Consider the following 439,684-nt stretch of genomic DNA (forward strand, 5'->3'; position numbering starts at 1 on the left):
GACCGTTCCGGTCAAGCTCGCGAAGAGCGCTGGTATTCCGGTCGTGAACGTTGACCGCAACGCCGAGGGAGCACCCGGCGATACCTTCCTTGCAACGGATTCCGTCGCGTCTGCCAAGGCCGTGTGCGACTACATTCTGAAGGAAGCCGGCGGCAAGGGGAAGATGGTCATCATCCACGGCCAGAAGGGCACGACGCCGGAAGTCGATCGCTCGAAGGGCTGCGCTGAATCTCTCAAGGCATATCCGGATGTCAAGGTTGTCGCCGAGCAGTTCTCGAACATCTGGAGCCAGGACGAAGGCTTCCAGATCATGCAGAATATGCTGCAGGCAAATCCGGACGTTTCGATCGTGTTCGCCCAAGCCGACGGCCTCGCCCTCGGCGCCGCGCAGGCGATCAAGGTCGCCAATCCTTCCCAGAAGATCGTGGTTGGCGGCTTCGATGGTGACACCGCAGCTCTCGAAGCGCTCAGCAAGGGCGTCTTCAACGTAACGGCGACCCAGCAGACGCAGAAGATGGGCCGCGACGCGGTTGAAAACGCCGCCAAGCTTGTCGCCGGAGAAAAGGTGCCACCGGTCCAGCTCCTGGATGCCACGCTGACAACCAAGGAAAACGTCGCAGGCTTCATCGCCAACCATCCGTAATGAAGTCGAGGTCTTGAGGAGGTGTGCCGTGACTGATCCAGTTCTTTCCCTGAGGGGCATATCCAAATGGTATGGGCCGCTCCAGGTTCTGAAGAATGTCAGCTTGGACGTTTATCCCGGCGAAGTGGTTGCACTTCTCGGTGAAAACGGCGCAGGCAAGTCAACGCTATCGGGCATTATCGCCGGGTCACGCACGCCGTCCGAAGGATCAATGACATGGCTGGGGCAGCCTTATGCCCCGGCCACCCCAAGGGAAGCGATCGACAAGGGCGTTGTCCTGATCCATCAGGAGCTGCAGCTTCTGCCGCAGCTGTCGATCGCGGAAAACGTCTTCATCGGACGTTGGCCGATGAAGAACGGCGCCGTCGACCGCGCCCAGATGGTTCGCCGGGCCCAGGACCAGCTCGCTCGCTTGAACCTTCACATACCCGCAACGCGGAAGGTCGCGGGCCTTTCCACGGCAAATCAGCAACTTATCGAGATCGCCAAGGCGCTGGCTCTCAACGCAAACCTCCTGATCCTCGATGAGCCGACAGCCGCCCTTGGCGGCGCGGAAACGGAAGCTCTCTTCGAACAGGTTCGGAAGCTTCGCTCACAAGGCGTCGGCATCGTCTACATTTCCCACCGCATGGAAGAGATCAAGCGAATAACCGACCGGATCGTCGTTCTTCGCGATGGCGAGCGCGTGCAGGAATTCTCCGACAGCGCGACACCGGTGCGAACGATCGTCGAGAGCATGGTCGGACGCCAGCTTGACCGCTTGTTCCCTGCCCTGCCGGTTCCGACTGACCATCCAGTACTCCAGGTGTCGGGGCTGTGCTCGCCGGACAACTCGTTCCGTGACGTTACCTTCGATGTGCGCGCCGGGGAAATTCTCGGAATCGCCGGACTGGTCGGCGCCGGCCGCACCGAACTTGTCCGCGCCATTTCGGGCGCGGACCCAATCAGTGCAGGTTCGATCAAGCTGGAAGGCGAAGAACTCAGGCTGCGCGATCCGGCGGATGCGATCTCCAAGGGCATCGTGATGGTCCCGGAAGACCGCAAGGAGCAAGGCCTGGTTGTCGGGCACCGGATCGGCGAGAACATCATCTACGCCAATCTCGACAAGCTGGGCGGGCGTTGGATTACGCCGAGCGTCAAGCGCTCGTTTGCGGAGAAGGCAGTGGCCAAGTTCGGCGTGAAAGGCCGTGCGGAGCAATATGCCTCCGACCTGTCGGGCGGCAACCAGCAGAAGGTTGTCATCGCGAAATGGCTGATGCGCGATCCCAAGGTCGTCGTACTCGACGAACCGACGAGAGGGATCGACGTCGGCGCCAGAGCGGGCATCTACGACATCATCGTCAATCTTGCCAAACGGGGCGTGGCGGTCATCGTCGTAAGCTCGGACCTGGAGGAAGTTCTCGGAGTCTCCAATCGCATTCTCGTGCTTGCACAAGGCAAACAGGCAGGCATTCTCAATCGTGACCAGGCAAATGACGTTTCGGTCATGGAGCTAGCCACCATCTAAACAGACAGAGAAAGGAAGAGCGGTGTCCGACATCACTCTGAACGCCCCGAAGCTTTTCGATCTCGGCGGCCAGGTTGCCATCGTTACCGGAGCTGGAAGCGGCATTGGGCAGCGCATTGCCATTGGCCTTGCGCAATGCGGCGCCGACGTGGCGCTGCTCGACCGCCGAACGGACGACGGATTGGCCAAGACGGCTGAACATATTCGCGCCGCCGGCCGCCGCTCGATCCAGATCGCGGCGGATGTCACGAGCAAATCTTCCCTTGGAGAGGCAATAGCACGGACCGAGGCCGATCTCGGCCCATTGACACTTGCAGTCAACGCGGCGGGCATCGCTAACGCGAACGCCGCGGAAGAGATGGAGGAGGACCAATATCAGACGTTGATGGATATCAACCTGAAGGGTGTCTTTCTTTCCTGCCAGGCCGAGGCTCGCGCCATGCTGAAGAATGGACGCGGCTCCATCGTCAATATCGCTTCCATGTCCGGCGTGATCGTAAACCGCGGGCTGAGCCAAGCGCACTATAACGCCTCCAAGGCAGGCGTCATCCATATGTCGAAGTCCATGGCGATGGAATGGGTCGACCGCGGCATTCGCGTCAACACCATCTCCCCCGGATACACGGCAACGCCTATGAACACCCGTCCCGAGATGGTTCATCAGACCAAGCTCTTCGAAGAGCAGACGCCAATGCAGCGAATGGCAGCGGTGGATGAGATGGTCGGTCCGGCGGTGTTCCTGCTGTCGAATGCGGCAAGTTTCGTGACCGGCGTCGATCTGCTCGTCGACGGCGGTTTCTGCTGCTGGTGATGCGATGAGAAAGCTCATTGCCGCCGCTGGAAAATGCACGGTCTCGCTTCCTCCCTGGCTGAGATCGAGGCGCTGAAGGGTAACGGGCATGACGGCGTGCGATATCGTCGTCTGCCCGCCCTTCACGCCGATCGAACGGACGGAGGGCTCGCGCGTCGTCGTCGGCGCTCAAGACTGCCTCAATTCGCGACAACCGGTTGAGCTCCAATAATGATCGGATGGCAGGTCGCACCCAGATTTGCTGTTCATCGACGGACACAAGGAAAGAGCATGAAACGCGTTGAGCAGAAGACTGTCGTTATTACCGGGGGTAGCCGCGGCATCGGAGCGGCAATCGCCAAACGCTTTGCGAAAGAAGGCGCCAATCTCGTCGTCTCGGCCAATGAGGACCTGGTCCACGGCGTCGCCGAACAGATCCGGGCCGAAGGCGGTAAGGCGATCTCCTTCATCGGCGATGTCACCGACAAGGCAAGCGTCACCGCCCTCTACGATGCCGCCGAGAAGGAATTCGGCTCGGTCGACGTTTCGATCCAGAATGCCGGCGTCATCACAATCGCCCGCGTCGAGGACCTGACCGAAAACGAGTGGGACAAGGTCATGGCCGTCAACACCAAGGGCGTCTTCCTCTGCGCCCAGGAGGCGATATCGAGAATGCGCAAGCACAAGCGCGGCGGCCGCATCATCAACACCGCTTCCGGCCAGGCGCGCGACGGCTTCATCTACACCCCGCATTATGCCGCCTCGAAAATGGGCGTCGTCGGCATCACCCAGAGCCTGGCCAAGGAAGTCGCGACAGAGAAGATCACCGTCAACGCCTTCTGCCCCGGCATCATCGAGACCGACATGTGGGCCTATAACGACCAGGCCTGGGGCAAGCTGCTCGGCAACTACGCCCCTGGCGAGCTGATGAAGGAATGGGTCGAGGGCATCCCGATGAAACGGGCCGGCTCCGGCGAAGACGTCGCCGGCCTGGTCACCTTCCTCGCCAGCGATGACGCCGCCTATATCACCGGCCAGACGATCAATGTCGACGGCGGCCTGATCATGTCCTGATGCAGGTCGCCCAAAACTGCGCAGCGGTTTTAGGACAACGACATACATGGAAAGATCAAACAACCAACGAAGCGCGGAAGGCGACACGGTCGTCGCCTCCGTGTGAACAGTGTGTCCATCGGCGTTAGGGCAGCTTTGCATTTTTGCCCGGTCAAGTGACCTTGCCATCCGCCTGTATTTGATCCTATCTTTGAAACGTTCTCAGGGCGGGGTGTAATTCCCCACCGGCGGTATCAGGAGCAATCCTGGAGCCCGCGAGCGCTTCCGGCACCTCCTGTCGGAAGGTCAGCAGATCCGGTGAGATGCCGGAGCCGACGGTATAGTCCGGATGGAAGAGGACAACACGGGCAGTCGCACTCCATCCCGGAGTCGGCTGACGTTTGTTCGCCCAAGGGCAGAAGGCACGCTCACGGATTGAGCTGAGCAGACCATGTCAGCCCGCTGACATAACCCTTGAAAGGCCAGACAGCATGACTATCGCAACAATCGAAGATGCCATATCAGCCGTTGCCAGCGGCAAGATGGTCGTCGTCGTCGACGACCAGAACCGGGAAAACGAAGGTGATATCGTGGTCGCGGCCGATGCCGTCACCCCGGAAACAATCGCCTTCATGATGACCCACGCCCGTGGACTCGTCTGCATCGCCATGCAATGCGAGCGCCTCGATGCACTCGATATTCCGCTGATGGTGCCCAACAACACGGAATCGCACAAAACTGCCTTCACGGTCTCGGTCGATTATCTCAAAGGCACGACGACGGGCATCTCGGCAGCCGATCGCGCCGCCACCGTCAGCGCCCTAGTCGACGATCGCGCAAAGCCCGCCGATTTCGCCCGCCCCGGCCACATCTTTCCGCTGCGCGCCAACCCCCGCGGCGTGCTCGGCCGCCCCGGCCACACCGAAGCCGCCGTCGATCTCGCCCGCCTCGCCGGAAGGATCCCAGCTGGCGTCATCTGCGAAGTCGCCAACGACGACGGAACCATGTCCCGTCTGCCCGAACTCACCCTCTTCGCCGAACGCCACAACCTCCCCCTCGTCACTATCGAGGACCTGGTCGCCTATCTCGACCGCCAAGCGGCAAAAGACATACGCGAAGTCGCCTGATCGATGCCTTTTTTGCGGCGGCATAGCCCGCTGCGACAAAGAACGACCCGCAACTATGGCTCTGACGGCACCTTCCCTTGCCGGTCCTATGTCCGGCTGATCGAAACCCCACCATCTGCCAGCATCGCCGTGCCGGTCACGAAGCTCGACATGTCGGAGGCGAGGAAAAGCGCCGCATTGGCGATCTCTTCGGGTTGCGCCATGCGTTTCAGCGCATGCAATCCCTCCACGAAGGCGAGCACTTCCGGCGTGGCATCAGGTGCGTTGGTGATGCTGGCGGGCGTGTCGGTGCCGCCGGGAAGCAGTGCGTTGACGCGGATCTTCTGTGCTCCGAGTTCGGCGGCGAGCACCTGCACGAAGCCGATCAGCCCCGCCTTGCTCGCCGCATAGGCGGCCATGCCAGGCATGCCGACGGTGTGGCCGACGAAAGTCGAGGTGAAGATCAGCGACCCGCCGCCTTTTCCCATCGCCGCCGACTGGTGCTTGGCGCCGAGGAAGGCGGCGGTGAGATTGGTCTCGATCGTCTCGCGCCAGCCCTCCACCGACAGCCCGGCGACCGGCCCCATCTCACCGAGGATGCCCGCATTGTTGAAGGCGATGTCGAGCCGGCCGAAACGCGAGACTGCCGTTTCGACGAGCCTTGCCTGCAGCGCCTCGTCCCTGACATCGCCTGATATGGCGACGGCCTGACCACTCTCCGCCTCGATTTCCGCAACAACGGCATCGAGCGCGTCCTGCCGCCGGCCGGTGACCACGAGCTTGGCGCCTTGCCGCGCAAAGAGTTTCGCCGCCGCGCGGCCGATGCCGGAGCTTGCGCCGGTGATGATTGCGATCTTGTCGTTGAGAAGTGTCATATCGATCTCTCCTTCGTTGTTGCGAGATCTGAGATGCTCAAACATCAGGCGATGCAGCCACCCGTTTCCCGCGCAGGAAGAGAAAAACGCCTATGGCCCGAACCGGCAGCACGACGGCGCGTCCTCATCGACGCCTTGATCGCGGCGTCGGGAATGTCGGAATTCACTTTATAAAACGGGGATTTGTCGGGACTTCCACCCACACCCCTGCGTTGACGTCAGCGCCATTGTGCACCGCATCATCGATTTATGGCCGATGTGACATTCATCCGATTCCCTTCATGCATCTTCGCGACTAAAAGGGGCGCACAGGTAACGGGAATCTCTTCATGCCGCGGTCACGCAATACTGAGGGCGCCATCTATATGAGCATGGCGATGGCCGGCTTTTCTGCAAGCGACGCTCTATCCAAATCGGTGATCGCCTATATGAACGCCGGCGAGATCATGTTCCTGCGCGGCCTCTTCACCAGCCTGCTTGTCTATCTGATCGCCCGGAAAATGGGAGCGCTGCGTTCCTGGCGCATCATGCTGCAGCCGATGATCATCTTCAGGATCATCTGCGAGACGCTCTCCGCCGTCACCTATATCACCGCGCTCGGCATGATGCCGATCGCCAATGCCTCGGCGATCCTGCAATCGCTGCCACTGGTCGTCACCTTCGGCGCGGCGCTCTTCTTCGGCGAGCCGGTCGGTTGGCGGCGCTGGTCGGCGATCCTCGTCGGCCTCGTCGGCGTGATGATCATCATCCGTCCCGGCCCTGATGGATTCACCCCCGCTGCCCTCCTCTGCGTCGGCGCGGTGCTGACGACGGCCGGCCGCGATCTCGCCACCCGGAGCATCAGTCCGGAAATCCCCTCGCTGATGATAACCGTCATCACCGCCATATCAGCCTCCTTCTTCGGTGCGCTGCTCATTCCGGTGCTCGGCGGCTGGCAGCCGGTCAGCGCCGCTGCCCTTGGGCATCTCGTGCTCGCTTCGGTGCTGGTGCTCGTTGGCTACCAGTCGGTCATCCTCGCCATGCGCACCGGCGAAATCTCCTTCGTCGCGCCATTCCGCTATACCAGCCTGATCTTTTCCTCTCTGCTCGGCTTCCTCTTCTTCGCCGAAGTGCCTGACAGCTGGACGCTCTTGGGGGCTGGGATCGTCATCGCCTCCGGCCTCTATACGTTCTATCGTGAGGCCAAGCGCCGTGTGTCGCCGATTGCGCAGGAATCCGCCCCGCGCGCGCCGGTTTGAGGAAGGATCATGGCTGAATTCTCGTTGGATAAATCTCATACAGCGGGCGTCGTGCTGGCGGGCGGCCGCTCGCAACGCATGGGCCGCGACAAGGCGGGCGTGATGCTTGGGGCCGAGAGCCTGCTCCACCATGCGCTGACCCGCCTCTCACAGCAGACCTTGCTCGTTGCCGTCAATGCCGATGCCGCCGCCGAGGGAATGCCTGTCGTTCCCGACCATTTTCGCGGCAAGGCCGGGCCGATGGCCGGCATCCATGCCGCCATGGTCTATGCCGCCGGCCTGCCCTCCATCACCCATGTCGCCACCGTCTCGGTGGATTGCCCGTTCTTCCCGGCCGATCTCGTCGCCCGGCTGGCGGCAGCGATCGAGCGCCCGTCGCAAATCGCCATTGCCGCCTCCGAGAGCCGCAGCCATCCCGTCTTCGGGCTCTGGCCAGTGAGGCTGGCCGCTGATCTCGAAGCCTGGATCACCACCGACGAGAAGCGCCGCGTGCGCGACTTCCTGTTACGGCATGACGTTACGGAAGTGGCGTTCCCGCTGCATCCGACCCGTGCCAGCCTGCTCGATCCCTTCTTCAACATCAACACGCCCGACGATCTCGTCGAGGCGGAACGCTGGCTGGAGGCCCTTCGCGGATGACCGCACCGAAAATCTTCGGCATCGCCGGCTGGAAGAACTCGGGCAAGACGGGTCTCGCCGTCCGGCTGGTGACCGAGTTCACCCGCCGCGGCTACAAGATCTCGACGATCAAGCACGCCCATCATGATTTCGACATCGACAAGGTCGGGGCCGACAGCTACCGCCACCGCCAGGCCGGCGCTCATGAGGTCACCATCGTCTCCGGCACCCGCTACGCCATCATGCACGAGCTGCGCGGTGCGCCGGAACCTGAGTTCGAGGAGATCCTCGCTCGCCTTGGCCCCTGCGACCTCGTGCTGATCGAAGGATACAAGCGCGAGCCGATCCCGAAAATCGAGGCCCGCCGCCTGGAGGCGGCAAATCGTGAACCGTTGGCGCCGAGCGATCCCCATATCTGGGCCATCGCCGCCGATCATGCCGTCGCCGATACGGGCCTGCCGGTCTTCGATCTAGACGACACAGGCGCCATCGCCGATTTCATCGCTGACATCGTTGGCCTTGGACAGGCGAGGCTTTGAACCACCTGTGTCGCCGCCGAATCTAAGAAGCGGAGCCGTTTCGCGTGCCATGGCCTTGGCGATTTCCTTGGCGAGCTGAGCCTGATCATAGGGCTTTGCCAATCTCGGAAGATCGATATCGGTGCCGGCAGGAAGATCGGCGTAACCTGTCGCCAGCACGATCGGCAATGCCGGATAAATGTCCCGCGCGGCCTGGGCAAGCTGTGCGCCGGTCATGCCAGGCATCGAATAGTCGGTTATGACTAGATCGAAATGCTGGCCGCTGCTGATCAGTTCCAGTGCCTGCGAGCCGGAGTTTGCTTCGACGACCTCGTGGCCGAGATCTTCAAGCATGTCGACCGAACTCATGGCGATCAAGGCATCGTCATCGACCAGCAGGATCTTAAGTCTGGATGCCGCTTGGGGAACGGGCAGATCCGCTTCGATCGCCCGCTCGGGGCGCCGTTCGGTCGCCGGAAGCCACAATTCAGCGGTCGTTCCGACCCCAAGTTCGCTTGTCAGACGAAGTGCGCCATTGAGCTGAACGGCAAGTCCGTGGATCATCGACAAGCCTAGGCCAGTGCCCTTTCCGAGTTCCTTGGTCGAGAAAAACGGATCAACCGCCTTCTTCAGCGTCTGCGCGTCCATGCCGGTGCCGCTGTCGGCCACCGCCAACACAAGATAGGCGCCCTTGTCGAGAGTGCCGTCATCGCCGGCCACCTGCGCATCACGCAGCGATATGGACAGCGTCCCGCCATCCGGCATCGCATCGCGGGCATTGACTGCAAGGTTGAGCAGCGCCAGTTCGAGCTGGTTCGCATCGACCAGCGCCGGCGGCAGGGTTGCCGGCAGGATGCTTTCGATGCTGATCGAGGATCCGACCGAGCGCCGCAGCAGATCTTTCATGCCGGAGACCAGTTCGGCCAGATCGACGGGCTTGACCTGCAGATCCTGCTGTCTGGCAAAAGCCAGCAGCCGCTGCGTCAGCGCCGCCCCGCGCCGTGCACCCTGAATGGCACCATCGACCAGACGCGTCGCCTTGGCATCTCCGGCAACGTGCTTCCCGAGCAGCTCCAGATTTCCGAGAACGACCATCAGCAGATTGTTGAAATCATGTGCAACGCCGCCGGTCAGTTGGCCAATCGCCTCCATCTTCTGGGATTGGCGAAGCTGCTCCTCGGCTCTTTCACGCTGGGCGACTTCCTCGAGCAGGGTCTGGTGAGCGGCGTTGACCTCTTTGGTCCGCTCCCTTACACGCTCTTCGAGGTTTTCGTTGAGCCTTCTCAGATTTTCCTCGATGGTCTTGCGAACGGTGGTATCGGAGCAGACACCGACGAGTTTCCTCGCGGAACCATATCTGTCGGAATAGAGCTGCGCGTGGACCTCGGTCCAATGCAGCGATCCATCCGGCCAGATCGTCCTGTGCTCGACCGAATAGTCGCGTCCAGTATCGATCGTCTGGCGTAGGTTTGTCAGCACAAGATCCCGGTCGTCGGGGTGGATACTTGCGATCAGATCGTCGCGCGTCACATCATCGTCCGGCCTTCGGCCGAAGATCGCTTTGCAGGTGGCCGAAGCAGACAGGGCCATCGAGGACAGCTCCAGCTCCCACGCCCCGAGACGACCGGCTGCGAGCGCCGTCTGCAGCCGTCGCTCTCCCTCGCCCAGAGCATCGAGCCGGGCTTGCGCTTCGTATTGGCGCAGGCGCCCCTTCAATGCGGTCCGGGCCACGCTGATGAAGGAGGTCGCATGGAACGGCCTTTCCAGGAAGGTGACGTTGCCAAGAACCTCGGAAAGCCTGGCGGCGGCCGGATTTCGTTCAGGCCCACCACCACGTGTGGTGAGAACGATGAACGGTAGGTCTGACCAGCCCGGCTGGGCCGAAACCCAGGCGGCGATCGGCTTGAGATCGCTCGAGCGAACGGCCTCTTCCGTCAGGACGCCAAGCGCGACGTCATCACTGAGCGATGACGCGAACATAGGCAGGTCGGCGGCAGCAATCGATGACAATCCGGCCTCATCGACCAGCGATCTCGCCACCCAGGCATCACGACCGGCGGGGGCGTAGATCAATGCTTTCGGTTTGTTGGAATTAGGAATTGCCGCTATCCCCGCCATCAGTCTTCAAGAGCGGCTTTGAGGTCGCGATAAATTCGGGAACGCCGCGAAGCACGCCCTGGAACCCGACGAGAGGATCGCCAAACCTCAAGCCGGAGGCGTCGATACGATACTCCCTGATGGTATCCTCGTGAAAGCCGGTCCTCTTCTTGATCACCGAGACTGCCCGCCGCACCTTTCCCGCAGCCTCGAAGTAACGCAGCAGAATGACGGTATCGGCGAGATAGGTGACGTCAACAGGTGCCTTCATGTCACCGACCAGCCCGTGCTGGGCAACGGTGAGAAAGGTGTTGGCGCCTTGCCTGTTCAAATATTGCAGCAGCTCATGCATATGAAGAATCAACGAATTCTCATCCGGCATCGAAGCCTGATAACCGTTGATACTATCGATGATGACGGTTTTCGCATCCGATTTGTCGACGCAGTTGCGCACGCGGTGGGCGAATTCGCCCGGCGACAGTTCGGCCGCATCGAGCTGTTCGATGTGGATGTGACCGGCGTCCCGCATTGCTTCGAGATCTATTCCAAGCGCCTTCAGCCGCGTGAAGAGCAGGCCCAGCTCCTCGTCAAAAATGAAGGCCGCCACTTTCTCGCCGCGCGCGACCGCAGCCACCAGAAATTGAAACGAAAACGTGCTTTTGCCGGTGCCGGCAGGACCAAGGATGAGCGTACTGGAACCTCGCTCAAGGCCACCTCCTAAAAGAAGGTCCAGTTCTGGAATATTGCAGGAAATCTGATCGCGGGCGTAACTCGACCTGTGTTCGGCGGCGACGAGTCGCGGAAAGACGATGACGCCACCAGTCTGGATGATGAAATCGTGATAGCCGCCGCGGAAGGCCTGCCCGCGATATTTTATGACTCTCAGACGTCGGCGCTCGGAGCCGTAGCTCGGCGCCATCTCTTCGAGATGGATCACGCCGTGCACGACGCTGTGCACCGTCTTGTCGAGCACCTCGGATGTCAGATCATCGAGCAGTAGGACTGTTGCTCCTTGTCGGGCAAAATAATGTTTGAGCGCCAGGATCTGCCGGCGGTAGCGCAACGAGCTTTGCGCGAGCAGCCTGATCTCCGACAGACTGTCGAGAACCACGCGACGTGGCTTGATCCGCTCGAAAGCGGCAAAGATTTCCTTTGTCGTCTCTCCGAGTTCAAGATCAGACGAATAAAGCAGGCTCTGCTGCTGGTCGGCATCCAGCAGGCTTTCCGGAGGCACGACCTCGAAGACCTCGATATTGCCATCGATCACCATACCGTGCGATGCGGCGCCGGCTCGAAGTTCGCTCTCGGTTTCCGAAAGGGTAATGTAGAGCCCCTGCTCACCAAGCTGTGCCCCCTCGATCAGAAACTGCAGCGCAATCGTTGTCTTGCCCGCTCCTGGATTTCCCTCCAGGAGAAAGACGTGCCCAGGCGAAAGTCCCCCTGCCAGAATTGTGTCCAAACCGGACACCCCGGTCCGGGCTTTCGCGGCAGGTGCAGCAGCATTCATTCACTGTTTCCTTCAATTTCTTCTGTGAATTAGTGGCGAGCGACGGAATGTCAAATCACTGGCAGACATGATTTCGCTTCCGGCAAGAGCCGATCACTCGTGGCTAGGATATATGCCTGTCCGGGCGGCTCGAAACGGTGGGCGTCTATCCTCGATAGCGAAGCGCATCGACGACGACCGCGAATGCCGGCGACGTATGCCGACGACTTGGATAGTAAAGATGGTAGCCGGGAAACGGCGGGCACCAATCCTCGAGGACACGCACTAGCCGCCCGTCGGCAAGATTCGCCTCGACCAGGTCCTCCGGCACATAGGCGAGCCCAAGACCGGCCAGCACCGCGTTCAGCCGCAGGGCTATATTGTTGAAGACCAACTGTCCTTCGACCCGAACCTTGAGCTCGCGCCCGTTCTTCTCGAACTCCCACGCATAAACGCTGCCATAGGTCGGAAGGCGCAGATTGATGCAATTGTGATCGGTGAGGTCCTGCGGCGTCAGCGGCTTCGGCCCGGTGTCGAAATAGGCGGGAGCGCCGACCACGGCCATGCGCATATCGGGGCCGATGCGCACCGCAATCATATCTTTCGCCACCTGTTCTCCAAGCCGCACCCCCGCATCGTAACGCTCCGCGACGATGTCGGTCAGACCGTAGTCGACGATGATCTCGACATTGATATCGGGATAATCGGGCAGGAGCTTTTCCAAGGCGGGCCAGAGGACGGTATCGGCCGCATGCTCGCCGGCATTGATGCGGATGGTCCCTGCCGGCTTCTCCCGGAACGCGCTCAAGGCAGCCAGCTCGCTCTCGATCTCGTCGAGCCGCGGTCCGATGGAGACGAGCAGGCGTTCGCCGGCCTCCGTCGGCGCGACGCTGCGGGTCGTGCGTGTCAGCAATCGCAGTCCAAGCCGCTCCTCGAGCCCGCGGATGGTGTGGCTGAGCGCCGATTGCGACACCCCCAGCTTACCCGCCGCCTTGGTAAAGCTTTGAGCGCGTGCGACGGCGAGGAAGGCGATGAGGTCGTTGACGGCGGGGCGCGGCATTGATGAAACTTTCTCATGGGTTCTTGCCGTTTATACCATCTAATCGCCACCAGGCGCACGCGCTAAATACCTTGCTACTCGAGTGGACAAGTCCACCCCGACATCGAAAGCCCGACATCAAAAGGAAGACAAAGATGGATATCAAGCGAAGCGGTTCGCAGCCCTCGGCCAAGGGACCGGCCGATTGGTTTACCGGCAGCGTGCGTGTCGACCCGCTGTTTGCCGTCACCAGCCCGGCACGCACGGCCGGCGCCAGCGTCACCTTCGAGCCCGGAGCCCGAACCGCCTGGCACACCCATCCGCTCGGCCAGACGCTGATCGTCACGTCGGGCTGCGGTCGCGTGCAGCGCGAGGGCGGCCCCGTCGAAGAGATCCGCGCCGGCGACGTCGTCTGCTTCGCACCGGGTGAACGCCATTGGCACGGCTCATCGCCGACGACGGCGATGAGCCATATCGCCATCCAGGAACAACTCGACGGCAAGGTCGTCGACTGGATGGAGCATGTCACCGACACGCAATACCAAGGTTAGAAAAGGAAATTTCTATGCAGAAGCGTGAACTTGGAAAGAGCGGACTTCAAGTCTCAGCCATCGGTCTCGGCTGCATGGGGCTGAGTTACGGTTATGGCCCGGCGACAGATATTCAGGAAGCAACCGCACTGATCCGGCAGGCGTTCGAACGCGGCGTGACATTCTTCGACACGGCCGAGGCCTATGGCCCCTATAAGAACGAAGAGCTTCTGGGTGAGGCCTTGGCGCCCTTTCGCGAAAAGGTGGTGATCGCCACGAAATTCGGTTTCAACTTCGATGCCGATGGCGGCCAGAGCGGCATGAACAGCCGGCCGGAACAGATCCGAGCGGTGGCCGACCAGGCGCTGAAGCGTTTGAAGACCGATGTCATCGATCTCTTCTACCAGCATCGCGTCGATCCTGATGTTCCGATCGAGGATGTCGCCGGCACGGTCAAGGCGCTGATCGCGGAAGGCAAGGTTAGACATTTCGGCCTCTCGGAAGCCGGCGCCCAGACGATCCGCCGCGCCCATGCCGTCCAGCCGGTGGCGGCGTTGCAGAGCGAATATTCGCTGTGGTGGCGCGAACCCGAGCAGGAAATCCTGCCGACGCTGGAAGAACTCGGCATCGGTTTCGTTCCGTTCAGCCCGCTCGGTAAGGGCTTTCTGACTGGCGCAATCAGCGAAACGACCACCTTCGACAGCAAGGATTTCCGCAACGTCGTGCCGCGCTTTTCTCAGGAGGCGCGAAAGGCCAACCAGGCGCTCGTCGATCGTCTCGGAGAAATCGCCGCCCGCAAAAAGGCAACCTCCGCCCAAGTGGCTCTCGCATGGCTGCTGGCGCAGAAGCCCTGGATCGTGCCGATCCCCGGCACAACCAAGCTGCACCGCCTCGAGGAGAATATCCAGGCCGCTGAAGTCGAACTGACGGCTGAGGATCTTGCCAGCATCGAAAGCGCGCTCGCCACGATCAAGGTGGAAGGCGATCGTTATCCCGCGCATCTGCAGGCAAGGGTCAACCGCTAAAAGCAGCCGACGGCCGTTGAAGGCGACGTCTTGTCGCCAAGGCTAGAACACCAGAAGAGAATCGGCCGCAGTCACTTGCGGACGATTCCTCATAAATTGGATCATCGTCTCGGCGCCGGTGCGTTCTCCTGGAAAGCCGGTATCGCCTCCAGTCTGGCGACAATCTCCGCGATATTAGGCCAGCCGGCGAGATCGAAGCCGAGGCGCCGGGCGCTGACCGCCTGCGGGAAGAGAAAGATATCGGCAATACCAGGCTGATCCGCAACAGCGAAAGCCCCTTGCCTGTGGCCGGCGATCATCGCCTCGACCGCGGCCATTCCTTCACCGACCCAATGACGATTCCAGGCAGTAATAGCATCGGCATCCGCCTGGAAGACCTTGCCGAGATGCAGACCGATCCGCGGCGGCAGCAGCGCGTGGATCTCGGCTGCGATCGCAAGCGCAATCGACCGCGCCTGCGCCCTGCCCTCCGCGGTGTCAGGCAATAGCGGCGGTTCAGGCTTCATCTCATCGAGATATTCGACGATCGCCAGCGACTGTGTGATGAGGACGCCGCTATCCGTCAGCAAGGCGGGCACGAGCCCCTGCGGATTGATACTGCGATATCCGGCCTGCCGGCTCTCGGAATCTTCGCCGAGGATGGTGACCGGCAGCGCTTCGGCCGACAGCCCTTTCAGGGCGAGTGCGATGCGGACTCGAGATGTCGCCGAGGAAATTTCGTTCTGATAGAGTTTCACTGTCTTTCTCCCTGGTAATCTAAAAGAGCAGCTGGAGCGGCGGCTTCTTCCCTGAGGATACCGCCGTCACGAGACCGGCAAGCGGCGACGGCTCCTGTGAGCTTACATCGTAGATGCAGGGCGCTGCGAAAATCGTCGCGCCCAGAATGCAGATCATCATCAGTCTCATTGGTTCCTCCATTGACGAGGCCCGACTGGCCTCGTCAAGTTTCCGTTTGGCGATCGATCCCATCTGTCAGGCAATGCTCAATTCGACATTGATATTGCCGCGGGTTGCTTTCGAATAGGGGCAGGTCCGGTGCGCTTCATCCACAAGCGCCCTTGCCAGATCCGCTTCGACGCCCGGCAGGCTGACCTTGAGGCGAGCCTGCAGGAAATAGTCGCCGTCGGTTGCCCCGAGATCGACCTCGGCGTTGACGGCGGCATCTGCAGGAAGCTTGACCTTCAGCTTGCCGGCAGCAATGCCGATCGCGCCGATGAAGCAGGCAGACCAGCCGGCGGCGAAAAGCTGTTCGGGATTGGTGCCGGCGCGGTTGCTGCCCGGAGGCGAAAGCTTGATATCAAGCTGGCCGTCGTCGCTGTGCGACGCGCCGTCGCGCCCGCCTGTCGTGTGGGTCTTGCCGGTATAGAGAACCTTGTCGATCTTTGTCATGGAACACTCCTTGTGTTGCGTCGCTCCAGGCGACTGGCCGCGGTGCGCGGCCGGGTTGACGGAGTGTGGTTTGACCGACGGATATATCCGCCATGTTTCCGAAAACGCCCGAAATGTCACAAAACGTAGCATCCGCTATCGAGGACATCCTTACACACAAACATCTCGAAGTTTTGCGGCGCGCCCGAATGTCAGCGGATGGTGACTTCCGCGGCCAGTCCGCCACCGGCGCGATTGTAGAGCCGGAGCGACCCGCCAATCTTGGCCGTCAGCTGCTGGGCGATCGCAAGACCGAGACCGGTGCCGCCGGTCTCCCGGTTGCGGGATTGCTCCAGCCGGAAGAAAGGCTGCATGGCGGCTTCCAGCATATCGTCCGGAATTCCCGGCCCGCGATCCATGACTGATATGACGATATCGTTCTCGGCGCTGCGCTCGACGCTGATCTCGGCAGCACCGGCAAACTTCAGCGCATTGTCGATGAAGTTCGACAGGATACGGCGAAGAGCATGCGGCTTGGTGAAGGCAGCGCCCTGAACCAGGCCGACGACGGTGACGGCCTTTCCAGTATCCTGGTAGTCGTAGGCTATGCTGTCGATGAACGAGGCGAGATCGATGCGGGCGCTCTTCTCGCCATTGCCATGCGCACTGCGTGCATAGGCAATGCCGTCCTGAACGAGGCGCTGGATCTCGCCAAGATCGTGCACCAGCTTGTCTTTGTCAGGCGAATCCTCCGCCATGTCGGCGCGCAGCCGCATGCGGGTGATCGGCGTCTGCAGGTCATGCGAGATGGCCGCCAGTATCTGGACGCGCTCTTCGAGGTAGTGGGCGATCCTCTCCCGCATCGCGTTGAACGCTCTTGCCGCATGCGCGACCTCGCTTGGCCCCGCCTCACTCATCGCCGGACCGTCCTTGTTCGGGTCAAGTGCATCGGCGGCGGCAGCAAGCTCGCCGAGCGGCTGGATCGCCTGGCGAACCGCGAACCAGGTGCAGAGGATGAGCAGCACCATCTGGACGACGAAGACGTAGGGCAGCCATGCGGCAATCGGCATGACGCCCTTCGGCGTGACGTCGATAGTTAACGGGCTTCCGTCGCTGAGCGTCAGATGCGCCTGCAGCCGGTTCACATCGCCAGGAATTCGTTCGATCCGGATCGGAAAGCGGTGCCCGATGGCCTCCTCGATCTTTCCTGAGATTTCCGCCCCTTTGCTTGACGTGTCAGGCACGCCGGGAAGGCCGGGCCCGAGCACGAAACGATAGTTGCCGCGGCTCAGCCGGTCGAGCAGATCGCCGCGCTCACCTGGCGGAAGCCGATCGAGAACCGCAATCGATGTTGCCACGTCATTTTCCAGCGTGCCGAGCATCACCGCCTTGGCCGACATGTACCGCTCCATATAGAGCACACTGAAGGACAGCCCGTAGGCCAAGGCCAATCCGATCAGCAGGATCAGGAAGATCCGCGACCGCAACGTGCTCGGCCACGTCAGGCCCGAACGCAAGCGGACTGCCGCCTTCATTGGCGTGGCTCCGATATCTCGACCGGAACCGAAAACACATAGCCTTCGCTGCGCACCGTCTTGATATAGGTCGGTTCGCGCGCATCGTCGCCCAGCCGCTGACGCAACCGGCTGACCAGGAGATCGATCGAGCGATCGAAGAGTTCGGCGTCACGGCCCTGCGTCAGGCTCAGAAGCTGGTCACGATTGAGCACCCGCTGTGGGTGATCGATGAAGACGCGAAGCAGACGGTATTCGGCGCCGCTGAGCGCAATCGCGGTCCCTTCCTTGTCGAGAAGATGCCGGGCGACCGTATCGAGCCGCCAGTCACCGAAAGTCAGCAACTGTCCGGCCTCGCTGATCTGCAGGTTGGGCGGCAACATCCGCGTCCGCCGCAGAACCGCCTTGATGCGGGCGAGAAGCTCACGCGCAGCAAAGGGCTTGGGAAGATAGTCGTCGGCGCCCATCTCCAGACCGAGGATCCTGTCCATCTCGTCGGTGCGGGCCGTCAGCATCAGGATCGGGATCGCCTTGTGCCGGCCGGCGCGCAGTTCGCGGCACAGCACCAGCCCGTCGTCACCGGGCATCATCACGTCGAGCACGATCAGGTCGACGGCATTGGCGTCGACAAAACTGCGCATCTGCCGCCCGTCGGCGGCAACGCTCGTACGCAGGCCGTTCTTCTGCAGGTAGCCCGATACCAGCTCGCGGATTTCGCGATCGTCATCGACGATCAGGATGTGATCGACATGATCCATATTTCCCTATTCCCCATCGATAGAAGCGGCCGCGCCGGTCGCTTCGTTCCTGACCGAAGCGACAGACGCGACCTACGCATATTCCGCTGGCCGGAGCAACGAGGCGCTGCAACCGGCATCGTCGACCTAGAAACGATCGACGTCTATGACCGCCTGCGCGAAAGCCTGCGGCGCTTCCTGAGGCAAGTTGTGGCCGATGCCGCCGCCGATCGTGCGATGCTCGTATTTTCCGGAGAATTTACCGGCATAAGCGGAAGGCTGCGGATGCGGCGCACCGTTTGCATCGCCCTCCATGGTGATGGTCGGCACCGAAATGACAGGCGTTGCGGCGAGAGTCGTCTCGTAGGCATCGTACTTGGCCTCGCCTTCGACAAGCCCCAAGCGCCAGCGATAATTGTGAATGACGATCGCGACGTGGTCGGGATTGTCGAAGGCAGCGGCCGATCTGTCGAATGTCGCATCGTCGAAGTTCCACTTCGGCGATGCCGTCTGCCAGATGAGCTTTGCGAAATCATGCGTGTTGCTCTCGTATCCCTGACGACCGCGTTCAGTGGCGAAATAGAACTGGTACCACCAGGCAAGTTCGGCTTTCGGCGGAAGCGGCTTCTTGTTGGCCTCCTGGCTGCCGATCAGGTAGCCGCTTACAGATACCATCGCCTTGCAGCGCTCGGGCCAGAGCGCCGCCATGATGTTGGCGGTCCGCCCGCCCCAGTCGTAGCCGGCAATGACAGCTTTCTCGATATCCAGCGCATCGAGCAGCGCGATCATATCGGCGGCGAGCGCTGACGGCTGGCCGTTGCGCGGCGTCTGGTCGTCCAGGAAGCGGGTCGTCCCGTAACCGCGAAGATAAGGCACGATCACCCTGTAGCCTGCCGCGGCAAGCAGCGGCGCGACATCGACGAAACTATAGATGTCATAGGGCCAGCCATGCAGCAGCAATACAACAGGGGCATCCGCCTTTCCCGCCTCGGCATAACCGATGTCGAGCACGCCTGCCTTGACCTGCTTCAGCGCTTCGAAGGACGTGTTGGTTCCGGGCTTTATAGCTGGCACCGATGCGGCAGTCGCAGACGACTGGGCGGCGGCCGTGCCGGCCACGCCGAATTCGACGGCCGCAAGGGCGATTGCCGTCATGCCGAAGAAACGGCGGCGGTGATGGTTGATTTGCTCTGACATCGGTCTCTCCTGTCGAATGGATCACGGTCGCGAAAAGGCGCTCTACTTGTATCCCCGATATGTCGTAAGCAACCGTTTTTTGAATGCGGATGTAGCTTCCGGCCGCCTGGATACATTCCGATACAATCGCGCTGTGGTCGCATTGGCCGCAGCCGTTTCCTCGCCACCGCGGCAGTTTGTATCGCTTTGTATCGCCGCCGCCCTACCCCGACACTTCGGTACATTTTCCCGCAAAGCCGGACACATCGGGGATACTTCCCACCGGCCATATCCCCGCCGTTGCTGGTTCAGGCCCCATCGCCGCCCAGAGCCCGATCAATCGGTTTCAAAGGAAACGATGATGACACTTCTGATCATTGCCTATCTCGGAGGCGCGCTGACGATCCTCAGTCCGTGCATTCTCCCCATCCTCCCCTTCGTCTTCGCGCGTGCCGGACAGCCCTTCGTCAGGAGCACGCTGCCGATGCTGGCGGGCATGGCCGCCACCTTCGCGCTGGTCGCCACACTTGCCGCAGTCGGTGGCAGCTGGGCCATTCGCGCCAATGAATATGGCCGACTTGCCGCCATCGTCCTGCTTGCGCTCTTCGGCGCAAGCCTACTTTCGCCGCGTTTCGCAAGCACGCTTGCCCGGCCGGTCGTCGACCTTGGCAACAATCTTATCAACGCCACCGGCGGCGGGCGCGGTACCACGACAGTGAAGAGCGCGCTTCTTCTCGGCGTCGCCACCGGACTGCTCTGGGCGCCCTGCGCCGGTCCAATCCTCGGCCTTGTGCTGACCGGAGCTGCATTGCAGGGCGCCAATCTGCAAACGACCTTCCTGCTGATCGCCTATGCCGCCGGTGCTGCAAGTTCGCTTGCCGTCGCCCTGCTTGTCGGCGGCAAGCTCTTCGCCGCCATGAAGCGCTCCCTCGGGTTTGGCGACCGGATTCGCCAGGTGCTCGGCGCTGCCGTGCTGGCGGGTGTCGCCGTCATCGCGCTCGGCCTCGACACCAGCCTGCTCGCCCGGCTCTCCTATGCCAGCACCGCATCGCTGGAACAGGCCGTGCTCGACAGGCTGCATGCAAAGCCGCTCAGCGGCGCATCTTCCGAGCTAGCGAGCAACAAGGTGATGATCGCCGCAGCTGATGCGAAGAAACCCTTCCGCAGCGACTTGCCCGTCGAAGGCCGCGCCCCTTCGCTCGACGGCGCGGTAGAATGGCTGAACTCTGAGCCTCTCACCACAGAGCAGTTGCGGGGCAAAGTCGTCCTCGTCGACTTCTGGACCTATTCCTGTATCAACTGCATTCGCACCATCCCCTATGTCAGGGCTTGGGCCGAAAAATATGCGGACCAGGGTCTGGTCGTCATCGGCGTCCACGCCCCAGAATTTGCCTTCGAGAAGAAGATCGACAACGTCAAGAGAGCGATCGGCGACTTCCAGATCGGATATCCCGTTGCGATCGACAATGACTACAGCATCTGGCGCGCCTTCGAAAACAGCTACTGGCCTGCCGCTTATCTGATCGATGCCAAAGGCCAGATCCGCTACCACCATTTCGGTGAAGGCAATTATAGCAGGACTGAAAAAGCCATTCAGGACCTGCTGCGCGAGGCCGGCAGCCAAACGACGGCGAGTGCGCCGGTCGTGCCGGATGCCAAGGGTGTGGAAGCAGGTCCTGATCTCGGCAATATCGGCTCGGGCGAAACCTATCTCGGCTACGAACAGGCGGCGAACTTCGCCTCTCCCGAAGGGCTGCAGGCCGATACGGCGAAAAACTATTCGATCGCCGAACCCGGCCTCAATGGCTGGGGCCTGTCCGGAACCTGGATCGTCGGCCGGGATCAGGCGACGCTTGATCAGCCGGGCGGTGGCATCACCTATCGCTTCAGCGCCCGCGACTTGCATCTCGTTCTTGGGCCTGGTGCCGGCGACAAGCCGATCCGCTTCCAGGTGAAGATCGACGGCAAGGCGCCAGGGCCCGACCACGGCTCAGACATCGATGCCGATGGCAATGGCACGGTGACCGCGACGAGGCTTTATCAACTTGTCCGCCAATCCGGCACGGTCGCCGCCCGCAACTTCGAGATCCGCTTCCTCGATCCCGGGCTGCAGGCCTACGCCTTCACATTCGGCTGAACCTGAAACGCGTCAATATCCCGATCATCAACAATGACCAAAGGAGTGATAGTCATGAACAAACGTCTTCTTTTCACTGCAGCGCTTGCATTTGCCACCACCGCCATCGCGTTCGCAGCAGAGGCTGCCGCGGTCAAGAACATCGTGATCGTCCACGGCGCGCTGGCCGATGGCTCGGGATGGCGCAAGGCGACGGACATTCTCGAGAAGCGCGGCTTCAACGTCACCATCGTCCAGCAGCCCATTACCTCGCTCGACGACGATGTGGCGGCGACCAAGCGCGTTCTCGACCTTCAGGACGGACCGGTGCTGCTCGTCGGCCACAGCTATGGCGGCATGGTCATCACCGAAGCCGGCAACGATCCCGCGGTCGCGGGCCTGGTCTATGTCGCGGCATTCCAGCCCGACAAGGGCGAAAGCCTGCTCAGCCTCGCCAGCTCGAAGCCCGCCGGCAGCATGGATATAAAGGAAACGAAGGACGGCAAATATCTCTATCTCGATCCGGGCGCCTTCGCCGCGGATTTCGCAGCCGACCTTCCGCAAGCCGAAGCCGATTTCATGGCAAAGTCACAGGTCTTCGCCGCAAAGCAGGCATTCTCCGCCAAGATCACTCAGCCGGCATGGCGGACGAAGAAAAGCTGGTCGATCGTCGCCACCGAGGATCGCTCCATCAACCCCGAGCTTGAACGCGACATGGCAAAACGTGCCGGAAGCGACGTGACTGAAATAAAGGCAAGCCACGCCGTCTTCGCATCCCAACCGGAAAAGGTTGCCGATGCGATCGAAACGGCAGCAAGGAAAGCCGGCGAGTAGCGCGCGCAGCCAGGAATGTCCTCAGCAGTCGCGAGGATGAAGCCTCTGGTCGGAGGGCCACCCGACCAGAGGCGTGACGAAGTCGTCCCTCCCGGCCGAAATGTCGATCTCGTCGTCCCCGCCTCCCGCAGCCGAAGTCGGGCACCATTTATGCGTTCGTGTGACTATTCCATCAAAAAATGGAAGATAAGTCACAAATTCCCATTTCAAATTGCGGAGTTTCTCTATATAAAATTGCGACGATATCCCATGCTCTCGCAACCGGCTGGTGCAGAAGCTGTATCTCGGCGCAGATGCCGAATCGTGGATCGAGGAGCAAACGAGATGGGAATGGCAGTCCCTTGTTAAATTTTCATCAGAACACTATTCCAGTCTAAACGATAAGGGAGACATGCGATATGGATAGTCGCAGGGGCCGGCGCATCGCAGTCTTATCCGAGGCCCTTTCACAACATCGCATTCTGCACATCAAGAATGCTGCCGAGATCCTGGGCGTCTCAGAGATGACGGTTCGGCGTGATGTCAGTGCCAATGCAGACCAATTCGCGTTCCTCGGCGGCCATATCGTTCCGGCTATCGAAGCGGAAAACGATCCTTATGAAATTTCCAAGGCAGCCGACAGTCATGCAGCTGCAAAACGCCAAGTTTGCACACAAGCTGTTGATTACATTCACCATGATGATACGGTGTTTTTCGATTGCGGCACCACGTTACCCTATCTGGTCGATCTCCTCCCAGACCAAATTCACATAACGGCGATCTGTTACGCCATGAATGTCGCCGATCGTCTGACGCGAAAACCCAACGTTCGCCTTGTTATGCTCGGTGGTCTTTACCACCCAGCATCGGCGAGCTTTTTTGGTGCCACGGGGCTGGAAATGCTCGATCAGCTTGTGATTAACGTGGCATTTCTATCTGCAGCTGGTGTCGATGCCCGGCGGGGCGCAACCTGCGCGCATTTTCACGAAGCGGAGATCAAGAAAAAGGCGATGTCCCGGGCGCGAAAGAATATTCTTCTCGCCGACAGCAGCAAAATCGGCAAGCTCAAGCCAGCCTTTTTCAGCGACATGAAGTCGTTCGATGTAGTCATCACCGAAAACGGCATGAACGATTTCGATTGAGAGATCCCGCATTTTTTCTGCGTCTGTCGAAATCTGAACTTGACGCAGCGGCGCGGTGATGCAAACTTCACAAACAGTGAAAAAAAAATCACATTTGAGCCAGTCGTGAAGCTTCCTCCGCGTGCATCTGCACTGATGGCAACAGGATCTTCACGCTCGGATCGGGAGGATTCTAGTTGGAAACCGTTGCTGTTCACAATGCGGCAAACGCGACGCATCATGGAGGCCCTTCGCGATTGCCGGGCGGCACCCACAACCGGCCGCGCAATACCGGTATGGAACTCGACCTGTCGTGGGTGCTTGACACCCGCGTCAACCTGTCTGCGACCGAGCGCCGCGTAGCCTCGCTTCCTGGACGCCGCACAGTCAAAAAGGACGCACAGGCGGCTTGGCTCCTGAAGGCGGTGACCTGCATCGACCTGACGACGTTGAACGGCGACGATACCCCCGAACGCGTCAAGCGGTTGTGCGCGAAGGCGATGAATCCGATACGCGCCGACATTCTGGATTCTCTCGGCATGAGCGGCCGTTCGATCACCACCGGCGCCATCTGCGTCTACCATCGTTTTGTTGCAACGGCCGTCGAGGCACTCGGAGATTCCGGCATTCCGGTCGCCGCGGTTTCGACCGGTTTCCCTGCCGGCCTCAGCCCGCACCACCTCAAGGTCAAGGAAATCGAGGCGTCAGTTGCCGATGGCGCGAAGGAAATCGACATCGTCATCACCCGCGAGCATGTGCTGACCGGCAACTGGACGGCACTCTACGAGGAAATGAAAGAATATCGCGCCGCCTGCGGTGATGCGCATGTCAAGGCCATTCTGGCGACCGGCGACCTGAAGACGCTCCGCAATGTCGCCAAGGCCTCGCTGGTCTGCATGATGGCGGGAGCCGATTTTATCAAGACCTCGACCGGCAAGGAAGGCGTCAATGCGACGCTGGCCGTGACATTGACCATGCTGCGGGCGATCCGCGCCTATCAGGAGCGCACCGGTATCAAGATCGGCTACAAGCCGGCCGGAGGCATTTCCGCGGCGAAGGACGTGTTGAACTACCAGTTCCTGATGAAGGACGAACTGGGGCGCGAGTGGCTGGAGTCCGATCTCTTCCGCATCGGTGCATCAAGCTTGCTTGCGGATATCGAGCGGCAGCTGGAGCATCACGTGACCGGTGCCTATTCGGCCCTCAACAGACACCCGATTGGATGATCCAGATGACTGTTGCAAAGTATTTCGACGAAATGTCCTACGGCCCCGCCCCTGAATCCGATATCGAAGCTCGCGAGTGGCTGGCGCGCCACGCTTCCGGTTTCGGTCACTTCATCAATGGCGCGTTCGTACCCTCCGCGTCGGGCAAGGCCTTCGACACGTTCGAGCCAGCTACCGGCAAGGTCCTGGCGAAGCTCGCAAACGGCGGCGCGGCGGATGTGGACAATGCGGTTGCTGCGGCCCGCAAGGCACAGGCATCATGGGCGCGACTGCCGGGCCACGCGCGGGCGCGCCATCTTTATGCGCTTGCCCGGATGATCCAGCGCCATGCGCGTCTGATTGCTGTGGTCGAGGCAATCGACAACGGCAAGCCCATCCGCGAAACCCGCGATCTCGACGTGCCCCTGGCAGCCCGTCATTTCTATCATCACGCCGGATGGGCGCAAATCCAGGACACGGAATTTGCCGATCACGTGCCGGTCGGTGTCGTCGGCCAGATCATCCCGTGGAATTTCCCGTTCCTGATGCTGGCCTGGAAAGTGGCGCCGGCTCTGGCACTCGGCAACTCCGTCATCCTGAAGCCTGCCGAATTCACCTCGCTGACGGCGCTTCTCTTTGCCGAACTGGCATCCGCGGCAGGCCTTCCGCCGGGCGCACTCAATATCGTGACGGGAGAAGGCGAAACAGGCGCGCTGCTCGTCGGGCATGCGGATATCGACAAGATTGCCTTTACCGGATCGACCGAAGTCGGGCGCGTTATTCGCGAGCGTACCGCGGGTAGCGGCAAATCCTTGACGCTGGAACTCGGCGGCAAGTCACCTTTCGTCGTTTTTGACGACGCCGATATCGACGGCGCCGTGGAAGGCGTGGTCGACGCGATCTGGTTCAACCAGGGACAGGTCTGCTGCGCCGGTTCGCGGCTTCTGGTCCAGGAAGGCATTGCCGATCTTTTCCATGAGCGGCTGAAGCGCCGGATGGAGACATTGCGGGTCGGTCAGCCTTTGGACAAGTGCATCGATATGGGTGCGATCATAGCGCCCGTGCAATTGACGCGGATCGAAGCGCTGGTGAAAAAGGGAGTTTCAGAAGGCGCGACGCTGCATCAGGCCAAGATCGACCTGCCGAAGGGCGGCAGCTTCTACCCGCCGACGCTTCTCAGCGGCGTGCAGCCGACATCGATCGTCGCGACCGAGGAAATCTTCGGGCCGGTTGCGGTCTCCATGACTTTCCGCACACCGGAAGAGGCTATCCAGCTTGCCAATCACACCCGCTACGGCCTCGCCGCCAGCGTCTGGAGCGAGACGATCGGCTTGGCGCTGAACGTTGCGGCAAAGCTCGCAGCCGGCGTGGTCTGGGTGAATGCCACCAATCTTTTCGATGCCGCCGTCGGTTTTGGCGGCAAGCGCGAATCCGGATTCGGCCGCGAAGGCGGACGGGAAGGTTGCTACGAATATCTGAAGCCGAAGGCTTGGGTCGGTCGCAAGGCGCGCGCATCAATGCCCGCACTTTCGCAAGCAAAGCCGGTTGCCGGCGATTTTGCCCTGCCAGTCATCGACCGGACGGCAAAGCTCTTCATCGGCGGCAAGCAGGCGCGCCCGGACGGCAATTATTCCCGTGTCATCGCCTCACCAAAGGGCAAGGCTATCGGGGAGGTCGGCGAAGGCAACCGCAAGGACATCCGCAATGCGGTGGTTGCCGCACAGGCCGCCTCCGCCTGGTCGAATGCGACCACTCATAACCGCGCCCAGATTCTCTATTACATCGCTGAAAACCTCAGTGGCCGCGCCGACGAGTTCGCCTCGCGGATAACAGCCATGACCGGAGCTTCTGCAGCCAATGCAAATGCCGAGGTCGACGCCGCGATTTCCCGTCTCTTCACCTACGCAGCCTGGGCGGACAAATATGAAGGCGGCATTCACCAGCCGCCGCTTCGCGGCGTTGCCTTGGCCATGCCGGAAGCCATCGGCGTCGTTGGCGTCATTTGCCCGCCGGAAGCGCCACTGCTCGGCTTTATCAGTCTGGTTGCGCCGTTGATTGCCACCGGCAATCGTGTCGTCGCGGTGCCGAGTGAGCCCTTCCCGCTTGCGGCCACGGATTTCTATTCCGTCCTGGAAACGTCGGATCTGCCTGCCGGTGTCGTCAATATCGTCACCGGGTCGGCGATCGAACTGGCAAAGATCCTTGCCGCGCACAGTGACGTTGATGCCTTGTGGGCCTTCGGCTCGGCGGAACTTTCGACGATGGTGGAGAAGCTGTCTTCGGGCAATCTCAAGCGAACCTTCGTGGACAATGGCAAGGCGACGGACTGGATGGACAGAGCCGCTGCCGAAGGCGCGCTATACCTTCGCCGCGCTGTGGATGTGAAGAATATCTGGATCCCCTACGGAGAATAAGGGCTCCAACCCTGATCATCCGGGCGGGAGGAGAACCGCACCGGCAGGCGAGAACAACGGAATTTGAGGGAATCGCAGAGCGGGTAACGGAGCTGCGGTTATTGGGCTCTGTTTTGCGGCACGAGGTGCTGCGAAATGGTGCAACTAAGGGAGGATTTTCATGCTGAAGAATATCGATCCGGCTCTGAATGCGGATGTGCTGCACGCGCTCCGGTCCATGGGGCATGGCGACACGGTCGTCGTTTCCGACACCAATTTTCCTTCGGATTCCATTGCCCGGCAAACGGTGCTCGGCAAGCTGTTGCACATAGACAATGTGTCCTCTGCCCGCGCCATCGAAGCTATTCTTTCGGTAATGCCGCTGGATACGCCGCTGCAGCCGTCTGCCGGACGAATGGAAATCATGGGCGCGCCGGACGAGATCCCTCCAGTGCAGCAGGAAGTCCAGGCCGTGATCGACGGCGCCGAGGGCAAGCCGGCGCCGATGTATGGCATCGAGCGTTTCGCCTTCTATGAGGAAGCCAAAAAGGCCTATTGCGTTATCACCACGGGCGAAAACCGCTTCTACGGCTGCTTCCTCTTCACCAAAGGCGTGATTCCGCCGGAAACCGTTTGAGGGGAAACGATAATGAAGGTGGGTGTTTCGATCCTCGGGATTTTCGTCGCCGACACGGCCTATCTGGCCAAGCGCATGCCAAACGTTGGCGAGACCATCACCGGGACCGGTTTTGCGGTAGGCCCGGGCGGCAAGGGATCCAACCAGGCTGTCGCTGCTGCCCGCGCCGGTGGAACAGTCTCCTTCATCTCGAAGATCGGTCGCGACACGTTCGGCGACATGGCGCTGAAGACCTATGCAGAAGCGGGCGTGACGCCGAAGGTTGTGCAGATGGACGATATGCCGACCGGCGCTGCCTTCATCTACGTCAATGACGGTAACGGCGACAATGCGATTATCGTCTATCCAGGTGCCGCAGGCACCATCGGCGTTGGTGATGTTGAGGCGGCACGCGAAACCATCGAGCAATCGGCTGTTTTCGTGACCCAGCTCGAACAACCGGCTGAAGCGGCGCAGCGCGCCCTCGAAATCGCCCATGCGGCCGGCGTTACCACTGTTTTCAATCCAGCACCGGCCGAGCCGTTTCCGGACACGATCTATCGGCTCTGTGATTATATCGTGCCAAACGAAACCGAAGCAGCCGCCATCGTCGGTTTTCCGCTCGACACGCTCGACGACGCCAGACGGGCTGGCGACGCCTTTCTTGCCAAGGGCGTGAAAGCCGCGCTGATCACACTGGGTGGTCGCGGTGTTCTGTATCATACGGCCGGGCAATCGGTTCATGTTCCGGCGGTCTCGTCGGGAGCAGTCATCGATACCACCGGCGCTGGCGACGCATTTGTCGGCGGCTTCTCGGCAGCGCTCTCGCGGGGCGCCAGTCCGGTCGAGGCCGTGCGTTTCGGCTGCGCGACCGCCGGTATTGCGGTGACGCGGCGGGGTACCGCGCCTGCAATGCCGAAGATCGAGGAAATCGAGGCGCTTCTGCAGAAAGGAAGTGCAACATGACCCGCAACGATCCGGTCAAACACTTCTTCATCTGGCCGGCGTTGCTGATCGTGCTGGTGATCTCGATCTTCCCGCTGATCTATTCGCTGACCACCAGCTTCATGAGCCTCCGGCTCGTCCCGCCGATCCCCGCGCATTTCGTCGGCTTCGGTAACTATGCGGAACTGCTTCAGAATCCGCGCTTCTGGAGTGTCACCTGGACGACGACGATCATCGCTTTTGTTGCGGTGTCGCTGCAGTATGTCATCGGTTTTTCCGTGGCGCTGGCGCTCAGCCGTCGCGTGCCCGGAGAAGGTTTGTTCCGTGTCAGCTTCCTCGTGCCAATGCTGGTGGCGCCCGTCGCCGTTGCACTCATTGCCCGCCAGATCCTCAACCCGACGATGGGCCCGCTCAATGAGTTGATGACCGCCTTCGGCTTTCCCAATCTGCCGTTTCTGACTCAGACCAGATGGGCTATCGGCGCCATCATTTCCGTCGAAGTGTGGCAGTGGACACCCTTCGTCATCCTGATGCTTCTTGCCGGGCTGCAAACCCTGCCGGAGGACGTCTACGAGGCTGCCGCGCTTGAAAATGCCAGTCCCTGGCAGCAGTTCTGGGGGATCACTTTCCCGATGATGCTGCCGATTTCGGTGGCGGTGGTCTTCATCCGCCTCATAGAGAGCTACAAGATCATCGACACGGTGTTTGTCATGACAGGCGGAGGGCCCGGCATTTCGACCGAAACGCTGACCTTGTTCGCGTATCAGGAGGGCTTCAAGAAGTTCAACCTCGGCTACACATCCGCCCTGTCCTTCCTGTTCCTGATCGTCATTACCGTGATCGGGCTCGTCTATCTCGCCATCCTGAAGCCCTATCTGGAGAAGCACAAATGAGTGTGCGTGACCTCAAAGGATCCGGCCGCTGGTGGGCGCTCGCAGGTTGCCTGCTGTGGCTGGCCTTCACCTTCTTTCCGCTTTACTGGGTCGCGATCACCTCGTTCAAGTCGCCGCTCGGCGTCGTCGGCGGGCCAACCTATATACCATTTGTCGACTTCGACCCGACGCTGACAGCCTGGAGCGAGCTTCTGTCGGGCGCGCGCGGCCAGTTCTACAACACCTTCATCGCCTCGACGATCATCGGGCTTTCCGCATCGGTGCTGGCCACCTTCATCGGATCCATGGCAGCCTATGCGCTGGTGCGCTTCACCTTCGAGGTCAAGCTGCTGTCCGGCGTGATTTTCGTCGTTGTTGCCTTTGGCGGATATCTTCTCGGCCGTCATGTGCTGGGTTACGGGCAGGCTATTTCGCTGATCTTTGCCTTTATTGCAGCGCTTGCGCTCGCCATCGGCTCCAGCCGAATGAAGCTTCCAGGGCCGCTCCTCGGCAATGATGATATCGTCTTCTGGTTTGTCAGCCAGCGCATGTTTCCGCCGATCGTCGCCGCCTTTGCCTTGTTCCTGATGTACACGGAAATGGGCAAGTTGGGGTTCAAGCTGGTGGACACCTATACGGGCCTCACCTTCGCCTATGTCGCCTTCTCGCTGCCGATCGTGATCTGGCTGATGCGCGATTTCTTTGCGGCACTGCCGGTTGAAGTCGAAGAGGCGGCAATGGTCGACAATGTGCCGTCGTGGAGAATTTTCTTCGGTATCGTCCTGCCCATGTCCAAGCCGGGCCTGATCGCGACATTCATGATCACGCTCGCCTTCGTCTGGAACGAGTTCCTATTCGCACTCTTCCTGACCAGTTCCAAATGGCAGACCCTTCCCATTCTCGTCGCAGGGCAAAACAGCCAGCGCGGCGACGAGTGGTGGTCGATATCGGCAGCCGCCCTGGTCGCGATCATACCCATGGTCGTCATGGCGGGCATTTTGAGCAGGCTGATGCGGTCTGGCCTGCTTTTAGGAGCAATAAAGTGACCGTTCGACAAGCCTAGTCATTGTTCAATTCCGGGGAGGAAAACATGAGAAGATTCCTATTGAGTTCAACGGCCGCAGGACTACTTGCTGCGGCGGGCGTCACATCCGCGCTCGCGTGCGAACCGGACTACACCGGTGTCACGCTCACCGCCACGACGCAGACAGGCCCCTATATCGCCTCTGCGCTGCAACTCGCGGCCAAGGGCTGGGAGGAAAAGACCTGCGGCAAGGTGAATGTCGTCGAATTTCCGTGGTCGGAACTCTATCCGAAAATCGTAACCTCGTTGACCTCGGGCGAAGACACGTTCGACGTGGTCGCCTTTGCCCCGGCCTGGGCACCAGACTTCACCGATTTTCTCTCGGAAATGCCCAAGGCGATGCAATCAGGTGCCGACTGGGAAGACATCGCGCCGGTTTACCGCGAGCAACTGATGGTCTGGAATGGCAAGGTCCTGTCGCAGACCATGGACGGTGACGCCCACACCTATACCTACCGCATCGATCTGTTTGAAAACGCGGAAAACCAGAGCGCCTTCAAGGCGAAGTATGGCTACGATCTGGCCCCGCCGAAGACATGGAAGCAATATCTCGACATCGCCGAATTCTTCCAGCAGCCGGACAAGGGCCTCTGGGGCACAGCGGAAGCCTTCCGCCGTGGTGGCCAGCAATTCTGGTTCCTGTTCAGTCACGTGGCGGGATACACTAGCCATCCCGACAATCCCGGCGGCATGTTCTTCGATCCGGATACGATGGATGCGCAGGTTAACAATCCGGGCTGGGTGCGCGGCCTGGAGGAATATATTCGCGCCTCCAAGCTCGCACCGCCAAATGCGCTGAATTTCTCGTTCGGCGAAGTGAACGCGGCCTTTGCCGGTGGCCAGGTCGCGGAATCGATCGGCTGGGGCGATACCGGCGTCATCGCCGCCGACCCGAAGCAGTCCAAGGTCGCCGGCAATGTCGGTTCGGCATCGCTGCCGGGCTCCGACGAGATCTGGAACTACAAGACCAAAAAGTGGGACAAGCAGCCGGAGGTCGTCCAGACTTCCTTCATGGCCTTCGGCGGTTGGCAGGCGGCTGTTCCGTCGTCCTCCAAGAACCAAGAAGCGGCCTGGAACTATATCCAGTTCCTGACGAGCCCGGCGGTTTCCGGTCAGGCGGCGATTACCGGCGGCACAGGCGTCAATCCTTACCGTCTTTCGCACACGACAAATACGGCGTTGTGGTCGAAGATCTTTTCCGAACGTGAGGCCAAGGAATATCTTGGAAGCCAGAAGGAAGCGGTGACCGCCAAGAACACGGCGCTCGACATGCGCCTACCGGGCTATTTCTCCTATACGGAAATTCTCGAAATCGAGCTTTCCAAGGCATTGGCTGGAGAGGTGACGCCGCAGCAGGCGCTGGATACCGTGGCTGCCGGATGGAACAAGCTGACGGACGAGTTCGGCCGCGACAAGCAACTGGCAGCCTATCGTTCGTCGATGGGCCTGCCTGCAAAGTAAGCCCATCCTCAACATCCCATCCCGGCGGTGCCGGGATGGGATCAGACATCGTTGAAAGAAGAAGCAAACCATCGCCGCTTAAAGTGTCGTGCGTCCTTTCGGACGAAGGACGCTCTAACTCTTTCAATCCTCGTATCGTGCTTTCCGAAAATCGATTCCGATTTTCGGGACGATGCGCTGGGTCAGGCGATGGAATTCTCATGAAAAGGTTACAGCATGTCCCAGGTGCGTTTGGATCAGGTCACCAAATCCTTTGGTAGCGTTGAGGTCATTCCTCCGCTCGATTTGGCAATTGCCGACAAGGAATTCGTGGTTCTTGTCGGGCCTTCCGGCTGCGGGAAGACAACCACCCTGCGGATGATCGCGGGGTTGGAACAGACGACATCAGGGGAAATCCGTATAGGCGAGCGCGACGTTACGGCACTGCGCCCGGGTCTGCGCAATTGCTCGATGGTGTTTCAGAATTACGCGCTCTATCCGCATATGACAGTCGCCGAAAACATCGGCTACGGCATGAAGGTGCGCGGAACGCCGAAGCAGGACATCGATGCCGCCGTTGCAAATGCGGCGCGCATTCTCAATCTCGGTGCCTATTTGAAACGCAAGCCGAACGCGCTCTCAGGTGGCCAACGCCAACGTGTGGCAATTGGCCGAGCGATCGTTCGCCAGCCGGATGTGTTCCTGTTCGACGAACCTTTGTCCAACCTCGACGCTAAATTGCGCATTGAAATGCGAACAGAAATCAAGCTCTTACACCGCAGGCTCAAAACCACGATCGTGTACGTTACACATGATCAGGTAGAGGCGATGACGATGGCAGATCGGGTCGTGGTCATGAATCAAGGGCGGATCGAACAGGCCGCTGACCCGATCACCCTTTATGAATCCCCGAAGAATCTCTTCGTTGCTGCCTTCATCGGCTCGCCAAGCATGAATTTCATCGAGGGGCAACTTGTGCAAAACTCCGGTGGAATTGCCTTCCAAGCCGAGGGTGGCGTCGACATTGCAGTTCCCACGCAAAAAGCCGAGCGCCTTTCGGCGGCAGTGGGACAATCAGTGGTTCTCGGAATCCGACCGGAGCATACTATGGTTAGGGATCCCAACGTTTCAACAGTGAGCCTTCAGGTCGCCGATATCGAGCCACTCGGTCCATATACGCTGGCGATCGGCAAGGTCGGGTCAGCGGCCTTTACTGCCCAAATCGACGCATCATCGCGCGTTGGCCCGGATGACAGAATTAGCGTTCCAATTGATACCCAAAAAATGCACTTTTTCCTTAAAAGTACCGGAGACACGGTGGGCTGAGAACCATCGTGAAGTTATACGGCAATCCACGAAGAGGACATTCGGACATCGCGATCTGCGCCATATGAATTCAAAGATACGTGGCGTCGACAGGGCAGCATAGGCGCTAAAGGGCGTCGCAATGCCTCGATGATCGACGACAATCCGCTCTCCTGCCGGCACCGCCCCGCCGGGGAGAAGAGCGAGCCGCACTTCTCAACCATCCTTCAAGCCACTTGGAAAGAAGAAGCAAGACCGAAATGCCCCTCCCCGAAAATGGGGAGGGGCAACATCGTTACTTGTTGGCAGCGACCGGGCGGACCAGTGCCGTGACGCGGCGGATGGTGACGCGGCGGTTTTCCTGCTCAGGGGCCGACGTGTTGACCTTCAGGTAGCTCTCACCATAGCCCTGCGTCGCCAGATTCTCCGGCGCGATGCCGTAGACGTCGGAGAGCACGTTGGCGACCGATTCCGCCCGCTGGTCGGAGAGGATCAGGTTGCTCTGGTCAGAGCCGACGGCATCGGTATGACCTTCGATCAGGAAGGTTTCGCTCGGATCCTTCTCGAGCACCTGGCTGATCGCGTCGGCGACCTTGCGCAAGGTGCGCGCCTGGGTCATCGGGATATCGGCACTGCCGGTCGCGAAGGTGATCGTGTCGAGATCGATGCGACGCACCTTGTCGCGGATACGAGCCGAATACTTCACCTCATCCAGCGAATAGACGCGCTCGACCGGCTCGACGGGCGGCTCGCTCAGGAACTCGTAATAGTCCCGGTTCGGGTCGCTGCGGGTGTCGATGATGTAGTCGCTGAGCGGCACACGCAGCCGCATCGGCGGCAGGTCGGCGCCCGGATCCTCGAAATAGTCGCGGTCCGGATCGTCATAGAGATCCTGCGAATAATAGAGCACGTTCTCGCGTCCGCGGGCATCGACGCGCGACCGCTGGATGATGTCGCCGTAGCGGTTGCGGATCGTCACGATGCGATAGCCTTCCGGCCGCGTGATCGTCTCGCGGTAGCGGTCGCCGGACAGCTCTTCGTAGCTCGGCCGTTCGCCGTCGCGCAGGAAGCGCCTGTCATCGTCGCCGCGCACGATCGTCCTGTTGTCGTACTGGATGATCACACGGCTGTCGTCGCTCCCACGGTCGTCGAAGCGCGCGCCGTCGGGACGGACGAATCGTGGCCGCTCGTCGAGCTTCCTGCCCTTCTCGCGCGTCACCGCCTCGAGTTTGACTGGCGCCGGCGCCTTGCCGCCGGTGGCGGCCTGTGCATCGGCATCCGAGGTCGGCACTTTCACCTCCTGGCTGTCGGCGCGCTGCCTGTCGCGGTCGCGGCGGCCTTCCCGGCCCTTGCTACGGTCGGCATCCTTGTCACTGTCGAGCACCGCCGCACCGTTCTCCACGGGCAGCACGACGGTCTCGCTGCTCTTGGCCGGATCTGCGGCGATCTTCTTGCGACGCTCCAGCTCCTCGGGCGAAGCCTTTTCCGGCGCCGGAATAGCCTGCTCCGCCTGCTGGCCGCCGCTGGCATCCGGCAGCGGCTGGGCAGTGTCAGTCGTGGGCGCAGTCGGCTGTGCGCCGGCGGGCTGCTCACCGGCGGGCTTTGCCGCCGTGCCGCCCTTGGGCTTTTCGACGGGGGCAGCTTCCGGTGCCGCCGCCTCGTCCTCGGTCGCCTTGCCTTCGGTTGCCTTGCCTTCGGTTGCGTTGTCTGTGGGTGCTTTGTCTGCTGGTGCTGCAGTCTCACCCTTTGCCGGCTTTTTCTCGGCCGGCGCCTCGGCGGCGGGTTTTGCCTCAGGCGTGGCTTCGGGTTTGGTCGATTCCGCAGTCGGCTTCACGGCTTCGGGAGCGGCAGGCTGAGCTTCTTTTTCAGCCTTGCCCTTGCCTTTATCCCGGCCCTGGGCCTTGTCCTGTCCTTTATCCCGTTTGCCGCCTTCCGGCTTGGCTTCGGGCTGTGCCTGCTCCGCTTCCGGCTGAGCTTCCTTTGCTGCCGGCTGCTGTTCGGGTTCGGCCTGCTGCGCCTCCGTCTTCTTCGGCTTTTTCGGCTTTTCCTGGGTTACCGGCTGCTCGGCCTCGGGCTTTGCCTCGGGCTGCGCTTCCGATTTGGCTTTCCGCTCGGGCTTGTTTTCCGGCTGCTGAGCAGGCTCTTCTTTCGGCGCTGCTTCGGCCTTGGGCGCCTCCGGCTCTGCCTTGGGTTCAGGCGCCGGAGCTTCCTTGCGCTCAGCCTTCGGCTTTTCCGCGGGCGCTTCCTGCTGCGCCGGCTTCTCGGCGGCGGGCGCCTGTTCGGCCGGAGCTTCCTCCTTCTCCTTGCGCTTCTTCTTCAGCAACTCCTCTTCGGAAGGCGCATCTTGCGCCACCTCGAAGCTGCCCTGCTCGGCCTGCCGCACGGGCGAAGCCTGCGTCGCGATGTCGCGCACGGCCGCCATCGCCGCTGCCGGCTGCAAAGCCAGCGAAAGAGAAAGCAACGGAAAAGCCGCGCTTGCGAACAATCTTGATTTCATGCCCATCGGGTTTCCTCGATCCTGTTTGAGCTTCTTGAGGCCGCCAGGCCCTGGTTCCGCCCCTAGCTTCGCATTGAGGCGAAACGGCGGAATGGCAATTGCCGAGCCGCCGATTTGTTCCGGTTCTAAGAAGTTGGGGATTAACCTCGCGTGAATGTTGCAGTCTGCCGGCGTTCATCTCACCTGCTATTTGCACTGCACAATTGCGATGGGATTTGTGTTGCAATTCCATGAAAAAAAGTCTGATTATCGCCGCAAGGCGGTCTCAGCACCGTTGAACTGCGGCCGTCAGCCCAACAGAAATAAGGAGCGACGGCTACCAACAGAGAGGATCCTCATGCTTAATTCTACCCGTATTTTCGCGGCAGCCTCGATCGCGGCGATTTCCCTTTTTGCCGGATCGGCCATGGCCGATGGCGAGAAATATGTGATCGGCACCGATTCGACCTATCCGCCCTTCGAATTCGTCGATGCCAGCGGCACCATCCAAGGCTTCGACATCGACATCACCAAGGCGCTCTGTGCCGAGATGAAGGCTGAATGCACCTTCGTCAGCACCGACTGGGATGGCATCATCCCGGCGCTCAACGCCAAGAAGTTCGACATGATCGTCTCCTCCATGTCGATCACGCCGGAGCGTCTGAAGCTCGTCGACTTCTCAAACAAGTACTACAACACCCCGCCGGCCATTGCCGTGCCGAAGGATTCGACGATATCGGACGTCGCCGGCCTCAAGGGCAAGGTGATCGGCGCGCAGACCTCCACGACACACGCCAACTATGCCGAGAAGCATCTCGCCGACACCGAGCTCAAGCTCTATCCGACCGCTGACGAATACAAGCTCGACGTTGCCAGTGGCCGTGTCGACGCCGTCATCGACGACGTCGTCGTTCTCTCCGAATGGGTCAAGTCCGACGCCGGCGCTTGCTGCAAGATCCTGACGACCCTGCCGGTCGACAAGGAAATCAATGGCAACGGCGCAGGCATTGCTATCCGCCAGGGCGATCCGCTCAGGGAAAAGCTGAACACGGCGATCGCCGCGATCCGCGCCAGCGGTGAATACAAGAAGATCCAGGACAAGTACTTCGACTTCGACGTTTACGGCCAATAAGAAATTCGTTATCTGGCCGACGAAGGTAATGGCGGAAGGCTTGCTCTTCCGCCATTTTTGTTTGACAAGGATTGCAAGATTAAAACGGCAAAAGCCGTGAGGGGAATTCTCGCATGGGCGGATTATTTTCCGCGCTGAGCTCCTTCTGGAGCTGGATTGTGCACATATTCGATCCGCTGTGCGGACCCGTTGGCATCTTCACCTGGTTAGGTCAGTCGACGATCCTTGCCTGTGGCGATACCGGCTGGGGCGACGAGATTGCGCTTGGCCTGCAGGTCACCATTTCGGTGGCGATCGTCACCCTGCCGATCGGCCTCGCCATCGGCTTCCTGGTGGCGCTCGGCCAGCAGTCGGAGGAAAAGCCGCTGCGGCTGGCGGCTGGTATCTACACCACGATCTTCCGCGGCCTGCCGGAGCTTTTGACGCTCTTCATCATCTATTACGGCATGCAGATGCTGATCCAGTCTCTGCTGACCTTCGTCGGTTACAACGGACCGCCGATCGAGATCAACGCCTTCCTCGCCGGCGTCATCGCGCTTTCGGTCGTCTTCTCCGCCTACTGTTCGGAAGTGCTGCTCTCGGCCTTCCGCGCCATTCCCAAGGGACAATATGAGGCGGGCGACGCGCTGGGGCTGCATCGCGGCCGCACGCTGCGCCTCATCGTCCTGCCGCAGCTCGTGCGCATCGCGCTGCCGGGACTGACGAACCTCTGGATGGTCCTCCTGAAGGACACCTCCTACGTCTCGATCATCAGTCTTGCCGATATCCTGCGCCAGACGAGTGTCGCCGTACGCGTGACCAAGGAACCCTTCTTTTTCTATGGTCTAGCCTGCTGCCTCTATCTGGTGCTCGCCATCCTCTCCTCCTTTCTGCTCGTCTATGTCGAGCGCTGGGCCAAGCGTTCGGAGATCCGCCGATGAGCTACGCCAAAACACTGATCCCGCCGCAGCCCGCACCCCGGGAAGTGATGAAGCCGATGACACCGGCGCGCATGGCCGGCTATATCCTCGTCGCTCTCTGGGCTCTGCTTGGGGTGCTCCTGGTGATCTCCATCATCAATGGCTGGGATCCGGAAAAATTCACCCGCTACGGGCCGCGTTATCTCCATGGCCTCTGGATAACGCTGAGCCTCGTTTTCATTTCCGTTATCTGCGGCGCCATCCTGTCGCTGCCGCTTGCCGTGGCGCGCATGTCAAAGAACCGGGTGCTGAATGCGCTGGCCTACGGCTACATCTATTTCTTCCGCGGCACGCCGCTGCTTGCCCAGCTGTTCCTGGTCTATTACGGCCTCGGCATATTCCGGCCGCAGCTTGAGGCCGTCGGCATCTGGTGGTTCTTCCGCGAAGCCTGGTATTGCGGCCTCTTTGCCATGACCATCAATACCGCGGCCTACCAGGCGGAAATCCTGCGGGGCGCCATCGAAAGCGTGTCGCATGGCCAGCACGAGGCGGCCGCCGCACTCGGCATCCACAAGTTCATCGCCTTCCGCAAGATCATCCTGCCGCAGGCTCTCATCGTCGCACTTCGCCCTTATGGCAACGAAATCATCCTGCTGATCAAGGGCTCGGCGGTCGTCGCCATCATCACCGTACTCGACCTGATGGGCGAAACCCGTTACGCCTTCTCCCGCACTTTCGACTATCAGACCTATCTCTGGGCGGCGATCTTCTACCTCACCATCGTCGAGGCTTTACGCCATCTCTGGGCCTGGTTCGAGCGCCGCCTGACCCGGCATCTCAAGCGCTAAGCCTTTGGCAGCACTCTCCGGACGATGCTGCCAAACCATTGATATTAAAAATAAATTGCCCTTTTACGAAGTATCTGTAAAGCTTCCGTTAACCACTCGCATGTTTCCATATCATGCAGCGCTAATAAGCGCGCGAGTGGGAACAAGAAGAAGCGGAATACGATGCATAAGGACATGGAAAAACAACTGAAGGGCTATGGTCTGACGACCGCCCAGATCCTCTATCGCCTGCCGGACCACCCGGTGATTCTACAAACCTATGTCTGGCAGGATTACGACCTCGCCCCCGATTTTCCCGAAATGCGCGGCTTCCTGAAATTCTGGGAAGAGAAGCTCGATGGGCCGCTGCATTCGGTGCGGTACATCCACCGCAAGCTGATCTCGGCAACCGAGTGGCGGGCACTGAAGGGCGAATTTATCCTGCACTGATCGGGTCTGCAGCATGATGCCGAAAAGTGTGAACGGCTTTTCGCAGAACATCATACTCACCGTATCAGACATGTGCTTCGCCACGGCCGAATTCGCCTTCGTCGCGATCCGGGCGCAGGGCGAAACCGAGCATGCCGACATAGAAGGCGATGACGACTGCAATGACCGCAAGGCCGGGAACCGGCCCGAGCACGGCATTGTCGATGACATAGGCCCACGACTGCGCCTGCAGCGCCGGCATTCCCTCCGTCTGCAGTTTCGGCGTCGAGATCTTCAGGCACCAGGCGAGCAACAGGATGAAATACATCCAGCCGTAATTGCGTTTGAGCCGGCGGTGCATCGCCTCTTGATAGCTGAGCAGAAAGCGCGGCTTGCGCAGGCTGCTGGCGACCACCGCCGCCCATTCGCTGCCGGCATTGGCGTCGGGCGCCAGAATCTGTGCGAAATAGCAGCGCTCGATCTGGCGAATGCGAGCGCGATAGATATCGAAAAAGCGGTAGCGCCGCGCCTCGATCATCAAAAGCAGCGTCACCAGCATCATCCCGAACAACAGCACCCCGTGATGCGAGTTCGGCGTCGAGAGCGACACCGAGAGGAGTGCTGCGACCACGGTGATCGCCCAGTTGGACGTCCGGTCGATGCGGTCGCGCCAGCTGGTCATCCGCCCGAGTTCACCGCGGTAATAATGGCTGAGCGTGTTGGTGACCTCGTTTGGTGTCGTAGGTAGCAGCAATGCCCGGCCGGCCTCTCCTTCCGTCGCGGATAATGTCCGTTCTGGCTCCGTTTTCATGGTCTTTCCTCCCTGGGTCTTCTTTTCGGCCATTCTGCGCCCGCAATCGCGCCATTGCAAAACATCGAAAGCCGTCTTAGACGCATGCCTGAAACAAAAGGACGATGGACTGTAATGGCAAAGAAGATCGACGAAGATGCCCTTGGCGAGGCCTACAACCGCGCGCTGGAGCTGGAAAAGGCCGGAGATGTCGATGCGGCCGTTGCAGCCTATGAGGAAGTCCTGGCACTCGATCCCGACGATCACGGCGGTGCGGCCGTACGCATCGCCGCGATGGGCCGCGGCGAAACGCCGGTCAAGGCGCCCGACGCCTATGTCGAGACCTTGTTCGACCAGCATGCCGAGGTTTTCGAAGACGTGCTCGTCGAGCAACTCGGCTATCACGTGCCAATGCTGGTGCGCCAGCGCCTGCAGGCTTTAACGCTCGGACCGTTCAAGCGGTTGCTCGATCTCGGCTGCGGCACGGGCCTCACAGGCGGCGCGTTGCGCGACCTCTGCGCCGACATGACCGGCATCGACATATCGGAGAAGATGGTCGAGATCGCCCATGAGAAGGATCTCTACGAGACGCTCTTCGTCGCCGAGGTCGAGGATTTCCTCGACGACAACGACGAGGAAGCCTTCGACATCATCGCCGCCACCGACGTGCTGCCCTATCTCGGCGCGCTCGAACCGCTGTTCTTCGGCGCCTCCGAGAACCTGATGCCGGGCGGATTGTTCATCTTCTCCTCGGAAACCCTGCCTGAGGAAATTCTCGCCGGCCGCGCCTATATGGTCGGCCCGCACCAGCGCTTCGCTCATGCCGACGCCTATGTCAGAGAACGCCTGACGGCCACCGGTTTCGAACTCGTCGAGATATCGGATATCAACGTGCGCATGGAAGAAGGCCGGCCCACACCAGGCCATTTGGTGATCGCCCGGTATAATGGCTGACGCCAACACGTGATCGATCGGCCGACGGAATACTTGCGCGGTTGGCGAAGTATCTGTTGCGAAATGTGCCACGACCTGATAGTTAGTCGATCGGTAAAGTTTATCGCAACGATAGGAAAGGTCGCCGCATGTCGCTCGTGCTCTATGGGCATCCGCTTGCCTCTTTCTGCCACAAAGTGCTGATCGCGCTTTATGAAAACGGCACTCCCTTCGAGAATCGCATCGTCGATCTTTCCGACGAAAGCTCGCGCGCCGATTTCTTTCGCTTCTGGCCGATCGGCAAGATGCCGCTGCTGCGGGACGAGGCGCGTGACAGCACCATTCCCGAGACATCGATCATCATCGAATATCTCGAACAATATTATCCCGGCCACGTTCGCCTGCTGCCGCTGGAGATCGACCGGGCGCTGCAGGTTCGCCTCTGGGACCGTTTTTTCGACCACTATGTCCAGGCGCCGATGCAGACCATCGTCAGCAATCGCCGGCGCCCCGACGGCACGGCGGACGAGATCGAGGTGGCCGCCGCCAGGGCTACACTCACGACCGCCTATGCGATGATCGAAAAGCAGCTCGCCGACAAGCAATGGATATCAGGTGACGGCTTCACCATGGCCGATTGCGCCGCCGCCCCCGCGCTTTTCTATGCCGAGACGCTGATCCCCTTCACTCCGGAACAGCCGAACCTTCGCGCATATTACGATCGGCTGCTGGCGCGCCCGTCCTTTGCAAGGGCGCTGGAAGAGGCCCGCCCCTTCTTCAAGTTCTACCCCTACAAAGAGAGGCTGCCGGCCCGCTTCCGGGATGCGGCGGGATGATCGAAAGCCAGGCGAATCTCGACCGTATGTTCCATGCGCTTTCCGACCGCAGCCGCCGCGGCATGATCGACCGCCTCGGCCGTGGCCCGGCCTCCGTCACCGAACTGGCCGCGCCGCTCGCGGTTGCCCTACCGACGGTGATGAAACATCTGCAGGTGCTGGAAGAGAGCGGTCTCGTTCTCTCCGAAAAATCAGGCCGGGTGCGAACCTACCGCCTGCAGCAGGACGCGTTTGCCGCCGTCGAGCGCTGGGTGGAACAGCGGAAGATCCAATTGACGACCACCTTCGACAGGCTGGACCACTTTCTCGCCAATGAAACGGAGACCCTTCCCGAATGACGACACGATCCGCCGAACACGCCACTCTCGTCATCGAACGCCACCTCAAGGCGCCGATTTCGCGCGCCTTCCGCGCCTGGTCAACACCGGAATCCAAACGGCAATGGTTCGCCTGCCATGGCGAGTGGGTGCCGCTGGACTATGGGCTCGATTTCCGCCCCGGCGGCACGGAAAGGAACTACGTCGCCGATACTGACGGCCTCCTGCACGCCTATGACGCCCATTATATCGATATCGTGCCCGATGCCCGCATCATCTATGCCTATGAGATGAAGCTTGGGGAAAGCCGCATCTCCGCGTCTCTCACAACCGTTGCCTTCGAAGCCGCACCCGGCGGCACGAAAATGGTCTTCACCGAACAGGTGGTCTTCCTCGACGGCTACGCCGATAACGGTGCCCGCCTCCAGGGCACCGAGATCGGCCTCGACAATCTGGAACTCTTCCTCGAGCGCGAAGAAAGCCCGATCCACTGATCGCATGGCGCGCAAAACTGAATCGTCTCGCATGAATCAGGTTTGACGCGATGCGTTTCAGGCGAAATAAGCCAAGCCTCAAGCGTTGCTTGGTTTCTTCCGCGAGCCGGCAGGACGAGCCGCGGCCCGCTTTGAAGTGTTGAGTGTGACAGCACCGCGAATGAGCGCCTTCAACGCCTCCTCGTCAACCTCATCGCCTTCGTGGAAATCGATGGCGCGCCTGGTATTGCCGTCAAGGCTGGAGTTGAAGAGGCTTGAAGGGTCCTCCAGCGAGGCGCCCTTGGCGAAGGTCAGTTTCACCACGCTCTTGTAGGTCTCGCCGGTGCAGATGATCCCGGCGTGCTCCCACACCGGAACGCCTCTCCACTTCCATTCCTCGACCACGTCGGGCTCGGCCTGCCTGATGAGAGTTCGGACCCGAGCGAGCATCTCGCCGCGCCAATCGCTCAACTCCTCGATTCTCGCATCGATCAAACGAGAAGGAGAGTCTCCGTCCTTCTCTTCGCTGGAACCGCTCTTCTTCAGGGTTGCCGTGGCTTTCTTCATCGATATCTCCCCTTCATCCCCTAAATGCCGATGGCCTAAGCGCCGTGCGTCTTTTCGGACGCACAAAGGACGCTCTAACGCTTAAATCTACGCGTCCGCTCACATTCGTTCGCCGGGCAATTGGCTTGCCTGTTCCACCCAGGCGGCGAGCTGGGCCTCGTCGAGTCGGTCTTCCTCATGAATGTGGAAGTAACGCACATCCTTTTGTTTGGACTCGCCGGGCGGAACGGGACTGAGCGACGTGCCGCGGAAGAAAGCAACCTTGATGTATTTTGCGAAGCAATGGACACCGAGAAACCAGCCCTGCCCTTCCATGCCATAAAGGGGCGAGTTCCATTTGACAGCCTTGTGCGAATCGGGAACGGTACGGGTGATGAGCGCGTCGAGACGGCGCCCGACGTCGCTTTTCCAGCCCGGCATGGCGGCGATGTAGGCTTGCACGGAAGCGTCGCCGTAACCCTTGGCGATCTGAGGGTTGCCGCCCGAGAGAAGGGTCGGCTCCGCGGTATCAGGCTTGGCGGCTGTCTTCTTCGTGACCTTTGCCGCGGTCTTGGATGTCTTCCCGGACATTGCCTTCACTCCTACCCTCCGCTGCGTCCCGCGCCGCGCCACCTGGTGGCGTATGGCAGCGCGAACAAGTAGAGACCGGTGAGCAGGAGCAAGGTCAGCGGCAGCAGCGCCATGAGACCTACCCAGACCGACGATTTCTCCTGCACCATCGCGATGATATTAATTATGACGGCCAGCGTAAAGGCAATGGACAGCCAACGGTGGATCTGCCGAAGCCAGTTATTCCAATTCAAGGGAACCTCCTGCGAAAACAAGCGAAGCGGATGGCGTGATCCGTTTTGGCAGCGGCCTCACTCGATCCGCGTCAGGACCTGCTCGAGATTTGCGAAGAACTGCTGCCAACCGCTTTTGGCGCCCCCGTAAGCCTGCCGCTGATCCGGCCGGAAGCCCGACTGCTCCATGCGTAGCTGCGTGCCCGCGCCCGTGGGCGTGAGAGTCCAGGTGACGACACTTTCGAGATCATAGGCAGCCCAGGTGTAAGACAGGGTTTTATTCGGCTCGACTTCCACGACCTGACAGTCGACGGAGCCCCAATCCGCGCTCAGCTTGAAACGGTGATCCACGATCGGCACGAAGTCGTTCTTCATCAGCCAGTCCGCGATCAGATGTGGCTGGGTGAGCGCGCGCCAGATCTTTTCCGGCGGAAAAGGGATCTCTCGTTCGACGATGACGGAACGGGTTTTGTTTGAAATTTCGGTCATTGGTCCATCCTTTTCAATAGATCTTCCAGCTGGTCGAACCGGTTTTGCCAAAAGCCCGCCATCTCGCTTGTCCAGTCGACCAGCGGCGCCAGCGCACCGAGCTGGGCGCTATAGTGAGTCTGGCGACCTTCATGGCGGTCGCGCACCAAACCGGCCTGCTTCAGGATTCCGAGATGTTTCGAGACGACCGGTTGCGAGACCCCGGCCCGAGCCGTCAGAGCCCCGACCGTCTTCTCTCCTTCGCGGCACAGCCGTTCGAAAAGAGCCCTCCGGGTCGGATCGGCGAGCGTTCTGAAGAGCACGTCCTGGGTGTCCGACATCTACAATCCATACCTCGTTGGCTATGGATTAACGTATAGCCACGGAGGTATGAGTGAGTCAAGCTGAACGTAAAACAACTTGAGGAAAATAGTATTACTGAATTTGGTGCCGGTGGCAGCGCGCGTGGCAGAGATCGGGTGAATCTCACATACCCAAGCGGCTATACATTTTCGCCATTGGGCATGCATGCTCGCGCGGACACGCCTCGCCTATGCCGAGGTCATTCAGCGTTGCAAATAGCCTTGGGATCAATGGCCGCCGTCGGTGCCGAGAATCCCGGCAAGCAGCCGGCCTTCCAGCTCGGCGAGGCCAGGATGGCCGTGCCGGCGCGGACGCGGATAGGGAATGGGAAGATCGAGTGCGATCCGCCCCTCGTCGAGCACGATGACCCGGTCGGCGAGATGCACCGCCTCGCTGACATCATGCGTGACGAGCACTGCGGTGAAGCCGAGTTCGCGCCAGACACGGTTGATGAGTTCCTGCATGCTGATCCGCGTCAGCGCATCGAGTGCGCCGAGCGGTTCGTCGAGCGCCAGCACGCCCGGCCGGCTCACCAGCGCCCGCGCCAGCGCCACGCGCTGCCGTTGCCCGCCGGAAAGCCGCGCCGGCCATTCCCCGGTCTTTTCGCCAAGCTGGACTTCGGCAAGCACGGCGTCGGCCGCCTTCAGCGCCGCCCGCCTGTCGATGCCGTCACCCAGCCCAACCACCACATTGTCGGCAACACTGAGCCAGGGCAGCAGCCGCGGCTCCTGAAAGACGATGCGCGCGTTCGGGCTCGCCTGCGCGCCGCCGGCATCCTCGAAATGCAGTTCGCCGGCAGACGGCTCGTCGAGTCCCATCAGGATGCGCAGCAGCGTGCTCTTCCCGCAGCCGCTCTTGCCGATCACCGCGACGAACTGGCCTGCCGGAATATGCAGGTTGATGCCGCGCAGCACGCGGTTGGCCCCAAAACTCTTTTCAAGGCCGGTCAGGCTGATCGCCGCGGGCGCACTACGGCCCACTGCCGGCGCGTTTGCGCGTGCATAAGCTGGCTCTTCGGCGACGGCGTGAAAATGCTCGTGTGCGATCGATGTCATGGCGTCTCTCCTATTTCTGATAGACCGGGTTCCAGGCGAGCAGCCGCCTCTCCAGCATCCGGGCGATGACATCGGCAAGCTTGCCGAGCACGGCATAGATGACGAGAGCGAGCACGACGACGTCAGTCATCATGAATTCGCGGGCATTGTTGGCCATGTGGCCGATGCCTGACGATGCAGCGATCGATTCCGATACGATCAGCGTCAGCCACATGATGCCGAGCGCATATCTGAGGCCGACGAAGATCGACGGCAGCGCGCCTGGAAAGATCACCTTGCGGAACAGCGTCCAATTGCCCATGCCATAGACCTTACCCATCTCGATCAGGTCGCGATCGACATTGCGCACCCCGTGATAGGTATTGAGATAAACCGGGAAGAGCACGCCGAGCGAGGTGAGAAACAGCTTCGATTCCTCGCCGATTCCGAACCACAGGATGACAAGCGGGATCATCGCCAGATGCGGAATGGTACGTAGCATCTGCAGCGTCGTATCCGTCAACTGCTCGGAAATGCGCGACACTCCGTTGGCGATACCAAGCAGGAAGCCGATCGAACCGCCGACGAGAAGGCCGGCAAAGGCGCGGCCGGCGCTCACCAGCACGTCGTTCGGCAACTGGCCGGAAACCGTCGTTGACCAGAAGGCGAGGCCGACATCGGCCGGCGACGGCATGATGCGCGATGAGATCCAGCCGGCCGAGGAGGCAAGCTGCCACAACGCCACGATCGCCACCGGCACCAGATAGGGGGTCAGCTTGTCCAGGCCAGGCAGCGGCAGGCGCAAACCCGCCTTCCCGTCCTTTTCGGAAGCGACCGACCGTACGAACGGAGTATCGAAAGTCGACATGCATTGTCCTCGCGCTTATCGGGAGCAGGATACCGCAAGCCCTAAGCGGCTTGCGGCGGTGTCACGCTCTACGTCTTCGTTCGAGATCAGGAACCGGAGACGACTTTCAGATTGCCGCCATGGCTGCCGCCTGCGAAGACCTGCTTTCGGCCGAACTCGTTGTTGAAGCCCAGGCGCTGCTGCTCGCGGGTGATGCCGAGTTCGGGGAAAAGCAGTTCAGCGACGCGATAGGCCTCTTCCAGATGCGGATAGCCGGAGCCGATCACCGTATCGATGCCGATCTCCTGATACTCGCGAAGGCGCGCGGCCACCGTCTTCGGCGAGCCGACCAGCGCCGTGCCCGCACCGGCGCGCACCAGGCCGACACCCGCCCAGAGGTTCGGCGAGACTTCGAGCTTGTCGCGCCGGCCGCCATGAAGGGCGGCCATACGCTTCTGGCCGACCGAGTCGGACTCCTGGACGAAGCGCTCCTGTGCCTCGCGGATCGTATCGTCGTCGAGATGGCGGATCAGCCGCTCGGCTGCCTCCCATGCCTCATCATCGGTTTCGCGCACGATGAAGTGCAGGCGGATGCCGAAGCTCACCTCGCGGCCGCGTTCGCCGGCAGCTTTGCGCACCTTGGTGATCTTCTCGGCAACCTGTGCCGGCGGCTCGCCCCAGGTCAGGTACTTGTCGACGCGGCCGACGGAGAAATCGATACCGGCATCCGACGAGCCGCCGAAATAGAGCGGCGGGCGCGGGTTCTGCACCGAGGGGAAGCCGAGGCGCGCATTGGTCGCCTTGATATATTTGCCGTCGAAGCTTGCCGTTCCCTTTTCCAGCAGTTCCTCGAAGACGGTGAAGAACTCTTCGGCATGGGCATAGCGCTCGTCATGCTCAAGATGGATGCCATCGCCGGCAAGCTCCGCCGGGCTCCCGCCGACGACGATGTTGAGCAGCAGCCGGCCGTTGGAAATGCGGTCGAGCGTCGTCGCAAGACGCGCGTAGTAGGCAGGCGATGCCGTGCCGGGGCGGATCGCCACCAGGAACTGCAGCTTCTCGGTCTTGGCGGCAAGGGCTGCGGCGGTCACGAAGGATTCCTCGCAGGCGACCCCGGTCGGCAGCAGCACACCGGAATAGCCAAGCCGGTCGACGGCCTGGGCAATCTGCGTGAGATAACCGATCTCTGGCGCACGGTTGAGCTCGGAGGAGCCGAGATAGGTGCCGTCACCCGATGTCGGGATGAACCAGAGAAAATTGATAGGCTCGGATGTGCCGGTATGGGAGGTGGTGGTCATGGAAGACGGTCCTTTAGCTGCGAAATTCGAAATCAACTCGCGTGGTCGAGATGGCCCCTGGCAAGCGGCAAAACGCAGACTGCCCACTTGGCGCCGCCGCCGCGCGAATGCTTGGGAGGATCGCGGTGGCGGCGGAGGCGGTAAGAAGGCCGGCTGTCCGTCTATGCGCGAGCATCTCAAATATCCCTTTCGATCGGATGGCGGCTGGCCGACGCCTTTCGGTGTCCGCGTCGATCGTCAGGATACTGACATAGACTACCAATTAGATCGACAATATCAATTTGCTATTATAATCCGTTTTGGAGAATATTTTTCCGGTTTAGCGGCATGAAGACCCTCTCCATGCCGCCTCGCTGAAATCTTAGCCCTGGCCGGAAGTCAGCTCGCCTTCGGACGCCAGACGATATCGCCGGTCACCAGCTTCTTCGGCAGGATGCCGAGCCCGTAGAACTCGTCTGCGAGTGCCTGCTGATAGGCGGCGGCGGCATCGGTGATGGTCGAGACGCTGCCGAGATCAGCGTCCTTGCGCGTCAATGTCACGCGCGTCACGTCAGCCGGCACGCCGGTAATTTCGGAAAGCTCCTTCACCGTTTCGTCGAGATTGCTCTGTGCCGACTTACCGACCTTGGCAAGCTCATCGATCACGTCGACGACCACTTGCCCATTGGCATCGGTGAAATCGCGATTGGCGAGGAAGAAACTGTAGGAATCGACGATGCCTTCAGCGGTCGTGAGGATACGTGTCTCCGGATCGGCTTCGGCAATCGCCAGATAAGGATCCCAGATCGACCAGGCGTCGATGCTGCCATTCTTGAAAGCGGCGGCAGCATCCGGCGGCGAAAGATCGAGTTGCTCGACATCTTCGGGCTTCAGGCCTGCCTTGCGCAGAACCTTGACGGTTACATTATGCGCGCTGGAGCCGCGCTTGAAAGCGACCTTTTTACCCTTGAGGTCTTCAAGCGTCTTGATGGACGAATCCTTGCGCACGAGGATGGCAGAGGCTGCCGGGCTACCCTTGTAAAGACCGACATAATAAAGCTGTCCGCCGGCCGCCTGGGCAAAAAGCGGCGGCACATCGCCGGTCGCGCCGAAATCGAGCGCGCCGGCGCCCAATGCTTCGAGAAGCGGCGGGCCGGAGCTGAATTCCGACCAGCTGACGGTGATGCCGCGATCGGCAAGCCGCTTTTCAAGCGCGCTGCGACGCTTGGCGAGCGCCAGCACGCCGTTCTTCTGCCAGCCGATGCGGAATTCGCTGGCGGCTGCGTGTGCCGGCCTGACAGCCGGCAGGATTGCCGTGGCCGCGGCTGCTGCGAAAAGCCCGAGCGTTTGTCGACGTGAAATCATGACTTTCCCCTTTTTTGATGGTACCGGGCCTGTTTTCGGCTGGTCGACCTGTCAGTGATAGATGCCATGATGATTAAATCTATAATTTAGATCGACAATTTTATTTGCGAGATTCGGCCTTTGCTGAAATTTTGCGGCCTGGAAATCGCCGTTAAGCGGAATTTTTTCGCGCGCCCCTTATGCCGGCTACTATCCCGGCTCACTCCCGACCTTCGGCGGCCAACCGCTCGCGGATGAAGGTCGGACCGCCGGCAAGACGCTTCGCAAGCAGGCTTGCGGGATCGACCATGCGCCAATAGGGCGTGACGGTCGAAACCGGCTCGCCTTTCTCCAGCGCGCCGAAGGACTGCTCAGCGATCGCACGCAGATGCCGCTGCACAGTCACCGGGCAACAGGCGTCCGCCCCGTATTGCGCGGCGAGATAGCGGCGGAGAACACCGACGTCTGTTAGGATACCTTCCGGTGCCGATCGTATCTGCTCTGCGACCATCTCTTGCGATGGAATGAGCATCGCCTGCATTCCGTTGCGGCCTTTGTGCCGCGGCTTGATCGTCGGAATTTCGCTCATGTCTGCCCCGGAACATAATGCCTTCCCTCCAATCTAGGGCTCGTCCGAAGGGCCGCCAGCCTCATATGCGTCAATCGGAAGGAAGTCCGCCTTCACGGGCTTTTCTGCTCCCGCCGTTTCGGTTAATCCTCGAACCTGCACTTGAGGAAAAGGATAGGACATATGGCTAAAGTCGCGTTCATCGGTCTCGGCGTCATGGGTTTCCCCATGGCAGGCCATCTGAAGACGAAGGGCGGCCACGATGTTACCGTCTACAACCGTAACGCCGAAAAAGCCGCTGCCTGGGCCGAGAAATTCTCCGGCAAATCCGCCCCCACCCCGGCCGAGGCCGCGGCCGGTGCCGATTTCGTCTTCGTCTGCGTCGGCAATGACGAAGATCTCCGATCGGTGACATTGGGCGAGAACGGTGCCCTGCACGGCATGAAGCCAGGTTCGGTGCTGATCGACAACACCACCGCCAGCGCTGAAGTTGCCCGCGAACTTTATGCCGCGGCAAAGGAAAAAGGTGTCGATTTCATCGACGCTCCCGTCTCCGGCGGCCAGGCCGGCGCTGAAAACGGCGTCCTGACCGTCATGTGCGGTGGCGATGAGGCCGTCTTCGAACGCGCCAGACCTGTCATCGACGCCTATGCCCGCATGGTTGGTTTGATGGGACCGGCAGGCTCGGGCCAGTTGACCAAGATGGTCAACCAGATCTGCATCGCCGGCCTCGTCCAGGGACTTGCCGAGGCGCTGCATTTCGGCAAGCGTGCTGGCCTCGATATCGAAAAGGTGGTCGAGGTGATTTCCAAGGGAGCAGCCGGCTCCTGGCAGATGGAAAACCGCCACAAGACCATGAACGCAGGCAAATATGATTTCGGTTTCGCGGTCGACTGGATGCGCAAGGATCTCGGCATCGTGCTCACCGAAGCCCGCCGCAACGGCGCCAAGCTGCCGGTCACCGCCGTCGTCGACCAGTTCTACGGCGACGTGCAGGCAATGGGCGGCAATCGCTGGGACACATCCTCGCTACTCGCCCGCCTCGAAAAATGATCCGCCCCTCCTCCGATGCGGCCGAGTTGATCGCGCATCTCGAAACGCTGCGCTCGGAGGAGAATGTTGCCGGCATGGTGCGCTTCGGCATCGTCACCGGTCGCGCCCTCGGTATCTCCAATCCCGATATCAGGGCGGTCGCCAGACTGGCGAAGAAGGATCACGGCAGGGCAATGCAGCTATGGCGAAGCGATATCCGCGAAGCCCGCCTGCTCGCCCTCTACACAGCCGAGCCGAAGCGGTTGACGACGGAAGAAGCCCGAAATTGGGCCGATGATTTCAACTCCTGGGAGATCGTCGATTGCGCCGCCGATCTCTTCGTCGAGGCCCGGCTGGACGAGCTCATCTCAGACTTCGCTGCCGACGAGCGCGAATTTATCAGGCGCACCGCCTTCGCCATGATTGCCGGTGCCGCGGTTCACTTGAAGAAGGAACCTGATGCGACCATCCTCGCTTGGTTGCCGCTGATCGAAGCCCATGCCGGCGACCCGCGAAACTTCGTGCGCAAGGCAGTCAACTGGGCGCTGCGCAACATCGGCAAGCGCAATCTCGCCTGCCAGGCGCCGGCGCTGACGCTCGCAAAGGCCCTAGCGGAAAGCCCTGACAAAACCGCCCGCTGGATCGGCAAGGATGCCGTCACGGAGCTGGCCGGCGAAAAACTGTTGGCACGGTTGAGATAAGGCGAATGCCGGCTCGAATAAGACGCGTCGCTGTAAGTCAATGCTGTCTGGATTTTTCGACCAGGAAATCGATCAGGACCCGCACCGCAGGCGGCATGCCCTTGGCTGTCGTGAAGACGATGTAGAACTGGCTCTCCTCCGACTGCCATTCCGGCAGGACCCGCACCAGCTTGCCGGCTTGGAGATCGGCCTCGCAGGCACTTTCGAGCAGAAGCCCGAAGCCGAGACCGGCACGTGCTGCGTCGAGGATGGCAGTCATACTGCGGCAGGTGAGCCGCGGCTGATGCCGAATCACCTGCTTGGCGTCATTCGGACCGACCAGTTCCCAGGTGTGGAACGACACCCATGACGTCATTGCCAACGTCGGCAGGTCGGCAAGCTCGTCCACGCAATTCAAGCTACCGGTACGCTCGACGAGCGAGGGACTTGCGACCAGGATACGCCTGATACGGTCGAGCTTGCGCATCGTAAGACTCGTCTGCGTCTCCGGCTCGTTGGTCGCTCTCACTTCCAGGTCGATTCGCTCGTTGATGAGGTCGGCGCGCCGGTCGGAGCCGATGATCTGCAGCTTGATCTTCGGATAACGTTCCAGGAATTCGGGCAGGATCCCCCCGACCGATATGTCGACGAGACCGAGCGGGCAGCCCATCCGCACCACACCTTGCGGGTCGGACTGAGCCTCGCTGACGATAGATTTGGCGCGATCGGCCTCCTGCAGAATGGTTTGGCATCTTTCGTAGAAAGCCTGGCCGATCTCAGTCACCCGGAAGTGGCGGGTCGAGCGTTCTATGAGCCTTGCGCCAAGCCCTTCCTCAAGCCGGCTGACCCGCCTGCTGAGTTTCGAACGTGGTATTTTGAGATCGCGACTTGCGGAAGCGAAACCGCCGCTGGAGACGACAGCGGCGAAATAATAGTAGTCGTTGAGATCGTCCATAAGAACAAGCTATCCGAGAGTAGGAATGAATGCCGGCCCCCAGCAAGGGTTGTATCCTCTCTCCCAGAAAGCTGTGATCACATTGTCGGCATTGAATTTTCTTTTCGCGACCTGTTGCGGCAAAGCCAGCCGACGCAGCATAGGAAGACGGACCCACAGCCGTCCGCACGATAATTCTATCGATGGATCCAGCTCGTTTGAAAGATTGAAACGGAGTGCCTCAAGAAACGAGGCTGGCAGATACCGACGTGCGATACGCAACGTACCTGTTGGGCTCACCTGAAAAGGCAATCCTGAAAGACGGCTTTGAAGACGGCGCTTCAAAAACGCTGCAAGGACGGTCCGGCAGGGAAGACCGGACCCGTCCCCGTAGCTGATCGGAGGTCACTCGGATCAGAAACTGATTTAAGCGCTCCCGGTCCGAAGACCGGGAGCATATCCACCAAGTGGATTAGAACGAACGCTGCAGACGGAAGTAGCCCGTCGTGGAGTCGTCACCATCATCCGGATCGAGGTACTGAACCGAAGCCTTGGCGTAGAAGTTGTCGACGATCTGGTAATCAACCGTCAGACCGACCTTCCAGGCATCGCCGAGACCGTCGAAGTCATCCGGAACGGCCTTGTCGCCGCCGAAGTAGTTGCCGTAGTACTGAACGGCCGGGGTGATCTTCAGCTTGTCAGTTGCCTTGATTGCGTATTCGGCAGCAACAGCCCATTCAGCCGTCGAGTAGTAGGAGTTCGGGCCGGAAGAGTATACGCCGGCGAGGCCGAGCGTACCGGGACCGATGTCAACCGTGCCCATTGCACGAACAGCACCGTCTTCGTTGTCGACGTCATAGCCACCGGTGATCTGGTAGCTGAACGCACCGGCAGTGCCGCCAACGCCGAAGGCAACGCCAACGTTGTTGGCTTCTTCGTCGGCCTTGTAGACGCCGTCTTCGAGTTCGTCGACGCTGAGGCCAGCGTAGAAGGTGCCGCTTTCATACTGATAACGGATGGAGTTGTGCAGCGTTACAACCGAGCCGATGTCGTCGGTTTCGCCGGAGAGACCATCGTCCCACCAGCTGTAGAACAGACCGGCGCGGAAGCCCGCGACGTCGAGGTAAGCGGAGTCGAGAATGGCGTCCTGATCGGTGGCATTGTCAGCATTGAACTGCATGACGATGACGCCGGTCAGCGGACCATACTCGGTGTCGCTCTTGGCCGTGAACTGAACCTGACCGCGGGTGACGGCATCCCAGTCCGAATCGCCGCCGACATCTTCGCCAACGTTGACCTGGAAACGGATGTAGCCTTCGATCTTGAGGCAGGTTTCGGTGCCCGGGATGTAGAAGTAGCCGGTGCCGTAAGCGTCGCAGACGCGAACATATTCAACCGGTTCCGGCTCAGCAGCAACAATAGCGTCAGCTGCAAGAACCGGCGTCGATGCAGCAAATGCTGCTGCTGATGCAAGCAAAACCATTCTGATGTTCATTTACCAATCCATTCCTTTGTCGATCGGGGCTGGCTTCAGATCGGGTAGTCGATTTGAAGCCGGCCCAGTTTGAACAGCCATCTCGGCGTGCGGATCGATCGAACCGCCAAACCGTCATCACATACAAGGCGCTATCAAGCAATTCTCGATACACGCCAGGTGGGCTCCTTCGAGCAACTTTCCCCGGTGACGTGATTTTTATACAACAACTTCAAATAATTAGGCGAAAAACACGACAAAAGGCTCCGCGACGGAAATCCTCCGTCGCAAGCCGCAAAAACGCTACACCCCATCTGTCAAATTCTCCACCGCTCGACCCCCGTCGAACACACTGGTGAAGCGCATAAACTCTACCGCCGGCTAACAAGCACAAACAAGGCAGCGGTTTAGAACATGGTGTTCTGAATTCGATACCAATGAGACGAAATTATGACATATCGCCCCGTGGTTTCATCAACCATAACCCCGGAATCCTTACCAGGCTATTCACTTTTCCAGGAATTTGGGGCGATTTGAGCGTTTTTTCGCTATTTTTGAGGCTTTTTTTTGCAATCGCCGACCGCACTGGCCAAAACTTGGTTTTGCGGAACCGGCATTCCCGCTTGCGGCCAGAGCACACCTAATAGATATATCCCCGGCCAGACTCACGCGTGGAGTCTTCGGATTTGGCATTATCGCGTGCGGTCATGACCGCACGCTTGAGCTCAATCCTCGTTGGATTTGGCATTGTCGAGAATCATGTAGTCGAGCGGCAGCTGCGTCGAATACTTGATCTGCTCCATCGCAAAGGCGGAGGAAACGTCGCGAATCTCTATCTTGGCGATCATCCGCTTATAAAAAGCGTCATAGGCGGCAATATCGGGCACGACGACTCGCAGGAGATAATCGACATCGCCGCTCATCCGGTAGAATTCGACCACTTCGGGGAATTCGGCGACCACCTCGGAAAAACGGCGCAGCCATTCAATCGAATGGGTGGCAGTGCGAATCGACACGAAGACGGTGACCTTGGTGTTGACCTTCTCCGGATCAAGGATGGCGACTCGGCGCTTGATGACGCCGTCTTCTTCCATCTTCTGGATGCGCCGCCAGCATGGCGTGGTCGAAAGCCCCACTTTCTTGGCGAGATCAGCAACGGCAAGCGTCGAATCTTCTTGCAGAAGACGCAGTATTTTTCGGTCGAGGCGGTCCATGCGCACAACAGTCCTTTCGAATTATTTTCTTTGTATAACTCGATTCCGCGCAACTAAAAGAATTTTGTTTCAGGAAAGCAGCATTTTCGTCCGTTCCTGCAAGACCGGGAGCAATTCTCTCTCGAACCAGGAATTGTGCTTCAGCCAGCCACTGTTGCGCCAACTCGGATGCGGCAGCGGTAGCACCGCCGGCGATCGGTTGGACAGAAGACACTCACGCCATGCCCGCACCGTCTCGGTCATATTGTCCCGCCTTTCACCGGCCATATGCCAAGCCTGCGCATATTGGCCGATGACCAGCACCAGTTCGATCTGCGGCATCGCCGAGATCACCCTTTGTCGCCAGAACGGCGCGCATTCGCGCCGCGGCGGCAGATCCGCACCCTTGCCGTCGTAGCCAGGAAAGCAGAAGCCCATCGGCACGATGGCGAATCGGTCGCGGTCGTAGAAGCTTGCCCTGTCAACGCCAAGCCATGACCGCAGCCGGTCGCCCGAGGCATCGTCGAACGGCAGCCCGCTCTCATGCACCCGAAGCCCGGGCGCCTGCCCGGCGATCAGGATGCGTGCAATCGACGAGATCACGGCCACCGGCCGCGGCTCGTGCGGCAGCCGCTGTTCGAGGCCTCTTGCCGGTGCGTCTCGACAGATGCGACAGGAGGCGATCTCCCGCCGCAGCGTCTCCAGCATGGCTTCGTCGGTCATGACTTTACTCCCATCCGACGATCTGCCCGATAAAGCGCAGGGCGCCGTCGAAACCGGAACTCTGGCGCGCATGGTCGCGCACATCGCGCGGCCGCTCGAAAGTCCCGGCCCAGAGCCCCGCCTTTTGAGCCTTCGCCTCGGCCTCCTCCTTGTCATAACCGCCATAGGAGATGGCCATGCCTCGGCGCACCATGGCGGCATTGATGTCGCCGCCCGCCGCGCTCCGGCAGATGACGAGCAGCCTGTCGTAGCGGTCGCGCCGGCTGCCCTGACAAAGCGTTCCGGATGCCAGCACCATGCCCTGCAGCGCCTCTCGCGCCGCACGCCCGCAGGCCCAGGCCTTCCCCGCCCGCTCGCAGCTCTGGTTGAGCTCCGGTGCATCGATGCCTTCGAGGCGCAACCGTTCGTCTCCCAATGCCAGACTGTCACCGTCGGCAGCATGAAATGCGCCAGCATGCTCGATTTTTGCTGCATCGTTGAACTTGGTGGCGATCAGCGCCACGAGCGCCAGCAGGGCAAAAGCGGTCACGCCGTCGCGAATCAGGCGCAGGCCCCGTGTCACGCTTTCGCCTCCTTAAAAAACAAATCCTTGGCAAAGATGGCAAACATCTTCTTAAGAATTGCCGGTTAAGCTCTTATCCACCCTGGGATGAAGTTTCAACGTGCACATGAGTACCGGCGTAAGCACATCGACCGACAAGATCATCGTCGACAGGTCGCGCAGCCACCGCAACAAGGCCGTTTCCAAGGCCGTGCGGCAGACGCGCGAACGTCTTCAGTCCGGTCATGCGTCAAATTCCTCCTTCGATCGTGACGTGCTCAACATGTATGTGGCATCGGTGCTGCAGAGCGCGACGATCATGCCGCTCTTCGTCGTCATCATCACCGCGCTTGGCGTCTATTTCACCCAGAATACGCAATTGCTCTTCTGGGCGCTGCTGACGCTCACCTGTCATACCGGCAATATCCTGTTGGCGCGGCGCGCGCGCCGCCAGGAAATCACCTCCGAGAACGCCCGCAAATGGCGCCGCCTGCTGCTCTCCGGCCAGTTCCTGCTCGGCTGCTGCTGGGCCGTCTTCGCGCTGCAGGGCTGCGACACCTGCGAGCCGTCGAGCTTCATTCTCTATAAGGGTGCGACGCTGCTGATCGCGCTCTCCGTCACGGCCATGTCGAACTTCATGTTGACGCCTGCCGTGCTCGCCGCCTTCTCGCCGGCGGTCCTGGCGCTCGCCGCCAAGAGCGGCCTGTCACGGGACCTCCTCGAAATCAGCCTGACGGGGGCCTTCACCACCACCCTTGTCTTCTTCAATTATATCAGCGACCGGCTCTTCAAGTCGAACCTCAGGATCCTCTCCTACCAGTCGGAGAAAGACGACTTGATCGCCGAGCTTGAGGTGGCGAAATCGATGTCGGACGAGGCTCGCCGCCGCGCCGAAGAGGCAAACCTCGCCAAATCCCGCTTCCTTGCCTCCATGTCGCATGAACTCAGAACCCCGCTCAACGCCATCCTCGGCTTTTCCGAGGTGATGTCGGCCGAAGTCATGGGGCCGCTCGCCAATCCGACCTACAAGGAATATGCCGGCGACATCCACCGCTCCGGCCAGCATCTGCTCGATCTCATCAACGAAATCCTCGATCTGTCGCGCATCGAGGCCGGCAAATACGAGCTGAGCGAGGAGGCGATTTCGCTGCTCGATATCACCGAAGATTGCATCGGCATGGTCCAGCTGCGCGCCCGTGCCAAGAACATTGCCATTTCGGACCAGTTCGAGCGGCAGCTGCCGGCCATCTGGGCCGACGAGAAGTCGATGCGCCAGGTCGTGCTCAATCTTCTCTCCAATGCCGTCAAGTTCACGCCGCAGGGCGGCGAGATCCACGTCAAGGTCGGCTGGACAGCTGGCGGCGGACAGTACATCTCGATCAAGGACAACGGCCCCGGCATTCCGGAAGAAGAGATTCCCGTCGTCCTGTCGGCCTTTGGCCAGGGTTCGATCGCCATCAAGAGCGCCGAACAGGGTACCGGCCTCGGCCTGCCGATCGTCCAGGCGATCCTTGCCAAACATGACGGGCAGTTCTTGCTGAAATCGAAGCTGCGCGAGGGCACCGAGGTTATCGCCATCCTGCCCGCCAAGCGCGTGCTCCAAAGCCTGCCGGCCGTCGAGGAGGCTCAGGCCGTCGCGCGCAAACGCAAGAGTTTTGCCTGATTTAGCTAAAAAACAGGTGCTTGCCGAAGATGAAGCCGAGATAGAGGCAGCAGGCGGCAATCATGCAGGTTACCGCGAAGGAGCCGAGATCCTTGGCATGTTTGCCGACGATCGAAATCTCCGGCGAAATCCGGTCGATCACCTCTTCAACGGCGGTATTCATCGCCTCCATCGAAAACAGCCCGAGAAATAGAAGCACCGCGACGACGATCTCGCCCGCAGTAGCTCCCACCAGCGCCAGCGCCGCGATCGAAACGACGAAGAAACCGAGTTCCTGGCGGAAGGCCGCCTCTTTCAGCACCCGCAGAAAGCCCGCCCAAGAATAGCTGGCGGCGGCGATGAAATGCCGAAGTCCGGTCTCTTTCGTCACCGCAGGCTTCGTCAAGATGCCCTCTCCTCTTCCCGTTGCATCACAGACCGGGAGAGGCTTTGCCGTCTCCCCTTCGATGAGCGAATACGCAAATACCGAATCCACTTGGGCCGTGCAAGCGAACGCGTGCGGATCGACGGCGCCGACCGCGGCCTTAATGCTTATTCGACACACCGGCTTGGGCGAAGGTCGCCATGCCGGAATGACAGGCGGCAGCCGCCTTGACGATGCCGGCGGCAAGTGCGGCACCGGTGCCTTCGCCGAGTCGCATGCCGAGCGCCAGAAGCGGCGTCTTGCCGAGCATCTCGATTGCGCGAAGATGCCCGGGCTCGCCGGAGACATGGCCGATCAGGCAATGATCAAGCGCGGACGGATTGGCGGCCTTCAGGATAGCTGCCGCGGCGGTCGCGACATAACCGTCGATCAGCACCGGGATGCGCTCCATGCGGGCGGCAAGAATGGCGCCGGCCATCGCCGCGATCTCACGGCCGCCAAGCCGGCGCATGATCTCCAGCGGATCGTCGAGGTGGTCACCATGCAGCGCCACCGCCTTTTCCACCGCCGCGATCTTGCGCTCCAGCATCTCGCCTTCCGAACCGGTGCCGGGTCCGACCCAGTCGCGCGCCGAGCCGCCGTAGAGCGCATAGTTGATCGCCGCCGCAATCGTCGTATTGCCGATGCCCATCTCGCCGATGCAGAGCAGGTCGGTGCCGCCGGCGATCGCCTCCATGCCGAAGGCCATAGTCGCGGCGCAATCGCGCTCGGAAAGTGCTGCCTCCTCGGTGATGTCGCCGGTGGGATAATCGAGCGCCAGATCGAAGACTTTCAGTCCGAGATCATAGGCGACACAGATCTGATTGATCGCAGCACCGCCGGCTGCGAAGTTCTCGACCATCTGTTGCGTCACCGTTGGCGGAAAAGGTGTGATGCCTTGCTTGGTGACCCCGTGATTGCCGGCGAAGATCGCCACCAGCGGCCGGTTGACGGCAGGTGTTCGGCCCGTCCAGGCGGCAAGCCAGAAAGCAATTTCCTCAAGCCGTCCGAGCGCGCCCGGCGGCTTGGTCAGTTGCGCGTCACGTTCGCGCGCGGCCACCAGCGCGCGGGCATCCGGCCCCGGCAAGTCACGAAGCAGGGTACGGAAATCGTCGAACGGCAGGCCTGAAACGCTCATCTGTGCGGTTTTCCTATAAATCCGGGTATTCTTGTTTTTTCCACGCAAATCAGCTTCTTTGCGGATGGCAACTCTCTTAAAGCGGGAGGACGAAGCGAACAACTCCAAAAGCGCCGCCGCGACCATAAGCCGAGACCTCCAGCAGAACGAATCAGAATGAAGATCAAGGACTATGCGGTCGATACCGCCCGCGCCGTCGCCTTCCTCAGCCGCATTCCCATGCGGCAATCGCTGTTCAAGGGCTATGACGGCAGGCTCGGCCCGCTGGTGCGCGCCTTTCCCTTTGCCGGCATCGTCATCGGCTTCGTGCCCGCACTCGCCATCCTCCTGCTTTTGGGGCTGCGTGCGGACCCGCTGATGGCAGCCCTGATCGCGCTTTCTATCCAGGTCCTCGTTACCGGCGCGCTGCACGAGGACGGTTTGGCCGATACGGCCGACGGCATCGGCGGCGGCAAGAGCCGCGAACAGAGCCTCCTCATCATGAAGGACAGCCGGATCGGCACCTATGGCGCGATAGCGCTGATCCTCTCCTTCGCGATCCGCGCAGCCGCACTTGCCGCCATCGCCCGCCATTCCGCGCCGCTCGCTGCTGCCCTCGCCATTCCCGCCGTCGCGGCCCTCAGTCGCGGCGCCATCGCCTGGCACTGGCAGCGGTTGGCACCGGCAAAGGCCGATGGCGTGGCCGCTTCGACCGGCCAGCCGGACGAGGCGGCAATGCAATTTGCGCTCGCCTCAGCCGGCCTCGTCGCAGCGCTTCTGATCTGGCCAGCCTTCGGCCTGCGGCCGCTGGTCTCAAGCCTGCTCGCCACCAGCATCGCAGGGTTTGCCTTCACCGCATTCATCCGCCGCAAGCTCGCCGGCCACACCGGCGACACGCTGGGCGCAACGCAGCAAATTTGCGAGATCGCCACCCTATGCGCCCTTGCCACGGCTCTTTGAAACTCCGATATATCCTCCATGCAAACACCTTGCGTTCACGTCTGCTCCCTGGTTTCAGCCACCGGATTTTGCGCCGGATGCGGCCGGACTCTTCAGGAAATCGGCAGCTGGATGAGCTACTCCGACACCGAGCGAAGACGGATCATGGCGCTGCTGCCGGCAAGGCTTGCAGGCGCCGCCGCAGTGTCGAACCATATGAAAACAAGTCTCGCCAGCGGGCCGGAGCGGCCTTTATGATCCGTTTGACCGTCTTCCTCGTCGTGATCGGCATCGGCCTTGCCGTGCTGATCGTCAACAATGACAGCGGCCGCATCCTCGGCCTGCAAAGCGATGACTTCGGCCGCGTCGTCTATCTGCTGCCGATCGCGCTGATGCTGTCGGCCGGCATCTGGGCGAGCCGGCGCAGCGTCGGTGAAACGATGCGCCAGATGATGATCTGGCTGGTCATCATCCTGGCGCTCGTGACCGTCTATCTCTATCGCCAGGAAGCGCTCGGCGTCGGCAACAGGCTGCTCGCCGGCCTCGTTCCCGGCCGCGCCGTCGTCGTCACCACAAGCGAGGGCGGCCAGGAGATCATCCTGCACAAGCTGCTGAACGGCCATTTCCAAGCCGATGTCGCAGTCAACGGCCAGACGATCGAGATGCTCGTCGATACCGGCGCCAGCATGGTGGCGCTGTCGCGCGAAGATGCCGAACGGATCGGCATCGATCTCTCCCGCCTCACCTATTCCATGACGGTCATGACCGCCAACGGCCGCGGCCGCGCAGCACCTGTCACGCTCGACCAGGTGGCGATCGGCCCGATTATCCGCAACAATGTCGCAGCCAGCGTCTCCGAGGATGGCCGGCTCGACCAGAGCCTGCTCGGCATGAGCTTCCTGGAAACGCTGAGCTCGCTGCAGATGCATACCGACGAACTCCGCATGCGCGATTAATTGCGGCTCCGCCGCTTTACGGCGACCACCGGATCTGGCAGCTTGAGCCCAAGAACAACAAGACCACAAAGAGCAAAAAGAAACTCCTGCCGCATAATTCCTTAAATCGGAATCGATTTAAGGAATTATGCAACAATTCAAAGTGCTACAGCGTCCTTTGCGCGTCTGAAAAGACGCGCGGCGCTGTAGTCTGGTGGCACCGCATGTTCGACCGGCCTTCGCCCGAGGCGAGGCCTTGACCCATGGGTGCGACAGGAGCTTCGCGATGAATTCAGTCTGGCCGATCGTCATCGGCGGCGTTTTGCCCGCCCTGTTCTGGGGCATCACCGCCATCTTCCAGAAGCAGAGCGCCACATCAGCCACCGGCTCCGCTGTCTACCTGATCGCCTTCGGCGCCGCCTGTGCGTTGGCTGGCCTGATCGCCGCCCTGATCTGGCGCCCTGCCCCCTGGACCGCCGAAGGTATCGGTTTTGCTGCCACCGCAGGCGCCTGCTTTGCCGTCGGCACCGGCCTCATCAGCTTTGCGCTTTTCACTTACGGTGTCCCCGTCTCGAAACTCGCGCCGATCTGGAGCTGCAACGTACTGGTGACGCTGGCGATCGGCGCCGTCTTTCTCGGCGAAGCCTCCGAACTCGACATAGTAAAGCTCGTCGCCGGCACCCTCCTCATCATCTCGGGCGCCCTTCTCGTCAGCAGCGCCTGACAGGAACTAGCGCAATACGCAGCAACAGCAGTGCACCGCCACATGCTCTTGCGTTGCAGCGCCTTCTGCTTTGTTGATATCCTGAGTCGAGGCGCCTCCGCGCCATACCGGAGCTCGATATGAACCCACGACAGTTGAAGACATTCCTCGCGGTGATCCGGCACGAAAATCTCACGCGCGCGGCGGCCGAGGTCAATCTCGCTCAGTCGAGCCTCAGCGACCAGATACAGGCGTTGGAGGAGGAAGTCGGCGCAGAGCTCTTCCTCCGCTCCCGGCAGGGCGTCGTCCCGACACCGGCAGGCTCGGTTCTCAAGGCCTATGCCGAAGAGATACTGGCACTGAACGACGAGGCGAAGGCCGCCGTCAGTGCTGCAGCCGGCAGCGCCGGACAGTCCATCACCTTGGGTACGCTCGAAACCATCGCCGCCGAAAGGCTGGCGCCCTGGCTGTCACTCTTTCGCAAGAAGAGCCCAGACGTCGGCCTCAAACTCAAGGTCGGCGGCAGCGGCGAATTGCTTGCGCAATTGCAGCAGGGCTCGATCGACGTCGCCTTCACCTTCGATCGCGGGCAGCAGGATGAGCGCTTCCTGACGCGCCGCATCTGCAGCGAACCGCTGGTGCTGATTGCCGGCGGCGATTCACAAGCCCGACCACCAGTGAGCCTCGCGGCACTGAGCACCGCCCCCTTCGTCGCCACCGAAACCGGCTGCGTCTACCGTCACCTGTTCGACACTGCCTTTGCCGAAGCACAGATTGCAACACCATCAATCGTCACCGAAGCCGACAGCATCGCGACGATCATCCGGCTTGTCGCATCCGGCACCGGTTATAGCCTCGTGCCGCGCCTTGCACTCGGCCCGGCCGCAACACGGGGCGACGTCGTCGAACTGCCGTGGCCGGGCAATCGACCTGCCGCTTCACTGGTGATGATGTGGCGGCGCAGGCGCGTGCAGCCGCCGGCGCTTACCCTCCTGCTGCAATCGGCAAGCGAAGAACTCTCGCCGCTCAGACCAGCCGATGCCCGCCTTCGACATGCAGGATAGTGCCTGTCGTGAAGCCATTGCCGATCAGGAAGCGGATCGCATCGGCAATATCATCGGGCCGTCCAACGCGTCCGGCCGGCAGGCGCTCTGCCATCGCATCAAGCGTTGCCTGCTTGGCCTCGCCGGCGACGAAGCTCCAGATCGGCGTGTCCACCCATCCGGGCGACACCGCGTTGATCCGGATCGGCGCCAGCTCGATCGCCAGCGCCCTGACCAGGCCTTCGAGCGCCGCATTGACGGCTGCGACCACCGATCCACGCGCCGCAGGCCGGTACGCCGCGATACCTGACGTATAGGTGATCGATCCTGAGGGCGGCAAATGGGCGGCACCATATTTCGCCAGCAGCAGCGGCCCGTAGATCTTGCTTTCGACCACCCTTTGCGCCGCCGTAAGCTCGATCTTAGGCAGCAGCTGATAGGCGCCTTCGATATCGGCCGCCGTACTGACGATGTGATCGACCGGCCCGCTATTGCCGAACAGCGCCGCGACCTCTTCCTCGCGCGATATATCGACGGCAACCGTCGCCAATCCAGGATGCTCGCCGAGATCGCGGCGAGCCGCCATAAGCTTATCTTCGCTGCGTCCTGCGATCGTCACCACCGCCCCTTCCCCGAGCAACCGCGCCGCCAGCGCTAGCCCCATTCCGGAACTGCCGCCAACAATAATGATCCTCGCGCCTTCGATCCTGATATCCGTCATCTGCCGTCTCCTTCTTGGCTGACGCAGCAGATGCCTCAGGCCGGAGCGGTAGAAAAACGGAAGAAACCGATGACGTCATCGGGTTTTCCGATGGCGCGTGTTCGGGTGAATAGTTAGTTGCGCAGCCGGTAACCGGTCTTGAAGATCCAGGCGAGTGTTCCCAGGCAGATCACCAGAAATATCGTGATCATCGCCAGGCTGATCGCCGGATTGACATCGGCGATCCCGTAAAAACTCCAGCGGAAGCCGCTGACGAGATAGAGCACTGGGTTGAGGTGGCTGACCGCCCGCCAGAAGGGCGGCAGCATGCTGACCGAATAGAAGCTGCCACCGAGGAAGGTCAGCGGCGGCACGACCAGCATGGGAATGAGGTTCAGCTGTTCGAAATTGCCGGCCCAGATGCCGATCATGAAGCCGAACAGGCTGAAGGTGATCGCCGTCAGCAGGAAGAACAGGATCATCATGAAGGGATGCTCGATCCTGACGTCGACGAAGAGATTGGCGGTCAGGAGAATGATGAAGCCGATGAGCATCCCCTTGGTCGCCGCCGCCCCGACATAACCGAGCAGTATCTCCGTCATCGCCACCGGCGCGGAAAGCACCTCGTAGATCGTGCCGGTGAATTTCGGGAAATAAATGCCGAAGGAGCCGTTGCTGATGCACTGGCCCAACAACGTCAGCATGATCAGGCCGGGCGTGATGAAAGCGCCGTAGGACACGCCCTCCACCTCCTGAATGCGTGAACCGACCGCGGCACCGAAGACGATGAAATAGAGCGAGGTCGAGATCACGGGCGAGATGACGCTCTGCAGCAGCGTGCGGCGCGTGCGCGCCATCTCGAAGAAATAGATCGATTTGACGGCCTCGATGTTCATTTTTCCGCTCCCACCAGCGCCACAAAGATGTCCTCGAGCGAGCTTTGCCGCGTCGAGAGATCCTTGAAATGGATATTGTTCTCACCGAGCCGGGTCAGCAGGGCCGCGATGCTTTCCTGTTCGTTGCCAGCGTCGAAATCATAAGTCAGCCGGTTGCCGTCTGCTTCCAGCGTCAGCCCGTTGCCGGCAAAACAATCCGGCAGGCGGCTGAGCGGTTCGGTGAGATCGAGGATGAGTTGCTTGCGGCCGAGCTTGGCCATCAGCGCCGCCTTGTCCTCGACGAGCAGCAACTTGCCGCCATTGATGACGCCGACGCGGTCGGCGATTTCCTCGGCCTCTTCGATATAATGGGTGGTCAGGATGATGGTGACGCCAGAGGCCCTAAGCTCTTCGACGACATGCCACATGTCCTTGCGCAGCGTCACGTCGACGCCGGCGGTCGGCTCGTCGAGGAAAAGGATATCCGGCTCATGCGAGAGCGCCTTGGCGATCAGCACCCGTCGCTTCATGCCGCCGGAGAGCTGGCGCAGCATATTGTCCTTCTTGTCCCACAGCGAGAGCGCGCGCAGCACCTTCTCGATATGGGCAGGATTGGCTTTCTTGCCGTGTAGCCCGCGCGAAAAGCTCACCGTATTGAACACCGTCTCGAACTGATCTGTGGTGAGCTCCTGCGGCACCAGCCCGATCATCCCGCGGGTGGCGCGGAAATCCTTCACGACGTCGTGGCCCGCGACCAACACCCGGCCGCCGCTCGGATTGGCGATGCCACAGATGATCGAGATCAGCGTCGTCTTGCCCGCGCCGTTCGGCCCGAGCAACGCCAGGATCTCGCCTTTTTCGACGTCGAGATTGATGCCCTTCAGGGCCTCGAACCCATTGGCATAGGTCTTGGTGAGGTTCTGAACGGAAATGATGGGGGCCATGCGGGACTCTTGCGGATTCTCGGAAGTTACTTGGGCCGCTATATAGTCCCTTTGTAACGCTTTAACATCCTTTAGAGCCATGAACACTGCATTCACGCTGCCGACACAGTTGGCCCGCTGACCTGCTGACGCGGGCGAAGTAGCCGGCATCGGGTTTTCGCAAAAGAAAGGCAGTGTCGGCTTCGGATGTCATCATCCGGTGATATTCATGCCCGATAAGGGAGCCGAGGCCAGCACCGGCATCCGCCCCGCCGCCCACCCCTTTGCGGAGCCGTCTCCGGGTGTTCTCGTTGCGCCCATTTTTCGCTGCCTCGGCATGTAGTCAAAGTTATTGTTCAGTCACGAAGTGCTTGGAACCGGTCAGTATCCCCTGTCCAGCCGGGTTCCGTCTTAGCCGGCCCTGCGCCGGCTTTCTTTTTATGTGCCTCTTCTCCGCTCCTCGCTCTTTCCATGATCCGCCGCGGATGAAAGCGACCAAGGGTGTCCCCCTCACAGCTCGTCGTAATTGAACCAGTCGAAATCCGCGGCCTTCGCCCGGCCCGACGTATCGAAGGCGAATACACCAGCGAAGGCGCCGGTGAAGGAGCCGTGTTCGCCGCGTCCGCCTTCGTCGGAAACCACGCCGGCGTCGAGCACCGGACCGATCGGCTGCCAGGCGCCCTTGCCTTCGGTCTGCCAGAAGAATTGCAGGTCATTCTCGCGGATTTCCATGGCGAGCTGGACGCGGCCTTCGGCGGCGATCGCAACCCCGCTGTCGGCGGGAAAGCTCAGCCGGCCGTTCGGGTAGTCGCCGTTGCAGGAGAGGATCGTCACGCAGCGGCCGAGTGTTTCGTGCAGTGTCACCGCGACGGCGTGGAATTTGTGGCGGTTGTAGTAATGCGTCAGCCCAGCCACCTGCTGATATGTGTCGGGCGAGAACTCGATCACGGTTTCGGCGCGGAAACTGTGGTGTTCCTGACGGCGGGCGACCAGCGACTGTTCAAACCACGAACCGATGCTCTCACGCGCAATCAGGCGCAAATGGCCGGCACGATCCGTCAGGTTGAAGATGCGCTCAGGCTCGGGCGTGCGCAACCACTGGAAATCAGCTGGCAATATGCCGCCATCGAAGTTGTATTCGCTACGCATCGGCTTTTCCCCGGGGACCGCGCCAAAGAGGCCCGGCACATCGACATCGGGCACTGAGGTGCCGTTTTCAAGATAGAGCCAGTCATCGTCGCGCCAGACGCATTTCTGTAAGGATGTCTCGCGCCCCAGCGTGCAGCGCCGTTTCGGCGGTAGCGGCCGGCCGCAGAGATGGGTGTGATAGGCCTCGCCCTCCGGCGTCTCGACATATTGACCGTGCCCTGCCCGCTGCAGCAGCACGCCCGGGTGATCCTTGGAGGTGATGAGATGCATGTTCGGATGCATTTCATAGGGTCCGTCGATCTTTCGCGACCGCGCCATGGTGACGGCATGGTCGTAGCCAGTACCGCCCTCGGCGGTGGTCAGATAATACCAGCCATTGCGCTTGAAGAGATGCGGGCCTTCGACGAGGCCGAGCGGACTGCCGGCGAAAATGTTCTTTATCGGCCCCTTCAGCGCCTTTGCCGCCGGATCCCATTCCTGCAGCAGGATGCCGTCGAAGGCCGGCGATTTCGGCGAGCCGCCATAGCTTTCGGTGCGGTGGTTCCACTGCATGTTGACGAACCACTTGCGGCCGTCATCGTCATGGAAGAGCGAGGGATCGAAGCCGGAGGAATTCACATAGACCGGCTCGGACCAATCGGCCTCGATCGTAGGTGCCGTGACGATGTAGTTCGGCGCATCCTTGAAATTGCCATCGTAGCGCTTGACGTCGGTATAGACCAGCCAGAACTGCCCGTCGGCATAGGACAGGCACGGCGCCCAGATGCCGCAGCTATCCGGATTGCCGCGCATGTCGAGCTGCGATCTGCGCTCCAGCGGCCGGCGCACCAGCGTCCAGTTCACCAGGTCGCGCGAATGGTGGATCTGCACGCCGGGATACCATTCGAAGGTCGAGGTGGCGATGTAATAATCCGCGCCGACGCGGCAGATCGACGGGTCGGGGTTGAACCCCGGCAGAATGGGATTGCGGATCATGACAGGGTCTCCTCCGACCGGCGGTGGTTTTTTGCTGTACGTACATCAGATCATAGCAGAAAAAGACCCGGAAGACTTGCCTCCGGGCCTGATGTGACTATTCGCGTTCGGCGGACTTTGCCCAGAGGTTGATGTCGGCCTCGCGGGCATAGACGTCGATCTCGGCAAGCTCCTCGACACTGAATTCGAGATTGTCGAGCGCCTTGACGCAATCGACGATCTGCGACGAGCGGCTGGCGCCGATCAGCGCCGACGTCACACGGCCACCGCGCAGTACCCAGGCGATCGCCATCTGCGCCAACGTCTGGCCGCGCCTTTCGGCGATCTCGTTGAGCTTGCGGATATTGTCGATGATTGAAGGGCGGATGTAGTCGCGCTTGAGAAAGTGGTTCTGCGCCGCTCGGCTGTCTTCGGGAATGCCGCCGAGATATTTCGTCGTCAGCATGCCCTGGGCGAGTGGCGAGAAGACGATCGAGCCCATGCCGACCTCATCCAGCGTATCGAGCAGCCTGTCGTCCTCGACCCAGCGGTTGAGCATCGAATAGCTCGGCTGGTGGATCAGGCACGGCGTGCCGAGATCCTTCAGGATCTTTGCAGCTTCGCGCGAGCGCTGCGAATTATAGGAGGAAATGCCGACATAGAGTGCCCGGCCGGAACGGACGATATGGTCGAGCGCGCCGCAGGTCTCTTCCAATGGCGTTTCCGGGTCGAAGCGGTGCGAATAGAAGATGTCGACATAATCGAGGCCCATGCGCTTCAGGCTTTGGTCGCAGGAGGCGATCAGATACTTGCGGCTGCCCCATTCACCGTAAGGGCCGGGCCACATGTCGTAGCCGGCCTTGGAGGAAATGATCAGCTCGTCGCGAAGCCCGACGAATTCGGTGCGCATGATTTCACCGAAGGCGGTCTCGGCACTGCCGGCAGGCGGGCCGTAATTGTTGGCGAGGTCGAAATGGGTGATGCCGAGGTCGAAGGCCGTGCGGCACATATCGATTTTGCGGTCATGCGGCGTGTCGCCGCCGAAATTGTGCCAAAGGCCGAGCGAGACGGCCGGCAGCTTCAGGCCGGAACGGCCCGTGCGGTTATATTTCATTTTCGAATAACGGTCTGCGGCCGGTTGCCAGCTCATGAGACTCTCCTTGATAAAAATATCTGTCTAGTCGTCATGCTCGGCCCTGTGCCGAGCATCTGCCATCTTGTTTGCAGATCCTCGGCACAAGGCCGAGGATGACGGTTCTGGCGGGATGCCTCGGGATCCAGTGAGATCCCGTTGCATCTTCTTATCACTTCAAAAGCGCCTGCGCTTCTTCGATGCCCAGAGCAGCCGGTTGCGTGCAGGTTGTGGTCAGGTCGATGAAACGACCCTCTTCGCCCGACTTCAGGATCGAGGTCATGACGTCGACGCCGTGCAGCGTGCGGTCGAGCGAGCAGCGCGCATCGCGGCCCTCGATCAGCGACATCGCCATGTCGGCAAGCCCGGCGGTGCGGTAATTGGCGCGCGACCCGTTCGGACTTTCCTGGTTGATCTTGCCGAATGGATGCTCCCAGGCATCGAGCGGCTTGATGTCCTTGTCGCGGCCGCTGGCCTCGACGACGCCGCCGAAGAAGTTCGGGTCCGGCACGTAGAGCGAGCCGTCGGTGCCGTAGAGCTCCATATTGGCATGGCGGTGCGACCACACATCCCAGCTCGCCGTCAGCGTCACCGTGGCACCGTTGACGAATTCGAGCAGCGCCTGGATCGTCGTCGGCGTCTTGACCGGGATGATCTCGCCATTGCGCGGCTCGCTGGTGATCGTGCGGGTGGGCGACGCCATCGAGGTCATGCCGCCGACGCGCTTCACCGGACCGATCAGGTTGATCAGGTTGGCGATGTAATAGGGGCCGAGATCGAGGATCGGGCCGCCGCCCGGCAGGAAGAAGAAATCCGGGTTCGGATGCCACATCTCCATGCCCGGGCTCATCACGTAGCAGGCGCCCGAGGTTATCCGGCCGATGCCGCCGTCGTCGATGAACTTGCGGGCGAGCTGATGGGCGCCGCCGAGGAAAGTGTCGGGCGCGCAGCCGACGGCAAGGTTCTTCTGCTTGGCGATGCGGCGAAGCTCCTCGCCCTCTTCAAGCGAAAGCACCAGCGGCTTTTCGGAATAGACGTGTTTTCCGGCCTCGAGGATCGCCTTCGATACCCGGAAATGCGCATCCGGTATCGTCAGGTTGACGACGACGTCGATCTCGTCATTGACGAGAAGCTCGTCGATCGTCTGCGCTTTGACGCCATATTCCTTGGCGCGCGCCTCGGCCGCCTGCGCGTTGATATCGGCGCAGGCCAGCACCTTTAGCCCCTTGAAGAGCGGTGCCAGTGAGAAGTAAGTGGTGGAGATGTTGCCGCATCCGATGATGCCGACGCCAAGTTCCCTGGTCATGGTGAAGCCTCAGTAGGTCTGGAAGGATGCGATCGAACGGCTGATATTGCGGTCGATGTCATTCGGGTTGTCGTGTTCGACGACGTAGTGCTTGGCCTTGGTGGCGCGCAACGCCGTCATCAGCCTGGCCCACTCGACCTTGCCATGACCGACATCGGCCCAGCCGCTCTCATCCGTCGCCTCGCCGGCCGGTGCGATGTCCTTGACATGCACAGCGGTGATGCGCGGTCCGAGCTTCTCGATCCAGGCGAAGGGATCGCCGCCGCCGCGGATCACCCAGGCGATATCGGCTTCCCAGGAAATGTCGGGCGCGCCTTCAAAGATGTGCTCGATCGGCCGCGAGCCATCCTGCAGCTTGAAGAATTCGAAATCATGATTGTGCCAGCCGAATTCGTAGCCGGCAGCCTTGTAGGGCTTGCTGATTTCCTGCAGGCGCTTGCCGAAGGCGACCCAGCCGGCAGCGTCGGACGGGCGTTCCTCGGCCGCCAGATGCGGCGCATAGATGGAATCCATGCCGAGGATCTTGGCAATGTTCAGCGACTTCTCGACCTCCTTCTCGAGGAAATCGGGGCTGAAATGGCCGCTCGCCATGACCAGGCCATTCTTGTCGAGCTCAGCGCGAAGGCTCTTCAGCCCGGCATCGTCGAGATCGGCATAGATACCGCCGAAGCCTTCGACTTCGGCATAGCCCGCTTTGCCGAGCTTTTCGAAAATCACAGAATAAGGCTGGAAGTTGCGGGCGCTATAGAGCTGGTAGCTGAGTTTCGTCATCATGTTCTCCTTGGGCCTCGTGCCCATTCTTGCAAGATCAATCCGCCGACTGGCAGGAATACAGTTCGTAGAACCGGAACTCCGGAAGCGCGCCACGATCAAGCGGCCGTGCCGGGGTAAAGGTGATGCGGCGGCTCTCGCCGGCCGCGAGATCGAAGGCATTGTCGGAATATTTGCCGTCCGTCTCGGTCTCGATCATCACGAAGAGCGCAAGTCCCCTAGCGGTGACGTTGATGTCGACGGAGCCATTCTCCTCGACATATTCGTGGATGACAGCAAGCCCCGCGGGCTCCAGCTCCAGCGCCTTATAGGTGCCGTTGACGTAATGCCCCTCGCCGCCCGTGCCGTTCGACGCGGTGAAGTGCCAGGCAAGCAGCGTTCCCTCGGGAATATCGGAGACGTCGATGCTCGTCGCAGTGACGGCCGCATCCGGCGAACACACGGCCTGCACGTCCTTCAGGTGCCGGCGTTCGCCCTTTACCGTCAGGATCGAGACTGCAAGATCAACGCGGACATCGGCAAGCGTGTCGTTGACCAGCGAGAAGCGGATCGTCTTTCCGTCATCGGAAGGAATGGCAGCGACCGCGACCGGCTGGAAGAAGCGCTTGACGAGGTAGTGCATCGCCTTCCAGCGGCCGCCATAATCGAGGCTCGACCAGGATGCGACCGGCCAGGTGTCGTTGAGCTGCCAGTAGATCGTGCCCATGCAATGGGGTTTGAGCGACCGCCAGTATTCCACCGCTGTCTTGATCGCCAGCCCCTGCTGGATCTGGGAGAGATAGACGAAGTTCGGAAAATCCTTGGGGAAGCGGAAATAACGGAACATCGTGCCGGCGATGCGCTCGTTGCCGCCGGCATTCTTCTGGTGCAGCTCCATGACGGGGGAAGCGACGTTCATGTCCTTGTCCTCGGCATAGGTCCTGATCACAGGCAGGGAGGTATAGGACTGGAAGCCGAATTCCGAGCAGAAGCGTGGACGCACCGAGCGGTAATTGTCGAACGACTTGTTCTCGTGCCAGACCGACCAGTAATGCATGTCGCCGGATCCGTCAGCATGCCAGGCATCGCCGAAGTCGAGATAGCCGGACGCCGGGCTCGACGGCCACCAGAGCGCGCCGGGCAGCGCCTTTTTCACCGCCTGCTCGATGGTGCGGTTGAGGCGATCATAGGAGACAAGATAGCGGTCGCGATCCTTTCTCGATTCCTCGAACCAGGTGAGCGCTCCGACCAGCTCATTGTCGCCGCACCAGAGCACGATCGAGGCATGCGAGGAGAGCCGGCGTACCTGGTAATCGACCTCGATCGTCACATTGTCGAGAAAGTCCTCGGTCGAGGGGTAGAGGTTGCAGGCGAACATGAAATCCTGCCAGACCATGAGGCCCAGCCGGTCGCAGAGATCGTAGAAATAATCCTGCTCATAGAAGCCGCCGCCCCAGACGCGGATCATGTTCATGTTGGCGGCTTTGGCCGATAGCAGCAGATCCTCGGTCTTCTCAGGCGAAGACAGCGAAAACAGCGCGTCGGCCGGGATCCAGTTGGCGCCGCGGCAGAAGATCTCGCGGCCATTGACCTTGAAAGTGAAGCGGCTGCCTGACGCATCCGGCGTGGTGATCAGCTCGATAGTGCGAAGACCGATCTGCTTGGTCACCTCATCCGTCGGCAATTCGACGGATAGGCTGTAGAGCGCCTGCTCACCGCTGCCGGAGGGCCACCAGAGGCGTGGATTGTCGATATGGAAGAGGTGGTTGACATGCGTCTCGCCATTGACGTCGACATCCAGGCGCACGCGCTCGCCGTCGAGCTCGAAATAGACCTGGGCAATGTCTGGCCCCTTGGAAAACAGCGTCGCCGTCACTTTGAGATCGACCGAGCCGTCATTATTGTGGGTCTGGCGGGTGACCACATGTTCGATGCGCGCGGTTTCGAGCTTCTTCAGCGCGATCGTCCCGTAAAGGCCGAGCGGGGCAATGGCGATGTTCCAGTCCCAGCCGAAATGGCATTGTGGCTTGCGCAGCATGTTGCCGTCGGGGATTGGCGAATTACCGGTGCTGTAGGGAATGTAGAACGGCTGCTGCTTCTGTCGCGCAGCGCCGACGGCGATGTTGGAGGCAAAGACGATGCGGATGCTGTTGTCGCCTGATTTCAGCATGCTGGAGACATCGGGCCGGTAGCGGCGGAAGCTGTTGTCGGCTTCGAGCGCCAGGAAGCCGTTGACGTGGATGCTGGCGACCGTGTCGAGATAGTCGATATCGAGATACCAGTCGCCCTCGACCTCCTGAAGCGTGAAGCTGCGCTCGACCGCCCATTCGCGCTCGGCGACCCACTGCACCTTTTCCTCATTGCGGCCGAAATAGGGATCGGGGATCAATCCTGCCCGGTGAAGGGCCGTGTGCACGTCGCCCGGCAGCATGATCGCGGTGCCGATCTCGCCGTCGACGGAGGCGAGCTGCCACGAACCGGAAAGGTCGATGTTGGGAGTAGTTGATCGATGCGTCACGATATCGTTTCCGATTTATGATTTTGAAAGAGACGGCGTTTGGTCGTCGTCCGGTAGCTGTCGTTCGTCAGGGCTCCTACCGCCCGCCTCACTCTCCGTCATCCTCGGGCTTGACCCGAGGATCCACACCGCATCCACCAGCAGCAACCGGCATGGATCCTCGGCACAAGGCCGAGGATGACGGAGAGTGGGGTAGGCCCTCTCGCCGAATTCGCCGCCGCCCGCAGAACCTTCTAAAGACGCAGCTCGCTTTCGGCATCGAAGACCGAGGCGACCGTCATGTCGAAGCTGAGCTTCACCTTGGCTCCGACGTTGAAGCGGCGTGCGCCGTTGACACGTACCGACATCGTGTGACCGGCATGTTTCAGCCACAGCAGATTGTCCGCGCCCATCGGCTCCTCGATATCGACGGTGGCGTCATGTTCTTCGCCGCCGGTATTCTCGTTGACCTTGATGTGTTCTGGACGAACGCCGAGCACCACCTTGCGGCCGGGCTGCAGCGTTTCGCTAGCGTCGTAGGCAGCGAGCGAGAAAATGACGCCGTTGGCCGAAAAGGCAATGCCGTCGCCTGATTTGACCAGCTCGCCGTGCAGGAAATTCATCGACGGCGAGCCGATGAAGCCGGCGACGAACAGATTGCGCGGCCTGTTGTAGATCGTCGTCGGATCGTCGAGCTGCTGGATGATGCCGCTCTTCATGATGGCGATCCGGTCGGCAAGCGTCAGCGCCTCGATCTGATCATGGGTGACGTAGATCATCGTGTTCTTCAGCGACTGGTGCAGCCGCTTGATCTCGACACGCAGCTCCGAGCGGAGTTTGGCGTCGAGGTTGGATAGCGGCTCATCGAACAGGAAGACGTCGACGTCGCGCACCAGTGCCCGGCCGATCGCCACGCGCTGGCGTTGGCCACCGGAGAGCTCGGCCGGCTTGCGCTTCAGGAGCGGCTGAATCTGCAGGATTTCGGAGGCACGCGCCACCCGCTTGTCGATCTCTGCCTGCGGCACCTTAGCGACGCGAAGACCGAAGGACAGGTTCTTCTCGACGGTCATCTGCGGATAGAGCGCATAGGACTGGAACACCATGCCGATGCCGCGGTCCTTCGGCTCTTCCCAGGTAACATTCTTGCCCTTGATGAAGATCTGCCCTTCCGAGGCATCGAGCAGGCCGGCGATGCAATTTAGCAAGGTCGACTTGCCGCAACCGGACGAGCCGAGCAGCACGAGGAATTCGCCGTCATTGATGTCGAGGTTGAGATCCTTCAGCACGCTCACCGCGCCGAAGTTCAGCGACAGATCCTTGATGGAGACGCTTGCATTCATATTCATGAGATCAACCCTTCACTGCGCCGGCGGCGATGCCACGGACGAACAGCCGTCCCGACACGAAGTAGACGATGAGCGGCACGAGACCGGTGAGGATCGTTGCCGCCATGTTGACGTTGTATTCCTTCACGCCCTGGACGGAATTGACGATGTTGTTGAGCTGCACGGTCATCGGATAGGTATCCGGCCGGGTGAAGACCACGCCGAACAGGAAGTCGTTCCAGATGCCGGTCACCTGCAGGATCATCGCGACGACGAAGATCGGCAGCGACATCGGCAGCATGATCCGCAGGAAGATCTGCCAGAAGCCCGCACCGTCGACACGCGCCGCCTTGAACAGTTCCTCCGGCAGCGACACGAAATAGTTGCGGAAGAGCAGCGTCAGGATCGGCATGCCGAAGATCGAATGCACGGCGACGAGGCCGGTCAGCGTGCCGTAGATGCCGATTTCGCGCAGGATGATGACGATCGGATAGATCATCACCTGATAGGGAATAAATGCGCCGACGATGAGGATCGAGAAGAAAAGCTCGGATCCTCTGAAGCGCCAGTTTGCCAGCGCATAACCGTTCACCGAGGCAATCGCGATCGAGATGATGACCGACGGCACCGTGATGCGCACCGAATTCCAGAAGCCGCGCGACAGGCCATCGCAGTTGAGGCCGGTGCAGGCCTGCGCCCAGGCTTTCACCCAGGGTTCGAAGGTGATCTCCATCGGCGGAGAAAAGATGTTGCCGAGACGGATTTCCGGCATGCCCTTCAGCGACGTCACGACCATCACATAGAGCGGCAGCAGATAGTAGAGCGCTGCGATCGTCAGTGTGCCATAGAGCATGATGTTGCGCGCCGACACCGCCGGGCGCGGCCGGGGGCCGCTGGGGCCTTCGCCGAGTTTCGGCGCGACGGCGTCGATGCCAGCAGCCGTGGTGTTGAGAGTTCCTACATCAGCCACGCTTGCGCCCTCCGCCGAATTCCAGATAGGCCCACGGAACGATAATGATCGCGACTGTGACGAGCATCATGGTCGAGGCAGCAAAGCCCTGCCCCAGGTTTTGCGCCTGGAACATGTAATCGTAGACATATTTCGCCGGCACTTCCGAGGAAATGCCCGGTCCGCCCGATGTCTGCGCGACCACGAGGTCGTAGACCTTGACGATGCCGGAGGCGATGATGACGATCGTCGTAATGAAGACCGGCCGCATCATCGGGATGACGATGAAGAGATAGGTCCTCCACATCGGAATGCCGTCCACACGCGCCGCTTTCCAGATGTCCTCATCGATCCCACGCAGGCCGGCAAGCATCAGGCACATGACGAGACCCGTTCCCTGCCACAGCGCCGCGATCAGAATGCCGTAGATGACGATTTCAGGCGTATAGAGCGGATTGAAGGTGAAACTCGTCCACCCGATCGAGCGCACCACCGCCTGAATGCCGAAATCAGGATTCAGAATCCATTGCCAGACGAGGCCCGTCACGATGAAGGACAGCGCGAAGGGATAGAGAAAGATCGTGCGGAAGGTGTTTTCGAAGCGGATCTTCTGGTCCATCAGCGCGGCGAGCATGAAACCGATGACCAGGCTGAAGATCAGCGAGAGGATGCCGTAGATAGCCAGATTCTCGATCGCCGTCACCCAGCGGGGTGCCGCCCAGAGGCGCTGGTACTGATCGAATCCGACAAAACTCAACCGCGGAAGGAGCTTGGAATTGGTGAAAGAATAAAAGACCGTCCAAAACGTGCCGCCGACAAAGATCACCATCGCTGTCAGGATCATCGGGATGGACGCAATCTTCGCATTCAGATTGCGCAGTAACTTGTTTGGCCGGCCTGCTCGCGCTTGACCCGTCATGAATACTTCTCCTCAAATCGCAACTGCGACCAGTGACAGATCGGCAAGTCGCCGCCTGTCGTCTCCACCTCCGAAACCTGCTGAAGATGCCGGAGAGACCTCGCCGCCCGCCGGACCATCACCGACCGTCCGGAACGATCCGGCCCCACGGGAGCCGGACCGCAAGAGCAGCTAATCTGCTGATCAGTCAGCAGAAGCGATGATCCCGGCAAAACGCTTCTGAGCGTCTTCCGGCGTCATCGACGGATTGGCGAAGAATTCGGAGAAGAGGTCTTCCTTCTGCTTCTGGCTGTCAGCCGAAAGCAGCTGGTCGGTGCCTTGGATCACGTTGCCCTTGGCCAGGATGTCGAGACCCTTCTTCATGCAGTCGTTGGCGGCGGCGAGATCGACGTCGCCGCGAACCGGCAGCGAACCCTTCTTCAGGTTAAAGGCAACCTGGGTCTTGGGATCGAGCAGGGTCTTGGCAAGCACGGCCTGCGCCTTGGACTTTTCTTCGTCCTTCAGCAGCGGGAAGTAGAAGGCGTCGCCGCCAGTCGAGATGATCTCGTTCACGCCGAGGCCCGGCAAGCAGGTATAGTCGGTACCGGCCGTCTGACCGGCGAGCGCGAACTCACCCTGCGCCCAGTCGCCCATGATCTGGCCGCCGGCCTTGCCAGTGATGACAAGGTTGGTGGCCTGGTTCCAATCCTGGACGTTGCTGCCTTTGGCCATGCGCCGAGCATCGTCGGCCGCCTTGAACACCTTGGCGATTTCGGGACCGGCGGCAACTTCCGCATCCTTGTCCTTGAAGACCTTGTTGAAGGTATCCTTGCCGGCGACCGCAACCATCAGCACGTCGAAAGCGCCTGTCGCCTGCCACGGCTGACCGCCGACGGCGAGCGGAATGATGCCGGCCTTTTCGAGAGCTGGAGCCGCAGCGACGAACTCATCCCAGTTCTTCGGAACCTCGACGCCGGCCTTCTTGAAGGCGGCGTTCGAAAGCCACAGCCACTGCCAGGAGTGGATGTTGACGGGAGCGCAGTAGATCTTGCCGTCGATGGTGCAGGAATCGAGCAGGCTCGACGGACGAATGATATCCTTCCAGTGCTCGGCGGTCGCCACATCGGTCAGGTCGCGCATCAGGCCAGCCTGAACGAGCTCCTCAGCCTGGCGGCCATGGTTGAACTGGGTGGCGCCCATTGGGTCGCCGCCGGTAATGCGGCTGATCATGATCGGACGGGCAGTGCCGCCGGAACCGGCGATAGCACCGTCGACCCAGTGGTTGCCGGTAGCGTCGAATGCCTTTGCCAGTTCGGCGACGGCAGCTGATTCGCCGCCCGAAGTCCACCAATGCGTGACTTCGAGATCGGTGGCATTTGCGGCGCCGAACGGAAGCGCGACCGAAGCGGTAAGTACGGCCGCCAATATACGGATTTTCATGAGTTCTCCTCCCTCACTGAAACGTTGCCGGAAAAACTTAGATCAATCGATTTCTCCACGCAACTGCCCGCAGGCAAATTTTTCCGTGATAACCGGAATTGCTACTTCTGCCTGTTTACATCAGGAGCACTGCATCCCTCTGAAACGATACCAGGCTGGGCGTTCTCGCACATGCGTTTCCAACTTATCAGTTTGAATTTGCGTCATAATTTTGCACGATAAATTAAGTCTTCCAGTTCAGTCTCTTCGCAATTGCAATAAAACAGAGCATGGATTGCCGATTCAACCTATACATACAATGTTGCAATGCACACAACAAAAAGCACTCGACATTTCTACTGTATCGTTACAGATTGCATTCTTCAGGGAGGTGCGATTTTGGCATGCGGCGGGCTTACGACGCTGGAAAAAGCCTCTATAAGCGACACCAATTCGCGCAGGGCGGCCTAAAGGGATGGAAAACAAGGGAAATTTTGGGAACGCGGCATCGACGCCGGCAGCGCGCGAGCGCCCGACGTTGAAGACGATCGCCTTCATGACGGGCCTTGGCGTGACGACGGTGTCGCGCGCGCTGAAGGATGCGCCGGATATCGGGGCCGAAACCAAGGAGCGCGTGCGCATGGTCGCCCGCCAGCTCGGCTACCAGCCCAACAGGGCGGGTGTGCGCCTCCGTACCGGCAAGACCAACGTCATCGCCCTCGTCCTCAGCATCGACGAGGAGATCATGGGCTTCTCGAGCCAGATGGTCTTCGGCATCTCCGAGGTGCTATCCGGCACGCCCTATCATATCGTCATCACGCCGCATTCGCACAGCAAGGACCCAATGCTGCCGGTGCGCTATATCCTCGATACCGGTTCGGCCGACGGCGTCATCATCTCACGCATCGAGCCGGACGATCCGCGCGTAAGGCTGCTGAGCGAGCGCGGCATGCCCTTTGCCACGCATGGGCGCACCGATGCGGGTCTCACGCATCCCTTCCACGACTTCGACAACGAGGCCTTCGCCCATAAGGCGGTGGAAAAGCTGGTCAAGCGCGGCCGGCGCCGCATCGCCCTACTGCAGCCGCCGAGCAAGCTCACTTACTACGCCCATATCCGCATCGGCTTCCAGACCGGCCTGCATGATTACGGCGCCGAGGAAGTGCCGCTGCGCATCAACACCGACGCCCCGCTCGCCGACATCCGCGACGTCGTCGAGGTGATGATGCGCTCGGCTAATGCGCCTGACGGCATCGTCTGTTCGGCCGGCAGTGCTGCAATCGCCGTCAATGCCGGCATCGAAGCAGCCGGCAAGGCGCTCGGCCGCGATCTCGACATGGTCTCCAAACAATCGGTACCGATCCTGAACTGGATCCGCCCGGAGATCATCACCGCCCAGGAGGACGTCCGCCACGCCGGCCGCGAAATGGCCAAAGCCGTCATCGCCCGCATCGACGGCGTCGAACCGGAACTGCTGCAGAGTATTAGCCAGCCGACCTGGCCGGAGAGTGGCAGGTAGGCAGTCGGCTGGGGAACGGATCGTCGGGCTCAAATCCCGACGATCGGCTTTGGATCATCACAGGTCTTCGACGACGAAATTCACCAGTCGCCCCGGGACCAGAATTTCCTTGACCACCGTTTTGCCGTCGAGCAAGGCCGTGATGGAAGGTTCGGATCGCGCCGCTGCAAGCAGCGCCTCGCCGAGATCGGCGGCGGCTTCGAACCGGTGGCGAACCTTGCCGTTGATCTGCACGATATATTGGCGGATCTCCATCTCGATCATTGCAGGATCGAAGGTCGGCCAGGAAACCCGCGTCAGTGTTCCGCCGTGACCAAGCTTGCTCCATAACTCCTCCGCGATGTGAGGCGCAAAGGGTGCGAGCAACAGCACGAATGTCTCCACCACTTCGCGTGGACGTGCTGCTTCCGCCGTCAGTGCGTTGGCCAGTTCCATCAGTCGGGAAACTGCGGTGTTGAAGCGAATTGCTTCGATATCCGCCGTCACCATCTTCACGGTCTGGTGGCGCAAGCGTAGAAGCTGCGGACTGGGGGCCGCCTCGAGCACCACTGGAGAAAGTCCGTCGCTTTCGTCGCAGACAATACGCCAAGCACGCTCCAGAAACCGACGTACGCCGATCACGCCAGCGGTCTGCCAGGGTTTTGCCGCGTCCAGAGGTCCCATGAACATCTCGTACAGGCGCAAGGCGTCGGCCCCGAACTGATCGACGACATTGTCGGGATTGACAACGTTCAACTGCGACTTCGACATCTTCTCGACGGCGCGCTGCACTTCGACCGGCCCAGCGAACCATCTGCCCTCCTCTTCGACAACGGAAGACGGCGCGTAGTACCGGCCCGCCGTATCGCGGTAGGAATGAGCAAGGATCATGCCCTGGTTGAACAGACGCTGGAACGGCTCTTCCGTCGAAACGACCCCGATATCGTAAAGAACCTTGTGCCAGAAGCGGGCATAGAGCAGATGCAGGACCGCATGCTCGGCACCGCCGACATAGAGATCGACCGGCATCCAATAGCGCTCGGCCTCGCGCCCGACGGGTTCGCGGGCGTTGCCGGGATCGAGGAATCTGAGAAAATACCAGCAGGAGCCCGCCCATTGCGGCATCGTGTTAGTCTCCCGCCGTGCCGGAATGTCGGTGCCCGGCACGATCGTTTCGACCCAGGCATGCGCACGGGCAAGCGGCGGTTCGCCATCTGGCGTCGGGGCGTAGTCGTCCAGTTCAGGCGGCAGCAGCGGCAGGCATTCCTCAGGCAGCGGCATCACCGAGCCATCCGCCAGATGCAGCACCGGGATCGGCTCGCCCCAGTAGCGCTGGCGGGAAAACAGCCAGTCGCGCAGGCGGTACATGACCTTCGGCCAGCCCACGCCGTTCGCCTGCAGCCAGGCGATGATGGCGGATCTCGCCTCCGGCGAGCCCAGGTCATCCAGGAAGCCGGAGTTGGCCATCGCCCCCTCGCCCTCATAAGCCGCCTTTTCGCTATCGTCCTTGCTGTCGATCACGCGAATGATCGGCAGCTCGTGCGCATGGGCAAAAGCGTAGTCGCGCGCGTCATGAGCCGGCACCGCCATCAGGGCGCCGGTGCCGTAGCCAGCCAGCACGTAATCGGCCACCCAGACCGGCAGCCGGGCTCCGTTGGCAGGGTTGATCGCATAGGCGCCGGTGAAGACGCCCGTCTTCTCGCGCCCGGTATCGGCCCGCACCGTTTCTTCCAATCCTTCGGCCTCGGCAATATAGGCGGCCACCGCCTCGTGCATTTTCGGCCCGACGATGGCGGCAACTGCAGGATGCTCCGGCGCGAGCACGATATAGCTTGCTCCGAACAGGGTCTCGGGGCGCGTCGTGAAGACGGTGATGACCTCTTTGCCGTGCTCGAGCGAAAACCGGATTTCGGCGCCCTCGGAGCGTCCGATCCAGTTGCGCTGCATGATTTTCAGGTTTTCGGGCCAGTCGAGGCCGTCCAGTCCCTGCAGCAGCCGATCGGCATAGGCCGTGATGCGCAGCATCCACTGGCGCATCCTGCGGCGAATGACGGGATCGCCGGTCTCGACATAACGCCCGTCCTTGACCTCCTCGTCGGCAAGCACCGCGTTCTGGGCCGGGCACCAGTTGACCGCGACCTCCGCCTGATAGGCGAGGCCCTTCTCGAACAGCTTCAGGAAGATCCACTGCGTCCAGCGCACATAGGCGGGGTCGGTCGTGGCAAACTCGCGACTCCAGTCATAGGAGAAGCCCAGCCTCTGCACCTGCCCGCGAAACGTCTCGATATTGCGCTTCGTCGTGATATCGGGATGCACACCAGTCCGCATCGCGTGGCGCTCCGCCGGCAGGCCGAAACTGTCCCATCCCATCGGATGCAGGACGTTGAAGCCGCGCATGCGTTTGTAGCGGCACGTTATATCAGTGGCGGTGTAGCCAAGGGGATGGCCGACATGCAGGCCCGCACCGGAAGGATATGGGAACATGTCGAGTGCGGAGAATTTCGGTCTGGCCGGATCGATTTCCGCTCGGAAGGTATGGTGCTCGGCCCAATAGGCCTGCCACTTCGGTTCGATCATCTTGGGATCATAAGGCATGCATCACTCCTGGCGCCGGCCGGCTCCGCGGCGGCGCGTCCTGAAAAATGGAGGCGTTCTTTGGTTCAGGAGCAGCTACGGCTGCCGGTGCTCCGGTGACGTCCGGCAGCCGCGGCTAAGTCGAAGCGCGCGCGGAGTTGCGGCGCAGGACGTCTGCGCGACGCTCCGGACGAAAAAAGCGCGATGTAGCTTTGGAAAAGATTTGGTGTCCATGGACGGTGGCTCAAGGCAAATAAGGAGAAAGCAAACGACAGTGTTAACCCGGCTCCGATCAGGAGGCCGTGGTGGTAAGTCGTGCGTCGCGTGCGCGAACGTCTGCTGCTTGAGTTGCCATAATCATGAACCAAGAGTGCCCGATATGATCGCTCCTGCCAAGAGTGCATTCGCGCGAAAATCAGGATCTGTTCAAATCCCGCGGCGCACTCCTCACCAACTGATCGAGCACCGCCGCGATCTTCGGGTTACGCGCCTCGCCGCGCCGGCTAATCGCATAGATGCTCCGGTAGGTGGATGGCGTCAGCGGCTTGACGGTCAGGCTTTCGCCAAAATCTCGAAGCGCCAGCCCGGGCATCACCGAAATCGAACATCCGGCTTCGACAAGCGCGAACACGACTTCGAAACTGTCGCTGAAACCATTGATAGCGGGCTCGAAACCGATGTCGAGGCAGGCCTGGCGGATGGCCCTGCAATAGGCGCTGGAGGCGACGTCGAGCGCCCAATGTTCATCCCTCAGCTGTGCGAGTTCGATGACGGGCTCGCTCTCCAGGCTGTGGCCAGCGGGCAGAAGCACGAAGAGCTGGTCGCGGCAGAGGAACAGCGTGTCGGCCGTGCCCTCCAGCGTATGCGGATCGAACGATATGTCGTCGGCAATGACGATATCGGCCTGCCAGGCCCGGAGTGCCGCCACGCCTTCGGCAGGCCCCATCGTCGTCATGACGATGTCGAGATGCGGATGGTCGGTGGCGAGTTGGCGCATTGCGGCAGGAATGAAGGAGGAAGCTGCGGAGGGTTGGGCGGCGATCCTGAGGTCGCCCGCGACGATATTCTGCAGCTCGGCAATATCGGTCTTGGCTTCCTCGACGACGGCGAATATCCGATCGGCATGCACGACGAGCCGCCGGCCGGCCAATGTCAGCGTCACCCCTCGCCCGCGCCGCTCGACGAGTGCGATTCCAACTTCGTCCTCCAGTTGGGCGATCTGCTGGGAAACGGCCGATGAGGAAATGCCGAGCGCGTCGGCCACCGCCGCCATCGTCTCGCGGCGCGAGAGCTCGCGAAGCGTGCGCAATCGGAAGAAATCCAAGCCTGTTTTTCCAGTTGATCAATCGGCCATAATTTCTAACCTATATACTTATTTTAATTAAGTGGACCTGAAGAAAACTGCACCTTAGCCTTGGATTCGCAAGCGGGGCATCGGTTCGAAAAAAGCCAAGATTGCCGGCCATCTGATAAGATGAACCAAGGGGGATATCGACTGGATGCAGCAGAGCGGCGTGCCTTATTTCAGCCAATGGGAAACACCCGGCATGACACTGCCGGTGCTTGCCGAGGGATCGCAGGCTCTGCTCAGCGATCCGCTCTGGCGCCATTCTGGGGCCGCGACGATCGAGGAATATGCGCGCTGGGCGTTGAATGTCTGCGGCATGGCCTGCCTGAAGATGATCCTTGCTGCCCGCGGCGAGATCCATCCGACTCTCGAGCTTGCCCGCGCCTGCACCGCCTATGGCGGTTATGTCGTCAACGAGATCGATGCCTCGATCAAAGGGCTGGTCTACGCGCCCTTCGTCCGCTTCGCCGCCGACCGTTTCGGGCTTAACGCGGAGACGATGACCGGCGTCGAGACTTCGGCCATTCCCGAGCTTCTGTCGCAGCGCCGGTTTTTCATCGCCTCGGTGAACTCGGGCATCCGCTGGCCAGAGCGCGAGCCGCCGTCGAAGGGCGGACACCTGGTGCTGGTGACGGCAGCCTCGCAGGAGACGATCCGTTTTCACAACCCGTCCGGCCACGACGAAGCGAGCCAGGCCGATGTGACGCTGCCGCTTGCCGTCTTCGACCGCTTCTTCGCCAATCGCGGCATATCGGTCGACGCCTGACCTTTTCAACACCAGATCGCTTCGGAGGCTTTCATGACCCCTTCCCCACACAGGCTGCGCATTGCCGTGCTCTTCGGCGGACGCTCGGCCGAGCATGAGGTTTCCGTGCTCTCGGCAACCAATGTCATGGGCGCGCTCAAGCCCGAAAAATACGATGCCGTCCCCATCTTCATCACCCGCGCAGGACAATGGCTGCTAAGCAGTTTCGAAGACGGCATATTGGCGACGCCATCATCAGGCACGGAAATCTGCCTCGTGCCGGGCGGACGGGGCCGGATGCTGGCGATCCCGGCCCATGGCGCGCTGCATGAGTTGGCAAGGATCGACATCCTGTTTCCCGTGCTGCACGGCCCCCATGGCGAAGACGGCTCAGTGCAAGGCGTGGCGGAGGTGGCTCGCGTGCCGCTTGCCGGCTGTGGCATCCTCGGCTCCGCCGCAGCGCTCGACAAGGACATCGCCAAGCGCCTGCTGAGGGCGGCGGGCCTGCCGGTAGCGCGTGCGGTGACGATCCATCAGGGTGCGGCCCCTTCGTTGGCAGCCCTCGAAGGTGAACTCGGCCTGCCGCTCTTCATCAAGCCGGCGCGGCAGGGATCGTCGGTCGGCGTCGCCAAGGTCCATGCCAGCCAGGAATTCGCGCCCGCCCTTACTGAGGCCTTCCGCCACGATCGCACGCTGCTCGCCGAAGAATTCGTGCGTGGCCGCGAGATCGAATTCAGTGTGCTGGAAGATGCGGCAGGCGAACTCTTCGTCTCCCGGCCGGGCGAGATCGTGCCGGCGGAAAGCCACGGCTTCTATAGCTACGATGCCAAATATATCGACGAGAAAGGTGCCGCGTTGAAAGTGCCGGCAGAACTGCCGCAGGAGGTCGAGGCTGCCATGCGCGACGTGGCCGCAAGAGCCTTCCGGGCCGTCGGTTGCGACGGCATGGCCCGCATCGACTTCTTCCTGACGGAGGACATGCAGTTCCTCGTCAATGAAATCAACACCATCCCCGGCTTCACCGATATCAGCATGTATTCCAAGGCCATGGCGGCAAGCGGCGTCACCTACGCCGAAATCATCGACCGCCTGGTGGACCACGGCCTGGCGCGCGCCCGACGAGCCACCTGAGACGGGAGCTTGATCATGAACAGGCTGGTCCTGATTTCGGGATGTTCCGGCGGCGGAAAATCGACACTGCTTGCGGAACTCGCCGCCCGCGGTCATGCCGTCGTCGAAGAGCCCGGCCGACGGATCGTCAAACAGGAACTCGAAGGCAACGGCGCAGCCCTGCCCTGGGTCGACATGGCGGCCTTTGCCCGCCGCGCAATCGAGATGGCGATCGCCGATCACGCGGCGGCGCGTGAGCAGGCGGGCTGGACGTTTTTCGATCGCGGGCTGATCGATGCGGCGGCAGCGCTGCAGCACCTGACTGGAGAACCGGTCCTGGAAAAATTGAGCGTCGCCCACCGCTATCACCAGAGGGTTTTTCTGACCCCGCCATGGCCCGAAATCTACACGACCGACCCCGAGCGGCGCCATGGCTTCGACGAGGCGGTCGCAGAATATGACCGGTTGGCCGCCATCTATCCGATGCTCGGCTACGACATCGTCATGCTGCCGAAAATCGCGATCGCCGACCGGGCCGATTTCATCCTCGACTGCCTCTCTCGCGAAACGAGGCAGCCGTAGACGAGATCATCAGGGTCATGCCTCTCGGCCGCCGTCTCCAAGGGCTCAGCGCCTGCGAAAGACGCACCACTGGAACGACTGCCGGCCACCAGCGGGTGTTGCGTGCTCCTCGCGCCAGTCGCGCTGAAGCGCGAAGGTGGACGAAAATTCGGTCGCAAGCGCCACCGCGTCGTAACGCTGGACCGGCAGGCCGCTGCACCGTTCCGGCCCGTCGGGCGCAAAGGTCGCGATGATCAAGACGCTACCCGGCGCCGTGCCGGTTTCGAGTGCTCGACGATAGGCCAGCCGCTGCTCTGGTTCGGTGAGGAAGTGAAAGACGGCGCGGTCGTGCCACACATCGTAATGGCGTTCGGGTTGCCATGCCATGACGTCGGCAACCATCCAGGCGATCCGGCCGGCTTCATCCCGCAGCCGCGCCTTGGCGACCTCAAGCGCCGGCGCGGCGATGTCGAGGACGGTGAGGTCGGACCACCCGCGCTCAATAAGACGGTCGACAAGGTTTGATGCGCCGCCGCCCACATCGATCAGCGAGGCCGTGACCGGCAGTTGCAGCTCGTCAAGCGCCCGCAAGGAAGGCCCGGGCGCCGGCTGATACCAGCTGACGCTGTCGGCAGATTTCGTGCGGTAGACCTCGTCCCAGTGTTCCCGTTTCCCGCTTGTCATCCGATATTCCCATCTCTTGCGAAGCCCGACATCCTAACTGATCGACATGTAGGGACTGAGGCGTCTGCAACCAGTCGCAGTGCGCCTCAATGTTCTCCGTTCAGCAAGCGAAGTGACGGTAGACCAGATCCTTAGGATCACTTCGGGGTGCTGCGGGATCGAGGCGCGCGCCCAGCCGTTCCGCAACGGCAACGGAAGCAGCATTGCCAGGAGCGATATAGCTGACAAGCGATGGCAGCTTGACCGTCGCAAAAGCCCAGTCGCGCAGCGCCAGGGCCGCTTCGGTCGCATAGCCTCTGCCCTCGTATTCCTCGTAGACGAACCAGCCCAATTCCTTTTCGGGAAAGAGCGGTCCGTGATTGATCCCCACCTGACCGACGCATTCGCCGGTTTCGCCAAGCTCGACCGTCAGCGCTCCGTGCCCGAAAAGCTGCCACAGAGCGACGTCGTGACAGAACATCCCCCACGCCGCGCGCAGATCGAACGGGCCGCCCATTCCGACCGATCTCGGCGACGCCATCAGCTGCGCATAGGCGGCGAAATCGTCGATATCTGGCATGCGGAGCCTGAGACGCTCGGTTCGAATGGTCATCGCGCCCGTTTCGGACATGCCGTCGCCTTCTCTGTCAGCTTGGGTTTGGAGTTTCGGCCGTTGAAGGGAATATCCTAGCTTTCAAATGCCTGGGCGAATTGCAACGTCCCGCTTGGCGGGGATCCGCGAAAAACAATCCGCTGCACGAGCCGCGTATCGATGTCGAGGTACTTCAGTTGCCCGTCACTGCTGAAACCGACACGGCTATAGATGTCGGGATTGCCGATCAACGCGCATCCGCTGGCACCCATCCCCTTCAGCAGTTCGAGACCCCTGGCAATCAGGGCCTTGCCGATCCCCTGCCGCTGTCTCTCCGGCTTGACCGATATCGGCCCCAGCCCGAACCAGCCGTCATGCGCGCCGTCGACGAAAACGCCACATGCCCCAAGATCTCGCCATCCTGCTCAGCGACCAGCGATATCGTTAGATCGCCGTTTTCGCGAAGTCTTCGGAAAATCTCCGCTTCCGTCCCGTCGCTGTAAGGCATCGGCTTGAAGGCGGTCCAGGTCAGATCATGGATCGCGTCGATATCCTCCGGCGTTTCGTCTCAGATAAGCATCTCTATCAATCCTCAATCGCTAAAGCTCAAAGATTCTATGCAAGGAAAGTCGAAGACCAGCAAGCCGGGTTCCTCCAGCGGCAGCTGCGCCACGACCTGCCCTTCCGGGTTCAGCACCGCCGTCGGCCCCCAGGCGATGCGCCCGTCGCGCTCGCCTGTCACGTCGGACGAGATCAGCCACAGGCCGGTTTCGCGGCATCTTTCGCCGCGAACCGCGTTGTGCCGCTCCTTGAATATTTCCGCCTTGTCCTTTGGCATCATGTTGTTGGAGAGGCATAGGATCAGGGATGCGCCGGCCGCGGCGATCGTTCCGGCTGCTTCAGGAAAGTTCGTGTCGTAGCAGATGTTTATCCCGAAGCGCAGGTCTCCGACCGCAAAGAGCGGGCTTTCCTTTCCCGCCTCGAAAGCCCGTTCGCCGCGCAGCAGGTGGGCTTTCCGATAGCGGCCAACGAGAACGCCGCGCTCGATGACAACAGCGGTGTTGAACAATCGCCCGTCATCGACCTCAATGAGCCCCATGACCAGCACCGGTCCCGACTTCGGCAGCCGGTCCAGGACCGCGGCGAACTCGGCGGATGTGAAATCGAGAGCAACGCGGCGCGCCGATGGTTCATCGACCAAGTAGCCCTGCAAAAAACCTTCGGGAAAGACAAGCAAGGCCGCACCATCAGCCTCAGCAAGCGCTGTGACCTTAACGGCATAATCCAACGCTGCCCGGACATTCTCCCGAAATTCAGGCGTCTGCGCGGCGGCTATCCGAATGCTCTTCACCTTGATCTCCGCGTTTGGACGACTTGCAGCCTACCCGGTCAGGCTTGTGCAGGCAGCGCCAAGACAGCGGATTGCCGACGGTAGCATGAGGCAGCAACCACGAAAAAGCCCGGCGCGGCGGCCGGGCTTTTCCTCGATCTATTTTCAGCAACCTCAGAAGGTCGAGGCACCGCTGCCCCAGGGGCCGTGATGGAAATCCTTGCCGTCCAGGCGATCGAAGCCGTGGGCGCCGAAGAAGTCGCGCTGTGCCTGGATGAGGTTTGCCGTTCCCCTGCCCTGGCGATAGGCGTCGAAATAGGTCAGCGCCGAGGTCAGCGCCGGAACCGGCAGGCCGGCGGCAATCGCGGCACCGACGACGCGGCGCAGCGCCGGGATCGATTCCTTGACCATGTCGGAGAAAGCCGGCGTGACGATCAGGTTCGCAGCATCAGGTGCCTTGGTGAAGGCCGAGGTGATCTCGTCGAGGAACTGCGAACGGATGATGCAGCCGGCACGCCAGATCCTGGCAATCGTCGGCATCGGCAGCGACCAGTTGAACTCGCGCGATGCTTCCGCCATCACCGCGAAACCCTGCGCATAGGCGCCGATCTTGGCGGCAAACAGTGCCAGTTCGAGATCCTTGTTGAGCTCGGGGCCGTAAGCGATCGGGAAGGACACGGCCTGCGTGCCGAAGATCTTTTCGGCGGCTTCGCGCTGCGACTTCATCGAAGAGAGGCTGCGGGCGGCGACCGCGGCCTCGATCGCCGTTGCCGGAATGCCCATGTTCTGCGCCTCGATCGCCGACCACTTGCCGGTGCCTTTCTGGCCTGCCTTGTCGAGGATCATGTCGACCATCGGCCCGCCGGAGACCGGATCGGTGGCCGCAAGCACCTTCTCGGAGATTTCGATCAGGTAGGAGTTCAGCCGGCCCTTGTTCCATTCGCCGAAGATGCCGGAGATTTCGGAGGCGCTCTTGCCGAGGCCGTCGCGCAGGATGCCGTAGATTTCGGCGATCATCTGCATGTCGGCATATTCGATGCCGTTATGGATGGTCTTGACGAAATGGCCGGCACCGTCATTGCCGAGCCAGGCGACGCAGGGCTCGTCATTGTAGCGAGCGGCAATCGATGTCAGCACCTTCTCGACGCGCTTCCAGGACTCTTCGGTGCCGCCGACCATGATCGATGGGCCATGGCGCGCACCTTCTTCGCCGCCGGAAACACCCATGCCGATAAAGGTCAGATCGGTATTCTTCAGCCGGTCGAAGCGGGCGACGGTGTCGCGGAAATTGGCGTTGCCGGCATCGATCATGATGTCGCCCTTGGAGAGATGCGGGCGCAGCAGCTCCATCTGCTGGTCGACGGGCTCGCCCGCCTTGATCATGATGATGATCGGACGCGGCGGCCGGATCGCATCGACGAACTCTTCGATCGTCTTGCAGGGAACAATCTGCTTCTTCAGATCGCCGGAGCTTTCGTAGAATTCGCCGGTTTTCTCCGGCGTGCGGTTGAACACCGCGATTTTATTGCCTTTCTCCGCGATGTTGAGCGCCAGGTTGGAGCCCATGACCGCAAGGCCGATCAGTCCGATTTCTGCCTTTTCCACGACAAACCTCCGATGTGTCATTTGGACCGGTGTTGTGGCACTGTCTCGGTCAAACGGCAAGTCTCGCAAGGGTCTAATCGGTTCGCAAAAGCCAATGAAATGAAGCTTGCAATATCGCCGCTTGTCCGACAACCAGCCGGCTGGCGCCCAGTCCGGAAGCCCTGAGTTTTTCGTGCGCCCTGCCCGCAATGCCCTATCTCATGTTATCATCGGGGCATCGGGAGATATCGCATTGGCATCGGGAAGACGAAAAGATACGGCTCTCCTGGCGGCCCGCGCCGGCCGCTACCGCGAGTCTATGCCGCCGCCGGCGCTGCGACGCCATTTCAGCCGCCTCTGGTCGCATGCGCTGCATGACGGACCGCCGGCAATGGTGGCGATTGTACCGGACGGCTATTGCGACCTGCTCTGGATCGACGGCCGGCTGGTCGTCGCCGGCCCTGACCGGACAGCGGCCTTTCCCGTCATCCGGCCGGGCGCGACTGTCATCGGCGCACGTTTTGCGCCCGGCGCCGCAGCACCCTGGCTGAAGACGCCGCTCTCGGCACTGGTCGGCTGCTCGGTGCCCCTTGCTGACATCGGCCGGAAGGACACCGCCGAATTCGAAGCGCGGCTTGCGGATTGTCCTGCCCCCTCGGCCGCCACGGCGCTGTTTAGCCGCCTGCTCGAAGAGACCGCGCGCGATGACGAGGAGCCCGCCCGCGACGCCGCCATGATCTTCGCCGCCGCCGACAATGCTCGCCCGGTGTCCGGCCTGCTCGACCGCCTCGGCATGAGTGAAAGGCAGCTGCGCCGCCGCTGCCACCACCATTTCGGCTACGGCGCAAAGACGCTGGAACGGATTCGCCGGTTCCAGCGTTTCCTCGACCTCTGCCGCAGGTCGGGCGCGATGCCGCTCGCCCGCCTTGCGCTCGAATCGGGCTTTGCCGACCAGCCCCACATGACACGCGAGGTCGGCGAACTCTCGACGCTGACACCTGCGGTCATTCTCGGCCAGCTCAGCATACGGCAAAGAGCCGATTGACCGTTTTGTTCAAGACGCTGCTGGCCGGTCTGTTATTCTGACGAAACCAAATGCCAGGGACCTGCAAGCCATGTCGACAATGCCCGCGAAAATCCTACACCTGTCGATAGAGCGCGACTGGCGCGACGTCTATGACTTCGCCGGCAAGCCGGAGAACATGCCGCTCTGGGCCTCCGGCCTTGCGACCGGCTTAGAGCCTCACGGCGCCGACTGGATCGCCCACGGCGCTCTCGGCAGCGTCAAGGTGAGCTTCGTTCCTGCCAATGAATTCGGCGTGATCGACCATACGGTGACGATCGAATCCGGCCTAAGGGTTTATAATGCCCTGCGCATCGTGCCGAACGGCGATGGCTGCGAGGTCATGTTCACGCTGCTGCGCCTACCCGGCATGACCGACACACAGTTTTCCGCCGATGCCGCCCATGTCGAGAAGGATCTCGCCATGCTGAAAGCCCTGATGGAGAGATAGATGGCCGAGAAGACAGAAAACCACGACCGCCGCATCGACTATGTCGAATTCAACGTTGCTGACATCGCCGCCGCCAAAGCCTTTTACGGCTCGGCCTTCGGCTGGCGCTTCACCGATTACGGCCCCAATTATTGCGAATTCGACGATGGCCGGCTGAAGGGCGGCTTTTCCGATTTCGGACCGGTGCGGCCGGGCGGCGGCCCGCTCGTCGTCGTCTATGCCAGTGATCTGGAAGAAGTGCTGACCTCAGTCGAAAGAGCCGGCGGCACGATCTGCCGGCCGATCACCGATTTTCCCGGCGGCCGTCGCTTCCACTTCCTCGACCGCGATGGTTACGAGCTCGCCGTCTGGGCGGCTGCTTAGCCAGACTGCCCGAGGCAGCCGAGTTGGATCAGGCAGCCTGCGACAGCCGATCGAGATCTTCCATGACGAGCAGGGCCCCGATCACCGCACCGCCCGCATCGCGCAGCGGTGACATGCGACAGCGCACTTGCCGCGATTCGCCGCTGCCGGTCGAGCGCTCATAGGAATAGTCGATCTGTTCGCCGGCAAAACAGGCGTCGAGCTTATGCTTGGCGCATTCGGCAAACCGCTCCTCGCCGATGAATTCGGAAAGGTGACGGCCGATGAGCTCCATCGGCTTCCTGTTGAGATGGGCGCTGTTGGCTGGATTGGAATAGAGGTAGCGATAGTCCCTTGTCAGCACCGCCACGCGATCCGGCAGGCTTTCCAGGATTACCGCGTTGAGGAACTGGCCATTGTCGGTATCAGGCACATAGGCCGGCGGCGCCTCGATGCGCACATCCTGCGGCGAAGGCACGCGCCAGTCCGGCCCATGTGCCCCGAAATAGCGGTCGAGCAGGTAGGAAAGCACCGACGTGTGCTCCGTGACGCTGGCGCTGTCGTCGGCATCCTGGCTGATCAGATGGCTCACAAACTGCAGCTGCATGTAGACTTCGAGCAGATTGACGGCCCGGTAGGCGAGGATTGCCTCGACCAGCGGTTCGACATGGCGGTCGAGCGCCGTGACGCGCTGATCGTCGCCCAGGCGTATGGCTTCCTCGATTTGCACGCAACGCAAGGAAAAAGCTCGAAAAAGCTCCAGCAAGACGCCTCCACTCCCATTGTCCCAAGAGACGAGTCCGAAACCTCACATGGCTGCATTTCCCAAAAATGCGCCTTCCGGTAGACATTATTCGCGTCTTGGTGGTGACGGGTAACATGAAGTGCCCTCAGTTTCAATCCGAGAGCACCTGCCGCTTTTCACCGCTGATAAATGAGGGTGGATGTTTTTGGAGCATGATGCCGAAAAGTGTGAGCGGTTTTCGGCATCATGCCGGCCTGAAATCATCCTGTTCTAAGGCGCGAGCGTCTGCTTGATCTGCCAGCGGTCGTGATACCAGAGCCACTGTTCCGGATATTCCCGCACCCAGCTTTCCACCTTGTCGTTGAGCAGCTGGGCGGCGGCCGGCAGGTCGAGATTGCCCTTGGCATCGCGCGGCATGTCCAGCCGCGGCTCGATTTCCAGCCGATATCGATTTCCCGGCAGCCGGATGCAGCGCGCTGGATAGACTTCGCAGTCGAACTGGCGCACCAGCTTCGGCAGCAGCGGATTGGTCTTGACGTCGCGCCCGAAGAAGGTGCCCTTCAGCCCCTTGCGGAATTTCTGGTCGACCAGCACGCCCACGCCTTGACCTGCTTCCAACTGACGGGCGAGCGCGAAAGACGAGCCTGCGTGCGAGGGCACCAGCTTGCCCATGCGGGCGCTCCGGAAGTCGAACACCTTCTTGGCGACATAAGGATTATTCGGCGGCCGAAAGAGCACGGTCACGTTGAGCCCGAAGGCGGCGCCCGCCACCGGCAGCAGCTCGAAATTGGCGGTATGGCCGGTAAAGACGATGAAAGGGCGCGGATTGTCGCGCAGGTCGAGGAAGATCGGGACGCCCGACACCTCCACCCTGCCCAGCTCCGACTTTTCGGGATCATAGTCGAACAGCTGGTCGAGGAAGACGTATTCCGCCGCAAGCCGGCCCATATTGCCCCAACTGGCGAGCGCGATCTCCTCGATCTCGGCCTCGCTCTTCTCAGGAAAGGCGTTGCGCAGATTGGTCAGCATCAGTCTGTGTCGGCTGGTCAGTCGGCCGAGCCGGCGCATCATCCTGTCGGCGAAGCGGATCGCGCCGTCGGCCGGAAACAGCTTCAGGAAATTCATGAAGCCGAACATCAGCTGAGCCACCAGCCATTGCTGGAAATTCCTGAGCGCCAGAACGATCCGGGTGATGAACAGCTTCACGCGCTCAATCCATCTTCAGGATGATCTTGCCGAAGATCTGGCGCGATTCCATCCGCTCCAACGCCCGGTCTATATCGCTGAAGCTGACTTCGGTATCGATGACAGGATGGACCAACCCGCGGCCCATCTTCTGCATCGCATCCGCCATGTTCTCCATGCGGCAGCCGAAGGAACCGAAGAGCTTCAGCTGTTGCTGGAACAGCATCATCAGGTTCATCTCAGTGGAAACACCCGAGGTCGAGCCGCAGGTGACGAGGCGCCCACCGCGCTTCATGCAGAGCATCGAGCCTGCCCAGGTGTCCTTGCCGACATGTTCGAAGACGACGTCGACGCCCTTCTTCTTGGTGAGCTTGCGCACCACGCCCTCGAAACGCTCGGTGCGGTAGTTGATGACCTGATCGGCGCCGAGCGCCTTGGCCCTCTCGATCTTGTCGTCCGAACCGACCGTGGTGATGACGGTGCAGCCAATCTTCTTGGCAAGCTGGATCGCCGCCGTGCCGATGCCGGAGCCGCCGGCATGGACGAGGATCGTCTCGCCCGGCTCAAGCTTGGCATTGTCGAACAGCATGTGCTCGACCGTGCCGAAGGTGACCGGAGCAAGCGCCGCACCGATCGCGTCGACGCCGGGAGGAGCCGGCACCAGCAGGCGCGCCGGCAGGTTGACCTTCTCCTGCGCAAAGCCGTCGAGATGGAAGCCGTGCACGCCCGAGACATGTTCGCAGAGATTGTCACGGCCTTCGCGGCAGGGACGGCAGAGGCCGCAGGTGCGCGCGCCGTAGATGGAGACGAGCTGGCCCGGCAGCACGTTGGCAACGCCCGGCCCGATCGATTCCACCACTCCGGAGGCTTCCGCACCGATGACCAGCGGCATCTTGCGCTTGGCGAATGCCATGCCGCGCCAACCCCAGACATCGATATGGTTGAGCGCCACCGCCTTGACGCGCAGCGTCACCTCGCCCGCACCTGGGGCGTCAGGTTCCGGCAGATCGGTGATCTCAAGCTTGCGGTCGTCGATCAGTTGCAAAGCGCGCATGGCAAAATCCCTCGCCCTGAAGGCGTTTTTTGTCTCGAATTTGTCGGGAACCGCTTAAGCCGGTTCGAGCGCCATGACAAGGCTGGCATTCTGCCCGCCGAAGCCGAAGGAGTTGGAAAGCACGGCCGAAACCTGGGCCTCCCGCTTCTTGTTCGGCACGACATCAAGAACGATCGACGGATCGGGATTGTTGTAGTTGATGGTCGGCGGCAGCGTCCCGGTCAACATCGTCTGCAGCGAGAACACCGCCTCGACGGCGCCCGCCGCCGTCAGCGTATGGCCGATCATCGACTTGTTCGACGACACCGGGATGCCGCCAACGAGCCGATCGCCGAACACGGCCGACATCGCGCCATACTCCATCTTGTCGTTCTCCGGCGTCGAGGTGCCGTGCGCATTGATGTAGCCGATGCCGCTCTCGTCGATGCCGGCATCGGCAAGGGCCGCGCGGATCGTCGCGATTGCCGGGCCGCCATCGGGCGACGACCGGGTGCGGTGGAAGCTGTCGGCCTTGTCGCCGGCGCCCTTCATGATGCCGAGCACCTTAGCGCCGCGGGCGACCGCTGATTCCAGCGATTCCAGCACCAGCGTCGCCGCCCCCTCGGCGATGACGAAGCCGTCACGATCCTTGCTGAATGGCTTGGAAGCCTTGGTCGGCGGATCGTTCTGCGTCGAAAGGGCTGACAGCAACGAGAAGCGGATCAGCGCTTCGGCACTCAGCGATCCGTCGGTCGCGACCGTCAGCGCGCGATCCGTGCGGCCCTGGCGGATTGCCTCGATGCCGAGCTGGATCGCCGTGACACCCGATGCACAAGCCGTCGACAGCGTCACGGGCAAGCCGCGCGTGCCGAACCGGTCAGCAAGGCGCTCGGAAATAGCGCCGAACAGCGCTGCTTCATGGAAGGCCGGGTCCGGACGCTGGCGCAGCGCCGTCAGGAAGCGCTCATAGGCGTCACCCGGATGGTCGGAGGCCGGCGAACGGTCGGCAAGCTCGAAGCGCGCGCTCCATTCCGGTTCGATCGGCGGGGCGGCGAGGAAGAGCGGGCCGTTGAAATCGCCGGACAGGCCGGCATTGGCAAGCGCTTCGATCGTCGTTTCGCGGGCGAAGGCATAGGAGCGCTCGACGGCATTCGGCACCGGAATGCCGATGAAATCGACAGTGCCGGCGATCCGCGTCGACAGGCCCTCGGTCGGGAAGCGGTTGATCTCGTGGATGCCCGACGTTCCGGAGGTAAGGGCTGCCCAGTTGTCGCTGAGGCCTTGGCCGAGCGAGGTGATGATGCCCATGCCGGTAACAGCCACGATCGGACGGCCGAGGTGATCTCTATAAGCTGAAGCTGTCATATCTCTCACTCCTCACGCATCTGCGGAAAGAACGGCAACGCCCTCGCCGCGCTGGTGTCCGACCATGGTCACGACGGCGGCCGTGGCCCCTGCCCGCATCGGCGCCTCATGGGCGGCGTCGAAGGGCGGAACTTTTGCCTTGCCGTCGACGGCAAGGGCCGCAAGCGCCAGACCCAGCGTGAACTGCGTCTCGATCGTATGGCCGGTGACGCCGCCGAAGCCGCGGATCGCAACGTCCGGCAATTGATGTTCGAGCACCGCCCGCTCGCGGGCGGCAAGATCGTGCATGCCGGTCGATCCGGAAAAGATCGCCGTGCTTTCAGTGGCAAGCCCGGCAGCCGGCGCCAAAAGCCGCTCCAGCCGGACTTCGAGATTGCCGGAATTGCGGTTGCCGCGATCGCCCTCGACCGCGTCGATGACGGCATAGATATGGGCGCCGCGGGCTCTAGCATGCTTGCGCGATTCGAGCACCAGGAAAGCGCCCGCCGAACCGGTGATCATGCCGCCACCGTCGCTGGGTCTACGCGACCAGAGCGGCACCCAGTCGCCGCGCGCATGGGCGCCGATCGCTTCGGTGAGCAGGATCATATCAGGCCGTTCGGCCGCAAAGGCGCCTCCAACAAGCGCATGCGAGGATTCGCCTGATTTGATGCGGTAGAAGGCGGTCTCGACGGCGGATATGCCGGCCGCTTCCTCGCCCATGAAGGTGCGCGACGAGCCGGTGACCTTGTGCACGATCGAGATATTACCAGCGAGCAGGTTGGAAAGCTGGGCGAGGAACAGTGTCGGCCTCAGCTCGGTCGTCAGCTTCTCGTTGAGCAGCAACTCGCGGTCATTGCGCTTCAGCGCCTCATCGACGATCAGTGTGTCGACATTGATATCGCGCTCGCCGCCGCCGGCCGCCACGATCATGTCCATCGTGCCACAGGCCTCGATATCGTCCTTGAAACCGGCATCGTCGAGCGCAAGGCCAGCGGCGAAGACGCCGATGCGCTGCCAGTTCTCCATCTGGCGCTGATCGCCGCGCTTGGCGATCTGCTGCGACCAGTCGATCTCGGGCAGTGGGTGCACCGGATAGGGCTTGAACTTCTCGGTCTCGACGATCGCTTTCGGCGCACTGGCGGCCGAAAGCAGCGCGATATGCGCATCCTTGCCGACGCCCTGACAGGTGACGATGCCGATGCCCGAGATGACGACGTCGTTTGCAGCCTTGCTCATCCAATCACTCCCTGCGCCGCGATCGCTTCGAGAAGCCCGATCTCGCTGGCACGTTTCTTCACGATATCGCCGAGCGGCACCTCGGAAAACGGCATGGTGCGCAGCTTCAACTGCGCATCGCAGACCTTCTTGCCGCCGCTGGTGATTTTAGCCTTGGTGACCGCGAAACCCGAACCGTCATGCTCCAGCACCGCCTCGATGTCGAGCACGGCTTCCGGTTCGACGAAGGTGCGCATCTTGGCGCCGTCGACCGTCATCAGGAAGGGCATGGCGGCAAAATTGGTGACGGCAAGCACCAGCATGCCGGAGGCCTGGGCCATGGTCTCGATCAGCAGCACGCCGGGAACGAGCGGCATGCCGGGAAAATGGCCCTCGAAGACGGGGCTCTTCGCCGGCACGACGGATCGCGCCTTAAGCGTGCCCTTCTTCAGGTCGACCACTTCGACGCGGTCGATCATCTGGAAATATTCCAGCAGCATTCGGATCCTCCGGCCCGACAGGCCAGATCCGCCCGCCGGTGACGCCTAAAGCGCGTCTGGTTCGCACTCTAGGTCTTTGTTTTATACATGCCGTTGTCCCAAAACGCTGCGCACTTTTGGGCGGCATGCACTAGTTAGGAACGAAACCGCCCGGCCGCCATATTCACGGCGGCAGGGCGTTCAAAAAAGACTGTTATATCGCTCAGGCCTTGGCGGCTTTGAGCTCGTCGATCTTGGCACAGAGGTTCTTCAGCACGAAATATTCTTCGGTGGAAACCTTGCCTTCGTTGACTTCCTGCGTCCACTTTTCGAGCGGGATCTTGATGCCGAATTCCTTGTCGATCGCAAAGACGATGTCGAGGAAATCGAGGCTGTCGATACCGAGGTCGTCGATCGTATGGCTCTCCGGCGTGATCGTCGCGCGATCGATCTCGCTGGTTTCTGCAATAATGTCGGCAACTTTATCGAATGTAGCGGTCACGCGCTCTACCTCATGAAATGACGATTTAACCCCCCTCATAGGCAAATCCATTTCAAAAGCCAATGCTTTCGTCCCGGCGTTGCGGCAATTTGCAGGCTGGGTGTTGCCTAAACAGCAATGGAATGCCGGCCTTTGCCCTCACCCAAGGCGCGAGGCGATGCCGCTGCAGTAAACCCGTCTCGCCGGCGAGGGCGAAGAAGCCGTCCGAATCAAACCCGCGGACGGCCTCGTCTCGACGCCGCACTTCCAATAACAGCCAGGGCACACAAACTTTGATCTGGATCAAATGGCGATCCGGCCAAAATTGATAATCATCAAGCCGCGCTGGAAGAAATCGGGATAGCCGAACCCGCAATCGCAGCGTAATCGTCTAGGGTATGGCCAGCATGCCGGGCATGCGCAGCTACGCCCCGCACATGTGGATTTCGAAGGGATCAGGATATGGACGTCGCACATAGTGGGGTTCTCGAGGTTGGCATCCCCGTCGCCTGCCGTTCCTGCCAGGCGCGGCACGGCGTCGTCTGCGGCGTACTGTCGAGCGGTCAGTTGAAGGACCTCGGCCGCCACTCGCTGCGCCGCAGGGTCGATGCTGGCTGCGAGATCATCGCACAAGGGTCGGAAAGCTCTTTCTATTCGAACATCATGCGCGGGGTCGTGAAGCTCTGTAAGGTGATGCCGGACGGGCGCCAGCAGATCGTCGGTCTGCAATTCGCTCCCGATTTCGTCGGCAGGCCTTACGTGCGCGAAAGCACGCTGTCGGCCGAGGCTGCGACCGATGCCGAAATCTGCGTCTTCCCGCGCAACCTGCTCGACCGCATGATATCGGAGACGCCGGAACTGCAGCGCAGCCTGCACGATCAGGCGCTGAAGGAGCTGGATGCAGCGCGCGAATGGATGCTGACGCTCGGCCGGCGCACCGCCGAGGAGAAGGTCGCAAGCCTGCTCCACCTCATCGCCACCCATGCCGAACCGCAAACGGCCACAAGCACCGCCTTCGACCTGCCGCTATCCCGCGCCGAGATCGCCGATTTCCTCGGGCTGACGATCGAAACCGTCAGCCGTCAGATGACCCGGCTGCGCAAGAGCGGCGTCATTCGCATCGAGAACTTCCGACATATTGTCGTTCCCGACATGGATGCGCTGGAACGGATGATCGGCGCATAAATGGAATCAGCGCGGCGCATAACCCGTTGGGTTATCGCGTAATGACCACGCGGGTATTGGCAAGGCCGGCCTGTCGCGCCAGCGAGAAGAACTGCGCAGCATTGTCGGGATGCAGGCGAACGCAGCCATGCGAGGCCGGCCGGCCCAGGCGTTTCAGGTCGAAAGTGGCGTGAACGGCGTAACCGCCGTTGAAGAATACGGCGTACGGCATCGGCGCATTGTCGTATTTGCGCGAGCGATGATCGCGTGACAGCCACTTGGCACTCCACGAACCGGTCGGCGTGACATAGCCGTTGCGCGCGGTCGAAACCTTCCAGCGATACTTGACGAAGCCGTTCTCGGAAACGGTCATCATCTGCTTGCCGATGCTGATATTGGCGACCAGCGTTGCAGCCTGCGCAGCAACGGGAGAGAACTGCAGCAATAAACTTGCGGCCACAGCCGCCAAAATCGTCTTCATCATAACCCCTCTTCGAACTCGCGCAGCTTAATTGCGCCCTCACGAAAGAGAGACTACGGCAATACTTATTATATTGCTTTAATCCGAATGGTAATCACAATTTTAACGGCGCATGGCAGCAAGCGGGTGCGCCGCAGGCTTACTGAAGCTTGCGCTTCGCCCCAGCCTGATTGAGTCCTTGGTAGGCCTTGTTCATCTTCTCGCGGATCGAGGCCATGGTCCCGAGATTATGGCCGCAGGCGGCACAGGTGATGATGTCGGTCTCCCGGATCTCGGGACGCTCGAACTTCATCTTGGTGCTCTTGCACTTCGGGCACGGTAATTCAACCTGAACTGTCATCGCTCTGCTTCCGGTCTGATGGAGATATGAGGCGGTCGGAATAAACGTTTGAGCTTGGCCTGTCCACTGGGGGCATGCACGGCACGACCCTACAGAAAACACAAAAACAGCCCGAACGTAACACCGGCGAGCACCATGCAGCTGGCATAAAATACCGATACGCCGTCCTCGATGTCGCCTGAGGTCGCCACGTCGCGGCCGGTGTCGTTGATCATCGGTTCAGGCACGATGACGCCGCCATAGATGCGCGGCCCGGCGAGCTGGACGTTCAGCGCGCCCGCCATGGCTGCCTCCGGCCGGCCGGAATTCGGCGAGCGGTGCAGGGCCCCGTCGCGCATCGCCACGCGGATCGCCTCACGGCCGGCGCTTGTTCCCCGCCGGATCCAGGCGCCGGCGGCAATCAGCAGGATGGAGAGGCGCGCGGCCGGCCAGTTGGCAACATCGTCGAGCCGGGCGGCGGCCCAGCCGAAGTCGATATATTTTTCCGACTTATGGCCGATCATCGAATCCGCCGTGTTCAGCATCTTGTAGGCGAAGAGCCCTGGCAGGCCGAAGACGGCATACCAGAGCGCCGGCGCCACGACGCCGTCGGAGAAATTCTCGGCAAGGCTTTCGATCGCCGCGCGGCAGACGGCCGGCTCGTCCAGCGTCTCGGGATCACGTCCGACGATGCGGGAAACGGCAGCTCGCCCGCCGGCAAGGCCCTCTTCGCGCAGCGCAGCGGCGACGGCCGCGACGTGATCGGCAAGGCTCTTCTGCGCCAGGAAGATCGCCACCAGCCCGGTCTCCAGCAAGATGCCGACAAGGCCGAACAACGCGAAGAACCGGTTGAACACGAAGCCTGCGGCCACCGCCAAAAGAAGCAGCGCCAGGATGGCGGCGATACCGTTCATTCGGCGTTGCGAGCCCGTGAGGCTTGCTGGGTTGAGCTGCCGGTCGGCATAGGATATCGCCGCGCCAAAGACGACGACGGGATGCGGCATCCGCGACCACAGCCATTGCGGATCGCCGGCGATCCGGTCGAGCAGCAGCGCCAGAAGCAGTACGAGAAGGTTTTCGTCGATCGTCATCGTTCAAATCTCTGAAGGGCTTCGCCAAGCCGCCTGTCTGCTGCCGGATCGGGCGGCAGCCCGAAACGCAGCCACTCCGGCGCATAGTCGAACTTGCGGACGAGAATATGATGGCGGCAGAGATGTGTGTAAATGTCGTCGGCTCTCGCATCGGCGACAAGGGTGAAGAGCGCCGTCCCTCCTGAAATCTGCAACCCGGCGCCCTTCAGCGCCCCATGCAGGCCGGCGCAGCGTTCATTGATGCGGCCGGGAATCGGAGAAATGTCCGAGCGCAGCAGAGAACCTGCGATCGAAAGAGCCGGGCCGGAGACCGCCCAGGGGCCGAGCCAGTCTTCGAAACGCGTGAGAATATCGCTGCGCGCAATCGCAAAACCGAGCCGCAGGCCGGCAAGCCCGAAGAACTTGCCGAAGGAGCGGAAGATGATGAGGTTGGAAAGTTGCGACGCACGGGATGCAAGGCTGAGCGCCGGATCGGTATCGCCAAAGGCTTCGTCGACGACGAGAAGTCCGTCCGCTGCCTTCATCCTGTCGTGCAGGGCAATCAGCGTTTCGGCCGGCCATATCAACCCATCAGGATTGTTCGGATTGACGACGACAGCCAGCCGATGCCCGGCTCCGACCGCGGCAAGATCGTCGACCGCATCGACGGCAAAACCGGCCGAGACGAAGGCGCGCGCATACTCGCCATAGGTCGGCGTTACCACGGCAACCCTGTTGTCCGTCACGGCAACCCTGTTGTCCGTGCCGCCAACCAGCCTACCCGCATCGACGAGACGCGGCAGAAGCTGGATGACCGACTGCGTACCTGGCACCGGCAGCGGCAGAATCTCGCCGCTGCGGTAATGATCCCGCGCCGCACGTCTTGCCTCATCGATGAGATGCCGGTCCGGCAAGCGATGCCAAGCTCTTGCCGGAATGTCAGGCAGTGCGACGGGGCACGGATTGATGCCCGTGGAAAGATCGAGCCAATCTTCCGGGCTACCGCCGAAGGCAGCGGCAGCCGCAGTGATGCCGCCGCCGTGGACAATCGGTGCGCTCATGCGGCGGCTCCGGCAAGATCGATCAGATGCATGTAGGAGCCTGCCACCTGGTCGCGCCTGAGACCGGCGGCACCCAGGTCGGTTCCGAGCGCATCCTGCACCTGAAAAAGCCGCTTGCCCTCGCCCTCGGAGACGACGCTGGAATAGTGGAATTCATGGGCCGTCATCATCCGTGCAAAGAAGGCGCCGTCGAGGGGCACAACACGGCGATAGCCGAGATGACGCTTTCGCTCGGCATAGCTGGTGACGACGGGCAGCAGGCCGAGCATTTCGTGGCGATGCCCCTCCGCATCGATCAGGCCCTCGCCAAGCACCATGTAGCCGCCGCATTCGCCATAGATCCGGATGTCGCGCGCTGCCGCATCGAGCATGCCGGCGCGGAAATTCTGCGCCTCTGCCAGCCGCCCGGCATGCAGCTCGGGATAACCACCGGGCAGATAGATCGCATCGGCATCACCAGCCGGCGCCTCGTCGGCGAGCGGCGAGAAAAAGGAAATCGCAGCACCCCGGCGGCGCCAGCCGAGCAGCATATGCTCGTAGGAAAAGGCAAAGGCGACATCGCGCGCCACGGCGATGCGGGCACCCAACGGCGGCAACCGGTCGATATTGGCGGCCGACGGCCGGTTGAGCCCCTGCTTGGCGATTCGCAGCAGGAATTCAAAATTACATTCCTCGGAGACGGCATCCGCCGCATGGTCGATGAAATTGTCGAGGGTCGCGTGTTCGCCGGCCTGGACGAGGCCGAGATGGCGTTCCGGCAGGGAAAGCGCCATGTCGCTGCCGATGACGGCGATGACAGGCATGCGGATAGCTTCGAGCGCCTGCCGCAGCATCGCCTCGTGCCGGTCACTGCCGACCCTATTAAGGATGACGCCGGCAACCCGCACATCGGCACGGAAACCGGCAAAACCCGAAACCAGCGCCGCCACCGACTGCGACATGCGCGAGGCATCGACGACCAACACCACGGAAAGCCCAAGCTGAGCCGCCAGATCGGCCGCCGTTCCTCTTCCGTCAGCCGCCCCGTCGAAAAGCCCCATCATCGCCTCGATGACGAGGATGCGGTCGCCGGAACGGTGAAGGGCGGCATTGGCCGAGATCAGCTCCGGGCGCATCGCCCAGGGATCGAAATTCAGACAGAGCGTGCCGCTCGCTGCCGCATGAAAGGCGGGATCGATATAGTCGGGGCCGGCCTTGCCGGGCGCAACCGCGATGCCGCGCCGGCGAAGCGCTCGGAGCAGCCCGAGCGTCACCGTCGTCTTGCCGGCGCCGGAGGAAGGAGCTGCGATCAGGAGGCCGCTCATGCCCGCACCTTGCCGGACCGGCGGAATGGATCGGGTTGCAGGCGCCGCCCCGCGAGCGCACCGAGCCAGTCGAGCGAGGCTCGGAGCCGGACCACCTCACCGACGACGACCACCGCCGGCGGCTCCAGCCCGGAGACAGCGACGGCCTCGGTCGCCTCCCCGAGCGTCGTTTCCAGCACCTGCTGCCGGCCAGTGGCGGCATTGCAGACGAAGGCGACGGGTTCCGACGGCAGTCGGCCTGCGGCAATCAGCCGGGTGCTGATCTCGGCGATATGCTTCATCGCCATGTACATGACGATGACGGGCGAGCCCCGGCCGATCGCCTCCCAGTTGATCCTGTCGGGCACGATGCCGGACGAATCATGGCCGGTGAGGAAGGTCACTGCATGGTTGATGTCGCGATGCGTCACCGGAATGCCGGCATAGGCGAGCCCGCCGATGCCAGCGGTGATGCCGGGCACGATGCGGAAGGGGATGTTGTGCTCAACCAGCGTCAACGCCTCCTCGCCGCCGCGTCCGAAAACGAAGGGATCGCCGCCCTTCAGCCGCAGGACCCGCTTGCCGGCGCGCGCCAGCTCCACCAGCCGCAGCGAGATGTCGCGCTGCTTCGCCGAAGGCTTGCCGCCGCGTTTGCCGGCATATTCCACCAGCGTTTCCGGCCGCGCCAGCGCCAGGCATTCCTCGTTGACCAGCGCGTCGTGAACGATGACATCGGCCTCGGAAAGTCCCTTGGCGGCGAGCAGCGTCAGCAAGCCTGGATCACCGGGGCCGGCCCCAACGAGCCAGACACTGCCCGGCTCCAGAACCGGAAGATGTGAGAATGCGGCATCGATCATCCTGCTGATCTAGGCCCCGCAAAGGGCAAGGTCAACGCCGCGCCCATCACCTCACTTGAAGTTGCTGAGATTGATATGACTCACTTTGCGAAGAGGCGGATTCTAATTCTCAAAAAACCCGCACAACAATATGAATATATTATCATATATCGAGAAATCCGGCGCGATGCCGCCGGCTTTCCCATCCCTCAGGCTGCAAGCAGCGTGCTGCGGATGAGGTCGAGGACCTTCTCCGATTCAATGCCGGTGCAGACGACTTGGCTCGGCAGACCATCCCAAGCGCCGTCAGGCGGAAAACGCCGGGCGTCCGGCCTGACGATCGTCTGACCGTCGGCGATGCCGCCGCAGACGACGCGCACCGCACCCGATATCGACGAGAACAGCTCCGGCACCACGACATAGACGCAGGCGCAGCTGTCATGCACCATCATGCCGTCTTCAACCGCGTGCTTGTAGAAATCGATGTAGGACTGCGAGAGTGCGTCGAGCTGCTTGACCGCCTTGTCGCCCCTAGCCGCCATATCGCCGAGATAGCTGCGGCTCATCGTGGTGATCGCGGTGACGTCGAGGCCGATGACGGCCACCTTCCAGGGCGCGGTCATGACGATGTCGGCAGCCTCAGGATCACCGTGGATATTGGCCTCGGCGACGGGCGAGACATTGCCCGGCACATAAAAATTGCCGCCCATGATGACGACGTCCTTGGCCAGCGTCGCAATCTCGGGATCTTCCTTCAGCGCCAGCGCCAGATTGGTCATTCGGCCAACGGCGACGAGTCGCACTTCGCCCGGATGAGCGCGCACCGTGTCGATGATAAAGCGATGCGCCGGGCGCGGATCGAGCGGCAGGTCGATCGTCTCAGGCACATCGATATCGCCGAGGCCGTTCTCGCCATGCACCATCGCCGGCCACGGCCGTTCCGCGCGCGCGGAATCGATGGTGACGCTGGCGCCTTTGGAAACGGGTGCCGCAATATTCCATTCGCGCTTGAGGAAGAGCGCATTGCGCGTCGTCGTCTCGACCGAGGCGTTGCCGAAGACCGTGGTGATGCCGAGAAGGTCGATTTCGGGATGACGATGCAGAAACAGAAGCGCCATGGCGTCGTCGACGCCAGGGTCAGTGTCATAGATGACCTTGTGCATGAGATATCCTCTAGATGTGAACCGTGAAGCTGCCGGACGGCGCCGCGCGTTGCGGCCAGCATAACGTCCGTCAGGCTTTCTGCAACCCGCAGCGGGCCACGGCCGCCGTCGCATGTGCAGATTTGATCTTGGCGACAGCAAGCTCGGCATCCGGCCCCGCAGCCGCCAGCGCAGCTGCCTCGGAGACTCCATGGCAGCCGACGCGGGCAAAGACGATCGCAGAAGGATTCGCCAGTCGCGACGTCTCCTCCTCGAGCCGCAGCGCGCCGAAAAACACGGCAGGCACGGAAAAATGCGCGGCAACGGCAAGGATCGCAGGCTCCAGTCTTCGGCTGTCGATCGAGGCAATGGCTGTGAGTTCCGCCACGCTTATAGTGGCTGCGTCGAGCGCTTCGATCGCAAGCGCCAGCATCTCGGCAGGCGGCGTGCCGCGCTCGCAGCCGAGCCCGAGCACGTGGCGCCTCGCCGTATCGAAAGAGATATCGCTCATGGAAACCGTCAAATACGCCCTGCCCATGTCTTTGCAGCCATTGCAGCTTGGGGCGGCAAATGCAACAAGGCCGTCCGAAATCCCTGTCCGGAAAACCACCTTGCCCGATATCGCCTTCCATCTGCTTCTGCTGCTCTGCGCCGTGGCATTCTTTGCCGGGTTGGTCGATTCCATTGCCGGCGGCGGCGGCCTCATCACCGTCCCCATCATGCTGATCGCGGGCATTCCGCCGCTCCAGACCCTCGGCACCAACAAGGTGCAGTCCCTCTTCGGCGCGGCGTCGGCCACGATCGCCTATGCCCGCAAGGGCCATGTGCAGCTTGCGGAACAATTGCCGATGGCGCTGATGGCTGTCATGGGCGGTTCGCTCGGCGCGGCACTCGCCACGATCGTTCCAGGCCAGGTGTTGCAGGCCATCATGCCGGTGCTTCTGATGACGATCGCCATCTTCTTCGCCGTCAAGCCGAACCTCAACGACCTCGACACCCACCGCCGCATGACCCCCTTTACCTTCGGCCTGACGCTGGTGCCTGTCATCGGCTTCTATGACGGCGTCTTCGGCCCGGGCACGGGCTCCTTCTTCATGCTGGCCTTCGTCACGCTCGCCGGCTTCGGCATGCTGAAGGCGACGGCCCACACCAAGCTTCTCAATCTCGGCTCGAATTTCGGCGCGCTGATCGTCTTCGCAAGCTTCGGCGCGATACTCTGGAAGATCGGCCTGCTGATGGGTGCTTGCCAGTTCCTCGGCGCGCAGCTGGGCTCGCGGCTGGCCATGCGCATCGGCGCAAAGCTCATCAAGCCGCTGCTCGTGATCGTCTGCGTGGCCCTTGCGGTAAAGCTGCTCGCCGACCCGGCAAATCCTCTGCGTGTCTGGCTCGGTGTCTGACAGGACCCCTCGACCATATTCCATTACCTCTGGCGTAATTGATAAGATGCATCGCCTTCCCGCATGATCGGACTGCCTGGAACTGATGGGCGATCAAAAGGAGATGACCCGATGAACGACGCAAACACCAACGCAGAGCGCTATCTCGCCATCTGGAATGAGACGGATGCCGCTCGCCGTCGCGCTCTCATCGCCGAGAGCTGGAGCAAAGCCGCCACCTATATCGACCCGCTGATGCGCGGCGAAGGCCATGAGCAGATCAATTCCCTGGTCGAGGCGGTGCAAAGCCGCTTCCCAGGCTTCCGCTTCGCCCTGATCGGCGCGGCCGACGGCTACGGCGACAACCTGCGCTTCTCCTGGGGCCTCGGCCCGGAAAACGGCGATGCGCTGATCAAGGGCACGGATTTCGCCGAACTCGAAGGCGGCAAGCTGAAATCCGTCCGCGGTTTCATAGATTTCCTGCCGGAAGCCGCCTGATGACGCCGACCGCCCGCTCCCTTGGAGACCATCTGCGCGAATGGCGCCAGCGCCGCCGCATGAGCCAGCTCAACCTCGCGCTGGAGGCGGAGATCTCGCAGCGGCATCTGAGCTTCATCGAGAGCGGGCGCTCGACACCGAGCCGCGACATGCTGCTGCATCTTGCCGAACGGCTCGACGTACCCCTTCGCGATCGGAACCCGCTGCTGCTCGCGGCGGGTTTCGCTCCTGTTTTTGCCGAACGCGCACTCGACGATCCCGCATTGGAACCGGCTCGTCGCGCCATCGACATGGTGTTGAAAGGGCACGAGCCCTTCCCAGCAATCGCTGTCGACCGCCATTGGACACTCATCGCGGCCAATGCGGCCCTCGCTCCGCTGCTCTCAGCCGTTTCCGACCAGTCTCTGCTCACGCCACCCGTCAACGTACTGCGCCTCAGCCTGCATCCACAAGGATTGGCGCCTCATATCAAAAACCTTTCCGAGTGGCGCGCCCACCTTATCGGCAGGCTGCGCCAGCAGTTCTCGGCTTCGGGCGATCCAATGTTGGACAAGCTTTTGAAGGAGTTGCTGTCCTATCCAGCGCCTAAAACTGCTGGCGAGGTCCATACCGACTATGCCGGCATCGCCGTTCCCCTTCAGCTTTCAACCAAGGCCGGCTTGCTTTCCCTGATCTCGACAACGACTGTCTTCGGCACGCCCGTCGAAATCACTTTGTCGGAACTCGCGGTCGAATCCTTCTTCCCGGCGGATGAGGAAACGGCTGCCATCCTGCGCAGCCTCGCGCTCAACTGACCGCCTCAGAACTCCACGCCCGGTTGACCCTTGATGCCGGAGCGGAAGGGGTGTTTGACGAGTTCCATCTCGGTCACCAGATCGGCGATTTCGATCAATTCTTCCTTGGCGTTGCGCCCCGTCAGCACGACATGCGTCATATGGGGCTTCTCGCTCTTCAGAAAGGCGACGACTTCGTTGATGTCGAGATAGTCGTAACGCAACGCGATATTGATCTCGTCGAGCAGCACCATGGAATTGCGCTCGTCGCGGATCAGTTCCTTGGCCTTTTCCCAAGCGGCCGCCGCTGCGGCGACATCGCGGGCGCGGTCCTGCGTTTCCCAGGTGAATCCCTCGCCCATCGTGTGGAACTGGCAGAGATCGGAGAAATGCTTCTCGATCAGGTCTCGCTCGCCGGTCCACATCGCGCCCTTGATGAACTGCACGACGGCAGACGGCTTGCCATGGGCGATGTGGCGGAAGATCATCCCAAAGGCAGACGACGACTTGCCCTTGCCCTTGCCGGTATGGACGATGATCAGCCCCTTGCCATCCGTCTTGGTGGCCATGATCTTGTCGCGCGCGGCCTTCTTTTTCGCCATCTTCTCGGCGTGGCGCGCATCGTCCTTGCCGCTCCCGGCTTCTCCGATCTCGGCGTTCGTGGTCTCGTCGCTCATTGGTTCACCTCATTCTGTTGTTTGCAGCCAGGTCGAACCGGGCCGAATTGCTGCGCGGCGTCCAGAGGCTGCGCTCGATCGCTTCGCACAGACGCTCTCTCATCTCGTCGAATGCCGCCGGGTTCTTCTCGATCATGAAATCGCGCACGGCGGGATCGGCGACGAAGGCCTGGTAGACGGCCTCGAAGTGATGTTCGCCGACCGCCCCTGTCGTCGCCGAAAAGGCAAAGAGATAGTCGACGGTGGCGGCGATCTCGGCCGCCCCCTTATAGCCGTGGCGCATGACGCCTGCGATCCATTTCGGATTGACGACGCGACCTCGCACGACGCGGCCGATCTCCTCCTCCAGCGAGCGGATCACCGGCCGCTCCGGCCTGGAATGGTCGTTGTGATAGATCGAAGGCCGTGCGCCGGTGAGCTGTTCTGCGGCGGCGGCCATGCCGCCCTCGAACTGGTAATAATCGTCGCTGTCGAGCAGGTCGTGCTCACGATTGTCCTGGTTCTGAATGACGGCTTGCACCGAGCGCAGCCGTTCTTCGAACAGGCCGCGTTCGGCCTTGCCCTCCTCACCGGCGCCATAGGCATAGCTGCCCCAAACGAGATAGGCCTCGGCGAGATCGGCGCGCCGTTCCCAACCCTTCTCGTCGATCAGCGCCTGCAATCCGGCGCCGTAAGCGCCGGGTTTCGAGCCGAACACACGGTAGCCTGCCCGCCGTTTAGCCGACACCTCGTCGAGGCCGGCGGCCGCAAGCCTAGCCGCCTCGCCGCGCATCCGCACAGCGATGGGATTGTCGTCGGCATCCTCCTCCAGCGCGCCGACGGCGCGGATCGCCTTGTCGAACAGCGCGATCTGCTCGGGAAAAGCATCGCGAAAGAAGCCGGAGATCCTGAGCGTCACGTCGACGCGCGGCCGTCGCAACATCGCCGGCGCAATGATCTCGTAGCCGGTGACGCGTCGTGAACTCATGTCCCAGAGCGGCTTGACGCCGATCAGCGCCAGCGCCTGGGCGATATCGTCGCCGCCGGTGCGCATGTTCGACGTGCCCCACGCCGTCAGCCCGAAGGAGACAGGCCATTCGCCGTGATCCTGCACATAGCGGCGTACCAGCAACTCCGCCGATTTCTTGCCAAGCTCGTAGGCCGCCGGGGTCGGCACGGCGCGGCTGTCGACCGAGTAGAAATTGCGACCCGTCGGCAGCACATCAGGCCGCCCGCGCGTCGGCGCGCCCGAGGGTCCGGGCGCCACGAACCGGCCGTCGAGCCCTTTGAGCAGGCCGGCGATTTCGGCCGGGCCGCAGGCGAGAATGGAAGGTTTGAGGCGGGTTTCGATCTCGGAGAGTACCAACCCGGTTTGAGACCAGAGGGCCGGGCACTCTATCTCGCCGGAGACGAACTTTGAGGCGAGCAGTTCGATACGCTCGACGGTGTCTCCGTTGGTTCGCCATGGGGCGTCAAGAATATCTGCGAGGATATCTGGACGTGGGCCGGTCCAGGGAGCGGCCATTTCGGTGTTGAGAGGGTCGAAGATGGAGGCACCCCCCTCTGCCCTGCCGGACATCTCCCCCACAAGGGCGGAGATCGGCAAGTCTCTTGGGTTTCCCGAAAAAGAACCGTTTGAAGATGCCGCACCTTCGACACATGAGATTAAGCGAGGCCTCTCATCCCCGATCTCCCCCCTTGTGGGGGAGATGTCTGGCAGGGCAGAGGGGGGTATCCCCCGCATGCCGCCGCCCAAGCCCGCATCCGCCGCAATCGCCCGCTGCAAACTCGCATCCCCACCCTCACCCAGCCCACGCGGCACCCGCGCCAGCGCTACGGTCAGGTCGGTCAGCAGCCGCCCCTCGGGCGACACACCGAAGACATGCAGCCCGTCGCGGATCTGCATTTCCTTGAGGTCGCAGAGATAGGCGTCGAGCTTCTTCAGCGCCTCGCCTTCGCTTTCGCCCTTGGCAATCCCGGCATCCCGGTCGAGGCCGATATCGGCAACGAGCTCGAGGATCTGCCGGCTGAGCAGACGAATGCGGCGGGGATCGCCGCCCGACGCCTCGTAATATTCGTCGACCAGCGCCTCCAGATCCTTCAGCGGCCCATAGCTTTCTGCTCGCGTCAGAGGCGGCGTCAGGTGGTCGATGATGACGGCCGCACTTCGGCGCTTGGCCTGCGTGCCCTCACCCGGATCGTTGACGATGAAAGGATAGAGATGCGGCAGCGGCCCCAGGATCGCCTCGGGATAACAGCTTTCAGACAGCGCCAGCGCCTTGCCGGGCAGCCATTCGAGATTGCCATGCTTGCCCATATGGATGACGGCATGAGCGCCGAATTTCACGCGCAGGAAAGCATAGAAGGCGAGATAACCGTGCGGCGGCACGAGATCCGGCGAATGGTAGCTCTCCTTCGGATCGATATTGAAGCCGCGCGCCGGCTGGATGCCGACGAGGACCTCGCCGAAACGGGCGAAAGGCAGGGCGAAGATGCCTTCGCGAAAATACGGATCATCTTCGGGATCGCCCCAGCGGGCTCTCACCTCATCCTGAATCTTGTTGGGAAGAGATTCCAGGAAGCTGTTGTACAGACTCAGGGAAAGCGTCTCGCGGATGATCTTTCCCTCGGAACCGGAATTGGTCGGCCCTTCCATCAGATGGCGGATCAGCGCATCGCCGTCGGCGGGAATCTCGGCGACCGGATACTCCGCCGATCGCATGGCGCGAAGCACCTCGACGGTGCCTTCAGGCGTATCCAAGCCGACGCCGTTTCCGAGCCGGCCATCGCGGTTCGGATAGTTCGCCATGACGAGCGCGATGCGCCGGTCGCCGGCGGAAGTCTTCCGCAGCCGCGCCCAATTGGCGGCAAGCTCCGCCGTATAGCGCACCCGGCCGGCATCGGCCTGGCTGGCGACGATATTCGTCTCGACCAGCGCATCGTACCGTGCCGCCGTCTTGAAGGAGACCGCCCGCGCCAGCACCCGGCCATCGACTTCAGGCAGTGCCACGTTCATGCCGAGATCGCGCGCCGACAAGCCCTGCGAGGAAGCTGCCCATGCCTCCCTGGACGAGGCCGACAGGATCGCCTGCAGCACGATCGCCTCATTCGCCTCCAGCACCGTCGGCTGCCGGTCCGCACCCGGTGCCGAGACCGCAAAGCCGGTCGTGTTGATGACGACATCGGGTTTCAGCGTCGAAAACACGCTTTCGAGAATGCCTGTGGAAACCGGATCCTTGAGGCTATAGGCAAAGACCGGCAGCGGGCGGAGGCCGAGTGTCATCAGCGCTTCGATCAGAGCTTCGATCGGCCCGGTCTCGCCGCTTTGGACGAGGGCGCGGTAGAAGCTAATGGCGACGATGGGGCGAGATGTGGGTTCGAATTCCACCTCTTCCGTCGAACCTGAGGTACCCCCCTCTGTCCTGCCGGACATCTCCCCCACAAGGGGGGAGATCAGGGATGATAGGTCTCGTTCCATCTCCCCAGCCGAAGGTGCTGCATCTTCAAACGGTTCTTTTATGGGAAGCCCTGGCAACTTGCCAATCTCCCCCCTTGTGGGGGAGATGTCCGGCAGGACAGAGGGGGGTATCTCGATCTCTGCGGATAAGGCGGGCACCACACCCAAAGACACCTCCGCAACAACCCGCAGCCACTCCTCGACCCCGATCAACCCCCGCCCCGGCCACCAAATACCCGCCTTCATCAAAGGCACAGCCGCCGCCGGCTTCTCCGCGCCAGACAACATCGCCTCGGCATAATCGAGAAAGGCCCGCGCATTGGCATCGCCGCCCTCGATCAGATAGGCCCAGAGCGCGTTGAGATCGTCGAGGTCAATATTGGAGAAAGGCACCAGCCCCGCATCAGGCCTGGCGTCACCCGGTAGCACCGCGATCAGCGCACCTGAACGCGCCGCCGCCGCATGCAGCGCTTCCAGCGCGTAGTGGAAATAGCTGGCGCCGCCGAGCGCACGCACGATGATCAGCTTCGCATGCCGCGCCGTGCGCTCGACATAGGTATCAACAGACATCGGATGCTTCAGGCTCATCAGGCTGGCGAGCCGGAGCGAAGGCCCCGCCCCGCGATCGCGATGGGCGGCGGCGATCGCTACAAGCTCGCTGTCGGCCGCCGACAGGAACAGGATATCGCCCGGCGTCTGCCCGAGGTCGATTGCCTCCTCGCCGTCGCTGATCGTTCCCTGCTGGGCCAGAAGCAGATGCATCGGTCTATGCCAGCGCTTCGATCGCTGCCCTCACCGCGCCCTGGTCCATTTCGTGCAGGCCAATGACGACGAGGCGTGTGCCGCGCTTTTCTCCGGCTACCCAGGCGCGGTCGAAATAATGGTCGATGCGGCTGCCGACGGCCTGGAGCTGCAGGCGCATCGGCTTGCCTGAAACGTCGACGAAACCCTTGAGACGCAGCACGTCATGGGCTGATATGATGTCCTTCAGCGCTTCGACGAAGCCGGCGGGATCGGCAATGGGTCCGAGATCGACGACGAAGCTGTCGAATTCATCATGGTCGTGCGGCGCACCGTCTTCATGCTCCAGCTCGTGATGCGACTTGCGATTGGCGACATCGTCCTCCGTGCCGACGCCGAGGCCGAGCAGAATGCCAGCCGACACCTCGCCATTCCGCGCCTCGATCATCACAGGCTTGCGCACCGTGCGGGAGGCGACCTCGTCTCGCACCCTGATAAGGCCCGCAGCATCGATGAGGTCTGTCTTGTTGAGCACGATGAGGTCGGCGCAGGTCAGCTGGTCCTCGAACAGCTCCTCGATCGGGCTCTCGTGATCGAGCGATTCATCCTCGGCGCGGCGCGCATCGACGGCATCATGGTCGTCGGCGAAGCGGCCGGCGGCAACGGCGGCGCTGTCGACCACCGTGATGACGCCGTCGACGGTCACATGGGTGCGGATGTCGGGCCAGTTGAAGGCGGCGACCAGCGGCTGCGGCAGGGCAAGACCAGAAGTCTCGATGACGATATGGTCGGGCCTCTGCTCGCGCTCGAGCAGCTTCGTCATCGTCGGGATGAAATCGTCCGCAACGGTGCAGCAGATGCAGCCATTGGTCAGCTCGATGATGTCGTCCTCGGTGCAATTCTCCGCACCGCAGCCTTTCAGCACGTCGCCGTCAACGCCGAGATCGCCGAATTCATTGATGATGAGCGCAATCTTCTTGCCGCCGGCATTGGTGAGCAGGTTGCGGATCATCGTCGTCTTGCCGGCACCGAGGAAGCCGGTGATGACGGTTGCAGGAATCTTCTGCTGGTTCATGGACTTAACCCTTCATTTTCAGCGACAGGCCTGCCGCGATGAAATAAACTTCGGCGGCCTTCGCCGCGATCGATTGGTGCAAACGGCCGGTATGATCGCGAAAATCCCGCGCCATGCGATTGTCAGGCACGATGCCGAGACCGACCTCATTGGAAACGAAAACGAGCCGCGCTTTCACGGCGGGCAGGAAATCGGCAAGGGCGGCGAATTCCGCCGCCATGTTCCGCTCCTCTATCATCAGATTGGTGACCCAGAGCGTCAGACAGTCGACCAGCACGATGCGGCCCGGTCCGTCGATGGCGGTGAGCTTGCCGACAAGATCGAGTGGCTCCTCATGCGTCGTCCAGGACGGACCGCGATCAGCCTTGTGTTGGGCGATGCGCGCCTGCATCTCCTCGTCCCATGCACGGCCGGTCGCGACATAGTGACGGTCGAGGCCGGTCGCCGTCACGAGGTCTTCGGCGAACCGGGATTTGCCGGAACGTGCGCCGCCGAGGATGAAGGTGGCGGTCATACTCAAACGCCCCTCAGGGAGAGTGCATAGCCGTGGCTTGTTCCGAGTGCACCTTTCTCGGCTACTGAGGGTGTGACACCCCAGCATTCGACATAAGCGGCCGAAAACACTCCTCTTGCAGCGCTACTTGGAGGCGTGGCATGCGCCGCACCAGGCTGCGCCGAATTCAATCGTTGAGCCAAGACAACCTCCGTGCTGGCAACGGGCATAGTGCCCAGGTGTGGGCTTCTCGCCCGGCACGCATGGCAGGTCTCCTGGCTCGCGGTTATCGGCCGCGATCGGGGCGGACCGGAAACCGGTCGCCCTGATCGTGCCAGCGGATCATCCTCGCCTTCCCGGCTGCATCAGTGAAAAGGTGGACGATTCGTAGATTGAGAGGCGTCCGACCCCGGTTGATCACCATGCATATCCAGTGGCTTTTCCGGCATGTCGCCCGTCCCGCCCGCTTGCATGATTGCAAGCCGCCGGCCGGAAGGGCTTAGTGCCGGATGGAAGACCCTGACCGCTCTACAGTCGCGGGGTCGGCTGTGATGAAGGCGCCCGGCTTGGGTCCGCCCCGTCACATTCCCTTTTCATCCGGAAGGGCGTACACCGATCCGGAACCATCCGTTATGTCAGGATGGTCAGTCGACCATCCGTTAGCAGGGATGGTTAGGCAAGCTCAGAGGTGAAGTCAACCAGCGCTGAAGACCGGTCAAAAGCTGGCGAGTTGGGACACTCACGGCAACACGACTAACTCTACCAACATTATCTTCATTTATCAGAGACTTACGTCATAAATATTTATCCCCCGCGCCGGCTTTTCGCCGCAATTAGGTCGCAAGCGGACTGCGCCTTCGCCCTTGACCGGGCCTCTCTCTGCCTAGTTGTCTCACCATGCTTATGAAATTGGATCGGCGCCGTTTCCGCGCGCTGCGTGTTTTCTTCGATCCGGGACGGCTGCGCGCGCTGACCCGCCGCAGCGAGGTCGGCCTGTCGTTGGCGGGCGCGGTCGTCGGTATCACCTCTGGCCTTGCCGTCACCGGCATGAGCTACGTGTCCAACGAACTGCACCAGCTGGTCTTCGGCATCGCCGACAGCGAGCGACTGAGCGGGTCCGAAATTGAGAACAAGATGCTGCTGCTCAGCGCGCCCGTTATCGGCGGCATCCTGCTTGGCCTGCTGCTCTTCGTGCTGGCGAAAAGGCGCAAAAAGCCGATGGTCGACCCGATCGAGGCCAATGCCCTGCATGGCGGCCGTCTGTCCTTGACCGACAGCATCATCGTTGCCGTGCAGAACCTGATTTCCAACGGCTTCGGTGCCTCGGTCGGCCTTGAGGCCGGCTACACCCAGCTTGCTGCCGGCCTCGCCTCGAAATTCGGCCTGAAGCTGCAACTGCGCCGGCCGGATCTGCGCATCCTCGTCGGCTGCGGCGCAGCCGGCGCCATTGCCGCCGCCTTCAACGCGCCGCTGACCGGTGCTTTCTATGCTTTCGAGCTGATCATCGGCACCTATACGATCGTCTCGCTGACGCCTGTCGTCGTCTCCGCCCTTGTCTCCACCCTGATCGCAAGGCTGCTTGCCGGCAGCGATTTCACCATCGATATCGGCAGCTTCGGCTCGGTCGTTCCGGCCGACTATATCCCGGCGCTGCTGCTCGGTGCTTTCTGCGCCGGCGTCGGCATCCTGATCATGCAGGGCGTCGCCTTCATCGAGGAACTGGCACGCAAGAGTGCAATCGCCCCGCCCTTCCGCCCGGCTCTCGGCGGCATCGTCGTCGGCTTGCTGGCGATGATTTCGCCGCAGGTGCTCTCGGCCGGCCACGGCGCACTGCATCTCAACCTCTCCCGCGATGTGGCGATCCCGACGCTGATCGGGCTGTTCCTGTTGAAATCCTTCGCCTCGGCGATCTCCATCGGCTCCGGCTTCAGGGGCGGCCTGTTTTTCGCCTCGCTGTTCATGGGTGCCCTGCTCGGCAAGCTCTTCGCCTATTGCGGCCCCTATTTCGCCGATGCGACGCTGACGCCGGTCATCTATGCCGTGGTCGGCATGAGTTCGCTTGCCGTCGCCGTCATCGGCGGGCCGCTGACCATGACGTTCCTGGCGCTCGAAATCACCGGCGATTTCCCGATCACGGCGCTGGTGCTCGCTGCCGTCATCACCTCGTCGCTCGTCGTGCGCTCTACCTTCGGCTACTCCTTCGCCACCTGGCGCTTTCATCTGCGCGGAGAAAGCATCCGCAGCGCCCACGACGTCGGATGGATCCGCAATCTGACGGTCGACAAGCTGATGCGCGCCGACGTCAAGACCGCAAAGGCGGGCATCACGCTGGAGCAGTTCAAGAAGGCCTTCCCGATCGGCTCGACCCAGCGCGTCATCCTCGTCGAGGAGAGCGACAAATATGCAGGCCTCGTGCTGGTTCCGGAGATCTACGCCAATCCGACCGATGCGCAGGACGAGGGCAAGACGCTTGCCGATTTCATCCGCTATCGCAATGATTTCCTGCAGCCGCAGATGAATGCCAAGCAGGCGGCGGCGATCTTCGACAAGAGCGAAAGCGAAGCACTCGCCGTCGTCAACAACCTGATCGAACGCAAGGTGATCGGCCAGCTCAGCGAAAGCTATACGCTGCGCCGCTACAGCGAAGAACTCGACCGCCGCCGTCGCGAGGTCTCAGGCGAGATCTGATCCGTCGTCGCGCCGATCGGATCTACGCTTCAAGATACGGCGTCGGCGAGCTTGAACACGTTTACCGCTTTCGAAACCCCCCGCAACTCGAAGGACCCCAGACATTCGTTGGCGACGGCGCAGGTGACGGCGAAGCTTTCCGACATCAGAAGGTGATGTCCGAGCGTGCTGCATAGTTTTTCGAGGCGCGAAGCCTCGTTGACGGCGCTGCCGATCACCGTGAAATCAAGCCTGCCGCGTGCGCCTATATTTCCGTAGAAGACCTCGCCGAGATGCAGCACGACATCGACGCCGATGTCAGGACCTCCATCATTCCTCCGCTGACCGTTCAGCACCTTGTTGGCTTCTAGAATATTCCTTGCTGAAGCCAGAGCGGCCATGCAGGCCTTTTGCGGATCTTCAGCATCGGTCGGAAAGATCGCCAGCACGCTATCACCCATGAACTTGAGGATCTCACCCGAATTTTCCTCGACATGCCAGCCGATCAGCTCGAAATGTTCATTCAGAAACCCGGCGATTTCGCCCGGCTGATAAACCTCGGTCAGCGCCGTGAAGTTTCGCAGGTCCGCAAGCAGGATCGCCGCATTGATCGCCCCTCCTTTTCCCCTCTGAATATCGCCTGCGAGGATGCGTGCACTTGTCTTGGCGCCTGTATAGACGGCGAGGATATCCGATGCGGTTCTCGTTGCCGCGATACGATAACAAGCCAGCCCCAGCGCCGGGAAGAGCTTCGCGACGATCGCAAGTTGATCATCAGAAAATCCGCCCGGCCTGTCGCTTGTGAGAGACAGACTGACTCCGCGTAGCGCAGCCTCCTTCGGGAACTCCAGCAGGCTGACCAGGTGATCCGTGCCGCCGCTATGCGCGAATTCCGCAAGCTGCGGGTAGTCATCGACACCCTCACCCTTGGCGATGTTCCAGCGACCTGACGTTTCGCCACGGCCCAAAAGAAAATAGATCGGGGTCTTCTCGAAATTCAGCACTCCCGCAGTGCCATATTCGGCATTCTCGATCGTAGTCGCACCGCCGCGCACGAAATTGGCCGAGACGCCGCCATACATGGGATGAATTGACGGCATTGAAATGCTTCCCCGCCAGATCGGAAAGCCATCCGCGATCAACCGATCGCACAATCCGGCTATCAGCTCGGCTATATGCTCGGCTGTGATTCCATGTTCTATAAGCCACTGAATATGATTGCTAATTTTTAAACCTCCACATGAGCCGCCACAATCTTATGATGGCAAATCGGGCAAATGGGCGGCAATCCGAACCGGGTCGCCACGACATCCAGTGATAGCCCGGCCAAACCGATGTTTCTAGCCATCGAACTCTGCCACCACAACCGCGGGGCAGATGGCAGAGAGATTGATACCGGTATCGACGCATTGCGAGGTTTTACGCCCGATGCGGACGCCCGCCACGAGACGCTAGCGGAACCTGCTCCAGTCTGCATCCTGGGAGGCGACGAAGGGTATTTCGCCCCTCGACAAGGCAATGTCTTTCAGCATGTGATCTGGCAAGGCGCCAAGCCGATTTGCCGCCGATCGCCTGCGCCGCCAGACGACAAGGGCGCGCAGCGGAGAGGTAAGCAGCGCCATCACTTTGCGCAGTCGCAGCTCGACCGCGCCGGATAAGAGCTTCTCGTTCATTGTGATCCCCATGAATTTGCGCGTGCCAATGGCAAGATCGCAACCCGGAGAACCGGCCGGCGACTCGTTCGCCGGCCGGTTCCGACATCCTAGCGCGCCGAATGTGGGCCGATGAGCGTCGTGATCTCCGTCACCCGATCCGCCGGAAAGCCACCCTTTTCCGCGTGCCGATAGACCGCTTCCGCGCTCTCGGCCTCATGAACGCAGTACATCTTGTCCCCGGTCACATAGCTGGTGATCCAGGTATAGGGTTCGCCGAGGGACGCTACGACGGCGTTGGATTTCGCCGAGATCTCGCGCAGAGTTTCCTTGTCCATGTCCCCGAGACCTGGAATGTTTCGTTCGACAACGAATTGCGGCATTGTTTTATCCTTTCATGATGTTTCGAGTGAGCTGGAGCTTCATCAACCGTGCGCATGCCGGCAGCTGACGTCAGGGTTCATGTCGGCGAACGGTCCCTTCGGATTGTTCTTCCATGCCCAGACGTGCAACTCGTAGAAAGCCGGAAGGCCGTAGCGGTTCGGGGCGTTCGGGAAACTGAACAGCTGGCCGCCGAGATTGGCGGGACCTTTGGTCGTGATGTATTCGACAGCGACAAGTTTCATCTTGCCGTGTTCGTCAGGCTCGTACATCACAGCCTCCGGCCTGGAGAGATCAATGGCCTCATCCTTGATGAGGTCGGCACTGACATAGTGGATACCCATCGCACCTCCATCTATGCCGCTGGTGCACGGGATCGGCGAATAGCCTTCCTTGGCGGCCTGGTTGACGTCCCGGAAGCGCGCATTGGCCTCCCGGACCTGTTCCGGCAGGCCGCCGCCGCCGAGCGCTGCAGCCGGAAGAGCTGCCATAATGAGAAGCGCCGCGATCGGCGCTTTTGTCGCTTTCATGAAGATTGCCCTCCAATTTCTGGTTGTCCAAGCCGATTGGATTCCGGCCGGCAGTGCGTTGTAAAAAATCCGCGCGATGAAACATCTCCCGCATGGGGGATGAAATCTTCCGCAAATCCCGGAAATGAAGGCGCCATGGCCGGCGACAATTGACCGGGCTGGCCGGGCTGATGCAGGATTGTGATCATGGAACAGCAGCTGTCGGAAATTATTGGCGCTATTTATGATTGCGTGGCCCGGGAGGATGCCTGGCCAAACGCTCTTCGTCTGATCAATGGTCAGGTGAATGGTTTTCTAACCACGCTTGCCGTCTTCGACACCACCACGCGGTCCGCACGGCTGGCCCAGATCGCCTGCGACGACGGAGAGGCCATCCGCACCCTCGTCGCGCATGCGAAGGACGTCCCGTTCTTCCACCTTCTCCACCGAATGGAGATCGATCAGCCGGATACGCTGGAGCGGATGTTCTCCCTCTATGGACCCGATGGCGAAGCCGTCTGGAAAAGCGGTGCGCTACACCAGAACTTTCATGCCAGGTATGGGGTTCTAAACTCGATCGACATGGCCGTGCTGAAGCGCCCGACCCGTGTCGGGACGATCAACATTTCGGTGCAATACGAACCGAGCGAGCGACGTGTCTTCGACATCGTCGGGCTGCTCGGTCCGCATATCCGCCGTGCCGTGACGATCCACGACATGTTCGAGATGGAGCGCGCCGAAGCCGCCGTCCTCAGGGAGGTCATCGACGCCCTTGATCATGCGGTCTTCATCGTTGCAGAAGACATGACAATCCTCTTCGCCAATGAAGCCGCCGAAGCACGGCTGCGCGAGCAGCACGTGGTCCACTCGCTTTCAGGCCGGCTGGCCGCTCGCTACAGTTATGCAGGCGCCGCCCTTTCCAACGCAGTGGCGCTTGGCGCGCGCGACGAAATCAGTCTCGCAGCCGCTGGGATCGATGTTCCCCTTGCCTCGGCGGAGCGTCCCGCCGTCGCCCACGTTCTGCCGTTGCAGCGGCGCACCGAAAGGGGGCGCTTTGAAAGCCGGGCGGCGGCGGCGATCTTTCTCGCCGCGGCTGGAACGGTGGTCCAGTCGGCCGTCGAAGCCGTTGCCGCCCTTTTTGCCCTCACGCCTGCCGAACGGCGCGTGGTCGGCTACGTGTCCGAAGGTATGACGCGATCCGAGATCGCAAATGCACAGGGCGTTGCCGACGGCACCGTGAAATCGCAACTGGCCGCCATCTACGACAAGACGGGAGCGGAAGACCAGCGCAGCCTGCAGCAGCTCGTACGCGAACTCAGCCCACCTGTCAGGCGCACCTAACAAGTCGACATCAAACTTCGGCCGACTGGCAGCAGACGCGAAAAGGCACGCCGGCGCCACCGCAGCTGCGGGCTCCGCTCACATCCTGACCGTCATGCCGCCGTCGACCGTCAGCACATGGCCGTTGACGAAGGAAGCGGCGGCGCTTGCCAGAAAGAGCGCCGCGCCGGCGATCTCGTCCGGGCGTCCCCAGCGCTGGACCGGGATGCGCTGGCGCACGAAGGGCATCAATTCCTCGTTCGCAGCCATCGCCGCGTTCGTCTCGGTGGCGAACCAGCCGGGCGCAATCGCGTTGCTGGTGATGCCGTGCGGGCCGAACTCGACCGCCATGCCGCGCATCAGGCCGGTCAGGCCCTGCTTGGCTGCCGGATAGACGCAGTCGCCGGGCATGACGACATGGCCGCTGATCGAGGTCACCGCGATCAGCCGGCCGTGATTGCGTCGCTTCATCAGCACGGCAGCGTCGCGCGAAAGCGTCATGGCCGCCGCCAGGTCGGTGCGCAGCAGCTCGATGATGGCATCATCGTCGAATTCGGCCAGAGGCCGCCGGTCGCGGGCGCCGACATTGTTGATCAAAATATCGAGACGACCATGGATCCTGTCGACATCGGCCATCGCAGCACGCTGTGCCTCGCGATCGGCGACGTCGAATGCGGCGGCCTCCGCCGTGCCGCCCGCGGCCCGGATGGTCCTGACGGCGCCTTCCAACGTCGCCGCCGTGCGTCCGTTGACGATGACATGCGCGCCGGCTTCTGCGAGGGCGCGCGCCATTTCGAAGCCCAGACCACGTCCGCCGCCGGTCACCAGAGCCACCTGACCCGCCAGTGAAAATCTGTCCAGTATGCTCATAGTTTTCGTCGCTCTCGACCGAGTCCGTCGCGACAATTAATGGACTCAGTCAACTAATTTGGCAATAGCGGAACGACGGCACTGGATGACCCATCCGGCCTAACCGAGCAGCCCGGCCAGCCAGTGCGGATCGAGATGACGCTCCAATTCCTCGGCGACGTCGTCGAGCGCCTGCTCGACGCTCTCGCGGTAATTCCTCCGCTCGCCCGAGAGCCCGAAGCTTTGAAGCAGCCGAGCGCGGTAGCTGTCGCTGCAGAAGAGCCCGTGCAGGTAGGTGCCCATGATGCGGCCGTCGGCCGACAGCGCCCCGTCGGGCGCGCCGTCGATGACTGCCGAAGGCCTGATACAATCCGTGCCGCGGGTGATGCCGAGGTGGATCTGGTAGCCGTCAAGCGGCGCGTCGTATTCGGTCGAGCGAGCCTGGCTGTTGCGCACGGTTTTCTCAGGCTCCATCTCGGTCTCGATGTCGAGCAGCCCAAGCCCCGGCGTCTCGAGCGTCCCGCCCTCGAGCCCAAGCGGATCATGCACCGTCCGGCCGAGCATCTGGTAGCCGCCGCAGATGCCGATCACCCGGCCGCCGCGCCTGACATGCGCCCGGAGATCGCGGTCCCAGCCCTCAGCCCTGAAGTCGGCGAGATCCGATATCGTCGATTTCGAGCCGGGAAGCACAACGAGGCTCGCATCGGCTGGGATCCGCTCGCCTGATCGCACGAAGACCAGCTCGACATCCGGCTCGGTCCGCAGCGGGTCGAGATCGTCGAAATTGGCGATGCGCGGCAGCACCGGAACGGCGATCTTCAGCGCGCCCGTCCCGCCCTTCGCCAGCCGTTCGAGCACGACCGAATCTTCGGCCGGCAGGCGCCCAGCGCCCTGCAGCCATGGCACAACGCCGAAGCACGGCCAGCCGGTAAAGCCTTCGATGGCGCGGATGCCGTCGTCAAACAGCGAGACGTCGCCGCGGAACTTGTTGATGATATAGCCCGCGATCATCGACCGGTCGCCCTCGTCGAGGATCGCATGCGTGCCCACAAGTGAGGCGATGACACCGCCGCGGTCGATATCGCCGACGAGCACGACAGGCACGCCGGCCCGCGTCGCAAAGCCCATATTGGCAATATCGCCGGCCCTGAGATTGATCTCGGCCGGCGATCCGGCGCCCTCGACGATAACGAGGTCGGCCCCCGCGGCCACTTTTTCGAAACTTTCGAGCACGGCGCCGAGCAGCTCAGGCTTCAGCCGCTGATAGTCGCGTCCCTTCGCCTGTCCGAATACCTTGCCCTGCACGATGATCTGGCTGCCGTTTTCCGATTGCGGCTTGAGCAGCACCGGGTTCATGTGCACCGAGGATGGCGTGCGCGCGGCCAGCGACTGCAGCCACTGCGCCCGACCGATCTCGCCGCCGTCATCGGCGACCGCCGCGTTGTTTGACATATTCTGTGGCTTGAACGGCCGGACCGTCAGCCCGCGATTCGCCGCCAGCCGGCAGAGGCCCGCAACCAGCACCGTCTTGCCGACATTGGAGCCGGTTCCCTGCAGCATGATCGCTCTTGCCATGATGGCCCGCATCCGCCTCTCGTTCAGGCGAGGCCTACAATGGGCGGCAACCTCGGGTCAAGCTTGGCCCGGGTCAAGACTTGGCCCGGCGCAAGACTGGGCTTGGGGCAAGTTCCCCCGCAAACGCGAAAACCGCGCATGGCCTTGGCTCTGCGCGGTTTGCCGAAAACTCAGGCGTCTTCGCCCTTACACGGCGAAGCTCGCTTTCTCCGGTACGCACTACCTGAACCAGAGAAGCGGCGGTCATTGCTGCCACGCCCCAACTGATAACGGGACATTCTTACCGGAGAGTTATTGAAGGCTTACGCAAATGTTAATTTTGATCTTTTTTGACATTCTCGTCGAAATTTCTGCCGAAGATCCGCTGCCGATCGCCAAGAGCGTGCTTTTCGCCCGAGGGCGCCAATTTCGGGATGCCGACATAAATTCTTCGAATTCAATAATTTAGTCACGCAACCATAAGCAGAAGATGGTTGATTTCTGCGAGCGAACGCGTAGGCTTCATCAAAATGCGCCATTGTTGAATATGGCCTGCCCATGAACCGAAAGCCTGTTGCGGTATCGCCCGGCAGGCATTTTCCCTTCGGGTGCCGGACATATTTGTCGGTTGATTTCAGAGCCTGCGCGTCCGCCTAAGAAGAATTCGGGGAATGACGATGAAGACGTTTCTGATTCCGGCCGTCTTTGCCGCGGCTCTTTCTACCGTAGCGCCGGCTGAAGCCGGCGAATGCGGCAGCGTTTCGATCGCCGAAATGAAATGGGCCTCGGCAGGCATTGCGGCGAGCTTCGACAAGATCATCCTGGAAAAGGGATACGGCTGTTCCGTCACTATTGTCGATGGCGACACCCTGCCGACCTTCGCCTCGATGAATGAGAAAGGTACCCCCGACATCGCCTCGGAATACTGGATCAATTCCGTCAGGGCCCTGCTCGATCAAGCCGTCAACAGCGGCCGGTTGGTGCAGGGGGCCGAAATCCTTGCCGACGGCGCCGTCGAGGGTTGGTGGATTCCGAAATTCATCGCCGACGCCCACCCCGACATCCGCTCGGTCGAAGGCGCGCTGAAACATCCCGAACTTTTCCCCGCCGAGGACGACCCGTCGAAGGGCGCAGTTTACAACTGTCCCGCCGACTGGAGCTGCCAGATATCAACCACCAACCTCTTCAAGGCGCTTGCCGCCGACAAGAAGAGCTTCGAGCTTGTCGAAATCGGCAGCCCCGAACAGCTTGACGCCTCGATTGCCCGCGCTTTCGAAAACAAGGTCGGCTGGCTCGGTTATTACTGGGCGCCGACTGCCATCCTCGGCAAATACGACATGACGCGCCTGAGCTTCGGCGTCGGCCACAACAAGAATGAATGGGACCGCTGTACCGCAGTTGCCGGCTGCGCCAGGCCCGAGGTCAACTCCTACCCGGTCTCGCGCGCCTTCACACTGATGACCAGGTCCTTCGCCAGCCGCGCCGGACCTGTCACGACCTATCTCAAGACCCGCAAATGGGACAATGCGACGATCAACCAGGTGCTCGCCTGGCAGGACGAAAACCGCGCAAGCAACGAGGATGCCGCGATCTATTTCCTTCGCAACTACGAGAGCCTGTGGACGAAATGGGTGCCCGTCGATGTAGCCCAGAAGGTCAAGGCGAGCTTATAACGGCCAAACCACGATCAAGCATGGACGATTCGATGACAGGCAATGTTCCCTTTCCCGACCGCAATACCGTTGCGGAAAAACTCGCCGCGCTGTCGGAGACCGACAAGTCGTATTTGGCGCTGCTCATGGAAAACGCCGCCCAGGACGACAACCTGCTCGACGGCCTGCGCCGCCATCTCGATCTCGCCGCCGGATCGCGTTTCCTGAACTCGCTGAAGCTCGAAAATCTGGGAATCTGGCTCGGAAGTCATGCGCCGGACCGGCTGCAGATCCGGCTGATGGAAACCGCCCGCTCCAGCCAGCATCCCGCCTACCAGGCCTTCCGGACCGGCCTCAGCCGATCCGGCGGGCTGGAAAAGCTCTGTCCCCCGGTCATCCGTTAGGATGATCCGGACCCGGCCAATAGTTGATCCCCGGGTCAGCACCTGATCCGGCGATTCTAGCAGCGATCGGAACGGTCGTTACTTCTTCGCGGCGCGGTCGACTGAGCGGCCGGCATCCTGCGTGGCGTTCACGGTATTTGCCGTATCCTTTCCTATGCCGCGGATCGTGTTGCCGCAGGAGGAAAGGGCAAGAAGAACCATAAAAGCTGCGGCAATTTTGGCCGTTGTCGTCATCTCAGATATCCTTGTTTGAAATCAACCCCGAACGGCGACAATTGCCGTCCCGCGCCAATAACGCACGACAAACCAAAAGGTTCACTGGGTATAAGGATACCCGCTACAGCCCCGCGTCCGATAGGACGCGCCATCACTTTCGATCGGAGCATAATCTGTCCGATGCAGCTAGGCAGCGACCGCCTTTGCTCTCTCTGCAAAGGCGCCGCGAATGCTGTCAGCCACCGTCTCGATCGGCCCCGACACCTGCGAGGCGGTCAGCAGGCGGATATCGAAGGCGCCGAGCTCCGGCAGCCCTTCCTGAGGCCCCAGGATCGCCATGTCCTCGTTGACATAGGACAGCGGCAACGGCGCGATGGCGAGATCGGAAAGCACGGCGGCGCGCTGCGCCATCGTGTGGCCGCTGAGATAGGCGACGCGATAATGCCGCTTGTTGCGTTCGAGTTGGGAGAGCGCCTCCTGGCGCCAGATGCAGCCGTCTTCCCAGATCGAGATCGGCAGCGGATCGCGGCGATGCGCCGAACCGCACCTGGCGCCGGCCCAGACCAGCCGCTCGCGGAACACCACCTCCCCGCCCGTCGGGAACGGCCGTGTCGCACAGTTGATCAAGGCCAGGTCGAGCCGCTGCTCCTCCATGCGCTTCTTCAGCCCGATGCTCATGTCGATGGTCACGTCGACCATGATGCCGGGATAGCTTTCGGCAAAACTCTTCAGGATGCTCGGCAGCAGCCGTTCGCCGATATCCTCCGGCGCGCCAAGCCGCACGACGCCGCTGAGTTCCGGCATGATGAAGCGCGACACCGCCTCGTTCGACAGCGCCAGCATGTTGCGCGCATAGGATAGCAACATCTCGCCGTGGCGTGTCAGCGATACCGAACGGGCGTCGCGCAGGAACAGCGTTGCCCCCAGTTGTTCTTCAAGCTTCTTGATCTGCATCGACACAGCCGACGGCGTACGGAAGACCGCCTCGGCGGCGGTCGAAAAATTGCCTGTCTCGGCGATAGCCACGAAGGTACGCAGCACTTCGTTGTCAAGCAGCGGAATGGGACGGCGAAATGGAATGCTCATCGTCGCATCTTTCAATTTTTCTGATTTATAACCCCATATCATTTTGTTTGATTGAATGTCAATTGAACCTGATATTTCGCGTGTCGGCAGCGAAATGCAGCCAAGGAGGCCCGACATGTCTCAAACAAGCATCTGGAATATCGTAGAGGCCCTTTCCGCATTCAAGGCGCAGAAGCGCAGGGATGCCAACCATGAGCATGCGCTCCGGGAGCTAAGGCGCTTTCCGCCACATCTGCTGGCAGATTGCCAGCGCGAGCTAGAGTTGACCGTCCCGGAGCGCCGCGCGTGCGATGGGACGCGGTAGAGACGCTTCATCGCTTTGAATCCGCTCATGATCTGGGCAAATCGGTGCCGGTCAACTCGCAACGTCCTGCTCGACTTGCGCCGCAGCGGATGATCGAACCGGTCGAACGGCGATCACATCCCGCCCAGCAGTTTGAAGGCTATGATCCACATCGTGAAAGCGATAAGCGTTTCCAGCATGCGCCAGGATGAGGGTTTCGAGAAGATCGGCCGCAGCCGCTTTGCGCCATATCCGAGCGAAAAGAAGAACAGGAAGGAACCCGTCACCGCCCCTGCCGCAAAGGAAGCCTGCTCCCCCGGATATCGGGTCGATATCGTGCCGAGCAGCACAACTGTGTCGAGATAGACGTGCGGATTGAGCCAGGTGAGTGCGAGGCAGGTCGCCAGCGTCTGCCGAAAGCTTGACGACTTTGCTTCCCCGGCCGTCAGAGCAGCGGACGATCTCAAGGCGGAATAGAGGCTTCTTGCTCCGTACCAGACCAGAAATGCGGCTCCGCCATAGCGCATGACCGGATCGAGCCATGGCATGAACCTGGCGATTTGCTGGAGGCTGGTCACGCCAAGCACGATAAGCGCGGCATCCGATACAGCGCATGCGAGGCAAACGGCGAAGACATGTTCGTTGCGCAAGCCCTGGCGGAGGATAAAGGCGTTCTGCGCGCCGATGGCGACGATCAGGCTGAGGCCCATCATCAGGCCGGTTCCATAGATCGAAAAATTCATCGCTTCGGCCAACGCCCCTCATTTCGGTGAGGTTGCGCTATCGCGATTGGGATAATTAGGCTAATTAATCTACCTTACTCCGATTAAGTGAAACTAATCTGTGCTCGACTATCCCGCTCTGCGCGCCGTCGCAACCATTGTCCAGACAGGCAGCTTCGAAAGAGCTGCGACCGTCCTGAATGTGACGCCTTCGGCCATTTCGCAGCGCGTGAAGCAGCTCGAGGAACGTCTTGGCGTCGTCCTCATCGTCAGGGGCACGCCGTGTACGGCGACCGAAAAGGGAGAATGGCTCTGCCGCCATATGGAGAATGTCGGCATGCTCGAAGCAGAACTCTTCGGGCAATTGCCGGCCCTCATCGATCCTGACGAACCACGCCAAAGGGTCACGCTTCAAATCGCGACGAATGCCGACAGCCTCGGCACATGGTTCGTCGAGGCCATGTCGAATTTCGCCAGGAGCTCTTCCTATCTGCTGAATATCGCCGTCGACGACCAGGACCATACTGCCGAATGGCTGCAGCGCGGGCGGGTGATCGCCGCCGTCACCAGCCTGGAAAAGCCGGTCCGCGGATGCCGGCGTTTTGCACTCGGCGTTCTGCGTTACCACGCAACGGCAACCCCTGACTTCGTCGCGCGCCACTTTCCGCATGGCGTGACATCTGAGGCAATCCGCAACGCTCCGGCGCTGACCTTCAATCAGAAGGACCGGCTGCAAAGCAGCTGGGTACGACGGATGTTTGGCCGCGATCTCGACTATCCCACCCATTGGCTGCCGTCGCCGCAAAGTTTCGTGGAGGCGAGCCTATCGGGTATGGGTTGGGGGATGAACCCGACCCAGCTGACCCGCGAGCATCTCGCGTCCGGACGACTGGTCGAGCTGGTGCCCGACACACCGCTCGATGTCCCGCTCCACTGGCAGATAAACCGCCTCGCCGCCGATCGCCTGGCGGATCTGACGCGCGAAGTCGTCACGGTGGCCAAGCGCCGCCTTTGACGCGTCACTCAAGAATGCAGCAGAACAGGGTCGCTTCTATCAGACGTAAGCCGTGCGGCTGCCGAACTCACTGGTCTCGTCAAAATTCGTCGTGCCGATACGCTCGCTTTCGCCGGAAAATTCTCCAGGAGCGTCACCGGCAGGCTTCGATGCAGCAGACGCCTGAGTTTGGTTGCTCTCGCTCGCTTCGAGCTTGGCAATCTTCGCTTCCAGCGTATCGATCGATTTTTCGATCGCGGCCTTCTCTTGTTCGTCCTGCGTTTCCGACAGGGCTGCCTTCTTTTCGGCAAGCTGTGCCTCGAGAGAGGCAAGCTGATCCGATGAACTGGAAGACGAGGTTGTAGCGGCTGAACTCAAAATGGTGGATGCAGAACTGGAAATTGCGCTGACCATGAGCGTGACTTTCGATGGTGGAATGTCATCGTTCTAGCCACGGATGGTAAAGGTTCGATAAATAAAGTACCCGATGGTACCAAAATAATGAGGAAGGCTACGCGAATAGCGCTCTCCTATGCGATGGCGATGATTTCCAGTTCCAAGCCGCCTGTCTCCACCACATCGCCGACAGCCTTGCCCATCAGCAACCGCGCCACCGGGGAAACGTAGGAAATCGATCCGGCCTTGGGATCGGCTTCGTCCTCTCCGACGATACGATAGGTCTGCACGCGCCCGTCGTCACGGCGAAAAGTCACAGTGCCGCCAAAGGCGACGGTGTCGATTGACGTGGGGGCAGGTACGAGCTGGGCGGTGCGAAGTCTTGCCGTTAAGTAACGAAGATCACGCAAAGGATTGGCTGTATGCCGCCGCCGTTCGTTCACATCGTCGATGGGGCTCGCAGCATCATAGGCCTCGCGGGCTTGCTGGAAGTGAAGCTCCAGAGCCTTCAACCCCGCCTCCGTGACAAGGTTTGGGTGCGGCGAAATCGGACGATCAGGCAGCAGGGTTTCCGAAGCCGTTTCAAAACTCTCTTCCTTGGTAAAGGCGACGGCCAATCTCGGACTCCGTTTTAGGCGCAGTGCGCATTTCTAGCTGATGGGCAATTGCCCCAAATCTCTGTCCAAACCATACATCGACCGCGCACGAACCGCCAATCCTGCTTCATCGGCAGCCGCTTTCAAGATCATGGCTTCATAGATTGGGAGCGGCGGAAAGATCCGACACCGCATGGCGGTGCCCGCATCCCTTTATTTCGACACGTGCTCGGGCTTACCCTTCCTCTTAGTTGCTGCGAACTCCTCGAGCTGTTTTTCGCTCATGGATTCGACCATCTGTTTCGAGGCACCTTTGAGTTCGCTCTTCGGCGTCTCACCGCGCTTGGCAGAAAGTGCAGCGCCTGCCGCCTTCTGCTGGGCCTTGGACTTGGCTGGCATATCGATCTCCTATCGCTTGAACGGGGCGCTGGCCGGCGTCAAAGCCATCATGCTCTAACCATCCTGTTTTAAGGAGGCTGCGGCCCGCAAGCCGCAGCCGACCGGCTGTCAGTTGATGGTGGCCCATTGCATTCGGACATCCCTGGCGTTCTTCGACAGATGGACGTGAGCATCGACGTGATCGACCCAATCGATCGGGATCAAGTGGTGCTTGCCGTCTTCCGAGTCGAGCTTCGTCAGCTTGATGCGCGTGGGGCCGTCGAGATGATCGACTGTGCCGACATGGGTGCCGTCGGCAGCCCGCACTTCCATATGTTCACGGATCTGCTCTGCGGAAATCATCGTTTCCTCCTTTGCATCATTGTCAGGTACGAAGCGGCAACGAGGTGGAGCAGACTTGGTTCCAAACACGCACGACCGTGTTCAATCAGCAGTCACGTCCCAATTGTCACCCGGATTGAAGGTCCTGACGCCAGCAGCTATTTTTTCGGTCTCCCGGCCGAGATCGGCCTGGTAGACCGTGCCGTTCGCGTTCACGACGAAGGTGTGCACGCCGGTTTCGCCATATCGGATCGGCCAGGCGATAAGGGCAAATCCTGCGATCATGTTGCCGTTGATCACATAATCGAACTCTCCGCCCGCGATGTTCGGCCCCTGACTGTCGATGATCCTGTAGCGATAGCCGTAATAGCCCTCGCCGGCCTTGGCCTTATCAAGCGCCGCATTGTCTTCGAGAGCGTTGCCCGCCGGGCTATCACCCTCGCCCAGATCAGGCGACCAATAGAGACCATCGGTTTTACCATCGCTGCTGATCAGTTTCTGGGCATATTCCAGAACGCCGTCATCATCGTGATCGGCGGAAGAATATTCCTTTTGGGCGTCGACATAGGCCTGCATCGTGTCGATGGTCTGCAATTCGTTCTCGCCGACGCGACGATTGATGATCTCCTCGAACCCGGCATAGGTGTCGAAACCCCATTTGCCATCGTCGCCCTTCACGATCGGAAATGGCAGAGGCCATAATTTGTCGCCGATCTCGATGATCCTGCGGCCATCGACGTCCTTGACGACGATCTTCTTCTTCGTGCCGTCCCGGATCTGTGCGTAGGTGTCCATCACCCCTTCGCCTGCTTTCGCTTTCGCTGCATCGATGCCCAGCAGCGCCGTAAACTTATCGAAATCATCAGCCGCCAGCGCCGCCTTGAAGGCATCGACCGTTTGCTCCGGCGTCTCGAATACGGGCGGATCGCTTTGAGAAGCGAAGCCCGAGATGACGGTCGCATCGGATGGCTCTGCTGCAGATGCAGGAACCGGATTGGTGGCGAGAGCCGCAAAAGCGAACACCGAACCCAGAAGCATGTTTCTGACTGACTTTGTCATGACTTTCCTCCTTTTTCCGGTTATCGGCGGCGACCGCCGCCACCACCGCCGCGGCGCATTTCTCCACGACCGCCACCACCGCGATTGCCGCCGGCCATGGCCTGTCTGCCGCGGTTGGACTGCATCTCAGCGCGCCTGCCGCTATCGACCTGACCGATCGCCGACGGCTTTCTCGGGCGGCTGTCAACCCGGGTCGCAGGTTTCGGCTTTGCGACCGGGCGTTTGGCGTTGGGCACTGGTCTGGCGTTTTCGGCAGCCCTGTTCGGCGTCCTCGCGTCGGGTCTGCGGTTCTGCGCAGCCTGCGCTCCCTTCCCGCCCCCGGAGACCACTCCCGAATTGCCTGGCTTGTTGCGCGCAACATTGACCCTGTCCGCATCGATCTTGCTCTTGCGGACATCGTTGACGCTGACTTTGCCTGGCTGGTCGCGGATCGTGTTCGCACGGTCGTTGCCTCTTGCGCCGACCCTGTTGTTGCCGTTCGCCTCAATGCTGGTCCGGAAGGAGTTGCGGTCGATCTTGTTGAACTGCGCGCTGTCGAAACCGATCTTGCTGCGGTCGACATTCTTCCAGTCGACGTCGTTGATATTCACCTTGCCGTTGATGTTGTTGAAGCACTTGTTGCAGTCGATATCGACGTTGCCGTTCCAGCGCCCGCCCCATACGCCCCAACGGTTCCAGTCGACGGCGGCGGCCCACACCGCTCCCGTCACCACGCCCGCGAAAAAGGTGGCGGTCGGATAATAGTAGTTCGGATACGGCTCGGAATAGTAGCCGATAGGCTCGGCCACATAGTTTGGTTCATACAGCATCTCCGGCGCGTATTGCGGAACATAGATCTTCTCAGGACTGGCGGAGACGATCACGACGTTGTCGTTCTCCTGGCTGACTTTGATCTTGTCATCGGTCTTGATGATGCCATCGGCGACCGCTTTGTCGCGCAGTTGCTGTATGGCGATCAGAACGTCCTTCTGCTGGTAGGAGAGCGCCTCTCCGAGAGACTGCGTCCAGTCCAGATCCTCGCTCATCATCGTGACGATCCGAGGGTAGTTCAGCAGCGATACGATGCTGCCGTCCCACGTCGTCTTCGGCTTGAGCCCGGGCTGCTTCTTCAGGGTTTCGAGGAACCGGGCGGCCTCCACCACCTGCAGCGGATAGAGCGACGCCGACGTGACAAGCGCAACCAGTTCGTCCGGATAGAGCGCAATCCGCGCCACCAGGATTTCGAGTTCGTCCTCGCTCAGCGGCGCCGGCGCGTCGTCTTCCGCCGCGACGGGACTGGAAGCGGCCGGCTCCTGCGCGGCGGCGATCGGAGTCGGATGCGGCGAAAACGGGAATCCTGCAAAAGGCAGGAACAGTCCCGTGGCGAGTAACAACGCGTGAGGTCTAGCCATCTCAAATCCTCCTTGCGGTCAGACGTGGTGTTTAGGCTACTGACTTTATTATATTCGATTATTCTTACATTCTATCCAATAGCGAGGAATTGACAGTAAAAACGTCACTCGCATCGCTCTTGCGCCAGCCTGTCCGTCAAAAATGGCCGATCCAGAGCGCCGTTACCCCGCAACCGCATCTCCTCGAGGTATGCAGGGAGGCGAGATTACCAACCGGTCGATCTGTTGCGGCATGGTCATGCCGATATCCTCTTCGTTTCCCCCGTCCGCGGCCACAGGATGGCGGCAAACAGCAGCGCGTAGATCAAGGCTGCTGCGACATAGACGATGCGGGTGGCGAAGGATTCTGCAGCACTCCCCGGCAGAGGCGAGACGCCGAGGCCGAAGAGGATCAGGAAGGTCGTCAAGGCGCCGGCAAAAACCGGGGCGTCCTTCGAGCGGGCGGCCGCGCGCCCGCCGATCAGGAGGACGACGACGAAAACGATGAGGAAGATCGAGAGGAGATTGGGGCGCAGCGATAGCGCGGCATAGGCAATGGAGGCGAGCACGCCGCCGAAGAGGTTGACGAGCACGAGCCCGATCGCCGCACGCGCGCTCGCGGCAACGTCGAGCTGCCCGAGCAGCGACGCTACGGTGATCGGAATGACCGCCGCAGCGGTTAGGTTATCGCTCGTCAGGCAGATCACGACGGAGCCCAGAAGGATGACCGTGTTTGCCAGCGCCCGCCCCAAGGCCAGCGGCCGCTGGTCGATCGGCGCCGCCTCTACCTCACGGAAGAACGGCTCGGGAAAGACCGCATGGGCGAGCCACATCAGAACCGTGCCTGACAACACCCCGGCGACCAGGATGGATAGGATGGAATTGGCGAGTTCCTCGTTCAAGATGCCGAGCAGAGGTACGATGATCGAAACGACGAGCACCAGAAAGACCGCCGGTCCTCCCTTTCCCGTCGACTGCGCGGCAAAGCACGCGAAATAGATCAACCCCAGCATCAGGAGGAAGGGCGCCGGACGGTCGCCGAGCACGTTGGTCAGAACCATCATTGCCGTCCCGGCGATCAGGATGACCATCGCCGCGCCGATGGTCTTGCCGAGCGGCATGGGCCGCGAACTGCCGAGCAGAAACTGGGCGGCAAAGAGCGGGCCGAGAAATGGTACGATAGCCCCGGCATAGACTGCGAACGTGAAGCCGATGGAGACTGCGAACGCGACCCGCAGCCCCTTGCGTTTCTGCTCCTCGACGGAGAGGTCCCTCTCAGTTGACATAGGTCAGCACCGACATGATGCGGATCCAGAGCGATCCCCACGCATTGGTGACGGGGTTGTCGCCGGTGTAGATGACGACGGTCGCCTGCGAGCCATAGCGCACGCCGCCTTTCGGCCTCTGCGCCTCCTCGATGATCAACCGGACCGGAAAGCGCTGCGCCTCCTGGACCCAGCCGCTATCGTTTCGGATCGTCGGCAATCCGGTGGTCGGGTCGGTGCTGCCTTGCGATACGCCGAACCCAACGCTCTCGACCGTTGCCGGAAACAGCCGGCCGGGAAGCGCGTCGAAAAGAATCTCTGCTCTGTTGCCGACGGCGACCTTCTCCAGGCTGTTCTCCTTGAAGGCCGCGGTGATCCAGATGGTGCCGGCGTCGATGAAGGTCATCGCCGACTGGCCGGCCGAGACCACCTTGCCGATGGTGAGCTGAAGGTTGGTGACGACGCCGGCTGACGGTGCCCGGACCGTTGTCCGCACCAGATCGAGCCGTGCCTTCTCCAGTCCGGCAAGGGCTGCACGCAGCTGCGGATTATCGTTGCCGGCCGGGCCGAGCTGCTCTTTCGCCTTGGCAAGGTCGGCCTGCGCCCCGGAAACGGAAGCCTCCGCCTGATCATAGGCGGACTTGGCCGTATCGAACCGAGCCCTGGAGAAGACGCCGCGCTTTACGAGTTCGGTCGCCCGTGCATATTGGTCGCGCAGATTGTCTCTGTCGGCCTCCATCTGCACGAGCTTGGCCTGTGCGGCATCGACGGTCGCAGTCGATGCCCCGATCGACTGGCCGACACTCGCGAGCGCTGCTTCGGCTTCGTTGACGGCGAGTTCATAGCGCTCGGGATCGATACGAAAGAGAACCTGATTAGCCTCGACCCGCGAATTGTCGGTGACGCCGACTTCGATGACCCGACCGGTGACTTCGGGGGCGATGCCGACGATATAGGCCTGGACCTGAGCTTGTGAGGTCGACGGCGTGCGCCGCTCCATGAAGATGGAGAGGACGAACAGGGCAAGCGCCAGCAGGACGACGATGAGTGCTGTCCTGCGGAGTGGATTCCGAGGCGCTGGGGAAACGGCAGGCTCGTCCAAGTTTTCGGAAACCACGGCTATATCCTTCGGAAGCGTTTCGTTTCGTGGAAGCGCAAAATTTCAGCGCCGAACGTCTGTCGCGATGGTCGTTGCCCAGAGGGGGAACGCAAGTAGGTAACCGTAACATACGCCTGGCGTTGGATTGCCGCTGGCCTGGTCGCGCGTATCAGCGAGCAGTTGGCGGTACCGAGGCGTCAAGCGCGCCCTCTATCTCCTTGGAGAGTTCTGCGATCAGCTCCTGGTATTCGACGACTCGCTCGTTCCGCTTCGGATCGGTCGAGACATTCCATTTCGCCAGTTCCGATTGGGCGTCGGCAAAGTCCCTACAGATTTCCCGGAAGTCCTCGCTGCGGGAAGAGAGATCGTCGATCGCCCTGATCCTGGCTGGAAACTGCCGACGGACTGCGGTCACGCCTTCGTCCATGGTCCACTCCTTACCGGCATTCGAGACGTCACCACTGCAACGTGTGCCAGATCCCGATCTTCATGGACGACGATCGGTTCGTGGAGTATGTTACCGTAACATACGGTCTGGCAGTGATGTGACTCCACGGGGGATTGGGGACAGACATGCAGGCATCGATACCAGCAGAGGGGTCTGCTGCACCCATTTCTTCACGGCCGGCGCCTCAAGCCGACGATATAAGCGAGCAACTGGAACGTGTCGTCTCCAGCCCTGAATTTCCAGGGGTCGGTCGCGCGGCAGCGTTTCTCCGCTATGTCGTCTCGGAAACCCTCGAGGGTCGGGGCAACCGCATCAAAGCCTATTCGATCGCAATCGAGGTGTTCGGCCGGGATCCCGGCTTCACCCAGGACGATCCGGTGGTCAGGATCGAGGCCGGACGGCTGCGGCGGTCGCTCGAGCGCTACTATCTCGTCGCCGGGCAGCATGACCCGGTCAGGATCGACATTCCCAAAGGCGGGTATGTTCCAACCTTCGCCTGGTCCTGTCCGGCACCAGTCGACATTGGAGACGAAGACGCTGGCGAAACATCACCCTCCGGGGTTCGCCCCGGACGCTGGTGGCGCGCAAGGCGGGTCTTGTTGCCGGGTGCTGCTGCGCTCGCTGCAGTGGCTATTTCGCTCTATTGGGTCGGGGCGCGGTCTCCCGCTCCGTCACTCCCACGCGTTGCAAGCCTGTCGCCCGATCGGCCGGCCCTCGTGGTGGCCCCGTTTGCCAACCTCGGCGAAGGGCCGGAGGCGCAGCTCTACACGGCCGGCCTGACCGAGGAACTGATGACCATCCTGCCACGGTTCAAGGAGATCAAAGTCTTCGGCCGCGAAACGTCCAAGTCCCTCCCCGCGGATGTGGGCGCATCGGAGATCCGGGCCGAATTCGGCGCACGTTATCTCCTTGCCGGCGGGGTACGCACGTCGGGCAAGCGTCTTCGTGTGACGGCCAGGTTGCTCGATACGTCAGACGGCGAAATCCTCTGGTCGGAGAATTATGACAATGATCTCGCATCGGGAGACCTGTTTGCGATCCAGACGGATGTCGCCAGAAAGGTCGCGACCACCATCGCCCAACCCTACGGGATCATGGCACAGGTCGACGCCGCCAGTCCGCCGCCGGATGACCTCGGCGCGTATGAGTGCACCTTGCGCTTCTATGCCTATCGTTCGGAACTGAGCGCCGAAGCGCATGCACGTGTCCGGGATTGCCTCGAAGCCGCAGTCGCGCAGTTTCCGAGCTATGCGACAGCCTGGGCAATGCTGTCGATCGTCTATCTCGATGAGGACCGGTACAAGTTCAATCCGACACCAAGCCAGGATTCAGCCATACAGCGGGCGCTCGATGCCGCCAGGCGAGCAACCCACATCGATCCGAGCAATACGCGCGGGCTCCAAGCGCTGATGACGGCGCTGTTCTTCGACAGGCAGCTCGCTGAATCACTGCGTGTGGGCGAGCAGGCCCTCGCCACCAACCCCAATGACACCGAACTGATGGGCGAGTTCGGAACCCGGCTTGCGATCGGCGGCCAGTGGCAGCGCGGAGCGACCCTGCTGGATCAGGCCATCGCCCTCAATCCAGGCAGCGGCAGCTTCTACCACGGGACACGAGCCCTGGCCGCCTACATGCTCCACGACAACCACACCGCCGTGCTGGAGATCAGGCAGGCGAACATGCAGAAATTCCCTCTCTTCCATGTTGTCGCCGCCATCATCTACGCGGAGGCCGGCATGATCGACGACGCCCACCGGGAAGGACAGGTGTTCGTCAGCATGCGACCTGACTTCCTGCCGAACGTCGTGACCGAACTCGCAATGCGCAACATGCAGCCTGAAGATCGCGACCGGCTGATCGAAGGACTTCGCAAGGCGGGGATGACGGTGCCCTATCCCGATGCAATCGCGTTAACCGCCGCCACCTCGGATCTGCAACCCCGCTGATACTGTCTTCCCCGACCGTAACATACCCGATCATACGGGTAAGCTATCTCATCTTCGCATAGTCTCGCCCAGTGCCGACTTCGACCGCCGCGGCTTGCGGCGTCGAGGCCTGCCCGAACTTGACGGGGCGATGAGGGACAGCAGTGAGCACAAAATGTCGTGATAGCCGAATTCGACCAAGCCCTTTCCCAGGTCTGAAATGGATCTCGGCTCTCCTGCTGCTCTGCGCATTAGCCGGATGTGGCGGCCACCCGAAGAACGTGCTCATCCCCGTTGCCGATAGCGCGCCGAATTCCACCAAGGTCGATATGCTCGTGACCACGACGCGCACCCGTTCCACGATACAAGGCGAGATGTTCACGGGCGAACGCGCACTCGCCCCGGCTTTTGCCGACATCACGGTGTCCATTCCGCCTGCGAACGTTCGCAAGGTCGGCGAAGTCGCCTGGCCGAGGAGGCTTCCATCCAACCCGGCAACCGACTTCGCAACCTTGAAAGCCGACGAGATCACCCGCGACGACGCCAAGAAATGGCTGAGCGCCTCGGTCAGGAAGAGCCGCGACCGCAGCGTGCTGGTATTCATCCACGGCTTCAACAATCGCTTCGAAGATTCCGTCTATCGCTTCGCCCAGATCGTCAAGGATTCCGGCGTCCATAGTGCGCCCGTGCTGGTGACATGGCCGTCGCGCGGCAGTCTGCTTGCATACGGCTATGACAGGGAGAGCACGAACTACACGCGCAACGCATTGGAGACGCTCTTCCAGTATCTCGCGAGAGATCCTGAGGTGAAGGAAGTCTCGATCCTGGCGCATTCCATGGGGAACTGGCTGGCGCTCGAAGCGCTTCGGCAGATGGCGATCCGCAACGGCCGCCTCCCTGCCAAGTTCGAGAACGTCATGCTGGCCTCGCCCGACGTGGATGTCGATGTCTTCCGCCAGCAGATCGCCGACATGGGCAAGCAGCATCCGAAGTTTACCCTGTTCGTTTCGCGAGACGATCGCGCGCTCGCGGTATCGCGCCGGGTATGGGGCGACGTCGCCAGATTGGGCGCCATCGATCCCGAGCAGGCCCCCTTCAAGAAGGAACTGGCCGACAGCCAGATCACGGTGATCGATCTCACCAAGGTCAAGGCGGGCGACAGGCTGAACCACGGAAAATTTGCGGAATCCCCCGAGGTCGTGCAGCTGATCGGGGCGCGGATTTCCGACGGCCAGACGTTGACTGACAGCAAGGTCGGACTCGGGGACAAAATCCTCGCCGCGACGACGAGCACAGCGGCGGCGGCGGGCAGTGCAGCCGGCCTGATCCTTGCCGCCCCGGTCGCCGTCGTCGATGCGGATACCAGAGATAATTACGCCGGCCAGGTCAGCGGCCTCACAGGTCCCGTGGGTAGGCAGCCGAAGGCATCCGAGTGCACTGCCGCAGGTCGATCGAAAGAGACATGCAGGCAATAGCGCGTCAGCAACCGGCAGACGGAACAGCTTCATCGAGATCAGGATAGACGATGCTACCACTTTCCAAGATCCGCATGGTTAGACCGCTTCTCGCCGGAGCCATCCTGGCGTCCATTCTCCTTTGTGCCTCAGGTGCCGTGGCGCAGAGCGCCACGCCTGCGAGCCCACAGCCTGAAAGTGTCCAGCGCTTTATCGGCATGTTTTCTGATCCTGACGTCCAGCGCTTCCTGCAGCAGCAATCGGAAGCAGCAAAGGCGGTAACGGAACCACCCGTCGCAACGCCGAACGCCGACCCCTCATTCTCGGAATTCACGATGCGGTTCCGTGTCCACGCTTCCAACCTTCTCGGGGCTATCCAGTCCTTTCCTTCGGAGATCATGCGTGGTGCAGCCATACTCGACCAGGACGTCCAGGCGAATGGCGGGACGCGGCCGATCTTCCTGGTCGCGGCCTTCGTCGCCGTCGGGCTGGCCGCGCAATGGCTGTTCTGGTGGATCAGCGCCGGCTGGCGCTCATGGATGGCACGTGCACCCTATGCGACGGTTGTGGAAAGAGTGATCGCATTGACTGCTAGGATTCTGTGGGCGGCATGTTACGTCCTTTCGTTCGGTCTCGGCAGCATCGGCTTCTTCCTGCTGTTCCAATGGCCGCCAGTCATCAGGGAGATCGTCGTCGGGTATCTCTTCGCAATCGTCGTCTTCCGTCTGGCGAGCGCGCTTTTCGACGTGTTCCTGGCGCCGCGGGCCGAGGAAGAGGGTGGATTTCGTGTCGTCCCGATCACAAGCGATGCCGCCGGCCACTGGGCAAAACGCCTGGGCTATCTCGTCGGATGGTATGCCTTTGGCTGGGTGAGCATCCGCCTGCTCGGCACTCTCGGCTTTTCCGTCCCGGCCCGACAGCTCGCCGCCTATTCTCTCGGCCTCGTGCTGCTCTTCATCGGCATCGAAGCCGTCTGGAGACGTCCGTCTCAATTGGCCGCCGGTCGAGCGAGCCGGATCGGCCTGCGGGCGCGGAACTGGCTCTGGACGGTCTATTTCGTTGCCGTCTGGCTGCTGTGGGTGGTCGGCGCCATGAGGCTGTTCTGGATCGCGGTGGTCTGTGCCGCCCTGCCCGGTGCCATCGCCCTCACCAAGGCGTCGGTCAACAGTATTCTGCGCTCTTCCACGGACGAAGAGGACGGCCACAAGAAAGGCACCGTCGTCTCGGTGATCGTCGAGCGCGGCATCAGGGCGGCGCTGATCGTCGGCGCCATCATCCTGCTTGCCGGCGCGCTCGATATCAGGCTGACGCAAATGACGATGCAGGATTCGCCGCTTCTACGCCTCGTGCGTGGCCTTCTGAGCGCCGGGATCATTCTTCTGGTCGTCGATCTCGCCTGGAGCGTCGTGAAAGTGCTGATCGATCGCAAGCTAGGCGACACCGAGGCCGTCTTGGAAGTCGGTAGCGAACGAGAGCGGCGGCGCACGCGTCTCAGAACACTCCTACCGATCCTTCGCAATTTCCTGATGATCCTCTTCGTCGCCATTGCGATCATGATGGCGCTGTCGTCGCTCGGCGTCGAAATCGGCCCATTGATCGCCGGTGCCGGCGTGGTCGGCGTCGCCATCGGATTCGGTGCGCAGACTGTCGTCAAGGACGTGATCAGCGGGATGTTCTACCTGCTCGACGACGCTTTCCGGGTGGGAGAGTATATTCAAAGCGGCAGCTACAAGGGCACCGTCGAGTCCTTCAGCCTGCGATCCATCAAGCTCCGGCACCAGCGCGGCGCGGTCTACATCGTGCCCTTCAGCGAGCTTGGAGCAGTCCAGAACATGAGCCGCGACTGGGCGATCGAGAAGATGACGATCACCATCACCTACGATTCCGACATCGAGAAGGCCCGCAAGATCATCAAGAAGATCGGTCTGGAGCTGTTCGAGGATCCGGAGTTCAAGCCGACGACGATCGAGCCGTTGAAGATGCAGGGGATAGACAGCCTCGGCGACTCAGGCCTGCTCCTGCGGATGAAGGTCATGACGCTTCCGGGCCAGCAGTTCACGCTGAAGCGGCGGGCCCTGCGGATGATCCATGAGGCGTTCAACGAAAACGGCATCAAGCTCGCCGTGCCGACCGTCCAGGTCTCGGGCGGCAGGGACGACGCTATTGCAGCTGCGGCCCAGCAGACGCTCGCCGCCCACAACGCGGCCGCCGCTGCGGGTCCGGCCTGAAGCCGGCGCTTTTAGCCAATAAAACGAAACACGAGAGCAATGGGAGGAAATGAAATGAAGATCCTGGTCACTCTATCGCACATGCTTGCGACACTTGCCGTCATGATGACGGTTAGCGCGCCCGTCTTCGTTCCCGCAACGGCCGAAGCCGCCCGTCGTGGCGTGGCGGCATGCGGTCCGAGAGGCTGTGGCGCCGCAGCCTGCGGACCACGCGGATGCGCTGCGGTCGGGCGCCGAACAGCTCCCGTGGTTCGCCCGCCCGTCCGGCGTGGCGTCGTGGTCGTCGCCCCTCGCCGCTATTGGCGTCCGGGCACCGCCATCGCCGCGGGTGCTGCCATCGGCTTCGTCGCCGGAGCTGCCGCAGTTTCACTGGCAGGTACGCCGCCGCAATCCGGTCAATGCTGGTATTACACCTCGCCCGCCAAGACGACGGGCTTCTGGGATGTGTGCCCGCGCTAAGTGCTCGCAGAAAGACTGGCGAGTTCGTTTGGTTCTCTTCGTCACTATCTTCCCCCCGACTGGGGAGGGTCTCGATTTCCGCGTCACAAATTTAGAGGGCACGTTCTATGGATTTCACAGTCATCGATGCCGCACTCGTCGGAAAACTTCTCCTGCTGCTTCTAATCGGCATGGGGCCGAAGATTGCCCTGGTGCCGTTTCTGGAAAAGACCCACGCCTTCGATACTGAAACCAAGGTGCGCATCGGCCGTCAGATGGTGCTGATAGCCGTCGTTACGGCGCTGATCCTTTTCGCCACCGGCGCTCTGCTGATGCGGCTTCTCCACATCACGGGCGGCGCGGTCGCCGTCGCCGGCGGCATCATCCTCGCGCTGATCGCCATCAAGATGGCATCAGGACCGACAGAAAAGCCGCATGACGACATTGCGGCTCCCGTCGATCCAGACAAGCTGGCCGTATTTCCGCTTGCGGTCCCTTACCTGCTCAATCCTGTCGGCATCACGGTCATCATCATCGCCTCCGGCGAAGTCGTCTCAATCGCCAGCGCGATACTCGTCACCGCTCTGATTCTGATCGTCGGCGCGTTCGACTATCTGGTGTTCACCAACATCGACAAGCTCGCCAAACGCATGAAGCCAGTCACCATGATCGTCTCGGAGGTCGTCTTTGGCATCCTGCTGACCGCAGTCGCAGTCCAGTTGATCGTCGTCGGGCTTGGCAATCTCGGGATCATCACCCCGACCGCTGCACATTAGATGCGGATGATTTTGGGCCGGGCCGGCCTAAAATCTGACCCGGATTTGAATCAAAAAATAGAGCCGAAAGCCGCTCGGTTTTCGGCATCATGCTTAGCTGCGGATTTGCTTTCCCCAGAGGGGAAAACCGGGGAATTCATGTTGATGACAGGCTGTCACCATCGACTGCCGGCCCACCGCCATCATTCAATATCTCTGATGTTATCCATAAGTTCTATTCGTTTGAATGATGAGTTCCCAGGACCCATATTGTGATCATGGACATGGACGAACCTCCCATTGACGACCATGCCCCTGACCCTAGAAAGGAACTGGAAAATGACCACGCTCACCTATCGCGGTGGTGGTAAGTCCCTCACCTCCGGCCACGGCCGCTTCGATCTGGCACATTATGCCCGCAAGCTCACCCTCGCCTGGACACGCTGGCAGACGGCTCGCGAAATCGAAGCCATGCCCTTCGACATCCGCAAGGACATCGGCTGGCCGAGCACGGACGACAGCAAACACCGGACCATGTAATGAATGCGACATTCCTCCCAAGATAAGGGCGGCGCCTGCACTACGCAACGTCGCCTTTTTCGTGGCCTGACCGTCCATTCCCAAGCCCTTTTCAGTCTTGAATTTCAGTCGCCTATCAGCCCGTCATCCGCCCCATCCGCAGCCATTCCGGCAGTTTCACCGGCCAAATCGTGGCCGATGTCGCATATTTGCTCTTCCCGGCCGCATTTTTCCATGCCAGTGTCGCTTTCAGGACATCGGCGCGACGCATTCCGCGCAACGAATGTGTTATCGCCCCTCGAGCATGGATTTCGCTATGAACAGGATGCAGATCAAGAAGCGTTCGGTAGTCTTCTTTATGGTACCGCAATTCACCATGCTGCCCTTTTCGGCGGCCGTGGACACCTTGCGCATCGCCAATCGCATGCTCGGCTATCAGGCCTATACCTGGCGGCTGACCTCCGTCGATGGAGAAAAGGTCTATTCCTCCTGCGGCATCGGCGTCGAGGCCAATTCCTCGCTTGCCGAGGAGCGCCGTCATCTCGGCGGCGAAAACCGGCCGGGCATGGTGCTCGTCTGTTCCGGTATCGATGTCGAGCAGTTCAACAACAAGTCGGTCAATGCCTGGCTGCGTGAATGCTACAATCGCGGCGTCGCCGTCGGCAGCCTCTGTACGGGCGCGCATGTGCTTGCCCAGGCCGGCCTCCTGAACGGCAAGCGTTGCGCCATCCACTGGGAAAACCTGCCGGGCTTTTCGGAAGCCTTCCCGCAGGCGGAGGTCTATGCCGACCTCTACGAGATCGACGGCAATCTCTATACCTGCGCCGGCGGCACCGCCTCGCTCGACATGATGCTGAACCTCGTCGGCGAGGACTTTGGAGAAAGCCTTGTCAACCGCATCTGCGAGCAGCACCTGACTGACCGCGTGCGCAACCCGCACGACCGCCAGCGTCTGCCACTGCGCGCCCGTCTCGGCGTGCAGAATGCCAAGGTGCTGTCGATCATCGAGCTGATGGAAGGCAATCTCGCCGAGCCGCTGTCGTTGATCGAGATCGCCGACGGCGCCGGCCTTTCCCGTCGCCAGATCGAACGGCTGTTCCGCCAGGAGATGGGCCGCTCACCGGCCCGCTACTATCTGGAAATCCGCCTCGACCGTGCGCGCCATCTTCTGGTGCAGTCTTCGATGCCAGTCGTCGAGGTTGCCGTCGCCTGCGGCTTCGTCTCAGCCTCGCATTTCTCCAAGTGTTATCGCGAACTCTACCACCGCTCGCCGCAGCAGGAGCGCGCCGAGCGCAAGATGACCATGGCGACCGCTCGCCAGGCCGTCGCCGCTTGAGACAACAAGAGGGGCCGTCGCCGCTTGAGACGTTGAAAGCTGATCTCGCCTGACGCGAAAAGATCGTCGCCGCCTGAGATAAAGGGCGGCGGCTTGGCCCCGCCCCGGAGGCGCTACTGCGCCGCCTCTTCCGTCATCCTGGCGTCGGAGTAGACCTGGTTGCGGCCCCTGTGTTTAGCCATGTAGAGAAACTGGTCGGCGGCGTTGAGGTAATTTTCGAAGGTTTCATAACCGGCGATCTCGGCGATGCCGATCGAAATCGTGACGCCGAGTTCCTCGTCGTCGGCCGTGACCTTCAGCCGCGAAATGTCCGAGCGGATCTCGTCGCAGAGCTTGGTCGCGGCAGCGGAATCCATCTGCGGGAAGAGGATGGCGAATTCCTCGCCCCCGAGCCGCGAGAGAAGATTGTCGCTGCCCTCGAAGATCGTGAACAGCCTGTTTGCGACAGCCTTCAGCACCTTGTCGCCGATCTCGTGGCCATAGGTATCGTTCAACCGCTTGAAATGGTCGATATCGAGAATGGCGACGGAGCTCGGCACCTTCAGCCGCAAGCACTCATTCACAAGTTTCGGGCCGTTGTCGTAGAAATAGCGGCGGTTATAGAGGCCGGTCAGATAGTCGCAGGCCGCCGCCGCCCTCAGCTGCCGCATCTGCGCCAGCGTTTCGGCATTGTTGGCGATGCGGCATTGCAGTTCCTCGGCGACGAAGGGCCGGTAGACGAAGTCGCTGGCGCCGGCCTTGAGGAAACTCGCCGAAAGCATGCGGTCGTTGGAGGAGGAAACGCCAATGACACGCAGCCTGTCCGAGCCGAAACGATGGCGGATGCGCCGCGTCAGCTCATAGCCGCTCATATCGGGCATATGGTGGTCGGTGACGACAAGCTCGATATCGCTGTAGGCCTCGAGTGCTGCCAGCGCCTCGAGCCCCGAATTTGCCTCGACGACGAGATATTGTTGTGCCTTCAGGAGGTCGACGAGCACCTGGCGCGCCGAGACGACATCGTCGACGACGAGCACCCGCGTCTTGCGGTTGGAGATCGCCCGCCGGACGGTGGCGACCAGATTGTCGAGCGCGAATTCATTGTCCTTCAACACGTAATCGATGACGTTGCGCTCCATGATCTTGTTGCGCGTGTTGAGATCAAATGTCGCGGTAAAGACGATTGCCGGGATATCGTGCTCGATCGTGCAGTCGAGCGCTTCGCCATAGGGCGAATCCGGCAGGTTGAGATCGACGACGGCCATGGTGTAGCCGTGAGCGTCGTCGGCAAGTTCCTTGCGAAGAGCCTTCAGCGACGGGCAGGATTTGACGGCAAGGCCGAGCTCCGTCTGGAACCGGTGACAGAGCACCGCGGAAAACATCCGGGAATCTTCAACCAGAAGTATTTTGAGCCCGCCGGAGCGTAACCCGATGCCATCCCGCAGAAAATCCGCTTGAAAAGCCACAGCCGCTATTCCCCCATGCGTCCGATGGGCGCGACTCGGCCCTCTCCCCGGTGGGGACGATAACCGAGAGGCCGGTGCGCGTGAAGGGGACAAATAACGGCGATATTACCTGTAATTGCAGAAATTCGACGACTGTCCCCGACGGTGATATCCGCCCCCCTGGCGACACCGATACTGGAAGGGCCGTCAGGCAACCGCCCGTTCCTTGCGCATCGATTGAATTTGCAGCAGCGTATCGAGGTTCTGGTTGACGCGGCAGTAGAACTCCTCGTCGATGAAGGGGCGCAGCATGAAATCATTGCCGCCGGCCTTCAGGAATCGTGCCGAAAGCAGCCGGTTCGAGGAGGAGGAAACGCCGATGATGCGCAGTTCGTGCGAGCCGATACTGGCGCGGATGCGCCGCGTCAGTTCGAAGCCGTCGATGTCGGGCATGTTGTAGTCGGTGATGACAAGGCCGATATCGCGGTTGGCCTTCAGGATTTCCAGCGCCTTGCCGCCGCTCTCGGCGACGCTGACACGGAAATTGTAGCGCTTCAGCCGGCTCGACAGCAGGGCGCGCGCCGTCGCGCTATCGTCGACGATCAGCACGTGGTGGCGATGATTGGTGAGGAAGCGGCAAATCGATTCCGCCAGAAGGTCGACGGCGAAGATATTGTCCTTGAGGATATAGTCGACGATATCCTTGGCCATCAGCTTATCGCGCATGTTTTCATGGAAGGTGCCGGTGAAGACGATGGTGGGTATGGAGAGATCGACCAGATATTCGAGCGCTTCGCCGTTTTCGGCGCCGGGCAGGTTGATGTTTGAGATCGCCAGCGTGATCGGATCGGAAGACTTGTCGTAGGAAAGCTGCAGATCCTCGAAGCTGCGGCAGATCTCGACATCGATGTCGAACAGCTCCTTGAGGCGTTTGCTGATCATCGAGGTGAATACGTTGGAATCTTCCGCGACAATAATACGCGCACCAGCAAACATTTCCCCGGAATATTGCATCCCCGAAATACCTAGAAACGCCATAGCAAACCTTTGATGTAAAATCTGTCCCCGGATCAAACTGATACATCAATTGATTTGAATAATTATTAATCGGCGCGCCCAGTTCTAAACGAAGAGGCGGCCCGATGGGGCAGGCTCCGATTTCTTTGCGGATATGATTAAGAAATGGGGCGCAAAGCGCCGCATTCTCGGCATCGAACGGGCTTTCGCCGACAGCCATCGCATTATAGGGCGATCCGAGGATTTTGATCTTCAGCTTTGTGCCTTCCTTGGCGTAGTCCGGCCGCAGCATGGCCAGCGCCAGCGCCTGCCGCGAGCACGTCGGATTTAGACGATTTTCCCGGATCCCCTTCGGCTGGTACCGCTTGGCCGAAGCGATTATAAACAAACCATCCACCCCGACCCGCCGACAGGTTCGCCCATGCTCCAATCCGACCCGGTGATCGAATGGCTCCTCGACTCCGATCCGTCGATCCGATGGCAGGTGATGCGCGATCTGCTCGACGTCCCCGAGCGGGAATGGATGACTGAGCGGGCCAAAGTCGAGACCGAGGGCTGGGGCGCCAGGCTGCTCTCCTGCCAGGATGAGGACGGGCAATGGGCAGGCGGCGCCTTCCTGCCCGCCGGTTTCGACCCGCGCGAGTGGAAGGAGCGTGGCCAGCCGTGGACGGCCACGACCTTCTCGCTATCGCAATTGCGGGAGTTCGGTCTCGATCCCGCCTGTAGGTGCGCCAGGCGCACCGTCAAATTGATCGGTGCCAACGCCCGTTGGGAAGAAGGCGGCCGGCCCTACTGGGAGGGCGAAGTCGAGGAGTGCATCAACGGCCGCACCGTTGCCGACGGCGCCTATTTCGGGATCGACGTCTCGCCCATCGTCGACAGGCTGGCCGGCGAGCGTCTCGACGACGGCGGCTGGAACTGCGAGCGGATCAATGGCTCTGTCCGCTCATCTTTCGCCAGCACCATCAACGTGCTGGAAGGCTTGCTGGAATACCAGCGATCGACCGGCGGCACGTATCGGTCTCGAGAGGCGCGCAGGACGGGCGAGGAGTTTCTGCTGGCCCGCAACCTCTTCCGCCGCCTCGGCACCGGCGAGCCGGCCGACGAGCGCTTTCTGCGCTTCCTGCATCCGAACCGCTGGCGCTACGACAGTTTGCGCGCGCTCGATTATTTCCGCGCCAGCGCGATCCTGACCGGCGCCGATCCCGATCCGCGCCTCGGCGAGGCAATCGACCACCTTCGTTCCAGACGCTTGCAGGACGGCACCTGGCCGCTCGACGGGAGCCCTGCCGGTCGGGTGTGGTTCGAGGTCGATGACGGGCAAGGCAAACCCTCGCGGTGGGTGACGCTCCGGGCGATGCGGGTGCTCAGATGGTGGGATGCCCAGCTCTCAATCAATGCCTGACGGCAGTCCCAGCGCGCGCAGGAAATGCACTCATGACTGACTGGTGGTCAGTCAATATGATCCTGATCTCGCCGCCACCCTGCCCTGCCGCGCGATCTTATGTGTCGTTACGCGCAGCAGCCGCTCGCTGCCGCTTGCGGCCCACAGCAGGCCGCCGCCTTGCTGTTTTCCTCTGCCAGCCAGCGATCGCGCGGCTTGCAGCTTGCCGGCCGCGGCGAAAGCGTAACATGGACGGCGCCGGCGCGAAGAACCGGCATCGCCGCGCAATAAAGCTGCATTGGCCGCACGCCGTCGCTGACTTCGAAGGTCAGCTTCGCCGAACCATCCAGTTGCACATGATCGGAAACCTTGCGGATGATTGCATGGAACTTGCCGGCCGGCATATGCGTGCGGTCGCCTTCCTCGATATCCCAGAGCTGGATGAAGATTTCCGCCCACGCTTCTGGATTGGCGCCGCAATCCAACGCCGAGAATTGGCCCGCCTTGACCTCGGTGACATGATAGCCAGGCTTCACCGCCTTGCCGTCATAATAGAAAATCAGCGGAGAATCCTTGGCGCCGGTAAGCACACTGAGCAGCAGGCCGAGATCGATGTCGTTCTCTTGAATTTTGCTGTTGTCGATGACGTTCATTTGCGCTAATCATCGTTTCAATGATTCAAGGATTATTGAAATATGGATCAACGTCAAGCCCTCATCGCATTCGGCGCGCTCTCGCAGGAAACCCGCCTTCACATCGTCCGCATGCTCGTGGTTTCGGGTCCCGACGGCATGGCGGCGGGCGCGATCGCTGAGAAGGCGGAGGTCTCGCCCTCTAATATCTCCTTCCACCTAAAGGAGCTCGAACGCTCGGGCCTGATTACACAGCAGCGCGAATCCCGCTCGATCATCTACACCGCCAATTACGAGGCGCTCGGCGGCCTGATCCGTTTCCTGATGGAAGACTGCTGCGGCGGGAACCCTGAGATCTGCGCGCCGGCTGCTGCCGTCGCTGCATGCTGTGCACCTGCAACCAAGGAGGAACTGCAATGACCCCCGACCGCGTTTACAATGTGCTCTTTCTCTGTACGGGCAATTCTGCCCGCTCGATCTTGGCGGAATCCATCCTGGAGACCGAAGGCAAGGGTCGATTCAAGGCCTATTCGGCCGGCAGCCAGCGAAGGGTGAAGTCAATCCCCATGCGCTGAAGGAGCTTGCGGCGCAGGGCTACCCAACAGCCGGCTTCCGCTCAAAGAGCTGGGACGAATTCGCCGAGCCGGGCGCTCCGGAGATGGACTTCATCTTTACGGTTTGCGACAGCGCTGCCGGCGAGGCTTGTCCCGTCTGGATCGGTCATCCGATGACCGCCCATTGGGGCGTCGAGGACCCCGCTGTCGTCGAGGGCAGCGAAGTCGACAAAGGCCGCGCTTTCGCGCAGGCCGCCCGCTTCCTCAAGAACCGGATCAGCGCTTTTTTGAGCCTGCCTCTTTCCTCGATCGACAAGCTCGCCCTGGAATCGCACCTGCGCCAGATCGGCACTATGGAAGGCGCCAGCATCAAACTGCCCAAGGCGAGCTGATGGGTTTCGATTTGAACCAGCAGGCCTTGGAAGGGCACGACGACAGACTTCGCGGCGCGCTCGCAGGCGCCGGGCTTCCGGTCGATGACCTCACAGACGCCGGCCGAAGCTTCTATCGGTTTTCACGTGGCGGCGAGACGGTCGGCTTCGGCGGGCTGGAACTCTATGGCGAGACTGTACTCCTGCGTTCCATTGTCGTGCTGTCCGATCAGCAAGGCTTTGGCTTCGGCCATGCGATCACCATTGGGCTGCTCGATCAGGCCCAAGGGAAAGGCGCAACTGCCGCCTATCTGTTGACAGAAACAGCCGCCCCCTTCTTTCAATCGCTCGGCTTTCGTCCGATCGCTCGCGATGAAGCGCCGGCCGAGATCCTGACGACGCGGCAGGCCGCAAGCCTGTGCCCGGCATCGGCCACCCTGATGGTCCGGAGCCTGCCGGCATGAGCGCGCCGGTGTTCCCCCCGTCTCGACGACTGGTCACCGAAGCGCTCGGCACGCTGCTGCTCGTAGCAACCGTCGTCGGCTCGGGCATCATGGCGGATAGCCTGACGGACGATACGGCGCTTGCGCTGCTCGGTAATACGCTGGCAACGGGGGCAATCCTCGTCGTCCTGATCACGATCTTAGGCCCGATTTCCGGGGCTCATTTCAATCCGGTCGTGTCGCTGGTGTTTGCGCTCCGGCGCGAACTGCCTGCCTCCTCGGTTCCCGCCTATATCGCCGCGCAGATCGTCGGCGGCATTGCCGGAACGATGCTCGCTCATGCGATGTTCGCCCTTCCCGTGCTGCAGGCCTCGGAAACCGTGCGCACCGGCGGCGCGCAATGGCTCTCTGAAGTGACGGCAACCTTCGGCCTCGTCTTTGTCATCTTAGCCGGTGTGCGCTTTCGCGCCGATGCCGTGGCATGGCTGGTCGGCCTTTATATCACCGCCGCCTACTGGTTCACCGCCTCCACGTCCTTTGCCAATCCCGCCGTCGCGATTGCTCGATCGCTGACGCACACCTTTTCCGGCATCCGCCCGATCGATCTACCGGGCTTTATCGCCGCTGAAGTCCTCGGCGCCTTGCTGGCGCTGATGCTTGCGGGATGGCTGCTGATGGAAGCCCGCGATCCTGAAACTCTCACCAAGACGGAATCCGCCTGATGACCATAGATGTTACGATCTATCACAACCCCGAATGCGGCACCTCGCGCAACACGCTTGCGATGATCCAGAACGCCGGCATTGAGCCCAACGTTATCGAATATCTGAAAAACCCACCGTCGCGCGACCAGCTAATCAAGATGATTGCGGATGCAGGTTTGAGTGTTCGCGAGGCGATCCGCGAAAAGGGCACGCCCTATGCGGAGCTCGGCCTCGACAACCCTGATCTTACCGACGAGCAATTGCTGGACGCGATGCTGAAAAACCCGATCCTGATCAACCGGCCCTTCGTCATCACGCCGCTCGGCACGCGTCTGTCGCGGCCGTCGGAACTTGTTCTCGAAATCCTGCCGGAAACGCATCAGGGCGCCTTCACCAAGGAAGACGGCGAGAAGGTGCTCGATGCCGGAGGCAAGCGCATTGTCTGATTTGCCTGCCATATCACCGATGCATCTGCGTCAACCGGATATGGACGCGCTCAGGCCGGCGTTCTCGACGCACAAGCCGCGCATCCTGATCCTTTATGGCTCGTTGCGAGCAGTGTCCTACAGCCGCTTCCTCGCACAGGAGGCCGCGCGGCTGCTCGAATATTTCGGCTGCGAAGTGCGCATCTTCAATCCGGAAGGTCTGCCGCTGCCTGATGCGGCGCCGGCGAGCCACCCGAAAGTTCAGGAGTTGCGCGAATGGTCGGCATGGTCTGAAGGCCAGGTGTGGGTCAGCCCCGAACGTCATGGCGCGATGACCGGCATCATGAAAGCGCAGATCGACTGGATTCCATTGTCGGTCGGCTCGGTTCGGCCGACGCAAGGCAAGACGCTGGCGGTGATGCAGGTCTCTGGCGGCTCCCAGTCCTTCAATGCGGTAAGCCAGCTCCGCATCCTTGGACGATGGATGCGGATGATCGCAATTCCCAATCAGTCCTCGGTTGCCAAAGCTTTCCAGGAATTCGACGCGGACGGCCGTATGAAACCCTCGTCCTATTACGACCGCGTCGTCGACGTATGCGAGGAATTGGTGAAATTCACGCTGCTGACCCGTGACGCCTCGAACTATCTGACCGACCGCTACAGCGAGCGGAAGGAAGAAGTCGAAAAGCTCGAACAGCGCGTGAGCCTCAGATCCCTATGACCATCGCCAGCACCGAACGACCGCCGGTAGCGGCCATCGCCGCACTCGGGCTGACGCAGATCATCGGTTATGGATCGCTCTATTACAGCTTCAGCATCCTCGCCCCCGACATGGCCCGTGATTTGGGCTGGTCATCGGAATGGATCTTCGGCGCGCTCTCTGTGGCCCTTCTGATCGGCGGTCTGGCCGCACCTCTCATGGGCACGTGGATCGATCGCTTCGGCGCTGGCTGGATCATGACATCAGGCTCGGCGATTGCCGCCGCCGCCCTCGTCGCCTGCGCCTTCGCGCCGGGAAAGATCGCTTTCGTCGCGGCATTGATCGGTATCGAGATCGCCTCGAACCTGGTGCAATATGGCGCAGCCTTCGCCCTGCTCGTGCAGATCAGGCCGCAGGTCGCCCAGCGCAGCATCACCTATCTGACCCTGATCGCCGGCTTCGCCTCGACCATTTTCTGGCCGATCACCACGGCGCTGCATGCGCATCTCTCCTGGCAGAACGTCTATCTGATCTTCGCCGCGCTCAATCTCGTTGTCTGCCTTCCCATTCATGCCTGGCTCTCCCGTGGCGTCAGCCAAACCAGGAGACGGACCGGAGACGAGGCCACAAAACGCGTCGAGCCGAGCCTTCCGCCATCGGTACGCAGGCCGGCCTTTATCCTGATGGTGACGGGCTTTGCTTTGGAAAGCTTCGTGAACTCGGCGCTTCTGGTGCACATGGTGCCTGTGATGTCGGCACTCGGCCTCGGCGCCATGGCGGTGGTGGTCGGAACGCTCTTCGGCCCGTCGCAAGTGCTGAGCCGCCTTATCAACATGGTCTTCGGCGAGAGCTTGTCGCAAGTGATGCTGGCGATCATCTGCGCCATCCTGCTGCCGACAGCGCTTGTCATCCTCATCGCCACCGCACCCTCGATGCCCGGCGCATTGGTCTTCGCCGTCGTCTTCGGCCTCGGCTCGGGCCTTAACAGCATCGTCTACGGAACCTTGCCGCTAGCGCTCTTCGGAAGCGATGGCTACGGCCGGCGGCAAGGACAAATCATGTCGGTGCGTCTCGTCGTCTCCTCGATGGCGCCGTTCGCGCTCGCCTTCTTGATGGGCAATCTCGGCGTCTCATGGTCGCTGTCGATCGCAGCATTGCTCAGCACCGTCGCCGTCGCCGCATTCTTCACCATTATGCGGCTGACGCGCCCGGTTGGCGGGCCGGGAACGGTTCCCAATCCCGGAGAAATTTGAGCGCGATAATCTACTTGACGACCGCCGAGCCCTTGACGATGTCGATCGTCTCGCCGCCGTCGAGCCCGATGCGGTCGCCGTCGGGCGTCGTCATGAAGCAGCCCGAGGGGCAGAGGCTTTCCGAAGCACCGGCATCGACGACGACCTCGACGCGCTGGCCGCCCTCGGTGATGACGAGCACGACGGCGGCTGGATCGGTATTGGTGATGGATGCCGCTTCAGCCGCGGGCGCGGCAAGCAGCGGGACAAGCAGAACGGCGGCAAATCTTGCCATCATGTGCGGCGGCGCTGGCGCGCCCTCCCCTCGAACGATCGGTGCTGCCCCCGGCAGCGATCCCGATAGTGGAGATCATGCACATATAGCTGTGAATGATGGCTGAATGACCCGTTCAGCCTTTCCGATTGCCGTCTGCCGTCTTGCTGCGCAATTGCCGCACCGGCTGCTCCTCCTCCATGGGCGTGTCCGCCGAGTTTTCCTGCTCGTTGGGTTGATCCCTGCCCGCATCGGCAAGCGCGGGACGAGCCTCTCGATGGATGGTAAGATCGGTCTGCGGCAGCGGGATCTCGATGCCCTCGGCCTTGAAGCGCTTAAGGATCTCGATCCTGAGATTGTTGCGCACCGCCATGCCGTCACCCATGTCGGCGAGGAAGAAGCGCAGCTCGAAATCCAGCGAATAGGGCCCGAAGCGCAGGAATTCGACATGTGGCTCGGGATTGCGCATGACGAGCGGTATCTTGGCCGTCAGTTCAAGTAGGATGTCCATCACCTGCTGCGGATCGGCGTTGTAGGCGACGGAAACCGGAATTTCCGAGCGACCGATCTTGTTGCGGTGTGTCCAGTTGCCGACGAGGCCGTTGATCAACTCCGAATTCGGCACGATGATCGACTGCTTGCGGAAGGTCTCGATCTCCGTGGCGCGCACCGAAATGCGTTTGACGATGCCTTCGGCCGTGCCGGAAACGACATGGTCTCCGACCTTGAACGGCCGTTCGACGAGCAGGATCAGGCCGGAGACGAAGTTGGAGACGATGTTCTGCAGGCCGAAACCGATACCGACCGAAAGTGCGGAGGCGACGAGCGCGAAGCTCGACAGATCGATGCCGGCCGCCGAAACGCCGATGATCGCCGCGATGCCGACGCCGAGATAGCCGATGCCCGTCTTGACCGAATTGCGCACGCCGAGATCGACATGGCTTCTTGCCATGACATTGCCGTCGAGCCAGCGCTGCAGCCAGCGCGTCAGCAAATACACGCCGGCAAACAGCAGGATGCCGGTGCAGATGCCGAGCAGCGATATGCTGATACCGCCGAGCCTGACCTCGGTGAATAGCCTGTAGGCAAGAATCTGGAGGTCCTGCACATGGAAGCCCCAGAGCAGCAGGATCAGCGGGATGCCGACGAGAAGCGCCACCGCATAGATGGCAAGACCGACAAGCAGGCCGGCCTGGTCGATCGCCACCGGTCCGAGCTTGAAGCGGCGCGTCAGGAAGCTTGCGAAGAAGGTGTCGCCGAAGCTCTCCTGCCTTGATATCGCCTTGCCGGAAAGCAGGCCGACATACATGGTGACGACGACGGCGCCGGTAATGATGAGCTGCGTGGCGACGAAGCGCGCCAGCCCAACATAACCGGTCAGCGCGGTGAGGATGAGGCCGGCGCCGACCACCCGCAGTATGATCGCCATGCCGCGCGGCCAATGCCTTCCCGGCGCATCGGGATCGCCGTTCCTGGCCAGCATCGGCTTGCCGAATGAGACCGCGATCAGGATCAGGCCGATGATCAGCGCAGCAATCAGGCTTCTGACCACGGTCAGCACGAGCGGCGAGCCCATCGCCTCGCCGATCGTGCCGAACAGATAATCGAGCGCATTAACGATCGCCATCGCCAGCAGGCAGTAGCCGATTGAGCGCGCGCCGAGATTGGAAAGCCGAACGAGGCGCCAGCGCGGTTCGTGCGGCGCAAAGATGGCATTGACGAAGCGGCCGACGAAATAGACGAGCCCGATCGCCCCGAAGAGCGCACCGATGACAGGTGCGATATCGGGCCTCAGCACATTGAACCCGTTAAGGAAAAAGAACGAGGTGACGAGCAACACCGAGAGCGCCAGCGTGCGGATCAACGTCGACCAGAAGGCGATCGACAGCCGGCCGATATAGGACGGGTTCTCGACTGCCTCGTCGCGCTGCAGGTAGGAGCCGAACAGCCGGTAACTGCCCGAGAGCAGGATCAGCGCCGAGGCGAGCGACAGGAAGATCGCGGCAAACATCGGGAAACGCTTGAATTTCCAAACAAAGGTGGCCCAGCTCGACAGGGCCTGCGAGAATTCGCTGGCCTCGTGCACAAAGGCGCTGCCGGCATCGTCGAGCACCGAGACCGAAATCTCGGTGCGCCGGAGCAGCGTATCGGCAAACAGCCGCCGCCGCATCTCGGTGATCTCGTTGACGAGCTTCGTCACCGTGATCGACAGGTTTTCGGCATCGCCCGTCAGCGCGTTGATCTGCGCACGTTCGGCAGCGAGCGCGTTGCGCTCCTGGGTGACGACCTCGGATTCCGGCGGCTGCCCGTCCTTCGGCGGATCGCCGATCTCGGCAAGCCGGTTCTTGATCTGGTCAAAACGCGGCCTGAGATTGACCGATATGGTGATGACGGCGCGGCTGAGCTCGTCAGCCTTGGTCGCAAGCCCGACCAGGGCATCGTCGTTGTCGGCATTCTGCTTGACGCCGTCCTGAAGCGCCGTCAGCTGGACCTTCGCCTTGTCGATCTCCTTTGTCGCCTGGTCGAACGGCGTATCGGCGAGCGGCGCCTGCGCCGCCGCCGGTGCCTGCGGCTCCTGTGCGAAGGCCGCAGCACCCTTGAAATGCGCACCCGCGACCGCCAGCGTCAGCAGAAGAATGGTGCGAAGCAGGATCGGTCTCAGCCGCAAAAGCGCCTCCGGGAAAGGTTGTCGTCGGAATAGAATGCCAGCTTGTCTTAGTAAAGAAAGGCGACAGAAAGGCGGAAGCTCCCTGGAAACCCTTAGAAACCGGCATCGGGCCGAGAGAGATAGTCGCATTCCTCAGCCGTCGACTCGCGTCCAAGCATGGCATTGCGGTGAGGAAAGCGGCCGTAGGCGGCGATCACGTCGCGGTGGCGGATCGCATAATCGAGATATTCCGCATCGCCGAGCGCGCCAAACAGTTCCACCGATCGCTCCTGCTCCCCAAGGTCCTCGGCATGTTCGAAGGGCATGTAGAAAAAGGTACGGCATGCCGCCTCGACCGCCCGATCAGCGCCCGATGCCAAAGCGAGCTTGGCTTCCCGAAGCGCCAGCCCATCGGTCGCAATGGCAAGCGCCGTGCCGCGATAGATGTTGCGAGGAAACTGGTCGAGCACGATCACAGCCGCCAGCCGGCTCTCCGCATCCGCCCGCCATTCGGCCCCAACATCCGCGGCAAGGGCCAGATGGGTATCGCGAAAGACCGTGCTGATCTCCGCGTCGAGGTCAGGCGACGCGCGGAACCATAGCTCCCGGCCGCATCTGACGAACCAGAAATCATAGACTTCCTTCGGTGGGCGAATCGTCGTCATGTCTCCTCCCCTAGCGTCATGCTCCTTGATGCGATGTCGATAAACTATTGTAGAGATAGGACAAACGGCGTGCTGTATGCGGCAAACGAGAGAAACATCGTCGAGTCCAGCGTCAAACGCTACTTCCCCTCATGCAACGAAAACACCAGCGTCGCCTTGGTTCCGTCGTGGCCGGGGTCATAGGCGAAATCCGATTTCAAGCTGGCGGCCATCGCCGTCAGAATGCGTGTACCAAGGCCGGTTCCTCTTGCCGGGCTCGATGGGTCGAAACCGGCGCCGTCATCCTCGACGATGACACGCAATGCCTCTTCCGTCTGGTCGACGATGACGCGGATCTCGCCCGGCACGCTGTCCGGATAGGCGTATTTGAAGGCATTGGTGACGAGTTCACTGACGATCAGCCCGAGCGTGATCACCTTGTCGGTCGCCAGATTGACCGCCTGCGCGGTGAGCACGATCCGATGCGGCCGTTTGTCGTCGCGCATCGAGGCTTCAAGTTCGGTGAGCAGGCTGTTCAGATATTCGTCGACCTGGACCGAGCCGACCTGCCGATTGGTGTAGAGCCGGCGGTGTACGCTGGCGATGGCGTTGATGCGCATCTGCGTTTCGTGCAGCGCGTCGATCGCCACTTGATCCGTGGTCATCGAGGATTGCATGCGGATCAGCGCGCCAACGAGGCCGAGGCTGTTGGCGATGCGGTGATTGACCTCGGCAAGCAGCATTTCGGCAAGGTCACGCTGCTGGCGGATCACCTCCTGCGCCTGCGCCGTCTCGCGGCGAAAACGCGCCCGCTCCAGCGCCTGTTCGAGCGCGGCGGCGAGCAGGTCGAAATAATCGGCTGAGATCCCCTTGAGCATGTAATCGTCGGCGCCGGCCTTCAGCGCCGCGACCGCGATGCTTGTATCGTCCGAACCCGTCGCATAGATCACCGGCGGATGATCCGGCATCGCCATGATGCAGGGAAGAATGTCGAGGCCGGTCTCGTCGGCCAGGATATGATCGAGCACGATGGCGTCGATACCGCCTCCGCCGAGTCTCGCAAGACCGGCAGCGCCGCTCTCGGCCCACTCGACCGAAAAGCCACACTGATGCAGGTTTTTCTGCATCAGTAGGGCAAGCCCCTCGTCGTCGTCGATATAGAGGATGTGGATCGGAGCATCCGCATCGCCGTTAGAATTGCTCATTCTGTCTCCCGGCGTTCTCTCGCAGCGACGACCGCCCGCAAGCGTCAGAGTCGTCCGCAAGGCAATGTCGTATTGCATTGGCCGCCTGGGGTAAACAGCAGTTATCCCTCGCTCTTGTCGCAGGCGGCGCGGAAGGAGGATGTCGGGAATCCGGCATTTTCAGAACATGACCCTGGCCTGGGGGATCCCCATGGAAGCCGCTGAAGGAGATGGAAAACGAACAACCTGAAATGAGATGCATAAACGCCGAGCGGCCCAATTGGTTCCGCCCATAAGCTAATTTTTCTGGAATTTCCGATGGCCGGATACTTCGGCCCCTGCCTCTGCCGGCAGTTGCAGGAAGCGCAGCGACGAGACGACGCCGATCGCGCCGACCACGACGAAAGCCCAGTGGAAATCGGCAAGAACCGGATTGTCGGCGCCCCTGAGAGCCGAGCCGATATTGAGCACGGCCGCCGCCACCGCCACGCCGAGCAGCATCGATACCTGCTGCAGCATGCTCGACAGCGTCGAGGCCGAGCTTCGCTGCGCCGGGCCGATATCGGCGAAGGCCAACGTGTTCAGCGCGGTGAATTCCATCGACCGCGACAGGCCGGCGAGAAAGAGGAGCGCATGGATGAAAAACGGCGGCGTCTCCGGCGAAAGGAAACCGCAGGCGGCGATCGAAAGCGCCGCGATCAGCCCATTGACCCCAAGCACGGTGCGAAAGCCGAAGAAGCGCAGCAGCGGCGTCGTCACCGCCTTCATGCTGAAATTGCCGAGGAAATAGACGAGCAGATAGGCGCCGGCGGCAATCGAGCTCAGGCCGAAGCCGAGCTGAAACAGCAGAGGCAGCAGGAACGGCGTCGCATTGATCGCCATCCGGCAAGCGGTGCCCGCCGACAGCGTCGACATCGAGAAGGTCTGGATGCGGAAGGCTGAAAGGTCGAGCAGGGGATTGTCGACGGCGAGGAAATGCCGCGTCGCCATGACCGACAGCACGATGCCCGCCGCCAGCATTGATATGACGAGCAAAAGTCCGCCTTCCCATTTGACCGAGAGTTCGAGGGCGGCGAGCAGGAAGGTCAGGCCCGCGGCACTGAGGACGAAGCCCATGAGATCCAGCCGACCGGGATTGGTCTCACGCTGCTCCGGCACGAAACGCAACACCAGCGCGATGCCGAGAATGCCGATCGGGATGTTGATGAGGAAGTTCCAGTGCCAGCTGGCATAGGTGGTGATGAAGCCGCCGAGCACCGGGCCGATCACCGGCGCCGTCAGCGCCGGCCAGGTGATCAGCGCGATCGCCTGGATGAGTTCCGACTTGCGGGCGTTTTTCAGCACGATGATACGCCCGACCGGCGTCATCAGCGCGCTGCCCGCCCCCTGCACTGCGCGCCACAGCACAAACTCCGCAAGGCTGCCGGACAGCCCGCAAAACAGCGAGGCGCCGGTAAAGACGGCAATCGACATCAGGAAAATGCGGCGCGCACCGAATCGGTCGCCGAGCCAGCCCGACAGCGGAATGAAGGCGGCCATCGTCAGCATGTAGACAGTGATGCCGATGCTCATCGACACCGGCTGCACGCCGAAGCTTGCCGCCATCTGCGGCAACGAGGTGGTAACGATCGTACCGTCGAGGATCTGCATGAAGAAGGAAACGGCAACGACCAGTGCCACGATCTTCGCCTGGCGGCCGCTCGCGGCCTCTTGCCCATTCTCGCTCGTCTCTGCCGTGGTCATCGATCTGCCAATAAAAATTCCGGATGACGCGACAGGGAAACGGGAAGGAAGTCGATCGGAGATCTGCCGCGCGGAGGAGCACGGACATGGAAACCCGCGCACTGGCTGAATACGCCCGTTGCAGCCGGGCGGAAAGGCTAAATCTCGCACTACGCAGGAATATTCCCGATGCAGCCGGATAGCTCGCCGCTATCGATCCCAAGAAAGGATTCAAGAAAAAGGCCCCGCCGAAGCGAGGCCAAGCTTGATCCGCTCCGGGGAAAAACAGGAGCGGCGCGCAGTCCATACCGTGCGATCCATGTCGCAGCGAGGCCAGATGTCGCTGCATCGGTACGCTCGCCAAAGAATTTTTCGAGATCTGCCGAAAAAAGATCGACCCCAAAAACTATCCGCCCACGTGGTGCGACACCTGTCGCATTGCAGCAACGATTGGCGCTTGCAATGTTTATAAAAATAGATATCACTAAACATATTGCTAAACATGATGATTGAGGAGTTCATGTGAGCATTCTCTGAAGTGGGTGAACATGCGACGCCGGCGGGGAGCCGGCCCTTGGTTCTGGGAGGAACTTATGCAGAAAACATCGAAAGCCCTTTTCGGGCTGGCCACGGCATTCGTCATGTCGTCGGCATTGCCCAATCTCGCCAAAGCCGATGAACTGACGCTGTGTTGGGCCGCATGGGACCCCGCCAATGCGCTGGTCGAGCTGTCGAAGGATTTCACCGCCAAGACCGGCACGCAGATGAAGTTCGAATTCGTTCCCTGGACGAGTTATGCCGATCGCTTCCTCAACGAGCTGAATTCGCACGGCAAGCTCTGCGACCTCATCATCGGGGACAGCCAGTGGATCGGCGGCTCGGCCGAGAACGGCCATTACGTCAAGCTCAACGACTTCTTCGACAAGGAAGGCATCAAGATGGATGACTTCGTGCCGGCGACGGTCGTCGGCTACTCGGAATGGCCGAAGAACACGCCGAACTACTGGGCGCTGCCTGCCATGGGCGACGTCGTCGGCTGGACCTACCGCAAGGACTGGTTCGAGAAGCCGGAACTGCAGAAGGAATTCAAGGAGAAATACGGCCACGATCTCGCCGCGCCGAAGACCTATGACGAGCTGAAGCAAATCGCCGAGTTCTTCCAAAAGCGTCAGATCGACGGCAAGACGGTCTACGGTGCCTCGATCTATACCGAGCGCGGCTCCGAAGGCATCACCATGGGTGTGACCAACGTCCTCTACGACTGGGGCTTCCAGTACGAGAACCCGAAGAAGCCCTACGACATGGAAGGCTTTGTCAACTCGGACGACGCGGTCAAGGGCCTCGAATTCTACAAGTCACTCTATGATTGCTGCACCCCGCCCGGCAGCTCCAACGTCTACATGGTCGAATCCGCCGACGCCTTCAAATCCGGTCAGGTCGCCATGCAGATGAACTTCGCCTTCACCTGGCCCGGCCTTTACAAGGACGAGAAGGTCGGCGGCGAGAGGATCGGCTTCTTCCCCAATCCGGCTGAAAAGGCGCATTTCGCCCAGCTCGGCGGCCAGGGCATCTCGGTGGTTTCCTACTCCGACAAGCGCGACGCTGCCCTGCAATACATAAAATGGTTCGCACAGCCAGATGTGCAGGCCAAGTGGTGGGAACTCGGCGGCTTCTCCTGCCTGAACTCCGTCGTCAATGCGCCGGACTTTGCCAAGAGCCAACCCTATGCCCAGGCCTTCCTGGACTCGATGGCGATCGTCAAGGACTTCTGGGCCGAACCAAGCTACGCCTCGCTGCTGCAGGCCATGCAGAAGCGCGTCCACAACTACGTGGTCGCCGGCAACGGCACCGCCAAAGAAGCGCTCGACGGCCTGGTGAAGGACTGGAGCGACGTCTTCAAGGACGACGGCAAGATCTGACGCGCGGCATCCCTCTGCGCGCCATCCTCACCAGGATGGCGGCCCGGATCGGCAGACGAGCCGGGCCGCCAGATCTCCCATACCCCCAAAAGACCGGGTGAAAACTTGACCATTTCTCATTCCTCCATCGTCGAGAAGGCGGTCGACGCGACAGCCAGGGCAACGCCGGTCTCGGTCGCCCGGCGCGTCCGCGGCCTCTCCGACAGGGCGATCGCCTGGCTGTTCATTGCGCCTGCCATCACCCTGCTCTTGGCGATCAACATCTTCCCGCTGCTTTGGGCGGTCTATCTCTCCTTCACCAATTACCGCGCCAACCGGCCGAATGCGCCGGTCCAGGGCGTCGGCTTTGGAAACTACCAGCGCGTTCTGAACGATCCCGATATCTGGCAGGCAATGCAAACAACCGCACATTTCGTCTTCTGGACGATCGTATTGCAGACGGTGATCGGCTTCACGCTCGCCTATCTGATCGACCGCAAGTTTCGCGGCCACGCCTTCTGGACGACGATCATCCTCATCCCGATGATGCTGTCGCCTGCCGTGGTCGGCAATTTCTGGCGCTTTCTCTATGAGCCGCAGATCGGCCTCTTCGCCTATGCCGTGTCGCTGGTGTCAGGCATTCCGACCTCGGATATCCAGATGCTCGGCAACGTCACGCTGGCGCCCTGGGCGATCATCATCGTCGATACCTGGATGTGGACGCCCTATGTCATGCTGATCTGCCTCGCCGGCCTGCGCTCGATCCCCGACTATATCTACGAGGCGGCCGAGGTCGACCGCGCCTCGCCGTGGCGCCAGTTCTGGTCGATCACCGTGCCGATGGCCCTGCCCTTCATCATGCTCGCCGTGCTTTTCCGCGGCATCGAGAATTTCAAGATGTTCGACATGGTGACGCTGCTCACCGGCGGCGGGCCGGGCTCGGTCACAGAGGTCGCCTCGATCACGCTGAAGCGCGCCGCCTTCGAAAGCTGGGCGACCGGCCGCGCCTCGGCCTTCGCCATCATCCTCTTCGTCGCGGTGTTCGGCCTCGCCAACATCTACGTCAAGGCATTGAACAAGGTGAAGCAACGATGAGCGCCGCCAATTCAGCCCATTCGGTCGTTGTACCGAGCCTGTCCAGCAAGCGCATCGCCGGCACCATCGTCGTCATCTATGCGCTGATCACCCTCATCCCGCTCGTCTGGATCTTCCTGACCAGCATCAAGTCGCCGCCGGATTCGATCAGCTATCCCCCGAAGATCGTCTTCACACCGTCGCTCGAAGGTTATTGCAACCTCTTCACGACACGCACCCGGCAGACGCCTGATTATATCGCCTCGCTGCCGGCGCCGGTCGGCACCTGCGATGAGGTGACGCGCAAGCGCAATATGGTGATAGCAGGCCCATCGAACTTCCTGCCGCGCTTCCTCAATTCGCTGGTGATCGCCTTCGGCTCCACCTTCCTCGCGGTCTTCCTCGGCACGCTCGCCGCCTATGGCTTCTCCCGCTTCAAGGTGCCGCTCGCCGACGACCTGCTTTTCTTCATCCTGTCGACGCGAATGATGCCGCCGATCGCCGTCGCCATTCCGATCTACCTGATGTATCGCGAGCTAGGCCTGTCCGACACGGCCTTGGGCATGATCCTGCTCTACACCGCCGTCAACGTCTCGCTCGCAGTGTGGCTGCTCAAGGGCTTCATCGACGAAATCCCGCGCGAATACGAGGAAGCGGCGATGATCGACGGCTATACGAGACTGCAAGCCTTCCGCAAGGTCGTGCTGCCGCAGGCAACGACCGGCATTGCCGCAACCGCGATCTTCTGCCTGATCTTCGCCTGGAATGAATATGCCTTCGCCGCTCTTCTGACCTCGGGCGAGGCCCAGACCGCGCCACCCTTCATCCCGACGATCATCGGCGAAGGCGGACAGGACTGGCCGGCGGTCGCGGCTGGCACGACGATCTTCCTGATCCCGATCCTCGTCTTCACCATTCTCCTGCGCAAACAACTGCTGCGCGGCATCACCTTCGGAGCCGTCCGCAAATGAGCCATCTGATCGAAACACCCACCCCAGCCCGCCCGAAACGGCCGTTCTTCCTGCGCCGCGGCCCGATGGAAACCATCGCGACCGTGCTGATCGGGTTGGGCTTCCTGATGCTGTTCCAGCCCTTCCTGCTGGTGTTCTACACCTATTCGCTGGTGACCCTGCTTGCAGGCACCGTCATGTTCATCATCGTTTCGAAATTCCCGGAGTGAACCATGGCGGACATCCGGATCGAAAATCTCCGCAAAGAGTTCGGCAGTTTCGTCGCCGTCCAGGATTCCAGTTTCATCGTCCATGACGGCGAGTTCCTGGCGCTTCTCGGTCCATCAGGCTGCGGCAAGACGACGACGCTGCGCATGATCGCTGGCCTCGAACTGCCGAGCAGCGGCAAGATTTATCTCGACGGCGAGGACGTCACCTTCAACCGCGCCAGCGCCCGCGACATCGCCTTCGTCTTCCAACTCTTCGCGCTCTACCCGCATATGAACGTGCGCAAGAATATCGGCTTCCCGCTGCTGTCGCAGGGCATGCCCAAGGCTGAAATCCGTCAGCGTGTCGAGGAGACCGCGCGTCTGCTGCAGATCGACCATATTCTCAACCGCTCGGTCTCGGGCCTTGCCGGCGGCGACCGGCAGCGCGTGGCGCTCGGCCGTGCCATCGTCCGGCGTCCGAAATGCTTCCTGATGGACGAGCCGCTCGGCACGCTCGACGCCGAATTCCGCGAGATCATGGTTCACGAACTGCGCGAACTGCACAACCGCATCCACGCCACCACCGTCTACGTGACCCATGACCAGCACGAGGCGATGGCGATGGCCGACAAGATCGCAGTCATGAACCATGGCGTCATCGAGCAATTCGGGACGCCGCAGGAGATCTATGCCAAGCCGGCGACCATGTATGTGGCCGATTTCATCGGCTCGCCGCCGATGAACTTCATGCGCTTCACCTCGGGTCTGAAGAGCGGCGACCGCTCCATCCTGCTCGACGGCATCGATGTCGCCGTTCCCGAGATCCACCAGGACATGGCCGAGAGCGAGCTGGCCCTCGGCGTGCGGCCGGAGCATATCCGCTTCAGCGACGCCTCGGCGCTCCGCGGTGCCGTCTATGGCAGCGAATATCTCGGCACCAACCAGGTCGTCGCTGTGGAAACCCCGGGCGGCCTGATCAAGGCCCGCGTTCCTGCCAATCGCAGCTTCCAGATCGGCGAGAGGGTCGGCCTCGAATTCAATCCGGCCAAACTCGCGCTCTTCGACTGCACATCGGGCCGCGCGGTGCCATCTCAGCTCTATCAGGAGACCCGGCATGGCTGATGTCGTCCTCAGGAACCTCGCCAAACGCTTCGGCGACACCCAGGCTTTGGCTGACCTCGATCTTTCGATCCGCGACGGCGAGTTCGTCGTGCTGCTCGGTCCCACCGGCGCTGGCAAGACTACGACGCTGCGGCTGATCGCCGGCCTCGAAAAGCCCGATAGCGGCGGCATCGAGATCGGCGGCCGCAATGTCGCCGCCGAGGCGCCCGCCGAACGCGACGTCGCCTTCGTCTTCCAGCAATATTCGCTCTATCCGCATATGACGGTTTACGAGAACCTCGCCTTCCCGCTGAAGGCGCCGGTCCGCAAACTCAGCACTGCGGAGATCGACCGGCGCGTGCGCGAAGTCGCACGTATGGTCCGGATCGACCACAAGCTGGAGAACCGCTCGACCAGGCTTTCCGGCGGCGAGATGCAACGTGTCGCGATCGGCCGCGCGCTGGTGCGCCGGCCGGCGATCTATCTGATGGATGAACCGCTGTCCTCGCTCGACGCCAAGCTGCGCGCCGAACTGCGCCTGGAGCTGAAGCGTATCCAAAAGGAACTCGGCTCGACGCTGCTCTATGTCACCCACGACCAGGTGGAAGCCATGACCATGGCCGACCGTATCGGCATCGTCGCCGAGGGCCGGCTGATGCAAGTCGGAACGCCGCGCGAGATCTACGGCAATCCCGCCAACCTGCATGTCGCCGCCCGCCTCGGCCAGCCGCACATCAACCTGTTGCCGGCCGACCTGCTTCCCGGCGGCCAGCCGCCGGCCGGCACGAAGACGGTCGGCGCCCGCACCGAACATCTCGACATCATTGTCGGCAAGGATGCCAATGCCGAGATCGACTGGATCGAGCATCTCGGCGACCAGAACCATCTGCACATCAGGGCTGGCAATCACAAGCTCGTCACACTTGCGGATCCATATCTGGCGATCGCACCGGGAGACCGGATCAGCCTGACGTTGCGCGATCCGCTTTATTTCGACGCGAGTGGACAGCGCCTGTCCTGACCGGCAAACAGACTTGATGATGGCATGAAAAACAAACAGACGGGTCTCAATCGATGAAACACTTCTTCAACCGCAGGGAAAACATCGTCACCGAAGCCTTGGACGGTCTGCTTCTGACGAGCAGCAAGGGTCGTCTTGCCCGCCTCGACAGCTTTCCCGACATCAAGGTGATCCTGCGTGCGGACTGGGACAAGTCGAAGGTGGCGATCATCTCAGGCGGCGGCGCCGGCCATGAGCCCTCCCATGCCGGCTTCGTCGGTAGGGGCATGCTGACGGCTGCCGTATCCGGCGAGATTTTCGCCTCGCCGAGCGTCGATGCCGTGCTGACGGCGATCCGCGCCGTGACCGGCGAAAAGGGCGCCCTGCTGATCGTCAAGAACTACACTGGCGACCGGCTGAATTTCGGCCTCGCCGCCGAAAAGGCGCGCGCCGAGGGCTTCGACGTCGAGATGGTCATCGTCGCCGACGATATCGCCATCCCCGGCATCAACCAGCCGCGCGGCGTCGCCGGCACGCTGTTCGTCCACAAGATATCGGGCTATCACGCCGAAAGGGGCGAGGACCTGAAGACGGTCGCAGCCCATGCCGCGGCTGCGGCCGGCGACATCGTCTCGCTCGGCATGTCGCTCTCCACCTGCAGCGTGCCCGGCCAGTCGCACGAAGATCGTCTCGGCGAGAACGAAGGCGAACTCGGCCTCGGCATCCATGGCGAGCCGGGCGTCGAGCGCATCGCTTTGCAGCCGGTTGCCGATATCGTCTCCACCATGGTGGCGCGCCTAACCCCGACGCTACGCGAGGGCGGAAACCACGGGCTCCTCATCAACAATCTCGGCGCCGTGCCGCCGCTCGAAATGACCGTCATCGCCAATGCCGTGCTGTCCTCGCCGCTTGGCCGCCGCGTCCGGCTGATCATTGGCCCGGCGCCGATGATGACCGCGCTCAACATGAACGGCTTCTCGCTGTCGCTGATCCGGCTGGACGCCGTGCGTGAGGCCGCGCTGACGGCAGCGGTCGAGCCGCATGCCTGGATGCCGGCCGTCGAACGCCACGAGATCAGGGTCATCGCCGCACCGAGAACATCGGCCGCCTTGAACGGCGCGAAAGGCGCAGCTGGAGATGACGCCCACAACCGGCGCCTGATCACGGCACTCTGCGAACATCTGATCTCGCAGGAAAGCGAACTCAACCGGCTGGATGGCCGCGTCGGCGATGGCGATACCGGCTCGACGGTGGCGACGGGCGCCCGCAGCGTGCTGGCTCGCCTCGACACGCTGCCGCTCGACCGGCCGGCGGCAACGCTTGCCTCGCTCGGCGATATCCTGGGCACCAGCATGGGCGGATCGAGCGGCGTGCTGCTGTCGATCTTCTTCACCGCAGCAGCAAAGGCGATGGCCGACAAGGCCGATATATCAGCAGCCCTTATTGCCGGGCTCGACAGGATGACGTTCTATGGCGGAGCCGAAGTCGGCGACCGGACGATGGTCGATGCGCTGTCGCCTGCCCTGCAGGCGCTCGCATCCGGCGATGTCGCGGCGGCGGCCAGGGCTGCTGCCGCAGGTGCGGAGTCGACGAAGACGATGATGAAGGCGAGAGCCGGCCGCGCCTCGTATGTTGGCGAAAGGGATCTGGCCGGTGTCGCCGATCCCGGCGCCGTCGCGGTTGCCGGCGCGTTCGGTGTGGCGGCAAGCCTCGCCTGACCGGCGTGAAATTCAAAAGCCCGCGGGAGGCGCGGCGACAGGGAGGATGGCAGTGCAGGCGGAACCGGTGCTTGTGGCAGGATTGATTGAGGTGTGCCGCGCGACGATCGCGGAAAACAGCGATCATCTCTGCGCGCTCGATCGCGCCATCGGCGATGGCGATCACGGAACCAACATGCGGCGCGGCTGCGAGGCGGTGAGCGCCGAAGGCGAGAACCTCTCCAGCCTGCCCTTCCCCGACGCCATGGAAAAGATCGGTCTGACGCTGGTGATGAATGTCGGCGGTGCGGCCGGGCCACTCTACGGCACGCTGCTGATGGAGATCGGCCGCGAGCTTCGCAGAAGTGACGAAAAGGCCGATTTTTCGCAGGTGCTGAAACAGGCGATCGATGCCGTCGCAAGACGCGGTCGGGCGCATGCCGGCGACAAAACCCTGCTCGACGTGCTCTATCCCGTGCATGCGGCACTCGCCAGCCGCTCGCCGCTCGGCGCAATCGCCCGCAGGGCCGAGCGTTCCGCCAACCGCACCGCTGACATGAAGGCGATGCGCGGGCGCGCCGCCTATCTCGGCGACCGCTCGATCGGTCATGTCGATCCCGGCGCGTCGAGCTGCGCGCTGCTGACCACGGCGATCTGCCGCTATCTCGGGGAGCATCGTCCGCAATGAATGGAAAGACCGCAAATGTGGGTATCGTGATCGTCTCCCACTCGCCGCTGGTGGCAAGGGGAATCGCCGATATGGTGCGACAGATGGTGGGCGACAGCGTGCCGCTCGCCTGGTCGGGCGGCAATGCCCATGGCGAGCTCGGCACCGATGCCGGCGGCATTCTGAAGGCGATCGAAGCCGCCTGGTCCGATGCCGGCGTCGCCGTCTTCGTCGATCTCGGCGGTGCCGAAACCAACAGCGAGATGGCGATCGAGATGCTGGGCCTTCCCCGCGCGACCCTCGTCTCCATCTGCAACGCGCCCTTGGTCGAAGGCGCCGTCATCGCCGCCGCCGAGGCGTCGGGGGGCGCGTCATTGGCCAAGGTCGTCGCCACAGCCGAGGAACTGTCCCCCTGATGACAACAGGATTGCGTAGTGAAAAACAGGAGCCCCATCCATTGCACGTGAATTGCCAGACGGAGGTAGAAGTCAAGCACGGCGTCGGGCTGCATGCCCGCCCCTCCGTTACCTTCACGCGGCTTGCCAAGTCCTTCCCCTGTTCGATCGAGATCGCCGTCAACGGTAGCGACGTCTGGCTGAACGGCAAGAGCATCATCAAGATCATGGGCGCGAAAATCCGAAAAGGATCGATCCTCAGGATTCGCGCCGACGGCATTCTCGCCGAGGAGGCGATCCGCGCGCTGAAGGAACTCATCGAGCGCAACTTCGATGAGGAAAAGAAACATGGCCGCACCGCTTAGGCTGACAGCAAAGAGCGCATCCCCGGGCATCGCATCCGGCCCGGCCTTTCTCGCGGAGGAGCCGAAGGCTCCTTCCGCTGCCGAGCAGCCGGACACCGCCCCTGCGTCCCGAGCCGTCGGGGGATACGGCGCGCTGGAGAAGGCGATCGACATCTCGATCAGCGAACTCGAGCACCTTGCCGATGGAGCCGACGCCGAAAGCCGGGATATCATCGATTTCCAGATCGAGGTGCTGCGCGATCCGACGATCGCGGAAGCGACCGGCGCACGCCTGGAAGCCGACGAGAATGTCGTCTTTGCCTGGGTCGCCACCCTCGACGCCTATATCGGCGAACTCGAAGCGGCCGATGAAGAGCAGATGCGGGCACGCGCCGTCGATATTCTCGACATCAAGAACCGCGTGCTCGGCGCGCTCGCCGGCACCCCGATCGCCGATTTCCCGCCTGGCTCGGTCTTCGTCGGCAAGGACATGGAGCCGAGCCGCTTTCTCGCCCATGACTGGTCGAAAGGCGGCGGCATCGCGCTGTTCGCAGGCAGCACCGCCGGCCATGTCGCCCTGCTCGCCCGGGCGAAATCGGTGCCGATGGTGATCGGCACAGGCCGCTTTTCAGCCGCAGACGGAGATCCTGTCAGCGTGGATGGCAACGCCGGTGCGGTCATCCTGCAGGCGGGCAGCATGCTGATCCCGCCGCTCGCGCCTGCACAAGAACCCGCCGGCGACACGCAAACCACCGGCGGCGAGTTGCGCACGGCGGACGGCGTGCCGATCCTGCTCTCGATCAACATCAACGATCCCGCCGAGATCGATGCGCTCGATCCGGCAACGGCAGGCGTCGGCCTGATGCGCTCGGAATTTTCGATAGCCTCAGTGGCCGATGCCGCCAATGAGGAACAGCAGTTGGCGATCTATCGCCGCGTGCTGGAGCAGGCAGGCGACAGGCCGGTAACGATCCGCATGCTCGATATCGGCGGCGACAAGCCGCTCCCCGGCCTGGAAGATCTGCCGGCTCTCTCCGCCTCAGGCCTGCGCGGCATACGGCTGCTGCTTGCCCGGCCGGAAGTCGCCCGCGTCCAGGCCCGGGCCCTGCTGCGCGCCGCGGTCTTCGGCAGCCTGTCCGTAATGCTGCCAATGGTGACCTTTCCCGACGAAATCGACAGGATGCGCGACATATTCCGCGAGGAAGCCGAAAAACTCGGCCGCCGTGCCCTGCCCCACAAAATGCCGCCGATCGGCATGATGGTGGAGGTACCATCAGCCGCATTGATGCTCGACGCCTTCGGGGCGGCAGCGTTCTTCTCGTTCGGAACCAACGACCTCACCCAATATCTTACCGCCTCCGCCCGCGACGATATCGACGCCGATGCCGGCAAGGCTGCACCCGCCGTGCTCCGGCTGCTCGCTCAGGCGGTGAAGCTGACCGCCGGCAAGCCGGTCAGCATCTGCGGCGACATGGCCGGCGACCCGCGCCATCTGCCGGGGCTGCTTGCCGCCGGCCTCCGGCATTTTTCCGTGGCGCCGGCCCGGCGTCCCGCGATAAGATCGGCGATCATCGGCCTCAACGCCGATGGCACAAGGGCAGCCGGAGAGTAGAATGGCGCGCGAAGACACCGAAGACGCCATTATCGCCTACAAGTCCATTCTGGCGCAGATTATCGACAATAGGCCATCCGGCACGCGCCAGCGCCTGGCGACGGCGCTTGGAAAACATCGCAGCTTCGTCACCCAGATCACCAGCCCGACCTATGCAACGCCGCTGCCGGCGCGCCATCTCGCCACAATCGTCCGCGTCTGCCATTTTAGCGCCGCCGAACAGGAGCGCTTTCTCGAAGCCTATCAGGCCGCCCATCCCGGCAAGCTGCCGGACCTCGGCCATTCCGAGAAATTGCGGCACCTGTCGCTGATGGTGCCCGACTTCGGCGATGACAGGAAAAACCGCCTATTGGAAGAGGCGATCTCCGATCTGGTGCAGAAGATCGTCGCGATTTCAGGGGCGAGTGAGCAGTGAATAGTGAGTAGTGAGCGGGTTGACGTAGCGTAATGCTTTTGGCCTTGGGAGGGGCTTGATGAAGAAGTTCATGAACACTGCGGAAACCATGGTCGCCGAAAGCGTCGAAGGCTTCGTGCGCGCCCATGAGGCCTTGGTGGTGTTCGGGCCTGAGCGCAGATGCATCCGCCGCCGCCATCCCACCGCTGGCAAGGTGGCGCTTATATCAGGCGGCGGCGCCGGCCATGAACCGATGCATATTGGCTTCGTCGGCCACGGCATGCTGGATGCCGCCTGCGTCGGCCATATCTTCACCTCGCCGACACCGAGCCAGATCATCGCCGCGATCGAAGAGGCCGATACCGGCGCCGGCTGCCTACTCGTGGTCAAGAACTATGACGGCGATCTGATGAATTTCGAAATGGCGATCGAGATGGCCGGCGACCGCCACAACATCGACATGGTCGTCGTCAGCGACGATATCGAGACATCAAGGTCCGGCGAAGGCAATGGCCGGCGCGGCGTTGCCGGAACGCTGATCGTCGAAAAGCTCCTGGGCGCTGCAGCCGAACGCGGCATGTCGCTTGCCGAATTGAAGCAGCTCGGCGAGGGATTGAACACACGCATCCGCTCGATGGGTGTCGCGCTGAACGGCGTGACGGTGCCGCAGACCGAGCGCACCACATTTTCGCTTGGGCCCGGCGAGATGGAAATGGGCGTCGGCATCCATGGAGAACCCGGCCATGCCAGGCAGCCCTTCGCCGCCTCCGACGCGATCATCGGCCATCTCTGCGAAACCATCGCCGGCGACATCGCGGTGGCGCCGGGTGCCCGGGCACTGCTCTTCGTCAACGGCCTCGGCGGCACGCCGCCGGCCGAACTCTACCTTGCCTATAACGGCGCCCGCCGCTTTATCGAGCAACGCGGCATTCCGATCGAACGCTCGCTTGTGGGAACCTACGTCACCTCGCTCGACATGCAAGGTCTGTCGGTCACCCTTGCCCTGCTGACCGACGAGGAGATCGCCCTCTGGGACGCGCCGGTAGCGACGGCGGCGCTGCATTGGCCATAACGGTGCCGCCTCAAATATAAAGCGCTGCCATCTTCCGCCAGGCGCCGGCGCGGTGGGCGCGTCCATCCCAGACATGCAGCTGATGGCCGATATGCTTTTCGCCGAGCAGCCGGCTGAGATAGCGGTTGTTGTCGAGGAAAGGGTCGGCGTCGCCAATGGTGAGAACGATGTCGCGCTCACGCAGCCTGTCGAGCCGCCAGTCGCTGCCGAGCCCTGGAAGAAAATGCGCCGGCGTGTGGAAATAGACGCTGTCATCGTAATAACCGTCGAACAGGTCGCCGAAGGATTCCACCTTCATCGTCAGGTCGTAGCGGCCGGAAAAGGCGACGAGCTTGCGGAAGAGATGCGGATGGCGAAAGAACAGGCTCGCCGCCTGGAAGGCGCCGAGGCTGCAGCCGTGCACGATGGTGCAGTCATGCGAATTCTTCGCCGCCATAAGCGGCAACACTTCGTGCAGGATATAATCCTCGAAGGCGCCATGCCGGCGGATGCGCTCGACCGGGTGACGGTGAAAGCCGTAAAAGGTTTCTGCCGCCAGGCCCTCGATGCAATAGAGCTGGAGATGGCCGGCTTCCAACTTGTCGGCGAGACTCGCGACGAGGCCGAGCTGTTCATATTCGAAGAAGCGCCCGTCCCGCGTCGGAAATACCAGAACCTTGGCGCCGGCATGGCCGAACACCAGCATCTCCATGTCTCGATGCAGCCGCTGACTATACCAGCGCAGATATTCGCGGTTCATGGCACCCTGAAAAACTGTCCGATCTTGTCGCGGAGAACCGCCTCTTGCTCAGCACTTCCAGGGTAATCGAAATGCCCGGCATCCAGGATGAAGATTTCATTAAATTTTGGTAGCGCATTTGCGACGGCGAACTGACAGGGCGGCGCGACGGAGGGATCGAAAAGGGCGACGGCCGTCAGCATCGGCACCTTGATCCGGCTGGCGGCGGTCGCCGCATCGTAGAAGCGTAACGTCTCCAGCACATCCGGGTGTTTCTTATGATACGCTTGCACCGACTGCGCGCTGCCGACGGTCGGCAGCGTCAGCCGCAGCGGCTGGTCCCCGAAGGTCGGCAGCGCCAGATGACCGCGATCGATACGCGGGTCGTAAGCGATCGCCATCGCCCCGAGACCGCCGCCGAAGCTGATGCCGCTATAGCCGATATGTCCTGACACCCAGGGATAGAGCGCAACCAGCGTCGAGACGGCAAGCCACAGATCCTCGACGCAGCCGCCGATGACATAGGATCCAGGCTTGTCGATATCGTGCAGCACATGCCAGGAGGGATTCTGCGAAATCGGCGGACGGGCGCTGAGCGACAGCCCGCGGCAGCAGGGAAAGAGCACCGCCGTTTCCTCGACCGGCAGATCGAAATCGGGACGATCCCGCCCGCCATAACCATGCCCGACGACAAGACCGCGCCGCACCTCCCCCTTACGCGGCAGGATGAGCCAACCGCCGATCCTGAATGAACTGGTCGAGATATAGACGAGATCGAGCACGTGCCAGTCGGCATGGGTGATCTTGCTCCGGCGCAGCACCGGCTGCGGATCGACCGCCAGCGCCTTGAGATACCGCGCCTTCCAGAAATCATCGAAGCCGGCAGGCGCCTCGGGCGGCTCGACCGCGAGAAGTTCTTCGAGCTGCATTCCGTAGGTCGGATCGAAATCGAAGGGATGTGTCGTCGGAATACTCATCCAAGGCTTGTCTCGTGAAAAAGCCGGCGGCGCAAGACTCTGCCCGCGCCAGCCAGCAAAACCGCGCCGTCGGATCTCGCGCTACATCGTTACGCCGCGTCGGCCGCCTTGCGTTGCCGGGAGGCATCAAAAAGCCTGCGGCCGATGACGCGCGCAGCCTCCAGATGAGCGGTCGCATGGTCCGGTCCGGCTTCGAACAGCACCTCTGATGTCACGACGCGGGCGCCGCAATAGTCGAAGATCCCGTGATCGATCTGCGTCTTAATGGCGCCGAAATAGCCGTGCCGCATATAGGTCCCGGCATCGGCGCCGCCGAGGCCGACCAGATGCACCGGCAGGCGGCCAAGCAGCTTCACCAGCCCGATATCCGGGCGATCGTCGTAAGCCCAGCCATTGGTGAACACCCGGTCGATCCATCCCTTGATAAGCCCCGGCATCGACCACCAGTAGACGGGATAGACGAGCACCAGCGCATCGGCGCGGTCGATCCTTGCCTGCTCGGCGGCAACGTCGGCGGGCAGCACCCCTTTCCTCAGATGCAGAGCGATATCGGCCGCGGAGAACCGGGGATCGAAGCCCTCGGCCGCGAGATCGGCAAACTCGACGGAATGGCCGGCATCGGAAAGTGTGACACCTTCGGCAAGACGGGCGGCGACGCCGTGGGTGAGCGACTGGGGATCGGGATGCGCGACGACGATGAGCGCGTGCATGCAGAAAACTCCTGTTGAATGATTGCGGAAGGAAGTCGCGGGCTGTATACCTTTGGTAAGCTACTTTCAGTAAAGTTACTTTTGGTATATAGTGATGTCAAGCGCCGAAATAACCGGTCAGCCGACCGATCCGCAACCGCGCCGCCGCCTGTCGCGGCAGGATCGGCATCGGCAGTTGCTCGACGTCGCTTGGCAGATCGTCCGTGACGAAGGAACGGAAGCGCTGACCCTCGGCCGGCTTTCCGAGCGGGCGGGCGTAACGAAACCCGTGGTCTATGATCATTTCGAAACCCGCCCCGGCCTGCTCGCAGCGCTCTACCGCGAATTCGACGCCCGCCAGACGGCTGTGATGGACGCAGCCCTTGCGGCAAGCCAGCCGTCGCTCGCCGACCGGGCCACAGTCATCGCCACCTCCTATGTCGACTGCGTGCTTCTTCAGGGCCGTGAAATCCCCGGCGTGATCGCAGCACTTGCCGGCTCGCCGGAACTCGAAAGGATCAAGCGCGAATACGAAGCGGCCTTCATCGAGAAATGCCGTATCGCGCTTTCGCCCTTTACCGGTGCCGGCACGATCGCCGCAGCCGGCCTCTGGGCCATGCTCGGCGCCGCCGAAGCCCTCTCCTATGCCGCCGCGTCGGGCGACATCACCGCCGTCGAGGCAAAGAACGAACTCTTCGAAACCATCGTCGCGATGGTGGCGAGAAGTATGGGCGGCGGCACGCATCCCGATCAGCTGCGCAATACGGCCGGCCTCGCATCCAGATGATCCGGCGGGAATACCTGTATCGAATCCACCGCCCGCTTCGCTATGGAACTCGGTTATTTCGCGACCTTGGTGAGCGACGCGACGGCCGCCTTCTCGCACCTAATGATGCATGCTGCGCACAAGCTGAACGGCCCGACCTACGCCCATGCTATTCTGACGACGGCCGAACTCTTGCCCAAGGCGTCTGCTTAAAAGGAGACAATGCCATGACCATGCTCTTCAAAATGCTCACAAGTGCCGGCTCGGAATCCCTGAACCGCGACCGACGGAGGTTCCTGACCACCGCGGCGATCGGGATCGCCGCCGCGGGCGCGACCAGCCTGTTTCCGTCCTATCCGGCATCGGCTGCCACGGGAGATGCGATCCGCCCGTTTCGCGTCGACACTCCCGAGGCGGACCTCCTCGACCTTCGCCGGCGCGTGCTGGCAACACGCTGGCCCGAACGCGAGACGGTCGACGATCAGTCGCAGGGCATACAGCTCGAAAAGATCAAGCCGCTCGTCGATTATTGGGGCACCGGCTACGACTGGCGAAAGGCGGAAGCGAAGCTGAACGCGCTGCCGCAATTCATCACCGAGATCGACGGCCTAGACATCCACTTCATTCACGTCCACTCGAAACATCCGAATGCCCTGCCCGTCATCATCACCCATGGCTGGCCGGGATCGGTATTCGAGAACCTCAAGATCATCGGCCCGCTCACCGATCCGACCGCTCATGGCGGACGCGCCGAAGATGCGTTCGACGTGGTCATTCCGTCGATGCCGGGCTACGGCTTCTCCGGCAAGCCGATCGGCACCGGCTGGGGCCCGGACCGCATCGCGCGGGCCTGGGCGGAACTGATGAAGCGCCTCGCTTACAGCAGCTACGTCGCCCAGGGCGGCGACTGGGGCTCGCCGGTCTCCGGCGCGATGGCACGGCTCGCGCCACAAGGTCTGCTCGGCATCCACATCAACCTGCCGGCTGTCGTGCCGCCCGAAGTAGCCGCGGTGCTCGCCGCGGGCGGGCCGGCGCCGCAGCGACTCTCCGCCGAGGAACGCGCGGCGTTCGATGCCCTCAGCGCCGCAGCCAAGATGGGGAACAGGTCCTATGCCACGATGATGGGCACGAGGCCGCAGACGATCGGCTACGCCATATCGGATTCCCCGGCCGGCCTTGCGGCATGGACGCTCGGTCATCCAGGCTTCACGCACTGGACCTACGACAGCAGCGATCCCGAAAAGTCTCCCGACGAGGTGCTCGACGACATCACGCTTTACTGGTTGACCAACAGCGCCGCTTCCTCGGCCCGGATCTACTGGGAATATGGCGGCGGGAGCAGTCCCGTCCTTGCGGCCGGGGAGAAGACCTCCAAGATCGCGCTTCCGGTCGCCATCACCGTCTTTCCTGGGGAGAGCTATCAGGCCCCGGAGACATGGGCCCGTCGCGCCTATCGCAACCTTATCTATTTCCACAAGGTCGACAAGGGCGGCCACTTCGCCGCCTGGGAGCAGCCCGAGCTCTTCTCCGCCGAGCTTCGAGCAGCGTTCAGGCCGCTGCGCCGACCGATATGAGAGGAGCGGCGGCCCCTCGCCGCGCAGGGATGTTGCCGCCTGGTATGATTGTCCATGATCGGCACCGGGATCGGCCTCGGCATCAGTCCGTATTCTGCCCCGCCGCCGTGAGGATCAGCTTTGTGATCTCGTCCGGGTGGGAGATCAACGACAGATGGCTGGCCTGGATTTCAATGGTCTTTGCTCCCATGCGTTTGGCCATGAAGCGTTCGAGATCGGGATTGATCGTCCGGTCCTCGGTCGAAACGGCATACCAACTCGGCTTCGAACGCCAGGCGGCCTGTGTCGTCTTGCCGGTCAGCAGCGCCTTCTGGAACGGTTGCTGCACGGCGTAAAGAACTTTCGCCTTCGTCTCCGGCAGGTCGCCGGCGAAATCGTGCAGGAAGGCTTCCTCGCTCAGCCGACCCTCGTCGCCATCGAAGACGATGCCGGCAGAAGCCGGCGGCGTTGGGAAGGTTTTGGCGAGGGCAGTATAATCCTCGCCCGCATCCGGCGCCCGCGCCGCGACATAGACGAGCGCCGAAACATCCGGGTGCACGCCGGCCTCCGTGACGATCATGCCGGAAAACGAATGCCCGACGAGAACCGTCGGGCCATCCTGCCGGTCGAGCACCCGCTTCACGGCAGCAACGGCCTCGGGCAGCGTCGTCAGCGGGTTCTGCACCGCCGTGGCATTGAGCCCAGCCGCCTGCAGGCGCGCGATCACCTCGGTCCAGCACGAGCCGTCGGCAAACAGACCGTGCGCCAGCACGACGTTGCGCGCCTTAACGAGAGCGGATGTCGCGGCCATACCGCGGGTAGCAAGCAGAGAAGCGGCGGCGCCGGCAACAAGGGCAGCCGAGAAAGTCCGTCTGTTCATCATCATGATCTGGTTCCTTATGCGTCCAGGAATTGAAGGATCGAAAGCATGCTGGTTCGGGACCGAAGAACCGAAGCCAAGTCGAAATCGGTTGGTCTGTAATGCCATGTCGGAACGGTTCGCTTTGCCCGGCGCGAGGCGCTGGCCTTCGTCGCGTTGCGGTTCCCGTCGTATTCAAATTCGGTATTTGAAGCGGCTTCGTGTATGCAAAAGCCTGCTTGCTGGAGATTTATGTATTCCCATCCGATATAAAGTCAATTATTGAATACGTAACAGCTTCGTGATGCTATCAGTGTATACGCCTAGCGGCACGTCAATCGCATTTGCATACACAATCGATCGAGCCGTCGATGCTGAAACAGATCGGAGATAACGGAAATGGCGAGTGGTTTCGAAACCGAGGATAACGGCGATGATCGCGGGTTGCTCTCCGACCGCATTCGCAACGCCCTGACGGACGAGATCGCCACCGGCACGCTGGCGGCGGGCGCAGCGTTGGACGAACAGCAGCTTGCCGATCGCTTCGGCGCCTCCCGCACGCCGGTTCGCGAAGCGCTGCGTCAGCTGGCGGCGGGCGGCCTCGTCGAGCTTCGCGCCCGGCGCGGCGGCGTCGTTGCCCGTATGACACCGGAGCGCATCATGGAAATGTTCGAGACGGTGGCCGAGATCGAGGCCATTTGCGTCAGGCTCGCCACCTACCGCATGACACCGCTGGAACGCAGCCATCTGATCGAACTGCACGACCTCTCAGAGCCGATCGTCGAGACCGGCGATTTCGATGCCTATGACAGCTTCAACCGCCAATTCCATGAAGCCATCTATCACGCCACCCACAATAGCTTCCTTGCCGAACAGGCGATCGCCGTGCGCAACCGCCTGAACGCCTTCCGGCGCACGCAGCTGCGCCAGGGCGAACGGCTCCGCCGATCCCGGGACGAACACGAGGCAATCATGCAGGCGATCGCCGAAGGCGACGGCGAGATGGCATCCCGGCGCATGCGCGCCCACATGCTGAACGCCGCCACCTCGCTCAGCCGTTTCATCGAAACCAACAAGCCGGGGGGAGTTTGACGTTCCTACGGCACGGGGCAGCGGTATTTATAGGCGATCAACGTCGTCATCAGCTCGTCGCCGGTGGCCTCGCGAATGCCGGGATTCTCTTCCAGGAATGTACACAACGTATTGCCGATTGCTTCCGCAGTCGTTCCAACCGGCACACAGACGTTTACTCCAACGGAGTTGGCAAAATACGCCGAGTTCACCATTGCTTTCGGCGCAGGAACGACTTCGGTGAAAATACGGCGGGCCAAATACTCGTCCCGGTTCCACTTGTCCAACCAACCCGCCACATATCCGACGACAAACTGCCGGGAGCCGCCGCAATCAGAATAAAGCAGATCACCGCTGGAAAATCCGGCGGGAATCTTTGCTGAAACCGTTGCCAACAGGGTGGCGATAAGAATGCCCGACATCACATCTCCAAAGCTCGCGATGGCGGAGCTTTGATCGGGAAAGTGTCGGAAATTAGCTTCAAACGTGTCATCTTTTTTGCTGCAACTAAAAACAAAATGGCCGCTAATCTCACCTCAGCCTCAATCGAACCGACTGACCTCAAGCCCGCTGCCGACCGGCAGCAGCACGCTTGATATCCCGGGCTTGGCACGGACAGCCTCGCCGTAGCGTTTGAGATCATCGCCTCCCGGGCGCAGCATGTTGTCGGCGACGATGATCGCGCCTGGATTGAGCTTGGGATAGAAAGCTTCGAGGCAGGGAACGTAGAGATCCTTCCAGAGATCCACCAGCACGAAGTCGATGCCCTGGGAAAGCTCGCCGATCATCTGGACCGCATCCCCAACCTTGAATTCCACATGCTCTGCGAGCCCTGCCTTGATGGCCATGTCGCGTGCGTAGGCAGACTTGTAGTCGTGCATTTCCATGGTGATCAGCCGCCCGCCGGAAGCGCGCGCGGCTTCCGCCAGCCATATCCCGGAATAACCGAAGGAGGTGCCGAGTTCGAGAATGGTCGGGCTCTTGAGGCTCTTGGCGAGGATATTGATGAACTGCCCGGTCGCGGGCCCGACCGCGCGCAACCGCTGATCCTGTCCTCCATCGCGGCCGCCGGGAGGCAGCCCGCGCGGGCTGTTATGCTCCGTCTCGATCATCGCGTGATAGATGTCGAGCACGTCCTGGATTCTGCTGTCCATTGTCTTCTCCATAACCGCTGATCGGCCGATCATTGCCCAACCGGAACGGCACCGGAAAGTTAAACTTTGGCAATCATCGCCATTGCTGGCTCCCTTGCTGTTGCACATGCCGCCGCCGTCGGCTACATCATGTCGTCAATGGTCGGGTCACCCGGCCACGTAAGCGTTAACGTCACTCAACGCGTATGATCGAACGGCTTTGCGGCTTCGATCTGCGCGACTGTGTCCTGCGGATCGAGCTTCAGAAGCCCCGGAAGGACACATGGATAACAATCAATTCAAAGATCAAGCTTCATCGACCCCTGGCATCGAGCGGATTCGCCACGACACGCGGCGGCGCTTACTGACAGTCGAAAGCGTCGTCGATATCACTCCGAGCATGCGCCGGGTCGTATTGGCAGGTGACCATCTCGCCGATTTCATCAGTCTCGGTGCTGACGACCACATCAAGATCTTCATTCCCACTGCCGATGGTGGAGAAGAGCGCCGTGACTACACGCCGCGCCGCTATGACAATGCCGAGCGGAGATTGACCATCGACTTTGCCTTGCATGAGGCAGGTCCGGTGACGAAATGGGCGATCGACGCCAACCCGGGCGACAGGCTCGAGATCGGCGGACCAAGAGGCTCCGCCGTAGTCTCGAAGACCGTAAAACGATGGCTGCTGATCGGCGACGAAACAGCACTGCCGGCGATCGGCCGCCGGATCGAGGAAAGCGGCGCCGGAACCGTCGTCACCACAATCGCTGCCGTCACCGGCCCGTTGGAAGAGCAGACCTTCGAGACATCAGCCGAGCTGCACCTCCACTGGGTGCACCGGCCGCTTTCGCAGGCAACCGATGCCGCAGCACTGCTGAAACTGTTGAGTACGGTCGATGTCCAGCCGGAGACCTTCATCTGGGTCGCGGCGGAAGCCTCGGTGACACGCGATATCCGCGCCTACCTGCTGGAACGAGGTTGCCCGCTCGGCTGGATCAAGGCTTCCGGCTACTGGGTGTTCGGCAAGGCCGATACGACCGAGAAATTCGGCTAGGACCAACCTCGCATTCCGGATTCCATTTGGTGATGAGCTCTGACTCCCTTCGTTCCGGATTTTATGATCCGGAACGATCAGATGGAGGTGAAGAGGTATGAATTGAGCGAAGTCTCGGCAGCCTCTGCCGGAACGCTGCGGCAGGTGGAAGAGCGTCAGCAACTGTGGGCACCGGGCGCCAGCCACCGACTTATTGAAAGAGGAGATCGACCACGCGGCGGGCAGAGCCCAATGCAAGCGTCCAACCCAGCATGCCGTGACCGGCATTGATGTAGAGACCTTTGATGTGTCGGGAGGCGGCGATAATGGGTTTGGAGGTCGGCGTCATCGGCCTCTCGCCCGACCATCTCATCAGTTCGTCCGAACGCTCGAAAAGGTCGGGCAGCACCGCGGAGGCAGCCAGCTTGAGCGTGTCGAAACGTCTGGCATCAAAACCGGCCCCGGGACGCTCGATGTCTGCTAGTCCTGCGACACGAAAACGGTCGCCGATTGCCGCAAAGGCAAGCTTTCGCTTGACGTCGGTCAGGCTGATGCTTGGTGCAAGGCCAGTTCTTCGAACGGTGAGCGAGTAGCCTCTGATGGAGCGTATGTCCCGGGCCTCGGGCAAATCGGATATGAGGGAACGAATCTGCGGTCCTGCGGCGACGATGGCTGCGTCGACGCGAAGCTCGTCGCGGTCCTCGAACCTCAATCCTGTCAGCACGCTTCCGGTTTGGACGAAGCTCGAGACCCTCCTGCCAAAAAGCACCGACACCTGCCGGCGCTCGATCATCCGGGCGGTGAGCTGGCGGCAAAATCCGGCCGCATCGCCGAGGGCATCAGTGGGTGTATAAACGGCCCCGGCAATCTCTCCCTGATATGCGGCCAGCGCAGGTTCAATGCTTTCCGCCTCCACCCGCGTCAGCAGGCGCTGTTCGAAGCCAAGGGCATTCTTGCGCGCGACACTGGAATCGGCGGCAGCAAAACTTTGCCGATCGGCGTAGAGATGCAGTTTTCCGGCGACACGGTAATCGAATTCGACATCGGTTTCCCTAAGCAGGATTGCGAGCTCGTGACGGGATTGTTCGGCAAGGCGCAGGATGTCCTGCGTATTGTTCCACCAACATCTGAACGGGGTATTGGCAATAAATTTCAGGCCCCAGCAGACAAAGTCCCGGTCGAGTTGCCACTGGATGCGGAAGGCCGGATCCCAGCCCATCGCAATGGCTGGCAGATGTTTCAGCAGGGCTGGTGATGCCATTGCGTCACCATAGGCCCAGGACAGCTGCGCGGCGTTGCCGGCACTCGCCCCCATGCCCGGCTCGCTTGCCGCATCGATAAGTGTCACATCATGCCCCGCCCGGGCCAGAAGATAGGCCGACGATACGCCGATGACGCCGGCGCCGATCACCGCAACGCGCGCCATCTCAAGCCTCGTCGCTGACGACGACGGCCGCCAACTCGACCTCAACGGGCACCCCGCGCGGCAGGGATGTTACGCCGATCGCGATGCGGGCATGCGCCCATCGATCCGGGAAAAGCTCTCGGAGCAATTCCGAAGCGCCATCGACGACGGCGCCGTGGCGCTCGAAAGCAGCATCCGCCGCGACATAGCCCGCCAGCCGGACGAAGCCCAGAATGTTGTCAAAGCCGCCCGCAGCCCCCTCCAGCTGCGCAATCGCATTGAGAAGCGCCCAGCGCGCGCATTCTCGCCCCTCTTCGATGGAGACGTCCGCTCCGAGGTGTCCTGTCCGCAGCACCGCACCATCCTTCAGCGGCACCTGACCGGAAACGGTGATGATATTGCCGGTCCGCACAGCCCCGGAAAATGCACCTGGCGGCGAGGATGCTTCCGGCAGAGCAAGCTCGAGCTGTGCCAGTCGTTCGCGTACGCGATTGCTTCCAGCCGATGAAGCATCGCTTGCCTTGCGGGCCGCCGCTTCTGCGCTGCGGCCGACGAAGGCCCCTATGATATTCCTGTCGAGTTCGGTCAGCCGGTATTCTGGGTGCCACTGGATGCCTAGGCAAAAGCCGTCCGTTTCCCCTTCGAATGCTTCGATGGTGCCGTCCGGCGCCCTTGCAGCAATACGGAAGCGCCCGTGGCCGGCCAAAGCATGCCGGTGCAGGCTATTGACGCGTGCCGGCCCCTTCCCCACCCAATCGGTCAGCACGCTGCCCGGCTCGACTATGATCTCGTGCGCCAAAACGTCGGGGATATCTTGCGGGATGTGGGATTCGGCGGCGGCCGGCAGTTCGGATTGAAATTTGCCGCCAAGGCATTCACCTATCAGCTGCATGCCGTGGCAGATGCCGAGAAGCGGCTTGCCCGTTTTCAAGGCCTGCTCGACCAGCTGAATTTCGAACTGCCTGCGCGCGCCTGTCACCTCCGTCCCCGGCCGCGCACCGGTGAGGACGATCCCATCGGCGAGCGCCAACGCCGATGCCAGGTTCCGGGTGTTGTAAGGCAAGATCAAAGGAATTCCCCCTGCCTCGGCTATGGCATCCGCATAGTTGGCGCGCACGACATACTCCGTCTCGGTCGGCGCATCAGGCGCCTCGCTGACGTCGGGTGTCATGAGGATCACCGGCCAGCGAGGTTCATGCGATTGCGTTGCATGCCGACGTGCGTTGCCCGTGACAACGGTCGTTTCAATGGTCATGGTCTTGGCCTTGTGATGACGAGTTAGCGGGCGGCCGAAAGGGCTAGCCGGCGCGAGAGGACCGAGAAAGGCCAGGCTATCGCTAAATAGCAGAGGCCGACGGCAATGTAGATTTGCAAGGGCAGGAAATACTCGGTCGCCATGGACCGCCCGGTGAGGACCAGTTCGTTGACGGTAATCAGCGAAGCGAGCGAAGAATCCTTGAGCAGCGAGACGAAGGTGATGATCATCGGCGCCAGAATGACACGGGCGACCTGCGGCAGGATGATCAGGACGAAGCTCTGGGCGGGGGTAAAGCCCGCCGCCAACGCGGCTTCGCTCTGCCCGGCCGGTATAGCCTTCAGGCCGGCGCGGAAAAGCTCTGCGACCTGGGCCGCGAAACACAACGCCAGGCCCGCAATCGCCGCGCCGAAAGCATCAAAGACGATCCCGATACCCGGCAAGCCGAAATAAAGCAGAAACAAAACCGCCAGCAGCGGCACGCCACGCACGATCGTCACATAAAGGGCCGCAAAATACCTTAGCGCCGCGAAACTGGATTTCTGGCAGAGCGACAGCAGCAGACCGAAAACGAATGCCAGCGCAAAGGCACAAACGGAAAGCAGGGCCGTATTCACCATCGCCCGCAGCAGGAGAGGCAGCCATTCGGCACCATAATCGCCATAGGGCGCTAGGAAAGCGCTCATCCTTTCAATCTCCCGTAACGTCTTTCGAGGAACCGCGTGACCTGCATCAAGGGCAAGCTCAGCAACAGGTAGAGTGCCGCCGCCGTCGCATAGATCATTGTTGTCTGGAAGGACGACGTCACCATTGAACGGGCAAAGAACATGATTTCCGGCGCCGCAATGGCCGAGACGACGGATGTATCCTTGAGAAGCTGCACCGCGTAGTTCCCGAGCCCTGGAAGCGCTATCCGCATGGCCTGTGGCGTCAGGATCTCAAAGATCGTCTGGAGCGGGGTCAGCCCTGCAGCAAGCGCCGCCTCCGCCTGCCCGCCAGGCAGCGCGGCGAAACCGGCGCGAAAGATTGCACAGGTGATCGCCGCTCCGATGAGCCCGAGGCCCAGGACGGCCGCCGTGATTGACGTCAATTTCACGCCGAGGCTGGCAAGCCCGAAATAGAGGATGAACAGATGCGTCAAGGCCGGCAAATTGCAGAGAATCTCGCAGCAGGCATCGATCGTCAGATCGATGAACTTGATCCCGGCAAATTGCCTGAGCAGGGCGAGAAGGAACCCGAAGACGGCTGCGAGCGCCAGTGAGGCGATCGTGACGAAAACGGTTACGCCGAGCCCGGCGACGAGCCCCTCGACGACCGAGAAGAATATGGAAAATCCGGTCATGACGCGCCTAGTGCCGGATCTTGTTGAGAAACGCTTGCGTGCGCGCTTCGCGGGGAACGGTTATGACCTGGCGTGCCGGCCCGGCTTCGACGATGGTGCCGCCGTCAAGAAACAGGACGCGATCGGCAATGTCGCGCGCAAACGCGATCTCGTGAGTGACGATCAGCATCGTGCGCCCTTCGGCTGCCAGCTCCTCCATCACTTTCAGAACCTCCTGGACCAGTTCGGGATCGAGTGCGGATGTCGGCTCATCGAACAGCATGAGCTTGGGCTTCTGGGCAAGCGCTCGCGCAATCGCGACACGCTGCTGCTGGCCGCCGGACAGTTCGAGCGGTGAGGCGTCGGCGCGGTGTGTCATGTGGACTTTGGCCAACATTTCCAAAGCCAGTTCGCGTGCCTCGGCAGCAGGCAGGCCGCGCACCTTGCGCGCCGCGATCGCCACGTTTTCCGTCACCGACAGATGCGGCCAGAGATTGAAGAGCTGGAAGACCATGCCCATCTCGGCGCGTTGCGGTGCAAGTTGCCGGTCGCTCATGACATGGCCGTTGCGCACGCCGATCCGCTCGCCGTCGAGGCGGATCTCACCGGCACTGGGCTTTTCCAGAAAATTCATGCAGCGCAGACAGGTGGATTTCCCGGAGCCGGATGGGCCGATCAGGGCAATCTTCTCACCTGGCGCGACATCGAAATCGATGCCTTTGAGAACTTCGATAGGACCATAGCTCTTGCGCAGGCCTGTAACGCTGAGAAGCGCATTCATCGCCGTTTCCTTATGCGATCATATCTACAGCGCCGCGCGTCTTTTCAGACGCGCCAAGGACGCTGTAGCACTTTGAATTGCTGCATAATTTTCTCCTGAAATCGATTCCGATTTAAGGGATTATGCAGTAGGCGAAGAGAGTGGACGAAAGCCGCGAATTGCAGCTTCCGTCCGCACGGTCGTTCAGCCGCCAGCTGCGCAGGACGGCAGCTTGTAATCCGCGGGACGATCGACGCCGGCGCGGAAATTTTGACCCACAGGCTTGAACCAGACATCCGACGACAATCCGTAGCGGGCGCCGATTTCCTTCATCTCGCAAGTCTTCCACATGTCGGCGATGATGGCGTCCATCTTCTGGCGCAGATCGTCGTTCTTCTGATTGAGGCCATAGACGACCTGCCCGAGACCGGTCAGCAGCGGGAAATCCGGACTGTTATCGGTGAAGGCAAGGAAGTGCATATTCCAATCAGGGTTCTGCTTGATGGCGTAGGAGATCACCGGCGGATCGCCGATGACAGCGTCGATGCGCCCGGCGATAAGATCGCGCACGGCCGCATCGGACGTGTCGTAGAGCGAGAGCTGGAGATCTTTGATGCTCTTCAATTCCGAAATGAACGAAAAGCCGGTGATCGTGCCGATCTGCTTGCCTTCCAGGTCGGAAAGCTTGTCCCAGTTCGTCTTCGTCGATTGCATGATGCCATTCTTGAAGTAGTGGATCGGCTCGGACAGGGTCATGATCTTCGTACGTTTTTCGGTCCAGCCCATGGTGCCGAGCATGACGTCGACGCGGCCTGACTGAACGGAGGCGATCGTACCCGACCATTCCATGAGCGCAGGCTGAATCTTGAGGCCGAGCTTGTCGGCAATGCGCTGCATGATTTCACCGTCATAACCTACCAGCTTCCCGTCCTGCCAGCCGGAGCCGGGCATGTCGCCGGTGAAGGCAACCGTAAGCTTGCCCTGCTCGGCAAGTTCGAAAGCATTGGCGATAGATGAAAGGGACATGAAGCTGCCTGCCAGCAGAGCGCACGTCACCATCCTTCTCGAAAGAGAAAGTGCCATTGTTCTGATCCTTGATTTGTTGGTTCCCCGGTCCGGTGGTTTCTGTCCCCGGATGTCGCGTTCGACGAGAGCAAACTTGACACTGAAGACTGCCGCTGAATTTTATAAATCGGACATTTTCTTTGAAAAAAGGACATGGTTGTTCTATCATTGCCGCGCGCCATGATCACATCCGAGGAACCTTCCGAAATATCTGCCAACGAGCCGGACTATGTGCGCTGGCTCGACGATCTTTGGGCCGAGCGACTTCTGGTCGCACGCGACCGAAAGGCCGATCTCTGCGTCGGCATTCTCCTCTGGCCGACCTTCCCGATGATGTCGCTGACGGGTATCGTCGAGCCTCTCAGGCATGCGGCGGACTTTGCCGACAATTCCCGTCCATTACATTGTCGCTGGTCAATCATGGGGGCCCCGGGCCATGCAGCGGTCGCCAGCTGCGGCATCCGGGTTCACGCCGATGCGCCCTACATTAACCCGACCGACTTCGACTACGTCGTGGTTATCGGTGGCCTCCTGCCACATCTGCGCGCCGCACCTAGCAAGCATCGCGACTATCTCAGGGTGGCGGCATCGGCAGGTGTCCCGATAATTGGCGTTTGTACGGGCGCCTTCATATTGGCGCAGGAGGGACTGCTCGCCGGACGCAAGGCGTGCGTTCATCCCTTTCACGCGGAGGATTTCCGGATTGCCTTCCCGCGTCTTGCCTTCTCCACCCGCGATGACTTCCTGATCGAAAACGGCCGCATTACCGTGCCTGGCGGCGTATCGATCCTGTCGCTGATGACTGAACTCATCCGCACGCATTGCGGACCGGATCGGGCGGCCAAGGCCGTGCACCAGCTTTCGCTCTCGGAGCAGAAGCACATGAGCGCCTTCGATCACGGCCGCGCCACAACATTTCGCCGCACAGAAGATTCGCGCATACAGCGAGCCGTCGTTCTCATCGAGAGTCGGAAAGGTCGCGACGTCTCACCGGAGCAGGTGGCCTCTCTGGTCGGCCTGTCACCACGCCAGTTTGCGCGTCTGTTCCAGGACAATATCGGCATGACCCCGAAGCGTTTTATCGTCGAGACGAGATTGCGCTATGGCCGGTTTCTGGTCGAAAACAGCACACTGCCCATGACGGCGATCGCCTTTGAAATCGGATTCTCCGACTCCGCCCATTTCGCGACCGCTTTTCGCAAGAAGTATGGGAAGCCTCCCAGGAGTTTCCGCTGATCTTTGTCGAGTCACCACAAACGGCAGGATCGAAAACCGACTTCAACACTATTGCGATTTAATCGGACGCGATTTATATAGATCTCATCATCAGAAAGCTTGGACAGGATGGACCGATGCCGACATCTAAAGCAGCTAATGGGCCGGATATGCCCGCGCCCGCCTCCCCGCCAGCGGGCAAGGACGGCAGGAAACTTTCCAATTTCCTGTGCTTCGCGGTCTATTCGGCAAATCTCGCCTTCGGCCGCGCCTATAAGCCGATCCTGGACGAGCTTGGCCTGACCTATACCCAATATATCGCCATGGTGGCCCTCTCCGAAGAGGACGACCAGACCGTCGGCGTGTTGGGGGAAAAGATGTTCCTCGAATCCAACACGCTGACGCCCATCCTCAAGAAGCTGGAGTCGAATGGTTTTATCACCCGTCACCGCGATCCCGCCGACGAACGGCAGGTGCGGGTCAGCCTGACGCCGGCAGGACGCCAACTGGTTGAAACCGATCCCGGCAACGCGCTGCTTGGCGCCATCGGCCTCGGCGACGACTTTCCCGTCGTGCAGAAATCGGTGACGACGCTGCGCGACAACCTGCTGCGGTCAACGCAGGGCGAACCGGGGAAATCGTGATCGCGGCCTCAGTCGCCTAATCCCGCCTGGGTCTACTGCCGCAACGGCCGGAACGCCGTCCTGAGCTCGGCAGTGAAAGCCATCGGCTGTTCCCAGGCGGCGAAGTGACCGCCCTTCGGCAGCCTGGCGTAGTGGATGAGCTTCGGATAGGCCTTCTCCGCCCAGCTCTGCGGCGCCTGGTAGATCTCATCAGGAAAAGCACTGACCGCCACAGGGATCTTGATTCCCCTGGGGTCGAAGAACCCGCCCGACGGATGGTGCGCATTGTCCCAATAGAGGCGTGCCGAGGAGATTGCTGTGTTCGTCAGCCAGTAGAGCGTGACGTTGTCGAGGATATCGTCCTTCGTCAGCCCCTCGGGCTCTCCGTCGAAAACGCGCGCGATCATCCGGTAACTGCGGATGTCGTGATCGAGCATCCACGACGCAAGCCCGACCGGCGAGTCGACGATCCCGTAGAGCGTCTGCGGCCGGTTGTTCATCTCGATGGCATAGCCCAGTCCGTTCTTGTAGAAATCGTCGAGCTGATCGAAGGCGCGCCTTTCGTCCGGCGACAGGTCGGCTGGCGGCATGCCGCCGGCGGCAAGAGCCTTGGCGATGTCAGCAGGAACCGTGGCCGCCATGTTCGTGTGGATGCCGAGCAATCCCGGCGGCTCCTGCACCGCCATCAATTCGGTCACCGCGTTGCCCCAGTCGCCACCCTGCGCCACGAACTTCGTGTAGCCGAGACGTTGCATCAGCGTCACCCAGGCGTGCGCGATGCGCGGCGGGTTCCAGTTGCCCGACCCCGTCGGTTTCCCGGAAAAGCCGTAGCCCGGCAAAGACGGGATCACCACGTCAAATGCGTCCGCTTCGCTCCCTCCATGCGCTGTCGGATCGGTGAGCGGTTCGATGATCTTCAACTGCTCGATGATGGATCCAGGCCATCCATGTGTGACGATCAGCGGCAGTGCATTTTTATGCTGGGAGCGCACGTGAATGAAGTGGATATCCAGCCCGTCGATCTCGGTGATGAACTGCGGCAGCGCATTGAGCCGCGCCTCCATCTTGCGCCAGTCGTAATCCGTCGCCCAATGCTTCGCGAGTTTCTGGATCGTTGCGAGCTGCACGCCCTGTGTATCATCCGCGACGGTCTCCTTGTCAGGCCAACGGGTGGCCGCGACGCGCCGGCGCAGATCGTCAAGCTGATCCTCGGGGAAATTGACGCTGAAGGGGCTAACCCCGTCGCCGTTTGCCTGAGCGCTACGCGTCCCGGCAAGCATGCTCATGGCTCCGGCGGCGGCCGTGGCCGTAAGCAGTTCGCGCCGCGTGGGCGTTGATAGGGATGTGGGTGGCATGACGCTCTCCTCTCCGTTTGATCTGTTCGGAAACGGACGAAGATCGACTGACCGACCTCGTTCGCATCAGCAGGTCATTCGCGTCTGTCCGGGGACTATGCTCCCGGGCAACGTCGGGGGTCAACCTACCCGGTCAGGCTATGCCTCGACTGTCTCGATGGACGACTGGTCATTGCAAAAAGCCGTGGCTGCGGGCAGCATCGGCGCGAGATCGAGGAGGCAGAGGAGGATGCATGCCCGACATCGCGGTTGGCGTCCTGAGCCAGAACGGAACCGTTCTTCTGGCCAGGCGCAGTTCCAAGCGCAGGGTGCACCCGGATCGCTGGAGCCTCGCGGGCGGCCATGTCGAAGAGGGCGAAGACGCCGAGACGGCAATGTGCCGGGAACTGATCGAAGAAATAGGCGTGACGCCGGAGCTCTGGCAGTTTGCAGGACGGTTCACCTCGGAAGACCCGCCCGAAGCATCCGCGACATTCCATGTCTATCACGTCATTAAATGGCACGGTTGTCCGCGACTGATCGGTGACGAACACACCGAGCTCAGATGGTTCACCGCCATCGCGATAGAAAAAGAAGCCGAATTGGCGCCGCCTCAGCTCACTGAAATTCTCGCAAACCTCGCCATGCGGGAAACAGGCACGCCCTCTTAGGTCCCTTGGCGGTCAAGGCGGTCTCGCCGGCTGAACGGGTCCTCAGAGAACATGATGCTGGACGTCGCCAAGCGCGCCAGCCTCCATCATCTCGGCGGCCTTGGCATAACCGCCGCCCATTCCGTCAAGGAAATGCAGGTGCGAATCCGGGCTGCCTGATGGTACGAGGCAGGTCATCAGCGCATGGGACTGGCGGTGCAGTCCGAAATTGATCTCGCCGCGCGCCCTTGCCGGAGCGAGGATCGCTTCGACCCTGTCGATCTGTTCGGGCGTGCAGTCCAGCGTCAGGCGCAAACCGTCGTCGAACTTGCGGAAATCCGAGCTGGCGGCGACCTCCGACCAGCGTTTCGCATCGACACGCTTCCCGCTGCCTTTGAGCATGGCAATATCCCTGGGGATAGCCATATCCACGGGAACGGGATGAGACCGGTGCGACGGCGCATCGAAGACGGCAAGCACGCGCTTCGCCAGCGCCGCAAAGACCTCCGGGCTCGTATGGTCATCCGGCTCGACCAGCAGCGACAGGATCTCGCCCCGCTGGCTCGGGAACGGCGTCCAGTCGCAGCTCAATCCGGTCAGATCCGGCTTCGTCGCGTAGCGGCCCGGCTTGACCAGATACCGGCCGCTCTTGATCTGCTGCTCCGCCCATTTGAGCCCTCCGCCTGCAAACATCGCATAGGTCGCGTTTTCCGAAGCCGCATAGCGCGCAACCCTTACGTCGCGCCCACTATTGCGGATTTCGCGCACGGTGAGCAGCCCGATACGAAGGGTGAGATCGAGATCGCTTCTTGCAAAGCTCGCGACCTGCCGCAACGCCGAGGTCGCGGCCATGATGCCGTGCGGCGGCAAGGCGAATGCCGCCCCGTCTCCACGAAACACGAAGGGGAAATCGAACGAACCCCAGGCATTACCGAGAGCGGCGATGATCGATGCGCCTGCGAAGTTGACATCTTCATAGCGTCCCGACTTGATCGCCAGCGTCGAGCTGACGACGTCGGTGATGCCGATCAGCCAGTCCTCGGGCAGCGGCTCATAGACGGCTGGGTCGAGCACGAGCGAAAACTCGTCATAGGCCTGGTGTGGCTGGGCGTGGCTATTGATCATGGCATGTTCTCCAGATTGGCAAGGTTCCGGTGCCTGCTACCTCAGGAAGGGGTCTGCCGGCCGATCGGCAGGCCCTCCGCATCAAATCCTCTGGCGGTAAGGTCCGCCCTTCCCCGCTCAGGCAAGTGTGGTCTCGACATCGATATTGCCGTGTGTCGCCTTGGAATAAGGGCAGATGCCATGGGCCGCCTCGATCAGCTCCTGCGCGATGTCGCGATCGATGCCGGACAGGCTGACATTGAGGCGCGCCCTCAGGAAGAAGGAGCCGTTGTCGGCGTTGAGAGTAATCTCCGTGTCAACCTCGGGACCATCAGGCAGCGTGATCTTTCTCTGAGCAGCGGCAAGTTCGATGGCGCCGATATAGCAGGCCGACCAGGCGATGCCGAACAGGTTTTCGGCGGCCGGATGCGGCTGCGGCAGCTTGATGTCGATCGTGCCGTCGCTGCTGCGTGCAGAGCCGTCGCGGCCGCCGGAGATGTGGGTTTTGCCGGTAAAGAGAAGTTTCTCGGTCATGGTGATATCCTTTCGGTTTAGATTTTATTCACATCCGATTAAATCGGATGCGCTCTAATACGCTCAGCCAAAACCGATATCAACACCATTCCGATTTAATCGGATGCGATTTATTTCTATAGGCGGAAACGCGCCATATCCGGGCGACCCTCAGCGGCAGCTATGCGAACAAGCCCGCCCGCTGCGCAAGGTCACGTCTTGTCCGAGAATGGGGCCATCTATAGGCTCTGCCGGCGAACTCGAGCCGGGGCGCATCCTGTGAAGAAACCCAGAGAGATGCCATGTCCTCCATAACAGCAGACAATGCCGGGCAATATGGCGACAGCCGGAAGCTCACTGCGCGGGCTCGACTGCATAGCCAATACACCATCGCCGAGACGGCCTGGTTTCATGGGTTGCCGCGCAATTGTCCCTGAAGCCAGGCGATCGTGTCCTCGATGTCGGCTGCGGGCCAGCCTGGTTCCGGGCGGCAACGGCAGGTCTGCTGCCGGCGGACCTCGACTTGACGCTCGCCGACCTTTCGCCCGGCATGTCGACGAGGCAGTGGCGCGTTGCAGCGCCCTGCCGTTCGGCTCCGTCCGGGGCTGCCGGGCCGACTCAGCCGCGCTCCCCTTCGAAGATGACGCCTTCGATGCCGTGATCGCGATGCATATGCTCTATCACCTGTCCGACCCGGCGGCGGGCATCGCGGACATGTCAAGAGTGCTGAAGCCGGGTGGCTTGCTCGGGGTCACAACCAACGGCGCCGGCAATATGCGCGAGATCTACGCGCTGACGACCGTATTCGGCAGTGCCCCCATCCGATCCGGCTGCCGAAGCCTTTGGATATGACGCTGCCGAACGATCGATGCGGTCGCAGTTTGGAAACGTGAGCATGTCGCAGCATCCGGCCAGCCTGCGGATCACTGAGCCCGAGGATGTCTTCCTGGCGCTCACCTCCTACCCGCCTGGCGACGGCGCCAGCGAGCTCCAGCTCACCAAATTCCGTCAAGCCGTTGCCGATGCCTTCAGCCAACGCAACGGCGTGCTTGAGGTCAGCAAAGAGACCGCGCTGTTTCTGAGCAGGAAGACGGCCTGATCGGTGCCGGGCGGCGCTCAGACCTTCTCTTTCTTCCTGATTTTTTCTTTCGGCTCGACAGGTGCATCGGGCGTCGGCGCCAACAGCTTGCGCAGTGACGAGATCTTATCCTTCACCAGCGGCCGGAAACGCGTCGCGCGATAGGGCATGTCGGCCGCGCCATAACCTTCCGGCCCGTCATCATTGCCGCGGTTGATCTCCGCGAGCTTCACCCCGATGAACGTGCCGTCGATATAATGGGTATATTCGCCCACCCAGCGGATCGTATAGATCTCGCCTTTGCGGATGAGCTGGTCGATGCTGACATGCTTGAAGGTATCGTTGATGCAGACGACCTTCTGGCCGACGTGGAAATCATAGCTCATGGATCAAACTCTCGAAACGGCAATCCGCCTGGCCGATCTATAGCGCGCCCTGCGGCGGGGATGAACCGTTTTCTGCCAGCCCGGCGCAATTGCGGCCGCAACATCAGCATCCGCCGCATGGTTTAGGAGGACATGCATCAGTCGCAATAGGCCTTGCCGCTCTTGCGGGAGCGAAGATCGAAGTGGAAGTGGTTCCAATGCTCCGGGTTGCTGCCCGGCCCGAGTACGGTGTTGAAATAGCGGCAGCTGTCGCTGCGCACCGCCTTCAGCAGCCGCCCCTCGCGAAGCGAGAACAGGCCCTTCTTGCGCACGTCGATCTCATGGCCGTTCTTCAGCACGAACTTGCCGACGTCGATGGCGTTGCCGCGGGCGTGCTCCGACATCGGATTGTATTTCTGCCGGCTGTTATTCATGCGCCGGCAGGAATAGCCGCCAAGCGGCTGGATCGTCTTGATCCCGGACCAGTAGCGGTAGCGGGCGGACGGTGCCAATTCGTTCTTCACCCATTTGGCGAAGGCGAGCGTCACCTGGCAGTTCAGCGTTACGGCCGGCCGGACGCCGATATTGCCAGAAAGCCCCTTCAGCGACACCGGATAAGGCACCTGGCAGGCCGGGCCATTCGAAATCGGCGGCTTGTCGTCGAAGAGCACGCCCATCCGCTTCAGCTCGCGCCGGCAGGCAAGCTCGGAAGATGGCATGACGCTGGGATCGACGGGTGCCGCCGGCTCGCTCATCATCGGATTGTTCGGCCGCAGCATCGCGACCTCTTCGCTCTCGTCCTCTTCGGGAACACGTGATGGCGCCACCACCGGGCTGCCGTCGTTCCAGGCGGGCGCCCGGCTCATCTGCGCCTGCGCAGCCGGCTGAGGCATTGGTTGCTGCGCGGGCTGCCGCATGGGCTGGTTGAGCTGCGTCGGATTGTCGGTGCCGATGCCGTCGACAACCGGCTCGGTCGCATTGCCCTCGGCGATCTGCTGCTTTTGTTCCTGCGCCAGCCCGACAACCGGCTCGGCCCCGAGATCGTCATCCATGTTGACGCCGCCGGATGGGATCGCAAGATCCTGCGTGCCGCTCCAGTTCTGGTTCTGCTGCGCCAGCGCCTCGTCGCTGTCGATCATCGGCAGCTTGCGCCCCGGTGCGGTTTGCGGCGGAGCGGCTCGTGCAGCGTGGCCAGTACCGGCAAGGTTCGGCGTATCGAGGTAATCGACGGAGCCCTGGCTCTTGCCGACGGGCGCGCTGGAAACCGGATAGGAGGCCTGACTTTCCACAGGTGCCATTCGGACCGAGGGCGCCATGCGCGCCGCTGGCGCCCGCGCGGGCGAGATCGAGCTGACCCTGGTGCCGTTGTCGACATTGGCGGGCGGCACCAGTCCGTCGCTGATCGAACAGGTCGTCAGCGCCGCCGAGAGGATAACGGGCAAAAGGGTTCGCCGAGGAAAGGAAACAAACGCCATACTCTTATCGCTTCCGCAGGCTGGCTGGGCAGTGACCGAAAAAACTCAATCCAATTTTAATTAAAAACGGTGAATGAAAACTTACCGGCACAATCTGAACGCGACGGAAATGAAAAAGGCCGGTTTCCCGGCCTTTCATCTCTACGTTTTCTCACGCTGCCCGTGTGTATCGGGCCACTGGCGGCGGCTCCCCGCGCAGGCGGAAATTCGAAAGCAGCGTCTTCAACTGGGTGCTCTCGTAGGCGAGCGTGCGGCTTGCCGCCGTCGTTTCCTCGACCATCGCGGCATTTTGCTGCGTCATCTGGTCCATATGGTTGACGGAGCCGTTGATCTCGTTCAGCCCGGTCGACTGCTCGCGTGCCGCCGTCGCGATCGAGGCGACGTGATCGTTGACCTGATTGACCAGCGCCTCGATCTCCAGCAACGCCTCGCCCGTCGAGCGCACCAGCGCCACCCCGCCTTCGACTTCCGTCGCCGACCGGCTGATCAGTTCCTTGATCTCCTTGGCCGCATTGGCGGAACGCTGGGCGAGTTCGCGCACCTCTTGCGCAACGACGGCAAAGCCGCGGCCCGCCTCACCCGCGCGCGCAGCCTCGACGCCGGCATTCAGCGCCAGAAGGTTCGTCTGGAAGGCGATTTCGTCGATGACCGAGATGATCTGACCGATGCGGTTGGACGAATCCTCGATCCGACCCATCGCGGTGACCGCATTGCGGACGATCTCGCCGGATTTTCCGGCACTCGCCTTGGTCTCGGCCACCATCTCGCGCGCCTCGTTCGCCCGTTCGGATGCCGTCTTGACCGTCGCGGTGATCTCGTCGAGCGCTGCCGCCGTTTCTTCGAGCGCGGCTGCCTGCTGCTCCGTACGCTTCGACAGATTGCCGGTCGCCTCGCTGATGTCGGAAGCGCTTTCGTTGACGACGCGGCTCGATTCGGCGATCGCATGAATGACGCCGTTCAGTGCGTCGACGGCGGCGTTGAAATCGCCCCTCAGCTTGGCGTAGTCCTCGCCGATATCGCCGATCGCCACCGTCAGGTCACCGCTCGCCAGCTTTTCCAGGCCGACGCCGAGCGCCCGCATCGCTTGGGTTTGCCGTTCGGAAGCCGAACGCAGGCTTGCCTCGTTGCCGCGGCGCTCTTCCTCGATCTGCTGCTGTCTTTCGTCTTCCCGCCCGCGCAGCGCGCTGCGCTCGTCGACGGAATCGCGCAGCACCAGCAGCGCCTTGGCCATCTGGCCGATCTCGTCGCGACGCTCGCTGCCTGATATCTCCACTGATGCCTCTTCGGCCGCAATCGCGTTCATCGCCGCCTTCAGCCGGGCGATCGGTGCAGTCACGCTACGCACGATGGCATAGGCGATGGCAATCGTTGCGGCGGCGCCAAGCAGGCAGAGCAGCGCGGCCCACATCGCGTTCTGGCGATAGAGCGCGGCAAGGTCATCCGCATAGACACCGGTGCCGACGATCCAGCCCCAGGGCTCGAAACCTGCGACATAGGAATATTTCAGCACTGGCTGGTCGGCGCCCGGCTTCGGCCAAAGATAATCGACGAAGCCCTTGCCGTCCTTCTTCACCTTGTTGACGAACTCGACGAACAGGAACTTGCCGGTCGGATCCTTCATCTGGGAGATATCGGTGCCGTTCAGCTGCGGCTTGATCGGGTGCATCACCATGGTGGGGTGCATGTCGTTGATCCAGAAATAACCGTCGGCGCCGTAGCGCATCGCGCCGATCACGTCCTTGGCGGCCGCCTGCGCCTGTTCGCGGGTCATCGTGCCCGCCTGTTCCATCTTGTAATATTTGTCGAAGATGCCGAGCGCCGTTGCATCCATTTGCGCCAGCCCCGCCTTCCGCTCCGCTTCCAGCTCAGAATAGGAATAGTTCAGAAAGAAGACCATCGTCGCAGCGAGCACGGCAAGCGCGAATGCGACGAGGCAGTAAAGGCGGGTGGAAATCTTGACGTTGCGCATGAGGTTCCCGGCGATTCTTGTATTTGAGATCGATCGCATTCTGAATTGCCGGAATTACTGGAGCGTAAAGCTTAATTAGAAAAATATTAAATAACGTAAGGTCAGGTGAAAGCTGCAAAATTCAACCATTTGAAATCGAATGAAATTTCAATCGGAAACGGCAGCAACATTTTTCCCGTCGGCCGTCCGTAGCGCTTGGCCTTGCCGTCTTTTACACCCCACAGCCTTTGCACTAGGGTGCTTCCCAGATCGCCGGCCCGTGGCCCGCACCAGATGGAGAAGACTTGATGACCGATGCCGCCAAGCCGAGAGGCGAACTGACGCTGAGGACGCTTGCCATGCCGGGCGACGCCAATCCGGCCGGCGATATCTTCGGTGGCTGGGTCATGGCGCAGATGGACCTTGCCTCAGGCATCCGTGCGGCCGAGCGCGCCAAGGGCCGCGTCGTCACCGCCGCCGTCAAAGAGATGGCCTTCGAGCTGCCGGTCAAGATCGGCGACACGCTTTCCGTCTATACTGATATCGACCGTGTCGGCCGCACCTCGATCACGCTGATCGTCGAAGCCTGGGCGCATCGTTCGCGCTACAACCAGCAGGAAAAGGTCACCGCCGGCACCTTCATCATGGTGGCACTCGACGAAGAGGGCAAACCGAAGCAAGTCCCCGAGGAGTGACAGCCTAAGGATCGAAAGCATGGAAACGGTCGGCTCGCCGGAGGTCTTCCTTCACATCAAGGTGGTGATGGGCATGGTCATCAGCCTTTCACTCGCCAGAGTGCTCACCGGCCTTGCCGGCATCGTCCAGCATCCCGCCAAGGCCAAGGTCTATCCCATCCATCTCGGCTGGGCGCTGTCGATGTTCCTGTTCATCATCCATATCTGGTGGTGGGAATATCGCCTGCAGGCGGTGCCGGCGATCGGCTTCGGCATCTATCTCTTCCTCATCTGCTTCTGCAGTCTGTTCTTCCTGCTCTGCGCCCTGCTCTTTCCTGCCTCGCTCGACGAATATGGCGGCTACGAGGAATATTTCATCTCGCGGCGCAAATGGTTCTTCGGCATCCTCGGCCTCACCTACGCCGTCGATATTCTCGACACGGCAATCAAGGGCCATGAGCGCATCCTCTCGCTCGGCTGGGAGTACCCAGCCCGCAACATCATCTACATCCTCCTCTGCGCCATCGCCGCCTGGACCCCCAACCGCCGCTTCCACACCGCCTTCATCATCGCCAACCTGATCTACCAGATCAGCTTCATTTTCAGGCTTTATGATGTGTTGGGGTGAGAAGCGATCCCGCAAAGCGGGAGCAATCGATCCAGTGAATCGATTGCAGCTTCGAACGCCCTGAGCCCAAGCGAAGGGCCGGGCAGCCGCAAACTCCATCCCTCACAAAACCGTCGCAAACATCGCTCGCCGGCTATTAGGCAGCAACCATCTGAAGATCGTAATTGTAAATTCCGTTTGGATCCTGTCGAGAAAGATAAGATTTAGCGGCAGACATAGCCTCTTCCGGCGTCTTGGCGTTGATGAAATTGAGGTGCCAAGGCGTTGAAAGATGGTGGTGATTGGCAACTCTAAAGCTTACCCGTACGACCATGTCGGCCTCCAAGATATCGGCAACCGAAAAGACGTGGGGTCGTAGTGGCGTCTGATCAAGTCCTCAGATACTCGCAATGCCTGCATACGGGGTACCAAGCTATCGACATTTTGGCGGCACTCGGTAATCTCGTCGTAAAGTGGGGGGATGGCCTAATGCGGGTATCGACGGTTGTCTGTTGTTGTGCATCTCTTGTGGCCTGCACGCCTGCGACCAACGGAGAATGGCACCGCGCCTCACCAACCGAGCAATCGCAGCTTGAGCGCGCCAAGGCAATTTGCAATGGCCGAGCTTCTCAGACGCAGGTTTCGGCTGGCCGTTTGTGGATCGCAGGGGCGGTTGCGTCGGATAACGTTTTCAAGGCGTGTATGGCCGAGTTGGGATATGTGCAGTAGCCGTCGCCCAAAAGCCATGGATGGCCCCGTGGTTCGAGACGGCCCTTCAGGCCTCCTCACAATGAGGGCTGGTCGGTGTGCCGCGCCTCCCCGCCCTCCGTACAGTGCTGTCACAAAAGGCGGAGCGCCGCACGCCCCCAACGAAGCCATCCTGCCGCATAATGCGCAGCGCACGCACACGTCCCCAGGATCGCGATGTGATGCAGGAAGAACCCGATCGTGGACTCCTGGAAGTCCCAGAAATCGATCGATGGCCGGGCAATGAGCCTGTCTCCGATTCCCATGACGAACAGGCTGTGGATGCCCCACGCCGCTATTGCGCTCGCGGCTACGCGAAGGGAAGCGGTCCTGATCGGGTTTGGGGCACCGACCCGCAGCAATCTGCCTATGACCGCCATGATCATCGACCAGTGGAGGCCGAGATGGGCGGCTGCGAGGATGAACACCCAATAGGCCGCAAGGATGTGAATTTCGCGCGCCGTCGGCCGGCCGCTGACGGGAAGGAAAGCAAACACGCTGCGCGATATCAGCAGACTGGTCACCAGCAAAGCTGATATCGCCAAGGCGATCGAGATATTCGAAGCAATTGTCAGAAAGCTCCGCTTGCCGCGCTCCACCTTCGGAAGCCTCGCCCACCACCGCCTGTTGAAGACGTTGTGCGATAGGAGAAGGATGAACATGCTGGTGCCGATCAGCTCATGCGAGGTGTTGTCGAGCCACCAGTAGGCGAGCGCGGCCAAGAGCAGCCCAGCGGCGGTGAAGTCAAGCACGAGGCGGATCACGAAAAAAGGACTCACGATGCGACGCCCTCGCCGGAGATTCGATCCGGCCTAGTCAATGACGGCTCCGTCAAACTCCTTGAGAGCGTCGAGCGTGTAGAGGAAGTCTTCGTCGGCCCTGGACGAATGACAGGATTGGCATCGCGCCGTATTCTCGGCCATGTTGACGCCGCCTTCAGGCTTGAACCATTGGAACTGCCAGTCGCCAGTGCGACGGTCTTCGTCATAATCGCTGCCCCAGCCGGAACCCTTTTCCATGACGAAGGTGCGATAGATTTCCCCATCACGGTAATCGACCAGCACGAAGTGCGTACCGTCTGGAACGGGCTGCCCATTCTTCACAGCCTCGATCGCTTCGTTCGTCGTCATGATGTGTTCGGTCACGTTGCCGCGCCTGACGGTCGTGTAATGGACAAGGCCCGCCAATTCGGGCAGCGTCGTCCGGTTCGGTTCGGCATCGACGTTCCAGCCGACCAGAACTACGGCGCCGGCCATGGCAAAGAGAATGGAAATGCGCTTGATGAGATGACGCATGGATGTCTTTTCCTGGTTTTGTGCGGAACATTCGGGCGACCGGCTTCGGCAAAAGCGGCAGGCCAATCGCCTCATTCACGTCCGAAGACGTCCTTAGCGACGGCAACGGCCGAGACCGCATTCGTCCAGCCGGCGTAGAAGGCAAGGTGGGTGATCGTCTCGATCAGCTCGTCCTCGGACACACCGTTCTGGCGGGCCATGGCTAGATGGGATCTGAGCTGGTCGGGCCGGTTCATTGCGATCAGCGCGGCAACGGTCACCAGGCTGCGATCCCGCTTCGACAACTGCGGGCGCTCCCATATGTCGCCATAAAGGACGTCGTCGGTCAGTTCAGCCAGCTTCGGCGCGGTCGCACCCATCAGTTGCTGGGCGCGCGAACGCCGGGACTTGTCGTCGCCTTCGGCCGGTGCCTGAGCGCTGACGACGCCCGGCAGAACAGCCAGCATCATGCTGGCGGACAGCATCAAGTTTCCCAACAGTTGTTTCATGGTCTTCACCTCATAATTTCCGAGATCAGTCGAGCTTCTTCTCGCTAAGGAAAGCCGAGACCAGGTCGGCGATCTCTACGTTGTTCAGGTCGGAGAACGCGAAGTGGGTGTTGCCGCGGATGCCGATCTCGGGAAGGTGCACGACGGTGACATCACCGCCATGCTTGTTCACCGTATCGCGCCACAGGCGGGCCATTGCCAGGCGTACCCGCCAGCTGTCCTGCGCCGGCATCGTCGTCGGCTGGTCTGGGATGTTGTCGCCGTAATAGATGACGATCGGGATCTTCGTCAGTTTGATAAAGTCATCCATCGGTACCCGCACGCCCTTCAGCGTGTCGAAGGCGCTCGGCATATCGGCGGGCACATCGCCTGCCGGGAACACGAAGCTGCTGCCGGGTTCGAAGGCGACGATGGCTTTAACCTTGTCGCTCTTGATGGCCGTCAGCCAGCCCGGTCCGCCGCCCTGCGAGTGAGTGAAAAGAATGCCGGGACCGATTTTCTCGAACAGCTTTGCCACCGCATTCGACACAACGTCCATATCGAACGGCCCGGTGTTCGGCGTCATCGCGCGGAAGTACTGGTTCAGCGCTTCCGGATCACGGGAGAATTGCACGCCGTCGAAATAGTTCGGCCAGATGCCGACGCGAAACTGGTTGAACCAGAGCTGCTCGTCCGCTGTCGGCTTCACCACCGTCTCGGCCATGCTCCGCCCGGCGCCGCCCCGGCGCGGCTGGTCGACGAGATAGGTGGAGAAACCTCGACGCAGGAAGATATTCTGGAAGCCTTCGCGGCCGCCGGGCGTCGTCTCCCAGGTCTTGGAGAATTGTCCGGCACCGTGCCACATCACGATCGGATACTGACGCGGGTTTGCCGGCACCTGATAGAAGGCAAAGGCATGATCGCCGTGATAGGTCTGCCCTGAGGGATCGAGAGGTTTCAGCGGATCGAAGGTTCCGGGCGCCGTCGTGCTGGTTCCCCCGACGGCAAAGCTGCCCTGCTCCTGGATGACCAATGGCTCGGGCTTTACCGCATCGGCAGCCGTCGCCAATGGCGCGGCAAGCTGCGCTGAGGCAAGCAGCAATGCGGCCAGGGTGTTGGACAATCCATATCGCATGTCGGCTTCTCGCTTCGATTCAGATGGCGAGAAGGTAACGGCATCGGACCGAAAGGATTAGACGCCTCGGACAGCTAGGGTCTATTAGGCCGACTAATTAATCACAAGCTGTTGATAAGCCGTGATGGAATAAAATCGGCACTACTTTCCTCTATAGCGGAGCGCATCGACGAACAGGGTGAACGCCGGAGATGCATGCCGCCTGTTCGGATAGTAGAGATGGTATCCTGGGAAAGGCTGGCACCAGTCCTTGAGAACCCGGATCAGGCGCCCGTCTTCAATGTACGACTGAACCTGGTCCTCAGGCATGTAGGCCAGCCCCAGCCCGTCCAGCACGGCGCCGATCCGCATGGCGATGTTGTTGAACACCGTCTGGCCCTCGACACGAACGCGCAGTTCACGTCCATCCTTCTCGAACTCCCAGGGATATATCGTTCCGTGCGTCGGCAGCCGCATGTTGATGCAGTTGTGCGCCGTCAGATCCTGAGGGACATCAGGGCGCGGATGGCGCTCGAAATAGGCGGGCGCTCCGACGACCGCCATGCAAATCTCGGGGCCGATCCGGATCGCGATCATGTCCTTTGCCAAATGCTCGCCGAGCCGGATGCCGGCGTCGTAACGCTCGGCGACGATGTCGGTCAGGCCATAGTCGACGATCACCTCGACATTGATATCGGGATGATCAGGAAGAAACCGCGCCAATGCCGGGGCGAGAACGGAAATCGCCGGATGCTCGCCTGCCGTGATGCGAATGGTGCCCGCGGGCCGCTCGCGCATTTCGCTCAGGGCGGCGATCTCGAACTGGATTTCTTCAAATCTCGGTCCGACCCGTTCCAGCAGTCGTTCTCCTGCCTGGGTCGGCGACACGCTTCTGGTCGTGCGGGTCAAAAGGCGAAGCCCGAGCTTCTCTTCGAGACCGCGCACCGTCTGGCTCAACGCCGATTGCGACACGCCGAGCTTGGCGGCCGCCCGGGTAAAGCTCCGCTCCCTGGCGACGGTGAGAAAGGCCGCGAGTTCGTTGAAATTGTTGTCCTGGGGCATTCATTAGTCCGTCTTATAGGTTCATGCGCATTACAGCATCTAATCGAAAGCTGACACGAGGACTAAGTTCACGTCAACTCGACTGCGAGACCGGCTGCTCCCGCGCCGCGGAACGGACTGCCCCGAGCCCAAACAAAACCAGGAATGGATACGACCATGAAAACACGCACTATCGGCGATCTCGAAGTCTCGGCGCTTGGTCTCGGCTGCATGAGCATGAGCGCCGCTTACGGCCCGCCCGCCGATGAAGGTGACATGATCAGATTGATGCGCACCGCCCATCAGCAGGGCGTGACCTTGTTCGACACGGCCGAAGCCTATGGCCCTTTCGTCAATGAAGAGCTTGTCGGCAAGGCGCTCGCACCGATCCGCGACCAGGTGGTCATCGCCACCAAATTCGGCTTCGATATCGATCAGCAAACCGGTGAACGCCGCGGCGGCACGAACAGCCGCCCCGAACATGTCAGGGCGGTTGCCGATGCTTGTCTGCGCCGCCTGAAGACTGATCGTATCGACCTGTTCTACCAGCATCGCGTCGATCCCGACGTGCCGATCGAAGATGTGGCCGGCGCCGTCAAGGACCTGATCGCAGCCGGCAAGGTCAAACATTTCGGTCTTTCCGAAGCCGGCGTTCAGACAATTCGCCGCGCCCATGCCATCCAGAAGGTGTCAGCCGTCCAGAGCGAATATTCGCTCTTCTGGCGCGGCCCCGAGGCGGAACTGCTGCCCACCCTTGAGGAACTCGGCATCGGCTTCGTGCCCTTCAGCCCACTCGGCGCGGGCTTCCTGACCGGTAAAATCGACGAGAACACCAAGTTCGATCCAAGCGATTTCCGCAACAGCGTGCCGCGCTTTTCACCCGAGGCGCGCAAGGCCAACTTTGCACTCGTCGACCTGATCAGGCGGATCGGCGACCGCAAGGGCACAACACCCGCGCAGATCGCCCTCTGCTGGCTACTGTCCCAAAAGCCATGGATCGTCCCGATCCCGGGAACAACGAAGCAGCATCGGCTGGAAGAGAATCTCGGAGCGGTAGACGTCGACCTGCTCGCTGAGGACCTCGCCGAAATCGATGCGGCCCTCTCCGGCATCGAGGTCCAAGGCGAGCGGCTTCCCGAGGCAGCGCTGAAGATGACCGGCCGGTAGGGCTTGTCGCCGATGCCGCCCGGCCCTTCGCTTGGGCTCAGGGCGTTCGGCCCTGCGATCGATTCACTGGATCGATCGCTCCCGCTTTGCGGGACCGTGCCTCACCCACGCAGAAACTGCGACCCTTTGTCGAACCCCAGCCCCGGAAAGATCTTCCCGGTCAAATCATCGGCGCTTACATCGAACTGCCGGTAGAGCATCGCCGCGGCGAGCTCGCGCAAGTCGGCGGTCGGCATGAGGTCGCGGTCGTCGAGCAGTTGGCCGTCGCCGATGCCCGGCCAACGGCCGAGGATGCGGCCGCCGTTGATGGTGCCGCCTGATAGCAGCGCGCAGCCGCCGGTGCCGTGGTCGGTGCCGGCTGAGCCGTTCTGACGCACAGTGCGGCCGAACTCGGTCATGGCAAGCACCACCGTCTTTGCCCAGATCTCAGGCCCGAGCGTGGTCTTCAACGTATTGATCGCCTGCGAAAGGTCCTGCACCGGCCGCTTGAACTGGCCGGCCTGGCCGATATGCGTGTCCCAGCCTGATATCGAGAAGCTGGCGATGCGGTAATCGCCCTTCAGCATGTTGGCCGCGAGCGCCGCCACATCGGCGATCTTTGCGCCGCGCTGGCCCTCCGGCTCGATGATCATCGAGGCGCTATTGGCCCGCGTCGCCTCGGCAAGCGCCTCGGCGAACCGCGGATCGCCGGCATAGAGCCGCGCCAGGAACTGCATCTCGTCACGCGCCGGCGCCAGATTGGAATCCGACGCCCAGACATCGACATTGTTGGGTCCGGAGAGGATCAGCTCCGTCGAAGTGTTGATGTCGATCGCCTTGCGCGCATCCGAGCGCGGAATGACGGCGAGCGCCCGGTTCAGCCAGCCGGTCTTTTCCTCGGCGACATGCTCGCCGCCGGATTCCAGCATGTCCTGCCCGTCGAAATGGCTGCGCTGGTCGCGGTAGGGCGTCGACACCGCGTGCACGAAGGCAAGCTCGCGGCTCTTCCACAGCGGCATCAGCTCTGCGGCAGCCGGATTGAGGCCGAAATGGCCATCTAGATCGAGAAGTCCGGTATCGGGCGTCAGCGCCAGTGTCGGCCTAAGCGCCGCAAAGCCGGCATCGCCATAGGGCTGCACCAGATCCAGCCCGTCCATCGCGCCGCGCAGCACGATGGTGACGAAACGCTTGTCACCCGGCATCGCCGCGAAAGTGACCGGCGTGAAGGCGGGGGCAGCGGCAAGACAGCAGGCAGAGGTCAGAAAGCCGCGGCGGGACAGCGAAATCCGGTTCATGGGCAGCGTCATTGGCGGGCCTCCTAAGCAGGTTCCGGAAAAGTGTCCGACGGTTTTCCAGCCAGAACCTGCGACAAAACAAAGGAGCTAAGCAGACGAAGCGTTGGCTTGCCAACGAAAGTCTGCTCAGCGGCGATTGAATTCGGGCGATGCCAGCACCAGCGTCAACCCGCTGATCTTGTTCGGCGCCTGCGACACCACGCGGATCGTCTCGTCTCGGGCGGCATCGGCAAGCGTCGACTTCAGGAATTCGCGCGGATCCTCATCCCGGCCGAACTGGGCTGCGGCCCGCCTTGCCCAGGCCAGCCGCTCGGCGAGCTGGCTGCCGGTGATCCAGGCGGAGAAGCCTTCCTCGAAACCGGCCGGACTCGGCGGCAGCCAGGTCGGCTGGCCCATGCGCCTGAGTGCCCCCTGCCCCAGCGCCCGCGCCGTCTGGAAGGCTTTGAGGCGCTTCTCCCTTGCCTCGCCGGCGGGATCGGTCGTCACCGGCGATCCAGCCATGCCAGGCGTATTCGCCGCCATGTCGCCCTCGTCCGTGCCCTGCTGGTTGGCCGCCAGGAAACTGCCGACAACGCCGTTGACCGGTCCCGCATTCAACGCCCTCAGGCCGGTGACGACATAGTCGAAAGGCTGGCGCGCCTTGGCGCCCTCGTCGCGCCAGGCGGCGGGATGGTCGAGCATGGCGGTGTAGACGGCGGTCAGGTCGCCATCCGTTTTCTTCCAGGCTTCGGCCATTTCGGACACCATCCCCTCATCGGGCTGGTCGGCGATGAAATGCACCGCCAGCTTGCGGCTGATATGCGCCGCCGTCTTCGGATGGAGGGCGAGATCGTCGAGCATGTCGAGATAATCGTCGCGCGAGCGCCTGCGCCCGCCATAACTGACGCCGAGCACCTCATGTGTCCCGGGCTCCGAAATATTCGGCCGGAACGCGATGTCCATCTCCTTGCGGTCGATGGTGAGCCCCGTCAGCACCATGGCTGCCGCCGTGACGTCCGCTTGACTATAGCCGCTGCCGGCGCCGAGCGTGTGCAGTTCCAGCAGTTCGCGGCCGAGATTTTCATTGAGCCCCTTGTTGCGCTTGATGCCGCCGGCCGAATCCGGCCCGAGCGAATCCGCCTGGTCGAGATAGATCAGCATGGCCGGATGGGCGGTGGCATTGCGCAAGAGATCGCCGAACGTGCCTGATATGAACGGCCGGATCGCCTCGGCCTCGTAGAGCGGCACGATGAGGCGCATCGGCAGGCTCTTATTGGCGCTGGTGGAGAAGTGATCGGTCCAGAAGGTGGAAAGCCGCTCGTAGAAGCCGTACGGCGACAGCACCGCCTGCATCAGCCGCAGGTTCGCATCGTGCTGGAACTGCTGCTGCACTTGCTGCTGCACGCCCTTGCGCATCTCGCGCTGCGTCGTATCGTCGGTCACCGTCTTGGCGTCCTGCCGGATCTGCTGCAACTGCTCCTGCAGGCTGAGAATTGCCTGGTGGCGCATGTCGGGGCCGCCAAGGGGAAAGTCCGGCGTTGCCGCCGCCCCCATGCGCAGCTGGCCGATGAGATCGTCCTTGCTGCTCGGCGGCGCCTCGCCCGGCCGGAAACCATAGCCGAACCGGATCGCCGCCATGGTCGGGAAAGACAGGCTCATGGCCGTTCACCTCATGATCACCGCTAAAGCAATTCCAGCAAAAGTGCGTCGCGGTTTTGCGTCCGGAAATGCGTCAAACAAACGTCAGAGCATTTCCGTGACTCGGAAATGCTTGAGCTGACAGGCTGCCAGCCGATTGCGACGCCAATCTGTAGGAAATGTGGCGATATCTAGACATGGACGATTTGTAATCTATTGAAAAGGCTAAAGTTTATGCACGGAAGATGAAGGATGCCCCGATTGCGATCAGGGCGAAGCCAATCGCATGGTTCCAGGTCAGGTTCTCGCCGAGCCAGAAGATCGAGAAGCCGGCAAAGACGATCAGCGTGATCACCTCCTGCATCGTCTTCAGCTGCGCCGTCGTATAGACCGCCGAACCGATACGGTTGGCCGGCACCGCCAGGCAATATTCGAAGAAGGCGATACCCCAACTGACCAGAATGGCGAGGAAGATCGCGCTGCTCTTGTGCTTGAGATGCCCGTACCAGGCAAAGGTCATGAAGATGTTGGAGGCAAACAGCATGACGACGGGCCAGAGGGCGGCGGGAGAAAATGGCATGGAGTCACTCGGGCTTTGGAGGGAACGGTGTATCCGGCGAGATGCCGGCGGGCCTTAACTAGCACGCCGCCATTCGACGGCAAGTCCCGGGAACGGTTGCGACCTTACGCCACTGAGACGATGCGGATACCAGGCAGCTCGCGCGGCGGTTCGCCTTCCCAGCACAGAGATTGCATCGGAACCGGACTCGCGGGAGCGCGACGCTTCTGTGACAAATGCCGCGCATTTTTCCACTTAATGTTGAAACGAATCAACCTGCGGGACTAGGTTGCGCGGATACCTAGGGGGCGACATGGACACGACACCGCAGATACCGCAATACGCTACTTTGCCTTCCCGCCACTTCTGGCGACGCGCCGTGGCCTGTATCGTCGACATCATCTTCTTTCAGGCTGTCATTCTCATAGCCGTTTACTGCATTTCAACAGTTATTCCTCTGGACTTCCGTTTTGCCGGCTGGAGTTACACACAGTGCGGCGTGGAGGTGTCGGATCAGCTTGCAAAGCGAATTGACGCCGGATGGCCGTTGAAACCGGGGGAAGTTCGCATTAGACAGATCTGCGAAGTCAGCCAAATCGGTTCGGAAAAGCAAAGATACCTGCAGACGGGCGTCTCCAATCAAAGAGACAACTGGACATCGGCCCGGTGGCTGACCATCCCTGTCGACGCGGACGGCAAGCCGGTGATCGGAACCGTGTCCGTATACCCCATCGTGATCTCCGGCATCGTCAACATTGCACTTCTTGCGTTGGCTTTTGCGTATTTTTCCGCAAATGGCCGCCGCACGATCGGAAAAAAGCTGCTGGGCCTGAGAGTCCAATCCGTCGATGGTAAAAACCCCGGCCTTGGCACCGAGTTTAGACGAGAGATCCTGAAATTCAGCCCGTATCTGCTTTTCATCGCTGCCGATTTCGCGTTTTCGCTGTTTCCGATCTTTCCCACGGAAGACTTCGACGCGTTGCTCCGCATGTCCCGCGACGGATACACACTTTTGGACAGCGGTGCCGCAATGTTCGACATCGTCCTGGGTATCGCTGCCCTGATTTGGTGGTTCTTGCCCCTCATCTTCTGGCGAGGACAGACCTTTTACGATCGCATCTGCGCCTGCAAAGTGGTGAAGAGTTGAAAGGCTCTGTAGCCTGGGCGACAGGGCACAAGTAAAGGCCGGCGACAAATGCCGCCGGCCTCTTAAACCGCAGGCAGCGCTAGATTCGCATCGCGCCATGCGGTTCCTCGGCCTCCTCCGTGCCGAAGCGGATATCCTTCTTCTCGTAGCCGAAGCCGGCAAGGGCCGCGACGATGAGCGCCACCACGGCCGCGACGATCAGGAGCGCATAGGCATAGTCGCCGTCCCAGCGGGCGGCCAACCCGGCCTGCAGCGTCGCATTGCCTGACGCCAGCAGATTGCCGAGCTGGTAGGCAAAACCGGGGAAGGTGCCGCGCACCTCGTCCGGCGACAGCTCGTTCAGATGCACCGGCACGATGCCCCAGGCGCCCTGGACGAAGAACTGCATCAGGAAGGCGCCGATGGCAAGCAGCACCGGCCCCGGCGCATAGGCCCAGAGCGGCGCGACGGGTACCGCGATCAGTGCTGCGATGACGATGGCCTTCTTCCGGCCGATCCGCTGCGACAGCGCCCCAAAGAACAGCCCGCCACAGATCGCCCCGATATTGTAGACGATGGCGACAGCCCCAACCGTATAGCTCGAATAGTTGCGCTGGGTTTCGAGGAAAGTCGGGTAGATATCCTGCGTGCCGTGGCTGAAGAAGTTGAACGCCGTCATCAGGAACACCGCCCAGATAAACAGCGGAATGTTTTCGCGCAGGACCGTCAGGAACGGCCGGCGCCCCTCGGCTTGCCGTTTCAGGAAGGCCGGGCTCTCCTCGACATTGCGGCGGATATACAGCACCAGCAGCGCCGGCACCGCGCCGACAAAAAACATGCCACGCCAGCCGATGACCGGGAAGAGCAGGAAGAACACGATCGAGGCGATGAGATAGCCCGAGGGATAGCCGGCCTGCAGGATGCCGGAAACGATGCCGCGGCTTTCCTCCGGCACCGTCTCCATAACAAGCGAGGCGCCGACGCCCCATTCACCGCCCATGGCGATACCGTAGAGCGCCCTGAGCACGAGAAACATCGTGAGCCCGGTGGAGAAGCCGGTCAGGAATTCGAACAGCGAATAGAGCAGCACGTCGGCCATCAGCGTGATGCGCCGCCCGTAACGGTCGGCCGCCAGCCCGAAGATCAGCGCGCCGAGCGCCCGCATGGCAAGCGTCAGGAAGATCGCCACCGAGACGGCGGGAACGTCGGTGTGGAATTCCTCCGCGATATATTTGAGAACGAAGACGAGAATGAAGAAATCGAAGGCGTCGAGCGTCCAGCCGAGATAGCTGGCGATGACGGTGTTGCGCTGCTGCGGCGTCAGCCGGCGCAGGCTTTCCAAAGCGGACATCTGATATTCCTCCGTCCGAAAGCGGCGGCGAGGCGGGCAATTCCGGATGCCGTCGGAAGGGGTGCCCGAAACGGGCGGGTGATGCTGTTGCGGCAGCGGTTGCAGTCGGAGACAGCGGGCCATAACGTCAGCAATGCTGCCCGTGTTCCATCACGATTGCCGTGATCGGGCGGCGTCCCACGCGGCTCCTTGTCGCAGGCATACGACCGTCAGCGCCCTGCCCTTGGGCGCGGCACCCTCCAACATCCCTTATCCTGAGGCGCGGAGCCCGTAGGGCGAAGCCTCGAAGGACACGCTGCAACGCTGCTCCTTGCGTCCATTTGACGTCGAAGCACCCGCCTCGTCCTTCGAGGCCCCTACGGGGCGCCTCGGGATGAGGCTCTCTTGGATGTTGCCGCCATGCGAAAACGCTATGCCTAGCTCTGGCCCGGCACCCTGCCCCGGCACGCCCACGCCACCGACGCGAACGACCGCGGCCCATTCGGCTCGCCAGCCTCGTAAGCGGCCCTGACGGCGGCATCGACCGCCTTTCGCTTCGCCGGGTCCAGACCGGCAACATATTTACCGAGTGGTCCCTCGCCGGCGGCGATCGGATCCCAGTAATCCTCGAAGGAAAGATATTCCATCCGGATCAACAGCGAGGTCTCCTCGACATCGGCTAGGCCCTGCGCGATGAAGCTCTCCTTCATTTCCCCCGGCCGCGTCATCGGCTGGAAACAATATCTGCGGCGCATCGCCAGCGCGTTCTCGTCGAGCATCGCCACCGTATCCCACATCATCCGCATGCCGGACATGCCGCCATAATGGTCCCAGACGGCGGCCGCGACCACGCCACCCGGGCGCACGACACGGCGCATCTCGGACACCGCCTTTCCCGCCTCCGGCACGAAATGCAGCACGAGCAGCGACATCGCCCGGTCGAAGCGGTTATCCTCGAAGGGAAGCGCGCAGGCATCGGCCTGCTGAATGGATATGCGCGGATCGGTGTTGCGTCGCGTTGCCGCCTCGACGAAAACCGGCGAATAGTCGACGGCGACGATCTCCTGCAGACCCGGCGTTTCCGCCAGCGTGAATGCGAGGCTGCCGGTGCCGCAGCCGACATCAAGCACGCGATCACCATTCGCGAGACCGGCGAAATCGACCAGCATCGGCGCCAGCTTCCTGCTCCAGCGCCCCATCAGCCGTTCGTAACCATCTGCACTTTCGACATTGAAACTCGACGGCATTGAAGTTTCCCCCTTCAAGGACACAGGTCTTCGGTTGAATACTAGGCTTCGCCGGCGACTGTGCAAGCGGACTTCTCCCAGGCGGCGGCGGTCAGACGGGCAAGTCGAGATGCCCTGGGGCGCAGCTCTGGCCCCAGCCGCAGAGAGCCCGGCCTCCTCCAACATCATTTATCCTCAGGGGCGCAGCCTACGGGGCGAAGGCTCGAAGGATCACCCGCCCTCTCTAGCCTTGTCCCAAGGTACTAGGATCATCCCAGCTCTCCGGCAGTGGGCTTTGCAAGAGCGTCAACCCCAGCCTCCCTCATTCCTGTGCCCGTCACAGGAATCCAGAGCGCCCAAGTCCTTGGGCGCGGGAGACTTCCGTTCCTCGATGAGAGTCATTCACGGCGCGGACGCGCCGTGGCTGGATGCCTGTGACAAGCACAGGAATGAAGGATGAGAAGTAGGCGCCTCGCCGACAGAAGCCTCGAAGGATCATTCCGACTTGCCCTCTAACGCCTCTCGTACGAACTACGCAAACGCCGTTCGATCGGCCTTCACCAAATATCACCAAGCGGCGACATCGCAACGGCGAACTCATCCGGCGGCCCTGATCGCCCGCAAGCTCGGCTCGACGCACCGCCTTCTCTGTGCAAGTCCGGATTATCTCGCCCGTTACGGCGCGCCCGATGTGCCCGCCGATCTCGCCCGCCACGACTGTGTCATCGCCGGTCAATCCGCCGATGCGCAATGGCTGCTCGAAGGCCCGCACGGCCAGGAAACGGTCACGGTCTCGGGCCGCTTCGCCGCCAACGAGATGCAGGCGGTGATGGCCGCCGCGATCGCCGGCTACGGCATTGCGCAATTGCCGCACGGTGTCGCCGACGTCTGCATCAAGGACGGGCGGCTGCGCCGCGTTCTCGACGGCTACACGCCGCCAGCCGGCGGCCTGCATGTCGTCTATCCCAGCAGCCGGCACCTGCCGCCTTTGGTCAAGGCATTCATCGACTGGCCGTCAGACGGCTGAACGCGATAGCCGGCAGCAACGACGATTACGTGATCATCTCGCGCTAGGATGATTCCTCCCGCCCTCGCCGTCACATTTCCTTCAGCACCACCTTGCTGTCGAGGCTTCCGATCAAGGTCGCGCTCGCCTGGTTGAGGCCTGCGACCTTCACGACAATGCCGTGCGCTTCGAACCGATGCACGACCTTGTCGAGTGCGGCAACGGCGGTGATGTCCCAGAAATGCGCTTCGGACACGTCGACCAACACCGACTTGCCGACCGCATCTTGAACATCGAAGGCTTCGACGAAGACGTCGGCGGAGGCAAAGAACACCTGGCCAGACACGCGATAGGTCAGCCGCCCGGCGGCTTGGTCGGGCGCCACGTCGACGCGCAGCAGGCGGGCGACCTTGAAGGTGAAGAACACGCCGCTGAGCAGCACGCCGACCGTCACCCCGAGCGCCAGATTGGCGGTGAAGACGGTGACGAGGACGGTTGCCACCATGACGGCGCTCGACATCCGGGGATGGACGATAACCGCTCTCAGCGACGACCAGTCGAACGTATCGATCGACACCATGACCATGATCGCCACCAGCGCAGCGACTGGAACCTCAGACACCCACGGCTTCAGGAGCACCATCAGGATCAACAAAAACGCGCCGGCAAACAGGGTGGAGAGCCGGCCGCGCCCGCCATATTTCACGTTGCTCACCGTCTGGCCGATCATGCCGCAGCCGGCGATGCCGCCGAACAGGCTGGCAGCCGCGTTGGCGAGGCCGAGACCGGTGCATTCGCGGTTCTTCGAGCTCGGCGTATCGGTGAGATCGTCGACGACGCTCGCCGTCATCATCGATTCCAGCAGCCCGACCATCGCAATGGCAAGTGCAGGTGCTGCAATGATCCGAAGCGTTTCCAGCGTCAGCGGCACGGCCGGCCAGCCGAAGACAGGCAGCGAATCCGGCAGCTTGCCGAGATCGGCGACGGTGAGAACCGGAAGCCCGAGCGCAATCGAGGCGACGGTCAGGATCAGGATGCAGATCAGCGGCGACGGGATCGCCGTCGTAACGCGGGGCGTTACATAAATGATGACGAGCCCTGCAATCAGCACAGCATATTCCATCCAGCCGGCCCCAATGACGTGCGGCATCTGCGCGGCAAAGATCAGGATGGCCAGTGCATTCACGAAACCGGTGCGAACGGATTTCGACACGAAACGCATCAGCACGCCAAGCCGCAGCAGGCCGAACACGATCTGCATCAGCCCCGCCAGCAGCCCGGCGGCAAAGAGATAGGGCAAGCCATGGGTATGCACCAGCGGTGCCGCGACCAGCGCCACTGATCCGGCCGCCGCTGAAATCATCGCCGGGCGTCCGCCGGTAAACGCAATGACGATGCTGATGACGAAAGAGGCGAACAGACCAACTTCGGGATCGACCCCCGCCACGAAGGAAAAGGCGATCACTTCGGGGATCAGGGCGAAGGTCGCCACCGCTCCGGCAAGCATTTCGCGCATGGGATTGGCGGACCAATCACGACGGATGGAGGAAAGCAGCATAGAATGGATTCTCGCAAAGCATGGCCGGACCCACTCTGTCGAGCGGTCACGAGATGGCATGCAGGTTTTGCGTTGTCTGGCGGATCGGCGGCCAGAAGAGCCACCCGGGGTCTCACCGGGTCCGTGGTGAATGCCTGCGGTATAGACGAGATCTTTACTGCAGCGCAACATTCGATTGCGCTGAAATCAAAACGCCAAAGTCGACGAGCAGCCTCAAACACCCGAAGCGCGCTCCTTGCCCCCTCTGGATTGCGGAACCCTCACTGCCAGAGGAAATCCGGCCCGGTGCTCTGAGAGGTAAGCTTCAGCGTCCCGTCCGGCTGGACGACATAGGTCTCGAACACACGGTAAGCGAAATCGCCAAGAAAGGTATTCTTGACCACCGTTCCCGGACGATAGGGCGAACGGAGAACCTTTCCACCATAGGTGAGGCTGCCGGGAAGCGGCTGCGGATCCCCTGCGCTGGCGCAGCCCGAGAGAGCGAAGAGAACGGCAATGAGCGCATATTTCATCCGGACTTCTCCTCGGGCAGGCGCAGCGGCCTGAGCGACGTCGATTTCCTTCTTATAACACGCAGCCTTGATGCTGTTCAGAACGCAGCCTTGCTGCGGTCGAAGTTTTTACGTCGCACCTCCGCCCGCGAGAGCGCGCTGGCGATCCTCTCATCGGTGAAGGGCTTGGAGATGACATCAAGCGCGCCTTCGATACCGTGACCGACATTTTCGGGACTGCCGGTCACGAAGATGACGTCAACTCCATGGCGGTCGATCAGCCGGCGCGCGAGCTGGGCGCCGCTCAGCCCATCGGAGAGATTGAGATCGACGAGCGCGACATCGCTTCTTTGAGCGTGGGCGAGAGCCTGCTCAACTGTCGAAACCGGCCCGATGGTCTGGTGCCCGGCCTCTTGCGCAATGCGTTCGAGCTCCAGAGCGATAAAATTCTCATCTTCAACGATCATGACCTTCATGAATAAGCCTCCTCATAGACGGGCTGTCAGGCGCACTGCCGGCAGCGGCTACAACGCAACCGTCGTCGGAATGTTTCCACCTTGAGAAGAATATGTTGGCGATCGGCGAGGTACTAATTTGACTTTGGGACGTACGGCCCTCACCGCAGCCGTCCGTCGAACGACTGTTGCACCTTTCGAAATCACCGCTTGGAATGGTTGAGATTCAAGGGCCATCGTGACTAGCGACATTACTCCGCCCGGGCAAACAACTCCCGGTCCCGGGCGCGGATGGGGTCGGTCCAGTCGCGTTCGAACCAGGGCGTGCCGCCGGGCTGCGGCGGGCGTTTGAGCTCCAGCGGACGGGACGGGCCGTCGCTCGCTTCGGAGGCGACGCGGAAGACGTAGTGGTCGTACATCCTGAGCGCCTCGATCATGTAGCTGGTCGCAACCGTCCGGTCGCGGACGAGGACGAGGTTCTCTCCGTTCTCGTCATCGGCGGGTTCGGAGAAATTATAGGAGCCGAGATAGACCCGCGCCGTCGGCTTGTCGAAGTCGAGCACGACGAACTTGTGGTGCATCCTCGTGCCGCGCTGTTTGCCGTCGACGCCTGACAGGCCCGAAGGCTCGGTCACGAAGGGCGGCGGCACGTTGCCCGTCAACGCCGCCGACCGCACCACCCGCCGACGGTTGTCGGGAGTGAGCACAGTGAGACCCAGATTGCCCGCCCGCACCTCGGCATCGGCAATGCCCATCACATGCATATCGGGACGCTCCAGGGCGCGCCCCAATGCCGGGCCGATCGCTCCCTTGGTCATCTGGCCGAGAAAGGCAAGCGAGAAGAACACGCTGGACCGCGCGGTATCGATATCGGCGCCGATCTCGTCCAGCCGGCCATTGGCGTCGCTGTGCGGAGAGAAAGCGACCTTGGCGTCGACGCCGTCAAGGCCGAGATCGATCCAGCCGGCGGAACTTGGCGAGTCGCGGAAATCGTCGGCGCGTTTGGCGGTGAAATAACTCTCGAAGGCGGTGAAATAATCGTCGATCGCCTTGTCGCTGTGGACGGCGAGGCTGTTGTTCGACTGTACATAAAGCCCGCGCCAGCTGAGATTGGTCGAACCGTAGAGCACGGTCGAGATGCCGTCGCCGCTGACGGCGATCGATTTCTGATGCTGCAGGTTGGCCATATGCTGGCGCTTGACGTTGGCAGCCCCCGCCGAGGCGATCAGCCGCTCCGCCGCCTTGGTCTCCGGCGAATTCGGGCGGCCGTGGCCCTTGGTGCGGGCGCTGTCGTCGATGATGATCTTGAGCTTCGGCCCCAGCGCCTCCAGCCGGGTGACCACCTCGGGCAGGTTGAGGTCATAGGCGATGACCCGCACTTCGGCGCCGGCAGCGTGCGCCCTGTCGAGCAGATCGAGGGTTTCGGCACGCGCCTCGAAGCCCATCCAGGCGAGCGCCCGCTCGGCATCGGCATGGGTCGGCACGAAGTCCAGCCCCAGGTCGCCATCCGGTGGCACCAGCGTGATGATCGTCGGCGCGTCGGCGGCAAAATTGCGCACGAAGGCCTGCGACGAGACGAAGCCACGGGTGAAGGCGACGTTGAGCTTGCCGGGAATGGTTTCGCGCATCAGCGCCAGTTCCGCCTCCTGCGCCTCGCCCGATGTCAGCGCGCCTGCTGCGTCCATGAACTTTGGCGTGATGCGATAAGTGAACTTGCCGGCCAGATCGGCATTGAAGGGAAAGTGCACCCAGCGGAATTTTTGGATCGGCGCCTCGGTGGTGCGAATGCCGTCCTCGGGAACCGGCTGGCCGGGAAAACCGATGCGGTTGTGAACGGCCTTGAAGAAGTCCGTGCCCGGCTCGCGATACTGGATGGCGAAGCCGACGAAATCGACCGGCGGCCGGCCGTTCTTCCAGTCCATGCCGAGCAACACCATGCCGTCGCCGCGATGGATGGTCAGCGCAAAAAGCGCCGCCGCATTCCTGCCGGTCACACGAAAATCCGTATCCATGCCCGCCTCCCCTCAATATCGGAGAAAATCTAGCATGGTTCCGTGACAGTAAGGAGATATGTCGGTGAAATTTTGCGCGCAGAAGGTGCAAGGGGCGACTGCGTGGCGCAAGCGCGTTCTCAGACGGTGCCCCTGTCGCACAGTCGTCAATCGTTGGCTCGATCGTCGACGACCGGCGCCGCCTTGGAAGGAGATTTGCGGTTCGCCAGACTTTCTGGCCGACCGCCGCATCCTCCTGATCCCACGGGCGGAGGATACGGCCGGGACCGACCCTACGGTTTGCCTTTGGTGCTTTCGGCCCGAAACGCCGCCTCGCCGGCATCTGACACCTCGACCCATTTCTTGTCGGGCTCGGCATCCGACATATAGCTGTCGTGCCAGTTCCACCACTTGTAGGTCGGGGTCTGGGGATAGCCCGCGGGCGAATCCTCCCAAACTTCCTGGCGGCCGAGCGGTGTGATGTCGAGGTAGTTCCAGGTGCCGCCCATCTGCTCGTCGCCGCGGTTGTTGATGAAATAGGTGCGGAAGATGCGCTCGCCGTCGCGGTAGAACACGTTGGTGCCGTGCCACTCGTCGACGCCGAAGTCCTTGTCGAAGCTGTCGGTGATCGTCACCCACGGCATCGTCCAGCCCATCCGCGCCTTCAGCCGTGCAATATCGGCCTGCGGCGCGCGCGAGGCAAAGACCAGCGTCGTGTCGCGCGCGTTAAGATGGGCGACGTGAGCGACCTGATCGGCCACCATCGAGCAGCCGCGGCAGGCATGCTCGGGCCAGCCGAACACGCCGGGCTCGTAAAAGGCGCGGTAGAGGACGAGTTGGCGTCTACCTTCGAACAGGTCGAGCAGGCTGACTTTGCCCTGGGGACCCTCGAACGCATAGGCCTTTTCAACAGCCATCCACGGCATGCGCCGGCGCTCGGCGGCGAGCGCGTCGCGGGCGCGGGTCTCAGCCTTTTCCTTCACGAGCAACTGCTCGCGGGCCGCCTCCCAGGCCTGCGGCGACACGACCGGTGGTTTGCGCATGGCTTGTCCGCTTTTTCCATTCTCGGCTGAAGCAGTCATGGCTTTCATCTCCTCATTAGGGCGATTTCCCGGGCTTGGAAGCCCGGCTCATCGCGCATTGGTCTGAGATAGTTTCGCACCGGAAATCGAACAGAGGGAGTAACAAGTGTGACCGTATTCCCAGGAACCGCCGGTCGCAGCCGTGGTGGATGAGTGGTACTGGCGGGGAGCGCGTCCATTAGCGTAATCTTGTTTGCGAATTGCACACGTGCTAGAACGCGACAAAACGGCGCATACGAACCCTGATCAAACCGAGATCGTGCCCGTGAATGTTTTTATCGCGACTGTTGCTGCGTTTGTCATTGGCGTCATCCCATCGTGGGCTGGTCCTTTGCACGAAGCGGCCAAGGATGGCGATATCGCCCGCGTCACACAGTTGCTGGACCAGGGCTCCGATCTGTCGGAGCTTGATGAGGCGGGCGAGCCGGCGCTGATTATCGCGTCATTGGCCGGCCATGCCGATGTCGTCGTTCTTTTGCTGGATCGCGGCGCCGACATCGAAATTCGCAACAAGGGCGGGCTGACGGCGCTGCATGCGGCAGCCTATGCAGGAAATCTGGAGGTGGTGAAACGGCTTGTCACCGAGGGAGCTGATGTCAACGACAGGAAGAATTTCTATCAGATGTCGCCGCTGCACGGCGCCGCCGAAGAGGGCCGCACTGACGTGGTCGCTTTTCTGTTGACTAAGAATGCGGATGTCGAAGCGACGGAAAGAAACGGGTACACGCCTCTCACTCAAGCCGGGTGGCGGGCGCATTGGGATACGGCCAAATTACTCATGGAAGCCGGTGCCGTTTGCCAGAAAGCCGAGCTTGTGGGCGAACCGCTCTACAAGGAATGTACCAAACGGCAATAGCATTTCGCTGGAGTAACAGACCGGGTCCGGGAACGGAGCTTGTTATGTCTTATCATGTGCAAAAATGCGGCCATGCGCAAAGATCCGGAAAGCGAATGGGCGTGGCTGTTGGCGCTGCGGTTATGCTGCTTTCCTTCCTTCAGCCTGCGGGGGCCGAGGAACTCGTCAATACCGGCTATTTCGGCGATGTCGCGATCAAGGGTTATGACCCGGTCGCCTATTTTACTGAAAACCAAGCCGTCGAAGGATCTGAGACCTATTCCCACCACTGGCTTGGCGCGACCTGGTATTTCGCCAGTGCGAGAAATCGCGATCTCTTCAAGGGCGACCCATCCAGATATGCGCCGCAATATGGCGGCTATTGCGCCGACGGCGTGTCGTTCGGGACGGTGACCACCAATATCGATCCGAAAGCTTGGCGGATCATCGATGGCAAACTGTACCTGAGCTATGACCCCGGCGCGGCCGAAGGCATGGAGAAAAATCCGACCAAGGTGACCGACTCGAAGAAACATTGGTCCGAAGTTCAGCAGACGCTGATCTCGGAGAAGATGCACACCGTCTGGCAGCAACCGGATACGAAATGACGCAGCAACGCCCGACCCGTCAGGGTGTGGGTGAAAAAAACGTCAAGGCGCGCGGCGTGACATGGACGTATGGCCTGTCGCGCTGTTCGCCTGACGTGTTGCGGTAAACATATCCGCACACAATCCGGTCGAGGAAATAGCCGTCGAATTTTTCGCAGAGACTGTCGCCCCGCACCTCGACGATACCGGTGATGTTGGTATTCGCGCTGCGATAGGCAGTGTTTCCAGCCTTGTCGAAATATTGGGTGAAATCCGTGCCGTTCTTGTGCTTGCCGGTCCAGCTCTTGCCATCGACAAGACTGCGCAGCTCTGCCTCGCCGAGCCTGTCGGCTTGATTGCCTGTAAAACCGAAGGGCCATTCGGGAATGCCGGCCTTTCGCAATCCAGCCAGATGGCGCTGCAGATCGCCGTCCCGCCAGTAATCATAGAGATAGCCGTAATAGGTGAGATTGCTTTCCGGGAAGAGCTCCAGCAGCTTTGCCGTCTCCGCTGCAGCCTTGGTTTCATTGCCCTGGTCGGCATAGGCGGCCGCCAGGTATTCGCGTGCCGGCTCGACCTTCGGCAGGCTGTCGAGCGTCGGCTCTATCAGCGAGATCGCGCGCTGATCATCGCCCGCGGTATAAAAAACGATCCCTGCCAGCAGTTGAAAGCTCGACGCCGGCGAAGGGTCGAGCCGCAAAGCCTTTTCCATCTCAGCAACCGCCTGCCCGCTGCTTCCGGTGTGGACCAGGATGAGAGCGAGGTTGGCGGCGGCCTCCGCATCGTTCGGCTCCATCGCAACCGCCATGTTGGCGGAATTTTTGGCCTCCGTCTCGCGTCCATCCACCCATTGCAGCAGGGCAAGCACCGTGTGCGCCCTGGCATTGTTGGGATCAAGCTTGAGGGCCTGCCCGGCGGCGTCATAGGCAATCTTGCGGGCGACGGCAGCCGACCAGAGATAATTATAGTCGTTGCGCCAGACATCGACGGCGACGCGGGCGATTCCCGCATGGGCATTGGCAAAGCCCGGATCGAGGTCGATCGCCTTCTGGTAGAAAGACAGGGTCCGGCGATAGGTGTCGACATCCCTGAAGATGAAGCCCTCCTGCTCGGCCCGCATGTAATAATCGTAGGCTTCGAGATTTTCGGTCGGGATCCGGGCCAGTTGATCGCGCTCGCGCGCGCTGAGCTTGACCGACAGAGCCGAGATGATCTTGCCGATCACATCGTCCTGAACGGCAAATAGGTCGGCATACTGGCGATCGTAGCGCTCGGCCCAGAGCGACAGGCCGGTGACCGCGTCGATCAGTTTGACATTGATCCGCAGCCGCGGCCCGGCCCGCTGCAATGTCCCTTCGAGCACGTACTGAACGCCGAGTTCGGCAGCCACATCCTGAATCTTGCCGACGGAGTCCTGGATGGCGAAGACCGAATGACGGGCGATGACGAAGAGACCTGACACTTTGGACAGCTCGGTGATCAGGTCGTCCGTCAGACCCTCTGCGAGATGGTCGTGCTCGGTGTCGCCGCTGACATTGATGAAAGGCAGAACCGCGACCGAGGGCCTGTCCGGCAGCGGATAGGCGAAACGTTCACCAGGCCCCGGCGGTTTTGCCGCCATCCACGGCTGCCACCAGAGTGCAGCGCCCGCAAGAGCAAGGACAACGGCCGCTGCGATGCCTGCCAAGAGCCGGCGTCTCGGCGGGCGCCTCCGGCTTGGGAGGGTTTTGCCGGCAGCGGTGGGGTCAAGCAGGACGCGATAGACCCGGACCGGTTCGGTGATGCTCTTCAGCCGTTGCTCGCCGAGCGAAGCGAAACCGACCGGGATTTTCGATTTCACCTGGTCGTATGTCGTGCCTGATATGGCGATGCCGCCCGGTTCGGCCAGCGCCTGTATTCGATCGGCGATATTAACGCCGTCGCCCTGGATGTCTTCGCCCTCGACGATGATATCGCCGAGATTAATGCCGATCCGGAACTCGAGCCGATGCTCAGGCAGCGCCGCGGCACTCTGCGTGGCTTTCAGTTGCTGAACCTCCACCGCGCAGCGCAAGGCATCGACGACACTCTGAAATTCGACCAGCAGACCATCGCCCATGGTTTTGACCAGCCGGCCATGGTGACGCGCAATCGCCGGCTCGAAGACATCGTTCTGGTCCGCCTGAAAACGCGCACGGGTGCCCTCTTCGTCGATCTGGCTCAATCGACTGTAACCGACGACATCAGCGATCAGGATTGCTGCAAGACGGCGCTCCATCCCCGGTCTTTCCTGGAGAGCGAATGTATTGTTAACAATATCCTACAGTAGGTTCCGTCGTGATGCTATCGCCAGGGCCGCACGATATTCAATTTGGCGGTGATGTGCCTGATCAGGATGGCGCCGGACGAAATACTTCAAGCCATCGTTGTCTTCGATGATTGGGAGAGTTGCCAAAAGCAGGAGAGTGTCGGAAGCTTGTTTTTTGGCTCTTAGGCGATGGACTTGGAGATATGACGACAGCCTCTTCCACGGAGCCAACCAGGCACGGCAGCGCCAGGATCTGTCGCGGCTGCTGGGATCAGATGCATATGCCGATTCCAATCGGCGGCCCGCTCGCCTTGCCCTTCCGCGCCTTCGGCATCACCCGCAGCAAGATGAACCCCGATATCTGCACGATCTGCGAGCGCTCCTTCCAATATGTCAAGAAGCAGCGCCAGATCACTGTCGGCGCCACCATCCTGTTTGCCGATATCAGGGGTTTCACGGATCTCTCGGAGCGCATCGAGGCGGTGCAACTGAGCGAGATTGTCAGCCTGTTTCAGGATCGCTGCGCGCAGGCGATCTGGGCGCATGATGGCATCGTCAACAAGCAGATGGGCGACGGCCTGATGGCGATTTTCAATTTTCCGATCGTCAGAAAGGATCACGCCGACGCCGCGATCTTGGCCGCGCAGGAGATCCAGCGAAACTGTGCCGCCGCGCTGAGCGGTCTGGTGCTCGAGGCATTGCCCGGCCGCACTCTCGGCGTCGGCGTCGGCATCCATTCCGGCGAGGTCCAGATCGGCGAATTTTCAAGCTTCCGCAGCGATTTCACGGCGATCGGCGGCGTCGTCAACCAGGCCGCAAGGCTGGAATCCCAGGCCGCCGCCGGCGAGATCCTGATCTCGGCCGAAACGGCCGCGAAGGCACCCGGTCTTACAGGCGGCTCAGAGACACGCGTCCTTACGTTGAAGGGCATCGAGCAGCCGGTGCGGGCACAGGTGCTGGCAAAACCTTGACCATCGCCCCATCCTCAACATGGCAGCCGCGATTTCTCACGCTGTGATTGCCAAACACATCGGATTACAAGCAAGTTAATTCTCCGGAAACAAACATCGCTTATCTCTGATGGCGTCCGAAAGGGAACCGGCGAGGCTGGCGAAGACCCCGCCTCTGCCTCAGTACTTCATGTTCCGCAATTCGGGAAAATCATAGTAACGCAGCCGTTCGTCGTGGCAGCGATAGTCGTTCTTTTTCAGGTACAGTATCATGTTGTGTTGCAAGCCCAGGCCGATATAAGACCAGCTTGGGTAGGCACGTTCCGTCGTGCGCGTGCAATAAGCATATATCTGCTTTTCCGGATTAAGCAGAACCACGCTGGAAATCTCGGCCTTCACGAAGTTCCCCGGTTTAATGGTTCCCCGCAGAGCGTCGACGTATTCGCGTCGAACCGCGCTGGAAGGCGGCCGCTGGGAATCTACAACGGACTGCGGCGCCGGAGTCTGGCAGCCAGACAGTGCCAGCGGTACAGCGCAAACAAGGAATTTGATTTTCATTCAGTTGGATCTCCCTCTATCAAAGTTGATGGACCGGGTTTCCCGAAGGCGATGGCTGCAAGCAGCAATGTCGCACCCTGTGCATCGCGGCTCCGCCCTGCGGGCTACGCACCTCAGCATGAGGAAGGCTGGAGGATGCCGCACCCCAACGACGCCGTCGCCCTGCGTCAGGTCTTCATGCCGGTCAACTCAGGAAACGGGTAGTAGCGCAGCCGCTTGTCGCGGCAGCGATCGTCATTCACCGTCGCGCCTAATATTTTGCCATCTGTGAAGGAGACACCGAGGTAGGCCCAGTCTCCCCAGCCGCGCTTGGCCACCAAACGCACGCAGTAAGCATAGATCTTTTTCTCAGGTTCAAGCACCACCACGCTGGAAATGCGGGCCCATACGACTTCTCCTGCTTCGTGCCTGTAGCTTCTCTTGAACACGATGTTGATGAAATTCTGCCGGACGTCACTCGAGGGAGGACGCTGTGAATCCGCAACGGATTGCGACACGGGGGCGTTGCAGCCGGCCAGCATCAGCAGGGCAGCGCAAACAAGGACTTTTATTCTCATTCAGTTGATCTCCAAAGAATCGGAGCGCGGTAACGCTGCGTATTTCCTACAAACACAGCGGGAATAATATTTGCAATACATGAAAGGCACATTGTTGACGCTGCGGATGCCGGCCGCGTGGCGCGTGGATATAGCAGCGTCGCTCCAGCTATACCACAGGGTTCAAAGCGGAGGCTTCGGCACCGTCTTCATCATCATTGATCGTAACGCCGGCTTCCAGCGCGGCCAGGATGAAAGCTTGCCGCACCGTCTCGGCCGGCATGCGTCCGGCAAGCCAGGCGCGGCAGAAATCGATCGCCCTTTGCTGGTGGACGCCGCCATTGACCGGCCAGTCGGAGACGAGTGCATAAAGCGCATCCTGCGGTGAGCGCAGAACCAGCCGCTCGCCGGTATCAAGGTCGATCGAGATCGTTTTTTTCCAGAAGGCGGAATGGTCGCTAATGGCAGTAGCACCTGAAGCTGAAGTGACAGGAAACTAACTGCGGAAGGCCGATTTCGGTTCCGATACGAGGGTGCGGACGATCGCCGCGCGTCATTTCACGAATGTCGTCGGTCTTTGGGTGAAGAAACGACGGGCGGCGAATGGATATTGAAAGCGGGAACGCCGGCCAATGCCTCACTTTTGGCCGGGCCGATCTCGATGGTTGCCGCCCCGGCTGTCAGCTGGGCAGCTTGCAGCCCTTGCTCATTCCAGCCGACTGCATGGCCGAAACCTTGCCTTTGGACGCGGCAATTTCCCCTTCCTTGTCTCCTCCGGCGACGCTGCCGATGGGGACGCCGACGAGGAAGACACCGAAAGCATCGCCGTTCGCTGCGCTGATCTGCTGCTTGGACAGGTCGTCGAGCTTGGCCTTCTCTTTCTTATGTTCCACTGCGAGCGCCGCGCAACTGAGGTTCGTATAGGCCGCCATCGGAATATCGACCTGGACGATGGCGTCAGGACGCTTGGCGCAGCTGGCCACTGCCGCGGCGGCCGCAAATGCAATAATGATCTTGTTCATGAATGGTCCCCAATTCCCGCAGCAGCTGTAACATCGGCGCGCGCACTGCGGGAGGCGGCAGAGCCTTCAACCACAGACTTTTATTTATCGACACTTTCCATTTCGGCTTGGCATTGCTGGCGATGCCCCATTGATATCCGGAGTTTGCATCATAGCCGGCACGCCTACCGTCCCGTTAGTTTCCGCGCTTGACCTCCGCGCACGGCCTCTACCTAAAAGCCCGACTGCTATGCAAAGGAGGCTCCGGTGTCGGTACCCATTGAGGACTACGCGCTCATCGGCGATTGCGAAACCGCCGCACTCGTCTCGAAGAACGGCTCGATCGACTGGCTCTGTTTTCCGCGCTTCGATTCCCCCGCCTGTTTTGCCGCCCTGCTCGGCGCCGAGGATAACGGCTTCTGGTCGCTGTCACCGTCAGGTGAAAATGTCCGCGTCACGCGCCGCTACCGCAACGACACGCTCATTCTCGAAACCGAGTTTCAGACCGAGACCGGCACCGCCGTTCTCATCGACTTCATGCCGCTTCGCGATGGCACGAGCGATCTGATGCGCATCGTCGAGGGCAAGAGCGGCACTGTCGCCTTCGATATGGAGCTCAACCTTCGCTTCGATTACGGCCGAACCGTTCCCTGGGTCACGCATGGCGAGGATGGCGGCATCACCGCCATTGCCGGCCCTGACAGGCTGACCCTGAATTGCGCCGTCCCGCTCGAAGGCCGCGGCCTGAGCACGGTCGGCTCCTTCCAGGTTGCCGCTGGCGAGAGCCAGATCTTCACCCTGACCTGGTCCCCCTCGCATATGCCGCAGCCGGCTCAGCGGCAGGTGGAATATGCGCTGCCGGACACGGAGGAATTCTGGCAATCCTTTGCCGCGAAATGCCCGAAAGTGGGCCGGTGGACGGAACAGGTCAAACGCTCGCTCATCACGCTCAAGGCACTGACCTACATGCCGACGGGCGGCATCGTCGCCGCGGCGACAACCTCCCTGCCGGAAAAGATCGGCGGGCCGCGCAACTGGGACTACCGCTATTGCTGGCTGCGGGACGCGACGCTGACCCTGCTCGCGCTGATGAAACTCGGCTATTACGAGGAAGCCAGTGCCTGGCGCAACTGGCTGCTGCGCGCGGTCGCCGGCGCCCCGGCGCAGATGCAGATCATGTATGGCGTCGCCGGTGAGCGCAATCTGCTGGAATGGCAGGTTCCCTGGCTGAGTGGCTACGAGGGCTCGACACCCGTACGCATCGGCAATGCCGCTGCCGAACAGGTGCAGCTCGATGTCTATGGCGAGGTGGCCGACGCCCTGCTGCAGGCCCGCAAGGGCGGGCTTCCGCCGCATCACCGCGGACGCGAACTGGCGGCTGCCATTCTGCCCTTTCTCGAAAAAATCTGGATGGAGCCCGATGAAGGCATATGGGAGGTGCGCGGCCAGCGCCAGCATTTCACCTATTCGAAGGTCATGGCCTGGGTGGCCTTCGACCGCGCCGTCCAGATTGCCGAGGCGGACGGCGAGCCCGAGGCCGCCGCACGTTGGCGCACGCTCGCAGATCACATCCATGCCGAGGTTTGCGAGAAGGCTTTCGATCCCGAACTCGGCTGTTTCGTGCAGGCCTACGGCTCCAAGGCGCTTGATGCCAGCCTGCTGCATCTCGGCATGGTCGGCTTCATCCCGCCTGATGATCCGCGCTATGTCGCGACAGTCGAGGCGATCGAGCGCAAGCTGCTGCGCGATGGTCTGCTGCTGCGCTACGAGACGCAGGAGGTGGACGACGGCCTGCCGCCAGGCGAAGGCGCGTTCCTCGCCTGCAGCTTCTGGCTCGTCGACGCCCTCGGCATGATCGGCCGCCGCGACGATGCGCTGCGCCTGTTCGAGCGGCTGCTTTCTATCTGCAACGATGTCGGGCTTCTGGCGGAAGAATATGATCCCGCCGCCCGCCGCATGCTCGGCAACTTCCCGCAGGCCTTCAGCCATGTCGGGTTGATCAACAGTGCGTTGAACCTCGCGCGACTGGAGGGGCCGGCGGACCAGCGTTCGGCTTGATGGGTTTGGGGAGGGGTCTTTTAGTATCACGCGACCGGGAGACTATTCAAAAATCCGAACGATTCATTCGTTTCCCTTTTGTACTCTTTCCCTCTTCACTTTCGCGCTGACTCTCTCCATATTCCCGCCATGGCCAGATCTCCGAAAAAATCCCCCACCCCTGACGGTTTCGAGGAAGCCCCTCAATCGTCCTTCGAGGGCGCGCCGTTGTCCGGCTCAGTCGCCGACTGGGTGAAGCAGCTTGAGGCCGATGCCGAAACCTCGGGCGTCGAGACCCAGCGCCAGATCGCCTCCAAGGCCGGCAAGCACCGCAAGAAGGTGGAAATCGCCGCCAGGACGAAAACCAGCGACGGCGGCGTCAGCGCCTCGAAATCGGCCCGCGGCACCTCGATGGGCGGCTCGACCGATCCGAAGACGCGTGCAGCGGCTGGCCTCAATCCCGTTTCCGGCATGGATACCACACTGGAGGAGGCTTCGTCGCTGCAGGCCGGCACCGCCGTCACCGCGACCGTCGAGGCGCTGTCGGCGCTGATCGAGAGCGGCAATCCGCTTCACAAGAACGGCAAGATCTGGACGCCGCACCGCCCTGCCCGGCCGGACAAATCCGAAGGCGGCATCGCCATTCGCATGCAGTCGGATTACGAGCCGGCTGGCGACCAGCCCACCGCCATCCGCGATCTCGTCGAGGGGCTAGAGAATGGCGACCGCAGCCAGGTGCTGCTCGGCGTCACCGGCTCCGGCAAGACCTTCACCATGGCCAAGGTGATCGAAGCAACGCAGCGCCCGGCCGTCATCCTGGCGCCGAACAAGACGCTGGCCGCCCAGCTCTATTCCGAATTCAAGAACTTCTTCCCCGACAATGCGGTGGAGTATTTCGTTTCCTACTATGATTATTACCAGCCGGAAGCCTATGTGCCGCGCTCCGACACCTATATCGAGAAGGAAAGCTCGATCAACGAGCAAATCGACCGCATGCGCCACTCGGCAACGCGCTCGCTGCTCGAACGCGACGATTGCATCATCGTCGCCTCGGTCTCCTGCATCTACGGTATCGGCTCGGTCGAGACCTATACGGCGATGACCTTCCAGATGTCGGTGGGCGACCGGCTGGACCAGCGCCAGTTGCTGGCCGACCTCGTCGCCCAGCAATACAAGCGCCGCGACATGGATTTCACGCGCGGTTCCTTCCGCGTGCGCGGCGACACGATCGAGCTTTTCCCCGCCCACTTGGAAGATGCCGCCTGGCGCATCTCGATGTTCGGCGACGAGATCGACGCCATCACCGAATTCGATCCGCTCACCGGCCAGAAGGTCGGCGACCTGAAATCGGTGAAGATCTACGCCAATTCGCACTATGTCACCCCGCGCCCGACGCTGAACGGCGCCATCAAGTCGATCAAGGAAGAACTCAGGCTGCGCCTCGCCGAACTGGAAAAGGCCGGCCGCCTGCTGGAGGCCCAGCGCCTCGAGCAGCGCACCCGCTACGATATCGAAATGCTCGAGGCCACCGGCTCCTGCCAGGGCATCGAGAACTATTCGCGTTACCTCACCGGCCGCGACCCCGGCGATCCGCCGCCGACTTTGTTCGAATATATCCCCGACAACGCCCTCGTCTTCATCGACGAAAGCCACGTCACCGTGCCGCAGATCGGCGGCATGTACCGGGGCGACTTCAGGCGTAAGGCGACGCTGGCCGAATATGGTTTCCGCCTGCCCTCCTGCATGGATAACCGGCCGCTGCGCTTCGAGGAATGGGACGCCATGCGCCCCGACACCATCGCCGTCTCGGCCACCCCCGGCGGTTGGGAGATGGAACAATCCGGCGGCGTCTTCGCCGAACAGGTGATCCGCCCGACCGGCCTGATCGACCCGCCGGTCGAGGTCCGCTCCGCCCGCAGCCAGGTGGACGACGTGCTCGGCGAGATCCGCGAAACCGCGGCCAAGGGCTACCGCACCCTCTGCACCGTGCTGACCAAGCGCATGGCCGAGGACCTGACCGAATATCTGCATGAGCAGGGCGTGCGCGTCCGCTACATGCACTCCGACATCGACACGCTGGAGCGTATCGAGATCCTCCGCGATCTCCGGCTCGGCGCCTTCGACGTGCTCGTCGGCATCAACCTTCTGCGCGAAGGCCTCGACATTCCCGAATGCGGCTTCGTCGCCATCCTCGACGCCGACAAGGAAGGTTTCCTGCGCTCGGAGACCTCGCTGATCCAGACAATCGGCCGCGCCGCGCGTAACGTCGACGGCAAGGTCATCCTCTATGCCGACCAAGTCACCGGCTCGATGAAGCGGGCGATGGAGGAAACCGGCCGCCGCCGCGAAAAGCAGATGGCCTATAACCTGGAACACGGCATCACGCCGGAATCGGTCAAGGCCAGGATCAACGACATCCTCGACTCCGTCTACGAACGCGACCACGTCCGCGCCGATATCTCGGGCGCCTCGGGCAAGGGCTTCGCCGATGGCGGCAACCTCGTCGGCAACAACCTCCAGACCCATCTCAACGCGCTCGAAAAGAGCATGCGCGACGCCGCCGCCGACCTCGACTTCGAAAAAGCCGCCCGCCTCCGCGACGAAATCAAACGCCTCAAGGCCGCAGAGCTTGCCGTCATGGACGATCCGATGGCGCGCGAGGAGTCGAAGGCGATGGAAGGCGTCAGACGGAACGCCAAAGCCACCCGGGAATCCCTTCTCCCAGCTGGCGAGAAGGTGCCCGGCAGGACGGATGAGGGGGCCACCCCCTCCTACTTCTCAAGACCCAGCCTCGACGACATGGGCCCGGGCACCGACACCACCACTCCCCTCTTCCGCAAACCCGCTCTGGATGAGATGGGCCGCGACATCGCCGAGCCCACAAAGAAGACCCTCTTCCGCAAGAACGACCTCGATGAAATGACGGTCGGCCGAACCGAAAAGCCGGTCACCGGCGCACTACCGGAAAAGCCGGATGCCGCCAAAAGCACGAAGCGGTTTTCACCGTTGCTGGAGGGACAGCCGGATGACGTGCGGCCGGTTGTGCGTGGGAACACGGGGGTTGGGAGCTATGAGGACCCGGGCGAGCAGAAGCGCAAGAGCCGGACGAAGGGGAAGACCGGGCGGCCGGGGCGGTGAGTCTCAAGGAGTAGAACTGATCTCCTGGAATGGTGCTGCCGAGAGAACCACGTCTCGTTCGTGCCAGCGCCGGCGCTGATCCCTGTGACAAGTATGGGAAAGCACACGGGATAGTCCGTGTCGCTGACTGACCCACGCGAAAGTGGCTCGTGACGCCACACCCTTACCACCATTCGACCCACCTGCCATTGATAAGCAACATCCCTGTCCAGCTCCGCAAGCGATCTTTTTGGCTATACGGGCCGCTATATTTCCTTTGGCTTTTCCTTGGCGCTTTCAGCCTCTGCGAGACTTTTTAGCAAAAATGCGTCCGGCCCAACATTAAATCGCGCGGGATTCCCTGGACTGCGCCTTTCAGGTGGCGTTTCGTATATCGTGAAATGCTCATGGATAGGTCGGGTTAGTACGCATTGCGCAACAATCTCCTCCCCGAATTCGAGCAGGCGAGTTAGCGCTAGCTCTAAGTCAGGCAAAATCAACGAAGACTGCCCTTGCTGTCCGTTGACGTCTCGTCTCCAGCCCGGTGAAGCAATAGTCGGCCCGACAACTCGATAATTTTGAAGTATTAGGGAACCGGATTTGCCGCCAGGATGCTCCATAGCATTTCGACGTTTAACTAGCTCTGCAATCCATGTCGCATCGGTCAGAAACATCTGCGTAAGGCGATGCTCAAAGCCATAATTGCGTTCTGCCCACGCTGCGGCTTTGCTAGCCAAACCTCCTTTGTCCCAAAAAATAGACGAATTTTCATTTAGATTTGCTCGATAAAGTTTGTTGATCGGCGCAACGATATCTCGAAGATACTGCTTCGCCACGGTTAGAAAATTTTCCACCTCGTCCTGCAAATTTATCAGAAAAGGAATAGCCATCGCTCCGTTCCCAAAGCTATTCTTTGTTCCGTCGATTGCGGCTCGATCATTTTCTTTCAATCTCTCTAGACAATCATAACAGCGCAATAGTTTTTTATGCAGCTCAAATATTAGAGATGAGGCAGAATCTCTTTCTCTATCACTAATATCCACCCATTTGAGCAACTCTATACTCTGAAGTCCAAGTCGAGCAACAATAGGATTGGACGTCCCATGGCTAGATATTTTTTGCATAAAGAATACGGGTTTTCGCATTTTTTGATCCTGCCGCAGGAAAAGCCTCGGTCTCTCGAGTGTACCACTCAAGCCTCGCCAGATCAGAGCTCAACCTCAACCACCTAACTAGCAGCATCCCGATCCAATTCCGCCCACGCTCCGATTGCGGCGGGAGATCAGGAGCGTTCCACGGTTCTCGGTACGGCGCCGGCAGGCACGGCGAGCCGGAATGGAGAGCCACCGCCTTGCAGGCGGCGAGAGAGCGTGCTGCATAAGAACAAACGCGCTTTCGCCTAAATCCCGAACGAGCCCGCCACCCATGCCAGACCTCCGCATCGACCCCTTCCCCTCCACTGGCGAATTCAACGCCCTCTGGTCCGCCGCCTGGGGCACCCCCGCCCCGCGCGACTTCTCCCCGATCCTCTCCCGCAGCCTCGCCCATATCGGCGCCTACCACGACAACCAGCTTATCGGCTTCGTCAACGTCGCATGGGATGGCGGCATTCATGCCTTCATCCTCGATACCTCGGTCCATCCCGACATGCGGCGGCAGGGGATCGCGACGCGGCTGGTCAGGGAAGCGACGCGGGTTGCGCGGGAGCGGGGTGCAGAGTGGCTGCATGTCGATTTCGAACCGCACCTGACCGGCTTCTATCGCGCCTGCGGATTCAGGCCAACGAAGGCAGGACTCATCAAGCTCGTGTAGTTCTCCCGCGCGGGAAGTCTGAACAAGTCGAAGCCAACACCAACCTGCGATAGTGACGCGAATGGTCGCGCGGCGCAGCACTACCGACGAACCCGCTGAAAGCACAATTTTTGCGAGAGAATCCAACCCGAAAATGAAAGATAATACTATTTACGAAACCAAAGTATGACCTTGAGTTCTCAAATTAAAATTCGTTTCCCCAGTATTTCATCCTTAGTTTTTCATTAAAAAAGCAATGAAAAGACACAATTTTGCATTGAAAACTTAATCGGGGATTGGCATAGAGATCCCCGAGGGGTTGTCGTCCGCCGAGCAATAAAACAGTTGTTTCGGGGATGTCTCATATTGCCGAGTACAAAGCATCTTTTGGGGAAAGATATATATGGCCGTGAATATTCTGGACACCAATGGCGCCACCGTTACCAAGACCGGCGCCGAGCTCGAAGCGTACGACGTCATCCGGGACTCCGCCGCAAATCCTTCCGCGCCCGTCACTCTCGTCGTGTCCGATTCCAGCGCGGCAGATCTGGCCGACGAACTGGGCTCGGTTTCCGCGAACGTGACCGGCTCGAGCGGCGATGACACGATCACAACGGGCGCAGGCAACGACACCATCTCAGGTGGCGACGGCGCAGACACGCTGAATGGCGGGGACGGCAATGACATGCTTTGGGGCGACGTCGGAAATGACGTCATCAGAGGCGGCGCAGGCAACGATACGATCTCCGATGATGACCGCTTCAGCTTTACCCCTGCGGTCTATAACATCGATGCGGGCGACGGCGACGATGCCATAACCGTGGATACATTCGTTTCACTGTCCGGAACGATCGATGGCGGCGCCGGGATCGATACGCTGCGTGCGCCGTCGCTGCAGGGTCTGATGATAAAGAACATCGAAATCCTTGAAACGGCGGGCGTTTGGGTTGCCGGTTCAAGCACGCAGCTCGAAAGCTTTGACAAGATCGTCTGGTCGACCGATTCTTTCCACAATTTTAATCCCTCATTGGCACTGACGGACAGTGCCCACCTCGATCTTTCCGACGAGTTGGGAGATCGCGGATCTTTCATCCACGGCTATGCCTCCGGCATTGACGTCAAGACCGGCGGCGGCGACGACGAGTTTTTTGGTACCGACGGCAACGACATTTTCAACGGCAGTGGTGGCAACGACATCCTCAACGGCAATGTCGGCGATGACCAATTGACCGGCGGCGCCGGCAACGACGCCATCAACGGTGGCAACGGCATCGACTCCGCGCTGTTCGCAGGCAATTTCGCCAATTATTCCTTTGCGCTCGACAATGGCACTCACATCGTGACAAGCGCAGAGGAAGGGACGGATACTCTGACAGACGTCGAATTCGCACGCTTTGCCGATGGTTTCTATGATTTCGCCACGGCAACGTTCAGAGTCGGCAATAGCGCGCCGAATGTGCCTTTGAATATCCTCAATGTGGGCGGTGGCATAGCTATGCAAACCGGCGCCGAGTACGAATCCTACGACCTCATCCGCCACTCGGCAGCCAATCCTCTCTCCCCGGTCGTTCTGTTCATCTCAGACTCCGGGACGGTAGACCTTTCCGACGAACTAGGCTCGGTTTCTGCAAATGTGACAGACTTCGGCGGAGGCGATTCGATCATCACAACAGGCGCAGGAGACGATAGAATCGCAGGCGGCGACGGCGCAGACACACTCAACGGCGGCGCCGGAGACGATCAGATCGTGGGCGGAGATGGCAATGACACTCTGAATGGCGGTGACGGCAGTGACCTGCTCGGGGGCGGAAATGGCAATGATACTCTGAATGGCGGTGACGGCAATGACCTGCTCTCGGGCGAAAATGGCAATGATACTCTGAATGGCGGTGACGGCAATGACCTGCTCTCGGGAGATGTCGGAAACGACATCATCAGAGGCGGCGCGGGCAACGATACGATCGACGATGGTGAGCTTTTCGGCTCGACTCCGGAGGTCGTTGATATCGACGCGGGCGACGGCGACGACGCCATAACCGTGGAGACATTCGCTCCATCGAATTCCGGATCGATCGATGGCGGTGCCGGGATCGATACGCTGCAAGCCGCTTCGCTCCAGGGCCTGACGATCAAGAACATCGAAGTCCTCGAGACGGCAGGATGGTCGGTCGCCGGTTCGAGCGCGCAGTTCGAAAGCTTTGATAAGATCGTCTGGTCAACCGATCCGTTCGGCGATTTTCCCGCCGCAGTGGTACTGACGGACAGCGCCCACCTCGATCTCTCCGACGAGCTGGGAGATCTCGGATCTTTCATCGCCGGCTACGTCTCCGGCATTGACGTCAAGACCGGCGGTGGCGCCGATGAGTTCTTCGGCACCGACGGTAACGACATATTCGACGGCAGCGGCGGCAATGACATCCTCAATGGCCGTGCCGGCGATGACAAATTGACCGGCGGCACCGGCATCGACACCGCGGTCTTCTCAGGCAATTTCGCCAATTATGCCTTCGCATTAAAAAATGACGATCGCATCCTGACGAGCGCTGCGGAAGGAACGGATACGCTGACAGACGTCGAATTCGCGCGCTTTGCCGATGGCGTCTACGATTTCGCCACGGAAACTTTCACGAGCAACAACACCGCGCCGACCAACATCCAGCTCTCGAAAACCGCCCTCTCCGAGGACACGCCGATCTGGACCACGGTTGGCCTGCTCAGTGCCAAGGACGCCGATGGCGACGCGCTCACCTATACGCTGATCGACGGCGCGAACGATCACTTCCGGATAAAGGGCGACCGCATCGTCACCTCGAAGGCGCTGGACTACGAGACGGACAAGTCGCACACGATCAAGGTGGCTGTCTCTGATGGCACGGTCACGGTCGAAAAGGACATCACGATCAACGTGCTCGACGTCAACGAGGCCCCCGTCAACAAGGCGCCGACCAATCTCGCCTTCTCGCGCAGCTCGATCTCCGAGAATGTCGCGATCGGCACCTCCGTCGGCCTGCTCACGGCAAAGGATCCGGAAGGCGGCACGGTAAAATGGCGGCTGACGGACGATGCCGACGGCATCTTCAAGCTCGTCGGCAACAAGATCCAGACCAAGGCTGCGATCGACTACGAAAGCACCCACAGCCTGACCTTCACCGCCGAAGCCTATGACGCGGCCGGAAACGTCACCAGCCACGATTTCACGCTTGCCGTGAAAGACGTCTTCGAGCCGTCGGTTTCGAGCTTGTCGCATGAGGCGTTGATTTAGCCGCAACGCGAGCCGCCAACGCAGAAATGTGTCGGCAAACATCATCCTTTTGAAAGTTTGAAGATGGCCTTGAATATTCTGGACACGAATGGCGCCACGGTTACCAAGACGGGCGCTGAATTCGAAGCCTACGATATTATCCGCTACTCTAACGCCACTCCTCTCGCCGCTGTCACCCTCTCTGTCTCGGGTTCCGGGGTGGCAAACCTGGCCGATGAGCTGGGATCGGTTTCCGCCGAGGTGACGGGATCGAGCAGCGCCAATGTTATCACGACAGGCGCAGGCAACGATACCATATTCGGCGGTGGGGGCTCAGACACGCTGAATGGTGGTGACGGCAATGACCGACTCTTCGGTGGGACCGGCAATGACGTGATCAAGGGGGGCGCGGGCGATGACACGATTGGCGATGGTGATTATTTTGCCGACGTCGCTGAAGTCTTCAATATTGATGCGGGCATTGGCAACGACACCGTGATTTTGGAAAAGGGCCCCTTCGTCCAGATATCCGGGACGGTCGACGGCGGCGCCGGCACCGACACGCTGCAGACCGAGGATATGACGGGCCTGACGATCAAGAACTTCGAGATTCTCGGAACAGGGTCAAACGGTGTTACCGGATCGTCCGCGCAGTTCGAAAGCTTCGACAAGATCACCACTACGTCCCAACTTGGCCTCTACTTGCATTTGGCGGACAGCGGCCATGTCGACCTCTCCGAAGAGCTGATAGCCGATCAGGTCTTCATCTCTGGCGCCCTTAACACTTCCGGTATCAACGTCACGACTGGAAGCACGCGAGACTACTTCACCGGGACCGCCGGCAACGACATCATCGACACCGGCGCCGGCGACGACATCATATATGGCAATGATGGAAATGACATCATCAGGAGCGGCACGGGCAACGACACGATCACCGATGGTAAGCTCTTCGGATCTTCCCCTGAAACCTTCGACATAAATGCGGGCGACGGCGCAGATACCATAACCGTGCAGACCAACACTCATGTACTTTCCGGAACGATCGATGGCGGTTCTGGAATTGATATTCTGCGAGCCCCCTGGCTGCAGGGCCTGACGATCAAGAACATCGAAATCCTTGAAACGGCGGGATCGATGGTTGCCGGTTCGTCCGCGCAGTTCGAAAGCTTCGACAAGATCGTCTTCTCGAACAGCCCCAGCGACCAGAACTCTGGTCTTGGTCTGATGTTGACGGACAGCGCCCATGTCGATCTTTCCGACGAACTGGCAAGCCGTGGGGCCTACATCACCGGCAGCGCCTCCGGTATCGACGTGACGACGGGCGGCGGCAACGACCACTTGGAGGGAACCGCCGGCAACGATACTTTCGATGGTGGCGCAGGCAACGACGTGATCAACGGCTATGCCGGCAATGACACGTTGACCGGCGGCGCAGGCAACGACCAGATCTTCGGCGGCGGTGGAAATGACATTATCCGGGGTGGAACCGGCGACGACAAGATCACTGACGGCGATAATATTTCCACCGCCCCCGAGACCTTCAATATTGATGCGGGCGATGGCAACGATGCCATCAACCTGCAGACACATTCTTCCACGATTTCCGGAATGATCGACGGCGGCGCCGGCATTGACACGATACAAGTCATCGAGCCGACCTTGGGTCCTGGCATGGAATATATCGGGCTTGCCGGCCTGACGATCAAGAATGTCGAAATTCTTGCAACAGCGGGAGCCGAGGTTATCGCTTCGGCTGCCCAGTTCGAAAGCTTCGACAAGATCGTCATTTACGACAAGCCAGGCTACGAGAACAATGTCCTCGCACTGACATTGACGGACAGCGCCCATGCCGATCTCTCCGACGAGCTGGCCAACCGCCACGTCGACATTTTCGGCACCGCCTTCGGCATCGACGTCAAGACCGGCGGCGGCGACGACTATTTCTTCGGAACCGGCGGCAATGACAGATTCGAAGGCGGCGCCGGCAATGACGTGCTTTTGGGCGGTGCGGGCATCGATACGGCGGTCTTCTCAGACAATTTCGCCAACTACTCCTTCGCCTTGAACAATGGCAGCCATATCCTGACGAGCGCCCTGGAGGGTACGGATACGCTGACCGATGTTGAATTCGCCCGTTTTGCCAACGGCGTCTACGATTTCGCCAAGGGAAAGTTCACGCCCGACGGCAGCAACAGCGCGCCCACCAATATCCAGCTTTCGAAAACCTCCCTGTTGGAAAGTACCCCGATCTGGACCACGGTTGGCCTGCTCAGCGCCAAGGACGCCGATGGCGACACGCTGACCTATTCGCTGCTCGACGGAGACAACGACCACTTCCGGATCAATGGCAACCGCATCGTCACCTCGAAGGCGCTGGACTACGAGACCGCCAAGTCACACACGATCAAGGTCGCTGTTTCGGATGGCAAGGTCACGGTCGAAAAGGACATCACGATCAACGTGCTCGACGTCAACGAGGCCCCCGTCAACAAGGCGCCGACCAATCTCGCCTTCTCGCGCAGCTCGATCTCCGAGAATGTCGCGATCGGCACCTCCGTCGGCCTGCTCACGGCAAAGGATCAGGAAGGCGACACGGTGAAATGGCGGCTGACGGACGATGCCGACGGCATCTTCAAGCTCGTCGGCAACAAGATCCAGACGAAGGCTGCGATCGATTTCGAAAGCACCCACAGCCTGACCTTCACCGCTGAAGCCTACGACGCGGCTGGAAACGTCACCAGCCACGATTTCACGGTGGCAGTAAAGGACGTCTTCGAGCCGTCGGTTTCGAGCTTGTCGCATGAGGCGTTGATCTAGCCGCAACACCACCGCTCGAAGCAGACCTGCCTCCCACAATGGCTCGTAAAAATTGAGCGCGCCGGCAGAAAGCGTCGGGCGCCCGCTTAAATGAGCGCCACCGGGAATGGAGGAAAAGACACCACCCGTTCTGGCAGAGCGCAATGCATCTTCTGGAAAGTTAAAATATGACTTTGAATATTCTGAACGTGTACGGCGGGCCTGTTACCAAGACTGGCGCTGAATTCGAAGCGTATGACGTCATCCGCTACTCCGCCACTAGTGGATTGATCGCGACGAAAGATTCCGTCCTGAGATTCCCAACCGTTTGGGATTGTGCGACGGTTGGGGATGCGCACAGGGATCACATTTGACGTCACCGCCGCCGACCGTTCTCGGCTTGAAGCCATCATTGCTGCCCCAACGTCTCCGCAGAAGCATGTCTGGCGGGCCAAGATCATCTTGATGAGCGGCAACGGCCTGGGAACGGTCGCCATCATGCAGGCGACGGGAAAGTCCAAACCTTGCGTCTGGCGCTGGCAGGAGCGTTTCATGTCCGAGGGGGTCGATGGCCTGTTGCGCGACAAGAGCAGGCCTCCGGGCATGGCGCCTCTGGAGAGCGACGTGGTGGAGCAGGTCGTTGCGCTGACGCTGGAACCGCCTCGACAGGAGGCAACGCACTGGACCGTGCGTGCCATGGCAAATGCCGTTGGGATCGCGGCCTCTTCCGTCGTCAAGATCTGGCACGAGCATGGGCTGGCGCCGCATCGGTGGCGCAGTTTCAAACTCTCCAATGACAAGGCTTTTGCCGAGAAGCTTCACGATGTCGTCGGTCTCTACGTCTCGCCACCGACCCACGCCATTGTCTTGTCCGTCGATGAGAAAAGCCAGATCCAGGCGCTCGACCGGACCCAACCGGGCTTGCCGCTCAAGAAGGGGCGCGCCGGCACAATGACCCACGATTACAAGCGCCACGGCACGACCACCCTGTTTGCCGCCCTCAATGTTCTCGACGGATCGGTCATCGGCCGAAACATGCAGCGCCACCGGCATCAGGAGTTTATTCGGTTCCTCAACGCCATTGAGGCGGAGCTGCCGAAAGATAAGGCGGTCCACGTCATTCTCGACAATTACGCGACGCATAAACAGCCGAAGGTCCGCGCCTGGCTGGCAAGGCATCCACGATGGACCTTCCACTTCGTCCCGATATCGTGCTCATGGCTCAATGCTGTCGAAGGCTTCTTCGCAAAACTGACACGCCGGCGGCTGAAGCACGGCGTTTTCCACTCCGTCGTTGACCTGCAGGCGGCCATCAACCGCTTCGTCAAAGAACACAACCACGAACCAAAGCCATTCATCTGGAAAGCAGACCCCGATGAGATCATCGCAGCCGTCAAACGTGGGCACCAAACGTTGGAATCAATCCACTAGTCCCCTCGCAAGGATCACTCTGTCAGTCTCCGACTCCAGCACGGCAGACCTTGCTGACGAGTTGGGTTCGGTCTCGGCGGACGTGTTCGGCTCGGACGATGCCAATACGATCACAACAGGCGGCGGCAACGACGCCATTTCCGGTCGTGCCGGCGCAGACACTCTGAGTGGTGGAGCCGGAGACGATTTGATCGACGGTGGCGATGGAAATGACGCCCTTTTTGGTGGCGAGGGTAGCGACCAGCTCTTTGGCCGCCTTGGAGATGATATCATCCGTGGTGGCGCAGGCGACGACACGATTGAGGATGGTTTTTATTTTTCGACTTTCGCTGAGAACTTCGACATTGACGCGGGTGTTGGCAATGACACCGTGAGTTTATCAAACAGTATGAACGTCAGCGTATCCGGAATCATTGACGGTGGTGACGGCACCGACACCCTGCAAGCCAGCTTTTTGACTGGTCTGACGATCAAGAATTTCGAGATCCTCGAGTCTGGGGAACTCGGTGTTACCGGATCGGCCGCGCAGTTTGAAAGCTTCGACAAGATCATCCAGCAGAATGGCTCTTCTGATATCGTCTTGACGTTATCGGACAGCGCGCACGCCGATCTTTCCGGCAAATTAACCACCGGTGGAGTCCATATCTATGCGGCAGTTCCCAGTATCGACGTGACGACAGGTGGGGGCAATGACCAATTAGAGGGAACCGACGGCAACGATATTTTCGACGCCCGCGCCGGTGACGACGTCCTGAATGGCTATGGTGGAGATGACGCACTGACCGGCGGTGACGGTAACGACCAAATCAACGGCGGCTTCGGGCAGGATGTCATCAAGGGTGGAGCAGGCGACGATTCGATCTTCGATGGTGAATCTTTCGGCGTTTACCCGGAAGTCTTAGACATCGATGCGGGCGAGGGTAACGACGCCATAGTCGTGCAGACATCCGGTGGCGTGCTGTCCGGAGCGATTGATGGCGGTACCGGGATTGATATCCTGCGTGCTCCTACTATAACGGGCCTCGCGATCAGGAACGTTGAAATCTTTGAAACATATGGCTACGTGATCGCCGGTTCGTCCGCCCAGTTCGAAAGCTTCGACAAGATCGTCTTCGCGAACAATTCCACCGACAACTATGCCGTCTTGTTGTCATTAACGGACGGCGCCCACCTCGATCTTTCCGACGAACTGGGGAATCTCGGTGCTGTTATTGTCGGCGATGTCTCTGGCATTGACGTCAAGACCGGCGGCGGAGACGACGAGTTTACGAGCACCCGCGGCAACGACATTTTCGACGGCGGCGCGGGCCTCGACATGGCAGTTTTCTCCGGCGATTTCGCCAGCTATTCCTTCGCGATCGACAATGGCAGCCATGTCCTGACCAGCGCCCTGGAAGGCAAGGATACGTTGATCGACGTCGAATCTGCCCGTTTTGCCGATGGCGTCTATGATTTCGCTACGGAAACCTTCACGCCCGCCAATAAAGCGCCGACTAATATTCAGCTTTCGAAAACTGCGGTCTCCGAAGACACGCCGATCTGGACCACGGTCGGCCTGCTCAGTGCGCGCGACGCCGACGGCGACGCCCTCACCTACACGCTGCTCGACAGTGCCGACGATCATTTCCGGCTGAAGGGCAATCGCATCGTCACCTCGAAGGCCTTGGACTACGAGACGACGACGTCGCACACGATTAGGGTCGCCGTCTCCGACGGCAAGGTCACTGTCCAGAAGGACATCACGATCAACGTCCTCGACGTCAACGAAGCCCCTGTCAACAAGGCGCCGATCAATCTCGCCTTCTCGCGCAGCTCGGTCTCCGAGAATATCGCGATCGGCACCTCGGTCGGCCTGCTGACGGCGGTCGATCCGGAAGGCGGCGCCGTGAAATGGCGGCTGACGGACGATGCTGACGGCATCTTCAAGCTGGTCGGCAACAAGATCCAGACAAAGGCTGCGATCGACTACGAAAGCACCCACAGCCTGACCTTTACCGCCGAAGCCTACGACGCGGCCGGAAACGTCAACAGCCACGATTTCACGCTTGCCGTGAAGGACGTCTTCGAGCCGTCGTTTGCGGTGTCGCATGAGGTATTGATCTAGGCCACGGCTGGATTGCCTGCGACGCAGAGCTGCTCGGAACAAGGCGCCGCCACGAATCTCTTCTCCCCAGTGTGGAGAAGACGGAGTTCGGGCTGACCGTCTGGTCCAAATTGCCGCTCCACCTCCGCACCCAATTCGGCTATAACTCCTGCCGATCCGAGGAGAGCCCGCATGCGCCTGCCCACAATCATCCTCGCCCTCGCCGTCTCGGCGCTCGCAGCCTTGCCTGCATCGGCAGCGACCTACAAGACGCCAAAGGCGCTGCTCAAGGCGCTCTATAGCTACGATACCGACAACAGCGACGCCGAGGCGCCCTCGCCCTATTCCGCCTTCTTCTCCGACCACCTGAACAAGCTCCTCCAGACCGATCTCGACAACACGGCGGAGGGCGATGTCGGCGCGATCGACTTCGATCCCGTCATCGCTGGCCAGGATGGCACGGCGAGCGACGTGAGGATCGGCCAACCGATCCTGCTGGATGACAAGGCCGAGCTGGAGGTGCAGTTCGAAAACGGCGAAGAGGTGACGCTCTTCTATACCCTGGTACGCGAACACGGCGGCTGGAAGGTCGACGACATCGCCAATCAGAAGGGGGATAATCCCTGGAGCCTGAGCGGGTTGCTGGGGGATGCGCAGTAGGCTGGCAGCCCAGCCACCCGCCCTCGCGGTCGAGGCGACCCTGCGTTTGTCACGGGCAATCAATTCACTGGATCGATTGCTCCGCTCCTCACCCTCACCATGAGACTGATCGGTGTGCCTGCCGCCCCGCCCCCGAACAAAAAACCTGCCCGGCTGTCGAATCTGCCGCTCATCCCGTTTCGGCACGGAATCCCGATATGGCACAGCCGTGCAAGAATCCGTTAACCCATCGTCAAGTATCTGAATCTTCGGCATTTCCTGACATCGATGCGGGCATGGCACAATAATCCCGCTTGCTTTTTGCCCGAAATGCTGGCACGAATTGACTTACTCGGGCATTTGCATGCCGGTGACTGGACTGATGTGGTAATCCCTTCCGTTTGGAAGGCGGCGCGGGACTACCCGCCTACGTAGACGTTCTTTCCCCGTACGTGACTTCTCCGACTGACCCTTCGTCCCAACCGATCGGGGCGAAAGCTAAAGCCGTCCGCTTCCTCTCGGGGGCGCGGATACTACACAGACTAAGGGAAAAGGACGATCCCAATGGCCACCAAGGGCACCGTAAAATTCTTCAACCAGGACAAGGGTTTTGGTTTCATCACGCCGGACGGCGGCGCAAAGGACGTTTTCGTCCATATCTCTGCGCTGCAGGCTTCTGGCATTCAGTCGTTGCGCGAAGGCCAGCAGGTTACCTTCGACACCGAGCCGGACCGCATGGGCAAGGGCCCGAAGGCTGTCAACATCTCGGCTTCGTAAGTCAGACTTCCGCGAACGCGGCATGAACGGCGCTCCGCAAGGAGCGCCGTTTTTGCTTGTGGTGCTCGCTCAGTTTGTCGATCGCATCACCAAGTGTTATATGCGCGCTTTATGGATGATCCCGTCCCTGCGGCGGTGCGGTGCCGCATTGCGGCAGAGGGCACCGCAGTGCGGCGCCCGGGAACAACGAACAATGGAACGTCGATGACGCAGAAGAGGCCAATTTTTGCGGTCGCCCCGATGATCGACTGGACGGATCGGCATTGCCGCTATTTCCACCGGCAGATCAGCCGCGAGGCGCTGCTCTATACCGAGATGGTGGTGGCCGATGCAATCATCCACGGCCCACGCGACCGGCTGCTCGGTCATGACGCTGCCGAGCATCCGCTGGCGCTGCAGCTCGGCGGTTCGGACCCGTCAAAGCTCGCCGACGCGGTGAAGATCGCCGAGCCCTACGGCTATGACGAGATCAACCTCAATGTCGGCTGCCCCTCCGACCGTGTGCAGTCGGGCACCTTCGGCGCCTGCCTGATGCTGACGCCGGAAACGGTGGCCGAATGCATTGCGGCGATGAAGAGGGTTGCGACCGTGCCGGTGACGGTGAAATGCCGGATCGGCGTCGACGAGCAGGAGCCGGAACAGGCACTGCCCGAGCTGATCACCCGCGTTCTCGATGCCGGCGCCGACGCGATCTGGATCCATGCGCGCAAGGCCTGGCTAAAGGGCCTGAGCCCTAAGGAAAATCGCGAGATACCGCCGCTCGACTATGAGATCGTCTATCGGATGAAACAGCGCTGGCCCGATGTCTTCATCGGCATCAACGGCGGCATCCGCACGCTCGACGAAGCCGCAGCCCACCTCGCCCATGTCGACGGCGTCATGCTCGGCCGCGCCGCCTATCAGAATGCCGCGATCCTAGCCGACATCGACCAGCGCTTCTTTGGTGCGCCTGCGGCCGAACCGGATTGGGAGGCCCTGCGTGACCGGATGATGGCCTATGCCGAACGCCACATCGCTAGCGGCGGCCGGCTGCAGCACGTGGCCCGCCACATGGTCGGCCTCTTCACCGGCCTGCCCGGCGCAAGGCGCTACCGCCAGATCCTCTCCACCGATGCCGCTAAGGCCGGCGCCGGGCCGGAGGTGCTGGCGGCGGCCTTTGCGGCGGTGGATTTTTCGGGGACGGAGCAGGAAGCGGTCAGCGCCTGACTTAAGGTGATGTCTTGTCACGGCGCCGAAGCGCGGCGTCAAGACCGCGCCATCGGCAGCAAGATCTTCCTCTCGATCCGGCCCGCCACCGAGAACACCAGGATTTCCGTATCCCTGCCAATCCTGCTGCCATCCATCAATCGGACGATATCATCGACGCCGCCGACCGGGCTGCCATCGATGGCGAGAATATAATCGCCCTCCTGCAGCCCTCCCTTTGCCGCCGGCCCGTCGGCTTCGACGCGCCGGATGCGAACCGAGGTCGTCTGTGTCGTGCCTGCCGCAAGCGCCACCCGGCGCGGCAGCACGATCGTGTCGCCTGCTATGCCGATGAAGGCGCGCCGGACCTGGCCGTAGCGCAGAATCTCCGAAACCACGAAATTGGCCGTATTCGACGCCACGGCAAAGGCGATGCTCTGCGCGCCCTGGATGACGGCAGTGTTGACGCCGATGACCTCTCCGCCTGACGACACCAACGGCCCGCCGGAGTTGCCGGGATTGAGCGCCGCATCGGTCTGGATGACGTCCTCCATCGGCCGGCCGCTGGCAGCCCGCATCGACCGGCCGAGCGCCGAGACGATACCGGCGGTAACCGTCCATTCGAAGCCGAGTGGGTTTCCGATCGCGATTGCGATATGCCCCCTGCGCAGGCGCTGGGAGTCTCCGAGCTTCGCCCAGGCGCCGGTGCTTGTATTGGCGCGAATGAGGGCGATATCGGTATCCACATCCCGGCCGAGCACGCGGCCCTCGGTGACGTAACCGTCAGGCGTGGTGATGCGAACGACCTTGGCGTCGTCGACGACATGGTTGTTGGTGATGATCAGACCGTCAGGCGAGACGGCGAATCCCGACCCGTGCCCTTGCCGGCCTCCCACCCTCTCGATCCGGCTGACGGCCGGCCCGACGATATCGACTGCGGCTGCGATCGATTGCGAATAGGCATCGATCAGCGCCCCATCATTCTGAGGCGCTATGTCCTTATCCATGTAACCCATGATTTGATCCTCAGGCGGCAATAACGGCCGTCCCGCCGCCGGCGAAGCGGCCGCGATTGCGACGGTTCGCCATTGTGCTGTTGTGTGAGGATTAGATGGTTGGGCATAGACCCGCGTTCAAGTGAGCGGCAGCGGCGGTCTGCAATGCGCGCAACGCAGAGAACGCCAACCCACCTACCCGGACAGATATATTGAACTACCCGGACAGATATCTTGAACGAACGGCAAAAAATTGGCTCATTGCAGCCATTCGCCCGTCAAATCAGCTGCCTTCGCTGCGCCATGACGAACCTGCCTGAGGTGTCCAACAGGCCGACATACCGGGGATCAAAAAGATGTTCGCAGCACTAAGCAGCCAGGCGAGGATCGCCAAATCCCGTCCCGTCATGCGAGATGGGCGGATGTTGCCGCCCATCTCGCGAAACCATACAAACGTCTGTCATATCAATAGAATAGAAAGAGCCATTCAATAAGCATATCAGCATATTTCGAGCCGGTTGATCCCCTCAGGCGTGATCTTCTTGCCCCAAGCCTCCGGCGCAACAACGCTCGTGGCCTTGCCAATTCTGCCGGCAACGGCGCAAACTTCTGACCGCATTAATCCAACCAACCCCAACCAATGGAGCCAAAAGATGAGCACGGTCACAACCAAGGACGGCGTCGAGATCTTCTACAAGGATTGGGGGCCGAAGACCGCCCAGCCGATCATGTTCCATCATGGCTGGCCGTTATGCTCCGACGACTGGGATGCCCAGATGCTGTTCTTCCTTGAGAAGGGCTACCGCGTCGTCGCCCATGACCGGCGCGGCCACGGCCGCTCCACCCAGGTGGGCGACGGTCACGATATGGATCACTACGCCGCCGATGCCGCAGCCGTCGTCGAGCATCTCGATCTCAGGAACACCGTCCATGTCGGCCATTCCACCGGCGGCGGCGAAGCGACCCATTACGTCGCCCGCCACGGCCAGCCGCAGGGCCGCGTCGCCAAGCTCGTCATCATCGGGGCCGTGCCGCCGATCATGGTGAAGTCAGGTGCCAATCCCGGCGGCCTGCCGATCGAAGTCTTCGACGACCTGCGCCAGCAGCTCGCCGCCAACCGCTCGCAATTCTATCGCGATCTGCCGGCCGGCCCGTTCTACAGCTTCAACCGGCCGGGCGCGAAAGTGTCGGAGCCGATCATCAACAATTGGTGGCGCCAGGGCATGATCGGCGGCGCCAAAGCGCATTACGACGGCATCAAGGCCTTTTCGGAAACCGACTTCACCGAAGACCTGAAGATCATCACCGTGCCGACCTTCGTCATGCACGGCGACGACGACCAGATCGTGCCGATCGCCGATTCCGCCCTGCTCTCGTCCAAGCTGCTGCAGAACGCCACGCTGAAGGTCTACGAGAAATTCCCGCACGGCATGTGCACCACCCATGCCGACATCATCAATCCCGACATCCTCGCCTTCATCAAAGGCTGATCCGTGATGTTGCCGGGCGCCGATCAGGCGCCCGGTTGCCACGATGGCTTGCCATCTTGCACGCCGGCGTTCTGGCCACGTCGATCGATTGACGGCCAGAGACTCATTTTCCCATGAAACCGTTTTCGCCGATTTGCGTTTAGCGGCCATGAAAAGAGAACGTGAACCCTCATCAAAGGCTTACCGGCAAGATCGCTTCGAAAACACCGAGCGCGCCGCCAAGGAAACCATCGAGGCGGAGCAGCGGGCTCGCCTCGAAAAAACCAAGCGGTTGAAAGAGCTGCGCCTCTCGCAGCAACGCGCCAAGGACCCCGCAACCAAGTAGATCTCACTTTCGCACTATCCGGTCGACACGCCGGTCGGTCCCATATCCATGCCCTGAAGCCCTCGCCCGCATCTTGCCGTGCGAGGCCCCGAATTGTTTTTGAATTTCGGACCTTCGCCCATCTTGCAGAGCAAAGATCGCGAAATTATCTTTTTTCACGAAAGCGATTCACGGCATCGAAGAAGGGCAGATTGCGATGTCAGACAAGCTGTTCAGCACGCGTGACGAACCGCTCGCCTCTGAAGACCTCGATGTGTGCAGGCGTGTCCATGAAGCTCTGTGTAGCGAGCTAAAGATCGACAGGTTAGGCGAGGAAGCCGACCGTCTTGGCGCTCTCATCATCGAGCTTTACCGCCAGGGTGTGCATGACGAAAGCCAGCTCCGATTGCTGGCCGGCGGAAGGCGAGCCTGATAGCGCGAGACGTCAGCAGCTTTCTCCATTTCCCTCGGCGTCAAGCCTGCTCTGATCCGCCACCATCGCGGGATTGGCTGCATGTCTTCCGGACGGCCTTGGTGTCATAGATGACGGTGGAGCGCCCATTGACGGTTTGGTTTGAAGGCTCACGAACTACGGGCTCCCAGCTGATCGGGCAGGTCAGTCTCGACGCGACGGCGCGTCTGGGGTTGAACCGACTGCTGACTGAACGACCGGTGGCCTGTCGACTTGGCCAATTATTACCTACGTTAGTGATCGCGCACATACGCCGCCTGCTTCCATCCCAAAATGAAACCTATTCCCTTCCGCTGCGTTATCCCCTCGATACATCCGTTGACCCAAGGTGAGTGAAATGAACAGATTCGCCATTATTGCCCTGTCGATAACGACGGCCTTCTCCGGAATGCCGGCCTCGGCAGGTCCGGCTTTTGTGCCGAGCCCGGTGCAATCGGCGCAGCCGGCGCCTCAAAATACCGATGCCCGCATCACGACCGTCGGCTGCAATAACTTCACCAACTGCCCGGGTCAGTTCGGTAATAATCGCAGATGGTATCGTAACCGCAATCACTATCGTGACCGGAACTACGACCGCGACGACCGTTATGGCTGGGATCGCCGCTATGATCGGCGGTATCGCCGCCATGACAATACCGGTGCCATCATCGGCGGTCTGGCGGCCGGCGCCCTCCTCGGCGGTATCATCGCTTCGCAGCCGCGCACGCGTGCCTATAGTTCTGGTTCACATGCGGAGTATTGCTACAGCCGTTATCGGTCCTATCGCGCCTCCGACAATACCTACCAGCCGAATTACGGCCCACGCCGCCAGTGCCGCTAGCCGGCCAGTCCATCAGAGCAAGCCTCGCATGAAAGTGCGGGGCTTTTTGATAGCCGAAAGCCCGTTACGCGGTTTTACCTGCGACACCGTAGACTGTCGCGCCGTCCAGCAAATCGCCTTGCCCCCTCTCGACCAGCTCTATATGTATTAAAGCACGGTATGTTAGCAGATGCGCACATACATAACCCCTCTCCATCCCAAAATGAAACCTATTCCCCTCCCCCGCGTTATCCCCCAATACATCCGATGACCCAAGGTGATTGAAATGAACAAATTCGGCATCATTGCCCTGTCGATAGCGACGGCCTTCTCGGGAATGCCGGCCTCGGCAGCCCCGGTCTTCGTGCCAAGCCCGACGCTATCGGCCCAGCCGGCGCCTCAAAATACCGATGCCCGGATCATGACCGTCGCCTGCAACCCATACTCCATCGTCTGCTCGGGCGATGGCGATAACCGCAGATCCTACCGCAACCGCGACCGCGACAACGATCGAGACCGCGACCGCCGCAGCTACCGCGACCGCCGCTACGACCGTGACGACCGCTATGGCGGGGACCGCCGCTACGATCGCCGGTATCGCCGATATGACAACCGATATGACAATAACGGTGCCGTCATCGGCGGCCTGGCAGCCGGCGCCCTCCTGGGCGGCATCATCGCTTCGCAGCCGCGCGCACGTGCCTATGGTTCTTCGCATGCGGAGTACTGCTATAGCCGCTACCGGTCATACCGCGCCTATGACAATACCTACCAGCCGAACTACGGCCCGCGCCGCCAGTGCCGCTAATCCGGCCCATCCATCAGAGCAAGCCTCGCATGAAGATGCGGGGCTTTTTGATGGCCGAAAGCCCGCTACACGGCTTCCGATCGCCGGTCGGTCGTGTTCGCGCGGCCAAGATTAGTCAGCCCACTTAGTTAGGCGACGCGAACCTAAAGCAAGCCGCGCAAAAGTGTGCAGCGGTTTTGCGATAGCGACGTGCGTTGGAAATAAAGAGCTAAAGCGTCAGGAGCGAATCTGAAAGATCGCGACACGAACCTAGGTCCGAAATGACATCTGGAGATGCAGCAAAGCCCGCCGGCCCCGTCGTCCTGCTGCCGCCGGATCTGGAGAACCTGTCAGGCTTCGAAGCGGCGCTCGCCGCCGGCTGGTCTCCCGATCCGCGCCGCGCGAGCGACGAAACCTATGTTCGCGGCGAGCTTCAGCGACTGCGCCAGGACCGGGCGAAGTTCCTCGGCGATCTCATTCCTGATGGCAGGCGGCACGCCGGGTCCGGATCGCCGCCTCTGACCACCCGTCTGTTCTGGATCTGGGACGGCGAATTCTGCGGCAGCATCAGCCTACGTTTTCAAGTGGGCACCGAGGAATTGCCGCCCGAGGTGTCGGGCCATGTGGGATATTCCGTCGTGCCGTGGAAACAGCGCAATGGCCACGCGACAACCGCGCTAAGCCTTCTCATGGCCGTGGCATCGAAGGAAGGCCTCGACCGCCTGGTCGTCCTCTGCAACGAGGACAACGACGCCTCGCGGCGCGTGATCGAGCGCAATGGCGGCGAATTGTTCATGCGCGGCCCGCACTCCTCCGACAGGCCCGATCAGATCAAACTGTATTTCTGGCTGAAGCCCGGAGCCGCCGGCTGACGTGAGCTCGACGGATTTCCAGACGGACGGAGCACAAGCCTTGCCCGCCTTTGCTCCGTCCGTCCCTTCAGCCTGGGGCTGGCTGAGTGCTTGTCGCGCAGCGGCTGCCGCCGGCGCGCATCGTCTCTCAATAGGTCGCGGCCGGTTTCGGCTTTTTCTCGGTCCATTGCGGCGGCGCGCCATATTTGGCGGCCACAGCCCCCATCAGTCCGGGCGGCCGGCCGAAGGCGTCGCAGGCGGCGTATTTCGGTTTGCCGCCGAGCCAGGATTTCATCCGCTGCCCCGTGGGCAGCGAGATATCCAATCCCTTCGGCTCCTTGCCTTTGATCAGCATGCGGGAAAACTCGCTGCTGAATTTCGAAGCCAGGCTATAGGCGTCGCCGACTTCGGAAACGCGAGGATTGTTCTGCAGCGAGTTTGCTCCGCGCGACCAGACGATCGCCGCCCGCTGCACGCCACCGCTGTCGACGGCTTCCGCCTCGACCGCCAGTCCGCCGAGGCCGGCCGGCAGCCGCGGCACGCCGACCGGCAGCACAAAACCGGTGCCGACGGTCACGGCGGTCGAAACACCAGCCATCGCCTTGTTGGTCGGCACGATGTCGGTGACGACCGAGCGGATTGTCAGGTCCGCCGGCTGGCCCGCTGAGACCAGCTGATATTTGTCGCTGAGCGAAATGCAGAGCGCCCGGTCCAGCGCGTTCGCCACCATCACGCGGTCGGCGTCCGATTTGACGCGGGTCGCGGCGCTGAAGGCGAAGGTCGTCGGCACGATGCTCACCGTCTTTGCCGGGCTAAGGCGCGTCCCATCGACATAGACGCGCGATTTCGACAGCCTGCCCTTCGGCGCGCCGAGATTACCATAGGAAGAAAGCGTGCCGGCCTCCTTCAGTGGCACCGAGCTGCAACCGGCCGCGGCCATGGCGAGCGCCAGCGGCAGAGCGAGGGACAAGCCTCTCGACGCCACGGGGAAGGAAAATGGGAATGGATTGCTGCGCACGCTGTCTGGCCTCCGTCGCCGATGAACTCGGGCGAAAGTGGCGGTCGAGAATTGCCGCAACATTACAGTTTTCTTCCCAGAGCCTTTCCTGGTCAGACCCAGGTGGATGCTGCTGAGCAGTCCCGACCTTATGCGAGTTCGATCGTCACCTGCGTCCCGGCAGCACTGCTCTCGATGCTGACCTCGCCGCCATGGTTTGCGGCGACCTGCTTGACGAGGCTGAGGCCGAGACCGGCGCCACTGCTCTTCGGGGTGACGCGATAGAATGGCTCGAACACCAGCTCCCGGTGTTCGGCCGGAATACCCGGCCCTTCGTCGGCGACGGTGATCCGGCCGCCGCCGGAAGGCGAGCGCGACACCGAAACCGTGACCATGCCGCTATTGCCGCCATGGTCAATGGCATTGCGCACGAGGTTGCTCATGGCCCGTGGCAGGGCGGAAGGGCTGCCCTTGCGTTCGAGCCTCTCGACCTCGCTTTGAAACGAAATTTGGTAGCCGGCGCCGATCGCCAGTGGCGCGAGATCGGCCACCACGCCGCGGGCGATCTCGACCAGATCGACGGGTTCGTCGAGGTCAGCCGCCTGATCGTTGCGCTCGAAATCGAGCAACTGCTCGGCCGCGTGCCCAAGCCGCGCCACGTCGTCGAGCAGCCGCTGCCGCTCGCGCCCGTCGGGCATGCCGTCGATCCGCGTCTGCATGATGGCGATAGGGGTCCGAAGCTCATGCGCCGCGTCCATCAGAAATCGCTGGCGTTTCCGGAATTCGCTCTCGAGCCGCTCCAGAGTGCCGTTGAAGGCGTTCACCAGCGGCGCCACTTCCCGGGGAATGCCGTCCACGGGAAGGCGCGCGCCACGCCGGCGCGGCTCGATCTCAGCCGCCTCGCGCGCCACCTCGCTGATCCCCCGGAGCGCGCGTCCGACGATCCGCGGCACGGCGAGGAAGACAGCCGGCAGGGAGACCGCAAGCAGCGGTATGTAGATGGGATAGGTCTCAATCAGCATGGTCAGGAAGGTCGAACTCCTGCTCGGGTCTCCACCATACATTACCCTGAAGGTGCCGAGCCGCGTTTCCATCGCGTCGATCGACGCGCTCTCGTCCGTCTCCTTGGCGCCGCGAATGTCGCCCTCCTTGATGAGGCGGATGTAGTCGGCAAGCCCGCGATAAGCCTGGGGGATCGCGCCGTAGGAGACCGTCCGCCCATCCTGGTCCGCGACGATGAACCAGAGTCTTTCGGCTTCCGCCTTGAACGACCTGAGACGCGGGCTGTCGGTAATCACGAGCCTGCCGTCAGCCTCCCGCCCCAGCGCTTCGTCGAGCACCGCGGTAAGCTCATCCTCCGTGCCCACATTGGGCGAGAGGATCATCGCGCCATAGACGCAGAGCCCGACGATGACAGCCGCCACCACGGCGACGAAGACGATACTCAGCTGCCAGCTGAGCCGCCACCAAAGCGACGGATTGGCGTATTGCGCCTTGGCCATCATTCTTCCTTCATGAGATAGCCGACACCGCGGATATTGTGGATCGCAACACCCGCGCCGGCATCGATCAGCCGCTTGCGCAACCGTGAAATATGCGCGTCGAGCGCATTCGACTGGATTTCCTCCTCGTAGTTATAAACCGCCGCCTCCAGCGTCGAGCGCAGCACCGTCTTCTCTTTGCGCCTTGCGAGTGCCGCCAGCACCAGAAGTTCGCGCCGGGGCAGATCGAGCGGCGTAGCGTCGACGGTGACCCCGAGATGCAGCGGGTCGATCACCAACCGCCCGGCCGTGATCTTGAGTTCGGCCAGTTCAGGCGATCGCCGCAGCACGGCCCTGAGCCGCGCCATCAGCTCCTCGACCAGGAACGGCTTTCCGAGATAGTCGTCCGCCCCGAGGTCGAGGCCCTCGATCCGCTCCTTCGGTTCGTTCAGCGCCGTCATCACGATGATCGGCGTATACTTCCCCGTCCGCCTGAGCTCCGGAATGAAACTCAGCCCCTCTCCGTCGGGCAAACGCCGGTCGAGCAGGATCGCATCGTAGAGGTTTTGCCGCGTCAGCTCGACGGCGTCTGCCAGATGCATCGTGTGATCGGTGACGATCCCATGTTTGCCGAGTGCGGCCGACAGCGCCTCGGCCAGCTCCCTCTCATCCTCTATAAGCAGTATCCGCATCGCCCGTCCATTGTCTCGCTCACCCCCTCTGTCTGCCACAAGGGTTGCGGCAGCATTGCGGAGCTTGCAAGGCAGCCGGTCATGCTGCTGCAATTGTTGAGGTCCAGCACAAAGAATATTCGCGGCAGCTGGAGATCAAGATGATCCGACCTATCCTCCGTCTCCTGACGAGACACTTCCTCTCCGCCTTCATCCTGGCCACGCTGCTCGCAGCCCCGCTCGTCATTCTGCACACGCTTCACGAAAAGACGGCATTCGAGAACGGCCTGCTGATGGACGTCCGATGATGCCACGAGCGAACCTCAGGCAGTCTTACTGTCTGCCATGCAATAGGCCGAGAAGGCCTGAAGATAGGCCTGCACCCTGGAACGGTTCTCCGCTGCCTCGACGGCCTTGAACACCTCGGCCGGCTCCAGCTTCATCAGAGGAAGCCTGAGGAAGATATCGCCCGCGAACCGGTCGGTGATGGTCGCAAGGATAGTTCGAAGACCGGCCAGCATGTCGTCGCCCCGATGCGATGCATGCAGCAGGGCGATCGGCTTATGGACGATATCATCTCCCGATACGAACCAGTCGATCGCATTCTTGAGGCCGCCGGGGATGGACCGCACATATTCCGGGCTGGCAATGATCAAACCGTCGCTCTGAGCGATCAAATCGATGAAATCCCGCACCGCCTCCGGCAGAGATTCTCCCTCGAGGTCAGGCGAGAATACCGGCAACCGTCCGACGCCGTCGAAGATCGAAACCTCGATATCGCTGGGCGCTATGGCACGGATCGCCCGCAGCATAGCCGTGTTGGTGGAATTGCGCCGGGCGCTGCCGGATATAGCGAGAATCTTCAAGAGCCCAACAGGAAATGATTGATCATGGCTGTCAACGCAAAAGACTAGGTGCGATTGAGCAACGCCAAAAAAGCGACTTTTGCTTGAACTGGCCAAGCCCCGCGTTAGCCTGGGTACTGCTGCCGAATCGGCTGGAATTACCCTTGAGGAATACACATGTCGGCTTTGATCGAGGCATGGGGCGTCAGCAAACGCTTCCGGCAGCACAAGCGATTTCCCGGCCTGCTGGGCGCACTGAAGACGTTGGTGACCAACGAATATACGGAAGTTCTAGCCGTTTCCGACATCGGTTTCGACATCGCGGCGGGCGAAGCTGTTGGCTATCTCGGCCCGAATGGCGCCGGCAAATCGACGATGATCAAGATGATGACCGGCATCCTGGTGCCGAGCGCCGGCACGCTCTCGGTGCTCGGCCGGACACCGCATCTGCGGCGAATGGACAATGCCCGCGAGATCGGCGTTGTTTTTGGCCAGCGCAGCCAGCTGTGGTGGGACCTGCCGCTGGTCGACAGTTTCACCCTGCACCAGCGCATCTATGATATCCCCGTCGCGCGTTATGCGGATAATCTCCGGCGATTCAGCGAATTGCTTGATTTGACGCCCTTTCTCGACCGCGCGGTGCGCCAGCTGAGCCTCGGTCAGCGCATGCGCGCCGAGATCGTCATGTCGCTGCTGCACGATCCCAAGATCCTCTTTCTGGACGAGCCGACCATCGGGCTTGATGTGGTCGCCAAGGATGCCGTGCGGCGTTTTCTCTCCGAGATCAACCGTGAGCGCGGCGTCACCATCATTCTCACCACCCATGACCTGCAGGACATCGAGACCATCTGCCCGAGGCTGATTATGGTCGATCACAGCAGGCTCATCTTCGACGGCGAGTTGAAGAGCCTGCGCGCTGCATTGGGCTCTGCCCGGCGGCTGACACTCGAATTTGCCAGCGACCCTGGACCGCTGCCATTGCGCACCGCGACCCTCGTCAGCGACGAGGGCTTGCGCAAGAACTATCTCATCGAGCGTGAAGACATCTCGCTGGTCGCAATCCTGTCGGAGGTGGGCAGCGGGCGCGGCCTGAAGGACGTGGCGCTGCACGAGCCCGACATCGAAGAGGTCATCCGTACCTTCTACCAGCGGCGCAACGCCGACCAGCGTAACAATGCCAAGGCCCGGGCATCATGAGCGCCTATTTCGCCTTCGCGCGCAGTTCCTTCCATTCGCAGCTCGCCTACCGCAACGAAGTATGGGCCAATATCTTCGGCAAACTCGTGCAGGTCTTTGCGCGTGTCGCCATCTGGCAGGCGGCCTATGCCGGCATTGGCGGCACCGTGGTCGACGGCGTTTCCCTGCAGCAGATGGTGACCTATGCCCTGCTCGGCGGCGCTGTGATGGGCGCAACCCGTCCTGAAAGGATCATTGGCGAAATCGGCCGGTCGCTCAAGACAGGCGATATCGCGGTCTGGCTGCTCAAGCCCTTGTCCTATCCGCTCTATCTCTTCGCCAACGAATGCGGCAGCTTCGGTTATCGCCTGATGACCCAGGTCATTCCGACCGTCGTCTTCACCGCATTGTTTTACGGCATGCTGCCGCCGGCAAGCCTGTTCGATGGCCTGATGTTCATCGCCTTCTGGGCGCTGTCCTTTACGCTGCTGTTTCTGATGTCGGCGCTCTTCGGCCTCGTCGCGTTCTGGCTGATGACGAGCTTCTCGCTGGACTGGATCCTGGGCGCCCTGCTGCAATTATTCTCGGGCCTGCTGATACCGTTCTGGTTCTTCCCCGAACCGCTGGCCGCGATTGCCCGCCACCTGCCCTTCGCCTGGGTGGTCTATTATCCCAATGCCGTCTATCTCGGCAGGCTTTCCACTGCCGATGTCTGGCTCCATTTCGGCCTCGGTCTCGGCTGGGCCGCGTTGTTCCTTACCGGCGTCCTTTGGCTGTGGCGCTGCGCCTCTGGCCGCATCACGGTGCAGGGAGGTTGATGATGCTCATTCATCACCTGCGCGTCCTTCCGCTGCTGGTCCGGATGCATGTCCGCTCCCAGATGGAATATCGCGGCGCCCTCTGGCTCGACCGTCTTGCGCAGATCCTTTCCTATGGCAGCGTCTTCGCCACCATCGGCATTCTGCTCGCCCGCTTCGACACGCTCGGAGGCTGGACCTGGCCGGAGCTGGCGCTGTTGTTCAGCTTCCAATTGCTGGCTTATTCGCTCGGTGCCGCGATGAGCTTCGTGCAATTGCGCGACCTCGAAGAACTGGTGCGGCTCGGCACTTTCGACACGCTGTTGGTCAAGCCTTTCAGTCCCTGGGCCTATCTGGTCTTTTCCGGCCTCAATATCGGCTATACCGGCCACGTCATCCTCGCGGTGGCGCTGATGGGCTGGGCCGTTCTGTCCATCGACTTCGCCTGGTCGGTCTGGTCCGCTTCGTTCCTTATTGCTGCGCTCATCAGCGCGACGCTGTTGACCGCTGCCCTCATCACCATGATCGGCGCTACGGCGCTGATCTGGGTGCGCTCCAACCACCTGTTCTCGATCTTCTTCGGCTTTTGGGAATTGACGCGCTACCCGCTCAACATTTTCCCCGGCGGCATCCAGACCATCCTCATCACCGCGGTTCCGCTGGCCCTCACCAGTTCGGTCCCTGTTGGCGCCCTGCTCGGCAAGCCCATCCCGATCCTTGGGGACTGGGCCGGGCCGGTGTCTCTGGTGGCCGGGCCGATTTGGGTGTTGATGGCAATCGCTCACTGGCGATACGCCACCGGCAAATATCAGGGTGCCGGCGGCTGATCGGGTCAGCCAGCGTCAGGATGCCTGCGACGACGATCTCGCGCGAACCTCGAGAAACGCCGCCGTCAGCTTCGCCAACACCGGCGAGGTGCATGTTCCGTTGGCGCCGCCGATCGGATCGACGATGTGGATCTGCCGCAGATCCTCCATGAACTCGTCCCACAGCGGCGGCCCGCCTTCTTCGAGAAGCTGTGCACGGATGCTCAGCTCCTCGCTCACAGGCAGATGCCGCCGTCCCCAGGCGCCGATCATGGCGAAGACCGGCACGAGCTGGATCGCTGGCTCCAGAAGGCTGTAGATCGCTTTCTGGCTGTGGCTCGGGTCGTCCCGCTTGCTGATGAACCCGAGCGAAAGCAGACGCTTCAGCCTGGCGGCCAGAATGTTGGAGGCAATCCCCTCCTCCGAATGGGTCAGAAGATCGCGGAAATGGCGGCGGTTGCCAAACATGATGTCCCGGATGATGATGAGGCTCCACCGGTCGCCCAGCACTTCCATCGTCAGGTTGATCGGGCAGCCCGACCGCATTTCAATATCCACCAATTCTCTCCTCGAAAAACTGGTTGCAATATAGGATCACTTATGCGACAACGCAACTAGTTTCAATTCGCAATCAGATGGAGGAGAGTAGCATGTCCAAGGTGCGTGTCGCAGCATTTTCCCTTTCCGTGGATGGTCTCGGCGCCGGGCCGGAGCAAAGCATGACCGATCCGCTGGGCAAGCGGGGGACGGAGATGTTCGAATGGTTTTTCCGTACCCGCACCTTCCGCGCGATGATCGGAAAGGACGGCGGTTCTGAAGGCGTCGACGAGGGTTATGCGGCCCGCGGCATGGCCAATTTCGGCGCCTTCATTCTCGGACGCAACATGTTCGGCCCTATCCGCGGCGATTGGCCGGATGATGCCTGGAAGGGCTGGTGGGGACCGAACCCGCCCTATCATGCACCGACCTATATCCTGACGCATTATCCCCGCGAACCGATCGTCATGGAGGGTGGCACGACCTTTCACTTCGTCACCGGCGGCATCGAGGAAGCGCTTGACAAGGCGAAAGCTGCAGCTGGCGACAAAGACGTGAAAATTGGTGGCGGCGTCAGCACTGTCCGCCAATATCTGCAGGCTGGCCTGATCGACGAATTGCATTTCGCCATCTCGCCGGTCGTACTCGGCAAGGGCGAAGCGATGTTCACGGGCATCGACCTGCCGGCCCTCGGCTTCCGCGTTGCCGAGCATGTCGCAACCGAACACGCCACGCATATCGTGCTGGCGAAATAAACGAGCCCCGGTCGGTATCCTAGGCGCTTCCAGATGGAACACTTCGGCCGCATCGAAGGCGTCCGCAACATCAAGACGGAAATCGCGATGCAGAAGATCAAACAATCCTGGCAGGTACCGCTCTGACGACCGCCTGCCGGGACCGTTCGGCTATCACCAAGCCGTGTCAAAATGGCCGTGGTATTGCTGCGGAATGAGCGTAGAGTAAGCGCCATCGGCTCATCGGATCATCGACGCCACCGCTTGGGAGACCATAGGTGCTCCTGCCGCTTCATGGAGGGTACGAAGATGCTCCTGTCGCTCATCTCGCTCAACGATGATGAAATAACCATCGTCACCGATGCCGTTCGGCAATGGTGCTGCGAGAGGAAGCTCGACATCGACAGCATCGAAGGACGCCACGCCATCACCGTTGCCGTCGATCTCGTCCAGATGAACACCGACTGCGAAAGGCTTTTTGCCGAGCTGTCGAAGCAACTGGACCACCAGTAGGACCTACTCCATCCATCTATGCACCATAGCATTCTGCGGGCGCTGGGATGCAGCGCTTTCGCTTACCGCTCCCTCGCGCCGCCGCCCCGGAGCACCAGCATCCAGGAGTGCCGGGCCTAACAGATCGCAGCCGGAATATCATGCCGCGTCCCGGCCAGCCCCAAGCTGTTTGAGGTAGGCACAGAACATATCGGCCATGGCGTCGGCATAGGCGTCGATCTCGGCAGCGCTTCGAGGTGCCTCCGAGAACTCCTTGCCCACCGTGCCGAGCGTCGTGGCGATCAGATCGCCGGCAAGCGCCCGCATCCCCTCCGGCGCAGAAGGCAGCACTTCCTGCATGAACAGTTCGACGATGCGGTCTCCCGATGCCCTCGCCGCCTGCGCCTCCGGTGCATCGCGATAAAGGGGCGCGGCGTCATGGAGCGCCACGCGCATCGCCGCCTCCTCGCACTCCGAGCGGAGGAAGGCATGGACGAGGCGGCGCAGCCGTTCGAGCGGCGGCCTTTGCGCATCGGCGAGGATGCCGCCGAGCATGTCCGTCGTCTGCCGCCATTCGTCGCTCTGCAGCCGGAAGAGGATCGCCGCCTTGTTGGGGAAATATTGGTAGAGCGATCCGATGCTGACGCCCGCCCTTTCGGCCACGCGCGCTGTGGTGAAGCGCTGGGCGCCTTCCCGCGCCAAAACCTGAGCAGCGGCATCCAGGATCGCCGCCACGAGCTCCGCCGAGCGGGCCTGCTTAGGCTGTTTTCGTGAGGAAATCCGGCCCCTTGGACGATCGGTCATGGCAGCGCTCCGCAATGCGAATAGCAAATGCGATGAATTACTCGTATTTTTCGCTCCACACAAGAAGCTGTCACCAAGGAGATATGACATGACGACACTGACCACTGCCCCGCTGGCCCCCCTGCTCAATGGCCTCTTCGAAGAGGCCGCCACGGCGACGAGCCCGGTAATGTCGGCCCTATCAGGTGATGAGCGAATGCGCCTGATCGGCAGCAAGACCGAATATCTCGACCTTTACGGGCGCCTGAAGGATCTCTGGCTTCCCGTCTCGAGGGAGGCCGGCGCGCTGCTCTACATGCTGGCGCGAAGCAGCCGCGCACGAACGATCGTCGAATTCGGCACATCCTTCGGCATCTCGACCCTGCATCTCGCAGCCGCGCTGCGCGACAATGGCGGCGGCCGGCTAATCACCAGCGAGTTCGAGCCGTCGAAGCTGGCCCGCGCCCGCGCCAACCTCACGGCCGGCGGCCTCATCGATCTCGTCGAGATTCGTGAAGGCGATGCCCTTGAGACCCTGGGCACGGATCTCCCGGAAACGATCGATCTGCTGTTCCTCGACGGGGCCAAGGCGCTCTATCGCGATATTCTGGAACTGGTGGAAGACCGCCTGAGGCCGGGCGCCCTCATCATCGCCGACAATGCCGACCTCTGCCCGGAATATCTCGCCCGCGTACGCTCGCCTGCAGCCGGCTACCTCTCGACGCCATTCGAAGAGGATATCGAGCTGTCGATGCGGACCTGATGACACCAGGCCGTTGCCCGGCCGAGCGCGCGTGCCGGCCGGGCAACGGCCCGTTTCATTTTCCGAGCGTCACCGCTGTACGGCGCCGTAGCGCAACCCGTCGACCAGCAGGGAAACCATACGCCGGGCATGTTCGGACCCTTGGGCGTAGGCGTGCATGCTGAGGCTTGCGGCCGCATTCAAAAGATCCTCGGCGGCGATATCGGTGCGCACCTCGCCGGCTGCAGCGGCGGCGTCGAGAAGCGAGCGAAGAGCCGGCTGCAGCCGCTGCTGGAAGTAGGCCGGTAAGACATCGAAGGCTGGGTTGCCGGAGTGCAGGGCCGCCGCAAGCCCGCGCTTGGCCGCAATGAAATCCACAAAACGCTGCATCCATCTGGCCAGCGCTTCGCCTGGCGCATGTTGGGCGGCAAGGATCGGCGCGGCATCGGCGCAGGCGTCGATTTCGCGGCGGAAGACGGCAACGACGAGGTCGGAACGCTCGGGAAAATGCCGGTAAACCGTGCCGATGCCGACACCGGCCTTCTCCGCGATCTCACGCACCGGGGCATCGACGCCGGAGGTCGCAAACACCGTCAATGCCGCCTGAAGCAGCCCGTCGAGATTGCGCTTGGCGTCGGCGCGCACACGCTTGTCCGCCCTTTCCCCGGGCTTCAGGCCGTCCTCCTGATTTTTTCTCTCGTCGCTCATCATTCACTCACTTGCAAAACGGAACATTGTTCCGTATATAAACGGAATACGGTTCCGTTTATGCAAGTTAACACAGCGCGACGGTGTTGGCCACATCGATGCGCACGAAGTCCGCCTCCCCAATAAAAGGAACAGACCATGCAATACCGCACGCTTGGAAGAACCGGCATCAAGGTCAGCCCCTATTGCCTCGGCGCAATGATGTTCGGCGCTGCCGGCAATCCTGACCACGAGGATTCGATCCGGATCATCCACAAGGCTCTCGATGCCGGCATAAACTTCATCGACACCGCCGATATCTACAGCCGCGGCGAATCCGAGGAGATCGTCGGCAAGGCGCTCAAGGGCCGGCGCGACGACGTCGTGCTCGCCACCAAGGCACATCTGCCGATGGGCGACGACCCGAACCGACAGGGCAATTCGCGCCGCTGGCTGATCCGCGCAGTCGAGGATTCGCTCCGTCGCCTGCAGACCGACCATATCGATCTCTACCTGATCCACCGGCCGGCACCCGATACCGACATCGAGGAGACGCTATCGGCCCTCACCGACCTGATACAGGCGGGCAAGGTGCGTGCCGTGGGATCGTCGACCTTCCCCGTCTCGGAAATCGTCGAGGCGCAATGGGTTTCCGAGCGCCGCGGGCTGGCACGTTTCCGCGCCGAGCAGCCGCCCTATTCGATCCTCAATCGTAGCATCGAACGCGAAGTGCTGCCCGCCTGCGAGCGCTATGGAATGGGCGCGTTGGTGTGGAGCCCGCTGGCGATGGGCATGCTCACCGGCAAATACCGCAAGGGCGCGCCGCAGCCCGACAGCGCCCGCGCCAAACGCTTCCCCAGGCAGATGAATGATGAGCGCCGGCTGGACGCGGTCGAACGGCTCATCCCGCTCGCGCAGCAGGCGGGGCTTTCGCTGGCACACATGGCGATGGCCTTCGCTATCGCCCATCCCGCCGTCACCTCGGCAATCATCGGCCCGCGCACGATGGAGCACTTCGACGATCTGCTTGCCGGCGCCGGGGTGAGCCTGACGGACGAAATACTCGACCGGATCGACGCGATCGTCCCGCCCGGCACCGACACCGGCCCGTTGGAGGCGGCCTATAACCCGCCTGCGGTAACGCTGCCCAGCCTGCGCCGCCGCCCGATAACAGAGCGCTTCGCCGCCTGACCAGCAGGGAGTGAGGCCCGGCCCTGCGAAGCAGGAGCGATCGATCCAGTGACTCGATCGCAGGGCCGAACACCCTGAGCCCTGCGAAGGGCCGGCAGCGGCGCCTCCCTAATTTGGACAGCACAAAGCAACCTTCGCTTAAGGACATTTCTCAAAGAACGTGTCTGGATACGGGTCGTCATTGAAACGGTCGATCTCACGCCAGCCGGTTCCGCGATAAAGCTCTGTCGCCTCGGGCAGCGCGCTGTTTGTATCCAGACGCAGGAGTTTGATGGATAACTCGCGGGCGATGTTCTCGGCGGCCGTCATAAGGCGTGTTGCGAGCCCAAGGCCACGCGCGGACGGGGCGACCCAGAGCCTTTTGATCTCCGCAACCTCGCCGCCATTGCCCTTCAGCCCGACACAGCCGATCGGCAGGCCATCCGACATGGCCACCAGGAACGCACCGCACGGACGGATCATATCCTTGGCGTCGGGATCGCGAGAAAGCGCTACATCGAAACCCTTCTCGAAGCGGCGTGCGAGTTCGCCGTAATATTCGTTCAGACAATAGCTGGCGTCCTCGTGCCGAGGGTCTTTCTCCTCGAGCACGATCTGCTCACGTCTCAGCGAGGAAGCGACGATATCCATGGCGCGCAGCAGTTCGTCCGGGCGACGATGGCGCGCCAGAAACGATTTCGCCTGCGCGTTGGAAAGCGCTTCATAAGCCTGAAACTCGGAACGGCCGGTTTCGGTCAGCCTGGCAACGCGCCGACGCGCATCCTGAGGGTTCGGCACCGTCTCGATGAGACCTTCCTCTTCCAGACTGCGCAGCAGACGGCTCATCAAGCCGGAGTCGAGACCGAGATAATCGCGGATCACCGCAACATCCGATTGCCCCCGGCCGATCGAATTGAGGACGCGGGCAGCACCCAACGGACGGCCGCGTCCGAGGAAAGACGTATCGAGAGCGCCGACTTCGGAGGTGACGGCACGGTTGAAGCGACGGACACGAGAGACAGGATCGTAGGTCATATTGTCTGACTTTAGTCAGATAATTGATCCTGTCAATTCAAAGCACTCCAGGGGGCGCGCAAATGAGCCGCGCACTCCCCGCCATCCGCTTTGCGCGCCACCATCGCCTCGCCTATGGGAATGACAGCACTCCCAAGGCCCCTCCCGTGTTCCGTTATGCTCTCCACGCCCTGATCGTTCTCATCCTGACGCTGCTGACGCAGATCGGCGGCATCGCCTATCTCGTGGCGCTGGCCGCATCGCGCGGCTGGGGCTTACGGCGATTTCTGGCAAAGCTTACAATCTTTCTGCTTTGCTATGCAGGCGCCACGCTTGCCGCGATCCTTGCCGCGCCGATCTTCGGGCGGGTTCCCCTCTCCTGCGTCGCCGGCGCCGAAGACAGGCTCGTGGTCCGCTCCCCGATCTACTGCCTGCTGAACCGCAACTACGTCACTCCAGACGTGCGCGATCTGGCAAAGGCGCTTGCCGCCGACATGGACAAGGAGTTTCCGGGAACCATCACGGTCGCGCTGGATGGGAATTTCCCCTTCGTGAGAGGCTTTCCGCTGCTGCCGCATCTGTCGCATGCCGACGGGAAAAAGCTCGACTTCGCCTATTATTACAAGGATGTGGACGGTGCCTTCCTGAATGGCGCCACCCGCTCCCCGATCGGCTATTTCGCCTTCGAGCAACCCGCCCCCGGCGACGAACTGCAATGCGAAGGGCGCAACGACTGGCTTACCACCCGCTGGAACTTCGATGCGCTGCAGCCTCTGTTTCCGACCTATCGGATCGAGGAGCAGCGCACATCGGCCGCGATCGGCTGGTTGACGAGCGAAGGCGTGACGCGCTTCGGCCTGCAGAAGATCTTCATCGAGCCGCATCTGAAGAACGCGCTCGGCATCACCGACGGCCATGTCCGCTTTCAAGGCTGCCGCGCCGCCCGCCACGACGACCATATTCATATCCAGGTGGAGTAGTTGTGGTCCGTTAGGGCCGGCGTTCGGCCAGCGGCAGGCATTCGCCTCATGGAGTCTCGAAGCGGCCCCATGCCACACTGGGTGACGGGAGGAAGGATCAACAACCTTTACGATTCTTAGGGCATCCGTGAGATAGCGTGCAACGCGCGGTGCGGCCTCCGAGGAGGAGGCAGCACCGCCGGCGCCATCTGTCAGACTTGGAACACGCAATGATCAATCGGATATCCCCCGTAGTTACGTTAGACCAAGCGGCCGCGCTGATGCGCCCTCACCGTTCTAAAAGCATAAGACTGGACCGAATCTGGCCGCCGAATGAAACCACGGGACTGCTGTCGCAGATAGGAGGACGACCGAATCTTCCGCCGGACTGGGTTTGGCCCACGATCGATTTCGAGGATGGCACAACGGCATCGTTGGATTTTCTGGCCCAAATCAATCTGGAGGAACTGCCAGACATCGAGGCTCGGGGCGCGCTTCCGAAATCCGGCATGCTCTATTTCTTTGCATTGTCGCAATCGAACGAGCCGCTCGAGTCATATGGTTCGGATGCCTGGCGCGTCCTCTACTACCCCGACAATCCGGCGGATCTGCCCAGCCGCCCGGCTCCGGAAGACGCCGGATGGAAGATCGATCATCTGGATTACGGTCAAACAGACGCAAGCAGCTACCGAAATCCGGACGGTCCCAGAGGTGAGCTTTTTCCGAGATGCACCGTTCGGTTTACTGTGATCGATGTTTGGGATCTTCCGCGATTTTCTGGACGAGATGATCCTCGGCTTCGGCCTTTCGAGGATGCCATTTGCGGGGAGCCGGCTGATCTCGACAAGCCAGCTGGCATTGCGGATGTCATCCGGACTTTCTGGAAAGATATGAATCCGTTCAAGCCCAAGACATCGAAGGCGCCAGAGCCCCCCCGAAAAGAAGCCCCGCAAGCCAGAGCCGACATCGAGATGCGCGACATCGACAGCCTGGCTTACGATTGCCTCCAAATGTTGTGCGTCGAGGAACAGCGCGATTTTTACCAATCAAGAGTCGAACTGAATCCCGAGAGCCTGCCATACCGTGCAGAAGACGCAGTCATGGTTTTGAACGAAGCGAGAAATACTTGGTTCGAGAATATATTGCCAATCGAAACCGTTCTCGACCACGAGGGCAAATACTCCGACGCTTTGCTGCAAGCCTACAACGATTGGAGGGCGCAAGCTGTCGCCCTCACTCACAACCTCGTTGCCATGGGCAGAGAAACCAGGCTTTCGCCCGAAGATCGCGGAAAGGTTCTAGACGTCTTGGAACAGAATGTCCGGCTGCAAAAGCAAGCGAGACAATATGCCTCGCACCCGCATCTCGAATTTACTTTGCGTGCATCTCTAACGACCCTTCTTTCTGATTTTCCCGGAATCGCCGAAAAGGAACCGGAATTGCTCGCGGTCGGCGATCCTGACAATCGGGTTGAGCTGAACGGATTCCTGTCTCACCGAATGTTCGGGAACGGGAAAGGGATACAAGAAGACCTCGATGATGATGAGGTTCTCTTGCTTCAACTCTGCAGCGATTCCGATGGCCCACGCTTCATGTGGTGGGACGTTGGAGCCATACGATTCTGGATCAAACGAGAAGCGCTCGAAACCTGCCAGTTTCATCTGGTCGAGGCGGAGATCGAAGGTCACTGAGAGCAGCAATGCGCCTTCGGGGCCTCGCCTGACTGACAAGGGACCACCTGTGAATGCAGCCTATCTCAACGGCAGTTCGTAGCTCCGCTTCAGCGTTTCCATCGGCACGTCGGTCTTGACGCTGAGCACACTTGGAATGCGCGTCAGGTGATCGGCCTGAAAACGCCAGTAGCTATGCAGATCGGCGGTGACGATCCGAAGCACGGCATCACATTCCCCTGTCGTCAGGTAGCACTCCATCACCTCGGGAAACCGCCTGACGGCTTCGGCGAACTGAAGCGTGACCTCGGCGTCCTGGGTCTTGAACCAAACGCGGGCAAAAACGGTCAGCCCCGCTCCGACCTTTGCAGGGTCCAGCACGGCGACGTAGCGATCGATGATCCCGGCATCTTCCAGCAGCCGGACGCGACGCAGGCACGGTGACGGCGACAGGCCTACCTCCTTCGCCAGATCGACGTTCGAAATACGCCCGTCACGCTGAAGCACGCGCAGGATATGACGGTCGATCGAGTCCAGGATGGTTGGCATTTGATAGCTCCGATTGCTGCTGCAATGGCATAATATGCCAAACTTTCGCAATTTTACGGATGCTTCGCAACCTCATTGCGCAAGACTTGGCCTATCGTTCCAGCATCGAGATGGAGATGGGTCAATGACCAAGTTAGAGAAAATTGTACTTTCTTATTCGGGCGGGCTGGATACCTCTATTATCCTCAAATGGTTGCAGGAAACCTACGGATGCGAGGTGGTGACTTTCACCGCCGATCTCGGCCAGGACGAGGAGCTCGAGCCGGCGCGCGCCAAGGCGGAAATGTCAGGGGTCAAGGACATCCGCATCGTCGATCTGCGCGAGGAGTTCGTCCGCGATTTCGTCTTTCCGATGCTGCGGGCGAACGCACTCTATGAGGGGCAGTACCTGCTGGGCAGCTCCATCGCACGGCCGCTGATTGCCAAGCATCTGGTGGGCATAGCCCGGGAGGTCGGCGCGCATGCCGTTGCTCACGGTGCGACAGGCAAGGGCAATGATCAGCTTCGTTTCGAGCTGGCCGTCAATGCGCTCGACCCATCGATTAAGGTCATTGCTCCCTGGCGCCAATGGAACATCCGCTCCCGCATGCAGCTTCTGGAATATGCCGAGAAGCATCGGATCCCGGTGCCGAGCGACAAGCGCGGCGAGGCGCCGTTCTCGATCGACGCCAACCTGCTGCACACCTCGACCGAAGGCAAGAGTCTCGAAAATCCGGCGGAGGTCGCGCCCGATCATGTCTATCAGCGCACGGTCGATCCGGTCGACGCTCCCGACACGCCGGAGATCGTCACCATCGGTTTCGAGAGGGGCGATCCGGTTTCGGTGAACGGCAAGGCCATGACGCCGGCCGCATTGCCGACCGAGCTCAATGGACGGGGCGGCCGGCACGGCGTTGGGCGGCTCGATCTGGTTGAAAACCGCTTCATCGGCATGAAGTCGAGGGGAATATACGAAACGCCGGGAGGGACGATCCTGCTCACGGCGCATCGCGGCATCGAATCGATCACGCTCGATCGCGCCGCAGCGCATCTGAAGGACGAGATCATGCCCCGCTACGCCGAGCTGATCTATAACGGCTTCTGGTTCGCACCCGAGCGGGAAATGCTGCAAGCCTTGATCGACCAAAGCCAAGCCTTCGTCAGCGGCGAAGTGACGCTCAGGCTCTACAAGGGAAGCGCTTCGGTCATCTCGCGCACGTCCCGCTGCTCACTCTACTCGGCCGACCTCGTCACCTTCGAGGAAAGCGCCATCGCCTACGATCATCATGATGCCGAAGGCTTCATCAGGCTCAACGGATTACGGCTCAGAAGCTGGGCCGCCCGCAACCGCAGATGACCGCCCGATCTTAAGTCAGCCAGCGTACTCAACGCTCGGCAGATACCGAACGAAACGGGCCGGTTCAGATACCCATAAACTGCGAAGGTCAGATGGGCGGATAGGTCAATGTCCACATTGACCGCACCTACCCTCATGGCTGACCGAAGCAGTCCCGGCATCCACAGAGAAGCGAATCCAATTTCAAACGATTTTAAAATCGCAACTCGACAAGTTAATCGATTTTAATTTTATCGTTAAAATTTTCTTGTTGCAACGCAAAAGAATTTAGACATTAATTTGTGCGGATGCTCAGTTTATTCGTTGGAGAACTCGCATGACTGTGACATTTCCGCTAACCGAAAAGCGCGACGCCGAGACATTGCTGAAACACTTGACGTCGCACAACCTCAGCTTTCCGGGAAACTGCGTCGTGTCGCTCAAGGCGCACGTCGCCCAGGTCTCATCCTCTCATACGACCGCACTCGGCACCGCCCGTACCGCATGGTAGTCCCTGAGACGTCGAATTGCGGCAATCAAACTAGCCTCAGTCGTCGTAGACGACAGCAATCTTGTTTCCGGTGGGGTCGCGCACGTAGGCGGAATACCAGTTCGGCCCGTAGTGCGGACGTAGACCAGGCGCGCCGTCGTCCGTTCCGCCGTTTGTCATGGCCGCATCGTAAAAAGCGTCCACCTCGGCATGGGACTGGGCCATGAAACCAACCATCGAGCCATTTCCGGCGCTCGCCGGTTCGCCGTTGAACGGCGTGCAAACCCACAGAACGAAACCGTCACCCTTCCCGCCTTCGGAATAGGCGCTCCATCCGGGAAATTCCCGATGTTTGCTCCATCCGATCGTTGCCAAGGTCGCATCATAAAACCCACTCGATTTGGCGGAATCGATTGCACCGACTGTTGCGTAGACACTCATGATCTTCTCTTCCCTGCTGCAGGATCGGGAGAATTCATATCGCGCCGATACGAACACAACAAGAACGATGAGTTGTGGTTTTCGCGACAAATCAGCGGATACCAATCACGCTGTGAACCAGCGATACCGGAGCCGGCAACTCCGGCATGCATCGCTAGAGTAGTGATTGATCGCAATGGTCGGTCGGCGTCTCCAATCGCACATCCTATCGTTCTTCAGCCAGTTTCTTGTCCCGTCGATGTGATCGGAGAATTTGTTCAGCCTTTTCAACAGATGGAAGTGGACGTTCTGTTCTGATGATATGAAATGCTCCGCAATTGTCATCGGGGCACCCGCAAGACACCGCGTCAACGTGATACCTAGTTTGCCCAGTTCGCTTTTGCAGAGCGTTCGTTCTCTCTTCGCTCTTCCTCGTGTCAATGATTGCACCGCGCTTTAGAAGCTTACCAACCATCGCTTCTGCCTCGTGTCGTCTTGTCAGCCTTATAATACAGCATCGTCGAGCGTCGCAACGAGCCGGAAGCCCCACCGCATCAAACTATTGAAATATCACAATTAAACGCTTCATTGGCGATATGAAAGAGAGCCCTGCACCGATGAGCTATCTCAAACACAGCGTGCTCGCCGCCGCCATCATGCTGACAGCAACGATGACATCCCTGGATCAGGCGCATGCGCAAGCATGCGAGCAGGAAAGCTTCGAAGAGGCGAAATACGTTGTCTGCACGCTGGAACCGGGCAAAGCCGACCTGCGATTGTTCTGGAAGAACGCCGATGGAGCCCCATACCGCGCGTTTTCAAGCCTAGCCGAAGCCGTTCGCGCCGAAGGGCGAACGCTGGCTTTCGCCGTCAACGCCGGGATGTACCGGGCCGATTTTTCGCCGATGGGACTCTATGTCGAGAACGGCAGGGAATTGAACCCCGCCAATACGACAGAGGCCGAAAGCTCCTCGGGTCAGGTGCCGAATTTTTATAAGAAGCCGAACGGCGTATTCTTTCTCGGTGAAACAGGCGCCGGGATACTCCCGACCGATGAATTTCTGAAACGCCGGCCCAAGGCGCGGTTCGCCACCCAGTCCGGCCCGATGCTTGTCATCGCCAACAAGCTGAACCCGATCTTCATCTTCGGCTCGACAGACCGGACCCGCCGCAGCGGTGTCGGAACCTGCGAGCGCGGCGCGGTTCGTTTCGCGATCAGCGAAGACAGTGTGAATTTCCACGATTTCGCACGCCTCTTCCGCGACCATCTGAAATGCCCGGATGCCTTGTTTCTCGATGGCGGACGCGGTGTCGGGCTTTACAATCCTGACATGGGCCACAACGACTGGTCCTGGCACGGCGGCTACGGCCCTATCTTTGGGCTTGTCGAATAGCGCATGGGAGAGTTCGCCTTCATCAACGCCCGCGATCCCGTCAGCGGGCCTTTGCATCTGGCCGGAGGCGGAGCGGCCGCTGTTCCGCCCGATACGCAAACAAAATTCGGAAGAGTCGCTTTGAAAAGCAATTGCGGCAATCGCTACGATCCTATGTCTTTCTTTGCGCGGCGATTCTAACGTCGATCGGCTGATCGATTGGAAGTCCTCAGGAGGAGATGAGTGTGAGTGATCCAGCTTCGATGTTCCTTGACCTCGCTACGGTGCCGCAGGGTTCCAAAGCAAGATCAGTCGATGTCGCGACGGCAGAAAAGGTCGGCCGAACGGCTCTGAGCGTGACGTTCGATGAGCGCACGGCCCGAGGCACCCCGAATATCGACTACATCGACATGCCGACGTTTCTCGAACTGCCGATCGAGTTTGAGAACGGCGAGATTTCGGTCGACATCCTGGGCGAGCTCCGAGCAGATGCACCCGACTACGCACGGGCATTTGCAGGGATCGCCTACCGCATAACCGAAATCGGATTCGAAGCCGTTTACCTAAGGCCTCTGAATGGTCTCCGGCTTGAGCCTCATCCTCCGCGCTCGCGTCGGGCCGTCCAGTATTTCTCCTATCCTGATTGGCGGTTCGAGCGTCTGCGCGAGGAATATCCAGACGGACGTTATGAGGCGGGAGCCGATATCAGACCCGGCGAATGGATAGAGTTGACTCTTCGGATTCAGGATCATCACGTCGCCGCGTCCGTAAACGGTGAGACGGTTCTGGAGATAACGAAGGCCAAGTCACCGCCTTCGGCCGGCCGCATCGGCCTGTTCGTCGACATCGGAACCCAAGCCTACTTCTCGAATTTGAGGATAAGCTCCTAGTTCACATGCTGATTCCATCGGTTTTGGGAGATGGGCCTTACTCAATCTGCTGCGGCAAAATGGGCGATCTGGTCGGCATGCGCCTTTGCGAAGGACGGGCGGGCCGTGGCGCGCGCGACATAATCACGGCAGGCGGGATATTCCGTCAGCCCGTCGAACCGGTTGATGAGGCGCAGCACATCGGCCATGAGGATATCGGCGACGGAGAAGGTGCCCGCCAGCCATTCGCGCCCTGCCAGGACCGGCTCCATGTGCTTCAGCCGGTGGTCCTTGAGAAACGAGTCCATAAGCCCATATGCCGGCGCATCACCCGTGATGCCGGAGAAGATCAATATCGACCAGGGCAGGCTTGCCGCCTCGACGGAATTCAGCGCCGCAAACAGCCATTCCAAAACTTCGGCGCGACGGCGCGGATCGGCAGGCATCAGCGCGTCGCTGCGATTGCCGAGATGCAGCAGGATGGCGCCGCTCTCGAAGATCGAGATGTCGCCATCGGTCAACCACGGCACCTGGCCGAAGGGCTGGTGCGCGAAATGCTCGGGCTTGCGGTCGCGGAAAGGCACGCTCTCGACGCGGTAAGGCAGGCCGCTCTCTTCCAGCGCCCAGCGCACACGCAGGTCACGCACATAACCCCTCGGAGGCTCGGGAACCCAATCGAAGGTGGTGAGGGTAAGGTCGCCCATCCGGCATCTCCATTTTTTGTTTCACGGACAAAGGACGGACGAACGGCCCGCGTTCCGACATCACCGACAAATTCTTTCAATCGGGTGGTCAGGTCGCCGGCGAGGCCGGCAAGGGTTCGTCGATGTCTTCGGGTATGAAGCCGCCGGTCTGGCGTTTCCACAGGCGGGCGAACAGGCCATCCTGCTCGACCAGTTCGTCCGGTCTACCTTCCTCCACGATGCGCCCGTGATCGAGCACGACGATCCGGTCCATCCTGGCAATGGTCGACAGGCGGTGGGCGATGGCGATCACCGTCTTTCCCTCCATGACGAGATTGAGCCTCTCCTGGATGGCGGCTTCGGATTCGCTGTCGAGGGCGGAGGTCGCCTCGTCGAGCACCAGGATCGGCGCGTCTTTCAGGAGAACGCGGGCGATGGCCACGCGCTGGCGCTGGCCGCCTGACAGTTTGATGCCGCGGTCGCCGACGAAGGCATCATAGCCCCTGCGGCCTTCGGCGTCGGAAAGATCGGCGATGAAGGCGTCGGCGCTTGCCATCTTCGCCACCGCTTCGATCTCGTCCGTCGTCGCCTCCGGCCGGCCGTAGCGGATATTGTCGCCGACCGAACGGTGCAGCAGCGCGACGTCCTGCGCGATGACGCCGATGGCTCGGCGAAGGCTTGCCTGCGTGACCGCGCGGATGTCCTGCCCGTCGATCAGGATAGCGCCGTCCTCTATGTCGTAAAAACGCAGCAGCAGGCTGACCAGCGTCGTCTTGCCAGCACCGGAGAGGCCGACGAGCCCTACCTTTTCGCCCGGCCGAACCGTCAGCGACAGGTCATCGATGACAGGTTTGCCAGACTTGTAGGCGAAGCGGACGTTCTCGAAATGGATCTCCCCACGGCTGACCGTCAGTTCGGCCGCATCCGGCCGATCGGTGATGGTGGGCGGTGTTGTCATGACCGGCATGGCATCTTTGATCGTGCCGAGCGCGCGGAAGATCTGTTGTCCCATTTGCAGGAAGGTGAAGGACCCTGCCGAGAGGCGTTGGAGGATGTAAACTGTTGCGGCGAAATCGCCCACGGTCAGGAATCGGTCAAACAGCCCCCAGAAACCAATGCCGAGCATGACGAGCCACAGCACCATGTTGAGGCAGATGACGACGAGTTCGGTTGTCCGGTAGATGCGCTGTTCGTGGTGAAGCGTATCGACCCCCTTGGACATGATCTTTCTCAGCGCACCTGCCTCGCTGTCTTCTGCTGCGAACTGCTTGACCATCTGGATGTTGCCGTAGATGTCCGTCAGGGCACCGGAGATGAGGCTGTTCTGTTTTGCCGAGCGGCGGGCGCGCTCCGTAAAATCTGGAACGACCTTGATCGCAAAGAGCACGTTGAAGGCAACCCAGACGATGACTGGCAGCGCAAGCTGCCAGGAGAGCGCGAGCAGAAGAAGAACGGAGCCGATGATCTGAAGCAGAAAGCGAGGTGCCGTCTGGAACGCGATCAGGATCTGTTGCTGAACGGCATTGGCGACCTGACCGAGCCGGGATGCGACCTGGCCGGCGAAAAGATCATGGAAGAAGGCGAGGTCCTGCCGTTCGACGGCCTTGTGCCCCTGCCATTGAATCGCAACGGGCAGGCTGATGCCGATCGTATGCGAGTTGAGAATATTGGTGATGTAGAAAAGAACGGGCATCACGGGAAAAAGCAGAAAGGCGAGGACTGCCAGCAGCCGGAAATTACTGTCGACGAAGAGTTCCACGCCGTGTGTCGTCACTCCGTCGACAATGACCGAAAGACCCCAGATGATCGTAAGGTTGATAGCTTCGATGGCCATCGAGGTCAGCGCCATGGTGATGACGACGCCCCGAAACATCGCGATGAAGTGTACGAGGACTGCCACAGGCCCCTTGGTGGGCATCGGCCGGTAGGGGATGTCGAGTGGCCGGATCAAGGTTTCGAAAGGACGATAGATCGCATCTGAAATCGACATGGGGCCGCTCGGATCAAAAATCGGGAGGAGGCGTGGACTCGGCTACGCTGGGTCGCAGAAAACCATCCTCCAGCCGCGAACTCAATTAGAAATTTCAGAAAATCCGCCAACAGGAGGTATGGAAGCAGGCGGCGGCGAAAAGCGCCAATTGCGATCATCAAGGGATTGGGGCAGGATGCGATCGTTGTATGGTGCAGGATCGAACCGACGCTCATGCTGACGGGCTCATGTCATTGCGGCAAGGCAAGCTGGACACTTGAGGGTGATCCGGGCTCGATCACCGCCTGCAACTGCACGCTTTGCCGGCGCTACGGCACGCTATGGGCCTATGACTACGAAGGAGAGCGCATCGCTCTCACCGGTGAGACCGCCTCCTACACCCGCGCCGACAGGGACGAGCCGTCTCTCGAGATAGTGTTCTGCCGATCCTGCGCCTGTGTCTTGAGCTGGCGCGGCCTGCGGCTTGGAAGGGATGGCCGCCGGCGCATGGCCGTCAACATGCGGCTTGCGCCGCCGGATCTCGTTCAGGATCTGCCTATCGATCATTTCGACGGCCTGGACACGTTTGAAGACCTTCCATCCAAGGAGCGCTGCGTGCGCGATCTCTGGTTCTGAGCCAACTGCGAGGATCGACACGCGGCCGGACCGCGGCAGATGCGAGCCCTAGTAAAAGATCGTCTTGCGCGAGACCACCTCAGCCGCGCCGCGCCGCCTCGATCGCCGCAATGTCGATCTTCCTCATCGTCATCATCGCGTCAAAAGCGCGCTTTGCCTGGCCACCACCTGCCGAGAGCGCTTCGGAGAGGACGCGTGGCGTGATCTGCCAGGACACGCCCCACTTGTCCTTGCACCAGCCACACTCGCTTTCCTGCCCGCCATTGCCGACGATGGCGTTCCAATAGCGATCGGTTTCTTCCTGATCGTCGGTTGCAATCTGAAAGGAGAAGGCCTCGGTGTGTTTGAACGCAGGACCGCCGTTCAGGCCGATGCAAGGAATACCCGCAACGATGAATTCAACAACCAGAACATCTCCCTGCTTGCCGTCAGGGTAATCTCCGGGTGCACGAATGACGGCACCCACGGCGCTATCGGGAAAAGTCGCGGCATAGAAGCGGGCAGCCGCCTCAGCGTCTTTGTCGTACCATACGCAGATCGTGTTCTTTGCCATTGCGTGATCCCTTCGCTCTTCGTTTCAATTCCCAACTGAAATAAGAGGCAAGCTGTCTTTCTCCAGCCCAGTCCGAGCGATTTCACGCGGACGATTGCGAATCGAGAATCGACCATAATCGCAGAGAGGAAGGGATAAGCGTGACCATCACCACTGAACAATTTCTAGCCCGCATCCGGCTTAATCCGGTCAACCATCTGCTGCTGGAGAAATTGCCGGCTCTTGGCCTGCCGCAGTTTATGCTGACGGCTGGCTGCCTCTTTCAGACGGTATGGAACTTGAAGGCCGGAAATGATCCAGAGCAAGGCATCAAGGATTATGACATTTTTTATTTTGACGACCACGATCTCTCATGGGAAGCCGAGGACAAAGTGATCCGTGGTGGCAAGGCTTTGCTCGGAGACCTTGCAGACAAAATTGACATAAAGAACCAGGCTCGCGTCCACCTCTGGTATGGCGAGAAGTTTGGCAAAGACTTCCCTGCCTTCAAATGCACTGAAGACGGCGTTGATCGTTATCTTATCGCCTGTACACGGCTGGGGGTGAGAGTTCATGACGGCAGCCTCTACGCGCCCGATTACTTCGACGACATGTGGCACGGCACCCTCAGGATGAACCCGCTTAACGCTCAGCCCGAATTGTTCGCTCGGAAATGCAAGCAATATCAGCAACGCTGGCCGTGGTTGCGTGTCGAGCCGGAGGCATCAGTCGACGAGCCTGGGTGAGTTCTTGATGGCGGAGCAGCCGTAGAGCAACGGGGCGAGGTAATATAAGCTTCGCCGCCCTTGCGGTCGTGCATGAAGATGAAACGCTTGCCTTTGATCATGGCAACGAAGGGCTGATTGGGCTTGCCGCCCGGCCGAACCTTGTCGATAAATTCAGCGACGGCGCGCCAGCGCCCGCTCGAGCGAAGGACTGGGTCTCGTAGGCGAAGCAGTGTTGCGCCGAAACGAACGGGACAGGAAGGGAGATGGCGGGAACCGTGGGCACGGTTCCGCCAGTGCATATGGCATCTGCTGCATTCACTTTGCCGGAATGCCGCCGACGCGACGCGGCTCTAAAACATATCCCGCCCGTCGCTGCGCGGATCGCCGGCCACGCGGTGCGGCTCGTAGAGGCCGCTCAGCGCTTTGCGCCGCCACGGCCGAGCAATATCGCCGTGATTGTCGTCGATATCGGCGAGCGATATCGCGGCCGTTCCATCCGCAGGGCATTGCGCCGCCCACCGGCCACCGGGAGCGACGATCCCGGAAGACACGGGATCAGCTAAACCGGGATGTGCCAGTATGGAGAAACTCACCCAGTACCTGTTGCTCGCCGCATACCCCTGCACCTCGGCGGCGAAGGAGGTATCATTGGCCGACGTCCCCCCAGTGGACGAAAACAGCACGCAGTGGACATCGAGCCGCTCGTATTCGGTGAAAATTTGAGGAAAGTTGCACTCCATGCCGAGCGCACAGCCGAAACGGATGCCGTCGACCTCGAAGGTCACGGGGATCGAACCCGGCGTGTACATGAAGGAGATCTTGGTGTTCGACAGCAGCCGCTCGTCGTAGCGCGTCACCAGTTCGCCGCGATCGGAGACGACATAAAGGCTGTTGTGCGGCCGGTGCGGCGGCGTCAGCGGATGCACAGAACCGATGACCGTCCAGAGCCCGAGTTCGCGCGCCAGTTTGCGCGTTATATCCAGTTCCTCACGCAACACGGCCCATTCGAACCGCCGCCAATCGGACGGCCCGATCTCTCTTGGCCCGATTTCCGACATGATGCGCTTGTTCGGCGATGATGTCGTCCCTTCGGGAAAGTGAATAAGCCGCGCCCCTGCCTCTCGCGCCTGCCGCATCAGCAGGCGCATCTCCTGTCCGCTCTGGCGAAGCTTGTCGGCATCGCGGGGATCGTCGGCATGGGTGGTCTGGGCCACGGCAAGACGCAAGCGCCTTGCCTCAGGCAGTGCATCGTTCGCCGACCTGGGAAGAACATGCATGCGGGCGGCGGTGTAGGATTCACCCGTCTTGGCGGCGCGCGCACGCACCCGCCGTTTGAAATTTCCATTTTCAGTCATATCAGGGCCTCTCACGTTCCGGACATCGTTCCCCAGCAACAGGCCCGAAACATCAGGACCAAGGATCACGACCCGAGACGAAAGTCCCTTTGCCTCCGGTTGAAGACCCTGCTGGGGAAGGTCCTGGGAGGTTCGGCGTTAGGCCACGCCGACACAAAGATGCCGAGGCGACCGCGATTCGTCAATTCGGGGAATGGCCGGGATAGGCCGGCGCCGAGGCTGCCTACTTCGGGCGGTCCACCTTATCCACGCGCCACGGCGGATCGGTGCGGTTCGATCCGGCGAAATAAAGGATGATGCGGTTAACGCCGGGGTCGAAAAGCTCCGCCTCGCGCCAGAGCCAGCTCTTATCCTTCGGTCCGGTGACGAAACGAAGACCGGCCTCGCTGAGACTGCCGACCGTCTCGTCCAGCTTCTCGCACTCGAAATACACCGTGGTGCCGCCACCGCCGCCTTCGCCCTGATGCAGGGAGAAGGTGCTGTCCCCGTCCGGGCAGACGAAGCGCGCATAGCGAGGACGGGCGTCGACGACGGGCTTGAGACCGAGAGCGCAGTAGAAGTTCCAGCCCGCATCGAGGTCAGGCATCGTAACGGTTACTTGATTCAGGCGCATGATCTATCTCCTCGGCTGAGTTCGCCCAAAACGGTGCGGCGGCTTGGCACCACGACATTCATAAAAACAAAGACCTGAAGCCATCGCATGAATCAAATTCTAAGCGAGCAGTTTTAGTGTCATCGACACAAAACTCGTGTCAGACTGTGCAAACTGCGCGCGCCGCCGCACCGATCGAGAGGGCCGAAGCCATGCACAAGTTCACCGTATCAATCACTCGGGAGATCGAGGCCGACACCGCCGAGGAGGCCGCCTTGCTCCTGTACCAGGAACTATCAAGGGGACCGATCCCCGACCGCTACTTGGTCGTCGACGAGACGAAGGCTGCCACGGAGGTGAAGCTGGACCGGGACAAGGCAGACGAATTCGCCAGCATCGATCACACCGCCGATCCCGGCAACTGGTAAGCGGCAGAAGACCAGAGGAGATCCCTGCTTTGCGCCGGGAGCTCAATTGCGGTAGTTGCAGATCCCGTTCGCCGGCGTAATGCCGATGCAAGCAGCCGTCCGTCGGAAATGTCGCCAGCCAAGGAAAGTCCGTGACCTCACCAATCAAAATAGCCGTCGCCGGCGCGAACGGCCGCATGGGGCGCGCCATCCTGCCGCTGCTGGCGGCCGATCCGGATTTTGCGTTCGTCGGCGGCATCGGCCGCGAGGGATCCGCGGGCGCCGGGTTGATCGACCGTTCGGCTGCGATCGGAGCGGCCGACGTGATCCTGGATTTCACGACGGGACGTGCTGCCGCCGAACTTGCCGGCCTGTGCGCGTCGGCCGGCGGACCGGCCTTGGTGATCGGGGCGACGGGTTTCGAGCCGGATGAGCTCGAACGGATCGCAAAGGCCGCCGGCGCGATTCCGATCCTGCGCTCCGGCAATTTCTCCATCGGCGTCAACATGCTGGTCGGCCTGGTCGCCCAGGCCGCGCGCGCCCTTCCCGCCAATGGCTGGGATATCGAAATCCTCGAAGCCCATCACAACAGGAAGATCGACGCGCCGTCGGGTACGGCGCTGATGCTTGGCGAAGCCGCGGCCGAGGGCCGTGGCGTTTCCCTTGCATCCGTCGAGCGGCGCGGGCGTGACGGCATCACCGGTGAGCGGCCACCCGGCGAAATCGGCTTTGCCGTGTTGCGGGCCGGCGGGCTGGTCGGAGAACACAGCGTCCTGTTTGCCGCCGCCGAGGAAGTCGTGACGCTCTCGCATTCGGCTCTCGACCGCGGCATGTTCGCCCGCGGCGCGCTTGCCGCCGCCCGCTGGATCGCAGGGCGCGCACCCGGCGAATACGCCATGGGGGATGTGCTGGGTCTGGCGTGAATAAAGGGAAACAGGCTCACAGCATATCGAGGATTGCCGAGGCGACGACGACTTCGGTTCCAGCCAAGCCGACGGAGCAAAACAGCGTCGTATCGCCAGGCGATCCTCGCCCCGCCGCTTTCACGGCCATGATATCGGCAAGGTCGGCCATGCGGTGCTCATTGCCGGAGCCGGTCAGGAAAAAGGGCGAAGCATAAGCGCGCGTCTGTTCGGGAGAGTCCGTTGCGATCACGGCTGCGGCATCGGCGATATCCAGGCCGAGTTCGTATCCCTCACGCGTTTTCGGGCCGACGGTACTGACGTGCACGCCGGGCTTCAAATCCCGCGCATGGATGACGGGCATTCGGCTCGTCGTCGCACAGATGACAATGTCGGCGTCATCGACGGCTTCAGAGGCGCTGCCTGCAGGCTCCACTTCAATACCCAAGGCGTGCTGCATCTCAGTTGCAAAGGCGGCGCGATTCCTCTCGTCGCGGCTATAGACGCGGGCGCGGTCCAGTTTTCGAACGGCGGCGGCCGCGGCAAGCTGGGTTCGCGCTTGCGCTCCGCTGCCGAGGATCCCGACGATGCTGGCGTCAGGCGCGCTGAGATACCGGATGGCGAGCCCTCCGATCGCACCGGTTCTGAGGTTGCCGAGACGCTCTCCGAGAATAATGCCCTTGAGCTTCGCGTCGTCGACCGACCACACAGCGACGATCTGCGAATGCTCCGCCCCGTCGAATGTTTCATAGACCCGGAAGCCCGCAAGCGGTTTATCGCTGAGGATGCCGCCGACGGTGAAGACAAGATCGCCTCGATCGGGAAACGAGACATGGTGCCGGGGCGGAGAGATCAGCCGATTGCCGGCTCTCGCGAGAAAGGCGGTCTCGAGCGCATCGATTGCGACCGCCATCAACGCGCTGCCGACCAGATCCTCATCTTTCAGAATTTTCGTCACGGCCAAGCCTCCAGCCCATGCCGGCATGCTGCAACCCCAACCCCACTTGAGGTCAATAGGTGAGGCTAGCCGATATGCGCCGAAACATCCGCGTGAGACCTAACCGACCAGACGGCGAGCCATCATGACGTCGTCGATCTCCCTGCCCTCCTCCAGAACCCCGCCGGGAATCCTGCCGATCTCGGAGAAGCCTTCCCGCTGATAGAAGCGTATTGCCGCCGGGTTCTCCGCGCTGACGAAGAGTTCCAGTTGCAGGATGCCGATATCGCGCGCGTGATCGGCCACCGCGCCGAGCAGCCTGCCGGCAAGGCCCGTTCCGCGCAGGCTCCTTCTCACGTAAACCATGATGATCGTCGCGCGATGGGCCATCTTGCTCGACCGCTGTCGAACTAGGCCGGTTATGCCGACGGGTTCGTCACCCTGAAAGGCGATGAAAACCGGCTCATTCAGGCGGTTGCGCCACTCCTCGAGAGAAAGAGCCTCCCAGTCCTCGTAGCGGCTTGCAAAGAGGGACGGTTCGGTGCGGAGCGCTTCCAGACGGATGCAGCGGAAAGCCTCCACTTCGTCTGCCCTGACATGCCTGATCGTCGTGCCACTTCCATCCATCGGGACCTCCTGCGAGATGAGAGGTAGTGTCAATACAGATGACCTCAGCCGATGCAACCGATGTCAGGAAGCTTCGTAGTTCAGCATATGCTCGAAGTTACGAGATCGAACGGAAATCCATCATCTCAGCGCCGATCACTGCGCCGGGCTCCCCAGCCGACCGCCCTTCCGGACTACCGGTTCACCGCTTGGACCGACCACCGATTGATCGGTTGGCCTCGCAGCCGGTTCGCCGGTTGGTCCGACCGCAGGTTCTCGCGCTGGCCCGTCGACCGGCTGGCGGGTAGATCGGACGACCAAGGGATCGGCTTGCTGGACGGCGGCCTGATCGGCTGTTGGCCCGGGCACCGGCTTGCCGGTTGCCGCCGGCACAGGCTCGCCGGTTGCCCCCGGCACAGGCTTGCCGGTTGCCGCGTTCAACGGCTCACCGGTTGGTCGGGCTGCCGATTGCTCGGTTGGTCCGGCAACTGGCTCATCAGTTGGTCCGGCGACCAATTGATCGGTTGGCTTGTCGATCGTGAACGGTACAACTTCATGGGTAATGAAGAGAAGAACTATCCCGACCAACGTGCACGTCAGCGCGTAGAGAAGGAAATATTTCAGTGCATATCCCTCGCTTATTGGCAGCACCAACTTGACAATGGTGCAAATGATATTTCCGCATCATTGAACGATACTTGAAGAGAAGGCAATCATTTTCAACAAGAGCCACGAATTTCAAAAATGGACAGAACGGGATAAGGTAGTTGTTGTAGATATTTAGGAAGCGCCTCCCCGATGCTCAATTTGTCTTGAGGTCTCGGCAAGCCCAAGGAAGGCCCCGGAATCCAGATCCGGGATCTGCCAGGCGAAGACAGCCTCGGCGATATGGGCTAGATTGCGTGTGCCGGCAGCCTGCTTTCGAGGGTGAGCCCCTGCATGATCGGTGGCGGCAGGGGGATCCGTATGTCGGCAATCGCATCTCTGTTTCAGGAAGCCGCCCGCCTTGCAGCGGGGTTCCGGCAGGCAGCGCCCGCTCGTCATGTGCCTGCCCACGACTATGCAGCCTCGCTTGCCTGTTTCGACGAACCGCTGCCGGCGGCTGGTTCAGATATGCTTGATGTCATCAGGCGCCTCTCGGACGGCGCCGAACCCGGGCTGCATGCGACGACAGGGCCGCGCTTTTTCGGCTGGGTCATCGGCGGCTCCCATCCGGTCGGCGTCGCGGCCGATTTCCTCACCAGCGCCTGGGGCCAGAATGCCGGAAACCATGTCGTCGCCCCGGCCGCGTCCGCCGTCGAGACCGTCGCGGCGAGATGGCTTCTCGATCTCCTTAAGTTGCCTGCCGAAAGCTCGGTCGGTTTCGTCACGGGTGCGACGGTGGCGAACTTTACCTGCCTTGCCGCCGCGCGCGGCGAGGTGCTGCGCCAAGTGGGATGGGATGCCGATGCAAAGGGCCTGTTCGGAGCGCCTGAGATTACCGTGCTGATCGGCGACGACGCCCACACCACCGTCTTCTCCGCGTTGCAATTCCTCGGCCTCGGGCATGATCGCGTGCTCCGCCTGCCCACCGACACGATGGGACGGATAGATCCGGCCGCGCTGACGGCCACGCTCGATACTGTCTCTGGACCCATCATCGCCGTTCTCCAGGCGGGGCAGATCAACACTGGCGCCTTCGACGATTTCGCCGCCATCATCCCGCTATTGAAGGCGAAAGGCGCCTGGGTGCATGTCGATGGCGCCTTTGGCCTCTGGGCGCAGGCGTCAGCGAAGACCAGCCACCTCAGCCGCGGCATCGAAGCGGCCGACAGCTGGGCGACCGACGGCCACAAATGGCTGCAGACGCCCTATGATTGCGGCTATGCCATCGTCCGCGACGAACTCGCCCATCGCCGGGCGATGACGATCGCCGCGAGCTACCTGCCGCTCGCCGGGCAAGGCGAACGCGATCCCTCCCATTATGTGCCCGAGCTTTCGAGAAGGGCACGCGGCTTTGCCACCTGGGCGATGCTGAAACATCTCGGCCGCGACGGCATCACCACCCTCATCGACCAGTGCTGCGCCTCAGCGCGGCTGATCGCCGATCTCCTGTCGCGGCAACCGGGCATCGGCATACTGAACGACGTCGTACTGAACCAGCTCGTCATCCGCTTCGGAACGGACTTGCCCCCCGAAGAAGGCGACGCACTGACGCGAAAGACGATCGAAAAGATCCAGGCGGACGGTATGATCTTCGCCGGCGGCGCCAAATGGCGCGGCCGCGACGTGCTGCGCCTCTCCGTCACCAATTTCCAGACGACATCAGATGAGGCGCAACGCGCCGCACAAAGCATCATCACCGCGTTCAAGAGTGTCAGCCGAGGGTGACGCATCAACTCCCTTGGTTCGCTCGGACACGGAATTGTGCTATCGCCGGCCTCGTTCACTCCGGGAGAGATCGAAGCGTGAAAAACGTCCTGTTCGTCTGCAGTCAGAACAAGCTTCGCAGCCCGACGGCCGAACAGGTCTTCGCGAACTGGCCGGAGATCGAGGTCTCCTCGGCCGGCACGAACAAGGATGCCGAAAACCCATTATCGAACGAACTGATCGAATGGGCCGATATCGTCTTCGTCATGGAGAAGGCTCATCGTTCGAAAGTCCAGGGCAAGTACCGGTCAGCTCTCAAGGACAAAGCGGTTGATCTGCCTTCATATTCCTGACGATTACGATTTCATGGATCCCGCGCTCGTGCAGCTGCTGAAGGCAAAGGTGCCTCGGCATCTCTAAGCAGTCATGCGACCGCAAAATCCTTGATCTGAATTCGGCTGCAGGGGATCCTGGTCCTCAATGTTTCTATGGTCGAGGGCGATGCGAATGGGCCTCACCAGCTCATCCGCGATGGACTGCATGGCCGCCATCCCTTTAGCGACCGTCTTCCCATTGCCGCACGCTCCGCCTATAGCTCCCCGCCCGTCCCGATCGCGCAAGGAGGAAAGCCATGAACGCCAATGATGTCGCCGCCCATTGGGAGAGCAATGCCGAGACCTGGACGATCTATAGCCGCGCCGGCTATGACAAATACCGCGACGCGCTGAACACGCCGGCCTTTCTGGACATGCTGCCGACGGTAGCAAACCTTGCCGGGCTCGACCTGGGCTGCGGCGAAGGCTCCAACACCCGCGCCGTCGCCCGCCTCGGCGCCCGCATGACCGGGCTCGACATCGCGCCGACCTTCATTCGCTATGCCCGCGAGAGCGAGGCTGAAGCGCCGCTCGGCATCGACTATGTGCTCGGCGACGGCCAGAGCATCGATTTCCCCGAGGCGGTTTTCGATTTCGTCACCGCCTTCATGTCGATGATGGACATGGCCGACCAGCGCGAGGTGCTGAAGGGCATCCACCGGGTTTTGAAGCCGGGCGGTTTCCTGCAGTTTTCGATCCTGCACCCCTGTTTTGTGCCGCCGACGCGCCGCAATATCCGCAATCAGGCTGGCGAGCCCGTCGCGGTGGAGATCGCCGACTATTTCGATGAGAGCGACGGCCGGATCGATCGCTGGATCTTCTCCTCCATCCCCGAGGCCGAACGGGCGACACTGACGCCGTTTGCCGTCCCGCGTTTTCACCGGACGCTGTCGACCTGGGTGTCGATGATCGTCGAAGCGGGACTGACGATCGAAGCTTTCGGCGAGCCCATGGCCTCAGTCGAGGTGGCGCTCGCCGAGCCAATGGTCGCCGATACCCGCATCGCGCCGATCTTCCTCCACGTCAGGGCGCGTAAGACCTGAAAGCCCACTTGCCGGCGGCTGCCGTCGAGGTCGGAACGATTTTTGAGAAGCCAAACTTTTTCCGGGAAAGCCCGAAACATCAGCGGCAAAAACTGCCTGCCTGTTTTTTGGAAAGTTAGTCCCTTAAAAGCCTCTCTATCAACGGCAAGATATTGAATTCAATTATCTTTTGCAGACAAGAGGTTTTTAAGGGCGATACTTCGCCTTTTTCAGAAGCGATGCCTGCTCCCTTAGGCTGGCATCATCGTCGCACCGCGACGACCGAGCTGGCGCGGTATCTGGACAGCTGGACCCGGTTGGATTGGTTGCCGCCGAACAGGTAGACGTACTGCCGGCGCTGGTCGATGTGATCGAACAGGCTGACATGAAAGCGCCTGCCGGTGCGGATCACCACGACATCCCCTCGCCTGGCGGCGCGGAAGAACACCGGCTTGCCGAACTTCCTCCACGACGCCGCCATGTTGGGGTTGGGCGGCGGTTGTCGCGAAGATCGCTTGGCGACAAAGGCCAAGAACGCCCCGCACCACGATACCCTGCGCGGATTGATGCTGAGGAAGGAGATGGAGCGTTCGTGCATGCTCTTATACTTGGACGCCGTGCCGAGCATGTCTGCCTCACAGGGCACGGCAAGCGCCGTGAGGATGATGACGAGAATAACCTTCATAGTTACCCACCATTGTTTGTATAATGTTGAAATTCCGAAATGTGGCGAAGAATAAAACAGGCGCAGCAACGTAGATGCGAATTATGGCGTGATTTAGAAACAACTAATACTGGCATTTTGGCGGCGGAAATTTGTCCGAAGCGAGGCGCGGAGCTCCATAGGCAAGCCTCCCTTAACTGCCGGGGACGGCCATCACAAAGCCTGCAAAACATGTGTTTTACTAGGCCGAAAGGCTGGAATTTCGCCATCCCAACCAGGTCCATTCAGACGAGAATGGACGGTGTCTGCAATGCTTGAGCAGCAAAACCATTCGCCAAGAGTTGACGACAGTGCACGGAATTAGTTCCTCACCTATACGAGCTATATTTCCGATGGCCGTTCATAATACTTCAATGCGATAGGAAATACATTGCGCTCGCCCAATTCATCAGCGAAAGCCGGAGGTTGCCCCTCCGCTTGCTGAGGTGAACGAGCTTACGACAGCGGAGGCCGGCGTGGCGTGTCAACCGTGTGGTTGCACCGGTTCGGGCTGGCTTGTGACCGGGGCAGAATCAGCGGCAAGTGCCTTGGTGACCAGCAGTGCTGCGGCGAGAACAGGGACGACCGCCCAGTATGAAAAGCGGATGCCGAAGTGTTCGGCAACGAAGCCGAGCAGTGGCGGCCCGGCGAAAAACACAAGGAACGTCGTCTGCCCGAGCGCTGCAACGTTGACGGGTGCGGGTCGATCCGTGCGTCGGGCAGCAGCCGAGATGGCAAGCGGATAGACTGAAGAGCAGCCGATACCCGTCAGGCCAAAGCCTGCGAGCGCGATAACAGGATGTGCCGCCGTCGCAACCATGACAACACCGATGGCCGCGATCCCAAGGAGAGTGATTGCGACCGGGCGCGGATTGAAGCGGTCAATGACAGGGTCCATGCCGAGACGCCCGATGGCGATGAACGAGGAGAAAATGGTCACGCTGAGCCCGCCGACGAAGGGTTCGACCGCGAATACGTCGCGCATATAGATCGCCGACCAATCGACGCTTGCGCCTTCGGCAAGAAGCGGAGCTGCAGCGACAAGGCAAAGGGGGAGCAGTCCGATTGTCGGAAAAGCGATGATCGGCGTATCTCCGGGGTGAGCGTCCTGCCGCCGGGGCGCATTTTCGATCCCCGAAAAAACGATCGACCCGGCAATCAAGACCGCCACGAGGACGATGAAGCTATGCAGTTCGATGGAGACGGCAGCCTGTCGCATGCCGGCGGCAACAAGGGCGGTGATGCAGAAGCCGAGGCTCCACATGCCGTGAGCCCGGCTCATGATGCGGTATCCAAGCAGCGCCTCATGGCGATCGGTTTCGATATTGGCGTTGATCTCGAATGCGCCGGTGAAAATGCCGGCAATGAAGAACAATGGCACTGCCACCAGAGCTGAAGGCATCCAGGGGATCAGCGCGAAAAACAGCGCCGCACCGAAGACGGTGACGAAGGCCGTGGTGCGCGCACCGAGCCACTCGATGAACCTCACCGAGAACGTCAACCCGCAGAGAACCCCGGAAGACAGAACGGCGAGCAGAAGGCCAAGCTCCCCTTCGGTCAGGCTGAACTTGACCTGAAGATCGGGCAGCCGTGAAACAAACGCGCCTAAGGAGAGGGCCACGGCAAACTGAATGAAGAAAATGCGGTGGTGCGGCTTCATCTCGGGACAATGCTCCGATTGGCGCGGATATCCGGCGGCATAACCGGACATTCCGACGAAATGGCGACTTGCTTGGAAAATCCGCGACCTCAGGACTATCGACCACCACTGCTGACATCCCCTGTCAGCATGATGCAGCCGCCGCTGATTTCACAATTCAATGCAGAGCAGCCGCTCCAATTGAAGGCTGCAAAATAGGTCGGACCGAAGGGCCACCTTGTCAAAGGCACCCGCAAGGAGCGTAACAAGTTCGAGTTGCCCCGCTCCCCGAATTGAATACACAACGCTAAACCGGCTGAAGCAGGACGTGTCGCTTCTTGCCGACCGAAAGCCGGATCACGCCGTTCTGGATGTCGGAGTCGCCAAGCCGCAATGCCTCGTCTTTAACGCCGCCGCCGTTCACCCGCACACCGCCGCCAACGATCAATCGACGTGCGTCGCTTTTCGACTTGGCGAGCCCGGCAACGACCATGGCGTCAACGAGCGGAAAGGCACCGCGAAGGCTATGCGGGAGCCTGACTGTCGGGAGACCCGCCGGCACCTCGCCTATTTCGAAAGTGCGCCGCGAGGTTTCGGAAGCTTGCGCTGCCGCGTCTGCCCCGTGGCACAGGCTCGTGATCTGGTCGGCAAGGATCTTTTTCGCTTCGTTGATCTCGGAATCCCGAAGCACTTCGAGGCGTGCAATTTCACCTAAGGGTAACTCGGTGAACAGCCTGAGAAAACGACCCACGTCGGCATCTCCGGTATTTCTCCAGAATTGCCAGAACTCATAGGGCGACAACCGGTCGGCGTTTAGCCAAACCGCCCCCGAAACGCTCTTGCCCCTCTTCACGCCCGACGACGTCGTCAGTAGCGGAGCAGTCAATCCAAACAGCGCTCGCCCGCCAATCCTCCGTCCAAATTCCACGCCGCTGACGATATTGCCCCACTGGTCGGAGCCACCCAGTTGAAGCAGGCAGCCGCGGCTTTCTGCGAGGACATGAAAGTCGTAGGCCTGCATGACCATGTAGTTGAATTCCAGCAATGTCAGCGATTGCTCTCGTTCCAACCGTTGGCGCACACTCTCCGATGTAAGCATCCGGTTGACTGAAAAATGAGGCCCGATATCACGCAGGAAATCGAGATAGTTGAGCCCGCCCAACCACTCCGCATTGTTGACCATGGCTGCATCGGTCGGGCCGTCCCCGAAAGCGAGGAACCGCTCGAAGACACGCCGGATGCCGATCAGGTTTTTCGTGATCTGCTCTTCGCTGAGAAGGGGACGCGACGTGTCGCGGAAGCTCGGATCGCCCAGGCGGCTTGTCGCACCGCCGAGCAATGCAATGGGTTTGTTGCCGGTCTTCTGGAACCACCGCAGCATCATGATCGGAATGAGATGCCCGACATGCAGGCTGTCGGCGGTGAGATCGAAGCCGTTATAGGCTGTGCCGGCTCCTGAACAAAGCCAGCTGTCGAGTGCTCCTAAGTCGGTGCATTGATGCAGGAAGCCGCGCTCGCTCAGAGTGCGAAGAAAGTCGGATCTAGATCCGGTGGGCTGAGACGATAGTGTCATAAGGGTCTCCATTTGGGCCGAAGAGGCCGGAGACCATCTGTTGACACACGTGCCGCCGACCGTGCGGCGTCTCGAGTGTCAGGAATATGACCTTGCGCCGCTCTATGGGAGCAGCGTGTAATAGAAGCTCGAAAGGTTCAGGGCGCAGGTCATGAATCCTTTTTATCATGCGACAGCGCAATCGCAAGGGGATGCGAACTGACGATATTTGAACGGATCGCAACGCCACCCTCCCCATCCCCGCATCCGCCTCCGCCCCTCACAAAAAATTCGCACACGCATCAATTTGCTTGCCGTTCTGCAATGCGGCATATGTTTGTTCTCATAGGCAAGTGGCATGAGCGGGGAACCATGACGTCGACGCATATGGATAAGACGGGGGATGGCGTCGGCCGGAAGGGTTTTGTCGGGCTGGTCATCGGCGCGGTCGGCGTCGTCTATGGCGATATCGGCACTAGCCCGCTCTATGCCTTTCGCGAGGCGCTGAGGCCGTTTGCAGCCGATGGCGTGCATGAGGCCGAGGTCATCGGTCTGATTTCGCTGATGGTCTGGACGCTGACGATCATTGTGACTTTCAAATATGTGCTCTTCCTTCTCAGAGCAGACAATGACGGCGAAGGCGGCGCGCTTTCGCTGCTCGCCCTCCTGATGAAGAAGATGGGGCGAAACGTGCCGGTGCTCTTCTTCGCCGGCCTGATCGGCGCCGCCCTCTTCATCGGCGATGCGATGATCACGCCTGCTTTGTCGGTCATGTCGGCGCTCGAAGGCCTGAAACTGATCACACCCGCCTTTGCCGAATACGTCCCGCTTGCGTCGGCGGCGATCATGATCGTCCTCTTTGCCGTCCAGTCGAGGGGAACGGCCGCCGTCTCCAAGCTTTTCGGGCCGATCACAGTGTTATGGTTTCTGGCCATGGCGGCAGGCGGCCTGATCCATATCGGCGACGACTGGAGGATTCTGGAAGCGCTCAATCCGGCCAATGCATTCCTGTTCCTCACCCATGCCGGCAGCGTCGGCCTCATCGTGCTCGGCGCCGTTTTTCTGACGGTGACGGGTGCCGAGGCGCTCTATGCCGATCTCGGGCATTTCGGACGCCGCCCGATCCAAATGGCATGGTTCGTGCTTGTCTTTCCCGCATTGCTGCTGAACTACCTCGGGCAAGGCGCGCTGGTTCTCGCCCATCCCGAAACGGCCGGCAACCCGTTCTTTCTGATGTATCCCGACTGGGCCTTGCCGCCGATGGTTCTCCTGGCGACGATGGCAACGATCATCGCCAGCCAGGCGGTGATCACAGGCGCATTTTCGCTGTCCCGCTCGGCGGTTCACCTCGGCTTCCTGCCGAGGCTCAGGATCAAGTTCACGTCGGAGACCAACACCGGCCAGATCTACGTGCCGGCCGTCAATCTTCTCCTGCTGGTCGGCGTGCTGATGCTGATCTTTTCCTTCGGCGACTCCGAGTCGCTGGCGACGGCCTACGGCATCTCGGTGACGGGAACCATGGTCATCTCGACCATGCTGGTCTTCCAGTTCCTTCGGGTCGTCTGGGGTTATTCCCTCCTCCTCGCGGCCGCCTGGCTGCTGCCGCTTTTCACCATCGAAGTCATGTTCCTGGCAGCCAATCTGCTGAAGATCTACGATGGCGGCTGGGTTCCGGTCGCCCTTGCGCTGGCGATCATGATCCTGATGTGGACATGGACCCGAGGCCAGGCCTATCTGAAGAGGCTGCGGGCCAACAACGAGATCCCGCTCGATTCCTTCATCAGGTCGATCGAGCGAAAGTCGGACCATTCGCCGGTCACCGTTCCGGGAACGGCAGTCTTCCTGACCAGCGTCCCAGATCGAACGCCGAACGTTATGCTCCACAATCTCAAGCACAACCACGTGCTCCACGAACAGAACGTTATCCTGACCGTCTGGACCGAGGATGAACCTTATGTCCCCGATATCAGACGCATCAAGATCAGCCAGCTCTCGCCGCGTTTCGTGCGCCTCGACATCACCTTCGGCTTCATGGACGACCCAGATGTCACCAGAGCATTGGCTCTCTGCCGGGAGGGAGGCTTCAAGTTCGAGATCATGAGAACCTCCTTTTATCTCGGCCGCCGGAACCTCGTGAGGACGCCGAACACCGGGCTGCCCGCCTGGCAGGAGCGCATATTCATGGCGCTGGAAGGCTTGGCGATTGACCCTTCCGATTACTTCAATCTGCCGTCAAACCGTGTCGTCGAACTCGGCGAACAAATCGCCATTTAGGGTAGGACGCCACTCGGCGGCGACATCAGGATCGCTCAGGCATCAGCCCCGGTATCTCAATGCATTGATGATGAAGCTGAAAGCGCGAGGCGCTGAACCTCACGCCTTGGCCGAGATCGCGCTCAGCTCCTCGAGATCGAGATCCCGTTCCAGCTCACGTAGCGTCTCGTCATCGATGTCGCCGGCCCGGTGGAGCCGGATGAGTTCCCGACGCCCGATGGCAACCGCTTCGAGAATGACATCGAAATGCGCATGCAGCACCGGCATGTATTGCTCGGTTTTCTCGGCGTAGTCGATGATCGACGTGGCGCGGCGCTGGTAGCGCTCCAGCAATTGCGGGTGGATGAGTTTTCCTTCCGCGTCATAGGCCAGGCTCTGGACGATCCCGAACTGCGCCTGCGCCATGGCGGCTTCGGCCTGGCTCATCGTCAGGCGCGCTCTTTCCGACTCCGGCTCCACCAGCCGCGCCCAGGCAATCACCCGCCCCAATGTCGTGCCCTGTATGAGCACGGTTCCGAGAATGATGGCGAAGGCCGTCACGAGGATGAAGTCGCGGCCGGGAAATCCTTCCGGCAAGCTCAGCGCCAAAGCAAGCGTCACCACGCCGCGCACACCCGCCCAGCTGAGAACGGTGGCGCCGCCGACGCCGAGCGGCGCGGCGCGTGTGAACCCCAGGGCAGTGCATAACCTGACGACGAAATCGCAGGCAAAGACCCAGGCAAAACGCGCCAGAACGAGCGCGACGAGGATCGCCAGCATCGGCAATCCCATGGTCGAGATCACGGTGGCAAAGCCGCCGCCGCGTTCGACGACATCCCGGAGCGACAGCCCGATCAGGATGAACACCGCCGCTTCCATCAGGAAGATCATCACCGTCCAGAACGAAATGCCGCGCATGCGCATTGCGGCTGAAAGCACGGTGTGCTGGTGCCAACTCATGATCAGGCCGGCGGTAACCGTGGCGATGACGCCAGAAACATGCAGCTGCTCGCCGAGCAGATAGGCAATCCAGCCGAGCAGCACCGAGGCTGCGATGATGAGATATTCGTCGCCGAGAAGCCGGACGAGCTTGAACCACGCCGTTCCCACAACGATGCCGACGACGGCGCCGCCGAGCGCCAGCACGAGGAAGCTGCCGCCCGCCTCCGCCGCGCTGAAGGCTCCGGTTGCGGCAGCGGCAACGGCAAAACGGAAGAGCACCAGGCCGCTCGCATCGTTGAGCAGGCTCTCGCCTTCCAGCAGGATCTGAAGCCGCCGCGGCAGCCTGACGCGCTGCAGCACGGCACGCGCCGCAACCGCATCCGGCGGCGCAACGATCGCGCCGAGTGCGGCGCAAGCTGCCCAGGGAAGCGACGGAAAGATGAGGTGGGCCACAACGGCGACGACCGCGCAGGTGAAGAACACCGCGCCGACGGCAAGCGAGGCGATGCCGATCACGTGTCGCCGCAACCGCCCGGCGGCAATGGACCAGGCGCCGTCCATCAACAGCGGCGGCAGGAAGATGACCAGCACCAGCCCGGGATCAATTTATATCGCCGGCAGCCCCGGCACAAACGCCAGCGAAGCACCACCGGCCAGCAGCGCGACGGACGGCGGCAACCCGAGCCGGTGGGCGGCATAATGCAGCGCGATGATCGCGAGAAACATCGCGATGACGAGCTCGAACAAGTGGGTTGGTTCCATATGCCTCTGCCCTGGCTCGGAAACGAATTTTGGATGCCTACCGCATAGTTCAAAGCGGAATCGATTCAAGGATAAAATTATCCAGTAATTCAATGCTTTACAGCTATTTTACGCGACCGAAGCCCAATGGGCGCCTCGGAGCAACCGTCCAGTTGCTAACATCGGCAGAATACGCTTTCCCGTCAATCCGCCTGCAAATACGATTGGCCGCTTCGGAACCCACCTGCCGTCTCGGTGGGCATTAGATGCCGATGATCTCTCCGCCGATCATTGCCGAGATTTAATTGGAATTTCTGGCCTACCCTCCTTAAATCCTGCGTCTTGAGGCAAGGAAGACAGATGAAGAGGCGAACCCTTGTGCTTGGAGGTGCGGCCATTGTCGCATCATCCGTCGCTGCGGTGGCGATCTGGCCGCGGCGACACGTCGTTGTTGCCGCCAGGACATTCGACTGGAAGGGAACGGATTTCGTAAGCGGCGGCACAAAGTCGGTTACCTTGGAGAAGCTGCCCGAGCCGCTCTTCCGCACCAGTCCGAATTGCGTCGTCACCGTCGCCCAGACCCTTGGCCCCTGCCATGTCAACAATGTCCCGGCCCGTCAGGACGTCTCGGAAGGAAAGGCCGGGCTGCCTTTGCGGTTGGCCGTTCGGATCGTCCACGCGGCAGATTGCCAGCCGGTCGAAAATGCCGATATCGAAATCTGGCATACCGATCACCGCGGCATCTATTCCGGCCGCGAGGCTGCGGAGATGTGCACCTTCGGCGATGCCGAGGCGATTAGCGGGCTTGCCTTCCGCGGCCGCCAGCTGACGGATGCCAAGGGGCAGGCAAGCTTTTTGACGGCCTATCCCGGATGGTACAAGGGCCGCACGCCGCATGTTCATTGCCGCATTCTCGTTGAGGGCAAGGAGCTTCTCGTCAGCCAGATCTATTTCGACGATGTGCTGAGCGATATCATCTATGGTGAGCATCCCGACTATCTCGGGCGCCCTGCCCGCGATACGCGCAACGACGAGGACGGCCTCATCCCGGAGGATGCTGCCGATCACATCTTCGATTTCGAAAAACTCGATAGCGGCGTGCTGTCCGCCACCATCACCATCGGTCTCTCTGCCTGAGCGGGGGCAGCGGCGAGGTTCCACATCCTCGATCACGAGGACCTCTCCGGCCGTGGAACCCGACACGAGGAAAGCGTCAAGGTCGGCATGTCGGTCGGAGATTATATGCCCGCATACCATTCGTAACCGCGATCCTCCCAGAAGCCGCCATTTCCGCCGTAAAGCTGGCCGAGATCGGCGACGGCTTCGATGCCGGTGAGGTATTTTGCCTGCTTGTAACCGAGCTGGCGCTCGACCCGGAGCCTCAGAGGTGCGCCATGGGCGACTTCGAGATCGCGGCCGTTCATGGTGTGGGCAAGGATCGTCTGGGGGTGGAACGCATCGACGAGATCGATGCTTTCGTAATACCAGCCGCTGCCGTCGAGCGTCTTTTCGTATTCGTCGGCGCAGTGGAAAACGATGTAGCGGGCTTCGGGTTTCAAACCGGCCGCCTGCAGCAGCGCTCCGAGCGGCACGCCGGTCCATTTGCCGATCGCGCTCCAACCCTCGACGCAGTCATGCCTGGTGATCTGCGTGCGGGCCGGCAGGGCTTTCAACTCCGCCAGCGACAATTGCATCGGCTTGTCGACCAGTCCGCCAACCTCAAGCTTCCAGCCCGAAAACCGCTGGTTCATCCAGTCGATATAGCGGGCATTATCCGGCATGCTCGTGCCGTTGGCGCGGAAGGTCGGCGAGATATCGGCTTCGGTGAACTCGCGGGCGAGCGCGTCGTCGCCGAGCAGGAAGCGCTGCGTCTTCATGCTGAAGCCTTCGGCGATCTTCAGCACCGATTTCGTCCGATCGTTTTCGACGAGGGCATCGCAGCCGGCAAGTCCCAGCGCCGATGCCGTCATCGTCGCGCCGAGCAGGAATCGACGTCTGGTGATGATGCGGCTCATGACTTTCCTCCCTGCCCGATGTCGTAATAACCGGTGATCATCGAGCGCAGATTGTTGAACACGCCCGAAACCAGCACCATCGCCACATGCACCGCGACGAAGGCGACGAGCGAGAAGGCGGTTAGGAAATGCAGCGTGCGGGCCGATTGCCGGCCGCCGAACAGATCGAGCAGCCAGGGCGCAACCGCATTGAAGCCTGGCGACATGGTAAGCCCGGTCCCGATCATCAGCGGCAGCAGCACGAAGATCACGGCGACATAGGCGAGTTTCTGCAGCGTATTGTAGTGGCGGGCTTCGGCCCCCTTGGGAAAGCGCAGCCGGGCGTGACTGACGATCTCACGGCCGAGATGCGAAGGCTGCAGCTCTCCGGCCGCCGGCAGCAGATCGCGGCGGAAATGCCGACTGATGAAACCATAAGCGAGATAACTGAAGCCGTTGATGACAAACAGCCAGGCAAAGAAGAAATGCCAGCGCCGGCCCGATGCCAGATCCTGGTAGCTCGGCAAGGTCAGCCAGTTCGGAAAACCGCGCACTGCAGCCTCGCCGCCGACATTCGAAACCCCGAGAATGCCCGTCGTGTCGAGGGTCAATCCGCCGATGCGCGTCACGCCCTTCAGCGCATTGCCTTCCTGCTCCGCCTCCATGGAAATGAAGGACGGATCGTCGTCGGCGCCGTACTGGCCCCAATAGAGCGCCGGATGGGCATTGAATATCTGCAGGCCGCTGTACAGCAGCACCGTCATGCACAGCACGTTTACCCAGTGCGACAGGCGCACCAGCAGGCCATGGCGGTAGAAGAGCGTGCCTCCGCTCGTCATGCCGGCATCGGTCGTGGCCATGGTAATTCCTCCGGATCGACATGAAAGGTCTTAGCGAGAAAGGACGCGGCCGCCAGCCAAATAGTTTCAGCGGCCGCGGCCAAAGCTTACTTCATCGCGTCGCAGGCCTTCGTCATTGTGTCCTTCTTCATCGTGTCCTTCTCCATGCCGGCATTGTGCATGCAGTCGGCCTTGGTGCTGCCGGTCGCCATGGTGTCCTTCTTCATTGCGTCCTTCGACATTGCGTCCTTGGACATGGCGTCCTTCGACATCGTGTCGGTCTTCATGCTGTCTTTCTTCATGGCATCGCTGCTCTGGGCGTTGGCGACGCCGGCAAGCGACAGGCCAATGACGAAGGTGCAGGCGGCAAGGCTGGAAAGGATCTTGGTCATGAGGGTCTCCTCGGATCGTTTTGACATGTCCGCCGGCACCCACCGACGGCTCACAGTCCTGAATTCGATCCTCTTGCGAAGGCGGTTACAGCCTCACGCTTATGTGATAGCGCTACAGCGCCGCGCGTCTTTTGGAGACGCGCAAAGGACGCTGTACACTTTGAATTGCCGCCGGAAGATTTTTGAACCTGCCTGTAACCAAAGCGTCTCCCACGCGAATAACATTGCAGACGACATGACGAGCGCCCATTCGGAACAAGCACTGAAGATGCTGATGCTTCTTTCCCTAGACGGGGACGAGGCAGCCTATCGGCGTCTGCTCGTGACGTTGCGGACCCTGCTCGTCGGTTATTACGGCGGACGTATCGGCACCACCGCGAAATCCGACACGGAAGATCTCGTGCAGGAGACGTTGCTGGCGCTGCATTCGCGCCGGGCGACCTATGACAGGGAGCGACCGTTCACCGCGTGGTTCTTCTCGATTGCCCGCTACAAGCTGATCGACCACCACCGGAAGCATGGCGGCCGGTACAAGGCGGAAATGGAGCTGGACGAGGAGATCGAAGACGACTTCAGGGAGGATGCGATTGCAGCGCGCATGGATGTCGAACGGCTGTTGAGCGGCCTGCCGCAGCTCCAGCAGGAGCTGATCCGTCAGGTCAAGCTCGAGGGGCAGTCGGTGGCAGATACGGCAAGCCGCACCGGACAGTCGGAATCGGCGGTCAAGGTCGGCGTACACAGGGGCATCAGGGCGCTGGCGGCAAGATTGCGAGGTGGGATGTGAGAGAGACTGAGGACGTGATCGACAGCCTTGTCCGGGATCTGAAGCCGGTGCCGAGACATGCGCTCGAACGCCGCTTCGCGCTTGCCATCCTGCCGGCCTTGGCAGTCTCGCTGCTGCTGATGCTTATCCTCCTCGGCCTTCGCACCGATATGGCGCAGGCGCTGATGCTGCCGGTCTTCTGGATCAAGTCCGCCTACAATGGCTTGCTTGCAATCGCCGCCTTCGCAGCCGTTTACCGCCTGTCCCGGCCGGATGGCTCGGAGGGCCGCTTTTTCGGGCTTGCCGCGGCCATCATACTCGCCCTCGCCGTCATGGCGGTCATTCAGCTCGCTTTGTCGCCGGCCGCAAGCTACCCCGTGCTGGTGCTCGGCTCCTCCGCCCTGCATTGCCCGCTGCTGATCTTTGCCTTCGCCATGCCGATCCTGATCGCAAATACCTGGGTGCTGCGTGGCGGCGCGCCGAGCAACCTCGGAGTGACCGGTTTCATCGCCGGCATTGCCGCCGGCGCATCCGGCGCCTGGGTCTATTCCTGGTTTTGCACGGAAAACGGCCTGCCCTTCGTCACCCTCTGGTATTCGCTCGGAATCCTGCTGACCGGCGCAATCGGCGCGCTGCTCGGCCCCCGCCTCCTGCGCTGGTAGCACCGGCTGTTTGCGGCAGTACGCCACTAATCCTTCATCCGGCATGAAACCAGATGCAGCATTCCTGCGTACTAGTCAGGGGATCAGTATTGCGTACCCCCTTGGATCGGAAAGCACAGGCAGCGAGGAATGACGGCATGGTCAGGAAAGAAGGCGTAGCCCACCTCACCCGGCAAGCCGCAGAACAGGGGCTGGCCAGGCTGATGATGCGACTCCCTGCGACGCGGGCAACGATCAGAACAGCCGCGGCGAGCCAGCCCCATTTTTACGAATTATGCGGCGCCTACGGCGAAGCCTGCACTGTCCTCGATCGCATGCGCCGGGATAAATCGGCCGATCCCGCGATCATCGCCGAATATGAGATCATCTGCGCGGAAATCGAAGTGGACGTCATCAGGATCTTGCTCGGCGATCAATGAGACTTCGCAAGTGCAGGGCGGACTGCCGCCGCGATGATGCAAGCCGTCTGCTGCCGGCGTCCCTATCAGCTCAGCAAGTCATCCACATGGATGGAGACGCTCAACGTATCCGTGTCGAAATGTAGCGAAGTCCCATCGGAGATCTTGTAGTGGAAGGTGTCGCTCACGTCTCCGCTAAGCCCGGCGAGTTTCGCGGCGTCGGCCGTATAGGTGTAATCGCCATCACGATCAACATGGATGGTGCCGTATTGGCCGGTGAGCGTCACGCCGTCCTTGTCGACGTATTCGCCCTCGAAGCGGCGAAGCAGCAGGGTGCCATTGGCCGAGCTGTCGTTTTCAAGGAGATTGCCGTAATGGCCAGCGTCCAGGTCGGACGAGATTTTCAGGCTGTCATGGGTTGCAACAAGCGCAGGCGCCGTGTCCGTATGCGTCGTATCGCCGACCGCGAGACTATCGCTGCTCGCAAGCAACGTCGCCTGGGCTTCGTCGAGCGTCGTATTGTTGCTGACCGGAAAGGTGTTCGCGGCGATGATGGCAGGCGATATGCTGTAGGGCGTGACATCGCTGGCGATGACATTGTCGTGGAAGGAGCCGGATGCCGGTCTGTCGACCTTGAGCGCGGCTGAGGACAGGTCATCGAAAACGTTGCCGTAGATATTGATATCTTCGCGAACGTAACTGGTCGTGCCGGCGGCACTGACCGCCACGCCCCATACGCCGTCATGGATGTAATTGCCTGATATATCGTAGTCTCGCGTATCACCCTGATCGCCGAGACCGATGGCGTAGGACCAGCTGTAGCCGCCATAACCTGAAATATCGTTGTCGTGAATAGCGACGTTGGTGCCCGCTTGCGCGCCGATCCCGAAGCCGCCACCGATTATCGCGTTGTCCTCGACCAAGGCATTTACGGGCCGAACGAGCGCGATGACACCCTTCGGCGTAGCGGCGCCCGTCTGGTCGAGGTAATTGCCGCTGATCACGATGTTGCTGCTGTCATTCATCTGGACGGCATCTGCCGCGGTGCCGTGGGCGTTGGTGACGGTGTTGTTGAGAAAATTCACGCCGTTGACTTTTTCGATCCAGACGCCGTCGCCGTTCACGTCGTTGATCGTGCTGTTTTCGATGGTGATGTTCGAACCGGTCCTGAACGTGACGGAACCTGACTTGCCCGCCAGTCCGGTATGATCGACCTCGACATTGCGCACGGTCCAGTTCGAAACAGAGCCGCCATAGATCGCTGCGCCGCCGGTATCCGATATCTTGATATTTTCTATGACGATGTTCGATGCATAGAGGCTGTGGATGCCGTCGCCGGGGCTATGGATGACTGGCGCATCGCCGACCCCGTAACTGCCGATGGTGATCGGGGCATTCACTGTGCCGGAATATTTCAGATCGAGCTGGTCGTTGAACACGCTTCCGGCGGCGAGCAGCACGCTGTCGCCCGGCTGCAGCTTCAAGTTTTCCACCGCCCAGAACGATGAAAACGGCGTGTCCTCGCTCGTTCCACTGTTGCCGTTGGAGCCTATTGCCGGATTCACATAATAGATTGCCATATCGCCATGTTCTCGAATTGCCGCGCAGCCGTCTGGATCGGCTGCGACGCGTGGATCGGATGCGGTCGGGGCTAAAGGCCATGTTCAAGAGGGTCTTCGATATTGCCTTCACGGCGGTTGGTAGACCCTGTGGGCCTGCCTTCGTCCCGAGAAGCGCCTGGCGGTGGCTGCATCCTCGAGATTACAACTTATACGTAAACAATCCACACAACAACGACCGAAAGGTGAACGAACGGTATCGTACGCCTCGGCGACGAATGGTCGTGGGAGGAGCAGCGTCCTGTTTCAGGTCAGTCGCAAGCCAGAAAGGTTGAGGCCGCGTGGCATGCCCCTTAGCCTCACCCGGCGGCAGCCGGATGAGGAGCGCTGCGCAGCCATTTGGTGGCAGGAGCAACGCTTCCCCAGGGAGTCTTCCCCGGAAGCAGCCTCCCCAGCGTAGTGCCGAGGCACGCTCACCTCAGCTCAGCAAGCCATCCAGATGGATGAAGACGGTCAGCGTATCGCCGTCGCTGTGATGCGGGGTTCCATCGTTGATCCCGTAGGTGAACGACTCGCTCACATGTCCGCTATGGTCAGGGAGCTTCGTTTCATCGAGCGTGTAGGCATAGTTGCCTTCCCGGTCCACGTGGATGTCACCGTATTCCCCGGTCAGCGTCAGGCCGTGCTTGCCGACGGTTTCGCCCCCGAATCGGCGCAGCACCAGGGTGTCGTTGTCCGAGCTGTCGTTTTCGAGGAGATTGCCGTGATGGGCAGCACCCGTATCTGTCAGGATCTTCAAATTGTCATGGACGGCGACAACCGCCGGATCCGCAGAGGCCTCCGTGACTGCGGCGGTCTTGGCAACCGGGCTTGCCAGCGCCGTCTCGACATTGGCGACCGTATGGTTGTTGCTGACGGAGAAGGTGTGCGCGTCGGCAATGGAAGGCGATATGCTGGTGGCCTTGGTGCCGGTCTCGATCGTATTGTTGGAAAAGGAGCCGGATGCCGGCCTGTCGACCTTTAACGCCGCCTGTGAGAGGTCGTCGAAGACATTGTCGTGGACCTTGATATTCGTGCGGACATAGCTCGGGCTGCCAGCGGCGGTGATGACCACGCCCCAGGCGCCGTCATGGATGTGGTTGCCCGCGACATCGTAGTCTCTGGTGTTGCCCGCGTCGCCGAGACCGACGGCGAAGGACCAGCTGTAGCCGTGAAATCCCGATATGTCGTTGTCGCGGATGGCGATGTTCTTGCCGGCCTGCGCGCTGATGCCGAAGCCACCGCCGGTGAGCACATTGTCCTCGACCACGGCATTCACCGGCCTGACGAGCGCGATGACGCCCTTCGGACTATCGGCATGGGTCTGATCGAGATGATTGCCGCGGATCAGAATGTTGCTGCTGTCGTTCACCTGCACGGCATCGGCCGTCGCGCCGTGGGCGTTGGTGACGGTGTTGTTGAGAATCTTGATGCCGTTGACCTTCTCGATCCAGAAGCCGTCGCCTTTGACGCCCGATATCGTGCTGTCTTCGACCGTGACGTTCTTGCTGCTCCGGAAGGTGACGGCACCTGCGTTTTCCGACAATCCCGTCTTGGCGATCTCGACGTCGCGGACCGTCCAGTTCGTGACACTGCCGCCATAAATGCCCGCACCTCCGGTATTCGATATCTTCAGGTTCTCGATGACGATGTTCGAGGCATAGAGACTGTGGATGCCGTCGCCGCTGCTGTGAATGACGGGTGCAGCACCCGTCCCGTAACTGCCGATCTTGATCGGCGCACTCTCGGTGCCGGAATATTTGATATCGAACTGCTCGTTGAACACGCTCCCCTTGGCAAGAAGCACGCTGTCGCCGGGTTTCAGCTTCAAGGATTCCACTTTGGACAAAGTCGCAAAAGCCGATGTCTGGCCCGTTCCGCTGTTGCGGTCGGAGCCACTCGCTGAGTTCACATAGTAGACTGTCATATCGCCATGTTGCCCTGTTCGTCGGATCGCTATGTCGCCGCCGGGATCGTCCAGGATCGGCCGATCGGATGCGGCAGGGGCAAACCGGCCACGGCAAGAAGGCGATAAGATGTTGTCAATGGGGCAGCGGGCGGGTTCGCGAGCCTCATTCCACAGGCAATTGCCTCGGCGTCAGCTGGAGTTACGAAAGGTACAACTTGGGCCGAGGAATCGGCGACTTCGAGGTGAATAAATCACGGCGTGTTTGCGCGAGGCGTACGTCGCCTTCGGTCTGTGCGCCATGTGATTCCTGCCTTCCGCTTGCGCTCAGGGGGTGAGGAGCGCCAGCGACGAACGCCTTGAGCATAAGCGATAGGCGCACTCCAAGGTGAAACCCTACCCCCTCGCCCTCAAAGCCGAGGTCAGCGGCAACCATGTCGCAGTGATCGGGAGACCTCAGGCCCTACAGCGCCGCGCGTCTTTTCAGACGCGCAAAGTACGCTTTAGCACGTCGAATTGCTGCATAATTTTGTCCTTAAATCGATCCCGATTTAAGGAATTATGCAGTAGCCGCTTCGGCCTTGATCTTCGGCTTCAGCAGGATGATGAGAAGCAAGCCGGCGATGATGAGTGCCGCGCCTTCGAGGTGATAGCGTCGCAACTGCTCGCCGAGGATCAGATAGGCGAGCACGGCGATGAAGATGGTCTGAATGTAGAGGAGAACGCCCGCCCGAGCCGCGCCCAGTGCCTCGATGCTGCGATTGAAGAGGTAGTACATGACCGCCCCGCCGGGGATCGCGACATAGGCGAGCGCGATGAGCCCGCTGCCGTTGAGCGTCGAGCGCTCGTCTGAGAATAGCTCGAACAGGTAGAAGGGCAGCGCCGTCAGCACTGCCGCACCGAGCAGCAGCACCAGGAGCGCAAGGCGATTCATATCGAATTTCGCGCGGCGGAGCAGGACGGTATAGAGACTGAAACAGAACGCGCCGGCGACGATCCACAGTTCACCCGGGTTGAAGTCGAGCCGCATCAGCGCTGCCGGACTGCCCTTGATGATGATGACCACGATCCCGAGAAAGGCCAGGATCGATCCGATCACCTGCCAGCGTCCCATCGGCTCGGCCAGCATCAAACGGGCAAGGATCATGGTCATGATCGGAATCAAGGCGATGATGATGCCGGCGGTGGTGGCATCGGCATGCTCCAGTCCGACAAATATCATGCCCTGGCAGATCGCCAGTCCCACACCGCCAATGAGAAGCAGTTCGAGCGGGCGAGCCCGAACCAGCGCGACCATGTCGGCGAAATGCCGGCGCACGATCGGCATCAGGATCGCGAAGGCGATCAGCACGCGCCAAAAACAGAGCGCCCAGGGCGGCATCTCGGTAGAAACCCATTTCGCCGCGATATAGACGCCGGCTGACAGCAGCCAGCAGAGAACGCCCACGGAATAGGCGGCGGCAAGCGAATTGCCCCCCGTCTGTTCCGTCCCGACCGTGTCGCGATGGACCGCCAAGACATTCATTGCCATGGCTCAGTTATGCCACAGTTTCCGTGGGCTGCACAGGTGAGGCTGCGAGGCTCCGCCTGTTGTGGATGTATCCTTTGGGCCGATCAGGACGGTCGCCGCGATGATGTGACTCCCCCGGAAGGTCTAGACAGCCAGCCTCTACCCCCTCGCCCGCAAAGCCGAAGTCAACGGCAGCCGTGTCGCCGCCAGCGCCGGCAACGCCCCGCCGATGATGCCGATTGCAAGCCCCAGCAGCCCGGCGGTCAGCGCGACGTCGGTGGTGACGTCGAGTTGGAAGGCCATCTTGGTATTGTTAGCGCCCATCGTACTGGCCTGCCAGCCGTTGAAGGCGAGCCATGAGGCGAGGATGCCGAGGGCGACGCCTGCGACTGAGAGAAGCACGGCCTCGGCCCAGGTGGCAGTGAAGGCCGGCAGCCGGCCGAAGCCGAGCAGGCGCAGCGTGGCGATCTCCATCGCGCGGTCGGAGACCGAGCTCATCATCGTGTTCAAAGCGCCAGCGGTCGCGCCGACCGCCATCAACAGCGCCAGCGGCCAGCCGAACAGGCGGATGAGGCTGCTGGTGTGCTCAGATTGCGCCGCATAAAGATCGGCCTCGGAGACGGCGGTGAGCGGCGCGCCGGGAAATGCGGAGAGATGCTCGCGCAGCGCCGACAACCCGCCTCCCCCCGCAAGCCGCACGCGCAAGCTCTGAACCTGCCCCTGCCGGTCGAAGGCCGATTGCACAGCCTCCAGATCTGCCCAGATCTCGGATTCGAAGGCGCTGCCGCCTGACGTGAAATGCCCGACGACCGTCCAGTCGACCGCGCCGAGCCGCACCTTGTCGCCGACGGCAAAGCCGGAGAACTCGTCGGCGATGCGCCCGCCAACGACGATTTCGCGCGCGCCCGGCGAAAACAGCCGCCCCTCGGAGAGCACCGCGCGGTCGCGCAAGGCAGGCCCCGCCGGGTCCATGCCCCGTAGCGACAGGGTCTGCTCGGCACCGTCGCTTGCCCTGACCACATCGACGGGAACAACGATCTCGCGCGACAGCGCCAGGCCGCCCGCGGCATTCCGCGCCACGCCGATCTCGCCGATCATGGCAGTCAGGCTGCGGATTGCCTCGGCTGGCACATCCGAACCGGTCTCTTGGTTGGTGCCGCCGCCGAGGATGACGGCGATGCCGGGTGAACCGGCGCCTTGAAGCGCTGCCTCGAAGCCCCGCCCCATGGCGAGAAAACCCGCAAGCACCGCCACCACGAGGGCGACCGACAGCACCATCGACAGTGATATCCACAGCCGCCGCGGCAGGCTGCCGAGATTGACTCTGATCATGAGAAAGATCTGCTTGAGCGCTGATGACATTGGACTATCTCGATCTGAAAGCGTTGATGATGGGCAGACGCATGGCGTTAGCGGCAGGCAGCAGCCCGGTCGCGAGCCCGAGGCCGGCGATGATGGCGACGGACTTCAGCAGCACGGGCATAGTGAAGGCGAGGCCGAATTCCGGTCCAGTCAAGACCGTCGCGAGTTTGGCGAGCACCAGCCCACCCGCCCCGCCGGCGACGAAGACGAACAGCGTCTCGCCGAGGATCAGCGCCATGATCCGCGCCCTGGAAAAGCCGAGCACCTTCATGACGCCGATTTCGAAGCTGCGTTCCCTCACCGCAAAGAGCATGGTGTTGACCACGATCATCAGGATGGTCACGAAGGCCGCGCCGACGACGAGGCTGACGATCAAGCCGACATCGGCGAATTGCCGCAGGAAAGCCTCGAGGAATTGCTTTTCCGATTGCGTGCGCGTCGGCGCCGCCGAATTCGCAAACTGCGCGTCGATCCGGGCGGCGAGCACGCCGGATGAAACGCCCGGTCGCGGCCGCACTACGAAGGCATCCACCGTATCCTTTCCGAGGGCGCGGCCCGCATTGATGGCATCATAGCGAGCGATCATGAAATAGGTGTCGGTGCTGGCATCGGCCCCTTCGAAGATGCCGGCGATCTCGAAGCTCCAATCGCGGCTGCCGTCTTCCCCCGTCAGCTGGCTGGTGACGCCGATACGCTGGCCGACCGACCACCCCTGTGCCTCGGCGAGCGCCCGCCCGACCAGCACCCGGTCACGGCTCTCTTCCAGTGCAGCGATCAGCTGCGGCGTCAGCCCGAGTTCGACGCCATTGGCGGCCGCAATTGCCTGCGGATCGACGGCGCTCGTCATCACGACATTCTTCTCGACATCGACGAAGCCCCGCATGCGCGTCATATAGGCGACGGCGGCAACATCGCTATCGGCGGCAATCCGGTTGAGATAGGCAAGCGGCAGCGGCTGCGCCCGCCCCGATCTGTTGAAGACCCCGAGCAGCGTATCGCTCGCCCCGGCCGTCCCTTGCGAGCCGCTGAGAAAACTCGCCGTCAGCCCATAGATCAGGAAGGCGACGCCGACCGAGAACATCAGAAGCGTTGCCCGGAGCGGCTTGCGCCAGGCATTGCGGCGCATGAGCTGGAAGAAGGTCATTGGGCGATCCTCTCCTGCTCGACGAATTCGCCCTTGTTGAGATGCAGCGTGCGCCGGGCGAAGGAGGCGGCCTCGGGATCATGCGTGACCATGATGATTGTCTTCCGAAGCTCGCGATTGAGAAAGCCCAGCATCTCGAGGATATCATTGGCCGATTTTCGGTCGAGATCGCCGGTCGGTTCATCGCAGAGTAAAAGGTCGGGATCGCCGACGATGGCGCGGGCGATGCCGACACGCTGCTGCTGTCCTCCGGACATGCTGGATGGAAACTGCCGCTGCCGCCCCGAAAGCCCGACCAGATCCATGACGGTCTCGACGCGCGCCCGCCGCTCCTTCCGCTTGAGCGGCTTCAACAGCAGCGGCAACTCGATATTCTCGCCCGCATTCAGCATCGGCAGCAGATTGTAGAACTGGAAGACGATGCCCATACTATGCGCCCGCCACGCCGCCCGCGCACCCTCGCCCATCTGCTCGAGATGGCTGCGGCCGACCCTGATTTCCCCTCCGTCGGGGCTATCGATACCACCAAGCATATTGAGCAACGTCGATTTCCCCGACCCCGACGGCCCCATGACCGCAACGAAATCGCCGCGTGCTATGGAAAGGTCGAGCCCGGAAAAGATCGGGATCGTCTCCGCGCCGATCCTGAATGCCTTCCTGACGCCGCGAAGCGCGATATAGGGTTCTTGAGTGTCGGTCATCGCTCTGCTCCTTGCTGATGGTCTGTGGTATTCCCGGCCTCACCCAACACAAGGCGGATGCGCGCGGCCATGGCGGGGCGTATGTCTGGCGGCGGCGAGGAGAGCGACAGGCGAAGCATCACCGTCCCCTTCTCCCGCGAAATCATCGGCGCGATCTTCGATACTTCGACCGCAAAGGGCCGGTCGGGAAAGCCGTCGAGCACCGCCTCACCGCGCAAGCCTGGCCGCATCAACGCGATATTCGCCTCGGCCACATCGGCATCGATGACCATGTTCGCCATGTCGGCAATCGCAAGCAGGCTTTCATTCTCCCGCACGCTGTCCTCGCGCGACAGCACGGTGTCGCCGACACGCGCGGTAAGCCGCATCACGGTGCCAGATATCGGCGCCCCGACGGCCAGTGCCTCCACCTGCTCGCGCGCCCTGTCGATATCGAGATCGGCCTTGGCCACATCCTGCCGTGCCCGCAGCACGGCATTTTCGGCAGTGTCGAACGCCGTCTTCGCCTCCTCCAGCGTCTGCGCCGACATCGCATCGCGCCCGGCCAGCCGCTCTGCGCGCGTGAGGGAAGACCGCGCCTGCGCCAATTCAATAGTCTTCGCCGCCAGCTCCAGCTCCGCCGATTGCCGGGCGATCTCGGCGCCTTGAAGCGCAAAGCGGGCGCCGGCATCATCGAGCCGCACCAGCACCTGACCCGTTACGACCCTGTCGCCCGCCTCAACCTCGACGGCGACGATCCGACCTTCATATTTGGAGAAAATGGTGGCGATATCGGGGGCCACGACGTAGCCGGAGCCGGTGACTTCCCGTGCCGGCAAGGCCGGGTTCGCTGCTTCATCGGCAGGCAACGCCCGCCCGCGCTCGGCAGCAGCGCCGCCCTTGGCCGGCGCCTCCGGTTCACGAACAGATATCGCAGGGTCGCTGTTTGCAAAGCCCGCAAGCATGGTCTCGATGCGTTCCAGCGGCTCCGACCGATAGAAAAGAACCGCCGCCAGCGATGCCGTCGCAGCAAGGGCCAGCATTGCTCCAGGGATCACCCACCGTTGGGCACGGGGCTCCGGCGGCTCTGTCTTGAAAGCCGCGGGCCTGATCGAAAGCGATCTCAGCTTGGCGGCAAGGTCTCGGTCATGTTCTGATGTCGTGTTCATGCCGCCAGAATGACCAACGGCAGCAAAACAGCGACCTCGAACGCGTTTCTGACAGTCCTCGATCGCGATTGTGTACGTGGCCGCGGCAATCCCCCCACAGCTTCGACCAGCGCTCATCCTGAGACTGGAGGGAGATGGCGGCTTGGAATGCGGGTGCAGGAAGTCGACGCATAGCCAACCGCAAGATTGCGGCGAGGTACATCGATCGCTCTGTGCGGCAAGGCACCCCGGGTCAGCCCTCATGGTGAGGAGGCCCGAAGGGCCGTCTCGAACCACGAGGGCGGGTGATTGCGTGGGTGCAGACTGGCTGGATAAAGCGCCGGTGGCCAGCCCCGTCCTTCGAGGCCCCTACGGGGCGCCTCAGGATCAGGCTGGAGAGAGGATAGGCGTCACTTCAGGGCAAAGCCGAAGAGACGCCGGATCCTCCCTTCCTCTCACGCCAGGCAACCGGCGTCATATCCGTAACCCGGCGGAATTCGCGGTTGAAATTGGACTTGGTCTGGAAGCCGACCTCGAACATCACCTCGGTCACCGATTTCTGGGTCGCGGCAAGCAGCCGGCAGGCCTCGCCGATCCTGTAGTCATTGACATATTGCGAGACGTTCTTGTCCATCGCCCGGTTGATCGCCGTCGAGATCTGGCGGGCGGGAATACCGGCCTTGCGGGCCAGCCGGTCGAGATTGAGATTGGCATCACGATAGAGTTTTTTTGCCTCCATCAGCGCATCGACCGTGGCGATCGTCTCCTTGTCCTCGGTCGTTTCGGATTTCAGCACCGCCTCCACCGTCTCGGCCGGCGCCCGGCTTCGGCTGGCGGCGGCTGCCGCAATGCCGAGGATGACGAGGACCGCGAGGTTGCTGACGCTGATCAGCGTCAGCGCATGTTCGCCATGCGCCCATGTGAAATCGAGAAAGACGAAGATATCGACAGAAGCCGACAGACACAGCGCCACCGCCGCGAAGATGATTGCCCGGTAGGCCGGCACCGCTCCCTCGAAGGGCGCAAGCCGAAGCGCATCGGCGCCCGGCCGCATCAGAAGCAGGATCGCCAGGGCATAACCGACGAAAACAAGCACCAGCGCAATATCGATCACATCCCGCCGGAGCACCACCAACAAGAGGATGACGGCGGCAGGCACGGCATGCAGCGCAATCCGCGCCGCCAGCGGCTGCCGGCTCGTCCTCACCAGCCTGGAAACCCCGGCATAGGCAAGCGGCGGCACCATCGCCGCGGTGACGGGCGCAATCACACCCACCGCCTGCACCCCATACCCCCAGCGCAGACCGGAGAGGACGGATTGCAGCACGGCGAGCAGGATCAGTGCCAGAAACGGCCGATTGGGCTGCGCCTCCTCGTCGCGCCTGAGGACGGTGACGAAGAGGACGAGCAGCAGAAGGGCAACGACGAAGGGAAGCGGAATGAACAGCATGGCCTGATAGGATCGGAGGGGCGAGTGGATGGCCATCATTGCCGAGATCCTCAGCCGGCGCGACCTCCATCATGTTTTAGGACGCGTTTTAGGCTGGGATTTTTGTGAGCGGCATGCCGTGATACCCTCGTTCGACCCTTCGATCACCAGCCACAAGTCTCAATCCGCGTTGAGGTCGGTATGGTTGTTTTCCAGCCAACCCGACAGGCTGTCGAAATCGGCGACATCGCAAGTCCGGTAATCAGCGCAGGCACGACCGTCTGCGTCGTCTCTTTCGGAAAGTTGTTCTACGAGAGCCTGCCTAGCCGAGAGCGCTTTGTGCCGCGCAAATCCGATCGACCAAAGCATCAAGATCGCCCCTTGGCGGGCGGTTCTTGGCCAGGCGCTGCTTGAGATGCATGATCGGCTCCGCCAGAATTTCATCAAGGCTCTCGGCGCAGGTGAAGTCGCCCGCCACGCTTTTGACCTTTGAATTGTCAAAGATCGCCGACCATGCCTTGTCGCCACGCAGCGGCCCAACCCAATCCGGATTGTACCGGACCAGGGTGTCCGTCGGCACGTGTACGATCTTGGCCTCGACGCCCAACAATCTGGCGATCGTCTTTTGAATATCGTCCCAGATGTGAGCGCGATCGGAGGTGATGTGGAAGATCTCGTTCAACGCCGCCGGCTTGCCGAAAAGCCCGACAAAGGGCACCGCAAAATCAACCGAACGGGTCAGTGTCCAGGGCGTGTGGCCATCGCCGGCCACGATGGTGGGCTCACCATCCAGCATGCGTCTCGCCATGACATCGCTGTCGCCCATCATGATGGGCAGGCCGGTGCGAACAGTGTGACTGGGGCGGACGATGGTCCAGGCGAGTTTCTCGGAATTCTTGAGCAGCGTCTCGCAGGCAATCTTGTCCTGGCTATAGCGCCAGTAGGGGTTGATCGCCGGTGTCTGCTCGGTAATCACATAGTGGCGCGGCGGCTTTTCATAGACCGAAGCCGAAGAGATGAAGATGTACTGGCCGCAGTGCCCGGCAAACACATCGATGTCACGCCCGACTTGATCGGGCGTAAAGGCAATGAACTGGCACACGACGTCATAATTGGCCTTGGCCAAGTCCGCATAGGCGGGTGCCGCGAGATCGCCGACGATCGAGGTAACCCCCGCAGGCAAAGGGTCGCCTCTCAAACTGCGGTTATAGACGCTGACATGATGACCCTCAGCAACCGCACGCTGGACGCATGGATATGAAATCTGGCCAGTACCGCCAACGAAAAGGATTTTCAAAGCCATATAAAAGACCTCGGTATGGGTGTGGCGGAATATGCGGTCAGTCTTCATAGCGCGAAAGAAATCGGTCGTCTTCTGCAAAATCGGGACACCGGGTGCACGTCGTTGGTCGACCTGTCCCTGACCAATGTTGTGATAGCCCGCGTATGCCGATCGGTCGGCGTGAGCAATTGCCGATACAGCAAATATCTCTATCTCAAGCCAATGATGCCCCTTCTGTTTGAGATCAGCACAAGACGGAGGCTTTCTTGAAGGGATTATCTGCCCTATGTAGCCGGGGTGCTGGCAGGATTATTGGTCGTCTTCCTCATGTCTGGCCTGTTGGCGCTGACGGAGACACCGCAGCTCATACTTTTCGCATTGCTGCCGGCCGTCGGTGGCGCGCTCGTCGAACGCGTTTGCCGTCGCCGGCCCAACAATTCTTGAAGGATTCCATGGCAAGGCTGAAAGAAATTGTCATCGATTGCAATATTCCCTCGCGTGTCGCCCGGTTCTGGGCGGAGGCGCTCGATGGCTACGACGTGATGCCATATGACGACGAAGAGCTGGCCCGCCTTGCCGCTCTCGGATTGACACCCGAGACTGACCCGACCGTGATGGTCGAAGGTCCCGGAACCCGCCTGTGCTTCCACCTTCGTCAGGGGGAGCGTCCGGCCCGCAACCGGCTTCATCTCGATATTGCCACCCCCGATCGGGCCAGGGAGGTAGAACGGCTTTTATCCCTCGGAGCGACCTTCGTCCGAGAAGCGGATGGCTACACGGTCTTGAATGATCCCGAAGGCAACAATTTCTGTGTGGCGTCCGAATAGTCCGATCCGGGCCGGAATGTCTGGATCAGACGCGATTCAGGAACTCGACCACGCGGAGGGTGAGCAGCGCGGTCGCATCCGCATCATAGGACGGCAGCGAGCTGTCGGCGAAGTAATGCTGATCGCCTGGGTACAGGAAAAGCTCCGCGTCCTCGACCTTCTCCACGATCTCGCGGGCGGCGTCGATGTCGCCCTCGCCGACAAAAATCGGATCGTTGTCCATGCCGTGGATCTGCACAGCGACGCCGTCCGGCCAGGGCCCGAAGGCCCACTCGCCGCTGATCGGCAGGCAGGAGTAGAAGAGCAGAGCCCCGCGGGCGCCGGGCCGCGTCTGCGCCAGCTTCTGCGCCGGCAGCACTCCGAACGAGAACCCGGCATAGATGAGCGTGGGCGGCAATTCGTCGGCGACGCGCACGCCGCGCTCCCGCATGGCGTCGAATCCGATCTCGCCAATATAGGCGATCCCCGCTTCGATGCTTGGGAATGAGCGCCCGTCAAACAGATCAGGCGTGTGCACGATGTGACCGGCTGCCCTGATATCGCCGGCAAACGAGCGCACACCGGGGGTCAGCCCCTGTGCGTGATGGAACAACAGGATCTCAGCCATAAGGAGCCTCCGGGCGGGACGGTCGGGCGCATCGCCACTCTACAGCGTCGCCACCTTGCCGGGAAGAGTGCGGACACGTTGCCGAAGCAACATCTGCAAACCCGCCGAAAACCGATAGGCGGGAAACCTCCTGACGCTCTACCGGACTGATAAGGTTGAAGAACCTTTCCGAGACCTGAACATCGATTGCTCCATTGATAGTTTCAGGCTTTGCCGAACCACCGCGATGCGGCCTGCGCGGCTTCCTCATTGTCAGGCACAGCCTCACCAGCCCACGCCACAAAGCCGTCGGGGCGCACGAGCAGCGCGCTCAACCCCAGCCGATCCCTGGCTTCACCGGCGACATAGGTGATCCCATTCCAGCGGCTTGCCAGCGCTTGCAGCGGTGCACCGGCGTCAAAGTCCAAAAGCAGGCCTTTGCCCTGCCTGAGGCGATCGCCGAGCCTCGTCCCGTCGGCCAGCTCAAAATCGGGAGCGCTGCGGCCGACCAGCGGGTGACTGCTGCCAAGATCGTAGCGGAGAGAAACACCCCAGACGCGCTCGGCAAAGTATGTCGCACCGTCACGCGTGTCGATCAGATCGCGGATGATGGCTTCGAGCGCGCGCGTACTCCGGCTCGGCCGCATCAGTGCGACCTGCGCGCGCGACCAGTCGAGAACCTGCGCTCCCACTGGATGCCGTTCGCAGAAATAGCTGTCGAGCAGGCCCTCCGGCGCATCGCCGCGGATCGTCGCCGCAAGCTTCCATCCAAGATTCATCGCATCGCCAAGTCCGAGGTTCAGGCCCTGGCCACCCAAGGGGGAATGGATGTGCGCGGCGTCGCCCGCAAGCAGCACCCTGCCCTTGCGGTAAGCCGTCGCCTGATAGGCGCGATCCGTCCAGGTGGTGGCAAGCTCAAGTCCCGTCACAGTTACATCGGTGCCTGAAACATGCCGCAGCACCGACTGCACATGCGCGAGCGTCATCGGCTGCGCCCGGTGGAACGCGCCGCCGTCGAAATCGACCATCGCGATCGTGCCGGGCTTTTGGTAGGTATACATCCCCGTCGGCGTGTAGTGGCGGCCCGGAACGAGTTTCTCCGGATCGGCCATCTCGACTTGAACGGAATAGCCGGTGAATTCGGGATCGGTGCCTGCGAATTCAAAGCCGCCTGCCCTGCGCACGGTGCTGCGCCCGCCGTCACAACCGACGAGCCACCGTCCGCGAAAGCTCTCGCCACCGGCGCGAACAGTCACGCCTTCGTCCGACTGCTCGAAGCCATCGACGCCAAGCCCGCGCCGGATCTCGACACCCATCGCGCTTGCGCGGGCGGCCAGGACGAATTCGAGATGCTCCATCTCGACCGCCATGCTGGTACCGGCCGGACCTGGCAGGCGATAGGGCCACGTCGAGGTGTCGATGGTGTCGTGGAAGAACTGAATGCCGGCGAAATGGCCGCCCGGGCGACGCGGCTGCTGCATCCAATGCGCTGAAGTCGATTGATCTTTCTCGCGCTGCGGCGTCATGATGTCGTCCAGCAGCCCGCGACGGTAGAAGGCTTCGATGGTCGGCGCGGAAAGGCCGCGCATGCCAAACGGCAGCCGCTTCAACGGCGAATGCGGGTCTTCGGCCTGCTCCAGCACCAACACCGAGAGGCCGGCCAGCTGCAGTTCGCAGGCGAGAAACAGACCGACGGGGCCTGCACCAGCAATCACAACATCATGAATCATAAGAAAATCGGGCATAAACTACTCCTTTACGGTCGTTCGACCGGAGCAGTTCGTCGTTTCGAGAACCACACGGACGAACAGTGGGACGCTTGAACGGCGTCCGTTGTTCGTCGTGGAGAACTCATGCACGAGGCAAGGAACAGAGCTTTCGTTTCCGAAAGGACTTGGGCCAACCACACCAAGTCATGCCTTTTCCGACATCGGCAACATAGCCGCCGGGCGATCGATCGGCAACAGAAGATATTCTCTTCCGAAGGTCTGACCTGACACGGGGAAGCCCCTTCCGGGCGGGTAATGCCGCTTATGCCATGTCTGACGACGTGCAGAAGATTTTTTCCGCAGATAGAGAGAGATGCGCTGATCTACCGGTCGGCCGATTTCATCGCAGCAGCCCTGCAGAGCTGACGCTCTCCCGACTTGCCGTGTGAGGCATCGGCAAACGCGGGCGCACCCTGGGGCAGCCCCTGTGCGTGATGAAACCACAAGACCCCGGCCATACGGAGCCTCCGGGGTGGATTGGTCGGGCGCACACTCTGAAATTCTACAGCGCTCTCGCCTCACCGGGAAGACGTCAGTCGCGGGCTAGGCCGTCGATCGCCGCCGCCAGCTTCACGAGGTCTGCAGCGTAGAACCCGGCGGCGTTGAGACAGTTCGTCTCGAGCAGCATCAGTCCTTCTTCAGTCCGGCAGATATCGATGACGTAAGCTTGCGAGTAGCCGGGATTGATGTCGACCATACGCTGCCCGAAGTCTAGCGCATCGCCATCGATCTCGTGGCGGTGGACCACTCGGGATCCCTCCTTGTAGAGCGAATAGGTGACGATCCGGCCGTCGACGACCCAGAGACGCCATTCGCGCAGGATGCGAACAGGCTCGGTGAGCATCAGCAGCGTGTCGTGACGAAGCGATCCGTTCGGGATTTCATCTTCGTTGAGCGTCAGCACCGTCTCCGCCATGCGGATGATCTCACCGGTCGATTTAACGTTGCCGGGCTCCTCCTTGCTGTCGTCGACCGGGCGCAGGAACCAGTCCCTGCCGTCATCCGCCAGACGCTGAGGGACATCCCGGAGTGTCAGGAACAGTGCATCGGCGCCGTTGAGGAGGTAAGGATGCCAAACCTGTTCGCGAACGAAAGGACGCAGCTTGAAGACACCCGGCCGGTAACCGTTCGCCTCGGCGTTCTTCCACAGCGTGTAAGAGCCGAACATGACCACTGAACCCGGATCCGCAACGACCGGCTCGGGGATGAGCTCGCCGACGAACGGTACGACCTTGTGCCATGTGTAGGAGATTTCAAGCTGGTCGAGCGCCTCGGCCAGCTTGCTGGTATCTTCGAACTGCTGGAGAAGCCACTGCATTCTGTTCCCTGCCTTTCTTACAATCCGTCGGACTACCAAAAAGCTATTTAAAAAGGAACAGCCGTAGCATTGCAGCTATGTGTGGCAGCAGGAACCGTTTCCGGTGTCATCGGCCGAACGCTGCAGGCGGTTGTCGACACTCTGGCTGTTTCCTTCCGGCGGCAGGTCCATGGCGATGTTGGATGCGAAGAAGCCGTTCGGTTTCAGCGTGAAGCCGGCATATTCCACCGGCATGATCGGAAAATCCTCGGGCTTGCAGACATGGGTATGGCCGAAGGAATGCCAGAGCACGACATCGGCATTCTCGATTTCGCGGTTCTGCTTGACATAACCCGGCAGGCCGTCGCCGCCGGCATGCACGTTCGGATAATCACCGCTCGCATATTTTTCCCTGGCATCGAAGGCGGTGACCCAGATGTGTTTCTTGGCGAAGCCGCCGCGCTGGGCAACGGTCGAATCCGGCTGGGCAAGCATAACAGGCGACGGCATGACGACAATCTTGTAGCCCGGCGCCTTGCCGACGCTGTTCTTTATGTTGGGGTTTGAGACTTTCCAGTAACGGCCGGTCTCGCCATTGGCGAGTGCCGGCGAATCGAGTTCGCGCTTCAGCACACGGGTCCTGGTATCGAAGACATTGCCATAGGGATTGTCTTCACCCCAGGGACGCGGCACGAAATCATGCTCGGTCACGGTGTTGCCGCCGCCGTCGACATCCATGTGCAGGCGCGCATTGAAGAAATGCTGGTGGGTCGGACCGCCGAGATTGTCATCGACCATGCCGCCCCAGGGATAGGTTTCGCCAGTCGCGACCGCCGCCGTCTGGATGATGCCGGTGAGCTTGGCTTCGAGCTGGATCGTGCCGTCCTGGTAGAGATACCAGTAGAAGCCGTAATCGTAGTTGCCGACGGTTGCGAAGAAGGAGATGACGAGGCGGCGCGAACGGCGCACTTCGAAAATGCCGTTGCGGAATTCGTAATGCTTCCAGAGGATGCCGTAATCCTCCTCGTGCATGCAGATGGCGTTCTTCATGATGAAAGGCTGGCCGAGATCATCCGCCGCCGGCACGTCGAAATAGTGAATATGGCCGAGGCAGTCGCAGCCGAGTTCGAGGCAATTGGCCAGGCGTCCGAGGCCATACTCGCCGGCATCGAAGGCGCTCTTCCAATAGTGGTTCGCGGTCGGATCGGCATAGGGCACGACCATTTCGGTGACACTGGCGCGAAAGACGACGGGCCGCAGCCTGCCCTGATCCCGGATGCCGAGCTCATGCAGAACGAGGCCCTCGCGCGGAGTGAAACCGACACGGAAACTCCAGTTCTGCCATTCGACTTTCCAGCCGTCGACCGTAAAGCTCGGCCCTTGCGGCTGAACGATATGCAGCGGCGTGAGATCAGGCCGCGATTCCGGGAAGGTTTCGCGGCCATAATTGCGCTTCTTCCTCGGCACCGGAATGATCTTTTCTTCGTCGACGAGATCGACCACGCGGTTGGTGATCAGGTCGACCACCGCCACCACGCCCTCGATCGGATGCGCATAGCCGTTGTCACGGATATCCTCGCGCCAATAGGACACGGCGCGGACGATGCGCTTTCCCTTCTCGAATTCGCGGCCAAAATAGCCCGAGGAAAAGGGATCGATCTGGATGAGCGGAATATCCTCGTCGGTAATGCCGCGCTTCTTGACGGCAGTGATCCAGCGCGGATCGGATTTGACGGTGCCTTCGACGGTTTCGAATTCGCACAGCATCACCGGCGGCTGGCCATAGGGCAGTTCATCGAGAGGCAGTCTTATATAGGAGGACACCTTGCCGGCAGTCAGGTCTACGATGCCCTCGAAGATCTCGCCATTGCTGATATCGATTGCCAGGATGAAGGCGAGGCGCGCCAGCCTGCCGCCCAGGCGGTGGGCGGCAAGATCCGCCTTGGTCGGCTCCTCCAGCCGGGTGATCGGAAAGCGGAAGGTGGCTGCGAGTGTCTGCGTATCCTTGAGTATGGCAACGGCAGAAGCGATCTCGTCGAGGCTCAGAGGATCGAGCGGATGGGTGACTGCAACAACGGCGTCCATTGGTATACCTCTTGTTTTTGGAAGAGACGACGCACCATGGCGCGTCGCAAGCTGCGGTGATCAGGATCGACCGGAGCAGATCTGCGTATCGATCATCATCTGGTCTGCATGAATGCAGAACACCGAGCAGAAGGCGTGGGCCTCGACGGCAACCAGCAATGTTGCGGCGGCAAGGACCGCGACCGCAAGAACCAGAAGGCGATCGACGGGTGCAAGTTTGGCAACGGCACTCATTCGAAGACCTTTCCAAGCGAGGCGTAGAGAGCGGGCTTGGACCTCTTGATCCGGATCGCAAACAACGCGCCAAGAATGCCCACCAGCACCATGGCATAGGGGAATGCCTTGACGATCGGGCTTTCGCTGCCGGAAAGGAGTGAAAGATTGGAACTGACCAGGACCAGCGAACCAACGAGGCCGAGGAGCGCCAGCGCCGGCGCGATCATCGTCGTCCAGGCGCTATATCCGTTCGGCGTCTTGCGGAAAAACATGACGATCGCGACGGAGACCAGCACCTGCACCAGCAGGATACCGATACCTGCAAGCGCTGCCATCCACGAGAACACGACGGTGTAAGGATCGGCACCAAAAATCACGAACAGGCCAAGGATGACGGCCGCGATCAGACTTTGCAGCAGACCTGCAGCATAGGGTGAGCCATGCTTGGCGTGCACCTTGCCGAGCACCTGTGCGGCCAGGCCTTCACGGCCCAGGGCGAAGAAATAGCGGTTGAGCGTATTGTGGAAGGACAGGATGCAGGCAAACAGGCTGGTGATCAGCAGCACGTTCATCACCTGGCTCGACCACGCGCCGAGCACGGAATTGGCGGCGGCGAAGTAGAAGCTTTCGAGGCCGGCTGCAGCAGTGGCCTGCACCTTGCCCGGACCGTAGAATTGCACGATTGCCCAGGTGGAGAAGGCATAGAAGAGTGTGATGAGCAGCACAGCGACATAGGTGGCACGGGGAATGGTCTTTTCCGGATCTTCAGCTTCCTCGCCGAAAATGGCCGTAGCTTCGAACCCGATGAACGAACCGATGACGAAGACCAGCGCAGCACCAAGGCCGGGCGCGAAGACCGACGATGGCATGAAGGAGGAGAAGCTGATGCCTTCCGGTCCGCCGCCTGAAAAGACGATGGCAAGATCCAGAACCAGCAATATGGCGATTTCGGCAATCATGCAGACGCCCAGGATCGCGCCTGAGAAGGCGATGTTGCGCTGACCGCAGACCAGCACGACGACGAGTGCCGCGAAGGCGAAGGCCCACCAGGGCAGGACCAGCCCAAGCGGCCCTATGGCATTGGCCATGAAGAAACCGAACAGGCCGTAGATGGCGATCTGAACCGCGCTGTAGGTGACCAGCGCCATGAAGGCCCCGCCCACACCGGCCGGCTTGCCGATGCCATGGGTGATATAGGTGTAGAAGGCCCCTGCCCCGCCCACATGCCGGCTCATGGCGGTGAAGCCGACCGAGAACAGCAGGTAGAGCAGGCCGGCGAGCACGAAAGCGCCGGGAACGCCGGCGCCATTGCCGAAAGCAAATGCTGCCGGCGAAGCGCCGACGACGGCGGTCAGCGGCGCAGCCGCGGCAACGACAAAGAACACCATATGGGCGAGGCCGACCGAGTTCTTGGCCAGACGACGCTCCGGCGACGATGGTGTGGGCATGCTTGCTTCCAGTGTCATGGAGAACCCCTCTTTATTTGGCTATTGCCAAGAAGGTAAGCGCAGCGATCTGGCCCCGAAATTGCAGTTTGTGCCAATGAATCGATAATTCGCGCCACGAAGGTCACCGGAGACGCTGAAAATGGCAGTTGCATCGCATTTGATCAGCCGCATGCCCGCACTTGCTTCAATTCGCGCCTCCGTCTTGATCCCGCTGGTGCAACAAATCGATAAAAGATCCGGAAAAACCGACCTTCTTCTGGCTTCGCACGGCATTCTGCGCTCGCAACTGGAAGATCCCTACGCTGTCCTGCCCATGGCGCGTTATGTCGCGCTGTTCGAGGAGGCCGCGACGATCACAGGCGAACCGGCGCTCGGAGCCCGCATGGGCACCGGATTCAAGCCCGCCGACATCGGCCCCATCGGCATGCTCTTTGCGCTCTCGCCGACCATTCGCAGCGCTTTCGAACGGCTGTCGAAATATGTGAACGCGGTCCAGGGCGCGACCAGTTCCGGCGTGTTCGAGGAGAATGGCAATTTTGTCTGGAGCTACCGGCTCGTCGATCCCAGCATGTGGCCGCGCCGGCAGGACAGCGAATTCACGATTGCCGCCTCCTGTCAGCTCGTCCGTTCGTGCTTTCGCCGCGGCTGGCGGCCGGTCGAAATCCAGCTCGAGCATCAGGCCCCGCGCGATGCCGGCGTGCTGGAACGCATCTATGGCGCCACCATCCTGTTTGCCCAATCCGGCAACCGGATCGTCATGAACAGGGCCGAAGCTGATCGTGTGCACCGCCTGGAAGACAAAAGCCTGGTCGAAATCCTGGAGAGGCATATCGGCGATCTGGTCCACGAGCCGGCGGCCGGCAATGTCAAGGAAAAGGTCCAGGCCCTGATCGGCATCTATCTCGGCCGCAAGCCGGTCACGGTCGCAACCCTTGCCGCCGAACTGAAGATGTCGCCACGAAGCCTGCAGCGCCGCCTTTCGGAGGAAGGCGTATCGCTCCGCGATCTCGTTCGCCAACACCGCCAGACCCTCGCCGCCCATTATCTCGGCGACCGACATGCCGCACCGATGTCCGAGATTGCCAGTGTGCTGGGTTATGCGGACAACACGGTGCTCTGGCGCGCGCTGCGGTCGTGGGAGAAGAAGGGGAGCGACGCATCTTCGATGGGTTGAACGAAGATGCAGAAGCAAAGCAAATGCGATCGGAACGGCAACGGAAACCGTCAGATTGCTGACCGAACCCTACGGCCCCGCCCCAAAGAACGCCACCCGCGTAAAAATCGTGTAGTCCGCTTCCGAGACCATCAGCGCCACGAAAACCAGCACCAGCAGCGGCGGCAGCAGGATGGCGTAGACCAGCGCCAGCCGTTCCCAGGCCATGTGCATGAAGACGGCGACGATCAGACCGGCCTTCAGCATCATGAACAGAAGGATCAGCGTCCACCTCAAGTAGCTCTGGACGCCGAGATAATCGACCATGTAGGACGCGGCGCTGAGCACGAAGAGCAGGCCCCAGACGAAGAGATAGAGCCGGATCGGGTGCTGCTGTCCGGTGTGGGTTTGTGCATGCGTCGTTTGGCTTTGTGCGTGCGCCGTTGTTTCACTCATGACCACCTCACCACAGATAGAAGCCCTACCACAGATAAAAAAACGCGAAGATGAAGACCCAGACCAGGTCGACGAAGTGCCAGTAAAGGCCCATGATCTCGACGGCCTCGTAGCGGCCTTTCCGGCTGGTGAAGAAGCCGCGCCGTTCCACGTCGAAATCGCCCCGCCAGACCTTGCGGGCGACGATGATGAGGAAGATGACGCCGATCGTCACGTGAGTGCCGTGAAAGCCGGTGATCATGAAGAAGGTCGATCCGAACTGTGCCGCCCCCCATGGGTTCTCCCAGGGGCGCACGCGTTCGGTGATCAGCTTCGTCCATTCGAAGGCCTGCATGCCGACGAAGCAAGCGCCTAGAACCGCCGTCAGCAGCATCAGGATCGCCGTCGTCCGGCGGTCGCGGCGATAGCCGAAATTGACCGCCATCGCCATGGTGCCGCTGCTGGAGATCAGCACGAAAGTCATGATCGCAATCAGGATCAGCGGCACGTCCTGGCCGCCGATATGCAGCGCGAAGACCTCGCTCGGATTGGGCCATGGAACGGGCGTCGACATGCGGGCGGTCATATAGGCGATCAGGAAACAGCCGAAGACGAAGGTGTCGCTGAGCAGAAAGATCCACATCATCGCCTTGCCCCAGGAGGCGGTCTTGAAGGCGCGCTGATCCGAGCTGAAATCGGCGGCAACCCCGCGCAAACCGGCCGGCCTGAGGTCTGCCCCGCCAAGTGTCTCGATAGTCTGTGCCATCTGCAAACCCCTTAGTTCAGTAGTGTGCGGCAGAGATCGACGAAATCATTCGCCCAGCCGGCAAAGAGCGCGAAGAGCAACAGCCAGACGGCGAGCATGAAATGCGAATAGATGGCGGAAAGATCGACGCTGAGGCGCAGCCTCTCCGGCGCGACGTCGGTTGAAAATGCCCTGACCGTCGTGTGCGCGAGCACGGCAAGCCCGCCGAGGATATGCAGCCCGTGCAGGCCGGTCAGCATGTAGAAGAAGCTGTTGGCGGGATTGTCGACAAGCACGTAGCCGGCCGCCACGAGCTCCCGCCATGCCTGAACCTGTCCGACGAGAAAAGCGACGGCAAGGACAAACGCGGCGGCAAGCGCCGGCCGCAGGTTTTCCATGCGGCCCTGCCCCGCTTCTCGTTTCGCCCATTGCAGCGAGGCACTGCTCAAGGCAAGTGCCGCGGTGTTCACCCAGAGGAGGCGCGGAACCGGCATCGCCCACCAGTCGGCGGACGCCGCACGCATGAAATAGGCGCTGACGGCAAGGCTGAAGAGCGCGCCAACGACGCCGAGAAACACGAAGAGGCCGATCTTCACTGCCGGCACCGGCGGCCGCTCAGTGCTGTGATGATCCGGCAACTGCACCGATCCGGTTTCCAGCCAGGGCTTCGAGGTCAGCCGCTGCCCGGAAAGCCACCAGATGATGATGGCGCCGATTGCAGCAAGGAAGACCAGGATGACGTTCATGCGTGTACCTCCCGGGTGACGCCGTCGCTTGACGGCACATTCTGCGGGATGAAATCCTCAGCCGCCCCCGGCACGCTGTAGTCATAGGCCCAGCGGTAGACGACCGGCAGATCCTTACCCCAGTTGCCGTGGGCCGGCGGCGTCTGCGGCGTCTGCCATTCGAGCGTCGTTGCCCGCCACGGATTGCCGCCGGCCTCCCTGCCCCGGAAAAGGCTCCAGACGAGATTGAACAGGAAGACCATCTGCCCGGCTCCGACAACAAGCGCCATGACGGTGATGAAGATGTTCAGCGTGTGGGCCGAAGGCGGAACGAAAGCCGTCTCTCCCATCTCGAAGTAACGGCGCGGCACGCCGAGCAGGCCGAGATAATGCATCGGAAAGAAGATCGCATAGGTGCCGAGGAAGGTGACCCAGAAATGGATCTGGCCGAGCACCTCGTCGAGCATACGTCCCGTCACCTTGGGATACCAGTGATAGATAGCCCCGAAGATGACGAGGATCGGCGCTACCCCCATGACCATGTGGAAATGCGCAACGACGAAAATCGTATCCGACAGCGGCACGTCGACGACGACATTGCCGAGGAACAGGCCGGTCAGGCCGCCATTGACGAAGGTGACGATGAAGGCGAGCGCAAAGAGCATCGGCAGCGTCAGGTGGATGTCGCCGCGCCACAGCGTCAGCACCCAGTTATAGACCTTGATCGCCGTGGGCACGGCGATGATCAGCGTCGTGGTGGCGAAGAAGAAGCCGAAGGCTGGGTTCATGCCGCTGACATACATGTGGTGCGCCCAGACGACGAAGCTGAGCGCGCCGATGATGACGATCGCCCAGACCATCATGCGGTAGCCGAAGATGTTCTTGCGCGCATGCGTGCTGATCAGATCCGAAACGATGCCGAAGGCAGGCAGCGCTACGATATAGACCTCCGGATGCCCGAAGAACCAGAACAGATGTTGGAACAGGATCGGGCTACCGCCGCCGTGCTGCAACTGCGTGCCCATCTCGACGATGGCGGGCATGAAGAAGCTGGTGCCGAGCACGCGATCGAACATCATCATGACGCAGGCGACGAAGAGCGCGGGAAAGGCCAAGAGCGCCATCACGGTGGCGGTGAAGATACCCCAGACGGTGAGCGGCATCCGCATCAGCGTCATGCCGCGCGCCCGCCCCTGCAGCACTGTTACCACATAGTTCAGCCCGCCCATGGTGAAGCCGATGATGAAGACGATCAGCGAAGAGAGCATCAGCAGGATGCCCCAGTCCTTGCCGCCTGGTGTGCCTGATAGAACCGATTGCGGCGGATAAAGCGTCCAACCGGCTCCCGTCGGGCCGCCGGGGGCGAAAAAGCCGGCGGCGAGGATCAGCACCGCCAGCAGATAGATCCAGTAGCTCAGCATATTCGCGTAGGGGAAGACCATGTCGCGGGCACCGACCATCAGCGGAATGAGGTAATTGCCGAAGCCGCCGAGGAAGAGCGCGGTCAAGAGATAGATCACCATGATCATGCCGTGCATGGTGATGAACTGGTAATAGTGATCGGCATCGATGAAGGAGAGGGCGCCGGGAAAGGCGAGCTGGATCCGCATCAGCCAGGAGAGCACCAGCGCCACCAGGCCGATTGCAATGGCGGTGATCGAATATTGCACGGCGATGATCTTGGCATCCTGGCTGAACACATATTTGGTCCACCAGCTGTGCGGATGATAGAGCTCGACATCCTCGACTTCGGCGGATGGGATGCTGCCCGATGGAATCTCGACCATGATCTCTCTTCCCTTTCCCCCGCCGGTTCCTTGAACCGGCAAACGGCCTCCGGCCGTCTTCCCCCGATGCGGCCTCCGGCCGCAGCGCCACGTCAGTTTGCCGGCGGCGGCTCTCCCGATGACGCCGTCAACTGGGTGAATGTCTGCTGCTGCCCGAGCCAGGTCCGGTAGTCCGCATCCTCGTCGACGACGACGGTGCCGCGCATTTGCGGATGGCCGACGCCGCAGAGTTCGGCGCAGAGGATCTCGAAGGTCCCCGTCCGCGTCGGCGTGAACCAGAAATAGGTGATCATGCCGGGGATCATGTCCATCTTGGCGCGGAACTCAGGCACGTAGAAATCGTGGAGCACATCGACCGAGCGCAGCAATATGTGCACCGGCTTGCCGATCGGCAAATGCAGTTCGCCGCCCTCGATGATGACGTCGTCAAGGCCGCTTGCATCATTCTTGTCGAGGCCGAGCGGATTTTCGGGGGTGACGTCACGCGTCTCGGCCCGGCCGAGCTTTCCGTCGGCTCCGGGCAGCCGGAAGCTCCACAGCCATTGTTGGCTGACGACCTCGACCGATGCGGCATCGGCCGGCACCGTGATGAACTGGTTCCACACGATGAGGCCGGGCGCCAGCATCGCCGCGACGCCGACCGCCGTTCCCCCTCCCAGCAACAATTCAAGCCTGCGGTTCTCGGGCTCGTAATGCGCCCGGTTGCCCGGCTTGTGCCGGAAGCGGAAGACGCAGTAGGCCATGAACGAAACCACCGCCACGAAGACGATGCCGGTGATCCAGAAGGTGATGACGAGGGTGCTGTCGATATAGGTCCAGTTGGACGCGATCGGCGTCCACCACCACGGGCTCAGCACATGGAACAGCACGGAGCCGACGACAATCAGGACGAGGATCAGCACGACAGCCATGTCCGCTCCTCCTCGAGCAGTGACCCGTGAAACCGCATTCCGTAAAAAGTCCGTCTTTATTATCGCACAGATAGAAAATATCGGCAATTACGGCAATTTAGGCACGCGCCGCCGGCCGCGACCCGTCATTTGGAGTAATGCCCGCAGTTGGAATATTGCCCATCATTTGGAATATTGTTTCAGATAGGCGATGAGATCGGTGATCTCCTGGTCGTCCTTCACGCCGACGAAGGCCATCTTCGTGCCCTTCACCTTCGCCTTCGGATTGTGCAAATAATCGCGCAGCACCGTCTCGTCCCAGACAAGACCACCCTCGCCAGCCGCCTTCATTCCGGCCGAATAGGCAAAATTAGGATGCGTTCCGGCCTTGCGGCCGAACAACCCGTTCAGCGACGGGCCGACCTTGTTCGTATCGGAATCGACGATATGACAGGTGGCGCATTTCTTGAAAACGACAGCACCCGCCGTCGGATCGCCCTCCTGAGCCCCGGCGTTACCAGGACAAAAGGCAATCACGGCAGCACCGATCAGCAGTACAATACGGTAATCCACGGCAAACCTCTTCCTCCTGAAGGTTTCCCACCCACTCGCACCATCCGCCGTCTCTCTCCCGCGAATGGTGTCGCGATATCATGAAGATTAGTCCTTCGCGGGTGCAAGTCAATCGGTTCCACAATTTGGACGCGGGCCGGGCCTGTTCCAGTCCTCCCGGGAGGGTCTGTCACCCAGAGAATTGGATATTGACGCCACTATCGGCGACGACATACTTGCTTGAAGCCCCCACAGTCGAAACCAACCCCAGGAACTGCGCGCAATGTCGATTGCTGAAATTCTGTCTTTTGCTTTCGTCACCGCGCTGCTGATCATTTCCCCCGGCCCCAACGGCGTCCTCATCGCCAAGACGGTGCCGGCCTCGGGGCGTGGCGCTGGTTTCGCCAATATTGCCGGCTTCGTCGCCGCCTTTTATGTGCACGGCACCCTGTCGATTTGCGGCATCTCCCTGCTGCTGGCGCAGTCGGCGCAGGCCTTCCTCGTCGTCAAGATGATTGGCACCGCCTATCTCTGCTGGATCGGTATCAAGGCGCTGGTCGGCGCTTGGCGCGGTTATGCTGCCGTAACGTCAGTGACCCCATCCCGTAAGGTAAGGCACCTCCCCCGCGCCTTCCTCGAGGGTTTCCTCACCAACGCCCTGAACCCGAAGGTGTCGATGTTCTACCTCGCGGTCTTCCCGCAGTTCATCCACCACGATGCCAATGGCCGGGCCGCGATCGGCGAGGCTTTCCTTCTGGTCACCGTCCATGCCAGCCTCAACGTCATCTGGTTCGGCTCGATGGTTATGCTCTTTGCGAGGCTCGCCAGAGCTGCGCGCAACCAGCGCTTCCAGCGCTGGCTGAAAGCCGCGACAGGCGTGGTCTTCATCGGCTTCGGCGCCAAGATGGCGACATTGCAGGCTGGATAGCGAAGACGGGCAAACCACCTTCGTCACGGAAAGGCTGGGCGAACGGGCCGTAACAGGATCAGCGACCTGCCGCCGGGGCTGGGTATGATGCTGGCCTCGCGCCACCCCAGCTGCCGCCATTTGACTACGTCCCGATCGAAAGCGCCTCTTTTACCGCCAACTCGGCCATGGCGAGAGTGGCTTCGCGAGTCTTGGCGGCGGCGATGAAGCGGCCGTTGTGGCAGAAGCTTGCGCCCTCTATGCCGCAAACCGCCTCCAGTGCGCCATTGGTGAGCCCGGCCCAGGCCGCCGGCAGATCGGCTCTGAGCTCGAACCCCTCCTCGGCACGGCGAATGCCGGTCACGCACCAGTCCTTTTCGCGCGGATGAACGACAAACAGCAGGTGATCGGCGCCTGCCTTGACGATGGCGGGACGGAAGGGCATGCCCCTCGGCAACTCTAAAACACGCCCCTGCCCCGCAGCTTCGATTGCCCGATGCACGATCGCCTCGGCCCGCAATTTGGCGGCACTCTGGGCGATCCTGGCCTCGATGAAACTGCGGGCAATGGCAAGGGCCGCGTGGAAGGCGCGATCGTCGGCCTCAGGGTCCGTCTCGTCGAAAACCGGTTTCAGCGTCTCGAGCAGCACCGGCAGCGTCAGCCCGGCCAACGGCCCTGAGGGGCTGAGCGCGCCATTATCAGTCAGATCGACCGGCAGCACGAAGCTGGCGTCGAAAGAGCCATGCATCGCTTCAACATGTGCGTCGGGAAGGCCGAAGGCTGTGAGATAATCACGGCCGTAATGCTTCCAGATCAGGCCGAACGAGCTGTAGGGCTGGCCATCGTCGCGCAGCGGCGCGCCGCGCTGGTGGTGATCGAATATCCCGGCAGCGGGATCATAGGCTCCGCCGACATCATAGATGATCCGGTCTTCGCCCGGCGTGATCCACTCCGGCGCCCGGCTGCGGACGATACGCGCCTGCGGGAAAAGCCGGGTCAGGATGACGCTCGACAGCAATTCGTCGGCATGAAAGCCACCGGAATGGGTGACGAGGAAATCGGGGATCATGGGAGCTATGCGCCTTGTCGTTCGCGGAGAGTCCGCTTGCAGGTCGGCACCAAATAACCGTTGCCGGCTGCTATCTCAACCCATACCTTAAATCGAAGACGATTTAAGAATAAAATGATGCAGCAATCCAATGCGTTACAGCATCCTCTCGCACTTCACCGAGGTACCGGCCTCTAGCGGGATTCATCGAAGCCCCTGAAGGGTGCATCAGGAGTAAGTCCGTGGAGATTCCCCAGCACTTTCATGTCGCCGAGACGGCAGGATGGCTTGTGAACCACCGCATCAACTCTGCCCTTCCCGGTTACCTCATGATCAGCTCCAAGACCGATACCAACGATCTGTCGGATTTGCCTGAAGATGCGTTAGCCGAATTCGGCCCATTACTCGCAAGGGCTCAAAGTACGCTGAAACGGCAATTGAATGCGCAGCGCGTCTATATCGGCCGGTATGGACACGCGCCCGGTTATCCGATCCATTTCCATGTGATCCCGATATATGACTGGGTGGAGGAGTTGTTCTGGAAGGACGCTCGATATCGTCTGCTCGAGAATTTCGCGGAGGGACCGGGGGAAACCGCAACAGATGGCGCAGAACTGACGTTGTTTGTCTGGCGGGAGTTCTGTGAACGCGCAGAGCCGCCACCAGTCAGAGGACCATCGGTCTCAGAGGCTATTAAATTGCTGCGGGAGGCAATGCGGTTTCCGGCGCCTCAAGTCTAAGACAACACCGGTCCCGGCTGTCTTGCGACGAGCGCTCGGCCGGCTGCCGCACCGGCATGCAGGCAGATGAGCCCGATCGCCGCGAGAGAATTGTTTAACAGAACATCAGCGACAACCGCTGCCGAAAACGCGCCCTCACCGGACGGAAGCACCGCCGTTGCGGCAAGCAGCACGCCTTCATAGGCAACGAACCCAGCCAGGAAGGCGCCGGCCATCGTAACGGTAAGATCTTTCGAGAGACGAAGTACTAGGAGCGCTGCGGCCAGGCATGCAAATGCCGCGATACCGATTGCCAGACCCCAGGCATAGCTGTCCCAGGTCTGGGGATAACCGAGCACGAGATATCCGACCATCTGGTTGGCGAGCCAGGCCAGCAGAACCGCTGTCACCGCCATCCGCCGGGGAAGAATGACCGCCGATACCGCCGCCAACGCAACGAAGGGCGTGACACAGGCAAAAAGCAGGCTGAGGGCAACGCTCGCACCTGAAATGATGGCCACCCAAGCGACAGCAAAGCCGGGTGCGACAGGGCGCAGGGGAAGCTGATTTCGTTCGAGCATCTCGGAACTCCATTCGACCGCAAGAAATAATACGCCAGTCCGGGAAAAAGGCTAGCGAGCCATACCTCCTCCTTGAGACCGAAATTCTCGGCCATCCGTCAATCCATGACGTACTGGATATGATGCCGGCCGTGCACGGCTGATTTCTGGACATGGGCGCGAACGCCGAAGACCCGGCCGATCATATCCTCCGTCAGCACCTCCTCCGGCGCCCCCGAGGCGACGACCTCGCCTTTCTGAAGCACCGCCAGCCTGTCACAGAACATCGCCGCCAGATTGAGATCGTGCAGCGCAACGATGCAGGTGATGCCGAGCTTCGAGATCAGCGAGAGAATGTCGAGCTGATGCTGGATATCGAGATGGTTGGTCGGCTCGTCGAGCAGCAGTTCGCTTGGCGCCTGTGCCAGCGATCGGGCAATATGGACGCGCTGGCGCTCGCCGCCCGACAGCGTTTGCCAGAGCTGGCCCGCCCTCTCCCGCATGCCCGTCCGCGACAGGGCCTCGTCGACGGCGGCGTCGTCTCCGGCGCCCCAGGACGACAACAGCCCGCGATGCGGCGTGCGGCCGAGCCGCACCACGTCGCGCACGGTCAATTGCGTATCCGTCGTCGTCTGCTGCTCGACGAAGGCGACGCGCCGCGCAAGCGCTGCGCGCGACAGCGAGGATATGTCGTCATCGCCCAGCCGGATGACGCCGCTGCGAACCTTGCGCAGCCGGCAAATCAACCTGAGAAGGCTCGATTTGCCGGAACCGTTTGGCCCGAGCAGGCCGAACACCTTGCCCCTTTCCACCTTTAGGCTCACGCCGTTGACGATGACGGTGTCACCGGCGGCAAAGCTCACCGCGTCGATGCTGATGCTCATGCCTTCCCTCGCACACGATAGAGGATGACCGCGAACGCCGGCGCGCCGAAGAGCGCGGTGACGACGCCGATCGGCAGGATTTGCTGCGGAATGATGACGCGCGAGACGATATCGGCGCCGACCATGTAGATCGCACCGCCAAGCGCTGTTGCCGGCAGCAGCCGCCCATGCCCCGGCCCGACGAGGAAGCGGGCGGCGTGGGGAATGACGAGGCCAACGAAGCCGATCGAACCCACCATGCTGACGACGCTTGCCGTCATCACCGCCGTCATGCCGAACAGCACGATTTGGACGCGGCGTATGGGAATGCCGAGCGAGGCGGCGGCATCCGTGCCGAAAGCGAAGGCGTCGAGCGCCCGCACATGGGCCATGCAGATGATGAAGCCGGCAAGCGCGATCGGCACTGACAGATAGACATCGGGCCAGCGCACGCCGCTGAGCGAACCCAGAAGCCAGAACAGGATGCCGCGCGCCTGCTCGGCATTGGCCGATGTCGTCACGATGTAGGAGGTCAGCGCATTGAAGAGCTGCGAACCGGCGACGCCGCAAAGAATGATCCGCTCGCCGCTTCCCCCCGCACCCGTCGCCAGGAAGCCGACCAGCAGAAAGGCGATGACCGCACCGATGAACGCGCCGCTCGACAGGCCGAGAATACCGTAGCCGAAGCCGAGGATCATCACGCACACGGCGCCCGTCGAGGCGCCGGCGGAGATGCCGAGCACGTAGGGTTCGGCTAGCGGATTGCGCAGCAGCGCCTGCAGGATCGCGCCTGAAAGCGAGAGCGATGCGCCGGCGCTGGCTGCGACGAGCGCACGGCTCAGACGATAATCCCAGACGATGCCCTGGTGGATGCGGCTGAGCTCGAAATTCGTTCCGAACAGCCGGTTCGAAACCGCCTCCGCCGTCGTCGCAAGCGGGATGGCGATCTCGCCGATCGAAACCGCAAGGCTGATCATCAGCCCGAGCAGGAGAAGTGCGGCCATGGTGAGCGCTGCAAGCGCCCACCATCCCTGTTGCCTGACCGATATTGCCTTCACTGCGCCAGGCCGAAGGAGTTGATGCCGTTCGCCAATGTCTCGATGCCATCAATCGTGCGGATCGTCGGGTTCATCGACTGTGCGTCCATCATCACGAAGTGCTTGTTTTTGACCGCGTCCAGCTCCTTGGTCACAGGATCGTTCTCGAGGAAATCAACCTTGACCTTGGGATCGTCAGCTGCGTAGCGGCGGCGGTCCATGGTTGCCAGCACGATCACCGCCGGGTTCGCCTGGGCGATGGTTTCCCAACCGACCAGCGGCCATTCCTCTTCGGTGGTGACGACGTTCTTCGCGCCGATCGTCTTCAGGATATAGGCGGGCGCGCTGTTTTTACCGGCGATGAAGGCGTCGCCATTGACCTCCTTGCTGGAGAACCAGAAAACGATGGGCAGGTTCTTGCCCGAGGCGCCTGATATCGAAGCGACTGCATCCGCCTCGCGCTTTTTCAATTCCGAAATCAGCGCGTCACCGCGTTCCTTCACGTCGAAGATCTCCGAGAGCTCGGCGATTTCCCGGTAGATCAGCTCCATCGTGAACAATTCTCCACGCACGCCGTCGCCGCCATCGGTGTTGACCTTGGCGACGCAATCGGCCGGCGCCAGATAGGTATTGATGCCGAGATCCTTGAACTGCTCCCGCTTGCCTACGGAGCCCTGCGCGCCGACATGCCATTCGAACTCGGCCGTCACCAGGTCTGGCTCCTGCCCGACGACGGATTCGAAGCTCGGATCATTGTCGGCGAGACGTTTGATCTTGCTGTTGGCCTCGGCATATTGCGGCAGGACGGGACCGACCCAGACGGCCGTTCCGGCGATCTTGTCGGCAAGGCCGAGCGAAAAGAGCACTTCGGTCATGCCCTGGCCGATCGAGACGATTTTGGACGGCGCCTTTTCGAAGGCCACCTGCTGGCCGCAATTGGTGATGGTGAAGGGATATCGGGTCGCGGCAAGGCTTGGTGCAGCAAGGCCGGCGAGCCCGAAGGCAAATGTCATGGTGGCGAGAATCTGGCGCATGGAAAACCTCGACGAGGGGAAAAATCACGGCCGTTCCGCGCATGTGCGCGGACCGAAAGCGCGCTTAGGCGCACTAGCCGCAGGAGGCCCAATCGAGACGGATGCATGCCGGAATTCGGCGAAGGTTCAGCAGGTCAATCATACCTGTTCCTTGTCCGGGCATCCCCGCCCGGTTGATTGGATCGTGATTGACGGCAGGTCTCCTGGCTTGCGGATATCCATCGTTTCATCCTCCTTCCCGCGATATCTCGCAGTGGCAGGGCTATGAGCCCTTCAGAGAGGCCAATCGCTGGCCACTTCTGAGATGATCGACAATCCGCTTACAGTTGCGGGGGCAGCCACGGTCTCGGTCCCTACTGGGTCGTCCTCACCGTGTTCCCTATTAATCCCCTTGGAGTCATCTTCAGGGAACCGTCGCACCCAGTTACGTCGCCTGCCCGCGCGCCGTCAATGCATATTCCGAAGGCGCCATGCCGCCAGCGGATAAATATATCGCGCGTACGGCTTCACGCCGCCGTTCGCTGCGCGACGCCCGCCGCATCGCCGAAGCCTACCGCACCTGGGGCAAAGGCGCCCACCCCGCAAGCCTGAACTTCGGCGACTGCTTCGCCTACGAGGTGGCTCGGGAACATGATGCCGGCTGCTATTCGTGGGCGATGAATTCGTTAGGACCGTTAGGACCGATATAGAAAACGCGCTTTGAACGATGCGGCGGTTGCCAGCGCCGGCCGCCCCTACAACGCATCCAGCGGAATCTTCAAATACCGCCTGCCATTCCCTTCCGGCTCGGGCAGCCGCCCGCCGCGGATGTTCACCTGCAACGCGTGCAGCATAAGCTTCGGCTTCGGCAGCGTGCGGTCGCGCGCCTGGCGCAGCGCCACGAAACCGGCCTCGTCGATGCCTGCGATATGCGGATTGGCGCGCTTCTGCGCCTCCACCGTGCTTTCCCAGCGCGGGTGGCGGCCGCCCGGCTGGTAATCGTGGCCGGAAAAGAGACGGGCCTCCTCGGGCAGCGACAGGATCGCCTGGATCGAGTGCCAGAGGGCGGCAGCGCTGCCGCCCGGGAAATCCGTGCGCGCCGTGCCGGAATCCGGCGTGAACACCGTGTCGTGCACAAAGGCGGCGTCACCGATCACATAGGTGATCGAGGCGAGTGTGTGCCCGGGCGAAAAAATCACGCGGGCTTTAAGCGCACCGATCTCGAACGTGTCGCCATCGGCAAGCAGCCGGTCCCATTGCGAGCCGTCCGTCGCGAGCGCCGGCCAGTTATAGATCTCCTTCCAGAGCGTCTGCACGTCGGTGACATGGGCGCCGATCCCCGTCGGTGCGCCGGTCTTCTCATGCAGATAATGCGCGGCGGAGAAATGATCGGCATGCGGATGCGTGTCGAGGATCCACTCGACCGTCAGCCCTTCACTTTTGATATGAGCGAGGATGGCGTCGGCATTGGCCGTTCCCGTCGCCCCCGACATCTCGTCGAAATCGAGCACCGGGTCGATGATGGCACAGCGTTTCGTCGCCGGGTCGGAAACGACATATTGCACACTGCAGGTGCGGGGCTCGAAGAAGGCCTTTACACCAGCCGCCTGCCCTGACCGCTTTTCCAGCCAGCGGCGCGCGCCGGCAAGATCGAAGCCGAGTTTTTGACCGAAGGCCTCGATATCCCCGGACTTCATCCGCCCGTCGAGCACCTCGCCCAGCGCATAGAGCGTCAACGCCCGCGTGCCGCTCTTGCAATGGGCGACGACCGGCCCCTTGGCCTCGGCCATCGCCGCCTGGAAGGCGCGGATATCGGCCTCAGTGATCTCGGTCCCCTTCACCGGCACGAAGCTGTAAGCGAGCCCGGCGGCGGCGGCGGAAGCCTTTTCCGCCGTATTGCCCGGCTGCCCCGGCTCCTCGCCATCCGGCCGGGCATTGATGACGGCGGCAAAGCCATCAGCCGCGAAAGCGGCAAAACCTGCGGCATCGGGCTGCCCCGCCACCGATATCAGCTCATTGACCCTCACGGATGTCATCGAAGCCCCCGCGCTGCCCGCACCAGGCATTATCGCACGTATATCGATACAATCTCACAAGTATATTGCCGAACGCAAGAATAGGCGCTTGGTATTCATCCGTGCGTGTCGCCGGCCTGAAGAGCCTAACGACGCCGGCGGGAGACGCTGCCCAAACTCCCGCCCATCCCGACGGTGTATCGTCAAAACGACAGCGTTGCCGCACCGTCCTTGATCTCGGCATGCATGGCGCTGGCGCCGACGATGACGATCCCGTCGAGCAAATCTTCCTGCGTGTAACCGCGCGAGGTCACGCAGGGCGGGCAAGCCCAGATCGTGCCGCCGCGCTGTTGAAAATTCTCGATCAGGGTCGCGAGCGGATCGAGCGGCGGCACATGCGTCATGCGCTGGCCGCCCTTGCGCACCAGGTCGATTGCAGTGCTGGTGAGGAACACCGAAACCTTCAGCCCGGCGGTGATGCCGCCATTGGCAATGGTGAAGGCGACGGAGGACAGTTCGGACTCGATGCCCTTGGTCACGAGCACAACCAGTTTGTCGCTTTGAGTTTGCATAGTATTCTCCCGTTAGGGGCAGAACGTGTTCCACGTTCACCCGGTTTGAACGCACTGATGATAGGAGGACGCGCGGCGCGCGTATTTGGCCGGAATGCGTGAAGCCTTGTCCGAAAATCCAGACGCTGCGGGTGTTGCGCGCGACGACGTGCTGTCGGCGCTGCTGTCGACGATCCGCCTTTCGGGATCGCTGCAGTTTTGCTTCATGCCGACGGGCGACTGGCAGACCGATGCCACGCCGGCCTTAGCGAGCCTTTCGGCCAAGGCCTCGGGCACGATGCCGTTTCACATCGTTGTGGAGGGCCGCTGCTGGCTGAAGACTGAAGGCGAAGAGACCGAGCTGGAGGCCGGCGACGTGCTGGTCTTCCCCTTCGGCACCGGCCATCGGCTCGGCGCAGGCACAGACGGCAGGCTGGTACTGCCGACACGCGATCTGCCGCAGAAGCCATGGCGTGAGATTCCCGTGCTGCGCTACGGCGACGAAACACAGGACGTGCGGCTGCTCTGCGGCTATCTCCAGTGGGATGGGCTGAGCTTCGCGCCGCTTCGGCAGTCGTTGCCGAGCCTTATCCATGTCAGGACGCGGGCCGCCAATGACGGCGGCTGGCTGCGCGCCACCATCCGCCAGATGGTCGAGGAGGTCGACCGGCCGCGCGCCGGCGGCGTCTCGATGCTGCCGCGGCTGACCGAAATCATCTTCATCGAAATTCTGCGCCACCAGATTATGATGGCAGAGCCAAGCTCGGTCGGCTGGCTGGCAGCCCTCGCCGACCCCTCACTCTCGCGCTGCCTTTCCCTCATTCACGACGATCCCAGGCGTGATTGGTCGTTGGTGCAACTGGCGGAGGCCTCCGGTCTGTCACGCAGCGCGCTGGCCGACCGCTTCCAGGCAATGCTCTCGACCTCACCGATCCGCTATATCAGGGACTGGCGGCTCTACCTCGCAAGCGTGGCGCTCGCCACGTCAGGCCAACCGATCGCGGCGATAGCTTACGAGGCCGGCTATGCCACCGAAGCCGCCTTCAACCGCGCCTTCTCCCGCGCCTTCGCCACCCCACCAGCCGCCTGGCGGGCGACGGCGCGGGCGTAGAGAGTGATCGGCTCAATAAGCGCCAATGCTCAAGAGAGGTTGGCAGGAAGAAGCCGTGACACCCATGGGTGGAAAGAATCAAAGGATGCGCTAATTAGATCCACCATCAAAATCTGGAGCGCGCCTTGGATTCCGAATCCCCTCAGCCACTCACAGCTCGCTTTCCTGTCGGTGGCGGGGAAATTGGCCGACTGATCCAGACCCGCGACTGGAGCAAAACGCCGCTCGGTCCTCTCGACCTCTGGCCGCAAAGCCTGAAGACGGCCACCAACATGCTCCTGCTTTCACCCGTGCCGATCGTTCTTCTCTGGGGCGAAGATGGTGTGATGATCTACAACGACGCCTATTCCGTCTTCGCAGGCAGCCGCCATCCTGATCTTCTTGGTTCGAAGGTCCGCGAGGGCTGGAGCGAAATTGCCGATTTCAATGACAATGTGATGAAAGTCGGACTGTCGGGGAAAACGCTCGCCTACGAGAACCAGGAGCTGACGCTGTTGCGGCACGGCAGTCCGGCTCCCGTCTGGATGAACCTCGACTATTCGCCGGTCCTGGACGAAAGCGGAAAACCCGCCGGCGTCATCGCCATCGTCGTCGAAACCACGAAAAGCGTCCTTGCCCAGCGCCGGCTGCGCGAGAGCGAAGAGCGGTTCAGAGCATTCACGACCGCAACGACCGATATCGTCTACCGTATGAGCGCCGACTGGAAGGAGATGCAGCAGCTCGACGGTCGCAACGTTCTCGCCGACACGGCCAATCCAACTGTTGCGTGGCAGGAGGCCTATCTGTTTCCCGAGGACATTCCCGCGATCCAGGCGGTGATCGACGAGGCCATATCAAGCAAGGGTGTTTTCGAATGCGAGCATCGCGTCCGCCGCGCCGACGGCGGCACCGGGTGGGTGCTGTCGCGGGCCGTCCCGCTCTTGAACGACGCAGGCGCCATCGTCGAATGGTTTGGGGCAGCGACCGATATCACCGAGCGGCGACGCAAACAGCAACAGCTGGAACTTGTCGTTCATGAGCTCAACCATCGCGTCAAGAACAATCTGGCCATGGTGCAGGCTTTTGCGTACCGCACCTTCCGGGATGCCGAAGACATGCCTCGTGCCCTGGACAGTTTCACCGCGCGGCTGGTGTCGCTCGGTCGTGCCAATGATCTGTTGACGGGAGAGCTGTGGAGCAGCGCCTCCTTGAAACAGACGCTCGATCAGGCGACCGTTCCGCATCGGCCCGACGGCGGGCGATGGGAGCTGACCGGAGACGATATAAGGGTGTCCGCAAAGACGGCGCTGGCGCTGACCATGGCCTTTCACGAACTCGGCACAAATGCCGTCCGCCATGGCGCTTGGTCGAATGACGGCGGCGCCGTCCGCGTCAAATGCTCCCTCCAAATCATCGGCGACGGAACGCAACGCTACCGCATAGCCTGGGACGAACATGGCGGGCCGCGTGTCGAACAACCGAAGAGGAGGGGATTCGGCACGGTCCTCATCCAGCGCGGCCTTGCCACGGAGACCGGAGGCAGTGTGGATATTTCGTTTGCCGAAACGGGCTTTTCCTTCCGTCTCGAAGCGCCCGCAGACCGTCTCCGGAACGAATGACATGGCCAAGCGCGTTCTTGTCGTTGAAGATGAAATGACCATCGCCATGATGATCGAGGACATGCTCATGGACCTCGGTCACGAGGTTGTCGCAACAGCCGCGCGTTTGCCCACGGCGCTGGAGGTTGCCGCCGACGGCAATCTCGATTTTGTCATTCTCGATGTGAACCTGGCCGGGCATCAGTCATTCCCGGTGGCGGCAGTCCTTCAGCAGCGCGGTATCCCGTTTGCCTTCGCAACCGGATATGGGCCAGCGGGTATCGACCCCGCCTTTGCCGGCCCACCGGTGCTGACCAAGCCGTTCACAACTGCCGATCTTGCCGCTGTCATCGAAACTGTCAGCTGAGACCCAAGAGGGCCGATGCCCAAGTCCAAGATCCGTTCCAATGAGAGGTGTTGTGGCGGGCGATGGCGCAGGGCTGAACTGGATCCGATCGACACCCTGATGATCGATCAGCGCGGTTGCGGACCTGTCAATCCGAGGGCCAGCGTGATGTCGTTGACGATCCCCAGTCGCGCTTCGATCACCGCGATTTTTTCAGGCGTATCGGCACCAAAAGCCTCGATATCGAGGAACAATTGCTCGCAGCCACCTGGCGTGACCGTGCCGAACATCTGGCCGGGTTCGTCGCCTATGTTTCGCCAGCTGTGCGGTACATGTGGCGGCAGAACGACGACGGTTCCCACAGGCGCGTCGAACGCCTCGTCGCCGCATTGGAATCGATAGAGCCCGCGGATGACCCGAAAGACTTCGATCTCCCGGGTGTGCGTGTGCGGGGCCGGACCGTGACCGGGCGGCGTGAAGGTTTCCCACATCCCGAACGCGCCGCCGGTCTCGGCGGCCGTGGCATGGATGACGATCCTCGCGCCAAACGGCGTCCGCGCTACGCGCTCCTTGTCGGGCAAAGAGACGACGGCGTTCCTGAAACTCGACATATCCACCTCCCCCTCGTGCATTCTTTGAGCGGAGCCCTGCGCCTCACCCTTGCGGCGCCGGCTCATTGAGCATCGCTTCGATATTGTATTCGTCGGGATCGAGAACGAAGCAGGCATAATAATTCTCTTCATATTCCGGCCGCGGGCCGGGCGCGCCATTGTCCCGGGCGCCGGCTTCGAGCGCGGCCCGATAAAACGCCTCGACCTCCGCCCTGCTCCGAACCCGGAAGGCAACGTGCACACGCGTCAGAGGCGACTTGTCGTCGGTGTGCTGGATCTCGAACAGACTGCCGCCGACATCGAAGGCCCAGAACACGCCCTCCTTCCCGAAGGAGAGGCGATAACCCAGAGGTTCGAAAGCGCGCTCATAGAACAATTTGCTCCTCTCAAGGTCACTCACTGCGATGGTGATATGATCGATCATGCCGTGCCCTCCCTATCGTTCCAGCGCCCCATCATAGTTGAATCTCGGCAGCGGAAAAACAGACAAAGCCCACCCGATATCCTGCCAATGCCGCCCGCCGTCAGCTCTTTCCGGCCGCTCGACCAGCAGCCGGCGCGTCCGCGCAGTCGAACATTCGGACTATCGCATTGACATCAACTTCGTCATCAACCCTGCTTTGATTTCGAGCACGGGTCGATTGTCCTGGGGATGACCGATGTCATCCCGGGGATAACCGATGTCCCTCAGCTGATCGGGTGTCAACTCTGCCAGTGCCTTCCGTCTAACCACGGCCCGCCGCCACGCCCTCAGGGCTGCGACGATGGTTGCCACGCTGTTCTGCCCGGACCCGAACACCTGTCTTTCCGGCGCGCTGATGCCGGCCTGAGTTTCCGTGTGAGCCATTTTCAGTCTCCCATTTGTGAGATTTGCAAGTGGGAGCCTGACACGCGGGCGTATTCCGGCTGTTCGGTTCAGCGTGAACGGCCAGGAAAACCTCGACAAGCCGGCGCTAAATCGGTGTTAAATCGATCTGCCGAAATGCTATTCTGCGGTAGCGGTCGAAATCTGGGAGACGATCTGTGCGCATCAGGTTGCTGGGTGGCCTTGAAGTGACGTCCCGGGAGCACCGGCAAGTCCGTTTCACCACGCGCAAAGCCTCGCTTCTCTTCGCAGCCCTCATCCTCGGTGGCCGCCGCGGCTATCGCAGGGAACTGCTTTCCGAAGCCTTCTGGCCAGGACGAAGCAATGAGCAAGCCCGCAACAGCCTGCGCCAGGCGCTGGTCGATATCAGGCGATCGTTCCCGGCCGGCGGAGATGCCACCGTCTACATCGACGGGGATCAGGAGACCGTCGCGCTGATAACAGGTCCTGATGAAACCGACATTTCGATCTTCGACCGCAAACTGGAGGCCGGCCGGACGGCCGATCTCGCCTTCGCCGCCGATCTCTACCGCGGCGAGGTGCTCGCAGGCGAGACCATTCCGGACGGGCTGGATGAGTGGTTTGGACCTTACCAGAGCACATATCAACGCAAGGCGCTGCAGCTGGTGGAGCGGTTGAGCCTCGCGTTCTCCGAGCCGGGCTCGGCGGAAGAATCGGCTTGCGAAGGGCTCGCCGAAAGGCTGCTGGCTGTGGACCCGACCATGGAGGCCGCCCATCGGGCGCTGATGCGGATCCACGCTCTCAGGGGTCACGAAAACGCGGCCCTGCGCCAGTTCGAAGCCTGTCGGGCGTTCTTGAGGAAGCATCTTCAGGCTGAACCCGAGGCAGAGACCTCCTCCCTGGCCGCTTCGCTGCAATCGCGCCAGGGATCCGAACATCGGCGGACCACACCGAGCCTCGACCTCGTGCCGCAGCCGCAGGCCATCTCAGCCCCTGTGAAACATCACGATAGGCCATCGGTTGCCGTATTGCCGTTTCAGAATTTGAGCGGCGACGCGGAGCAGGAATATTTCGCCGACGGCATCGTTGAGGACATCACCATCGCGCTTGCTCAATTCCGTCACCTCTACGTCATCGCACGGAATTCGAGCTTCACCTATAAAGGTCAGGCGGTCGATATAAAGCAGGTCGGGCGTGAGTTGGACGTACGCTATGTAGTCGAAGGAAGTGTGCGCCGGACCGGTGACCGTCTGCGCATTGCCGGGCAGCTCATCGACACGTCGACCGGTGCGCATCTTTGGGCCGATCGTTTTGACGGAACCCTGGCGAATGTCTTCGATCTTCAGGATCAGGTCGCATCGAGCATCGTCGGCGCCATAACGCCGAAAGTGGAGGAGGCTGAGATCGAGCGTGCCAAACGCAAGCCGACCGAGAGCCTCGACGCCTACGACTACTATCTCCGCGGCCTGGCGGCCTTCGACCGGACGGTCACCAACAGATCGGTCATCGACGAGGCCCTGCGGCTTTTCATGGAGGCGATCGAGCGTGACCCGGAATTCGCCATAGCCCATGCCCGCGCGGCACGCTGCTACGCTACGCGAAAGAGTAACGGCTGGATGCTCAATCCCGCAGACGAGACTGCCGAAGCCACCCGGCTGGCCCGGAGAGCGGTCGAACTCGGCTGGGACGATGCGGTTGCGCTCACCTACGGCGGATATGTTATCGGTTATGTCGGCGGCGACCTCGATGACAGTGCGGCCTGCATCGATCGCGCAGTCTTTCTCAATCCGAACCTGGCCGCGGCGCTCGGCGTCAGCAGCTGGGTGAAGGCTTGCCTCGGCGAGCCCGATAAGGCCGTCGAACACGCAGCCCTTGCCATGCGCCTCAGCCCTTTGGATCCGCGCCTCTTTGCCTGGCAGTTCAACACCGGGCTCGCGCATTTTTGCGCCAGTCACTATGACGATGCTGCCGCCTGGGCAGGAAAATCGCTGCACCACCAGCCAAATTACCCGAGCGCCATGCGCGTGATGGCGGCGAGCCAGGCCATGGCCGGGCGGCTTGTGCAAGCCCGCGAAACGATCGTTCGCCTGTGCCTTATGGACCCCGCCCTCCGGCTTTCCAATCTCGCCGACGTACTGCCGCCATTCCGGCGACCGGACGATCGCAATCGATATATCGAGGCTCTCAGGATGGCGGGACTGCCGGAGTAGCTGCCGCTTCAGCGGCTTCTTCAGAACGAAGGGGGGCATGCCGGGTTATTGCCGACCCCCTATCGGCTAATTGCGAGACGATGCTGCTTCGTGCGAAATTGCCATGCTATGAATCACACGGGCGAAGTTCTCATTCTCACCGGGCCGCCGGGCTCGGGAAAAACCACGACGGCCGAGGCGCTCGCCGGCGAGCCCGGCTCGCCGAAGGTCCATCTTCATTGCGACGATTTCTGGCATTTCATCAAGAACGGGGTGATCCCGCCCTATCTGCCGGAAGCGCATGAACAGAATATCGTTGTCGTCGACGTCTTGACGAAGGCGGCGACAGGCTATGCCGGCGGCGGCTATTTCGTCGTCGTCGACGGCATCGTCGGGCCGTGGTTCCTGGAACCGTTCCGGAAAATCGCGGCACCCCTCCACTACGTGATTCTGCGCCCGCCGCTCGATGTCGCCATCCGGCGCTGCCGGGAGCGCGGCGGCAACACATTGACCGATCCCGGCCCCATCGCAGAGCTCCATCGACAGTTTTCCTCGCTGGGTGCGTTTGAGCAACATGTTCTGTCGACGGATGGGCAAGACAGGAAAGAGACGCTGGGCGCGGTTATCGAAGCCGTGCAAAGCGGATCCTTCCGGCTGGCGTCATGACGCCAAGCCATCGACCTTCAGCGCAAACGTGCCCTCGCCCGCCCTTTGCAATTCGCCGCTTCCCAGTTCGCCGGGAGACATTCATGAACCGAACTCATAGGCCCATGCCGATATCACCGGCTAATCGATACCAGCCTTTGCCCTTAGGTTACGATTAAACCTGAGGAGGACATCCGCATGATCAAACGCAAGCTCGGCCAAAGAGGCCCCGACGTATCAGCGATCGGTTTCGGCTGCATGGGGCTGAACTACCATCGCGGGGCGGCGATGGAGCGCGGCGATGCCATTGCGCTCTTGCGGGCCGCGCATGAGCGGGGCGTGACCTTCTTCGACACGGCAGAGGCCTACGGGCCGTTTACAAACGAGGATCTCGTCGGCGAGGCACTGGCGCCGATCCGTGATGAGGTGGTGATCGCGACGAAATTCGGCTTCAGGGATGGCCGGCCGGAAATCGGCCTGGATAGCCGGCCGGAACGCATCCGTGTGGTCGTCGAAGAAGCCCTCAAGCGGCTTCGCACCGATCGCATCGATATCTTCTACCAGCATCGGGTCGACCCTGGCGTACCGATCGAAGAGGTGGCAGGCACGGTGAAGGATCTGATCGACGCCGGCAAAGTGCTGCATTTCGGCCTCTCCGAAGCAGGAAGCGACACCATCCGCCGCGCCCATGCCGTCCAACCGGTCACCGTCCTGCAAAGCGAATATTCGTTGTGGTGGCGCAATCCGGAACGGGAAGTCCTGCCCATCGTCGAAGAGCTCGGCATCGGCTTCGTGCCCTATAGCCCGCTCGGCCGCGGCTTTCTCACCGGCAAGATGGACGAGAACACCAGTTTCGAAGGCGGTAACGACCACCGCAAAACCAATCCGCGCCTCTCGGCCGAAAATCGCAAGGCAAACCAGCCGGTGGTCGATGCGATCGAGGTGATCGCCGGCCGCATGAACGCGACCGCGGCCCAGATCGCCATAGCCTGGCTGATGGCCCGCAAGCCCTGGATCGTCCCCATTCCCGGCACCACCAAGCTGCACCGGCTGGAAGAGAATTTCGCTGCCGCCGACATCACCTTCACATCAGAAGAACTGGCCGAGATCGACGCGGTCTTCTCAGGCATCGAGATCCACGGCGACCGCTACTCCGCAACATCGGCAGCCCGCGTCACGCGGTGAAGCGACGCCCCTCAGTCGCCGACCGTAAACCCCCATGGCGAGGGATCGACCAATTCGAGCGGCGGCATCATTCCTTGAGGTCTACGGGGCGGCGTTTGACTTCGACGGCGGTGTCACGGCCCCGAGAAACCCGCAAAACCGCCCGCGAGAAAACGCGGACGGTTGCATTATCGTGCGGCATCCGCCTCAAGTGCGGATGATCAGTCCTGCCCCTGCAGGCGATCCATCACCTGCAGTAGCAGATCGGCGCAGGCCTTCATCGGTTCGTCCTCAGCACATTTGAGATCGATCCGGGTGTTCCCATCCTCGATCCGGAAATGCGCTGCCTTGGACGGCGGTGGCGGCGGCGGGCGATGACCACGGAAGCCCATGTCGCCACGGAAGCCCATGTCGCCTCTCCGACCATGCCAGCGGTAATCGGGGCGATCTCCCGGCCGCGCATCCGGCCCGCCCATCATCGGCCCGTCGTCATCAGAGGCAGACGGAGACGGCGGCGGAGGCGGCGGCGAGCCGGGTTCGGCCGCTGCCGGTGGAGTTCCGGCGGATGGCGGCGGAGCGGGCGGCTGTTGGGCGAAGGCGGTGCCGGCCAGTGCGGCAAGGGCAATACCTGACAGGAGAAGTCGTTGCATGGGGATCGTTCCTTTCGGAGTTATGAGGCGTGTCTGTAAACACCGCAGCGCGGCTTTGGTTCACGCCCGTCAGGGTCTGTGATCGAAATCGGCAAATCGTCTGTGCGGAGGACCTTTCGGCGGACGCAGCGCTTCGGTTCGTCCGTCCTGACGAACGAGGTAGCTCGCATGCACGAAGCCGTCGTCGAAGCGTCCCTGGACTGTGACTGCTTCATCCTTCGCGACAAGATCCCCATCCTCGCCAGCCCGGCCGGTTTCAACAAGCGCCTTGCCGCTGTCGTCCTGCAACACGAACTTGTTGCCGTAGATCTCGGCGACCTTGCCCTTGATGGTAACGAGGCTGGTGGCCGGCATGGCCGAAATCGCCACCGGCGTCAGCGGCGCCATCTCGGGGGTGGGACGCATCATTTTCACGGCGCCCGCGCCCCCGACAGCCCCGATGACAAGCGCCACGGCGGCGGCGATCACGGGGATCGCCAGCCGGCGCTGTCTTGACGGCACGGGCGTGGCTGCGCCCTCGGAATGCGCGTTGTCCTGGTCTTCGTTCGGCATATATCTGCTCCTTGCTTCAGTAATGACGGCAATCTAGCCGCCACACACCCTCGCCTGCCTGAACCTCTCCGTTCAGATTGAGTTAAGCTCGGCCCGATAGTTTTGGCCTGTCCCCTGAAACGCCCTGCGATGAAAGCCCTGCCCCATGCGCGTACTGCTCGTCGAAGATGACGAAGACCTGAGCGGCCGGATCGCCGCCGTGTTGCGATCGGAGAACTTCGTCGTCGATATCGCACGCAACGGCGAGGACGCTCTCCATGCGGGGCTCACCGAACTTTTCGATGTCGCAATCCTCGACCTCGGCCTGCCGAAGATCGATGGCGTCAGCGTGCTGAAAGGCTGGCGCGAGGGCGACCGCAACCTGCCGGTTCTGGTGCTGACGGCGCGCGACGGCTGGCCGGATAAGGTCTCGAGCTTCAAGGCCGGCGCCGACGATTTTCTCGCCAAGCCGTTCAAGGTGGAAGAACTGGTGCTTCGCCTGCGCGCCCTGGTGCGCCGGGCAGCCGGCCACGCCGCCTCGCGGCTCGTCTGCGGCGCGCTGGTCTTCGATGCGCAGCTTGGCACCTTCGAGCTCGACGGCCTGCCGCTGAAGCTGACGGCGCTGGAATGGCGGGTGCTCTCCTGCTTGATGTTGCGCAAGGAGATGATCGTCGACCGGCGCGAACTCACCGAGCGTGTCTATGACGGCGATGCCGAAGTCGACTCCAATTCCATCGAAGTCATCATCGCCCGCCTGCGCAAGAAGCTCGGGGGTGAACGCATCGAGACGATGCGTGGCCGTATCGAGACGGTGCGCGGCCGCGGCTATATGCTGACGGCGGCAGCCGCATCATGAAGGCTCCCTCCCTCAAGCCGAGATCGATCGCCGGCCGGCTGCTGATGTTCTCAGGCATCTTCGTGACGCTGGCGCTTGTCGTGGCCGCCATCGTGCTCTGGTTGGCGCTGAAGACGGTGGTGCGCGAGCAGGTTGACCAGCGCCTCGACACCCAGATCGGCGCCCTGGCCGGCGCGGTGACGCGCGACGCTGAGGGACGGATCACCCTCTCCGCGCCGCTCGATGCGCCGCCCTTCGATCGCCCCTCCTCCGGCTGGTACTGGCAGATCGACGACGGGCAGCAACGCCTGACCTCGCGCTCCCTGATGAACGGCACGATCGACGCACCGCCGCCCCGGCAGGATCTGCGCCATGTGCTGATGGGCATGCCGACATCAGGCAACGGCGGTGATCGGGGAAGAGGGCCGCTCTACCTGCGCCAGGCAGTGCGCAGCATTGACGGCATGACGCTGACGATCACCGCGACGGCGCCAATGATCGCCCTCGTCGGCCCGGCGCTACGCGCCCTTTTCTGGCTGGTGCCTTGCATGCTGCTGCTGGGGTTCGTGCTGATGGCCGGCACGCTCTGGCAGATCGGCTTCGGCCTCAGGCCGCTGAAATCCATGGCGGCCGACATCGATGCCATCAATCGGGGAGAACGCGCCCGCCTGCCCGATGAGGCAACCAAGGAGCTTGCGCCGCTCTCACTGAAAACCAATGCGCTGCTGGCGTCCAATGAGGAAAGGCTCACGGCAACCCGCATGCAGTTCGCCAACCTCGCCCATGGCCTCAAGACGCCGGTGGCAAGCCTGCTGCTGGCGCTCGACGAGAAAAACGATCCCAAAGGCGCAATGCGCAGCCTCGCAGCCCGCATCGACAACAGGATCAAGCATCACCTCGCCGCCGCCCGCCGGGTGATGGCCTCATCGGACAATGTCGCCAGCACCGACGTGGCGGCATCGGTCGCCGATCTGCACCGGGCGATCGGCCAGATCCACGCCGAGCGCAAGATCGCCTTCCACACCGATATATCAGAGGGCCTGCGCGTCGCCTGCGACGAAAGCGATGTCGAGGAAATGCTCGGAAACCTGATCGACAACGCCTTCAAATGGGCCGCCTCTCGCGTCACCGTCCGCGCCCGCCGCGACGGCCCGATCGCCCGCATCACCATCGAAGACGACGGCCCGGGAATCCCGCCGGATCGCCTCGCCGCCGTGCTGCGGCCGGGTGTGCGGGAAGACGAACATGTGCCCGGCAATGGGTTTGGGCTGAGTATTGTGAACGAGCTTGCGGGGCTCTACGGCGGGTCGCTGGTGCTGGAGGCGAATGGGGCGATGGGGTTGCGGTGTGTGTTGTGTTTGCCGGTGGCGGTGCGATCGGTGGAGTAGGATTTTTGGATGGTTTGATCGGGCGGTGAAGATGGATATCGCCCATCTATGCCAGTCCTTTGAACGGCGAATTCCGAGGGCTGGCGGCCGATGCTCGTCTTCTCCGCAACGCTCGACCTTCTCTGATGCCCCTCCCTCAAAGCCACAACCCAGCCCCCTTCCCGATAACCGCTCCCGCCGAGACGTCTTTCGCCTCGCCTCTGCCTTGTTGCTCGCGTATCCTGACGCCCGATTCGCCGTCCGCAAACGAGGGTGGGCATGAACGAAGCATCAAAGGAGAGCGCGATGTCGGACGCCAAGAGCGGCATTTCTGGACTACGGCCGCATATTACAGTCATCGGCGTCGGCGGTGGTGGTGGCAATGCGATCAACAATATGATCGCGGAAAAGCTGGCAGGCGTCGAATTCGTCGCCGCAAACACGGATGCTCAGGTGCTGGCCACCTCCAAGGCGACGCGCCGCATCCAGCTTGGCGCGAATGTGACGGAGGGTCTCGGCGCCGGTTCGCTGCCGGAGGTCGGCCATGCGGCTGCCGAAGAGTCGCTCGATGAAATCATGGATCACCTGGCCGGCTCGCACATGTGCTTCGTCACCGCCGGCATGGGTGGCGGCACGGGCACGGGTGCTGCACCCGTCATCGCCCGCGCTGCGCGTGCCGCCGGCATCCTGACGGTCGGCGTCGTCACCAAGCCCTTTACCTTCGAAGGCAACCGCCGCATGCGGATGGCGGAAATCGGCATCGAGGCGCTTCGCCAGGCGGCCGATACGGTCATCGTCATTCCCAATCAAAACCTCTTCCGCATTGCCGATGCAAAAACGACCTTCGCCGATGCCTTCATGACGGCCGACCGCGTGCTCTATGCCGGCGTCGGCTGCATTACCGACCTGATCGTCAAGGAAGGCCTGATCAACCTCGATTTTGCCGACGTGAAGTCGGTCATGTCAGGCATGGGCCGCGCCATGATGGGCACTGGCGAAGCCTCCGGTGAGAGCCGCGCGATGAAGGCGGCGGAAGCAGCAATTGCCAACCCGCTTCTCGACGACATCTCGATGCGGGGCGCCAGGGGCGTGCTGATCTCGATCTCCGGTGGGTCGGATATGACGCTGTTCGAAGTGGACGAGGCGGCAAGCCGCATTCGTGACGAAGTGCAGGAAGACGCCGATATCGTCGTCGGCGCGATCTTCGACCGCAGCCTCGACGGCAAGTTCCGTGTCTCGGTGGTGGCGACCGGCCTCGAAGGCAGCCCGCTGCCCGCATCCGCGCCTCACGCCGCCGAACAGGTCCAGACGCGTACGCTGCAGTAAGCGCAGCGGACATATCCGAACACGACAGGCTGCCGCGTCTTTTCAGGCGCGCGGCGCTGTCGTGCTTCAATGTCCTACGCTCGGGGAAATCGCCGCGATCATCGGTCGTTGATTCGCGATCACCTGTCGTTGATCGTGGGAAGGTGCGTTTCGACCTCTACGCGGCGCTTGTCATCCAGCGGCTCGATGTGCTTCTGCCAGAAGGCCTCGGCCTCCGGCGTGTCATCATCCCAGTGGCGGATCTTGACGATATTGTCATCGATCTTGGCCAGCCGTTTGCCGCCAAGCCGCAGGTATTCGTCCGCCAGTTCTTTCGATCGGGTCGTTTGCATGTCGTGTTCCTCCATAGGCGAACCGAAAGGCCGATCGTCGTTACCGGGTTGGCCGGCAATCGGCATCCCCGTTATCGGCGCTTCCGCGCCTTCCAGTTAAACAGTACGGCGGGATCATGGTTCCAAATCATCGGCCGAAACCGGTCCACGCGGCCGGCTGAAGGCTTCGGCCGCCATCCATGTTCCGCACGGCCCGCCGCTCTTGCTACCGGGACAGCCGGAGACGCCTCGTACTGGCTGGAGAGCGGCCTTGTCCGGAACGGCAAGACTGCACAAGTTCCGCGTCTCAGGGGTAGCGACCGGCCAGGAAGGCAGCCCGCTGCCCGCATCCGCGCCTCACGCGGCCGTTAAACTCCCCGCCGTCAAGAGAAGGGGCGGGGCGGCGTCGGCATTCGAGCGGTAAGGCCCATTGGAGCGCCGTGCGTCCTTTTGGACGCACAAAGGACGCTCTAACACCTTCAATCCTCGCATCGTACTTTCCGATGCGCTAGGCGAACAGAACGTCCGAGATATTGTGCACCACGGCGATTTCGTCGGTCCCGGTGTTGGTGAGGTAGAGATTATCCGCCGCTGAGTCATAGACCACGTTGGTGATCAAGTCGTCTCCCGGTATGGCGATGTTGACATCGACCGTTGTCTTGACCCCGGTTTCGAAGTCGAATGCCGTGCCGATATGCTCGCTGCTGGAGGAATCGCCGAAGAAGAACGTGCCGTCGACGGCAAAGCCGTAGCCGAGCCCGCCCGCAGCGAAGGTCTTGGTCTCGATCGGGCTCAGCGTATCGGGGTCGATCTTGGAGACCTGCCAGGTGGCATCATCGATGCGGCCGACGACGTAAATGCCGGTCGAATCCTGCATCGTATTGACGGCCGTGAATCCACCCCAGTCGAACGTACCCGCGCCGTTCTCGCCGACAAGGCCCGGGATCGGGTCGCCCCGCTGATCGGACGATCCGTCGGCGGCATCCCACTTTGCGAGATAGGTCTGATCGGGGAAAGGGTCCTCCTCGCCTCTCGCCTCGTTGGTTCGGCCGATGATCTCGCCGCCGCGGACTGAAAAATAGGTTCCGCCGATGTCATATTCGCCCTTTTCATAGTCGCCGAGAGAGATGGCGCCGCTGGCGTTGTCGGCTTCAAATGCCGCGGCGTTGTCGTAAATGCTCACCATGGAATCATCTGGGAAACCATGGCCGGAACTGACGTAATACTTGCCGGTTAGCGGATCGATCGCGACCCCCTGGAGTTCGTAATGGTCCAGGAAGGGGCGCACCACATCCGCCTGTGCCTCGACATGACTGGTGTTCAACGACTTTCCGTCCGTCACGCCGTCGACGGTCAGGGTGATCACGCCGGCATCCGCGTGACCGGCGCCGTCGGAGACCTTGTAATATTGGAGTTTCTCCGTGACATGCTCGCCGTCATCGAGGCCCGCCTTGACGGCCGGGTCGAGATCGTAGGTGAAGCTTCCATCGCCTGCGAAATGGAAGGTGCCGAATTCACCCGCCACGTCGGTCGTCTGCCCTTGCCCCTGACCGGCAGGAATGCTGGTGCCCTCGACCGAGCGCAGGAAGAGCGTGCCCGCCTCTCCCGGGTGATCATTGGCAAGCACGTTGCGGGCCATCTCGCTTCCTTCGCGGAAGGAGAAGGCATCGTCGACCGCGACCGGCGGGCTCGTGACCCCGTGAATGTCGAGCTTGAAATGGCCGACATCCGTGTTGCCGGCACCGTCGGAAATCTTGTAGCCGATCGTCTCCGTCAGCGTCATTCCCTGGAGGAAACCCGCCTTGGCGGCATCGTTCAGGGTATAGGTGTAAGAGCCGTCGGCCTTGACGTGGAACGTGCCGTATTCACCCTCGATATTGGTGACCTGCCCGACCGTTTTGGCAAGAACTCGCTCGCCATCGAAGAAGTTGAGGAACATGTTGCCGGAGCCCCCGGCCAGATCATTATCCAGCAGATTGCCCGAGATCACGTCATTCTCGGAAGCGCTGCTGACATCATCGACCGCCACAGGTTTTGCAAGCTCTGTCATGGATATCTCCTTCAAGATCCATTCGCCTTGGTCTATCGGGAGGAAAGCAGCTGTGATCGGGAAGGTCAACGAATTTTCTAGCAGGAGTAGTATTTTAGCTTTTCACAGCTTTGTCATGCTTAGGATTTAGCCCTAGGCGGATGCCGCTGAGGCAGACAGCACCATCAAGACCGACGCGGCGACCAAGACCGTGGCACGATATGAATTCATTGAAATCCTCCACCCCGCGCAGCATCAATCTTACGCGCGTCGATGCACAGCATGACGGCAGATTTGTCCGGCGTGAGGCGATGATGACTGCTATATCATCGATCGACCAATTGGCCTCGCCTCAGCCCACCAACTCCCTGATCTTCGCCGCATCCTCGGCCGTCGCCGGGTTGTACACCACCATGCTGAGATCCGGCCGGCCATCCACCTGGAAGGCGGAATATTCGAAAGCGAGTGGGCCGAGAATGGGGTGTTTGATGTGCTTGGCGCCCTCGCCGTGGGTGCGCACGTCGTTGTCGCGCCACATCGCCAGGAATTCGGGGCTCTTGCGGCAGAGTTCGTCGACGAGGGGCTCGACTTCGGCCGCGGCACCCGCGCGGGCCGCATCCACGCGGAAAGCGGCGACGACAAAGCGGGCAACACTTTCCCAGTCGTACTGGGCGGCGCGTACGCGCGGATCGAGGAAGATGAAGCGCAGCACGTTGCGCTCTTCCGGCGGCAGCGCCCCGTAATCGGTTAGAAGCACAGTCGCCGCCCTGTTCCAGGCAATCACGTCCCAGATGGCGTTGCGGATCAGCGCCGGGCTCGGGTCGAGCGCATCGAGCACGCCCTGCAACCTCGGCGTTACGCCCTCTTGCATGTGGTAACGCACTTCGGGCGGCCGGCCGAGGCCGATGAGGAAGAGATGCTCGCGCTCGACATCCGTCAGCATCAGCGCGCGAGAGATCCGGTCGAGCACGTCGGCAGACGGCGCACCGCCGCGCCCTTGCTCCAGCCAGGTGTACCAGGTCGGGCTGATATTGGCGCGGCTCGCCACCTCCTCGCGCCGCAGACCCGGCGTGCGCCGCCGCTCCCCCGCAAAACCGAGGGCCGCGGGATCGAGCCTGACGCGGCGACCCTTCAGATAGGCGCCGAGCCGATTGTCCGAGCTGACGAATTCACCCATCCTGTTAGCCTATATACCATGATAATGTCACTACTTTACCATGATAGAGGCAGAGCAGATATGTGTCTCCAGCAAAAACGGAGATATCAGATGCGCGTATTCGTCACTGGAGCCACCGGCTGGGTCGGCTCAGCCGTCGTCAATGAATTGATCGCCGCCGGCCATCAGCTGCTCGGGCTCACCCGCTCGGACAAGGGAGCGGATCAACTGACTGCCGCCGGGGCCGAGGTCCATCGCGGTACGCTCGACGACCTAGAAAGCCTAAAGAGCGGTGCGGCTGAGGCGGACGCCGTGATCCACACAGCTTTCAACCACGATTTCTCGAAATTTGCCGAGAACTGCGCCGCCGACCGGCGCGCCATCGAGGCGCTCGGCGAAGCCCTCCAAGGCTCCGATCGTCCGCTACTGGTCACAGCCGGCCTCGGCTTTGCCCCCGGCCGTGTCGGCACCGAGAAGGATCCGCCCATGCCGACGTCGGAGACCTACCCTCGCGCCTCCGAAATCACCGCAGTATCGCTGGTCGCCCGCGGCGTGCGCGCCTCCACCGTCCGGCTCCCGCCTTCGGTGCATGGCCATGGGGACCACGGCTTCGTGCCGATCCTGATCGATTTGGCCCGGCGCAAGGGCGTCTCAGCCTATATCGGCGAAGGACAGAACCGCTGGCCGGCCGTGCACCGGCTCGATGCCGCCCGCGTCTACCGCCTGGCGCTGGAACGCGGCGCCGTCGGTGGCCCGTACCTGGCAGTCGCAGAAGAGGGAGTTGCCTTCAGGCAGATCGCCGAGGTCATCGGCCGACGGCTCGATGTGCCCGCCGTGTCGCTCTCTCCGGAAGAAGCGGCCGAGCATTTCGGCTGGTTCGCCCTGTTCGCCGGCTTCGACATCCCAACCTCGAGCGAGCATACCCGCGGGCTGCTCAGCTGGCAGCCGCAACAGCCCGGCCTCCTCGCCGATATCGACCATCCCGCCTATTTCGGCGGGTAGGAACCGTGTCCACATATAAAAATGGAGCATTCCGTCACTGGAGAAAACGGAAATGCCTGCCGGCTTGGCTCGTGAGGAGAACCAGCGGCAGTTCCCATCGGGTGCGCGGCAGCGAAGCGGGGCGCCGACGGCGGGGTGAGTGAGCGTTTCCCTCAAACCCACTGCCTGCGCAAAGGGCACCGCGCCGGCAGGAAATAGGGAACCGTGTCGTCCGCCATCGGTTGATCAGAGGTCCACCTCAAACATGGAGCCGAAAAATGAGCAAGACCAACGCTCGTGAACTTCAGAAACGCGCCGAACGGCAGGTGAGGAACACCAGCGCCGGCGGCCATCTCGGCGGCACATATTTCGGCCAGCAACCGGACGGAAAGACCGCCTCGTCAACCAACAACGACAGTGCCAAGGCGCGGCCGAACGACGGAAGCAAATAGGGCCGCAGGCTTTACCTCACCTAGTAAAAGAATTCTCCTGCGCCCAGGGATCTGGGCGCCTCCCCTGCTCGCGCCGTCCACCTCGCTATTGATCGGCAACGCCTCCGCGCTAGCTTCTGCTCGCAGGCCGAGCAGCCGCGAGGGACACGATCTTTGGGTGAAGGCGGAGGGGCGACGTGGCATCCTATTCGATTGACGATGCGATCCGGGAACTTGCGCCGGCTCTCGACAAAGCGCCGGCGGGCGCGGTCAGCGGCGAATGGACAGCCACCACGATGCAGGCAGGGCATTCCTCCCGGACGGGCGGCTACCGCGATGCCGAGGGAAACTATGTCCCGGAGGCCTCCAGGCATCCGCTCGATATCATCTCCGATATCGTCGAAAAGCTCGGTACATCAGGGGCAGCCCGCTTTAACAAGGTGTTAATCCGATGGAAGAAGCCGAAGTTCCCCTTCATGCGGGGAGAGATCACGCTCGAAACGAGTTATGATCGGACGATCGTGCCGCGCGGCCCCGACGATCCGATCTACGAAACCGCTGCCGCAGCGCGGCGCGTCTTCTGGCAGAGCCGCGGTACAATCCAGGAGGACTTTGCCGCTGAGCGCGGAACGGCCAATATTCACGCCCAGACAAAATGGTTCGGCCCGCATCGCCGCATCCTCGCTATCCATATGCCGGGAAGGTCGATACTTGCCACTGACGGGCTGTCGACACCCTGGGCCGGCATATCCGAGCCGGAGAACGGCGTCGAATGCGAGCTTTTCATGGAATTCGACGCCGCGACGCTGGATGCGGCCGGGATCGAAAACTGGGCGAACCTGTTGATCAACATCGGAGACCTCGTGGCGGACGGTTATCGCGTCGCCCGCGATGTCGAGAAGCATGGCGCCATCCTGTTCTGCCGGCTGACCGAGGATTACCCCCCGATGACCCGGATCATGCTCAGCCGTGACGCAGGCCGGATCGACGGCCTGCCTTTCGGCCCCGCGCCGTTGATCCGGGCAACGCCGATTGCGGAAACCGAAATCGAAGGGCAGGATCTTTCCGACGACTGGGGGGCTGCGGCCGCCCGCAACGCCCTGACCAAACGCGGCATGGAGATTGATTGATGGCGCAGATGCCGGACGGTTATCGTCCGCCGGCCCGATCTTGCGCTATTCCTGGATATCGGGCTCGACGACCTTGGCGAGGTTTCGCAGCGACTCCTGCCAGCCGAGATAACAAGCCTCGGGCGGAATGACATCAGGCACGCCGGCCTGCACGATATCCACCTCGGTGCCGACCAAAACCTTCTTCAGCGTCACGGTGACTTCCATTTCGCCCGGCAGGTTGGGATCGTCGAACCTGTCGGTGTAGCGCAGGCGTTCGCCTGGGACGAGCTCGAGATATTCGCCGCCGAAGGCGTGGCTATTGCCCGTCGTGAAGTTGCGGAAGGACATTCTGAACGTGCCGCCGACAACCGGTTCCGAATGGTGCACGGTGCAGAGGAAGCCGTTCGGCGGAAGCCACTTGGCAAGCGCGTCCGCCTCGAGGAACGCGCGATAGACTTTCTCCGGGCTGGTCGCCAGAACGCGGTGCAGACGTATGGTACTCGGCATGGTCGTGATCCTTTTTGGATTTACGGAATGGACGAACCTAGGACGGGCGCGGCTTGGCCAATCCGACACCGGATCGAATTTTTCTTCAAGAAAAATTGCTTAAAGATTGCGACGCGCTTTGGGGCTATCGCGGCTCAACTAGGCATGCCATCGAACTGCGGAAGATCGAGCGGCGTTGCCCAGGCCAGCCGGCGCCGGGTGAACATTTCGACCCCCGGCTTGATCAGTTCGGGCCGGTCGAGGCTGCCGAGCGTCACGAAGACGAGGCCGGGGAAGCTCTCGAGGTTGCTGCTGAATAACCTCGCGCCGCAATCGGGGCAAAAGTTGCGGTCGAGCCCTTTGCCTGAATCGGCGATGTAATGAAACGCTTTCGGGCTGCCGCTGATCACGGTGAAATCTTCCTGCGGCACGGCGAAAAACGTGGCGGCCTCCCCGCCCGTTGCCCTCTTGCAGTCCAGGCAATGGCAATTGGCGACAAAGTTCGGGTCCGTGTCGAAGGCAAATCTCACCGCGCCGCAGCAGCATTGCCCGGTATATTTCCTGGTCATCTCAGATGCCCCCCATCCCGTGTTCGAACGTTTGCGATTGGCTCTGCCTCGCCGTCGTGCGCAGACGTCGTCGAGACGCGCCTGCGGCCGGGGTTGGCACAAGCCGAATGAGGAAATCTCGACCTCCCCGGGCATCAATCGTTCCCAAGGGCTGAAGCGCTTAAGCCGCGGCCTGCTTTCTCAAGGCATCAAGCAGTGTCCGGGCGCCCTGTCTTGACGAGGCCGGGTTTTGGCCGGTGATCAGCAGGCCATCCTGGACGACATGCACGCCCCAATCCGCCGTCTTCGAAAACTTTGCGCCCTGCTCTTTCAGGACGTCCTCGAGCAGGTAGGGAACGACTTCAACCAGGTGCATGGCCTCTTCTTCGGAATCGGTGAATCCCGTGACGGCCCGGCCCTTGGCGATAGGCTTTCCATCCGGCGCCTTCACATTCGTCAGGATTCCCGGTGCGTGGCAAACGAGTGCCACAGGTTTTCCCGCCGCGAGCATATCCTCGATGAGCGACAGCGCATTGCGGTCGTTCGTCAGGTCCCAAAGTGGGCCGTGCCCACCAGGGAAGAACACGCTGTCATAGTCCGCCTGCTTGATATCGGACAGCCTCAGGGTGTTGGCAAGCGCGGCCGTTGCCGCCTGGTCCCGCTCGAACCGTCGCGTATCTTCCGTCTGGAAGGCCGGCTCATTGCTCTTCGGATCGAGCGGAGGCTGGCCGCCCTTCGGCGAAGCGAGCGTGATATCGACCCCGGCGCCACGGAAAACAAAGTAAGGGGCAGCAAGCTCCTCGAGCCAGAATCCCGTCTTCTTGCCGGTGTTTCCCAACTGATCATGCGATGTGAGAACCATGAGAATTTTCATTGCTCAGCTCCTTCAAGCCGGCCGGCGGACAACGCCGTCGGCACCCGGATTTACGGTGAAATACTGCCTGCAATCTCATGCTGAAACGGGACAGGACATAGAGCGGCTGCGCTGCGAAACAAGCTCTCCCGCGCGGCGTTTGCTAGAATTGCTTTAGCCGACGCCTAACCAGACAACGGAGGTCGCCCGCGACATCCGTTCGCTGGGCTGAGCCGACAGATGTTTCAAAGGCATTTGAAAAGCCTGACCGGCTTTCCCGGCCCACGCCGGATGATGTGCTTGGCTTCGAGATCCAACTGAACGGCCTTCAACCACCATCCGGCCTTGGAACCGCCGGGGAATTCGACTTCGGAGAGGTGCGGCAGGATGGCGATATTTGCCTCTGCCACAGTCAATCCGGGTGCCTGCGCGGGGAGTGCGGCCAGCAAAGCGTGGCGCATTGCCATGTATTTGGCCTTGTTGACCCGCTCCGTATGATGCGGCGAGGTTATGCTTTCAATGAGGATTTTTTCGTCGTCAGGCATCGATTGCTCCTTTGATTGCGATGTCGGGGGCTTTGAAGCCCATCGCAATCCAGGCGGTGAGAAGTCTGCCATAGAAGCCGGCCGTCGCCAGTGCGCCGGAAGGAACGTCATCAGGCACGCTCGCGCGATCGTGCGCATTCTGGGTCATCGTGCGCAATTGCAGGGGTGGAAGCTCGTCCTGCTTCCAGAGATTGCCGTAGAGGCTAAACCAGTGACCGCCCTCGAACTCCAGAAAAATGGGCGTGTTGCAGCAGGACGCCAGGACGCGTCGCGTTGACGCGTTGGGTCCGAGGCGGAATTCCCGCAGGTTTTCGGTTCCGGCCAAAAGGCTGATCCTATCCTTGCGATAAAGCACGTAGCGCGTACCGCCATGGATCGTCCGGATCGCCGCCGGCACTGGGAGCGACTCCAGCCTTCCGGCCGCGTCACTGCAGCTCTTGCAGTGACATTCCGCGCTGATGATCGGGGCGCCGCGCACTTCGAGGTGAAAGGTTCCGCAGGCACACGTCAGATGGGTTGTCTTGCTTTTCATGACATCGCTCGCTGTTGAGGATCGCTGGATAGCCGCAAAATCAAACTAGACCGTTTGGTTCCGTTATAAGAACTAGACGGTTCAGTTTGATCATGTCAACTAGGGTTCGAGTGGAGATCGAGAATGTTGATACCGGGTATGGAAGCCGACCTGGCCCTTGGGCGGGCCGGCACGCGTTCGGAGCGCAAACAGGCGGCGATCGTCGGTGCCGCGGCCGAAGTCTTTCTGAGCACCGGTTATGCCGGAGCCAGCATGGACGAGATCGCCAGCCGGTCCGGCGTGTCCAAGCAGACGGTCTACAAACACTTCTCCAGCAAGGAGGCGCTGTTCGTCGCGGTGCTCACCCAGATGATGGGTGAGGCAGATACCGCCGTTCACACCGGCCTCCCCCAGGTGGAAAACCGCGCCCAGCTGGAAGCTTATCTCCTTGACTACGCTGTCCGCCAGCTCGCCATCGTCCTGACGCCAGGGCTGATGCAATTGCGCCGGCTTGTGATTGCCGAGGCGCAACGCTTCCCGGAACTCGCCAAGGTGCTTTACACGCGCGGCCCCGCACGGGCGCTCGAAGTCATGGGCAGCGCTTTCGAACAATTGGCCGGTAAGAAGCTGCTGCAGTTCTCCGATGCAACGGTCGCCGCGTCACAGTTCAACTGGCTGGTGATGGCGGACCCCGTCAACCGGGTGATGATGCTGGGCGATGCAGCCATTCCGACGAAACAGGAGATTCGCCGCCACGCCGAGGCGGCCGTCGCGACGTTCCTGGCGGCATTTCTGCATCCAGATCAGCGATGAACGCCGCCGAAGATCCGGGCTACAGAGTTCGACAATGACTGGAATTTTCCGCGCGTGCCAACGGGGCGGCGGTCACAAAGCCGCCGCTCAATCGTCAGCAAATCGCCCCGTTACCGCCGCACCGTACCCTCTTAAAGGTCCCATCGTCGCGACTTCGCCGGCCTTTGAGCGGCCGAGCGATCGACCGAGGCGGTCTTGCTGCCGATCAAATCACGCACTTGAAGAGGAATGAATATGATCAATCGTTACACATCTGTCGCAACATTGAGCACTGTGGTCTTCAGTCTGCTTGCTTTCAGCCCGGCATCCGCTGTCGACATGGCCCAGGCGCAACAGCAGCCGCCGGCGCAAGGCCAGACACCGATGCAGGGACAGCCCGGTGGCAACGGTGCGACAGCAGCCGTCAGCGATCAGAAAATCGAGGCCTTCGCCGTTGCCTATCTGCAGGTCGACAAGGTGAGGCAGGAATATTCGGCCAAGATCGGCGCGACGAAGGACGAGACTGCCAAGCAACAACTGCAGGAGGAAGCCAAGAAGCAGATGGTCGATACCGTCCAAGCTTCTCCCGATATCTCCGTCGAGGAATACTCGTCGATCCTGACGGCTGCGCAAAGCGACCCGGCTCTGGCCAAGAAGGTTCTGGAAAAGATAGGCACGCCGCCGCCGGGCCAGGAGCAGCCGCAGCAGGGGCAGCAGCAGCCGCAGCAATAGGCAGTGCTTAAGTCGCCATGAATAGGCTGCGGATGTCTTGCCGTTCGCGCCGGCAGCAGAGCCCGCCATTTGCCGGGCTCTGCTTTCCATCTCGGCAGTCGACGAAGAGATCGGCTAGACCAGGATGCCGAAAACCGCTCACACTTTTCGGCAAAATGCTCTGGTTCAGTATTGCGACCCGCTCTTGTTGTTCAGGTCGTGCCGTTCGGTGCCCGTCAGCGGCGGGTTGAAGATGCTGACGAGAACGAGATCCTGATCCTTGCCGCCGCGCAAATAATGCCGGTCGTGCTTGTCCAGCACATAGATATCACCGGCGCGGATCGGAAAGACGTTGCCGTCCATATCCTCCACTTCGCCCTCGCCCTTGATGCAATAGCAGGCCTCCAGATGATTGCGGTACTGAAGCAGGGCTTCGCTATTGGCGCGAACGACGGTATGGCACACCGTAAAACCCATGCCGTCGTCTTTAGTCAGCAAGCGGTGGCTCGTGCCGTTGCCCCAGTCGACGAAACGCTCGGTGAGCTCCACCTCCTTCAGATTTCTGACGAACATCGCCGATTCTCCTGATAAATTATTGAAGATACAGCGATGATTATTTTCATCGCCCACAACAATTAGCTATTGAAATAGCTGGCATTTTCAATTGATGATTTCTGCGTCATCTGTGAGGAAATTTTACAAATGCAATTGCCGCCGTTGAACGCCCTGCGCGCTTTCGAAGCCACGGCCCGCCTGATGAGCCTTTCGAAAGCGGGCGACGAACTGCACGTTACCCATGCGGCGATCAGCCATCAGATCAAGCATCTGGAGACCTGGCTCGGCCGCAAGCTGTTGCAGAAATCAGGCCGCGGCGTTGCGCTGACCGCAGCCGGCGGCGAATATTACCGCGCCGTGTCAGGATCGCTGGCGGCGATCGCGCATGCGACCGGCAACATGAGGCGCGATCACGACATGCGCACCGTCACCGTCGGCTGCATTCCCTCGATTGCATCGCGCTGGCTCGTCCCGGCCCTGCCCTCCTTCCAGGAGAGTGACCCCGATCTCGACGTCAGGATCGTCTATGCGCGTGCCGAAGAACGCTTCGACGACGAGAGCCTGGACGTGCTGATCACCATGGGCGAGGATCTGAGCGGCGGCAGGGAAAGCCGCCTGCTCTTCTCGCGCCGCAATCAGCCCGTCGCCAGCCGCCATTACCTTGCCAAACGCAACTGGACGATTGACGACGTCTCACTCGCCGGCGCCGATCTGCTGCACGACGAATCCGTCGACGGCTGGAAGGAATGGTTCCGCAAGGCCGGCCAGAAAGCGCCGGAACCGCTTCGAGGCCCGATATTCCAGGATTTCAACATGCTGGCGACGGCCGTGATCGCCGGCCATGGCGTGGCCCTCTGCCCCGTCGAGGTGTTCCGCCGCGAGATCGAGCGCGACGACCTGCTGGTGCTTTCCGACATCGCGACAGCAGAGAACCAGGGCTATTACGTCATATCGAACAGCTGGACGAAAAAGCCGGTGCGCCGCTTTATCGACTGGTTCATGACGGCGTGCGGATCCCCCGCGTGAGATCCCGTGCCCGCAGCTCATCGCAGGGTCGGCGTTGAATCGATGATGGAATTGGGTCGCAGTAATAAAGACGTGGCATAAGCCCATCCGAGCGCGAGTTGGGCAGAGTTGGGGATTGTTAATCAGAAATGCCTAATGTAAATCTTGGCGTGCACAAGTTGTGTGGGAGCTGATTTGCTACGATATCTGGTTATGACAAGCGACTAGGGAGGGCCTCGGACATGCAGAAAATTCGTGCGGCCCGCTCGGCCCTCGGACAAACAGAGGCAAAAACTTCGAGCTCGATCGACCGGCTTTTGTTCTTTGACCGCGATTTCAATCCCGTCGAGAATTTGTTGGGCAATGAGCTGCCTGCTTCTGTCAAACCAGCAGCGTCGTTTTGGGAGCATTTTCCAGAATTGGACAAATCGGCGATTACGCTCGCCCTCCGTTCCTTGGGCGACAGTGCCCAGCCTCTGCGAATATCGGGTGATCTTGGCACGCCAGCGTCGCACGGACTGACGATCTATCGGATCGGAGATCTGTTTGCCGTGGTTCGGTCCGAGGAATCCATCGACGATGAGCGCGCAACCCTTTTGCATCTGGCCACCCACGATCCGCTCACTGGACTGCCGAACCGACGCCAGTTCAGCGAGGACCTCACTGTATTGCTACGGGAGACCGCGGGCTCGAACGAGACCCTGTCCCTGATGCAACTCGATCTTGACGATTTCAAACCTGTTAACGACACGCTTGGGCATCCAGCCGGCGACAAGCTTCTTCAGCTCGCTGCAAGCCGCATCCAAGAGTGCCTTACCAGGGACGACAGAGCCTATCGATTGGCGGGTGACGAATTCACCGTCATATCAAGGGGCCCGGGACATCCCGCCAAAGGCCACCAGTTAGCGGAAGCTTTGGTTGATGCATTCAAAAAGCCCTTCACGATAGATGGCATCGCGCTATTTGTCGGTGCCAGTATCGGCATATCTGCTGCTCCGCCGGACGGTACAACTCCGGAGCAGCTGATGAAGGCGTCCGACGTCGCACTCTACGCCGCGAAGAAGGACGGGCGCGGTCGCGCAAGACCGTTTGATCCGTCAATGCTTGAGTTGCTGGAACAACGCGAACTGCTGCGCCGCAGCCTTCGCATGGCCCTGGTCCAAGAACAATTCTCTGTTGAGTACCAACCCATCGCCGAGGGTGGCAGCATTGTCGGCTTCGAAGCATTGCTCAGATGGAACCACCCTCTACTTGGAAAAATCCCACCAACGGCATTTATTCCGATGGCCGAGGCCGATGGAATGATGCCGGAAATAGGTGCATGGGTTTTGGAGCAGGCATGTCGCGAGGCAATGAAGTGGCCGCAGAACTATATCGTCGCGGTCAATTTGTCCGCGGCTGAATTCTTGACAAGCGGCCTCACTGATCGGGTATCCCAAACGCTAGACTTGATCGGGTTGCCGCCCGACCGTCTAGAGCTTGAGATAACCGAAAGCGTGCTCCTTGAGCGGACCGTCAACAATATCGACACCCTGAATACTCTCAACGTGCTAGGGATACGAATCTCGCTTGATGATTTCGGGACCGAATATTCTTCGCTCAGCTATCTGAAGACATTCCCTTTCGACACGATCAAAATCGACAAATATTTTATCACCGACCTCGAAAGCGATCTGAAAGGCCAGGCAATCGTCCGCTGCGTCGTCAACCTCGCACATGACCTCGACATGCAGGTGACAGCCGAAGGGGTAGAGACGCCAGGTCAGGCGGAATGGTTGCGCAGTGTGGGCTGCGACAGACTTCAAGGCTATTTGATTAGCAGGCCGCTTCCGGTCCAGGCGATTGCCGAGTTCATCAACCGGGCGGAAACATCCGTAAGCCCTGTGCTACCACAGTGAACAACCGATTTTCGCCATGCCTTTAGAGATCGCAGCATCAACCTGACGCCCCAGGTAAAAGAAGGGAGGGTGTATTGGAACAGGAAGCAGCTAGCTTCGATGACCATGCATTTGCGCCGATGGTATCGCTGGAACTGAACGTTGCAATGTTCAAATCCCGATGGCAGTTTTGCGACAAGATTACGGAATATCTCTCAGACATTCTCGGCCAAGGTCATAGCGATCCCGCTCGATATTCCAATTTTCTTTCCGTCGCGACGAACGAGCTCATTGAACTTGCTTTCCGTTCGACGAGCGAGCTGGGAAGGATCAGTTTCAGTCTCTACCGGAATGCGACATTCAATCGGCTGAGAATTACGTTTCCTTGCGAGGAAGCATCTAGAGCAAGCGAACACCAGCCTGTCCCCGGCGCCGGCTCTGGATACGTGGTGATGAAGTCCGACGGGACGGTTTTGCTCAGCGATTTGGCAGCAATATTCCGCGCCACGATCCGAATTGAGAAAGACGGCAGACAAGGGATTCAAATCATTGCGGATTTCCCCTCGACCGAGGACTTCCAATGAGCCTGCTTCCCCTACCCTTCACTGTTCATTTTGATCCGACAAATCAGGAGCTGTTGCTGTCTGGCAAGATACGGCCCGAAAGCGCCGCTGAAATCGCCGACGCCCTCAAGCTGGTGCAGCAAAGTTTGGAAAAATACAGCGGGGTCGTTTATGTCAATGTCAAACGTCTGACGCACATCAACATGACTGCCTTCGCGGCCCTCTCCGATATACTCGCGGCAAGTTGCCGGATCAGACCGGAACGGAAGATCATCATCATTACGTCGAGCGTGGTGGCATGGTCGACCTCTTTGTTCGAGACGCTGGCGGCAGCACAACCAAACCTGTCGGTTCAAGTCTACGATTCGGCATTTTATCCAGGCCAGAGCTTTGTCGAGGATGAGACTTTCATCCCCATTCTGCGCACCCAGACGAAAATGACATGGAGGCACGAACGTGAACTGTTGCCTCGCCACGGCCTGCACAACGGTCTTGTCATCGCCGATATCTGTTGCGGAATTGGTGATTTCGCGGCCTTGATACAGAGGGAATTTAAACCGGCACGCCTTGTCGCGCTGGATCATTCCGTGCGCAGCCTCGAATATGCTCGCAGGGTCGCTGCCGACTTCGATCTCCAGGGAATCGAGTACACCTACGGTGACGCCTCCCAAATGCTGCTGCGAGACAATCAATTTGACTTTGTGACCTGCCGACATTCGCTGCAGATCTTCAACCGTCCCGAGATGCTGCTGCGGGAGCTCTACCGCATCTGCAAGCCTGGCGGCCGTGTCTACATCACGAACGAAAAAAATTCACATTGTCTGGGCGAACCACATGCTGAAACAATAAGATGGACTTACGAGGAAGTCGCCAAACTGTTCAGGTACTTCGACATGGATGTCGAGATGGGGCCGAAAAGCCGCCATCTCCTCGCCGACGCGGGTTTCGATAACATCAAGGTCGATTCCTTTATGGTCACGAACCTGGACGGGGATCCCCAAGACTTCGCAGACATCATCGAAGCTTGGGAAAATGTCTACGCAGGTGAGATGGCCGTTCGAAGGGGCGACTCATTGGATTTCATTCGCAGGTTCCGGCAGGGTTTCAAAGATCATGTCTTTGCTGCTCTTCACCCCAAGGGCTATGCAGGCTGGCCGATCTGGGCAGCTTCCGGCCGAAAGCCGCTATGATGGACAAGAGCTCGTCGAAGAGACCGGCAAGACTAGGCTCATTTCGGGCGAAATTCATCTTGGTCGTCGGTGGAGCTGTCCTCTTTGATCTGTTGGTCAGCGGTGGACTGGCGCTTTGGAACGTTCAGAGGCTATCGCGCGACGCAACCCTGGAAGTCGGACAGGGCCTTGAAGCGGCAAGCCAGGAATATATCCGCACATATGCCGATTCCACCGCAGCCCAGGTGAGTTTGCTCCTGCGGCAAGTTCATAACGACGTCGGCACCTTGGCAGGTGTGCTCCAGGCGCAGATCGATGATCCCGAGCGTAATTCCGACGTCGGCGCGGCAATAGCACGCACATCGCCTGGCAGCGTCAGCCTGTCCTACGATCAGAAGGCGAACTGGTCTCAGAACGCTCCGGGCTCTGCCTCGGTTGTGAGCGTCTGGGGTTACTTGCTCGGACAAGACCATCAGCCAAGGCCCGACGTCCAGAGCGATATCCAGACGAGCGCGGTTCTAGACCTCGTTGCCCCGAGCCTGCTGCAGCGCGGTGCTTCAAAGCTGCAGATGTATTACATCGGATCGAAAGAACGACCAATCTTCAGGACAGCGCCCTATACCGACCAGGCTCAGACCTTCGACCGCCTTTATCCGGGTCATAACGAGGCCAATTTCTGGGACTTCTTTTTTCCTGGACTTTATGAGTCCTGGCAGGGCTGGGCCAAGGATATGAAAACGCGGCCGGTTGCGGACGATATAACCCAGACAGCTCCCTATACCGATGCCATTACCGGAAAATTGATCGTCAGTTTCTTTCATCCATTGTGGACAGCCGACAGGAAGGATGTCGCCGGGACGGCTGGCGCGGACATTACACTCGACCAGCTCGCGCAGACTGTTGAAAACGTGAAAGTGGCCCAGTCGGGCTTTGGATTCCTCGCAATGTCCGACGGAAACGTCGTGGCGATCAACAGCACAGGCGAAAAAACGCTCGGTTTGCGTTCTGCGAGCGATGCGAGCGGGACCGGAGTGACCGGACTGGAGCGCTCCTTGAAGGGAAGCTCCCAGCCTGCGATAGCAAAACTGGCCCTTGACCGTGAACAGGGCATCCAACGTTTGTTATTGCAGCAGGAAGGCAACCAGGTCCCGTACATCTTTATCGTGAAGAAACTCCCCGCGACCAATCTCTGGCTCAGCGGCCCGGTTCGGCAAGAGGCGATGTCTCTTGGAGTGGTTGTGCCTGAACGGGAAATCGAGGCCTCCCTCTATGCGGCCCAGGCCAAGATTTCAGAAGCTACCAATCGGATCGTGCTCTACCAAATTCTGGCGATCTTAATGTCGCTGCTTATTGTGACGATCGCGGTATTTGCGGCTTCGAAACGAATAACGGGCGGAATCAGTGCACTTGCAGATGCCGCCAAACGGATACAAGCGAAGGATTATTCGGTCAGGGTGGCCATATCAAGCAAAGATGAGGTCGGCGAGGCTGGGGAAGCATTCAACCGGATGGCTGAGCAGATCAGCTATCACACCGAAAATCTCGAGCAGCTCGTCGAAGAGCGAACCGCTCAAATCGAAGATGCAAAGGAAGAGATTTCGACGCTTAATGCACAGCTCCAGCGAGAAAATCGACGTCTCGGCACAGAGTTGGCCGTCGCCGAGAGGATCCAGCTCATGGTTCTTCCGCTGCACCAGGAACTTGAGGAATTTCAGGCCCTTGAGATCGCAGCCTATATGAGGCCTGCAGAGGAAGTCGGCGGCGATTATTACGACGTATTGAAGAGCGGAAATCGGTTGAAGATTGGCATCGGCGACGTCACCGGACACGGGCTCGAAAGCGGCGTGCTGATGTTGATGGTTCAGTCCGTCGCCCGCGCCCTGCAGGAAGCAGGAAACACCGATGCCGTCAAATTTCTCACAGACCTGAACAGCGCCCTGTTTAAAAATATCGTGAGAACTAAAATCGACAAGCATCTCACTCTGGCGTTTCTTGACTACGACGGAAAAGAGATGATCCTGTCGGGACAACACGAGGAAGTTGTCGTCGTGCGGGCAAACGGCGAGGTCGAGCGCATAGACACCATGGATCTGGGCATACCGATCGGGCTGGAAGCCGATATTTCTGCGTTCATCAAAACCCGTGAAATAGCGTTCGAGACGGGGGACCTCATACTCCTGCATACGGACGGCATAACAGAAGCCGAAAATGACGCTGGAGAACTCTTTGGCATCGAACGTCTGTGCCGCGAAGCACTGCGCTTGAAGGATCAGAGCGCTGAGAAAGTCGTTGCCGGAATTATAGCGACATTAATGCTCTTCATCGGATCGCAGAAGATCTACGACGACATCACGCTTCTCGCAGTGCGACATAGGTGAGACATGACGCCCACGGTATATGGTATCGACTCTCTGGCAGGCATAAGCTTGGATTCGTGCACTCGCCTCACGTTAAGCGATGGACCGCTTCAGCTTGGATGGAAGCACTCCGGAATGACCTCAGACTTTATAGCGGAAGTCATGGCTCTGCCCTATTCACGGTCACGGAAAGACTATGTACAGGCCCATCATGACATCGGATATCTCAGCAATGAGCTGATCGAAAATGCCGTTAAGTTTCGACAGCCTGGGGAGATCCTCATTGAAGCCGGCATATTCGACGGTACTTTTTTAATCAGGGTGAAGAACACGGTCGATGGCGTGACATCCTCTCGCTTTCAGCAACTGCTGCATCGCCTTCAATCGAGGGACCCCGGGGAACTTCTTCTTGAGCAAATCGAAACCAATGCCATATCGGCAGAAAGCGGTTCGGGCTTGGGGTTGCTGACCCTTCTGAGCGATTACGATGCAAAAATGGCATGGGCATTCGAAGAGAATAATGACCAGCGTGTCATACTGACGACGACTGCAGCCGTGGCGATGCCGCCCTCCTCCAATCTGTGAGCGAAGAATGGAAATCAGCGACGAAAACTTCCGCGTATGGGCTGAGAAAAACGAGGTCTATTTCGATGGCGTATTCAGGCTGGCGGGACCGGACGCCTATGCGCCGATTTACTCATTGGTATTCGGCCTGCTCCATGAGGGGCACAAACAGGTGACGTTCAACCTGACGGGTCTCGAATTCCTCAATTCCTCTGGCATAAATCTCTTGGCTAAGCTGACTATTGAAGCCAGAAAAATGGGCGACCTCCTGCTCGTTGTCAAAGGCACCAATCAATATCCTTGGCAAGCGAAGTCCCTCCCGAATCTGAAGAAGCTACACCCGCTTCTCGATTTGCGCTTGGCGTGATCCTCTTTCGGGGGGAAAAGCCAATTCACACCTCGACGCGCCATCATAAATCGAAGCCACGGCAACAGCCGCCGAATTTGAGCAGCATCCCTCGGCTTCTTCGCCATCCCCCGCAGCGCCGGCCCGTCGTGATGGCGATCCGCATCGACCACGCTCGGCAGCCCTCAGACGCTGCTGAGGAGGAGACTGGTCTCGCTGTTTGCGACACCGTCGATCATGCGCACCTCGCGTAGAACCCGGTCGAAGTCGGCAAGGCTTGCGGCCCGGATATCGGCGACAAGGTCCCAGTTGCCGTTGGTCGTGTGCAGCGCTGAAATTTCCGTCAGGCCACGGAGCTTTCGTATGACCTGAGTCGTCGATTTGCCGACAACCTCGACCATCATCACGGCACGCACGGCGTTGACGTCGTAGTCCTCCCGCACCCGGACGGTGAAGCCGAGCAGCGTACCCGTCTCCATCAGGCGATCCAGGCGGTTCTGAACTGTGCCGCGTGCGACACCGAGTGCATCGGAAAGCTTGCTCAAGGAAGCGCGCCCATCGGCGCGGAGGTGAGCGATAATCCGGCGATCCAGATCGTCGGGTGCGTATTTCGCGATGGTCATATTGCCTCCCTGGTAAATTCGCGTAAATGAACTGAACGAATTGCACAATTTACTGCCGGAATTAGCACAGATTTGAGCTTTCGGCCAACATGTGGGACGGTTAGTCTTTCTCCTCGAGCATATGCAGGAGGAACTCAGCATGTCGTCGCCCCTTCCATCGGAAAAAGCTCTCGTACCCTTCGTCAGCGTCGAGAACATGATGCGTCTTGTCCACCACATCGGCATCGAAACCGTATTGACCGAACTTACCGACGTCATCGAGGCAGATTTCCGCCGCTGGGGATCGTTCGACAAAACCCCGCGCGTCGCCTCTCACTCCGGCGAAGGTGTGATCGAGCTGATGCCGACCTCGGACGGCGAAATCTACAGCTTCAAATATGTGAATGGCCATCCGAAGAACATGGCGCAAGGCCTGCAGACCGTGACCGCTTTCGGCCTCCTGGCGGAAGTTTCGACCGGCTATCCGGTGCTGCTCACCGAAATGACCTTGCTGACGGCGCTGAGAACCGCCGCAACTTCAGCCATGGCCGCGCGGCACCTCGCACCCAGGGGTGCCCGCACCATGGCCATGATCGGCAATGGCGCCCAGGCGGAATTCCAGGCGCTTGCCATGAAAGCCGTCTGCGGCATCGATCACATCCGGCTCTACGACATCGATCCGCTGGCAACGGAAAAGATGGTCCGAAACCTTGCAGGCACGGGGCTGACGGTGACCGCCTGCAACTCGTCCCAATCGGCTATCGAAAATGCCGATATCATTACGACCTGCACCGCCGACAAGCAGTACGCGACGATCCTGACCGACAACATGGTTGGCTCCGGCGTCCACATCAATGCCATCGGCGGCGACTGCCCGGGCAAGACCGAGCTGCACCGCGACATCCTGTTGCGCGCCGACACCTTTGTCGAATATCCGCCACAGACCCGCATCGAGGGCGAGATCCAGCAGATGGATGCCGACTATCCCGTCACCGAACTCTGGCAGGTTGTAACGGGACAGGCGACCGGTCGCCGCGATGCCAGTCAAATCACCCTGTTCGACAGCGTCGGTTTCGCGATCGAGGATTTTTCCGCTCTTCGTTATGTCCGTGACAGGCTCAGGGAGACCGGGCTTTACCAGGACCTCGATATCATCGCCGATCCGGACGATCCGCGCGACCTGTTCGGCATGTTGCAGCGAGCAAGGCAGGCATAGGAGCACGGATGATGCCAAGACACGTCACATATTCCGTCCAGGCGCCCTCTGCAGTCGTCATGGTCCGGCCGCACCACTTCACCGTGAATACCGAAACCGCCATCGACAACCTGTTCCAGACCAGCCCGGATACGACGGAAGACCTTTCACTGGCGGCCTATGACGAAATCACCCGGGCGGCCGATGTGCTCAGAAGCCATGGCGTGAACGTGCATCTTTTCGACGACACGGGTACCGAGACACCGGATTCGGTCTTTCCCAACAACTGGTTTTCCACCCATGCCGGCGGTCACGTGGCGATCTATCCGATGAAGGCCGTCAGTCGCCGGCGCGAGCGGCGCAGCGACGTCATCGAAATGCTGAAGAGCCAGTATCGGGTGCAGGAGGTGATCGACTATTCCGGCCTCGAGCCGGACGGACTGTTTCTCGAGGGCACCGGCGCCATGGTTCTCGATCACATCGATCGGGTGGCCTATGCCGTCCGCTCCGACCGCACCGATCCGATCGCGCTGGAACGCTTCTCGACCCACTTCAACTTCGAGCCGATGGTATTCGACGCGCGGGATGGAAACGGCGTCGCCGTTTATCACACCAATGTCCTGATGTGCATCGCCACCGACTTCGCCATGATCGGATTGGAGATGATGACCGATGCAGCAAGACGGCGGGAGGTCGTTCTAAGACTGGAGCGCTCCGGCCGCGGCGTCATCGCACTCACCAACGATCAGATCGCCTCCTTCGCCGGCAACGCTCTCGAACTCCAGGGAAAGGCGGGGCGTATCCTTGCGCTCTCGACGACGGCGTTTGCGTCCCTAAGCCGGGATCAACGCGACACGATCGAAGAAAGCGCCGAACTGGTCGCGCTTGATATCCCGACGATCGAACGCGCCGGTGGATCGGTCCGCTGCACGCTCGCAGGCGTCCATCTGACGCGACGATGATTGCGTGACGACTCTAATCGAGGAAGCCGTTTCTCGGGCCGACCGGAAAAGCTGAGCAGCAATGAGCTCAAACCGATGGCCGCTTCGGGCGAAGAAGGAATCGTTAATCATTTCAGGTCTTCTAAGACCATTGCCGGGGCCGGCATCGGACCTCGGTCCGATGTGCAATGGGCGATCACCGTCTAACCTCTCGTATCTACTCAAGCCGTGTATCTGCACGGCGCTTGATCCGACTCGGAGGAAAACAATGCGGATAGCAACCTTAGCGTCCCTAGCCGCGCTCTCGCTGGCTCTTGCAGCGAGCCCGGCAACGATTGCAGGAATTGATATGGCCGCACTGGCAAAGAGCGGTGGAAACGGTGGCGGCAACGGCGGGGGCAATGGCGGCGGTCACGGCGGCGGCAGTGGAAACAGTGGCAACCACGGCAGCAGCAGCCAGGGTGGCAGTTCAACCCACGGCAACTCCAAATCTCAAGGCGTGAAAGGCAAATCCACAGAGGCGGCAAGCAAATCGAAGTCCGCGAAGGCAGACGAGACTAAAATCGGCACGAAAGAAAAAAACCTGTCGGCGCAGCTTGCGGGTCTGAACTCCTTGAAGCGTAACTATAAGGCACTGATGCATACGTCGGATCCACGCATGACTGCCATCGCGGCCTATGCCGTGGCTTATGCCCAGTATGAACTCGACAACGGAATCGAGCCTGCAGTCGATGACCCTCTGTTGGGGGATCAGGCGCTGGAGGACGCATTGGCTTCAACGACGAAAACCGGTGAAGTCAGCCCGGCGGTTTTGGACGAAGCCAAAACCATCTTGGGGGTTGGCGATGCAACCGGAAAGATCGATCAAATCCGCACCTCTCTGGAGAACGCCGCACCGGCGACATCAGACGAATAGCCGAGAATTCAGTTGCGAGCGGTGTGGAGCTGACAAGTATGGCTCCGCACTAAACTACGAAGAGCATTTCCGTTTTGTTTGAGTACGGAGATGCTCTTTTTTTGGCAATTTCAGACCCAGAACCCTCTGCTGGAACTGCCCAAGACGTCGCTAGCTTCACAAATTGATGGATTGCTCGAGAGCGGAACACACGGTGTCCCCGTTAGGGGCGGCGGGTGTGCCCGAGGTTCCGGCAGCGCTCGCTTCTTTTGTTGCAGTTAGGCATGCTGCGCCTCTATCGAAGGCAAACGGTTTTTTCGGCGCGTTCTGCGATTTCGCTGATCGTATTTTTCTCGATGGCGCGTCTGGTCGTCTCAAGCGCATCCCGCCGGATATTTTGGCGTTTGAACGTGTTGAATTCCAACCTTTCGGTTGAGAGCCAGGTGAATTGTTGGCAGAATTAAATTATAATACTATTGCACCCGGAATACAATTGATTGAAAAAGGATGTATTATTTGGAGATATTATCCATTTTGATTTCGCATAGCTCAATAATTTCAATATTTTTATTTATTAACGCCTACTAATACCTACGTGAACGCATAAAGAACTTTCGAGCATTCCTGATGTCGAGAGCTGTGTTTTCTAGAATTCACGCCTGATTTGGAACGAAGGCGGATCAAAACGAGTTCCAAGAACAGCTGAGTTGACGCCGGTTATGGCTCTGCCTCACCGTTCTCCGTCTTCACGGCGGAATTATCGAGTAGCGCCCTGGTCGCTCTCGATGCATCGTCGGCGGCGTGATGCCACGTTCGCCGCCGCGCGCATCATTGCAAACTGCAGCTATCGTAACCACGTTGGAGGCGACGGTAGCCATGTTACGGGCGCTGCTGTTTGAGGGCAATTACCCTAGCCCCAGGAAGGAGGACGTCATGTCTTCCACTCATTTGTCAGAAATTGATGATTCAACCAACATCGGCCTTATCAGGACGGTCCTTCGAAGTGCCGGCTTTCGGGGCAGCCACGCTGTTGCAGACCCGGAAGAAAAGCGTGCCGCGCTTACCTTTCTCAAATCGGAATTTCGAAATGGCATATCCTCGGAAAACGAATTGTTGTCGGCGCTGAAACGTCGAGACGATCTTTTGCCACCGGCACTTCGCCGAATGCAGGGGGATATCGCAGACGGCGTCGTGATCGCCTGAAAAACAGGCGGTGGCAAGATGACCCTGCCGTTTCCAAATTCGGCGCGCGGTTACGACGTGACGAAGCACGCACTCGCTCCTGTCGGCCATGACCGCAAGTTTCAAGCGAATGTGTAAGCACGAGCGTGCACGGAACCGCATACGAGCAGATGGCAACACGCTTCCTGCCGGTGCGACCACGACCTTTCGTAAACACGGAGTTTGTGAAGGCGCGGCCAGAACTCATGAAGGCGCATTCAAACTATCTCAGTTTCATCTTCGGACTGTGCTATGATGAGCAATGGCAGAGTTCTCCGCACTTGAAGCAGCCACACGGCGGGTCGCCGATGATCGAACACAGATCGCGGCCCAGGAAGCCGAAATTGCCGGGGGCGTTCTCCGGGGCGAACCTACGTCTTTGGCTCGAGAAAAGCTCAAGAGCTGTTTGCAAAATCTTCGATTTCACATCTTTGCGCGTGACCTGATCCAAGCAAGGATAAGCGTAGATCAACACCTGCCGCCCATTTCGAGGACATGAGTTCCACGAAACTGCATTAAACAACGAGCTGTAAATTCATTGCGTTCCCGCCTTCCTTCCCCAGACTGGTGCCCCACGATGACGGCCGGTATGGAGCCGAAGGGCTTCAGGCGCGTTCCCTCGCCCCATTTAGGGGAGAGGGCTTCGACGGCGCGCGCAAGCTCATCCCTCCAGTTCGATGATCGCACAGCCATAGCCTTCGAGATCGAGCCGACCGGCAACGGGATTTTCATCAGTCAGGAGATCGCGGCCAGCAGGGACGCCGCCGATGGCGGCCGGCTGGTCGGTGTAGTTCTGGATGAACAGCAGCCGGCGGTCGTCATTTATCCGCATGGTCACCTCGACGCCCTTGGGAAGTTCGCCGATCAGCGGCTCGATGCCGACGGGTGCAAATAGCCGCCCTGCAAGCGCTGCCGTCAGATCCGGCGTGAGATAGGTGCCGACATAGACCACCTGCCCCTTACCGACCTTGCGCGACGTCGCCATCGGCTGGCCCTCGGCATAACGATTCGACCAGGCCGCGACCATTTCGACATCGCCGTCGGTCGCGAGGTTTTCATAGAAGTAGCCGGCAGCCAGTTCGCGGTTACCGATCTTGAAGCGACGTTCGCGCCGATGTGATTCCGCTGGCTTGTTCGGTGGAATGACAAGCCCGCCCGAACGTTCCATCACATCGAAGAGCCCGTTGGCGCCGGGCGCTGCAAGACGGCCGAAATCCTCGACGCGTACGCCTGTGAGCTGCGACAGCGAGGTGCCGGGCGCCGTTTCGCGGATGACATGGTTATCCTCGTTGCGGGTACCGGTGCGCGCGCCGATGACGACGGTGCCGCCCTGTTCGGCAAAGGATTTCAGCCTTTCGGTCCATTCGTCCTTCCACATCACCCAATGGGGCACATAGAGCAGCTTCAGCTTCGAGAGATCATCCTCGGGATGAATGAAGCCGCAGGCAATGCCGCGGTCGTAGCAATATTGGTGCAGCAGGATCGCATCGTCCTGTGGGCTCGGCAGGCCGATCGGATAGGTCTTGTGGGCTTCCTGATTATCGAAGTCGGATCCGGCAATGCCGACATCCATGCGCACATAGGTGCCGAGGATCTTGGGCGCTAGCGCGGTCATCTCGGTCGCGAAGCGTTTCGCCTCGTCATAGCGATGACGGGCGACGTCGTCATGGTCGATGATGCCCATCCAATAGATCTCCGCGCCGAAATGGGCGGGGCGCCAGCGGAAGAACATCAGGCCGTCAGCGCCGTGGGCGACCGAGGAGAGCGCCATGCGGCGCAACTCGCCCGGCTCCGGCGTCAGCGTGCAGAAACCCGGCTGGCTGCCGAAGCCCGATTGCTGCTCCGGAACGATGTAATTGCCGGAAAAACCGCGGCAGATATCGAGGTGCAGCGCCTGGACCTTGGCGTGGTTTCCAAGCCGCTGGAACTCGTCATAGAGCATTGGATAGATATCGTAGCCGACGAAATCGAGATCGGTGGTGAACTGGCCGCGAAAGTCGATATCCCTGAGGCCCCCGAGATTGTGGAAGACGAACCAGGAGGGTTTCACGGCGCGCAGGATCTCGACCTGGTCGTGCTGGAAGCGCGCGGTCGAGAAGGCCAGGAAACGATGATAATCCTGGAGGTGGCCGGGGCTCGGGAAGGTCGGGCCAAACTCGATCGGCAGCACCACCTGGTCGAAACTGTCATAGGCCGTCGCCCAGAAATCGCCGCCCCACGCCGTGTTGAGCTTGTCGATCTCGCCGTATTTGCAAGCGAGGAAGGCCTGGAATTCGCTGAGCGTCGCCTTGGAAAAGCTTTCCGGCATGCTGGTGTTCAGCTCGTTGTCGGTCTGCCAACCGACGACAAAAGGATTGTCGCGATAGTGCTCGGCCATCGCTTTGGTGATACGCCGGCTGTGCTCGCGAAAGACCGGGCTTGCCGTGTCGCAATGCTGCCGCGAGCCATGGCTCATTGGCCGGCCCTTGCCGTCGACTCTTAAGATCTCCGGGTGTGCTACGGTCAGCCAGCGCGGCGGCGTTGCCGTCGGCGTGCACATGATCGTGTCGATACCGTAGCGCCCGAGCATGGCGATGGCGCGGTCGAACAGATCGAAATTGAAGGTGCCGAGCTTCGGCTCGAGAATATGCCAGGCGAATTCGGCCATTCTGACCACGTTGAAGCCGGCCTTCGCCATGCGCTCGGCGTCGCGTTCCCAATAGCTTTCATCGACATGTTCGGGATAGTGCGGCGCGCCGACGAGAAAGCGGTCGGTCTTGACGGGGTTCCATACGGAGAGGGTCTTGTCGGACACGGTGGTCTTTCCTGTGTTTATCTGTCGAGGATGGTCTTGCGGGTGCTGATCGTGCGTCCGCCGTCGGGCGAAAAGAGATAGAGTTCGCTGGCATCGAGCTTCAGCGCCACGTTCTGGTCGGTGGCAAAAGGCGCGACGTAGCTGAGCTGCACCGTGATGTTGCCGGTGCCGCTTTCCGAGGCGATGGTCCTGAGATTTCCGGCATCGATGTAGAGAATGGTTTCGCGCCCGAGATGCTCGACCAGTCGGACCGCACCGTTGATCGCCCCGCCTTGGGCAGCGTCGGCGACCACCGATATGTTTTCCGGCCTTACACCGAGTGTCAGGATGGCGCCTTTCGGCAGCATTGCGGCCTCCGCCAGTTCGACAGTCACCGGCACGAGGCCCGGCGCCGAAACCGTGATATTGCGGCCCGACACCTCATCGACGGTAACGCCGAGGAAGTTCATCCGGGGAGCACCGAGAAAGCCAGCGACGAAGAGGTTATCAGGGTTGCGGTAGAGTTCGAGCGGTGAGCCGACCTGCTCGATTATCCCCTGGTTCAAGACGACGATCCGGCTCGCCATGGTCATCGCTTCCACCTGGTCGTGGGTGACATAGACCATGGTGGCGCCGAGTTCGGCGTGCAGGCTGCTGAGCTCGACGCGCATCTGGGTTCGAAGTGCTGCGTCGAGGTTCGACAGCGGCTCGTCGAAGAGGAACACGTCGGGCGAACGGGTGATCGCCCGGCCAATCGCCACACGCTGCCGCTGCCCGCCGGAGAGCTGCTTCGGCCGCTTTTCCAGCTGGTCGGTGATCCTCAGGATCTTGGCTGCGCGCGCCACGGCCGCCTCGATCTCGGCCTTCGGGCGCTTGGCCATGCGCAAACCGAAGCCCATGTTCTCCGCCACCGTCATATGCGGATAGAGCGCGTAGGACTGGAAGACCATGGCGATGCCGCGGTCCCCAGGCTCCTGTTTGCTGACGTCGCGGCCGTTGATCAGGATCTGGCCGGAGGAGATCTCCTCCAGGCCGGCGATCGACTTCAGCAGCGTGGACTTGCCGCAGCCGGAAGGGCCGACCATGACGATGAACTCACCCTGCGCCACGGAAAGATCGATGCCGCGCAGCGCATGATAAGCGCCGTAGTTCTTGTTGATCTGTCGGAGTTCGAGACTGGTCATGCGTCCTGGCTCTCTGCTGTTGAAACTTGGAACTTGAGGAGATCGCTCATCCCTTCACCGCTCCCATCGTCAGGCCGGCGATGAAGTGGCGCTGCATCAGGAAGAACATGACGACGGGCGGCACGGCGACGACGATGGTGCCGGCGGAAATCAGGTTCCAGGCCGAGACCCACTCGCCGCGAAGATTGGCAAGGCCGGCAGTCACAGGTTTGACGGAGTCGCTGACAGTCAGCACCACGGCCCAGAAGTAATCGTTCCAGATGAAGGTGAAGATCAGGATGGCGAGTGCGGCAAGCGCCGGCCGCACCAGCGGGATCGCCACATGCCATAGCGTCTGGAAGGGAGAGGCCCCCTCAGCGCGCGCCGCCTGGAACAGTTCATCAGGCAATGCCGCGATGAAATTGCGCATGAACAGCGTTGCAAAGCCGGTCTGGAAGGCAACGTGGAAGATGATCAGCGCCGCCGTCGTATCGATCAGGTCGAGCCGGACCATCAGGTCGCGCACCGGGATCATCATGATCTGGTGCGGCAGAAAATTGCCGCCGACAAACAGCGCGAAGATCAGCATGTTGCCGGGGAATCGGTAGCGCGACAGCACATAGCCGGCGAGCGTGGAGAGCACCAGTACACCGATCACCGAGGGAATGGTGATCGTCAGGCTGTTGAGGAAGTAGCGAGCCATCGGTGTCTGCGTGAAGACATCAGTATAATTGTCGATGACGCCGATGCCGGTCGGCCATCCCCACAGATTGCCGCCCATAACATCCTCGGTCGAGCGGAACGAGGTGAGGATGATCGCAAACAGCGGGCAGAGCCAGAGGAGAAGGACGATGACAACGGCGAGCACATAAAGGCGGCGCTGCCAGATGGCGGCATCGGGAATGGGACGAGGATACATCAACCTCCCCTTTCTTCGGTATGGATGATGCGGCTGAGATACCAGACGATGAAGACGGCCATGATCACGAACAGCACGGAGGCAATCGCCGCGCCGTAACCGAAGCGGTAGGAGAAGATCGACTGTTCGAACATCTGGTAGGCGAGAACCGAGGACGAACCGAAAGGGCCGCCGTTCGTCATCACCGACACCATGTCGAACGAACGCAGGGCGCCGACGACAGTTACGGCAATGGCGATGAAAGTGACCTGGGTCAGCTGCGGCAGCACGATATGCCACAACATGTTCCAGCCTCTCGCCCCGTCGACGCGCCCGGCACCGATCAGCTCTTCGCTGAGATTGTTGAGACCGGCGAGATAAAGCACCATGCAGAAGGTGATCTGCGGCCAGAGTGCTGCAATCACGATGGCGAAGGTGACGAAATGCTCGTCGGAGAGAACTGCTGGCGCCGTCGCTCCGAAGGCATTGAAGATCAGCGCAAGCAACCCGAATTCCGGCGTATAGACCCAGGTGAACACCACGCCGACCGTCACCGAGGCGAGCACCAGCGGGATGAAGAACAGCGACTTCAGGAAGCGCATGCCGCGGATTTTCTGGTTGACCAGCAGCGCGATGGCGAGCCCGATCGGCGGTGCCGCCATGAACATCACCAGCCAGATCAAGTTGTTCTTCAACGACACGTAGAATTGGGGGTCGTCGTAGAGTTCGACGTAATTGCCGAAGCCGATCCACACCATCGGGCCGAAGCCGTCCCAGTCGTGCAGGCTGATCCAGAGGCTCCTGACGGCCGACAGCAGGATGACGGTGAAGAACAGCAATATCGCCGGCGCGATGAGTAAAGTCGGGGTGAGCCACCAGCGCTGGCGGCGCCATAACATCAACATCTCAAGAACCTCATTGATACAGGAGCAGACTCATGCGTGCTCCGGGAGCAGAGGCGCACCTCCCCCAAGGGGTGGAGGCATACAGCCTCCACCCCTTGGAAGCAGCGGTTCGCCGCCGCCCCCGGGGGAGCTGCTAGATCTTGTAGATGCGCTTGCGCGTGCCCTCGAGGCGCGTCAGGATGGCCTTGCGCCGGTCGGGTTTGGCCATGAACTCCTGGAAGCCGACGAGGCCGGCCTGCGCCATATCGGGATCGCTGTCGCGGTCGTAATATTGCGACGTGCCCTGCACCGTCTTCATCGTCTCGACAGCGACGTTGACCAGCGGGTCCTTGCTTGGCGGCAGGTCGTGGCGCGGCGGCACATTGCCGCCCGGCTCCAGATAGGCCGCCAGATTCTCCGGCTTGTAGAAATAGGCGAGGAATTCGCGCGCGCCCTGCTTGTTCTTGGCCTTGGCGGGAATGTGGATCGAGTTGACCGAGAACTCCTCGTAGTGGCCGACCTTGGCGTCGAGCACCGGGAAGGTCGCGTAAGAGAGCTGCGGCAGATCTTCGGCGGTGAAAGCCGAGCGCAGGAAAGCGCCGAGATTCATCATGCCGGCCTTCTTCTGCGCCAAGAGCGCGGCAGCCTCCTGCCAGCCGAAGGACGTATGGTTCTCCGTGAAGAACCCCTTCGAAATCATCGCCTCCCACTGGTCGAAAACCGCTGTCAGCGAGGGATCGAGATAGCTCATCTCGCCGTTCATCAGCGCCATATGCTTGTCGAGGCCGTTGATGCGAAGGTTCGTCTGGTCGAACCAGCCGGCCGCCGGCCATAATTCCTTGGTGCCGATCGCGACCGGCGTGATGCCCGCGGCCTTGCACTTGTCGCCATAGGCCATGAACTCTTCGGCCGTCTTCGGCACGGTCAGGCCATGCTGCTCGAACACATCCTTGCGATAGAACATGCCCCAGAGCGTGCCGCCGGTGGGGAGGCCGTACTGCTTGCCGTCTTCGGTGACGGCCCCTGCCGTCGCGCCGAGCACGTCCTTATATTTCTCTTTCTCGAAAAGGTCGGAGATATCGTCGAACAGGCCGCGCTTGACGAAGGCGCGCATGCGGTTGCCCGAAAACCAGGAGCAGACGTCGGGCGCGCCGGCGACGAGATAGTTGCGAATGGCCGTCTTGTGGGCCTCGTGGTCCATATTGTTGATGACGACGTTGACGCCGGCTTCCTTGCTGAAGCCCGCGGCAATCGCCTTCAGCGCATCGAGTGCGGCACCATTGTTTTCGGCGGAGATCATCGTGACCTCCTGGGCCTGCGCGATCGCCGGGATCGGAAAGCTGCCGGTGACCGCTGCGGCGGAAACCAGCCCCGCGCCTTTCAGGAAGCGTCTGCGTGTGGTCGACGGAAATTGCTTCAAAAATGTCATTGAATTCCTCCCAGTTGATCGATCAACATCTCCCGACCGTCGCCTCCTCCATGAAACGACCGACCAGGCATTCAACGCTACGATCCGCTCGGCGATTCCAGCGATAATCCGCTTGGCTGAGTTGATCCGCGGCCGAACTTATGCATAGATCTTTGCAGCTCGCAATAATTAATTTACAAAATTAAGGAATGCATCGTGAAGTTAAAAGGCGACCAGACCACGGCGAGAGCCATGAACCGACGCCTCATCCTCAACCTTCTCCGGCGCGAGGGGCCAAGGAGCCGTGCCGACATCGCGACGGTGATTGGTTTAAGTCCTGCGGCCGTCACCTTCGTCGTCTCCGACCTTCTGGAGGAAGGCATCGTCATCGAAGGGAAGACCGTACCCGGCCTCACCGGCCGCCGCCCGATCCCCGTGGATATCAACTACGAACACGCGCTTGCGGTCGGCTTCAAACTGATGGTGGGTTCGGTGGAGTGCGTCGCAACCGACCTTGCCACCAACCCCGTCGCCGCCATGCGAGTAAGCCTCGACAGCCATGACCCGGACAAGGTCGCCGACCTGCTGGCGGGTACCGTGCCCGAACTGGTGAAACTCGCCGGGCAGCCGGATGCTAAGCTCGCCGGCATCGGCATCTCCATGCCCGGCGTCATCAATCATGAACAGACGGCCTGCGTGCGCAGCCACCGCTTCAGCTGGGATAACGTCCCCCTCGCCTCGCTGGTCGCAAGCCGCGTCCATGTGCCGGTCTGGCTGGAAGACGACACCAACGCCTATGCCATCGCCCAGCAGCTCTTCGGCCTCGGCCGCCAGCATCGCAACATGGCCGTTCTCGCCGTCGGCGTCGGCATCGGTTGCGCGCTTGTCATCGACGGCAAGCTCTATCGCGGCGCCAATGGTGCTGCCGGCAAATTCGGTCACACTCTCTATGAGGAGAATGGCCGGCTCTGCGAATGCGGCAAGCGCGGCTGTCTAATGGCCTATCACTCCCAAATCTCGATGCTCCGGCGCTGGCGGGAAGCGACCGGCCGCGAGGAACTGGGACTGCCGGAATTGTCGGCTGCGCTCGCATCAGGCGATGCCGCCGCCCTCGCCCTCGTCGCCGATTCCGGCCGCGGCATCGGCACCGCCCTTGCCAATCTCGTCAACATCACCGATCCCGAAGTCATCGTCGCCGGCGGCGAAGCCGTCTCCCTCGGCGACCCTTTCCTGACGCCGCTACGCGAAGCGCTTTCCGCCCGGACTTTCCGGACTGCGCCTCCCCTCCTGCCCGATTGGGAGGACAATTCATGGGCCCGGGGTGCGGCCGCGCTGGTCACCCAGAAGATATTCGACTTCGAGTCCTCCGGCGGCATCACGGACATTGCCAATCTCACCGGCGTCAGACCCGTGGACTCGTCGTCGGCAGCCTAATTCAGTCAATGGCGTCACCCACGTTTCCTCATTCCTGTGCTTGTCACAGAAATCTAGCCACGACGCATCCGCGCCGTGATTGACTCTGCAACAACAAGTCTCCCACGCCCAGGGACCTGCGCGCACTGGATCTCTGTGACGAGCACAGAGATGAGGGAGATTGTGTTGGCGGTCTCGCTAACCCCGCGCCGCCCTCCAAATAGGACCACGTCAGAGCAGCCTCACGACCGATCGTGCCGCAGATACACTGGCTTACAAAAATGCGGGTTTTCCGACACATCCCTGGTTCAATCATCGACTTAAATCCCGATACGGCCAACCGGTCGGAAATGGTCAATTCAGGAAGGATGACGACATGAAAATGATCCAGGCTATCGCGCTCGCCCTTGTTCTCGGCGGCGCAGCTGCAGCACACGCAGAACAGCCGCTGCAGCGCACCGATCTCATCAAGAACGATATCGACGTGCCCGGCCACGAGGCAGTCCAGGTGCGCGTCGATTTCGCTCCGGGCGTTCTCGCCCTCAGTCACTCGCATCCCGGCGAGGAGATCGCCTTCGTCATCGAGGGAACGCTGGAATACCAGCTCGAAGGCAGACAGCCGGTTACCCTTAAAGCCGGCCAATCCCTCTTCATTCCATCCGGTGTTGTTCACTCGGCAAAGAACGTCGGCAGCGGCAAGGCTTCGGAATTGGCAACCTATATCGTCCGCAAGGGAGAGACGCTCGTCGTGCCTGCCAAGTGAGTCAGTTGTAGAAACTCGCGTCTGGATCGAGAGCAGCCGCTGCGAAGCGCTCGCCCCCGAACCTTCAGGACCGCGCCGCTTGCGTGGGAGCGCCGTTTCGCCCTTGCGGTCGCTTTCCATTCACGGCAGCATGGCCATACGGGATGATGGAATTCGTGTCCCCAGTCATCTGAACCTCTCACATCAGGAGGATTACCATGGCATCGTTGGAGCGGCCGGCCTTTGTCGTCCATTGGAGCGAGATCGAATGGCCTGACGACTCGCACTATGACGATGACGACGAACTGATGAGCATTGGTGCGCCTTTCGGACGATATTTCGGCCTGACGAAATTGGGCATTCATCACGAGCGTTTGCCGCCTGGCCGGCGGACATCCTTTCCACACGCCGAGAGCGCCGAGGAGGAATTCGTCTACGTTCTCGAAGGCGAGCCCGACGTCTGGCTCGACGGCCATCTCTATCGACTGAAACAGGGCGATGCCGTCGGATTTCCGGCCGGCACCGGGATCGCCCATAGTTTCCTCAACAACACGCAAGCCGAAGTACATCTCCTCGTCGTCGGCGAGCGCCACAAGGCCGAGAACCGCATTTTCTACCCGCTCCACCCTCACCGCCGACCGCTGCATAATGATTGGTGGGATGACCATCCCACCCACGCCCTCGGTCCGCACGATGGAATGCCGGACCTGGTGCGGGAAGCAAAGGGCCGAGGAAACAGCGAATAGATCAGCCAGGGCGATAGCCGGCCGCAATGACAGCTTCAGACAAAGCGGATACCAACGCCTGCCCTTCGCAGGAGTCTTTATCGCCGCCTTGATCATGAAGCGAGGGATCAGACTTTGGATATCCATCGCAATCGCGAGCTTAGCAATATTGGTTGGGGTGATCTGCCTACACACCTTCGCCGTCGAGCCAAGCTGTCGGATTGATGAACAGGAATGTGTGGGAGCGACGGCGATTGCGTGGCTCATAGCCTTTATTTGGAGTGCTCCATGTGTTGGATTCCTCCTTAAACTTATCGGCCAAATTCGTGAGGGTAATGTCGCCGATGAAAACCGCCATCATATTCGACTGTGAATTTCTTTGCCTGGAAGGCTCACAACGCAGATTTTGGTGCGCGGCCCACGATCCCGATCCTGTCATTGCGCAGATCGGAGCCGTCAAGCTCGGCCTTGAGGGCGAGTTTCCGATCCTCGATACGTATAAATCCTACGTCCGACCCATCGATCGCTTCGGCGAGAGGTATCCACTCGATCCTTATTTCACCAATCTGACCGGTATCACCGAAGAGGATATCGACGCCCATGGCGTGGCGTTGCAGGATGCCCTTTCCGGCATCGACAGCTTCTCGGGCGGCGCCCGGTTTTGGTCGTGGGGCAAGGACGAGCTGAACATGGTGGCCATCAGCTGCTATGTCGCCGGCATTCAGCCTTCCATCCCGGCCCGCCGCTTCGACAACGCCGTCAAGCTTCTCGTTGCTGCGGGCATGCCGATCGAGGATTTGGCAAAGACGCCCAGCAACAAACTGGCCGACTATTACCAGGTCGAACATCCTCCATTGCGGGGACATGACGGGCTCGACGACGCTCTGTCGATATCATACACGCTGCAGCATCTGATGAAGATTGGGAAATTGCTACCCGAGGTTTTCGACCGAATCTGAGGACAGAGAGAGCTTCACCTACCGCGCAAACTTGCGGGCGCCGGCGACGCAGAGGATGACTGCAGCGGTCACGGCGAGCATGGCCCAGGTCACGGGCTCGTGCAGCAGGGTTGCCGCAAGCGCCAGCCCGAAGAACGGTTGGAGCAACTGCAGTTGGCCGACGGCGGCGATGCCGCCCTGCGATAGGCCGCGATACCAGAAGATGAAGCCGATCAGCATCGAAAACAGCGAGACATAGGCAAGGCCGAGCAGCGCCGGCGTTTCGATGCCGGAGAAGGTCTCCGGCCGATGGAAAAGCGCGACTGCGACCGTCACCGGCAGCGACAGCACAAGCGCCCAGGAAATCACCTGCCACCCACCGAGCGTGCGCGAAAGCCTGCCGCCTTCGGCATAACCGAGGCCGCAGACGACGACGGCCGCCAGCATCAACAGATCGCCGACCGGCGAGGCCGTCAGGCCTTGCGTCAGTGCGAATCCCGCCACCAGCGCGCTGCCGAGAACCGAAAAGACCCAGAATGCCGGCTTCGGCCGTTCTCCGCCACGGATCACGCCGAAGATCGCCGTCGCGAGCGGCAGCAGGCCGATGAAGACGATCGAATGGGCTGAGGTGACATGCTGCAGCGCCAGCGCCGTCAGCAGGGGAAAGCCGACGACGACGCCGAGCGCAACGACGGCCAGGGAGAGAATATCACCTCGGCTCGGCCGCTTCTCTCTGAAAGCAATCAGCAGGCCAAGCGCGAGGAAGCCGGCGATCGCCGCGCGCGCCACGGTGAGGAAGACGGGATCGAACTGCATCACCGCCACGCGTGTCGCCGGCAGCGATCCGCTGAAGATCACCACCCCGATAAAACCATTGATCCATCCCGATGCCATACGGTCCATGATGCGCTGCACTCCTTCATTCTCTCACTCTTATCGGCCAACACGGATGGTCATGACAGTGACAGTCTGATACGATTTTGCGAAACTGTAATGATGCAGAAAGCAATACAGATGAACGAGGGAGGCACACGCGTGGAGATGGTCGTCGCGACGATCAGGCAGCGCATCGCCGGGCGCAACCTGACGCCGGGCGCAAGGCTGCCCTCCGTCCGGGGGCTGGCCGCGACGTTGAAGCTGTCGACTTCGACCGTCGTCGATGCCTATGAGCGGTTGGTCGCCGAAGGCGCGATCCTGGCAAGGCCAGGCTCGGGATTCTATGTCGCCAACCAGGCAGCGCCCTTTGCGCTTGCCGAGGCTGGGCCGAAGCTCGACCGCGCAGTCGATCCGTTCTGGATATCACGGCAATCGCTGGAGGCAGGCGAAGCCGACCTGAAGCCCGGCTGCGGTTGGCTACCGCCGTCCTGGCTGCCGGGGGACGGCATGCGCCGCGGGCTCAGAACACTTGCACGCGCCGACGGGCCGGCGCTCGCCGATTACGGCTCGCCGCTCGGCTTGCCGCAACTGCGCCAGCTGATTTCCCGCCGCATGGGCGAACGGGGGATCGAAGCCTCTCCCGGCCAAATCATGCTGGCCGACTCCGGCACGCAGGCAATCGATCTGCTCTGCCGTTTCCTGCTGGAACCCGGCGACACGGTGCTGGTCGACGATCCTTGCTATTTCAATTTCCATGCGCTGCTGCGCGCCCATCGGGCAAAGATCGTCAGCGTGCCCTACACCGCGTCCGGTCCCGATATCGAACTGTTTGCGCAAGTCGTCGCCGATGAGCGTCCACGGCTCTACATCACCAACTCCGCCATCCACAATCCGACCGGCGCAACCTTGTCTCCTGTTACGGCCCACCGCGTTCTAAAACTCGCCGACCAGTTCGACCTGACCATCATCGAGGACGATATCTTCGCCGATTTCGAATATACGCCAGCGCCCCGACTTGCCGCCTTCGACGGGCTCGAGCGGGTCATTCACATCGGCAGCTTCTCGAAAACCCTCTCGGCCTCGGCCCGCTGCGGCTTCGTCGTGGCGAAACCGGAATGGATCGACGGCCTGACAGATCTGAAGATCGCCACCTCCTTCGGCGGCGGCCGGCTGACGGCGGAACTGGTACTGAACGTCTTGAGCGACGGCAACTATCGCAAACACATGGAGACGCTGAGACAACGGCTCTCCCGGGCAATGAGCGAGGTCTCGGCCAAGCTGAAGAATCTGGGCATAACGCCGTGGCTGGAGCCAAAGGCCGGAATGTTCCTCTGGTGCCGGCTGCCCGATGGCATCGATGCGGCTGACGTGGCGCGCGCCGCACTGGAAAAGAGGATCGTTTTGGCTCCCGGAAACGCATTCAGCCTGTCGCAATCAGCGACCAATTTCATGCGTTTCAACGTGTCTCAGACGCTCGATCCAAGGGGGTTCGAGGTGCTGCGCGATATCCTGGCAGAATGAGGATAATGGAAGGTGGGCCGTCGCGGATCGGCGGCACTACACTCCACCGAAGCGTTGGTAATTGAAGCAACAGCAAGCGGCTTGTGCCCTCTTCTCCCTCGGGGAGAAGAAATATGCGGCAGCCCCTCGCCCTTCATGAAAGCTTTTTTTGCGGAAACGGAGGACATTGTCCTTTGTCCCGACACCCCCGCCCGCAACCATCAAAACGACCGGTGAACCGCCTTGTCGTTGGCAAGACGCGTCACGCAGCCTTCGAGCTTGGCGAGCAGCAGATCGAAGTCGAGCGGCTTCGTCAGATAGTCCGCCGCTCCGCCGCGCAGGCCGGCCAGCGTGTTTTCCCGGTCGGTCAGTGCCGTCAGCAGGATGAAGGGAATGTTGGAAAGCTCGGGGTGGTTGATCTGAATTTCCGCCAGAAGCTGGTGCCCATCCATAACAGGCATCGAAATATCGCTAATGACGATATCGGGCCATTTCGACAGGATCATTTCCAGTCCCTCGGCGCCGTTCGAGGCCTCGAGTGTCTTGTAGCCCGCTTCGCTCAATTCTTCGACGAGCAGGTTCCGGATCTCGACTTCGTCTTCTATGCACAGAACTGTAACCATGAGCTCTTCCTTAAGCTGCGACTTGTTGATCCGACAATAGAAACTCTATTGGCAGAAGAATGGTGAATGTTGTGCCTTTGCCGAGCTCGCTCGTCACTTCGACGGTGCCGCCATGCAGTTCGACGACCTGCTTGACGACGTTGAGGCCGATGCCCGTTCCGGCAATGCCCGTCGCGCTGCGGGCGCGATAATAGGGCTGGAATAGCTTCGGCAAATCCTCCGCATCCATGCCGATGCCGCTGTCGGAGATGGCGATTTCCACCGTCTTCTCGTCGGCCCGGGCACGAACATGAATGTCAGGCGCGCTGGGTGAATATTTGACGGCGTTCGAAATCAGATTGGTGAAGACCTGTTCCATCGCGCTGCGGTCGAACGTCAATACATCCGGTATGGGCTCGAGATCGAGATGGAACAGATGCGAGCGGCTGAGATGCCACTGTCTGTCGCAGCAGGTGACCAGCAGGGCTTTGAGATCGCCTTCGCTGCGCTTCAGCGTGATCTGTCCGGTTTCGAGCCGGCCGTTGGCCAGAATGCTCTCCATCAGATCGACCATGCGCACGACCGCGCTTCGGATCACGCCGGCTTTCTCGCGAACGTAATCGCCGCTGACGTTGGTGATCGAGCGGCAGAGCCGCTGGGCAGCGGCGTCGATGATGGCGAGCGGCGTGCGAAACTCGTGCGAAGCCATGGCGACGAACTGGCGCTGGAGCGCATTCACCTGGCGTTCGTGCACCAGCAGGCGATCCAGCTCCTCTCTCTGCCGTTCGATCTCGGCCGTTCGATCGGCCACCATCTCTTCCAGATGGTTGCGGTGATGGGTGAGCTGCGCCTGGCTGTCCAGCAGGGTCAGCGAGGTGCGATGCAGACCTCGCCCGAGCCAGAAGACCACAGCGATCAGCAGCGCCAGGCAGCCGAGCCCTGCAGGCGCGATCTGCCGAAGCAGCATGAATCCGGGCAGAATAGGCGGCCACACGAGATAACCGATTGTGCTACCGTCATGGGACGATACCGGCACCTGCGCCCGCTCGTCCTCACTTTTCGAGGGCGCGAAATGCAAGCCTTCGAGCCGCGCATAATGGGCGATGCTTTCGGCAGCTTTTCCATCGATGAACTTGACCGAGACGGCAATGAACTCCTGGCCCGCCTCGATCTGCATCCTGGCCGAACTCGGCAGAATCGGACGCGCGCTTGTTATCGCCGGCCTGTTGCCGATCATGATCGTCCGAACCGTAGCCAGGTGGCCAAGCGCTTCGGCGCCGGGCTTTGCAGCCCGCTCGACGAGAGCGGTGCGCATCTCTCCGGCAAGAGCGGTCATTTCTCGACTGTCGTCGTCACCGAACCGCGGCGGCATGGCATCCGCGCCGTCACGGAAGGCAAACATCAGACGATTGGTATCGTCGAAGATGTAGGTCCTGTCGTGCCCGAAGTACCGGCTCGTCCACTGGCCGACATTGTCGAGCAGCCATTCATGGTTCCGTTGCTTGGCATAAAGGAAGGCGTCGTCCCATTTGGTGACGCTTTCCTGCTCCCGGGGAAGTGCCGCGATCTGCTCTTCCAACCCCTGCCGGACGAAGTCGGCCTGCCGGCGCAGCGAGAGATCATCGACCTTCACCGCCGCGAGCCACGCAAATCCGCACAGCAACACAGCCGCCGCGCAGGTGAGCGTCACCAGGACGAACGTAATGTGCGATGTGAGCCCGACCTTCAATACCTGCAACCTTTTGATGGCGCCCGCTGCCAAGAAATTGACACGCAAAGGTTGACGGACCGTGAATTATGCGCTCCCGTGCGGGTCTGCGGCAGGTCTCCCATAGGCATCGCAATCGTTGAAAGAGAAGCACATGGATGCAGCGGCATCGTCGGGTACATCAGGCATCAGGATCGAGCCGATCGCTGCCGCCCATATCGACAGCTTTCATCATGCGCTCGACGTGGTCGCGCGGGAGAAAAAATACCTGTCCATGCTGGAAGCAACTCCCCTGCCGCAGACGCGTGAGTTCGTGATGGCCATGATTGCAAAAGGCAATCCGCAATTCGTTGCCACCGCTCAAGACCAGGTCGTCGGCTGGTGCGACATCAGCCGGCATTTTTTCCCGTCGCACGCCCATCGCGGTAAACTCGGAATGGGTATCCTTCCCGCCTATCGGGGCAAGGGTCTCGGACGCATGCTCATCGAGACCACATTGAGAGCCGCGCAGAAAAGCGGTTTTGCCAGGGTTGAACTCGATGTTTATGAAGACAACGCCCGTGCTATCGCTCTCTACGAAAAGATGGGATTTGTCCGCGAAGGAATCGTCCGACGTGCGGCACGCATCGACGGTCGGTTCATCGATGCGATCAGCATGGCGCTTCTGTTCGACGAGCGCGGCGCGGCGGCTATCGCCGCGAATTCTTGAACGAGTCCAGCTGACTCCCGCTCATCATTTCCACCGGAAGTTGGAACAAATGCTCTCTCACGCGATTGGTCCGATGCGAATGCGCCGCTATGCATCCGGCTCAGCGAGGAGGCAGCCATGCACATCACCCGCGCGCTAGCGGCGCCGAATTGACGGCAATCGGCTGAACCGGGTCTTGAGCAATTCCAGGTATCGCGACATGATTGGCGGGCCTCTTTCGCCCGGCCACTCCCCTATCGGGCAAAAGCCTCGAACGGATTGTCGTGGGTCAGGCGCATCAGGGTCCCGTCGTCTATGCCGCGCCGTTTCAGCTCGGGCAGCAACACCGTGGAAAGATGGGTGTACGGCTTGGGTATCCCGCCCATCGGCTGCGCCGGATCGAACCAGCCGCGGTCATGGCTCAACAACAAGCGATCGCCGCAGCCCGCCTCCAGCGCCTTGATCACCAGCTCCGCCACCTCGTTGTCCCCGCCCCGGCCGACATGGTCATATTCGATCCAGGCGCCTCGCTCAGCGACGGCGACATTAAGGGCGAAGTCCGTTTCTTCCTGCGTGTGGATGGAGATGAACCTGTCGGCCTTGTAGCCTTCCGCCTCGATGACATCGAGCTGGTCCATGACGACCCGTCCCCTGATCGTATGGCTGCCGATGACGGCGTCTGTCTGCGCTGCGGCGCGCGCGGCTGCCCGCAGGATTTTCGTCTCGAGCGCCGTCATACCGTCATCGCCGGCGCTGAGCTTGATCCAGCCTGCCTGAAACCCGGTCTCGTCGATCTGCTCCGTCAGCTCGCGAAGCATCCACGCTTCCAGCTCTTTCTCGGAAGCCTGGCGGACCCATTCGGGAATCCAGGGCTCTCGGTAATTGCCGGTGGGCACGACGATCGGAAAATCCGTCGCGAGCGAGACAGCAAGATCGATATCCGCACGGCGTCCGACGCCGCCCGTCGAGCATTCGACCAGTGCCGTCACCCCGAGCTTCTTGATCCGCTCGATCTCGGGGGCCATCAACCGAACGACGTCTTCGATCTCTGCTTCGGCATACCCGGGCTGGTCCGGCGTCCTGAGGTCGACGAAAACGTGCTCGTGCGGGAGGATCATTCCAAGTTCGGATTTGCTCTTAGGCCCGAGCGTGGTGCGCAGATATTTCAAAATCTCTCCCCCGCGATCATACCGGCTTTGCGTAAAGGCCTCGACCGACACTGCCGCGAAAGTAGCTCGTCACGCACCGAAATCAATCTCCCACTCGGTTAAAATTCCAACAACTTGCCCCTTGATCTCGACTTCCAACTTGGCGCCCGAATTGCTGGCGAGCTGACTGTCGTATCGGCCTCTTCGGCGTCGCATCGGCTACTTCCCCTTCCCCTCCTTGCCCTGCGCCGGCCGGCTGATCGCGCGGATCTTGCCGCTGCCGCCGCCACCGCAGAAGAAGCAGTCGCCGCCGTCGGATTCGAGGCCGGAGACGCCGGTACCCTCGGGCATATCAAGCCGCTCCAGCACCTCCCCGGTTTCAGGGTCGATGCGCCTGACGTCGCTGTCATCGCCCTCCCAGGTGCCGTGCCAGAGCTGGCCGTCGACCCAGGTGACGCCTGTCACGACGCGGTTGGATTCGATGGTGCGGAGGATCTTGCCGGTTTCCGGGTCGATCTGGTGGATCCTGCGGCCGCGGTGCTGACCGACCCAGAGCGAGCCCTCGGCCCAGGCAAGGCCGGAATCGCCGCCATTGCCGGGCGCCGGGATGGTGGAAAGGATGTGGCCGGTCTTCGGATCGATCTTGTGGATGACATCCTCGGCGATCTGATAGAGGAACTCGCCATCGAAAGCCGTTCCGGCATGGGATGCAACCTCGATCGAGCGCACCACCTCGCCGCTTGCGGGATCGAGCGCGTTCAGCCTGTCGCCCGAGGCGAACCAGACGTGCTCACCATCGAAGGTGACGCCGTTGACGCGCTCGGCGCCGGGAAAGGGTCCATATTCACGGATGATCGTCGCAGCCGATTTTTTCATCTCTTCCATCCTGTTTGCCCGTTTGACCAGGGCCATCTTCATTCAGTCAGGCCATACTAGTCGCTTGGCAAAGGTCCCGGGAGTAACAAGATCGTCGGGAAACCGGGCAGCGGCGGGCTCATCCAACGCCGCGCCCGCCCGCGCCCGAAGGATTGCACCTTGCCCTCCCCGGCAAGTGAATCCAGCGCCCGCTGTACGGTGCGCGGGCTGGCGCCGAGCGCGATCGCCAACGCCGAGCTCGACCACGCCTCGCCATCGGCGAGAAAGGCAAGCACCGCCCCATGCTGGCCTTCGACCAGCGGCGCCAGCACGGCGATCTCTCCGGCACGCCGCGGCGAAAGCGCAAAGCCGCGTTTCGTCGCCGAGACCTCCGCCAATCCCCGCAGTTCGGCACGCAGCCGGCCGATCTCGACGCGCAGCCGGGCACGATGCGATTCATCGGCATGTTTGCCGCGGAAGGCGCGCGCGATGAGCGTGCCGCGTGCCACATCCGCCGGCCAAGCTTCGGCAAGCGTCCGGGCGAGCGTGAAGAGCACCGGCCGCGTTGCCAGCGACACCGAAAGCTGATCGTCGCGCACGACATGGCGGCAGGCATCAACGACGAGCGTGCCCGAACCCAGCAGCTCTTCCACCTCCTCGAGCAGCAGCGGGCTTTCCCGCCAGCGCGAGATCAACCGCGCCACCGGCGCGCTGAGCACGTGGGCGGCATTTTCCACCTCCGCCGTCAATACCGGCATACCGGCCTCGCGCGCAGCCTGCCTCGCCCGGTCGAGAGCCTCGTGCGCCGCTTTCGTCTGCAGGCGCCGGATCGCGATGCCCGCGACCACCAGCTCGTGAGCGGCCCTTGCCGCCGGCGGCAGCGGCGTCGGATCGAGCGTTTCCAGCGCCCGCTCGGCCTCGTCGAGCCGGCCGATCAGCACCAGCCGGCGAAGCTCGACATTCCTAGCATGGGCGGCATTGACCCTGTCGCCATGCGCTTCGAGCACCTTGCGCGCCGCCTCCAGCGCCTTGGGCGGCCAGGTGAGATCGCGCGAGACCAGTGCGATCTCGGCCTCGGCGACCACGCAGCGGGCCCGCGCCATCGCCTCTCGCGGGCCGAAGGCGCGCGCCGCGCTCTTCAGCAGCGCCTTGGCGCGGACGAGATCGCCGAGCTGCGCCATCGCGATACCGCGCAGCGCCAGCGCCGGCGCATCGTCGCGAAGCGCCACCCGCTTCAGCGCGCCGAGCGCATCTCCCACTGCCAGCGCCCGCGCCGCCGCCGTGATCAGCGAGTCCATTCAATTCCCGTCACACTTGTCACTCCCACCATTTCCCCACCTGGCTTTAGATTTGTCGTCGACCGGCAAGCAAGCCTGCGCCGGATGCTACGACGAGACACAGGCAAAGGAGAAGACCCATGACGGCACAGCTGAACGCAACACGCCAGCAGTGGCTGGCAGCAAGGCTCGATCTGCTCGAGGAGGAGAAGGAACTGACCCGGCAGAGCGACGCGCTGGCGATGAAGCGCCAGCAATTGCCGCGTGTGAGGATCGACAAGCAATATCGCTTCGACACTGACGGCGGCAACGTCTCGCTGAAGGATCTCTTCGGCGGCCGCTCGCAGCTGCTCGTCTATCACTTCATGTTCGGGCCGGATTATACCGCGGGATGCCCGTCCTGTTCGTCGATCGCCGATGGCTTCAATGGCTTCTTCCTTCACCTGGAGAACCACGACGTCGCCTTTTGGGCAGTCTCCCGCGCGCCGCTCGCAAAGCTCGAAGCATTCAAGCGACGGATGGACTGGAGCTTTCCCTGGGCGTCGTCCTTTGGCAGCGACTTCAACGGCGATTTCAGCGTCTGGTTCTCTGCCGAGCAGCAGCACCAGGGCGATGTAGACTATAATTACCGCCGCGAACCACCCGCCCCCCAACCGCTCGCCGCAAGGACTGTCCAGGAGTGGCAGCCCCGCGACAACGAGGCGCCGATCACCCAGATTGCCGCCATGACCGGCACCGATGTCCCCACCTATACCCGCGACCGCCCGGGTGTCAGCGCCTTCGAGCTCATCGACGGCGCCGTCTACCACAGCTATTCCAGCTATGCGCGCGGGCTGGACGGGCTCTGGGGCATGTACCAATGGCTCGACCGCGCCCCCAAGGGCCGCAACGAAACCGGCATCTGGTGGCGCCACCACGACCGGTACGGCAAGGAGTGACGCCGATGCTGCTTTCGGCCCACACTCCAGAGCGAGGCGACGGCAACGTCGCTCTCAACGCCGCCGAATGGCTCTCGCTGGCCGCCTCAGCAGACGGATCAGCGGCTAAGCCGAGCAGTGGCATCGCTAGCCCGGGCGGCCGGATTGCTGCCCACACCGCCGATTGGCTGTCGCTCGCCGCCGCCCCGACATTCGCGGTCATGGCACTGCTGACGGCCACGACCGGCAGTGCCGACATGATCTGCATGACGACGCCGGATGCCTTCCCGATCGGCGGAATGGTGCCGATGTACCTGCTGATGAGCGGCTTCCACCTGGCGCCCTGGCTGCGGCTCGCCACCGGCTGGCAGGGCTTGAGTGGGCGGTGATGGTACCAAGCGCCGCCACATCTCTCCTCCGTCATTCCTGTGCTTGTCACAGGAATCCAGTGCGCCCAAGTCCTTGGGCGCGGGAGAACGACTTCCTTCTGAGAGTCATTCACGGCGCCGACGCGCCGTGGCTGGATTCCTGTGACGGGCACAGGAATGACGGAGATTGGAATGGTGTTCTCGCCAAACTTTCTGCTGACGAGTCATGGCGAGGCGATAGCTTCCCCGCTAAGCAGCACTCCCGCACTGCCTTTTCTGGTATTATCTCCCTGCCCAAGTTCATGCCCTCACCTCGATAAAGTCGATCGGCCCGCCGGCAATCTCGTCATCGAAGACCGCGCAGGAAAGCTTGCCGCCGAAGACGCAGCCGCTGTCGATGTTGGTGCGGTTTCCTGTCGTCACCGGGTTGGACAGCGACGGTGTATGGCCGTGGACCAGGTGCTTGCCCCAATAGTCGCTGGACTCACCGGAAGGGAACCGTAACCAGAGAAGGTCGTGCTCGCTCTGCTGCTCCAGCGGAAATGCTGGATCGACGCCGGCATGGACGAAGATGCGATATCGATCGACATACATGAGGGGACGATCGGCCGCCCATTGCAGATGCTGGGGCAGAACTCTGCCGCCATAGGACATTTCGGTTTCAAGTCCGCCGATGCCGCTGCCGATCCACACGTCTCTGCTATCGCTATCGGCATAGGCAGCGACCATCAGGTCCTCATGATTGCCTTTCAGGCAGATCCATTGCCACGGGTCCGATGGACCGGCGATGATCCGGTCGAGGACGCTTTTGCTGTCAGGCCCGCGATCGACATAGTCGCCAACGAAGACGACGGTCCCTCCAGGCGCATAGGCCGCGATCCGATCGATCATCCTGTTCAGCGGATCGATACAGCCGTGTATATCCCCTATGGCGAACGTGTAGCGCATGTTTCAAGCTTCTTGGTTGCAATGCGACGGCCCGCGGCCAAGGTTGAGAGGCCAGGACTTGTGCGGAGGCTCACGCCGCGCCGTCCGCCTCATCATAGCAAACGAAAGCCCGCCGCCATTGCGAAAACCGACTCGTTCTCCAGCATTTATCGTCATTGGCTCTCATTTGGCTTGAATTCGAATATGATCATCGCACCAACCACCGAAGATGCCGATCCGCAGACGGGTGCGACCTTGCATTGTGCGGTCGCCACCGGTTATGCGTTCATCACCATGAAGAAATACGGACGAACCTATCACCTACCGATTTCTCCCGGAGCGACGAGCGATGACAAAGTCATGGCGATGCTTGACGGGCTGATGATTGGCGATCTTGTCATCACCGAGAAAATGGATGGTGAGAACACGACCATCTATCGGGGCGGGTCTCATGCGCGTAGTCCCGATAGCCGTTACCATTCGTCGCGCGATTGGCTTAAGGCTTTTGCTGCCAGCATCAGCCCGCAACTTGCAGATGGCGAACGCATCGTCGGTGAGAACCTCTATGCCCGGCACTCGATCGGTTATGATGATCTGCCGTCATACTTCCTCGGCTTTGCATGGATTATCGACGATAAGGTCCAATCCTGGGATCTGACGCAAGCCCGGTTCGAAGAACTGGGCATCGTTCCGGTGTCGACACTATATCGGGGACCATACAAAGCCGGCCTGTTCGAAGATACTGCGGCATCGCTGGATAAGACCAAGCAGGAGGGGTTCGTCGTTCGGATCGCTGATGCGTTCCTGGAAACCGAAATGCCAGTTCGGATGGGCAAGTATGTGCGGGACAACCACGTTCAGAGTGAAACGCATTGGATGCAGTCGGAACTCATCCCCAATCGCTTGGCAAATTCCTGACGGTCGCTCGCCTCTCCTCCGTCGTTCCTTGTCACAGGAACCCAGCCACGGCGCGTCCGCGCCGTGAATGAGTCGTAAGGCGAAGCAGGTTCACCCGCGCCCAAGGACTTGAGCGCACTGGATTCCTGTGACAAGCACAGGAATGACGTAGGGTGGGGTGGCGCTTCTGCCAAACTTCAAACCGGCGCAATGCCGAACCACACCCGCTATCACCCCTCCGTAAAACTCCGGCGGATCGCGTCCCAGCTTTCCGCATCCGGCGCCAAGAGCAGCCGGCCCTTGGTCATCGCAGGACGATAGGCTTCGCCACTGAGCAATGCCCCGTAGCCGCCGGCTTCTTGATGGATCAGCACGCCGGCGGCGTGATCCCAGGGTTTGAGCTCGGCGTTCAGCGAAAAGCTCATCACCCCTGATGCAACCGCCCGGTATTCATAGGCCGAGCAGCGCCATGTAGTCGTTCGGGCAAAGCGCAGCAGGCTCTGAGCGTAGACCGGCTGCTCCTCGGCGGGGAACATATGCAGTGGAACGAAGCCGTGCATTTCCCCGATCGGCCCCGGCGGCGCGGCGCTGAGCCGGGTCTGCCTGCCATCGCGGGCGATATGCCATGCCCCTCGCCCCGGTCGCGCGGCGAGGAAATCGCCGGTGACGGGATAGTGGATCAGCCCGGCCACGGTTTCTCCGCCGGAAACGATCGCCACGATTATGCCGAACAGCGGCAGGCCGTGGGCGAAATTCCAGGTGCCGTCGACAGGATCGATGATGACGGCGAGATCGGCGTCGGCCAGCCGCGCCAGTATGGTGAGATCGGCCGAAACCGCCTCTTCGCCGATGAGCACTGCCTCAGGAAACCGCGCCGAAAGCGCCTCGGTGAGCCGCCGCTCGGCGCCGAGATCGGCATCGGTCACCAGATCGTCAGGAGCGCTCTTGGTGCGAATGCCCTCGGCGGTGACGCCGAGGAAGCGGGGCAGGATCTCCGCCTCCGCCGCCCGGCGCATATCCGCCATCACGGCGGAGAATATGTCGTCCGACACGTCCCTCATGCCCGGCGCGCCTCGATATAGGCCTTGAGCGCCGCTGGCTGGTCGGTCTGGATGACGCTGATGCCGGCCGCCATCATCCGTCCCCAGATTGCATCCGGATCTTCAAGCGCCGCACTGTCGGTCAAGCCGCAGCAGGAGACCGGATCGAGCGTGTTGACCCAGAGCGAGATTCCGGCGTTGCGCAGACGCTCGTGCTGGCCGGCCAGCGTCTCAAGCGCATCGAACTTGGCTTCGCACATGAACGGGCGCGCCGCGATGACTGCCTTTGCAGTCTCTTCGGCGCTGCCGATCCTGAAGAACGCCTGGCCCATGAACGGAATGCCGTCGATCCCTTTTTGCCTGGCGAGCCAAGCCAGCGCCTCCGGCGTGCCGGCACGGGCCTTAAGATCGACCTGGTCGGCCATATCAATCTCTTTGACCTTGGCCGCGACGATGCCCATCATCTCGAGGTCCTTGAGATCGAGATCGACGAAGATGCGGCCGCGCACGGTTTCAAGCACCTGTTCGAGCGTCGGAATGGTCTGCGTCGTGAACGGCTGGTCCGACCCGCCATCGGCCATGCGCAGTGGCAGGCTGGTGATCTCGGCGATCGGCATCTCCTCTGGGATGCGATCGATGCCGGCCATGCGCTTGAGCGTGTCGTCGTGCAGGATGAACAGCACGCCATCGGCGCTCTGGCGGATATCCACCTCGACGATGTCATAGCCGCCGGCAATCGCGTTCTCGATCGCGGCAAGGCTGTTTTCAGGAGCATGATGCCAGGCACCGCGATGGGCGACGATGGCGCAGGAACGCGACGGGTCGGCAATGTGGTCGATGTATTTCATGGGGCTTCCTCTAGAATAATTCCAGCAAAATTGCGCAGCGGTTTCCCGTCAGGAATTGTGTTAAAACAAATAGATAGAACATTTCCGTGGTTCGGAGAAAAGCGGAAATGTTCTAGTTTGCGCCGAATGCGCCTGGTATGGCCTTGCCGCTCTCCGCATCGAAGAGATGCAGGCGGGAGGCAGGGAAATTGAGAGAGAGTTGGCTGTGATCCGGTATCTCGACACCGAAGGGCGTGGCGATCCTGACGACCGAGCCGCCAAGCTCGGCTGCCAGGATCGCGTGCGAGCCGAGATCCTCGCGAAACCGCAGAGCTGAGGTGACCACCTGTCCGTTAGCCGTGCCGCCGATCAGGATATCCTCGGGGCGGATGCCGAGCTGATAGGCGCCGGTAAGCCGGGCTTGCGCCACCACCTGCCCGTCGGCGAACCGGAGGACGGCGCCGTCGCCGGTGACGGGCAGGATGTTCATTGGCGGCGCGCCGATGAATTTGGCGACGAAGACCGAGGCCGGCTTGTGATAGATCGCCTTCGGCGTGTCGAACTGCTCGATCCGCCCCTTGTTGAGAATGAGGATGCGATCAGCAAGCGTCATCGCCTCCACCTGATCATGGGTGACGAAGACGGTGGTGGCGCCGATGCGCCGGTGCAGCTCGGCGAGTTCGACGCGCATGTCATGACGCAATTGTGCATCGAGATTGGAGAGCGGCTCGTCGAACAACAGTACGCCGGGCTCGCGCACGATGGCGCGGCCGATCGCCACGCGCTGGCGCTGGCCGCCGGAAAGCTGCCCCGGTTTGCGGCCGAGGAAGTCCGACAGCCCGAGCATCTTCGCCACCGCACCGACCCGCTCGATGCGCTCGGGCTTCGCCATGCCTGATACCTTGAGGCTGTAGGCGATGTTGTCGAAGACGCTCATATGCGGATAGAGCGCATAGTTTTGGAACACCATGGCGCAGCCGCGATGTTTCGGTTCCAGATCCTGCACCTGCCGGCCACCGATGACGATCGTGCCGCCGCTCACCCGCTCGAGCCCCGCGATCATCTGCAACAGCGTGGACTTGCCGCAACCGGAGGGGCCGAGCACGACGGTGAATTCGCCGGCCCTGAGCTCGACATCCATCGGCGGAATGACGACGGTCTCGGCGTCATAGGCCTTGGTGACGCCTGACAGCGTGATGTTGGCGGCAGCGGCGCGGATGGCCATGTCGATGGCGTTCATGGCTATTTCTCCGTGAGAGCGAGGCCCTGGACGAGATAGCGCTGCAGGAGCGCGATCATCGCGAGCGGAATGATCGAAACGATGACGGCGCCGGCCATGATCATCGGGAAATCAGGGATCTCTCCCTCCGAATCCGGCACAAGCCGCGCCAGCCCGACGACGGCGGTCTGCATGTCTGACGTCGAGGCTGCGACCAGCGGCCAAAGATATTGCGTCCAGCCGCTGAGGAAGGTCAGCACGAAAAGCGCGGCGAAGCTGGTGCGCGACAGCGGCAGCAGGATATCGAAGAGGAAGCGGATCGGCCCTGCCCCATCCATGCGCGCCGCCTTGAACAGATCCTTGGGCAGGGTGAGGAAGAACTGCCGGAACAGGAAGGTGCCGGTGCCATGCGCCACAAGCGGCGCGATCAGGCCGAAGTGCGTGTTCAGTACGCTCCATTCGAGCTTCACCGGCGCGCCGAAATATTCGGCGATCAGCCCGTTCAGGCCGGTGACGTCGAGCAGCGCATTGACCGGCGAAAACACGTTCGACGCCACCTGGTAGGTGGTGATGACGCGGATCTCGATCGGCAGCATGATGGTCGCGAGAATCAGCGCGAAGGCCACGCCCGCCCAGCGAACACGGAAATACACGATGGCATAGGCCGACAGAAGCGACAGGACGCAGGTCGCGAATGCATCGCCAAAGGCGACCACCAGACTGTTGAACATCTGGATCGGGATGTGCGTTTCGGTGAAGATGTGCGCCGCATTGGCGAAAAACTGATCGCCGGGGTACCAGGCGAGCCCGTTGCGCAGCATGAATTCATAGGATTGCGAGGCTGTCGCCAACGTCAGGTAGAGCGGCCCGAGGATATAGACGATGCCGACGATGAGCACGAGGCCAGCTACGATATTGAGGGAACGTGCGTTTTCGATCATGGGGTCACCGCTCGTAGTTGATGCGCCGGCCGAGGAAGAGGAACTGGGCGGCAGTGAGGAGGACGACGAAGACCATCAGGATCGCCGTCTGGGTCGAGGCGCCGGACAGATCGTAGCCGCTGAAGCCGTCGGTGTAGATCTTGTAGACGAGCAATGTGGTGGCGCCGCCCGGACCACCATGGGTGATCGTATCGATCAGCGCGAAGGCCGAGGTGACGCTTTCGGTGAACTCGAGCACCAGCGTCAGGAAGAGCTGCGGCATGATGAGCGGCAGCTGCACGTCGAAGATCCGCCGCCACGGCCCTGCCCCGTCCATCGCAGCCGCCTGGTGCATGGTCTTCGGGATCGATTGCAGGCCGGCGAGCAGGATGACGAAATTGAACGGGATGCCGCCCCAGACATGCGCTGCAATCAGCGTGATGAAGCCGTCTGTGCCGTTGATGCCGGGCGCCCAGATGCCGGGAAAGGCTGAGTTGAGTGGCGCGAGCACGCCGACGAAGGGATTGAAGATGAAGGCGAAGACGACGCCGATCGAGGCGCCGGCAACTCCCTTCGGCCAGACGAGCACATTGCGCGCCGGCAGCGACAAGCGGATCTTCCGGTCGGCCGCGACCGCAAGGATCAGAGGGACCACCACCGCGAGCGAGGAGGCGGTGACCATGAAGACGATAGTGCGCCAACAGGCCTCCCAGAACTCCGGATCGGAGAACACGCGGGCAAAATTACCCCAGCCGACGAACATCGAGCCACCGCCGAAGGGGCGCTCAAGGAAGAACGACCAGTAGAAAGCCTGGAAGACAGGCACGTAGAAAAAAAGCGCGATCAGCAGCATGAGCGGCGCTACCAGCAGAAGCGGCAGCCAGCGATGGCTGAAGAGAGAAGATTCCGACATCATAGAAAAGCCCTGCATTAAAAGACCGTCACGGGCGTATGGGTCCCATGCCTGACGCACGGGAGCGCTTAGGACGCGCCCCGTGCGTGGGACACGCGGGACGTTCAAACGTCCCGCGCGTGAGATGTCGGGATCACTGTATCTTCACGCCCTTGTAGGTCTGCTCGAAGCGGCGCAGCAGCTCGTCGCCGCGCTTCTTGGCGTTGTCGAGCGCCATCTGCATGGTCTCCTGGCCGGCAAAGGCCTTCTGCGTCTCTTCCGTGAACACTTGACGGAACTGCACATAGAAGCCCAGACGGATGCCGCGGGTATCCGGCGTGCGCGGCTGGTTCATCGACTCGATGCCGACGGCGGCCGTCGCATATTTCGGCGAGTTCGCCTCGCCGCTCTTGGCGATCGCATCCATCACGTCGTTGGTGACGGGGACGTAACCGGTGGCGGCGGTCAGGAACATCTGCTGTTCGGGACGGCGCAGGAAGTCGAGGAAGGCCTTGGCGCCTTCGACCTCGGCCTTGTCGTGGCCCTTCATGATGTAGATCGAGGCGCCGCCGACAAACGTGTTGTGGCGCTCATAGCCCTCATACATCGGCGCCATGCCGACTGACAGTTCGTATTTGCCTTCGAATGCCTTCGCCGAGGCGGTATAAGAACCTGAAGAGTTCTCCATCATCGCGCATTCGCCGGTGTTGAAGGCGGCGGTGAAGTTGCCGGCCTTGGTATCGGCATTGAGCTTGACGAGCCCCTCCTTGCGCCAGTCGATCAGGTTCTGCAGATGCTTGGCGGCGAAAGTCGTGTTGAACACATATTCGGCGTCGAGACCGTCATAGCCGTTATGCTTTGAGGCGATCGGCAGGCCATGGCGGGCGGAAAACTGTTCGAGCACGCGCCATGTATCGCCATCGGTGGTAAAGGGGCAGGCATGACCTGAAGCCTTCAGCTTGCGGGCGGCCTCGATGATCTCTTCCCAGGTCTCAGGCGTCTTGGTGATGCCGGCTTTCTCGAGCTCGGTCTTGTTGGTGTAGAACAGCAACGTCGAGGCATTGTAGGGCTGCGCGAAAAGCGTCCCGCCGGAGGTTTCGTAATAGGCCCGGGCGCCTGCGATATAATTGTCCCACTTCACCTCGGGCAGCTCCTCCTGGACCGGCACGACGGCATCAGACAGCATCAGGTCGAGTGTGCCGGCGTCGAAGAACTGGATGAGGACGGGGTGGTTGTTGGCACGGAAGGCGGCGATTGCCTTCTGCATCGACACTTCGTAGCTGCCCTGGCCGACGCAGGTGATGTGATGCTCCGATTGCGCGGCATTGAAAGCGCTGCACTGGTCCTGGATCGCCTTTTCGACGACGCCCGTATTGCCGTACCAGAATTCGATATTGGCAGCCTGCGCCGAACACGCGCCCGACATCAGCGCGGCCGCGGCCGCCAGAATGGAAATCTTCATTTTGCCCTCGCCTGATTTGATCGGCCGGCTTCAAGCCTGGCACCGGTGACGGCGATTTATTACACGTAGCGTGTAACAATTTAGTGACGACCGCAAGACACTTGTGACACGACAGGGTGGCTGCTATAGGACCCGAAAGGAAGTACCCGAGGCGACAGCAATAATTACTACACGCCTCTGGTAATTATTGGCGACGGAAGTGTTGATATGGCCTATTTCCCGGAGCCGCTGATCGCCCAGCACTTCCTTCGCGAAGGCGGCGGCGTCGTCTCGTCGAACGAACGCGATCTGCTGAGATTGATCTGGCGTCATCCCGGCCTCTCGCGCTCTGAAGTCACCAGCCACACCGACCTCACCCAGCAATCCGTCTACCGGATCATCGACCAGTTGGAGGAACGCGGCATCATTTCCTTCGGCTCGCCGAAGCCCGGGGCCGGTCGAGGCCAGCCGAGCCCGACGCTCCGACTGAACGGCCGCTATGCCTATTCCTGCGGCATCTCGGTCAATACCGACGTGATCGGCATCTGCCTGATGGATATATCAGGCAAGGTACTGGCCGAAAGCAGCATCACCTTGCGGGAACGGTCGATGGCCCAGTCGCTCGATCTCGTCCTGAAGCAGCTGGTCGAACATCAGAGGGAGAACGACCTCTCCGAGGAGACTTTCTTCGGGATAGGCTTTGCCATCGCCGGCTTTCACGTCAGCGGCACCCGCTACAATGCCCCACTGCCGCTGCACGAGTGGTCGCTCATCGAACTCGGGCCGCTCTTGACGGAATTCTTCGGCAAGCCGGTCTGGGTGCACAATGGCGGCAAGGCGGGAACGGTCGCCGAATCCATGTTCGGCGCCGGCCGCTATATCAAGCACTTCGCCTATCTGAGCTTCAACTACGGCTTCGGCGGCGGCTTGGTCAGCAACGGCGAGCTGCTGCACAACGGCATCGGCAATGCCGGCGAATTCTCGGGCATGTACGACGCCGAGGAGAATAAGCGTCGGCCGGCGTTGCAATATCTGATCGAAAATCTCAACCGCAATGGCGTCGACGTTCCCTCGATCAGCTACATGCGCAAGCATTTCGATGCCAAATGGCGGGGCGTCGTGGAATGGGTAGACGAGGTGACGCCCGCCTATAGCCGCCTCATCAACGCGATCTGGGCGATCTTCGATCCGCAGGGGATCGTTTTCGGCGGCCAGATTCCACCGGCCCTGGCGCAGATGCTGATCGACCGCACCGAGATCTTCGACCGCCCCCGCTACGGCGTGCCGCGCCCCCGCCCGAAGCTGATCATCTCCGAGATAGCAAGCGACGCATCGGCCATGGGGGCCGCCATCGCCCCGTTCAAATCAGCCTATTATTGAACTCGGGAACTTGGCAGCCCGTCGGGCAGAAATTGACTCCCTCTCAGCCGCTTACGGCAATTCCCTCTGCCTCCGCTTGAGGACATCGGCCCGTGGGCCTGCCGCGACGTTCCAGCCCGGCTGGCGCGCGCACCCAACCGGCTCCGATTGCCATCCGAGCCGAAACTGTGCGATGACCGGTCGACCCAAGATACAACGGATCAAGGTGCGGCATCGGTATGAAGAAAATCGGTTTCCTTTCGTTCGGGCACTGGACGCCCTCGCCTCAATCGCAGACGCGCTCGGCCGGCGATGCGCTGCTGCAGTCGATCGACCTTGCGATGGCGGCCGAGGAACTTGGCGCCGACGGGGCGTATTTTCGCGTGCATCATTTCGCCCGCCAGCTGGCCGCGCCCTTCCCGCTGCTATCAGCCGTCGGCGCTAGAACCAATCGGATCGAGATCGGCACTGCCGTCATCGACATGCGCTACGAAAATCCGCTCTACATGGCCGAAGATGCCGGCGCGGCCGACCTCATCGCCGGCGGTCGTCTGCAGCTCGGCATCAGCCGCGGTTCGCCCGAACAGGTGATCGATGGCTGGCGCCATTTCGGCTATGCCCCGCCCGAAGGCCAGAGCGAGGCCGACATGGCCCGGCATCACGCCGAAGTCTTCCTCGAAGTGCTGCGCGGTGAAGGTTTTGCCAAACCGAACCCGCGGCCGATGTTTCCAAACCCGCCCGGCCTCCTGCGCCTCGAGCCGCATTCGGAAGGCCTGCGTGAGCGGATCTGGTGGGGCGCAAGCTCGAATGCCACCGCCGTCTGGGCGGCCACGCTCGGCGTGAACCTGCAGAGCTCGACACTGAAGGACGATGAGACGGGAGAGCCCTTCCACGTCCAGCAGGCCGACCAGATCCGCGCCTATCGCGAGGCTTGGAAAGAAGCCGGCCACACGCGCCAGCCGCGCATCTCGGTCAGCCGCAGCATCTTCGCGCTGGTCGACGACCGCGACCGCGCCTATTTCGGCTACGGCAACGACGAGGGCGACAAGATCGGTTTCATCGACGAGAAGACCCGCGCAATCTTCGGTCGCAGCTATGCCGCCGAGCCCGACGCCCTGATCAAGCAGCTCGCCGAGGATGAGGCAATCGCCGAGGCGGACACCCTGTTGCTCACCGTCCCCAACCAGCTTGGCGTCGATTACAACGCCCATGTCATCGAAGCGATCTTAACCCATGTCGCGCCTGCGATGGGTTGGCGCTGATGTTCGTTCCCGGCGAGCTGTCTTCGCCGGCTCCAGCGCACTACGGCTCATGCGCGGTTTGATTTGCCGCAGCCAATTTCCCCATGGCCTGCTGGATGGCCGAGAAGAATAGCGCCGTCGTGATCCCGAACATCATCAGCCCGTTGGCTGCTTGCAGCGGCGCAAGCAGCCGGATACGGCCGTCAAGCACCACGTCGCCATAACCAAGCGACGTGAAGGTGACGCCCGAAAAATACATGGCCGTTTCGAAGTCCTCAAAGGCGCCGAGCGCGCGATATAACAGCGCCCAGAAAACGACCTGGAAGATATTACCCAGCATGAGCACGATCATCAGAACCGAGAATTGCAGGAAGATCCTTCGCCAGGGCTTTCGGCCTATGGGTTGCGTGCGCGCGTGAGCAAAATAACGCGCGGCCAGCACTGAAGCCAGTGCCTGGAGCGCGAGGCACATCGACATCGCAAGCAGGCCGAGACCAATGACTGTAATCATGGGGCCGGACCTTCGATCTGGGGGGCGTCCTCAACCGGCCGCTGATGCAGCCATTCCATCAGCAACACGAAGCCCACGGCCAGCAACACAGGGCCGACAAATATACCGAGAAGGCCGTCGGCTATCATCCCTCCGATGACACCGACCAAGATGACCGGCATCGGCACGCCCGATCCACGGCCGAGCATCAAGGGTTTGAGCAAATTGTCGCTCAGCCCGGCGACGAAAGACCATATGGCGAAGATGATTGCCGGTGTTGTCGCCTCCGTGGCAAAGACATAGGCCATGACGGGCAGAGTGAGCAGCAGCGGTGGTATCTGCACGACTGCCAAGAGAAACGTGACTAGCGTTAGGGCACTGGCCGCCGGAACGCCGATGGCGAAGAAGCCAATGCCAACGAGCAGCGACTGGATCACCGCCACGCCGACCACGCCGACCGCCACGCCCCGGATCGTTGTGGCGGTCAGATGGATGAGCCGGGCACCCCGCGCCTTGCTGTTGGTGACGAACTCCAGCAGACTGAGGGCGAAAGCAGCAGCACTCCTCGCATAAGCGACAAGCACGGCGGCGATCGCGATGGAAAGAACAAAGGAAAGGCTGCCAGCGGCCAGGCCGCCAGCAAAAGATGCGAGCCAGGCAGCAGGCTTGCTCAGCATCTCTCCGTATTGACGCAGCGCCGAGGGCAGGTTGGCGGCAGCGAGCGACCAGCCTTCCGAGAGCTTCGCCCCGACCACCGGCAGATCGGCAAGCCGCGTTGGAGGCGGCGGGATTGTCAGGCTGTGATTCTGCAAACCGGACACAAGCCAGTAAATGGAAGACCCAAGCGATGTGACCACAACGAACATGGGCACCAGCACGACGGCAACGCCGACCATCCCGATGAGAGATGCCGACCAGCGATTGCCGAGCCGGCCGGACAGGCGGAGATGCAAGGGATGAAGCATGACCGCCAGGATTACCGACCAAAGCAGAATGCCCATGAACGGCAATATGATCCTGGCACAGACATAGACCAGAAAGGCGACCAGTCCCAGTTGAACCGCCGCATGGATGACGGACGGTCTCGACGGCGCAAGGTCGACATGCGAGGCGCTGGAAGTCATTTTCCCCTCCCGGTCCGGAACCTCCGCGAATGAGCGAAGCCGGACGTTCACGGATCGGACAATGAAACCTTCCACCCGGTATCGGGCCTGCACTTGATGGTGCGGCGAAATTTTTGCCTACGCGATGAAAGATCCTCTCCAACCCTCCGTCATCATACATGACTTCGTGAACACAGGATACGCCGGCCGCGCGTCTCGGTCTGCGCCAGCTGCCGACCTCTCAAACCCGCGGATACCTCGCACGGAATTCGCGAGGACTGCAGCCTTCGCGTTCGTGAAAAACACGCGAAAAATAAAACGGATCATCCAGGCCGATCATGGCGGCTACCGTTTCGATCTTTTCGTCGGTGGTTGCTAGCAGCTGTTTGGCATGGTCCATGCGCGCCCGAAGCTGAAATGCCTTGGGAGGCAGTCCGGTTTCGAGCGTGAACCGCCTGCGCAGCGTGGCCGGCGACATGCCATGCTCGGCGGCAAAGGCTGCGAGGTCCAACGGTTGCATCGCCCGCCGCCGTAGCGTTTCCACGATGTCGGCCATATCTAGCCTTTCCTGGCGTCGATCGGCCGCGCCGCTTGCCTGTCTGGCGGCGGATATGACGATGCGATGCAGCATCAATGCCGCCGAGGCCTGCCCGAGGTTGGTGTCATCAAGCAGATCGGCATGAAGCTTGCCGAACAGCCGCACCACCTCATCGAGATGATGCAAGGCGACGACCGGATGTCGCTCGGTCATGATCCTCAGCCTAACGAAGTCCCGCGTGAACGATCCTTCGAAAAGCGCCCAGCGCTCGTCCCAGCCGCCTTCGTCGGGGCCATAGGAATGCACCCGGTTGGGAAACAGCCAGAACAGTGCAGGTCCGGTCAGGCTCATGCGGCCGCTGGCGGCGGTTTCTAGCCAGCCCTGCCCCCGCTCCACCAGCACGACGGCGAAACTCGGTAATTTCCGGTCCGTCACCGCACGGCGGGCATGCTGCCTGCCGCTGCCCGTGACAGCTAGTCCGCCGGCAGCGGTAAGCGGCGTTCTATAGATGGCCTCGGTGTCTCTCATGATGAGCGAAAAGTCCAGTTATGAATTTCCTCTATGTCGGTTGGCCCGCCGGATCAGGTAATTGATGACAAGCCAACTCAAGCGACGGAGGAGTGAAATGTCAATTGCCGCGGAGGTCATGCAGGTCCGAAAGCCGGAATTTCCCCTTGCCGCCCATGGCAAAACCTTGCCTGTGGAGCGAACGGGCTGGCTCACCCCGACCGATCCCGCCATCGGCGTCGATGCCATCCGCCGCCGCTTCCAGGACGATGGCTATGTCTGGCTGAAAGGCCTTCTGCCGCGGGCCGATGTGATCGACTTCCGCCGCTGGGTTTTTGAACATCTCGCCGAAACCGGCCTGGTCGATCCCGGCAGCGATTTTTCTCTGGGCATCGCGTCTGCCGGTGGCTTCGACAGGAGCCTGGCGGACCGGCGCCTGATGTCGCTCGTCCGCTCAGCCGCCTATGAAGGCTTCTGTGCGCAACCGCCGCTCGCCCGCTTCATGGACGATTTCCTGCAAGGCATCTCCTATCTGCACAAGCGCAAGCTCATGCGTTTCGTCCAACCGGGATCGCCGACGGCCACGCCCGCCCACTATGATCTCGTCTATCTCCGCGGCGGCACCAGCCGCCTGGTGACGGCCTGGATTCCAATCGGCGACATCCCCGCCGAGATGGGTGGCCTGGTTTACCTCGAAGGCTCGCACGCGCTGGGCGTCAAGATGGAAGCCGAGTTCCAGGCCACGAGTGGCGATCTTTCGCCGGAGGAGCGGATCAATGCCTATAACCGCCACATGGCGGAAGGCGGCTGGATCTCGAAGGATCTGCCCGATATGGCCGAGCGCTTCGACACCCGCTGGCTCGCCGCCGATTATGAGACCGGCGACGTGGTGCTTCACTCGCCCTACATGATCCACGCCTCGACCACCAATCAGGACCGCAGCCGGCGGCTGCGCCTCTCCACCGACATCAGATATCAGAATGTCGACGACGAGATCGACGTCCGATGGAACAACCACTGGAGCCTCGGCGACATGCTGTAGCCCGGCTTTCCAGTGCCCATCTTTGACCTGCGATCCGGTGCGATGGCTGCTATAGCAGGTTGATTGGCGAAGGGACGTCTACATAAAAGCGAAGCGTGGGGACCTTACTGCCGCGATGGGCGTTGATGGTCCGGGTCTTGAACGATCCCATGACTGCCCGACTTATTGACGTAGCCGAACCGCTCGAGTTGTCTCATGCCGCGTACGAACCTGAACGATATCCTGATCTTCATGGCCGTCGTGGATGCGGGGAGCTTTATCGCCGGCGGCCAAGCCATGGGCCTGTCCCGTTCGGCGGCAGGCAAGGCGGTCATCCGCCTGGAAGACCGGCTCGGCGCGCGCCTGCTCAACCGCACGACGAGGACGCTGAGCCTGACCGACGAAGGCCGGATGTTCTACGAGCGCGGGCTGCATATCCTTGCATCGGTCGACGAGGCGGAGGCGAGCGTGGCGGGGCAGAACAGCACGCTGCGAGGCGTTCTCCGGCTTACCGTTTCCGATGCCTTCGGGCGGCTCATCGTGCTGCCTTTGCTTGAAAAATATCTTCGGGCCTGGCCCGAGGTCCAGGTCGAAGTGAGCTTCACCGATCGCCCGGCCGACATTGTCGAGGAAGGCTTTGATCTGGCGATCCAGGTCGGCGCGACGGAGACGGACACCCGCCTAGTCTCGCGCGTGATCGCCACCTATAAGGCGCGGCTCTGCGCCTCGCCGTCCTACCTTGCCGAGCGCGGCGAGCCCCGCGATATCGACGATCTCGCGGTCCATGATTGCCTGATCTTCGCCGGCCGCAATCAAAGGCAGGGCTGGCGCTTTCGCGGGGAAGGCGGTTCCTGGATCAAGGCGCAGGGCCACAGCCGCCTGAGGCTCGACAGCGGCGAGGCGATCCGCGACGCCGCCCTGGCGGGACTGGGGATTGCCCTCCTTCCCGATTTTCTCGTCGCCGACGATCTCGTCGCCGGGCGCCTCCGGCACGTCCTGCCCGGCCTCGAAACTGACGGCGCAAAGATCGTCGCTCTCTATCCCGACAAGCGCCTGCTGGAACCGCGTGTCCGACGCTTCATCGATCTGATGGTCGAGGAGCTTGGAGACCAGAGCGAGGCACGCAACCGCGACGCTAGGTCTGGGTGATAGGCTTGTCGAAGCCGCGGAAGCTCTTCAGCGCCAGGGGAAAGAGGGTTGCGGCGAGATAGGCAAGCCCAGTGAGCGAGAGCGCCGCGGCGAGGCCGATAGTGCTGATCAGGGCGCCGCCGATGAGGCCGCCGAAGGGGATGAGCGCGAAGCAGAGGGCGGCGTTCATCGCGGTGACGCGGCCGGTCAGCGGCTTGGGGATGCGCTCGAAGATCACCGCCGACAGGATCGGATTGAGGAAGCCCGAGGCCAATCCTGCGATTGCCAGGGTGAGGAAGATGATGGGGAGTGGCGCATCCAGCGCAATAACGAGAAAGCGCGGAAATCCGGTCAGCAGGAAGGCCACGGTATAAACCATCAGGCGCGGCATCCGCTCGCCGATCGCAGCGGCAATCGCAGCACCTGCGATCGAGGCGCCGGTGAAGGCCGAAAACATCGCCCCCAGCAATTCCGGGCCATGGCCTGAACTCTGCGTCCAGACGGGCAGCAACACCGCGTGATAGGCCTGGTCCAGCAGGTTGGTGGTCGCCACCATGATGACGATGCTGACGAGCACCGCGTCGCCGCGCAGAAAGCGCCAGCCTTCCCTGAGATCGCCGAGATAGGAGGACATCCCGCCCGACCGGGCCTCGGGCAGGCCGCGCGGCTCGGAGACGCGCCGCAATCCGGGGATGCCTACGCCCACAATCAGCGCAGCGGCGGCAAAGGTGACGGCATTGACCACCAGCGCCTGGCCCGGGCCGATAAGGCCGATCAGCGCGCCGGCACCGGCCGCACCCGCCGTCGAGGCCAGCCGCTCGATGGCGCCAACGAGGCCGGTCACCCGCTCGAGCGGCACGGCCGCCAATTCGGCAATATCGGGCACCATCGCCTGCTTGGCAGCATCGGATGGACCGCGCAGCACACCCATGGCAAAGACAACAGGCAGTAGCAGCGGCATATCAAGCAGGCCGAGCCAATCGAGGAGCGGTACCAGCATCACCACGGCCACCGAGGCGGTGTCGCAGACGACCGCGATGCGCCTGGGGCCGACGCGGTCGATCAACGGTCCACTGAGCGCCTTGGCGGCGACATAAGGCAGCATTTCCATCATTGCCGCCAGCCCGGTTAAAACGGGGCTGCCCGTCGTGCTCAGCACCAACCAGGGGATAGCGATGGTGGACAGCCGCGTGCCGGAAAGCGAAAGCGTCTCGGCCGCGGCAAGCGCCAGGAATGGCCCACCCCTTATCATGGCTTGCCATCCCCTTCGCTGTGCGGGAGCCGGCCCGGATAGGCAAAGGCGTGCAGCATGATCGAGAAGGGAACCATATCCGAGGATGCCAGCTCCCCCAAAGGCGGAGCCACCCGCATCGCTTCGAGAATGATATCGGTCAGCCGCCTGGTCAGAGCTTCGGCCTGTTCCGCCGTCATCGGGATGATGATGTCGCTGGCCGTACTCGCCTTGCGCCACTCCGCCGGCAGCTCGGCATATTCCTCCAGCGCCTGCTGCATCTGGCCGACCTGCAGAGAGAGTATTGCCTGGTTGAAGGCGAGATCGAGATCCAACGCTTCGCCGTCGGCCTCGCTTGCCGGCACCGAGGTGAGCTCGTGGCTGGCGCGCCACCAACGGTCGCGCCGCGAAGCATGGGGCGCTTCCTCGATGAAGCCGTATTGGGCAAGCTGGCGCAGGTGATAGCTGGTCGCGCCGCTATTTAAGCCTAGCCGCACGGCCAGCTGCGTCGCCGTGGCGGGTCCATCGAGCCTGAGCATGCCGAGCATGCGCAGCCGGACAGGATGCGTCAGCGCCTTCAGCGCGGTCGGATCGGGCACGACGCGGCTGAGGGTGCGGGGTGTGGCGACGGATTGAACAGGCTGCGGGCGCGGATTTTTCATGCCGGCAGCCTACTATTGCAAAGATATCTTTGCAAAGATTTCTTTGCATAAATGCGAGCACCCTGCCCGCGGCTCAATCCTCCGGCAGGGTGAAGACCGCACAAGGTTGGGCGATGCCGCGCAATAGATGTTCTCCGAGCGGGATCAGGGTCGTCGCCGTATTCGCCGCCACCGCGCCCGAGATCAGAACGCTTCGGCCGAGCGGCTTACACAGCCCTTCCAGCCGGCTGACCAGATTGACGGCGGGGCCGATGGCGGTGAAGTCCAACCGGTCTGCAGCACCAATATTCCCCCACAGGATCTCGCCGAAATGCAATGCTGCGCCGAAGGGCAGCGGCGCCAGCCCCTGCGCTTGGCGCACCTGGTCGAGATGAACCATGCCGGCACGGCTGGCGGCGACCGCGCGCAGTGCGGCCTCGCAGGCCTCGCGATCCCCTCGGGCAGAGTCGCCCTCGCCCGACGTAACCGTGACCGGAAAGATCGCCAGCACACCGTCGCCGATGAACTTCAGCACCTCGCCCCCGAAGGCATGCACGGCGCCTGCGACACGGTCGAACCAAGCGTCCAATGCCGTGATCATGACGTGAGGCTCGGTCACTTCGGAGAGCGCGGTGAAGTCGCGCAGATCGGCGCAGAGAAGGGCTGCGCGGATGGTCTCGCCGGTGCCGCGGGCAAGGGCGCCGGCCTGCACCCGGGCGGCACTGCGCCGGCCGAGATAGGCTTCAAGCAGCGCGGCCCGCGCCTCCCGCGCCGCCAAAGCGGCGAGCGGGGCTGCGGAAAAACGCGCGACTTCGCGCAGCAGGCCAGCCTGGACCCGGCCGAATGCGCTGCTCCCTGCCCCGTTTGCAACCCCCGCCCAGCCGAGCAGCGGGCTGTCCAATGCCTGATTATCCTGCGCAGGCCCGATCCTGGCTTCCCATACCGGCCCGAGCCCGGCCAGCCACTCGCGCCCGGCCTCGCTCTGCGGCGCCGCGGCAAAGGCCAAAGCCTCGATGACAGCACCGGTCTCGGCCCGCCACAGCCAGGTACGCCGCGCAATGATCGGATGCTGCACCGAAAGCGTCAGCGCGCCGCCGGAAATCGGCAGGCCATCGGCCAGCAACCGGCGCCCGAGCTCGGCCAGAAACCGTTCGGGACCAGGCAAGGCCCCGGCCTCGTCAACCAGCCAGGCAAGGGGGGATGGCAGATCCATAGCTTAACATCGCACGCTCACCGGGGCGGCCGCAAGGACATCCCGGAGTGACCGCTTGCGGTCATCCCCGGGCTCGGAAAAAGACGTCCACTCCCCTGTCGAAAAACCATGCGCCGCGGTGGAAAACAAAAAATAAACACTTTAAACTTGCGCGACTTTGATTCCATTATAGGGCCATTCGTCATCGTGTGATTGAGGGGTACGATGGGCACGATATTCTGGCCGAAAGATCCGCTGGATGGGAATGACATGACGCTGCTGACGTCGATCCTTCGGCGATGGTGCGAAAGGTATCAGGTCGAGCTGACGGCGGAGGAGAGCAGCCGCAAGGCGAAGGAACTCGTCGAATGGTTCGAATTCGGTGTCAAGGATCCCGTCGAACTAGAGGAATTGATCGACGACAAGCACTGCCTCGTCAGCAGGATCTGACCCTCTCGAGCAAATCGCAAGAACGCTGGCTGTCAGCGTCAGCGAAGCCGTTTCATGAGAAAAGGCCGGGCAAAAATCGCTCCGGCCTTCGTCCATTTGCATCTAAGCGAGACCCTTAGTCATCCCGCCAACGACGGTCGCGATCCCAACGCCGCTCATGGCGCCAGCGCGGCCCATCCCAATCGCGGTGACGCCGCTCCCAGCCCCAGCGGGGCGGACCACCGTAGAAAGCGACCGGCGGCGGGCGTCTCCAGCTTCGCCGGCATTCGCCCCAGCGCGTCAGATGCCATCCGCGACCGCAGGCGTAGTCGACCTTTGTGACATTGCTCTGGACATTGATTGTCCCCATCGGCATCGCCTCCGCGGTACCGATCGAGAGGCTGCCAGCGAGCAAGGCAGCCGCGATAGAAAGTGCCTTCATCGAGAACTCCATTTCAATCCAGCCGCCCACACCTTATGGCCGCCAAATTGAACTGGAGATGAACTGCGCGTTCATGTTTGCGGGGAAAAAGAAGCGCTTCAGAGACGCACGGTTGCCCGCAAAAATTGTTCATGTCCGGCCGTAAAAAGCGTCGGGACCCGGATCACGCCCGCCGGCGACCTCGGTCAGGCGCCCGAGGTAATGCGCCCAGCCTTCCGCATGGCCGGCGCATTGATCGGCGCTGGGCAGGCCGCTATGGGTGAGCCGCAGCAGCGTTCCGCCCCCCTGCTCGATCAGATCGATCTCGACCAGGCTCGACCCTGGCGGCACCACTTCGCTGCCGTCCCAGCCGAAGCTGTAAGCAAGGCGATGAACCGGCACCACCTCACGAAACGAGCCGCGCGCAAAGCGGGCGCCGGTGACGTTGACGAGATAGAGCCCGCCGGGCTGCGGCTCGACCTGCGCTTCCGTTCCCATCCAGCGCAGGATCTTCTCCGGATCGATCATCAGCGCAAACACTGCGGCCGGCGGCGCCGCGATATGCGCCTCGCGGTGAACGACGAAAGATTCTGGCATCACTCTCTCCCATGGTTGTCACGGCCCCGCCCAGGCGGAGACAGCGCGTCCTGTCTTGTCGTGCTTCTGACGTGGATGCCCTCACCGAGAGCATGTAGGCGCAAGCTCCTCGTCCGCAAGAGGGATTGTCCGTCGCCATCGACGAACGAACGGAATCGCCGCTCTTAGGGAGCCCTGATCCAGCTCCGGCCGCGAAAGCATTTCGACCTATTGCCAGCCCGCCGCCTTCCCCCTATTGTCCGCGCCGTTCTCAGGGCGGGGTGCAAGTCCCTACCGGCGGTATGCAATTCTGATTGCGAGCCCGCGAGCGCCTTCTTAGGAAGGGTCAGCAGATCAGGTGAGATGCCTGAGCCGACGGTCATAGTCCGGATGAAAGAGAACGTGCGTTCCTGCCGCCCTTGCGGCTGTCGGGGACGTTCGTGATCGCCTTGGGTGATGTGTCTGTTCGCCAAAGGAGATTACCATGACACCCACCCGCTATGCCTTCGTCAAAGCCAGTTGGCACGCTGACATCGTCGACCGCGCCCTTGATGGCTTCTACCAGCTCGTTCCGCCCGAGCAGGTCGACGTGTTCGATGTTCCCGGCGCATTCGAGATGCCGCTGCTGTCCCGCGATCTTGCGGCAACCGGACGTTACGGCGCCGTCGTTGCCGCCGCCTTCGTCGTCGACGGCGGAATCTACCGCCACGAATTCGTCGCCCAGGCCGTCGTCGATGGGCTGATGCGCGCCGGCATGGATACCGGCGTACCGGTACTGTCGGTGTCGCTGACGCCGCATCAGTATCAGGAAACCGAGCACCACAAGCAAATCTACCGCGCACATTTCGTCGAGAAAGGCCGTGAAGCGGCAAAGGCAGCTCTGACGATCGGCAAAACCCGCGCCGCTCTTGCCGCGTAGTCTCAGCGGTTCGACGAACAGAAGACGGCGGGAACAGTCCCGCCGCTTCGATAAAAATCTGCCAATACCAGCCAAATCGGACAGAATAATTGATTCGACGGCCTCACCGCGCTGTGGTCCACTGGTCGGCGACATGTATCGCCATTCTTAACGCATCCAAAACGCCAAGGAGCTGAAGATGAGCAATGCCATGCGCAGTGACCCCCCCATTGAGACCCCGAGAACACAGCCCGTCGACACCAAGCTCGAGGTGGTCGTCATCCCTGTTTCCGATGTCGACCGCGCCAAGCGCTTTTACGACGGGCTGGGCTGGCGGCTCGACGCCGACTTCGCCAATGATGCCGATTTTCGGGTGATCCAGTTTACGCCGCCCGGCTCCGGCTGCGCGATCATCTTCGGCAAGAACGTCACGGCCGCCGCCCCCGGCTCCGCACAGGGCCTCTACCTCGTCGTCTCCGACATCGAGGCCGCCCGCCGTGATCTCATCGCCCGCGGCGTCGAGGTCAGCGAAGTCTTCCATGATGCAGCCGGCGTCTATGCCGGCAAGGACGAACCCTATCTGTTCGGGCGGCTGCGGATTGCCGGTCGCGATCCCGATCACCGCAGCTACCGCTCTTTCGCCTCCTTCAAGGATCCCGACGGCAACGGTTGGCTGTTCCAGGAAGTGACCACGCGCCTGCCGGGACGCATCGACGGCGACGGGACGACATTCACGACCTCGACCGATCTCGCTTCAGCCATGCGCCGTGCGGCGACCGCCCACGGTGAACACGAGAAGCGAAACGGCGGCAAACACGACGACAACTGGCCGGACTGGTACGCCGAATACATGGTCAGCGAACAGGCCGGCAAGCAGCTGCCTCTATAGGCGGTGACATCCTCTGAGAAGTAAGGGAACTTCGGTATGGCGCCCGCCATACCGAAACACTTTATCGTGTCTTCGCCTCATCAATCTCACCGGTCTCCTTGCCGGCGTCAGTCCCCCGCCATCTCGCTGTTGCAGTCAACCGATTATCTCGTCGGCCATATCGCCCGGACGTCAGATACGAGTCCGCCTCGCGCTTCGCCATCCGCTTCCAGAAACATTTCGGCTTCGTGCCGGCCCCATCCACCGCGGCGCGGTCCGAAGTCGGATATTGGGTGCGCCGGAAGCCGTCATTGCGATGCGGGAGACATCTGCGACGTTATCCAATCGGAAAATGTGAGCATGGCTGCAGTTGGCGGCTTCGATTGCAGCCGGGTTAGCCAGTAGCTCCCCAACGATATGGTCGTAGGAAAAGGCTGTTTTATAGCTCCCGATGACAGATGTCTGGAAAACATCGACGGCGGCGCCAAGGCGATCCCCAGTCCTTGCAGGGCCGCCTCCATCATGGCAAGGGAAGAGTCGAATACGATACCCGCATTTATCTGCGCCGCCGGCGGAACGCTCGCTGCCGCAAACCAGGTGCTCCACTCGTCCGCCCTATAGCTCCGCAAAAGCGTCGCCTCGACCAGGTCTGAAGGCGACCTTAAACGCTCGGCCAATTTGGGCGTACACAGAGGAGAGAGCGGAGCCTCGAACAGGCGCAGCGCTTCTGTGCCATGCCAGGAGCCACTGCCGAAGCGAATGGCAAAGTCCAGTCCCTCGGCGGCGATATCGACGCGATTATTGTTTGTCGAAACGCGCACATCGATGAACGGGTGCTGCTGTTGAAAATCCGAAAGCCTTGGCAACAACCAGCCGACGGCAAACGTTCCCACCACGCCCAGGAACAGCAATTCCCGAACCTGCCCGGCTTCAATCCGGTCCAGCGTGATCGCCATCTGATCGAAGGAATTGGTCAAGGTTGGCAAAAGGGCTTCGCCTTCTGCGGTGATTTTCAAGCCTCTTGGGAGGCGCTGAAAAAGCGCAGCCCCCAATCGCTTCTCCAGGCTTTTGACCTGCTGGCTTACGGCGGCTTGGGTAACGCAAAGCTCGATCGCGGCCCGGGTGAAGCTGAGATGTCTCGCCGATGCTTCGAAGGCCCTCAAGCCATTTAAGGGGAGGAATTGTCGAACCATCTTAGCCCTAGATTTTCTTGGATCTCCTCCGAGATATCATCGTTTGCTGCCGCAAAACAGTGCCATTAAATGCCGTCCTCATGCGCCTTAGCGCTGCTGATGAAGCTGCTTTCAGAGGATGAAGAAATGAAGCGTGATTGGATAGGAATTCTATCGGCCGCATTGGTCTCGACATGCATTTCCACAAGTGGCTTTGCAGCTGACGAACTGAAACTGAAAACCATCTCGGACGCCACGATAAAACCAATCATGGACAAATACGGCATTCCGGGCATTGCCGTTGCCATCACCGCTGACGGACAGAACCACATCTTCAACTACGGCGTCGAATCGAAGGACACCAACAGGCCCGTCACCCCGGCGACCATGTTCGAACTGGGATCGATCAGCAAAACGTTTACAGTCACCCTCACCTCCTACGCGGATGTCACCGGCCGACTTTCGCTGTCGGACAAGGCGAGCAAATATCTTCCGTCGTTGAAGGGAAGGCCCTTCGGCGATGTCGTGCTGATGAATTTGGGCACGCACACGGCTGGCGGATTTCCGCTGCAAGTTCCCGATGAAGTAAAAACCGAAAAGCAGCTGATGGAGTATTTCGCAAGCTGGAAACCATCATATGCCGCCGGAACGCACCGAACATACGCCAATCCAAGCATCGGCGCGCTCGGATATATAACGGCAAAAAGCATGGGCAAAGATTTCGCAGCTCTTATGGAAGACCAGTTGTTTCCCTCCCTTGGATTGAAAAGCACGTTTATCGATGTGCCGAAATCGCGAATGGCCGACTATGCCCAAGGCTACAAGCGAAGCGGTGAGCCGGCTCGGATGACACCCGCCATTCTTTCGTCCGAGGCCTATGGAGTGAAATCCACAGCCGGCGACATGATCCGGTTCATCGACGCGAACATGGGTCTGGTCGAACTGGACGAGAAGCTCCAGCAGGCGATCACGAACACGCACACGGGATACTTCGATGTCGGCGCGATGACCCAAGACCTTATTTGGGAGCAATATTCCTATCCCGCGACGCCGGCGACGCTGATGGACAACAATTCCAGCGCGATGCTGAAGACCACTCCCGTCAAGCAACTGATGCCCGCAATGGAACCGCGCGACGATGTATGGATCAATAAGACCGGCTCAACGAATGGTTTCGGCGCCTATGTCGCATTCATCCCGGAAGAGCGAGTTGGCATCGTCATCTTGGCCAATAAAAACTATCCCAACGAGGATCGCGTCTCTGCCGCTTACCAAATACTGACTGATATAACTACGGCGCGCTGACCCGGTAGAGCATGATGCCGAAAAGTGTGCGCGGTTTTCGGACGACATCATGCTCTGACTCTGCAATTCAGGACAGGATTTGAGATTTTAGGCTGACCCGGCCTAAAATCATCCTGTTCTGGCATCAGCGGTCGAAGATGTCCCGCCACTGCTTCTCCCCGATCAGGCAGTCAGTGCCCGCCTCAGCGCCAGCGATCTTCTGCACCGTCGCCGGCAGGCTTAGGTCGCTGATCTCCAGCACCAGCTTGCGGCGCACGGCAACGGCGAAATCCTCGATCTTGCGGACCGGCAGCACGAAGGCGCCGGGGCCGCCGATCACGCAATCCGCATAATATTTGTCGAGCCCGTTCGGCGCATCGGAGGGCCGCAGCATGATGGCGAGGCCGTTGATGATCATGCCGGCTTCCACCGCCTTGTCGCGGGCGGGAGTGACGGGATCGCCGGAATTGTTCGGCCCGTCGCCGGAAACATCGATCACCTGTCGCCTCGACGGAAAAGGACTGGAAACGATCATACTGGCGCCCTGAGCGATCGCGGTGGAGATCGATGTGCGCCGCTGGGTGGCAATTGGCCTTGCTTCGAGCTTGTCGGCAAACGCGATCGCATCCTCTTCCGTCTCGATCACCTGCCAGTCGATGACGGAATCCTGGACGACATAGCCTGCCCATTCGAAATAGCTGATGGCGATGCGGCCGGTCAGCCCGCCCTTCACCGCGTCGATGAATTCCTTGTGCTTGAGCGCCTCGACATAACCCTCGCGCTGGATGCCGATCTCCTCGAAATCCATCGACCGCGAGGTGTCGACGGCAAGCACGAGGGTCACATCAACCTCGCTTCCGCCCGCCTGCGCGGCCGGGGTAAGGCCTGTAAGACCCATAAGCACCGCAAGTGTCGTCAGCATTGGTCATCCAATCCCTGCGCCATCCAAGCCAGCAAACTCTAACACAGCTTGGCCGACGCAGGATGCTCGCCCGCGCGCACGGCTTCAATTTTCGGTGATGGAATCGGAAGCCTTCAATGCAAAGGAAGCCATAGGGTGTCCTTCAATGCTTTCAGCGCGTCTATATCGCCACCGAAGGCGATTTCCGCGACCACCCAAAGGTTGCGGACGAAGCATCCGAAATGCTGCTTGCGGTCTTCGGCGAGGAGAAGCTCTCCGGCCGCGTCGCGCTCGGCGTCGCCAGCCTGCCTCTAGGCCTGCCGATCGAACTTGAACTCATCCTCGAAGTCGAGGGATGAAAACGGCCGGGCGCGTTTCGGCGCGCCCGGCGGAGCCCATCTCGCCCTTCGACGCCCCCCAAAGACACCTTAGGGGAGATTTTCCTGGGCGTGCCGCGCTCACGCCACCACCAACAGCAGCACATAGGCGATCACACTCACCATTAGCCCGCGGAACGCAAAAGTGACGCAGCGGTATTTGTTGCGGGCGATGGTGGAGAGGATGTCGGCGTTTTCGAAATACTGCTCGAAAAGGTAGCGCTCGTCGCGTCGCAGCGCCGCATCGAAGAACCGGTCGCGATGACCGTGCCAAGCGCCCCAGAACAGTGACGTCGAGCTGTTCAAATGGCGCGGCAGTACGACGAGGATCGCCGACAGGATCGAGAAGACCGAAGCTGCGGCAAGCAGGCCGGAGAACAGCATACTGCCCGGCGTCCCGCTCACGTAGCGCGCCAGGCTGAAGACTGCCCTGACATCGCTGGAACTCACCAGGAAGGCCAGCATGAAAGTAAAGATATAAGCGGCCTTCTGGTCCGAGATCTTGATCTGATCATAAAATATGTCATTGATTTTCTTGATATGATCGAAATACCCGGCGCCGATGTCGCCCGTCGACGGTTCGCTTGGCATAAGTTCAGCTGTACTCTCGAATTCGCTCACCAGAATACTCCATCCATAAGTGTTTCCCTGATATTACACTTCACGTGGAATTCAAGAACACGTGTGCATTACGCTTGACTTTTCTTTTCTACTTGGACAAAGGGGAAGCGGGGGTTGGGGTCATGCTGGGTCGCTGGAAAAACATCTGCCGCGCCGGGGTGGCGCTTGCATTTGTCGTGCCGGGCTTTTCGCCACCGGCGGCGGCTGACCCCGTGCAGCGTGCAACACCGGTCGCCGGTTCCGTCATCGCCCGCAAGACCGGCGAGGAAGTCCGCTTCATCGACGTCTCGAACTGGCGTGTCGTCGACATCAATCAGGATCTCCTGACAGGCGACGTGTTGCGCACCAATGCCAACGGCCAGCTCGCCATCGTCTTTTCCGATCACACTCAGGTCCGCCTCGGCCGCAACTCATCACTGCAGGTCAAGAAGATGGCCGCGAGCGGCGACACGACGCTGGAGCTGCAATCGGGAACGATCTGGGCGCGCGCCGAGCGCGGCGGCCAGGGCCTGACGGTGGAGACGCCGGCGGCGGCGGCCGCCATCCGCGGCACTGACTGGACCATGACAGTCGAAGGCGACAAGACCTCGATGATCGTGCTCGAAGGCCGCGTCGCGCTCACCAACCCCCAGGGCAGCGTCGAGGTAAACGAGGGCGAAGGGGCTGTGGCGACCATCGGCCAGGCGCCGCGCAAGCTCGTCATCGTCACGCCGGACGATCGCGAGCAGATGCTGTTCTACCTGAACCTCCGCGACGGCTTCGGGCTGATGCCGACCTCTCCGTTGCCGGCAGGCCGCATGGCCGAAGAGCGCCGCCGGCTGCTGGCTTTGCCGCCGGAGCGTCGCACCACAGAAGACTGGCTGGTGCTTGCCGAAGTGCAGAGCGCCTTCGATGGCCGGCAGGTTGCAGCCGCCACGCTTCAGGAAGTTCGGGGCCGTAAGCTGACGACCGCCCAGAAGGCCCGCGTCGACCTGATCGATGCCACGATCGCCGGCTCCGAAAAACGCTACGACCAAGCCGCAAGGCTATTTGCGGCAGCACTGCCGCATCTCGACGCCAACCGCCGGAACATGGCGCAATATGGCGGCTATTTCGCCCGTTCGCTTGCCGATCCCGCCCATGTCGAAAAGCCGCCGTCATCAGCTGTCGGCCCCTATGGCGCGATCATGCAGGCCTACACCGCCGGCTTTCTGCAAAACCCGCGCGCCGCTGTCGATGTAATCAGGGACGCCGAGAAGCGTTTTCCCGACGATCCCACCCTGCCCGCGATCCGCGCCCAGCTGGCGCAGCTGATCGATGACCGCGCCCAGATGCAGGAGGCGGTGAACCGCGCCCTCTCGCTCGATCCGAACCATCCGATCGCCCTTGCCGCGCGTGCGTCTTACAAGGCGAGCTACGAAAGCGACATCGACGGCGCCCTGGCCGATCTGAACCGCGCCATCGAGCTTGCGCCGGGGGCGTCGGGATCGTTGAACTCGATGGGCCTGCTGCAGAGCGCCCGCGACGCCAATGGCGAGGCCGAGGCGGCCTTCCTGAAGGCGATCGCGCTCGATCCGCAGGACCCGGTTCCCCACGGCAATCTTGCCATTCTCTATCTCGACCAGTCCAGGATGAAGGATGCCAAGCGCGAGATCGATGCGGCGCTCGCGGTCGATCCATCCTACGACATCGCTCTCCTCGCCCGCGGCCGCTACTACCTGCAGACCGGCGAACGCGACAAGGCGCTGGCGGACCTGCTGGCAGCCAGCACCGCCAATCCGGCGCATTCGCAGTCACAGTTGATGCTCGCCGCCGCCCATTACGAAAAGGGTGACCGCATCCCCTCCGCACAGGCGGTCGACAATGCTGACAGGCTCGACAAGAACGATCCCGTCATCTCCTCCTTCCGCACCGCCGTCGACATCGACGACTACGACGCCGACGGCGCGATCCGCAACGCCCAGGAATTTCTCCGCCGCTCCAGGGCGCGCGGCGGCGACTACAGCGCGCTCGGCGCCAACCAGGATGCCGGCTCGACGCTGAACAACGCCTTCCGCCTGCAGGGCCTGGACGCGTGGGGCCGTTATTATGGCGATGCCGTCTTCAGTCCCTTCGAAGGCAGCGGTTATATCGATCAGTCGATCAAAGGCAGCATCTTCCCCTTCGTCAACGCGACGAGCTTCAGCGATGATAATGTCATCCAGTATCGCAACAACGCATCGAGCTACTCATCCTTTATCCAGGGCTTGCTGCTTGATCCGCACATGCTTTCCGGTCGTTCGCGCTCGGCAACGCTGCTGCGCACACCCTTCATCGAAGGCTCACTCGGCGGCGGCATCAACAGCGTCGACGGCCATACCAGGCGTATCGGCGAGGCTGAGATCCAGGGCTTCTCCAACGAGACGATCCCTCTCAGCTTCTACGGCAACCTGACATGGGAAGAACTGGCGCTCGACGGGGATTATCGCGACTTCGGCGGCTTCGAGACCGAAAACAAGATCGTCGGCGGCAATGGCTACCTGACCGCAACGGTAACGCCAGACGATCGCGTAGTGGCCTATGTCAACCATGCCAAGAACGATGGCACGCTGAACGCGCTATCGGCCGGCTCCGCACTGACGGACTTCCTCAACCTGCTAGGCGCTGGGGTACCGACTGAAATCTCTTCGCAATACAGCTATAGGCGCAATGTCAGCGAGACGACCAATGCGGGCCTCGGCTGGAGTCATACTTTCAGCTACGAAAACATATTGAACGGCGCCCTCCTCTATTCGGAAAGCAAGTCGCGGACTTCCACCTCCCTTCAGGTCGACGATGCGCCGGTTCTTGGCCTGCGTGACCCCGACATTATTCCGTTCCTGGACGGCACCGAGGAGCTGTCCTCGAAAACCTATATCGGCGCTCTCAGCCATTCCATCGGCAGCGGACCGCTCACCTGGCGGTACGGCATCGAAGGCGGCTGGATCGATGCCAGCACGACCACCTTCTCTCGCCTTCATGAACTCTTTCCGCGCTTCCTGGTCGTCCCCGAGACGACTAGCGGCCCGGATACATTCAGCAACCGCGTCAATATCGGCCGCGCTTATATAGACGTGCTGCACGAGATCACGCCCAATCTCAAGGGCGAATATGCTCTCTTCGGCACGCGAATGGAAGGCGATGGCGTCGATGTCAGCCGGTTCGAGCCGCGCTTCGGCCTTGCCTGGTCGCCCGTCCAGAACCATTGGCTGCGCGCCGCTTTCATGCGCCAGAGCCTCGACGCCGGCGTACCCACTCTTGCCCCGGTTGGCATCCTCGGTTTGCAGGCCAACCAGTATTCGGTGGGCGTCGATGGCTATGCCGATACGGCGGCGCTGCAATGGGATGCCGAGTGGACCGATCGCTTCTTCACCTCGGTCGAATACCAGCACCAGGAGTTGCATGATTTCTCGATCGACCTGCCGCTGATCGCCCTGCCGGCCGTCGACAGCCTGCCGCTGTCGCGCGGCAGCATCGACCGCGCCGCCGTCACCGCCAATATCGCGCTCGGCAACGGTTTCGGCCTTTCCGCCACCTATGCCTATATGGAATCGGAGAACAAGGATCCGCTGGAGCCGAACTACGGCGGCTCCCTGCCCTACATCCCTGCGAACTCCGGCCAGATCGCGCTGACCTGGGTCAACGAGGCGAAGGTCAAGGCAACCTTGGCGGCCAATTATATCGGCGAACGCGATGGCGACGATCTCGGCGCCAAGCTCGACGACTATTGGAGCCTCGACGCCCACCTGATCTGGGAACCGTTCGACAAGCGCATCGCGCTGGAGGCGGCCGCCTATAACCTGCTCGACGAGGATTTCGAAATAACGCCCGGCGTGTCCGGCTGGGGTCGCGCCTTCAAGGGCACGCTCAAAGTCCGCTTCTGATGCGGGTGCGGGACAAGCCTCGGCAGGCCAGGCAGATCAGGAGCCGCCATCTCAGGCTGCTGGCGCTGTCGCTGACGACGCTGATCGCCATCTCGCTGCTGTCGCGCCTGCCCGCCTGGTCACTGCTGGAGCTCAGAAGCTTCGACTATCTCTCGACCGTCGACGATCCCCGTCCGCCACCCGGCGGACCCGTCATCGTCGCGATCGACGAACCCTCGCTTGCCGATATCAACGCGCAATGGCCCTGGCCGCGCAGCCTTCATGCCCAGCTCGTCACCCAGTTGCGCGCCGCCGGCGCCCGCGTCATCGGCCTCGACATCATCCTGGCCGAACCCTCGACCCCGGAGAACGACAACGCGATCACTAACGCCGTCGGCCCGGATGTCGTCCTTGCCGGCGACGAGACGTTGATCGAGACGCCGCAGGCCTCGCAACTGATCCGTGCGACACCGCTGCCGCAGCTGACCGAGGCAGGTGCCGTGACTGGCATCGCCTCCGTCGAACTCAGTGGCGACGGCACCTTCCGGCGTATTCCGGGCTATGAGGACGGCTTTGCCGCCATGCTGGCCAAGGTCGCCGGCGTCGCCCCCGAGACTCTGCCCGCCGGCCGGCTCATCCAGTCCCTCGGCCCAGCCCGCAGCTATCCCACCGTCTCCTACTACCAGGCGCTCGACCCGAAGAATCTGCTGCCGCCGAATTATTTCAAGGACCGTGTCGTGCTGGTCGGCCTCAGCCTGCAGAATGCACCGGCGATCGACAAGGGTGGCGTCGATGCCTTTGCGACGCCCTACACCGTTCATACCGGCAAGCTCGTCTCCGGCGTCGAGATCCAGGCGACGATCTACGACAATATCCGCGGCGGCCTGTCGATCGCGGAAGCCCGGCTGCCGACGGTCGCTGCCTGCATCCTGATATCGGTGCTGCTTGCCGCCACCACCGTCTGGCGCTCGACGGGATGGCTGACGATCGTGACGAGCGCGGCGGCGCTGCTCGCCTTCGCCGCCGTCAGTGCCGCCGGTATACGGCTAGCCCATATCTTCGTCTCGCCGCTTGGCCCGACGGTCGCCTATATCTCTGTCGTCTTCGGCCAGGCCGCCTTCGATTTTGCCGAGGAGCGCCGCAACAAGCGCCAAATCACCCGCGCCTTTGCCCAATATATCTCGCCCGATCTCGTCAGGCGCCTGTCGAGCGATCCCTCGCAGCTGAAGCTCGGCGGCGAGCGGCGCACGCTGTCGGTGTTGTTTTCCGATGTGCGTGGCTTCACCACCATCGCCGAGACGCTGAAGGATGATCCGGAGCAACTCACCGGCCTGATCAACCGCTTGCTGACGCCGCTTTCCGACGTGGTGATGGATCATGGCGGCACGATCGACAAATATATGGGCGACTGCATCATGGCCTTCTGGAACGCGCCGCTCGACGATCCCGACCATGCACTCCACGCAGTCAGAGCCTCGCTCGCCATGCAGGCGGCGATATCGAGCCTCAACCGCGAGCTGGAGCGGGAGGCGACCCAGCGCGGCGGCAGGCCGCACGTGCTGAAGATGGGTGTCGGCATCAACACCGGCGAATGCATCGTTGGTAACATGGGCTCGACCCGCCGCTTCGACTATTCCTGCCTCGGCGACAGCGTCAACCTCGCCTCCCGCCTCGAAGGCGCCTCGAAGAATTATGGCGTAGCCCTGCTGCTCGGCGAGGAGACCGCAAGGCTGGTCGCCGGCACCTACACCGTCGTCGAGCTCGACCGCATCATCGTCAAAGGCCGCACCGTGCCCTCGCCTGTCTATACCGTCGTGCACGACGCTGACGCCGAAGCCCTTGCCGCCCACCGGGCCTTCACGCAAGCGAAATACGCCGGCACGCTTGCGCCATCCGACCCCGCCTTCGACAGGCTCGCCGCCGATATCCCCGAGCTTGCCCCCTATTACGCGATCGTCCGCGACGCGCTGGCCGAATCCGGCGAGGAATGACCGGCGACGACGTCTCATCACGCCTGACAATTGCGAACGGATGTTCGTTTATGAGCCGCTCGTTTTGCCAAAGGCGTACATATTGGTCGGCGCGCCATGCAGCATCACCTCCCGCTCGAAGTTGAAGCCACATTTCTCAAGAATGCGCTTCGAGGCGAAGTTGACGGGGCGAACCAGCCCGATCACCCGTTCTGCACGCAGATCTTCGAAGGCAAACACCAGGGTTTCCCTGACCAATTCCGTGGCATATCCCTGCCCCCAGCTTTCGGGTTGCAGATGATAGGAAAGATTGAGGCCATCAAACTCCTGGGAAACGGTCACGCCCCCGAAACCGATCAGCGCACCGTTCGCCTCAACGGCCCAACGCCCGAACCCGTGATCCTTCCAATGCCCGACATCGCGCGCAAGCCTCGCTGCACTTTCCTCCGGTGTATCAGGCCGCGGCACCGGTCGGTGTGCGACCAATTCCGGGCGCGAAAAAAGTCGTGTCAGGAAATCGATATCCCCTTCCACGGGAATTCTGAGGCGCAAACTGGCTGAGCGCCTCACTGCCGACTGCAAGGCACCCTTGAATTCGTTCTCAAGCATCTTCCATCCAATTTTCAAAACGCGGCAATGTGACTGATACCAAATTATTCCAGGCGGCGCGCTTCCAGGGGCGCATCCTGCCTGTATCCCTCGAAATAGCGGCCGCCATGCAAGGCAAGCTCCCGATCGGCCAAAGCCAGAAATCGGGCGCCGTCACCGGCTGCCGCCAGCCTGAACGCCGCGTCGAATTCGGTCGCCAATTGCGCGTCGAGCTCTCTCATCAGACGCGGCGCCCACTTTCCCCGGCCAGCCCACGCGCCACGCCCGAGGAGGATCAGGTCGGCGAGCTTCTGATAGAGCAGCGCGGCGATGGCGGCGATCTCTTCGGGCGGGCGCGTTCCGCGCAGATCGTCGGCCAGATCCGTGACCTGATAACGCAGCAAGTCGTAGTCTGCCCCGGCAAGAGGTTTCGGCCCCGCCGCCAGCATCCTTGCCGCCCTTGTCTGGATGACGCGGGCGCTGTCGATATCCGGCCCCAATATGCTGCCCGTGACAACCATGTTGGCCATGATGGGATAACCGCCGTCGGCATCCTGATGGAGATAATGCGCCAGCGTCTGCGGATCATGGACGAAGGCCTCGACCGGGAAACCGCCTTCAGTGAACGATTCGCGCCATGCTCTTTCGAGGGACGGGAACACGACGACCAGATCGATGTCCGAAAAGGCGGTCCCTTCGCCGCGCATGATGGAGCCGGCGACATAGGCGAATGCGGCCCTGGGATAGCGGCTGGCGATGCAGTGGCGGGCGACGGCCAGCGCCCGCTCCGCAAGAACATGTTTCTGGATATCGTCCACGATCTCGTCCTCGAATACGGGAGACGAGCGGGAACAAAAAACCCGCTCGTTTCCGGCGGGTTGGTTCAGCAGCAATGAACGGAATTCAGTTCACGCGTCTACCACCCACCGCGGCGCGGTGGTCGTAGACATCGTCGAAACTGCAAAAGTCCTGGTCATGGCTAAGGTTAACCCGCGACGGTGACAGCGTCAATGCGCCGAAGCCGGACGCCTAGGACGGCTTTCCCGGCGCGATGTTTTGCGTCTAAGATGGGGCAAGACTCGCAAACAGGAAGAACCCGCCATGCCCCATCCCGCCACCGTCATTCCGCGTCCCGCACCGGTTTTGCTGCCGGTCGAAGGCAGTGACGAGCGCTTTCCGGTGCGCCGTGTCTATTGCGTCGGGCGTAATTATGCCGACCATGCAATCGAGATGGGCCATGATCCCAGCCGCGAGCCGCCCTTCTTCTTCCAGAAGAATGCTGACAACCTGCTGCCGGCGGGCAAGGCCTTTCCCTACCCGCCGCTGTCGAACGACGTGCATTACGAAGTCGAGTGCGTGCTGGCGCTGAAATCGGGCGGCGCGAACATCGAGGCCGCGGACGCGCTCGACTGCATCTACGGCTATGCCGTCGGCATCGATTTCACCCGCCGCGACCTGCAGGGCGAGGCAAAGAAGCTCGGCCGCCCCTGGGAGGTCGGCAAGGCCTTCGAACATTCCGCTCCGGTTTCACCGATCGTTCCGGCAAGCCGCCTCGGCCACCCCGCTGAAGGCAAGATCTGGCTGGAGCAGAACGGCAGCCGCGTGCAGGACGGCGATCTCAACCAGATGATCTGGAAGGTGCCGGAGATCATCGCCGAACTGTCAAAGCTCTTCACTCTCGCACCCGGCGATATCATCATGACCGGCACGCCCGCCGGCGTCGGCGCGGTGGCCAGGGGCGATCGCATCAATTGCGGCATCGACGGCGTCGCCACGCTATCGGTCGAGGTCGTCTGAGGAGAGAGCAATGCCCGTCTACGCGCTTGGCGGATCGACACCGAAACTGCCCGCCGCCGGCCTCTATTGGATCGCACCGGATGCCAACATCATCGGCCAAATTGATCTCGGCGAGAACGTCGGCATCTGGTTCGGCGCCGTGCTGCGCGGTGACAACGAGAAGATCACCGTCGGCGAAGGCACCAACATCCAGGAAGGCGTGATGGCCCATACCGACATGGGCTTCCCGCTTACGATAGGCAAAGACTGCACCATCGGCCATCACGCCATCCTCCACGGCTGCACCATCGGCGACAACACGCTGATCGGCATGGGTGCGACCATCCTGAACGGTGCGAAGATCGGCAACAACTGCCTCGTCGGCGCCAATGCGCTGGTGACCGAAGGCAAGGATTTCCCCGACAACTCCCTGATCGTCGGAACACCTGCCCGCGCGGTACGCGTGCTCGATGAGGCGGCAATCGAAGCCATCCGCCACTCGGCAAAAAACTACGTCGCCAACTGGCAACGCTTCGCGCGGGATCTCAGGCAAATCGGTTGATAGGATCGCGAGGCGGGTGGTCAGGCGCCCTTTGCGCCCGCCAAGGCGTTCACCACACGCCTGGAATCCAGCGCCAACGCACACGCACCATATAGTCCGCATAGCCTTCGAGGCCCTTGCGCAGTTCGGCCTCCTCGCCGAGCGTACGGCCGAAGAGGACGATGACGAGCAGGCAGGCGGGGATCAGCGCGTAGAGCGATCCAAGCGACAGCGCCATGCCGGCGCTGAGCACGATGGCTGTTGCGTATCCAGGATGGCGGATTAGGGCGTAGGGTCCGGTGTCGATCACCTTGTGGTCACGGTCGGTCTGAATGCGCACAGTCGGCTCGAAATGCCGGTTGGCCGATTGCGCCCAGGTCAGGCCAAGATAACCTAATGTCATCAGGAGATAGCCGATAAAGACGACCCAATCGGGCTGTGGCGCCCAGTGGAACCATCCGTCGTCGAATGCGCCGACCGGAAGAATGACGGCAAAGAGAATGATCGTCAGCGTCGCCACCACGGCATCCCAGGGTTTGGTACCCTTCTGGTATCGGCTGCGCGCCGCAAACAGCTCCGGATTCGTCCGCCGGATCCAGATGACCGCGACACATGTCAGCACAAGGAACAGGCCGAGAAAAATCCACCCGCGCGGCCAGTCGAGCGTGCCCGCCGGCCAGAACAGCGCGGCAAACATGACGGCAATGGTGATGGCGAGCGATCCGAGAGATGGCGCCGCGGCGAATGAGTGACCGGACCGAGTGTCCCGCTGCGTTATGATCGCTCTCCATGCCATGACAGCGCCGTGCGTCCTTTTAGACGCGCAGAAGGACGCTGCACATGGCGCATTTCGTTGAAAAAATCGCGTTACTCGGCGGCTTCGAGAAACAGGCTATTTCGTGAAGATGAGGCAAGTGCCTGAACCCTGGCTTCCGCCTTGGCGATCAGTTGATAGAATTCGTCCTGCGCTTCGACGTCCAATTGAATGACGGCATTGACGTCGTCGGGCGTATCGCAAACGCAGGCGACCGCAGAAATCGGACAGATACCGCCGGGATAGCGTCTGCCGGTGCCCGTATAGGCGCGACGTCCCCAACGCTCGGAATAAACCGTCTCTTCCCGCTCAAGCTGCAGGATCGTTCCCTTGCAGGCGGTCACGATAGCCGCCTTGCCGTAGGCGAACCAGTGATAGTTCAGCCTCCGGAGAATATATTTGCCGGTGATATCTTCGCCAGCCAGTTCGGCAGGGTTTTCAATCATTCTAATCATGACGGCTTCCTCAACGTTTAAACAATATCCGTCATGTCTTCGCGCGCAGCAAGTCAAAAAACGCTGCTTTTGGAGACACTTAGTCACAAAGTGTTTCCGATTCTTACATTAACCACGCGCCGGTCACCCCTTGTGCACACAATTCTTCGTCGAATTTCCCGCTACCTGCTACCGATTTCGTCATTGTCCGAGGTGGCAGTCATGTCGATGTCCCCTTGTGTTTTTCGGCGCGAGCTCGATATGTCTCCCTGATTGGTCCGCAGAACGCGCCGTTTTTCATCCCACGAAACGGCCGGCTGTTTCGCCAGTTGGTCACCGCAGGAGAGTTTCATGGTCGACGCGATCCACCCCATCTCCGCCACCGCCGCGTCCGAACCCACCAAGGTCGGCACCAGCACCTCGATCGACTCCGAACCAGACAACGCCTGGGTCGCCGCCCGCCAGTCGCAGATCACCGCCGATCACTTGGCAGCGAAGAACGCCGCGGAGAAGGAAGCCGCAAGCGTTCTCATCCCGCACGCCGATCTGATCGTCGAAAACGAGGAGCACCCCCAGAAGAGGCACGGGCATGCGGCATCGGACGACAGGGACGAGGCCGTCGAACATGCGGAACAGCCGGTTTTGTCAGGCGAGAGCGATCGGATCGGCACCCGCAATTTCGACGACGATACGCCCTTCGGCGAACGCGTCGCCATCATCTGATCGAAACGCAGACCGGAAACCGTCTGCGCGATCAATTCGAGCCCGCAAGCTGAGACTCGATCGACGCCTTATCGATCACCGACCAGACTTCGACGATCTTGCCGCCGCGAAATTCGTAGATGACGTTCTCGGTGAAGGAAAGGCGCCTGCCGTTCACATCGAGGCCGAGGAATTTTGCCTTCGGCCTGCAATCGAAGCCGAGCCGGCAGGCGATGTATGGCGGATCGCAAAGGAGCATCAGCACCTTGAAATAGAGATCGGGAATCTCATCGAAGTCCCGCTCGAGCATGGCGACGTAACCCGACAGCCCGAGCCGCCGGCCGTTATGAACGGCGTCGTCGCCGACGAACTGCCCGAGATTGGGCCAGTCCTGCCTGTTCAGGCAGGCGATGTAGCCGCGGTATATCTCCGCGAGTCCGGTTTTCGTCACGCGATCGTCCCTGGCTTGGGTTCTGCGACAAAGATGGCGCCGGGATCTGCACTTGCCAGTGGCGAGCGCGCCGCCTCGAGACTTTCAGTTCAGGAGAACTCGCCTGCACGGGGACCAGCAAGCGTCACGCGCCAGCCCGTTCGCGATTGGAAATCCTGAGTGGCCAGAAACGTATAGCCCGTCGTGCGCCAGAGCCTGACGGTGCTGGTCAGATTGTCGAGCACGTAATCGCCGCCGTTCGTCCGGGCAATCAGAACGACATGGTTTTGATCCTGCGGTCCAATCACCACGGAAAGCGCCAACCTGTTCGATGGGAAACCAGCTTCGATCAGGTCCTTCATCTTCTGGAGAGCGTAGTCCTCACAGTCGCCACGGCCGGCAACCGGCAGAGACCAAACATCCTTATTTCGGGAAGACGGGCGATCTTCCGCGGGAATGATACGTCCATTTACGGCACGATTGACCTTTTGAAGAAGCGCTATTCCTGCCTGATCGGTCAGCTGTTGCGCCGCCATCCTGCCGCACAGCCACTTGTACTTGGCGCAGGCTGCGGCGAATCCCACGGGTGCGCCGATGCTTCGCGTCACAGGAAGCGATGATCCCGCAACAGCTTGAAAATGCAGAAGAATGAATAAAAAGGCAGCGAGCGAAAAGACGCGCTTCATAGCCGATTCCTTTTAATTGTTGCGAGACGATAACATAGGCCAAATAAAAATTTAGTAAAATTTTATACTTGTGATTTTAACTGTATTAGACGAATGAAACAGATTAACCATCATCTATTCTTCGTGTTAATCGATCGTTAGTGTAAGAGTTCTCTCAGTTAACATTTAGTTAACCTTGGGAGACGATTGAAATGATCAGCAGAGCAGCGAAATTCAGCATCGCCGTTGCTTCCCTTCTGGCAAGCAGCAGCTTGGCAACGGCAGCCCCGGCAGTCGTTAATTGCAAGGCCGCAGTTCGCGGCACACTCGAATACAGACTATGCATGCCGACTAAAGCAATTCGGGCCGATAGCAAGTTCAGTCCGAACGATAACGATCGCGGCAGCCAGGACATTGGCGGCGGCAAGAAGACATCCAGCACCGGCTCCGTCGCCAGCAATGGGAATGGTGGCGATGATGGTAACGGCGATGGCGACGGCGACAATGGCGGAAAGGATGATCACGGCGGCAAGGGCCATGGTCATCACGGCGGCAAGGGCGGGAAAGATCACGGGCACGGCAAGGACGGTCCGGGCCACGGTGGAAAAGACCATCACGGCGGCAAGGACCGCGATCATCACGACCACGACAAGGGTGGAAAAGATCACGGTCACGGCAAGGGTGGCAATGACGGCCCAGGTAAGGGCGGAAACGACGGTCCCGGCAAGGGCGGCAACGACGGTCCGGGCAAGGGCGGAAATGACGGCCCTGGCAAGGGTGGCAATGACGGTCCGGGCAAGGGCGGAAATGACGGTCCCGGCAAGGGCGGCAATGATGGTCCTGGTAAGGGCGGCAATGACGGCCCTGGCAAGGGTGGCAATGACGGTCCCGGCAAGGGCGGCAACGACGGTCCGGGCAAGGGCGGAAATGACGGTCCCGGCAAGGGCGGCAATGACGGCCCTGGCAAGGGTGGCAATGACGGTCCGGGCAAGGGCGGAAATGACGGTCCCGGCAAGGGCGGCAATGATGGCCCTGGCAAGGGCGGAAATGACGGTCCCGGCAAGGGCGGCAACGACGGTCCGGGCAAGGGCGGAAATGACGGTCCAGGCAAGGGCGGAAATGACGGTCCCGGCAAGGGTGGCAATGACGGTCCCGGCAAGGGTGGCAATGACGGTCCCGGCAAGGGTGGCAACGACGGTCCCGGCAAGGGTGGCAACGACGGTTCGCACGAAGGCTAAGCCGATCAGCGAAAAAACGTGAAAGGTGAGGCCGGTCTCCGGCCTCACCTTTTTTGGAAGTGCTGTCGGGAAGGCCAGACCCAGGAGCGAGCCCAGCGGGATGGCCCGGCGGGCTCGGCCATCACAATAGCCCGTCAGGCAATAATGTACTTGGCCATCGAGCCTTCCGCGGCAAATCATGCCCACGATTGGATGGACACCCGCAAATTCGATGACGACACGCCTTTCGGTGAGCGCGAGGCGATCGTCCAGCGAACACCTGCGGAACTTACGCCGCGCAAGCCTCACATAGACCGCGGATCTCGATCGTCGTTTTCTCGGGCTTGAACTTCTGCCCGCGCACCCATTCCATCAGTCGGTGGTCGACGTCGTGGTCGTGGAACTCGGTCACCTGGCCGCAGCTTTCGCAAATAGCGAAGGCGACGATGCCGTGGCTGTGGCAGTCGTCGCCCGGATGGGCGCAGGCGACGAAGGAGTTGATGCTTTCGAGCCGGTGGACGACGCCATATTCGAGCAACTTCTCCAGCGCCCGGTAGACCTGCAGCGGCGCGCGAAAACCGTGGTCGCGCAGCTTGTCAAGGATGGTGTAGGCGCTGAGCGGCCCTTCGGCCTTTTCGAGCACGTCGAAGACCAGCGACTGGTTCTTGGTCAATTGCGGTGTCGTCATGAGCCTTGTCCTTGCATGACCGCGCGGTGGCGCCTGACGGGAAGCAGGCTGAGAATGAAGAGGATCAGCGCCGCGACCACGATCGAGGGGCCGGAGGGCGTGTCATAGGTGAGCGAGCCGAACAGACCGCCGACGACGGCGACCGCCCCGATCAGCGAGGCGAGCACCGCCATGATCTCCGGCGTCGGCGAGAAGCGCCGCGCCGCAGCCGCCGGAATGATCAGCAGCGAGGTAATCAGCATGATGCCGACGATCTTCATGGCAATGGCGATGACCACGGCCATCAGCAGCGTGAAGAACAGCCGCGCCCGCTCCGGCTTCAGCCCCTCGGCCTCGGCGAGCTCGGCATTGACGGTCGCGGCCAGGAGCGGCCGCCAGAGCCAGGCCATTGCCAGAAGCACGAACAGCCCGCCGCCCCAGATCAGCGCGATGTCGGTCGTGGAAACGGCAAGGATATCGCCGAACAGGAAGGCGATGAGATCGATCCTCACCCAGCTCATGAAGGCGACCATGACGAGGCCGATCGCCAGTGTCGCATGCGAGAGAATGCCGAGCAGCGCATCGGCCGACAGCGCCTGGCGCTTTTGCAGGAAGAGCAGCAGCACCGACACGAGCGCGGCAACGGCAAAGACAGCCAGCGTCAGGTTGAGTTCGAAGAGCAGCGACAGTGCGACGCCGAGCAGCGCCGAATGGGCGATCGTATCGCCGAAATAGGCCATGCGCCGCCAGATGATGAAGCAGCCGAGCGGCCCTGTCGTCAGCGCCAGACCAACGCCGGCAAGAATGGCGCGCACGAAGAAGTCGTCAAGCATGGCGCTCTCCCGCTTCATGCGCGTGCGGATGGGCATGGTCAGGATGTTCGTGACCGGGATGCCCATGCTCATGCGCGTGATGGCCGTCGTCGGGGTGGCAATGATCGGTCACCGTGCCATCGGCATGTTGCACCCGGCCGTCCGGCAGGTGCGTATGATCGTGGTGATGGCTGTAGACGGCCAGCGTCTGCGCCGCCCGACTGCCGAACAGGCGCACATATTCCGGGCTGCGGCTGACGGACTCGGGCGTGCCGCGGCAGCAGACATGGCCGTTAAGGCAGATGACCGTGTCGGTCTCGGCCATGACGACGTGGAGATCGTGCGAGATCAGCAGGATGCCGCAGCCCGTCGCATTGCGGATCGACTTGATGAGGTCGTAGAGGGCGATCTCCCCGGAAAAATCGACCCCCTGCACCGGCTCATCGAGGACCAGCAGATCGGGCTTGCGGGCTATCGCCCGAGCCATTAGCGCCCGCTGGAACTCCCCGCCGGAAAGATGCTGGACCTCGGCATCGAGCATATGGGCGATACCGGCGGATTCGAGCGCCGAGAGCATATCGCGCTCCGGCAGCGGTCCGGTCAGCGTCATCAGCCGGCGCACCGAAAGCGGTAGCGTCCAGTCGATCGTGAGCTTCTGCGGGACATAACCGACCTTGAGGCCAGCCTTGCGCTCTACCCTGCCCTCGTCGGGCTTCAACACGCCGATCGCTGCCTTGGCGCTCGTCGACTTGCCCGAGCCGTTCGGCCCGATCAGCGTGACGATCTCGCCGCGCGAAACGGAAAAATCAACGCCGCGCACCAGCCAGCGGCCATTGCGCAGAACGCCGACATTTTCAAGCGAAACCAGCGGTTCGGCCCTGATACCAGCGGGGGTCTTTGCGGGAGAGAGCATCAAATTTTCCGAAAGTGCTGTTGCGTCCTGCTATTGCACACGTTATAGCATAACGCAATTGATGTAATAACATAACAATTGCAATTCAAGGGGAAGCATATTGATGAAACGTGCCTTGGGGCCTGCCCTTAAAGTCCTGGCCCTCAGAATGCCGGCCCTCGCAATCCCGGTCCTGGCGATCCCCGCCCTTCTCTTCGCCGGCACTATGCGAGCAGCCGACGCGCCTGTCGTCGTCACCTCGATCAAACCGATCCATTCGCTGGTGTCGGCGATCATGCAGGGTGTCGGCGAACCTGAATTGATCGTCGATGGCGCCGCCTCCCCACATACCTACAATCTGAAGCCGTCGAATGCCCGCGCCTTGCAGGAGGCCAAGGTGATCTTCTGGGTCGGCCCCGGCCTCGAGGCCTTTCTCGAAAAGCCGCTGCAGGCGCTGGGTCGGGATGCCAGCATCGCCGAACTCGACAATGCCCCCGGTCTCGTCAAACTGCCCTTTCGCGAAGGCGGCGCCTTTGAGCCGCATGACGACGGCGACGAGCACGACAGTGCTTCCGGTCAGCATGATGAGGCTGACGCCGCACATGATGCTGATCCCGGGCACGATAGTGACCACGGCGCCTTCGACACGCATCTCTGGCTCGACCCGATGAATGCCAAGGCCATGGCGGCGATGATCACCACGACACTGGTCGCCGCCGATCCTGCCAATGCACTGACCTATCAGGGCAACGCCAAGGCGCTGGACGACAGGCTGGATAAGCTCGATACCGAGATCAAGGGCATCGTCGCTCCCGTCAAGGGCAAGCCCTTCATCGTCTTCCACGATGCCTACCAGTATTTCGAGCACCGCTACGGCATCCGCGTCGCCGGCTCGATCACCGTCAGCCCGGAAACCATTCCCGGCGCCGAGCGTGTTTCGGAAATCCACCGCAAGGTCGGTGAACTCGGCGCCACCTGCGTCTTTGCCGAACCGCAGTTCCAGCCGCGCCTCGTCAATGTGGTCATCGAAGGCACGCGCGCCAAGTCAGGCGTGCTCGATCCAGAAGCGGCAACACTGAAGGCCGGTCCCGATCTCTACTTCAACCTCATGCGCGGCATCGCCAACAGCATGAAGGACTGCCTCTCCAGCGCATGACACTCTTGCGCCGCTCCGCGCGTCCTGCCGGACACGCGACGCTCCGGAGAGCTGAGGCGGAAAGAGGCGGACAACCCCGTTCCGCCTTTTTTCGGCACGTTAAATGTAATGATATAACATTCACAACGATCTTATGAGGGTCCCATGGATAATAGACTTCCCGTCACGGTACTTTCAGGCTTCCTTGGCGCCGGCAAGACGACACTGCTCAACCATGTGCTGACCAATCGCGAGGGTTTGCGTGTCGCGGTTATCGTCAACGATATGAGCGAGGTGAATATCGATGCCGCCCTGGTGCGCGACGGTGGCGCCAACCTCTCCCGCACCGAGGAGCAGCTCGTCGAAATGACCAATGGCTGCATCTGCTGCACGCTCCGCGACGACCTCTTGAAGGAGGTTCGCCAGCTCGCCGATCAGGGCCGCTTTGATTACCTCTTGATCGAATCGACCGGCATCGCCGAGCCCCTGCCCGTCGCCACCACCTTCGAATTTCGCGACGAGAATGGCCAAAGCCTTTCCGACGTCGCAAGGCTCGACACCATGGTGACCGTCGTCGACGCCGCCAATCTGCTTGCCGATTATGCCTCGGCCGATTTCCTCGCCGACCGCGGTGAAACGGCAGGCGACGGCGACAACAGAACCATCGTCGACCTGCTGGTCGAGCAGATCGAGTTCGCCGATGTCGTGGTGCTGAACAAGATCGACACAGCAGCCAAGGAGGAGCGCGACGCCGCGCGCAAGATCGTCACCGGCCTCAACCCGGATGCACGGCTGATCGAGGTGGATTTCGGCAAGGTCGCCCTGAAAGACGTGCTTGGCACTGGCCGCTTCGATATCGACAAGGCCGAGACCCATCCGCTCTGGTACAAGGAGCTGCGCGGCTTCCGCGACCACGTGCCGGAGACCGAGGAATACGGCATCCGCTCCTTCGTCTATCGCGCGAAGCGGCCCTTCCATCCGGCAAAGCTGCAGGCCTTCCTCGACAGCCCATGGCCGGGCGTCGTGCGCGCCAAGGGCTTCTTCTGGCTGGCGACGCGCCCGCACCATGTCGGCGAAATCAGCCAGGCGGGCGCGATCTTGCGCACCGGCAAGATGGGCCTCTGGTGGGCGGCAGTGCCGCGCGAACAATGGCCTGAAGAACCGGCCTTCATGCGCGCCATCGGCCCCTATCTCGATCCCGTCTGGGGCGACCGCCGCCAGGAAATCGTCTTCATCGGCGCCGATCCGATGGACGAAGCCTGGATCAGGAAAGAACTCGACGCCTGTCTTGTCAGGACAGATACCTTCGCGCCCGAGCGCTGGCGCGACCTGCCCGATCCTTTCGCCAGCTGGGCCAGGCAGGCGGCATGAAGGCGAAGGCAATCAAACGCTATCTCTGCGTCTGCACCGAATGCGAGCCGCTACCGCCGATCGAAGGGCTTCATCCGCTGACGCACGGGCAGGACACCGAAGCTGAAGTCGGAAGACCAAGAGGTTTTCTCGGAATCATTGCCGAACGGGTCATGCCTTCACGCAGGCAACCCTAAAGCGGGTCATAACCGCCGCCAGCTCTTCCTCCTCTCCTTCATTCCTGTGCTCGTCAGAGCAAGGAAGGAGAGGAGGAAGGATGCGAAACTGCTACGCGCCCTCACAGAGTCAAAAAGGCGGCCGAAGCCGCCTTTCCTCATTTATCGACCGATCAACGGCCGGCAATAATGCTGGAGATGATACCGCTGGTGACGCCGATCAGCAGGTAGTCGTTATCGGCCCGCACCCAGCGATAACCGCGGGGCGGAGGCGCCAGCCGGTAGCGGCGGTAGTCGTTGACATCGGAGAACCGGCGACGTTCGCTGGCGTTGACGCGGTATCCCTTCTTCCAATGCGACCGGACGACCACCTTCTTCTGCACGACGACGTGGGGACGGCGATGATCGTCGGCGCTGGCCTGGGAAACAACCATCGGGGAAAGAAGGAAGGAGGCGGAAAGAAGAGCTGCAAAAATCTTTTTCATGTGGGGGTCCTCATGTTGGGCACGTGACCAAACTAGGGCCGAAAAGATGAACCGAAACTGAAATAAAAATTAAACTTTTGTAATGGAATCCAATAGCTACGGGTCGAAGTTTGTACTTTAGATTAAACTCATACTCAGCGCTCGAGGGTTTGGTGCGGCCAATTGGCTTCGTCTTCTGAAGCCCTTCGGCCTCTGCTGCTCATCGCCTGGAAGGCGCGGCCGTGGAGGTTGTCCCGCTGCTGGCAGCAGGCGGCATCCTCTCTATTCGATCTAGTCTCGCCCAAAGGTGCTCAGCGCGCCAAGAGATGCATAAAAATTTGAAACGGGCGCATAATCGAGTTTCGAAGCGACGCACCTCGGGAACAGGAGAATTCTACATGTCCCGTGAGGGGACGATCAGATCAAGACAACGACGACCACAATGGAGGAAAACATGCCCGGTATCAGCATGCGCTACATCGTCGACGACGTCGACGCCGCGGTGGAATTCTACACGAGACATCTCGGCTTCTCCGTCGCGCTTCGTCCCGCACCGAGTTTCGCCATCCTGACAAGGGACGGTTTTCGTCTGTTCGTCAGTGGCATGACGGGACCGGGCGGAGCAGCTCAAGCAATGCCCGACGGGCGAAAGCCGGAGCCCGGCGGATGGAATCGTATCCAGATCGAGGTCGGAGACTTGGAGGCGAAAGTCACCGCACTGCGCCAAGCCGGTGCGCGCTTCCGCAACGAGATCGTTCAGGGCATCGGCGGCAAGCAGATCCTGCTCGATGATCCGGCCGGAAACCCGATCGAGCTCTTCGAAGCGCCTAAGAGGTGAATGGAGCGACCTCGATCATGCGGTTCACCACGCGTTTTACGCTTCGCATCGGTGAACCGCACGCATGATCCCGGTCATGCGGTTTGCCACGAACCTTGCCGCCAGCATCGCAACCCCGTCGCAGTATTTCGATTACGGCAGCCCGGCTTCGGCATCTCTCAGCCCAGGACTAACCGGAACGCCTTGCCACCGGTGTGCGAGCGTGTAGTTTCGGATTCCCATCAATTCGAAGGCAGGGAAAACATGTCCGATTCCGCCGGCGGGCTCTCCGACTATGTTGGGATACTAGCCGTGTTTCTTCTCGTCGCCGCCAATGGCTTCTTCGTTGCCGCCGAATTCGCCCTGGTGTCGGTCAGGCGTAGCCGCGTCGCCGAACTTGCCGCGGCAGGCCGCATGAACGCCTCGGCACTTCAGCGCGCCGTCGACAACCTCGACTCCAACCTTGCAGCCACCCAGCTCGGCATCACCATCTCGTCGCTCGCCCTTGGTTGGGTCGGCGAACCGGCGCTTGCGCACTTGATCGAGCCGCTGCTGTCCTGGCTGCCCGGGCAATGGGCGACGGCGGGCGCCCATACTGTTGCCGTCGTCATCGCCTTCGTCATCATCACCGCACTTCATATCGTGCTCGGCGAACTCGCGCCGAAGAGCCTGGCGCTTCAGCGCAGCGAGGCCACTTCGCTTGCCGTGGTGCGCCCGCTCGGTCTGTTTCTGGTGCTGTTCAAGCCGGCGATCTTTGTCCTGAACGGCATGGGCAACCTCGTGCTGCGGGGTGTGGGTCTTCGCGCCGGAACAGGCGAATCTTCGTTCCATTCGCCGCAGGAGCTCAAGCTGCTGGTTGCCGAGAGCCAGGAGGCCGGCCTTCTCAACCAGGTGCAGCAGCAGCTCGTCGAGCGGGTTTTCAACATCGGCGACAGACCGATCTCCGACATCATGACCCCGCGTCTCGACATCGAATGGTTCGACGCCGACGACAGCGAGGCCGAGATCCTGAAGACCATCCGCGAATGCAGCCACGAACAATTGCTGGTCGCCCGCGGCTCGATCGACGAGCCGATCGGCATGGTGTTGAAGAAGGACCTTCTCGACCAGGTTCTCGACGGCGGAAAGGTCCGGCCGATGGAGGTGATCAAGCAGCCGCTGGTGCTGCATGAGGGCACCTCGGTCGTCCGCGTGCTCGACAGTTTCAAGGCCTCACCCGTTCGCCTCGCCATCGTCATCGACGAATATGGCAGCCTCGAAGGCATCGTCACCCAGACCGACCTGCTCGAAGCCATCGCCGGCGACCTGCCGGGATCCAACGAAGAGCCCGACATCGTCGTCAGGGAAGACGGGTCGCTCCTGATCGATGCGATGATGCCGGCCTTCGACGCCTTCGAACGGCTGGGCCTGCGCGATCGTCCGGATGCCGATTTCCATACGCTGGCGGGCTTCGCGCTGCATCAGCTCCAGCACATCCCCGAAGCCGGCGAAACCTTCGTCTTCGACAACTGGCGCTTCGAAGTGCTCGATATGGACGGCATGCGCATCGACAAGATGCTCGCGACGCGCATTCCCGCGGATGGCGCAGAAGCCTAATTCACCGCCAGCATCCAGACCATCCCTGCGGCTGCGCAGGCTAGCAGCGTCGCGATGACGGAAGTCTTGAAGCGGAAGATCGCTATCGCGGCGGCGGCAGACAGCGCCATTGCCGCCGGCACGGCCGATTGCAGCACGGGGATATCGAGCCGCAAGCGGCCAAGGTGGACGGTCGCAACCTCGGCAAACAGCGTGTGCAGGGCAAACCAGATAGCGAGGTTGAGAATGACCCCGACCACCGCCGCTGTTATGGCCGACATCGTACCGGCGAGCGCAATGTTGCCGCGCAGTTTTTCGATGAACGGCGCGCCGAGGAAGATCCACAGGAAACAGGGCACGAACGTGACCCAGCTCGTCAGGATCGCCGCAAGCGTTGCAGCAAGCATCGGGTTCAGCGCTCCCGGATCGCGGTAGGCGCCCATGAAGCCGACGAACTGGACGACCATGATCAGCGGCCCCGGCGTCGTCTCGGCCATGCCGAGGCCATCCAGCATCTCCCCGGGTTTCAGCCAGCCAAAATGCTGCACGGCCTCCTGCGCGACATAGGCAAGCACGGCATAGGCCCCGCCGAAGGTGACGACCGCCATCTTGCTGAAGAACAGGCCGATCTCGGTAAAGACGTTGTCGGCACCGAAGGTTGCGTAAAGCGCCGCGAGCGGAGCGAGCCAAAGGGCGATCAGCACGGCCGAGATGCGCAGCGACCAGGCGAGATTCGGGCGCGCATGCGCCGGTATGCCCTCGCCGAGCACTGACTCGGCATCCGACAGCACCGGCCCGCTTCCGGCCTTATGGCCGCCATCCGTCTGGAAGGCGGCAAGCCCGAACCTGCCGCCGAGGAATCCCGCAATGCCGGCAGCGAGCACGATCAGCGGGAACGGCACATGGAGAAAGAAGATGGCGATGAAGGCCGCGGCTGCGATACCGATCATGACACGATTCTTGAGCGCGCGGCCGCCGATGCGGATGACGGCCTGCACGACGACGGCAAGCACCGCCGCCTTCAGCCCAAAGAAGAGACCCGCGACGATGCCGACATTGCCGTAAGCCGCGTAGATATAGCTGAGACAGAGGATCGACAGGAAGCCCGGCAACACGAACAGCAAGCCAGCGACGAGGCCGCCCACTGTCCGATGCATCAGCCAGCCGATATAGATGGCGAGCTGCTGCGCCTCGGGTCCGGGAAGCAGCATGCAATAGTTCAGCGCATGCAGAAAACGGTGCTCGCCGATCCATCGCTTCTCGTCGACGATGATCCGGTGCATGACGGCGATCTGGCCGGCGGGGCCGCCGAAACTCAGCGCGGCGACGCGCAGCCACACCCTGAAGGCCTCGCCAAACGAGACGCCGCGATGATGCCCCTCTCCCGCGTCTTCCTTCGCCGTTTTGCCGCCGGGCGCATTATCCGTCATCTCGACCATCTCATGCCCTCTTCTTCGCCGCGGGCCAATTGTGGGTTTCCTCGGTCGCATCGCGGCACCAGCGGAAGAAGGCATCGTAGAGAAGCATCCCGGCCTCGAGCTGCTCCAGATCGTCGGAATACATCCTGGAGAGGCCGAGCGAGGCGGCCAACAGGCCCGCCGCCTCAGGCGCGAGGTCGAGCCTGGCGGTATCCGCCGCCCTGACGATCTGCGCCAGGCGCAGCAGCGGTTCCGATGCCAGCCCGAACTCCTCAACCATGACATCAAAGGTGCAGAGGTCTTCGCGATGGCTCCAGAACACGTCATCGATATCGAAGGGCACCGCCCCGAAGCGCTCGCCGACGGCTAAAACCTCGGGCGCCGACACGAACAGGAATACGGCGCTCGGATCGACGAAGCGCCGGATCAGCCAGGGACAGGCGATGCGGTCGATCTTCGGCCGTGCCCGCGTCACCCAGACGGTACGCCCCTCCGCGTCGCGGCGCGGAAGCTTTTCCTCGGGCACCGCCAGTCCACCTGTGATCCAGGCTTCGAAGCCGCCTTCGAGGCTCTCGGCGTCGATCCCAGCATGGCGCAGGTAGGCGGCGACGCCATGGCTGAGCTTGCTGCCTTTCTGGCAGACCACGACGACGGAACCGGCATCAACGCTGCCCACCCAGGACCCGACCTCGGCATGGGCTCGCCGGATCGAACCCGGCACCAGCCGCGGATCGAGCGCGAAGTCCTCCTCGGTGCGAACGTCGATAATACGAGGCGCACCGGGGGTTCCGATGAGGCGGTTGAGCTTGTCGGGAGAAATTTCGAGAAATGACGGCATGACGCGTCCCTCCGTTAATCGGTTTAACTGGACGCGATTCTTCAGCATGACGCCTCGTGGGGTGATCGCGACCCCATGGCCAAACCATGCGCAAACATACCCCGTCGTGTCAAGCGCTTGCACCATGGCGGCTTGCCGTCCGCAGCGGCCGCCTGCCGCCATTCACCACACCCGATCAGCCGGCAGCTCTACCACCGGGTCTCTGCCGGTCGCCCGCAAGCAGATGAGGGTGAGCGGCAAAGCCGCGAATGCGCGGAGCGCCAGTAAAGCGAGAAAAGTGAGTACGAAAACCCAATCAGCACAAGCGCTTCGGCCCAGAATGGAACAAAATGTCCACTTCGGCATTCTTCTGTCACCGAAAGAGGAGAAAGTACCATGACGTACGACCCCAATAATGCCAACGACCCGAACCGCCCGCTAAACCCAAATCTCGACCTGCGCACCACGCCGAGCGCGCGCAGTGGTAATACGTGGGTTGTCTGGGTCGCTGCATTGGCCGTGATCGCTGTCGCTGCGTTCGCCTATTCGCAGTGGAGCACCCCCGGCACATCCCCGGACACGACAGCCTCCACGACCCAATCCGAGCCGGCGCCGGCCAAGCCGATCGCTCCGACCGACAACAGCGCAACGCCCGCACCGGCACCAGCACCGGCCACTCCGCCGGCTGCCCCTGCCCAGCAGTAACCACTGTTCGGCCGAAAGAAGCCGGCCCAGTGCCGGCTTCCTTTCTGCCGCGAGATCTTGAAGAATTTTAATCAAACCCTACTTAAGGGGCATCATATCTGTCTCTGACGGCTGACCACGGAGGTACTGGCAGCCGTTATCGAGACTGATCGAGGAAGGTCGGTGCGAGTTTCGCCCGGCCTTTTTTCTTGACCATATTTGGCAACGCCTGGATCGGGATATTATTTCGGGATCCTGTTATAGAAGGACTGCGGATCGTACACGCATTCGTAATCGAGAAGGCAGAGCTTGCCATTGGCATCCCTTACCCTTGCGGTGTCGTATTTGTCGCCGAGATTGCACCTGGCCGGCGGATAACGGAAGCTGCGGCCGCCAAAGCCCATGCGCACAAAAACCGCCTTATCCTTGCGGATGATCTGCGCTAGCTCCTCGCAACTGTGATCCCGGGCATTGACCTCCGCCGCCTCGACG

Annotated in this window: 438 protein-coding genes, 10 pseudogenes, 4 riboswitches and 1 other annotated feature (2 of these 453 cut by a window edge); of the genes and pseudogenes, 202 read left to right on the forward strand and 246 right to left on the reverse strand. The window is 61.3% G+C overall.

The features are described from left to right. The 5 genes from RLCC275e_RS11445 to ribB all read left to right on the forward strand — a co-directional run. On the forward strand, nucleotides 1–643 hold the 3' portion of the coding sequence (locus RLCC275e_RS11445; protein ID WP_003540275.1) for a sugar ABC transporter substrate-binding protein. 287 nt of this gene lie to the left of the window's left edge; only the last 643 of its 930 coding nucleotides appear in the window; the start codon falls outside the window, past its left edge; it ends in the stop codon at nucleotides 641–643. 28 nt (nucleotides 644–671) lie between these two features. Then, nucleotides 672–2,150 (forward strand): sugar ABC transporter ATP-binding protein, encoded by a 1,479-nt coding sequence (locus tag RLCC275e_RS11450; RefSeq protein WP_033182313.1) that lies wholly within the window; start codon nucleotides 672–674, stop codon nucleotides 2,148–2,150. A 22-nt stretch (nucleotides 2,151–2,172) separates the two neighbouring features. Further along, a complete protein-coding gene (locus RLCC275e_RS11455; protein ID WP_033182312.1) occupies nucleotides 2,173–2,961 on the forward strand; it encodes an SDR family oxidoreductase in 789 nt (262 codons plus the stop codon). Between the two features lie 270 nt (nucleotides 2,962–3,231). Next, nucleotides 3,232–4,014 carry a glucose 1-dehydrogenase gene (locus RLCC275e_RS11460; protein ID WP_033182311.1) on the forward strand — a complete coding sequence of 261 codons (783 nt, stop codon included), beginning with the start codon at nucleotides 3,232–3,234 and terminating at the stop codon, nucleotides 4,012–4,014. A 193-nt stretch (nucleotides 4,015–4,207) separates the two neighbouring features. After that, a riboswitch (FMN riboswitch) is annotated at nucleotides 4,208–4,358 on the forward strand. A gap of 126 nt (nucleotides 4,359–4,484) precedes the next feature. Beyond that, entirely contained in the window at nucleotides 4,485–5,120 is a 636-nt protein-coding gene (gene ribB / locus RLCC275e_RS11465) for a 3,4-dihydroxy-2-butanone-4-phosphate synthase (protein WP_130712043.1), read from the forward strand. An 86-nt stretch (nucleotides 5,121–5,206) separates the two neighbouring features. Here the strand turns inward: ribB and RLCC275e_RS11470 are convergent, their stop codons facing one another. Beyond that, nucleotides 5,207–5,974: an SDR family oxidoreductase gene (locus tag RLCC275e_RS11470; protein ID WP_033182448.1), complete on the reverse strand. Its 768-nt coding sequence runs from the start codon at nucleotides 5,972–5,974 to the stop codon at nucleotides 5,207–5,209. Between the two features lie 329 nt (nucleotides 5,975–6,303). Between RLCC275e_RS11470 and RLCC275e_RS11475 the strand changes: the two genes are divergently transcribed. From RLCC275e_RS11475 to mobB, 3 genes are read left to right on the forward strand one after another with little or no spacing between them, the layout of a single operon-like run. Then, nucleotides 6,304–7,212, forward strand: coding sequence for a DMT family transporter (locus RLCC275e_RS11475; RefSeq protein WP_033182310.1), 909 nt, complete (start codon nucleotides 6,304–6,306; stop codon nucleotides 7,210–7,212). A gap of 9 nt (nucleotides 7,213–7,221) precedes the next feature. Next, nucleotides 7,222–7,851: a molybdenum cofactor guanylyltransferase MobA gene (gene mobA / locus RLCC275e_RS11480; RefSeq protein WP_033182309.1), complete on the forward strand. Its 630-nt coding sequence runs from the start codon at nucleotides 7,222–7,224 to the stop codon at nucleotides 7,849–7,851. Continuing rightward, nucleotides 7,848–8,369 (forward strand): molybdopterin-guanine dinucleotide biosynthesis protein B, encoded by a 522-nt coding sequence (gene mobB / locus RLCC275e_RS11485; protein ID WP_033182308.1) that lies wholly within the window; start codon nucleotides 7,848–7,850, stop codon nucleotides 8,367–8,369. The genes mobA and mobB overlap by 4 nt, the downstream gene beginning before the upstream one ends. Here mobB and RLCC275e_RS11490 read toward each other — a convergent pair. From RLCC275e_RS11490 to RLCC275e_RS11500, 3 genes are all read right to left on the reverse strand, one after another. Further along, on the reverse strand, nucleotides 8,301–10,466 hold the full coding sequence (locus tag RLCC275e_RS11490) for a PAS domain-containing hybrid sensor histidine kinase/response regulator family protein (RefSeq protein ID WP_082229802.1): 2,166 nt from the start codon (nucleotides 10,464–10,466) through the stop codon (nucleotides 8,301–8,303). The genes mobB and RLCC275e_RS11490 overlap by 69 nt on opposite strands. Next, nucleotides 10,441–11,952 carry an ATPase domain-containing protein gene (locus tag RLCC275e_RS11495; protein WP_033182307.1) on the reverse strand — a complete coding sequence of 504 codons (1,512 nt, stop codon included), beginning with the start codon at nucleotides 11,950–11,952 and terminating at the stop codon, nucleotides 10,441–10,443. The genes RLCC275e_RS11490 and RLCC275e_RS11495 overlap by 26 nt, the downstream gene beginning before the upstream one ends. 145 nt (nucleotides 11,953–12,097) lie before the next feature. Then, the gene (locus RLCC275e_RS11500) at nucleotides 12,098–12,991 is read right to left on the reverse strand and encodes a LysR family transcriptional regulator (RefSeq protein ID WP_033182306.1); all 894 of its coding nucleotides are present in this window, start codon (nucleotides 12,989–12,991) and stop codon (nucleotides 12,098–12,100) included. 134 nt (nucleotides 12,992–13,125) lie between these two features. On the opposite strand from RLCC275e_RS11500, the gene RLCC275e_RS11505 reads away from it, so the two are divergent. Both RLCC275e_RS11505 and RLCC275e_RS11510 read left to right on the forward strand, forming a co-directional pair. Continuing rightward, complete coding sequence (locus RLCC275e_RS11505) at nucleotides 13,126–13,521, forward strand: (R)-mandelonitrile lyase (RefSeq protein ID WP_033182305.1); 396 nt, start codon at nucleotides 13,126–13,128, stop codon at nucleotides 13,519–13,521. A 14-nt stretch (nucleotides 13,522–13,535) separates the two neighbouring features. Continuing rightward, on the forward strand, nucleotides 13,536–14,525 hold the full coding sequence (locus tag RLCC275e_RS11510) for an aldo/keto reductase (protein WP_033182304.1): 990 nt from the start codon (nucleotides 13,536–13,538) through the stop codon (nucleotides 14,523–14,525). A gap of 101 nt (nucleotides 14,526–14,626) precedes the next feature. Here the strand turns inward: RLCC275e_RS11510 and maiA are convergent, their stop codons facing one another. From maiA to RLCC275e_RS11540, 6 genes are all read right to left on the reverse strand, one after another. Then, nucleotides 14,627–15,262: a maleylacetoacetate isomerase gene (gene maiA, locus RLCC275e_RS11515; protein WP_033182303.1), complete on the reverse strand. Its 636-nt coding sequence runs from the start codon at nucleotides 15,260–15,262 to the stop codon at nucleotides 14,627–14,629. Between the two features lie 19 nt (nucleotides 15,263–15,281). Further along, nucleotides 15,282–15,431, reverse strand: a complete 150-nt coding sequence (locus RLCC275e_RS11520; RefSeq protein WP_165404961.1) for a hypothetical protein — start codon at nucleotides 15,429–15,431, stop codon at nucleotides 15,282–15,284. Nucleotides 15,432–15,497: 66 nt separating this feature from the next. Further along, nucleotides 15,498–15,914: an organic hydroperoxide resistance protein gene (locus RLCC275e_RS11525; RefSeq protein WP_033182302.1), complete on the reverse strand. Its 417-nt coding sequence runs from the start codon at nucleotides 15,912–15,914 to the stop codon at nucleotides 15,498–15,500. 191 nt (nucleotides 15,915–16,105) lie between these two features. After that, on the reverse strand, nucleotides 16,106–17,428 hold the full coding sequence (locus tag RLCC275e_RS11530) for a sensor histidine kinase (RefSeq protein WP_033182301.1): 1,323 nt from the start codon (nucleotides 17,426–17,428) through the stop codon (nucleotides 16,106–16,108). Beyond that, a complete protein-coding gene (locus tag RLCC275e_RS11535; RefSeq protein ID WP_033182300.1) occupies nucleotides 17,425–18,165 on the reverse strand; it encodes a response regulator in 741 nt (246 codons plus the stop codon). The genes RLCC275e_RS11530 and RLCC275e_RS11535 overlap by 4 nt, the downstream gene beginning before the upstream one ends. A 126-nt stretch (nucleotides 18,166–18,291) precedes the next feature. Then, on the reverse strand, nucleotides 18,292–19,341 hold the full coding sequence (locus RLCC275e_RS11540) for an alpha/beta fold hydrolase (RefSeq protein WP_033182299.1): 1,050 nt from the start codon (nucleotides 19,339–19,341) through the stop codon (nucleotides 18,292–18,294). A 340-nt stretch (nucleotides 19,342–19,681) separates the two neighbouring features. On the opposite strand from RLCC275e_RS11540, the gene RLCC275e_RS11545 reads away from it, so the two are divergent. The 11 genes from RLCC275e_RS11545 to RLCC275e_RS11595 all read left to right on the forward strand — a co-directional run bounded on the left by RLCC275e_RS11545 (nucleotide 19,682) and on the right by RLCC275e_RS11595 (nucleotide 33,251). Next, nucleotides 19,682–21,457, forward strand: a complete 1,776-nt coding sequence (locus tag RLCC275e_RS11545; protein WP_130684387.1) for a cytochrome c biogenesis protein DipZ — start codon at nucleotides 19,682–19,684, stop codon at nucleotides 21,455–21,457. Nucleotides 21,458–21,511: 54 nt separating this feature from the next. After that, complete coding sequence (locus RLCC275e_RS11550) at nucleotides 21,512–22,270, forward strand: alpha/beta fold hydrolase (RefSeq protein ID WP_017994309.1); 759 nt, start codon at nucleotides 21,512–21,514, stop codon at nucleotides 22,268–22,270. Between the two features lie 398 nt (nucleotides 22,271–22,668). Continuing rightward, nucleotides 22,669–23,391 (forward strand): DeoR family transcriptional regulator, encoded by a 723-nt coding sequence (locus RLCC275e_RS11555; protein ID WP_033182298.1) that lies wholly within the window; start codon nucleotides 22,669–22,671, stop codon nucleotides 23,389–23,391. Nucleotides 23,392–23,567: 176 nt separating this feature from the next. Beyond that, the gene (gene deoC, locus RLCC275e_RS11560; protein WP_033182297.1) at nucleotides 23,568–24,596 is read left to right on the forward strand and encodes a deoxyribose-phosphate aldolase; all 1,029 of its coding nucleotides are present in this window, start codon (nucleotides 23,568–23,570) and stop codon (nucleotides 24,594–24,596) included. Nucleotides 24,597–24,601: 5 nt separating this feature from the next. Continuing rightward, nucleotides 24,602–26,989 carry an aldehyde dehydrogenase family protein gene (locus tag RLCC275e_RS11565; protein WP_033182296.1) on the forward strand — a complete coding sequence of 796 codons (2,388 nt, stop codon included), beginning with the start codon at nucleotides 24,602–24,604 and terminating at the stop codon, nucleotides 26,987–26,989. A gap of 160 nt (nucleotides 26,990–27,149) precedes the next feature. Then, nucleotides 27,150–27,605 carry an RbsD/FucU family protein gene (locus tag RLCC275e_RS11570; protein WP_033182295.1) on the forward strand — a complete coding sequence of 152 codons (456 nt, stop codon included), beginning with the start codon at nucleotides 27,150–27,152 and terminating at the stop codon, nucleotides 27,603–27,605. A gap of 12 nt (nucleotides 27,606–27,617) precedes the next feature. Continuing rightward, the gene (rbsK, locus tag RLCC275e_RS11575) at nucleotides 27,618–28,550 is read left to right on the forward strand and encodes a ribokinase (RefSeq protein WP_033182294.1); all 933 of its coding nucleotides are present in this window, start codon (nucleotides 27,618–27,620) and stop codon (nucleotides 28,548–28,550) included. After that, nucleotides 28,547–29,422, forward strand: coding sequence for a carbohydrate ABC transporter permease (locus tag RLCC275e_RS11580; protein WP_003560016.1), 876 nt, complete (start codon nucleotides 28,547–28,549; stop codon nucleotides 29,420–29,422). The genes rbsK and RLCC275e_RS11580 overlap by 4 nt, the downstream gene beginning before the upstream one ends. Then, nucleotides 29,419–30,447, forward strand: a complete 1,029-nt coding sequence (locus RLCC275e_RS11585) for a carbohydrate ABC transporter permease (protein WP_003560018.1) — start codon at nucleotides 29,419–29,421, stop codon at nucleotides 30,445–30,447. The genes RLCC275e_RS11580 and RLCC275e_RS11585 overlap by 4 nt, the downstream gene beginning before the upstream one ends. Nucleotides 30,448–30,491: 44 nt before the next feature. Continuing rightward, nucleotides 30,492–31,946 (forward strand): extracellular solute-binding protein, encoded by a 1,455-nt coding sequence (locus RLCC275e_RS11590; RefSeq protein ID WP_033182293.1) that lies wholly within the window; start codon nucleotides 30,492–30,494, stop codon nucleotides 31,944–31,946. 216 nt (nucleotides 31,947–32,162) lie between these two features. Then, nucleotides 32,163–33,251, forward strand: coding sequence for an ABC transporter ATP-binding protein (locus RLCC275e_RS11595; protein ID WP_033182292.1), 1,089 nt, complete (start codon nucleotides 32,163–32,165; stop codon nucleotides 33,249–33,251). 274 nt (nucleotides 33,252–33,525) lie between these two features. Here the strand turns inward: RLCC275e_RS11595 and RLCC275e_RS11600 are convergent, their stop codons facing one another. Further along, a complete protein-coding gene (locus RLCC275e_RS11600; RefSeq protein ID WP_033182291.1) occupies nucleotides 33,526–35,733 on the reverse strand; it encodes an OmpA family protein in 2,208 nt (735 codons plus the stop codon). Nucleotides 35,734–36,064: 331 nt separating this feature from the next. Between RLCC275e_RS11600 and RLCC275e_RS11605 the strand changes: the two genes are divergently transcribed. The 4 genes from RLCC275e_RS11605 to RLCC275e_RS11620 all read left to right on the forward strand — a co-directional run bounded on the left by RLCC275e_RS11605 (nucleotide 36,065) and on the right by RLCC275e_RS11620 (nucleotide 39,014). Next, nucleotides 36,065–36,838 (forward strand): transporter substrate-binding domain-containing protein, encoded by a 774-nt coding sequence (locus RLCC275e_RS11605; protein ID WP_033182290.1) that lies wholly within the window; start codon nucleotides 36,065–36,067, stop codon nucleotides 36,836–36,838. A gap of 113 nt (nucleotides 36,839–36,951) precedes the next feature. Then, on the forward strand, nucleotides 36,952–37,758 hold the full coding sequence (locus RLCC275e_RS11610) for an ABC transporter permease (RefSeq protein ID WP_033182289.1): 807 nt from the start codon (nucleotides 36,952–36,954) through the stop codon (nucleotides 37,756–37,758). Further along, a complete protein-coding gene (locus tag RLCC275e_RS11615) occupies nucleotides 37,755–38,585 on the forward strand; it encodes an ABC transporter permease (protein ID WP_003560029.1) in 831 nt (276 codons plus the stop codon). The genes RLCC275e_RS11610 and RLCC275e_RS11615 overlap by 4 nt, the downstream gene beginning before the upstream one ends. 162 nt (nucleotides 38,586–38,747) lie before the next feature. Continuing rightward, entirely contained in the window at nucleotides 38,748–39,014 is a 267-nt protein-coding gene (locus tag RLCC275e_RS11620) for an usg protein (protein WP_003540344.1), read from the forward strand. Between the two features lie 64 nt (nucleotides 39,015–39,078). Here RLCC275e_RS11620 and RLCC275e_RS11625 read toward each other — a convergent pair whose 3' ends face one another. Continuing rightward, the gene (locus tag RLCC275e_RS11625) at nucleotides 39,079–39,804 is read right to left on the reverse strand and encodes a DUF2270 domain-containing protein (RefSeq protein ID WP_033182288.1); all 726 of its coding nucleotides are present in this window, start codon (nucleotides 39,802–39,804) and stop codon (nucleotides 39,079–39,081) included. Nucleotides 39,805–39,918: 114 nt separating this feature from the next. On the opposite strand from RLCC275e_RS11625, the gene RLCC275e_RS11630 reads away from it, so the two are divergent. The 4 genes from RLCC275e_RS11630 (at nucleotide 39,919) to RLCC275e_RS11645 (ending at nucleotide 42,363) form a co-directional block, all read left to right on the forward strand. Next, nucleotides 39,919–40,737, forward strand: coding sequence for a class I SAM-dependent DNA methyltransferase (locus RLCC275e_RS11630; RefSeq protein ID WP_033182287.1), 819 nt, complete (start codon nucleotides 39,919–39,921; stop codon nucleotides 40,735–40,737). A 128-nt stretch (nucleotides 40,738–40,865) separates the two neighbouring features. Further along, on the forward strand, nucleotides 40,866–41,552 hold the full coding sequence (locus RLCC275e_RS11635; RefSeq protein WP_033182286.1) for a glutathione S-transferase family protein: 687 nt from the start codon (nucleotides 40,866–40,868) through the stop codon (nucleotides 41,550–41,552). Continuing rightward, nucleotides 41,549–41,890: an ArsR/SmtB family transcription factor gene (locus RLCC275e_RS11640; RefSeq protein WP_033182285.1), complete on the forward strand. Its 342-nt coding sequence runs from the start codon at nucleotides 41,549–41,551 to the stop codon at nucleotides 41,888–41,890. The genes RLCC275e_RS11635 and RLCC275e_RS11640 overlap by 4 nt, the downstream gene beginning before the upstream one ends. Beyond that, nucleotides 41,887–42,363, forward strand: coding sequence for an SRPBCC family protein (locus tag RLCC275e_RS11645; RefSeq protein WP_033182284.1), 477 nt, complete (start codon nucleotides 41,887–41,889; stop codon nucleotides 42,361–42,363). Before RLCC275e_RS11640 ends, RLCC275e_RS11645 begins: the two co-directional genes overlap by 4 nt. Before the next feature lie 78 nt (nucleotides 42,364–42,441). On the opposite strand, the gene RLCC275e_RS11650 is transcribed toward RLCC275e_RS11645, so the two are convergent. The 8 genes from RLCC275e_RS11650 to ssuD all read right to left on the reverse strand — a co-directional run bounded on the left by RLCC275e_RS11650 (nucleotide 42,442) and on the right by ssuD (nucleotide 47,701). Then, the gene (locus RLCC275e_RS11650; protein ID WP_033182283.1) at nucleotides 42,442–42,909 is read right to left on the reverse strand and encodes a DUF1801 domain-containing protein; all 468 of its coding nucleotides are present in this window, start codon (nucleotides 42,907–42,909) and stop codon (nucleotides 42,442–42,444) included. A 99-nt stretch (nucleotides 42,910–43,008) separates the two neighbouring features. Then, nucleotides 43,009–43,479, reverse strand: a complete 471-nt coding sequence (locus RLCC275e_RS11655; RefSeq protein ID WP_033182446.1) for a DUF1801 domain-containing protein — start codon at nucleotides 43,477–43,479, stop codon at nucleotides 43,009–43,011. A gap of 11 nt (nucleotides 43,480–43,490) precedes the next feature. Next, a complete protein-coding gene (locus tag RLCC275e_RS11660; RefSeq protein WP_003560044.1) occupies nucleotides 43,491–43,712 on the reverse strand; it encodes a hypothetical protein in 222 nt (73 codons plus the stop codon). Between the two features lie 57 nt (nucleotides 43,713–43,769). After that, nucleotides 43,770–44,180, reverse strand: coding sequence for an SRPBCC family protein (locus RLCC275e_RS11665; protein WP_033182282.1), 411 nt, complete (start codon nucleotides 44,178–44,180; stop codon nucleotides 43,770–43,772). Beyond that, nucleotides 44,177–44,500 (reverse strand): ArsR/SmtB family transcription factor, encoded by a 324-nt coding sequence (locus tag RLCC275e_RS11670; protein ID WP_003540367.1) that lies wholly within the window; start codon nucleotides 44,498–44,500, stop codon nucleotides 44,177–44,179. The genes RLCC275e_RS11665 and RLCC275e_RS11670 overlap by 4 nt, the downstream gene beginning before the upstream one ends. A 249-nt stretch (nucleotides 44,501–44,749) precedes the next feature. Further along, on the reverse strand, nucleotides 44,750–45,577 hold the full coding sequence (locus tag RLCC275e_RS11675) for an ABC transporter ATP-binding protein (RefSeq protein WP_033182281.1): 828 nt from the start codon (nucleotides 45,575–45,577) through the stop codon (nucleotides 44,750–44,752). Nucleotides 45,578–45,587: 10 nt separating this feature from the next. Continuing rightward, nucleotides 45,588–46,424 (reverse strand): aliphatic sulfonate ABC transporter permease SsuC, encoded by an 837-nt coding sequence (ssuC, locus tag RLCC275e_RS11680; RefSeq protein ID WP_033182280.1) that lies wholly within the window; start codon nucleotides 46,422–46,424, stop codon nucleotides 45,588–45,590. An 86-nt stretch (nucleotides 46,425–46,510) separates the two neighbouring features. Continuing rightward, entirely contained in the window at nucleotides 46,511–47,701 is a 1,191-nt protein-coding gene (gene ssuD, locus RLCC275e_RS11685; RefSeq protein WP_027684401.1) for an FMNH2-dependent alkanesulfonate monooxygenase, read from the reverse strand. Between ssuD and RLCC275e_RS34250 the strand changes: the two genes are divergently transcribed. Continuing rightward, the gene (locus RLCC275e_RS34250; protein ID WP_245483469.1) at nucleotides 47,700–48,032 is read left to right on the forward strand and encodes a hypothetical protein; all 333 of its coding nucleotides are present in this window, start codon (nucleotides 47,700–47,702) and stop codon (nucleotides 48,030–48,032) included. The genes ssuD and RLCC275e_RS34250 overlap by 2 nt on opposite strands. A gap of 47 nt (nucleotides 48,033–48,079) precedes the next feature. Here RLCC275e_RS34250 and RLCC275e_RS11695 read toward each other — a convergent pair whose 3' ends face one another. Beyond that, nucleotides 48,080–49,045 carry an aliphatic sulfonate ABC transporter substrate-binding protein gene (locus RLCC275e_RS11695; RefSeq protein WP_033182279.1) on the reverse strand — a complete coding sequence of 322 codons (966 nt, stop codon included), beginning with the start codon at nucleotides 49,043–49,045 and terminating at the stop codon, nucleotides 48,080–48,082. Nucleotides 49,046–49,244: 199 nt separating this feature from the next. Further along, nucleotides 49,245–49,613: a hypothetical protein gene (locus RLCC275e_RS11700; protein WP_033182278.1), complete on the reverse strand. Its 369-nt coding sequence runs from the start codon at nucleotides 49,611–49,613 to the stop codon at nucleotides 49,245–49,247. A 162-nt stretch (nucleotides 49,614–49,775) separates the two neighbouring features. Between RLCC275e_RS11700 and RLCC275e_RS11705 the strand changes: the two genes are divergently transcribed. Beyond that, the gene (locus tag RLCC275e_RS11705; RefSeq protein ID WP_033182277.1) at nucleotides 49,776–50,645 is read left to right on the forward strand and encodes an NAD(P)-dependent oxidoreductase; all 870 of its coding nucleotides are present in this window, start codon (nucleotides 49,776–49,778) and stop codon (nucleotides 50,643–50,645) included. Continuing rightward, nucleotides 50,642–51,325 (forward strand): DNA alkylation repair protein, encoded by a 684-nt coding sequence (locus tag RLCC275e_RS11710; protein WP_033182276.1) that lies wholly within the window; start codon nucleotides 50,642–50,644, stop codon nucleotides 51,323–51,325. Before RLCC275e_RS11705 ends, RLCC275e_RS11710 begins: the two co-directional genes overlap by 4 nt. 37 nt (nucleotides 51,326–51,362) lie before the next feature. Here RLCC275e_RS11710 and RLCC275e_RS11715 read toward each other — a convergent pair whose 3' ends face one another. The 5 genes from RLCC275e_RS11715 to RLCC275e_RS11735 form a co-directional block, all read right to left on the reverse strand. Beyond that, nucleotides 51,363–52,259: a LysR substrate-binding domain-containing protein gene (locus tag RLCC275e_RS11715; protein ID WP_033182275.1), complete on the reverse strand. Its 897-nt coding sequence runs from the start codon at nucleotides 52,257–52,259 to the stop codon at nucleotides 51,363–51,365. Nucleotides 52,260–52,710: 451 nt separating this feature from the next. Next, complete coding sequence (locus tag RLCC275e_RS11720; RefSeq protein WP_033182274.1) at nucleotides 52,711–53,733, reverse strand: porin; 1,023 nt, start codon at nucleotides 53,731–53,733, stop codon at nucleotides 52,711–52,713. 704 nt (nucleotides 53,734–54,437) lie between these two features. Then, on the reverse strand, nucleotides 54,438–54,926 hold the full coding sequence (locus RLCC275e_RS11725; protein WP_003540387.1) for an Lrp/AsnC family transcriptional regulator: 489 nt from the start codon (nucleotides 54,924–54,926) through the stop codon (nucleotides 54,438–54,440). A 69-nt stretch (nucleotides 54,927–54,995) separates the two neighbouring features. After that, nucleotides 54,996–55,628: a uracil-DNA glycosylase family protein gene (locus RLCC275e_RS11730; RefSeq protein WP_033182273.1), complete on the reverse strand. Its 633-nt coding sequence runs from the start codon at nucleotides 55,626–55,628 to the stop codon at nucleotides 54,996–54,998. A 4-nt stretch (nucleotides 55,629–55,632) separates the two neighbouring features. Next, nucleotides 55,633–56,190: a thermonuclease family protein gene (locus RLCC275e_RS11735; protein WP_033182272.1), complete on the reverse strand. Its 558-nt coding sequence runs from the start codon at nucleotides 56,188–56,190 to the stop codon at nucleotides 55,633–55,635. Between the two features lie 106 nt (nucleotides 56,191–56,296). Here RLCC275e_RS11735 and RLCC275e_RS11740 point away from each other — a divergent pair, with 106 nt between their 5' ends. Continuing rightward, nucleotides 56,297–57,832: a sensor histidine kinase gene (locus tag RLCC275e_RS11740; protein WP_033182271.1), complete on the forward strand. Its 1,536-nt coding sequence runs from the start codon at nucleotides 56,297–56,299 to the stop codon at nucleotides 57,830–57,832. Between the two features lies 1 nt (nucleotide 57,833). Here RLCC275e_RS11740 and RLCC275e_RS11745 read toward each other — a convergent pair whose 3' ends face one another. Both RLCC275e_RS11745 and cobT read right to left on the reverse strand, forming a co-directional pair. Beyond that, nucleotides 57,834–58,217, reverse strand: a complete 384-nt coding sequence (locus RLCC275e_RS11745; RefSeq protein ID WP_033182270.1) for a diacylglycerol kinase — start codon at nucleotides 58,215–58,217, stop codon at nucleotides 57,834–57,836. A 139-nt stretch (nucleotides 58,218–58,356) separates the two neighbouring features. Further along, nucleotides 58,357–59,373, reverse strand: coding sequence for a nicotinate-nucleotide--dimethylbenzimidazole phosphoribosyltransferase (gene cobT / locus RLCC275e_RS11750; RefSeq protein WP_011652311.1), 1,017 nt, complete (start codon nucleotides 59,371–59,373; stop codon nucleotides 58,357–58,359). Nucleotides 59,374–59,529: 156 nt separating this feature from the next. On the opposite strand from cobT, the gene RLCC275e_RS11755 reads away from it, so the two are divergent. The 5 genes from RLCC275e_RS11755 to RLCC275e_RS11775 all read left to right on the forward strand — a co-directional run bounded on the left by RLCC275e_RS11755 (nucleotide 59,530) and on the right by RLCC275e_RS11775 (nucleotide 62,993). After that, nucleotides 59,530–60,312: an adenosylcobinamide-GDP ribazoletransferase gene (locus tag RLCC275e_RS11755; protein WP_033182269.1), complete on the forward strand. Its 783-nt coding sequence runs from the start codon at nucleotides 59,530–59,532 to the stop codon at nucleotides 60,310–60,312. Between the two features lie 18 nt (nucleotides 60,313–60,330). Beyond that, nucleotides 60,331–60,549, forward strand: a complete 219-nt coding sequence (locus RLCC275e_RS11760) for a DUF1289 domain-containing protein (protein ID WP_027684388.1) — start codon at nucleotides 60,331–60,333, stop codon at nucleotides 60,547–60,549. Further along, nucleotides 60,546–61,247 carry a TIGR02281 family clan AA aspartic protease gene (locus RLCC275e_RS11765; RefSeq protein WP_033182268.1) on the forward strand — a complete coding sequence of 234 codons (702 nt, stop codon included), beginning with the start codon at nucleotides 60,546–60,548 and terminating at the stop codon, nucleotides 61,245–61,247. The genes RLCC275e_RS11760 and RLCC275e_RS11765 overlap by 4 nt, the downstream gene beginning before the upstream one ends. A 265-nt stretch (nucleotides 61,248–61,512) precedes the next feature. Then, entirely contained in the window at nucleotides 61,513–61,950 is a 438-nt protein-coding gene (locus RLCC275e_RS11770; RefSeq protein WP_033182267.1) for an EamA family transporter, read from the forward strand. A 119-nt stretch (nucleotides 61,951–62,069) separates the two neighbouring features. Beyond that, nucleotides 62,070–62,993: a LysR family transcriptional regulator gene (locus RLCC275e_RS11775; RefSeq protein WP_033182266.1), complete on the forward strand. Its 924-nt coding sequence runs from the start codon at nucleotides 62,070–62,072 to the stop codon at nucleotides 62,991–62,993. Here the strand turns inward: RLCC275e_RS11775 and RLCC275e_RS11780 are convergent. From RLCC275e_RS11780 to RLCC275e_RS11835, 12 genes are all read right to left on the reverse strand, one after another. Beyond that, on the reverse strand, nucleotides 62,956–63,693 hold the full coding sequence (locus tag RLCC275e_RS11780; protein ID WP_033182265.1) for an SDR family oxidoreductase: 738 nt from the start codon (nucleotides 63,691–63,693) through the stop codon (nucleotides 62,956–62,958). The two genes, RLCC275e_RS11775 and RLCC275e_RS11780, sit on opposite strands and share 38 nt — an antisense overlap. A 113-nt stretch (nucleotides 63,694–63,806) precedes the next feature. Continuing rightward, the gene (locus tag RLCC275e_RS11785; RefSeq protein WP_003560083.1) at nucleotides 63,807–64,568 is read right to left on the reverse strand and encodes an ABC transporter permease; all 762 of its coding nucleotides are present in this window, start codon (nucleotides 64,566–64,568) and stop codon (nucleotides 63,807–63,809) included. Continuing rightward, nucleotides 64,565–65,491, reverse strand: coding sequence for an ABC transporter ATP-binding protein (locus RLCC275e_RS11790; RefSeq protein ID WP_003560084.1), 927 nt, complete (start codon nucleotides 65,489–65,491; stop codon nucleotides 64,565–64,567). Before RLCC275e_RS11790 ends, RLCC275e_RS11785 begins: the two co-directional genes overlap by 4 nt. Before the next feature lie 489 nt (nucleotides 65,492–65,980). Continuing rightward, nucleotides 65,981–67,594, reverse strand: coding sequence for a glycoside hydrolase family 43 protein (locus RLCC275e_RS11795; protein WP_033182264.1), 1,614 nt, complete (start codon nucleotides 67,592–67,594; stop codon nucleotides 65,981–65,983). Between the two features lie 97 nt (nucleotides 67,595–67,691). Next, complete coding sequence (mgrA, locus tag RLCC275e_RS11800; protein ID WP_003560088.1) at nucleotides 67,692–68,723, reverse strand: L-glyceraldehyde 3-phosphate reductase; 1,032 nt, start codon at nucleotides 68,721–68,723, stop codon at nucleotides 67,692–67,694. Nucleotides 68,724–68,877: 154 nt separating this feature from the next. Continuing rightward, nucleotides 68,878–70,011, reverse strand: a complete 1,134-nt coding sequence (locus RLCC275e_RS11805) for a Gfo/Idh/MocA family protein (protein ID WP_033182263.1) — start codon at nucleotides 70,009–70,011, stop codon at nucleotides 68,878–68,880. Between the two features lie 9 nt (nucleotides 70,012–70,020). Continuing rightward, the gene (locus RLCC275e_RS11810) at nucleotides 70,021–70,782 is read right to left on the reverse strand and encodes a sugar phosphate isomerase/epimerase family protein (protein WP_033182262.1); all 762 of its coding nucleotides are present in this window, start codon (nucleotides 70,780–70,782) and stop codon (nucleotides 70,021–70,023) included. Nucleotides 70,783–70,819: 37 nt separating this feature from the next. Further along, nucleotides 70,820–73,279 carry a beta-mannosidase gene (locus RLCC275e_RS11815; protein ID WP_033182261.1) on the reverse strand — a complete coding sequence of 820 codons (2,460 nt, stop codon included), beginning with the start codon at nucleotides 73,277–73,279 and terminating at the stop codon, nucleotides 70,820–70,822. A gap of 233 nt (nucleotides 73,280–73,512) precedes the next feature. Continuing rightward, nucleotides 73,513–74,604: an ABC transporter ATP-binding protein gene (locus RLCC275e_RS11820; protein ID WP_018074626.1), complete on the reverse strand. Its 1,092-nt coding sequence runs from the start codon at nucleotides 74,602–74,604 to the stop codon at nucleotides 73,513–73,515. 4 nt (nucleotides 74,605–74,608) lie between these two features. After that, the gene (locus tag RLCC275e_RS11825) at nucleotides 74,609–75,553 is read right to left on the reverse strand and encodes a carbohydrate ABC transporter permease (protein WP_028741155.1); all 945 of its coding nucleotides are present in this window, start codon (nucleotides 75,551–75,553) and stop codon (nucleotides 74,609–74,611) included. Beyond that, nucleotides 75,546–76,451: a carbohydrate ABC transporter permease gene (locus RLCC275e_RS11830; protein WP_033182260.1), complete on the reverse strand. Its 906-nt coding sequence runs from the start codon at nucleotides 76,449–76,451 to the stop codon at nucleotides 75,546–75,548. Before RLCC275e_RS11830 ends, RLCC275e_RS11825 begins: the two co-directional genes overlap by 8 nt. 183 nt (nucleotides 76,452–76,634) lie before the next feature. Next, nucleotides 76,635–77,870, reverse strand: coding sequence for an ABC transporter substrate-binding protein (locus tag RLCC275e_RS11835; RefSeq protein WP_033182259.1), 1,236 nt, complete (start codon nucleotides 77,868–77,870; stop codon nucleotides 76,635–76,637). 454 nt (nucleotides 77,871–78,324) lie between these two features. On the opposite strand from RLCC275e_RS11835, the gene RLCC275e_RS11840 reads away from it, so the two are divergent. Further along, a complete protein-coding gene (locus RLCC275e_RS11840) occupies nucleotides 78,325–79,368 on the forward strand; it encodes a LacI family transcriptional regulator (RefSeq protein WP_012757809.1) in 1,044 nt (347 codons plus the stop codon). Nucleotides 79,369–79,425: 57 nt separating this feature from the next. On the opposite strand, the gene leuS is transcribed toward RLCC275e_RS11840, so the two are convergent. Next, nucleotides 79,426–81,942, reverse strand: a complete 2,517-nt coding sequence (gene leuS, locus RLCC275e_RS11845) for a leucine--tRNA ligase (RefSeq protein ID WP_033182258.1) — start codon at nucleotides 81,940–81,942, stop codon at nucleotides 79,426–79,428. A gap of 394 nt (nucleotides 81,943–82,336) precedes the next feature. After that, the gene (locus tag RLCC275e_RS11850; protein ID WP_033182257.1) at nucleotides 82,337–83,245 is read right to left on the reverse strand and encodes a LysR family transcriptional regulator; all 909 of its coding nucleotides are present in this window, start codon (nucleotides 83,243–83,245) and stop codon (nucleotides 82,337–82,339) included. Between the two features lie 175 nt (nucleotides 83,246–83,420). On the opposite strand from RLCC275e_RS11850, the gene RLCC275e_RS11855 reads away from it, so the two are divergent. The 3 genes from RLCC275e_RS11855 to RLCC275e_RS11865 are packed head-to-tail and all read left to right on the forward strand — an operon-like array spanning nucleotide 83,421 to nucleotide 85,706. Then, nucleotides 83,421–84,035: a C39 family peptidase gene (locus tag RLCC275e_RS11855; RefSeq protein ID WP_033182256.1), complete on the forward strand. Its 615-nt coding sequence runs from the start codon at nucleotides 83,421–83,423 to the stop codon at nucleotides 84,033–84,035. A gap of 33 nt (nucleotides 84,036–84,068) precedes the next feature. After that, entirely contained in the window at nucleotides 84,069–85,145 is a 1,077-nt protein-coding gene (locus RLCC275e_RS11860) for a D-alanine--D-alanine ligase family protein (protein ID WP_033182255.1), read from the forward strand. Nucleotides 85,146–85,160: 15 nt separating this feature from the next. Next, a complete protein-coding gene (locus tag RLCC275e_RS11865) occupies nucleotides 85,161–85,706 on the forward strand; it encodes an AAA family ATPase (RefSeq protein WP_033182254.1) in 546 nt (181 codons plus the stop codon). Nucleotides 85,707–85,751: 45 nt separating this feature from the next. Here RLCC275e_RS11865 and RLCC275e_RS11870 read toward each other — a convergent pair whose 3' ends face one another. The 5 genes and pseudogenes from RLCC275e_RS11870 to gnd all read right to left on the reverse strand — a co-directional run bounded on the left by RLCC275e_RS11870 (nucleotide 85,752) and on the right by gnd (nucleotide 89,896). Then, a complete protein-coding gene (locus RLCC275e_RS11870) occupies nucleotides 85,752–86,369 on the reverse strand; it encodes a class I SAM-dependent methyltransferase (RefSeq protein WP_033182253.1) in 618 nt (205 codons plus the stop codon). A 100-nt stretch (nucleotides 86,370–86,469) separates the two neighbouring features. Further along, nucleotides 86,470–86,979, reverse strand: coding sequence for a GNAT family N-acetyltransferase (locus tag RLCC275e_RS11875; protein ID WP_033182252.1), 510 nt, complete (start codon nucleotides 86,977–86,979; stop codon nucleotides 86,470–86,472). Between the two features lie 56 nt (nucleotides 86,980–87,035). Then, nucleotides 87,036–87,490, reverse strand: a pseudogene (locus tag RLCC275e_RS11880) (GNAT family N-acetyltransferase). Between the two features lie 42 nt (nucleotides 87,491–87,532). Then, nucleotides 87,533–88,291 carry a carbon-nitrogen hydrolase family protein gene (locus RLCC275e_RS11885; protein WP_033182251.1) on the reverse strand — a complete coding sequence of 253 codons (759 nt, stop codon included), beginning with the start codon at nucleotides 88,289–88,291 and terminating at the stop codon, nucleotides 87,533–87,535. Between the two features lie 153 nt (nucleotides 88,292–88,444). Then, nucleotides 88,445–89,896, reverse strand: coding sequence for an NADP-dependent phosphogluconate dehydrogenase (gene gnd / locus RLCC275e_RS11890; RefSeq protein WP_171816950.1), 1,452 nt, complete (start codon nucleotides 89,894–89,896; stop codon nucleotides 88,445–88,447). Between the two features lie 211 nt (nucleotides 89,897–90,107). Here gnd and RLCC275e_RS11895 point away from each other — a divergent pair, with 211 nt between their 5' ends. The 3 genes from RLCC275e_RS11895 (at nucleotide 90,108) to RLCC275e_RS11905 (ending at nucleotide 91,731) form a co-directional block, all read left to right on the forward strand. After that, nucleotides 90,108–90,899, forward strand: a complete 792-nt coding sequence (locus RLCC275e_RS11895) for a helix-turn-helix domain-containing protein (RefSeq protein ID WP_033182249.1) — start codon at nucleotides 90,108–90,110, stop codon at nucleotides 90,897–90,899. 70 nt (nucleotides 90,900–90,969) lie between these two features. Continuing rightward, entirely contained in the window at nucleotides 90,970–91,368 is a 399-nt protein-coding gene (locus RLCC275e_RS11900) for a polyketide cyclase (protein ID WP_033182248.1), read from the forward strand. Continuing rightward, nucleotides 91,369–91,731 carry a VOC family protein gene (locus RLCC275e_RS11905; protein WP_003540467.1) on the forward strand — a complete coding sequence of 121 codons (363 nt, stop codon included), beginning with the start codon at nucleotides 91,369–91,371 and terminating at the stop codon, nucleotides 91,729–91,731. A gap of 28 nt (nucleotides 91,732–91,759) precedes the next feature. Here the strand turns inward: RLCC275e_RS11905 and RLCC275e_RS11910 are convergent, their stop codons facing one another. From RLCC275e_RS11910 to RLCC275e_RS11945, 8 genes are all read right to left on the reverse strand, one after another. Then, nucleotides 91,760–92,476, reverse strand: coding sequence for a PAS domain-containing protein (locus tag RLCC275e_RS11910; protein ID WP_033182247.1), 717 nt, complete (start codon nucleotides 92,474–92,476; stop codon nucleotides 91,760–91,762). A gap of 249 nt (nucleotides 92,477–92,725) precedes the next feature. Continuing rightward, a complete protein-coding gene (locus RLCC275e_RS11915; RefSeq protein ID WP_033182246.1) occupies nucleotides 92,726–93,661 on the reverse strand; it encodes a lipid A biosynthesis lauroyl acyltransferase in 936 nt (311 codons plus the stop codon). A gap of 4 nt (nucleotides 93,662–93,665) precedes the next feature. After that, the gene (locus tag RLCC275e_RS11920) at nucleotides 93,666–94,694 is read right to left on the reverse strand and encodes a zinc-binding dehydrogenase (protein ID WP_033182245.1); all 1,029 of its coding nucleotides are present in this window, start codon (nucleotides 94,692–94,694) and stop codon (nucleotides 93,666–93,668) included. A 54-nt stretch (nucleotides 94,695–94,748) separates the two neighbouring features. Next, nucleotides 94,749–96,038 (reverse strand): beta-ketoacyl-ACP synthase, encoded by a 1,290-nt coding sequence (locus tag RLCC275e_RS11925; protein WP_033182244.1) that lies wholly within the window; start codon nucleotides 96,036–96,038, stop codon nucleotides 94,749–94,751. A gap of 12 nt (nucleotides 96,039–96,050) precedes the next feature. Then, nucleotides 96,051–97,256, reverse strand: coding sequence for a beta-ketoacyl-ACP synthase (locus tag RLCC275e_RS11930; RefSeq protein ID WP_003560134.1), 1,206 nt, complete (start codon nucleotides 97,254–97,256; stop codon nucleotides 96,051–96,053). Continuing rightward, nucleotides 97,253–97,735 carry a 3-hydroxyacyl-ACP dehydratase FabZ family protein gene (locus tag RLCC275e_RS11935; protein WP_033182243.1) on the reverse strand — a complete coding sequence of 161 codons (483 nt, stop codon included), beginning with the start codon at nucleotides 97,733–97,735 and terminating at the stop codon, nucleotides 97,253–97,255. Before RLCC275e_RS11935 ends, RLCC275e_RS11930 begins: the two co-directional genes overlap by 4 nt. A 202-nt stretch (nucleotides 97,736–97,937) precedes the next feature. Then, nucleotides 97,938–98,216 carry an acyl carrier protein gene (locus RLCC275e_RS11940; protein WP_003540486.1) on the reverse strand — a complete coding sequence of 93 codons (279 nt, stop codon included), beginning with the start codon at nucleotides 98,214–98,216 and terminating at the stop codon, nucleotides 97,938–97,940. Between the two features lie 52 nt (nucleotides 98,217–98,268). Then, nucleotides 98,269–98,502 (reverse strand): hypothetical protein, encoded by a 234-nt coding sequence (locus RLCC275e_RS11945; protein WP_033182242.1) that lies wholly within the window; start codon nucleotides 98,500–98,502, stop codon nucleotides 98,269–98,271. Nucleotides 98,503–98,657: 155 nt separating this feature from the next. On the opposite strand from RLCC275e_RS11945, the gene RLCC275e_RS11950 reads away from it, so the two are divergent. Further along, a complete protein-coding gene (locus RLCC275e_RS11950) occupies nucleotides 98,658–99,380 on the forward strand; it encodes a Crp/Fnr family transcriptional regulator (RefSeq protein ID WP_033182241.1) in 723 nt (240 codons plus the stop codon). Nucleotides 99,381–99,411: 31 nt separating this feature from the next. On the opposite strand, the gene RLCC275e_RS11955 is transcribed toward RLCC275e_RS11950, so the two are convergent. The 8 genes from RLCC275e_RS11955 to RLCC275e_RS11990 all read right to left on the reverse strand — a co-directional run bounded on the left by RLCC275e_RS11955 (nucleotide 99,412) and on the right by RLCC275e_RS11990 (nucleotide 106,062). Continuing rightward, nucleotides 99,412–99,843: a L,D-transpeptidase gene (locus RLCC275e_RS11955; RefSeq protein ID WP_171816949.1), complete on the reverse strand. Its 432-nt coding sequence runs from the start codon at nucleotides 99,841–99,843 to the stop codon at nucleotides 99,412–99,414. Nucleotides 99,844–99,979: 136 nt separating this feature from the next. Beyond that, entirely contained in the window at nucleotides 99,980–100,180 is a 201-nt protein-coding gene (locus tag RLCC275e_RS11960; RefSeq protein ID WP_003540491.1) for an ECs_2282 family putative zinc-binding protein, read from the reverse strand. Nucleotides 100,181–100,269: 89 nt separating this feature from the next. Continuing rightward, entirely contained in the window at nucleotides 100,270–101,250 is a 981-nt protein-coding gene (gene cbiB, locus RLCC275e_RS11965) for an adenosylcobinamide-phosphate synthase CbiB (protein ID WP_130707702.1), read from the reverse strand. Then, a complete protein-coding gene (cobD, locus tag RLCC275e_RS11970; RefSeq protein ID WP_033182239.1) occupies nucleotides 101,247–102,290 on the reverse strand; it encodes a threonine-phosphate decarboxylase CobD in 1,044 nt (347 codons plus the stop codon). The genes cbiB and cobD overlap by 4 nt, the downstream gene beginning before the upstream one ends. Next, nucleotides 102,287–103,594, reverse strand: coding sequence for a cobyrinic acid a,c-diamide synthase CobB (locus tag RLCC275e_RS11975; RefSeq protein ID WP_033182238.1), 1,308 nt, complete (start codon nucleotides 103,592–103,594; stop codon nucleotides 102,287–102,289). Before RLCC275e_RS11975 ends, cobD begins: the two co-directional genes overlap by 4 nt. Beyond that, a complete protein-coding gene (cobA, locus tag RLCC275e_RS11980; protein WP_033182237.1) occupies nucleotides 103,591–104,430 on the reverse strand; it encodes a uroporphyrinogen-III C-methyltransferase in 840 nt (279 codons plus the stop codon). Before cobA ends, RLCC275e_RS11975 begins: the two co-directional genes overlap by 4 nt. 188 nt (nucleotides 104,431–104,618) lie before the next feature. Next, complete coding sequence (locus RLCC275e_RS11985; protein WP_033182236.1) at nucleotides 104,619–105,572, reverse strand: nucleoside hydrolase; 954 nt, start codon at nucleotides 105,570–105,572, stop codon at nucleotides 104,619–104,621. A gap of 70 nt (nucleotides 105,573–105,642) precedes the next feature. After that, nucleotides 105,643–106,062: a cobalamin biosynthesis protein gene (locus RLCC275e_RS11990; RefSeq protein ID WP_033182445.1), complete on the reverse strand. Its 420-nt coding sequence runs from the start codon at nucleotides 106,060–106,062 to the stop codon at nucleotides 105,643–105,645. A gap of 100 nt (nucleotides 106,063–106,162) precedes the next feature. Between RLCC275e_RS11990 and RLCC275e_RS11995 the strand changes: the two genes are divergently transcribed. From RLCC275e_RS11995 to RLCC275e_RS12005, 3 genes are all read left to right on the forward strand, one after another. Beyond that, the gene (locus RLCC275e_RS11995) at nucleotides 106,163–106,948 is read left to right on the forward strand and encodes a TSUP family transporter (RefSeq protein WP_033182235.1); all 786 of its coding nucleotides are present in this window, start codon (nucleotides 106,163–106,165) and stop codon (nucleotides 106,946–106,948) included. A 63-nt stretch (nucleotides 106,949–107,011) separates the two neighbouring features. After that, nucleotides 107,012–107,425: a nuclear transport factor 2 family protein gene (locus RLCC275e_RS12000; protein WP_171816948.1), complete on the forward strand. Its 414-nt coding sequence runs from the start codon at nucleotides 107,012–107,014 to the stop codon at nucleotides 107,423–107,425. Beyond that, the gene (locus tag RLCC275e_RS12005; RefSeq protein WP_033182233.1) at nucleotides 107,425–108,219 is read left to right on the forward strand and encodes a helix-turn-helix domain-containing protein; all 795 of its coding nucleotides are present in this window, start codon (nucleotides 107,425–107,427) and stop codon (nucleotides 108,217–108,219) included. The genes RLCC275e_RS12000 and RLCC275e_RS12005 overlap by 1 nt, the downstream gene beginning before the upstream one ends. Before the next feature lie 5 nt (nucleotides 108,220–108,224). Here the strand turns inward: RLCC275e_RS12005 and cobO are convergent, their stop codons facing one another. Genes cobO through cobU form a run of 4 tightly spaced genes read right to left on the reverse strand, consistent with a single transcriptional unit; the run spans nucleotide 108,225 to nucleotide 114,641 of the window. Further along, a complete protein-coding gene (cobO, locus tag RLCC275e_RS12010) occupies nucleotides 108,225–108,875 on the reverse strand; it encodes a cob(I)yrinic acid a,c-diamide adenosyltransferase (RefSeq protein ID WP_003560162.1) in 651 nt (216 codons plus the stop codon). A gap of 4 nt (nucleotides 108,876–108,879) precedes the next feature. After that, on the reverse strand, nucleotides 108,880–113,073 hold the full coding sequence (gene cobN / locus RLCC275e_RS12015) for a cobaltochelatase subunit CobN (RefSeq protein ID WP_033182232.1): 4,194 nt from the start codon (nucleotides 113,071–113,073) through the stop codon (nucleotides 108,880–108,882). A 4-nt stretch (nucleotides 113,074–113,077) separates the two neighbouring features. Next, nucleotides 113,078–114,127, reverse strand: a complete 1,050-nt coding sequence (gene cobW / locus RLCC275e_RS12020) for a cobalamin biosynthesis protein CobW (protein ID WP_033182231.1) — start codon at nucleotides 114,125–114,127, stop codon at nucleotides 113,078–113,080. A gap of 4 nt (nucleotides 114,128–114,131) precedes the next feature. Next, entirely contained in the window at nucleotides 114,132–114,641 is a 510-nt protein-coding gene (gene cobU / locus RLCC275e_RS12025; protein WP_033182230.1) for a bifunctional adenosylcobinamide kinase/adenosylcobinamide-phosphate guanylyltransferase, read from the reverse strand. A 227-nt stretch (nucleotides 114,642–114,868) separates the two neighbouring features. Next, nucleotides 114,869–115,263, reverse strand: a riboswitch (cobalamin riboswitch). 254 nt (nucleotides 115,264–115,517) lie between these two features. Here cobU and RLCC275e_RS12030 point away from each other — a divergent pair. Next, a complete protein-coding gene (locus tag RLCC275e_RS12030) occupies nucleotides 115,518–117,308 on the forward strand; it encodes a chloride channel protein (protein ID WP_033182229.1) in 1,791 nt (596 codons plus the stop codon). A gap of 29 nt (nucleotides 117,309–117,337) precedes the next feature. Here the strand turns inward: RLCC275e_RS12030 and RLCC275e_RS12035 are convergent. The 4 genes and pseudogenes from RLCC275e_RS12035 to RLCC275e_RS12050 all read right to left on the reverse strand — a co-directional run bounded on the left by RLCC275e_RS12035 (nucleotide 117,338) and on the right by RLCC275e_RS12050 (nucleotide 119,850). Continuing rightward, nucleotides 117,338–118,635 (reverse strand): annotated as a pseudogene (locus RLCC275e_RS12035) (adenylate/guanylate cyclase domain-containing protein). Nucleotides 118,636–118,738: 103 nt separating this feature from the next. Beyond that, on the reverse strand, nucleotides 118,739–118,960 hold the full coding sequence (locus tag RLCC275e_RS12040) for a DUF1127 domain-containing protein (protein ID WP_033182444.1): 222 nt from the start codon (nucleotides 118,958–118,960) through the stop codon (nucleotides 118,739–118,741). A gap of 89 nt (nucleotides 118,961–119,049) precedes the next feature. After that, nucleotides 119,050–119,322 (reverse strand): DUF4242 domain-containing protein, encoded by a 273-nt coding sequence (locus tag RLCC275e_RS12045; protein ID WP_003560176.1) that lies wholly within the window; start codon nucleotides 119,320–119,322, stop codon nucleotides 119,050–119,052. Between the two features lie 42 nt (nucleotides 119,323–119,364). Continuing rightward, on the reverse strand, nucleotides 119,365–119,850 hold the full coding sequence (locus RLCC275e_RS12050) for a hypothetical protein (RefSeq protein ID WP_033182227.1): 486 nt from the start codon (nucleotides 119,848–119,850) through the stop codon (nucleotides 119,365–119,367). A 186-nt stretch (nucleotides 119,851–120,036) separates the two neighbouring features. On the opposite strand from RLCC275e_RS12050, the gene RLCC275e_RS12055 reads away from it, so the two are divergent. Further along, nucleotides 120,037–121,170: a helix-turn-helix transcriptional regulator gene (locus tag RLCC275e_RS12055; protein ID WP_033182226.1), complete on the forward strand. Its 1,134-nt coding sequence runs from the start codon at nucleotides 120,037–120,039 to the stop codon at nucleotides 121,168–121,170. 78 nt (nucleotides 121,171–121,248) lie between these two features. Here RLCC275e_RS12055 and RLCC275e_RS12060 read toward each other — a convergent pair whose 3' ends face one another. Together RLCC275e_RS12060 and RLCC275e_RS12065 are read right to left on the reverse strand one after the other, a co-directional pair. After that, nucleotides 121,249–122,019, reverse strand: coding sequence for an SDR family oxidoreductase (locus RLCC275e_RS12060; RefSeq protein ID WP_033182225.1), 771 nt, complete (start codon nucleotides 122,017–122,019; stop codon nucleotides 121,249–121,251). 99 nt (nucleotides 122,020–122,118) lie between these two features. Beyond that, the gene (locus tag RLCC275e_RS12065; protein ID WP_033182443.1) at nucleotides 122,119–123,573 is read right to left on the reverse strand and encodes a cobyric acid synthase; all 1,455 of its coding nucleotides are present in this window, start codon (nucleotides 123,571–123,573) and stop codon (nucleotides 122,119–122,121) included. Between the two features lie 650 nt (nucleotides 123,574–124,223). Between RLCC275e_RS12065 and RLCC275e_RS12070 the strand changes: the two genes are divergently transcribed. Together RLCC275e_RS12070 and RLCC275e_RS12075 are read left to right on the forward strand one after the other, a co-directional pair. Further along, nucleotides 124,224–125,225, forward strand: coding sequence for a glycine betaine ABC transporter substrate-binding protein (locus RLCC275e_RS12070; RefSeq protein WP_171816947.1), 1,002 nt, complete (start codon nucleotides 124,224–124,226; stop codon nucleotides 125,223–125,225). Nucleotides 125,226–125,245: 20 nt separating this feature from the next. Further along, on the forward strand, nucleotides 125,246–125,608 hold the full coding sequence (locus RLCC275e_RS12075) for a hypothetical protein (protein ID WP_171816946.1): 363 nt from the start codon (nucleotides 125,246–125,248) through the stop codon (nucleotides 125,606–125,608). Nucleotides 125,609–125,686: 78 nt separating this feature from the next. Here the strand turns inward: RLCC275e_RS12075 and RLCC275e_RS12080 are convergent, their stop codons facing one another. After that, a complete protein-coding gene (locus RLCC275e_RS12080; RefSeq protein ID WP_003560194.1) occupies nucleotides 125,687–125,842 on the reverse strand; it encodes an entericidin domain-containing protein in 156 nt (51 codons plus the stop codon). Nucleotides 125,843–126,010: 168 nt separating this feature from the next. Then, nucleotides 126,011–126,952 carry a LysR family transcriptional regulator gene (locus RLCC275e_RS12085; protein WP_171816945.1) on the reverse strand — a complete coding sequence of 314 codons (942 nt, stop codon included), beginning with the start codon at nucleotides 126,950–126,952 and terminating at the stop codon, nucleotides 126,011–126,013. Between the two features lie 73 nt (nucleotides 126,953–127,025). Here RLCC275e_RS12085 and RLCC275e_RS34660 point away from each other — a divergent pair, with 73 nt between their 5' ends. Continuing rightward, nucleotides 127,026–127,214, forward strand: coding sequence for a hypothetical protein (locus RLCC275e_RS34660; RefSeq protein WP_033182224.1), 189 nt, complete (start codon nucleotides 127,026–127,028; stop codon nucleotides 127,212–127,214). 113 nt (nucleotides 127,215–127,327) lie between these two features. Here the strand turns inward: RLCC275e_RS34660 and RLCC275e_RS12090 are convergent, their stop codons facing one another. Beyond that, nucleotides 127,328–127,936 (reverse strand): LysE/ArgO family amino acid transporter, encoded by a 609-nt coding sequence (locus RLCC275e_RS12090; protein ID WP_033182439.1) that lies wholly within the window; start codon nucleotides 127,934–127,936, stop codon nucleotides 127,328–127,330. Nucleotides 127,937–128,036: 100 nt separating this feature from the next. Between RLCC275e_RS12090 and RLCC275e_RS12095 the strand changes: the two genes are divergently transcribed. After that, a complete protein-coding gene (locus RLCC275e_RS12095) occupies nucleotides 128,037–128,930 on the forward strand; it encodes a LysR family transcriptional regulator ArgP (RefSeq protein ID WP_033182223.1) in 894 nt (297 codons plus the stop codon). A gap of 39 nt (nucleotides 128,931–128,969) precedes the next feature. On the opposite strand, the gene RLCC275e_RS12100 is transcribed toward RLCC275e_RS12095, so the two are convergent. The 9 genes from RLCC275e_RS12100 to RLCC275e_RS12140 form a co-directional block, all read right to left on the reverse strand. Next, nucleotides 128,970–129,323: a hypothetical protein gene (locus RLCC275e_RS12100; RefSeq protein ID WP_033182222.1), complete on the reverse strand. Its 354-nt coding sequence runs from the start codon at nucleotides 129,321–129,323 to the stop codon at nucleotides 128,970–128,972. Nucleotides 129,324–129,439: 116 nt separating this feature from the next. Next, nucleotides 129,440–129,922: a transcription elongation factor GreA gene (gene greA, locus RLCC275e_RS12105; RefSeq protein ID WP_033182221.1), complete on the reverse strand. Its 483-nt coding sequence runs from the start codon at nucleotides 129,920–129,922 to the stop codon at nucleotides 129,440–129,442. A 192-nt stretch (nucleotides 129,923–130,114) separates the two neighbouring features. Continuing rightward, complete coding sequence (locus RLCC275e_RS12110; RefSeq protein WP_027686116.1) at nucleotides 130,115–130,300, reverse strand: DUF3008 family protein; 186 nt, start codon at nucleotides 130,298–130,300, stop codon at nucleotides 130,115–130,117. A 108-nt stretch (nucleotides 130,301–130,408) separates the two neighbouring features. Continuing rightward, nucleotides 130,409–130,642 carry a DUF2171 domain-containing protein gene (locus RLCC275e_RS12115; RefSeq protein WP_027684280.1) on the reverse strand — a complete coding sequence of 78 codons (234 nt, stop codon included), beginning with the start codon at nucleotides 130,640–130,642 and terminating at the stop codon, nucleotides 130,409–130,411. A gap of 81 nt (nucleotides 130,643–130,723) precedes the next feature. Next, on the reverse strand, nucleotides 130,724–131,680 hold the full coding sequence (locus RLCC275e_RS12120; RefSeq protein ID WP_033182220.1) for a DUF2950 domain-containing protein: 957 nt from the start codon (nucleotides 131,678–131,680) through the stop codon (nucleotides 130,724–130,726). Nucleotides 131,681–131,700: 20 nt separating this feature from the next. Next, on the reverse strand, nucleotides 131,701–133,071 hold the full coding sequence (locus RLCC275e_RS12125; RefSeq protein WP_130707703.1) for a DUF3300 domain-containing protein: 1,371 nt from the start codon (nucleotides 133,069–133,071) through the stop codon (nucleotides 131,701–131,703). A 236-nt stretch (nucleotides 133,072–133,307) separates the two neighbouring features. Continuing rightward, nucleotides 133,308–134,336, reverse strand: coding sequence for a DUF2955 domain-containing protein (locus RLCC275e_RS12130; RefSeq protein ID WP_033182219.1), 1,029 nt, complete (start codon nucleotides 134,334–134,336; stop codon nucleotides 133,308–133,310). Then, entirely contained in the window at nucleotides 134,326–135,432 is a 1,107-nt protein-coding gene (locus RLCC275e_RS12135) for an HlyD family secretion protein (protein ID WP_033182218.1), read from the reverse strand. The genes RLCC275e_RS12130 and RLCC275e_RS12135 overlap by 11 nt, the downstream gene beginning before the upstream one ends. A 151-nt stretch (nucleotides 135,433–135,583) precedes the next feature. Further along, the gene (locus tag RLCC275e_RS12140) at nucleotides 135,584–135,841 is read right to left on the reverse strand and encodes a hypothetical protein (protein WP_033182217.1); all 258 of its coding nucleotides are present in this window, start codon (nucleotides 135,839–135,841) and stop codon (nucleotides 135,584–135,586) included. Nucleotides 135,842–135,987: 146 nt separating this feature from the next. On the opposite strand from RLCC275e_RS12140, the gene RLCC275e_RS12145 reads away from it, so the two are divergent. The 7 genes from RLCC275e_RS12145 to RLCC275e_RS12175 all read left to right on the forward strand — a co-directional run bounded on the left by RLCC275e_RS12145 (nucleotide 135,988) and on the right by RLCC275e_RS12175 (nucleotide 144,517). Then, the gene (locus RLCC275e_RS12145) at nucleotides 135,988–137,808 is read left to right on the forward strand and encodes an adenylate cyclase (RefSeq protein WP_033182216.1); all 1,821 of its coding nucleotides are present in this window, start codon (nucleotides 135,988–135,990) and stop codon (nucleotides 137,806–137,808) included. A gap of 143 nt (nucleotides 137,809–137,951) precedes the next feature. Next, nucleotides 137,952–139,262, forward strand: a complete 1,311-nt coding sequence (locus tag RLCC275e_RS12150; protein WP_033182215.1) for an alpha/beta hydrolase — start codon at nucleotides 137,952–137,954, stop codon at nucleotides 139,260–139,262. Between the two features lie 50 nt (nucleotides 139,263–139,312). Continuing rightward, nucleotides 139,313–141,469 (forward strand): mechanosensitive ion channel family protein, encoded by a 2,157-nt coding sequence (locus RLCC275e_RS12155; RefSeq protein ID WP_033182214.1) that lies wholly within the window; start codon nucleotides 139,313–139,315, stop codon nucleotides 141,467–141,469. Nucleotides 141,470–141,523: 54 nt separating this feature from the next. Next, nucleotides 141,524–141,928: a hypothetical protein gene (locus RLCC275e_RS12160; protein WP_033182213.1), complete on the forward strand. Its 405-nt coding sequence runs from the start codon at nucleotides 141,524–141,526 to the stop codon at nucleotides 141,926–141,928. A 107-nt stretch (nucleotides 141,929–142,035) separates the two neighbouring features. Then, nucleotides 142,036–142,683, forward strand: coding sequence for a MarC family protein (locus RLCC275e_RS12165; RefSeq protein WP_033182212.1), 648 nt, complete (start codon nucleotides 142,036–142,038; stop codon nucleotides 142,681–142,683). A 318-nt stretch (nucleotides 142,684–143,001) separates the two neighbouring features. Then, nucleotides 143,002–143,202 (forward strand): hypothetical protein, encoded by a 201-nt coding sequence (locus RLCC275e_RS12170; protein ID WP_027684136.1) that lies wholly within the window; start codon nucleotides 143,002–143,004, stop codon nucleotides 143,200–143,202. A 295-nt stretch (nucleotides 143,203–143,497) separates the two neighbouring features. Then, nucleotides 143,498–144,517: a GlxA family transcriptional regulator gene (locus tag RLCC275e_RS12175; RefSeq protein ID WP_003540607.1), complete on the forward strand. Its 1,020-nt coding sequence runs from the start codon at nucleotides 143,498–143,500 to the stop codon at nucleotides 144,515–144,517. Nucleotides 144,518–144,630: 113 nt separating this feature from the next. Here the strand turns inward: RLCC275e_RS12175 and RLCC275e_RS12180 are convergent, their stop codons facing one another. Together RLCC275e_RS12180 and RLCC275e_RS12185 are read right to left on the reverse strand one after the other, a co-directional pair. Beyond that, nucleotides 144,631–145,962, reverse strand: a complete 1,332-nt coding sequence (locus tag RLCC275e_RS12180; RefSeq protein WP_033182211.1) for a diguanylate cyclase — start codon at nucleotides 145,960–145,962, stop codon at nucleotides 144,631–144,633. Between the two features lie 186 nt (nucleotides 145,963–146,148). Then, entirely contained in the window at nucleotides 146,149–146,979 is an 831-nt protein-coding gene (locus tag RLCC275e_RS12185) for a response regulator (protein WP_003560232.1), read from the reverse strand. Nucleotides 146,980–147,379: 400 nt separating this feature from the next. Here RLCC275e_RS12185 and RLCC275e_RS12190 point away from each other — a divergent pair, with 400 nt between their 5' ends. Then, nucleotides 147,380–148,363: a hypothetical protein gene (locus tag RLCC275e_RS12190; protein WP_033182210.1), complete on the forward strand. Its 984-nt coding sequence runs from the start codon at nucleotides 147,380–147,382 to the stop codon at nucleotides 148,361–148,363. Nucleotides 148,364–148,470: 107 nt separating this feature from the next. On the opposite strand, the gene RLCC275e_RS12195 is transcribed toward RLCC275e_RS12190, so the two are convergent. Continuing rightward, nucleotides 148,471–148,995, reverse strand: a complete 525-nt coding sequence (locus tag RLCC275e_RS12195) for a DUF6428 family protein (RefSeq protein ID WP_033182209.1) — start codon at nucleotides 148,993–148,995, stop codon at nucleotides 148,471–148,473. Between the two features lie 42 nt (nucleotides 148,996–149,037). On the opposite strand from RLCC275e_RS12195, the gene RLCC275e_RS12200 reads away from it, so the two are divergent. The 7 genes and pseudogenes from RLCC275e_RS12200 (at nucleotide 149,038) to arsK (ending at nucleotide 153,424) form a co-directional block, all read left to right on the forward strand. Then, nucleotides 149,038–149,394 carry an ArsR/SmtB family transcription factor gene (locus RLCC275e_RS12200; RefSeq protein WP_018074548.1) on the forward strand — a complete coding sequence of 119 codons (357 nt, stop codon included), beginning with the start codon at nucleotides 149,038–149,040 and terminating at the stop codon, nucleotides 149,392–149,394. Next, nucleotides 149,391–149,920 (forward strand): annotated as a pseudogene (locus tag RLCC275e_RS12205) (arsenate reductase ArsC). Before RLCC275e_RS12200 ends, RLCC275e_RS12205 begins: the two are co-directional and overlap by 4 nt. Beyond that, complete coding sequence (gene arsN2, locus RLCC275e_RS12210; protein ID WP_033182208.1) at nucleotides 149,920–150,363, forward strand: arsenic resistance N-acetyltransferase ArsN2; 444 nt, start codon at nucleotides 149,920–149,922, stop codon at nucleotides 150,361–150,363. Before RLCC275e_RS12205 ends, arsN2 begins: the two are co-directional and overlap by 1 nt. Beyond that, complete coding sequence (locus RLCC275e_RS12215; RefSeq protein WP_033182207.1) at nucleotides 150,360–151,064, forward strand: aquaporin; 705 nt, start codon at nucleotides 150,360–150,362, stop codon at nucleotides 151,062–151,064. Before arsN2 ends, RLCC275e_RS12215 begins: the two co-directional genes overlap by 4 nt. Next, entirely contained in the window at nucleotides 151,064–151,492 is a 429-nt protein-coding gene (gene arsC, locus RLCC275e_RS12220; protein ID WP_033182206.1) for an arsenate reductase (glutaredoxin), read from the forward strand. The genes RLCC275e_RS12215 and arsC overlap by 1 nt, the downstream gene beginning before the upstream one ends. Continuing rightward, complete coding sequence (gene arsH, locus RLCC275e_RS12225) at nucleotides 151,467–152,192, forward strand: arsenical resistance protein ArsH (protein WP_033182205.1); 726 nt, start codon at nucleotides 151,467–151,469, stop codon at nucleotides 152,190–152,192. Before arsC ends, arsH begins: the two co-directional genes overlap by 26 nt. Then, on the forward strand, nucleotides 152,189–153,424 hold the full coding sequence (gene arsK, locus RLCC275e_RS12230) for an arsenite efflux MFS transporter ArsK (protein WP_033182204.1): 1,236 nt from the start codon (nucleotides 152,189–152,191) through the stop codon (nucleotides 153,422–153,424). The genes arsH and arsK overlap by 4 nt, the downstream gene beginning before the upstream one ends. Before the next feature lie 10 nt (nucleotides 153,425–153,434). Here the strand turns inward: arsK and RLCC275e_RS12235 are convergent, their stop codons facing one another. The 5 genes from RLCC275e_RS12235 to RLCC275e_RS12255 all read right to left on the reverse strand — a co-directional run bounded on the left by RLCC275e_RS12235 (nucleotide 153,435) and on the right by RLCC275e_RS12255 (nucleotide 159,895). Further along, nucleotides 153,435–153,701: a hypothetical protein gene (locus tag RLCC275e_RS12235; protein ID WP_033182203.1), complete on the reverse strand. Its 267-nt coding sequence runs from the start codon at nucleotides 153,699–153,701 to the stop codon at nucleotides 153,435–153,437. Between the two features lie 112 nt (nucleotides 153,702–153,813). Beyond that, on the reverse strand, nucleotides 153,814–156,345 hold the full coding sequence (locus RLCC275e_RS12240) for a mechanosensitive ion channel family protein (RefSeq protein WP_033182202.1): 2,532 nt from the start codon (nucleotides 156,343–156,345) through the stop codon (nucleotides 153,814–153,816). Nucleotides 156,346–156,437: 92 nt separating this feature from the next. Next, the gene (locus tag RLCC275e_RS12245; protein WP_033182201.1) at nucleotides 156,438–156,989 is read right to left on the reverse strand and encodes a DUF924 family protein; all 552 of its coding nucleotides are present in this window, start codon (nucleotides 156,987–156,989) and stop codon (nucleotides 156,438–156,440) included. Nucleotides 156,990–157,108: 119 nt separating this feature from the next. Further along, entirely contained in the window at nucleotides 157,109–158,173 is a 1,065-nt protein-coding gene (locus RLCC275e_RS12250; RefSeq protein ID WP_033182200.1) for a histidine kinase dimerization/phosphoacceptor domain -containing protein, read from the reverse strand. 276 nt (nucleotides 158,174–158,449) lie between these two features. Then, the gene (locus tag RLCC275e_RS12255) at nucleotides 158,450–159,895 is read right to left on the reverse strand and encodes an MFS transporter (RefSeq protein WP_033182199.1); all 1,446 of its coding nucleotides are present in this window, start codon (nucleotides 159,893–159,895) and stop codon (nucleotides 158,450–158,452) included. Between the two features lie 572 nt (nucleotides 159,896–160,467). Between RLCC275e_RS12255 and RLCC275e_RS12260 the strand changes: the two genes are divergently transcribed. From RLCC275e_RS12260 to dhaK, 13 genes are all read left to right on the forward strand, one after another. Next, nucleotides 160,468–161,793, forward strand: a complete 1,326-nt coding sequence (locus RLCC275e_RS12260) for an ABC transporter substrate-binding protein (RefSeq protein WP_130707708.1) — start codon at nucleotides 160,468–160,470, stop codon at nucleotides 161,791–161,793. Nucleotides 161,794–161,898: 105 nt separating this feature from the next. Further along, nucleotides 161,899–162,867, forward strand: a complete 969-nt coding sequence (locus RLCC275e_RS12265) for a carbohydrate ABC transporter permease (protein WP_033182198.1) — start codon at nucleotides 161,899–161,901, stop codon at nucleotides 162,865–162,867. Beyond that, complete coding sequence (locus tag RLCC275e_RS12270) at nucleotides 162,864–163,817, forward strand: carbohydrate ABC transporter permease (protein WP_033182197.1); 954 nt, start codon at nucleotides 162,864–162,866, stop codon at nucleotides 163,815–163,817. The genes RLCC275e_RS12265 and RLCC275e_RS12270 overlap by 4 nt, the downstream gene beginning before the upstream one ends. Continuing rightward, on the forward strand, nucleotides 163,814–164,026 hold the full coding sequence (locus RLCC275e_RS12275; RefSeq protein WP_033182196.1) for a hypothetical protein: 213 nt from the start codon (nucleotides 163,814–163,816) through the stop codon (nucleotides 164,024–164,026). The genes RLCC275e_RS12270 and RLCC275e_RS12275 overlap by 4 nt, the downstream gene beginning before the upstream one ends. A gap of 3 nt (nucleotides 164,027–164,029) precedes the next feature. Further along, complete coding sequence (locus RLCC275e_RS12280; protein WP_033182195.1) at nucleotides 164,030–165,127, forward strand: ABC transporter ATP-binding protein; 1,098 nt, start codon at nucleotides 164,030–164,032, stop codon at nucleotides 165,125–165,127. Next, a complete protein-coding gene (locus RLCC275e_RS12285) occupies nucleotides 165,120–166,127 on the forward strand; it encodes an ABC transporter ATP-binding protein (RefSeq protein ID WP_033182194.1) in 1,008 nt (335 codons plus the stop codon). The genes RLCC275e_RS12280 and RLCC275e_RS12285 overlap by 8 nt, the downstream gene beginning before the upstream one ends. Before the next feature lie 53 nt (nucleotides 166,128–166,180). Further along, nucleotides 166,181–167,824, forward strand: a complete 1,644-nt coding sequence (locus RLCC275e_RS12290) for a dihydroxyacetone kinase subunit DhaK (protein WP_033182193.1) — start codon at nucleotides 166,181–166,183, stop codon at nucleotides 167,822–167,824. A gap of 46 nt (nucleotides 167,825–167,870) precedes the next feature. After that, nucleotides 167,871–168,491, forward strand: a complete 621-nt coding sequence (gene dhaL, locus RLCC275e_RS12295) for a dihydroxyacetone kinase subunit DhaL (protein ID WP_033182192.1) — start codon at nucleotides 167,871–167,873, stop codon at nucleotides 168,489–168,491. Then, nucleotides 168,488–168,886: a dihydroxyacetone kinase phosphoryl donor subunit DhaM gene (gene dhaM, locus RLCC275e_RS12300; RefSeq protein ID WP_033182191.1), complete on the forward strand. Its 399-nt coding sequence runs from the start codon at nucleotides 168,488–168,490 to the stop codon at nucleotides 168,884–168,886. Before dhaL ends, dhaM begins: the two co-directional genes overlap by 4 nt. Then, complete coding sequence (locus RLCC275e_RS12305) at nucleotides 168,886–169,230, forward strand: HPr family phosphocarrier protein (RefSeq protein ID WP_018074530.1); 345 nt, start codon at nucleotides 168,886–168,888, stop codon at nucleotides 169,228–169,230. Before dhaM ends, RLCC275e_RS12305 begins: the two co-directional genes overlap by 1 nt. Continuing rightward, nucleotides 169,214–170,821, forward strand: a complete 1,608-nt coding sequence (locus RLCC275e_RS12310; protein WP_033182190.1) for a putative PEP-binding protein — start codon at nucleotides 169,214–169,216, stop codon at nucleotides 170,819–170,821. Before RLCC275e_RS12305 ends, RLCC275e_RS12310 begins: the two co-directional genes overlap by 17 nt. A 1-nt stretch (nucleotide 170,822) precedes the next feature. Then, a complete protein-coding gene (locus tag RLCC275e_RS12315; RefSeq protein WP_011652427.1) occupies nucleotides 170,823–171,236 on the forward strand; it encodes a hypothetical protein in 414 nt (137 codons plus the stop codon). Between the two features lie 58 nt (nucleotides 171,237–171,294). Further along, nucleotides 171,295–172,287 carry a dihydroxyacetone kinase subunit DhaK gene (gene dhaK / locus RLCC275e_RS12320; RefSeq protein ID WP_033182189.1) on the forward strand — a complete coding sequence of 331 codons (993 nt, stop codon included), beginning with the start codon at nucleotides 171,295–171,297 and terminating at the stop codon, nucleotides 172,285–172,287. A gap of 10 nt (nucleotides 172,288–172,297) precedes the next feature. On the opposite strand, the gene RLCC275e_RS12325 is transcribed toward dhaK, so the two are convergent. From RLCC275e_RS12325 to RLCC275e_RS12335, 3 genes are all read right to left on the reverse strand, one after another. After that, entirely contained in the window at nucleotides 172,298–173,026 is a 729-nt protein-coding gene (locus tag RLCC275e_RS12325; RefSeq protein WP_033182188.1) for an esterase family protein, read from the reverse strand. Further along, the gene (locus RLCC275e_RS12330) at nucleotides 173,023–173,982 is read right to left on the reverse strand and encodes an acetylxylan esterase (RefSeq protein ID WP_033182187.1); all 960 of its coding nucleotides are present in this window, start codon (nucleotides 173,980–173,982) and stop codon (nucleotides 173,023–173,025) included. Before RLCC275e_RS12330 ends, RLCC275e_RS12325 begins: the two co-directional genes overlap by 4 nt. 89 nt (nucleotides 173,983–174,071) lie before the next feature. Further along, on the reverse strand, nucleotides 174,072–174,692 hold the full coding sequence (locus RLCC275e_RS12335; RefSeq protein WP_033182186.1) for an NAD(P)H-dependent oxidoreductase: 621 nt from the start codon (nucleotides 174,690–174,692) through the stop codon (nucleotides 174,072–174,074). Between the two features lie 94 nt (nucleotides 174,693–174,786). On the opposite strand from RLCC275e_RS12335, the gene RLCC275e_RS12340 reads away from it, so the two are divergent. The 3 genes and pseudogenes from RLCC275e_RS12340 to RLCC275e_RS12350 all read left to right on the forward strand — a co-directional run bounded on the left by RLCC275e_RS12340 (nucleotide 174,787) and on the right by RLCC275e_RS12350 (nucleotide 177,011). Further along, entirely contained in the window at nucleotides 174,787–175,458 is a 672-nt protein-coding gene (locus RLCC275e_RS12340) for a TetR/AcrR family transcriptional regulator (RefSeq protein WP_033182185.1), read from the forward strand. A gap of 9 nt (nucleotides 175,459–175,467) precedes the next feature. Continuing rightward, a pseudogene (locus RLCC275e_RS12345) lies at nucleotides 175,468–175,650 on the forward strand (isochorismatase family protein); the annotation flags it as partial. Between the two features lie 14 nt (nucleotides 175,651–175,664). Continuing rightward, nucleotides 175,665–177,011 (forward strand): epoxide hydrolase family protein, encoded by a 1,347-nt coding sequence (locus RLCC275e_RS12350; protein ID WP_033182184.1) that lies wholly within the window; start codon nucleotides 175,665–175,667, stop codon nucleotides 177,009–177,011. Nucleotides 177,012–177,093: 82 nt separating this feature from the next. On the opposite strand, the gene RLCC275e_RS12355 is transcribed toward RLCC275e_RS12350, so the two are convergent. Beyond that, the gene (locus tag RLCC275e_RS12355) at nucleotides 177,094–177,876 is read right to left on the reverse strand and encodes an alpha/beta fold hydrolase (protein ID WP_033182183.1); all 783 of its coding nucleotides are present in this window, start codon (nucleotides 177,874–177,876) and stop codon (nucleotides 177,094–177,096) included. Between the two features lie 372 nt (nucleotides 177,877–178,248). Here RLCC275e_RS12355 and RLCC275e_RS12360 point away from each other — a divergent pair, with 372 nt between their 5' ends. Further along, nucleotides 178,249–178,941 carry a GntR family transcriptional regulator gene (locus RLCC275e_RS12360; RefSeq protein WP_033182182.1) on the forward strand — a complete coding sequence of 231 codons (693 nt, stop codon included), beginning with the start codon at nucleotides 178,249–178,251 and terminating at the stop codon, nucleotides 178,939–178,941. A gap of 5 nt (nucleotides 178,942–178,946) precedes the next feature. On the opposite strand, the gene RLCC275e_RS12365 is transcribed toward RLCC275e_RS12360, so the two are convergent. Then, a complete protein-coding gene (locus RLCC275e_RS12365) occupies nucleotides 178,947–179,342 on the reverse strand; it encodes a hypothetical protein (protein ID WP_003540671.1) in 396 nt (131 codons plus the stop codon). A 120-nt stretch (nucleotides 179,343–179,462) separates the two neighbouring features. Beyond that, nucleotides 179,463–180,074: an O-methyltransferase gene (locus tag RLCC275e_RS12370; RefSeq protein WP_033182181.1), complete on the reverse strand. Its 612-nt coding sequence runs from the start codon at nucleotides 180,072–180,074 to the stop codon at nucleotides 179,463–179,465. Between the two features lie 262 nt (nucleotides 180,075–180,336). On the opposite strand from RLCC275e_RS12370, the gene RLCC275e_RS12375 reads away from it, so the two are divergent. Continuing rightward, the gene (locus tag RLCC275e_RS12375; RefSeq protein WP_033182180.1) at nucleotides 180,337–181,107 is read left to right on the forward strand and encodes a siderophore-interacting protein; all 771 of its coding nucleotides are present in this window, start codon (nucleotides 180,337–180,339) and stop codon (nucleotides 181,105–181,107) included. A gap of 190 nt (nucleotides 181,108–181,297) precedes the next feature. Here RLCC275e_RS12375 and RLCC275e_RS12380 read toward each other — a convergent pair whose 3' ends face one another. The 6 genes from RLCC275e_RS12380 to RLCC275e_RS12405 all read right to left on the reverse strand — a co-directional run bounded on the left by RLCC275e_RS12380 (nucleotide 181,298) and on the right by RLCC275e_RS12405 (nucleotide 186,910). After that, on the reverse strand, nucleotides 181,298–182,512 hold the full coding sequence (locus RLCC275e_RS12380) for an FAD-dependent oxidoreductase (RefSeq protein WP_033182179.1): 1,215 nt from the start codon (nucleotides 182,510–182,512) through the stop codon (nucleotides 181,298–181,300). A 1-nt stretch (nucleotide 182,513) separates the two neighbouring features. Then, complete coding sequence (locus tag RLCC275e_RS12385) at nucleotides 182,514–183,746, reverse strand: Atu1372/SO_1960 family protein (RefSeq protein WP_033182178.1); 1,233 nt, start codon at nucleotides 183,744–183,746, stop codon at nucleotides 182,514–182,516. 23 nt (nucleotides 183,747–183,769) lie between these two features. After that, nucleotides 183,770–184,432, reverse strand: a complete 663-nt coding sequence (locus RLCC275e_RS12390; protein WP_033182177.1) for an amino acid ABC transporter permease — start codon at nucleotides 184,430–184,432, stop codon at nucleotides 183,770–183,772. Beyond that, on the reverse strand, nucleotides 184,429–185,088 hold the full coding sequence (locus RLCC275e_RS12395) for an amino acid ABC transporter permease (protein ID WP_033182176.1): 660 nt from the start codon (nucleotides 185,086–185,088) through the stop codon (nucleotides 184,429–184,431). The genes RLCC275e_RS12390 and RLCC275e_RS12395 overlap by 4 nt, the downstream gene beginning before the upstream one ends. A 7-nt stretch (nucleotides 185,089–185,095) precedes the next feature. Next, nucleotides 185,096–185,848, reverse strand: a complete 753-nt coding sequence (locus RLCC275e_RS12400; protein ID WP_033182175.1) for an amino acid ABC transporter ATP-binding protein — start codon at nucleotides 185,846–185,848, stop codon at nucleotides 185,096–185,098. A 183-nt stretch (nucleotides 185,849–186,031) separates the two neighbouring features. Next, nucleotides 186,032–186,910, reverse strand: a complete 879-nt coding sequence (locus RLCC275e_RS12405; protein ID WP_033182174.1) for an ABC transporter substrate-binding protein — start codon at nucleotides 186,908–186,910, stop codon at nucleotides 186,032–186,034. Between the two features lie 162 nt (nucleotides 186,911–187,072). Between RLCC275e_RS12405 and RLCC275e_RS12410 the strand changes: the two genes are divergently transcribed. Both RLCC275e_RS12410 and RLCC275e_RS12415 read left to right on the forward strand, forming a co-directional pair. Next, nucleotides 187,073–188,128, forward strand: coding sequence for a GlxA family transcriptional regulator (locus RLCC275e_RS12410; protein ID WP_033182438.1), 1,056 nt, complete (start codon nucleotides 187,073–187,075; stop codon nucleotides 188,126–188,128). Between the two features lie 149 nt (nucleotides 188,129–188,277). Then, a complete protein-coding gene (locus RLCC275e_RS12415) occupies nucleotides 188,278–188,751 on the forward strand; it encodes a MarR family winged helix-turn-helix transcriptional regulator (protein ID WP_018242473.1) in 474 nt (157 codons plus the stop codon). A gap of 32 nt (nucleotides 188,752–188,783) precedes the next feature. Here RLCC275e_RS12415 and RLCC275e_RS12420 read toward each other — a convergent pair whose 3' ends face one another. After that, entirely contained in the window at nucleotides 188,784–190,085 is a 1,302-nt protein-coding gene (locus RLCC275e_RS12420; protein WP_033182172.1) for an epoxide hydrolase family protein, read from the reverse strand. 233 nt (nucleotides 190,086–190,318) lie between these two features. Here RLCC275e_RS12420 and RLCC275e_RS12425 point away from each other — a divergent pair, with 233 nt between their 5' ends. After that, the gene (locus RLCC275e_RS12425; protein WP_033182171.1) at nucleotides 190,319–190,735 is read left to right on the forward strand and encodes an NUDIX hydrolase; all 417 of its coding nucleotides are present in this window, start codon (nucleotides 190,319–190,321) and stop codon (nucleotides 190,733–190,735) included. 42 nt (nucleotides 190,736–190,777) lie between these two features. Here RLCC275e_RS12425 and RLCC275e_RS12430 read toward each other — a convergent pair whose 3' ends face one another. Both RLCC275e_RS12430 and RLCC275e_RS12435 read right to left on the reverse strand, forming a co-directional pair. Further along, nucleotides 190,778–191,839, reverse strand: coding sequence for a DUF3095 family protein (locus tag RLCC275e_RS12430; protein WP_033182170.1), 1,062 nt, complete (start codon nucleotides 191,837–191,839; stop codon nucleotides 190,778–190,780). A gap of 117 nt (nucleotides 191,840–191,956) precedes the next feature. Then, nucleotides 191,957–192,352: an Ohr family peroxiredoxin gene (locus RLCC275e_RS12435; RefSeq protein WP_033182169.1), complete on the reverse strand. Its 396-nt coding sequence runs from the start codon at nucleotides 192,350–192,352 to the stop codon at nucleotides 191,957–191,959. Nucleotides 192,353–192,633: 281 nt separating this feature from the next. Between RLCC275e_RS12435 and RLCC275e_RS12440 the strand changes: the two are divergent. Then, nucleotides 192,634–193,430: pseudogene (locus tag RLCC275e_RS12440) on the forward strand (class I SAM-dependent methyltransferase). A gap of 17 nt (nucleotides 193,431–193,447) precedes the next feature. On the opposite strand, the gene RLCC275e_RS12445 reads toward RLCC275e_RS12440, so the two are convergent. From RLCC275e_RS12445 to RLCC275e_RS12455, 3 genes are all read right to left on the reverse strand, one after another. Beyond that, complete coding sequence (locus RLCC275e_RS12445; protein ID WP_012757920.1) at nucleotides 193,448–193,795, reverse strand: CAP-Gly domain-containing protein; 348 nt, start codon at nucleotides 193,793–193,795, stop codon at nucleotides 193,448–193,450. 137 nt (nucleotides 193,796–193,932) lie between these two features. Next, a complete protein-coding gene (locus RLCC275e_RS12450) occupies nucleotides 193,933–195,249 on the reverse strand; it encodes an extensin-like domain-containing protein (RefSeq protein WP_033182168.1) in 1,317 nt (438 codons plus the stop codon). 151 nt (nucleotides 195,250–195,400) lie between these two features. Then, nucleotides 195,401–197,218 carry a methyl-accepting chemotaxis protein gene (locus RLCC275e_RS12455; protein WP_033182437.1) on the reverse strand — a complete coding sequence of 606 codons (1,818 nt, stop codon included), beginning with the start codon at nucleotides 197,216–197,218 and terminating at the stop codon, nucleotides 195,401–195,403. Between the two features lie 287 nt (nucleotides 197,219–197,505). On the opposite strand from RLCC275e_RS12455, the gene RLCC275e_RS12460 reads away from it, so the two are divergent. Then, nucleotides 197,506–197,892 carry an acyl-CoA thioesterase gene (locus tag RLCC275e_RS12460; RefSeq protein ID WP_012757923.1) on the forward strand — a complete coding sequence of 129 codons (387 nt, stop codon included), beginning with the start codon at nucleotides 197,506–197,508 and terminating at the stop codon, nucleotides 197,890–197,892. A gap of 19 nt (nucleotides 197,893–197,911) precedes the next feature. Next, nucleotides 197,912–198,499, forward strand: a complete 588-nt coding sequence (locus RLCC275e_RS12465) for a hypothetical protein (RefSeq protein WP_012757924.1) — start codon at nucleotides 197,912–197,914, stop codon at nucleotides 198,497–198,499. A 136-nt stretch (nucleotides 198,500–198,635) separates the two neighbouring features. On the opposite strand, the gene RLCC275e_RS12470 is transcribed toward RLCC275e_RS12465, so the two are convergent. The 6 genes from RLCC275e_RS12470 to RLCC275e_RS12495 form a co-directional block, all read right to left on the reverse strand. Continuing rightward, the gene (locus tag RLCC275e_RS12470) at nucleotides 198,636–198,812 is read right to left on the reverse strand and encodes a hypothetical protein (protein WP_158686932.1); all 177 of its coding nucleotides are present in this window, start codon (nucleotides 198,810–198,812) and stop codon (nucleotides 198,636–198,638) included. 505 nt (nucleotides 198,813–199,317) lie between these two features. After that, the gene (locus RLCC275e_RS12475; RefSeq protein ID WP_033182167.1) at nucleotides 199,318–200,004 is read right to left on the reverse strand and encodes a DUF4405 domain-containing protein; all 687 of its coding nucleotides are present in this window, start codon (nucleotides 200,002–200,004) and stop codon (nucleotides 199,318–199,320) included. A gap of 33 nt (nucleotides 200,005–200,037) precedes the next feature. Continuing rightward, on the reverse strand, nucleotides 200,038–200,520 hold the full coding sequence (locus RLCC275e_RS12480) for a cytochrome P460 family protein (protein WP_033182166.1): 483 nt from the start codon (nucleotides 200,518–200,520) through the stop codon (nucleotides 200,038–200,040). A gap of 71 nt (nucleotides 200,521–200,591) precedes the next feature. Then, nucleotides 200,592–201,008 (reverse strand): carboxymuconolactone decarboxylase family protein, encoded by a 417-nt coding sequence (locus RLCC275e_RS12485; RefSeq protein WP_033182436.1) that lies wholly within the window; start codon nucleotides 201,006–201,008, stop codon nucleotides 200,592–200,594. Between the two features lie 25 nt (nucleotides 201,009–201,033). Then, nucleotides 201,034–202,122, reverse strand: coding sequence for an alpha/beta hydrolase (locus RLCC275e_RS12490; RefSeq protein WP_033182165.1), 1,089 nt, complete (start codon nucleotides 202,120–202,122; stop codon nucleotides 201,034–201,036). Between the two features lie 141 nt (nucleotides 202,123–202,263). Continuing rightward, nucleotides 202,264–203,163, reverse strand: coding sequence for a LysR family transcriptional regulator (locus RLCC275e_RS12495; protein WP_033182164.1), 900 nt, complete (start codon nucleotides 203,161–203,163; stop codon nucleotides 202,264–202,266). A gap of 156 nt (nucleotides 203,164–203,319) precedes the next feature. Between RLCC275e_RS12495 and RLCC275e_RS12500 the strand changes: the two genes are divergently transcribed. Next, nucleotides 203,320–204,309 (forward strand): aldo/keto reductase, encoded by a 990-nt coding sequence (locus RLCC275e_RS12500; protein ID WP_033182435.1) that lies wholly within the window; start codon nucleotides 203,320–203,322, stop codon nucleotides 204,307–204,309. A gap of 101 nt (nucleotides 204,310–204,410) precedes the next feature. Here the strand turns inward: RLCC275e_RS12500 and RLCC275e_RS12505 are convergent, their stop codons facing one another. The 3 genes from RLCC275e_RS12505 to RLCC275e_RS12515 form a co-directional block, all read right to left on the reverse strand. Continuing rightward, nucleotides 204,411–205,595 carry a DUF1501 domain-containing protein gene (locus tag RLCC275e_RS12505; RefSeq protein ID WP_033182163.1) on the reverse strand — a complete coding sequence of 395 codons (1,185 nt, stop codon included), beginning with the start codon at nucleotides 205,593–205,595 and terminating at the stop codon, nucleotides 204,411–204,413. A gap of 114 nt (nucleotides 205,596–205,709) precedes the next feature. Further along, on the reverse strand, nucleotides 205,710–207,221 hold the full coding sequence (locus RLCC275e_RS12510; protein ID WP_033182162.1) for a DUF1800 domain-containing protein: 1,512 nt from the start codon (nucleotides 207,219–207,221) through the stop codon (nucleotides 205,710–205,712). Nucleotides 207,222–207,432: 211 nt separating this feature from the next. Beyond that, nucleotides 207,433–207,780 (reverse strand): DMT family protein, encoded by a 348-nt coding sequence (locus RLCC275e_RS12515; protein WP_033182161.1) that lies wholly within the window; start codon nucleotides 207,778–207,780, stop codon nucleotides 207,433–207,435. A 292-nt stretch (nucleotides 207,781–208,072) separates the two neighbouring features. Between RLCC275e_RS12515 and RLCC275e_RS12520 the strand changes: the two genes are divergently transcribed. Then, nucleotides 208,073–208,906, forward strand: a complete 834-nt coding sequence (locus RLCC275e_RS12520; protein WP_033182160.1) for an RDD family protein — start codon at nucleotides 208,073–208,075, stop codon at nucleotides 208,904–208,906. A 79-nt stretch (nucleotides 208,907–208,985) separates the two neighbouring features. On the opposite strand, the gene RLCC275e_RS12525 is transcribed toward RLCC275e_RS12520, so the two are convergent. After that, nucleotides 208,986–210,236, reverse strand: coding sequence for an MFS transporter (locus RLCC275e_RS12525; RefSeq protein WP_033182159.1), 1,251 nt, complete (start codon nucleotides 210,234–210,236; stop codon nucleotides 208,986–208,988). A 416-nt stretch (nucleotides 210,237–210,652) separates the two neighbouring features. Next, nucleotides 210,653–211,462 (reverse strand): class I SAM-dependent methyltransferase, encoded by an 810-nt coding sequence (locus RLCC275e_RS12530; protein ID WP_033182158.1) that lies wholly within the window; start codon nucleotides 211,460–211,462, stop codon nucleotides 210,653–210,655. A gap of 583 nt (nucleotides 211,463–212,045) precedes the next feature. Between RLCC275e_RS12530 and RLCC275e_RS12535 the strand changes: the two are divergent. Continuing rightward, nucleotides 212,046–212,515: pseudogene (locus RLCC275e_RS12535) on the forward strand (substrate binding domain-containing protein); the annotation flags it as partial. 23 nt (nucleotides 212,516–212,538) lie between these two features. On the opposite strand, the gene RLCC275e_RS12540 reads toward RLCC275e_RS12535, so the two are convergent. The 5 genes from RLCC275e_RS12540 to RLCC275e_RS12560 all read right to left on the reverse strand — a co-directional run bounded on the left by RLCC275e_RS12540 (nucleotide 212,539) and on the right by RLCC275e_RS12560 (nucleotide 218,024). Beyond that, a complete protein-coding gene (locus tag RLCC275e_RS12540; protein WP_033182157.1) occupies nucleotides 212,539–214,005 on the reverse strand; it encodes a SulP family inorganic anion transporter in 1,467 nt (488 codons plus the stop codon). Between the two features lie 70 nt (nucleotides 214,006–214,075). Then, nucleotides 214,076–214,131, reverse strand: a sequence feature (sul1 is cis-regulatory element that is thought to sense ions involved in sulfur or methionine metabolism; They are found in Alphaproteobacteria). A gap of 134 nt (nucleotides 214,132–214,265) precedes the next feature. Further along, complete coding sequence (locus RLCC275e_RS12545) at nucleotides 214,266–214,517, reverse strand: hypothetical protein (RefSeq protein WP_033182156.1); 252 nt, start codon at nucleotides 214,515–214,517, stop codon at nucleotides 214,266–214,268. A gap of 77 nt (nucleotides 214,518–214,594) precedes the next feature. Beyond that, the gene (locus tag RLCC275e_RS12550) at nucleotides 214,595–214,972 is read right to left on the reverse strand and encodes a response regulator (protein WP_033182155.1); all 378 of its coding nucleotides are present in this window, start codon (nucleotides 214,970–214,972) and stop codon (nucleotides 214,595–214,597) included. 230 nt (nucleotides 214,973–215,202) lie between these two features. Continuing rightward, nucleotides 215,203–216,963 carry a phospholipase D-like domain-containing protein gene (locus RLCC275e_RS12555; protein WP_033182154.1) on the reverse strand — a complete coding sequence of 587 codons (1,761 nt, stop codon included), beginning with the start codon at nucleotides 216,961–216,963 and terminating at the stop codon, nucleotides 215,203–215,205. Nucleotides 216,964–217,235: 272 nt separating this feature from the next. Then, complete coding sequence (locus RLCC275e_RS12560) at nucleotides 217,236–218,024, reverse strand: DUF899 domain-containing protein (protein WP_033182434.1); 789 nt, start codon at nucleotides 218,022–218,024, stop codon at nucleotides 217,236–217,238. A 208-nt stretch (nucleotides 218,025–218,232) separates the two neighbouring features. On the opposite strand from RLCC275e_RS12560, the gene RLCC275e_RS12565 reads away from it, so the two are divergent. Continuing rightward, nucleotides 218,233–218,880 (forward strand): ankyrin repeat domain-containing protein, encoded by a 648-nt coding sequence (locus RLCC275e_RS12565; RefSeq protein ID WP_033182153.1) that lies wholly within the window; start codon nucleotides 218,233–218,235, stop codon nucleotides 218,878–218,880. Nucleotides 218,881–218,975: 95 nt separating this feature from the next. After that, nucleotides 218,976–219,467, forward strand: a complete 492-nt coding sequence (locus RLCC275e_RS12570; RefSeq protein ID WP_033182152.1) for a YHS domain-containing (seleno)protein — start codon at nucleotides 218,976–218,978, stop codon at nucleotides 219,465–219,467. 19 nt (nucleotides 219,468–219,486) lie between these two features. On the opposite strand, the gene RLCC275e_RS12575 is transcribed toward RLCC275e_RS12570, so the two are convergent. Next, on the reverse strand, nucleotides 219,487–221,703 hold the full coding sequence (locus tag RLCC275e_RS12575) for an adenylate/guanylate cyclase domain-containing protein (RefSeq protein ID WP_033182151.1): 2,217 nt from the start codon (nucleotides 221,701–221,703) through the stop codon (nucleotides 219,487–219,489). 233 nt (nucleotides 221,704–221,936) lie between these two features. Here RLCC275e_RS12575 and RLCC275e_RS12580 point away from each other — a divergent pair, with 233 nt between their 5' ends. Continuing rightward, on the forward strand, nucleotides 221,937–222,704 hold the full coding sequence (locus RLCC275e_RS12580; RefSeq protein ID WP_033182150.1) for an adenylate/guanylate cyclase domain-containing protein: 768 nt from the start codon (nucleotides 221,937–221,939) through the stop codon (nucleotides 222,702–222,704). 159 nt (nucleotides 222,705–222,863) lie between these two features. Here RLCC275e_RS12580 and RLCC275e_RS12585 read toward each other — a convergent pair whose 3' ends face one another. The 4 genes from RLCC275e_RS12585 to RLCC275e_RS12600 all read right to left on the reverse strand — a co-directional run bounded on the left by RLCC275e_RS12585 (nucleotide 222,864) and on the right by RLCC275e_RS12600 (nucleotide 224,799). Further along, entirely contained in the window at nucleotides 222,864–223,241 is a 378-nt protein-coding gene (locus RLCC275e_RS12585) for a hypothetical protein (RefSeq protein ID WP_033182149.1), read from the reverse strand. A 167-nt stretch (nucleotides 223,242–223,408) separates the two neighbouring features. Further along, the gene (locus RLCC275e_RS12590) at nucleotides 223,409–223,798 is read right to left on the reverse strand and encodes a hypothetical protein (protein WP_033182148.1); all 390 of its coding nucleotides are present in this window, start codon (nucleotides 223,796–223,798) and stop codon (nucleotides 223,409–223,411) included. A gap of 148 nt (nucleotides 223,799–223,946) precedes the next feature. Beyond that, nucleotides 223,947–224,240, reverse strand: coding sequence for a DUF982 domain-containing protein (locus RLCC275e_RS12595; RefSeq protein ID WP_348632214.1), 294 nt, complete (start codon nucleotides 224,238–224,240; stop codon nucleotides 223,947–223,949). A 217-nt stretch (nucleotides 224,241–224,457) separates the two neighbouring features. Continuing rightward, nucleotides 224,458–224,799: a hypothetical protein gene (locus RLCC275e_RS12600; RefSeq protein WP_033182146.1), complete on the reverse strand. Its 342-nt coding sequence runs from the start codon at nucleotides 224,797–224,799 to the stop codon at nucleotides 224,458–224,460. Between the two features lie 246 nt (nucleotides 224,800–225,045). On the opposite strand from RLCC275e_RS12600, the gene RLCC275e_RS12605 reads away from it, so the two are divergent. Continuing rightward, nucleotides 225,046–226,836 carry a glycoside hydrolase family 15 protein gene (locus RLCC275e_RS12605; protein ID WP_033182145.1) on the forward strand — a complete coding sequence of 597 codons (1,791 nt, stop codon included), beginning with the start codon at nucleotides 225,046–225,048 and terminating at the stop codon, nucleotides 226,834–226,836. A 129-nt stretch (nucleotides 226,837–226,965) separates the two neighbouring features. Next, on the forward strand, nucleotides 226,966–229,953 hold the full coding sequence (gene uvrB, locus RLCC275e_RS12610) for an excinuclease ABC subunit UvrB (protein WP_033182144.1): 2,988 nt from the start codon (nucleotides 226,966–226,968) through the stop codon (nucleotides 229,951–229,953). A gap of 245 nt (nucleotides 229,954–230,198) precedes the next feature. Here the strand turns inward: uvrB and RLCC275e_RS12615 are convergent, their stop codons facing one another. After that, complete coding sequence (locus tag RLCC275e_RS12615) at nucleotides 230,199–231,077, reverse strand: hypothetical protein (RefSeq protein WP_141653422.1); 879 nt, start codon at nucleotides 231,075–231,077, stop codon at nucleotides 230,199–230,201. Nucleotides 231,078–231,357: 280 nt separating this feature from the next. Here RLCC275e_RS12615 and RLCC275e_RS12620 point away from each other — a divergent pair, with 280 nt between their 5' ends. The 8 genes from RLCC275e_RS12620 to dusA all read left to right on the forward strand — a co-directional run bounded on the left by RLCC275e_RS12620 (nucleotide 231,358) and on the right by dusA (nucleotide 243,899). Then, nucleotides 231,358–231,744: a GNAT family N-acetyltransferase gene (locus tag RLCC275e_RS12620; RefSeq protein WP_033182142.1), complete on the forward strand. Its 387-nt coding sequence runs from the start codon at nucleotides 231,358–231,360 to the stop codon at nucleotides 231,742–231,744. A 382-nt stretch (nucleotides 231,745–232,126) separates the two neighbouring features. Continuing rightward, on the forward strand, nucleotides 232,127–234,985 hold the full coding sequence (locus RLCC275e_RS12625) for a metal-binding protein (protein ID WP_033182141.1): 2,859 nt from the start codon (nucleotides 232,127–232,129) through the stop codon (nucleotides 234,983–234,985). Between the two features lie 63 nt (nucleotides 234,986–235,048). Then, the gene (locus RLCC275e_RS12630; RefSeq protein WP_033182140.1) at nucleotides 235,049–237,784 is read left to right on the forward strand and encodes a cadherin domain-containing protein; all 2,736 of its coding nucleotides are present in this window, start codon (nucleotides 235,049–235,051) and stop codon (nucleotides 237,782–237,784) included. A gap of 330 nt (nucleotides 237,785–238,114) precedes the next feature. Then, nucleotides 238,115–239,194 (forward strand): IS630 family transposase, encoded by a 1,080-nt coding sequence (locus RLCC275e_RS12635; protein ID WP_130707161.1) that lies wholly within the window; start codon nucleotides 238,115–238,117, stop codon nucleotides 239,192–239,194. Then, nucleotides 239,139–241,298, forward strand: coding sequence for a calcium-binding protein (locus RLCC275e_RS12640; protein ID WP_141653416.1), 2,160 nt, complete (start codon nucleotides 239,139–239,141; stop codon nucleotides 241,296–241,298). The genes RLCC275e_RS12635 and RLCC275e_RS12640 overlap by 56 nt, the downstream gene beginning before the upstream one ends. Before the next feature lie 171 nt (nucleotides 241,299–241,469). Further along, nucleotides 241,470–241,937, forward strand: coding sequence for a DUF3828 domain-containing protein (locus RLCC275e_RS12645; protein ID WP_033180709.1), 468 nt, complete (start codon nucleotides 241,470–241,472; stop codon nucleotides 241,935–241,937). Nucleotides 241,938–242,480: 543 nt separating this feature from the next. Further along, a complete protein-coding gene (locus tag RLCC275e_RS12650; RefSeq protein ID WP_003540801.1) occupies nucleotides 242,481–242,693 on the forward strand; it encodes a cold-shock protein in 213 nt (70 codons plus the stop codon). 204 nt (nucleotides 242,694–242,897) lie between these two features. After that, nucleotides 242,898–243,899, forward strand: coding sequence for a tRNA dihydrouridine(20/20a) synthase DusA (gene dusA, locus RLCC275e_RS12655; protein ID WP_033180710.1), 1,002 nt, complete (start codon nucleotides 242,898–242,900; stop codon nucleotides 243,897–243,899). Nucleotides 243,900–243,937: 38 nt separating this feature from the next. On the opposite strand, the gene RLCC275e_RS12660 is transcribed toward dusA, so the two are convergent. Continuing rightward, the gene (locus RLCC275e_RS12660; RefSeq protein ID WP_130727075.1) at nucleotides 243,938–244,894 is read right to left on the reverse strand and encodes a S1C family serine protease; all 957 of its coding nucleotides are present in this window, start codon (nucleotides 244,892–244,894) and stop codon (nucleotides 243,938–243,940) included. Nucleotides 244,895–245,526: 632 nt separating this feature from the next. On the opposite strand from RLCC275e_RS12660, the gene RLCC275e_RS12665 reads away from it, so the two are divergent. From RLCC275e_RS12665 to RLCC275e_RS12690, 6 genes are all read left to right on the forward strand, one after another. Then, a complete protein-coding gene (locus RLCC275e_RS12665) occupies nucleotides 245,527–246,363 on the forward strand; it encodes an alpha/beta fold hydrolase (protein ID WP_033180712.1) in 837 nt (278 codons plus the stop codon). 43 nt (nucleotides 246,364–246,406) lie between these two features. After that, nucleotides 246,407–246,688, forward strand: coding sequence for a hypothetical protein (locus RLCC275e_RS12670; RefSeq protein ID WP_033180713.1), 282 nt, complete (start codon nucleotides 246,407–246,409; stop codon nucleotides 246,686–246,688). 196 nt (nucleotides 246,689–246,884) lie between these two features. Continuing rightward, entirely contained in the window at nucleotides 246,885–247,100 is a 216-nt protein-coding gene (locus tag RLCC275e_RS12675; RefSeq protein WP_033180714.1) for a hypothetical protein, read from the forward strand. Between the two features lie 376 nt (nucleotides 247,101–247,476). After that, nucleotides 247,477–247,959, forward strand: a complete 483-nt coding sequence (locus tag RLCC275e_RS12680; protein ID WP_027684042.1) for a BA14K family protein — start codon at nucleotides 247,477–247,479, stop codon at nucleotides 247,957–247,959. Between the two features lie 265 nt (nucleotides 247,960–248,224). Next, complete coding sequence (locus RLCC275e_RS12685; RefSeq protein WP_033180715.1) at nucleotides 248,225–248,746, forward strand: BA14K family protein; 522 nt, start codon at nucleotides 248,225–248,227, stop codon at nucleotides 248,744–248,746. A gap of 260 nt (nucleotides 248,747–249,006) precedes the next feature. Beyond that, nucleotides 249,007–249,597 (forward strand): GNAT family N-acetyltransferase, encoded by a 591-nt coding sequence (locus RLCC275e_RS12690; RefSeq protein ID WP_033180716.1) that lies wholly within the window; start codon nucleotides 249,007–249,009, stop codon nucleotides 249,595–249,597. A 127-nt stretch (nucleotides 249,598–249,724) separates the two neighbouring features. On the opposite strand, the gene RLCC275e_RS12695 is transcribed toward RLCC275e_RS12690, so the two are convergent. From RLCC275e_RS12695 to RLCC275e_RS12705, 3 genes are all read right to left on the reverse strand, one after another. Further along, entirely contained in the window at nucleotides 249,725–250,657 is a 933-nt protein-coding gene (locus RLCC275e_RS12695) for a DUF3313 domain-containing protein (protein ID WP_245485026.1), read from the reverse strand. Between the two features lie 65 nt (nucleotides 250,658–250,722). Beyond that, nucleotides 250,723–252,075: a sensor histidine kinase gene (locus RLCC275e_RS12700; protein ID WP_033180718.1), complete on the reverse strand. Its 1,353-nt coding sequence runs from the start codon at nucleotides 252,073–252,075 to the stop codon at nucleotides 250,723–250,725. Next, nucleotides 252,075–252,746 carry a response regulator transcription factor gene (locus RLCC275e_RS12705; protein WP_033180719.1) on the reverse strand — a complete coding sequence of 224 codons (672 nt, stop codon included), beginning with the start codon at nucleotides 252,744–252,746 and terminating at the stop codon, nucleotides 252,075–252,077. Before RLCC275e_RS12705 ends, RLCC275e_RS12700 begins: the two co-directional genes overlap by 1 nt. Nucleotides 252,747–252,886: 140 nt before the next feature. Between RLCC275e_RS12705 and RLCC275e_RS12710 the strand changes: the two genes are divergently transcribed. Further along, on the forward strand, nucleotides 252,887–253,033 hold the full coding sequence (locus RLCC275e_RS12710) for a hypothetical protein (RefSeq protein WP_165402802.1): 147 nt from the start codon (nucleotides 252,887–252,889) through the stop codon (nucleotides 253,031–253,033). Nucleotides 253,034–253,048: 15 nt separating this feature from the next. On the opposite strand, the gene RLCC275e_RS12715 is transcribed toward RLCC275e_RS12710, so the two are convergent. Then, nucleotides 253,049–253,591: an NADPH-dependent FMN reductase gene (locus RLCC275e_RS12715; RefSeq protein WP_033180720.1), complete on the reverse strand. Its 543-nt coding sequence runs from the start codon at nucleotides 253,589–253,591 to the stop codon at nucleotides 253,049–253,051. A gap of 156 nt (nucleotides 253,592–253,747) precedes the next feature. Here RLCC275e_RS12715 and RLCC275e_RS12720 point away from each other — a divergent pair, with 156 nt between their 5' ends. From RLCC275e_RS12720 to RLCC275e_RS12730, 3 genes are read left to right on the forward strand one after another with little or no spacing between them, the layout of a single operon-like run. Continuing rightward, nucleotides 253,748–254,767 (forward strand): ABC transporter ATP-binding protein, encoded by a 1,020-nt coding sequence (locus RLCC275e_RS12720; RefSeq protein ID WP_033180721.1) that lies wholly within the window; start codon nucleotides 253,748–253,750, stop codon nucleotides 254,765–254,767. Further along, the gene (locus RLCC275e_RS12725) at nucleotides 254,764–255,564 is read left to right on the forward strand and encodes an ABC transporter permease (RefSeq protein WP_033180722.1); all 801 of its coding nucleotides are present in this window, start codon (nucleotides 254,764–254,766) and stop codon (nucleotides 255,562–255,564) included. Before RLCC275e_RS12720 ends, RLCC275e_RS12725 begins: the two co-directional genes overlap by 4 nt. Nucleotides 255,565–255,566: 2 nt before the next feature. Further along, nucleotides 255,567–256,370: an ABC transporter permease gene (locus RLCC275e_RS12730; RefSeq protein WP_033180723.1), complete on the forward strand. Its 804-nt coding sequence runs from the start codon at nucleotides 255,567–255,569 to the stop codon at nucleotides 256,368–256,370. A gap of 15 nt (nucleotides 256,371–256,385) precedes the next feature. On the opposite strand, the gene RLCC275e_RS12735 is transcribed toward RLCC275e_RS12730, so the two are convergent. Continuing rightward, a complete protein-coding gene (locus RLCC275e_RS12735; protein ID WP_003560408.1) occupies nucleotides 256,386–256,907 on the reverse strand; it encodes a winged helix-turn-helix transcriptional regulator in 522 nt (173 codons plus the stop codon). A 92-nt stretch (nucleotides 256,908–256,999) separates the two neighbouring features. On the opposite strand from RLCC275e_RS12735, the gene RLCC275e_RS12740 reads away from it, so the two are divergent. Together RLCC275e_RS12740 and RLCC275e_RS12745 are read left to right on the forward strand one after the other, a co-directional pair. Beyond that, a complete protein-coding gene (locus tag RLCC275e_RS12740; protein ID WP_033180724.1) occupies nucleotides 257,000–257,641 on the forward strand; it encodes a dihydrofolate reductase family protein in 642 nt (213 codons plus the stop codon). Between the two features lie 288 nt (nucleotides 257,642–257,929). After that, a complete protein-coding gene (locus RLCC275e_RS12745) occupies nucleotides 257,930–258,133 on the forward strand; it encodes a hypothetical protein (protein WP_003560412.1) in 204 nt (67 codons plus the stop codon). A 138-nt stretch (nucleotides 258,134–258,271) separates the two neighbouring features. On the opposite strand, the gene RLCC275e_RS12750 is transcribed toward RLCC275e_RS12745, so the two are convergent. Continuing rightward, nucleotides 258,272–258,916, reverse strand: a complete 645-nt coding sequence (locus RLCC275e_RS12750; RefSeq protein ID WP_033180725.1) for a TetR/AcrR family transcriptional regulator — start codon at nucleotides 258,914–258,916, stop codon at nucleotides 258,272–258,274. An 88-nt stretch (nucleotides 258,917–259,004) separates the two neighbouring features. On the opposite strand from RLCC275e_RS12750, the gene RLCC275e_RS12755 reads away from it, so the two are divergent. After that, nucleotides 259,005–259,658, forward strand: a complete 654-nt coding sequence (locus RLCC275e_RS12755; RefSeq protein WP_003560417.1) for an O-methyltransferase — start codon at nucleotides 259,005–259,007, stop codon at nucleotides 259,656–259,658. Between the two features lie 69 nt (nucleotides 259,659–259,727). On the opposite strand, the gene RLCC275e_RS12760 is transcribed toward RLCC275e_RS12755, so the two are convergent. After that, on the reverse strand, nucleotides 259,728–260,348 hold the full coding sequence (locus RLCC275e_RS12760; protein ID WP_033180726.1) for a TetR/AcrR family transcriptional regulator: 621 nt from the start codon (nucleotides 260,346–260,348) through the stop codon (nucleotides 259,728–259,730). Between the two features lie 135 nt (nucleotides 260,349–260,483). On the opposite strand from RLCC275e_RS12760, the gene RLCC275e_RS12765 reads away from it, so the two are divergent. Beyond that, nucleotides 260,484–261,515, forward strand: a complete 1,032-nt coding sequence (locus RLCC275e_RS12765) for an aldo/keto reductase (protein ID WP_033180727.1) — start codon at nucleotides 260,484–260,486, stop codon at nucleotides 261,513–261,515. A 138-nt stretch (nucleotides 261,516–261,653) separates the two neighbouring features. Here the strand turns inward: RLCC275e_RS12765 and RLCC275e_RS12770 are convergent, their stop codons facing one another. Continuing rightward, nucleotides 261,654–262,529 carry a bifunctional helix-turn-helix transcriptional regulator/GNAT family N-acetyltransferase gene (locus RLCC275e_RS12770; protein WP_033180728.1) on the reverse strand — a complete coding sequence of 292 codons (876 nt, stop codon included), beginning with the start codon at nucleotides 262,527–262,529 and terminating at the stop codon, nucleotides 261,654–261,656. A 62-nt stretch (nucleotides 262,530–262,591) separates the two neighbouring features. Between RLCC275e_RS12770 and RLCC275e_RS12775 the strand changes: the two genes are divergently transcribed. Further along, entirely contained in the window at nucleotides 262,592–263,488 is an 897-nt protein-coding gene (locus RLCC275e_RS12775) for a hypothetical protein (RefSeq protein ID WP_033180729.1), read from the forward strand. 209 nt (nucleotides 263,489–263,697) lie between these two features. Continuing rightward, nucleotides 263,698–265,158: a DUF1963 domain-containing protein gene (locus RLCC275e_RS12780; RefSeq protein WP_245494069.1), complete on the forward strand. Its 1,461-nt coding sequence runs from the start codon at nucleotides 263,698–263,700 to the stop codon at nucleotides 265,156–265,158. Between the two features lie 60 nt (nucleotides 265,159–265,218). Here the strand turns inward: RLCC275e_RS12780 and RLCC275e_RS12785 are convergent, their stop codons facing one another. Beyond that, nucleotides 265,219–265,686, reverse strand: a complete 468-nt coding sequence (locus tag RLCC275e_RS12785) for an Lrp/AsnC family transcriptional regulator (protein WP_033180730.1) — start codon at nucleotides 265,684–265,686, stop codon at nucleotides 265,219–265,221. Between the two features lie 124 nt (nucleotides 265,687–265,810). Between RLCC275e_RS12785 and RLCC275e_RS12790 the strand changes: the two genes are divergently transcribed. Continuing rightward, nucleotides 265,811–267,022, forward strand: coding sequence for an argininosuccinate synthase (locus tag RLCC275e_RS12790; RefSeq protein ID WP_033180731.1), 1,212 nt, complete (start codon nucleotides 265,811–265,813; stop codon nucleotides 267,020–267,022). A 316-nt stretch (nucleotides 267,023–267,338) separates the two neighbouring features. Further along, on the forward strand, nucleotides 267,339–267,512 hold the full coding sequence (locus RLCC275e_RS12795; protein WP_017994486.1) for a hypothetical protein: 174 nt from the start codon (nucleotides 267,339–267,341) through the stop codon (nucleotides 267,510–267,512). Nucleotides 267,513–267,548: 36 nt separating this feature from the next. Here the strand turns inward: RLCC275e_RS12795 and RLCC275e_RS12800 are convergent, their stop codons facing one another. Then, on the reverse strand, nucleotides 267,549–267,932 hold the full coding sequence (locus RLCC275e_RS12800; RefSeq protein WP_033180732.1) for a VOC family protein: 384 nt from the start codon (nucleotides 267,930–267,932) through the stop codon (nucleotides 267,549–267,551). A gap of 596 nt (nucleotides 267,933–268,528) precedes the next feature. On the opposite strand from RLCC275e_RS12800, the gene RLCC275e_RS12805 reads away from it, so the two are divergent. Next, nucleotides 268,529–269,305, forward strand: coding sequence for a phosphodiester glycosidase family protein (locus RLCC275e_RS12805; protein ID WP_033180733.1), 777 nt, complete (start codon nucleotides 268,529–268,531; stop codon nucleotides 269,303–269,305). Nucleotides 269,306–269,547: 242 nt separating this feature from the next. Then, nucleotides 269,548–270,174 carry a 3-keto-alpha-glucoside-1,2-lyase-like domain-containing protein gene (locus RLCC275e_RS12810; RefSeq protein WP_033180734.1) on the forward strand — a complete coding sequence of 209 codons (627 nt, stop codon included), beginning with the start codon at nucleotides 269,548–269,550 and terminating at the stop codon, nucleotides 270,172–270,174. Nucleotides 270,175–270,215: 41 nt separating this feature from the next. Here the strand turns inward: RLCC275e_RS12810 and RLCC275e_RS12815 are convergent, their stop codons facing one another. Together RLCC275e_RS12815 and RLCC275e_RS12820 are read right to left on the reverse strand one after the other, a co-directional pair. Further along, nucleotides 270,216–270,857: a glutathione S-transferase family protein gene (locus RLCC275e_RS12815; RefSeq protein ID WP_033180735.1), complete on the reverse strand. Its 642-nt coding sequence runs from the start codon at nucleotides 270,855–270,857 to the stop codon at nucleotides 270,216–270,218. An 88-nt stretch (nucleotides 270,858–270,945) separates the two neighbouring features. After that, complete coding sequence (locus RLCC275e_RS12820; protein ID WP_033180736.1) at nucleotides 270,946–272,826, reverse strand: ABC transporter ATP-binding protein; 1,881 nt, start codon at nucleotides 272,824–272,826, stop codon at nucleotides 270,946–270,948. 213 nt (nucleotides 272,827–273,039) lie between these two features. Between RLCC275e_RS12820 and RLCC275e_RS12825 the strand changes: the two genes are divergently transcribed. After that, nucleotides 273,040–273,441, forward strand: coding sequence for a GFA family protein (locus RLCC275e_RS12825; RefSeq protein WP_033181009.1), 402 nt, complete (start codon nucleotides 273,040–273,042; stop codon nucleotides 273,439–273,441). Nucleotides 273,442–273,520: 79 nt separating this feature from the next. Here RLCC275e_RS12825 and RLCC275e_RS12830 read toward each other — a convergent pair whose 3' ends face one another. Then, nucleotides 273,521–273,994 carry a VOC family protein gene (locus RLCC275e_RS12830; protein ID WP_033180737.1) on the reverse strand — a complete coding sequence of 158 codons (474 nt, stop codon included), beginning with the start codon at nucleotides 273,992–273,994 and terminating at the stop codon, nucleotides 273,521–273,523. 140 nt (nucleotides 273,995–274,134) lie between these two features. On the opposite strand from RLCC275e_RS12830, the gene RLCC275e_RS12835 reads away from it, so the two are divergent. Further along, nucleotides 274,135–274,719 (forward strand): nucleotidyltransferase family protein, encoded by a 585-nt coding sequence (locus RLCC275e_RS12835; protein ID WP_033180738.1) that lies wholly within the window; start codon nucleotides 274,135–274,137, stop codon nucleotides 274,717–274,719. Nucleotides 274,720–275,051: 332 nt separating this feature from the next. Here RLCC275e_RS12835 and RLCC275e_RS12840 read toward each other — a convergent pair whose 3' ends face one another. Next, the gene (locus RLCC275e_RS12840; protein ID WP_033180739.1) at nucleotides 275,052–276,056 is read right to left on the reverse strand and encodes a carbon-nitrogen hydrolase family protein; all 1,005 of its coding nucleotides are present in this window, start codon (nucleotides 276,054–276,056) and stop codon (nucleotides 275,052–275,054) included. 223 nt (nucleotides 276,057–276,279) lie between these two features. Further along, nucleotides 276,280–276,669, reverse strand: a complete 390-nt coding sequence (locus tag RLCC275e_RS12845; RefSeq protein WP_033180740.1) for a VOC family protein — start codon at nucleotides 276,667–276,669, stop codon at nucleotides 276,280–276,282. 191 nt (nucleotides 276,670–276,860) lie between these two features. Here RLCC275e_RS12845 and RLCC275e_RS12850 point away from each other — a divergent pair, with 191 nt between their 5' ends. Together RLCC275e_RS12850 and dapB are read left to right on the forward strand one after the other, a co-directional pair. Next, the gene (locus tag RLCC275e_RS12850; protein ID WP_027684007.1) at nucleotides 276,861–277,076 is read left to right on the forward strand and encodes a hypothetical protein; all 216 of its coding nucleotides are present in this window, start codon (nucleotides 276,861–276,863) and stop codon (nucleotides 277,074–277,076) included. A gap of 131 nt (nucleotides 277,077–277,207) precedes the next feature. Next, nucleotides 277,208–277,978 carry a 4-hydroxy-tetrahydrodipicolinate reductase gene (gene dapB, locus RLCC275e_RS12855; protein WP_033180741.1) on the forward strand — a complete coding sequence of 257 codons (771 nt, stop codon included), beginning with the start codon at nucleotides 277,208–277,210 and terminating at the stop codon, nucleotides 277,976–277,978. 16 nt (nucleotides 277,979–277,994) lie between these two features. On the opposite strand, the gene RLCC275e_RS12860 is transcribed toward dapB, so the two are convergent. The 3 genes from RLCC275e_RS12860 to RLCC275e_RS34255 all read right to left on the reverse strand — a co-directional run bounded on the left by RLCC275e_RS12860 (nucleotide 277,995) and on the right by RLCC275e_RS34255 (nucleotide 280,154). After that, entirely contained in the window at nucleotides 277,995–278,915 is a 921-nt protein-coding gene (locus RLCC275e_RS12860) for an ornithine cyclodeaminase family protein (RefSeq protein ID WP_033181010.1), read from the reverse strand. Nucleotides 278,916–279,014: 99 nt separating this feature from the next. After that, complete coding sequence (locus RLCC275e_RS12865) at nucleotides 279,015–279,521, reverse strand: GNAT family N-acetyltransferase (RefSeq protein WP_033180742.1); 507 nt, start codon at nucleotides 279,519–279,521, stop codon at nucleotides 279,015–279,017. 135 nt (nucleotides 279,522–279,656) lie between these two features. Further along, nucleotides 279,657–280,154 (reverse strand): hypothetical protein, encoded by a 498-nt coding sequence (locus RLCC275e_RS34255; protein ID WP_130707755.1) that lies wholly within the window; start codon nucleotides 280,152–280,154, stop codon nucleotides 279,657–279,659. A 312-nt stretch (nucleotides 280,155–280,466) separates the two neighbouring features. Here RLCC275e_RS34255 and RLCC275e_RS12870 point away from each other — a divergent pair, with 312 nt between their 5' ends. From RLCC275e_RS12870 to RLCC275e_RS12880, 3 genes and pseudogenes are all read left to right on the forward strand, one after another. Beyond that, nucleotides 280,467–281,870 carry a pyridoxal phosphate-dependent decarboxylase family protein gene (locus tag RLCC275e_RS12870; RefSeq protein ID WP_033181011.1) on the forward strand — a complete coding sequence of 468 codons (1,404 nt, stop codon included), beginning with the start codon at nucleotides 280,467–280,469 and terminating at the stop codon, nucleotides 281,868–281,870. A gap of 77 nt (nucleotides 281,871–281,947) precedes the next feature. Beyond that, nucleotides 281,948–282,269 (forward strand): annotated as a pseudogene (locus tag RLCC275e_RS12875) (low molecular weight protein tyrosine phosphatase family protein). Nucleotides 282,270–282,480: 211 nt separating this feature from the next. Next, nucleotides 282,481–283,266, forward strand: a complete 786-nt coding sequence (locus tag RLCC275e_RS12880) for a class I SAM-dependent methyltransferase (protein ID WP_033180743.1) — start codon at nucleotides 282,481–282,483, stop codon at nucleotides 283,264–283,266. 241 nt (nucleotides 283,267–283,507) lie between these two features. Here RLCC275e_RS12880 and RLCC275e_RS12885 read toward each other — a convergent pair whose 3' ends face one another. From RLCC275e_RS12885 to tyrS, 3 genes are all read right to left on the reverse strand, one after another. Next, nucleotides 283,508–283,930 carry a TIGR02594 family protein gene (locus RLCC275e_RS12885; protein WP_003560470.1) on the reverse strand — a complete coding sequence of 141 codons (423 nt, stop codon included), beginning with the start codon at nucleotides 283,928–283,930 and terminating at the stop codon, nucleotides 283,508–283,510. A 502-nt stretch (nucleotides 283,931–284,432) separates the two neighbouring features. Beyond that, nucleotides 284,433–285,608, reverse strand: coding sequence for an MFS transporter (locus RLCC275e_RS12890; RefSeq protein WP_033181012.1), 1,176 nt, complete (start codon nucleotides 285,606–285,608; stop codon nucleotides 284,433–284,435). A gap of 286 nt (nucleotides 285,609–285,894) precedes the next feature. Further along, nucleotides 285,895–287,160, reverse strand: a complete 1,266-nt coding sequence (tyrS, locus tag RLCC275e_RS12895) for a tyrosine--tRNA ligase (RefSeq protein WP_033180744.1) — start codon at nucleotides 287,158–287,160, stop codon at nucleotides 285,895–285,897. A gap of 351 nt (nucleotides 287,161–287,511) precedes the next feature. Here tyrS and RLCC275e_RS12900 point away from each other — a divergent pair, with 351 nt between their 5' ends. Continuing rightward, the gene (locus tag RLCC275e_RS12900) at nucleotides 287,512–289,413 is read left to right on the forward strand and encodes a potassium transporter Kup (RefSeq protein ID WP_033180745.1); all 1,902 of its coding nucleotides are present in this window, start codon (nucleotides 287,512–287,514) and stop codon (nucleotides 289,411–289,413) included. A 99-nt stretch (nucleotides 289,414–289,512) separates the two neighbouring features. Here RLCC275e_RS12900 and RLCC275e_RS12905 read toward each other — a convergent pair. Next, nucleotides 289,513–291,096 (reverse strand): annotated as a pseudogene (locus RLCC275e_RS12905) (Na+/H+ antiporter). 339 nt (nucleotides 291,097–291,435) lie between these two features. On the opposite strand from RLCC275e_RS12905, the gene RLCC275e_RS12910 reads away from it, so the two are divergent. Beyond that, a complete protein-coding gene (locus RLCC275e_RS12910; protein WP_033180746.1) occupies nucleotides 291,436–292,212 on the forward strand; it encodes a dioxygenase family protein in 777 nt (258 codons plus the stop codon). 101 nt (nucleotides 292,213–292,313) lie between these two features. Here RLCC275e_RS12910 and RLCC275e_RS12915 read toward each other — a convergent pair whose 3' ends face one another. The 3 genes from RLCC275e_RS12915 to RLCC275e_RS12925 all read right to left on the reverse strand — a co-directional run bounded on the left by RLCC275e_RS12915 (nucleotide 292,314) and on the right by RLCC275e_RS12925 (nucleotide 294,300). Further along, nucleotides 292,314–293,090 carry a molybdopterin-binding protein gene (locus tag RLCC275e_RS12915; protein ID WP_033180747.1) on the reverse strand — a complete coding sequence of 259 codons (777 nt, stop codon included), beginning with the start codon at nucleotides 293,088–293,090 and terminating at the stop codon, nucleotides 292,314–292,316. Then, nucleotides 293,087–293,929, reverse strand: a complete 843-nt coding sequence (locus tag RLCC275e_RS12920; RefSeq protein WP_033180748.1) for a cytochrome b/b6 domain-containing protein — start codon at nucleotides 293,927–293,929, stop codon at nucleotides 293,087–293,089. The genes RLCC275e_RS12915 and RLCC275e_RS12920 overlap by 4 nt, the downstream gene beginning before the upstream one ends. An 86-nt stretch (nucleotides 293,930–294,015) precedes the next feature. Further along, nucleotides 294,016–294,300 (reverse strand): pentapeptide MXKDX repeat protein, encoded by a 285-nt coding sequence (locus RLCC275e_RS12925; RefSeq protein WP_033180749.1) that lies wholly within the window; start codon nucleotides 294,298–294,300, stop codon nucleotides 294,016–294,018. A gap of 235 nt (nucleotides 294,301–294,535) precedes the next feature. On the opposite strand from RLCC275e_RS12925, the gene RLCC275e_RS12930 reads away from it, so the two are divergent. The 3 genes from RLCC275e_RS12930 to RLCC275e_RS12940 all read left to right on the forward strand — a co-directional run bounded on the left by RLCC275e_RS12930 (nucleotide 294,536) and on the right by RLCC275e_RS12940 (nucleotide 296,144). After that, nucleotides 294,536–295,084, forward strand: coding sequence for a sigma-70 family RNA polymerase sigma factor (locus tag RLCC275e_RS12930; RefSeq protein ID WP_033180750.1), 549 nt, complete (start codon nucleotides 294,536–294,538; stop codon nucleotides 295,082–295,084). Then, nucleotides 295,081–295,725: an NrsF family protein gene (locus RLCC275e_RS12935; protein WP_033180751.1), complete on the forward strand. Its 645-nt coding sequence runs from the start codon at nucleotides 295,081–295,083 to the stop codon at nucleotides 295,723–295,725. The genes RLCC275e_RS12930 and RLCC275e_RS12935 overlap by 4 nt, the downstream gene beginning before the upstream one ends. Nucleotides 295,726–295,862: 137 nt before the next feature. Then, entirely contained in the window at nucleotides 295,863–296,144 is a 282-nt protein-coding gene (locus RLCC275e_RS12940) for a hypothetical protein (RefSeq protein WP_003560491.1), read from the forward strand. Between the two features lie 65 nt (nucleotides 296,145–296,209). Here the strand turns inward: RLCC275e_RS12940 and RLCC275e_RS12945 are convergent, their stop codons facing one another. From RLCC275e_RS12945 to RLCC275e_RS12985, 9 genes are all read right to left on the reverse strand, one after another. Continuing rightward, nucleotides 296,210–297,703 (reverse strand): right-handed parallel beta-helix repeat-containing protein, encoded by a 1,494-nt coding sequence (locus RLCC275e_RS12945; protein WP_033180752.1) that lies wholly within the window; start codon nucleotides 297,701–297,703, stop codon nucleotides 296,210–296,212. Nucleotides 297,704–298,160: 457 nt separating this feature from the next. Next, the gene (locus RLCC275e_RS12950) at nucleotides 298,161–299,648 is read right to left on the reverse strand and encodes a right-handed parallel beta-helix repeat-containing protein (RefSeq protein ID WP_033180753.1); all 1,488 of its coding nucleotides are present in this window, start codon (nucleotides 299,646–299,648) and stop codon (nucleotides 298,161–298,163) included. Between the two features lie 538 nt (nucleotides 299,649–300,186). Then, nucleotides 300,187–301,158 carry a DMT family transporter gene (locus RLCC275e_RS12955; RefSeq protein WP_033180755.1) on the reverse strand — a complete coding sequence of 324 codons (972 nt, stop codon included), beginning with the start codon at nucleotides 301,156–301,158 and terminating at the stop codon, nucleotides 300,187–300,189. Between the two features lie 138 nt (nucleotides 301,159–301,296). Next, a complete protein-coding gene (locus RLCC275e_RS12960; RefSeq protein WP_033180756.1) occupies nucleotides 301,297–302,499 on the reverse strand; it encodes an ABC transporter permease in 1,203 nt (400 codons plus the stop codon). 4 nt (nucleotides 302,500–302,503) lie between these two features. Then, entirely contained in the window at nucleotides 302,504–303,643 is a 1,140-nt protein-coding gene (locus RLCC275e_RS12965; RefSeq protein ID WP_033180757.1) for an ABC transporter permease, read from the reverse strand. Beyond that, a complete protein-coding gene (locus RLCC275e_RS12970; RefSeq protein ID WP_033180758.1) occupies nucleotides 303,640–304,344 on the reverse strand; it encodes an ABC transporter ATP-binding protein in 705 nt (234 codons plus the stop codon). The genes RLCC275e_RS12965 and RLCC275e_RS12970 overlap by 4 nt, the downstream gene beginning before the upstream one ends. Continuing rightward, nucleotides 304,341–305,609 (reverse strand): efflux RND transporter periplasmic adaptor subunit, encoded by a 1,269-nt coding sequence (locus tag RLCC275e_RS12975; RefSeq protein WP_130707756.1) that lies wholly within the window; start codon nucleotides 305,607–305,609, stop codon nucleotides 304,341–304,343. Before RLCC275e_RS12975 ends, RLCC275e_RS12970 begins: the two co-directional genes overlap by 4 nt. Nucleotides 305,610–305,886: 277 nt before the next feature. After that, nucleotides 305,887–306,960 (reverse strand): helix-turn-helix domain-containing protein, encoded by a 1,074-nt coding sequence (locus RLCC275e_RS12980; RefSeq protein ID WP_082229737.1) that lies wholly within the window; start codon nucleotides 306,958–306,960, stop codon nucleotides 305,887–305,889. A gap of 262 nt (nucleotides 306,961–307,222) precedes the next feature. Further along, complete coding sequence (locus RLCC275e_RS12985) at nucleotides 307,223–308,203, reverse strand: SDR family oxidoreductase (RefSeq protein WP_033181014.1); 981 nt, start codon at nucleotides 308,201–308,203, stop codon at nucleotides 307,223–307,225. Between the two features lie 431 nt (nucleotides 308,204–308,634). On the opposite strand from RLCC275e_RS12985, the gene RLCC275e_RS12990 reads away from it, so the two are divergent. Beyond that, complete coding sequence (locus RLCC275e_RS12990; RefSeq protein WP_033180759.1) at nucleotides 308,635–309,009, forward strand: VOC family protein; 375 nt, start codon at nucleotides 308,635–308,637, stop codon at nucleotides 309,007–309,009. A gap of 25 nt (nucleotides 309,010–309,034) precedes the next feature. Here RLCC275e_RS12990 and RLCC275e_RS12995 read toward each other — a convergent pair whose 3' ends face one another. The 6 genes from RLCC275e_RS12995 to RLCC275e_RS13020 form a co-directional block, all read right to left on the reverse strand. Then, the gene (locus tag RLCC275e_RS12995; RefSeq protein WP_033180760.1) at nucleotides 309,035–309,616 is read right to left on the reverse strand and encodes a dienelactone hydrolase family protein; all 582 of its coding nucleotides are present in this window, start codon (nucleotides 309,614–309,616) and stop codon (nucleotides 309,035–309,037) included. Between the two features lie 203 nt (nucleotides 309,617–309,819). Further along, nucleotides 309,820–311,340 (reverse strand): FAD-dependent monooxygenase, encoded by a 1,521-nt coding sequence (locus tag RLCC275e_RS13000; RefSeq protein ID WP_033180761.1) that lies wholly within the window; start codon nucleotides 311,338–311,340, stop codon nucleotides 309,820–309,822. Nucleotides 311,341–311,896: 556 nt separating this feature from the next. Further along, entirely contained in the window at nucleotides 311,897–312,682 is a 786-nt protein-coding gene (locus RLCC275e_RS13005; protein ID WP_033180762.1) for an ATP-grasp domain-containing protein, read from the reverse strand. A 75-nt stretch (nucleotides 312,683–312,757) separates the two neighbouring features. Further along, nucleotides 312,758–314,746, reverse strand: a complete 1,989-nt coding sequence (locus RLCC275e_RS13010; RefSeq protein WP_033180763.1) for a primary-amine oxidase — start codon at nucleotides 314,744–314,746, stop codon at nucleotides 312,758–312,760. Nucleotides 314,747–314,806: 60 nt separating this feature from the next. Further along, entirely contained in the window at nucleotides 314,807–314,980 is a 174-nt protein-coding gene (locus RLCC275e_RS13015) for a hypothetical protein (RefSeq protein ID WP_003560529.1), read from the reverse strand. Beyond that, nucleotides 314,977–316,428 (reverse strand): APC family permease, encoded by a 1,452-nt coding sequence (locus RLCC275e_RS13020; protein ID WP_033180764.1) that lies wholly within the window; start codon nucleotides 316,426–316,428, stop codon nucleotides 314,977–314,979. Before RLCC275e_RS13020 ends, RLCC275e_RS13015 begins: the two co-directional genes overlap by 4 nt. 121 nt (nucleotides 316,429–316,549) lie before the next feature. On the opposite strand from RLCC275e_RS13020, the gene RLCC275e_RS13025 reads away from it, so the two are divergent. Beyond that, a complete protein-coding gene (locus RLCC275e_RS13025) occupies nucleotides 316,550–317,584 on the forward strand; it encodes an AraC family transcriptional regulator (protein WP_033180765.1) in 1,035 nt (344 codons plus the stop codon). A 69-nt stretch (nucleotides 317,585–317,653) separates the two neighbouring features. Here RLCC275e_RS13025 and RLCC275e_RS13030 read toward each other — a convergent pair whose 3' ends face one another. From RLCC275e_RS13030 to RLCC275e_RS13055, 6 genes are all read right to left on the reverse strand, one after another. Next, nucleotides 317,654–318,019: a cytochrome C oxidase subunit IV family protein gene (locus RLCC275e_RS13030; protein ID WP_003560535.1), complete on the reverse strand. Its 366-nt coding sequence runs from the start codon at nucleotides 318,017–318,019 to the stop codon at nucleotides 317,654–317,656. A 25-nt stretch (nucleotides 318,020–318,044) separates the two neighbouring features. Beyond that, on the reverse strand, nucleotides 318,045–318,764 hold the full coding sequence (locus tag RLCC275e_RS13035; protein ID WP_033180766.1) for a heme-copper oxidase subunit III family protein: 720 nt from the start codon (nucleotides 318,762–318,764) through the stop codon (nucleotides 318,045–318,047). 11 nt (nucleotides 318,765–318,775) lie between these two features. After that, nucleotides 318,776–319,489: a cytochrome c oxidase subunit 3 gene (locus tag RLCC275e_RS13040; RefSeq protein WP_033180767.1), complete on the reverse strand. Its 714-nt coding sequence runs from the start codon at nucleotides 319,487–319,489 to the stop codon at nucleotides 318,776–318,778. Beyond that, nucleotides 319,486–321,255 carry a cytochrome c oxidase subunit I gene (gene ctaD / locus RLCC275e_RS13045; RefSeq protein ID WP_033180768.1) on the reverse strand — a complete coding sequence of 590 codons (1,770 nt, stop codon included), beginning with the start codon at nucleotides 321,253–321,255 and terminating at the stop codon, nucleotides 319,486–319,488. Before ctaD ends, RLCC275e_RS13040 begins: the two co-directional genes overlap by 4 nt. 92 nt (nucleotides 321,256–321,347) lie before the next feature. Further along, nucleotides 321,348–322,166 (reverse strand): cytochrome c oxidase subunit II, encoded by an 819-nt coding sequence (locus RLCC275e_RS13050; RefSeq protein WP_033180769.1) that lies wholly within the window; start codon nucleotides 322,164–322,166, stop codon nucleotides 321,348–321,350. A gap of 162 nt (nucleotides 322,167–322,328) precedes the next feature. Next, nucleotides 322,329–322,718 carry a c-type cytochrome gene (locus RLCC275e_RS13055; RefSeq protein WP_003560545.1) on the reverse strand — a complete coding sequence of 130 codons (390 nt, stop codon included), beginning with the start codon at nucleotides 322,716–322,718 and terminating at the stop codon, nucleotides 322,329–322,331. Between the two features lie 262 nt (nucleotides 322,719–322,980). Between RLCC275e_RS13055 and RLCC275e_RS13060 the strand changes: the two genes are divergently transcribed. Then, nucleotides 322,981–323,625 (forward strand): LysE family translocator, encoded by a 645-nt coding sequence (locus tag RLCC275e_RS13060; protein ID WP_033180770.1) that lies wholly within the window; start codon nucleotides 322,981–322,983, stop codon nucleotides 323,623–323,625. A gap of 124 nt (nucleotides 323,626–323,749) precedes the next feature. Here RLCC275e_RS13060 and RLCC275e_RS13065 read toward each other — a convergent pair whose 3' ends face one another. Next, nucleotides 323,750–324,673 (reverse strand): MYG1 family protein, encoded by a 924-nt coding sequence (locus RLCC275e_RS13065; RefSeq protein ID WP_033180771.1) that lies wholly within the window; start codon nucleotides 324,671–324,673, stop codon nucleotides 323,750–323,752. A gap of 221 nt (nucleotides 324,674–324,894) precedes the next feature. On the opposite strand from RLCC275e_RS13065, the gene RLCC275e_RS13070 reads away from it, so the two are divergent. Beyond that, nucleotides 324,895–325,392: an HIT family protein gene (locus tag RLCC275e_RS13070; protein WP_033180772.1), complete on the forward strand. Its 498-nt coding sequence runs from the start codon at nucleotides 324,895–324,897 to the stop codon at nucleotides 325,390–325,392. Here the strand turns inward: RLCC275e_RS13070 and RLCC275e_RS13075 are convergent. The 4 genes from RLCC275e_RS13075 to RLCC275e_RS13090 form a co-directional block, all read right to left on the reverse strand. Next, nucleotides 325,389–325,952: a hypothetical protein gene (locus RLCC275e_RS13075; protein WP_033180773.1), complete on the reverse strand. Its 564-nt coding sequence runs from the start codon at nucleotides 325,950–325,952 to the stop codon at nucleotides 325,389–325,391. The genes RLCC275e_RS13070 and RLCC275e_RS13075 overlap by 4 nt on opposite strands. A 98-nt stretch (nucleotides 325,953–326,050) precedes the next feature. Next, nucleotides 326,051–326,815: an ABC transporter ATP-binding protein gene (locus RLCC275e_RS13080; protein WP_033180774.1), complete on the reverse strand. Its 765-nt coding sequence runs from the start codon at nucleotides 326,813–326,815 to the stop codon at nucleotides 326,051–326,053. Further along, the gene (locus tag RLCC275e_RS13085) at nucleotides 326,812–327,852 is read right to left on the reverse strand and encodes a FecCD family ABC transporter permease (RefSeq protein ID WP_033180775.1); all 1,041 of its coding nucleotides are present in this window, start codon (nucleotides 327,850–327,852) and stop codon (nucleotides 326,812–326,814) included. Before RLCC275e_RS13085 ends, RLCC275e_RS13080 begins: the two co-directional genes overlap by 4 nt. Next, nucleotides 327,849–328,865, reverse strand: coding sequence for an ABC transporter substrate-binding protein (locus RLCC275e_RS13090; RefSeq protein WP_033180776.1), 1,017 nt, complete (start codon nucleotides 328,863–328,865; stop codon nucleotides 327,849–327,851). The genes RLCC275e_RS13085 and RLCC275e_RS13090 overlap by 4 nt, the downstream gene beginning before the upstream one ends. A 176-nt stretch (nucleotides 328,866–329,041) precedes the next feature. After that, nucleotides 329,042–329,296, reverse strand: a riboswitch (cobalamin riboswitch). A gap of 99 nt (nucleotides 329,297–329,395) precedes the next feature. On the opposite strand from RLCC275e_RS13090, the pseudogene RLCC275e_RS13095 reads away from it, so the two are divergent. Further along, nucleotides 329,396–329,568, forward strand: a pseudogene (locus RLCC275e_RS13095) (type II toxin-antitoxin system VapC family toxin); the annotation flags it as partial. A gap of 31 nt (nucleotides 329,569–329,599) precedes the next feature. Here the strand turns inward: RLCC275e_RS13095 and blh are convergent. Together blh and RLCC275e_RS13105 are read right to left on the reverse strand one after the other, a co-directional pair. After that, nucleotides 329,600–330,880 carry a bifunctional sulfur transferase/dioxygenase Blh gene (blh, locus tag RLCC275e_RS13100; protein WP_033181015.1) on the reverse strand — a complete coding sequence of 427 codons (1,281 nt, stop codon included), beginning with the start codon at nucleotides 330,878–330,880 and terminating at the stop codon, nucleotides 329,600–329,602. Nucleotides 330,881–331,062: 182 nt separating this feature from the next. After that, nucleotides 331,063–331,431 (reverse strand): DsrE family protein, encoded by a 369-nt coding sequence (locus tag RLCC275e_RS13105; protein ID WP_033180777.1) that lies wholly within the window; start codon nucleotides 331,429–331,431, stop codon nucleotides 331,063–331,065. 94 nt (nucleotides 331,432–331,525) lie between these two features. Between RLCC275e_RS13105 and RLCC275e_RS13110 the strand changes: the two genes are divergently transcribed. The 3 genes from RLCC275e_RS13110 (at nucleotide 331,526) to RLCC275e_RS13120 (ending at nucleotide 334,465) form a co-directional block, all read left to right on the forward strand. After that, a complete protein-coding gene (locus RLCC275e_RS13110; RefSeq protein WP_033180778.1) occupies nucleotides 331,526–332,521 on the forward strand; it encodes an AraC family transcriptional regulator in 996 nt (331 codons plus the stop codon). Between the two features lie 125 nt (nucleotides 332,522–332,646). Next, entirely contained in the window at nucleotides 332,647–334,119 is a 1,473-nt protein-coding gene (locus RLCC275e_RS13115; protein WP_033180779.1) for a sensor histidine kinase, read from the forward strand. 1 nt (nucleotide 334,120) lies between these two features. Then, nucleotides 334,121–334,465, forward strand: coding sequence for a response regulator (locus RLCC275e_RS13120; protein ID WP_033180780.1), 345 nt, complete (start codon nucleotides 334,121–334,123; stop codon nucleotides 334,463–334,465). Nucleotides 334,466–334,572: 107 nt separating this feature from the next. Here RLCC275e_RS13120 and RLCC275e_RS13125 read toward each other — a convergent pair whose 3' ends face one another. The 3 genes from RLCC275e_RS13125 to RLCC275e_RS13135 all read right to left on the reverse strand — a co-directional run bounded on the left by RLCC275e_RS13125 (nucleotide 334,573) and on the right by RLCC275e_RS13135 (nucleotide 335,902). Further along, nucleotides 334,573–335,055 carry a cupin domain-containing protein gene (locus RLCC275e_RS13125; RefSeq protein WP_050516805.1) on the reverse strand — a complete coding sequence of 161 codons (483 nt, stop codon included), beginning with the start codon at nucleotides 335,053–335,055 and terminating at the stop codon, nucleotides 334,573–334,575. A 43-nt stretch (nucleotides 335,056–335,098) separates the two neighbouring features. Next, nucleotides 335,099–335,479 (reverse strand): VOC family protein, encoded by a 381-nt coding sequence (locus RLCC275e_RS13130; protein WP_033180781.1) that lies wholly within the window; start codon nucleotides 335,477–335,479, stop codon nucleotides 335,099–335,101. A gap of 159 nt (nucleotides 335,480–335,638) precedes the next feature. After that, entirely contained in the window at nucleotides 335,639–335,902 is a 264-nt protein-coding gene (locus tag RLCC275e_RS13135) for a YjiS-like domain-containing protein (protein ID WP_033180782.1), read from the reverse strand. A gap of 176 nt (nucleotides 335,903–336,078) precedes the next feature. Between RLCC275e_RS13135 and RLCC275e_RS13140 the strand changes: the two genes are divergently transcribed. The 3 genes from RLCC275e_RS13140 (at nucleotide 336,079) to RLCC275e_RS13150 (ending at nucleotide 339,900) form a co-directional block, all read left to right on the forward strand. Then, on the forward strand, nucleotides 336,079–338,091 hold the full coding sequence (locus RLCC275e_RS13140) for a BTAD domain-containing putative transcriptional regulator (protein ID WP_033180783.1): 2,013 nt from the start codon (nucleotides 336,079–336,081) through the stop codon (nucleotides 338,089–338,091). A 108-nt stretch (nucleotides 338,092–338,199) separates the two neighbouring features. Then, nucleotides 338,200–338,736 carry an ATP-binding protein gene (locus RLCC275e_RS13145; protein WP_033180784.1) on the forward strand — a complete coding sequence of 179 codons (537 nt, stop codon included), beginning with the start codon at nucleotides 338,200–338,202 and terminating at the stop codon, nucleotides 338,734–338,736. Between the two features lie 177 nt (nucleotides 338,737–338,913). Further along, nucleotides 338,914–339,900: an aldo/keto reductase gene (locus RLCC275e_RS13150; RefSeq protein WP_033180785.1), complete on the forward strand. Its 987-nt coding sequence runs from the start codon at nucleotides 338,914–338,916 to the stop codon at nucleotides 339,898–339,900. Nucleotides 339,901–340,100: 200 nt separating this feature from the next. Here the strand turns inward: RLCC275e_RS13150 and RLCC275e_RS13155 are convergent, their stop codons facing one another. Together RLCC275e_RS13155 and RLCC275e_RS13160 are read right to left on the reverse strand one after the other, a co-directional pair. Further along, nucleotides 340,101–340,529, reverse strand: coding sequence for a hypothetical protein (locus RLCC275e_RS13155; protein WP_033180786.1), 429 nt, complete (start codon nucleotides 340,527–340,529; stop codon nucleotides 340,101–340,103). A gap of 69 nt (nucleotides 340,530–340,598) precedes the next feature. Further along, nucleotides 340,599–341,081 (reverse strand): hypothetical protein, encoded by a 483-nt coding sequence (locus RLCC275e_RS13160; protein WP_033180787.1) that lies wholly within the window; start codon nucleotides 341,079–341,081, stop codon nucleotides 340,599–340,601. A 145-nt stretch (nucleotides 341,082–341,226) separates the two neighbouring features. On the opposite strand from RLCC275e_RS13160, the gene RLCC275e_RS13165 reads away from it, so the two are divergent. The 3 genes from RLCC275e_RS13165 (at nucleotide 341,227) to ftsZ (ending at nucleotide 344,588) form a co-directional block, all read left to right on the forward strand. Next, nucleotides 341,227–341,916 carry a response regulator transcription factor gene (locus RLCC275e_RS13165; protein WP_033180788.1) on the forward strand — a complete coding sequence of 230 codons (690 nt, stop codon included), beginning with the start codon at nucleotides 341,227–341,229 and terminating at the stop codon, nucleotides 341,914–341,916. Further along, nucleotides 341,913–343,283, forward strand: coding sequence for a sensor histidine kinase (locus RLCC275e_RS13170; protein ID WP_033180789.1), 1,371 nt, complete (start codon nucleotides 341,913–341,915; stop codon nucleotides 343,281–343,283). Before RLCC275e_RS13165 ends, RLCC275e_RS13170 begins: the two co-directional genes overlap by 4 nt. A 285-nt stretch (nucleotides 343,284–343,568) precedes the next feature. Next, nucleotides 343,569–344,588 (forward strand): cell division protein FtsZ, encoded by a 1,020-nt coding sequence (gene ftsZ / locus RLCC275e_RS13175; protein WP_033181017.1) that lies wholly within the window; start codon nucleotides 343,569–343,571, stop codon nucleotides 344,586–344,588. 119 nt (nucleotides 344,589–344,707) lie between these two features. Here the strand turns inward: ftsZ and RLCC275e_RS13180 are convergent, their stop codons facing one another. The 3 genes from RLCC275e_RS13180 to RLCC275e_RS13190 form a co-directional block, all read right to left on the reverse strand. Next, nucleotides 344,708–344,920 carry a hypothetical protein gene (locus RLCC275e_RS13180; protein WP_003560596.1) on the reverse strand — a complete coding sequence of 71 codons (213 nt, stop codon included), beginning with the start codon at nucleotides 344,918–344,920 and terminating at the stop codon, nucleotides 344,708–344,710. A 487-nt stretch (nucleotides 344,921–345,407) separates the two neighbouring features. Then, nucleotides 345,408–346,949: a cadherin-like domain-containing protein gene (locus RLCC275e_RS13185; RefSeq protein ID WP_033181018.1), complete on the reverse strand. Its 1,542-nt coding sequence runs from the start codon at nucleotides 346,947–346,949 to the stop codon at nucleotides 345,408–345,410. 331 nt (nucleotides 346,950–347,280) lie between these two features. Beyond that, complete coding sequence (locus RLCC275e_RS13190; RefSeq protein WP_033180790.1) at nucleotides 347,281–348,105, reverse strand: helix-turn-helix transcriptional regulator; 825 nt, start codon at nucleotides 348,103–348,105, stop codon at nucleotides 347,281–347,283. A 90-nt stretch (nucleotides 348,106–348,195) separates the two neighbouring features. Between RLCC275e_RS13190 and RLCC275e_RS13195 the strand changes: the two genes are divergently transcribed. The 3 genes from RLCC275e_RS13195 to RLCC275e_RS13205 all read left to right on the forward strand — a co-directional run bounded on the left by RLCC275e_RS13195 (nucleotide 348,196) and on the right by RLCC275e_RS13205 (nucleotide 350,626). After that, a complete protein-coding gene (locus RLCC275e_RS13195) occupies nucleotides 348,196–349,086 on the forward strand; it encodes an SDR family oxidoreductase (protein WP_033180791.1) in 891 nt (296 codons plus the stop codon). Between the two features lie 257 nt (nucleotides 349,087–349,343). Beyond that, a complete protein-coding gene (locus tag RLCC275e_RS13200) occupies nucleotides 349,344–349,517 on the forward strand; it encodes a hypothetical protein (protein ID WP_018074344.1) in 174 nt (57 codons plus the stop codon). Between the two features lie 176 nt (nucleotides 349,518–349,693). Continuing rightward, nucleotides 349,694–350,626 carry a hypothetical protein gene (locus RLCC275e_RS13205; protein ID WP_033180792.1) on the forward strand — a complete coding sequence of 311 codons (933 nt, stop codon included), beginning with the start codon at nucleotides 349,694–349,696 and terminating at the stop codon, nucleotides 350,624–350,626. Nucleotides 350,627–350,671: 45 nt separating this feature from the next. Here RLCC275e_RS13205 and RLCC275e_RS13210 read toward each other — a convergent pair whose 3' ends face one another. From RLCC275e_RS13210 to RLCC275e_RS13230, 5 genes are all read right to left on the reverse strand, one after another. After that, nucleotides 350,672–351,115, reverse strand: coding sequence for an SRPBCC family protein (locus RLCC275e_RS13210; RefSeq protein WP_033180793.1), 444 nt, complete (start codon nucleotides 351,113–351,115; stop codon nucleotides 350,672–350,674). Between the two features lie 134 nt (nucleotides 351,116–351,249). After that, nucleotides 351,250–351,663: a GFA family protein gene (locus RLCC275e_RS13215; protein WP_033180794.1), complete on the reverse strand. Its 414-nt coding sequence runs from the start codon at nucleotides 351,661–351,663 to the stop codon at nucleotides 351,250–351,252. A 160-nt stretch (nucleotides 351,664–351,823) separates the two neighbouring features. Continuing rightward, entirely contained in the window at nucleotides 351,824–352,516 is a 693-nt protein-coding gene (locus tag RLCC275e_RS13220) for a type 1 glutamine amidotransferase domain-containing protein (protein ID WP_033180795.1), read from the reverse strand. Nucleotides 352,517–352,740: 224 nt separating this feature from the next. Next, a complete protein-coding gene (locus RLCC275e_RS13225) occupies nucleotides 352,741–353,040 on the reverse strand; it encodes a DUF6958 family protein (RefSeq protein WP_033180796.1) in 300 nt (99 codons plus the stop codon). Further along, nucleotides 353,033–353,572, reverse strand: a complete 540-nt coding sequence (locus RLCC275e_RS13230; protein ID WP_033180797.1) for a GFA family protein — start codon at nucleotides 353,570–353,572, stop codon at nucleotides 353,033–353,035. Before RLCC275e_RS13230 ends, RLCC275e_RS13225 begins: the two co-directional genes overlap by 8 nt. A gap of 123 nt (nucleotides 353,573–353,695) precedes the next feature. Here RLCC275e_RS13230 and RLCC275e_RS13235 point away from each other — a divergent pair, with 123 nt between their 5' ends. Both RLCC275e_RS13235 and RLCC275e_RS13240 read left to right on the forward strand, forming a co-directional pair. Next, complete coding sequence (locus RLCC275e_RS13235; RefSeq protein ID WP_033180798.1) at nucleotides 353,696–354,364, forward strand: TetR/AcrR family transcriptional regulator; 669 nt, start codon at nucleotides 353,696–353,698, stop codon at nucleotides 354,362–354,364. A gap of 228 nt (nucleotides 354,365–354,592) precedes the next feature. Then, nucleotides 354,593–355,075, forward strand: a complete 483-nt coding sequence (locus RLCC275e_RS13240) for a DUF4168 domain-containing protein (RefSeq protein ID WP_033180799.1) — start codon at nucleotides 354,593–354,595, stop codon at nucleotides 355,073–355,075. A 165-nt stretch (nucleotides 355,076–355,240) separates the two neighbouring features. On the opposite strand, the gene RLCC275e_RS13245 is transcribed toward RLCC275e_RS13240, so the two are convergent. Then, entirely contained in the window at nucleotides 355,241–355,627 is a 387-nt protein-coding gene (locus RLCC275e_RS13245; RefSeq protein ID WP_003541014.1) for an ectoine synthase, read from the reverse strand. A gap of 129 nt (nucleotides 355,628–355,756) precedes the next feature. On the opposite strand from RLCC275e_RS13245, the gene RLCC275e_RS13250 reads away from it, so the two are divergent. From RLCC275e_RS13250 to RLCC275e_RS13280, 7 genes are all read left to right on the forward strand, one after another. Then, a complete protein-coding gene (locus tag RLCC275e_RS13250; RefSeq protein ID WP_033180800.1) occupies nucleotides 355,757–356,635 on the forward strand; it encodes a LysR substrate-binding domain-containing protein in 879 nt (292 codons plus the stop codon). Nucleotides 356,636–356,856: 221 nt separating this feature from the next. Beyond that, nucleotides 356,857–358,512, forward strand: a complete 1,656-nt coding sequence (locus RLCC275e_RS13255) for a putative bifunctional diguanylate cyclase/phosphodiesterase (protein ID WP_033180801.1) — start codon at nucleotides 356,857–356,859, stop codon at nucleotides 358,510–358,512. 74 nt (nucleotides 358,513–358,586) lie between these two features. Continuing rightward, on the forward strand, nucleotides 358,587–359,075 hold the full coding sequence (locus RLCC275e_RS13260) for a hypothetical protein (RefSeq protein WP_033180802.1): 489 nt from the start codon (nucleotides 358,587–358,589) through the stop codon (nucleotides 359,073–359,075). Next, on the forward strand, nucleotides 359,072–360,244 hold the full coding sequence (locus tag RLCC275e_RS13265) for a class I SAM-dependent methyltransferase (protein WP_033180803.1): 1,173 nt from the start codon (nucleotides 359,072–359,074) through the stop codon (nucleotides 360,242–360,244). The genes RLCC275e_RS13260 and RLCC275e_RS13265 overlap by 4 nt, the downstream gene beginning before the upstream one ends. After that, nucleotides 360,241–362,601, forward strand: a complete 2,361-nt coding sequence (locus RLCC275e_RS13270) for a SpoIIE family protein phosphatase (protein WP_033180804.1) — start codon at nucleotides 360,241–360,243, stop codon at nucleotides 362,599–362,601. The genes RLCC275e_RS13265 and RLCC275e_RS13270 overlap by 4 nt, the downstream gene beginning before the upstream one ends. 3 nt (nucleotides 362,602–362,604) lie before the next feature. Beyond that, nucleotides 362,605–363,165 carry a slr1658 superfamily regulator gene (locus RLCC275e_RS13275; protein WP_033180805.1) on the forward strand — a complete coding sequence of 187 codons (561 nt, stop codon included), beginning with the start codon at nucleotides 362,605–362,607 and terminating at the stop codon, nucleotides 363,163–363,165. A gap of 7 nt (nucleotides 363,166–363,172) precedes the next feature. Next, on the forward strand, nucleotides 363,173–363,511 hold the full coding sequence (locus RLCC275e_RS13280; RefSeq protein ID WP_003560625.1) for a slr1659 superfamily regulator: 339 nt from the start codon (nucleotides 363,173–363,175) through the stop codon (nucleotides 363,509–363,511). Nucleotides 363,512–363,675: 164 nt separating this feature from the next. On the opposite strand, the gene RLCC275e_RS13285 is transcribed toward RLCC275e_RS13280, so the two are convergent. Then, nucleotides 363,676–364,113, reverse strand: coding sequence for an Lrp/AsnC family transcriptional regulator (locus tag RLCC275e_RS13285; RefSeq protein WP_018242678.1), 438 nt, complete (start codon nucleotides 364,111–364,113; stop codon nucleotides 363,676–363,678). A gap of 139 nt (nucleotides 364,114–364,252) precedes the next feature. On the opposite strand from RLCC275e_RS13285, the gene ocd reads away from it, so the two are divergent. The 5 genes from ocd (at nucleotide 364,253) to RLCC275e_RS13310 (ending at nucleotide 368,326) form a co-directional block, all read left to right on the forward strand. Further along, nucleotides 364,253–365,308, forward strand: coding sequence for an ornithine cyclodeaminase (gene ocd / locus RLCC275e_RS13290; RefSeq protein ID WP_033180806.1), 1,056 nt, complete (start codon nucleotides 364,253–364,255; stop codon nucleotides 365,306–365,308). An 8-nt stretch (nucleotides 365,309–365,316) separates the two neighbouring features. Continuing rightward, nucleotides 365,317–366,249: a citrulline utilization hydrolase CtlX gene (gene ctlX / locus RLCC275e_RS13295; RefSeq protein ID WP_033180807.1), complete on the forward strand. Its 933-nt coding sequence runs from the start codon at nucleotides 365,317–365,319 to the stop codon at nucleotides 366,247–366,249. Nucleotides 366,250–366,496: 247 nt separating this feature from the next. Then, nucleotides 366,497–367,144 (forward strand): hypothetical protein, encoded by a 648-nt coding sequence (locus tag RLCC275e_RS13300; protein ID WP_033180808.1) that lies wholly within the window; start codon nucleotides 366,497–366,499, stop codon nucleotides 367,142–367,144. A 217-nt stretch (nucleotides 367,145–367,361) separates the two neighbouring features. Beyond that, nucleotides 367,362–367,559: a hypothetical protein gene (locus RLCC275e_RS13305; RefSeq protein WP_130668841.1), complete on the forward strand. Its 198-nt coding sequence runs from the start codon at nucleotides 367,362–367,364 to the stop codon at nucleotides 367,557–367,559. Between the two features lie 497 nt (nucleotides 367,560–368,056). After that, entirely contained in the window at nucleotides 368,057–368,326 is a 270-nt protein-coding gene (locus tag RLCC275e_RS13310; RefSeq protein ID WP_033180809.1) for a hypothetical protein, read from the forward strand. Nucleotides 368,327–369,005: 679 nt separating this feature from the next. Here RLCC275e_RS13310 and RLCC275e_RS13315 read toward each other — a convergent pair. The 5 genes from RLCC275e_RS13315 to RLCC275e_RS13335 form a co-directional block, all read right to left on the reverse strand. Then, on the reverse strand, nucleotides 369,006–371,138 hold the full coding sequence (locus tag RLCC275e_RS13315; protein WP_033180810.1) for a beta-galactosidase: 2,133 nt from the start codon (nucleotides 371,136–371,138) through the stop codon (nucleotides 369,006–369,008). Between the two features lie 17 nt (nucleotides 371,139–371,155). After that, nucleotides 371,156–372,301 (reverse strand): ABC transporter ATP-binding protein, encoded by a 1,146-nt coding sequence (locus tag RLCC275e_RS13320; protein WP_033180811.1) that lies wholly within the window; start codon nucleotides 372,299–372,301, stop codon nucleotides 371,156–371,158. A gap of 46 nt (nucleotides 372,302–372,347) precedes the next feature. Then, a complete protein-coding gene (locus RLCC275e_RS13325; RefSeq protein ID WP_017961084.1) occupies nucleotides 372,348–373,199 on the reverse strand; it encodes a carbohydrate ABC transporter permease in 852 nt (283 codons plus the stop codon). After that, on the reverse strand, nucleotides 373,199–374,083 hold the full coding sequence (locus RLCC275e_RS13330; protein WP_033180812.1) for a carbohydrate ABC transporter permease: 885 nt from the start codon (nucleotides 374,081–374,083) through the stop codon (nucleotides 373,199–373,201). The genes RLCC275e_RS13325 and RLCC275e_RS13330 overlap by 1 nt, the downstream gene beginning before the upstream one ends. Nucleotides 374,084–374,216: 133 nt before the next feature. Continuing rightward, nucleotides 374,217–375,491 (reverse strand): ABC transporter substrate-binding protein, encoded by a 1,275-nt coding sequence (locus RLCC275e_RS13335; RefSeq protein ID WP_130677891.1) that lies wholly within the window; start codon nucleotides 375,489–375,491, stop codon nucleotides 374,217–374,219. A 195-nt stretch (nucleotides 375,492–375,686) separates the two neighbouring features. Between RLCC275e_RS13335 and RLCC275e_RS13340 the strand changes: the two genes are divergently transcribed. From RLCC275e_RS13340 to RLCC275e_RS13355, 4 genes are all read left to right on the forward strand, one after another. Further along, complete coding sequence (locus tag RLCC275e_RS13340) at nucleotides 375,687–376,904, forward strand: ROK family protein (protein ID WP_033180814.1); 1,218 nt, start codon at nucleotides 375,687–375,689, stop codon at nucleotides 376,902–376,904. Between the two features lie 355 nt (nucleotides 376,905–377,259). After that, the gene (locus RLCC275e_RS13345) at nucleotides 377,260–377,646 is read left to right on the forward strand and encodes a cupin domain-containing protein (protein WP_033180815.1); all 387 of its coding nucleotides are present in this window, start codon (nucleotides 377,260–377,262) and stop codon (nucleotides 377,644–377,646) included. A 197-nt stretch (nucleotides 377,647–377,843) separates the two neighbouring features. After that, a complete protein-coding gene (locus RLCC275e_RS13350) occupies nucleotides 377,844–378,371 on the forward strand; it encodes a cupin domain-containing protein (protein ID WP_033180816.1) in 528 nt (175 codons plus the stop codon). A 323-nt stretch (nucleotides 378,372–378,694) separates the two neighbouring features. Then, nucleotides 378,695–379,309, forward strand: coding sequence for a 3'-5' exonuclease (locus tag RLCC275e_RS13355; RefSeq protein WP_033181019.1), 615 nt, complete (start codon nucleotides 378,695–378,697; stop codon nucleotides 379,307–379,309). An 18-nt stretch (nucleotides 379,310–379,327) separates the two neighbouring features. On the opposite strand, the gene RLCC275e_RS13360 is transcribed toward RLCC275e_RS13355, so the two are convergent. Then, entirely contained in the window at nucleotides 379,328–380,191 is an 864-nt protein-coding gene (locus RLCC275e_RS13360; protein WP_033181020.1) for a DMT family transporter, read from the reverse strand. 90 nt (nucleotides 380,192–380,281) lie between these two features. On the opposite strand from RLCC275e_RS13360, the gene RLCC275e_RS13365 reads away from it, so the two are divergent. Beyond that, complete coding sequence (locus RLCC275e_RS13365) at nucleotides 380,282–381,685, forward strand: aminotransferase-like domain-containing protein (RefSeq protein ID WP_130707783.1); 1,404 nt, start codon at nucleotides 380,282–380,284, stop codon at nucleotides 381,683–381,685. A gap of 200 nt (nucleotides 381,686–381,885) precedes the next feature. Here the strand turns inward: RLCC275e_RS13365 and RLCC275e_RS13370 are convergent, their stop codons facing one another. Next, nucleotides 381,886–382,287 carry a response regulator gene (locus RLCC275e_RS13370; RefSeq protein ID WP_003560657.1) on the reverse strand — a complete coding sequence of 134 codons (402 nt, stop codon included), beginning with the start codon at nucleotides 382,285–382,287 and terminating at the stop codon, nucleotides 381,886–381,888. Between the two features lie 10 nt (nucleotides 382,288–382,297). Further along, entirely contained in the window at nucleotides 382,298–384,043 is a 1,746-nt protein-coding gene (locus RLCC275e_RS13375) for a sensor histidine kinase (RefSeq protein ID WP_050516806.1), read from the reverse strand. Between the two features lie 85 nt (nucleotides 384,044–384,128). Between RLCC275e_RS13375 and RLCC275e_RS13380 the strand changes: the two genes are divergently transcribed. Beyond that, nucleotides 384,129–384,683, forward strand: coding sequence for a GNAT family N-acetyltransferase (locus tag RLCC275e_RS13380; RefSeq protein ID WP_033180817.1), 555 nt, complete (start codon nucleotides 384,129–384,131; stop codon nucleotides 384,681–384,683). A 233-nt stretch (nucleotides 384,684–384,916) separates the two neighbouring features. Here RLCC275e_RS13380 and RLCC275e_RS13385 read toward each other — a convergent pair whose 3' ends face one another. From RLCC275e_RS13385 to RLCC275e_RS13395, 3 genes are all read right to left on the reverse strand, one after another. After that, on the reverse strand, nucleotides 384,917–385,831 hold the full coding sequence (locus tag RLCC275e_RS13385) for a phosphotriesterase family protein (RefSeq protein ID WP_033180818.1): 915 nt from the start codon (nucleotides 385,829–385,831) through the stop codon (nucleotides 384,917–384,919). 198 nt (nucleotides 385,832–386,029) lie between these two features. Next, nucleotides 386,030–386,686 (reverse strand): Vgb family protein, encoded by a 657-nt coding sequence (locus tag RLCC275e_RS13390; protein WP_033181022.1) that lies wholly within the window; start codon nucleotides 386,684–386,686, stop codon nucleotides 386,030–386,032. 56 nt (nucleotides 386,687–386,742) lie between these two features. Next, nucleotides 386,743–387,963 carry an ATP-binding protein gene (locus tag RLCC275e_RS13395; protein ID WP_033180819.1) on the reverse strand — a complete coding sequence of 407 codons (1,221 nt, stop codon included), beginning with the start codon at nucleotides 387,961–387,963 and terminating at the stop codon, nucleotides 386,743–386,745. A 119-nt stretch (nucleotides 387,964–388,082) separates the two neighbouring features. Here RLCC275e_RS13395 and RLCC275e_RS13400 point away from each other — a divergent pair, with 119 nt between their 5' ends. Next, entirely contained in the window at nucleotides 388,083–388,880 is a 798-nt protein-coding gene (locus RLCC275e_RS13400; protein ID WP_033180820.1) for a DUF899 domain-containing protein, read from the forward strand. 5 nt (nucleotides 388,881–388,885) lie between these two features. After that, complete coding sequence (locus tag RLCC275e_RS13405) at nucleotides 388,886–389,248, forward strand: hypothetical protein (protein WP_033180821.1); 363 nt, start codon at nucleotides 388,886–388,888, stop codon at nucleotides 389,246–389,248. Between the two features lie 279 nt (nucleotides 389,249–389,527). Here RLCC275e_RS13405 and RLCC275e_RS13410 read toward each other — a convergent pair whose 3' ends face one another. Continuing rightward, nucleotides 389,528–390,175 carry a metallophosphoesterase family protein gene (locus RLCC275e_RS13410; RefSeq protein ID WP_033180822.1) on the reverse strand — a complete coding sequence of 216 codons (648 nt, stop codon included), beginning with the start codon at nucleotides 390,173–390,175 and terminating at the stop codon, nucleotides 389,528–389,530. A 273-nt stretch (nucleotides 390,176–390,448) separates the two neighbouring features. Between RLCC275e_RS13410 and RLCC275e_RS13415 the strand changes: the two genes are divergently transcribed. Further along, nucleotides 390,449–391,072 carry an RNA ligase family protein gene (locus RLCC275e_RS13415; protein ID WP_033181023.1) on the forward strand — a complete coding sequence of 208 codons (624 nt, stop codon included), beginning with the start codon at nucleotides 390,449–390,451 and terminating at the stop codon, nucleotides 391,070–391,072. Between the two features lie 209 nt (nucleotides 391,073–391,281). Here RLCC275e_RS13415 and RLCC275e_RS13420 read toward each other — a convergent pair whose 3' ends face one another. The 6 genes from RLCC275e_RS13420 to RLCC275e_RS13445 all read right to left on the reverse strand — a co-directional run bounded on the left by RLCC275e_RS13420 (nucleotide 391,282) and on the right by RLCC275e_RS13445 (nucleotide 397,411). Then, nucleotides 391,282–392,112, reverse strand: coding sequence for an inositol monophosphatase family protein (locus RLCC275e_RS13420; protein ID WP_033180823.1), 831 nt, complete (start codon nucleotides 392,110–392,112; stop codon nucleotides 391,282–391,284). Further along, nucleotides 392,109–392,939: a glycerophosphodiester phosphodiesterase family protein gene (locus RLCC275e_RS13425; RefSeq protein ID WP_033180824.1), complete on the reverse strand. Its 831-nt coding sequence runs from the start codon at nucleotides 392,937–392,939 to the stop codon at nucleotides 392,109–392,111. The genes RLCC275e_RS13420 and RLCC275e_RS13425 overlap by 4 nt, the downstream gene beginning before the upstream one ends. A 112-nt stretch (nucleotides 392,940–393,051) precedes the next feature. Next, nucleotides 393,052–394,158, reverse strand: a complete 1,107-nt coding sequence (locus tag RLCC275e_RS13430) for an ABC transporter ATP-binding protein (RefSeq protein ID WP_033180825.1) — start codon at nucleotides 394,156–394,158, stop codon at nucleotides 393,052–393,054. Between the two features lie 2 nt (nucleotides 394,159–394,160). Continuing rightward, nucleotides 394,161–395,078, reverse strand: a complete 918-nt coding sequence (locus RLCC275e_RS13435) for an ABC transporter permease subunit (RefSeq protein ID WP_033180826.1) — start codon at nucleotides 395,076–395,078, stop codon at nucleotides 394,161–394,163. 4 nt (nucleotides 395,079–395,082) lie between these two features. Further along, nucleotides 395,083–395,973, reverse strand: coding sequence for a carbohydrate ABC transporter permease (locus tag RLCC275e_RS13440; protein ID WP_033180827.1), 891 nt, complete (start codon nucleotides 395,971–395,973; stop codon nucleotides 395,083–395,085). Between the two features lie 130 nt (nucleotides 395,974–396,103). Beyond that, nucleotides 396,104–397,411 (reverse strand): extracellular solute-binding protein, encoded by a 1,308-nt coding sequence (locus tag RLCC275e_RS13445; protein WP_033180828.1) that lies wholly within the window; start codon nucleotides 397,409–397,411, stop codon nucleotides 396,104–396,106. Nucleotides 397,412–397,618: 207 nt separating this feature from the next. On the opposite strand from RLCC275e_RS13445, the gene RLCC275e_RS13450 reads away from it, so the two are divergent. Together RLCC275e_RS13450 and RLCC275e_RS13455 are read left to right on the forward strand one after the other, a co-directional pair. Beyond that, nucleotides 397,619–398,770, forward strand: coding sequence for an ROK family transcriptional regulator (locus RLCC275e_RS13450; RefSeq protein WP_033180829.1), 1,152 nt, complete (start codon nucleotides 397,619–397,621; stop codon nucleotides 398,768–398,770). A 218-nt stretch (nucleotides 398,771–398,988) separates the two neighbouring features. Beyond that, entirely contained in the window at nucleotides 398,989–400,011 is a 1,023-nt protein-coding gene (locus RLCC275e_RS13455) for an LLM class flavin-dependent oxidoreductase (protein WP_033180830.1), read from the forward strand. Nucleotides 400,012–400,051: 40 nt separating this feature from the next. On the opposite strand, the gene RLCC275e_RS13460 is transcribed toward RLCC275e_RS13455, so the two are convergent. The 3 genes from RLCC275e_RS13460 to RLCC275e_RS13470 all read right to left on the reverse strand — a co-directional run bounded on the left by RLCC275e_RS13460 (nucleotide 400,052) and on the right by RLCC275e_RS13470 (nucleotide 402,649). Then, the gene (locus RLCC275e_RS13460) at nucleotides 400,052–400,501 is read right to left on the reverse strand and encodes a potassium channel family protein (RefSeq protein WP_033180831.1); all 450 of its coding nucleotides are present in this window, start codon (nucleotides 400,499–400,501) and stop codon (nucleotides 400,052–400,054) included. Next, complete coding sequence (locus tag RLCC275e_RS13465; RefSeq protein WP_033180832.1) at nucleotides 400,498–401,604, reverse strand: AI-2E family transporter; 1,107 nt, start codon at nucleotides 401,602–401,604, stop codon at nucleotides 400,498–400,500. Before RLCC275e_RS13465 ends, RLCC275e_RS13460 begins: the two co-directional genes overlap by 4 nt. Nucleotides 401,605–401,824: 220 nt before the next feature. Next, on the reverse strand, nucleotides 401,825–402,649 hold the full coding sequence (locus RLCC275e_RS13470) for a helix-turn-helix transcriptional regulator (RefSeq protein ID WP_130702634.1): 825 nt from the start codon (nucleotides 402,647–402,649) through the stop codon (nucleotides 401,825–401,827). A gap of 97 nt (nucleotides 402,650–402,746) precedes the next feature. Here RLCC275e_RS13470 and RLCC275e_RS13475 point away from each other — a divergent pair, with 97 nt between their 5' ends. Continuing rightward, the gene (locus RLCC275e_RS13475; RefSeq protein WP_033180833.1) at nucleotides 402,747–403,670 is read left to right on the forward strand and encodes a phytanoyl-CoA dioxygenase family protein; all 924 of its coding nucleotides are present in this window, start codon (nucleotides 402,747–402,749) and stop codon (nucleotides 403,668–403,670) included. A 195-nt stretch (nucleotides 403,671–403,865) separates the two neighbouring features. Further along, nucleotides 403,866–404,798, forward strand: coding sequence for a LysR family transcriptional regulator (locus RLCC275e_RS13480; RefSeq protein WP_033180834.1), 933 nt, complete (start codon nucleotides 403,866–403,868; stop codon nucleotides 404,796–404,798). Here RLCC275e_RS13480 and RLCC275e_RS13485 read toward each other — a convergent pair. The 3 genes from RLCC275e_RS13485 to RLCC275e_RS13495 all read right to left on the reverse strand — a co-directional run bounded on the left by RLCC275e_RS13485 (nucleotide 404,785) and on the right by RLCC275e_RS13495 (nucleotide 407,862). After that, nucleotides 404,785–406,029 carry an MFS transporter gene (locus RLCC275e_RS13485; protein ID WP_033180835.1) on the reverse strand — a complete coding sequence of 415 codons (1,245 nt, stop codon included), beginning with the start codon at nucleotides 406,027–406,029 and terminating at the stop codon, nucleotides 404,785–404,787. The two genes, RLCC275e_RS13480 and RLCC275e_RS13485, sit on opposite strands and share 14 nt — an antisense overlap. Next, the gene (locus tag RLCC275e_RS13490; protein WP_033180836.1) at nucleotides 406,026–406,670 is read right to left on the reverse strand and encodes a winged helix-turn-helix domain-containing protein; all 645 of its coding nucleotides are present in this window, start codon (nucleotides 406,668–406,670) and stop codon (nucleotides 406,026–406,028) included. Before RLCC275e_RS13490 ends, RLCC275e_RS13485 begins: the two co-directional genes overlap by 4 nt. Nucleotides 406,671–406,743: 73 nt before the next feature. Further along, a complete protein-coding gene (locus tag RLCC275e_RS13495; RefSeq protein WP_033180837.1) occupies nucleotides 406,744–407,862 on the reverse strand; it encodes an adenylate/guanylate cyclase domain-containing protein in 1,119 nt (372 codons plus the stop codon). 204 nt (nucleotides 407,863–408,066) lie between these two features. Between RLCC275e_RS13495 and RLCC275e_RS13500 the strand changes: the two genes are divergently transcribed. Then, the gene (locus tag RLCC275e_RS13500; protein ID WP_033180838.1) at nucleotides 408,067–408,291 is read left to right on the forward strand and encodes a hypothetical protein; all 225 of its coding nucleotides are present in this window, start codon (nucleotides 408,067–408,069) and stop codon (nucleotides 408,289–408,291) included. A 115-nt stretch (nucleotides 408,292–408,406) separates the two neighbouring features. Here RLCC275e_RS13500 and RLCC275e_RS13505 read toward each other — a convergent pair whose 3' ends face one another. Together RLCC275e_RS13505 and RLCC275e_RS13510 are read right to left on the reverse strand one after the other, a co-directional pair. Further along, nucleotides 408,407–408,712, reverse strand: a complete 306-nt coding sequence (locus RLCC275e_RS13505) for a GCG_CRPN prefix-to-repeats domain-containing protein (RefSeq protein ID WP_033181024.1) — start codon at nucleotides 408,710–408,712, stop codon at nucleotides 408,407–408,409. Between the two features lie 129 nt (nucleotides 408,713–408,841). After that, complete coding sequence (locus tag RLCC275e_RS13510; protein WP_033180839.1) at nucleotides 408,842–409,288, reverse strand: SRPBCC family protein; 447 nt, start codon at nucleotides 409,286–409,288, stop codon at nucleotides 408,842–408,844. Between the two features lie 242 nt (nucleotides 409,289–409,530). Further along, nucleotides 409,531–409,673: riboswitch (FMN riboswitch) on the forward strand. 78 nt (nucleotides 409,674–409,751) lie between these two features. On the opposite strand from RLCC275e_RS13510, the gene RLCC275e_RS13515 reads away from it, so the two are divergent. Both RLCC275e_RS13515 and RLCC275e_RS13520 read left to right on the forward strand, forming a co-directional pair. Further along, entirely contained in the window at nucleotides 409,752–410,186 is a 435-nt protein-coding gene (locus tag RLCC275e_RS13515) for a 6,7-dimethyl-8-ribityllumazine synthase (protein ID WP_003560715.1), read from the forward strand. Between the two features lie 178 nt (nucleotides 410,187–410,364). Further along, complete coding sequence (locus RLCC275e_RS13520) at nucleotides 410,365–411,054, forward strand: VOC family protein (protein WP_033180840.1); 690 nt, start codon at nucleotides 410,365–410,367, stop codon at nucleotides 411,052–411,054. Nucleotides 411,055–411,341: 287 nt separating this feature from the next. Here the strand turns inward: RLCC275e_RS13520 and RLCC275e_RS13525 are convergent, their stop codons facing one another. Next, nucleotides 411,342–412,226 carry a LysR family transcriptional regulator gene (locus RLCC275e_RS13525; protein ID WP_130707784.1) on the reverse strand — a complete coding sequence of 295 codons (885 nt, stop codon included), beginning with the start codon at nucleotides 412,224–412,226 and terminating at the stop codon, nucleotides 411,342–411,344. A gap of 126 nt (nucleotides 412,227–412,352) precedes the next feature. Between RLCC275e_RS13525 and ampC the strand changes: the two genes are divergently transcribed. Further along, nucleotides 412,353–413,510 (forward strand): class C beta-lactamase, encoded by a 1,158-nt coding sequence (gene ampC / locus RLCC275e_RS13530; RefSeq protein WP_033181025.1) that lies wholly within the window; start codon nucleotides 412,353–412,355, stop codon nucleotides 413,508–413,510. A gap of 124 nt (nucleotides 413,511–413,634) precedes the next feature. Here ampC and RLCC275e_RS13535 read toward each other — a convergent pair whose 3' ends face one another. Then, complete coding sequence (locus tag RLCC275e_RS13535) at nucleotides 413,635–414,411, reverse strand: DUF1194 domain-containing protein (protein WP_033180842.1); 777 nt, start codon at nucleotides 414,409–414,411, stop codon at nucleotides 413,635–413,637. Nucleotides 414,412–414,569: 158 nt separating this feature from the next. Between RLCC275e_RS13535 and RLCC275e_RS13540 the strand changes: the two are divergent. Next, nucleotides 414,570–414,749 (forward strand): annotated as a pseudogene (locus tag RLCC275e_RS13540) (RidA family protein); the annotation flags it as partial. 99 nt (nucleotides 414,750–414,848) lie between these two features. Here RLCC275e_RS13540 and RLCC275e_RS13545 read toward each other — a convergent pair. Then, nucleotides 414,849–415,388: a Pycsar system effector family protein gene (locus RLCC275e_RS13545; RefSeq protein ID WP_033180843.1), complete on the reverse strand. Its 540-nt coding sequence runs from the start codon at nucleotides 415,386–415,388 to the stop codon at nucleotides 414,849–414,851. Between the two features lie 122 nt (nucleotides 415,389–415,510). Here RLCC275e_RS13545 and RLCC275e_RS13550 point away from each other — a divergent pair, with 122 nt between their 5' ends. Both RLCC275e_RS13550 and RLCC275e_RS13555 read left to right on the forward strand, forming a co-directional pair. Next, nucleotides 415,511–419,269, forward strand: a complete 3,759-nt coding sequence (locus RLCC275e_RS13550; RefSeq protein WP_033180844.1) for a FecR domain-containing protein — start codon at nucleotides 415,511–415,513, stop codon at nucleotides 419,267–419,269. Then, nucleotides 419,269–421,239, forward strand: a complete 1,971-nt coding sequence (locus RLCC275e_RS13555; RefSeq protein ID WP_033180845.1) for an adenylate/guanylate cyclase domain-containing protein — start codon at nucleotides 419,269–419,271, stop codon at nucleotides 421,237–421,239. Before RLCC275e_RS13550 ends, RLCC275e_RS13555 begins: the two co-directional genes overlap by 1 nt. A gap of 48 nt (nucleotides 421,240–421,287) precedes the next feature. Here the strand turns inward: RLCC275e_RS13555 and RLCC275e_RS13560 are convergent, their stop codons facing one another. Beyond that, a complete protein-coding gene (locus tag RLCC275e_RS13560) occupies nucleotides 421,288–421,827 on the reverse strand; it encodes a GNAT family N-acetyltransferase (protein WP_050516807.1) in 540 nt (179 codons plus the stop codon). Nucleotides 421,828–421,871: 44 nt separating this feature from the next. Beyond that, entirely contained in the window at nucleotides 421,872–422,624 is a 753-nt protein-coding gene (locus tag RLCC275e_RS13565) for a nucleotidyltransferase domain-containing protein (RefSeq protein WP_033180846.1), read from the reverse strand. Between the two features lie 283 nt (nucleotides 422,625–422,907). Here RLCC275e_RS13565 and RLCC275e_RS13570 point away from each other — a divergent pair, with 283 nt between their 5' ends. Together RLCC275e_RS13570 and RLCC275e_RS13575 are read left to right on the forward strand one after the other, a co-directional pair. After that, on the forward strand, nucleotides 422,908–423,603 hold the full coding sequence (locus RLCC275e_RS13570; protein ID WP_033180847.1) for a fumarylacetoacetate hydrolase family protein: 696 nt from the start codon (nucleotides 422,908–422,910) through the stop codon (nucleotides 423,601–423,603). 10 nt (nucleotides 423,604–423,613) lie between these two features. After that, nucleotides 423,614–424,144: a gamma carbonic anhydrase family protein gene (locus RLCC275e_RS13575; RefSeq protein WP_033180848.1), complete on the forward strand. Its 531-nt coding sequence runs from the start codon at nucleotides 423,614–423,616 to the stop codon at nucleotides 424,142–424,144. 49 nt (nucleotides 424,145–424,193) lie between these two features. On the opposite strand, the gene RLCC275e_RS13580 is transcribed toward RLCC275e_RS13575, so the two are convergent. Together RLCC275e_RS13580 and RLCC275e_RS13585 are read right to left on the reverse strand one after the other, a co-directional pair. Then, nucleotides 424,194–424,919: a methyltransferase family protein gene (locus tag RLCC275e_RS13580; protein ID WP_033180849.1), complete on the reverse strand. Its 726-nt coding sequence runs from the start codon at nucleotides 424,917–424,919 to the stop codon at nucleotides 424,194–424,196. A gap of 71 nt (nucleotides 424,920–424,990) precedes the next feature. Then, nucleotides 424,991–425,392 carry a hypothetical protein gene (locus RLCC275e_RS13585; protein ID WP_003560747.1) on the reverse strand — a complete coding sequence of 134 codons (402 nt, stop codon included), beginning with the start codon at nucleotides 425,390–425,392 and terminating at the stop codon, nucleotides 424,991–424,993. 330 nt (nucleotides 425,393–425,722) lie between these two features. On the opposite strand from RLCC275e_RS13585, the gene RLCC275e_RS13590 reads away from it, so the two are divergent. Further along, nucleotides 425,723–426,094, forward strand: coding sequence for a hypothetical protein (locus tag RLCC275e_RS13590; RefSeq protein ID WP_033180850.1), 372 nt, complete (start codon nucleotides 425,723–425,725; stop codon nucleotides 426,092–426,094). A gap of 31 nt (nucleotides 426,095–426,125) precedes the next feature. Here the strand turns inward: RLCC275e_RS13590 and RLCC275e_RS13595 are convergent, their stop codons facing one another. From RLCC275e_RS13595 to znuC, 6 genes are all read right to left on the reverse strand, one after another. Then, nucleotides 426,126–426,524 (reverse strand): ester cyclase, encoded by a 399-nt coding sequence (locus RLCC275e_RS13595; protein WP_033180851.1) that lies wholly within the window; start codon nucleotides 426,522–426,524, stop codon nucleotides 426,126–426,128. A gap of 89 nt (nucleotides 426,525–426,613) precedes the next feature. After that, nucleotides 426,614–427,189, reverse strand: a complete 576-nt coding sequence (locus RLCC275e_RS13600; RefSeq protein WP_033180852.1) for a transglutaminase-like cysteine peptidase — start codon at nucleotides 427,187–427,189, stop codon at nucleotides 426,614–426,616. 317 nt (nucleotides 427,190–427,506) lie between these two features. Continuing rightward, nucleotides 427,507–428,397 (reverse strand): hypothetical protein, encoded by an 891-nt coding sequence (locus tag RLCC275e_RS13605; protein WP_171816913.1) that lies wholly within the window; start codon nucleotides 428,395–428,397, stop codon nucleotides 427,507–427,509. A gap of 277 nt (nucleotides 428,398–428,674) precedes the next feature. Further along, nucleotides 428,675–429,073, reverse strand: a complete 399-nt coding sequence (locus RLCC275e_RS13610) for a Fur family transcriptional regulator (RefSeq protein WP_033180854.1) — start codon at nucleotides 429,071–429,073, stop codon at nucleotides 428,675–428,677. Then, nucleotides 429,070–429,885: an iron chelate uptake ABC transporter family permease subunit gene (locus RLCC275e_RS13615; RefSeq protein ID WP_033180855.1), complete on the reverse strand. Its 816-nt coding sequence runs from the start codon at nucleotides 429,883–429,885 to the stop codon at nucleotides 429,070–429,072. The genes RLCC275e_RS13610 and RLCC275e_RS13615 overlap by 4 nt, the downstream gene beginning before the upstream one ends. Continuing rightward, nucleotides 429,878–430,777, reverse strand: coding sequence for a zinc ABC transporter ATP-binding protein ZnuC (gene znuC, locus RLCC275e_RS13620; protein ID WP_033180856.1), 900 nt, complete (start codon nucleotides 430,775–430,777; stop codon nucleotides 429,878–429,880). Before znuC ends, RLCC275e_RS13615 begins: the two co-directional genes overlap by 8 nt. Before the next feature lie 103 nt (nucleotides 430,778–430,880). Here znuC and RLCC275e_RS13625 point away from each other — a divergent pair, with 103 nt between their 5' ends. The 3 genes from RLCC275e_RS13625 to RLCC275e_RS34260 all read left to right on the forward strand — a co-directional run bounded on the left by RLCC275e_RS13625 (nucleotide 430,881) and on the right by RLCC275e_RS34260 (nucleotide 433,438). After that, nucleotides 430,881–431,912 carry a zinc ABC transporter substrate-binding protein gene (locus RLCC275e_RS13625; protein WP_033180857.1) on the forward strand — a complete coding sequence of 344 codons (1,032 nt, stop codon included), beginning with the start codon at nucleotides 430,881–430,883 and terminating at the stop codon, nucleotides 431,910–431,912. Between the two features lie 144 nt (nucleotides 431,913–432,056). After that, entirely contained in the window at nucleotides 432,057–433,262 is a 1,206-nt protein-coding gene (zigA, locus tag RLCC275e_RS13630) for a zinc metallochaperone GTPase ZigA (protein WP_033180858.1), read from the forward strand. Beyond that, nucleotides 433,259–433,438, forward strand: a complete 180-nt coding sequence (locus tag RLCC275e_RS34260) for a hypothetical protein (protein ID WP_033180859.1) — start codon at nucleotides 433,259–433,261, stop codon at nucleotides 433,436–433,438. Before zigA ends, RLCC275e_RS34260 begins: the two co-directional genes overlap by 4 nt. 152 nt (nucleotides 433,439–433,590) lie before the next feature. Here the strand turns inward: RLCC275e_RS34260 and RLCC275e_RS13635 are convergent, their stop codons facing one another. Then, a complete protein-coding gene (locus RLCC275e_RS13635) occupies nucleotides 433,591–433,902 on the reverse strand; it encodes an RcnB family protein (RefSeq protein WP_003560769.1) in 312 nt (103 codons plus the stop codon). 433 nt (nucleotides 433,903–434,335) lie between these two features. Here RLCC275e_RS13635 and RLCC275e_RS13640 point away from each other — a divergent pair, with 433 nt between their 5' ends. Continuing rightward, nucleotides 434,336–434,719, forward strand: coding sequence for a VOC family protein (locus tag RLCC275e_RS13640; RefSeq protein WP_033180860.1), 384 nt, complete (start codon nucleotides 434,336–434,338; stop codon nucleotides 434,717–434,719). A gap of 243 nt (nucleotides 434,720–434,962) precedes the next feature. Beyond that, nucleotides 434,963–436,294 (forward strand): hemolysin family protein, encoded by a 1,332-nt coding sequence (locus RLCC275e_RS13645; RefSeq protein WP_033180861.1) that lies wholly within the window; start codon nucleotides 434,963–434,965, stop codon nucleotides 436,292–436,294. On the opposite strand, the gene chrA is transcribed toward RLCC275e_RS13645, so the two are convergent. Then, the gene (chrA, locus tag RLCC275e_RS13650; protein ID WP_033181028.1) at nucleotides 436,291–437,712 is read right to left on the reverse strand and encodes a chromate efflux transporter; all 1,422 of its coding nucleotides are present in this window, start codon (nucleotides 437,710–437,712) and stop codon (nucleotides 436,291–436,293) included. The genes RLCC275e_RS13645 and chrA overlap by 4 nt on opposite strands. 1 nt (nucleotide 437,713) lies before the next feature. Further along, entirely contained in the window at nucleotides 437,714–438,529 is an 816-nt protein-coding gene (locus RLCC275e_RS13655; protein WP_130707785.1) for a chromate resistance protein ChrB domain-containing protein, read from the reverse strand. A 375-nt stretch (nucleotides 438,530–438,904) separates the two neighbouring features. Between RLCC275e_RS13655 and RLCC275e_RS13660 the strand changes: the two genes are divergently transcribed. Further along, nucleotides 438,905–439,213 (forward strand): hypothetical protein, encoded by a 309-nt coding sequence (locus tag RLCC275e_RS13660; RefSeq protein ID WP_003560779.1) that lies wholly within the window; start codon nucleotides 438,905–438,907, stop codon nucleotides 439,211–439,213. A 221-nt stretch (nucleotides 439,214–439,434) separates the two neighbouring features. Here the strand turns inward: RLCC275e_RS13660 and RLCC275e_RS13665 are convergent, their stop codons facing one another. Beyond that, a protein-coding gene (locus RLCC275e_RS13665; RefSeq protein WP_033180862.1) for a hypothetical protein crosses the window boundary here: on the reverse strand, nucleotides 439,435–439,684 show its 3' portion. 53 nt of this gene lie beyond the right edge of the window; 250 of the gene's 303 nt are visible here — the last part of the coding sequence; the start codon falls outside the window, past its right edge; it ends in the stop codon at nucleotides 439,435–439,437.

This window comes from Rhizobium brockwellii (genome assembly GCF_000769405.2).
Taxonomy (GTDB): Bacteria; Pseudomonadota; Alphaproteobacteria; order Rhizobiales; family Rhizobiaceae; genus Rhizobium; species Rhizobium brockwellii.

What these genes read in the sequence shown, in the direction of transcription:
- RLCC275e_RS11545 (WP_130684387.1), top strand. Translation starts at nt 19,682, where the DNA reads ATGACACTTCTGATCATTGCCTATCTCGGAGGCGCGCTGACGATCCTC.
- RLCC275e_RS13220 (WP_033180795.1), bottom strand. Translation starts at nt 352,516, where the DNA reads ATGAAAATTCTCATGGTTCTCACATCGCATGATCAGTTGGGAAACACC.
- RLCC275e_RS12995 (WP_033180760.1), bottom strand. Translation starts at nt 309,616, where the DNA reads ATGGCTGAGATCCTGTTGTTCCATCACGCACAGGGGCTGACCCCCGGT.
- RLCC275e_RS11475 (WP_033182310.1), top strand. Translation starts at nt 6,304, where the DNA reads ATGCCGCGGTCACGCAATACTGAGGGCGCCATCTATATGAGCATGGCG.
- arsH (WP_033182205.1), top strand. Translation starts at nt 151,467, where the DNA reads ATGCCGGAGGCAAGCGCATTGTCTGATTTGCCTGCCATATCACCGATG.
- RLCC275e_RS13005 (WP_033180762.1), bottom strand. Translation starts at nt 312,682, where the DNA reads ATGCAGTGGCTTCTCCAGCAGTTCGAAGATACCAGCAAGCTGGCCGAG.
- cobW (WP_033182231.1), bottom strand. Translation starts at nt 114,127, where the DNA reads ATGAACCAGCAGAAGATTCCTGCAACCGTCATCACCGGCTTCCTCGGT.
- RLCC275e_RS13075 (WP_033180773.1), bottom strand. Translation starts at nt 325,952, where the DNA reads ATGCTCGAACGAAATCAGCTTCCCCTGCGCCCTGTCGCACCCGGCTTT.
- RLCC275e_RS13245 (WP_003541014.1), bottom strand. Translation starts at nt 355,627, where the DNA reads ATGTTCGTCAGAAATCTGAAGGAGGTGGAGCTCACCGAGCGTTTCGTC.
- RLCC275e_RS11935 (WP_033182243.1), bottom strand. Translation starts at nt 97,735, where the DNA reads ATGCTGCTGGAATATTTCCAGATGATCGACCGCGTCGAAGTGGTCGAC.
- rbsK (WP_033182294.1), top strand. Translation starts at nt 27,618, where the DNA reads ATGAAGGTGGGTGTTTCGATCCTCGGGATTTTCGTCGCCGACACGGCC.
- RLCC275e_RS13225 (WP_033180796.1), bottom strand. Translation starts at nt 353,040, where the DNA reads ATGCCTGACGACGAAAAAATCCTCATTGAAAGCATAACCTCGCCGCAT.
- RLCC275e_RS13480 (WP_033180834.1), top strand. Translation starts at nt 403,866, where the DNA reads ATGCCGCGTACGAACCTGAACGATATCCTGATCTTCATGGCCGTCGTG.
- RLCC275e_RS12545 (WP_033182156.1), bottom strand. Translation starts at nt 214,517, where the DNA reads ATGAAATATGCGCTCATTGCCGTTCTCTTCGCTCTCTCGGGCTGCGCC.
- RLCC275e_RS12925 (WP_033180749.1), bottom strand. Translation starts at nt 294,300, where the DNA reads ATGACCAAGATCCTTTCCAGCCTTGCCGCCTGCACCTTCGTCATTGGC.
- RLCC275e_RS13110 (WP_033180778.1), top strand. Translation starts at nt 331,526, where the DNA reads ATGCGTGAAGCCTTGTCCGAAAATCCAGACGCTGCGGGTGTTGCGCGC.
- ssuD (WP_027684401.1), bottom strand. Translation starts at nt 47,701, where the DNA reads ATGACCACCACCTCCCATACCGGCACATCCGAGCCTATCAATTTTCTC.
- RLCC275e_RS12325 (WP_033182188.1), bottom strand. Translation starts at nt 173,026, where the DNA reads ATGAACCGCGAATATCTGCGCTGGTATAGTCAGCGGCTGCATCGAGAC.
- RLCC275e_RS13615 (WP_033180855.1), bottom strand. Translation starts at nt 429,885, where the DNA reads ATGCTTGACGACTTCTTCGTGCGCGCCATTCTTGCCGGCGTTGGTCTG.
- RLCC275e_RS12360 (WP_033182182.1), top strand. Translation starts at nt 178,249, where the DNA reads ATGGCGAGTGGTTTCGAAACCGAGGATAACGGCGATGATCGCGGGTTG.
- RLCC275e_RS12645 (WP_033180709.1), top strand. Translation starts at nt 241,470, where the DNA reads ATGCGCCTGCCCACAATCATCCTCGCCCTCGCCGTCTCGGCGCTCGCA.
- RLCC275e_RS13190 (WP_033180790.1), bottom strand. Translation starts at nt 348,105, where the DNA reads ATGGGTGAATTCGTCAGCTCGGACAATCGGCTCGGCGCCTATCTGAAG.
- RLCC275e_RS11820 (WP_018074626.1), bottom strand. Translation starts at nt 74,604, where the DNA reads ATGAATATGAATGCAAGCGTCTCCATCAAGGATCTGTCGCTGAACTTC.
- RLCC275e_RS12395 (WP_033182176.1), bottom strand. Translation starts at nt 185,088, where the DNA reads ATGACCGGATTTTCCATATTCTTCTCGGTCGTCGAGGGGCTCGTCGCC.
- RLCC275e_RS13445 (WP_033180828.1), bottom strand. Translation starts at nt 397,411, where the DNA reads ATGAAGATTTCCATTCTGGCGGCCGCGGCCGCGCTGATGTCGGGCGCG.
- RLCC275e_RS12140 (WP_033182217.1), bottom strand. Translation starts at nt 135,841, where the DNA reads ATGGACGAAGGCGTGACCGCAGTCCGTCGGCAGTTTCCAGCCAGGATC.
- RLCC275e_RS13625 (WP_033180857.1), top strand. Translation starts at nt 430,881, where the DNA reads ATGAAACGTGCCTTGGGGCCTGCCCTTAAAGTCCTGGCCCTCAGAATG.
- RLCC275e_RS11635 (WP_033182286.1), top strand. Translation starts at nt 40,866, where the DNA reads ATGTCGCTCGTGCTCTATGGGCATCCGCTTGCCTCTTTCTGCCACAAA.
- RLCC275e_RS13335 (WP_130677891.1), bottom strand. Translation starts at nt 375,491, where the DNA reads ATGACATTTTTGAAGCAATTTCCGTCGACCACACGCAGACGCTTCCTG.
- RLCC275e_RS13410 (WP_033180822.1), bottom strand. Translation starts at nt 390,175, where the DNA reads ATGCGCTACACGTTCGCCATAGGGGATATACACGGCTGTATCGATCCG.
- RLCC275e_RS12055 (WP_033182226.1), top strand. Translation starts at nt 120,037, where the DNA reads ATGGAACAGCAGCTGTCGGAAATTATTGGCGCTATTTATGATTGCGTG.
- RLCC275e_RS13415 (WP_033181023.1), top strand. Translation starts at nt 390,449, where the DNA reads ATGAAGAAATACGGACGAACCTATCACCTACCGATTTCTCCCGGAGCG.
- RLCC275e_RS12495 (WP_033182164.1), bottom strand. Translation starts at nt 203,163, where the DNA reads ATGCCCCAGGACAACAATTTCAACGAACTCGCGGCCTTTCTCACCGTC.
- RLCC275e_RS11795 (WP_033182264.1), bottom strand. Translation starts at nt 67,594, where the DNA reads ATGATCCGCAATCCCATTCTGCCGGGGTTCAACCCCGACCCGTCGATC.
- RLCC275e_RS12920 (WP_033180748.1), bottom strand. Translation starts at nt 293,929, where the DNA reads ATGGCCACGACCGATGCCGGCATGACGAGCGGAGGCACGCTCTTCTAC.
- RLCC275e_RS11675 (WP_033182281.1), bottom strand. Translation starts at nt 45,577, where the DNA reads ATGACATCGATCGCACACGAGCATTTTCACGCCGTCGCCGAAGAGCCA.
- RLCC275e_RS12615 (WP_141653422.1), bottom strand. Translation starts at nt 231,077, where the DNA reads ATGCGAAAACCCGTATTCTTTATGCAAAAAATATCTAGCCATGGGACG.
- RLCC275e_RS12165 (WP_033182212.1), top strand. Translation starts at nt 142,036, where the DNA reads ATGGATTTCACAGTCATCGATGCCGCACTCGTCGGAAAACTTCTCCTG.
- RLCC275e_RS12355 (WP_033182183.1), bottom strand. Translation starts at nt 177,876, where the DNA reads ATGATGATGAACAGACGGACTTTCTCGGCTGCCCTTGTTGCCGGCGCC.
- RLCC275e_RS13600 (WP_033180852.1), bottom strand. Translation starts at nt 427,189, where the DNA reads ATGAAGCGCGTCTTTTCGCTCGCTGCCTTTTTATTCATTCTTCTGCAT.
- RLCC275e_RS11870 (WP_033182253.1), bottom strand. Translation starts at nt 86,369, where the DNA reads ATGACAAGCGGGAAACGGGAACACTGGGACGAGGTCTACCGCACGAAA.
- RLCC275e_RS13155 (WP_033180786.1), bottom strand. Translation starts at nt 340,529, where the DNA reads ATGCAACGACTTCTCCTGTCAGGTATTGCCCTTGCCGCACTGGCCGGC.
- RLCC275e_RS11495 (WP_033182307.1), bottom strand. Translation starts at nt 11,952, where the DNA reads ATGAATGCTGCTGCACCTGCCGCGAAAGCCCGGACCGGGGTGTCCGGT.
- RLCC275e_RS12810 (WP_033180734.1), top strand. Translation starts at nt 269,548, where the DNA reads ATGTTCCTTGACCTCGCTACGGTGCCGCAGGGTTCCAAAGCAAGATCA.
- RLCC275e_RS12850 (WP_027684007.1), top strand. Translation starts at nt 276,861, where the DNA reads ATGCACAAGTTCACCGTATCAATCACTCGGGAGATCGAGGCCGACACC.
- RLCC275e_RS12245 (WP_033182201.1), bottom strand. Translation starts at nt 156,989, where the DNA reads ATGACGACGATTCGCCCACCGAAGGAAGTCTATGATTTCTGGTTCGTC.
- chrA (WP_033181028.1), bottom strand. Translation starts at nt 437,712, where the DNA reads ATGGTCGAGATGACGGATAATGCGCCCGGCGGCAAAACGGCGAAGGAA.
- RLCC275e_RS12310 (WP_033182190.1), top strand. Translation starts at nt 169,214, where the DNA reads ATGGCCGCACCGCTTAGGCTGACAGCAAAGAGCGCATCCCCGGGCATC.
- RLCC275e_RS12630 (WP_033182140.1), top strand. Translation starts at nt 235,049, where the DNA reads ATGGCCTTGAATATTCTGGACACGAATGGCGCCACGGTTACCAAGACG.
- RLCC275e_RS12625 (WP_033182141.1), top strand. Translation starts at nt 232,127, where the DNA reads ATGGCCGTGAATATTCTGGACACCAATGGCGCCACCGTTACCAAGACC.
- RLCC275e_RS12215 (WP_033182207.1), top strand. Translation starts at nt 150,360, where the DNA reads ATGAGCGCGCCGGTGTTCCCCCCGTCTCGACGACTGGTCACCGAAGCG.
- RLCC275e_RS11565 (WP_033182296.1), top strand. Translation starts at nt 24,602, where the DNA reads ATGACTGTTGCAAAGTATTTCGACGAAATGTCCTACGGCCCCGCCCCT.
- RLCC275e_RS12695 (WP_245485026.1), bottom strand. Translation starts at nt 250,657, where the DNA reads ATGTTGCGGCAATTCTCGACCGCCACTTTCGCCCGAGTTCATCGGCGA.
- RLCC275e_RS12700 (WP_033180718.1), bottom strand. Translation starts at nt 252,075, where the DNA reads ATGGCCAAGGCGCAATACGCCAATCCGTCGCTTTGGTGGCGGCTCAGC.
- RLCC275e_RS12285 (WP_033182194.1), top strand. Translation starts at nt 165,120, where the DNA reads ATGGCTGATGTCGTCCTCAGGAACCTCGCCAAACGCTTCGGCGACACC.
- RLCC275e_RS12185 (WP_003560232.1), bottom strand. Translation starts at nt 146,979, where the DNA reads ATGGCGTTTCTAGGTATTTCGGGGATGCAATATTCCGGGGAAATGTTT.
- RLCC275e_RS12335 (WP_033182186.1), bottom strand. Translation starts at nt 174,692, where the DNA reads ATGCACGCGCTCATCGTCGTCGCGCATCCCGATCCCCAGTCGCTCACC.
- RLCC275e_RS12750 (WP_033180725.1), bottom strand. Translation starts at nt 258,916, where the DNA reads ATGACCGATCGTCCAAGGGGCCGGATTTCCTCACGAAAACAGCCTAAG.
- RLCC275e_RS12275 (WP_033182196.1), top strand. Translation starts at nt 163,814, where the DNA reads ATGAGCCATCTGATCGAAACACCCACCCCAGCCCGCCCGAAACGGCCG.
- RLCC275e_RS12845 (WP_033180740.1), bottom strand. Translation starts at nt 276,669, where the DNA reads ATGCGCCTGAATCAAGTAACCGTTACGATGCCTGACCTCGATGCGGGC.
- RLCC275e_RS13120 (WP_033180780.1), top strand. Translation starts at nt 334,121, where the DNA reads ATGGCCAAGCGCGTTCTTGTCGTTGAAGATGAAATGACCATCGCCATG.
- RLCC275e_RS12075 (WP_171816946.1), top strand. Translation starts at nt 125,246, where the DNA reads ATGGACGATTCGATGACAGGCAATGTTCCCTTTCCCGACCGCAATACC.
- RLCC275e_RS12155 (WP_033182214.1), top strand. Translation starts at nt 139,313, where the DNA reads ATGCTACCACTTTCCAAGATCCGCATGGTTAGACCGCTTCTCGCCGGA.
- RLCC275e_RS12130 (WP_033182219.1), bottom strand. Translation starts at nt 134,336, where the DNA reads ATGTCAACTGAGAGGGACCTCTCCGTCGAGGAGCAGAAACGCAAGGGG.
- RLCC275e_RS13060 (WP_033180770.1), top strand. Translation starts at nt 322,981, where the DNA reads ATGTCGATTGCTGAAATTCTGTCTTTTGCTTTCGTCACCGCGCTGCTG.
- RLCC275e_RS12465 (WP_012757924.1), top strand. Translation starts at nt 197,912, where the DNA reads ATGGAAACGGTCGGCTCGCCGGAGGTCTTCCTTCACATCAAGGTGGTG.
- RLCC275e_RS11855 (WP_033182256.1), top strand. Translation starts at nt 83,421, where the DNA reads ATGCAGCAGAGCGGCGTGCCTTATTTCAGCCAATGGGAAACACCCGGC.
- arsC (WP_033182206.1), top strand. Translation starts at nt 151,064, where the DNA reads ATGACCATAGATGTTACGATCTATCACAACCCCGAATGCGGCACCTCG.
- RLCC275e_RS13000 (WP_033180761.1), bottom strand. Translation starts at nt 311,340, where the DNA reads ATGCCCGATTTTCTTATGATTCATGATGTTGTGATTGCTGGTGCAGGC.
- RLCC275e_RS12685 (WP_033180715.1), top strand. Translation starts at nt 248,225, where the DNA reads ATGAACAAATTCGGCATCATTGCCCTGTCGATAGCGACGGCCTTCTCG.
- RLCC275e_RS12085 (WP_171816945.1), bottom strand. Translation starts at nt 126,952, where the DNA reads ATGATATGGGGTTATAAATCAGAAAAATTGAAAGATGCGACGATGAGC.
- RLCC275e_RS13460 (WP_033180831.1), bottom strand. Translation starts at nt 400,501, where the DNA reads ATGATTACAGTCATTGGTCTCGGCCTGCTTGCGATGTCGATGTGCCTC.
- RLCC275e_RS11725 (WP_003540387.1), bottom strand. Translation starts at nt 54,926, where the DNA reads ATGGACCGCCTCGACCGAAAAATACTGCGTCTTCTGCAAGAAGATTCG.
- RLCC275e_RS11715 (WP_033182275.1), bottom strand. Translation starts at nt 52,259, where the DNA reads ATGGACGATCTCAACGACTACTATTATTTCGCCGCTGTCGTCTCCAGC.
- RLCC275e_RS12960 (WP_033180756.1), bottom strand. Translation starts at nt 302,499, where the DNA reads ATGTCATCAGCGCTCAAGCAGATCTTTCTCATGATCAGAGTCAATCTC.
- RLCC275e_RS13345 (WP_033180815.1), top strand. Translation starts at nt 377,260, where the DNA reads ATGAAAATGATCCAGGCTATCGCGCTCGCCCTTGTTCTCGGCGGCGCA.
- RLCC275e_RS11930 (WP_003560134.1), bottom strand. Translation starts at nt 97,256, where the DNA reads ATGAGCAAGGCTGCAAACGACGTCGTCATCTCGGGCATCGGCATCGTC.
- RLCC275e_RS13405 (WP_033180821.1), top strand. Translation starts at nt 388,886, where the DNA reads ATGCTGCTTTCGGCCCACACTCCAGAGCGAGGCGACGGCAACGTCGCT.
- RLCC275e_RS11760 (WP_027684388.1), top strand. Translation starts at nt 60,331, where the DNA reads ATGCAAACACCTTGCGTTCACGTCTGCTCCCTGGTTTCAGCCACCGGA.
- RLCC275e_RS11985 (WP_033182236.1), bottom strand. Translation starts at nt 105,572, where the DNA reads ATGCACAAGGTCATCTATGACACTGACCCTGGCGTCGACGACGCCATG.
- RLCC275e_RS13125 (WP_050516805.1), bottom strand. Translation starts at nt 335,055, where the DNA reads ATGTCGAGTTTCAGGAACGCCGTCGTCTCTTTGCCCGACAAGGAGCGC.
- RLCC275e_RS11705 (WP_033182277.1), top strand. Translation starts at nt 49,776, where the DNA reads ATGGCTAAAGTCGCGTTCATCGGTCTCGGCGTCATGGGTTTCCCCATG.
- RLCC275e_RS11625 (WP_033182288.1), bottom strand. Translation starts at nt 39,804, where the DNA reads ATGAAAACGGAGCCAGAACGGACATTATCCGCGACGGAAGGAGAGGCC.
- RLCC275e_RS12500 (WP_033182435.1), top strand. Translation starts at nt 203,320, where the DNA reads ATGAAAACACGCACTATCGGCGATCTCGAAGTCTCGGCGCTTGGTCTC.
- RLCC275e_RS13240 (WP_033180799.1), top strand. Translation starts at nt 354,593, where the DNA reads ATGAATATGATCAATCGTTACACATCTGTCGCAACATTGAGCACTGTG.
- RLCC275e_RS13475 (WP_033180833.1), top strand. Translation starts at nt 402,747, where the DNA reads ATGTCAATTGCCGCGGAGGTCATGCAGGTCCGAAAGCCGGAATTTCCC.
- RLCC275e_RS11780 (WP_033182265.1), bottom strand. Translation starts at nt 63,693, where the DNA reads ATGACGGATATCAGGATCGAAGGCGCGAGGATCATTATTGTTGGCGGC.
- RLCC275e_RS12350 (WP_033182184.1), top strand. Translation starts at nt 175,665, where the DNA reads ATGACCATGCTCTTCAAAATGCTCACAAGTGCCGGCTCGGAATCCCTG.
- RLCC275e_RS13435 (WP_033180826.1), bottom strand. Translation starts at nt 395,078, where the DNA reads ATGATCGAAAACGCACGTTCCCTCAATATCGTAGCTGGCCTCGTGCTC.
- RLCC275e_RS12805 (WP_033180733.1), top strand. Translation starts at nt 268,529, where the DNA reads ATGAGCTATCTCAAACACAGCGTGCTCGCCGCCGCCATCATGCTGACA.
- RLCC275e_RS13035 (WP_033180766.1), bottom strand. Translation starts at nt 318,764, where the DNA reads ATGGCACAGACTATCGAGACACTTGGCGGGGCAGACCTCAGGCCGGCC.
- RLCC275e_RS12195 (WP_033182209.1), bottom strand. Translation starts at nt 148,995, where the DNA reads ATGAACGTCATCGACAACAGCAAAATTCAAGAGAACGACATCGATCTC.
- arsK (WP_033182204.1), top strand. Translation starts at nt 152,189, where the DNA reads ATGACCATCGCCAGCACCGAACGACCGCCGGTAGCGGCCATCGCCGCA.
- RLCC275e_RS12510 (WP_033182162.1), bottom strand. Translation starts at nt 207,221, where the DNA reads ATGAGCCTGTCTTTCCCGACCATGGCGGCGATCCGGTTCGGCTATGGT.
- RLCC275e_RS34660 (WP_033182224.1), top strand. Translation starts at nt 127,026, where the DNA reads ATGTCTCAAACAAGCATCTGGAATATCGTAGAGGCCCTTTCCGCATTC.
- RLCC275e_RS12390 (WP_033182177.1), bottom strand. Translation starts at nt 184,432, where the DNA reads ATGAGCGCTTTCCTAGCGCCCTATGGCGATTATGGTGCCGAATGGCTG.
- RLCC275e_RS13040 (WP_033180767.1), bottom strand. Translation starts at nt 319,489, where the DNA reads ATGAACGTCATCCTGGTCTTCCTTGCTGCAATCGGCGCCATCATCATC.
- RLCC275e_RS12235 (WP_033182203.1), bottom strand. Translation starts at nt 153,701, where the DNA reads ATGATGGCAAGATTTGCCGCCGTTCTGCTTGTCCCGCTGCTTGCCGCG.
- RLCC275e_RS12620 (WP_033182142.1), top strand. Translation starts at nt 231,358, where the DNA reads ATGCCAGACCTCCGCATCGACCCCTTCCCCTCCACTGGCGAATTCAAC.
- RLCC275e_RS13450 (WP_033180829.1), top strand. Translation starts at nt 397,619, where the DNA reads ATGGCCTATTTCCCGGAGCCGCTGATCGCCCAGCACTTCCTTCGCGAA.
- RLCC275e_RS12680 (WP_027684042.1), top strand. Translation starts at nt 247,477, where the DNA reads ATGAACAGATTCGCCATTATTGCCCTGTCGATAACGACGGCCTTCTCC.
- RLCC275e_RS13235 (WP_033180798.1), top strand. Translation starts at nt 353,696, where the DNA reads ATGTTGATACCGGGTATGGAAGCCGACCTGGCCCTTGGGCGGGCCGGC.
- RLCC275e_RS11865 (WP_033182254.1), top strand. Translation starts at nt 85,161, where the DNA reads ATGAACAGGCTGGTCCTGATTTCGGGATGTTCCGGCGGCGGAAAATCG.
- RLCC275e_RS13635 (WP_003560769.1), bottom strand. Translation starts at nt 433,902, where the DNA reads ATGAAAAAGATTTTTGCAGCTCTTCTTTCCGCCTCCTTCCTTCTTTCC.
- ampC (WP_033181025.1), top strand. Translation starts at nt 412,353, where the DNA reads ATGAAGCGTGATTGGATAGGAATTCTATCGGCCGCATTGGTCTCGACA.
- RLCC275e_RS13300 (WP_033180808.1), top strand. Translation starts at nt 366,497, where the DNA reads ATGCGGATAGCAACCTTAGCGTCCCTAGCCGCGCTCTCGCTGGCTCTT.
- RLCC275e_RS12485 (WP_033182436.1), bottom strand. Translation starts at nt 201,008, where the DNA reads ATGAAACAACTGTTGGGAAACTTGATGCTGTCCGCCAGCATGATGCTG.
- RLCC275e_RS11835 (WP_033182259.1), bottom strand. Translation starts at nt 77,870, where the DNA reads ATGAAAATCCGTATATTGGCGGCCGTACTTACCGCTTCGGTCGCGCTT.
- RLCC275e_RS13165 (WP_033180788.1), top strand. Translation starts at nt 341,227, where the DNA reads ATGCGCGTACTGCTCGTCGAAGATGACGAAGACCTGAGCGGCCGGATC.
- RLCC275e_RS13150 (WP_033180785.1), top strand. Translation starts at nt 338,914, where the DNA reads ATGATCAAACGCAAGCTCGGCCAAAGAGGCCCCGACGTATCAGCGATC.
- ribB (WP_130712043.1), top strand. Translation starts at nt 4,485, where the DNA reads ATGACTATCGCAACAATCGAAGATGCCATATCAGCCGTTGCCAGCGGC.
- RLCC275e_RS13135 (WP_033180782.1), bottom strand. Translation starts at nt 335,902, where the DNA reads ATGGCTCACACGGAAACTCAGGCCGGCATCAGCGCGCCGGAAAGACAG.
- RLCC275e_RS11550 (WP_017994309.1), top strand. Translation starts at nt 21,512, where the DNA reads ATGAACAAACGTCTTCTTTTCACTGCAGCGCTTGCATTTGCCACCACC.
- RLCC275e_RS12740 (WP_033180724.1), top strand. Translation starts at nt 257,000, where the DNA reads ATGTCCAAGGTGCGTGTCGCAGCATTTTCCCTTTCCGTGGATGGTCTC.
- RLCC275e_RS11830 (WP_033182260.1), bottom strand. Translation starts at nt 76,451, where the DNA reads ATGACGGGTCAAGCGCGAGCAGGCCGGCCAAACAAGTTACTGCGCAAT.
- RLCC275e_RS11570 (WP_033182295.1), top strand. Translation starts at nt 27,150, where the DNA reads ATGCTGAAGAATATCGATCCGGCTCTGAATGCGGATGTGCTGCACGCG.
- RLCC275e_RS12515 (WP_033182161.1), bottom strand. Translation starts at nt 207,780, where the DNA reads ATGCCATTTTCTCCCGCCGCCCTCTGGCCCGTCGTCATGCTGTTTGCC.
- RLCC275e_RS13430 (WP_033180825.1), bottom strand. Translation starts at nt 394,158, where the DNA reads ATGAACGCCATCGACATGGCCATCCGCGCCGCTGCCGCCAACATCACG.
- RLCC275e_RS11525 (WP_033182302.1), bottom strand. Translation starts at nt 15,914, where the DNA reads ATGACAAAGATCGACAAGGTTCTCTATACCGGCAAGACCCACACGACA.
- RLCC275e_RS12775 (WP_033180729.1), top strand. Translation starts at nt 262,592, where the DNA reads ATGAGCCGCGCACTCCCCGCCATCCGCTTTGCGCGCCACCATCGCCTC.
- RLCC275e_RS11730 (WP_033182273.1), bottom strand. Translation starts at nt 55,628, where the DNA reads ATGACCGACGAAGCCATGCTGGAGACGCTGCGGCGGGAGATCGCCTCC.
- RLCC275e_RS12745 (WP_003560412.1), top strand. Translation starts at nt 257,930, where the DNA reads ATGCTCCTGTCGCTCATCTCGCTCAACGATGATGAAATAACCATCGTC.
- RLCC275e_RS13490 (WP_033180836.1), bottom strand. Translation starts at nt 406,670, where the DNA reads ATGAAAAATCCGCGCCCGCAGCCTGTTCAATCCGTCGCCACACCCCGC.
- RLCC275e_RS12540 (WP_033182157.1), bottom strand. Translation starts at nt 214,005, where the DNA reads ATGCTGCTTTCCTCCATCCGTCGTGATTGGTCCGCCAATCCCATGCGC.
- RLCC275e_RS11535 (WP_033182300.1), bottom strand. Translation starts at nt 18,165, where the DNA reads ATGGATCATGTCGATCACATCCTGATCGTCGATGACGATCGCGAAATC.
- RLCC275e_RS12865 (WP_033180742.1), bottom strand. Translation starts at nt 279,521, where the DNA reads ATGGATGGAAGTGGCACGACGATCAGGCATGTCAGGGCAGACGAAGTG.
- RLCC275e_RS12670 (WP_033180713.1), top strand. Translation starts at nt 246,407, where the DNA reads ATGGCTTGCCATCTTGCACGCCGGCGTTCTGGCCACGTCGATCGATTG.
- RLCC275e_RS34250 (WP_245483469.1), top strand. Translation starts at nt 47,700, where the DNA reads ATGGAAGACGGTCCTTTAGCTGCGAAATTCGAAATCAACTCGCGTGGT.
- RLCC275e_RS12690 (WP_033180716.1), top strand. Translation starts at nt 249,007, where the DNA reads ATGACATCTGGAGATGCAGCAAAGCCCGCCGGCCCCGTCGTCCTGCTG.
- zigA (WP_033180858.1), top strand. Translation starts at nt 432,057, where the DNA reads ATGGATAATAGACTTCCCGTCACGGTACTTTCAGGCTTCCTTGGCGCC.
- RLCC275e_RS13570 (WP_033180847.1), top strand. Translation starts at nt 422,908, where the DNA reads ATGCCCCATCCCGCCACCGTCATTCCGCGTCCCGCACCGGTTTTGCTG.
- RLCC275e_RS12705 (WP_033180719.1), bottom strand. Translation starts at nt 252,746, where the DNA reads ATGCGGATACTGCTTATAGAGGATGAGAGGGAGCTGGCCGAGGCGCTG.
- RLCC275e_RS13010 (WP_033180763.1), bottom strand. Translation starts at nt 314,746, where the DNA reads ATGGACGCCGTTGTTGCAGTCACCCATCCGCTCGATCCTCTGAGCCTC.
- RLCC275e_RS12290 (WP_033182193.1), top strand. Translation starts at nt 166,181, where the DNA reads ATGAAACACTTCTTCAACCGCAGGGAAAACATCGTCACCGAAGCCTTG.
- RLCC275e_RS11620 (WP_003540344.1), top strand. Translation starts at nt 38,748, where the DNA reads ATGCATAAGGACATGGAAAAACAACTGAAGGGCTATGGTCTGACGACC.
- RLCC275e_RS13200 (WP_018074344.1), top strand. Translation starts at nt 349,344, where the DNA reads ATGAGCAAGACCAACGCTCGTGAACTTCAGAAACGCGCCGAACGGCAG.
- RLCC275e_RS13015 (WP_003560529.1), bottom strand. Translation starts at nt 314,980, where the DNA reads ATGAGTGCCGTTGCCAAACTTGCACCCGTCGATCGCCTTCTGGTTCTT.
- RLCC275e_RS13525 (WP_130707784.1), bottom strand. Translation starts at nt 412,226, where the DNA reads ATGGTTCGACAATTCCTCCCCTTAAATGGCTTGAGGGCCTTCGAAGCA.
- RLCC275e_RS12160 (WP_033182213.1), top strand. Translation starts at nt 141,524, where the DNA reads ATGAAGATCCTGGTCACTCTATCGCACATGCTTGCGACACTTGCCGTC.
- RLCC275e_RS12560 (WP_033182434.1), bottom strand. Translation starts at nt 218,024, where the DNA reads ATGACTGCTTCAGCCGAGAATGGAAAAAGCGGACAAGCCATGCGCAAA.
- mobB (WP_033182308.1), top strand. Translation starts at nt 7,848, where the DNA reads ATGACCGCACCGAAAATCTTCGGCATCGCCGGCTGGAAGAACTCGGGC.
- RLCC275e_RS11860 (WP_033182255.1), top strand. Translation starts at nt 84,069, where the DNA reads ATGACCCCTTCCCCACACAGGCTGCGCATTGCCGTGCTCTTCGGCGGA.
- RLCC275e_RS12030 (WP_033182229.1), top strand. Translation starts at nt 115,518, where the DNA reads ATGCTTATGAAATTGGATCGGCGCCGTTTCCGCGCGCTGCGTGTTTTC.
- RLCC275e_RS13230 (WP_033180797.1), bottom strand. Translation starts at nt 353,572, where the DNA reads ATGAAAAGCAAGACAACCCATCTGACGTGTGCCTGCGGAACCTTTCAC.
- RLCC275e_RS12430 (WP_033182170.1), bottom strand. Translation starts at nt 191,839, where the DNA reads ATGATCAATAGCCACGCCCAGCCACACCAGGCCTATGACGAGTTTTCG.
- RLCC275e_RS12385 (WP_033182178.1), bottom strand. Translation starts at nt 183,746, where the DNA reads ATGACCATTGAAACGACCGTTGTCACGGGCAACGCACGTCGGCATGCA.
- RLCC275e_RS12000 (WP_171816948.1), top strand. Translation starts at nt 107,012, where the DNA reads ATGATCGGACTGCCTGGAACTGATGGGCGATCAAAAGGAGATGACCCG.
- RLCC275e_RS13160 (WP_033180787.1), bottom strand. Translation starts at nt 341,081, where the DNA reads ATGCCGAACGAAGACCAGGACAACGCGCATTCCGAGGGCGCAGCCACG.
- uvrB (WP_033182144.1), top strand. Translation starts at nt 226,966, where the DNA reads ATGGCCAGATCTCCGAAAAAATCCCCCACCCCTGACGGTTTCGAGGAA.
- RLCC275e_RS12800 (WP_033180732.1), bottom strand. Translation starts at nt 267,932, where the DNA reads ATGAGTGTCTACGCAACAGTCGGTGCAATCGATTCCGCCAAATCGAGT.
- RLCC275e_RS11900 (WP_033182248.1), top strand. Translation starts at nt 90,970, where the DNA reads ATGTCGACAATGCCCGCGAAAATCCTACACCTGTCGATAGAGCGCGAC.
- RLCC275e_RS12590 (WP_033182148.1), bottom strand. Translation starts at nt 223,798, where the DNA reads ATGAGAATAAAAGTCCTTGTTTGCGCTGCCCTGCTGATGCTGGCCGGC.
- RLCC275e_RS12890 (WP_033181012.1), bottom strand. Translation starts at nt 285,608, where the DNA reads ATGAAGCCGCACCACCGCATTTTCTTCATTCAGTTTGCCGTGGCCCTC.
- RLCC275e_RS13210 (WP_033180793.1), bottom strand. Translation starts at nt 351,115, where the DNA reads ATGCCGAGTACCATACGTCTGCACCGCGTTCTGGCGACCAGCCCGGAG.
- RLCC275e_RS12940 (WP_003560491.1), top strand. Translation starts at nt 295,863, where the DNA reads ATGGTCAGGAAAGAAGGCGTAGCCCACCTCACCCGGCAAGCCGCAGAA.
- RLCC275e_RS12790 (WP_033180731.1), top strand. Translation starts at nt 265,811, where the DNA reads ATGACCAAGTTAGAGAAAATTGTACTTTCTTATTCGGGCGGGCTGGAT.
- RLCC275e_RS13285 (WP_018242678.1), bottom strand. Translation starts at nt 364,113, where the DNA reads ATGACCATCGCGAAATACGCACCCGACGATCTGGATCGCCGGATTATC.
- RLCC275e_RS12330 (WP_033182187.1), bottom strand. Translation starts at nt 173,982, where the DNA reads ATGAGTATTCCGACGACACATCCCTTCGATTTCGATCCGACCTACGGA.
- RLCC275e_RS12260 (WP_130707708.1), top strand. Translation starts at nt 160,468, where the DNA reads ATGCAGAAAACATCGAAAGCCCTTTTCGGGCTGGCCACGGCATTCGTC.
- RLCC275e_RS11755 (WP_033182269.1), top strand. Translation starts at nt 59,530, where the DNA reads ATGAAGATCAAGGACTATGCGGTCGATACCGCCCGCGCCGTCGCCTTC.
- RLCC275e_RS12115 (WP_027684280.1), bottom strand. Translation starts at nt 130,642, where the DNA reads ATGATTTCCGCAGAGCAGATCCGTGAACATATGGAAGTGCGGGCTGCC.
- RLCC275e_RS12280 (WP_033182195.1), top strand. Translation starts at nt 164,030, where the DNA reads ATGGCGGACATCCGGATCGAAAATCTCCGCAAAGAGTTCGGCAGTTTC.
- RLCC275e_RS11640 (WP_033182285.1), top strand. Translation starts at nt 41,549, where the DNA reads ATGATCGAAAGCCAGGCGAATCTCGACCGTATGTTCCATGCGCTTTCC.
- ctaD (WP_033180768.1), bottom strand. Translation starts at nt 321,255, where the DNA reads ATGGTCGAGATTCCATCGGGCAGCATCCCATCCGCCGAAGTCGAGGAT.
- RLCC275e_RS11905 (WP_003540467.1), top strand. Translation starts at nt 91,369, where the DNA reads ATGGCCGAGAAGACAGAAAACCACGACCGCCGCATCGACTATGTCGAA.
- RLCC275e_RS13320 (WP_033180811.1), bottom strand. Translation starts at nt 372,301, where the DNA reads ATGACCAGTCTCGAACTCCGACAGATCAACAAGAACTACGGCGCTTAT.
- RLCC275e_RS13610 (WP_033180854.1), bottom strand. Translation starts at nt 429,073, where the DNA reads ATGACGACACCGCAATTGACCAAGAACCAGTCGCTGGTCTTCGACGTG.
- RLCC275e_RS12370 (WP_033182181.1), bottom strand. Translation starts at nt 180,074, where the DNA reads ATGGACAGCAGAATCCAGGACGTGCTCGACATCTATCACGCGATGATC.
- RLCC275e_RS13520 (WP_033180840.1), top strand. Translation starts at nt 410,365, where the DNA reads ATGAGCAATGCCATGCGCAGTGACCCCCCCATTGAGACCCCGAGAACA.
- RLCC275e_RS12955 (WP_033180755.1), bottom strand. Translation starts at nt 301,158, where the DNA reads ATGGCAATGAATGTCTTGGCGGTCCATCGCGACACGGTCGGGACGGAA.
- RLCC275e_RS12090 (WP_033182439.1), bottom strand. Translation starts at nt 127,936, where the DNA reads ATGAATTTTTCGATCTATGGAACCGGCCTGATGATGGGCCTCAGCCTG.
- RLCC275e_RS12915 (WP_033180747.1), bottom strand. Translation starts at nt 293,090, where the DNA reads ATGAGCCGCATCATCACCAGACGTCGATTCCTGCTCGGCGCGACGATG.
- RLCC275e_RS12255 (WP_033182199.1), bottom strand. Translation starts at nt 159,895, where the DNA reads ATGACCACGGCAGAGACGAGCGAGAATGGGCAAGAGGCCGCGAGCGGC.
- RLCC275e_RS12080 (WP_003560194.1), bottom strand. Translation starts at nt 125,842, where the DNA reads ATGACGACAACGGCCAAAATTGCCGCAGCTTTTATGGTTCTTCTTGCC.
- RLCC275e_RS11645 (WP_033182284.1), top strand. Translation starts at nt 41,887, where the DNA reads ATGACGACACGATCCGCCGAACACGCCACTCTCGTCATCGAACGCCAC.
- dusA (WP_033180710.1), top strand. Translation starts at nt 242,898, where the DNA reads ATGACGCAGAAGAGGCCAATTTTTGCGGTCGCCCCGATGATCGACTGG.
- RLCC275e_RS11510 (WP_033182304.1), top strand. Translation starts at nt 13,536, where the DNA reads ATGCAGAAGCGTGAACTTGGAAAGAGCGGACTTCAAGTCTCAGCCATC.
- RLCC275e_RS13455 (WP_033180830.1), top strand. Translation starts at nt 398,989, where the DNA reads ATGAAGAAAATCGGTTTCCTTTCGTTCGGGCACTGGACGCCCTCGCCT.
- RLCC275e_RS13265 (WP_033180803.1), top strand. Translation starts at nt 359,072, where the DNA reads ATGAGCCTGCTTCCCCTACCCTTCACTGTTCATTTTGATCCGACAAAT.
- RLCC275e_RS12970 (WP_033180758.1), bottom strand. Translation starts at nt 304,344, where the DNA reads ATGACCGACACTCAAGAACCCTATATCGCGCTTCGCGGCGTCAGGAAG.
- RLCC275e_RS12040 (WP_033182444.1), bottom strand. Translation starts at nt 118,960, where the DNA reads ATGAACGAGAAGCTCTTATCCGGCGCGGTCGAGCTGCGACTGCGCAAA.
- RLCC275e_RS12885 (WP_003560470.1), bottom strand. Translation starts at nt 283,930, where the DNA reads ATGAAGGTTATTCTCGTCATCATCCTCACGGCGCTTGCCGTGCCCTGT.
- blh (WP_033181015.1), bottom strand. Translation starts at nt 330,880, where the DNA reads ATGACATCCGTGAGGGTCAATGAGCTGATATCGGTGGCGGGGCAGCCC.
- RLCC275e_RS11720 (WP_033182274.1), bottom strand. Translation starts at nt 53,733, where the DNA reads ATGAACATCAGAATGGTTTTGCTTGCATCAGCAGCAGCATTTGCTGCA.
- RLCC275e_RS12050 (WP_033182227.1), bottom strand. Translation starts at nt 119,850, where the DNA reads ATGAAAGCGACAAAAGCGCCGATCGCGGCGCTTCTCATTATGGCAGCT.
- RLCC275e_RS12530 (WP_033182158.1), bottom strand. Translation starts at nt 211,462, where the DNA reads ATGCCGTCGAGTTTCAATGTCGAAAGTGCAGATGGTTACGAACGGCTG.
- RLCC275e_RS11975 (WP_033182238.1), bottom strand. Translation starts at nt 103,594, where the DNA reads ATGAGCGGCCTCCTGATCGCAGCTCCTTCCTCCGGCGCCGGCAAGACG.
- RLCC275e_RS12175 (WP_003540607.1), top strand. Translation starts at nt 143,498, where the DNA reads ATGAACAGGATGCAGATCAAGAAGCGTTCGGTAGTCTTCTTTATGGTA.
- RLCC275e_RS12505 (WP_033182163.1), bottom strand. Translation starts at nt 205,595, where the DNA reads ATGACGCTGCCCATGAACCGGATTTCGCTGTCCCGCCGCGGCTTTCTG.
- RLCC275e_RS13395 (WP_033180819.1), bottom strand. Translation starts at nt 387,963, where the DNA reads ATGGACTCGCTGATCACGGCGGCGGCGCGGGCGCTGGCAGTGGGAGAT.
- RLCC275e_RS11470 (WP_033182448.1), bottom strand. Translation starts at nt 5,974, where the DNA reads ATGACACTTCTCAACGACAAGATCGCAATCATCACCGGCGCAAGCTCC.
- RLCC275e_RS12525 (WP_033182159.1), bottom strand. Translation starts at nt 210,236, where the DNA reads ATGTCCGCTTTGGAAAGCCTGCGCCGGCTGACGCCGCAGCAGCGCAAC.
- gnd (WP_171816950.1), bottom strand. Translation starts at nt 89,896, where the DNA reads ATGACACATCGGAGGTTTGTCGTGGAAAAGGCAGAAATCGGACTGATC.
- RLCC275e_RS12660 (WP_130727075.1), bottom strand. Translation starts at nt 244,894, where the DNA reads ATGGGTTACATGGATAAGGACATAGCGCCTCAGAATGATGGGGCGCTG.
- RLCC275e_RS12950 (WP_033180753.1), bottom strand. Translation starts at nt 299,648, where the DNA reads ATGACAGTCTACTATGTGAACTCAGCGAGTGGCTCCGACCGCAACAGC.
- cobT (WP_011652311.1), bottom strand. Translation starts at nt 59,373, where the DNA reads ATGAGCGTTTCAGGCCTGCCGTTCGACGATTTCCGTACCCTGCTTCGT.
- RLCC275e_RS12125 (WP_130707703.1), bottom strand. Translation starts at nt 133,071, where the DNA reads ATGGCTAGACCTCACGCGTTGTTACTCGCCACGGGACTGTTCCTGCCT.
- RLCC275e_RS11580 (WP_003560016.1), top strand. Translation starts at nt 28,547, where the DNA reads ATGACCCGCAACGATCCGGTCAAACACTTCTTCATCTGGCCGGCGTTG.
- RLCC275e_RS13325 (WP_017961084.1), bottom strand. Translation starts at nt 373,199, where the DNA reads ATGTATCCTCGTCCCATTCCCGATGCCGCCATCTGGCAGCGCCGCCTT.
- RLCC275e_RS12455 (WP_033182437.1), bottom strand. Translation starts at nt 197,218, where the DNA reads ATGCGCAACGTCAAGATTTCCACCCGCCTTTACTGCCTCGTCGCATTC.
- RLCC275e_RS13145 (WP_033180784.1), top strand. Translation starts at nt 338,200, where the DNA reads ATGAATCACACGGGCGAAGTTCTCATTCTCACCGGGCCGCCGGGCTCG.
- RLCC275e_RS13180 (WP_003560596.1), bottom strand. Translation starts at nt 344,920, where the DNA reads ATGCAAACGACCCGATCGAAAGAACTGGCGGACGAATACCTGCGGCTT.
- RLCC275e_RS13090 (WP_033180776.1), bottom strand. Translation starts at nt 328,865, where the DNA reads ATGCGCCAGATTCTCGCCACCATGACATTTGCCTTCGGGCTCGCCGGC.
- RLCC275e_RS13250 (WP_033180800.1), top strand. Translation starts at nt 355,757, where the DNA reads ATGCAATTGCCGCCGTTGAACGCCCTGCGCGCTTTCGAAGCCACGGCC.
- RLCC275e_RS11530 (WP_033182301.1), bottom strand. Translation starts at nt 17,428, where the DNA reads ATGAAGGCGGCAGTCCGCTTGCGTTCGGGCCTGACGTGGCCGAGCACG.
- RLCC275e_RS11920 (WP_033182245.1), bottom strand. Translation starts at nt 94,694, where the DNA reads ATGCGCGCTTTGCAACTGATCGACGACCGCAAGCTTGAGATCACCGAT.
- RLCC275e_RS11740 (WP_033182271.1), top strand. Translation starts at nt 56,297, where the DNA reads ATGAGTACCGGCGTAAGCACATCGACCGACAAGATCATCGTCGACAGG.
- RLCC275e_RS12815 (WP_033180735.1), bottom strand. Translation starts at nt 270,857, where the DNA reads ATGGGCGACCTTACCCTCACCACCTTCGATTGGGTTCCCGAGCCTCCG.
- RLCC275e_RS13640 (WP_033180860.1), top strand. Translation starts at nt 434,336, where the DNA reads ATGCCCGGTATCAGCATGCGCTACATCGTCGACGACGTCGACGCCGCG.
- RLCC275e_RS13310 (WP_033180809.1), top strand. Translation starts at nt 368,057, where the DNA reads ATGTCTTCCACTCATTTGTCAGAAATTGATGATTCAACCAACATCGGC.
- cbiB (WP_130707702.1), bottom strand. Translation starts at nt 101,250, where the DNA reads ATGACGATCGACGAAAACCTTCTCGTACTGCTTCTGGCGCTGCTGCTC.
- RLCC275e_RS12445 (WP_012757920.1), bottom strand. Translation starts at nt 193,795, where the DNA reads ATGAGCTATGATTTCCACGTCGGCCAGAAGGTCGTCTGCATCAACGAT.
- RLCC275e_RS12170 (WP_027684136.1), top strand. Translation starts at nt 143,002, where the DNA reads ATGACCACGCTCACCTATCGCGGTGGTGGTAAGTCCCTCACCTCCGGC.
- RLCC275e_RS13465 (WP_033180832.1), bottom strand. Translation starts at nt 401,604, where the DNA reads ATGACTTCCAGCGCCTCGCATGTCGACCTTGCGCCGTCGAGACCGTCC.
- RLCC275e_RS12710 (WP_165402802.1), top strand. Translation starts at nt 252,887, where the DNA reads ATGATCCGACCTATCCTCCGTCTCCTGACGAGACACTTCCTCTCCGCC.
- RLCC275e_RS12760 (WP_033180726.1), bottom strand. Translation starts at nt 260,348, where the DNA reads ATGATGAGCGACGAGAGAAAAAATCAGGAGGACGGCCTGAAGCCCGGG.
- dhaM (WP_033182191.1), top strand. Translation starts at nt 168,488, where the DNA reads ATGAATGGAAAGACCGCAAATGTGGGTATCGTGATCGTCTCCCACTCG.
- RLCC275e_RS12435 (WP_033182169.1), bottom strand. Translation starts at nt 192,352, where the DNA reads ATGACCGAGAAACTTCTCTTTACCGGCAAAACCCACATCTCCGGCGGC.
- RLCC275e_RS11785 (WP_003560083.1), bottom strand. Translation starts at nt 64,568, where the DNA reads ATGAACATCGAGGCCGTCAAATCGATCTATTTCTTCGAGATGGCGCGC.
- RLCC275e_RS13185 (WP_033181018.1), bottom strand. Translation starts at nt 346,949, where the DNA reads ATGACAGAGCTTGCAAAACCTGTGGCGGTCGATGATGTCAGCAGCGCT.
- RLCC275e_RS12420 (WP_033182172.1), bottom strand. Translation starts at nt 190,085, where the DNA reads ATGCCACCCACATCCCTATCAACGCCCACGCGGCGCGAACTGCTTACG.
- RLCC275e_RS11665 (WP_033182282.1), bottom strand. Translation starts at nt 44,180, where the DNA reads ATGACCGAAATTTCAAACAAAACCCGTTCCGTCATCGTCGAACGAGAG.
- RLCC275e_RS13400 (WP_033180820.1), top strand. Translation starts at nt 388,083, where the DNA reads ATGACGGCACAGCTGAACGCAACACGCCAGCAGTGGCTGGCAGCAAGG.
- RLCC275e_RS12765 (WP_033180727.1), top strand. Translation starts at nt 260,484, where the DNA reads ATGCAATACCGCACGCTTGGAAGAACCGGCATCAAGGTCAGCCCCTAT.
- RLCC275e_RS11615 (WP_003560029.1), top strand. Translation starts at nt 37,755, where the DNA reads ATGAGCTACGCCAAAACACTGATCCCGCCGCAGCCCGCACCCCGGGAA.
- RLCC275e_RS12190 (WP_033182210.1), top strand. Translation starts at nt 147,380, where the DNA reads ATGCTCCAATCCGACCCGGTGATCGAATGGCTCCTCGACTCCGATCCG.
- RLCC275e_RS11770 (WP_033182267.1), top strand. Translation starts at nt 61,513, where the DNA reads ATGAATTCAGTCTGGCCGATCGTCATCGGCGGCGTTTTGCCCGCCCTG.
- RLCC275e_RS12555 (WP_033182154.1), bottom strand. Translation starts at nt 216,963, where the DNA reads ATGGATACGGATTTTCGTGTGACCGGCAGGAATGCGGCGGCGCTTTTT.
- dhaK (WP_033182189.1), top strand. Translation starts at nt 171,295, where the DNA reads ATGAAGAAGTTCATGAACACTGCGGAAACCATGGTCGCCGAAAGCGTC.
- RLCC275e_RS12490 (WP_033182165.1), bottom strand. Translation starts at nt 202,122, where the DNA reads ATGCGATATGGATTGTCCAACACCCTGGCCGCATTGCTGCTTGCCTCA.
- leuS (WP_033182258.1), bottom strand. Translation starts at nt 81,942, where the DNA reads ATGCCTTATGATCCCAAGATGATCGAACCGAAGTGGCAGGCCTATTGG.
- RLCC275e_RS13050 (WP_033180769.1), bottom strand. Translation starts at nt 322,166, where the DNA reads ATGGCTGTCGTGCTGATCCTCGTCCTGATTGTCGTCGGCTCCGTGCTG.
- RLCC275e_RS11490 (WP_082229802.1), bottom strand. Translation starts at nt 10,466, where the DNA reads ATGGCGGGGATAGCGGCAATTCCTAATTCCAACAAACCGAAAGCATTG.
- ftsZ (WP_033181017.1), top strand. Translation starts at nt 343,569, where the DNA reads ATGTCGGACGCCAAGAGCGGCATTTCTGGACTACGGCCGCATATTACA.
- RLCC275e_RS13495 (WP_033180837.1), bottom strand. Translation starts at nt 407,862, where the DNA reads ATGGATCTGCCATCCCCCCTTGCCTGGCTGGTTGACGAGGCCGGGGCC.
- RLCC275e_RS12665 (WP_033180712.1), top strand. Translation starts at nt 245,527, where the DNA reads ATGAGCACGGTCACAACCAAGGACGGCGTCGAGATCTTCTACAAGGAT.
- RLCC275e_RS11990 (WP_033182445.1), bottom strand. Translation starts at nt 106,062, where the DNA reads ATGAGCGATATCTCTTTCGATACGGCGAGGCGCCACGTGCTCGGGCTC.
- RLCC275e_RS12650 (WP_003540801.1), top strand. Translation starts at nt 242,481, where the DNA reads ATGGCCACCAAGGGCACCGTAAAATTCTTCAACCAGGACAAGGGTTTT.
- RLCC275e_RS13350 (WP_033180816.1), top strand. Translation starts at nt 377,844, where the DNA reads ATGGCATCGTTGGAGCGGCCGGCCTTTGTCGTCCATTGGAGCGAGATC.
- RLCC275e_RS12480 (WP_033182166.1), bottom strand. Translation starts at nt 200,520, where the DNA reads ATGCGTCATCTCATCAAGCGCATTTCCATTCTCTTTGCCATGGCCGGC.
- RLCC275e_RS12730 (WP_033180723.1), top strand. Translation starts at nt 255,567, where the DNA reads ATGCTCATTCATCACCTGCGCGTCCTTCCGCTGCTGGTCCGGATGCAT.
- dhaL (WP_033182192.1), top strand. Translation starts at nt 167,871, where the DNA reads ATGGCAGTGCAGGCGGAACCGGTGCTTGTGGCAGGATTGATTGAGGTG.
- RLCC275e_RS34260 (WP_033180859.1), top strand. Translation starts at nt 433,259, where the DNA reads ATGAAGGCGAAGGCAATCAAACGCTATCTCTGCGTCTGCACCGAATGC.
- RLCC275e_RS12945 (WP_033180752.1), bottom strand. Translation starts at nt 297,703, where the DNA reads ATGGCAATCTATTATGTGAATCCGGCAATAGGCTCCAACGGCAACAGT.
- RLCC275e_RS13425 (WP_033180824.1), bottom strand. Translation starts at nt 392,939, where the DNA reads ATGAAATACATCGACCACATTGCCGACCCGTCGCGTTCCTGCGCCATC.
- RLCC275e_RS12720 (WP_033180721.1), top strand. Translation starts at nt 253,748, where the DNA reads ATGTCGGCTTTGATCGAGGCATGGGGCGTCAGCAAACGCTTCCGGCAG.
- RLCC275e_RS12795 (WP_017994486.1), top strand. Translation starts at nt 267,339, where the DNA reads ATGACTGTGACATTTCCGCTAACCGAAAAGCGCGACGCCGAGACATTG.
- RLCC275e_RS12840 (WP_033180739.1), bottom strand. Translation starts at nt 276,056, where the DNA reads ATGACTGAAAATGGAAATTTCAAACGGCGGGTGCGTGCGCGCGCCGCC.
- RLCC275e_RS11500 (WP_033182306.1), bottom strand. Translation starts at nt 12,991, where the DNA reads ATGCCGCGCCCCGCCGTCAACGACCTCATCGCCTTCCTCGCCGTCGCA.
- RLCC275e_RS13420 (WP_033180823.1), bottom strand. Translation starts at nt 392,112, where the DNA reads ATGAGGGACGTGTCGGACGACATATTCTCCGCCGTGATGGCGGATATG.
- RLCC275e_RS13370 (WP_003560657.1), bottom strand. Translation starts at nt 382,287, where the DNA reads ATGGTTACAGTTCTGTGCATAGAAGACGAAGTCGAGATCCGGAACCTG.
- RLCC275e_RS13555 (WP_033180845.1), top strand. Translation starts at nt 419,269, where the DNA reads ATGCGGGTGCGGGACAAGCCTCGGCAGGCCAGGCAGATCAGGAGCCGC.
- RLCC275e_RS11875 (WP_033182252.1), bottom strand. Translation starts at nt 86,979, where the DNA reads ATGTCCGAAACGGGCGCGATGACCATTCGAACCGAGCGTCTCAGGCTC.
- RLCC275e_RS12060 (WP_033182225.1), bottom strand. Translation starts at nt 122,019, where the DNA reads ATGAGCATACTGGACAGATTTTCACTGGCGGGTCAGGTGGCTCTGGTG.
- RLCC275e_RS12375 (WP_033182180.1), top strand. Translation starts at nt 180,337, where the DNA reads ATGGATAACAATCAATTCAAAGATCAAGCTTCATCGACCCCTGGCATC.
- RLCC275e_RS13365 (WP_130707783.1), top strand. Translation starts at nt 380,282, where the DNA reads ATGATGCAGAAAGCAATACAGATGAACGAGGGAGGCACACGCGTGGAG.
- mobA (WP_033182309.1), top strand. Translation starts at nt 7,222, where the DNA reads ATGGCTGAATTCTCGTTGGATAAATCTCATACAGCGGGCGTCGTGCTG.
- RLCC275e_RS12340 (WP_033182185.1), top strand. Translation starts at nt 174,787, where the DNA reads ATGTCAAGCGCCGAAATAACCGGTCAGCCGACCGATCCGCAACCGCGC.
- RLCC275e_RS11630 (WP_033182287.1), top strand. Translation starts at nt 39,919, where the DNA reads ATGGCAAAGAAGATCGACGAAGATGCCCTTGGCGAGGCCTACAACCGC.
- RLCC275e_RS11765 (WP_033182268.1), top strand. Translation starts at nt 60,546, where the DNA reads ATGATCCGTTTGACCGTCTTCCTCGTCGTGATCGGCATCGGCCTTGCC.
- RLCC275e_RS13485 (WP_033180835.1), bottom strand. Translation starts at nt 406,029, where the DNA reads ATGATAAGGGGTGGGCCATTCCTGGCGCTTGCCGCGGCCGAGACGCTT.
- RLCC275e_RS11700 (WP_033182278.1), bottom strand. Translation starts at nt 49,613, where the DNA reads ATGAGCGAAATTCCGACGATCAAGCCGCGGCACAAAGGCCGCAACGGA.
- RLCC275e_RS12675 (WP_033180714.1), top strand. Translation starts at nt 246,885, where the DNA reads ATGTCAGACAAGCTGTTCAGCACGCGTGACGAACCGCTCGCCTCTGAA.
- RLCC275e_RS12640 (WP_141653416.1), top strand. Translation starts at nt 239,139, where the DNA reads ATGAGATCATCGCAGCCGTCAAACGTGGGCACCAAACGTTGGAATCAA.
- RLCC275e_RS11775 (WP_033182266.1), top strand. Translation starts at nt 62,070, where the DNA reads ATGAACCCACGACAGTTGAAGACATTCCTCGCGGTGATCCGGCACGAA.
- RLCC275e_RS13280 (WP_003560625.1), top strand. Translation starts at nt 363,173, where the DNA reads ATGGAAATCAGCGACGAAAACTTCCGCGTATGGGCTGAGAAAAACGAG.
- RLCC275e_RS11960 (WP_003540491.1), bottom strand. Translation starts at nt 100,180, where the DNA reads ATGACAGTTCAGGTTGAATTACCGTGCCCGAAGTGCAAGAGCACCAAG.
- RLCC275e_RS12120 (WP_033182220.1), bottom strand. Translation starts at nt 131,680, where the DNA reads ATGACAAAGTCAGTCAGAAACATGCTTCTGGGTTCGGTGTTCGCTTTT.
- RLCC275e_RS12755 (WP_003560417.1), top strand. Translation starts at nt 259,005, where the DNA reads ATGACGACACTGACCACTGCCCCGCTGGCCCCCCTGCTCAATGGCCTC.
- RLCC275e_RS13500 (WP_033180838.1), top strand. Translation starts at nt 408,067, where the DNA reads ATGGGCACGATATTCTGGCCGAAAGATCCGCTGGATGGGAATGACATG.
- RLCC275e_RS13645 (WP_033180861.1), top strand. Translation starts at nt 434,963, where the DNA reads ATGTCCGATTCCGCCGGCGGGCTCTCCGACTATGTTGGGATACTAGCC.
- RLCC275e_RS11540 (WP_033182299.1), bottom strand. Translation starts at nt 19,341, where the DNA reads ATGTCAGAGCAAATCAACCATCACCGCCGCCGTTTCTTCGGCATGACG.
- RLCC275e_RS11810 (WP_033182262.1), bottom strand. Translation starts at nt 70,782, where the DNA reads ATGACGAAACTCAGCTACCAGCTCTATAGCGCCCGCAACTTCCAGCCT.
- RLCC275e_RS12005 (WP_033182233.1), top strand. Translation starts at nt 107,425, where the DNA reads ATGACGCCGACCGCCCGCTCCCTTGGAGACCATCTGCGCGAATGGCGC.
- RLCC275e_RS12305 (WP_018074530.1), top strand. Translation starts at nt 168,886, where the DNA reads ATGACAACAGGATTGCGTAGTGAAAAACAGGAGCCCCATCCATTGCAC.
- RLCC275e_RS13195 (WP_033180791.1), top strand. Translation starts at nt 348,196, where the DNA reads ATGCGCGTATTCGTCACTGGAGCCACCGGCTGGGTCGGCTCAGCCGTC.
- RLCC275e_RS11710 (WP_033182276.1), top strand. Translation starts at nt 50,642, where the DNA reads ATGATCCGCCCCTCCTCCGATGCGGCCGAGTTGATCGCGCATCTCGAA.
- RLCC275e_RS12145 (WP_033182216.1), top strand. Translation starts at nt 135,988, where the DNA reads ATGCAGGCATCGATACCAGCAGAGGGGTCTGCTGCACCCATTTCTTCA.
- RLCC275e_RS11840 (WP_012757809.1), top strand. Translation starts at nt 78,325, where the DNA reads ATGGAAAACAAGGGAAATTTTGGGAACGCGGCATCGACGCCGGCAGCG.
- RLCC275e_RS11590 (WP_033182293.1), top strand. Translation starts at nt 30,492, where the DNA reads ATGAGAAGATTCCTATTGAGTTCAACGGCCGCAGGACTACTTGCTGCG.
- RLCC275e_RS12725 (WP_033180722.1), top strand. Translation starts at nt 254,764, where the DNA reads ATGAGCGCCTATTTCGCCTTCGCGCGCAGTTCCTTCCATTCGCAGCTC.
- RLCC275e_RS12460 (WP_012757923.1), top strand. Translation starts at nt 197,506, where the DNA reads ATGACCGATGCCGCCAAGCCGAGAGGCGAACTGACGCTGAGGACGCTT.
- RLCC275e_RS13215 (WP_033180794.1), bottom strand. Translation starts at nt 351,663, where the DNA reads ATGACCAGGAAATATACCGGGCAATGCTGCTGCGGCGCGGTGAGATTT.
- RLCC275e_RS12550 (WP_033182155.1), bottom strand. Translation starts at nt 214,972, where the DNA reads ATGAAGGTCATGATCGTTGAAGATGAGAATTTTATCGCTCTGGAGCTC.
- RLCC275e_RS12450 (WP_033182168.1), bottom strand. Translation starts at nt 195,249, where the DNA reads ATGGCGTTTGTTTCCTTTCCTCGGCGAACCCTTTTGCCCGTTATCCTC.
- RLCC275e_RS12400 (WP_033182175.1), bottom strand. Translation starts at nt 185,848, where the DNA reads ATGAATGCGCTTCTCAGCGTTACAGGCCTGCGCAAGAGCTATGGTCCT.
- RLCC275e_RS11950 (WP_033182241.1), top strand. Translation starts at nt 98,658, where the DNA reads ATGGACGTCGCACATAGTGGGGTTCTCGAGGTTGGCATCCCCGTCGCC.
- RLCC275e_RS12200 (WP_018074548.1), top strand. Translation starts at nt 149,038, where the DNA reads ATGGATCAACGTCAAGCCCTCATCGCATTCGGCGCGCTCTCGCAGGAA.
- RLCC275e_RS12270 (WP_033182197.1), top strand. Translation starts at nt 162,864, where the DNA reads ATGAGCGCCGCCAATTCAGCCCATTCGGTCGTTGTACCGAGCCTGTCC.
- RLCC275e_RS11695 (WP_033182279.1), bottom strand. Translation starts at nt 49,045, where the DNA reads ATGATTTCACGTCGACAAACGCTCGGGCTTTTCGCAGCAGCCGCGGCC.
- RLCC275e_RS13330 (WP_033180812.1), bottom strand. Translation starts at nt 374,083, where the DNA reads ATGTTGATGTTATGGCGCCGCCAGCGCTGGTGGCTCACCCCGACTTTA.
- RLCC275e_RS12380 (WP_033182179.1), bottom strand. Translation starts at nt 182,512, where the DNA reads ATGGCGCGCGTTGCGGTGATCGGCGCCGGCGTCATCGGCGTATCGTCG.
- RLCC275e_RS11670 (WP_003540367.1), bottom strand. Translation starts at nt 44,500, where the DNA reads ATGTCGGACACCCAGGACGTGCTCTTCAGAACGCTCGCCGATCCGACC.
- RLCC275e_RS13080 (WP_033180774.1), bottom strand. Translation starts at nt 326,815, where the DNA reads ATGAGCATCAGCATCGACGCGGTGAGCTTTGCCGCCGGTGACACCGTC.
- RLCC275e_RS13660 (WP_003560779.1), top strand. Translation starts at nt 438,905, where the DNA reads ATGACGTACGACCCCAATAATGCCAACGACCCGAACCGCCCGCTAAAC.
- RLCC275e_RS13585 (WP_003560747.1), bottom strand. Translation starts at nt 425,392, where the DNA reads ATGATTAGAATGATTGAAAACCCTGCCGAACTGGCTGGCGAAGATATC.
- RLCC275e_RS13065 (WP_033180771.1), bottom strand. Translation starts at nt 324,673, where the DNA reads ATGATCCCCGATTTCCTCGTCACCCATTCCGGTGGCTTTCATGCCGAC.
- RLCC275e_RS11460 (WP_033182311.1), top strand. Translation starts at nt 3,232, where the DNA reads ATGAAACGCGTTGAGCAGAAGACTGTCGTTATTACCGGGGGTAGCCGC.
- RLCC275e_RS13440 (WP_033180827.1), bottom strand. Translation starts at nt 395,973, where the DNA reads ATGATGTCGGAATCTTCTCTCTTCAGCCATCGCTGGCTGCCGCTTCTG.
- RLCC275e_RS11585 (WP_003560018.1), top strand. Translation starts at nt 29,419, where the DNA reads ATGAGTGTGCGTGACCTCAAAGGATCCGGCCGCTGGTGGGCGCTCGCA.
- RLCC275e_RS12585 (WP_033182149.1), bottom strand. Translation starts at nt 223,241, where the DNA reads ATGAAAATCAAATTCCTTGTTTGCGCTGTACCGCTGGCACTGTCTGGC.
- RLCC275e_RS12570 (WP_033182152.1), top strand. Translation starts at nt 218,976, where the DNA reads ATGGGCGTGGCTGTTGGCGCTGCGGTTATGCTGCTTTCCTTCCTTCAG.
- RLCC275e_RS12770 (WP_033180728.1), bottom strand. Translation starts at nt 262,529, where the DNA reads ATGACCTACGATCCTGTCTCTCGTGTCCGTCGCTTCAACCGTGCCGTC.
- RLCC275e_RS13355 (WP_033181019.1), top strand. Translation starts at nt 378,695, where the DNA reads ATGAAAACCGCCATCATATTCGACTGTGAATTTCTTTGCCTGGAAGGC.
- RLCC275e_RS11650 (WP_033182283.1), bottom strand. Translation starts at nt 42,909, where the DNA reads ATGAAGAAAGCCACGGCAACCCTGAAGAAGAGCGGTTCCAGCGAAGAG.
- RLCC275e_RS13590 (WP_033180850.1), top strand. Translation starts at nt 425,723, where the DNA reads ATGGTCGACGCGATCCACCCCATCTCCGCCACCGCCGCGTCCGAACCC.
- RLCC275e_RS11505 (WP_033182305.1), top strand. Translation starts at nt 13,126, where the DNA reads ATGGATATCAAGCGAAGCGGTTCGCAGCCCTCGGCCAAGGGACCGGCC.
- RLCC275e_RS12415 (WP_018242473.1), top strand. Translation starts at nt 188,278, where the DNA reads ATGCCCGCGCCCGCCTCCCCGCCAGCGGGCAAGGACGGCAGGAAACTT.
- RLCC275e_RS12410 (WP_033182438.1), top strand. Translation starts at nt 187,073, where the DNA reads ATGATCACATCCGAGGAACCTTCCGAAATATCTGCCAACGAGCCGGAC.
- RLCC275e_RS11555 (WP_033182298.1), top strand. Translation starts at nt 22,669, where the DNA reads ATGGATAGTCGCAGGGGCCGGCGCATCGCAGTCTTATCCGAGGCCCTT.
- RLCC275e_RS11790 (WP_003560084.1), bottom strand. Translation starts at nt 65,491, where the DNA reads ATGGCCCCCATCATTTCCGTTCAGAACCTCACCAAGACCTATGCCAAT.
- RLCC275e_RS12830 (WP_033180737.1), bottom strand. Translation starts at nt 273,994, where the DNA reads ATGGCAAAGAACACGATCTGCGTATGGTACGACAAAGACGCTGAGGCG.
- RLCC275e_RS13505 (WP_033181024.1), bottom strand. Translation starts at nt 408,712, where the DNA reads ATGAAGGCACTTTCTATCGCGGCTGCCTTGCTCGCTGGCAGCCTCTCG.
- RLCC275e_RS12065 (WP_033182443.1), bottom strand. Translation starts at nt 123,573, where the DNA reads ATGGCAAGAGCGATCATGCTGCAGGGAACCGGCTCCAATGTCGGCAAG.
- RLCC275e_RS13030 (WP_003560535.1), bottom strand. Translation starts at nt 318,019, where the DNA reads ATGAGTGAAACAACGGCGCACGCACAAAGCCAAACGACGCATGCACAA.
- RLCC275e_RS11925 (WP_033182244.1), bottom strand. Translation starts at nt 96,038, where the DNA reads ATGACAGCTTCAGCTTATAGAGATCACCTCGGCCGTCCGATCGTGGCT.
- RLCC275e_RS13560 (WP_050516807.1), bottom strand. Translation starts at nt 421,827, where the DNA reads ATGCTTGAGAACGAATTCAAGGGTGCCTTGCAGTCGGCAGTGAGGCGC.
- RLCC275e_RS12880 (WP_033180743.1), top strand. Translation starts at nt 282,481, where the DNA reads ATGAACGCCAATGATGTCGCCGCCCATTGGGAGAGCAATGCCGAGACC.
- RLCC275e_RS13390 (WP_033181022.1), bottom strand. Translation starts at nt 386,686, where the DNA reads ATGAAAAAATCGGCTGCGACGATCATCCGTGAATATGGACCCTTTCCC.
- RLCC275e_RS12100 (WP_033182222.1), bottom strand. Translation starts at nt 129,323, where the DNA reads ATGGTCAGCGCAATTTCCAGTTCTGCATCCACCATTTTGAGTTCAGCC.
- RLCC275e_RS12825 (WP_033181009.1), top strand. Translation starts at nt 273,040, where the DNA reads ATGCTGACGGGCTCATGTCATTGCGGCAAGGCAAGCTGGACACTTGAG.
- RLCC275e_RS13270 (WP_033180804.1), top strand. Translation starts at nt 360,241, where the DNA reads ATGATGGACAAGAGCTCGTCGAAGAGACCGGCAAGACTAGGCTCATTT.
- cobU (WP_033182230.1), bottom strand. Translation starts at nt 114,641, where the DNA reads ATGACCGCCACCTTCATCCTCGGCGGCGCACGTTCCGGCAAATCCCGG.
- arsN2 (WP_033182208.1), top strand. Translation starts at nt 149,920, where the DNA reads ATGGGTTTCGATTTGAACCAGCAGGCCTTGGAAGGGCACGACGACAGA.
- RLCC275e_RS11595 (WP_033182292.1), top strand. Translation starts at nt 32,163, where the DNA reads ATGTCCCAGGTGCGTTTGGATCAGGTCACCAAATCCTTTGGTAGCGTT.
- tyrS (WP_033180744.1), bottom strand. Translation starts at nt 287,160, where the DNA reads ATGACACTATCGTCTCAGCCCACCGGATCTAGATCCGACTTTCTTCGC.
- RLCC275e_RS13515 (WP_003560715.1), top strand. Translation starts at nt 409,752, where the DNA reads ATGACACCCACCCGCTATGCCTTCGTCAAAGCCAGTTGGCACGCTGAC.
- RLCC275e_RS12315 (WP_011652427.1), top strand. Translation starts at nt 170,823, where the DNA reads ATGGCGCGCGAAGACACCGAAGACGCCATTATCGCCTACAAGTCCATT.
- RLCC275e_RS12975 (WP_130707756.1), bottom strand. Translation starts at nt 305,609, where the DNA reads ATGAGCGCTGGTCGAAGCTGTGGGGGGATTGCCGCGGCCACGTACACA.
- RLCC275e_RS13025 (WP_033180765.1), top strand. Translation starts at nt 316,550, where the DNA reads ATGGCAGTTGCATCGCATTTGATCAGCCGCATGCCCGCACTTGCTTCA.
- RLCC275e_RS11655 (WP_033182446.1), bottom strand. Translation starts at nt 43,479, where the DNA reads ATGTCCGGGAAGACATCCAAGACCGCGGCAAAGGTCACGAAGAAGACA.
- RLCC275e_RS13275 (WP_033180805.1), top strand. Translation starts at nt 362,605, where the DNA reads ATGACGCCCACGGTATATGGTATCGACTCTCTGGCAGGCATAAGCTTG.
- cobA (WP_033182237.1), bottom strand. Translation starts at nt 104,430, where the DNA reads ATGATCGATGCCGCATTCTCACATCTTCCGGTTCTGGAGCCGGGCAGT.
- RLCC275e_RS13535 (WP_033180842.1), bottom strand. Translation starts at nt 414,411, where the DNA reads ATGCTGACGACACTTGCGGTGCTTATGGGTCTTACAGGCCTTACCCCG.
- RLCC275e_RS11520 (WP_165404961.1), bottom strand. Translation starts at nt 15,431, where the DNA reads ATGAGACTGATGATGATCTGCATTCTGGGCGCGACGATTTTCGCAGCG.
- RLCC275e_RS13380 (WP_033180817.1), top strand. Translation starts at nt 384,129, where the DNA reads ATGGATGCAGCGGCATCGTCGGGTACATCAGGCATCAGGATCGAGCCG.
- RLCC275e_RS12250 (WP_033182200.1), bottom strand. Translation starts at nt 158,173, where the DNA reads ATGAGCAATTCTAACGGCGATGCGGATGCTCCGATCCACATCCTCTAT.
- RLCC275e_RS12070 (WP_171816947.1), top strand. Translation starts at nt 124,224, where the DNA reads ATGACGATGAAGACGTTTCTGATTCCGGCCGTCTTTGCCGCGGCTCTT.
- ssuC (WP_033182280.1), bottom strand. Translation starts at nt 46,424, where the DNA reads ATGTCGACTTTCGATACTCCGTTCGTACGGTCGGTCGCTTCCGAAAAG.
- RLCC275e_RS11600 (WP_033182291.1), bottom strand. Translation starts at nt 35,733, where the DNA reads ATGGGCATGAAATCAAGATTGTTCGCAAGCGCGGCTTTTCCGTTGCTT.
- RLCC275e_RS12365 (WP_003540671.1), bottom strand. Translation starts at nt 179,342, where the DNA reads ATGTCGGGCATTCTTATCGCCACCCTGTTGGCAACGGTTTCAGCAAAG.
- RLCC275e_RS13470 (WP_130702634.1), bottom strand. Translation starts at nt 402,649, where the DNA reads ATGAGAGACACCGAGGCCATCTATAGAACGCCGCTTACCGCTGCCGGC.
- RLCC275e_RS13105 (WP_033180777.1), bottom strand. Translation starts at nt 331,431, where the DNA reads ATGCAAACTCAAAGCGACAAACTGGTTGTGCTCGTGACCAAGGGCATC.
- RLCC275e_RS13020 (WP_033180764.1), bottom strand. Translation starts at nt 316,428, where the DNA reads ATGACACTGGAAGCAAGCATGCCCACACCATCGTCGCCGGAGCGTCGT.
- ocd (WP_033180806.1), top strand. Translation starts at nt 364,253, where the DNA reads ATGTCGTCGCCCCTTCCATCGGAAAAAGCTCTCGTACCCTTCGTCAGC.
- RLCC275e_RS12780 (WP_245494069.1), top strand. Translation starts at nt 263,698, where the DNA reads ATGATCAATCGGATATCCCCCGTAGTTACGTTAGACCAAGCGGCCGCG.
- cobD (WP_033182239.1), bottom strand. Translation starts at nt 102,290, where the DNA reads ATGAGCGCACCGATTGTCCACGGCGGCGGCATCACTGCGGCTGCCGCT.
- RLCC275e_RS11605 (WP_033182290.1), top strand. Translation starts at nt 36,065, where the DNA reads ATGCTTAATTCTACCCGTATTTTCGCGGCAGCCTCGATCGCGGCGATT.
- RLCC275e_RS13170 (WP_033180789.1), top strand. Translation starts at nt 341,913, where the DNA reads ATGAAGGCTCCCTCCCTCAAGCCGAGATCGATCGCCGGCCGGCTGCTG.
- RLCC275e_RS13255 (WP_033180801.1), top strand. Translation starts at nt 356,857, where the DNA reads ATGCAGAAAATTCGTGCGGCCCGCTCGGCCCTCGGACAAACAGAGGCA.
- mgrA (WP_003560088.1), bottom strand. Translation starts at nt 68,723, where the DNA reads ATGAGCTGGCAACCGGCCGCAGACCGTTATTCGAAAATGAAATATAAC.
- RLCC275e_RS12900 (WP_033180745.1), top strand. Translation starts at nt 287,512, where the DNA reads ATGACGTCGACGCATATGGATAAGACGGGGGATGGCGTCGGCCGGAAG.
- RLCC275e_RS13580 (WP_033180849.1), bottom strand. Translation starts at nt 424,919, where the DNA reads ATGGCATGGAGAGCGATCATAACGCAGCGGGACACTCGGTCCGGTCAC.
- ctlX (WP_033180807.1), top strand. Translation starts at nt 365,317, where the DNA reads ATGATGCCAAGACACGTCACATATTCCGTCCAGGCGCCCTCTGCAGTC.
- RLCC275e_RS13360 (WP_033181020.1), bottom strand. Translation starts at nt 380,191, where the DNA reads ATGGACCGTATGGCATCGGGATGGATCAATGGTTTTATCGGGGTGGTG.
- RLCC275e_RS12045 (WP_003560176.1), bottom strand. Translation starts at nt 119,322, where the DNA reads ATGCCGCAATTCGTTGTCGAACGAAACATTCCAGGTCTCGGGGACATG.
- RLCC275e_RS12870 (WP_033181011.1), top strand. Translation starts at nt 280,467, where the DNA reads ATGTCGGCAATCGCATCTCTGTTTCAGGAAGCCGCCCGCCTTGCAGCG.
- cobN (WP_033182232.1), bottom strand. Translation starts at nt 113,073, where the DNA reads ATGCATCTGCTTCTGGCCCAGCAGGGAACGATCAGCGACGGCGAGGAG.
- RLCC275e_RS12785 (WP_033180730.1), bottom strand. Translation starts at nt 265,686, where the DNA reads ATGCCAACCATCCTGGACTCGATCGACCGTCATATCCTGCGCGTGCTT.
- RLCC275e_RS13130 (WP_033180781.1), bottom strand. Translation starts at nt 335,479, where the DNA reads ATGATCGATCATATCACCATCGCAGTGAGTGACCTTGAGAGGAGCAAA.
- RLCC275e_RS11955 (WP_171816949.1), bottom strand. Translation starts at nt 99,843, where the DNA reads ATGATGAAGACGATTTTGGCGGCTGTGGCCGCAAGTTTATTGCTGCAG.
- RLCC275e_RS12470 (WP_158686932.1), bottom strand. Translation starts at nt 198,812, where the DNA reads ATGGTCGTACGGGTAAGCTTTAGAGTTGCCAATCACCACCATCTTTCA.
- RLCC275e_RS13655 (WP_130707785.1), bottom strand. Translation starts at nt 438,529, where the DNA reads ATGCCGTCATTTCTCGAAATTTCTCCCGACAAGCTCAACCGCCTCATC.
- RLCC275e_RS12910 (WP_033180746.1), top strand. Translation starts at nt 291,436, where the DNA reads ATGAAGAGGCGAACCCTTGTGCTTGGAGGTGCGGCCATTGTCGCATCA.
- RLCC275e_RS12990 (WP_033180759.1), top strand. Translation starts at nt 308,635, where the DNA reads ATGGCAAGGCTGAAAGAAATTGTCATCGATTGCAATATTCCCTCGCGT.
- RLCC275e_RS12980 (WP_082229737.1), bottom strand. Translation starts at nt 306,960, where the DNA reads ATGATGGCCATCCACTCGCCCCTCCGATCCTATCAGGCCATGCTGTTC.
- RLCC275e_RS11610 (WP_033182289.1), top strand. Translation starts at nt 36,952, where the DNA reads ATGGGCGGATTATTTTCCGCGCTGAGCTCCTTCTGGAGCTGGATTGTG.
- RLCC275e_RS12520 (WP_033182160.1), top strand. Translation starts at nt 208,073, where the DNA reads ATGGACACGACACCGCAGATACCGCAATACGCTACTTTGCCTTCCCGC.
- RLCC275e_RS12425 (WP_033182171.1), top strand. Translation starts at nt 190,319, where the DNA reads ATGCCCGACATCGCGGTTGGCGTCCTGAGCCAGAACGGAACCGTTCTT.
- RLCC275e_RS12600 (WP_033182146.1), bottom strand. Translation starts at nt 224,799, where the DNA reads ATGAACAAGATCATTATTGCATTTGCGGCCGCCGCGGCAGTGGCCAGC.
- cobO (WP_003560162.1), bottom strand. Translation starts at nt 108,875, where the DNA reads ATGAGCGACGAGACCACGAACGCCGAGATCGGAGAAGCCGGGAGCGGC.
- RLCC275e_RS12985 (WP_033181014.1), bottom strand. Translation starts at nt 308,203, where the DNA reads ATGGCTTTGAAAATCCTTTTCGTTGGCGGTACTGGCCAGATTTCATAT.
- RLCC275e_RS12635 (WP_130707161.1), top strand. Translation starts at nt 238,115, where the DNA reads ATGCGCACAGGGATCACATTTGACGTCACCGCCGCCGACCGTTCTCGG.
- RLCC275e_RS12930 (WP_033180750.1), top strand. Translation starts at nt 294,536, where the DNA reads ATGACGAGCGCCCATTCGGAACAAGCACTGAAGATGCTGATGCTTCTT.
- RLCC275e_RS12820 (WP_033180736.1), bottom strand. Translation starts at nt 272,826, where the DNA reads ATGTCGATTTCAGATGCGATCTATCGTCCTTTCGAAACCTTGATCCGG.
- RLCC275e_RS13510 (WP_033180839.1), bottom strand. Translation starts at nt 409,288, where the DNA reads ATGCCAGAATCTTTCGTCGTTCACCGCGAGGCGCATATCGCGGCGCCG.
- RLCC275e_RS12965 (WP_033180757.1), bottom strand. Translation starts at nt 303,643, where the DNA reads ATGACCTTCTTCCAGCTCATGCGCCGCAATGCCTGGCGCAAGCCGCTC.
- RLCC275e_RS12110 (WP_027686116.1), bottom strand. Translation starts at nt 130,300, where the DNA reads ATGCCAGCCAAGTCCAAGGCCCAGCAGAAGGCGGCAGGCGCTGCACTT.
- RLCC275e_RS13575 (WP_033180848.1), top strand. Translation starts at nt 423,614, where the DNA reads ATGCCCGTCTACGCGCTTGGCGGATCGACACCGAAACTGCCCGCCGCC.
- RLCC275e_RS12405 (WP_033182174.1), bottom strand. Translation starts at nt 186,910, where the DNA reads ATGGCACTTTCTCTTTCGAGAAGGATGGTGACGTGCGCTCTGCTGGCA.
- RLCC275e_RS12580 (WP_033182150.1), top strand. Translation starts at nt 221,937, where the DNA reads ATGACGACAGCCTCTTCCACGGAGCCAACCAGGCACGGCAGCGCCAGG.
- RLCC275e_RS13550 (WP_033180844.1), top strand. Translation starts at nt 415,511, where the DNA reads ATGCTGGGTCGCTGGAAAAACATCTGCCGCGCCGGGGTGGCGCTTGCA.
- RLCC275e_RS12575 (WP_033182151.1), bottom strand. Translation starts at nt 221,703, where the DNA reads ATGGAGCGCCGTCTTGCAGCAATCCTGATCGCTGATGTCGTCGGTTAC.
- RLCC275e_RS11805 (WP_033182263.1), bottom strand. Translation starts at nt 70,011, where the DNA reads ATGACCAGGGAACTTGGCGTCGGCATCATCGGATGCGGCAACATCTCC.
- znuC (WP_033180856.1), bottom strand. Translation starts at nt 430,777, where the DNA reads ATGCTCTCTCCCGCAAAGACCCCCGCTGGTATCAGGGCCGAACCGCTG.